The following is a 461,373-nucleotide window of genomic DNA, read 5'->3' as shown; positions in this document are numbered from 1 at the left end:
CTGCCAGACACGCTCAACACTGGCGTCAAACTCGGCGACGAGGGTGAAGCTCAGTGCGTCAACGTTCTTGGTCGAACTGATAACCGTCATTGCGGAACCACTTCCTATTCTTCAGCGAGGATGTCTGCAATCCGTTCGGCGCGCTGCCGCCAGATCGCTTCGAACTCATCAAGCAGCCGCCGGGCCTTTTCCAGTCCTTCCTGATTGCCCCGCACGATCTGCTCCCTTCCGCGCTTCTCCTTGGAGACGAGAGACGCGCGCTCCAATACCGCCACATGCTTCTGAACGGCGGCGAAACTCATGGCGTAGAGGCCAGCGAGGCCGGAGACCGAGTACTCATCCACTGCCACCCGGCGCATGATGTCCCGACGTGTGCCATCGGCGAACGCCTGGAACAGGCGGTCAAGCTCCGCATCACCCAGCTGATCTACAACCATTTGGTTGTAGAATAGGTCGGTGTCTGGCGGCTGTCAATAGGCTCCTGCTTAGGCCGTCAATGGGCTCCTGCTTAACCGGGAGGCTGCGCGCCGAGGCACAAATGACACCAGTCTCCCGAAAGATCTTGACCTCCGCCTGCTCCTGGTGGAACGCTGTGTCCTCTGGCAGACATCCTCCTAAGGGGCATCCATGCGAGCAATGGTGTACCGCGGGCCGTATAAGGTCCGCGTTGAAGAAAAAGACCTTCCGAAAATTGAGCATCCGAATGACGCCATTGTGCGGGTTTCCCTCGCCGCCATCTGCGGTTCCGACCTGCACCTTTATCACGGCATGATGCCCGATACCCGTGTTGGAATGACGTTCGGTCATGAGTTTGTTGGGGTGGTCCATGAGGTTGGACCGTCGGTTCAGAACCTGAAGGTCGGGGACCGGGTGATGGTGCCGTTCAACATCTTCTGCGGCTCGTGCTATTTCTGTTCGCGGGGCCTGTATTCGAATTGCCACAATGTCAATGCGAATGCGACGGCGGTGGGCGGCATTTACGGCTACTCCCACACCTGCGGAGGGTACGACGGCGGCCAGTCCGAGTTTGTGCGCGTCCCCTTCGCCGACGTGGGCCCGTCGCTCATTCCCGAATGGATGGACGAAGAGGACGCCGTGCTGCTCACCGACGCGCTCGCCACCGGCTACTTCGGCGCTCAGCTCGGTGACATCACCGAAGGTGACACCGTGGCGGTATTTGGCGCAGGTCCGGTAGGGCTGTTTGCCGCGAAGTCGGCATGGCTGATGGGTGCGGGCCGGGTCATCGTGATCGACCATTTGGAGTATCGGCTGGAGAAGGCCCGCAGCTTCGCCCACGCGGAAACGTACAACTTCCGGGAGTACGACGACATCGTGGTCCAGCTGAAGAAAGCCACCGACCACTTTGGGGCCGACGCCGTGATCGATGCTGTAGGCGCCGAAGCTGACGGAAGCTTCATACAGCACGTCGCTGCCTCACAGCTGAAGCTGCAGGGCGGATCACCGGTAGCCCTGAACTGGGCGATCGATTCGGTACGCAAGGGCGGCACCGTGTCCGTGATGGGTGCATACGGGCCAGTGTTCAGCGCGGTGAAATTTGGCGACGCCGTTAACAAGGGACTGACGCTGCGGATGAACCAGTGCCCGGTCAAGCGGCAGTGGCCGCGGCTGTTCGAGCACATCCGCAACGGCTACCTCAAGCCCAGTGACATAGTCACCCACCGCATTCCGCTGGAGCACATCGCCGAGGGCTACCACATGTTCTCGGCCAAGCTCGACAACATCATCAAACCCCTCATCGTGCCCAACGCCGGCTGACGCTGCCCGGTTGAAGTGGGCGCTGCCCGTCGAAAAGGAGCCACCTGACATGCCGTATACAGCAGGCAAGCCGCAGCCCAAGGAGTCGCAAGAGCAACTGCGCGCCCGGATCCCGGGATGGGGCGCGGATCTGGACCCGAAGGACCGGCCGTCATATCCGCGGGAGCAACCCGGCATCGAGACCGGCGCCCACTGGGACTTTCCGGAGCGCCAGCCGGAAAGGTGGCCGCGCGAAATGTCCATCGAGCACAAGTTCCTCACTCCCGTGTTCGGCACGTCCACACCTCCCTCGGGGCTCTCCGGCGTGATGCGGAAGTACGCCTACACATACAGTGAAGGCCGGGCGGCGCATTGGCTGATCCTGCTGGCCGCAGACCGTGTAAATGCCTGGGAAAGCCATCTCCGCTCGTTCGCAACCCTTCGCCCAGACAACCCGGTCACGGAAACCGGCGTGCTCAGCGAGTTCTCCCGCCACGGCATTGGCTCCAGGTTCGGCCGGAAACGCGCGGACCTGAGCCACCAATGGCTGGACCCCGTGATTGTGGGTGCGCCGTGGATTCTTGCCGGCGCCGGCGCGCTCGCCGCGCTGCGGGCCCTGCGCCTGAGGCGCCGCGGCTGACGCCTGCCCGCCATCCGGTCCAGCGCCGGCCGAAATCACGACGCCGGGAGGCGCCGGAGCGTCGTCGCTTACTGGACCGCCCTGGTCGTGGTCGATTAGGGGCCGCATCGTTTGACGGAGACGCTGCTTCTGGTGCTCGCTGCGCTCGCAGTCACGGCGATGCTCACCGTCCTGCGCTTTGGCCCAATCAGCACGGTTGCCCGTGTGCTGATGCTGCCAAGCGTTTCATGGATCGTGTTCTCGGGAAGCCTCAACCTCTACGCGGCTTTGCATAACTGAGCGCTTCTTCCTGCGACGGCCGGACGCCTTCCTGTGACGGCCGGACGCCGCCATGCAGGACAAGAACCCGCAATCTCTATAGCCTTGGGGTGTGGAGGGCACATGACAGTTCGCAGCGCAGGCATTTTGCTGTACCGGCGGAGCCCGGAAAGGCACCTGGAGGTCTGGGTCGCCCACATGGGCGGGCCTTTCTGGGCCGGAAAGGACGCCCGCGCCTGGTCGATTCCGAAAGGAATCTATCTCGACAGCGAGGATCCCATGGTGGCTGCGCTGCGCGAGTTTGCCGAGGAAATGGGGACGCCGGCGCCGCAGGCCGACTACTTTGAGCTGGGCGCCTTCAGGCAACCGTCGGGCAAGCTAATCACCGCTTTTGCCGCGGAGTCGGACTTTCGACCTGCGCAGGTCACAAGCAACACGTTTCCGCTGGAATGGCCCAAAGGTTCTGGTGTTGTCCGGGAGTATCCGGAAATCGATGATGCCAGATGGTTCAGCGAGTCCGACGCGCGCACCAAACTGGTGAAAGGGCAAGTACCCATCCTCGATGCCCTTGCTGAATACGTCGGGACACGGGACTCAGGGCATCAGTAACTACCCCTGGGTAACGTGCCGCAAGCGGATGAAAGGCCTGGACTGTCAGGTGATGAGTTGAGCGGCTCCGAACGAGACGCTGAACTGGACGCACCATAGATCGACGGACCTGTATTTGGACAGGTCAACTTCGGTGGGGATGGAGTAGACCTGGTTGCCTTGGTTCCCTTTGATCAGGCCCAGGTCGTAGTAATCAGCTGAACCAGCCGTGAACCATCCGGCAGTCCCCTCCACCACGTCTGCGGCGCTGAGCCACACGTGCACATCCGGCCCATTGGACGTGTCGAGATTCTCCAACGTCAGGAGCCTTGACCCGTCCGGCTGCCGGATTATCCGTACAGTTCCGGTCGTGGCGTGTTCATGGCTGATCAGGGTTCCCCGGGCAAGCTGTACCGGACTGGTCGGCGCCTTTGCAGGTTCCTTGGAGGGAGACGGACCTTTAGGCGCGGCCTGCTGTGCGGGCTCTGCCGGGGCAGCCGCCGTTGGCAGCTGTTCCTCCACCCGTACGTCGATAAACAGCAGCCATGGCTTGAACAGAACCAGTCCTACAGCCAGCACGACGGCGGTAATCACCGCTGCCGCAATCCAGACGCGTTTGCGTCCACTCACCTGCATGCTGCAAATCTACACCTGCCTCCTCTCGCGCGGCAGAGAGCGATCACTCGAGCAGGACGAACCCCAGAACCCCTTGCATTGGATAAGCGGCGGTGGATCGCGGGCTACGCTGCTGTGAATTGTGCCCACTCTGGGAAGGGATCCACGGGCAGGAGTTCCACCGGCGGTGGTGGGTCAAGGCCCTCGAGGTTGTCCAGCTCGAAGTCATGCGGCCAATTGGGGCTGTTGCGCCAGTCGGCGTTGTCCGGCCAGGTGGACCCGTCCTGTTCCTCAAGCGTGTCTGGCCAGCCCGATTCCCCAAGCGTGTCTGGCCGGCCCGGTTCCTTAGGCGTGTCTGGCTGGCCCGGTTCCTCAAGGCTGTTTAGGCAGTCCGGGTTGTCGGGTCGGAGGCTGTCGGGCCACCCGAGGCGCCCAAGGTCCTCGGGCCCTATACCGGGCCAGTGGGGTGGTTCCCAGTCCTGTTGTTCGCAGGGGTAATAGCGCCCTGCCGGTGAGATCCAGCCGGGCGGACTGTCCCGGGACGCGTTGACTGGCCGCCAGGCTGAGCTGTGTTTGAGGCGATGGTGGCGTGGGCATGCCTGGCCAAGGTTGCTGACACCCGTGCCGCCGCCGGCGGACCAGGCCAGAACATGGTCCGCTTCGTTATCCAGTGAGTGGTTGTTGCACCCGGGAAAGGAACACCGCGCGTCCCGAAGCCGCAGCCATTGCCGCATCGTGGTCGTGAGCCGGTAGCCGGTGCGCCCGATTTCCAGCGGCGCCCCGTCCCTGGGATCGGTCAGCACCCGCAGGAACGACGTGGCCCCTTCGGCGGTCAGCTTCCGGGCCATCGACGCCGGGACCGGCCCGTACCCGTCCAGCACGGCCGGTTCCTCACCGGCGCCCAGCAGTGAGAGCACCGGAACCGTGACCAGGACCTGGGCTTTGGGTGCAGGGATCCCGTCGGCCGTGCCTGCCAGGAGCCAGCCGGCGGCGAGGTCCGCGCGCAGCTGCGCCAGCGTCCGCGGCTCCTTCGGGCCCTGCAGGCCGCGGGCGGCTGCGCTGGTCCGGCTCCAGATCCCGGCCGCGGTGTCCGCGGGCAGGTACGCCGACAGCCACGCCATCCCGTCCCGGTCCGGGAGGTACTCCACCCGGCGGTCCCTGGCGGTCCGACGGTGGCGGGTTTCGATGCTCACCGGATGGTGCCGCTCCCGCCAGGCACGCGCCCTGGCCCGGAACCTGCCCGGCACCACATCCCCCGCCAGGCAACCCCGCCCAGCCCCCGCCGCGTCCGGCGCGGAGGGGCCCGGGAAATAGGGCTCCAGGAAATGGGATTCCAGGGCCGCCGCGGCCACCGGGTCCAAGTTGGCTGTTTCATCACACAGAATCCGCGCGTGCTGCCACGAAATGCTCCCGGCGCCCAGCGCGGCCAGCGTCAACGGCAACCCCCACACCAAGGTCCGGGCCTCGCCCAGCAGCGCATCGGCGCTGCGTTCACTCACCGTCAAAGCACAGGCAACCTCGGCCCTCACCGCCATCTCCCGGGCCCTGCGCTCCTGCGCCGAACCGGCCCCTACGGCCAGCGCCTCGGCAGCGGCTGCATACCCGTCCGTCAAATGAACCTTCAATGCGGCCATCCGTGCTTCCATCCCGGCCAGCCCCGTCAACCCGTCCAAACACGCATCCGCCCTATCCCGAAGAGGATCACCCCCGGCCGAGGCCGGATTAGCGGTCACTTCGCCAGCCGCAGTTCGGACACAAACAGCCAAGGCAGCAAAGGATGCCGCGATGCCCTCCAGCGCCTCTGCAACTGCCGTTCTTTCCATACTCGTAGCATGGGGGCGACCAGTGACAAAAAAGCCCGGTACGTACCATATGGACGTTCGGCGACTTTGTTCCTCCCGGCCCCTCTCAGAACGCCCTCCCTACGGCCTACCACCCACCTCGGCACTAAGGAAAAGAAGCCCGGCCGCAGAACGGGTGTAACTTCAGGAAGTTGATTCCAGGTAGCTCCGGACACCGCTCCGACCGCTGCCCTGAGTCCCGGCAGGAATGCCTGCAGGATGCGCCTCAAGCCAGGCAGCGATTTGTTCGGGAGGCAGCGGCCTGCTCCACAGGTACCCCTGTGCGAGTCGCACGCCAAGGCGGCGGAGCTCGGCGAGCTGGACGGCTGTTTCCACGCCTTCAGCCACGACATCAAGCCGCAGGCTCTCAGCCATGCCCAGGACCAGTTCGATGATGGTGGCCCCATGGGGGTCCGTCCCCAGCTCTTCAACAAACGTGCGGTCGATTTTGAGGGTTCGGGCCGATAGCCATTTAAGGTAGCTCAGGGACGAGTACCCGGTGCCGAAGTCGTCGATGGACAGCCCTACGCCCAAGCGGGCAAGCCGCTGCAGCGTTTCTTTGGGGAGGTCCGGCTGATCCATGAGCACGGTTTCGGTGATCTCCAGGTGGACGGCTGCAGGATCGATGCCCGCATCGAGGATGGCGGCCTCCACAACGTCTGGAAAATCGCTCGCCACGAGCTGGCGGCCGGAAATATTTACGGCCGCCGTAAAGTTTCCCGCCCCCGGCAACTGGCTACGCCATTGCTGCACCTGCCGCAGCGCTTCCCGCAGCACCCAGCTGCCGATGGGAAGGATCAGGCCCGTCTCTTCTGCAATGGGGATGAAGGCATCCGGCATGATTGGCCCGTGCTCCCGGTGATGCCAACGCAACAGTGCTTCGAAGCCGACTGTTTCCTCGCTGGTGACGTCGAGGATCGGCTGGTAGTTCAGCGTCAGCTCTCCGCGTTCCATGGCAAGCCGCAAGTCAGACTCCAAGTCGATGCGGCCCGACGCCCTGCCCGTCATGCGCACGTCGTACAGCGCGGATGAGTCCCCGCCGGCTGACTTGGCCCGGTACATGGCGGCGTCAGCGCCCTGGAGCATCGATTCGGCAGTGTCCTCCGCGTCAGCAAGGGCAATACCGACGCTGACGTTGAGGTAAATCTGCCGGCCGTCCACGTCGAAAGGGTCCCGAGTCGCATCCCTGATCCGTTCGGCCAAGGCCTGGGCCCCGCACTTCTGAAGGTTGTCGCAGATCACCACGAACTCGTCGCCACCGAACCGGCCCACCATATCGCCATGTCTGACGGCCGCCTTCAGCCGCTCACCCAACTGCACCAGAATCGTGTCTCCGGCGCCGTGTCCGATGCCGTCATTAATCAGTTTGAACCGGTCCACGTCGACGAACATCACCACGGGCAGGGCGGCCCGGTCAAGGAAGCCCTGAAGGACTTCGGTGACCAGGTACCTGTTCGGCAGGCCGGTCAGGGCGTCATGGCGCGCCTGCCACTCCAGAATCTGTTCAGCGTTCTTCCGGTCGGTGATGTCGAGGACTGTGTCCAGGAACCGGAGGGGCCGGCCGTCCGCACTGTTGATGCTCCGGATTCGGGAGTGCAGCCAGCGCTGTTCGCCGCTGGGCCTGATGATGCGGTATTCGAAGTCCGCAAAGCCGAGCCCCCCGTCCAGGCTCTTCCACATCCCGCGGACAAGGTCCCGGTCCTCGGGATGCGTCAGCTCCAGGATGGATTCCCGGTCCTTCCGGTCCCCAGCGGTCAACCCGAGGATGCGGTCGAATTCCTCTGAGTGCCACGTTTCCCCAGTCGCGACCGTATGCTCGACGCTTCCTACGTGGGCCATCTCCTGGGCTGCCAAAAGACGTTCGCGCTCCGCTTCGGCTGCGGCCTTCAGGCGCTGGATTTCGGTGATATCGCGAGCGATGGCCGAGGCCCCCACCGGGACGCCGTCCTGGTCGTAGACAGGAGACACCGTCAGTTCGACATCGATCACCGTCCCGTCCCTGCACTTCCACCGCGCCTCCACGCCGGTGACAAACGCCTCGCCCCCCGTACGTGAGGCGACTTCAGCGCCAAAGTAACCACCGCCGTCGGCCGTCAGAAGCCGGTAGCTCTGTCCCACCGCCTCCCGGGAACTCCAGCCGAGCATCCTCGCGGCCCCCGCATTCCAGCTGGTGATCTTCCCGGTGAGGTCCGCTCCGATGATTGCATCGCCGGAGGACTCGACCATGGCCGAGAGCCTGCGCAGGATGGCCTCGCTGTGTTTCCGGTCGGTGATGTCCTTCGAGATCGCGACCACAGCAACAGGCACGGTATGCCGGCCCCTGATACGGCTGACTGTTGCGTGGACCGGGAACTCCCGGCTTGTGCTGTGGCGGACCCAGAGCTCCCCTGCCCAGTCCCCGCCCCGGGCAACCCTGTTTGCTATCTCCATGTCCGTGGTGCCGCCGCCCCGCGCCTCAACGCCGCCGATGATTCCAAGATCCGTGATCTTTGCCCCCAGAACCTCGTCCGGGCGGAACCCGTACAGGCGCTCCGACGCGCGGTTCCAATAGGTGATCCGCCAGCCGCCGTCCATGCCGATCACTGACTGTCCGATCTCGTCCAGCAGCAGCGACTGCATCACCAAATCGTCGCGATGTTCCCCCGACATAACCCCTCCGCAAGTGCTCCCCCGGTAGCACCGCAGACAGCAGCGCTCAACACGTCGGACCCGTTTTCTTTGGAACCGTGCAGGAAGTAAATCAGGCCGCTGGGATTCAGGCAAGCATTCTCAGGTGGCGGCCTCCGACTCGGCGAGTCGGATCATGCGCAGTTCGTCCACTACCGCCCGGGAAGGCCAGTGGCCGTAAGTCAGTTCCCGGACGCGACTGGAATCTGCCGCGGGGAAGTGCTTTTCGAGCAGCCCTGCGGCCTGGAGCAGGCCTATCAGCGCCGTAGTTCTGGCGTCCGTCGGCGCGCCGTTGAGTGCCGCTTCTATCCTCTTGATGAGTGCGGCCTCCGGAGCATGGTCCTTCTCAGGGTAACGGGTTGTCCTGAAAAGGCCGAGGTGCCTTTCACCGACGTGGTTCACGATGCCGAGAGCGGCCATCTCCTCATAGATGCGGTGCAGTTCCGCTCGGCTTTCCAGCATCGAGACCCACCGTCTGGGGCTGTGGGGCCGTGATTTGTCGTGGATCATCTCCCACTGGTGCCGGAAATCGGTCTCCGGAGGGGCACCGGTTGCTTTGACGTGCTTCCCCTGCAGCTGGATGGCACCGAGCAGGTCCAGTTCAGCCAGTATCGCCCCTGCCACAGCGGCCCTGAGTACGCTCTGCGGAACTTCCGGTTCCCCGTCCTTGTCGTTGGTGGCCAAAAGCAGGAAAGCCTGCGGAAGATTCAGCTTGTCTGCGTTGGGAGTTTCGGCGGTCATACCTTCATAGTGACCCCGTTGGGCACCCGCCGCAACGGGGTTTCAGGCGGGGTTTTAGGCGGATTTGGACTAGTGCTCCGCAGCCAAAACCTGATATTTCGGGCCGAAAGAATCGGCCTCTTTTCGCAAAGGTGTTTGCGTAGTACATTTACTGCAATCGCCTTTGCATGGTGATCCAGCTCACAGAGAGGGTCAGGTTTGAACGCCAACGCGGTCGGCCTCGCTGCCGACGCCGCGGGGCTCAACGGTTCCGGCAGCGAGTCAGCCGGCACCGCTGCGCATGCCTGGCTCGGTGACGCGCTTCCGGACGTTCCGCTGACCAAGGCGCAAACCCGGGTGGTGGATGTCATCGCCCGCAACCCGCAGCTTTCCTCCTATGCGGACATCGCAGAAATCGCCCAGCGGGCGGACGTCAACAATTCGACTGTTGTGCGTGCAGCCCAACATCTGGGCTACCGGGGCTGGCCCGACCTCCAGCGGGAACTCCGTTCCCGGTACCTCGTGATGATCTCGACCGAGGACACGCTGACGGAACACGGGGAACACCGGAGTCCCCTTCATGACGCGCTCAACCACGACATCGAGAACCTGCGCCTGACGCTGGACTCCAATACGGCCGACGACGCCGAGGCCGCCATCGCTGCGATGGCCGGCGCCAAGTCCATCACCGTTGTCGGCCTGGGTTCCTTCGCGGGCCCCGCCAGCGTGATGGCGCACCTGGGCTCGACCATGGGCTACCCCATCACTCTGGAGAACCGCGGGGGCGTCCATCTCGCCTCCAGCGCCAACTCCCTCGGGCAAGGTGACGTCCTGGTGGTCATCAACATGTGGCGCTCGGTCAGGCAGATCATCGTCACCGCCGAAGCTGCCAAGCAGGCCGGCGCGAAGGTCATTGCCATCACCGACATGCGGCGCGGCCGCCTTGCTGCCGCCGCCGACCACCTCCTGGTGGTGGCCTCGGAGGGGATCTCCTTTTTCCAGTCCGTCACCGCCGCCAACTCGCTCGTCTACGGACTGCTCGCAGGAATGGAGGCGGCACACCCCCAGCGCAGCCGCGCCGCCATCCGCCGCACCCAGCAGCTGTGGAAAGACCTCGACATCTACCTCGACTGACATTCTCAGCGGCCCACTCCGGGCCTATTCACTTTTTCCAAGGAGTTGCCCATGAACACCAACACCGACCGCCGCATCGCCGTCATTGGCCTCGGCGCCATGGGCGGAGCGATGGCCGCCGCGCTCCGCCGGGCCGGTTGGCAGGTCACAGGCTTTGACCCGGCCGAGATTGCGAGGGCAGCCTCGTCCGAAGCCGGAATCACGACCACCGGAGACCTCGCCGACCTCGCAGGCACCCCTTACGCCGTCCTCTCCCTGCCCTCCGCGGGCATCGTCGAATCGACCGTGCCCTTGCTTCTGGCAGCGCCGGGAACGGTGGCGATCGTCGACACCACCACCTCGGAACCGGCCACCAGCAAACGCATGGCCGCCCTGGCCCAGGAACAGGGCGCGGCCTTCATCGATGCCCCGGTTTCCGGCGGCCGGGACGGCGCGGCGACCGGAACGCTAAGTGCCTTCGTCGGAGCCACCGACGAAGCCCTCGCGGCTGCCGAACCGGTCCTGCTCGCCCTCACCGGGGGCAAGTACAGCCACATCGGCGGTCCGGGCGCCGGCAACGTCGTCAAGCTCCTCAACAACATCCTGGCTGCCGCCAACCTGGTCTCAGTGGGCGAGGCCCTTGGCATCGCGAAGGCCTACGGCATTGACCCTGCCACGGCGGCTGCGAGCATCAGCGAAGCCTCCGGCGGCAGCAGAGTCTCCGCGAACATGTATCCGAAGTGGGTGCTTTCCGGAACCCACGATTCCGGCTTTTCCCTGGGGCTGATGGCACGGGACGCCGCCCTCGCCGTCGAAATCGCCGCACAGATCGGTGAGAACCCGGCGCTGCTGGCAGCGGCAGCTGACCAATGGCAGGAGGCCCTCGCCGTCCTGGGGCCCCGGGCCGACTTCACGGAAATAGCAAGGACAGTAGCTCCGGCAGTGACACCCGCCGGCGCCCCCACCACGGACACGGCCAGCACCGCCGGCTGAGCACACGGAACAGATCGAGTCAGAGGAACACCAGTTGACCATTACAACAGCACCTACATCGTCCTCGGCGGCAACCGCCCGGGCTGCCCTGGACGCAGCTTTTCCTGCAGGCCTTGGAGCTTTTCTTGACGGCAGGACCGTTCCCGGCGGCGGAGCGGGCATCACACTGACCGCGGCGGCCACCGGGGAAGCATTCGCAACATACTCAGACCCGGGGGCAGAGGGCGCCAACGCCATCCTCGAAAGCTCGACCGCCGGCGCAGCTGCCTGGGGTGAGCTGAACGGGTTCGAACGGGCAGCGATTCTGCGCAACGTGAGCCGCGTTGTTGAGGCGCACGCGGAGGAACTGGCAATCCTCGAGTCCGCGACAACCGGCAAGCCGATCCGGGATGCACGGGTGGAAGCCGCCAAGGTAGCTGAGATGTTCGGCTACTACGCGGGATGGGCAGACAAGCTGATCGGGCAGACCATTCCTGTCCCCGGCCCCTGGCACACCTACACGGAGCGCGTTCCCTGGGGCGTGGTCGTCGCCATCACTCCGTGGAACGCTCCCCTGTTCACCGCGGGCTGGAACTCCGCCGCGCCGCTCGCGGCCGGCAACGCCGTGATCATCAAGCCCAGTGAATTCACGCCGGCTTCAACGGTTCGCCTTGCCCGGCTCGCCCACGAGGCGGGACTGCCGGCAGGGGTGTTCAACGTTGCGGCCGGGCTGGGTCAGACTGTCGGCGCGGCGCTCACAACGGACCGACGGGTCGGGAAGGTGAGCTTCATCGGCTCCGTCCCTACCGGACGCCGCGTGGCTGTCGCGGCTGCGCAGGCAGGGATACCGGCCCTTCTGGAACTGGGCGGGAAGAGCGCAAACATAGTCTTCGCGGACGCCGACCTGGAACGCGCCGCGGACGGCGCCATCGCGGCGATCTTCTCCGGCGCCGGGCAGTCTTGTGTGGCGGGATCGCGCCTACTGGTGGAGCGCACCGTGCATGCCCGCTTCGTTGAACTCGTGGCTGAGCGCGCCGCACGGCTCCGCGTCGGCGACCCGCTGAATGCCGACACCGAAGTGGGTCCGATTATTACGGCGCAGCAGTTCGCCACCGTCACCTCCCTCATCGAGGCAGGAATGCACGACGGCGGCCGGCGGGTCACCGGGGCAGCGCTTCCTGACGCTCTGGCCGGTTCCGCCCTGGCCGGCGGCCATTGGGTCATGCCCACCTTGCTGGACGGGGTAACGCCGCAAAACCGCCTTGAAACCACGGAGGTCTTTGGGCCCGTCGTCGGCGCTGACGCCTTCGACACGGAGGAGGAGGCGATCGCCCGCGCTAACAGCACTAACTTTGGCCTGGCCGGCGCGGTGTGGACGTCCGATGTTTCCCGGGCCCATCATGTGGCACGCAAGGTGAAGGCCGGCACGTTCTGGATCAACTCCTACAAAACCATCCATGTGGCCGTTCCGTTTGGCGGGTTCGGTGACTCCGGCCACGGGCGCTCCTCCGGCCCCGGGGTCCTTGACGAGTACACGCAGACAAAGGCGGTCTGGGTGCCCACCCGCGCAGCCGGTGCGCCCTTCCCATCCCTCTCCTACTAAGGCAGGCAGCATTTATGGAACTGACAGAGACCCCATCCGCCACACCCGCTCTCCGCGCTGCCCTTGCCGAGGGAGTCGAGGACTGGAAACGGCGGGTCCATGCCGTAGCGCACGAAATCCACATGTACAAGGAGCTGGCGTTCGAAGAGGTCCGGTCGGCCGAGGCAATAGCTGCCCTGCTCGCCGACGGCGGCTTTGACGTTGAACGCGGCACTGCAGATCTGCCGACGGCGTTCACTGCCACCGCCGGCAGTGGAGAACTGACGGTCGCTCTCTGCGTGGAATACGATGCGCTCCCCGGCATCGGGCATGCCTGCGGTCACAACCTTATCGCCGGCGCCTCTGTAGCCGCCGCCCTTGCCCTGCAGCCGCATGTGGACGAGCTGGGTATCACGCTGAAGGCCATCGGAACGCCTGCCGAGGAACACGGTGGCGGCAAGGTGCTCATGCTGGAGCGCGGAGCGTTCGACGGCGTCAGCCTCGCCCTCATGGTCCATCCAGTCCAGGACGGGATCACCTACAACCCTGCAGGCACCAGCGCCCAGGCGGTGGGCCGTTATAAGGCGACGTTCACGGGCAAAGCGGCACATGCGGCTGCAGCCCCGCACCTTGGCGTGAACGCCGCGGACGCTGCCGTCCTGAGCCAGGTCGCCGTCGGGCTGCTGCGCCAGCAGATACCGGGCGATCACCGCATCGCCCTCTACGTCGCCGAGGCCGGACACGTCACGAACATCATTCCGGAACGGGCAGTGGTGGAGTTCGAATGCCGGGCATTCTCCCTCAGGGAGTATGAAGCCCTGCTGGAACGCGTCCGCCGCTGCTTCGAAGGAGCCGCCCTCGCCACCGGTACAACACTGACCGTCGAGTCGACGGAACCGCTGTACGAGCCCCTGCTCCAGGACGACGCCCTGGCTGCGCACTGGACGGAGGCGATGGATGAATTCGGCAAGGACACTTCGCCCTCGGCGGGCATCAGCGGCGGCTCAACGGACATGGGCAACATCTCCCAGGTCATCCCGAGCCTGCATCCCTGGCTCAGCATTCCGGGCGCGGATGTCCCCATTCATTCACATGCGTTCGCGGCCTTGGCAGATTCCCCGGAAGCATACGGCGTGATGTTCGAGGCAGCCACCGCGCTGGCCTGGACTGTCGGCGCCGCTGCCAGCAGCCCCGGCGAAAGAGAGCGTTTCATCAAAGCGGCATACCGCCGTCGTACTTTTACAAAGGAAGGCACATCATGAGTACCAGCACCAAAGCGGCGCGGATCGACAAGGCTGGTACGCGGCTGACGCTGCCCATCGCCGCGTTGGCGTTCGTCATTGCCGTCGCAGTCCAGCTGATTGGGCAGGCGAAAATTGATGTCGGCATCGGCTCAATCGTCATCTTCCCCATGGTCTGGGGCCTCATCCTCGGGCTCCTGGTTTCGGTCCAAAAGTTCAAGCCCCTGGGTCTGGATCTGCAACGGGTCGCAGCCGCCCTGGTCGGTGTGGCTGTACTGCTCCTGGTGGCCAGGCTGGTGTTCAACATCGGCCCGAGCCTCCCCACCCTCATCACGGCCGGGCCGGCACTGCTGTTACAGGAGGTGGGCCACTTGCTGGGCACGATTGCCCTGGCGCTCCCCCTGGCCGTGCTGCTCCGAATGGGCAAGGCGACGGTGGGGGCCACGTTCTCCCTTGACCGCGAGCCGTCCTTCGCCATGGTCTCGGAAAAGTACGGCCCCGACTCGGACCAGTACCGGGGCGTGCTGGCCATGTACGTTTTCGGAACCCTTTTCGGCGCCGTGTACATCACCCTGCTGACCTCTTTGGTGGCCAACTGGAAGATCTTCGATCCGCTGGCACTCGCCATGGGCGCGGGCGTGGGATCCGGCTCTATGATGGCGGCATCGTCAGCCAGCATCGTCGAGGCGTACCCGGGCGACCAGGAGGCCATCCTCGGCATGGCGGCAATCTCGAACCTGATCACCACGATCCTGGGCGTGTATGTCGGCATCTACCTCGCCCTGCCGCTGGCGGACCGCTTCTACAAGGCGCTGACCCGCAAGCAGAGCCGGGAGGCTGCCGCCGTGGCGGCCGGAGCGGCCAGCGAGCGCGGCCCTGCTGACATCGAGCGGGAGCAAGCCCAGGCGGAAGAAAACCGCCGCTTCCGCGAGCAGGTGGCCGAGTCGTCGGCTGCCATCCATCTCCCGCTGTGGCTGTCGCTGTCGGTTCTTACCGTCCTCGGCCTTGGCACTGCTACCGTGGCGGCGAAGGGATTCAATCCGTCGATCCTTGCCGGGTACGGCATCATGCTCGCACTCGTCCTGGTCAGCCTTGGCCTGGCGAAGGTCACCAGGAAAATTTCGGCCATCGTTTACGTCACCACCATCGGCGCCTACATCTCCAGCCCCTGGTTCTTCGCAGCCGAAGCACTGAACGCGGCCGTCAAGACTGTGGACTTCCTGTCCATCGCCACCGTGATGCTGACGCTCGCAGGCCTGTCGCTGGGCAAGGACATCCCGTTGCTGAAGAACATCGGGTGGAAGATCATCCCCGTCGGGCTGGTCGCCATCACGGCATCGTTCCTGCTGTCCACCATCATTGCGGAGTTCGCCCTGGGGCTCTGGCACTAGGCACCCGCCGCATGTCCTGATAACAAAAGCGGACGACGGCGGGAGGTCCCGCCGTCGTCCGCGAGCAGGACGCGAATACCGCCAAGAGCGAGGGAAGGAACAAACATGGCAATCACCGAAGTCATTCCGTACCTGCACTACGAAGGGGCGGACGCCGCGCTCGACTGGATGGAGAAGGTGCTCGGGTTCGGCCCCTCCACCCGCTGGCGCAACGCGGACGGCGTGACCGAGGAAGCGGAGATCATGGCCGGCCGCAGCCGGATCGCAGTCTCCGGGAGCCCCGCGGACCCGGGCAACGGCGGCGGGCTGTTGCTGATCGTGCACGTGGACGACGTCAACGCCAAGTACGCGAGCGTCACAGCTGCGACCGACGTGGACATCGAGCCGCCCGTCAACAAGCCATATGGGCCACGCACCTTCACGATCGTCGACCCGTGGGGCTACCAGTGGAACTTCTGGCAGGGAGAGGCGACGCCGCCTTCGTAACCGCGGCGCAAATGCCCAGCGGGCCAGCCCTCAGAATCCGTGCGGGATGTTGAAGGGCGTGATGACCTCGATCTGGGACGCGTGGCCGGAGTCGGCCCCAGGCAGGGCACCGTGGGCGTGCATGATGATCCGGCAGCAGCGTTGGATGTCCTGTTTGAGATCGTGATGGAGCAGGGCCGACATGGTGCCTGACCGCAGCAGGGCGATGTTATCAGGGGCAAGGTCGTGGCCGATGAACACGTGCGGCTTCCGGCCCGCCGCTTCGAAGGCTTCGCTGATGCCGGCGTTACCTCCGCCTATCGAGTAGACGGCGTTGAGGTCGGAATGGGCGTCCAAGGCTTCGCCCATCAGCCGTAGCGTCGTCCGATCCAGTCCGTCGCTGCCGGGCAGATACAGGACCGCCCGACCGGGGTCCAGGGCCCGCATGGCCGAACGGAACCCCATCTCCCGTTCCTCCTCCCCCCGAAAGAAGTCGTTGCTCACCGTGACGGCAACCGCTCCCGGGCTCATCCCTAACCACTGGTGGATCAGGTAAGCCGCCGTGGCCCCCGCGGACCGGTTGTCCATGCCTAAATAGGCCACCCTGCTGCTGGCGGGGAGGTCCGTGACCAGAGTGACTACCGGGATCCCGGCCCCTGCAAGCCGGTTCACAGCAGCTCTAACCACTGGCACGTCCGGCGCCTTGAGGATGACGCCGTGGCTACCCCGTTTGCCGATCCTGTCCAGTTCGGCTGCGCATTCCCCGGCGTTCCAGTGCTCGTGGAGGTGGAACCTGGCCCTGAACACTGCAGGCCGCAGCAGCGGAAGCACCGATTGCAGTGCGTCTTTCACCGAGGTGGTGAACCTGACGGGGGCGTCAGCAACGACGTCCACCATGAACCGCCGTCCGATCAGCTCCAGCTGGAGCCGCTGGGCCTCTAGATCCCTGATGGCCTGGCGCACCTGGCCGGCGGTGCTTTGCCGCACGCCCGGACGATTGTGAAGGACGCGGTCCACGGTCGCGTCACTGACCCCTGCCTGGCGGGCGATTTCCCTAACCGAGTACGGGTGCGCCATCGAGGTCCTCGCGATCGATCATGATGTTTTCCTGACGGGTTTCAGGGTTACCAAAGACTGTCGCAGCACACCCCGCTTGCTTGCAAGGATCCGTACCGACCAGGTCATCTCCATGCCATGCCTGAGGGATTTCTGATGGATTTCAGCATTGCGGCGGACTGACCGGATGCAAGAAGCTGGAAACCGCACCGCTACCCATTGCATGAACACTGTTTCAAGCCGCATCACTGTTTCAAGGAGGAAACGCCATGACCACCACCGCATCGTCACACGCACCCGGAACCCACGCTCCACAGTGGTTCGGCCATGACAGCTGCCGGCTCGAGGATTTCGTTGCCGTCGTCGGCGAAAAGACGAAGCTGGAGGACTACGCGTACGCTGACGCCGTCGAGCAGAACGTGCTCATTTACGGCAAGCGCCTGCACAGCTATCTGGAGTCTCCCGATGAGCGCGCTGACGTTCAGGCTGAACTGATCCGTGCCTTGACGGCCGGGCCGGGCATCGTCGTTTTCAAGGGCGCCTTCGGCGACACCGCCGTCGTGGACCGCGCCACCGAGGCGTTCAACAGCATCATCGCCGAGCAGAGGGCTTCCGGCGCCGCCGCCGGAGACCACTTTGCCAAACCGGGCGCAAACGACCGAATCTGGGGCGCGCTGGACAAGCTGGCCCTGCGCGACCCGCAGGTGTTCGCCGATTACTATTCCAACGACGTCCTGGCCCTCATTGCCGAAGCCTGGCTGGGCCCCAACTACCAGGTCACGTCACAGGTCAACGTCGTGAATCCCGGCGGTGCGGCACAGACCGCCCACCGCGACTACCACCTTGGATTCATGTCCAGCGACCAGGCGGCCCGCTACCCCGCTCACATCCATCTGCTCTCCCCTGCGCTGACGCTGCAGGGTGCCGTCGCCCACTGCGACATGCCCGTGGAGTCCGGGCCCACCCTTTACCTGCCGCACTCCCACAAGTACGACGCCGGGTACCTCGCCTTCCACCGGCCGGAGTTTACCCGCTACTTCGAGGAGAACTACGTGCAACTGCCGCTTGAGAAGGGCGATGCTGCCTTCTTCAATCCCGCCCTTTTCCACGGCGCAGGCCACAACAAATCCACCGATATCCGCCGAATGGCAAACCTGCTGCAGGTCTCCTCCGCGTTCGGCCGCGCCATGGAATCCGTGGACCGCACGGCCATGTCCGTTGCCCTGTACCCGACGCTGCGCCAGCTCAAGACGGACGGCGCCAGTGATGAGTTCCTGCGCAACGTCATCGCCGCGTCCGCTGAAGGCTACGGCTTTCCGACGAACCTTGACCGCGACCAGCCGGTGGGAGGAATCGCCCCTGAGTCCCAGGCTGAGTTGGTCTGGCGGAGCCTGCAGGAAGACGCCGCACCTGATGCCGTGCTCCAGGACCTGGAGGCCGCCGCCCGGGGCCGTCTCACCGGTCGTCGGTAGGGCTACGGTGACTGCCGTGAAAAACTGAACGTCGCATTGTGTGGAGCGGGCCGCATCGGCCGGGTACACGCGGCGAACATTGGGGCCCATCCCGGCCTCAACCTGACGTGGGTTGCCGATCCCATATCTGAGAGTGCGGGGGAAGTGGCAGCCCAGTACGGGGCCCGCCCTACCCGCTCCACTGCCGAGGTCTTCGCCGACCCCTCACTGGACGCCGTCGTGATCTGTTCGCCGACCCCCACACACGTCGAGCTGATTGAAGCTGCCGCCGTCCGGGGCATCGCAGTGCTTTGTGAGAAACCGATCGATCTCGACATCGGGCGGGTACGGAGCTGCCGGGAGAATTTGGGCACAGCCGGCATCCCGCTCATGATGGGCTTCAACCGGCGGTTTGATCCCGCCTTCTCGGCGGTTCAGCAGCGTGTAGCCGCCGGAGAGATTGGACGGCTCGAGCATCTGTCCATTATCAGCCGGGACCCTGCGCCCGCCCCTGCAGCCTATATCGCCACGTCCGGAGGAATCTTCCGGGACATGACCATCCACGACCTGGACATGGCACGGTTCTTCATTCCCGACATTGTGGAGGTTACCGCGCATGGTGCGAACCTCTTTAGCGACTACATAGCCGAGGCTGGAGACTTCGACTCCGCCGTCGTGATCCTCCGTGGCCGGAACGGGGAACTCGCCAGCATCACCAACTCCCGGCACAGCGCCTACGGATACGACCAGAGGCTTGAGGCCTTCGGAAACGGGGGGATGCTGCGGGCTGACAACATTTCACCCACCACCGTTCGCAGTTTCGGTAGCCATGCTGTGGAGGCGGCGGATCCGTACCTGCCGTTCTTCCTGGAGCGCTACGCCGCCGCGTACCGCAGTGAGCTCGATCATTTTGTCCAGGCCGTCCACGCGGGCACCCCTTGTTCGCCTGGATTCGACGATGGCATGGCCGCGCTGATTCTGGCCGATGCAGCGGCGGAATCGGCGGCAACCGGCAGGACAGTCCCTATCGAAGGAGCATTGGAGACATGACAGCATCAGGGCTGCTCAAGGACACCGTGGTACTCATCAGCGGCGGAACCCAGGGCCTTGGCGCCGCCATTGCAAGGCAGGCAGCGGCCGAGGGAGCCGCCGGCATCGCCATCACCGGACGCTCCGCGGAGGCCGGGGCGAAAATCGCCGAAGACCTCACCGGACTCGGCGTGCCTGCCGTTTTCCTGCAGGCAGACCTCGCGGACACGCAGCAGGCAAGCAACACGGTCATCAGAGCCATCGACCACTTCGGACGCCTCGATGCTGTGGTCAATGCCGCCGGCCTGACAACCCGGGGCAGCATGACCGACACAACCCCCGAACTGTTCGACCAACATATTACCGTCAACCTCAAAGCGCCGTTCTTCATCATGTCCGAGGCCATCAAGCACTTCAAGGAACATGAAGCTCCGGGGAACATCGTCAACATCATCACCATGTCCTCACACGGAGGCCAGCCCTACCTGGCGCCATACGTCGCGTCCAAAGCCGGGCTCGCCGGGCTCACCCGGAACGCAGCCCACGCCCACCGCTGGGACAGGATCAGAATCAACGGCATCAACATCGGCTGGACAGCAACGGAGGGCGAAGACCTCATTCAGCGCCGGTTCCACGGCGCCGGCGATGACTGGCTCGAAAAAGCCAACGCCTCCGTCCCGATGGGCAAGCTCGGCCAGGTCGATGAGATCGCTGAGTTTGTGGTTTTCCTGCTCTCTGCCCGGAGCGGCGTAGTCACCGGTTCTATTATTGACTGGGACCAGAACGTGGTGGGCGGCTCGGGCTGACGCCAACATCGGGTTCCAGACAACGGCGCCAATCGGTTGGCCTTTGCGTTTGTGCGTGTGACGCCCTTTTCCGGGTTGCTACTCATCGGCGCCCGGAAAGGGCCCCTCCCGGTTACCGCTCGTTTCCAGCTGCGACTGATGATCCTGTCCACCATGGACGCCGGATCTTCGTCGTCCAACGGGATGCCCGTCCAGCCGGATGCCGCTGGCCATCTTGGCCTTGTTCCCGCGACCTCTTTCGTTTGAGGCCATTTCTTGCATCGGTGAGCTGTGTGATTCGAAGTGCCAGACGCAGCGATGCGTTTGCTTGGAGAGCTCAATTACATGGAGCCGCAGCCGGGAAAGCCGTTTCGGGCTATTCGAAGTGCGTGTGGACTCCGCTGCCTGAGATTTTCAGCAGCAGTTCGGCGGCCACGTCGCGGAGTTTCTGGTTGCGGTTGCTGGAGACTTTGGCGAGAATGGCCATCGCATCGTCCTGGGAGCACCTGTTCTGGGCCATGATGACACCGCAGGCCAGATCTATGGATGTCCGGCTCTGCATGGCGTTTTCCAGGTCTTGGGCCCTTTTCTGTGCTGTTCCGATGCGGACTGCCAAATGCAGCGTTCGGGCGGCGGTGTCCCCGAACCCTACTGCCTTGTCGTAAGCCTCGGCGGTGAAAGCCCGTGGCTTGGACGCAAAGAAGTTGAACGCCGCGCTGGCGTCGTTTCCAATCTCCAAGGGAACACCAAGGGTGCTGTAAATGCCGACCTCCGCCAGGTGCCGCTGGTAATTAAGCCAGCGCGTGTCGCTGGCAACGTCCTCGATATGCTGAGGTGTCATGGTCGATAGTGCGCGGATGCAAGGACCGTCACCCACGCTCTGCTCGATGTGATCCAGCTGGACTGCCCGGGGGCTGCTTCCTGCGACGGTAGCGGTCACCCGTCGCCGCTTCAGCGTTACAGCACATTCGATGTCTGTTCCGAGGGACTGGCTAAGGGTGGAGGCGGCAAATTTACTCAGGCCTGCCAAGAAACTGTCGACTGACTCGGCCCCGATCAGGATGTCCTGCAGTTCCACAACTGATGTGCTCTCATGTGACTCGGCCATCTCCTAATGCTAACCGCCGATCCCCTGGCTCGGGCTGCTGTTGACGGATTTGGCAGCAGGTTTCCTCAACACGCGGGCAGGTCTATGCCTCGAAGAGCCTGCAGCGCCGAGGCCATGTGCTGAAGTTAGGCATATGCTGGAAGAGGTGTTCCGAGCTGTAGGTAAAGCCCCTTGGCTTCGTCAAAGCGGGGCTGTCCTGCTGAATTGGTTCGCTGATACGACGATTGAATGAGGGCTCATGGCGCAGCAACTTCCCCTTGACGAACTGACCACCGCCATTGCCCGCATCCAGGGCCTCCTGCTGACTCAGGAAAAAGTCGATGACGCGGTGCACCTGTTGGCCCAGGCAATTAAGGACGCCGTCCCCGGAACCATCGGTGCTGGGGTATCGCTGCTGGACTCCCGGGGGCGCAGGACGAGCAGCGGTTACACCGACTCGCTGGTGAAGCAGGCCGATGCAGCGCAGTACGAAACCGGGCAAGGCCCTTGCCTTACGGCTTGGGCAGCGGAGGAGTCCGTCCTGATTGACGATCTTGCCGACGACACGCGGTGGCCAGACTGGCGCAGAGCCGTGGCGGAGCTGCCCATTGGCTCGGTGGTCAGCGCTCCTTTGGTGGCTGCAAAGGAATGTGTGGGCGCGCTGAAACTGTACGCGGCCCTGCCCCACACGTATGACAGCTCGAGTGCGAGGCTGCTGGAACGGTTCGCCAGCCCTGCGGCAACCTTGCTCTCCCACATTCAAACGAGCGAAGCGCCGCTCAGGATGAGTGAAAGGCTCCAGGCGTCCCTCTACAGCCGGGACCTGGTGAACCGCGCTTGCGGCATTCTCATGGAACGTCACGGGCTCAGCTATCAGGCGGCGTTGCAGGACCTGATGCGGCAGGCACTTGACAGGAAGACGACGCTGCGCGAGGCCAGTGAAAATACGATCGGCGGGATGCCGGCTGCCGGGAACTGAGGGAACAGCCCATGGGCTTCGACCCTAACGAACCGGAACAGCGGCGCCGGCTACGGGCAGCGTTGAAGGCGGCCGACATCACCGTCGGGGAACTGTGGCTCAAGTATTTCAGCGTCGCAGGAGACGCGGGCGAATATGAAGTAGAGGCCTATCTTCAGGGTCTCCTCTCCCTGCCGCCCCTTCAGCGGGACCTGCTGGCCCTGGCCGCCAATGAACTGATCGATGAACTCCCCCGGCCGCATGCGCCATACTCGGACGATTTGACGACCAGGTCCGACATCCCAGAAACCGACAATGAACCAAGCAAAGCGGACCCTCGCCTGGACGGCGGCGAATAGTTTCCGCCCGTTCGCATATCCGCAGTGGCTGCCGGGGCGTAGTGTCGGTAGTAGGAGATTTCGGGATGGCTTGAGGATCCAGAGGTTGAATACAGGGTCAGCTGCGACCAAGAGGGGGGACCGCCAGCCAGGGACCAGGGGCCTTGGCGTTATTGGGATCGAGGCCTCATGGCCAAGGACGGCATAACGACTCCTGACCAGCTTCAGGACCTGCTGCTCGAAAGTCCCGGTTTCACTGAGTTTCTCTTAAGCCTGACCACTATTTCAGCTTCCCTGCTGGCTGTGGGTCAGCAGCTCTCCTGCGCCATCACGGTTGAGCGGGATGGCGGCCTCTCGACTGTGGCCAGCAGCGACGACGAAGCCCGGCGGCTCGATGAAAAGCAATACGAGTTCAACGACGGGCCGTGCCTGACGGCGCTGCGCGAGCAGCACCCCGTCCTGGTTGAGGACCTCTCGGCCGACGACCGATGGCAGGGCTATCTAAGGGAAATATCGGGGGAAGGAATCCGGTCCGTGTTGGCCATGCCGATACCGACAGATCCCTCAGTCCGTGCTGCGTTGAACTGCTACGCACGGACCACAGCGGCTTTTGGTCCGGACATGATCACCGCTGCGAAAGACCATGCCGGATCGATCTCCAGGATCCTGAGACTGGCCCTTCGCCTGTACGCTCCGAATGACTACCCGGAGCACCTGCGGGCAGCACTGAAATCACGGGCTGTGGTGGACGCGGCAGTCTCCCTGATCATGCTTCAGAGCCACAATGGCCGGGACAACGCCGTGGAGCTCCTTCACCGTGCTGCAGAAGACAGCAATAGGAAAATCCAGGACATTGCCAACGACATTATCCAGGGTGCTGATCTTCCCTCAGCGAGGGAATAGCGGCAGGTCTTGGTTTTCGGCTAATTCGCCTCTTCCCAAGACAGACACCAATACCGACGCGCTCACCACGGCCCCATCTGGTGGCTGCCCATACCCTTCAAATCCGCGAGGACAGTTGTAGGGTAAGGCCATGACACTTAGTAAGGATGCTTGGCTTTTGGCACGCCAGCTGCCGAAGGCTGGAATCACGCTTGGCACGACCGTGGTGGCCGGCGTCCTGCTGGCAACGGTTTCAGGATGCGCTGGCTCAAATCCGGGAACATCCGAAGCTGCCAGTACTGCTTTGGATTTCCATCGTGCCCTGGATTCCGGTGATTACCCCCGCGCCTGTGGACTACTGATCCCGGCTGCTGTCGAAAAGCTGGAGACCGGCGCCCCAGGAACCTGCGCGGAAAAGCTGGAGCAACTCGATGTTCCGGTGGCCGCCTCCGTCCAAGACAGCGCCTCCTATGGCAGGAACGCCCAGGTGGTCATGGACGGGGACACGCTGTTCCTGGCCCGTTCCGGCGAAGGGTGGAAGATCACGGCGGCTGGATGCACTGCACGGGGTGAACGGCCGTATGACTGTGAAGTAGAGGGAGATTGAGATGCGCTGGGCCTTTTGGATCTGTCTTGGGGTCATCGCCGTCGGTCTTGGTTTCATGTTCGCCATCGGGGTGATGGGCCGGTGAAACACAATCCTTTGGTGACCAACGGCTTGAGCATCGCGTTCGGGCTGCTGTTCCTGTTCTCCCTGGCCGGCCAAGCATTCTCCGGAGTGGCGTACTTCAATGAGGAGCAGATCTCTTCCGGCCTCGAGGAAATCAGCTTCTGGCAATATGTCACCTCTTCCAGTTTCGCCGTCGACGTTTCGGAGAACTGGCAGTCTGAGTATCTGCAGTTTCTGCTGTTCATCGTGCTGACCGTATGGCTGGTCCAAAAGGGTTCGCCTGAAGGCAAAGAAATTGAAAAACGCGGAGTGCAGTCTGACGAGGAGGAATTCGTCGGCCAGTTTGCAAAGCAAGAGTCACCTGCATGGGCGAAAGCTGGCGGATTCAGAACCTTGCTTTTTTCCAATTCACTGGGCCTGGTCATGGGTGCCGTCTTCGTGCTCTCGTGGCTGGTCCAGTCCGTCACCGGCTACAGCGCGTATGCCGAACAACAGCTCGCCAACCTACAGGATCCCGGAACGTGGGGAGAGTACGTGGTGTCGCCCGAATTCTGGAACCGCACGCTTCAGAACTGGCAGTCCGAATTCCTGGCGGTCTGGTCGATGGTGATCCTTTCGGTGTATCTGCGCCAGCGCAGTTCGCCTGAATCGAAACCGGTCGGTGAAGCGCACGACGCCACCGGGGCAAGCAACTGAATCAGCGGCATGCAGCGGCGAGATACGGCGCCGTCCGGCTCTTCTTGGATCCCGCGACCATGTCCGGGGTACCGGCCGCGATGATCTGTCCGCCCGCGTCGCCACCGCCAGGTCCCAGATCGATCACCCAGTCCGCCTCAGCCACCACATCCATGTCGTGTTCAACCACAATGACGGTGTTGCCGGCGTCGACCAGCCGGTGCAGCTGCACCATCAGGAGTTGGACGTCCGCCGGGTGCAGTCCCGTGGTGGGCTCGTCCAGCAGGTACAGCGTGTGGCCACGGCGTGCGCGCTGCAGTTCCGTGGCGAGTTTGATGCGCTGGGCCTCTCCGCCGGACAGTTCGGTGGCAGGCTGCCCCAGCCGCAGGTAGCCGAGTCCGACGTCCCGCAGCGTCTGGAGGCTGCGGGCGGCCGCGGGGACGCCTGACAGGAAGTCAGCGGCTGCATTTACGGTCATGCCCAGGACGTCGGCCACGTTCTTGCCCCGGTAGGTGACGTCAAGCGTTTCGGGATTGTAGCGTGAGCCGCCGCATTCCGGACAGGGCCCGTAGCTGCCCGGCAGGAACAGCAGTTCCACAGCCACGAATCCCTCGCCCTGGCAGGTGTCGCAGCGTCCGCCGGCCACGTTGAAGGAAAAGCGTCCCGCCCCGTATGCCCGCTCCCGCGCTTCCTCCGTGGCTGCGAACTCCTTGCGCACTGCATCGAAAAGCCCGGTATAGGTGGCCAGATTGGACCGGGGAGTGCGGCCGATGGGTTTCTGGTCCACTTTCACAAGCCGGTCCACGTGGTGCAGGCCGGCAACGGCTCCTATATTCAGCGGTGAGCTGGGGTCATCAGCGTCCACAGGCTGGTCCTCGTCGATGTCTGCCCCGCCCGCGTCACCGTGCAGTTCCGCTCCAACCACCTCGGCCAGCACGTGGCTGACAAGCGTCGACTTGCCCGAACCGGAGACTCCGGTGACCGCCGTTAGGACCTGCAGCGGGAAGGAGGCGACGAGGCTCCGGAGGTTGTGGCGGGTGATGTCCTCCAGTTCCAGCCAGCCCACTGGTTCCCGACGGCGACTTTCCCGGTCACTGCTGCGGCTTTCCTGCTCGGTGCTGGTGCCGTCGGGAACCAGGAACGGGCGGGTAACGGAGGCTTCGATGGCGGCAAGGCCGGCAACGGGGCCGCTGTACAGCACTTCACCGCCGCCCTCCCCTGCCCTCGGTCCCACGTCCACGAGCCAGTCGGCGCTGCGGACGACGTCCATGTTGTGCTCCACCACGAACACGGAGTTGCCGGAAGACTTGAGCTGCTCCAGCACCGCCAGGAGGGGCTCGGCGTCGGCTGGGTGCAATCCGGCGGAAGGCTCGTCCAGCACATACACCACTCCGAACAGCCCCGACCGGAGCTGGGTGGCAATCCGGAGGCGCTGCATCTCCCCCGGGGAAAGGGTGGGAGTCGACCTGCCGAGGGCCAGATAGCCGAGCCCCAGCTCCAGCAGGACCGTGACCCGCTGAAGGAGGTCGCGTGTGATCGTGACAGCCACCTCGTTGCTCTCACCCGAGGACTGCCTACGTGAGGCGGTGCCGGCGTCCTGCAACTCCGTCGTGGGACGGATAATGTCCGCCAGTTCGGCAAGGGGCACCGCGTTGAGCTCGGCGATGGTCCTGCCGGCAAAGGTCACGGCGAGAGCATCGGGCATGAGTCCGCTGCCTGCGCATTGCCGGCAGGGGCCGGTTTCCATGAACCGGAGGACGCGCTCACGCATGGTGTTGCTCTTGGAATCTGCCAAGGTGTGCAGCACGTAGCTCTTCGCACTCCAGAACCTGCCCTTGTACGGCTTGGCCACGCGGTCGCGCTCAGGAATGATCTCCACTACTGGCTGTTCCTCGGTGAATAGGATCCAGTCGCGGTGCTTCCGGGGCAGCTTCCGCCACGGCGTGTCGACGTCGTAGCCCAGGTGGCTGAGGATGTCGCGCAGGTTCTTGCCCTGCCATGCAGTCGGCCAGGCGGCGATGGCTCCTTCCCGGACGCTCAGGGAAGGATCGGGGACCATGGAGGCTTCGCTCACCGTGTGCGAAACACCGAGGCCGTGGCACTCGGGACAAGCCCCGGCGGCTGTGTTGGGCGAGAAAGCGTCCGAGTCCAGCGGGCTGGCGCCGGCGGGATAGCTGCCTGAGCGTGAGAAAAGCATGCGGAGGGAGTTGGACAGCGTGGTCACCGTTCCCACCGTGGACCGGCTGCTGGGCGTGCCGCGGCGCTGTTGAAGCGCGACGGCGGGAGGCAGCCCAGTGATCATTTCCACCTTGGGATTGTGGCCCTGCTGGATGAGGCGGCGGGCGTAGGGCGCCACGGATTCCAGGTACCGGCGCTGGGCTTCGGCGTAAATGGTCCCGAATGCCAGTGAGGACTTGCCCGAGCCCGAGACGCCGGTGAAGGCGACGATCGCGTCGCGGGGAACGGCCACATCCACGTTGCGCAGGTTGTTTTCGCGGGCGCCGCGGACCCGGACAAAGCCGTCTGTGGAGTCATCGGAGGCAAGAGCGGGCGGGGGCATCACCGGCAGCTCGGCAACACTTTGATTATTTCGCATTGATCCGACTCTATCGGCGATCGTGCTGGCGGCATGCGTCCAGCCCCCACCCGTCGTCGTCAACAGGTTCCGGTTTGCCTTAAGGCAGCAGCACGAGCCGCCGCGTTGTCAGCAGAGTCCGAGCTCGGCGAAGGCAGCAACGAGGCCTTCACGCTGCGGCGGCGCAGCGGTCCGGTCCGCGAGCGCCAGGAGCTCGGGGGAGGACCCTTCGATGGCGATTCCCATGCCGGCATAAGCGATCATCTCGAGGTCATTCTGCCCGTCGCCGATGGCGATGGTCTGGCCGCGCTTGATGCCTAGGTGGGCGGCGACGGCGGCGACACCATCAGCTTTGCTGATGCCGCGCTGGTACAGCTCACCGGCGTGCCGGCCCTCGTCGGCGATGGAATTTTCGACGACGGCGATCGCGTCGCCGATTTGCGCGGCAAGGCGCTCCATGGGGACTGCGGCGTCAAAGACCGAGACCTTGGCGAAGGACACGGCTTTGGGGTTTGTGATGGGCCGTATCGAGTCAAGAATGGCCGAGGATCCGGTGCCGTGGCCGTCCGGTCCGCGCCGGAAGTGTCCCTCGATGATCTGCCGTAGTCGCGCCACAGCCGCCGGCGGCACGTGCAGGCATTCCTGTGCTTCAAGGACGTAGACGGCGTCATGCTGGTCGAGCGCGGCCACCGTGCTGGAGGCGAGGTCGGTGGGAAACCGCCGGTCCAGCAGCACTTCGCCCGCCACCTCGACGTATGCCCCGGCACTCGCCACGAGCCCGTCAAATCCCGCACCGAGGATGTGCGCGGAGAGCATCGACACGGGCCGCCCCGTGCAGAGGAACACCTTGTGCCCGGCCTGCCGCGCCGCACGGACAGCCCGCACATGACCAGCAGGAACCACACCGTAGTCTGCGTAGGTACCGTCCACGTCCAGGAAGACGGCGTGGGTGGTTCGTGCGGTGCTTCGTGCGGTGGTGCCGGGCTGGGGAGTCATGAACCGGATTCTACGGCGCTTGGCGGTGTCAGGGTGGCCCCAGTCGCGAGTGCCCTTCCTGGTTGCGGTGAAGGAAAACGTCATTGCCCCATGCGAGGGGTGACTTTAGACTCGGGGCATCACAGGAGTCCCGGGAACATCGTCCGCGGGACGGAGTCTTCATTCGGGCATCCAAAGCTGTACGGGGTGACCGCCCAGGCGCGCCGGGGGCCGGCCGCCTCCACACAATATCGCCTGAGGGCTTCACCCTTCGATGTGGAAGCAGGACCGATGACCAGAGTTCATCAAGGCGTACCGGGATACGAGATCCAACAGGCACTGCAGGACTTGCGAGCGCGGTTGTCCGGGTCGCTGATCGAACCGCAGGATCCGCTCTACGACGAAGCCCGCGCGATGTGGAACGGCATGATAGATGTCCGTCCTCTGGCGGTCGCCCGGGCAGGTGCTGTTTCGGATATCGATGTGGTGCTGGACGTCGCACGGCGCAGCGATCTGGCGCTGGCCGTCCGTGGCGGAGGGCACAACATCGCCGGGCACGGCTCGGTTGAGGGCGGCCTCGTTCTGGATCTCGGACCTCTAAAAGGTGTCGGTGTCGACGCCCCGAACAGGCTCGTCAGAGTCGGGCCGGGGGCGACCCTGGCCGACGTCGACCGGGCGACCGCCGCCCACGGCCTGGCCGTACCTCTGGGAGTGATCAGTGCAACGGGGGTGGCCGGGCTTACTCTTGGTGGTGGCGTCGGCTGGCTGACGCGTTCGCACGGTTTGAGCCTGGACAACCTGGACTCTGTCGATGTCGTCACCGCCAGCGGGGAGCACCTGCATGCCAGCGGGCAGGAGAATCCGGAGTTGTTTTGGGGGCTGCGCGGCGGAGGCGGGAATTTCGGAGTTGCGTCCTCCTTCACCTTCCGTGCCGTCCCGCTTCCGCTGACACCCCTGGGCGGGAATCTCTTTTACCGGCCCGAGCACTGGAGGGACTCGCTTCTCGCGTTCTCTGCATGGACCCGGGACTTGCCTGATGAGATGAACCCGATCGTCTCGTTCCTGGTACTCCCGCCCGAGTTCGGAATGGGAGACGAGCCCTGGATGATTATCGGATGCGCTTGGGTTGCCGAAGACCAGCAGGCCGGCCTCAACCTCCTTGAGGAACTGCGGGCCGCGGCTCCTCCAGACGAACAGGAGGTTGGCCCCACTTCCTGGCCGGATTGGCAGAGTGCCATGGATGCGGTGTTCCCTAAGGGCTCACGCGGCTACTGGAAGAACGTTTCGTTCTCCCGCCTGGACGAGGAGGTCGTTGACGTGCTGGTTGGATTTGCTTCCGAGGTCTCATGGTACGGAACCGGGATAGACATCCACCATCTGGAAGGCTCGTTTGGACGAGTACCGGACGAGGCGACAGCCTTCCCGAACAGGTCTGCGCGCTACTGGCTCAACGTCTACGGGTTCTGGCAGGACCCATCCGAGGACGAACGGCTAACAGCCTTCGCCCGCAAGGCATATGCGCTCATGCGCCCGTTCTCCGAGCACGGCGAATACGTTAACTTCCTGGGGGCCGAACTCGGACATCAGGACTCTGACGCCGCGCGCCAGGCCTACGGAAGGGAAAAATACCAGCGCCTCGCCGCGCTCAAGGACCGCTACGACCCCCGGAACCTCTTCCGCCATAACCACAACATACCGCCCACGCCCGTCTAGTTCCCCGCCCAGCGTGCGGTCTCGTTAAGGTGCCATCTCGGCCAAGGTGATCCGGATCATGCGCAGTTCGTCCTCCACAGCCCTGGACGGCCAATAGTCCCTGGCCAGTTCGCGCGCCTTGCTGAGATCTGCCTCCGGGAAAAGACGTCCGAGCAGTTCTGCCGCCTGCAGCAGGGCGATCAGTGCTACGGTCCTGGCGTCGGGGGCCGCAGCACCGGACGAAGCCGCACCGGACGAAGCAGCATCCGGCTGAGCGGTATCGGACGGTGTGGTCTTGGACGGTGCGGTCTTGGACTGGAGTGTGTCGGACTGGGTTGTCTCGGGAGGCGCCGTCGCGGGAGGTGCAGGGCTAAGCACTGCTTCGATACTTTTCAGCAGTGCCGCTTCCGGCCCATGGTCTTTCTCCGGATAGCGCGCAGACCTGAATAGTCCGAGGTGCTTTTCGCCGACATGTTCCACGATGCCCAGCGAAGCCATCCGTTCGTACACACGCTGCACCTCGCCGCGTCCCTCCAGCATCGAGACCCACCGCTTGGGTTTGTGGGGGCGTGGTTTATCCCGGATCAGTTCCAGCTCGCGCTGGAACCCCGTTTCCGGTGCTGTGCCGGTTACCTTGACGTACTTGCCCTCCAGGGTGATGGCGCCAAGCAGCTCCAACTCAGCAAGTATCGCCCCTGCCAGAGTGGTCCTGAGTACGTAGGCAGGCAGTTCGGGCGCGCCGTCCTTGTCGTTCGTCGCCAGAAGGAGGAACGCCTGGGGAAGGCTTAGTTGCTCCGCCTTGGGTGTTTCCGCGCTCATATCTTCATGGTGGCGCAGTTGAGCAGTGGCCACAACGGCGCGTGGAAAGGCCGCTTCTCTGACCGTGGGTTCAGCGTTCAGGCAGGCGCCCGGCCAGTCCCTGGAGCGACGGTTCACGGCCCAGCTCCACATGCGCGAAAGCCAGCGCCGCCGCCAACTCCGCCTTGCCGTCATAAATGGCCCGGCACAAGCTCAGGTGCTCGGCGCACTGGACCTGAGGGTCGCGGTGCCCGGTCAGCGTGAAGAGCCACTGCATCCTGCCCAGCAGAGGCTTCATGGAGTACTCCAACAGTGTGTTGCCTCCCATCGCCACGATCTCCGCATGCAGGGCTGTATTGATGAGCGGGATCTGAGCGTGGTCGTGGCGCAGGGTTGCTTCTTCCGCCTGGTCCATCATCTGCTGCAGCCGCGATGACGGCTCCCCTCTTGCCGCTGCTTGGGCAGCGAGGCGCGCGGCGAGGACTTCCAGGCTGAGCCGCACATCGAAGAGTTCATTAACGTCGCGCAACGTGATCTGCTTGACGGTGGCACCACGCCGGGGGGAGGTGTCAATGAAGCCTTCGGCCTCGAGTTGCTGGAGGGCTTCCCGGACGGGGACACGGGAGACAGCCAGCGTTTGGGACAGGTCGCGTTCCCTGAGCCGGGACCCTGGCGCGAAGTCACCGGAGATGATCAGTTCCCGGATCCGTTCCCGTGCAGTATCCGCCGACGACGCGGGAGATTCCGCCTGGACTGTCATTCATGCCTCCCGTTATCGCTGCAGCGTCCTTGCTTCTGCGGTCAGTTATTCAGCTCCACGTGGATGCCGAGCCCCTGATCGAGGGCAGCGTCGTACAGAAGCCGCCCGATGGCAAGATCCTGCAGACCGATACCAACCGAATTGAACAAGGTTACTTCGTCATCACCAAGGCGCCCTGCTCTTATCCCCGCAGCCAGGTCACCAAGTTCGGCTTCCACGTCCTCAAAGCTCATCACTCCTTCGGCGACCGGGATGATCAGCCCGCCGGACTTGGCTCTGGCCGTGGCCAGGCTGTCCACGAAGACCCTCGCCCGCACCATCCCCTCCGAGTCAATCTCCCGGTGATCGGAGCGGGGACGGGATCCGACGGCGTTTACATGCAGTCCCGGCCTGAACCACTCGCCCTTGACCAGAGGCTCAACGGCCGGGGTGAGGGTGCACAGCACGTCCGCTGCCTCTACGACTTCCCGCACGCTGGACGCCCGCCTGATATTGAGGCCGTGATGGGAGATCTCACCGCAGAATGCCGTTACCGTGTCCTTGGAACGGGACCACACCACCACGTTTTCGATTGGAAGGACGGCCAGCATGGCTTCCACGTGTGCCACGGCCAGGGCGCCGGCGCCCACCAGCCCCAGGGTGGTGCTGGCCGGCCTCGCGAGGAGCTTCGTGGCTACGGCGCTGGCGGCGGCAGTGCGGACCCGAGTTGGAACTTTGCCGTCCAGGATCGCCAGGGTTTCGCCGGTCAGCTGGGAGACGAGCATGATCGTGGACCGTTGCGTGGGCAGGTTCGATTCCCGGTTCGCCGGAATGTCCGCCAGCAGCTTCACGGACGCCAGCTCCTCCGCGCCGGACAGTGCCGCCATCGGCAGGAACCTCGCATCCGAGGACGGCAGGAGGAGGGAATCCGGCGCCGGTTGAACAGCCGTGCCCCGGCTGAGGCCGGCAAAGGCGAGTTCGACGGCGGCAATGGTCGCGGGCATATCGGCCAGGGACTGCAGCTCGGAGGCATTAAGAATCAGGGTCATGGGTGGCTTCCAGGTGGGAGGGCGCGTTTGGCCGCGCAAGTGAAAGGTGGGAGAGGACAGGGTTGCCCGTGTCCTTGACGGCTGATCACAGGTCATTCCGTACAAGGACTCCCTGCGCCACCACGGCGCCGATCTCTTCCAGGGCCGAGGCGCTGTTCAAGGGATCGGAGTTGACGATGACCGCGTCTGCAAAGGAACCGCGCACCAGGCGTCCGGCTGTCTCGCCCCAGCCGAGCAGGGCGGCGGCATTGACGGTTGCGGCCCTCAGCGCATCCAGCGGCGACAGGCCGGCCTCAGCAAGCAGACGCACTTCTGTGCCGATCGGGGTCACGTCGGATCCGAAGGAGTCCGTTCCCGCCACTACCGTCACACCGGCTTCATGGGCTGCCCGGACTGCGGCTTTGATGATGGGCGTGTACTCCTTGCCACGGGCAGCCAGGAGCGGGTTGGAAGAGCGTGCCATGCTCGTGATGGCGTCCGTTGTGGGTGTGAAGTACGTGCCGCGGCTGGCCATGCGGTGGATAGTCTCTTCGCTGACGAAGACGCCGTGCTCGATGCTGCGCACACCGGCCCGGACTGCGCCGTCTATCCCCTCTGCGCTGTACGCGTGGCACAGCACGCCCGCTTTGCCTGCGGCCTTGACCACGGCAGAGAGCTGTTCGTAGTTGTAGACGAGTTCGCGGGGGTCCTGTTCCGGCAGGCCCGCCCGGGGGTTGGCCCGGGTCTTGATCACCTGGGCACCGCGCTTCAGGTTGACGCGGGTGAGGTAGCCAAGGTCCGCCGGTTCCGTGACTCCCCCGGACAGGGACGCGAGCGGTGCAAGGTCAGGGTCTGCCAGGAGCGAGTCCCCCAGTTCGGGCGAAATAAACAGCCCGGCCGGGCTTACCCGGGGCGAGGCACCGGCGGCCCAGGCGGGCAGGGCAGCGAGGGCGACGTCCTGATAGAAGCTGCTCGAACCGCTCCTGACGCTGGTTGCTCCGCCCTGCAGGATGGCCCGCGCATCCGACAGTGCGTTCGCATGGACATGCACGTCGATGAGGCCTGGCAGCACCCAGCGCCCGGCGGCATTCACGATGTGTGCACGGCCGCCAAGAGCAGCCACCGCACGCCGTGTTTCCTTCCGGCTGCCGACGGCGGTTACCTTGCCTCCTTCCAGCACTAGGACCCCGTCTGCCAGGGCATCGCCCGTTTTCGGGTCCACAATGGTGCCGCCCTCAATCAACATGGGCGCCGGGGAAGCGGGGCGTTCAGGGTGGCCGGGGATTGAGGCGTTGTCCTCCGCCCGCGCGGTCGGAGCACCTCCAAGCTGGGCAGCCAGGCTTGCCGCTGAGATTCCCGCCAGGGCGGCCGCCCCCGCCAGGACGCCGCGGCGTGGAAGCGCAGCGGCAGGCGGGGCAGCGGGGGTGTGATCGTGAAGGCACATTTTGTTCTCTCAAAGGGGGAAAGGCCCTGCCGGAACAGTGCGAGGCCGGGGTCAACAGGTCAAAGTCCGGGTTCTAACGTCACGGTTCTTCCGGGGGCGGATAAGCTTTCCACCGTCTGCCGGCCACCCTTGACTAGTTCCCACAGTATCGCTTTTGGTATACCAAGCAACAGCTGCAGGGCGCCCATGCTTTCGTTCGCTAGGGAGTTGCGGCCGGACTAAGGATGTCGGCGCGCGGATAGACGGGAGGAAACAGCTCGTCAGGCTCCCGGCGCTGAATGTCCCGTTCGGAGTATGCCGCCCGCATCTGGTCGAAGAGCCGCTGCCCCTCCGCCTTCAGTGCGTCGAGGTCGATGCCGGGCAGGGCACCGCCGACGACGACAGGACGCCCTGCCACGAACGTATCGGTCACCTGGCGCGCCGTTCCGTTGAGCACCAGCGTTCGCAAGGGGTCTTCAACGGCGCCGTCGCGGAAATTGCCCAGGGAAACTACCGTGATGTCGGCTTGCATCCCCGGGGCAAGCCTTCCGAGGTCGGCCCGGCCCAGGGCCCGTGCTCCGCCGACGGTGGCGGCGTCGAAGTAGTCGGCCAGGGTCCCGGCGTCGGGCCTCCCCTCGACCAGCCGCGCCACATGCATGCCGACGTCGATGCCGCGCACCAGATCCGGCGGGAAGGAATCCGTACCCAGGCACAGGTTGATGCCTGCCTCGCGGAAGCGGTCAAAGGAGACAAGCTGCTTCTGGTAGCGGAACGATGTTAACGGGCAGTGGACAATGCTGACGCCGTGGCGGGCGAGTGTGTCGAGCGGGCCACCGGGCGCTGATGCCGCCGGGTCCTTGGCGTCGATCACCACGCCGTGCGGGATGAGAAGCCGGGTGCCGAACAGGCCTGAGGATTCGAGCAGTTCCCACATGCCGCGTCCGGCGGAACGCTGCAGCAGCCCGTCCTCCAGTGGGGACTGGAGGCAGTGGAGCCGGACGAGCGCGTCCCGTTCCCGGGCGATCCGGGCCGTCTCCCGTATGAGGCCTTCGGACAGCGTCTCGATGCGGCACGGCAGCAGGGCCCCGGTGACGAGCGGGTCTGCGAGACGGGCGGCGTGGTCTAGGAAGCGTTCGGCGTCGCGCAGGCCCGCAAGCCCCCGGTCCTCGTCGAAGTGGACCTCGCGGCCGCCGGCGGCAGTGGTGACGTGGACTCCGGACCGGTAGGCCGGTCCGAGGTAGCCGCGCAACCCGATCCGGCGGCTGGTCTCGGCCATGTCCACGAGCTCATCGAAGCCCTCAGCCCACGAGCTGTGAATCTCCGAAGCGATCGGCATGTAGGTCGTGATGCCGTGCAGGGCGAGCTGCGCCAAGGCGAATTCGCGGACCGTGGCACGCTCGGCCTGCGTGAACACGTCCCGGCGGCGGTGGGCAAAGTAGTCGTCCGACCACAGGTGGCCGGCGGCCACATGGCGCGAGGGCCACGAGTCCAGGATGAGGTGATCGATGTCGGCGAGGGCATCGAGGTCTATCAGGCCGGGCACGACCAGGCTCTGGCCATAATTGTGCTCCTCGTCGACCGGACCCGCATAGTTGCGCCCTACGAAGACGATTGCATCGCCGTTGAAGACCACCTCGCCGTCCTCGATGAGAGTGTGCCGTGTGCCGTCAAACCCCAGAACGTACCGGGCCGAAATTTTCCTGTACACAGATGCCTCCTAGAAATGTGACTTGCCTCTCGTTGAGCACGAGTATACAGTCATTTGGTATACCAAAGCACCGCTTCCCCCAGTGCGAGATTTTCTTTCTAATCCCTGATCCTTCTCGAAAGGCCCGCGTCATGCGCAATGAAGCGAAGACCACAGACGGCTCCCTGTTCACCCTGACGGACACCCCTCCCTCCCGTTCCTTCCGTGCACGACCCGCCATGTGGTTCGCGATGATCGCGATCTCCACCGCGATCTGTGCCGTGGCCATCACGATCGGAACCCACAAGTTCCACCTCGGCCCGGCCGCCATCGTCCTGATGCCCATCCTGTGGACCGTGCTCATCGGCGGCTTCCTCGGAGTCCAGAGATGGAAACCCATCGAAGGACGCTCCCGTGCGGTGTCCACGCACCTGATGGACGTATCCATTGTTTTCTTCCTAGCAGGGCTTGGCACCCAAATTGGTCCGTCGCTGACGAAGTTCACCGGCCTCGGCCCCGCGATCCTCCTGCAGGAGGTGGGGCACGTGGTCGGCACGGTGATCCTGGCCCTGCCGGTCGCTGTCGCCCTTGGAATGGGGCGCTCCGCGATCGGCGCCACCTGGTCAATCGACCGTGAGTCCTACCTGGCCTTCGCCATCCAGCGCTTCGGTGTCCGCTCCCCCGAGTACCGCGGAGTGTTCGCTGTATGGGTGCTGGGCAGCGTCTTTGGCGCCGTGTTTATCTCCCTGCTGGCCGGACTTCTCGGCGGACTCGACTTCTTTGATCCCCGGGCTCTCGCCTTGGGCCTCGGACTGGGCTCTGCCTCCATGATGCTGGGCGGTGTCGGTGCCTTGTCCATCCTCTACCCGGAGATGGCCGGTGAGATCATGGCCCTCGCCGCACTCTCCAACCTGGTCACCAATATCGTCGGCTTCTACGCCGGTGTCTTCATCGCGCTGCCCATGTGCCAGAAGCTCTACAAGATGTGGTCCCGCATTTTTGGAAGGGACGACCTCGGCCGCCGCGTGCGCCGCGGCACTCTTGTTGGTGCTGCAGCTGAAGCCCGGGCCGGCGGATCGGGGTCGGCACGCGCAGGCGGGGCAGTAATTGAAACGGCAACGCCCGAGGCAGCTGACGCGTCGGGCGCCGACACCGTGGATGTCAACGGCATCGAAGAGGATCCCGTTGTTGTCAGGACCCCCAGGACGTGGCTCCTCGCCTTCGCCGCGACAGGAGTAGCAGGCATCCTGCTCAATGCCCTCGGCACCGGTGCGGCGCGGCCGCTGGATGTCGTCGGCGTGCTCATCCTGCTGGCCCTCACCGCCGTCGCGCTGGTACTTGCCAAGCTCGTCCCGGCGGTCCCGTCCAGCATCTGGGTCCTGGCTCTGGCCACCATTGCCTCGGCAACGTTCCTGCCCGTCGGCCCCTTCATCGCCTCCTCCACGCAGCACATCAACGTCCTCTTCGCGGGCCTCCCCATGATCGCCCTGATCGGCATGTCACTGGGCCGGGACGTCAAGGCGTTGCGCTCACTGAGCTGGAAGATCGTGATCGTCGCCCTCATGACGTTCACGTCCAGCTTCCTCGCCGCCGCGGTCATCGCCCAGATTGCTTTCCAGTTCTAATACACGCCGCTGTAAATACATGTTGCTGTTAATACACCTGCTGTGGGGAGGGCGCCGGTCCCGTGAGATCGGTGCCTTCCGGCCGTCGTCCGCAGGCAGCCCTAGACACAGCCCGGCCGAAAGGAATGAACCATGCTCATCACCAACGTCCGCCCCTGGGGCGGGGGCGCCGTCGACCTTGAGGTCCGCGAGGGACGGATTGCCGCCGTTCACCCGGCGGGTTCTGCCGTCGTCGTCCCCGAAACAGTGGTTGACGGGCGGGGTCGGATCGCTTTGCCCGCGTTCACGGACGTGCACGTCCACCTGGATTCGACCCGGATCGGGCTGCCGTTCCGGGAGCACACCGGCTCGCCCGGCGTGTGGAACATGATGCGCAACGACCGGGACAACTGGCGCGACACCCCTGTCCCCTACAGCGACGTCGTCGCCGGAACGCTCGAGCGAATGATTGCGCGGGGCACCACGCGCGTCCGTTCCTACGCCCAGATCGACGTGGACTGCAAGCTTGAGCGCTTCGAGGCAGTCATGGCCGCCAAGGAACGCTTCGCCCACGCGGCCACCGTAGAGGTCATGGCCTTTCCCCAGGCCGGCCTCCTGCTGGAGGAGGGCACCGTTCCGCTCCTCGAGGAGGCCCTCCGCGCGGGCGCAACAACGGTGGGCGGCATCGACCCATGCCAGCTGGACCGCGACCCGGTCCACCATCTGGACATCGTCTTCGGGCTGGCAGAGAAGTACGGGGTCGACGTTGACATCCACCTGCACGAGCCGGGCCATCTGGGGGTCTTCAGCGCGGAACTCATCTTCGAACGCACCCGGGCGCTGGGTATGCAGGGACGCGTCTCCCTGTCCCACGCTTACGACCTGGCGAATGTCCACCCCGACGTCACCGCCGGGCTCGTGGAGCAGATGGCCGAGCTCGACGTTGCCTGGGCGACAGTCGCCCCGGCAAGTGGCGGGACGCAGTTCGACTTGGCCCAGATGACCGAGGCCGGGATCCGTGTCGGTTTGGGCGAGGACGGCCAGCGGGACTACTGGAGCCCGTATGGCAATTGCGACATGCTCGACCGCACGTGGCAGCTGGCCTTCACGCACCGACTGCGCAAGGACCTGCTAATCGAGCACTGCGCAGCGATAGCCACCATGGGAGGTGCGTCCATCATGGACCGCACCGTCCAGCGACTCACCAGCTCCGATGACCGGCCCGGCCTGGCCCTGGGAGACCGGGCCGACCTCGTCCTGGTTGACGGCGAAACCGTCACGAGCACCGTCATGGACCGAGGCGCCGACCGCACGGTCATCCATGACGGAAGGCTGGTCGCCGACGGGCTGGCCGTCCTTGGCCAGTAGCGTAGCCGCGCTTACAGGTCTTTCACAGCCCCCCGCCGTCGCCACAGGAAAAACGCCACGAGCAATACGAGCAGGATGATCGCCGCCCCGATCACGAGTGGCGTGCTGTCGTTCGTCTGGGCCGTTCCTGTGTCGCTTGGACCTCCTGGGGGAGGCGGCGATGATTCAGCCGGAGTTGCTGTTCCGGTCGGCGCGGGAGTGGGCCCCGTCGGAGCATCAGTAGGAGAAGGCTGCTGTCCCTGGGTGACACCCGGCGAGGCTGCCAGGACCTGAACGGTAGCGGTTCCGGGGCCTTCAGCGGCCCCTGCGGCAGCGGGAATCCAGAACATACTTCCAATGAGGGCGGCGACAACAGCGGCCCTCATCCATGTCATGCGCATTAGTCCTCCTCCACGACCGGCTGCCGCTTCCGGCCTCCGCACTCGGAACATCAGGGGCAGGGCGCCACACCCCTCATTGTGAACCCGGCCCTGTACCGTGTCCATCACGTCAGAAATGCCTCCAGCCGGGCATCAGCGCGGGCCGGACGGAATAGGCATCAAGCAGGTAATTCAGGCAGTGCCGAACGGGTTATCAATAATGAGTTTCCACCCTTCGTCACCCAGCCGAAGAACGTCAGCAGCGGTGCCTTTCAGGTCGACTTCATTGCCATCGGCAGCAGTGCCTTTGATGGTCCAATCAACGATCGCGAGTGCTATTTGTCCTTCCTGCAGCACATGGCGGACAGTCAGGTCAATCGGCAGTCCCATTGCTAGGAACTGCCGCTGGGCTGTGAGGTTGTCCTCACCTGTGAGGGCCAATCCGGGCTGAGGGGCGAAAACGGCATTTGTCTCCATGAAGCCGGCCATCCCGTTGAAGTCCTGACGATTGAAGCATTCCGCCCAGGCGGGGTGCACGTTAGCCGGATCCGTGATTTTCATTCTGTCCTCCACAACCGCAGATGTGTTCCCTATTCAGCAGCATGGGACTGCACCATGAGACCGGTCTGAGGGCAGCATGAAAGTCTTCTCACTCATGAGGTACTCCCCGATTTGCTTGTGCCTCAAATTCGCACTGTGCCGCTGCAGCAAAAAAGCCCGGACCTGAACGGTCCGGGCTTTGCTGAATTCTGTTACCGCTCGATGCTTACCGTGAGATCGATGTGGATGTCCGTGTCGGCGGCAAGGCGTTCCTGGAGGTAGCGTGCAAGACTCGCATCGGTGGCGGTGTGAGCGCCTTGCGGAATTGCTCCGCGGAGGAGTGCTTTGGAGTTGGTGGACTTGACCACGTCCAACGGCGCCCAGCCACGATGGGTCGAGGTGAGCTGCTCCAGGTCCGTACTGAAGGACCGCCTGTGGTCGTCGCGGACCGTGGCGCACATGGTGAACGGGATGAAGGCTGTAGGCAAAGGGGTCCTTTCACAAGGCAGCCGATGGTCGGCGCCCGGTTAGAACAAGCTCCCTGGTGTCCTTGTAATTCCCTTGCAGCAGTTTAAGAGTCCGACATCACGGCAGCCTCGCCGCAGTGCTGGCTATCGCCGGGTTGTTCCCGCCTACGCCTGTTTTAGGTGAAGCGGCGCGCTTCGACGATGGCCAGTTGGCCGGTTGTGTCAGGGACTCCAGGAAACTGGACCTGCGGCGCCTCGGCAGCGGCCGCCGGCGACTCCTGCCGGGAACGCATGCGAAGCAGCGCTACCGCGGAAATGAGAAACCAGGCGATATTCGTGACAACGGAGGGCCACGCTTCGTGGAATGCGCCATTGACAATAAAGGCACAAGCACCGAGCAGATTCGCCGTCTGAAAGCCCTTGCCGGCCTTCATCCATCCCATGGACACAGCAAGGAACGCGCCGAGTATCGCAACCGCGCCCGCCCAGCCGGAAATTTCAAACAGCAGTTCCATGATGTCCTTTCAGAATTGGTGCCCGGCTGCCATTCGCTGCGTGGAGTGGAGGTGGCGGAATGAAGGTATATATTTTCGCTTGGACCGCCAGCCTGAAGCCTCTGCTGGCCTGCCTTCAAAAGCAATTATGGAGACGCCACTGTTGTAGCGCAATTGCATTCCTCTGAAGCTGTGGTTTAGAACTACTTAACATGGATATTGATCCGCGTCGGCTGCGCGTTCTCCTTGCTGTTGCCCGCACAGGCGGAGTGCTCGCCGCGGCTGACGAGTTGGGGATCACGCCGTCGGCCGTGTCCCAGCAGCTCAACAAGCTGGAGGACGAAACGGGGCATGCTCTGGTGGTGCGCACCCCCAAAGGCTCGGTTTTGACACCCGCCGGCCTGGCCGTTGCAGAAGCCGGCGAGGAGATCGAACGCGCACTCAGCGTCGCCCGCGCCCGTATGGAGGGCGGGGCCACGGTCGCAGGGGTGGTGCGGGTTGGCGGATTCACCAGCTTCATCCGGACAGTGGTGATCCCGCGCCTGCCAGAGTGGCGCAGCCAGTACCCGCAGTTGCAGATCCGAATCGTTGAGGACGACTTTCCTGCCCTCATGCGGCTGCTCCGTCAGCGCCAACTCGATGCCATCGTCGTCGAGCTTGATTCAACGACCGCCGAGCAACGTTCCCTCTCAGCCGGCACGACCGAGGAACCCCTGCTGGACGAGCCATGGAAGCTGGTAGTTCCGGCGGGCGCCCTGCTCAGCACCGAGAACATCGACCTCGGCCACCTGCCGCTTCCGTGGCTCGGCGTTGAGTCCTCAGCCGCCAACGCTTCCGTTCTCGTCCGGCTCCGTCAGTCAGCGGGTGCCCGGATGGAGACGGTGCATCAGTACCAGGAGACGCTGACCGCGCTGGCACTCGTCGCGGCGGGTGAGGGCGCCGCAGTCGTACCCACCTTGGCGTTGAGCGGCGTCAGCCATGACGGGGTGGACGTACTGGACGTCCCTGGACTGGGCACGCGGCGCATCGTCCTGCGGCGGTTCGACCGGCGGCGGGCAGCCAGCACGCCCGTGGACACCGTTGCGCGCCTTCTCCGGGAATCGGCGGCGGCCTTCGACACGCGGTCAACATCCTGACCATCGCTGTTTGGCTGCTGCGATGACGGAGCTAACGTCACACAAGGCCACGGCATCTCAATCCGGACAGGCAACGTCCTACCCTTGACTGGTGACATTGACTAAGATTCGCACCGCCGCCGCGAGCTCCCTCGCCGCCGCCGGTCTCCTGTTTTCCCTTGCCGCCTGCTCCACGCCCGGCACTACCCAGCCAACCACGTCTGCGCCCGCATCCACGGCAACGGCGTCATCCAGCGCCGCCGCAGGGCCCTGCGACGGGGTGAAGGTCATCGTCGACTCGGGCGCCCTGAAGCAGGAGGCCGCTGAGACGTCGGTTTGCGTGCCCGTGGACGGGCCAACTCCCGCATCCAAGGTGCTTGATGAGGCAAAGGTGAAAACAGAGGGAACTGACCAATATCCCAAGGAACTGGTGTGCCGCGTGAACGGTGTGCCGGCCGCAGACTTCGACATCGTCCACAAGGGCGGCACTTACCGGGAAGATTGCAAGAAGACGCCCGCCGCTTTTGCCTACTGGTCACTCTGGGTTAAGCCGGCCTCCGGTAAGTGGGCATACGCCCAGGAAGGCCTCGCCACCCTGAAGGTGAGCCCCGGAGAGAGCCTGGAACTGCTCTTCACCGTCGACGGCGCACCGGCCACCCCCGCGGCATGACCTTTCGGCCCGCGCCGTTACGTGCAGCGGCGGCTCTCGCCGTCGTCTTCATCGCGGCGCGGGTCATCTACCGCTTCCTCTTCAACGGAGCGGGCATTGGTGAGCCCGTTCTGCTCGACATACAGCCGGTGCCGCTGCCTGCCCCGTACGCCCACGTGGTCCTCCTTGGTCCGGTCTCGGCGCCGGGGCTCTGGGAGGCGGTCCTGTCAGCCCTGCCGATCGCCGGGACGATCCTTGCTTTCGGCCTGCTCAATGCCTGCGTGGACGTGGCCCGCGGCTTCGTGCATTTGGCCCGCGGCGGTCCTATGCAGGGCCTGGCCCGGACGCTTGTGGTGGCGTGGGCGGCGCTCCCTGCGCTTTCCGACGCCGTGGCCTCCGTGCGCCTGGCGTTCCGGTTGCGGGGCGAACGGTTCGGACCCCGCGCCCTGGTTCCGGTGCTCGAGCGCACCCTCGAGCACGCGGGCCGCGTTGCCGCGGCCCTGGAGCTGCGCGGCTTCGGGAGCCGGGCAGCACAACCACCCAGCCCGCACCCAACTGGCCACAGTACCGAAGCACCGGTCCTTGTCCGGGACGCACAGTTCCGCATTGGTGACGCGCAGGTGCGCGTTCCGGAATTCGCGCCCGCGAGCGGATCCATCTCGGTCATTACCGGGCCGACCGGCTCCGGCAAGTCCACCATCCTGCGGGGCATTGCCGGCCTCCTCTCACATGTTGACGGTGGAGAAATCTCCGGCACCGTCCACGTCGCCGGAACGGACCGCGCCGGCACCCCACCGCGCGATACCGCCCGCCTTATCGGCGTCGTACTGCAGAACCCCCGGGCCGCATTCGCCACCACCCGCGTCCGGGACGAAATCGCCCTCGCACTTGAGCTGCGCGGCATGGCACCCGCTATCGTCAAGGCCCGGGTGCTGGAGGTCGCGGAGAGTATCGGAATATCGGCGCTGCTGGACCGGGATGTCAGCACTCTTTCGGCAGGTGAAGCAACGCTCGTAGCCATCGCCGCCGCAGTGGTGGAGCACCCGGTTCTGCTCTTGGTTGATGAGCCCCTGGCCGACCTTGATACCAACGCCCGCGGTCACGTTATCTCCGTGCTCAACGCCCTCTCCTGCGATGCCGGTGTCTGCGTCATCGTGGCGGAGCACCGTGCGGAAGCGCTCGTACCCTGTGCGGACTCATGGTGGACCATCGACGACGGCGCCCTGGTGCCGGGTGCTGCGCCGTCCGCGCCTACGCACTCTGTCGCACATCCGCCGCCGGCACGGCCGGCAGAGCACGCGCCCGTGCTGACGGCGACGAACCTTGCGGTGCACCCCAAGGGCAAGTTGCTCGTGCGCGACGCATCCCTGACCCTGCACCGCGGTGAAGTGGTCGCCCTGGTCGGGCCGAACGGGGCCGGGAAGTCGTCCCTCCTGGTGGCGCTCGCCCTCGGTGAAGGAACGGTCGACGGCGGGACATTCGACAGCGCCCGCGTCGCCCTGGTGCCGGATGCCTCGGACGACCTCTTCACGAGGGATACAGTCGCAGGAGAGCTCCGAGCGGCGGAGCGGCGGCACGCGCGCCGAAAGAACGGCGGACAGCCTGAGCCTGGTTCCGCAGCTGCGCGCCTTGCCCGTTTGCGGGGTGACGTTCGAATTCCCATCGGGCACGAGCATCCCCGGGACCTCTCTGCAGGGGAGCGCCGGATCCTTGCCATCGCGCTGCAGACCATGGATGATCCACAGGTCCTCATGATCGATGAGCCCACCCGCGGACTCGATCCTGCGGCGGGCACAGCAGTCGCGGCGGCATTGCGGGCCGCAGCGGAGGCCGGCGCGGCGATCCTGATCGCCACCCACGACCGCGATTTTGCGCACAGCCTCGGGGCCCGGATCCTCCCGATGCGCGATGGCGTCGCGCCCGCTTCCGAGACAGAAGCAGCCCCGGAAGTGTACCTCCCGCCTCCCCGGCAGGCAGGTGCCGGACCAAGACCACGGGTCCTCGACGAACCAACAGCCTCACAGGGAGCGGCAAGGCAGCACCGTCTCCGGCTGCCGCGCAGCGTCGAGCTCGCAGTTCTTGCAGCGGCAAACCTTCTGGCCCTCGGCGCCTTCTGCTGGCCGCTGCTCGCTGCGGCCCTCCCGCAGGATGCCGCCGCCGCCCTGCCCTACGCGGCGCTGGCCATCGCGCCCATCGCCGCAGTCACCGTTGTGGTCTCCCTCGACGGCTCTGTCCGCTCCGCGCATATGGTGGCGTTGCTCGGCGTCCTGGCCGCCGTCGGCTCCGCGGTGCGGGTGGCGAGCACGGGCGTCGGGGGCGTGGAGGCGGTCTTTATCCTGCTGATCCTGGCCGGCCGGGCGTTCGGCGCCCGTTTCGGCCTGCTCCTCGGCGCCGCCACCATCGCCGTCTCGAGCGTCTTGTGGGGCGGTATCGGGCCCTGGACACCGTTCCAGATCTTCGCCTGCGCGTGGGTGGGCGCGGGGGCCGGGCTGCTCCCCCGCCGGGTGCGCGGGCGGGCAGAAGTGTGGATGTTGTGCGGCTACGGCGCCGTGGCGTCCTACCTGTTCGGACTGCTGACCAACCTGTGGTTCTGGCCCTTCGCAGTCGGCGCCGGCACCGGCATCTCCTACATGCCCGGCGCGCCGCTGGAGACCAACCTCTCCAGCTTCCTGCTGTACTCACTCGTGACGTCGACGGCGGGCTGGGACACCCTGCGTGCCGCCACCACAATCATCGGAATCGTTGTGGTGGGGCGGGCCGTTCTCGCCGCGTTCCGGCGGGTAAAGCCGGTGGCCAGCGTGGGCACTCAAGCCGCGAAGGCTTCATCCATTCAGGCTGCATCCGTTCAAGACAGGGACCGGCTTCAACTCACACCTTGAAGTACTTCGCCTCCGGGTGGTGGAACACGAACGGGTCGGTGGACTGTTCGGGGTGCAGCATCAGCTCGTCGCTGAGGATCACGCCCATCCGCTCGGGTTTCAGCAGCTCCGTCACCTTGCGGCGGTCCTCCATGTCCGGGCACGCCGGATACCCGAGCGAGAAGCGGGCACCTCGGTAGTCGAGCTTAAAATACCCTGCCTTGTCCTTAGGCTCCTCGGCCGCAAAGCCGAGCTCGGAGCGGATGCGCGCATGCCAAAACTCGGCAAGCGCCTCGGTGAGCTGCATGACCAGGCCGTTGAGCTCGTAGTAGTCGCGGTAGTGGTTCCCCTTGAACAGCTCCGCGGTCACCTCATCGATCTTCGAGCCGGCCGTGACCAGCTGCACCGGCAGCACGTCGATCTGCCCCGACTCGCGCGACCGCACGAAGTCGGCCAGGCACAGGTGCCGGTCCCGGCGCTGGCGCGGGAAATCGAAGCGCAGCCGCTCGGTCCCGATCGGGCCACCTGAACCGCCATCCGGGGCGAGGAGACCCGCGGTGCCGAGGACGCCGTCGTGGTCCTCCCCGTGGTGCAGCACCACCACCTGTTCCCCTTCGGAGACCACCGGGAAATAGCCGTACGCGACGGACGCGTCAAGCATTCCCTCGGCGAGGATGCGGTCCAGCCAGTAGCGCAGGCGCGGCCGGCCCTCGCGTTCCACCAGTTCCTCGTAGGAGGCGCCGTCATCGCCGCGGCCGGGCTTGAGCCCCCACTGCCCCATGAAGGTGGCGCGCTCGTCGAGCAAGGCCGCGTAGTCGTGGAGCGCGACGCCGCGCACAATTCGGGTGCCCCAGAACGGCGGCGCAGGCACGGGGTTGTCGGCGGCGACGTCGGACCGGCCGGGCATGGCCTCCGGCTCCGTCACCGTAAACTTCGGGCCGCCCTTGTGAATCCGCTTCTTCAGCGCGGGCAGGCCCACCTCTGCGGGGTCCGCGCCGCGGGCTACCTGGACCAGCGGCTCCATGAGGGAGAGGCCCTCGAAAGCATCCTTCGCGTAGCGCACTTCGCCGTCGAAGATCTCAGCCAGGTCCTGCTCCACGTAGGCACGAGTCAGGGCGGCCCCGCCGAGGATGATCGGCCACTTCTTCGCAAGCCCCCGGGACTGCAGTTCCGCGAGGTTCTCCTTCATCACCACGGTGGATTTCACGAGCAGCCCGGACATGCCGATCACGTCGGCGTCGTGTTCCTCGGCGGCGGCGATGATGTCGGCTATCGGCTGCTTGATGCCGAGGTTGATGACCCTGTAGCCATTGTTGGTGAGGATGATGTCCACCAGGTTCTTGCCGATGTCATGCACGTCGCCGCGCACGGTGGCGATCACCATGGTGCCCTTGCCCGACGCGTCCGACTTCTCCATGTGCGGCTCGAGCAGGGCCACCGCGTTCTTCATCACCTCGGCGGACTGCAGCACGAAAGGCAGCTGCATCTCGCCGGCGCCGAAGCGCTCGCCCACCACCTTCATGCCTTCGAGCAGGTGGTCGTTGATGATGCCGAGCGGGGTCAGTCCCTCGCTGCGGGCCAGGTCGAGGTCCTCTTCGAGGCCCTTGCCTTCGCCGTCGATGATGCGCCGCTCCAGGCGCTGGCCGGTGGGCAGCGCCGCGAGTTCAGCGGCGCGCTGGTCCTTGAGCGCTGCGGTGTCGACGCCCGCGAACATGTCCAGCATGATGTTCAGGGGGTCGTAGGTGGTGTTGCCGTCGGCGTCGTATTCGCGGCGGTCCCAGACGAGATCCAGTGCCACCTTGCGTTGCTCTTCCGGCAGCGAGGCGAGCGGCACGATCTTGGCGGCGTCAATGATGCCGCTGGTCAGGCCGGCCTGTGCGGCCTCGTGCAGGAAGACCGAGTTCAGGACAACGCGCGCCGCGGGGTTCAGACCGAAGGACACGTTGGAGACGCCGAGTGTGGTGTTGATGCCGGGGTACTTCGCGGTGATCTGGCGGATGGCCTCGATGGTTTCGATGCCGTCCCGGCGCGTCTCTTCCTGGCCGGTGGCGATGGGGAAGGTCAGGCAGTCGACGATGATGTCCTCGACGCGCATCCCCCATTCGCCCACCAGGGCGTCAACGAGGCGGGAGGCGATGGCCACCTTGCCGTCGGTGGTGCGGGCCTGGCCCTGCTCGTCGATGGTCAGGGCGATCACGGCGGTGCCGTGTTCCTTCACAAGCGGCATGATGCGCGCGAAGCGGCTGTCCGGGCCGTCGCCGTCCTCGTAGTTGACGGAGTTGACCACCGGGCGCCCGCCGATGAGTTCGAGCCCGGCCTGCAGCACGGGCGGTTCTGTGGAGTCGATGACGAGCGGGAGGGTGGAGGCCGACGCGAAACGTGAGACGACCTCCTTGATGTCGGCCACGCCGTCGCGCCCCACGTAGTCGATGCAGACGTCGAGCAGGTGCGCGCCGACGCGGACCTGCTCGCGGGCAATGTCCACGCAATCGTCCCAGCGCTCTTCCAGCATGGCCTGGCGGAACGCCTTGGAACCGTTGGCGTTGGTGCGCTCACCGATGGCGAGGTAGGCGGAATCCTGGTCGAACGGCACGTGGTGGTAGAGGGAGGCGATGCCGGCTTCCCGCTCGGTGGGGAGGCGGGCACCGTCAGATCCCCTCCCGCCGCTGGTGACGGCGGCGGAGGTGCGGAAGGGGGCAAGACGTTCGACGACGGCGGCCATGTGTTCCGGCGTCGTACCGCAGCATCCGCCCACGAGGCCCAGCCCGAATTCCCGCACGAACTGCTCGTGCGCGGTGGCGAGTTCGGCGGGCGAGAGCGGATAGTGCGCACCGTTGGCGCCAAGCACCGGCAGGCCGGCGTTGGGCATGCAGGCGATGGCGACGGAGGACTGCTTGGAGAGGTGGCGCAGGTGCTCGCTCATCTCGTCCGGCCCGGTGGCACAGTTCAGGCCGATGGCGTCGACGCCGAGCGGCTCGAGCGCGGTGAGCGCGGCGCCGATCTCGGAGCCCATCAGCATGGTTCCGGTGGTTTCGACGGTCACCTCGACGAAGATGGGGAGGCGGATACCGCGGGACACGATGGCCTGCTTGCAGCCGTTGACCGCGGCTTTGGTCTGCAGGAGGTCCTGGCTGGTCTCGATGAGGAAGGCGTCCGCTCCCCCGTCGATGAGGCCCTCAGCCTGCAGCGCGAAGGTCTGCTTGAGGTAGTCGTAGGTGGTGTGCCCGAGGCTGGGGAGCTTAGTGCCGGGCCCCATGGAGCCGAGGACCCAGCGCATGCGCCCGTCTGTTTTTTCTGCCGCTTCTGCACGTTCGCGGGCGATTTCGGCGCCCTTGCGGGCGAGCTCTTCGATGCGGTCGTCGATGCCGTAGTCCGAGAGGTTGGACCAGTTGGCGCCGAAGGTGTTGGTTTCGACCGCATCGATGCCCGTGGCGAAGTAGGCGTCGTGAATGTCCGCGAGAACATCGGGCCGCGTGTCGTTGAGGATCTCGTTGCAGCCTTCCAGCCCCAGGAAGTCTTCGTCCAGCGAGAGGTCCCGGCCCTGCAGCATGGTGCCCATCGCGCCGTCGGCGATGACGACCCGGTGGTTCACCGCATCCAGCAGCTCCTGCGAACGGACGGGGCGGGGGACGGACTCAATATCAAGCGCGAAACGAGGCATCTAAACAGGTTACGTGCGGCGGCTGCAACGTTGCGCTGTGTGTCCGTGTACTACGACGGCGGGTGGTTCTGGGCCTTGGAGGCCCGGTGCTCGTCCGTGGACTCATCTCCCCCGAATCACGAAGAGCCGCTTAGCTTGTGCTGTGCCTAAACCTCCGCCACGGGAGCCGCGAACTGCGCCTCATACAACCGCGCGTAAGCCCCGCCCGCGGCCAACAGCGAAGCGTGCGTGCCCTGCTCCACGATCTGGCCGGCCTCCATCACCAGGATGAGGTCGGCGTCGCGGATCGTGGACAGGCGGTGCGCGATCACAAAAGAAGTCCGGTCCGACCGCAAAGCACTCATCGCCTTCTGCACCAGCACCTCAGTCCGGGTGTCAACTGAAGAAGTCGCCTCGTCCAAAATCAGCACCGACGGCCGGGCCAGGAACGCCCGCGCAATCGTCAGCAACTGCTTTTCCCCCGCGGACACATTCGAGCCCTCGTCCTCCAGAAGCGTGTCGTACCCGTCAGGCAGTGACCGCACGAACCGGTCCACATACGTCGCCTGGGCAGCCTCAAGAATTTCGGCCTCAGTAGCTCCGGGCCGGCCATACGCAATGTTGTCCCGGATCGTCCCGGCAAACAGCCACGTATCCTGCAGCACCATCCCCATCCGCGAGCGCAGCTCACGCCGGGGCACAAAGGTGACGTCCACGCCGTCGAGCGTTATCCGCCCGGCGTCCAGCTCGTAGAACCGCATCATCAGGTTCACCAGCGTGGTTTTCCCCGCCCCGGTGGGCCCGACAATCGCCACCGTTTGCCCCGGCTCCGCCACCAGGGACAACGAGGAGATCAGCGGCTTGTCCGGCGAATAGGAGAACGAGACGTCCTCGAACACCAGCCGCCCCTTCCCAAATGCAGGCCCGGCAGACGGGGCAGGCTCAACAGACTCCTCGTCCTCATCCAGCAACGAGAACACCCGTTCGGCGGACGCCACACCGGATTGCAGCACGTTGGCCATGGACCCCAGCTGCGCCAGCGGCATGGTGAACTGCCGGGAGTACTGGATGAACGCCTGCACGTCGCCCAGCTGCATCGCCCCGGAGGCCACCTGCAGCCCGCCCACGACGGCGATCCCCACGTACACCAGGTTCCCGATGAACGTCATGGCCGGCATGATCAGCCCGGAGATGAACTGCGCGCCGAAACTCGCCTCATACAGCTCCGCGTTCTTCTGCCGGAACCGCTCCCCCACCTCCTGCTGCCGGCCGAACACCTTCACCAGCGCATGCCCGGTGTACGTCTCCTCGATCTGCCCGTTCAGCTCCCCTGCGTGCTTCCACTGGGCCACAAACAGCTTCTGGGAGCGCTTGGCGATCAGCGCCGTCAGCCCCAGCGTCAGCGGAATGGTCACCAGCGCGATCAGCGCCAGCGTGGGCGAGAGAATCACCATCATCACCAGCACGCCCACCACGGTCAGCACCGACGTCACCGCCTGGCTGATGGTCTGCTGCAGGCTCTGGGAAATGTTGTCCACGTCGTTCGTGACCCGGCTGAGCAGCTCGCCGCGCTGGACCGAGTCGAAATACCGCAGCGGCAGCCGGTGGATCTTCGCCTCGATCCGCTCCCGCAGTCCGAACACCGTCCGCTGCACCACCCCGTTCAGCACATACGCCTGCACCCACATAAACGCCGACGACAGCACATACAGCACCAGCGCCCACGTCAGCACAGTGCCCAGCGCCGCGAAGTCGATCCCCTGCCCCGGCACCAGATCCATCGCGCTGAGCATGTCCGCGCGCTGCCCCTCCCCGGACGCCCGCAGCTGCGCAATCACCTGCTCCTTGCTCACCCCGGCCTGCAGCTCGCGGGACACCACCCCGGCGAAGATCAGGTTGGTGCCCTCCCCCAGCAGCCGCGGCCCGATCACCGAGAGCGCCACCCCGGCCACCGCCGTCGCGAACACCAGCAGCAGCCACGCCCGTTCCGGCCGCAGCGTCCCCAGCAGCCGCTTGGCCGACGGCCAGAAGTTCATCGCCTTCTCCGCCGGGACGTTCATCCCCGCGAACGGTCCGCCGCGTCCCGGCCCGCCTGCCGGACGGGGAATGCGGGCGACGTCGGCGCTTGCCGTTTTGCCGCCGGCAGGTGCGGTTGCCGCGGCGGTTGTGGAAGTACCGGTTCCGGAAGAAGCGGACGACGGCGGGCGGTCCGGTGCGCTCATACCGTCTCCTCCGCTGCCAGCTGGGAGGAGACGATCTCGCGGTACGTCTCCGAGGTCTCCAGCAGCTCCCGGTGCGTTCCGCGCCCGACAACCCTGCCGCCGTCGAGCACTAAAATCTGGTCCGCATCCACGATGCTGGACACGCGCTGGGCGATGATCACCAGCGTGGCGCCGGCGGTGCTGCGCTTGAGGGCCTGCCGGAGGCGGGCGTCCGTGCCGGTATCCAGCGAGGAGAACGAGTCATCGAAGATGTACAGCCCGGGCCGTTTCACCAGGGCCCGGGCGATGGCCAGCCGCTGCCGCTGCCCGCCGGAGACGTTGGTGCCGCCCTGGCTGATGGGCGCGTCCAGTCCCTCCTCCATCCGCTCCACGAAGTCGCGGGCCTGGGCGATCTCCAGAGCGGTCCAGAGCTCGTCCTCGGTGGCGTCCGGCTTACCGTACTGCAGGTTGCTGCGCACGGTGCCGCTGAACAGGTAGGGCCGCTGCGGGACCAGGCCGATGTGCCCCCACAGCAGGTCCGGGTGCAGCTCGCGGACGTCCACACCGTTCATCCGGACAGACCCGGAGGTGGCGTCGAACAGCCGGGGCATGAGGTTCACCAGGGTGGTCTTGCCAGCGCCGGTGCTGCCGATGATCGCCGTCGTCTGCCCTGCCCTGGCGGTGAAGCTGATCCCGGTGAGGACGGGCTGGTCGGCACCCGGGTAGGCGAATCCGACGTCGCGCATTTCCAGCTCGCCGCGGCGGTGCCCGTCCCGCGCGGCTGGGCTGACCGGGTGTGCGGGCGGCCGGACGCTCAACTCCGTGCGCAGCACCTCCCCGATCCTGTCGCCGGATACCGCTGCACGCGGGATCATCACGGCCATGAACGTGGCCATCATGACCGACATCAGGATCTGCAGCAGGTAGCTCAGGAACGCGATGAGCGTGCCCACCTGCATGGAGCCGTCCTGGATCCGGAACGAGCCGAACCAGATCACGGCCACGCTGGAGACGTTCAGCACCAGCATTACCGCCGGGAACGCCAGCGCCATGAGCCGGCCGGCGCGCAGGGCCGTGTCCGTGACATCCTCGTTGGCGCGGGCAAAGCGCTCGGTTTCGATGTCTTCGCGGACGAAGGCGCGGACCACGCGGATGCCGGTGAGCTGCTCGCGGAGGACCCGGTTCACGGTGTCGATCCGCTTCTGCATCTTCTTGAACAGCGGCACCATCCGGACGGTGATGAGGCCGACGGCGATCAGCAGCACCGGGACCGCGACGGCGATCAGCCAGGACAGCTGGGCGTCCTGCCGCACGGCCATGACCACCCCGCCGATGCTGAGCATGGGCGCGGTGACCAGCATGGTGGCGGACATCAGCACCAGCTGCTGGACCTGCTGGACGTCGTTGGTGGACCGGGTGATCAGGCTGGGGGCTCCGAACTTGGTAACCTCCTGCTCGGAGAAGTCGCCCACCCGCTGGAAAATGGCGCCGCGCAGGTCCCGGCCCACGCTCATGGCCGCCTTCGCCGCGAAGTACACCGCGATGACCGCGCACACGATCTGCAGCAGCGTGATCCCCAGCATCACGCCGCCCAGGCTCAGGATGTACCCGATGTTTCCCTTGGCCACGCCCTCGTCGATGATGTCCGCGTTCAGGGTGGGGAGATAAAGGGAGGCAATGGACTGCGCCAGCTGGAAAACCACGACGGCGGCCAGCAGCCGCCGATGCGGCCGCAAGTACTGCACAAGCAGCTTCCAGAGCATGCGGTCTCCGTGCCTACGAAGAGTGATGTGAAGGTCAGTGTACGTCCGGGCCTTAGTGCTGTTGGAGGACTTTCAGAGGCCCCCGCAAGAGCTGCCTGTAGGCTGGGGCACACCGCCGTCGTACGCGGTAGCAGCATGGTGAGTTGCGGCTTAGGCCTGCCACGCTGGGCTCGGGCTGGCTGGCTCAGACCAGCGCGGGATAGCTGCTGAGGATGTAATCTGCGGCAGCCGGGCCTGTCATGCGCAGTCCGTTGGCTCCGGGATCAATCCGTTCCCGCATTGCTGCCCAGAAGGCTCTCTCCGGCCGCGGTTCCTGCAAGGTGAGATGGCACCAACTGGTGTAGAGGCCGTAAAGGGCATCGGGCTTCAGCGTGCACTCGGATTCGGGTTCGCACGTGGTGGCCTCCCGGAGGAACTGGTCGTACTGGGTATCTGCCATGTGGGTGATTGCCAATGTTCGGGCCTTTCGCTGCGCGCTTTCAAGTGCCGCCGTGTGGCTACAGCAGCAACGCACCCTGCCGCATGCGGCAGGGGAACGTGTCTCTCGCAAGTGATTCGTTGCCGGTCTCCCTAAGGATGGGTAGAACCTTTTCCGGACTTTTCGCCATGGCCTCGAGCTTGCCCAGCTCATGGTTGGGACCCTTCTGCCAGCCGGTTCATCAGGGAAAACGCAGGCAAGTGATCAGGGAAGACACAGCGCAACAATTTAGCAAGCCTGCTTACTATCCCTTACTAAACATGCTTACTATTGTCCCGTGCTGGTTCATCAAGAGCAGCTACCCGTCACAGGAAAGAGAGCAATGATGAGCGAAAACCAATGGCCGCAGGCCGCCGACCCGTACCCCGCAGACCCCTATGGCACCGCAGGAACAACCGGCACCACAGGAACAACCGGGACGTTCGCCGAGCAGGGCGGGGCATCCTCCAAGAAGGAAGCCGCCAGGGAAGAAGCCTCGAACGTCGCAGGCCAGGCCAGGGGCGCAGCCCAGGACGTGGCGGGCACCGCCAAGGCCGAGGCCGCGAATGTCGCCGCCGAAGTCAAGACCAACACCAGGGACCTGCTCAACCAGGCCAGGTCCGGGCTGACCGAGCAGGCAGGGGCCCAGCAGCAGAAGGCCGCCGAGGGCGTCCGCACCATCTCCTCGCAACTGCGCTCCATGGCCGATGCCCCCGAGCAGCAGGGCGTGGCCTCGGACCTCATCCGCCAGGCCGCCGAGCGTTCCGAATCCGTCGCGTCCTGGCTGGAAAACCGGGATCCGGGCTCGCTGCTGAACGAGGTTAGGTCCTTCGCCCGCCAGCGCCCCGGCACCTTCCTGCTCCTTGCCGCCGGCGCAGGCCTGCTCGCCGGACGCCTCGGCCGCAGCCTCCAAGCCGGAACCCCGGAAACCGGACCTGGCTCAGGCAACGTTCCCCCGTATCCCGCCCAGCCGCCGGTCACGGAGAGCAGCCTCACTGCAGCCCCGGCTGCACCTCTATATGACGCACCACAGCCAACTCCCACCACCTATGCAGAGACTGTGTATGGCGAGCCAGCGCGCCCGGGCTTTGAGAGCCCCGGTTCGGCAGGTGTGCCACTGCGCGACCCCAACGACCCCTATACCGGAAGTTATACCGAGGGTGGAGGACGTCCCCTGTGAGCAGCCAGATACCCGACACTCCCCCGACGGCCGCGCACGCCAAAGCGGACTCGACCTCGCTGGGTGACCTGCTCGGTGACGTCACCCGGGACCTGTCCACCCTGATGCGCCAGGAACTGGAGCTCGCCAAGGTTGAAGCGAAGCAGTCAGCCACCCGCGCCGGCAAAGGCTCGGGCATGTTCGCCGGCGCCGGCGTGGCCGGGCACTTCGTGCTCCTGTTCCTCTCCCTCGCCCTCTGGTACGCCCTGGGCGAGCTGATGGGCCTGGGCTGGTCCGCCGTCGTCGTCGCCCTGATCTGGGGCATCATCGCCGCGGTCCTCGCCACCACCGGCCGCAAGGAATTCAAGCGGATCAAGGGCATGCCCCAGACCGCAGAAACCGTCCAGGAAATCCCACCCACCCTCAAACCCAACGGAGGCCACTAAATGAGCAGCGAGAACCCGGACGCCATCCGCGCCGACATCGAAGCCACCCGCGCCCGGCTGGGCACCAACGTGGACGCCGTCGCGGACAAAGTCACCCCCTCAAACATCGTCCACCGCCAAACGGACAAGGTGAAAAACGCCATGTTTGGAGTGAAGGAGAAAGTCATGGGAGCAGCCGACCACGCCACCCACAGCGCCTCCGGCGGCATGCACTCCGCCGCCGGCAACGCAGGCTCAGCCCTGCACGACGCCCGCACCAACGTCACCTCCAGCCTGCAGGACGCCGGCTCCACCGTCGGCTCCGCCGTGGCGGACGCACCGCACCAGGCCGCGGTAAAGACCCAGGGCAACCCCCTGGCCGCGGGCCTGATCGCCTTCGGCGCCGGACTGCTCGTCTCCTCGCTGATCCCGCCAAGCCAGAAGGAACGCGAAGCAGCCGAAGCCCTCAAGAGCGCCGCCGAGCCCATGACCAGCCAGCTCACCGAAGCGGCCAAGGACATGGCCCAAGGCATGAAGGAACCCGCACAGGAAGCCATGGAAAACGTCAAGGCCACCGCCACCGACGCCGTCCAGAACGTCAAGGACGAAGGCCAGACCGCCGCCACCGACGTCAAAACCAGCGCCACCGACGCCACAGACCACGTCCGAAACACCTAAGCTGCACGCAAACCATCCCGTCATAACAAAGGAGCCCACAACCATGGTGACTGCCAGCCACACCGGAGCTAAATCGAAACTTCAGAAAGCAAGTCAGGCCGTAGGCGCCGTATTCCTGCTGGTCGGCATCCTCGGATTCATCCCTGGGATCACGAGCAACTACGACTCCCTGGCCTTCGCAGGACACGGATCGGAAGCCCTCCTGCTGGGCATCTTCCAGGTATCCGTGCTGCACAACATCGTCCACCTGCTGTTCGGTGCGGCGGGCCTCGCGATGGCCCGCACGCACTCTCAGGCCAAGAACTTCCTGCTGTACGGCGGCATTATCTACCTGGTGCTTTGGCTGTACGGACTGCTCGTCGGCCACGACACCCCCGCGAACTTTGTCCCGCTCAACGGCGCGGACAACTGGCTGCACCTCATTCTGGGACTCGGCATGATCGCTCTGGCAGTACTCCTGTCCCGGGACACTACACCCCGAAGCACATCCGCAGCCGGCTAACCACTGACCTGTTGCCGGCGGCCGATTTTGAGGAACGGACGCCGGCAACACGCACAGTGAAGTGAAACTTCGGGGCGCCCTACCTCAGTGAAGGGCAAGCGCTCCAAGGACTAGAGAATTATTGTGCACCATCAGGCGCAGCTGAAAGGCACTTCATGTTTTTCCTTTTCGGACTCAGTACTAAGCTCAAGGCCCTACCTTCGCGGCCGGCGACCTGCCAGTACTGCGGGGCCTTCACCCAGCACTACCTTGAAGAACGCGCCACGAGGTTCACGCTGTTTTTTATCCCCGTCTTCACGACCTCAAGGTCATACCAGATAACCTGCTCAAACTGCGGCCAGCGCTCACGCATCAACTCGCGGCAAAAACGCGCCCTGGTACCGTAATGCCCACGCCCTTTGAGCTGGCACCCTTCAGGCACCCGACTCGCATACCGTAAGCGGGGGCATGTGCCTGTCTGGAATGAACGCCGTCGGGCCGTCCGTACGGAGGGAGCTGAGCTCGCCGTTTTCGAATACGGTCCAAGCCCAGCACCGGGGGTGCCCTCGCTGCTTCTCGTGCACGGCTACCCTGATGACCATCGGTTCTATCTGCCGCTCATCACGGAGCTTGCCGCCACCCATCATGTGGTTGCCTACGACACCCGAAATGCCGGGCTGTCCGCAGTGACCAAAACCCCCGGGAATTACACTCTGGAGGCCCTGGTCAACGATCTGTTTGCGGTCCTCGAATCCAGGGACGTAGCGGACGTTCACCTCGTGGGGCACGATTGGGGATCAATTCAGGGCTGGGCCGCCATACAGCATCCCCGTGCCGCAGGCCTTATTGCGCAGTACACCAGCATCTCCGGCCCGGACCTCGGGCACTTCATCCGTTGGATTGTTTCCCGTGCCCGCACCCCCCAAGGCTGGCCGCAGTTGGCGGGGCAACTCCTCCGCAGCAGCTACGTGGCCGGCTTTCAAATACCGGTGCTGCCGGAGGCGATATGGCGCCTCTTCCTTACACGCTTCTACGAAAGGTCAGCCGGACGCCGGGTTAATGACGATCCCGCCCGCGGGCTGGCCCTGTACCGCCAGAACCTCTTCCCCCGGGTTCGCCGGCCTTCCCCGGCACCGGTCAACGTGCCTGTGAACGTGGTGGTCCCGCTGAAGGATCCCTTTCTGTCACCGCACCTGGCTGACGGGCTCGACAGTTGGCTGCCTGACCTGAACGTGATCCGCGTTGATGGCGGGCACTGGTGGCCGGCCACGCATCCGAAGGAATTGGCGCAGCTGCTGCGGGCCGCGTAGAAGCTGTGTCAGAGCAGAAGGCAGGTCAGAGCGGGTTGTTCCCGTCCGGCTGCGCCTCCGGGTCCTCGTTCTCTCCGTAGCCGGTGGCCGAGGCGAGTCCGGCAACCTGCTGGCCGGCGTTCGTCTGGCCTGGCGTGAAATGCGTGCCGGGGGAACTGGCGTCCTCCTCCCCGGAAGCGGGCGCCACGTCGTCCCGCAGGTGCTTGTCAGCGGGAAGGTCACTATTGCCGGAGTGCTCTTGAGCTGTCATGCATCCAGCGAACCACGCGCCCGGAACGGCCGCAACCACCCTGGTTGTCCCAGTAGGGTGCCGTGTCGGAACGGGCCAGGACGGGCCAGGACGGGCCAGGACGGGCCGGTCTACAATGCCAGAACGCGGACGGGCACGCTTCAGGGTGCAGGCCCAGAACGCTTGCCCGGTTATCCTGCGTCCGCCTGCCTGGAGGAAAAATGGAAGGTTCACGGGGATGGTTATGGGAACGATCAGCTCTGAGCGCCCGGCCAGGAAAAGCACTGTCCGAGCAGTTTCCGGACACGGGCAAACTGATCGCGTTGGGTGTGGAGCGGACACGGGATGCATTGCTCTACGTTCCCGAGGGCCTCAAGCCTGGACAGCAAACCCCGCTCATCCTTCTGCTTCACGGGGCCGGCGGCGACGCGGCCGGCGGCTTATCCTTGCTGCTGCCTCTCGCCGACACCTACGGTTTTGTACTGGCGGCTCCTTCATCCCGCGGCTCGACCTGGGACGGCGTTCGGGGAGGATATGGACCGGACGTTGATGTCATCAACAGCTCCTTGGAACGCATATTCCACCTGGTTACCGTGGATCCCCTCCGCATAGCCGTCAGTGGCTTTTCCGATGGCGCCTCCTACGCCTTGGGCCTTGGCCTGGCCAACGGAGACTTGTTTTCCAACATCGTCGCTTTCTCGCCCGGATTCGTGCCACCCGGGCCGCGCGTTGGAAAACCCGGCATCTTCGTTGCGCACGGCGATGCTGATGCTGTCCTCCCAATTGGCCAGACGAGCCGAAGGCTTGTGCCCGCCTTAAGGGAAGGGGGGCTTGACGTCACTTACCGTGAGTTCAACGGTCCGCATGCAGTACCTGCGCACATTGCCGAGGAGGCCCTCCACTGGCTGGGTGGACGGACCACGTGAACCGGCCCCGGGGAGCACGCCTCATTAGGCGGGGCTGCTTTGACGGGCAGCACTCGAGGTTCCGTTGTACGTTGGAACCGACGAAAGGAACGGCCTGTGACCGACTCGATCCTGATGGCCGAGGTGGCCGACGCCCTGAAGCTCCACGACGTCCGCCACGAAGTGCTCGAGTGCTCTCCTGACCTCGCAGACACCGCAGCGTTCTGTGAGCACTATGGCTTCACGCTCGAGGAAGCGGCCAACACCATCCTCGTGGCATCCAAGAAGATTGAGCCGCCCACGTATGCAGTCTGCGTGGTGCTCGGCACTACGCGCCTCGACGTGAACCGCACGGTCCGCAGCCTCCTGGACGTCAAACGGGCATCCTTCGCCGACGCCGAGACCACTACCTTGCTGACCGGCATGCTGGTAGGCGGCGTCACCGCGCCAGGCATCGACGGCCTCCCGATCTACGTGGACAGTGCGGTGATGAAAGCCGACAGAGTGGTCATGGGCGGCGGAAACCGCTCCAGCAAGATTGTCCTGGCGCCGGCCGAGCTCCTCAAGCTGCCCGGCGTCGAAATAGTGGACGGCCTGGCCGCACCTCGCAATCCTGCAGACATGCGGCAGGACTAACTTCCCCAATTCGAGAGAAAGGCAGCCATGGCCGCCGTCGTCAATGAACTTCCCTTCAGCCAAGTGGACGTCTTCGCCCCTGGCCCCAGGCCCGGCAACCCGGTCGCGGTCGTGCACGATGCGGACGGCCTCTCCGCCGAGCAGATGCAAACCTTCGCCAACTGGACCAATCTCTCCGAGACCACGTTCTTGCTGCAGCCCACCGATCCTGCTGCTGACTACAGGCTGCGGATTTTCACGCCCCGCGCCGAACTGCCGTTCGCCGGGCATCCCACGCTTGGTTCGGCCCATTCCTGGCTTGAAAACGGGGGTAAGCCCCGCAACGAGGGGCAGCTCATCCAGGAGTGCGGCGGCGGCATGGTCAGCATCACGCGGCATGGCCCAGACCTCGCCTTCGCAGCACCGCCCCTGCGCAGGTCGGGGCCGGTGGAACAGTCAGTGCTTGACCAGGCGCTCTCGGGCCTGCGCATCGGCCCGGAACGCGTTTTGGGCAGCAACTGGGTGGACAACGGCCCCGGCTGGCTTGGCATCCGGCTGGCCTCCGCCCAGGAGGTGCTGGCCCTCCAGCCTGACTTCACCGCCATGGGCGATCTTCTGGTCGGCGTCATCGGCCCCTTCGGCGGGGACGGACCTGCAGACTTCGAGGTCCGCGCCTTCGCTCCCGGCGTCGATATCCCCGAGGACCCGGTGACGGGCAGCGTCAACGCCGGGCTGGCCCAGTGGCTGTTCGCCGAAGGCCAGGTGGACCGAAGCTACACGGTCCGGCAAGGAACCGTGCTGGGCCGCGGCGGGCGGCTCAGTATCTCCCGCGAAGGGGACATCATCTGGGTAGGCGGCGCCTCCCGCACTGTCATCCGCGGCCGCGTTTTGTTCTAAGCCCCTCGCGGCATACGGCTAACCCGCAAGGAGTTAGCCGCCCAGCACGACATTCACCGGTGGCTCCCCTGCCAGCATGAGGTCGATTTGCCGCTGCAGCAGCCGTCCCATTCTGGGGCGCATCGCTGAGCTCGCGCCGCCTATGTGCGGGGTAATGATCACGCCGGGTGTCGACCACAGCGGGTGGTCCCGCGGCAGCGGCTCCGGGTCGGTGACGTCCAGGGCGGCGCGGATCCGGCCCGACGCCGTGTGCCGGACCAGGGCTTCGGTGTTTGCAACCGGTCCACGGGCCACGTTCACCAGCAGCGCCCCGTCGGGCATTGCCGAGAGGAAAGCGTCGTCGATGAGGTGCCGAGTGGCGTCGCTGAGCGGGACGCCCACCACCACGATGTCGTGCTCAGGCAGCAGCGCGGGCAGTTCGTCAATGCCGTGGACCGCGCCGTTGACATCCGTCCGCGCGCGGCTGGCCACCCTCGTGACGCTTGTTTCGAACGGAATGAGCCGCTGCTCGATCGCTTTGCCTACGCCTCCGTAGCCCACTATCAGGACCCGGCGGTCGGCGAGGCTGGCAGTAGGCTTCGTTTCCCAAAAGCCTTCCTGCTGGTTGCGCAGAAGGCGCGGGAACTCCCGCTGGCTCGCCAGCATCATGGCCAAAGCGAGCTCGGCGGTGGATGTCTCGTGCACACCCGCTGCATTCGCGAAGACCCTGCCGGCGGGCAGTGACTCCACAACGCCGTCGTACCCGATCGATTGGCTCTGTACCAGGACCGTCTCTACCGCTTCCAGCTTCCGCAGCACCGTGGGCCCGCTCATGTAGGGCTGCACCACGATGTCGATATCCGGCTGTGGCGGCTCGCTCGCCAAGTCCCACTCAAGCAGGGTGACGTCGTCGTGCGGCTTCAGGTATTCACGCAGCGCCGCATCGGGCAGGCTCACCGTAATCTTCCGGGTCATGGTCTCCAACAGCTCCGTCGGCTCGGGGCAGGCTTGTCACCCGAAGGGCGCCCGCCGTCGGTTTTCTTGGTGCCAGCCTAGCCGCAGACGAATGTAGTGCAGGCAATCGTAGTGAGGTCGCACACCTTATTTTGATCCACTCAAAATAATCCGTAGAGTTGAAGGCAGGCCACCGAAGCCCTTTGAGTGCCGCACGGGTGAAGAACCCGGCTGCGGGCAAGGCGGCGGCCATCGGGACGTCAAATTGCCCGGCGACCCGCACCTGCCGCGACTACCTCCAGGACGTGACCCCGCTTGCCCAAAGCGGCCCCACCGTCTCCGCGCCAGTTCCGCAGTCACGTTGTCCCCCGCAGTCACTGCCGTTCATTCGTCCGCTGCCGTGCATTCAGGTTCCCGCGTTCCTGGACCAGTTCCCGAGACCCGCACGGCCGGAACCCCAGCGAGGATCACCAGCAGACGGGCAGCAGTCAGGCACCAACCGGTACAGCCCCATCCACCCGGCCCCACCCATAGGCCGACCAACAACAGGAGAACACCATGACCCTGCAGATCGAACGCCCCGTCACCCATGAGGCCGCCGCAACGCGCAGCAACAGCACGGCCACGCTCACCACCAGGGCACCGCGCGGCGGAAGCTACGTCACGGCGCCCGAGACCCGGCAGGATGCACTCCGCACCGAAGGGACCTATGTTTCACTGCCCGGCGGGCTTGCCGGCAACGGCGAAAAGGTCCGGGGCCGTTACGTGACGCTGCACACAGCGCCCTTGGACGAAGCCGAAGGCAGCTACACCCGCCGCGGCTAGGGGCTCGGGAGCCTCAAGCAGGACCGAGGACGACGGCGGGAGCTCAGCGCCGCCGTCGTCCTCTTCTTTTGACACTTTCAGCTTTTGTCCAGCGGGACCGCGTAGGCTCGAATGCCAGCAGCTCATCTGGGCGATCCGAGTATGGCCAGTGGTGGAAAACGCCGGTGCTGGGAACAGGAAAAGGGAAGGAGGCAACGTGCTGATTGTGCTGGCAGGCATCGATGGCTCCGGCAAGACCACCGCGGCCGAGGCGCTGGTATCGTCGACTCTCGCCGAGGGCCGGAAGGCCCTGTTTCTGAGCAATTACGCCGGCCGGCGCAGGATGTCCCTGCTCGCCGACCGATTCGGCGTGCACCTTCCGCCGCGGCTGGCCGACGGCGTCGAAACCATCATCCGGGGTGCCAACGTCCTGATCTCCCATGTCCGCGCCCGGCGCTTCCGCGGCCTGACGGTGATGGACCGCCATCTGCTCTGCCAGCTGGCATTGCGGGAGTCCCGGGGCCTGCCGCGCGGCCGTCTGCTCCCCTGGCTTCTGCGGAAGCTGCCGGCTCCGGACCTCGTGGTCTATCTCGACGTCGAGCCGCAGCAGGCCCATGACAGAATCGTGGCCCGAGGGACCGACAAGGAATCCCTGGCCGATCTCACCTCGCTGCGGGACGCCTACCGCTCCCTTCCAGAATTCGCCTACTTCACTATTGTTGACGCCGGCGTCCCCGAGCACGAGGTCCTTGCGGGGCTGCAACGGGTCATCGCCGCAGCGGAAAAAGCGCGCCTCAGCGCCGCCAGGCTCAAGGTTTAATCAAGAAGTCGCGCCGCGGCGCAACTGGCTGACACCCGGCCGTACAGTGATCCAAGCCTCCGGTTTCCCCCAGAGCGGAGCGCCAGGGAGCCCCCGCGCTTGAGCCTCAGACTCGCGCAGGGGCTCCCACCCATTCAGCCCCTCCTTCCGTCCGCTGCCGCCCCAATTCCGGCATCGGCTCTGGCCATCCAGCGACGCAACCCGATATGGTAAGCATGCTGACGAATTGCTTGCGGTTCGTCACAGCTTGTTCAAACGTCGACGAAGGAGACACTGTGAGCACGAGGGTAGAAAAACGAATTCTGGTCAACGTACCGGTAAGCACGGCCTACAACCAGTGGACGCAGTTCGAAGACTTTCCGCACTTCATGGGCGGAGTGAAGAGTGTGACCCAGCTCAGCGACGACCGCCTCGAATGGGTCGCTGAAATCGGGGGCGTCAAGCGGAAGTGGGAAGCCAGGATTCTGGAACAGATCCCCGACCGCAAGGTGGCTTGGGCCGCCACAGAGGGCGCCACCAACGCAGGATCAGTCGAATTCGAGGATGTGGGCGGCGGGCAGACGTCCGTCAAGCTCTTCATCGACTACGAGCCCGAGGGCATCGTGGAGAAGGTGGGCGACAAGCTCAACGTGGTGGAGCACCAGGCCGAATCCGACCTTCAGAAGTTCAAGGAATTCATCGAGGACGAAGGATATGCCAGCGGCGCCTGGCGTGGATCCGTCAACGAGGGTGCGTCAGTGGGCACCCCCGGCGTCGAGCAGGCGGCGGCATCACGCGGCGACAGCGGCAAGGCCGGGGTGTCCGGCAAGCTTGCAGCCGGAGTCGGTGTGGCCGCAGCGGCTGCCGCCGGCGCCGCCGTGGCCGCGGGCCGCAGCAGCTCCGACACGGACACCACTGCGACGGTTGCGGGAGACGCCGCAACTCCTGCCGTCGTCGCCCCCACTTCCACAGACACCGCCTACACGGAAACCTCCGGAACCGCCGGCACGGCTGGAACAGCCGATATTCCCGGAGCAACCAGCACTATTGGAACCAGCGGCGCGGCCGGCACCACCGGCGCAGCTGCCGGCGGATCAGCTCTGTCGGATGATGCCATCGCGCATCCCTTCGACCAGACCAACGGCCTGATCGACGACGAGGGCGATTCAGACGAAACGGCGGTCAGCGACACGCTGAGCGAGGCTGACCGCGAGGAAGCCGCCGACCGCGGCCCCGGCACCCTTCCGCCCACCGGCGGGACGCTGGGCCAACACTAGCGGCACGTAACCAGAGGACGACGGCGGAACTTCCCGCCGTCGTCCTCTTGCTTTCCCCCTTCCCCTGGCTCCTTAATGGTTCTCACTTGACGGTCTTCCGTTGAGCGCTGGCAACCATCAGTCCCACGGAAGGCCCGAAGCCCATGACAGCGGAGTCCCGGCCCAAGCACGCCGATCTGTCCCTTGCCAGCCGTGACGCGGCGATGCCGGGCCTGCCCTACCTGCTGGACAGCCACCGCCTGTCGAACCTGCTCGGCGAACAGGTCCACGTCACGCGGGTCCGGTATAAACCGCGCACTTCGCTGCTGGTGGCTTTTCGGCGCACACGCAACGGCAGCTTCGACTACGGCTGGGCCATGACCAGAGCATCGGCCGGCAAACTCCTCAGGCGCGAGGAGGCCGCCCGGCTGCGCGGCGGGGATGTCCGGATCCTGCATCCCGACCTCGACTCAGATGAAATGCTTGTGGCGACCGGCGGGGTGGAGGATGACTGGGGGCTGCACAAGAATCTCATCTGGCTTCGCGAGCATGGCCTGGCGCGGCTCGGCCTGCACCGCCCGGCCGGGGCCAGCTTGCTCAGCGGCTCCACCGCCGTGCTGCGCTACAAGCCCGGACGCTGCCTGGTCCTGCTGCTGCAGAATGGCGGGCCACCGCTGGTGGTCAAAATTGTCGCCAAACCTCACCACTCCGGGCGGCGGGAATTCCACGAACTGTTGCAGGTGAACGGCGTGCCCGTCCTGCCCCAGCTGGGCGACGCTGATTTCGCCCGCCACGGAATCACGGCCTCCGCCGCCTGGGGTGGGGGTGACTTGTCGGGCCTGGAGGAGGCTGGCGGAGCGCAGCGTGCCGGGCAGGCCCTGGCACGGGTCCATGACATTCCCGCTTCTTCGGGTTCCGGCACGGCTCCTTCGGGTTCCGGCGCGGACGGACCTCCGCTTTTCAACCCTGCCGAGCGCCTCGCTAAAACGCGGTCCATGGTCGCCTGGCTGCACCCGGAGCTGGAGAAGCGGGCGCGCCGGCTTGAGAGCGCCCTGGCAGGGCGACTCGCGGAGCGGGGATTGCAGGAGGTTTTGCTTCACGGCAATTTCTCTCCGGAGCAGGTGCTGGTAAAGGCCTCCGAAGTGCGGATCCGCGACTTTGACCAGGCCCGCAGCGGAGACCGCGAAGCCGACTTGGGGTCGTTTGCTGCGGCGGAGGAAGCAGGGAGCCGGGTCTCCAGTGCATCCGCGGCATCCGGGGGTGGTTGCGCCGGCGGCTCGGTGACAGCTTCCTTGTCTGAAGGATACGCTTCGGCCGGCGGTCGTTTCACCCGTGCCGGCGTGAATGCCTGGGCAGCGTTCCGCCTGTTTACAGATTGCGTGGAGCCGTTCAACGACCGGTCGCCGGAGTGGGCCGCCAGCATGGACTGGCATCTGCGCAGGGCCGGCGAGCTGGTCGGCCTCTAACTGACAACCTCAGGACACAACCTTCAGGTGGCACAAACCTCCAGTGACACGGCAGCGGCCGTTCAGGGCGTCGCTGCTCCTGAACGGCCGCTGTTTCAGTCCTGGCGCATTGGCCTTTAGACTGCCGGGTCGTGTGATCCTGTGGTCTTGTTATGGGTTTGCATGAGGTGCAGCTGCAGTTTCGCCTCTGCTTCCCGCCGTCGCCGGGCCTGTTCGCGCATCTTCCGCGTAGCCTCGGAGCCTTCGGGATGGAGTATTCCGGCCGTTCGATTTCGAGGAGCGCCACCGCCGGTGGGTGTCGCCGCCATCATCTCTTCGCTCATGCCCGCAATCGTCACACGTAGGCAACGGGGCGGGAAGGGCTACGACGGCAGCGTAACCGGATCGGAACCTTGGGCGCAGCTGAGCAGGAGGCCCGGAATGAAGCCGCAGCCGAGAATCCACAAGGCCGCGGCAGGGGAATCATAAGGGCCGGCGGCTTTTGGGAAGGCACCCCGGATCCCGGGGCTCGGCCGTCGGCCCCACTTTTATTTTACGAGCCGGGTGCCCTCCCAAACAGAGACTTTTCCCGCCGCCTCGCACATAGCCGGCCCATACACAGCTTGCCTCACACATAGCCGCCCGCACGCACAACTGCACCTCTTTGACCGGCCGCAACGTCAACTACCCCGAAAAGCTCAGGGCCGGGCGAGCCAATGCTGCGTGCAAGCGGTGCAAACATGGCGTCCGGGGGACGCCAGAGACGTGCGCCTGGTTTGGCCCCCTTGACTCCTCCCGCACTCTTTCCCTACACTTTTCATAAAGCAGAATCTAAATTCCACAAAGCGGAAACGGCAAAGAAGCCGGGGAAGCAGGGAAGATAGATCAAAGCCCTCCCCGGAAGGACCTACGATGACGTACACAGTGAACTGCTCCATCCTGCTGACGGAACTGCCGCTCTTGGAGCGCCCCGCCGCAGCCAAGGCTGCCGGCTTCGACGCCGTCGAGTTCTGGTGGCCCTTCGAGAGCTCCGTTCCTTCCGACGCCGAGACCACGGCCTTCGAGCGTGCCATCACCGATGCCGGCGTCCAGCTCACCGGCCTGAACTTCAACGCCGGCAACATGCCCGGCGGTGACCGCGGGCTGGTCTCCTGGCCCGCCCGCTCCACAGAATTCCAAGACAACATCGACGTCGTCGCAGGCATCGGCGAGCGCCTTGGCTGCAAGGCCTTCAACGCCCTCTACGGAAACCGCGTCGACGGCGAATCGGCCGAGAAGCAGGACGCCACCGGCGCCGAAAACCTTGCCGCTGCGGCCCGGGGTGTCGCCCGCATTGGCGGCACAGTCCTCCTCGAACCGGTTAGCGGAGCACCGAGGTATCCGCTGCTCACGGCTGAAGACGCGCTCAGGGTGATCGCCCGTGTCAAGGCGGAGGCCGGCGTCAACAACATCAAGCTCCTCGCCGACTTCTACCACCTGGCTGTCAACGGAGACGACGTCGAATCCGTCATCGAGAACCACGCCAAAGACTTCGGCCACATCCAGATCGCCGACAACCCCGGCCGCGGGGCTCCCGGAACCGGGCAGCTTCCCCTGGGTGAGTGGATTGCCCGCAGCCGCGAGCTCGGCTACGACGGCTACATCGGCCTCGAGTACAAGGAACCGCAGGAAACGGCCTTCGCCTGGGCCATCCGGGAACACGCCTCCCGTTAGTCGCACTACAGTCCCGCCCGCGAAGAAAATAGAGACTTCAGTAAAGGAACCACAATGAGCAACGTTGCAGTCATCGGACTCGGAATCATGGGCCTGCCCATGGCCATCAACCTCGTCAAGGCCGGCCACACCGTCACCGGCTTTAACCGCAGCCAGGACAAGATCGACAAGCTCGTCTCCGAAGGCGGCAAGGGTGCCGCCAGCATCGCGGATGCCGTCAAGGATGCCGACGTCGTGATCACCATGGTGCCGGACTCCCCCGACGTCGAAGGCGTCGTCAGCGGCCCCGAGGGCGTCTTCGCCAACGCTAAGCAGGGCACCCTCTGGATCGACGCTTCCAGCATCCGCCCCGACGTCGCCAAGCGCCTTGCGGACGGCGCCAAGGCAGCCGGGATCCGCCCCCTTGACGCCCCGGTCTCCGGCGGTGAACAGGGCGCCATCGACGCCATCCTGTCCATCATGGTCGGCGGCGACAAGGAGGATTTCGAGGCGGCCCAGGACGTCCTGAACGCCGTCGGCAAGACCATCGTCCACGTCGGCCCCTCGGGCTCCGGCCAGACGGTCAAGGCTGCAAACCAACTGATCGTTGCCGTCAACATCGAAGTTCTCGGTGAAGCCATCGCCTTCCTTGAGGCCTACGGTGTGGACACCGACGCCGCCCTCAAGGTCCTCGGCGGCGGCCTGGCCGGATCCAAGGTTCTGGACCAGAAGGGCCAGAAGATGCTCGACCGCAACTTCGACCCCGGATTCCGCCTCGCCCTCCACCATAAGGACCTGGGCATCGTTACCTCCGCCGCCCGCGAAGCCAATGTCTCCATCCCGCTCGGCGCCGTCGTCGCCCAGCTCGTCGCCGCCACCGTCAACCAGGGGGACGGCGGCCTGGACCACTCGGGACTTTTCAAGCAGGTCCTCCAGCTCAGCGGCCGGAAGTAAAGCACCTCCGGCCGTAGCCAACTAACAAGCAAAACCGGAGTACCGCCGTCGTACATAACGACGGCGGCTCCCTCAGCACACCCAAAAACAGACTTTCAAGGAGCACACCATGACGAAGATGCGTACCGTAGACGCAGCCGTCGCCATCCTGGAGAAGGAGGGCGCCATAGAGGCGTTCGGCCTGCCGGGCGCGGCAATCAACCCCTTCTACTCGGCCATGCGGGCCCACGGCGGCATCCGCCACACGCTGGCCCGGCACGTTGAAGGCGCCAGCCACATGGCCGACGGTTACAGCCGGGCCGCGGACGGCAACATCGGCATCTGCGTCGGCACGTCCGGCCCCGCCGGCACCGACATGATCACCGGCCTGTACGCCGCGTGGGCCGATTCCATCCCCATGCTGTGCATCACCGGCCAGGCCCCCGTAGCGAAGCTGCACAAGGAAGACTTCCAGGCCGTGGACATCGAGTCCATCGCCAAGCCGGTCACCAAGATGGCGATGACCATCCTCGAGCCCGGCCAGGTTCCCGGCGCGTTCCAGAAGGCGTTCCAGCTGATGCGCTCCGGCCGCCCCGGCCCGGTGCTGCTGGACCTGCCCATCGACGTGCAGATGGCCGAGATCGAATTCGACATCGACACCTACGAGCCGCTGCCCGTTGAGAAGCCCAAGGCCAGCCGCAAGCAGCTGGAAAAGGCCCTGGACATGTTGACGGCCGCCACGCACCCGCTGATCGTTGCCGGCGGCGGCATCATCAACGCCGGTGCCTCCGCCCGGCTGGTGGAACTGGCGGAAACGCTGAACATCCCGGTCATCCCCACCCTGATGGGCTGGGGCGCCATTGCCGATGACCACCCGCTGATGGCGGGCATGGTTGGTCTGCAGACCTCGCATCGCTACGGCAACGAGAACTACCTGCAGAGCGACTTCGTGATCGGCATCGGCAACCGCTGGGCCAACCGCCACACAGGCGGGCTGGAGACCTACACCGCCGGCCGCAAGTTCGTGCACATCGACATCGAGCCCACCCAGATCGGCCGCGTGTTCTCCCCGGACCTGGGCATCGCCTCCGACGCCGGCGCCGCACTGGACGGCCTGCTGGAGCTGGCCAGGGAACGCCGGGATGCCGGAAGCCTGCCGGACTACTCCGCGTGGGTGGCCGAGTGCGCCGGGCGCAAGGCGTCGATGCACCGCAAGACGCACTTCGACAACGTCCCCATCAAGCCGCAGCGCGTTTACGAGGAGATGAACCGGTCCTTCGGCCGCGACACCACCTACGTGTCCACCATCGGCCTGTCCCAGATCGCCGGCGCCCAGATGCTGCACGTCTTCGGCCCGCGCAAGTGGATCAACGCCGGCCAAGCCGGTCCGCTGGGCTGGACGGCCCCTGCAGCCCTCGGGGTGGTGCGCGGCAAGCCGGACGAGACCGTGGTTGCCCTGTCCGGGGACTACGACTTCCAGTTCATGATCGAGGAGCTCGCGGTGGGCGCGCAGTTCAACCTGCCCTACATCCACGTGGTGGTGAACAACTCGTACCTGGGCCTCATCCGCCAGTCCCAGCGCGGGTTCAAGATGGAACAGAACGTGTCCCTGGCCTTCGAGAACATCAATTCTCCGGAAACAAATGGCTACGGTGTGGACCACGTCAAGGTGGCCGAGGGCCTGGGCTGCAAGGCCATCCGCGTGGAGAACCCCAACGACATGGGCGCCGCCTTCGACAAGGCCAAGGCCCTCGCTGGCGAATTCCAGGTTCCCGTGGTGGTGGAAGTGATTCTGGAGAAGGTCACCAACATCTCCATGGGCACCGAGATCAACGCGATCAACGAGTTCGAGGAGCTGGCCGAGACCAGCGGCGACGCTCCCACCGCAATTCTCGCCCTGCAGCCGTAACCTCCAGCGCCAGAAAGAACAGGCACCACGATGCGCATTGTGATCGCGCCGGATAAGTTCAAGGGCTCACTCTCCGCTCCGGAGGTGGCCCGGCACTTGGAGAACGGGCTGACAAAACAGTGGGCGCCGTCAGCCGCGTTCGCCGCCCTTGAGGTCCTCCGCATTCCCGTGGCCGACGGCGGTGAAGGCACCTTGGATGCTGCCGTCGGCTCAGGCTTCACCCGGCGAAGCGCCGTGGTCACCGGCCCCATGGGGCGGCCATTGACGGCAGACTTCGCCGTCCGCGGGCGGGAGGCAGTCATCGAAATGGCGGCTGCCTCCGGCCTGGCGGCTCTGCCCGGAGGGCCTGATGCCACGACCGTCAAAGCAGCCAGCAGTCTGGGCACCGGCGAACTCATCCGCGCAGCTCTCGACGCCGGATGCCGGCAGGTAGTCCTGGGCGTCGGCGGCAGCGCCAACACCGACGGCGGTGCCGGGCTCCTGCAGGGACTCGGCGCCAGGCTCCTCGACGCCGCGGGCAACGAACTGCCTCCGGGCGGCGCGGCCCTCGCCGGCCTGGCGAGCATTGACTTCTCCAACTTCGACGCCCGGCTGGACGAAGCCCGGTTTGTCCTGGCCAGCGACGTGGACAACCCGCTGCTGGGCGGCCAGGGAGCGGCAGCGGTCTTCGGGCCGCAGAAGGGTGCCTCGCCTGGGGACGTCGCAGTACTCGAGAGCGCGCTGGACACCTTCGTGCAGGTGCTCGCCGAGGAAATCGGGCCACGCGCGCTGAAGGCCGCTGACGCTCCGGGGGCAGGCGCGGCCGGCGGCGTCGGCTACGCTGCCATCGCGGTCCTGGCTGCAACACGCAGGCCGGGCATCGACGTCGTTCTCGAGTTTACGGAACTGGCGGACCGGCTGGCCGGCGCCGACCTGGTGATCACGGGCGAAGGCAGCCTGGACGAACAGAGCCTGCTCGGAAAGACGCCCATGGGTGTGGCCCGCGCGGCACGGACCGCCGGCGTGCCGGTGGTCGCCGTCTGCGGCCGCACCACCCTGACTGCGGCACAACAGCAGCAATCCGGCTTCCGGCAGGTCTACCCCCTGACCGCGTTGGAGGCCAAGGTAGAAGTATGCATAGCTCAAGCAGGACCGCTGCTTGAAGAATTGGGACAGCACATCGGTGCCGGACTGGCAGATCTCACCGCAGAGACAATCCCGGCACACACCCCACGCACAAAGGAGCCCCTGAATGTCTGAAGAACAGTTTGACCTGGTCATCCGGGGCCGGCGCATCCTCACCACCGCCGGCATCGCACCGCGGGAAGTGGGTGTCCGCGGCGGCAAGATCGTCGCCCTCGAGCCCCTCGGCAACGGTCTTTCCGGCCGTGAGGTCGTTGAGCTCGGCGACGACGAAACGCTCATCCCCGGCCTGGTGGACACCCACGTCCACGTCAACGAGCCCGGCCGCACGGAGTGGGAGGGCTTCGCTTCCGCCACGCGCGCCGCTGCCGCCGGCGGTGTCACCACCATCATCGACATGCCGTTGAACTCGATCCCTCCCACCACCACCGTGGAAGGCCTCAAGCTCAAGCGCGAAGTCGCCGAGGACCAGGCGTTCGTGGACGTCGGGTTCTGGGGCGGGGCCGTTCCCGGCAACAAGTCCGACCTGCGCCCGCTCCACGACGAGGGCGTGTTCGGTTTCAAGTGCTTCCTGCTGCACTCGGGCGTGGACGAGTTCCCCCACCTCGAAGCGGACGAGATGGAGGAGGACATGCGCGAGCTGAAGTCCTTCGACTCGCTCATGATCGTCCATGCCGAGGATTCGCACGCGATCGACCACGCACCGCACCCGGGCGGCGACAAGTACGCCACCTTCCTCGCCTCCCGCCCCCGCGGCGCCGAGAACAAGGCCATCGCCGAGGTCATCGAGCGCGCCCGCTGGACCGGGGCCCGGGCCCATATCCTGCACCTGTCCTCCTCGGACGCGCTGCCGATGATCGCCTCCGCCAAGCGCGACGGCGTCCACCTCACCGTTGAGACGTGCCCGCACTACCTCACGCTCATGGCCGAGGAAATCCCCAACGGCGCCACCGCATACAAGTGCTGCCCGCCCATCCGCGAGGCATCCAACCGCGAGCTGCTGTGGCAGGGCCTGCAGGACGGCACCATCGACTGCATCGTCTCGGACCATTCCCCTTCCACGCTTGACCTGAAGGACCTCGAAAACGGCGACTTTGCCGTGGCCTGGGGCGGAGTCTCCTCGCTGCAGCTGGGCCTGTCGCTGATCTGGACTGAGGCCCGGCACCGCGGTATCCCTTTGGAACAGGTGGTTTCCTGGATGTCCGAGAAGCCCGCGGCCCTCGCCCGCCTCACCAACAAGGGCCAGCTCGCCCTGGGGTACGACGCCGACTTCTCCGTCTTCGCGCCTGACGAGGCCTTCGTGGTGGACGTTTCCAAACTCAAGCATAAGAACCCCATCACTCCCTACGACGGCAAGGCACTCTCCGGCGTCGTCCGCAGGACCTACCTGCGCGGCAGCGTGGTGGACGGCCAGACCCCCGGCGGCAAACTGATCCGCCGCGGCGGCATCTAGGACCTACCGCCATGGCTGTCCATGCCCATACGCCCGCACCGAGAACACAGTGTGTGCCAGTCCCCGGCGCACTGCGCCGCGGTGGCCGTGTGCCCGGGGTGCCGGGGCCCGCGTCCGGTCCTGTGCCTGCGTCCGGTCCTGTTTCTGCGCCGTTGCAGGCCCGGGGGCTGGCGGTATGGGTGGCGGTCGGGGCCGAGCAGGACATTGATGACGCCGTACTGGCCCGCGCCGCCGAACTCGTGCTGGCACGCGCCCTGAAGATCGCTCCGGAGGCGGAAGTCCATTGGCCTGCCGCCGGAGCCGCCACGTCCGACGCCGGGACCTCCCCCGCCGGGACGCCCCCTGGGGAGGGGGCACCGGCGGGGCCCGCCGCCGGCACTCCCGCGCCGCCGTCGTCCTCTCCGGAGGACTCCCCGCACACGGACGACGGCGGCGCCTCCCTCCTTCCACCGTCACCCGGCCCAGTCAGCCGGGTGACCGTGGACCTCGCCAAGGGCCACGTGCTGCTGGACGGTCAAGCAGTGTCACTTACCGGCGTCGAATTCACGCTCCTGCGCTACCTCGTGGAGAATTGTTCACGCACCATCAGCCGGGAGGAACTGCAGCGGTTCCTGGAGCGGTTCGACAATCCCGGCGCTGCGCCCCGCTCGATTGACGTTTATGTGGGGCGTGTCCGGCGGAAGCTGCTGGGCGGCCGGCACGCTATCGCCACCGTCCGCGGCGGCGGCTACCGCTTCGTTCCCGGTCCCGCTGCAACTGTCCGCGGCCCGGCGGAATACAGCATCTGACCGGGCTGTTAACCACTCCAGCGCTGCTGCCCGCCGGCTTTGTTTTGCACAGCTTGCACTGCCTTGCTTGTATTACCTGGCTTGCATCGCCTTGCTTGTATTGCCCGATCCATCCGAAGGAACTGCCATGAGCACCTACCTGACCACGAAGCTCCAGCCCGGAACCCAGGCGCCGGACTTCACCCTGCCGGACGCCGAGGGCAAGCAGACCTCGCTGGCTGACTACCGCGGCAAGAACGTCATTGTCTACTTCTACCCCGAGGCGGCCACTCCCGGCTGCACCACCGAAGCCTGCGACTTCCGCGACAACCTTGCCAGCCTGCAGGGCTCTGGCTACGAAGTGCTCGGGGTCTCCCCCGATGCTCCGGAAAAGCTGGCGAACTTCACCGGCGACTTTGGCCTCACTTTCCCGCTACTCGCCGACGAGGACCATGCCGTGGCCCTGGCCTACGGCGCGTGGGGCGAAAAGCTGGTCGACGGTGAGGTCCGCGAAGGCATCGTGCGCTCCACCGTTGTCCTAGATCCCGAGGGCAAGGTCAAGCTGGCCCAGTACCAGGTCAAGGCCCAGGGCCACGTGGCGGCGCTGAAGGAAACCCTCGGCCTCTAACCCGACGCTCTCTCACTTCCTGCCCGGTTCAAACCGACGCTCTCTCATTGATGGCAGGGTTTGAACCGACGCTCTCTCACTTATGGCAACAAAAACCGGAACGCTCTCTCATTCGTGAGAGAGCGTTCCGGTTTAAGCGACAGGAAGTGAGAGAGCGTCTGTCCGGTTAGAGCCGGGACGGGCCGGCAGTCAACTCGGGCTGGCGGACCTGGGCGGGGGTGAAACGTGCGCCGGCGTCCGGGAAGCCGGGCACCTCGATCCGTGCGTGGGTGTGGACTTCCGTGACCGTATCCCGGGTGTGCTCGGCGATCCTCTCGAGTGTGGTGACCCACATTCCGTCCATGGCCTTCACCCGGCTGATCAGCTGCTCGAGTGCGGCGGCTTTCGAGGGCCTGCCTGAAATGAACGGGTGGTTCGTCAGCACGAAGCAGCTCCCTGCCGCATGATGCGCCTCGGCCTCCAGCGTCCACATTTCCAGGACCTTTGCGGGACTTTCGATGACGCCGCTGCCGGTCACCCCCGGGTAGAAGGCGTATTGTTCCCAATCATCCAGTGCCCAGTCGACGGGTATTTCGACGAGATCCCGGGGATCGCCGTCGGCGACGCTGAATCGGTACGGTGCATCGCCGTCGAGCAGGCTGGAGTCATAGAGGAAACCGCGGTCTGCCAGCAGCGCCGGTGAGTGCCAGTTCAGCTCCCACCAGGGAGCGCGGTAGCCGGTCGGCCGGACGCCGGCTACTTTGGCCAGCGCCTCCAAACCCCGGTCGATGTAGCGTGCCTCCGTGGCGGCATCGATGCACTGCATCGGTTCGTGGAGGTAGCCGTGGTGGGCGATCTCGTGGCCGCCGTCAACGATCCGTCGCACCACGTCGGGGTAGCTCTCGGCGGTGAAACCGGGGATGAAGAAGGTGGCTTGGATATCCTGCCGCTGCAGGATCTGCAGCAGTCGGGGAACCGCGACCTTGGGCCCGTATGACTGGTGGGTCATGAGGGACATGCGGCGGGTGCTGCTGGGGTCGTGGGCGATGGTGCATGATTCCGCGTCGACGTCGAACGTGAACGAGGCGGCGGCGCGGTACCCCTCAGGCCAGGAGATGGGGTGGGCGGAGTCTGCGAAAGCGGGGAAGTCCATGGGGGTCCTCTTTAGAATGCGGATTTTAGAGTGCGGGGGCGGCGGAGGGACGGTCTGCTGCCTCGGTCACTGTTACGGAGAGCAATTCCGGTCCAGCTCCAGCTGCCAAAAACCTGCGGTGCACCCGGGGTCCCAGGATGGCGTAGCTGGCGGCGCTGCTGACACCGCCGGCAAGCCAGGACAGATCCCAGCCCCCCAGTGCAACTGCGACGGGTCCCTGCATTGCCGGTACCAGCCCGTACATGAACAGCCAAGTGGAGAAGATGCCCACCAGAAGGGACACGACGCCGGCCCAGTTGACGCCCGGCAGGCGCCTGGTGCCTACGCCATCGAAGAGCCTTGCCGTCTCGCCCGGCCAGCGCTTCTCAATCCAGAAGTAGTGCACCAGCATCACGCCGCCCCATGCAGCCACCCAGGCCACGAGCCCGATCAGCCAGGCGTCGAGCACCGCGGCGAAATCCTCCTGGAAGATGAAGAAGACGACGGCGATGAGCGAGAACACGCCGACGAACAGGTTGAGCTTGCGCCGGCTGATGGTGATGTCCAAAGCCTGGGTGGCGACGGAGAAGGTGTAGATGTTCAGGATGTTCGTGGCGATGGGGCCGTGCAGAACCATGAGCAGGACCGGCAGGGCAAGGACACCGAAGTTCTGGACGATGAGCTTTCCGGGATCGATCTCACCGCTGTTAGTGGCCAGGCTTGCACCGAGAACGCCCAACCAGACGACCGGTATGAACTGGCCCAGAACTGAAGCCAGGTAGACCTTGCGCTTGGGGACTTCGGTGCTGACAAAGCGGGAGTAGTCGGCGGCGTAGGTGAACCAGGTGATGCCCCAGCCGATGCCGATCGCCGTCATGACGGCGCTCATAGCGGCGATGCGCTCGGAGCCTTCGAGGATATTGCCGGCCGGGCCCGCATAGCCCCAGTCAATTTTGATGCCGAACCAGGCGACGGCGGACATCACGGCGAGGATGAGGATCGTGGGCGGCACTGTCCACTTTTCGAACGCTGCGATTGCCTTGTACCCGAACCAGGCAATGGCCACCTGTGCGGCCATGATGCCGGTGGCGACGCCGATCTTCCAGCCGTAGTTGTGGGCTGCAGGATCGACCCATCCGAGTGTGCCGAAAAGTGCCATCACCAGGTCGAGGATGATCCACGTGTTGACGGCACACCAACCGATGACCAGCAGTGCCTGGATGGCGGCCGGCAGGTAGTTTCCGCGCCGGCCGAAGGCTGCCCGGGCCAGTACCATGCCTGTGGCGCCGGTCTTCTGGCCGAGCAGGACGAAACAGCCGAAAAGCAGCATTCCGATGAGGTTCCCCAGCACCAGAACGGTGACAGTGTCGGCAAAGCCGAGCCCGAGATGGATGCCCAGCGCACCCAGTACCCAGTTGATCGGCGCCAGGTTGGCTCCGGCCCAGATCCAAAACTGGCCGGACACCTTACGGGTTCGCTGTGATTCAGGGATGGGCTGCAGCCAGGCTTCGACATCTTCGTCGGCTACTGTCGCCGGGCCAGCCGGCACTGCAGTGGATTTGTTGTGCATGTGGGCCTCCGTGAGGGAAAGGAACCCTCTCAGGTTATGTGCGCCAGACCACACCCAACAAGATACGATGTGTACATCAAAGGCGTCTTCTGCATTACGGAGTGTCATGCCAGTCTTACTTAGTGAGGTCCTCACCCACCCCACGCTCTCCGCGGCCGATCCCGTACTCCGCGCCGGAGCGGCCGTCGCCGCAGGAACTCAGCTGCGGTGGGTCCACTCAAGCGAAGTTTTGGACATCGCGCCGTTGCTCAGTGGCGGCGAACTTCTTCTTACCGGGGGTGACGCCCTGGTATCGGCTTCGGACGCGCGCCGCGTCGACTACGTCCGTCAACTGGCTGGCCGTGGCGTCGGCGCCCTCGCCGTGGAAAGCGGGCAGACCCTGCCCTCACTGCCGTCGTCGATGATCCGCGCCGCGGAAGAAGTGGGACTGCCCCTCATCGAGTTGCGCAAAGTGGTGCCCTTCGTCGGCATCATGCAGGCCATTAATTCGATGCTGGTCAGCGAATCAGTGGCGCACCTGCGCCGTGCCGACGAGGCCAGCCACGCCATGGCGGTGGAACTCGCCCATGGCAGCAGCCTGGACCAGATGCTTGCCGTACTCGCCGGCATCATTGACGCGGGCCTGGAGCTGATGACCGTGTCCGGCGTGATGCTTGGGAGTGCCCTGGCCCCCGGCGGAGATGCCGTTGGAGCGCATGCCGGCGGGGCAGCAGGTGACGGGACGCTGATCAACATCGATGTCCCTGTCCGAGGCGTGCCGTCAGCGCGACTGGCCATCAGCGTCCCTCCGCACGGCGATGTCAACCTGGCCCGCGTTGCAGGAGGGCGCTGCGTTGACATTCTGTCCCTGGCACTGCTCCAGCGGATGCCCCCGGGGTTGAAAGAAGTGGCCGGCACCGCTTTGCTGCGCGCGGTCAGCTCCGGCAGCCAGCCCTGGCGGCTTCAGCAGTTGGCGCCCGCCGCCGGGATCCAGCCCTCAGCGACGGTGGTGGCGGTGGCGGTTCGGACGTCCACCTCGCAACAGCTGCGCGCGGCTATGGACAAAATCCTGAAAAAATCGGGGCTGCCAAGTGCCAGCTACGTGGACAATTCCGAGCTCCTTGCCCTTTCCGTTCTGCCTCATGGCAAGGAGGCTTCGGCCCGTGCAGACCTCGTGGACGCCCTTCGCGGACTTCCCGTCGAGACCGGAACGATGACGGCCGTAGGCCCGCTCGCGGCCGGGATCAAGGACGCACCGTGGTCACTCGCCGAGGCCAGGTGCGCGCTCGACCTCGCCGGAGGCGTGTCCCCTGGTGCCGCCGAACATGCGGTTACGCCGGCCGCAGGACTGGTGGTCGACGTCGAAGAGCTCGCCGTGGAGCGGTTGGCGGCGCAGCACCTGGACCAGGCCGCGCGGCAGGCCTATGTGCGTCAGCAGCTGGGTCCCGTTCTGGAGCACGACGAGCGCCGGAACTCCCAACTGCTGGCCACCCTTGCAACGTGGCTGGATTCCGGCTGCAACACCGCCCAGGCCGCCAGGGAACTGCACGTGGAGCGGCAGTCGATGCATCACCGGCTGCAGCGGATCTTTGAGTTGTGCGGCGGGGATCCACGGGGCACGGGCAGGCTCGTGGCTCTGCATCTGGCGACCCGGCTGGCCGCCCTGTAGCTGGCACCTTGAAACGCTCTCGCACCTTTCGCTGGAAAAAACGGAACGCTCCCCCACACTGTGAGAGAGCGTCCCGGTTTTTACGGCAGGAGGTGAGAGAGCGTCCGGGTTAGCGGAGCACCACTGTCCTGTTGCCGCGGAGGATGACCCGGCCTTCGCAGTGCCAGCGGACAGCGTTGCTGAGGGCCTTGCATTCGGTGTCGCGCCCGGCGGCCACGAGGTCCTCGGGGCCATAGGTGTGGTCCACCTCCACCGTCTGCTGGGAGATGATGGGTCCCTCGTCGAGCTCGGCGTTGACGTAGTGCGCGGTGGCGCCCACGGTCTTCACACCCCGGGCGTAGGCCTGGTGGTACGGCTTCGCGCCCTTGAAGCTCGGCAGGAACGAGTGGTGGATGTTGATGGCCCGCCCTTCGAGTTTCCGGGTGAGGTTGTCGCTGAGGACCTGCATGTAGCGGGCCAGCACCACGAGCTCGACGTCCAGCTCATCCACGAGCTCCAGCAGCCGGGCCTCGGCTTCGGGCTTGGTGTCGGGGGTGACGGGCACGTGGAAGAACGGGATGCCGTGCCATTCCACCAGCGCCTGGTGGTCCGTGTGGTTGGAGACCACGGCCGCCACGTCCACCGGCAGTTCGCCGATCCTGGCGCGGAACAGCAGGTCGTTGAGGCAGTGCCCGAACTTGGAGACCATGATCAGCACCCGGCGCTTGGCGCCGTGCGGCTCAAGCCGCCAGCTCATCCCAAAGCGTTCCGCTACTGGGGCAAAGGCGGCCCGCAAGGTGTCAGCAGTGGAGGCATCGCCGTCGGACGCAAAATGCACCCGCATGAAGAAATGGCCTTCGGAGCGTTCGCCGAACTGCTGGTTATCGATGATGTCGCAGCCGTGTTCCAGCAGGAAGCCGGAGACCGCGTGGACGATGCCCGGGGACTCCCGGCAGTCCAGGGTCAGGACATGCTCGACGGTGGTCACGGGCTGGCCGGAGAAGGATTCAGTCTGTATGGCAGTCATGGCTCAGCACTCGATCACATTCACGGCGAGGCCCCCGCGGGACGTCTCCTTGTACTTGGTTTTCATGTCAGCTCCTGTTTCACGCATGGTTTTGATGGCTTTGTCCAGCGAGACCTTGTGGCTGCCGTCCCCGTGCAGCGCGAGGCGGGCGGCGTTGATGGCCTTGACGCTGGCGATCGCGTTCCGCTCGATGCACGGGATCTGCACCAGGCCGCCCACCGGGTCGCAGGTCAGCCCGAGGTTGTGTTCGATCCCCACCTCGGCAGCATTCTCAACCTGCTCGGGCGTGCCGCCCAGCACCTCGCACAGCCCGGCAGCGGCCATGGAACAGGCCGAACCGACCTCGCCCTGGCAACCCACCTCGGCGCCGGAGATGGAGGCGTTGATCTTGAACAGAATTCCGACGGCGGCTGCCGCCAGCAGGAAGCGCACCACACCGTCGTCGTTCGCTCCCGGTACAAACTTCGCGTAGTAGTGCAGGACGGCCGGGACGATTCCGGCCGCACCGTTGGTGGGGGCGGTGACGATGCGGCCACCGGCCGCGTTCTCCTCGTTCACGGCCAGCGCGAACAGGTTCACCCACTCCATCGCCCGGAGCGGATCGGTAACGCCGGTGTCCGCCGTCAGGGTCCGGAAGAGCTGCGGCGCCCGGCGCTTCACCTTCAACCCGCCGGGAAGGATTCCTTCGGCGGAGCAGCCGTTGTCCACGCATTCGCGCATGACGGCCCACAGCTTCAGCAGTTCCCCCCGGAGCTCCGCTTCACTGCGCCACACCAGCTCGTTAGCCAGCATCACGTCGGAGATCGACATGCCTTCGCGGCGGCAGATCTCCAGGAGTTCGTCAGCGCTGCTGAACGGGTACGGGAGCACGGTGTCATCCGCCACGATCCTGTCGGCGCCTTCCGCGTCGCCGTCGACGACGAAGCCGCCGCCGATGGAGTAAAAGCTCCGTTCGCTCAGCACCGCTCCCCTGTGGTCCAGCGCCCGGAAGGTCATGCCGTTCGGGTGTGCGGGCAGCGACTTGCGGCGGTGCAGCACCACGTCCTCGTCCCAGTTGAAGTCCACCCGGTGGTCCCCGGCGATCCGGAGTTCAGCGTCCAGGGCGGCGGCAGCCACCTGGTCATCTGCGGTGGACGTGTCAACGGTCTCCGGCTCCAGGCCCTGCAGCCCCAGCACTACGGCCTTGTCCGATCCGTGGCCCCGGCCGGTGGCCCCAAGCGAGCCGAAGAGCTCTGCCTGGACACGGACAGTGGAGCTCAGGAGTCCGGCCCCCTTCAGTCCGTCGGCGAACTGTTTTGCTGCCCGCATCGGGCCGACCGTGTGTGACGACGACGGCCCGATGCCAACAGAGAACAGATCGAGGGCGCTGAGCGCCATCAGGGCACCTCGGGGGAAGCGAACTCCCTCATGGCGTCCAGGAGCCAGCGGCCCAGGAAGTCGGCAAAGGAGGCGCGGGGGAACAGGCGGAAGCTTTCCTCCCCGGTCTTGAACAGGACCACCGGGATGTTGCCGACCTCGGTGTTCAGGGCAGTCCCGGCCGTGAAGCTGCGGGGGTGCAGGTCAAGGGAGCAGCCCTTCTCCAGCACTGCCTTGGCCCGCGGGCCGGACAGCTCGAACGTGGTGCGGTTGGCGGACAGGTCCACTACCTGCCCCGGGGCGTCGCCCAGGGCTGCCAGGAGGGAGCCGATCAGGTCTCCGCCCAGGGAGTCGTGGGCTTCTTCCGGAGCCACGATGAGGAACTCCTGCGGGCCCAGCCACAGGACACTGACGTCGTCCGTGCCGCGGACCTCGCCGCACCGCACCGGCAGGCCGCCGGCGACGGACGCGATCCGTGCCCCCGCCTCTGAGCTGGGATCTACACGGACCCCGGCCATGGTCTGGAACTGGCCCTCTTTCAGCTCCACGGTTCCCGGAATGGAGCCGGTTTCGAATGCTTCGGCCAGGTGTGAGGCCGGGCTGCGGCGGATTTCCCGGAGTCCATTGATGCCTGTGAAAGCTGCGGTGTTAGCCATCTTTGCGGGTCCCTTCGGGGTCAAAAAGTACGGTTTCTGCGACAACGACGTCGACGAGCTGATCGCCGGCGGCGGCCACGAGGGTCTCCCCGATGCGGTTCCGGCCGTTCTTGATCAGGGCCAGCCCGAACGACCTGCCGAGTGCGGCGCTGTGGTAGCTCGAGGTGACGAAGCCCTGCATGGGCACGGGGCCGTAGGCCGGGTTCACCGGGATGCCCTTTTCCACCAGCTGGGTGCCTTCCGGCAACCGCAGGCCGCCGTCCACGGGCAGGACGCTGACCAGGTGCTTCCGGTCTTCGCGCTGGGCGTCTGTCCGGGCGTAGGAGCGCTTGCCGATGAAGTCCTTGGCCTTGGAGACGATCCATTCCATGCCGGCGTCCTGCGGGGTGACCGTGCCGTCCGTGTCCTGACCGACGATCGGGTAGCCCTTCTCGGCGCGGAGCACGTGCATGGTTTCGGTGCCGTACGGGGTGATGTTGAATTCGGCGCCCGCGGCGGCCACGGCTTCCCAGGTGTTCAGCCCGTACCAGGACGGCACGTTGATCTCGTAGGCGAGTTCACCGGAGAACGAGATGCGGCAGATCCGCGCCCGCACGCCGGAGGCGAGGGTGGTTTCACGGAAGGTCATGAACGGGAAGGCCTCGGCATCCAAGCCGCCGTTGGCGGCGAGTTCGGGGGCAACCTTGGCGATCACCTCACGGGACTTGGGCCCGACGACGGCGATGGTGCTCCACTGTTCGGTCACCGAGGTGCAGTGCACATCGAGTTCCGGCCATTCGGTCTGCAGCCATTCCTCCAGCCAGTCCAGCACCTTGGCCGCGCCGCCGGTGGTGGTGGTCATGAAGTAGCGGTCCTCGTCGAGACGGAGGGTCACGCCGTCGTCGAAGATCATGCCGTCCGGAAAGCACATGACGCCGTAGCGGGCGGAACCCGGGGCAAGCTTCTTGAACGCGTTGGTGTAGATCCGGTTGAGGAACTCACCGGCGTCCTTGCCACGGATTTCGATCTTGCCGAGGGTCGTGGCGTCCATGAACCCAACGGACTCGCGGACGGCGGCGCACTCGCGGAGCACCGCTTCATCCATGTCCTCCCCGTTCTGCGGGTAGTACCAGGGGCGCTTCCACTGCCCGACATCCTCGAACAGTGCGCCCTGGGCGACGTGCCACGGGTGGATCGAGGTGACGCGGGCGGGGTCGAACAGTTCGCCGCGTTGGCGTCCGGCCAGCGCTGCGAAGGCGACGGGGGCAAACGGTGCGCGGTAGGTGGTGGTGCCGATGTCGCCGATCCCCCGGGCTGCTTCGCCGGCTGTGCGGAGCGCAGCGGCAATGACGCCGATCGCGTTGACGCCGGAGGTCTTGCCCTGGTCGTTGGCGGTGCTGATGGAGGTGTAGCGCTTGATGTGCTCCACCGAGCGCATGCCTGCGCCCGTTGAACGCAGGACGTCTGCCACGGACTGGTCGCGCTGGAAGTCGACGAAGTGGTTGTGCCAGTCGTCAGGGGTGCCGCCCTGGCCCGGAACCAGCCACAGCTGGCGGGTCGGGCCCGATGCCTTCGGCTCCGCCAGGGCGGAGGGCTCGACGGCGGACTCGAAGCCGGCCGCGATGGCCGCCGAAGCTCCGGCCGAGATACCTTCGGCGAGGCAGTCCGCGAGTTCGAAGCTGCCGCGGCCCGAGCCGATGGTCTGCTGGTTCGGGACGACGGTGGCCGGCACGAAAGCCGCCAGTTCCTCGTCCCAGCGCAGCCTGCCCTGCCGCTGCGAGTGCAGGTGGACCAGCGGGCTCCAGCCGCCGGACACTGCCAGCAGGTCGCAGGTGATCTCTTCGATGCCGGAGGTGAGTTCGCCGTCATTGTTGATGCTGCGCACGGTGACGCTGTTCAGCCGGCCATCTGTTTCTGTTCCGGAAGCGGTGTTGGCCACCGCGCTGCCGATCAGCACGCGGGTACCGGCTTCGACGGCGGCGGCAGCCACCGGGGTCAGAGCGGGACGGGCGTCCACGACGGCGGCGACCTTGACGCCGGCGGCGCGGAGGTCCGCGGCCAGGGCGTAGGCGCTGTCGTTGGTGGTGCTGATGACGACGCGCTGCCCGGCGGCCACCGCGTAGCGGTTGAGGTAGCTGCGGACTGCCGAGGCGAGCATGACGCCGGGGCGGTCGTTGTTCTCGAACACCAGGGGCCGCTCGTGGGCGCCGGGGGCGAGGACAACCTGCTTGGCACGGACGTGCCAGATCCGCTGGCGGGAGACGCCGGCGGCGGCGGGGCTGGAGAGGTGGTCGGTGCGGTTCTGGACGGCGATGACGTAGTTGGCGTCGTAGGCGCCGAATGCCGTGGTGCGGTTAAGCACCGTGCATTCGGCGGCGGAGACGAGCTCGGCCTCGACATCAGCCACCCATTCCAGGGCGGGCTTGCCCTCGATGGTGTCCGCCAGTTCGGGCGCGGTGGATCCGGACAGCAGCGATCCGCCCAGTTCCGGCTGGTCGTCCATCAGGATGACCCGGGCGCCGGTGCGGACTGCTTCGCGGGCAGCGGCCAGGCCCGCGGGGCCGCCACCGATCACCAGGACATCGGTGTGGACGTACTTCTTGTCGTACTCCGCCTTGTCCTCGGCCGGGTCCAGCCGGCCCAGCCCGTTCAGCAGGTCAGCCTTCAGGCCGTCCACCAGTGAAACGGTGGTGGCGGGAAGCATGGACTCTGCCACATCGCCCGGGAAGCGGGCCTCGATCCGGACCAGGGCGTTGGGCTCTTCCACCCCGGCGGCCATGATGCCGCGGGGACGGTCCTCGTACAGCGAGTTACCGACGGCGACCCGGCCGTTGGCGAGCAGCGCAGAGGCCAGCGTGTCACCCGGGTGTCCGGTGAATTCCTCGCCGTCCACCGTGAAGCGCCAGGAGATGCTGCGGTCGATGCGTCCGCCGGTGCTGAGGCGCGCGTTCTGGGAAGTCATTTGGTTGCTCCCTTCGGGGCGGTGGTGCTGGCTGTTGAAGCGGCCGGGGCGAGGCTGGTACCAGAAATGCTGGGCGCGTCGTCCCCGGTGGTGGTGCTGTCAGCGGCGGTGCTGGCAGTTCCGGTTTCCGCGGTTACCTTGCCGGCTGCGTCCGGCCGGGAGGTGCCCATGGGGTAGACGGCCTGGATGTCGTAGGTGACCGTGTCGCGGAGCATGTTGAACCACTGGCGGCAGCCGGTGCTGTGCACCCACCGCTCGGCGAAGGTGCCCTTGGTGTTCTCACGGTAGAACAGGTACTCGGCCCATTCCCGGTCATTCAGCTCGTTCGGGTTGTCCGGGTAGGCCACGTGGGCCTGTCCGCCGTAGTGGAATTCGGTTTCGTCCCGCGGGCCGCAGTTGGGGCAGGAGATAAGCAGCATGTGCGTCTTCTTTCTTGTGGACCGTGGCTAGTGGGCGACGGCGGCAGCGCCGTGCTCGTCGATCAGGGCCCCGGTTTCAAAGCGCTCCAGGGCAAACGGCTTGTTGAGCTTGTGCGGTGCACCCGTAGCGATGGTGTGCGCGAAGGTCAGTCCGGCAGCGGGAGTGCCCTTGAAGCCGCCGGTTCCCCAGCCGCAGTTGACGAACATGTTCTCCACGGGGGTAAGTCCCACGATGGGCGAGGCGTCCAGCGTGGTGTCCACGATGCCGCCCCAGGTCCGCAGCACGTGTGCCCGGGCGAAGATGGGGAACAGTTCGACGGCGGCCGCCATCTGGTGCTCGATCACGTGGAAGGACCCGCGCTGGCCGTAGCCGTTGTAGGAGTCCACGCCGGCGCCCATGACCAGCTCGCCCTTGTGCGCCTGGGAGACGTAGACGTGCACGTGGTTGGACATCACGACCGTCGGGTGGACCGGCTCGTGCAGTTCGGACACTAGTGCCTGCAGCGGGTGGGACTGGATGGGGAGGCGGAACCCGGCCATCTCGGCCAGGACCGAGCTGTGCCCGGCGGCGCAGAGGCCCACCTTTTCGGTGTTGATGGTGCCGCGGTTAGTCTTGACGCCCACCACGCGCTCGCCGTCCTTGAGGAAGCCAGTGACTTCGCAGTTCTGGATGATGTCCACGCCCATTTCGTCGCACTTGCGGGCGAAGGCCCAGGCGACGTGGTCGTGCTTGGCGATGCCGGCGCGCGGCTGGTAGGTCGCGCCCATGACGGGGTAGCGGATGTTGTCGCTGATGTTCAGGATGGGGCAGAGTTCCTTGACCTGCTCCGGTTCCAGCCATTCGGCGTCGACACCGTTGAGCTTGTTCGCACCCACGCGGCGGATGCTCTCGCGGACGTCGCCGAGGGTGTGGGCCAGGTTCATCACACCGCGCTGGCTGAAGAGGAAGTCGTACTCCAGCTCCTCGGGCAGGATCTCCCAGAGCTTCAGGGCGTGCTCGTAGATGGCGGCGCTCTCGTCCCAGAGGTAGTTGGAACGGATGATGGTGGTGTTGCGGGCCATGTTGCCGCCGGCCAGCCAGCCCTTTTCCAGGACGGCGATGTTGGTCATGCCGTGGTTCTTGGCGAGGAAGTAAGCCGTAGCCAGGCCGTGCCCGCCGCCGCCGACGATCACAGCGTCGTAGGAGGACTTGGGCTCCGGGTTGCGCCACAGGAAGTCCGGGTGTTCCGGAAGATGGTGGGTGCTCACTGGGCTGCTCCAATCATTGCTGCATCGAGTTCGCTGAGCTCGGCCGTCTCGGCTTCACCGTTCAGGTGGGGGTAGAGGGGGAACTGGTCGGCGAGAGCGGTCACGCGGGCACGGAGTTCGACGGCGGTGGCGTCATCGAGGGTGCCGGCACCGGCGGCGGCGACGAGCGCCGTCGCGATGATGTCTGCTACCTCGGTGAATTCCGTGGCGCCGAAGCCGCGGGTGGCGAGGGCCGGGGTGCCGATCCGGAGGCCGGAGGAAACCATCGGCGGGCGCGGGTCGAACGGAACAGCATTGCGGTTGACCGTGATGCCGATCTTGTGCAGCGTGTCCTCTGCCTGCTGGCCGTCCAGTTCGGAGTTCCGCAGGTCCACCAGGACCAGGTGCACGTCCGTGCCGCCGTTGACTACGGTGATGCCGGCGGCCTCGACGTCGGGCTGCAGGAAGCGGTCGGCGAGCAGCTTGGCACCCTGCAGGACGCGTTCCTGGCGTTCCTTGAATTCGGGGCTGCCGGCGAGCTTGAAGGCCACGGCCTTGGCGGCGATGACGTGCTCCAGCGGGCCGCCCTGCTGGCCCGGGAAGACGGCGCTGTTGATCTTCTTGGCGTACTGCTCCTTGGCGAGGATGACTCCGCCGCGCGGTCCGCCCAAGGTCTTGTGGGTGGTGGTGGTGACGACATCGGCGTACGGCACGGGGTTGGGGTGCAGCCCTGCAGCGACCAGGCCGGCGAAGTGGGCCATGTCCACCATGAGGTAGGCGCCCACGAGGTCCGCGATCCGGCGGAACTCGGCAAAATCGAGCTGGCGGGAGTAGGCGGACCAGCCGGCGACGATCAGCTTCGGCTTGTGCTCCAGGGCCAGGGCCTCGACCTCAGCCATGTCCACGCGGAAGTCGGATTCACGGACCCGGTAGGGGACCACGTTGTAGAGCTTGCCGGAGAAGTTGATGCGCATGCCGTGGGTGAGGTGGCCGCCGTGGGCCAGGTCCAGGCCCATGATGGTGTCGCCGGGGTTCAGCAGTGCGAACATTGCGGCGGCGTTGGCCTGGGCGCCGGAGTGCGGCTGGACGTTGGCGAATTCGGCGCCGAAGAGTGCTTTCACGCGGTCAATGGCGAGCTGTTCGACCACATCAACGTGTTCGCAGCCGCCGTAGTAGCGCTTGCCGGGGTAGCCCTCGGCGTACTTGTTGGTGAGGACCGAGCCCTGCGCCTCCATGACGGCGGACGGAGCGAAGTTCTCCGAGGCGATCATCTCCAGGGTGGACTGCTGGCGAACCAGCTCGCGGTCAACTGCCTGCTGGATCTCGGGATCGACTGCGGAAAGTCGCTCGTTCAACTGCTCAACCACGGGTGCTCCTTTGAAATACCTTTTTGACTTTGACTGATATATCAGTGTGAGGTCAATGGTATGATTGGAATCACAACCGCGTCAATAGCCGGAAGCAAAGTGAAGTTCAGTCTTCCGTTTGGTCACAGGATTGGAGCCCGCCATGAATGCAATAGCCGCTCTGCTTCCCGCCGAGGAAGAAGCACCCTCCCAAGCGGAGGCTGCCTACCGGCAGCTGCGCGACAAGCTGATCATGCTCGACATCCGCCCGGGTGAACCCATTAACGACGGGCAACTGGCGGTAGAGCTGGGCTTCAGCCGGACGCCTGTCCGCGAGGCTATCAAGCGGCTGGAGGTGGACCACCTGGTGGTTTCCTATCCACGCCGGGGAACCTTCGCCACCACGGTTGACTTCACAGAGTTGGCCGACGTCTCAGAAATCCGGGAACTGCTCGAACCGCTGGCGGCGCGCCGTGCCGCAACACGGGCAAGCGCTTCCATGCGCAAGGAGCTACTGGACGTCGCGGACACGATTGCGGGGCTGGCACCGGACCCCGCCGAGTCGCGGGAGCTGATGCGGTATGACCTCACCGTGCACCGCCTGATTTACCGTGCGGCCGCCAACCCGCACCTGGAGGACACCCTGATCCGCTACGACAACCTGGCAACCCGCATCTGGTGCCTGGTCCTGGACAAGGTACCGTCGGTCAGCGGCCACATCACTGAGCACGTGGACCTGCTGAAGGCTGTTGCAGAGGGTGACGCGGACAAAGCCGGCGAGCTGGCCCTGCACCACGTCACGAGCTTCGAAGAAACCATCCGCAAGGTCCTGTAACCCCCGCCAACGCTCTCTCACCTCCTGCAGAGCGGCGAGCGCCGCGGCCGTGTGCCCGCCGCCGTCGTTCTCCGGACGCCCATCCCCTACGCTGGGTAAGTGCTCGACTACACGCTCAAGCAGTTGCAGTATTTTGTGGCCGTCGCCAATCAGGGGTCGATCTCTGCCGCGGCGGCCGCCTCCCATATTTCTCAGGCTGCCATGTCCCAGGCGATAACGGAGCTGGAGCGTGTAGTCGGTTCCCAGTTAGTGGTTCGTCACCGGGCACGCGGAGTCGTGCTGACCGCCGTCGGGTCCTATTTTCTACGTGACGCCCAGGCTTTGGTGCGTCATGCGGAAGAGGTTCAGGGGCGGGTTATCGAACGGCAGCAAGGGCTGGTGGGGCCCTTGGTGATCGGTTGCTACACCGGCCTGTCGGCGTTTTGGCTCCCGGAAGTTGGCCATGGTTTCGTGAAGGCGAACCCGGGCCTGGACGTGACCCTGGTTGAGGGAGATGGGGCGGAACTTCAGGAACGCATGCTGAATGGCTATCTGGATGCAGTGTTGACACACACGCGGCATCTGATTCCCGGCGTCGGATCCACAACAGTCATGGGCGGCAGGCCGTATGTGCTGGTAGCCGGGGACCACTGGGCGGCCCAGCGGAAGAGCGTGCACCTCAGGGAGCTGGCTGACGAGGACTTCGTTTCCCTCGACATTCCCTCGGTACGTGAAAACCAGCTGGTCAATCTGCGCATGTCCGGTTTGGAGCCAAAAATCGCGTGGAAGTCCAGCAGCCTTGAGGCCGTCCGTGGCATGGTGGCGCGTGGCCTTGGCTATACGGTGCTGGTCCAGCGGCCACCCGTGGATCTGAGCTATGACGGCCTTCCGCTGGTGGCGCTGGAGATCGAGGACAATGTGGGTCACAGCGACATCTGCGTCGCCTATATCCCGTCTGACCGGCTCAGTCTCCGTCTGCGGGCGTTCATCGAATTCTGCGTAGAAGCTGGGGTCAGAAAGGAAAGGGAGTCGGCCAACCGAAGGGCTGCCCGACTCCCGCATCATCCTGTGACTGACGCTTAGATGTCCTCGGCTGAGAGGTCCTGGTTCTTGCCTTCCTTGACGGTGAGCAGGCACAGGCCGGCAACCACAAAGCTTGCCGCCCAAACAACACCCGTAAGCCAGAGCGATCCGCCAGTTGCGAGCACCAGCCCGCTAACAATCATGGGTGTGAAGCCGGCGCCCAGGGTCGAGGAGAGCTGGTAGACCAAGGAGGCGCCTGTGTAACGGATCCGGGTGGGGAACAGTTCGGCTGAGAATGCCCCAAACGGCCCGAAGATTGCTGCCTGGATGACGCCGTTGGCCACGAAAAGCGCAATGGCGAACAACCAGAGTTCACCGAGTTCCAGCATCCACATCATGGGCAGGGCAAGGACGGCGCCAGCGATGATGCCCGCGAACATCACGGGCCGGCGGCCGAGTTTGTCACTGTAGCGCGCGGCAAACCAGATACCCACCACGGTCAGGGCCGCGCCGACCGCCTTGACGTTCAGTACCCCGGTGCGGTCCATACCGACGTTCTCCACTACGAACGAGATGGCCCAGACCGTCATGAGGCCCTGCACAGTGTACGAGCTCATGCCCACGAGCGTGCCCTTGATAACGCTCATCGGGTACCTGGTGAGGACCTCCATGAGCGGAATCTTCTTTTCCTCGGCCTTGTTTTCCAGTGCCAGGAATAGCGGGGATTCGGCGACCTTGAGCCGGATCACTAAGCCGATGGCGATCAGGACGATGCTGATGAGGAATGGAATGCGCCAACCCCAGCTGAGGAACTGGTCGCCGGGCAGCACGGATACTGCGGAGACGGCGAGCGTGGCCAGTACCGCGCCAGCCGGCCCGCCCATGTTCGCGAAGCTCGCTGCGAAACCGCGGCGCTCCTTGGGAGAATGTTCCAGTGCCATGAGCATGGCCCCGCCCCACTCTCCCCCGACGGCCAAGCCCTGCACGATGCGCAGCACGATCAGCGCGATAGGAGCCAACATGCCCACCTGCGCGGTCGTAGGCAGGAGCCCGATCAGCGTGGTGGCTATACCCATCATGAGCATCGAGGTGATGAGAACGCCCTTGCGGCCGAGTTTGTCACCGAAGTGGCCGAACACTACGCCACCAATGGGGCGGGCCAGGTATCCGACAGCCAGGGTGGAAAACGAGGCGAAAATGGCCACAGCCGGATCGAGGCTGGCGAAGAAGACTTTGTTGAAGACTAACGAAGCAGCTGTGGCATAGAGGATGAAGTCGTAAAACTCTATTGCGCTTCCAATGAACGATGAGGCGAGAATCCGCCGCATCTGCGGGGTGTTGAAGCCCGTTTCTTTAAGGGACTCCTGAGCCTGCTGTCCGGTCGATGAGGGCATTTCTGCGCGTGTTTTCATAGGGAGGTAGCCATTTCCATCTTAGTGCTGGTAACACTGGCCGCGTCGTTGCGGGCAGCAGGGGAGAAAGGAATTACATCGAGGTCGTCGGGAACCAGGAAAGTGCCGGAGAATTCTTCGGCCTTGGAAACCCACACGGACTTCGGGGTGGTGCCGGGCACCAGGTGGTGGAGCGCCAGCCGTGCAGCGCCAGCTTTTTCAGCCAGCACGATCGCATCCTGAACAGAGGTGTGCGAACGGCGGTGGTGGTCCATGGAGGCCTGTGCTTCTTCAGTTGCCACATTGCCGTAGGCACGGGAAACCCACTCGAAGTCGATGGCCTCGTGGAGCAGCAGATCCGTGCCGCGGGCCAGTGTGACCAGATTCTCGCAGGGGGCAGTGTCCCCGGAGATGGTTACGGATCCTTCGGCGGTGTCGAACCGGAAGGCGAAAGCGGGGGCAACCGGCGGATGCTGCACCAAAATGGCGGTCACCGTCACCAGCTCATCACGATAGATTTCGAAGGGAACCATCCCTTCCGGTGTCGGATTTGAATTGGGGTCATATCCGAGGCCAGTTGGAAGCTCGATGTCCGAGGCGATGAAGTGATCCAGCGGGGACGGCCGCAGCGCGTCGATGATCCGGTCATTAAGATCGGTTCCGTAGGCGCGCATCAGATGCTCAAACATCGCCGTGGTTCCAGGCGTCGGCTGCTCGGCGAAAATCGGTGTCGGCGAAACGGCGGCGCGGGGCGAAACCGGCGGCAGATCACCGCGGTCGCCCGGTCCGATGATCCTGATGGGCGCCTGGCCGGGCCTTAGGGTGAACAGCCCGAAGATGGCCAAGCCGGCCAGGTCGATGCAGTGGTCCGAGTGCAGGTGAGTGAGGAAGATGCCGCGCAGGTCGGCCACGGAGAAGCCGGCCTTCATGAGCTGATTTCCAACACCGCTTCCGGCATCCACCAGGTAAACGGCTTTCCCGACCACAACGGCTGTGGCGATGCCGGAACGTTTGCCTGCATTGGCGCCGCTCCACCATCGGGGTCCGCCGGCCGTGCCGAGGGTAACTACATAGGGTTTGAGGGAAGTCGCTGACACGATGACCTTTCACATCTGCCTCCGTCCACGTTGTCGGAGGTCTCATATCCCACTCTCCCCTCCGCCCTAGGACCTGTAAAACTGTTTAAACCGGCCAACTTAAACGGTTATGCCTATGATCGGCGTAGCGAAAGCCGCTTGAACGGCAGCATGTGAGAGAGCGTCCCGTATTGGACGGCAGGATGTGAGAGAGCGTCCGGTATTGGACGGCAGGATGTGAACTGGTCCCCGATAGTTGGACTGGCTAAATGGGATTCTAGGCTGCAAGGGTCTGGGCCCGGTATTGCACCGGGCCCAGGCCCTTGAGCTTTGTGGAGATTCTTTTGTTGTTGTACCAGTGGATGTATTCCTCTATTGCAGCTGCCAGTGCGTCGGTGTTGAGGAATCGGACGCGGTGGAAGAGTTCTTCCTTGAGGTGGCCGAAGAAGTTCTCCATGACGGCGTTGTCGTAGCAATTGCCCTTGCGGGACATGGATTGGACCGCGCCGGCGTTCTGGATGAGGGTGCGCCAGGACGCGTGACGGTATTGGAAACCTTGGTCCGAGTGCACCAGCGGCTGCTGACCGGGCTGCAGACAGGTCAGGGCCTCACGCAGGGAATCGTTGGTGAGCGCCAGGTTCGGGGATAAGCCCAGCGAGTAAGAAATGATCTGCCGGTCAAAGAGGTCCATCACCGGTGAGAGGTAGAGCTTCCCGCCGCCGACGCTGAACTCCGTCACATCCGTAACCCACTTCCGGTTCGGCGCATCAGCCTCGAACTCCCGGTTCAGCACGTTGGGCGCTACCGCGCCCTGTTCGCCCTGGTAGGAGTTGTAGCGCTTCCTGCGCCGGACCTTGCAGGCCAACCCAAGGGCCTCCATTAGCTTCAGCACGGTCTTCTTCGCGACCGTCCACCCGTGCTTGAGTAGCTCCGTGTGGACCCGGCGGTGCCCGTACCGGCCATGGTTCGTTTCAAAGATCTCCGTGATCGCCGCTTTGAGCTTCTCTTTCGGGTCCGGCGCCTGGAGCCGGAGCTGGTGATAGAAAAACGTGGATCTGGCCAGCCCGGCGACGTCCAACAGGACAGCAAGGGGATAGTCAGCCTTGAGGGAAACGACGGCCTGAACCCTTACCGTCGTCCCTGTTCCCTCAAGGCCCGCAGTTTTCCCAGGTACGCCACCTCAGCGCGCAGCCGCTCGTTCTCCCGCCGCAACCGCTCAAGCTCCGGCAGCTCCCCAGTCGGCGGGGAATCGGGTTTCCGCGGCCTGCCCTTGGGCTTTGGCCGCAACCCGTCCTCACCGTCCATTCGATACGCCCGGACCCACTTTTGCAGCAGCTCACGGGAAGCCAAACCGGCCTCCACCGCCAACTCCGGGCCGGACTCGCCCGCGAGGAACCGCTGCACCAAGGCCAGCTTGAACTCGAAAGAGTAGGACTTCGCAGGCCTGCTCACCAGCACTCCTTGCCCATGAATCCTCCACCGCCCATACAGTGCCCTGACCGGTACCCAAGGCGCATCCAGCAACCGGGCCGCCGCCCGATAGCCGATGCCCTTCTCAAACAACGCTACAGCTGCCTCGCGCTGCGCCTCAGCCAATGAACTACGTGCACGCATAAAACTGCTCCCCGGAAGTCGGAACTGAATTTCTCAGTCCAACTTCCGGGGAGCAGTTCACATCATGTGAGGGAGCGTTTGCTGTACGTGCGCAGGTGCTGGGAGAGCGTGCGCGGTGAGGCGTCGGGATGTGAGAGAGCGTCCGCGGTGAGGCGTCAGGATGTGAGAGAGCGTTGGAAGCACGAGGGATCCCCCGGGTGACCCTTGGGGATCCCTCCGCAGCGGTCCCAATGAAAACGGCGACGGTCACCTCACGTCACGCGTGCCGCCGTCGGCGTTTCTCACCGCGTCAGACGGCATCGGTCGGGGCGGCGCGGTGATCTATCCGCGAGGTTACTTCATCGATCCGCTCAAGGGCTGCGTTGAGCTCCTGGACCGTAGCCCACAGGGCCGGATGCTGTTCCCGAACCTCCTCGAGGGTGGAGCCCGCAGATTTCAGCGAGGCGAGGTCGAAGCTCACGTTAGTGCGGGCCCCGGTCAGCGCCGCCCTCAGTGCCCCGAACGCGACGACGATATCGGCAATCAGCGCAGGATTCCCATTGGAAGCCAGCCACTCCAAGTCACCAATGGCGTCGATGGCCCGCTCACCCAGCACCGCGGATGCTTTGGCGGCGTCCACGGATGCCCGGTGTATTGCCTCTTCCCGTTCCGGCCCGGGCTCCAGCCGGAATGCGGCGCCGAAGGCCTGTGATGCGGAGGCGTCGTCATCGGCCAGCTGCAGAGCGGTTTCCCGGAGAGAACGTGACCGCGCCTGTATGCTGGCGACCTCGCTGCGCTCCTGCCCGTCAGCGTCGGTATATCCGGCCACCATGGACGTCAGTGACGCCGCGATGGCGAGCATCACGCCCGTCCCGGCACCACCACCAGGCGAACCGACGGACTCCGCCAGAGCCCGCGTCCAATCGTCAACGGTTGAGTCTTGTGTTGTTACTGCCGCAGAATCATCCATGCCACCAAGTCTCGGGCCTGCGCTGCCGATATGGCCACAACCGGACGGGAGGTTCCGGGGCGCGTGCGTGGCCCGCGCCGCCGGACCGCAGTACCGGGTGAGAGGGCGGCAGCGGTGAGAGGACGACGGCGGGAGGTTCCCGCCGTCGTCCTCTCACCTCTGCCGCCGAATGGTCAGTTCTTGACCACGTCCAGTTCGATCACGGCCCAGGACAGCGCCGGCAGGGTGGCACGGAGTTCAGAGCCACTCGCCTTCGCGTCTTCCAGCGGCTTGAGCCCGACCCTGTCCGGGCTGCCCTGGGTGTTCACTGTGAAGCGGTCCCCTTCTTCGGGGATTTCCAGGACCTCCGCCCGAAGCACCTCGCGGGCATCAAAACCCCGTAGGGCGACGTCGATCTCTGCAGCTTCCTCCAGCCCGCGGTTTGCGAGGAAGAGCGCCAGGCGGCCCGTCTCCTCATTCCAGGTCGCACTGACATCAACAAGATCGGTGCCCCCAAACCGGGCATTCTCGTACTTGTCGGAGTCAACGGAAAGGCGCAGGATCTGCCCTTTCGCCAGCTCAGCCATGCGGGCGAAGGGGTGGAAGATGGTCTGGCGCCAGGCCGGACCGTTTTCCTCGCTGAAGATCGGGGCGATGACGTTCACCAGCTGTGCCTGGTTGGCGATCTTGACCCGGTCGCCGTGGCGGAGCAGTGAGTTGAGCAGGGTTCCCACGACGACGGCGTCCGTCACGTTGTACTTGTCCTCGATGACACGGGGGTGCTCGCGCCAGCCGGCCTTGGCCACCTGGTGGGGCTGGTCCTCGGTGTCGAGGCCGCGCTGGTACCAGACGTTCCACTCGTCAAAGGACAGGTTGATGTGCTTCTTGTGTTTTCCCTTGGCGCGGACGGCATCAGCGGTGGCGATGACTGATTCGATGAAATAGTCGGTGTCCACCGCGCTGGCGAGGAAACTTCCGACGTCGCCCTCATGCTCCTGGTAGTAGGCATGCAGCGAGACATAATCGACTTCGTCGTAGGTGTGGGTCAGCACCGTCTGTTCCCAGGCCCCGAAGGTGGGCATGCGGGAGCTGGAGCTTCCGCAGGCCACGAGTTCGATGTCAGGATCCACAAACCGCATTGCCTTGGCTGCCTCCTGGGCCAGACGGCCGTACTCGTCGGCGGTTTTGTGGCCGATCTGCCACGGCCCGTCCATTTCATTGCCGAGGCACCACAGCTTGATGTTGAACGGGTCCTTGTGCCCGTTCTTAGCGCGCAGGTCCGAAAGATGGGTTCCGCCCGGATGATTGGCGTACTCCACGATCTCGCGTGCGGCATCCACTCCCCTGGTGCCCAGGTTGACGGCTTCCATGATTTCGGTGCCGGCCTGCCGGGACCAGTCCACGAACTCGTGGAGTCCGAAGGCGTTGGTTTCCAGGGTGTGCCAGGCGCCGTCGAGCCGCCGGGGGCGGTTTTCCCGGGGACCTACCCCGTCTTCCCAGTTGTAGCCGGAAACGAAGTTCCCACCGGGGTAGCGGATGACGGTGGCTCCGAGTTCCTTGACGAGCTTGAGCACGTCTTGCCGGAAGCCGTTGTCGTCGGCCTCCGGGTGCCCCGGTTCGTAGATGCCGGTGTACACGCAGCGGCCCATGTGCTCAACGAAGGAGCCGAAAAGGCGGCGGGGTACCTCCCCGATGGTGAAGTCTCGGTCCAGGGTGATTCGTGCGCGGGACATGCGGGGTATCTCCTTTAGGTTGAACAGTTCGTTGAAGTTTCTTGAAGGGGCCGGTTCACGTGCCGGCGAGTCCCGTCGTCGCCACGCCTTTGATGATCTGGCGCTGGAAGAACAGGAAAACCAGGATGAGCGGCAGGGCTGCGAGCAGTGCGGATGCCATGTTCTGTGCATATTGGATGCCGTAGGCGCTCTTGATCGTCTGCAGCCCCACCGGAAGGGTCAGGATGGACCCGTCGCTGGTGGAGATGAAGGGCCAGAGGAAGTTGTTCCATGCGCTGATGAAAACGAAAATGGCGACGGCGGCGAGGATCGGCCGGGAGAGCGGCAGGATGATCTGCAGGAAAACCCTCATCCGGCTGGCGCCGTCCATGACCGCAGCTTCCTCGAGTTCACGCGGGATCTGGTCAAAGAACTTCTTGAGCACAAACACCATGGCCGGATGGATGACCTGCGGCAGGATGACCGCCCACGATGTGTCGATCATGCGCATGGCGACCATTTGATAGAACAGCGGAATCATCAGCACCGGCGGCGGGATGATGATGGAGGCGATGATCACCGTCATCAGGACTTTCTTGCCCCGGAAGTCGATCCGCGACAGGGCATAGGCGACCAGCGCGGAGATGACCAGCGTGATCACAGTGATGGCACCTGAGGTATAGAGCGAATTCCACGTCCACAGCGGAATGTTGCCGTCCTGGAACACTTTGACGAAGGCATCCGCGGTAAAGCCCGACGGCGGGAACCAGCTGACTTCCGGTGCTGCCGCATCGGTCTCGCTCTTGAAGGCGGTGACCGTGGCCCAGGCGAAGGGAACGAGCCACAGGACTGCCAGGACCGCGGCGACCGCGGTCACGGCTGCCTTGCCGACGGTGATCTTCCTGCGGGGCTTTCGGGCCGCCGATACGGCGGCCGTGTGCGGAGCGGGGCGGGTGAGTGTCTGGGTTGCCATGGTTATGCACTCCTGCGGCGGGTGACGAAGAACTGCATGACCGAGACGATCACGATCAGCCCGAAGAAAATGTAGGAAACGGCTGCGGAGTAGCCCAGCCGGTAGCCGGTAAACCCGGTTTCGAAGATGTACTGCACCACCGGCCGGGTGGAGCCGCTGGGGCCGCCCGCCGTCATCTGGTACACCTGATCGAAAATCTTCAGTGATGCCAGGATCTGGAGGAGGACGATCATCACAGTGGTCGGCGCCAACTGCGGCAGGGTGATGGAGAAGAACTGCCGCCAGGCTCCGGCCCCGTCAAGGGATGCCGCCTCGTAGTGCTGGTGGGGGATGTTCTGCATGGCCGCCAGGTACAACAGAAAGTTGAATCCGACCGTCCACCACAGCGTGGCAATCACGATCGCCCACATGGCCACATTCGGGTCATTCAGCCAGGCCACCCTGGGCAGCCCGATCTTCGACAGGGAGTCGTTGATCAGCCCCAGCTGCGGGTTGTACATCCAGGTGAAGAAGAGCGAGACCACCGTCGAGGCGAGCAGGTAGGGAGCAAAGTAGGAGAGCCGCCACAGCCACTGCGCTGGCAGCCCGACATTAAGCAGTGCCGCCATCACCAGGGCAACGAGCACGAGGGGAACGGTGCTGATCACCGTGAAGTACAGGGTGTTGCCGAGAGAGCGCCACATGTCCGCGTCGGCGAGCGCCTCAGCGTAGTTGGCCAGGCCTATCAGGCTGTCGTTGGCACCGGTGAGGGACTTTCCGGTCATGCTCATGAACAGGCCGTAAAGGATGGGCCAGACGAGAAAGACCAGGAAGAACGCCAGGAACGGGGCGGCGAAACCCCAGCCGGCCAGGTTGTCCCTGGTGTGGCGTGGACGGGGCCGGACTGTTGTGGAGGATGCCGGGTTGGTCGGATCCTTACGGGACTGGTGCAGGCGTGATGATTCTTCACCGGCGGCGCTTTGGGATGTTGCTAAGGAACTCATCAGGGACTCCTTTGTCGCTCGGGTGGCCTCAGACCGGGTTCGGCCGGGAAAGAAGGGTGTTCGTACGGTGCACGAAGGCATCCCAGCCGTCGGCTGCCTTGTCCCGGCCAAGGAGTACGTTCTGTACGTTCTCCGCGAAGTACGTTTGCCAGTCCGAGCCGGAGCCGCTGAACCAGGACTCCGGGTCATAGGTGATGATGTCGGCGGCGTTGGCGTAGTGGATCTGCGGCGTGAGTTGCCGGTAGGCCTGTGACTGCACGACGGGCTGGAAGGCCGGAATGTGCCCGGCCTCGGCCCAGGACAGCGATCCCTTGAGGACATCGCTGACAAATTTGTACACATTGCGCCGCTTCTCATCGTCGTCGTTCAGCTGGCGGGGCAGGACGAAGGAATGCGAGTCGGCATAGGCCGCGGGGGTTCCGTAGAGCGTGGGGATCGTTGCCGCATCGACCGGCAAACCTGCCTTTTGGAGTGTGGGCAGTTCCCAGACCCCGCTGAAGAGCATTCCGGAGCTGCCCCGGGCAAATTCGGCAATGCCCGTACTGATGTCCCCGCTCTTGGCTGCGATGGTGTCGTCGAACAGGGACGCCATGAACTGTAGGGACTCGACCGCCGCCTCTCTGTCGGCCTTCATCGGTTGCCCTGGAGTGAGTTCCATGTCCACGCCGTGCTGCTTGTAAAGCGTGTAGAAGAGACGCCACATCTGGGACCCGCTGCCCAGGTAGCCAAAGGACAGGCCGTGCACTTTGGTCACTTTCTGCATCTCGCGGGCCATCCCGATGAACTCCTGCGGCGAAGTGGCCGCCTGCAGCTGTCCGTTCGGGGCGAGAACTCCGGCTTTATCGGCGACATCGGTGTTGTAGAACATCACGAAGGGATGGGAGTCCAGGGCGATGGAGAAAACCTGGCCATTCTGTTGACTTTTGTCCCAGATCCTCGGTGCGAAGCTCTGCCGCGTCACGCCATGTTCGGCCAGCAGGGACATGTCCCACGGGTCGATGAGTCCGCCCGGCGCGTAGCCCGGGACCCGGCTGGCGTGCATGATGGCCAGTTCCGGGGGACGGCCGCCGGCGGAGGCCATGGCCAACTTCGTGTAGTAGGGAGGCCCCCACGCCAGAACTGTGGGATGAACGGTGAAACCGGGATTGCCCTCGGTCGCCTTGCTGATCAATGCCTGCATCTTGATGCCGTCACCGCCGGACAGCAGATGCCAGAAGTCGATGTCCTGCATGGCGGCGTTGGCACTTCCACCGCAGCCCGTGAGGCCGGCTGCCGCGAACATGCTTCCTAGGACGGCCGAACCTGCCAGTAACTGCCGCCGGGTCACTTGTTTCCCGGCAAAAGAATCAAACTGCTTCACCCGTCACTCCTTTGGATGGGTCCGCTGAAAGTAAATCCTTGTGGCACACCACTCCTTGGGTTTGGCCGTCCTGGAAGGGACAAGCATGACCGGGTGTGACGCAGGTCCCACATTACATCGATGTAAAACACTGCACAAGGAGAAATTGTTAGCGCCAACAATTCGACCGGGAGTGTCGCCTAGCTGCGGTGCCGCCCCGGCTTAGCTGCGGGTACTGTCCCGCTCGACGATTCTGTAGTCCACGGTGGCCATCCTTTGCCCGCCCGTGCGGTCTGCCATGCGTTCCGTCAGCAGCCGCAGCGCCTCACTGGCTATGCGCCGCTTATCGAAGGCAACGGTGGTCAACGACGGCACGGCATATTGGCCGTCGGCGATGTCGTCAAAGCCTGCTACAGCCACATCATCCGGAACGCTGATCCCCCTCTTCCACAGCACACTCAGCGCTCCGATGGCCATGGAGTCGGTGAAGCAGAACAGCGCCTCCGGGAGCGGGTGCGAATCCAGATACGAGACAAGCGCGCCGGCGGCCGTCTGCGGCGTCCACTTCTCGCAAGGGATCAGCAGGGAATCGTCGCGGTCAATGCCGAGCTCATCAAGCGCCGCGTGGTAGCCGCGTGTCCGCAGGACTGCCGCGGCCGAGCTCCTGCCCTCGGCAGTTCCGAGGACCGCTATGCGACGTCGTCCGGTTCGAGCAAGTGCCAACGTCATGTCGCGGGCAGCGGCAACACTGTCCACCCACACGCGGTCGGCCAGCTTTTGGGACACTTCCCCGAGCAGGACCACCGGGGGCAGCGAAACGCCCACCTTGACGGCGCTCTCGTCCAGCACTACCGGATTGAGGATAAGGCCGTCCACGAGATTGGACCGAGCCCGGGACATGAGTTCGTATTCGCGCTGCGGATCGGATCCGGTTTCTTCGATCTGGACGCTCCAGCCCTGCTCGTGGGCAACTTCCACTACATTGTGCGCGATTTCGGCGGAGTAGGGGGTGGCCAGGTCGGGCAGTGCCAGGGCGATGACCCCTGACCTGCCGTTGCGGAGGCCGCGGGCGGAGAGGTTGGGCACGTAGTCCAGCTCGAGCATTGCCTGTTCCACCTTGAGCCTGGTGGATCCGCTGACCGGAACGACGCCGTTCATCACGTTCGAGACGGTCTTGGGGGAAACGCCCGCGCGACGCGCGACGTCCTTGACGGTTGCGCGCACTGCTCCCCTTTCAGATTCCCGGGCTCTTACGGTTCCGGACTTTCACGGTTGCCGGACTTCAACGGTTTCGAGCGAAGCCAGCCGCCCCGGGCGGCTGCTGCCTTGACTGTTGCTGATGATGTTACCTCCCACTGCGGGGATGGCGCCCGAAGTTGTTGACAGGTTCTTTGTTAGCGCTCACTGTTGAAGGATGCATCTCCACCGAAAGGCTGCAATGAAGAACTGGGCAGGAAATCTGGACTACGCGTCAACAGACGTGCAGCGGCCAGAATCGGTGGCCGAACTCGCCAAACTGGTAGCAGGCAGCAGCCGGATCAAGGCGCTGGGCTCGCGGCACTCGTTCAACCGGGTGGCGGACACTGACGGCGTGCACGTGCTGCTGGACGCCCTGCCGCAGCGTATCGAACTGACCCCCGAACGGCAGACGGTGCAGGTCAGCGGTGGCGTCAGCTACGGTGCCCTGTGCCGCGCCCTGGAAGAGTCTGGCTTGGCCATCCATAATTTAGCGTCGCTTCCCCATATCTCGGTAGCAGGAGCAGTTCAAACCGGCACTCACGGCTCTGGCGTGAACAATCCCTCCCTGGCCGGAGCGGTAGTGGGCATTGACATGGTCCGGCCCTCCGGTGAGGAGGTGTCGCTCTCCCGCGCCGACGGGGACGAGTTCCTGGGAAGCGTGGTGGGCCTGGGAGCCATGGGCATCATCACCGGCCTCGAGCTCTCCGTTACGCCGAGCTTCGGGATGCGCCAGCGCGTTTTGGAGAACCTGCCGTGGGAGCGGGCGCTGGCGGACTTCACCCAGCTGGTTTCCAGCGCCTACAGCGTCAGCCTGTTCACTGACTTCGCCGGCGATTCCATCAGCCAGGTCTGGCTCAAGGCGCTGGACTCGGAGCCCGCCGTGAATGACGTCTTTGGCGCCACGCCTGCCATGCGCCCGCGGCATCCCCTGCCCGGCATGTCAGCCGAGAACTGCACGATCCAGCTGGATCAGCCCGGGCGTTGGCTGGACCGGCTGCCGCACTTCCGGCACGAGTTTACGCCCAGCAAGGGCGAGGAACTGCAGAGCGAATTCATCCTGCCGCTACAGCATGCGCCTGCCGCGCTCGAGGCAGTCCGGAGTCTGGCGGACAGGATTGCGCCGCTGCTTTTTGTCTCTGAGATCCGGACCGGCGCCGCTGACGAGTTCTGGCTAAGCCCGTTCTACCGCCAGCAGAGCGTAGCCCTGCACTTCACGTGGAAGCCGCTGCAGCCTGAGGTGGAGGCGGTGCTGCCGCAGCTCGAAGGCGTGCTTCGGCCGTTTGGAGCCAGACCCCACTGGGGCAAGCTCTTCACGCCCGGCGGCCACTACTGGGAGTCGCTGTACCCCCGCTTTGCCGATTTCCGCCTGCTGGCAGCGGCGCACGATCCGGAGGGCAAATTCCGCAACGGGCTGCTGGACACCGTCCTCGGCGAGCCGGCAGTAAGCGCACGTTAAGCGCGGGGCCTCTGTCAGCCCTCCGCAGGCTGCCTCAACGACAGCGAGCCGGCCGTCGCCTTGGGGCGACGGCCGGCTCGCTGTCGTTTTCCGAGCGAACTCGAAGCAACTAGATGATCGCTGCGCGCAGTTCCTTGGCTGCAACGGCGGGGTCTGCAGCGCTGTAGATGGAGCCACCGACGACGGCGACGTCGGCGCCTGCACGCTGCACCGCGTTGATGGTGGAAAGGTTTACGCCACCGGCCACGGAGAACGGCACGCGCGCTTCCTCGCCGGCGCTGAGCAGCACGTCCAGGTTGTAGCCCGGCTTGGCCTGCTCATCCAGACCAGCGTGCATCTCGACGAACTTAGCACCCAGCGCACGGGCTTCCTTGGCCCGGGTCACCTTGTCTTGCACGCCGATCAGGTCAACCACAACTCCCTTGTTGTGGGCCTTCGCTGCCTTGACCGCACCAGCGATGGTGGAGTCATCGGCACCGCCGAGGACGGAGACGAGGTCTGCACCGGCCTTGAACGCGATGTCGGCTTCCAGTTCACCGGCGTCCATGGTCTTTAGGTCGGCGAAGACGATCTTGTCCGGGTGCGCGGTCTTCACCGCGGTCACGGCGGACAGCCCGGCGTTCTTCACCAGCGGGGTGCCGAGCTCGATGATGTCCACGTATTCGGCGACCTGCCCGGCGAGCTCCAGGGCGGCTTCAACGGTCAGGACATCCATGGCGACTTGCAGTTTCATAGGTGTTTCACTTTCTCTTTTTGGTGAGGCTGGTTTCAGTGGGTGTGGTCTTGGGTCAGCGGAAGGCCGCTTATTCGAGGTTCGCGTGGCGCTGCCAAAGTTCCTCGGGCGTTGCGGCGTCCTCGTCCCAGAGGCTTTGGAACACCGCTTCGGTGGTGGCAAACAGCACCTGCTCGAACAGGCTCCCCGAGTACTGCCGGGAGAGGCTAGAGCCATGGTCCGTTTTCTGCGCAGCGGGGATGATTACGACGGCGGAGGCCGCCTTCGCGAGCGGGGAACCGGCGTTCGTGGTGTACGCGGCGATCCTTGCACCCTGGGCGGCGGCAGTTTCCGCGGCCTTGACGACGCCGGCAGTGGTGCCGGAGCCGGATGCCGCCAGGAGCAGGTCGCCTGAGCGGATGGCGGGCGCGGTGATCTCCCCAACGACGTGTACGGTCAGCCCGAGGTGCATCAGCCGCATTGCCGCCATTTTCAGGACGAGGCCGCTTCGCCCCGCTCCGGTCACGAAGATCCTGTCAGCCAGCCTCAGTTCGGTTACCAGGGCTGCGACCTGCGCCGGATCGACGCTCTGGAGCACACCGCTGATTTCGTCCTGGACAAGGCTCCGGTTGCGGTCAAAGGACCGGGACACATCGGCCAGGGCGGCCGGATCGGTTTCTGAGACGACGCTCATTGGCAGGTACCTCCTTCAGGAAAGTTGTTACCTGTCCATCCTCACCCGCCTGTTGAGTGGGTCCAACGCTATGATCGGACGGTCTTAACCACCCAAAGGGGTAGGCAAATCTGCGAAACGCCGTAAACTGGGCAAGTGGTATTTCCCCTCGAAGCTTCCGAAACCGGTCGCCTTGCCCCGCTGGACGCCGGGCTGCCGGACCTGAACACGCTCGTGCTCCACGCGCAGCCGCTGCTTCAGGCAATCGCCGCAGTGTCCACTGCGACTCTGGCCACCATCGCCGCACAGCTGCGGGAGGCGACGCTCCCCTATGTCGGCAGCAGCGCCCTCATCATCTTCACCGAAGACTGCACCGGCCGGCCCCAAAAGAAGGCCGGTGACGAAGCCATCATCAGCCGCGTCTCGATCGCCGAGCTCGACAACATTCGGTCGTCCCTGGCCGAAGACGGCGTCATGGGCGACGGGGAGGCGGGCGAAGGAGCCGGGATCCCGGGTAACGGCAGCTCCAGCTCGCCCTGGCTCGGCGAGGCGGTGCTCGGCGGCAAGAAACGCCCGGTCCTGGCCCTGTCCTCACCGAGCAATGCGCTGCTGGTCCTCGCCGATCCCCGGCCCCTGCCGCATCCTGCTGACCGGGGCCCGGCGGAACGGCTGCTCCGTTACCTGTGGACACTGGCGGCGGAGCGCATCCGGGAGAAGGTGGCGGATGCACCGCCGTCGTACCTCATTGAATCCCGCGCGGCCTCCGCCGAGCGGGTGAGGGTGACGGCCGAACTCGTAGACCGGCACTCCACCACCCTCGAAACCCTCCTCGCCGCGCTGCGTTCACCGGCCCTCACCGATGGAGCCGCCCGCACGGCGGCAACCGAAACCGCCGCCAGGGCCCTGGTGGGACTCCGTACGCTCAACGACCGCACCACCGAGTTGGTGGAGGAACCGGTGTCCTCGGCATTCCAGCGCCTCCGCGACGATCTGAAACCGCTGATGCACTTCAGCGGCATCGACGTCCAGTTCATCGAGCCTCCCGTCGACGGCCGCGCTCTGCCAGGCGAAGTGGCCCATGCTGCCCGGGCGATCGTCCGGGGCCTCGTCCTCGCCATGGTGGACCAGGGTGGAGTCCACCGGATCCGTACACAATGGGATTGCGACGGCGAGAACCTGCTGGTCAACGTGCGCGACGACGGCCCGGGAGAACTGTCGGAAGAGTCACCGAACATAGCCCGCCTGGGTCACCGCGTGGAAGCCCTGAACGGCCGCATGTCGGTCGATGTGATGCCAGGCTGGGGTGCCGATGTCGCCGTCGCAATTCCCCTCGATCCGCCGGCGCGGCAGATGGCTGACGTCTCCGAATGGAAGCTCGGCGACCGCGAGCTGGAGGTGCTCCAGCTACTGGCCGCCGGGCAGCGGAACCGGGCCATCGCCACGAAACTGCACATCAGCGAGAACACGGTGAAGTTCCACCTGCGGAATATCTTCCGGAAGGTGGGCGCGTCCTCCCGCACCGAAGCCATCGCGATGGCCCACAGCAAGGGGCTGCGGTAGGCGAGATTGGTCGCGGATTATGCGTCGGCCACAGGCGAGTGGGCCACGGGCGAAAGGACTTCAGCAGATGGCGATCATGATTCGCCCGGCACATCGGTTCGAGGACATGAAGGCGGTGCTGGGCCCGAAGCGGCCGGATGCCACCGTGTGCTGGTGCCTGAGCTACCGCATTCCCTCAAGGCAGAACCTGGAGCTGCGTGGCGCCGAACGCGGGGAGTTGGTAAGGCAGCTGGTCCAGGAGGACCCGCCACCGGGGGTGCTGGCGTACGACGGCGACGACGTGGTGGGCTGGGCCGCCGTCCATCCGCGCGCGGATACGAGCTTCGCCCGAAACCGGAAGATCCCGCATGTGGACGGCCTCGACGTTTGGTCAGTATGGTGCATCCGGGTGCGGCCCGGGCACCGCGGCCGCGGCATCTCACATCATCTGTTGACGGGTGCCGTCGACTTCGCCCGGAGGTACGGCGCACCCGCCATCGAGGGCTACCCCGTGGACAACCAAGGCAGGAAGGTCGACCTCACCATGGCATACGTCGGCACACGGGCGCTCTTCGAACGTGCCGGATTCAGGAAGGCAGCGGACACGGACTCCGTGCTCAACGGCTTTCCGCGCGTGCTGATGCGCCTTAACCTGCGCTGACCTTTGACCTCGCTGCATTCTCGCTGCATTAAGGCGCTTAACGCAATGTCGGCCCCGTCACACTTCCCGGACTAGGATCAGATTGTGATTATGACACTAAACGAGAGGACGCTACGGCGGCCTTGTGGCGGATAAGCGTGCCGCAGAAATTACTCGAGAGTATGGAGCATGGCACCGAACACTGACCCTGAATCTGAGATCGAGATCGAGATCGAAGCTGCCCAGCACGGCGGCGTCCAGTCGGTAGACCGCGCCCTCGCAGTCCTGGAAATCCTGGCCCGGGAAGGTCATGCCGGCGTGAGCGAAATAGCCGAGGAAATGGGCATCCACAAGTCCACGGTTTCCCGGCTCCTGGGATCCCTCGTCAGCAGGGACATGGTCCACCAGAACAGCGAACGGGGAAAGTACCAGCTGGGCTTCGGCATCCTCCGGCTCGCCAGCTCCATCCCCGGCAGGTTGAGCTTGGTCCGCGAAGCCCGGCCTGTACTGGAGAGCCTCGCCGATGAGTTCAAGGAAACCGTGAACCTGGCCGTGCTGCGCTCGAACTACGCCGTGAACGTCGACCAGGCCATGGGCCCCTCCACGCTTGCCATGTATGACTGGGTGGGCAGCCTCACTCCGCTGCATGCCACCTCCAGCGGCAAGATTCTGCTGGCTGCGGTGTCCGTGGACGAACGCGACAGGATCCTCAAGGAGACGGGGCTTCCCGCCCGCACGCCGCTGACCATCACCGACAGGGACAAACTGGAAAAAGAGCTCCTGAAAATCTCCCATGACGGCTACTGCGTGAACCGTGAAGAGTTCGAGATCGGGCTCAACTCGATGGCGGTCCCGGTGTACAACCACGTTGGAACAGTCATCGGCGCCATCAGCATCTCCGGGCCTGCCTTCCGCTTCGACCCGGAAAAGACGCCGGGGCTTCTGGAGGCACTGAAAGAGGGCGGGCTGCAGATCAGCGCGAACATGGGGTACACGCGGCGATGACCCCGGGCGGTGGCCCGGGGTCATCGCTGGTGTTTGGTTGGAGGGTTAGGGGTGCGTGGCTTTAATAGCCGAGGCTTTAGGAGACCGGGGTTGGGGTCTCTCTGCGCTGCAGGGTTTCGGCCCGTTCCTCCAGCGGCGGGGTGTCCTGGGTGAGGCCCAGCAGTGCCTCTCCGGAGAGCTGGACATCGCCGACCTTCTCCTGGACCCAGTCGTGGAAAGCGCCGATGTGGTGTTCGCTGGGCACGAGCACGCCGCCCTTGGCGTAGGACTTGGAGGCCATGCCCGGCTGGCAACGCTCGCAGGCATCAAAGTCCTGCATGTTCACCCGGTGGAACAGCTCCACCGAGGCGCTGACATCCTTGCCGGACTCCACCACGGAGGGCAGGTACAGCCAGTCACATTCGACGATCGTGTGGTCCGCGGACATCGGGAACATGCGGTGGATGATCACGTGGTCCGGAACCAGGTTCACGAACACGGTCGGCTTGATCGTGATCGCGTAGTAACGCCGGTCCTGATCCTCGCCCACACCCGGGATGACATCCAGGCCCTCGGAGCCGTCCACCGTGAAGCCCTTGATGTCCTCACCGAACTCCGCGCCGTGGCCCACGAAGTACTGCGCGGCCAGCCCGTCAGCGAACTCCGGCAGCACCTCGGTCAGCTCCGGGTGGATCGTCGCGCAGTGGTAACACTCCATGAAGTTCTCAATGATGAGCTTCCAGTTCGCCTTCACGTCATACCGGATCCGCCGGCCCAGGGCCAGGTTCGCCACGTCGTACCCGTCAATGGCGTGCACATCGCCCAGACGCTCCTCGATCGCGCCCATGACGTCCTCTTCGAAGGACGGCGGCTCCTCGGCCAGGCACACCCACACATAGCCCAGGTATTCGCGGATGTGGACCTTGGACAGGCCGTACTCATCCCGGTCAATGTCAGGCATCTTCGTCAGGTTCGGCGCCGCGATCAGCTTGCCTTCGAAGTCATACGTCCACGCGTGGTACGGGCACTGGAAGTTGCGTGCCGCTTCACCCTTTTCCTCCATGCACAGCTTCACCCCGCGGTGCCGGCAAACGTTGTAGAACGCACGGATCTCACCCTTGCGGGTCCGCGAGATCAGCACGCTCTCCCGCCCCACCTGCACCGTCTGCCACGCCCCGGGCTTCTCCAGATCCGCCGAACGGATCGCGCAGAACCACATCTGCTCGAAAATACGCTCCTGCTCCGCCCGGAAAATAGCCGGATCCGTATACAAATGACCCCCCAGGGTCGGGATCAGACTCGGCGCGCTTACCTCAACAGACAATGTGTACTCCTCACAACGGCACTGACTAAGTGCGTAAAAACTGGTGCATTAAAGATTGGTTTAGCAGGGCATGATGGGGCTAGGTCGCAGCCAGAACCAAAGTGGGCTTGGCCGCCGGCTTCACTGTTGAAGGCGCCAGGCTTCGGCGCCACTTGGTGAAAAGGCGGGGCTGGTTCATGCCCAGGACCGCCACGGCGTCATCGCCGCGGTAGTACACGGCAACGAAGCTGTGCTCCTGGGGATCACCTGTCTCTATTTCGACCCGATCGTAACCGGCGGAGTGCCCGGCGAACTGAATCTTAACGCCGTGCTGATCGGACCAGAAGTAAGGAGGCTTCAGTGGCTGTTCCGGGGCGTTGCTGTCCAAGAGGGCCTGAACAGCCAGAGCCGCGCGCTCCAGGGCGCCGGTCCAATGCTCTACCCGGCGGTGGATTCCGGCCGCAGGGTCGAACCACGCGGCACAGTCACCCACCGCTACGATCCCGGGAACATTGGTTCGGCCCATGGCATCACAAACGACGCCCGGATTCAGCTCAACCCCGGAATCGGACAGCCACTCGGTATTTGGCTCGGCGCCGATGCCTACAACGACGACATCCGTTTCCAGGTGACGTCCATCCGCCAGCGTGAGCCCGGAAACGGCGTCTTCGCCCGTATGGAACTCTTGGATGACGGCACCGCAGATCAGATTGACGCCTTTGGCCAGGTGCAGCCTGGCGACGACGTCGCCCATGTCCCGACCTAGCTGTGCTGTAAACGGAACTGGTGCGTTATTGATCATGGTCACCTCCATGCCGCGGGAGGCAGCGGCGGAGGCGACTTCAGCACCGATGAAACCGGCGCCGATGACAGTCATTCGGGCCCCCGGCACCAGCCTTGACGCCAATCCCTGTGCATCGGCGATGGTCCGAAGGTAAAAAACGTTGTCAAGCCCCTCCAAGGCCGGAAGCTTCCGGGCTCGCGCGCCTGTGGCTACCACGATGCCGTCGGCGCTGACCGAGCTTCCGTCGCGCAGCCGGACTGTCCGTGAAGCTGCGTCCAAACCGACCGCCCCACCCCCTAGAAGCCACTCCGCCTGCAACCCGTCGTCGTCTGTCTCCAGCAGGAGGTCTTCCGACGTTACGGTGCCGAGCAGAAAGTCCTTGGACAGCGGCGGCCTGTCATAGGGACGGTGATGCTCATCGCCAATGATGACCAGCCGTCCAGTGAAGCCTTGGGCGCGGGCGGCCCTGGCGGCAGAAAGCCCGGCCAGGGAGGCTCCGACGATCGCAAGCGTCTGCATAATTCCCCACTTCTAATTGCCTTATACGCAACATGAATCGCTATATGCAACAGAGTGAGGCATGCCACAGTGGGCTGTCAACCCGCGCGGTCGCAGAGGAAAATGGGCCGTAACGGCGGAAGTGAGCCTTGACATTCCACTGTGACGAAGCGCACTCTGTTGCATAAGGCGAACCCTGTTGATCCTTCTGGAACAGAAGGGAACATGGCCCGAGATTCCCACCCCGGATAAAACAAGTTCTCATCGCCGTTTGAAAGATGAGGTTCACCATGCACAAGGCCTGCCCGCTCAGCGAACTCGCTCCGGGGGATGCGCTACGGCTAAATACTGCCCCACCCATCGCCGTATTCCATACAGAAGAAGGCGAGCTTTTCGCCATTGACGACACGTGCACGCATCAGGATGCCTCTTTGGCCGATGGTTACGTCGAGGACTGTTGGGTGGAGTGCCCGCTGCACGCCTCCAAGTTCAACCTCCGCACCGGTGCAGTTGACGCGCCGCCGGCCAAACTGCCGGTCCGCCACCATGAGGTCAAGGTTGTTGACGGCGACATTATGGTTATCGAATCCGACGAGGCGCCCAACCTTCCTCCCGGTTTGACAGCCGAAGGCCATATCTAGGCCACCCAATGACTCGCCGAGCAAAGGATCCGCTCATGGCTATAAACACAACACCGGAGCAACTGCCCGGCGACGAAAATCGGGCAGACAACACAAACACGGCCCCCAGCACCAAAGAGACCAGCGAAGCGTTGACCCTGACTACTGTGGAAGACCCGGAAGAGGCGACCCTCAACCCGGGATCCACAGCACTCAACCTGCCGGATACGGAAGAAACCGAACAGATCCTCCAGGAGCTGCGGGAGACCGAGGCTGAGCAGGCGGCCAGCCTCGGTAGGCGCCGCTCTCTCCCCCTAGATAAAGCAACCTTCGGCATTACCGGTGTCCTGGCCCTCGCCTTCGTCATTTGGGGTTTTGCCGGTAGGGACAGCCTGGCAACAACGTCTCAAAACGCCCTCGACTGGGTCATGCAGTACACCGGCTGGCTGTTCATGGGACTGGCCTCGCTCTTCGTCGTTTTCGTCCTGTGGCTTGCCCTGGGCAAGTTCGGCACCATTCCGCTGGGGAAGGACGGCGAAAAGCCCGAGTTCCGCACCGTGTCCTGGGTGGCCATGATGTTCGCAGCCGGCATGGGCATCGGGCTCATGTTCTACGGTGTGGCAGAGCCTCTTTACCACTACGTCTCGCCCCCGCCCGGAACCGTGGACGGACGCACCCCCGAAGCTATCCAGACCGCCATGGCCACCTCGATCTTCCACTGGACCCTGCACCCCTGGGCAATGTACGCCGTGGTGGGCATCGCCATGGCCTACAGCACCTACCGGCTGGGCCGCAGACAGTTGATCTCCGCCGCCTTCACCTCACTGTTCGGCGTCAAAATAGTTGAAGGGCCGGTGGGGAAGTTCATCAACATCCTGGCCATCTTCGCCACGCTCTTCGGCACCGCCGCATCCCTGGGCTTGGGCACCCTCCAAATCGGCAGCGGCATGACCTCCAACGGCTGGGTAGGAGAAATCGGCACGCCATTCCTCGTGGTGATCGTCGCCATACTGACTTCCTGCTTCGTGGCCTCCGCTGTGTCGGGCATCAGCCGCGGCATCCAGTGGCTCTCCAACATCAACATGGTGCTGGCCCTCATCCTGGCCCTCATCGTCTTCGTCGCCGGCCCCACCCTCTTCATCCTGAACCTGCTCCCCGCCGCCGTCGGCAATTATGCCCGGGACCTAACGGAAATGGCGTCACGAACCGAGGCAGTCGGCGATGAGGCTCTGCGCGGCTGGATGTCCGGCTGGACCATCTTCTACTGGGCCTGGTGGATCTCCTGGACGCCGTTCGTGGGACTTTTCATTGCACGGATCAGCCGCGGCCGCACCATCCGGCAGTTCGTCACCGGCGTACTGCTCGTGCCGAGTGTTGTCAGTGTCATCTGGTTCTGCATCTTTGGAGGTGCCGCCTTCCACGTGCAGCAGGAAGCCGACAAGGCCAACACTCCCGGTCTGGTCACCATGGTCGACGGGGCCCCGTCCGTCAACTTTGACGGCGCCCTCTTCGACATGGTCAAGAACCTGGGCATGCCCGTCTGGGCCGCCGCCGCAGTCATCGTCCTGGCGATGGTCCTGGTCGCCATCTTCTTCGTCACAGGCGCAGATGCGGCCTCCATTGTGATGGGGTCACTCAGCTCCAACGGCGCCGAGGAACCCCGCCGCGGAGTGATCATCTTCTGGGGCACGCTGACCGGAGCTGTCGCCGCCGTCATGCTCCTGGCCGGCGGCAATGAACCTTCGGAAGCCTTGTCCGGCTTGCAACGGATCACCATCGTCGCCGCCCTGCCGTTCGTGCTGGTCATGCTCCTGCTCTGCTTCGCTATAACCCGCGACCTCCGCCGCGACCCGCTTTCCCTGCGGCGCAGGCTCGCCACAACAGTCATGGAACGGGCTATCCGTACCGGCGTCGACCAGCACGGCGGCATTCAGTTCGACCTCGTGACCACCAACGAAGGTGATGGACGACGCGCCGACGGCTCTCCACACCCTGGTGGAGACAAGCACGTCTAAACCAGCAACTGTCCGCGCCGTGGCCACTTTCTTCACGCCCGCGGCACGGCAGTAGTCGATCCATAACCGCCCAACCCGAAAGGCTCTTCACTGAGGTGAAGAAACAGGTGCAGAAAATTATGACTATTCAGCTGGGAATTCCCCGGCTTCCCGGCAGTAGCGGGGGCCTGCCCGTGCCTCCCACCCGTCCTTCCAGAGTTCCCGCCGGCCTGCTGGATCGGTTCGGGCGCCAGGCAACGGATCTCCGCCTGTCCCTCACCGACAAATGCAACCTGCGGTGCACATACTGCATGCCCGCACAGGGCCTGGAATGGCTGCCCAAACAAGCACTCATGACAGCAGACGAGATCGTGCGGGTAGTCGGTATCAGTGTCACCAAACTGGCCATCCGGGAACTCCGGCTTACAGGCGGCGAGCCCCTGGTCCGCCCCGACCTGGTGAATATCGTCCGCGCCCTCCGGAGGCAGCACCCCGACCTCCCTATATCCATGACAACGAACGGCGTCGGGCTGGACAAGAAAGCCCAGGCACTGAAGGACGCCGGGCTTACGCGCATCAATGTTTCACTCGACTCCCTGCACGGAGAGACGTTCGAGTTACTCACCCGGCGCCCATTCCTTAACAAGGTGCTGGCCGGAGTTGAAGCGGCAAGGACAGCAGGGTTGGGTCCGGTCAAAATCAATGCCGTTCTGATGCGGGGCATTAACGACGCCGAAGCGTCGGGGCTTCTCGCCTGGGCCCTCAAACACGGCTACGAGCTTCGTTTTATTGAACAGATGCCGCTGGATGCGGATCACGGCTGGACGCGGCGTGACATGATCACTGCCGCCGAAATTCGTGAGCTGCTCTCCGAGGATTTCATTCTCACGCCGGACCGTAGGGAGCGGGCAGGAGCGCCGGCCGAGCGGTTCCAGGTCAGGAAGCGAAACGCCGCTGCAGGCGAATCCTCCGGAGCTGTCCTGGGTACCGTGGGAATCATCGCTTCCGTCACCGAGCCGTTCTGCGGTGACTGCAGACGGACGCGCATCACCGCGGAAGGCAAGCTCATGAGCTGCCTGTTCTCCCGTGAGGAATTCGACATTCTGGGCCCGCTGCGCTCAGGGGCAGACGATGAAGAACTGACACGACTCTGGCAGGACGCCATGTGGATCAAGCCGCGGGCACACGGGATGGATCACTCCGGCCTGGATTCCGCAGACTTCATACAGCCGGACCGCAGCATGAGCACTATCGGAGGCTGAAAACCTTGTTAGTACGATACTTTGCCGCTGCATGTTCCGCCGCCGGCGTAGAAGAGGAACATCATGAGCTGACAGACGGCGTGACACTCAGTGAACTACTGACGGCCGTGCTCGCAGTTGACCGTCCGGAGCCTCCGGCGGGAACGCCCCCGCTGGCAGGGATCATCGCCCGGAGCAGTTTTCTCCGCAACGAGGTTGCTGTACGGGACGTTGCCGTGTCCCTTGGGAGGGAGGATGTCATCGACGTGCTGCCGCCCTTCGCCGGCGGATGAGCCTGAGCACTGACGGCTTTCTCAGGGATTCCGTCTTACGGCGTCGGATCGGCACCTCGGCCGCCTGCCCTGCTCTCGCACAGCGAGAATGCAATGTCCGCGGCCCTGGTAGTCGCTGCACTGGGCGTCACCGGCAAACCCGCGTTTCCTTTGCCGGCTTCCTGACCCGCCGCGTACCCCACCATGAAAGCCGTCACCGGCGCAGACGCGTGAATCACCGAATCAGCGGATCTCCTGGCCAGTTCAAGGAGTAGCTCCTGGTCCACCCTCAAGTCCGGGATCTGAAGCGCCTTTGCCAGCTGCTCGCTCCATTGGGCCAGTATTTCCGCTTCATTGTTGACAGCCATGACGTCTCCTAGCTCGGGTCCTTTTCCGTTTCGTGCTGGTGGCTTGAGACTACAAGGCTTCCTCGAGCAAGTCATGGAAAAGTTCACATTCTCTACGTGGCTTTTCCAGCGACGGAAAGGTGGCTACTCGTTGACACTCTTGCAGCAACACAACTACCATCGGTCATATATCAGTTAGATACCAGAGTCATATCAGGTTCTCTTCCTTGTGGAGATGCTCCATGTGAGGCCTGCCCCGCACAACTAGCCCCACGGCCCGAAAGCTGATGCCCGAGGGGCGCCCGGCAACCATCCCCGGTTGCAAAAACAGACAGCCTGCTTGGGTGAAAACCCGGAAGGCATGGCCACTCTGGCAGTCAGAGTGAAAGGAACGCGAAGTTATGGTTCATAAAGTCAAGGCAGTGGTTGCCATGGAGAAGGATGCTCCGGTGTCGGTGGAGACGATTCTGGTGCCGGATCCGGGCCCGGGTGAGGCTTTGGTGGATATCCTTACGTGCGGGGTGTGCCACACGGATCTGCATTACAAGCAGGGCGGCATCGGGGATGAGTTCCCGTATCTGCTGGGCCATGAGGCCACCGGTGTGGTCTCCGCTGTCGGGCCCGGGGTGACCGAGGTCGCCCCGGGTGACCGGGTGATTTTGAACTGGCGTGCGGTGTGCGGGCAGTGCCGGGCGTGCGCGAAGGGCCAGGCGCAGTACTGCTTCAACACCGCCAACGCCACCCAGAAGATGACGCTGGAGGATGGCACCGTGCTGTCCCCGGCGCTGGGGATCGGCGCGTTCGCGGAAAAGACCCTGGTCGCCGCGGGGCAGTGCACCAAGGTCGATGAGGACGCCGACCCGGCCGCGGTCGGTTTGCTGGGCTGCGGTGTGATGGCCGGGATCGGCGCGGCGATCAACACCGGCGAGGTCAAGCGCGGGGAGTCCGTGGCCGTGATCGGCTGCGGCGGGGTGGGCATCGCCGCGATCGCCGGCGCGAAGCTGGCCGGGGCGACCACGATCATCGCGGTGGACATCGATGAGAACAAGATCGAAATGGCCAAGACCCTGGGCGCCACGCACGGGGTGAACTCCCGCGAAGTCGATCCGGTCGAGGCGATCCGGGACCTCACCGGCGGCAACGGTGCCGACGTTGTGATCGAGGCCGTCGGCCGGCCCGAAACCTACAAGCAGGCCTTCTACGCCCGCGACCTCGCCGGCCGCGTGGTCCTGGTCGGGGTCCCGACCCCGGAGATGGTCCTGGAACTGCCGCTTTTGGATGTCTTTGGCCGGGGCGGGTCGCTGAAGTCCTCCTGGTACGGGGACTGCCTGCCCTCCCGGGACTTCCCCATGCTCGTCTCCCACTACAAGCAGGGCAACCTGGACCTGGACGCGTTCGTGACCGAACGCATCACCATCGACCAAATCGAGGAAGCCTTCGACAAAATGCACGAAGGCAAAGTCCTGCGCTCCGTCGTCGAAATCGAACCCGCACCCGGCGCCTCCACAACAGCCGGTGCACCAGCCAGTGCAGCGGCCGGAAACCAGACGGCGGTGTCGGTATGAGTCTCACGATCGAGAACCTGGTCACCTCGGGCACGTTTTCCCTGGACGGCGGGACCTGGGAGGTGGATAACAACGTCTGGATCATCGGCAACGACACCGAATGCGTGATCATCGATTCCCCCCACGACGCGACCGCAATCATCAACCAGGTCAAGGGCCGGACGGTGAAGGCGATCCTGCTCACCCACGCGCACAACGACCACATCGGCGCCGCCCGCGACGTCGCGCGCGCCGTGGGCGCCCCGATCCACCTGAACCCCGAAGACCTGGTCCTCTGGGAGCAGGTCTACCCTGACACCAAACCCGACGCCGGAATTGCCGACGGGGACGTATTCGAGATCGCCGGCGCCAGGCTGGAAGCCATCCACACCCCCGGCCACTCACCCGGTTCCACCTGTTTCTACCTGCAAAGCGAGGGCACGGTCTTCAGCGGGGACACCCTCTTCAACGGCGGCCCCGGCGCGACCGGGAGGTCCTACAGCGACTACCCCACCATCCTGACCTCCATCCGCGAACGCCTCCTGACCCTCCCACCCGAAACAGTGGTCCGCACCGGCCACGGCGAGAACACCACCATCGCCGCCGAACGCGAAACCCTGGCACAGCTGAACCACTGACGCTGGACAGGCAGCCAGCCGACAGCAACCTGAACAAGCTCGCCTTTGCAAGGTGAAGCTGTGAATGGCCCCCGTCCTCTCCGGCGGGGGCCGTTCCTGTCCATGCACGACCGGACCTTCCAGGCTTCCGGCGAGAACATAAAGGAGGGCCATGGCTCTGATCAGACGTGTGGCTTTCCTGTCGCTGCACACGTCACCACTGGAGCAGCCAGGCTCGGGTGATGCCGTCGGCATGAACGTCTACATCCGCAGCCTGGCCTCTGCCCTGGCCGCAAGCGGCGTCGAAGTGGGCATCTTCACCCGTTCGGTGCACGCCAACCGGCCCGCCGTCGAACACCCTGATACCGGCGTCCGCCTGCACAATATCGTGGCCGGGCCGGGGCGGACCGTTGCCAAAGAGGAACTGCCCGAGCTGCTGCCCAGCATGGTCGCCGAAATCGACAGGACCCGGCAGCGACAGTCATTCCGGCATTACGACCTCATCCACTCCCACTACTGGATCTCCGGTGTCGCCGGATTGGAGCTGTCCCGACAGTAGAGTGTGCCGCTGGTGCACACCATGCACACCATGGCCAAAGCCAAAAACCTCGTACTGCAACCCGGCGAGAAACCCGAGCCGCGGCGCCGACCTTGACCGCATCGACGTCGTTCCCCGGGCGCTGACCTTTCCACCTTCACGCCCGCATTCCGCGGCCGCTCTCGTGCGGCACGCGCCACAGACGCCCTGGAAGTCCTGCATGACGATCCCACAAGGCGGCGGGCAATTGGCCGCGCCGCCGCCGTCCAGGCAGAGAGCTCAGACTGGCGGCGCACTGCCGCCATTACAGCCCGAGGCTACCGCACCGCCACCCAACAACACTCCGCCCGTTCGGAGCTCCTGGCCCTCTAATGCTGCGCCGGCCTCTGCCGCTTTCCGCGCCCCCCTTAATCCAACAGACCCCTTCCGCCTGATCCTTTAAATAAGGACGTTCCCCCACCAAAAAGGTGAGGGAGCGTCCGGTAAAACCCTGCGAAAAGTGAGAGAGGGTCGGGTTGGAACCTGCAGGAAGTGAGAGAGCGTCGGTGGTGAGTGGGGCGGTCAGCGTTCGAGGTCGCCGCGGATGAAGGCTTCGACCTTCTCGCGGGCGAGGTCATCGTTGAACTGCTCCGGCGGTGACTTCATGAAATAGCTCGAGGCCGAAAGCAGCGGGCCGCCGATGCCGCGGTCCAGGCCGATCTTCGCCGCACGGATCGCGTCGATGATCACCCCGGCCGAGTTCGGCGAGTCCCAGACTTCCAGCTTGTACTCCAGCGACACCGGCGCGTCACCGAAGTTCCGGCCCTCCAGGCGCACGAAGGCCCACTTGCGGTCATCGAGCCACTGCACATAATCCGACGGGCCGATGTGGACATCCTTCGCCGCCAGCTCCGCCTCGACGTTGGAGGTCACCGCCTGGGTCTTGGAAATCTTCTTGGACTCCAGCCGGTCACGCTCGAGCATGTTCTTAAAGTCCATGTTCCCGCCCACGTTCAGCTGGTACGTGCGGTCCAGCGTCACCCCGCGGTCCTCAAACAGCTTCGCCATCACCCGGTGCGTGATCGTGGCACCGATCTGGCTCTTGATGTCATCACCCACGATCGGCACACCGGCCGCAGTGAACTTATCGGCCCATTCCTTCGTACCCGCAATGAACACCGGCAGCGCGTTCACGAACGCCACACCGGCATCCAGAGCGCACTGGGCATAAAACTCCGCCGCCTCCTGGGACCCGACCGGCAGGTAGCACACCATCACATCCGCCCGGGCATCCTTCAAAGCCTGCACCACATCCACCGGATCCTTGCCGGACTGCTCGATCGTCTCCAGGTAATACCGGCCCAGCCCGTCCAGGGTAGGCCCGCGCTGCACCATCACACCCGTGGGCGGCACATCGGTGAGCTTGATGGTGTTGTTTTCGCTGGCCAGGATCGCATCGGCCAGGTCAACGCCGACCTTCTTGCCGTCCACATCAAACGCGGCAACAAACTGCACATCATTGACGTGGTACTTGCCGAACTCCACATGCATCAGACCCGGAATCGTGGCCTGAGGGTCGGCATCGCGGTAATAATGGACACCCTGGACCAGCGAAGCGGCGCAGTTACCCACACCGACGATAGCGACACGAATCGGATTTGAAGACACGGAACTCCTTAGGAAAGATACTCGCCGTCACGGCCTGAATGACCAGGAACTGACGACTGCAGCAACAAGCCGACGCTGTGGCCGATTCCGGCGGTCAGTGCGGCGCTGGAGGAGGCTTCCCGAATCTTCACAGGGAACTGACGTGACCTCCTACAAAGGTGCTGACTTCTATCTTCCCCCCTGCGATGGTTGGGCACCAAGCCATGATCGGGTGGTTTCACCTACTCAAGTGGGCAGGTGAAGGGTGCGGCGCTCAGGCTCTCAAGCGTCAGGCCGAAGACGACGTCGGGGTCGAGGCGGCGGAGTTCCTCGGCGAGGCAGTCGCGGAGGCTGCGGCGTGGGAGGGAGATGCGTTGGGCGGGTTGGCCGGGTTGGGTGAGTTCGGCGACGGAGAGTCCGGGGCGGAAGAGCTGGACGTCTCCGCTGGCGCGGGTGAGGCGGACCCTGCGGATGCCGGTGCCGGCGGGGTCCGCGACGATGGTGACGGGGGCGTCCAGGGACAGGGTGAGCCAGGCTGCGAGGAGGATGGTGGAGGGTGAGTCCGAGGCTCCTTCGACGGTGACGGCCGTGACCGGGGAGGGATCGACCTGGTCCAGGACGGCCGCGAGCTGGATGCGCCAGTTGGTCAGGCGGGTCCAGGCGAGGTCGGTGTCGCCGGCTTTGTAGGTGTTGCGGATGTTCTCCAAAGCGACCTGGGGTTCGGCTTCGTTCGCCGAGTCGGTGATCCGGCGGTGGGCGATGCGGCCGATGGAGGTTTCGGAGGCGTTTTTCGGTGCCCCGTGCGGCCACCAGGCCACGATCGGTGCGTCCGGCAGCAGCAGCGCCGCGACCAGGGACTCGCTTTCCTCGGCGAGTTCGCCGTAGCCGCGCAGCACGATGACCTCCGAGGCGCCGGCGTCCCCGCCGACCCGGATCTGCGCGTCGAGCCGGTTCGGGGCGGCCGAGCCGGCGTCGGCGAGCACGATGATCCGGCAGGGGTGTTCCCGGCTGGCGTCGTTCGCGGCCTCGATCGCTTCCTCCTCCAGGCCGGACTTGGTGACCACCACCAGGGTCAGGACCCGGCCCAGCGCGATCACCCCGCCCTGCTCGCGCAGGGCCATGATCTTCTTGGAAACCTTGGAGGTGGTGGTGTTCGGCAAATCTACAATCATGGCCTTCTCCAGGTGCGTCCGTCACGGGCGAGCAGCTCATCAGCGCTGGCCGGGCCCCAACTGCCGGGGGCGTAGGGTTCGGGCTGTTCGTTCAGGGCCGCCCAGTACTCTTCGAAGGGGTCCAGGATCTTCCAGGACAGCTCCACCTCCTCGTGCCGCGGGAACAACGGCGGCTCGCCCAGCAGCACGTCCAGGATCAGCCGCTCATACGCCTCCGGGGAAGACTCGGTAAAGGAATGCCCGTAACCGAAGTCCATCGTCACGTCCCGCACTTCCATCTGGGTGCCCGGGACCTTGGACCCGAACCGGATCGTCGCGCCCTCATCGGGCTGGACCCGGATCACCACCGCGTTCTGCCCGAAATCATCATCCCCGTGGCCAACGCCCCCGTGAGCGCCGAAGAGCAGGTTCGGGGCGCGTTTGAACACCACCGCGATCTCCGTCACCCGCCGACCCAGCCGCTTGCCCGCACGCAGGTAGAACGGCACCCCGGACCAGCGCCGGGTGTTGATGTCCACCCGGATCGCCGCAAACGTCTCAGTCGTCGAGTCCGCCGGGATGCCCTCTTCCTCCAGGTACCCCAGCACCTGCTCCCCGCCCTGCCAGCCGCCGGCGAACTGCCCCCGCGCCGAGTGCGTGGACAGATCCTCCGGCAACCGCACCGCGGCCAGGACCTTTTCCTTCTCCGCCCGCAAATCATCGGCGTTAAAGGAGATCGGTTCCTCCATCGCCGTCAACGCCAGCAGCTGCAAAAGGTGGTTCTGGATCACGTCCCGCGCCGCGCCGACCCCGTCGTAATACCCCGCCCGGCCGCCGGTGCCGATGTCCTCGGCCATCGTGATCTGGACATGGTCCACGTAGTTCGCGTTCCACAACGGCTCAAACAGCTGGTTCGCGAACCGCAGCGCCAGGATGTTCTGCACCGTCTCCTTGCCCAGGTAATGATCGATCCTAAACACCGCATCCGGCGGGAACACCGACTCCACAATGTCATTCAGCGCCCGCGCCGATTCCAGGTCATGCCCGAACGGCTTCTCGATCACCACCCGCCGCCACGTCTCACCCTCAGCCTGCGCCAACCCGTGCTTCGAGAGCTGCCGGCACACCTGCTCAAACGCCTTCGGCGGGATCGACAAATAGAACGCGTGATTCCCCCGCGTGCCCCGGTTCTCGTCCAGTTCCTTGATCGTCTCACCCAACCGCTCAAACGCGGCGTCATCGTCGAACTCGCCCTGCACAAAACGGATACCCTCCGAAAGCTGGTTCCACACCGCCTCATCAAAAGGCGTCCGCGAATACGAGATGACCGCGTCCTTGACCTCCGCGGCGAACTCCTCGTCATCCCAGCCCCGCCGCCCGAAACCGACCAGCGCGAAACTCGGCGGCAACAACCCCCGGTTGGCAAGGTCATACACCGCCGGCATCAGCTTCTTCCGGGCAAGATCACCCGTGACCCCGAACAGCACAAGCGAGGACGGACCGGCAATACGGTTCAAACGACGATCCCGCGGATCCCGCAACGGATTCCCGCCCCGGGACACAAGCCTCTTCAAAGTATCTGGCATGGTTAACTCAGTGCCTTAGCTTTCAGCGCCGGAAGCCGCCTTCACGGCAAGCGACGAAACGATCTGGGTTTGAGCGGCCAAGCCATCACGAGGCACGCAAGGCACTTGGACAGTGGCAGATGCCATTCCACTCAGGGCAAGGGCAGTGAGCCGCAGAATTCCTTGCCCCTAAGACTGCCACCTGCCCAGGGCGGGTTTAACCACCGGATCGGGCGGCCCCACCCGCCCTTAAGGATGGGAGGTCCAGGGGCAAAGGTGGGCCAGCCCACGTGCCTCTGCTACGCAGCGAACAGTGCTGTACGGACGGCCTGCTCAAAGCCATTGACGTGAGCGCGTGCCAGCTCTGCTGCACGGGACTCGTCCTTATCGATCACGGCTTGAAGCAGGTCGACGTGCTCATGCACGTGCCGGGAAAGGTCCGGCAGGCGATCCAGGACCATGCACCAGATGCGCGTGGCCAGGTTGTCGTAGCGGATCAGCACGTCCTCCAGGTGCGGATTCCCCGCCGCGGCATAAATTCCCTGGTGGACGCGGGCGTCCAGCTGCAGGGTCTCCACGATGGATGCGTTGTCCACGTCGAAGGACTCCACTGCATTCACAATAAGCCGCAGACGCTCCCGGGCCGCCGCGGTGGCGACCCTTGCAGCACGGGAAGCCGCCAGCGGTTCCAGCTGCGCTCGAATCTCCGAGATGAAGGCGAGGTCCGTGACCTCCACGCGTGTTGCAAAGGTGCCGCGGCGGGGGTAGGTCACGACGAGCCGGTCCAGTTCAAGCCGCTTCAGGGCCTCCCTAACAGGAGTCCGTCCCACGCCAAGTTCCTTTGCAAGCCCTTCGTCATACAGCGGCTCACCCGGCTTGATTTCCAAGGTCAGCAGGCTGTCACGTATCCGTTCGTAGGCCACGTCGGCCAAGGATTTCGAGCCAACGTCCTCGGTCACCGCCAGTGCTTCAAACGCCACCGTACCGCCTCTCTTATCGGCCAATATTTCACTATTGACCCTGTGCCTTTGACCAGTATACGCTGGGCGCCAGTCCTAATATATCAATAAGGCGATTAGATATATATCTAGAGGAGGGCACATGACCCTGGTGCAGACTTTCCAAGAGACACGCCCCGCTCCACAGGCGGAAGCCTCCGGAAAACCAGCCAGCCGGAAGTTCGTACTCACACTGTCGTGCGTCGAACGTGCCGGCATCGTTCAGGCAGTCACCACGTTCCTGTTTGAGCGCGGATTCAACATCGAGGAGCACCAGCAGTTCGACGACGGCCTCCGCCAGACTCTTCACCTGCGTACCGCTTTTTCCGGGCCGACACACTTCGAAGCGGCCAGGCTGGAGGAGGAGTTCCGTCCCATAGCGGATCGTTTCGAGATGACGTTCAGCTTTCACGACGAGACCAAAGAACGCGTTCTGGTGATGGTCTCCAAGTTCGGGCACTGCCTGAATGACCTGATCTTCCGGTGGCGCGGTGGGAGCCTGGGTGGAGAACTTGTAGCCGTCGTTTCCAACCACGAAACACACCGCGCCATGGCCGAGGCCGCCGGCCTTCCATTCGTGTACATTCCGGTGACTCCCGAGACCAAAGAAGACGCCGAGCGTAGGCTGCTCGAGCTGGTCGACGAGTACAACGTGGACCTCGTGGTCCTCGCCCGGTACATGCAGGTACTTTCCAATGACCTGTGCCGCGCTCTCGAGGGAAGGGCGATCAACATCCACCACTCGTTCCTGCCGGGGTTCAGGGGCGCGCGTCCGTACCACCAGGCCTATGACCGCGGGGTCAAGCTGGTGGGGGCGACCGCCCACTACGTGACCGCGGACCTCGATGAAGGTCCGATCATCGAGCAGGAAGTCATCCGCGTCGACCATAGCTTTGGGCCGACCGCCCTCTCCACGGTGGGACAGGATGCAGAGGCTTTGGCGCTGGCACGCGCAGTCCGTTGGCACTGCGAGCACCGTGTCCTGCTGGACCAGTCCAGCACGGTCGTCTTCCGTTGAGAGCACGCAGGCACGAGCAGCAACAGCGCACAATCAAAATCAGCAGGAGTAACTAACACATGGCATCGACACCACGCATTGTCATTATCGGCGCCGGAATAGTCGGCACTAATGTCGCGGACGAACTGGTGGCCCGTGGGTGGAACAACATCACGGTCCTGGATCAGGGTCCCTTGAACATGCCCGGCGGTTCCACGTCCCACGCCCCCGGCCTGGTCTTCCAGACAAACCCCTCCAAGACCATGACCACTTTCGCGACATACACTGTCGAAAAGCTGCTCTCGCTGAGCGAGGATGGCGTCAGCTGTTTCAACCAGGTAGGCGGTCTGGAAGTTGCAACCACCGAGACGCGCCTCGCCGACCTGAAAAGGAAGTTGGGCTATGCAGCTTCCTGGGGTATCGAGGGAACGATCCTGTCCCCAGCTGAATGCAAGGAGCTCTACCCGCTTTTGAACGATGAGGACGTTCTCGGCGGTCTCCACGTGCCGAGCGACGGCCTGGCCAGCGCTGCCCGTGCAGTGCAGTTGCTCATCAAGCGCACGGAGGCCGCGGGAGTCAGGTATCTGGGCTCCACCACGGTTACCGGGATACAGCAGACGGACGGGCGCGTTACTGGCGTAGAAACTTCGGGGGGCGTTCTTCCCGCCGATATCGTAGTCTCCTGCGGCGGATTCTGGGGCGCAAAGATCGGCTCCCTGATCGGGATGGCGGTGCCTCTCCTGCCGCTGGCGCACCAGTATGTCAAGACCGCTCCGGTGCCCGCCTTGAAGGGACGCAACGAACTGCCGAACGGCGCCACGCTGCCCATCCTCCGCCACCAGGACCAGGACCTTTACTACCGGGAGCACGGCGATCGCTACGGCATTGGTTCTTATGCCCACCGCCCAATGCCCGTTGACCTCGACGATCTCGCGACCTTTACCCCGGACGCCGTCAACGAACACAACATGCCCTCCCGCCTGGACTTCACCCTGGAAGACTTCCTGCCGGCGTGGGAAGCATCCAAGCAGCTGCTCCCCGGACTGGCCGAAAGCGACATCGAAGATGGTTTCAACGGCATCTTCTCGTTCACCCCGGACGGCGGACCGCTCATTGGTGAATCCAAGGAGCTTGACGGCTTCTTCGTGGCAGAGGCGGTGTGGGTTACGCACTCCGCTGGCGTGGCCAAAGCGGTGGCGGAGCTGCTCACGACCGGAAAGTCAGAAACCGACCTGGGCGAATGCGACATCACCCGCTTCGAGGACGTCCAGCTCACGCCGGACTACGTCAGCGAGACCTCGCAGCAGAACTTCGTGGAAATCTACGATGTGCTCCACCCACTCCAGCCCCGGCTCTCCCCGCGGAACCTCCGCGTCAGCCCGTTCCATGCACGGCAGAAGGAACTGGGAGGCTTTTTCCTGGAATCCGGCGGATGGGAACGGCCCTATTGGTTTGAAGCCAATGCTGGTCTCCTCAAAGAGATGCCGACGGAATGGCTGCCCCCGGCCCGTGACGCCTGGGCGCAGATGTTCAGTTCCCCGATCGCAGCCGCTGAGGCCTGGAAGACCCGCACGGCCGTGGCCATGTACGACATGACCCCGCTCAAACGGCTGGAAGTATCGGGTCCTGGAGCCCTGAAGCTGCTTCAGGAATTGACCACGGCGGACCTGGACAAGAAGCCGGGAGCGGTCACCTACACGCTGCTGCTCGACCACGCCGGCGGCGTGCGGAGTGACATCACTGTTGCACGCCTCAGCGAGGACCGCTTCCAGCTCGGAGCCAACGGCAACATCGATACGGCGTACTTCACCAGGGCAGCCCGGCACCAGACCCGGGGCGGATCTGCCACGGACTGGGTCCAGGTTCGGGACATCACGGGCGGCACGTGCTGCATCGGGCTTTGGGGCCCCCTGGCCCGGGACCTCGTCGGCGGCGTCAGCGACGACGACTTCTCCAACGACGGTCTCCGGTACTTCCGGGCAAAGGAAGTTGTCATCGGTGGCGTGCCTGTCACGGCCATGCGCTTGTCCTACGTCGGCGAACTGGGCTGGGAGCTTTACACGAGCGCCGAATACGGCCAGCGACTCTGGGATGTGCTGTGGAAGGCCGGGCAGCCGCTCGGCGTCATCGCGGCCGGACGTGCGGCCTTCAGTTCCCTCCGCCTGGAAAAGGGATACCGCTCGTGGGGAGCGGATATGACCACCGAGCATGACCCGTTTGAGGCGGGTCTCGCCTTCGCGGTAAAGATGTCCAAGGACAGCTTTATCGGCAAGGGCGCACTCGAAGGCAGGACGGAGGAAGGTTCTGCCCGCCGCCTGCGGTGCCTGACCATCGACGACGGCCGGTCCATCGTCCTCGGCAAGGAACCTGTGTACTACAAGGAGCAGACGGTCGGCTATGTGACCAGCGCGGCCTACGGCTACACGGTCGCCAAGCCGATCGCCTACGCCTACCTGCCGGCGACCGTTTCCATCGGCGATTCTGTCGAGATTGAATACTTCGGACGACGCATCAGGGCCACTGTTACTGAAGATCCTCTTTACGACCCGAAAATGACCAGGCTCCGCGGCTAACCAGCCGCAGAGCCCCTTGGGGGCGCGCAGCCCGCACTCATCCTCGCAACGGAAGCGGGCTGCGCGCATCCCCCTTCCCGCCTCAGCCTCAACCAGCCCAGGAATGGACAAATGATCGGTTCAGAAACACTAAATGACTACCTCGGCAGGCTTGCCTCGCGGAACCCGACCCCGGGCGGCGGCGCAGCCGCGGCGTTGCACGCAGCGCAGGGTGCGGCCCTGGTGGCCATGGTGGCAAGATTCAGCACCGGCGGGAAATATGAACAGCACGGACAGACGACCTCCAGGATCATTTCCGCCGCTGACCACCTCATTGACGAGGCGTTGCGACTGGCCGACGCCGATGAGGTCGCCTTTAAAGATGTGATTACCTCCTACAAACTGCCCGCCGCGGACGACTCTGAGCGTGCGGCGCGTGCGGCCGCCATTCAAAGCGCACTAGTTCAGGCTGCCCAACCGCCCGCCCAGCTGATCAAGCTCTCGGGCGCAGTGGTGGAACTCGCCGCCGAACTTTTGGATATTGCCAACCCCAATGTCATCAGCGACATTGCCGCGGCCGCCGACGCGGCCAGGGCGGCTGCCACTACCGCGCGCGTCAACATAGACATCAACGTGGTGGCGATAAAAGACACCCACGCGCGTGCCGCGCTGGCCGAACAAACTGACGGGCTCGAAGAAAAAGTCATTCTGGCTGCTGACTCGCTCTCACAGCACGTACGGGAAAGGATCCTCCGATGACGGCATCTTTGCTCTCCGGCAAGCCGCTCGCCAAACTCATACAGCAGCAGGCACAGGCCGAAGCCAAAGTCCTGGCGGAAGAGGGCTTGCGCCCGACCCTTGCCGTCGTAGTTGCCACCGAGGACAGTTCGACCCACTGGTACGTGCGCTCCATCGAGCGTGCGTCGGAAAATGCAGGCATCGATTGCAGGATTGTCGACCTCGGCCATGACGCTACCGAGCAGGTGCTCATTACCGTGCTGAAAGACCTCAGCGCCGAGCCTACCGTCAATGGAATCATTTTGCAGACCCCCCTGCCCCCCGGCGTTAGAAGCCAGGAACTGGTCAGGCACATCGCCCCGGAAAAGGACATCGATGGCGCCAACCCTTTGAGCCTGGGGCTTCTTGCCGTCGGGCAGCGCGCCTTCGCCCCTGCTACAGCACGTGCAGTCGTAGAGATCCTGGACCACTTCGACATCCCGGTAGCGGGCCGCAGCGTGGTAGTGGTGGGCCGCTCAGCCGTGGTTGGCAAGCCGCTGTCTCTCCTGCTGCTGCAGAAGGACGCCACCACCACCGTCTGCCACTCGCGGTCAGGCTCCCTTGCGAAGTACACCAAGACTGCGGATATCGTGGTTGTTGCTGCCGGCCGCACAGGGCTGCTCACAGGGACCGACGTTTCTGACCACTCTGTGGTCATCGATGTCGGCACCAATGTGCTTTCCGATGGTTCACTCGTTGGGGATGTGGACGAAGCCAGCGTCCAGGCCGTTGCTGCCGCTCTGACACCCGTGCCCGGCGGTGTGGGCTCAGTAACCACGTCGCTGCTTCTTCTCCACACCGCCGAAGCCGCACGCGACCAGTCCCGCGCGGCCCGAATGCCAGCACTCACGCCGTGACCGGGACAGTAATGGCCCCTCCTGCTGCGCCTCATTCCGAGGGCACTAAAACCAGCACGAAGGTCGTTTCAGACTGGACAGCGCTCGTCCCAGGGGACTTCGTTACAGTGCGGGAAAACTACTCGGTCCCGCACAGCGGCTGGATTGATGACGTGACGGAGGACGGCAGGATCATCTGGCTGGTTCTGGCCCTCGGGCGGGGCCGTCGTATGTTCTTCCGCGAGGATGGGGACTTTATCTCGGTCGAAGTTCCACATCCCGGGCGTTGAACGGCTGACGATTTCGGACCCGGCCGTCCGCCAGACCCGACACCTCCGCCAGAAACCACAGCCTGGCCTGCACGCCATTTGATGGGCACCCACCGCCCGCACAGATTTAAAGGAAGATCCCATGGCCTCTAAAGCCCCCCGCCAGAACATCGATGAGTCAAAGCTGACTGTCGGCAAACCCAAAACCAAGGCCGTGGGCATTCCCGCAGTCGCCAATGCGCTCAAGATATCCCTTGAGCAGATGGGCCCGCTCCGGAGCGTGCAGACTCTTTTGGCGGTCAACCAGATCGACGGCTTTGACTGCATGGGCTGCGCGTGGCCGGAGCACGAAAAGCGCAATGCTGCGGAGTTCTGTGAGAACGGTGCGAAGGCGGTGGCCGAGGAGGCCACCCGCCGCCGCGTTACACCTGAATTCTTCGCCAAACACTCCGTTGCCGACTTGAAGACGCGTGACGACTACTGGCTCGGGCAGCAGGGCAGGCTGACCCACCCGATGGTCCTGGATGAGGGAGCAACCCACTACCGGCAGATTGACTGGGACGACGCCCTGGAAATGATTGCCCAGGAACTCAGGGACATGGATGACCCTGACCAGAGTGTTTTCTACACGTCCGGCAGGACATCCAACGAGGCTGCCTTTGTATACCAATTGCTCGTGCGCGGGGTGGGCACCAACAACCTCCCGGACTGCTCGAACATGTGCCACGAGTCTTCCGGGTCAGCCCTGGTGGAGACCATAGGCATCGGCAAAGGGTCGGTCAGCCTCAAGGACCTGGAGACGGCGTCCCTGATTTTTGTGGCCGGCCAAAACCCGGGAACAAATCATCCGCGCATGCTCAGCGCACTGGAAAAGGCCAAGAAAAACGGTGCCGCCATCGTTTCCATCAACCCGCTCCCCGAGGCCGGGCTGTTTCATTTCGAAAATCCGCAAACCGTCGCAGGCACGCTGCTTGGCACCCAGCTGACCGATGATTTCCTGCAGATCAGGGCCGGCGGGGACCAGGCACTGTTCCAAGGCCTGGGCAAATACCTCCTGGAAGCAGAACGCGCAGGCAGGAACAGCCCCGGCCTGTCCACGGTTTTTGACCACGGTTTCATCAATAACCACACGGTCGGCATCGAGTCCTACCTCTCCCAGTTGGAACAGGTCCGCTGGGACGACATCATCGAAGCCAGCGGCCTCACTAAAGAACAGATCGCAGCCACTGGAGAACGTCTCTTGGCGTCAGGCTCAACCATCGTCTGCTGGGCGATGGGACTGACACAGCACAAGCATTCAGTGCCGACACTCCGTGACGTCGTCAATGTCCTGCTGCTGCAGGGCAACATCGGGAAGCCAGGAGCCGGGGTATGCCCCGTTCGGGGACACTCCAACGTCCAGGGCGACCGCACGATGGGTATCTTCGAACGGATGCCGGAGAGTTTCCACGACAGGCTCGATCAGGAATTCCAGTTCCGTTCACCTCGGGCCCACGGCTACGACACCGTCGCTGCCATCCGGGCCATGCGGGACGGCAAAGTCCGCCTCTTCGTGGGCATGGGCGGGAACTTCGTCCGGGCTGCTCCGGATTCGGATGTTACCGAGCAGGCCCTGGCCAACACCCGCCTGACGGTGCAGATCTCGACCAAGCTGAACCACTCCCACCTGGCAACAGGAAAACGGGCTCTGATTCTCCCGACTCTGGGCCGCACGGAGAGGGATAGCCAGCAGTCCGGCGACCAGAGGGTGACGGTGGAGGACTCGATGAGCGCTGTCCATGCATCCCGCGGCCGCCTCAAACCGGCAAGCGAACAGTTGATGTCCGAAGTAGCCATCGTCTGCAACCTTGCCCATAAGGTGTTCACGGACGACTCCGGGCTTCCCCTCCCCAACACCCCGGCAACCAACTGGCTCTCGCTTAGGGACGACTACTCCCTGATCAGGAGGCATATCGAAGCCGTCATCGATGGCTTCGAGAATTTCGAGGAGAGAATCCAGAACCCGGGCGGTTTCGTTCTGCCCCACGCGCCCAGGGACAAAAGGGAATTCGATACCCAATCAGGCAAGGCGCACTTTACGTCGAATGCCCTGGAGTACCTTCGGATCCCGCCCGGCCGGTTGATCCTGCAAACCCTTCGTTCCCATGACCAGTACAACACCACCATCTACGGCAAGGACGACCGCTACCGCGGAATACACGGAGGGCGGCGTGTAGTGCTGGTCAACGAGGCGGACATAGCCGAGATGGGCTACGTGGACGGGGACATGGTCGATCTGGTCTCGGAGTTCCGCGGTACAGAACGCAGGGCGGAGAATTTCAGAATCGTGTCTTACTCGACGCCCAAGGGTTGCGCAGCCTCCTATTACCCTGAAACCAACGTGCTGGTGCCGCTCGACTCGGTGGCGGACACCAGCGGAACCCCAACGTCCAAGTCCGTCGTCGTGCGTCTGGAGCCAGTGGGAGCAGGGAGTCGTGCTTGAGGAAGCGGCTTTAGCAGTAGGCAGCAAAGGGGTAGACCGTCCGCGGGTGGAGCGGGCGGTCCGTGAGTTCCTTCTCGCCGTCGGCGAAGACCCTGACCGGCCTGGCCTGACTGAGACTCCAGCGCGCGTTGCCCGCGCTGCGGTGGAAATGTACGGTGGGCTCCACGAGGATCCCGCAACGGTACTCGATAAGACTTTCGACCTCGGACACGAGGAGTTGGTCCTCGTCAAGGACATTCCCTTCTACTCAACCTGCGAGCACCACCTGGTGCCCTTCCACGGTGTGGCGCACGTCGGGTATATCCCCTCGGCAGACGGGCTGGTCACAGGCCTGAGCAAGCTCGCGAGGCTGGTGGATGCCTTCGCGCGCAGACCGCAAGTACAGGAACGCCTGACAACCCAAGTGGTGGATGCGCTGGTTTCGGCCCTGCGACCCCTCGGCGCAATAGTTGTGGTGGAATGCGAACACCTCTGCATGTCCATGAGGGGAGTCAGAAAGCCGGGGGCAAAAACCATTACCTCCGCAGTGCGCGGAGAGCTGCGGCTGCCGGCGGCACGCGCTGAGGCACTCAGCCTCATCATGGGCCGCTAGCGAATCACCGAACCGCTCAAGGGCCTTCCCCTTGATATATCTTTAGGATATATTCTAAATATCAGTTGTCCCTCCGGTCTTTTTTGCGAGAAGCCGGGACCGCCCACAAAGCCCGGCCGCCGCCGCACGTGCGGGGACCGAAATCTTCAGGGTGAGTTCGAAGGAGGGCGATGTTCGTTTCCCGTAAACGGTGTTTCGGTTGGCCTGAATACCTGGGGAGGTAAGCGCCGGAACACCGCTTTCGGGAAACGAACAGATAGAAAACCATCTCAGCAACGAGGGAACGACCAGTGGTAACTCAAGCCCTTCCAATCGCCGACAGACCGGGCAAGGACAGTGGGCGGGCCGCGGACGGGGAACACAGCTGGGCGGAAGCCCGCCGGTTGGCTTTTGATTGCGCCGAACCCCTCGCACCAGTGCGGGTGCCACTTGTGGAGGCGAACGGCAGAACACTTGCCGTTGATGTGACCGCGCTTCAGGAACTGCCCCACTACGCCTCGTCGGCAATGGACGGCTGGACAGTTAATGGTGCCGGCCCTTGGGTGCTGACCGAACCTGGGAAACCCCTCGACAGCGGACAGGCCAGCCCGGTCGTCACGGGCGGAGTAATACCCCCGGGCTCCCAGGCTGTGCTCCGTGTCGAGAGCGGACACGTTGCGGCCAGTGCGGGCGGCCGGGACATCCTGATGATGGCGGAGGGGGCATCACCTGGTGAACCACGTCATGGCCAGCACATCCGAAAGTCAGGCGAGGAAGCGGCAGCCGGTGAAGTCCTCATCCCCGCAGGGACGGCTTTGAACCCTGCCCACATCGCCCTGGCCGCGGTGGCCGGCTTCGACCAGTTGGAAGTGCTCGGCAAACCACTGGTCAAAATGCTGGTCACCGGTTCAGAGGTCGTGACGGCCAAGGTCCCCGCACCGGGCCAGGTCAGGGATGCTTTCGGGCCACAGATCAGTACACTCATCCAAATGCTTGGCGGTGTCCCGGGGCCGCTGATCCGCATCGGCGACTCGTACGAATCATGGCTGACAGCGCTGGGGGCTTCTGAAGCACCCATGGGTCAGTGGTCCGACGTGATCGTTACCACTGGCGGTACAGGGCGTTCAGGCGCGGATCATTTCCGGGCTGCCGTCGCCGCGCTCGGCGGACGGCTCCTGATTGATGGCATCGCCATGCGGCCCGGCCACCCCGCAGCCTTGGCCAAGCTGCCAAATGGCCGTTTCGTCGTCGGACTCCCGGGCAACCCGCTGGCCGCCTTAATGGCCCTGTTCACCATCGGCGGGCCGCTCCTGGCCGCACTGGGCCACCAGCCCCTTGCCGACATCAGCCGCCTGCCCTGCGGCACGGTCATCGACGCCCACCCGGCATCCACGCGGCTCATGCCCTTCCGTTGGGTCGATGGCCTGGCGACTCCGGCCCACTACACCGGACCGGGCATGATGCGCGGCCTGGCTTTCGCCGATGGTGTCCTGGTGGTCCCCTCCCGCGGCGTCCAGTTGGGGGAGCCGGTTCCGGCATTCGCCCTCCCGTGGTGCCCGGCACCGCAAAGCACCCGGACATGGCCATGAGGACCAGAACGACCAAGCGAGGAGTGTTTCCTACATGGCACGCATGACCCAACGGCGGAAGGTCCACCGGTATCTTCTGGATGGCTCCGCCGCCGCGATTGAATACCCCGTGCGGATCAGGGAGGACGTGCTGGCGGCCGAGGAGCCGCTGGAGATCCGTTTCGGCACCATGTCCTTTGCCGTGACCATGCGGACGCCGGGAGACGACTTCGACCTCGTTGCCGGTTTTCTCGTCTCTGAAGGCATCATCCGTGACCAGTCGGATCTCGTATCGCTGCGCTTTTGCGCAGGCGAGGATGAAGACGGCAGGCAGACCTTCAACGTCGTTGAAGCCCAGTTCCGCCCCGGCCTGTCGCTGCCGGACAACGGCCGCCACATTTACACCTCCAGCTCCTGCGGCATCTGTGGCACGACGTCCATTGAAGCCGTGCGCAAGACCCTCGCATTCAGCGCCCAGGAGGACCAGCTGCGCGTGCCGGTCAACGTACTGGCACGGCTCCCCGAACAGTTGCGCGAAGCTCAGGCGCTGTTCGATAAAACAGGGGGGGTCCATGCGGCAGGGCTGTTCAAAATTACTGACAGCGGTGAGGCCGAGCTCCTTTGCCTGCGCGAAGATGTGGGCCGCCACAATGCGGTGGACAAGGTGGTCGGGTGGGCTCTGCGCGAAGGGCTCCTGCCCCTCCGCGGAACCGTCCTCCAGGTCTCGGGCCGGGCGTCATTTGAACTCGTCCAGAAGGCTGCCCTGGCAGGCATCCCTGTTTTGGCGGCAGTCAGCGCACCATCAAGCCTGGCGGCGGACCTAGCCACTGATGCCGGCGTTACCCTTGTGGGTTTCAGCCGGGGCAAGAGCCTCAATGTGTATGTGGGCGAAGAACGGGTGGCACCCGTCGCCGCTGTGAACATCTGAAAGGAAGCCCGTGGATGATTGCGAAGTAACCGGGGCCATCCTTACCGACGATCCCATCTCTGAGGATGACGCCATTGCCGCCGTTGAAGGTGCTGAGGCAGGCGCCATAGTCAGCTTCCGCGGCGTCGTCCGCATCCACGACGAGGGTAAGGCCGAAAACGTAACTGACCAGCCCTCGGCAGACGTCGAAAACTGACACTGTCGAAAAACCAACAATGAGGAGAAAGATGACCTTGAACATCTCTGCGCCTGCCGTGTCCACCACCCAGTCAGGTGCCCCGGTCACGTCCGATGCCCACTCGAAGTCCGTCGGCGCCGACGGCGCCATCATTCTCACGGACCACTACCTGGTGGAGAAGCTCGCGCAGTTCAACCGTGAGCGGGTTCCGGAGCGTGTGGTGCACGCCAAGGGCGGCGGCGCGTTCGGTACGTTCAAGACCACCGAGGACATCTCCAAGTACACCAAGGCCGCGTTCCTGCAGCCCGGCGTCGAGACCGAGATGCTGATCCGTTTCTCCTCCGTTGCCGGTGAGAACGGCTCCCCCGACACCTGGCGTGACCCGCGCGGTTTCGCCGTGAAGTTCTACACCTCCGAGGGCAACTACGACCTGGTGGGCAACAACACCCCGGTGTTCTTCATCCGCGACGGCATCAAGTTCCCGGACTTCATCCACTCCCAGAAGCGCCTGCCGGGCACGCACCTGCGTGACGCTGACATGCAGTGGGACTTCTGGACCCTCTCCCCCGAGTCCGCGCACCAGGTCACCTGGCTGATGGGTGACCGCGGCCTGCCGGCGTCCTGGCGCGAAATGCAGGGCTACGGCTCGCACACCTACCAGTGGATCAACGCCGAAGGCGAGCGGTTCTGGGTGAAGTACCACTTCAAGTCCAACCAGGGCGTGAAGAACATGACGTCCGAGCAGGCCGAGGCCCTCGCCGGTTCGGACGCGGACTACTACATCCGGGACCTGCACGAAAACATCGAAGCCGGCAACCTGCCCTCCTGGGACCTGCACGTGCAGGTCATGCCCTACGAGGACGCCAAAACCTACCGCTTCAACCCCTTTGACCTGACCAAGGTCTGGCCGCACGCGGACTACCCGCTGATCAAGGTCGGCACCATGGAACTGAACCGGAACCCGGAGAACTACTTCGCACAGATCGAACAGGCCACCTTCGCGCCGTCGAACTTCGTGCCCGGCATCGCCGCGTCCCCGGACAAGATGCTGCAGGCCCGCATCTTCTCCTACGCCGACGCGCACCGCTACCGGGTGGGAACCAACCACGCCCAGATCCCGGTGAACCAGCCCAAGAGCCAGGTCAACAACTACAGCCAGGACGGCGCCGGACGCTACCTGTTCAACGCCCCCTCCGTGCCGGTCTACGCACCGAACACAATGGGCGGACCGGCCGCCGTGGAGCCGCAGAACCCCGCCGGCGGGTGGGAGAACGACGGCGAGCTGACCCTCGCCGCGCACTCCCTGCACGCCGAGGACGGCGACTTCGTCCAGGCCGGCACCCTCTACCGCGAAGTCTATGACGACGCCGCCAAGGCCCGTCTGCTGGAAACCATCACCGGCGCCGTGGGCGGCGTGAAGAGCCCCGGCATCAAGGAACGCGCCATCCAGTACTGGACCAACGTCGACGCCGACCTCGGAGCCAAGCTCCGCGCCAACCTCGGCGCAGCCACCCTCTCCGAGGCAGAAGCGGCCAACAAAATCGGCTAACCACCCAACCTGAGGACACGTCCGCGGACCCCTCCAACGACACGTCCAAAGACACGGAAACCCCGCCGCGGCACAACCGCAGCGGGGTTTCCTGCTTATTGCGAGATCCGTGAAAAGGGTAATGGATCCATGATCAGAAATTACGGGTACACATCAAAAACTATGCGTGCACGCGGCGATGACCCCGGGCGGGTGGCCCGGGGTCATCGCTGGTGTTTGGTTGGAGGGTTAGGGGTGCGTGGCTTTAATAGCCGCGGCTTTAGGAGGCCGGGGTTGGGGTTTCTCTGCGCTGCAGGGTTTCGGCCCGTTCCTCCAGCGGCGGGGTGTCCTGGGTGAGGCCCAGCAGTGCCTCTCCGGAGAGCTGGACATCGCCGACCTTCTCCTGGACCCAGTCGTGGAAAGCGCCGATGTGGTGTTCGCTGGGCACGAGCACGCCGCCCTTGGCGTAGGACTTGGAGGCCATGCCCGGCTGGCAACGCTCGCAGGCATCAAAGTCCTGCATGTTCACCCGGTGGAACAGCTCCACCGAGGCGCTGACATCCTTGCCGGACTCCACCACGGAGGGCAGGTACAGCCAGTCACATTCGACGATCGTGTGGTCCGCGGACATCGGGAACATGCGGTGGATGATCACGTGGTCCGGAACCAGGTTCACGAACACGGTCGGCTTGATCGTGATCGCGTAGTAACGCCGGTCCTGATCCTCGCCCACACCCGGGATGACATCCAGGCCCTCGGAGCCGTCCACCGTGAAGCCCTTGATGTCCTCACCGAACTCCGCGCCGTGGCCCACGAAGTACTGCGCGGCCAGCCCGTCAGCGAACTCCGGCAGCACCTCGGTCAGCTCCGGGTGGATCGTCGCGCAGTGGTAACACTCCATGAAGTTCTCAATGATGAGCTTCCAGTTCGCCTTCACGTCATACCGGATCCGCCGGCCCAGGGCCAGGTTCGCCACGTCGTACCCGTCAATGGCGTGCACATCGCCCAGACGCTCCTCGATCGCGCCCATGACGTCCTCTTCGAAGGACGGCGGCTCCTCGGCCAGGCACACCCACACATAGCCCAGGTATTCGCGGATGTGGACCTTGGACAGGCCGTACTCATCCCGGTCAATGTCAGGCATCTTCGTCAGGTTCGGCGCCGCGATCAGCTTGCCTTCGAAGTCATACGTCCACGCGTGGTACGGGCACTGGAAGTTGCGTGCCGCTTCACCCTTTTCCTCCATGCACAGCTTCACCCCGCGGTGCCGGCAAACGTTGTAGAACGCACGGATCTCACCCTTGCGGGTCCGCGAGATCAGCACGCTCTCCCGCCCCACCTGCACCGTCTGCCACGCCCCGGGCTTCTCCAGATCCGCCGAACGGATCGCGCAGAACCACATCTGCTCGAAAATACGCTCCTGCTCCGCCCGGAAAATAGCCGGATCCGTATACAAATGACCCCCCAGGGTCGGGATCAGACTCGGCGTGCTTACCTCAACAGACAATGTGTACTCCTCACAAAACAAAAACTCGGTTCAAAACTTTGGTGCTGACAGAAGGATTGGGGACTGTTTTTTCAGGACACGGCGGCGGCCCCCACGAGTGCACGTGATTCCGCCCGTGCCGGTAGCGGCAGCAGGGCTGGCTCGGCAAGCAGCGGCGATACCGCTGCCGGGGCCGGCGATGCCAGGCTCCGGCGCCATTTGGTGAAAAGCCGGGGCTGGTTCATTCCCAGGACCGCCACCGGCGCGCCCAGCCGGTAGTAGACGGCGAGGAAACTGTGGGCGAGCGGGTCACCGGCCTCAACCTCGAGGCGGTCGTAACCGGCGGAGTGCCCGGCAAACTGAATCTTGACGCCGTGCTGGTCCGACCAGAAGTAGGCGGGTTTGGCGGGCTGTTCTGGAGCGTCGGAGTCCAGCAAGGACCGGACAGCCAGAGCCGCACGCTCCAGGGCGCCGGTCCAATGCTCTACCCGGCGGTGGATTCCGGCCGCAGGGTCGAACCACGCGGCACAGTCACCCACCGCTACGATCCCGGGAACATTGGTGCGGCCCATGGCGTCACAAACGACGCCCGGATTCAGCTCGAGCCCGGAACCGGACAGCCAGTCTGTATTTGGCTGCGCCCCAATGCCGACGACGACGACGTCCGCACCCACGTACCGGCCGCCAGAGAGCCGCAACCCGGAGACATTCCCTTCACAGCTGTAGAAATCCTCTACGGTAGCGGACGGGATCAGCTCAACGCCGTTTGCCGCATGCAGCCCGGCCACCACTGCCCCCATCTCCGTACCCAACTGCCCGGCGAAGGGCACAGGCTTGGTGTCGATGATGGTGACTTCCATGCCACGGGACACGGCGGCAGAGGCGACCTCCGCACCGATGAAGCCTGCGCCGATGACAGCCATCCTGCTGCCCGGCAGCAGTTCGGGGGCCAGGGCCTGGGCGTCCGCAAGGGTGCGCAGTGAGAACACGTTGCTCAGTCCCGCAAGCGTGGGCAACTGGCGTGCCCGGGCGCCTGTGGCGATGACAATGCCGTCGGCCTTGATGACCTGGCCGTCCTTGAGACGGATAGTACGCGATTCGGCGTCCAGGGATACAGCACCGCCTCCAAGCAGCCACTCGGCCTGCAGCTCGTCGGTTTCGGACTCCAGGTACAGGTCCTCTGCTGTGATGGCACCGAGCAGGAAGTCTTTGGACAGCGGCGGCCGGTCGTACGGGCGGTGCGGCTCATCGCCGATCACCACAAGCCGTCCGGTGAAGCCTTGAGCGCGGGCGGCCCTGGCGGCCGAGAGGCCTGCCAGGGAGGCTCCCACAATTGCAAGCGTCTCCATTGACACCCTCCTTCAATTGCTTCTTACGCAACGACGATCGCTATATGCAACAGCGTGATCTATGCCACGCCAACTGTCAAGGGTCGCTCTTCATGAAGGACCTGCACGCTGCAACAGAGCAGAAAAACCTTGACAACCCCCTGTGAGCTACCGCACTCTGTTGCATATCGCGATTGCTGTTGTCGATAACGGAACACCCGGCAGATGGCAGTCGCAACCGCCCAGCTCGACAAAGAAGAAGAGGTCCCTCCATGCACAAGGCATGCCCGCTCAGTGAACTGGCACCAGGGGAAGCGCTCCGTCTGGACACGTCTCCTCCCATCGCCGTCTTCCACACAGAGGAGGGCGAACTCTTTGCCATTGACGACACGTGCACACACCAGGACGCCTCTCTGGCCGACGGCTGGGTTGAGGACTGCTGGGTTGAATGTCCACTCCATGCATCCCGCTTTAACCTGCGCACCGGAGGCGTGGATGCCCCGCCGGCCAAGCTCCCGGTCCGTGTCCACGAAGTTTCAGTGATTGATGGCGACATCATGATCACCGAATCCGACGAGGTCCCCAACCTCCCCCCTGGCCTGACAGTTAACGGCCACATCTAAGCAAGCCCATGAATCCGAGCAAAGGACTTCCTCATGGCTCAAAACAGCGATACCCGATATAGCAGCGACAATCTCAGCAGCGAACCAAATCTGAACACCGGCGGCAACGCCACAGAAGCTCCCTTTTCTTCCAGCCGGTCCGTAGGCGTCGATGAAGCCGCCCCTGACCGCCCTCAGGACACCGCCGCGCCTTCCCTGGAACCGGCGCCGGAACCGCCGTCGGACCCTCTGACTGAGCTGGAGGATTACGAACAGATCCTGCAGGAACTCCGCCAGACCAAAACCGAGCAGGCCGTGACAGAACGCCGGAACCGCAAACTCACCCTCGACAAAGTGACCTTCGGGATCACCGGGGTTTTCGCCGTAGCCTTCGTCATGTGGGGCTTCCTCGGGAGCGACAGCCTCTCGGCCACCTCACAGAGCGTCCTTGGCTGGGTCATGCAGTACACCGGCTGGCTGTTCATGGGACTGGCCTCGCTCTTCGTCGTTTTCGTCCTGTGGCTTGCCCTGGGCAAGTTCGGCAATATTCCGCTGGCCAAGGACGGCGAAAAGCCCGAGTTCCGCACCATCTCCTGGATCGCCATGATGTTTGCGGCCGGCATGGGCATCGGGCTCATGTTCTACGGTGTGGCGGAGCCTCTTTACCACTACGTCTCGCCCCCGCCCGGAACCGTGGACGGACGCACCCCCGAAGCCATCCAGACCGCCATGGCCACCTCGATCTTCCACTGGACCCTGCATCCCTGGGCAATGTACGCCGTGGTGGGCATCGCCATGGCCTACGGCACCTACCGGCTGGGCCGCAAGCAGCTGATCTCCGCCGCCTTCACCTCACTGTTCGGCGTCAGAATGGTTGAAGGGCCGGTGGGGAAGTTCATCAACATCCTGGCCATCTTCGCCACCCTGTTCGGCACCGCCGCATCGCTGGGCCTTGGCGCGCTCCAGATCGGCAGTGGACTGACGTCCAACGGCTGGGCTGGGGAAATCGGCACGCCTGTGCTCGTGGTGATCGTCGCCATCCTGACTTCCTGCTTCGTGGCCTCCGCTGTGTCGGGGATCAGCCGCGGCATCCAGTGGCTCTCCAACATCAACATGGTGCTGGCCGTCATCCTGGCCCTCATCGTCTTCGTCGCCGGGCCCACCATGTTCATCCTCAACCTGATTCCTTCCGCAGTGGGCGACTACGCCCGCGACCTGGCGGAAATGTCGTCCCGTACGGAGGCCGTCGGAGACGAAGCCCTGCGCACCTGGATGTCCGGCTGGACCATCTTCTACTGGGCCTGGTGGGTGTCCTGGACACCGTTCGTCGGCATGTTCATTGCACGCATCAGCCGCGGCCGCACCATCCGGCAGTTCGTCACCGGCGTACTGCTCGTGCCGAGTGTTGTCAGTGTCATCTGGTTCGGCATCTTCGGCGGCACCGCCTTCAGCATCCAGGCCGCAGCTGACAAGACGGACAACCCGGCAGACGGACTCGCCAAAATGGTCGACGGCGTGCCCACCATTTCGTTCGACGGCGCCCTCTTCGACCTGGTCAAGAACCTCCCCATGGCTGGCTGGGCCATCGCGGCCGTGATCGCATTGGCCATGGTGCTCGTGGCGATCTTCTTCATCACCGGAGCTGATTCGGCCTCAATCGTTATGGCCTCCCTGAGCTCCAACGGCTCCAACGAACCCCGCCGCGGGCTGGTGATCTTCTGGGGCACCCTGACCGGAGCCGTCGCCGCCGTCATGCTCCTGGCCGGTGGAGATGAACCCTCAGAAGCCCTGTCCGGCTTGCAACGGATCACCATTGTTGCCGCCCTGCCGTTCGTGCTTGTCATGCTCCTGCTCTGCGTCGCCCTGGCGCGGGACCTGCGCCGGGACCCGCTGGCCCTGCGGCGCAGGCTCGCCACGACCGTCGTGGAACGGGCCATCCGCACCGGCGTCGACCAGCACGGCGGCGTCCAGTTCGACCTTGTAACCAAGCATGAATGCGGCGAACGCTGCGCCGGTGACGCCCCTTGTCCCGGCGGTGCCAGCGCCGTCACCCCCAAGTAGGAGATATCGTGACCACAACTCTTGAAGCCCGCCCCGCGGGCGCCGCAGCATCCCTTACGACCGACACCGTGGCCACCCCGCGCTCCCTGCCCAAGACCCGCGCCGCAGAGTTCGTCCTCACCCTGGCCTGCCCGGAACGGCCCGGCATCGTCCGGGCGGTGACCACCTTCCTGGCCGACCGCGGCTTCGACATCGTGGAGCACCAGCAGTTCGATGACCACGTCAGCGGCAAACTGTACCTGCGCACCGCCTTCACAGGCAGCGCAACAGAAACCCGTGACCGGGCACATCGGGATTTCACGGGTCCCGACGCAGTTGACCAGCAGACCGCGGAAGGCCTCACTGCCGAGTTCGCCGCCACGGCTGCCGAGTTCGGCATGGATTTCGCCTTCCATGACGGCCAGCCCCCGCGCTTGCTGGTCATGGTCTCAAAGTTCGGCCACTGCCTCAATGACCTGATTTTCCGCTGGCGGGCCGGCAGCCTCGGTGCCGAGATCGCCGTCGTGGTTTCCAACCATGAGGATCTGCGCCCCATGGCGGAAAACGCAGGGCTGCCTTTCATCCACGTTCCGGTGACCGGCGCAACCAAGCCTGAGGCCGAGGCCCGGCTGCTGGAACTCGTCAAAGAGTACGACGCGGACCTTGTGGTCCTGGCGCGCTACATGCAGGTCCTCTCCGACGGCCTGTGCAATGAACTGCGCGGCCGGGCCATCAACATCCACCATTCCTTCCTGCCCGGCTTCAAGGGTGCGAAGCCCTACCACCAGGCCTATGACCGCGGCGTCAAGCTCGTCGGGGCTACCGCGCATTACGTGACCGCGGACCTCGACGAGGGACCGATCATCGAGCAGGAGGTCTTTCGGGTGGACCACAGCCTGGATCCGGATGCCCTTGTCACAGTGGGCAGGGACGCCGAATCGCAGGCCCTGTCCCGGGCCGTGAAGTGGCACTGCCAGCACCGCGTCCTGCTCAACAACACCCGCACCGTCGTATTCCGCTGACGCCAACGTCTGCTAAGCCAACCAGGAGAGAACCACTTATGAGCGCATCACCACGGGTCGTCATCATCGGCGCCGGCATTGTCGGCACCAACCTTGCAGACGAACTGGCCAGCCGCGGCTGGAACAACATCACCGTCGTCGAACAGGGCCCGCTGGAGCTCGCCGGTGGTTCCACCTCCCACGCCCCCGGGCTGGTATTCCAGACCAACCCGTCCAAGACCATGACGGAATTCGCCACCTACACGGTCAACAAGCTCCTGTCCCTCAGCGCCGAGGGGACCTCCTGCTTCAACCAGGTGGGCGGGCTGGAACTTGCCACCACCGAGGCACGCCTGCAGGACCTCAAGCGCAAGCTCGGCTACGCCACCTCCTGGGGCGTTGAAGGCCGGATCATCGACGCGGACGAATGCGAGAAGTACTGGCCGCTGCTGAATAAGGGGCAGTTCAGGGACGGACGCCAGATCCTGGGCGGCCTCCTCGTTCCCTCGGACGGACTCGCCTCCGCTGCCCGGGCGGTCCAGCTCCTGATCAGCCGGGCCCGCGAAGCCGGCGTGACGTTCCTCGGCTCCACTGCGGTCACCGGCATCGAACAGGCCGGCGGCAAGGTCACCGGCGTCGAAACCTCCTCCGGCGTGATCCCCGCCGACATCGTCGTTTCCTGCGCCGGGTTCTGGGGCCGCGAGGTGGGCAAGCTGGTTGGCATGAAGGTGCCGCTGCTTCCGCTCGCCCACCAGTACGTCAAGACCACTGCCCTTGACGAACAGAAGGGCCTGAACGAGCTGCCCAACGGCGCCCGCTCACCCATCCTCCGCTACCAGGACAGGGACCTGTACTTCCGCGAGCACGGCGACCGGATCGGCATCGGCAGCTACGCCCACCGCCCCCTGCCCGTCGACATGGAGCTCCTCCCCCGCGTCGCCGCAGACCAGATGTCCGAGCACCGCATGCCGTCCCGCCTGGACTTCACCCTGGAGGACTTCGCTCCGTCATGGGAGGACTGCCAGGACCTGTTGCCGGCCCTGCACCGAACCCAGATCCAGGACGGCTTCAACGGCATCTTCTCCTTCACCCCCGACGGCGGCCCCCTCATGGGCGAGTCGCCCGACGTCGAAGGCTTCTTCGTTGCCGAAGCCGTGTGGGTCACGCACTCCGCCGGCGTGGCCAAGGCCATGGCCGAACTGCTGGTCGAGGGACAGTCCCGCACCGACCTGCACGGCTGCGAAATCGAACGGTTCGAGAAGGTTCAGACCAGCGACGAATACGTCAGCGAAACGTCGCAGCAGAACTTCGTCGAGATCTACGACATCCTGCACCCGCTGCAGCCCAAGGAATCCCCGCGCGACCTGCGCGTGAGCCCGTTCAACGTCCGGCAGAAGGAACTCGGGGCGTTCTTCCTGGAGTCCGCCGGCTGGGAGCGCCCGCACTGGTTCGAGGCCAACCGCGGCCTGCTGGAGGAACTCCCGGCCGAGTGGCAGACCCCGGAACGCGAACCGTGGGCTGCCATGTTCTCCTCCCCCATCTCGGCGGCCGAAGCGTGGAAGACGCGCACCGCCGTCGGACTTTACGACATGACGCCGCTCAAGCGGCTCTCGGTGGACGGCCCGGGTGCGCTGGCGCTGCTGCAGCGTCTCAGCACCGGCAACATCACCAAAAAGCCCGGCGCCGTGACGTACTGCCTCCTGCTGGCGGACGACGGCGGCATCCGCAGTGACGTGACTGTGGCCAGGCTCGGGGAGGAGACTTTCCAGCTTGGCGTGAACAGCAACGTCGACTTCGACTACCTCCGCGTGGAGGCCAGGAAGCAGTCAGCCGCAGACCCCAGCCAGTGGGCGCACGTCGCCGACATCACCGGCAGCACCTGCTGCATCGGCCTGTGGGGACCTTTGGCGCGCGAAGTAATCGGCAAGGTCAGCACGGACGACCTGTCCAACGACGGCCTCAAGTACTTCCGCACCAAGGAAATCTCGGTAGGCGGCATCCCGGTCACGGCCATGCGGCTCTCCTACGTCGGCGAGCTCGGCTGGGAGCTCTACACCACCGCGGAGTACGGGCTCAAGCTCTGGGACCTGCTGTACGAGGCCGGGCAGGAGCACGGCATCGTCGCGGCCGGACGCGGCGCGTTCAACAGCATGCGCCTCGAGAAGGGCTACCGGCTGTGGGGCACGGACATGACCTCCGAGCACCACCCGTACCAGTCCGGCCTGGGCTTCTCGGTCGCAAAGGACAAGGTGGGCTTCGTCGGGGCCGAGGCGCTGGCCGTCCGCAAGGAACAGCCCGCCGCGAAGGTCCTCCGCTGCCTGACGGTGGACGACGGCACCTCCATCGTGCTGGGCAAGGAGCCGGTGTACGTGAACGGCGAGGCTGCCGGGTACGTCACCAGCGCCGCCTACGGCTACTCCGTCCGCAAGCCAATCGCGTACGCCTGGCTGCCTGCCGCCGTCGAGGTCGGGGACTCCGTGGAGATTGAGTACTTCGGCGAGCGTGTAGCCGCGACCGTCACCGCCGAGCCGCTGTTCGACCCGGGCATGGAGCGCCTCCGCGGCTAACTGCTCCACTGCTGCTGGCTAAGCGCGAACGTACACTTGAGGCCCCGTTTCCGGAAGGAAGCGGGGCCTCAAGTGTACGTTCGCGCGGGGTGGGTTGGGTGCGCCGGCTGGATCCGATGCCTCACCCCATGGCCGAGGCGGGTTCGAGCGGGTAGAACTGAGTCATGACTACCTCGTCCCTGGTGCTCGGCCCGATCATGCGGTACGTGGATGAGACCTCGGCAAGCATCTGGGTAGAAACCCGGAACAGTGCCCGCGTCACCGTCCGCGCGGGCAGGCAAACCTGGGAGGCCCGGACCTTCGCTGTGCACGGACACCACTACGCCTTGGTGGAGGCCGAAGGGCTGGAACCGGGAGCCGTGGTGCCCTACACGTTGGAGATCAACGGGACTCACTCCTGGCCTGATCCGGATTCCAAATTTCCGCCGCCGGTGATCGCCACGTTGAACCCGGGCAAGCCCCTGCGGCTGGCCTACGGCTCCTGCCGCACCAGCGTCCCGCACGACGAATCCGGCAACAGCACCCACGGCGTGGACTCGCTGCGGGCCTACGCCCTGGCGCTGGCCGCGGGGCGCGGGACCGCCAGCGGCGGCACCGCCCATGGATTAGCATGGCCCGATCTGCTGGTCTTCCTCGGAGACCAGGTGTACGCGGACTCAACCAGCGAGCAGATGCAGGAGTTTATCCGGACCCGCCGGGACATTGATGAACCGCCTGGCGAGGAACTCAAGGACTACGAGGAATACGCCCATCTGTACCACCTGGCGTGGTCCGACCCCGCAAACAGGTGGCTGCTCTCCACCCTGCCCAGCGCCATGATCTTCGATGACCACGACATCAGGGACGACTGGAACGCTTCACTGAGCTGGAAGAAAAAGATGGAGGCCACGTCCTGGTGGCATGGGCGGATTGTCGCAGGGCTGTCCTCATACTGGGTCTACCAGCATCTGGGAAACCTCTCACCGCAGGAGCGGGCGGCCGACGCTATCTGGCAGCGGATCGCGCGGCACCGGGGCGGGGATGAGCCCGACCTGAGCGCCGAGATGGACCGCTTCGCCGAGCGCGCAGACCAGGACCCGGCCTCGTACCGGTGGAGCTTCTGCCGGGACTTTGGAGACACGAGGCTTATCGTTGTTGATTCCCGCGCCGCCCGGAACCTGGATCCGGAACACCGTGCCCTGCTCGACGGTCCGGAAATGGACTGGCTCGACGGCCGGATGCGGGGAGGCTTCCGCCACCTGCTGGTGGCGACGTCGCTGCCCTTCCTGCTGCCGATGGGCCTGCACCACGTGGAAGCGTGGAACGAAGCCATTTCGAAGGGCGCCTGGGGCAAACTCGCCGCCCGGGCAGGCGAGACGCTGCGCCAGATAGTGGACCTGGAACACTGGGCCGCCTTCCAGGGCAGCTTCCAGGAAGTGGCCGCGATGGCGGTTGAGGTCGCCGACGGCAAGCGCGGATCTACGCCGGAGACGGTCACGTTTCTCTCCGGCGACGTGCACTATTCCTATGTTGCTGAAGTGGATCGTTCCTCAGGCAGCCGCATCCTGCAGGCTGTGTGCTCCCCGATCCGCAACCCGCTCCCCAGGCTCATGCGGTCCTTCGGGGCCATCATGTCCTACGGCCTGGCCGTGCCCGTTGGTGCCCTGGTTGCCCGCTCGGCCCGTGTTCCGGACCCGCCCTTCCGTTGGTCCCGTGTCAGGGGACCATGGTTCGACAACAACCTGGCCTGCCTCGAGGTGTCGGACGACGGCCTGAGCCTATGGTGGCAGACTGGCGTGGTGGACGACGGCGACGAACTGAACCCGCGGCTCGAGAACGTGGCTTCCCTTACTGTGCCTCCGCGGAGTCCGCAGGAACGTGTGGCACGAAGCGGACGAACATCGCCTTGAAGCCGGGGGTGTTCGACTCCCGGGCGACGTTTTCCTTGTGGACCAGGGCGTTGGCCTCGGGGAAGTACGCCGCCGCGCAGCCCTTTGCCGTGGGGTAGGCCACGAGCCGGAATTTCTCGGCGTGCCGGTCCTGGCCCTGGAAGGTGCTCACTACGTCCACGAGGTCCCGGTCCTTGAAGCCCCGCTCGGCGAGGTCCTCGGGGTGGACCAGGATCACGCGGCGGCCGCCGGAGATACCCCGGTAGCGGTCGTCCAGGCCGTAAAAGGTGGTGTTGTACTGGTCGTGGCTGCGGATGGTCTGCAGCACCAGGTGTCCCTCGGGCGGGGTGAGGTATTCCAGCGGGCTGACCGTGAAGCGGCCCCGCCCGATGTCGGTGGCGAAGGAGCGGGTGTCGCGCGGCGGGTTGGGCAGCACGAAGCCGTTCTTCGTCCGGACGCGGGTGTTGAAGTCCTCGAAACCCGGAAGAACGCGGGAGATGTGGTCCCGGATCACGTCGTAGTCCTCGGCCATGGCTTTCCAGTTCACGAAATGGTCCGGCCCGAAGGTGGCCTCGGCCATGCGGGCCACGATCACCGGTTCGGCGAGCAGGTGCTCGGAGACCGGGGTCAGCCTGCCCTGGGTGGAGTGGACCACGGACATGGAGTCCTCCACGGACAGGAACTGGGCGCCCTTGGGGTGCTTGTCGTCCTTGTCCGTCCGGCCCAGCGTGGGCAGGATCAGTGAGGTGCGGCCGTGCACCACGTGGGAGCGGTTCGGCTTGGTGGAGATGTGTACGGTCAACCCGATCCGCTGCATCCCCGCTTCCAGCGTCTCGGTGTCGGAACACGCGAGGGAGAAGTTCCCGCCCATCGAGACGAAGACGTCCACCTCGTCGCGTTCGAACGCTTCCATGGACTCCACGGCGTCGTAGCCGTGGTGCCGCGGGGATTGGATGCCGAACTCATTGTCGAGGGCTTCCAGGAGCCATTCCTTCGGTTTTTCCCAGATGCCCATGGTCCGGTCGCCCTGCACGTTCGAGTGCCCGCGCACCGGGCAGGCGCCTGCGCCGGGCTTGCCGAAGTTGCCCTGCAGCAGCAGGACGTTAACCATTTCCTTGATAGTGTCCACCGAGTGCGGCTGCTGGGTCACGCCCAGTGCCCAGCAGAAGATGGTGGCCTTGGACCGGATGAGCATCCCGGCCACTGTCTCAATCTGGGCCCGGGTCAGGCCGGTGGCCTTCTCGGTTTCCTCCCAGTCCAGGTCCCGGCGCGCCTGACGGTAGGCATCGAAACCGTCGGTCTGCGCGTCGATGAAGGAACGGTCGACGACGGTCCCCGGGTTCCGCTCTTCCTCCCCCAGGAGCAGGTGGCCCAGCGCCTGGAACAGCGCCAGGTCCCCGCCGACCTTGATCTGCAGGTATTCATCGGCCAGCGGCGTGCCGCCGCCGACCACACCGGAGACGGTCTGCGGGTCCTTGAAGTTGAACAGGCCGGCCTCGGGCAGCGGGTTCACCGCCACCACCTTGCCGCCCTTGTCCTTGCACTCCTTCAACGCGGAGAGCATGCGGGGGTGGTTGGTGCCGGGATTCTGCCCGACGACAAAGATCAGCTCGGAATCGTGGATGTCATCCAGCGACACCGTGCCCTTGCCGATGCCGATCGTGGGATTCAGCGCCGAGCCGGAGGACTCGTGGCACATGTTGGAGCAGTCCGGGAGGTTGTTGGTGCCCAGGGCCCGGGCGAACAGCTGGTACATGAACGCAGTCTCATTCGCCGTGCGGCCGGAGGTGTAGAAGACGCAGCGCTCCGGCGTGGTGGCCCGGATGTGTTCACCGATGAGCCCGAAGGCCTCGGCCCAGGAGATCGGCGAATAGTGGGTCTCCCCTTCCCGGATCACCACCGGTTCGCTGAGCCGGCCCTGGTTGCCCAGCCAGTACTCACTCTTGGTTGAGAGCTCGGCGATGGAATGCCTGGCCCAGAACTCCGCACCGACGGTTCGGAGGGTGTTCTCCTCGGCCACGGCCTTGGCGCCGTTTTCGCAGAATTCGGCAGCCTTGCGTTTCTTGTCCGATTCCGGCCAGGCGCAGCCCGGGCAGTCGAAGCCGCCGCGCTGGTTCAGCCGCAGCAGCGACTGTGCCGTCCGGGTCACGCCCGCCTGCGCCACAGCCCGCTCCAGTGCCACCATTACGGCCTTCACGCCGGCAGCTTCCGTTTTCGGTTTGCCGACGGCGAGGGAGTCTTCGTTGATATCCGCAACGGGGGCGGGCTGTATGCCGAACTTCACTGTTCCAACTTCCTAACCGGCAAAAGCCGTGCTTGTTTAAAAACGCCGTGCTTGTTTAAAGACGCCGTGCTTGTTTAAAGACGCCGTGCTTGTTTAAAGACGCTGTGCTTGTTCAAAAACACCAGGCAAGGCGCGCCAGCTGTCCTGGCGCGCTTCACCGGGATCCTGCCAGACGGGGAAATCCTGGTCCTACTGCGAAACCCTGGCCAGGGTTTCGCGTTCGGCGGCGATGGTGGTGTTCTCGCCGTGGCCGGTGCGGACCACTGTTTCGGGTGGGAGGGGCAGGAGGCGTTCGCGGATGGAGGTCAGGATGGTGGGGTAGTCGCTGTAGGACCTCCCGGTCGCGCCGGGGCCGCCGTTGAAGAGGGTGTCCCCGCTGAAGACCGTGCCCTCGCTGTGCAGGTAGAAACAGGTGGAACCGGGTGAGTGGCCGGGGGTGTGGATGGCTTCCAGCCTGGCGCCGGCGATCTCGAATACGTCCCCGTCGGCAATTCCGGCGTCGGGTTTGGTGTCAGGGTAGACCTGCTCCCAGAGGACCAGGTCTTCGGGGTTCAGGTGGATCGGGGCGCCCACGGCGCGCGCGACGTCGCGGGCGGCGCCGATGTGGTCGTTGTGCGCGTGGGTGAGCAGGATCGCCTTCACCGTCCGGCCCTTGACCTGGTTGATGATTGCGGTCGCGTCGTGCGGGGAATCGATGATCACGCATTCGGTGTCGTTGCCGATGATCCAGACGTTGTTATCCACCTCCCAGGTCCCGCCGTCCAGGGAAAACGTGCCCGAGGTGACCAGGTTCTCGATCGTGAGACTCATACCGACACCGCCGTCTGGTTTCCGGCCGCTGCACTGGCTGGTGCACCGGCTGGTGTGGAGGCACCGGGTGCGGGTTCGATTTCGACGACGGAGCGCAGGACTTTGCCTTCGTGCATTTTGTCGAAGGCTTCCTCGATTTGGTCGATGGTGATGCGTTCGGTCACGAACGCGTCCAGGTCCAGGTTGCCCTGCTTGTAGTGGGAGACGAGCATGGGGAAGTCCCGGGAGGGCAGGCAGTCCCCGTACCAGGAGGACTTCAGCGACCCGCCCCGGCCAAAGACATCCAAAAGCGGCAGTTCCAGGACCATCTCCGGGGTCGGGACCCCGACCAGGACCACGCGGCCGGCGAGGTCGCGGGCGTAGAAGGCCTGCTTGTAGGTTTCGGGCCGGCCGACGGCCTCGATCACAACGTCGGCACCGTTGCCGCCGGTGAGGTCCCGGATCGCCTCGACCGGATCGACTTCGCGGGAGTTCACCCCGTGCGTGGCGCCCAGGGTCTTGGCCATTTCGATCTTGTTCTCATCGATGTCCACCGCGATGATCGTGGTCGCCCCGGCCAGCTTCGCGCCGGCGATCGCGGCGATCCCGACCCCGCCGCAGCCGATCACGGCCACGGACTCCCCGCGCTTGACCTCGCCGGTGTTGATCGCCGCGCCGATGCCGGCCATCACACCGCAGCCCAGCAAACCGACCGCGGCCGGGTCGGCGTCCTCATCGACCTTGGTGCACTGCCCCGCGGCGACCAGGGTCTTTTCCGCGAACGCGCCGATCCCCAGCGCCGGGGACAGCACGGTGCCATCCTCCAGCGTCATCTTCTGGGTGGCGTTGGCGGTGTTGAAGCAGTACTGCGCCTGGCCCTTCGCGCACGCCCGGCACTGCCCGCACACCGCACGCCAGTTCAAAATCACCCGGTCACCCGGGGCGACCTCGGTCACCCCCGGCCCGACAGCGGAGACCACACCGGTGGCCTCATGGCCCAGCAGATACGGGAACTCATCCCCGATGCCGCCCTGCTTGTAATGCAGATCCGTGTGGCACACCCCGCACGTAAGGATATCCACCAAAGCCTCACCCGGGCCCGGATCCGGCACCAGAATCGTCTCCACCGACACCGGAGCATCCTTCTCCATGGCAACCACTGCCTTGACTTTATGAACCATAACTTCGCGTTCCTTTCAAGAGTCCGAAGACCCGTTGGGCCACAGCACCTCTGCCAATCTAGCTGATGCCTTGGGTTACAAGATCCCCGCCCCCGGAATGAGTGGCGGGGACCGGGGTGTTCCCGCTCCCTCGGCCGATAGGAGGCGCACCGGAAGCAGTCTCTGCACCAGCAGCTCCCCCGTCGAACATGGCTTCCGCGTGGACCGCGTGTTCGGCGAGGACTCCGGTGTGGTGGCGGATCCGCAGGCGGTAGAGCAGGGTTCCGCATGTGGTGACGGCGGCGACGAAGATGACGCCGCCCCACTGCAGGTACCAGTGGAAGGGCGGGACCGAGTTGTAGATTTCCGGCCGCGGCCAGATCAGGTTCAGGGTCATGGCCGCGCCCCAGAGCACTGCGAGGATGTTCACGGGCAGACCCCATCTGCCCAGGCTGAAGCCCGCTTCTGTGCCGCTGGTGCTTCCTCCGCTGGTGCTTCCTCCTGTGTCGGGCAGGGGCCATTTCCTGGCGAAGCGGCGCCGCAGCATCGGCACGGTGACCAGCAGGTAGGAGAGGTAAATCAGGACGATGCTGATGCTGGAGAGGATGGTGAAGATCGCCGGCTGGGAGATGTTCACGATCAGCGGAACGATCGCGATGAGTCCGATGACGATGGCCGCGACGGTGGGGGTCTTCCGCTCGGGGTGGACCTTGGAGAGCTGGCGGCTGAAGGGCAGGTTGTTGTCCCGGGCCATGGCGAACATCATGCGGATCGCCGCGGCGTGGACGGCGAGCGTGCACACGGCCACGGCCACCACGATGCACACCAGGAAGGCCTTCCCGAACGGGCCGCCCAGGACGGAGAGCACGATGTACTGCAGCCCGCCGTCGGCCGCGCCGAGCTTGGGGTCCTTCAGGTCAGGGGCGGCCAGGAGCCCGCCCAGCAGGATCAGCCCGCCCAGGACGAAGGAGGCCGTGATCGCCCGCAGGATCGCCCGGGGGGCGGTCTTTTTCGGGTCCTTCGTCTCCTCGCCCAGGGAACTGGCGGTGTCAAAGCCGTACATCACATAGCCCGAGGCCATCGCCCCGATGAGGAACACCCCGAAGAAGCCCAGGTCATGGCCCTCACCAAAGCCTGCGGTGTCGAACAGGACCTCCGGGCCGCGCACCACATGCCAGGCCAGGGCCAGGATCAGGAGCACCGCGGCGGCGAGCTCCACGAACACGCCCACGCTGTTGATCCTGGTCATCAGCTTCACACCGAAGGCATTGATCAGCGTGGAGAGGGTGATCATGATGCTGGCCAGCAGCACCCCGTTCACCGCGAAATCATACGGGCCCGTGCCGTCACCGATGACCTGGAAACCCGACCAGATCTGCGGCAGCGTCAGCTGCAGCGCCAGGGCCACCGCGCCAAGCGCCACGATCGAGGAGATCAGCAGCAGCCACCCCGCCAGCCAGGCGAACGTCCCGGACGAGAGCTGCTTGGCCCAGTTATACACCGACCCGGCCACCGGGTACCGCCCGGCCAGCTCAGCAAAACACAACGCCACCATCAACTGGCCCGCGAACACCAAAGGCCAGGACCACGCATACGCCGGCCCGGCCATCGAAAAACCAAAGTAAAACAACTGGAAAACACCGGTAAGAATGGAAATATAGCTCACACCGGCAGCAAAACTCGCGAACTTGCCAATGCTGCGATCCAGGGTCTGGGCATAGCCAAACTCACCCATACCCCCCGCATCGTCGTCGCGAGTCCCAGCCATGCTGCCGAAGTCTCCCTTGTCGTCGTGCGGAACCGCCGCTCACGGCGCTGGCCTGGCCTGAATCCTGAAGCCGCCCGTACTCGAGCGTCTTTTGCGCGGCGTTTCTGGAATTGCTTAACGCGCAACCCGATGCGCATAGCGCGTATAGCGAATATGACAGCGATCACATCCCGGTGTCAACAGAGGCCGCAGATGCGACAGATGCCCCGCGCCCGGAATGCGGTTGGACATAGTTCTCCACTTACCGCAACAGGGTAGCTAGTCCCGCAACAACTTCTCACCCCGACCCCGCATCCCCAGGAATGCGGGCGGCACCCATGCCGGCCTTTGAGTCCCTGTCTTATGGAAGCAAAGACGCATTGACTGTGGCGCTGGTCACGCATATCCTGGTGCAACAGCGTTGCATGTAATGCAACCCAAGACACTTGGTGGATCTATGAGTAACGAAACTTCCTCTCCCGCTGCTCTTGCGGGAGGGCCTGGCCCGGAGTCCAATGACGGACATGACGGGCCGCCCTCCGCAGACAGCTCGTTGAACAATCACAACCTTGACCTGGCCAGCAGCGATGTCAGCAGGGACACGCGACGACGCGTCGTTGCTGCCAGCTTCATCGGCAATTTCGTTGAGTGGTTCGACTACGCCGTGTATGGCTACCTGGCCGTCACGATTTCCGTGGTCTTTTTCCCCGAATCCGATCCTCAGACCGGGCTTCTGCTGACCTTCGCCCTGTTCGCAATATCGTTCCTGGTGCGGCCCCTTGGCGGCTTCGTCTGGGGCCACATCGGGGACAAGGTCGGCAGGCGTACCGCGTTGTCCCTGTCGATCCTGATCATGTCCGGGGCGACGTTCTGCATCGCGCTGATTCCGGGATATGACACGATCGGCATCTGGGCTCCGATTCTGCTGCTGCTCATCAGGGTCGTCCAAGGCTTCTCCGCCTCCGGTGAATACGCCGGCGCGTCAGCCTTCCTGGTGGAATACGCGCCGTCTAACAAGCGCGGCCTGTACGCCGCCGTCGTTCCCGCCAGCACCGCCGCCGGCCTGCTCCTCGGTTCCCTGTTCGCGGGTGTGCTGACGGCTCTGCTGAGTTCCGAGGCAATGCAAAGCTGGGGTTGGCGCCTGCCGTTCCTGCTGGCCGCTCCGATGGGACTGATTGGGCGGTACATCCGGACCAAGCTCGAGGACACCCCGGTGTTCCGCGAGCTGGCAGCCGAGGACGAGACCGTCAAGGCGCCGGTCAGCGCTCTGTTCCGGAACCACTGGCGGCAGCTGCTGCAGGCCGTCGGTGCCGTGCTGCTCAACGCCGTCGGCTTTTACGTGATTCTCAGCTACATGCCGACGTACCTGTCCGCGGAACTGGGCCTGGGTGAAACCGAATCGTTCCTGGCTACCACCATCGCCTTGCTCACGTACATCGGGTTCATCTTCCTGACCGGGATGCTCTCTGACCACTACGGCCGCAAGAAGGTGCTCATCTCTGCGTCCGTAACCTTCATCGTGCTGACGGTGCCCGCGTTCGCGCTGCTGGGCACCGGGAACTTCCTGGTGATCGTTCTTATCCAGATCCTGCTGGGCGCCATGCTGACGCTCAATGACGGCACACTGCCAAGCTTCCTGGCCGAGATGTTCCCAACCCGCGTCCGCTACAGCGGCTTCGCTGTCAGCTTCAACCTCTCCAACGCCCTCTTCGGCGGCACGGCTCCGTTCATGGCCACCCTGCTCATAGCGGCCACTGCCAATGACCTGGCCCCGGCCTGGTACCTGGTCGGCGCGGCTGCCATCTCCCTGATCGCCGTCGCCCTCTCCCGCGAAACCTGCAAAGAACCGCTCCGCTCTGAATAGTCCGGCGGGCTCCAAACTTTCCATCCAACAAAACCGCATTAACGAAAGGCATCACCACAATGACGACCACAGCATCCGAGAACGCCACGTCCATCGCCGAACTGGAGCGCCTGAAGGTCCTGCACAACGGCCAGAAGGAAAAGCTGACTTTCTCGAACGCCGAGTTCGAACGCCGGCTCGCCGGTCTGCGCAGCATCATAGCGGAGAAGGACCTGGACGCCGTCGTCCTGACCAGCTACCACTCCATCAAGTACTACTCCGATTTCCTCTTCACCTACTTCGGCCGGTCCTATGCCATGGTCGTCACCAAGGACGACACCGTCACCGTTACGGCGAACATCGACGCCGGCATGCCGTGGCGCCGCAGCTACGGCGACAACATCGTCTACACCGACTGGCGCCGGGACAACTTCATCCACGCCATCCAGGAAGCGCTGCGCACGCGCGGCGTCTCGGTCCGCCGCCTCGGCGTCGAGGACGATGCCCTGCCGCTGGAGAACCGCAATAAGATTCAGGCCGCCTTCGAAACCGCGGCGCTCGTCGACGTCTCGAGGGCAGCCATGCGCCAGCGCATGATCAAGTCGGCGGAGGAGATCGAGGTCATCAAGCACGGTGCACGGATCGGCGATCTCGGTGGTGAAGCCATCCGCAATGCCATCACGGCGGGCATCACGGAATACGAGGTTGCACTGATCGGCACCGAAGCCATGGTCCACGAGATCGCCCGCACGTTCCCCGACTCGGAAATCCGGGACACGTGGGTGTGGTTCCAGTCCGGAATTAACACCGACGGTGCACACAACTGGGCCACCACCCGCAAGATCCAGGAACACGACATCCTGTCCCTGAACTGCTTTCCGATGACCTCCGGCTACTACACCGCGCTGGAACGGACCCTGTTCTACGGCGAGCCCGATGCCCGTTCCCTTGAGCTGTGGAACATCAACGTGCAGGTCCACAGGCGGGGACTCGAGCTCATCAAGCCCGGCGCCGTCTGCAAGGACATCGCCGCGGAACTGAACGAGATCTACATCAGCCACGGACTGCTCGCCAACCGCACGTTCGGCTACGGACACTCCTTCGGCGTCCTCAGCCACTACTACGGCCGCGAGGCTGGACTCGAACTCCGCGAGGACATCGACACCGTGCTCGAGCCCGGAATGGTGGTCTCCATGGAGCCGATGATCACGGTCCTCGACGGTGTGCCAGGTGCCGGCGGATACCGCGAGCACGACATCCTGGTGGTCGGCGAGGACGGCGCAGAAAACATCACGAAGTTCCCGTTCGGACCCGAGTACAACATCATCGGGGTCTGACCATGACCGCCCCACAGCACTGACGGGACGTGGCGCCACAGCGAAGGTGGCGCCACGTCTGCGTCCTTTTAGGGAATGATGGTAACCACCATGAGCCCAGCAGAATCTCCGGAAGTCACCGGCAACGGCGACACCAAAGGCACGTCCGTCATTGTCAATGCGATTGCCGTCTTGCGGACATTCACGGCGGACGAGCCGCTGCTCGGCGTCACGGAGATCGCCAACCGGGTGGGGCTGCACAAGAGCACCGTTTCCCGGATCCTGGCCACCTTCGAGCAGGAGCGCCTGGTGGAGCGCGATCCTGAAACACGGCGCTTCCGTCTCGGACTGGGCCTTATCGCGGTGGCCGGCCCGCTGCTCGCAGAACTCGAGGAACGGCGCGTGGCTTACCCTGTGCTGCGTGAACTCGCAGAACAAACCGGCGAAACCAGCGCGCTGATGGTGTGGAACGGGTCCGAGTCGATGTGCGTAGAGCAGATTGCCAGCCACCACCAGATCAAGCATTCGACCCCCCTCGGCGCCCGCTACCATGACGCACTAAGCGCTTCGGTGCAGGTTTTCCTCGCCGCCGAATCGCCTGACCGGGTGCGGACATTGCTGCGCAGCGGGGCGATCACCTACCCGGGGCTTGATGAGACCGGCCTGCAGGACTATCTGATCCGCCTCAAGGACGCCACCCGGCGCGGATGGGCCATCAACTACGGCGAATCCTCCCTTGATGAGGTAGGCGTGGCTGCCCCTGTTTATGACCACCGCGGTGACGTCGTTGCCGCCGTCCTCATCCCGGCTCCCCGCTTCCGGGTCTCCCCGGATACCCTGCAGAGCCTGGGCGAATCGTGCCTGGCCGCGGCCCGCCGGGTCACCTCGCGTCTTGGCGGGGCTGCTCCGGCCTAGCGGCTTCCGGTCCCAGTGGCCCTAGGCAGGGCCCGCGGCCCTGAAGGCCACGCCGGCATCCAGTCCTGTACCGGCACCGTCGGTCCTTGGTGCGAGCGATGCTCTGGCTCCGCTTGCCTCGGCAAGCTGCTGCACAATGGCCAGACCCAGGCCGCTTCCCTCGGTGCTCGCCTGGCCCCGCCAGAACCGGTTGAAGGCCCGCTGACAGTCATCGGCGGAGAGCCCGGGGCCTTCATCGAGGATGTGCAGCTCTACCCTCCCGTCATTCTCCGGCCGCGAAACTTCCAGCCGGACCTGTGATCCCGGAGGAGCAACCGCCAGGGCGTTATCGATCAGATTGTCGATGATCTGTTCCGCTGCCCCAGGCATGGCCTTGACCCGCGCCTGCGGAGGAGCATTCAGTGCGATCCGCACACCGCTTTCCTCCGCGAGCGCCTCCCACTGCTCGGCCCGGTTCGAGGCAACGTCAGTCAGGTCCACGCTGGTGAGAGCCACGTGGCGGCTGTCAGACCTGCTCAGGAGCAACAGCCCGTCAATAATGCGCTGCAGCCGGTAGGTCTCCGCCAGGGAGTCCGCCACCATGGCCCGTGCGCTGTCCGGATCGCTCCCGAGAGTCTCGACCGCATTCTCCAACCGGAGCCGCAGGCCGGTCAGCGGCGTGCGGAGCTGGTGTGAGGCGTCACTGGCGAAGCCCTTCTGCTGCTGCAGCAGAAGTTCCAGCCTGTCGGCCATGCGGTTGAACGAGCGGGCCAGGGCACGCAGCTCCGGGGCACCCTCCTCCTCTTCGGTCCGGGCGGATAAATCGCCCCCGGCCAGGACCTCCGTGGCTTTCTGAAGTCTCTTGATCCTCCGGGTGACAGCACTTGCCATGAGGTAGGCCAGCATGCCGGCGAGGAGCACCGTGGTGCCCGCGACCGTCCACAGCACCGTCAATTGGCCTGATACCCGGTCTGTGACTTCTGACGCCGGGTAGGTGAGCCGGACGGCGCCGGTGATTTTGTCCCCGCTGAGGACGGGGACGGTCACGTAGAGCAGGTCAAGTCCCAAGGTCTCGGAGTGCCGCTGGCCGGAATTGATCTGGCCCGTCAGGGCGGCAGCAATTTCCGGGCGGGAGAGGTAGGAGGATCCGGTGGCGGACTGGTCGTCGTCGGAGGTGGCCACTGCGGTGCCCGCAGTGTTGACGATTACCACCCGCGCTCCGCTCGCCTGCCTGTATTCGCGCACAACGTCCTCGACGCCCGCGGGGACACCGCTGCGGCCCTCCAGCAGCTGCCTGGCCCTTCCGCCCAGGAGAAATGCATCCCGCTCCAGGGACGTGGTGAGGCGGTCCCGTTCCACGCGGATCAGGTAATTCCCCAGAGGGATGTCCTGAACCAACACCACAAGGAGGGTGATGACCATGAACGCGGAAATAAGCCGCCATCTCATCCAGGGACGTCCAGCCTGAATCCAACCCCGCGTACGGCCTCGATCCAGCGGGGGTCCCCGAGTTTCTTCCGGATGGCCGCCACATGGGCGTCCAGCGTCTTGGTGGTTCCGTACCAGTTGCCGTTCCAGACGGCGCGCAGAATGTCGCTTCTCGGGCACACCGCTCCCGGGTCTTCGGCGAGGTAGTAAAGGAGCTCGAACTCCTTGACTGTCATGTGGATTTCGCCGCCATCCAGGAGCACCCGCCGGGACCGCTGGTTGATGCTCAGCGGACCGATCTGCCTGATACTGCCTGCAGACTGGCCGTCCCCGCTGTGGTCCTCCGAGCGCCGGGCCACGGCCCTGATCCGGGCTACCAGTTCGCGCATTCCGAATGGCTTGACCAAGTAATCGTCGGCGCCGAGCTCCAGAGCCAGTACGCGGTCGATTTCCTCATCGCGGGCGCTGACCACGATGATCGGGGTCGTGGTCAATGCACGGATGGCACGGCAAAGATCTGTGCCGTCCATGTCCGGCAACCCCAGGTCCAGCAGGATGAAATCGGGACCGGACGCGCGTACTTCGGTAAGTGCTCCCGCGCCGTCCGCTACATGGCCGGCTTGGAAACCGGCCCGCGCCAATCCTTCAAGGACACCGGCGGCGACGGATTCATCATCTTCAACGACCAGGATTTGCATACCTGATAATGCGCCACCAATCTTGGACAATCCTTGGATTTTCGTAGCACCTATCCTGTCCATCGGGTTCCTACAGTTGTGACATGAGAACACGATCAGCCTTAGCCCTATCCATTGCAGGGATTCTGGTCACAGGGTCCACCGCCCTCGCCGTGAACACCCAGACCTTGAACAATTCCCCAACCGGGACCACCGGCAACGCCAGCGTCCTTCTCCCGGACGGCTCGGCCACCAGTACTCCTGCCACCGTTGCTCCTGCCGCCGTTAGGGGGCAGGCCACCAGCACGGACACGACGGCGGCCGCGCCGCTGCGTGCGAAACAGAAGGCGTCCCCCTCCCCCACTTCAAGGGCGAAGCAGGAAGCGGGCGACGACAAAGGCGGACTCACCAACACCATCGAACCCGGCGACGACAAAGGCGGACTCACCAACACCATCGAACCCGGCGACGACAAAGGCGGATTCACCAACACCATCGAACCCGGCGACGACAAAGGCGGACTCACCAACACCATCGAACCCGGCGACGACAAAGGCGGACTCACCAACACCATCGAACCCGGCGACGACAAAGGCGGACTGACCAACACCATCGAACCCGGCGACGACAAAGGCGGCTTGCGGGCCCCGGAGCCCGGCGACGACAGCGGCGGCCATGGCGGAAAGGGCCGGGATGACGACTGAGTAACCGGCCCCCCACCACCGCCTTACTGTTCGGCGGCAACTTCTGCAGCACCGACACATCCCTCCAGCGCAGCATTAGCTGGAGGGATGCCGGCCGTTAAGGGTGGCTGGCCGGAGCGAGTCCCTACACTTGACATTGGGATCGGCCGTCCGATTCACTATTACGTATGCTGAAATAACAGTTCCATGATGCGGAAGATCGTGCCGCCCGATCTAGCCCGAGTCACCTTGACCGAGCTAGGGAAGAACGCCGTTCTCGCCGGGAGAAGACCCGGCAGCCCGCATAGCCGTCGCCATGGATGCCAGCATCTGCACAAAGGAATCAATCAAGCATGAGGCTTGCCGAATTCAATGAAGCAGACCGGGCGGACGCCAGTGAAGTCCTCCGGCCCTGCATCGACGCCCAGCGTTGGATAGACGAAATCACCAACGCACGCCCCTTCGCCACCGGTGAGGACCTGCTCGGCTTCGCCCGCGCCGCCGCCTCGCCGTTCACGTCGGAGGAAGTCGCCGCCGCACTGGCACATCACCCCAGGATCGGTGAACGCCCGACGGCGGCGAGCACCGAGGCGGCGATGTCACGCTCCGAGCAGGCCGGCGTCGACCCTGCCGATGCGGCTGTCGCTGACGCCCTTGCGGCCGGAAACCGCGCCTATGAGGAAAAGTTCGGCCGGGTCTTCCTCATCCGGGCGGCGGGCCGCACCGCTCCCGAAATCCTGGCCGCGCTCAACGAGCGCCTGGACAACACCCCTGCCCAAGAAGACGCCATCGTGGCCCAGCAGCTGCGCGAAATCGCCCTGCTGCGACTCCAAGGAGTGATCAGCGAATGACCGTTTCCCACGTCACCACCCACATTCTGGACACAGGCGCCGGCCGCCCGGCGGCGGATGTCGCCGTCGTGCTCTATGCGCAGGACAGCAGCGGCTGGAGCAGGCTGGCAGACAGCACCACCGACGCGGACGGCCGTGCCAAAGATCTTGGCCCCGAGGAGCTGGCCCCCGGCACCTACCGGCTGAATTTTTCCACCGGCGACTACTACGCACGGCAGGGCACCGCCACGTTTTTTCCCGAGGTCGACCTCATCTTCCAGGTGACCGGCGTGGAGCACTATCACGTCCCCCTGCTCCTGAGCCCCTTCGCCTACTCCACCTACCGCGGAAGCTGAAAGGAAAACCATGCGGCTGATGCGCATTGGCACACCCGGCAACGAAACACCCGTGATAGTTGACGATGAGGGCCAGGCATACGATCTGCGGCCCGTCACCGCCGACATCGGAGGCGCCTTTTTGGAGACCTGGGCCCACCAGCTGGATGAGCTTGACCTGACGGGCCTGCCCCGGGTCTCCCTCGAGGGCAAGCGGATCGGGGCACCCATTGCCCGCCCGGGGGCTGTGATCGGCATCGGACTCAACTACGCCGCCCATGCTGAGGAGTCAGGTCTTCCCGCACCGGAGCGGCCCATCATCTTTTTCAAGCACCCCAACACCGTGGTGGGGCCGAACGATGACGTCGTCATCCCACCCGGCGCCAGCCGTGTGGACTGGGAGGTGGAGCTGGGCGTCGTGATTGGCCGGCGGGCAAGCTACCTGGACTCGGACGCCGATGCCGCCTCCTGCATCGCAGGGTTTGTCCTGTCGAACGACGTGTCCGAGCGGGAGTTCCAGCTGGAGCACTCCGGGCAGCAGTGGTCGTTGGGCAAGTCCTGCCCCACCTTCAATCCGGTCGGCCCGTGGCTGGTGCCTGCTTCGGCAACGGACGCCGGAAACATCGAGCTAGCGTCCTGGGTCAACGGCGAGCCGCGTCAGAAGAGCTCCACGCAGGACATGATTTTCGGCGCTTCCAACCTCGTGCGCCGCCTGTCGCACTATATGGTCCTCGAGCCCGGGGACCTCATCACCACCGGCACCCCGGCCGGCGTGGCGCTCTCCGGCCGTTTTCCCTACCTGAAGTCCGGGGACCGCATGCGGATGTCGGGCGGGGAACTCCTCGGCGAACAGGAGCAGCGGCTCGTGGACGCAGGGATTCCGGCCTGACAGTAGGCTAGATGCCATGGCTTCTGAAGACCGCACCCCCGACCGGGATGGCATGAACGACCGGGATGGCATGAACGAACGGGACGGCATGACTGAACGGCGCGAAATCACTGTCCGCAGGGCGCCCAAGTACGTCCCGTTCCTCATCCTGGGTGGACTCGTGGGCATTGCTGTGGCCGCGGTCATCGCTTACGGCCGTCCCGGCAACGAGACCTACGACCCGGGGACCGTGTTCGGCTTTTTCATGGTGCTGTGCGCGGCAGGCGGTGTGATCATTGGCGCAATTACGGCGCTGATCCTCGACCGGCTGAGCGTCAGCCGCGCCCAGCAGGCCGTCGTTGAGGCTGTACCCGAGGCCGAACCTGACGCGGGACAGACCCTTCCTGGCGCGGAACGGCGGGATCTGGAAGGCGAAGCCCCGCCGGCTCCGGAGCACCCGCAGGACAACGGCAATGAGGCCGGGCCCCGGTCATAAAGCGTGCCCCGGAAGTTCCTTACCTGATGACGTGAGATAATCGACCAGTGGCACGCGGCGATGGAAAACTTTCTCATGATCTTCTCCCTGGCGAAAAGGGCCCCCAGGACGCTTGCGGCGTCTTCGGGGTTTGGGCTCCAGGTGAAGAAGTAGCAAAACTCACCTACTACGGGCTGTACGCGCTGCAGCACCGCGGTCAGGAGTCGGCTGGTATAGCCACCAGCGACGGCAAGCGGATCAACGTCTACAAGGACATGGGCCTCGTATCCCAGGTCTTCGACGAGACCACGCTGAACACCCTCACCGGGCATCTCGCCGTCGGCCACTGCCGCTACTCCACCACGGGCGCCAGCCACTGGGCCAACGCCCAGCCAACGCTGGGTGCCACGGCCACCGGGACGGTCGCCCTGGCCCATAACGGCAACCTGACCAACACGGCCGAGCTCAACGCCATGATCACTGAACGCAATGGCGGCCAGCTCAGCGGCGAAATGAAGCAGGGCAACACTTCCGACACCGCGCTCGTCACGGCACTTCTCGAGGGCGAAGAGGGCAAGACCCTCGAAGAGACCGCCATGGAGCTGCTCCCGAAGATCCGCGGCGGATTCTGCTTCGTCTTCATGGACGAGGGAACACTGTACGCCGCCCGCGACACCTTCGGCATCCGCCCGCTGTGCCTCGGCAGGCTGGAACGCGGCTGGGTAGTCGCCTCCGAGCAGTCCGCCCTCGCCACTGTCGGCGCCAGCTTCATCCGCGAGATCGAGCCGGGCGAGTTCATCGCCATCGACGAGCAGGGCGTGCGGTCCCAGCGCTTTGCCGAGCCGACGCCGGCAGGCTGCGTGTTCGAATACGTTTACCTTGCGCGCCCCGACGCTTCAATTTCCGGGCGCTCCGTGTACGAGTCCCGGGTGGAGATGGGCCGGCAGCTCGCCCGCGAGAATACCCAGGCCGCGGACATCGTCATCCCCGTCCCCGAGTCCGGCACTCCCGCCGCTGTGGGCTACGCCGAGGAATCCGGCATTCCGTTCGCCCACGGCTTCGTCAAGAACTCCTACGTGGGCCGCACGTTCATTCAGCCCTCCCAGACCCTCCGCCAGCTGGGCATCCGGCTCAAGCTCAACGCCCTGGAATCCGTCATCCGCGGCAAGCGCGTAGTGGTGGTGGATGACTCGATCGTCCGCGGCAACACCCAACGCGCCATCGTGCGGATGCTCCGCGAAGCCGGCGCGGCCGCCGTCCACGTGAAAATCTCCTCCCCGCCCGTTAAGTGGCCCTGCTTCTATGGCATCGACTTCGCCTCCCGTGCCGAGCTGATCGCCAACGGCGCCACCATCGAGGAGATTTCCCAGGCCATCGGCGCGGATTCCCTGGCCTACATCTCAGAGGACGGCATGATCGGAGCGACGCAGCAGCCCCGCGAAAAGCTCTGCACCGCCTGCTTCACCGGCAAGTACCCCATCGAACTGCCCGACGCCGACAAGCTCGGCAAGAACCTGCTCGAGCGCAAGGATCTGGGCGGCCTGGCTGCTGCCACCGGCACCGCCCCTGTTTCTACTGGTGGAGCTACCGCTGATGCTGCCGCGGTAGCTGCCACCGAGTCGGCCGCGGACGCCCCCGGAAACCCAGACAGCATCCCCGTCACCGAGGATCCTGCAGAGAAGCCCGGAGCAACCGGCTGCGACCCGGGGCCGGACTCCGAACTCGAGAACCTGCTCACCGAAGCCGACCGTGTGCCCGATCTCCATCCCGGCGCTGCAACCGTCGGTGCTGACAAGAAAGAGTCCCTATGACTTCCGCCTCCCCCACTGCCGACATGAACGCCGCCCAGAACAACGCAGGCATCACGTACGCGTCGGCGGGCGTAGATGTCGAAGCGGGAGACCGCGCCGTCGAACTGATGAAGGACGCCGTCAAGGCGACGCACAATGCTTCGGTGATTGGCGGCGTCGGCGGTTTCGCCGGACTGTTCGATGTCTCCAAGCTGCTGACCTACAAGCGTCCGCTGCTTGCCACGTCCACGGACGGTGTGGGCACCAAGGTAGCCATCGCCCAGGCCATGGATATCCACGACACCATTGGGTACGACCTCGTGGGCATGGTGGTTGACGACATCGTGGTGGTGGGCGCCGAGCCGCTCTACATGACCGACTACATCGCCTGCGGCAAGGTTGTTCCGGAGCGCATCGCGGACATTGTCCGGGGCATTGCGGCAGCCTGTTCCGTAGCGGGCACCGCCCTGGTGGGCGGCGAGACTGCCGAGCACCCCGGACTGCTGGGCGAGCACGAATACGACGTCGCCGGTGCCGCCACAGGTGTTGTCGAGGCCGACTCCCTGCTGGGCCCGGACCGCGTCCGCGCCGGCGACGTGGTGATCGGCATGGCCTCCTCCGGCCTGCACTCCAACGGGTACTCCCTGGTGCGCCGGGTCATCAACCACGCCGGCTGGGCCCTGGACCGCCAGGTCTCCGAACTCGGACGCACCTTGGGCGAGGAACTGCTCGAGCCCACCCGCGTCTACGCCGCCGACTGCCTTGATCTGGCCCGCACCTTCCCGGTGTCCAGTGGCTCTGCTACCGGCGGGGCGGTGCACGGCTTCAGCCACGTCACCGGCGGCGGCCTCGCAGCCAACCTCGCCCGTGTCCTGCCGCAGGGCCTCGTAGCCACCGTGGACCGCGCCACGTGGGAGCTACCGGCCATCTTCAAACTCGTGTCCGAGCTCGGCCGTGTCCCGCTGGCCGACCTCGAGCGTACCCTCAACCTCGGAGTGGGCATGGTAGCGATCGTGTCCGCAGATGTCGCCGACGCAGCTGTTGCCCGCCTGAACGAGCGCGGCCTGCCGTCCTGGATCATGGGCACAGTCAGCGCCGACTCCGACTCCGTCCTCAAGACCGGCCCTGACTACGTGCAGGGCGCCAAGGGTGTGGACGGCGGAGCGGTTTGGATGGTCAACAGCTACGCCTAACCCCCGGCTGCTCCCCCGGCAGCTCAACCTCGAGGACGCTGAACACACCGCCCTGTGGATCCTTGAGGGTGGCGATGGTCCCGCCGTCCTCGGCGAACTCCGGCTCCACCAGGACTTCGGCGCCCGCCGCCACAGCTGCCAGGACTGCCTCCTTGAGGCTGGAAACACCGAAGTAGACCTGCCAGCCCCGGCGGGCACGGACCTCAGCGCTGTCGGGGCCCACTGCCTCTCCAGCACCTTCACCGGCCTTTTCCTGTTCCGTGCCTTCCTGTTCCGTGCCCTCATCCCCGATGAGAGGCTCAGGGGCGATCCCCGCCACTTCGGCTCCGTTGGCTATGAGGGTGGTGTAGGTGCCGCCGTCGTCCTGCGGATACTCCATCACCTCGTGGCCGAACAGTTGTTGGAAAAAGCCGACGGCGGCCTCGGGCTCCGGTGTGAGGAGCTCCGCCCAAGCGAACGCGCCGGGCTCGTTCCACCGCCTGCAGCCGGCGTGCGTGCCGGCCTGCCAGACGCCGGTGGTCCCGCCGCCCGGCGGGTGCAGGAACACTATGACTCCGCTGTTGCCCACGTCCTCGGGGCCGAACTCTACCGCTCCGCCGGCGTGCGGGGTTTCTTCGGCCACGTCCCGGGCGTTATCCGCCGCAATATAGACATTCCATTGGGCCGGCGTGCCGGCCTCTTGCTGGGCCGGGTTCTGCGGGGCCACAACGGCCACGATGTCGCTGTCGATAAAGGCCTGCGCGTAGCTGCGCCCGTCCGGCGTCGGAAGGTCCTCAAACCGCCAGCCGAACACCGCGGCGTAGAACGACTTGGCCGCGGCAACGTCAGGCGTTTGGACGTCCGCCCAGCACAATTCCCCGTGGGCATACCTGGTGCGCTGAACCATGACGCTGATCCCTTTCGGCGATACGGCAACCGCTCACAGCCTAGACGCGAAGGGGCCGCGCAGTGAAGGCTGGCGACACCGGGCACAAGAAAACCGCAGGGCATACCAATGCCGGTATGCCCTGCGGGCTCTTAATAAACGGTGGCGGTACCCAGTTGCTCCGAAATACGAAAAGACTTCGGAAAGAGGGTGGCCCTAATGCGTCACGTACACGGGTGTACGACGGCGGCGTGCAGTTGAGTGCCTTAGGGAAGGTTCAGACTGAAACGACTAACCGATACGACGGGTATCCACCTCGTCGTCGTCGTCTTCCAATTCGTCCGCGTACTTATCCACGTAGGCCGAATAATCCGGCTCCGCCGGTTCATTCACGAAATGACTCGAGGCACGACTTCCCGGACCCGTGAGCTCACGCTGAAGGGCCGAATAGTCAGTATTCGGGGAGTAGTACTTGATGTCCCGAGCCTGCTTGGTAGCTTTTGCCTTTTGACGGCCGCGCCCCATGGCGTGACCCCCTTTTGTACTTGGACCGGAGGTGGTCACCTTGGCTATCGGTGAGGCCCCGGAATGATTGGTCAGTTTGTCGTATCCCTAGATTACATGCTTTCGGCGGCATCTGCTCGCCACTGGCGCGTCGCCACAGCCGGCGCCGGTCCAAAACCCCGGTAAGCCGGTCCAAAATGCACGTAATCACGGGGTTGCAGGGATTTTTAGTTCGATAGAGTCTCCTGAACAGCTGAATCAGACCCGTGGGATCCATCCCCTGCAGGACAGGCCCACCAGCCGCACCGGCTACTGCCCAAGACAGGACGCCGGAGCCGGATACAGTGCCGGGATAGCGCACGGAAGGGGGCGCCGCCCAAGTGAAAGACGAGAAAGCAGTCCCAGATGCCGGGCGACGGAACATCCCGCCGCCGCCCGCAAGCCCGCCTAAAAGCGCGTCCCCACCCGCCGCCTCTTTTGACCTGCCGGAGGAACCCTCCGGAGAGTCCGGCCCACAACGGATTCTTGCCAAGGCGGGTTTCCTGGTGCTTCTGCTCGTCCTGGGCGGCATGCTGGTATGGGCGCTCGGTGCCATGCTGGCCACAGCCACTCTTCAGACCATCGGTGAGCCCGGTCCTGCGGCAACATCACCGTCGGACGCTGCCCCCTCCGCAGCACCCAGGGCAAGCCTCCCGATGAAAGGAGTCAGTTCGTTGGATTTCAGGATTGGTGACTGCTTCAAGGACTTTGACCCCTCAGCGCCGGACGCCGAAATAGTGGCATGCGCTTCGCCGCATTCGGCCCAGCTCGTGGCCGTCCACCAATACGCGGCCGCGGATTCTTACCCGGGCAGCAGAGCCATGAAGGCGAAAGGCCGTGAAGCCTGCCAGGCTGCACCCTTGAGCAGCAAAACCACAGGGTACGAGCTGAAGTACCGCGTGGCCTACCCCAGCCCGGACAGTTGGCGCCGGGGCGACCGCCGTGTGGACTGCTACGTAGTCTCGGCGTCCGGAAACATCATCAAAAGCTCCCTGCTCCCCTAGGCAGCACCGAGGGGAGCAGGGAAGGAGAAGGGTGGTGCAGCGTGGAGCAGACCCCACTATCCCTTGCGCCGGACTGAGAGCCCGTTGCCGGCAGGAGCTCCCCCGGCCCGGGCCATCGTTTCCAGCCCTTCGACCGTGAGCTCGTCGACGTCGGCCGCGGTGTCCACCAGGACCGTGTCGCCATCCGAGATCTCACCGGCGAGAATGGCCTTGGCCAGCCGGTCGCCGATTTCGCGCTGGACCAGCCGCCGCAGCGGCCGGGCGCCGTAGGCGGGGTCGAACCCAGACATCGCCAGCCAGGCACGCGCACTTTCGGTGACCTCAAGGGAGAGCCGCCGATCATGCAGCCGCTGGGAGAGTTCGGCCACCTGCAGTTCCACAATCCGGGCGAGCTCGTCCAGGGTGAGGGCCTCGAAGAGCACCACCTCGTCCAGCCGGTTCAGGAACTCCGGCTTGAAGGACGCGTTGACCGTGGCCATCACGGCGTCCCGCTTGGCCTGCTCGTCCAGGCTCTGGTCCACCAGGAACTGGCTGCCCAGGTTGGACGTCAGCACCAGGATCACGTTGCGGAAGTCCACAGTCCGCCCCTGGCCGTCGGTGAGGCGGCCGTCATCGAGCACCTGCAGGAGGATGTCGAAAACTTCCGGATGCGCCTTTTCAACCTCGTCCAGCAGAACTACCGAGTACGGGCGACGCCGGACGGCCTCGGTGAGCTGTCCGCCCTCCTCGTAGCCCACGTATCCCGGAGGTGCACCAACGAGGCGGGCCACCGAATGCTTCTCTGAGTACTCGGACATGTCGATCCGCACCATGGCCCGTTCGTCGTCGAAGAGGAAGTCCGCCAGGGACTTGGCGAGTTCGGTCTTGCCGACGCCGGTAGGGCCAAGGAACAGGAAGGAGCCGGTTGGACGGTTGGGGTCGCTGATGCCGGCACGTGCCCGCCGTACGGCATCGGAGACCGCGGCCACGGCTTTGGACTGCCCGATCAGCCGTCGGCCCAGCTCCTCCTCCATGTGCAGGAGCTTCTGGCTTTCGCCCTGCAGCATCCGCCCCGCCGGGATGCCGGTCCAGGCGGAGATGACCTCTGCGATATCGTTGGCCGTCACTTCCTCCGCCACCATCTGGCCGGACTTGTCCTCGACGGCGGCTTCAGCCTCCGCAGCGGCGTTCAGCTCGCGTTCGAGGGCCGGGATCTCCCCGTAGAGAATCCTGGAGGCGGTCTCGAGATCGCCTTCGCGCTGGGCCTTGTCGGCGGCGGACCGCAGTCCATCGAGCTTGGCCTTCAGGTCACCTACACGGTTCAGTCCCGCCTTTTCCGCTTCCCACCGGGCGTTCAGGGCAGCCAGCTGCTCTTTCTTGTCTGCCATGTCGGCCCGCAGCGCGGCAAGCCGTTCAACCGAAGCAGGGTCTGTCTCCCCGCTCAGGGCCAGCTCCTCCATGGTGAGCCGGTCCACCTGGCGCCGCAGCTGGTCAATTTCCTCCGGAGCGGAATCGATCTCCATGCGCAGGCGGGACGCGGCCTCGTCCACGAGGTCGATGGCCTTATCGGGCAGCTGGCGCCCGGAAATGTACCGGTTGGACAAGGTGGCGGCGGCCACGAGCGCGGAGTCCGCGATGGATACCTTGTGGTGGGCCTCGTAGCGTTCCTTCAGGCCGCGGAGGATGCCGATGGTGTCCTCCACGCTGGGCTCGCCCACATAGACCTGCTGGAAGCGGCGTTCGAGGGCGGCGTCCTTCTCGATGTTTTCGCGGTACTCATCCAGGGTGGTGGCACCGATCAGCCGCAGTTCGCCGCGTGCCAGCATGGGCTTGAGCATATTGCCCGCGTCCATGGACGAATCGCCGGTGGCACCGGCTCCCACGACGGTGTGAATTTCGTCGATGAAGGTGACGATCTGGCCTTCGGAATTCTTGATCTCCTCGAGAACCGCCTTCAGCCGCTCCTCGAACTCACCCCGGTATTTGGCTCCTGCAACCATGGAGCCGAGGTCCAGGGAGATGAGCGTCTTGCCGCGCAGGCTCTCCGGCACGTCCCCGGCCACCATGCGCTGGGCGAGCCCTTCCACTACCGCTGTCTTGCCGACGCCGGGTTCACCGATCAGGACCGGGTTGTTCTTCGTGCGCCGGGACAGGACCTGGATGACGCGACGGATCTCGGAGTCGCGGCCGATCACGGGGTCCAGCTTGCCGGCGCGTGCCATGGCGGTGAGGTCGGAGCCGAACTTCTCCAATGCCTGGAATGTGTTTTCCGGGTCCGGGCTGTCGACCTTCCGGTCTCCCCGGACGCCTGGCAGGGCGGCAACCAGCGCTTCGTGCGAGGCGCCGGAGTCCCGCAGGATCCTGCCTGCGGCTTCGCTCCCTGCCGCAAGGCCCATCAGCAGATGCTCCGTGGAGACGAAGGAGTCACCGAGCTTGTCGGCCTCGTTTTGCGCGTTCTGGATGGCCTGCAATGCGGTACGGGAAAGCTGGGCCTGCTGCACAGAACTGCCCGAGGTCGCGGGCATCGCCTTGATGGCCGTGCTCGCCTGCGTGCTGACGGCGTCGGGATCCGCGCCCGTGGCGCGCAGCAGCGCAACGGCCACCCCCTCCCGCTGGTCCATCAGCGCCTTCAGCAGATGGGCAGGCTCCACCTGGGGATTACCTGCCGTTGATGCGTTCATGGCTGCCGCCGAAAGAGCCTCCTGGCTCTTGGTGGTGAATTTGACGTCCAAAGCGAGCTCCTTCCAGAGTGCGAAATTCTTAACTTGAGTGTACTACGCTCAACTTTGATAGAGGAGTCCCAGAAGCACTGGTTTTCCCACAGCGAAATGCCCTCCCCCTCCCGGGGGAAGTCCGGAAACGCGTCACGCCGGAACTGTATCCCCGCCGCTCCAATCCCCCTAGGATCGACTGTGACCAGCGACGACAGTTCAACCCGCAACTGGAAACGAGGATCTGCAATGAAGAAGTTCGTGGTTCTTTACAACGCTCCGCAGTCGGCTCAGGCCCAGATGGCAGAGAGCAGCCCGGAAGCCGCCCAGGAGGGCATGAAGGCGTGGATGGAATGGGCGCAACGGGCCGGCGACGGAATTGTGGACATCGGCAATCCGCTGGGCACCGGCAAGGAAGTTACTGCGACCGGCACGTCCGACGCCGCAAGCCACGTAGCCGGGTATGGCATCCTCCAGGCCGAGGACATGGACGCGGCTCTCGCCCTCCTTGACCGTCATCCGCACCTGATGATGCCGGACGCCAGCATCCAGGTGTACGAGTCCCTCGATATCCCCGGTTTGTAGGGCACGAAGCGCTGGAAAGGCTGGGAAGTCGCTCATGCGGGGTAGACGGATACCGCTCCCGCCTTGATCACGAAGAACACCGTCATGCCGGGCGCGAGGCCGAGGTCCGCAGATGCGGCCGGCGTCACGTCCGCAGACAGCCCGGCGGCGCGGACGCGGACCTGGTCCCCATGGGGCTCGAGATCCGTGATGGTCACGGGAAATGAGTTCCGGGGGCTGCCGTGCGCCTCTGCCAGGAAAACGGAAACGGCCGACGGCGGGAACACCGCAACGCCGTCCAGTCCGGAATCGAGGAGGCGGGCATTTCCGGTTTCCGGACCTTGAACGTCCAGCTGGGGGTCGTGCAGGCCGGCGATGTCCTGGCCGTCGGCGGTCCTGATGCCCAGGCCGGTGAGCGTGCCCGCTATCAGGTTGAGGCCTGCCAGCCCGGCCGCGAACCTGCTCTTTGGCCGCTGGAGCACGTCACGCGTGGGCCCGGACTCTGAAATGCGGCCGTTCTCCAGGACCACCACGCGGTCTGCCAGCATGAGCGCGTCCAGGACGTCGTGGGTGATGATGATGGCCCTCCGTCCCTCGAGCACCCTTCTGAGCATCCGGCGCAGCAGCGGAGCGGCATGGATGTCCAGGGCTGCCATGGGCTCATCGAGCAGCAGCAGGCCGGGGTCGGCAGCCAGCGCCCTGGCGACGGCCACCCGCTGCGCCTGCCCTCCTGACAGCTCCGCCGGGCGCCGGGTTTCAAGTTCGGACGCCTCCGCGGCATCGAGCCAGTGGCGTCCAGCATCCCGCGCCCTGCGCCTTGAAAGGCCACGGCTGCGCGGACCGAAAGCCACATTTTCCAGAGCCGTCAGGTGCGGGAACAGCAGCGGCTCCTGCGCCAGCAGTGCCGTGCCGCGGTGATGCGGAGCGGTCCATGCAGTCCGGCCGGCGGCGAGGTCAAACAGCAGCCTGCCGTCCAATTCAGCCCTGCCGGCGTCCGGACGCAGTAACCCTGCGATGACGGCCAGCAGCGTGGATTTCCCGGCACCATTGGGACCCATGACGGCCACAGTTTCCGAGGGTCCCACGGTGAGGGACACGTCAAAACCGCGCGCCGCAACGGCGGCCTCCAATGTGAAGGTCACCGGACGTCCCCGGCCGGGGCGGGCACCGCCGTCGTGCGTTCTCCCGGGACTGGCCCCGAATCAAAACCGAGGGCCGCGGATCGCCGGGGACCGCGGTGTGACACCGCTACTACTGTAACCGCGACCGCCACGAGGACAAGGGACAAGGCGACGGCGGAGTCGGCGTCGGTTTCGCGCTGGAGATATATCTCAAGCGGGAGGGTACGGGTGACACCCTGGAGGCTGCCCGCGAAGGTGAGGGTGGCACCGAACTCTCCCAGGCTCCGGGCAAAGGACAGCACCGCTCCCGAGGCCACGCCAGGCAGGACCAGCGGCAGCGTGACCCGGCGCAGAACTATGGCAGGGCTGGCGCCGAGAGTCGCCGCGACCGCTTCGTAGCGACTGCCAGCAGTCCGGAGCGTGCCTTCCAGGCTCACCACGAGAAACGGCAGTGCGACAAATGTCTGGGCGATGACTACGGCAGCAGTGGAGAAGGCGATGTGGATTCCCAGGACCTCCAGGTTGCGGCCGAGGAGGCCCTGGCGGCCGAAGGTGTACAGGAGGGCGATGCCTCCCACCACGGGCGGGAGAACGAGAGGCAGCAGCACAAAGGACCGGAGCAGCCGCTGGCCCGGGAAGCTGCCGCGCGCCAGCACCAGGGCCAGCGGAACGCCGAGGATGATGCACAGGAGCGTGCTGACGGCCGATGTCCGCAGGCTGAGCCCAAGCGCATCCAGCGACGACTGGGACGTTACCAGCGGAACGAACTGTGCCCAGTTGACGCGGGCAGCCATGGCCGCCAGCGGGAGCAGCACGAGCAGCGCGCCGGCGGCCGCGATGAGATAGACCCAGTACGGAATGCCGGAGTAGGGTACGGAGCCGTGCCGTAAACCAGTATTCATCGGCGGGAGGCTCCTTCCGGACCGGTGGAAGCGCTCGGAGGGGCACCGAAACCGGCAGCCTGCAGCGTTTGCTGCCCCTCTTTGCTGACGACCAGGGAGATGAACTCCGCCGCCAACTCCTGCTGCCGGCTGTTGTCGAGGGCAGCGATGGGGTAGGCAACGACGGCCTTGTGCGCTTCGGGGAACGGAATGCCGCTGACCTTGCCGCCGGCACTTTTCACATCGGTGGCGTAGACGAGGCCGGCGTCCGCCTCCCCCGATGAGACCTTGCCGAGGACGTCGGCCACGGACGCTTCCTCACTGACGGGGGTCAACACCACGCCTGTTTCCCTTTCGGCTACTTCGGCCGCTGCGCCGCACGGCACCTGGCTGGCGCAGACCACTACCTTCACCCCTTGACCGGCAAGGTCCCAAAAGGACGAAACCGATGCCGGATTGGCCGGGGGGACTGCGATTTCCAGGATATTGCTGGCGAAAAGCGTTGCACGGCCCCGGATCAGCGCCGCATCAGACACCTGGCCCATGGTACGTGTGTCCGCGGAGGCAAAAACATCGGCGGGGGCGCCCTGCGTGATCTGGGTTGCCAGATCCGAGGACCCGCCAAAATTCAGATTCACCTTGGTCCCGGGATTACGGCGTTCAAACTCTGCGGCGAGACTGGTGAACGTTTCTTTCAGGGAAGCGGCGGCAAACACCGTCAACGTTCCGGAAGACCGGGACGTTGCGCCGCCTTCCCCACCGCCGGATGGACCGGGGGCGCAGCCCGACAATCCAGCCGCCATCGTGGCGGCGGCCAGCAGCGCGCGGAGGAGCGTGCCGGCGGCATTCACAGGATGCTCCTTCCCTTGGGCGTTTCCACAATGACCGTGGTGGCTTTGACCACGGCAGTGGCCACTGATCCGAGTTCGAGTCCCAGTTCGCGCACGGCTTCTGTGCTCATCAGGGACACCACCCGGAAGGGTCCGCACTGCAGCTCCACCTGCGCCATGACCTTGTCGGCCGTAATCCCGGTCACCAGTCCCATGAAACGGTTGCGCGCCGAGCTGGCTGCTGCGGACGGGTCATCCGGCAGGTGCGCCTGCCTGCCGGCCAGCCGGGCCAGTTCCAGCCCGTCCACCGCAAGCCGCCCTGACGGGTCCTTGCGGGGCGTGAGGCTGCCGTTCTCCGTCCAGCGGCGTATGGTGTCGTCGCTGACACCCAGGAAACGGGCAGCCTCGGAAACGCGAATCGTGGTCATGCGAGGATTCTAGCCGAACCTGCGGCTCGAAACAGGGCTTTATTCCGCAGATGCGGGAATGTCCCCGGCTATGCCTGCACGGCTAGGCCCGCTTCCAGATTGCGATCCAGTCCAGGTAGACATGTCCGGCCGTCTGCGGCAACGGACAGAAAGGAGTGCACGACTCGGTCTGCAGAATATAGTGCATGGGTGTGTTCGGGGTCGCCGTTGTACTAACTCCGAGTGACCGGCCGTCGAGGATAAATTCGACCTTGCCCGGACTCCACTCAATCGTGGCGACATGCCAATCAGTGACGGTGGTGTGTGACCGGAACACATCTTGCGCCCGAGGATCATTTCCCCGGAAATGGGCAGCGCCATAGAAGGTTGTTGCGAGGTCCCCCTCGGGGAAATCGATCTCCCCATCCCTGGGCCATTCGCCGCTATCCGGCCAAAGGAGCCAAGCGACTTTGAAGCCGCGCAGGGAGTCGGCCTTGAACCGCACGGAAATCCTCCCGTAGAGCAGGCTGTTGTGTCGCGGCAGCAGGTTCTTGTCGCGATATTCCTTGGCACTGCTGTTCGGAATCTTGGGAGAGGGCGCCGCACCCATTGAGATGCCGTTCTCTGAGTGGAGGTACCAGTCCAGCATGCCGTTCTTAACACTCAGCACTTTGGACGGGTAATAACGGGACTTCGTTCCTCTTTGACCGGCGGTATCCGGTGTTCCGTCCTTGTACCCCTCACTCCATTTAGCGGAGTAAGCCGCACCTGGAAAAGCGCCGATTGGTACATCGCCTTTGTCGAATTCCTCCCGGAATACTTGCTTCCAGCCAGGCAGATCGCCTCTCGGCATTTTGTGGATCGGATCGACGGAAGGCTGCTGCTCGTCCACAGGGCCCGCCGCGGGTTGTTCCGCCGCGCGTCGTTCCGGCGCAGGCTGTGGTGCTGCTGTCTGTGCCGCAGCCCGGGGTTCCTTCGCAGAGGACGATGCAGCGGATGACGTTGCGGTGCGGGGCGCCGCCGCCTCCGCCGCAGAGGTTCCCTGTGCAGAGGGTGTGACCGACGGCAGTGCTGCAGCTGACTCGGACGGTTCCCCTGCGGACAGAGGCTCTGGCGGAAGCCGTTGCGCTTCCATGCCCACCGGGCCGGCTATCAAGCCGCACGCCGTGAGCATCGCCGCCGCAGCCAGCACACCAAACCGCCGTATGGGGTACCTTGGGCGGTGACGGCGGGCTGGTGGTGTGACCATAGGGAAAGTGTGGCATCAGGACTTGGGGCTTTCCAAGGATTCTTGAACCCCTAAAACTGGGGCCGTTCCCAGAAGTCCCAAGCTTTTTACAAGTTGCCCGGCTGAACATGTTTCGAGGGGGAGTGCACGCAAGTTGCCAGGACCGCAGCAGCAGGCGCTTCGATTTCCCGGACCCAGCCGGGAAGGTTGCTCGGGACTGGCATTAGTCAACGACCCCAATGAGTGGTGAGGCTAGTGACCATCCCTATACAAGTTTCGACTGTCCACGCACAGAACCCGGTGCCGGTTCCCCTAGCCTCCATCAGCGTGGTGATTCCCACACTGAATGAAGCCATGAACCTTCCGTGGGTTTTGCGCCGTATGCCCTCGTATGTGGACGAAGTGGTGATCATCGACGGGCGCTCGCTGGACAGCACTGTCGACGTCGCCAGGGCACTGCGCATGGACGTAGTGGTGGTCTCAGAACCCAATCCCGGCAAGGGGTTTGCGGTGCGGGCGGGGCTCGCTGCGGCCACCGGAGATATCATCGTCATGCTGGACGCAGACGGGAGCATGGATCCGCAGGAAATTGGCTGGTTCGTCACGCCGCTCCAGCACGAATTCGATTTCGTCAAGGGCTCCCGCTACGTGACGGGTGGAGGGTCAGAAGACATAACTCTGCTCCGCAGCGCCGGCAATCGCGCCCTGACCCGCCTGGCCAACATTGTGCTCCACAGCAACTATTCCGACCTGTGCTACGGCTACATCGCGATGCGGCGGGAGTGCCTGCAAATCCTCGAACTGCAGTCGGAAGGGTTCGAGATTGAAACCGAACTGATCGTCCGGGCTTCCCGGGCCGGCCTGCGAATCGCCGAGGTGCCCAGCAACGAGCTTAATCGGATTTCCGGCAATTCAAACCTCCATACCTTCCGCGACGGATGGCGCGTGCTGCGAACCCTTGCCCGTGAATGCGTGGGATGGGAAGCGCCCACGGCAGGCGCCCGGCCCGAGGCGCTCAGACGGGTGAAATACAGGTACCCCAGCAGGTCCCTGCCCCACATTCCGACTGACCCGGCCACGGTCCTTGGCCTGATGGCGGGTGATTGACATGCATCCCTCAGAAGGACTCCCGGCTGTTTCCGTAGTGATTTGCTCCTACACCGAAGACCGGTGGGACCGGCTGTTGGCCGCCATCCAGTCCGTCCACGCCCAAACGGTCCCACCCCAGCAGACGATCGTAGTGGTCGACTACAACGTGGAACTCTATAAGCGCCTGATCTTCACGGTTTCGGACGTTGTGATCCTTGAAAACACCGGCCCCAAAGGCCTTTCCGGTGCCCGGAACACCGGAGCTGCAGCCGCAAGCGCAGGGATTGTCGCCTTTCTGGACGACGATGCCGAGGCTGCCCCGGACTGGCTGGAACGGCTGACGGCCCTCTACGACGACCCTGATGTCCTTGCCGTGGGCGGGCGCGTTGTGCCGGAATGGGAAACCGGCCGTCCGGACTACTTCGGGGAGGAACTGGACTGGATCGTTGGCTGTACGCACCGAGGGATGCCAAAGGTGGCTGCCGAGGTGCGCAACGTTATCGGCGCCAACATGTCCTTCCGTTCTCAGGTTCTGGAAGTCGTAGGCGGTTTCAACACCTCACTCGGCCGGCAAAATTCTCTGCCCCTGGGCTGTGAGGAGACGGAAATCTGCATCAGGGCGGTCATAGGTGCGCCGGGAGGCCGCGTGGTGTACGAACCGGCTGCCCTGGTCCGCCACTTCGTTCCCGCGCAGCGCGGAACCCTGAACTACATGCTGCGGCGCGCGTGGTCCGAGGGGATATCCAAAGCCATGGTCAGCAAGATTGTCGGCCACAAGCGTGCTCTCGGGCCTGAACGGCGGTACGTCCGTAGCGTGTTGCCGCGCGCGGTGGCCGGGGGAATAGTGGGCCGGCTCCGCGGTACGGACGCCGCCGGCTTCCGCCGGGCGATGGCCGTGATCGCAGTGCTGACCGTAACTACCTCCGGGTACATCCGGGGACGCCGCCTGCCCCTTGACCCGACGGACGCGGGACTCGAGCCGCACGAGCCGCACGCCAGTTGGAGGGAAGTCAAATGATTCGGATGTATCCGCAGTTCAGAACCCCGCATAGTGCCGAGACCGCCGGAGGGTACGGGGCATGAGCCAGTCCGAAAAAGACGTTCTGAGTGACTCGGCACCGTCTACAGGCACCAGTTTCGATGTCCACGGACTCGTAGGTATCGATGTCGCTCCCGGCACGCCCGGCGAAGCCCAGTTGAGGGACATGCTCGCACCGTTCCTGGGTCCGTCCCGGGCGCCGCTGCGTCTGCGTGTCAGTGCGGCGATGACGGAAGTGGCCGAGCAGTCACACGCCGAGGATGCCTACCGTTTCACGGCGGACTCGCTTTACATTCCGGCGGACCGCGTCCAGGTCGAGGAAATCCGCGACGGTTACTCCGTGCAGGGCAGCGGAGAGCTGCTCACTGCAGTTATCCCCTTGCTGGATTGGCTCTCCACTAAGCAGAACGCCGCCATGATCCACGCTGCGGTGGTTGACTTCCGGGGGTCAGGAGTCCTGCTTCCGGCCTGGGGCGGTGTCGGCAAGACCAGCACGGTCGCCAAACTGGTAGCCATGCCCGGTGTGCGTTTCATGGCGGATGATTGGGCTTTCCTGGACGCCGACGGCATGCTCATGGGTTATGCCAAACCGATGTTCCTTAAGCCCCATCACCGGAGGATCTATCCGGAGGTCTTCAGCGGGGTCCGCAAACCGTTGGCTCCGGGCTGGCTCACAAATTCGGTTGCCCGCCTGGCCACGGCCGTCCACCCGGTCATCGTCCGGTATCCAAGAACAGCGGCGTTCACGCGCCGCTGGTCCCCGGAACACCGGATGGTCCATCCCGAAGAGGTCTTCGGTCAGGACGGCATCTCCTCGGCCGCGCTCACCCGGCTGGCTATTTTCCTGGAACGCTACGACGGTTCCGACGCCCGGCTGGAGAAGAGGAGCCGCGAATGGATGACCTCCCGCATTGTCGGAAATTTCCATTCGGAGCTCCCAGCGGTGTCACGTCGGCTGATTGAAGCCCTCGGCGCGACGGGCCTGGTTCCCCTGGAGGAATTCTTCAGCCAGAAGGCAGCCGTGGTGCGACGGGCGCTTGATGACGTTCCATGCTTCCTGCTGCGTATTCCGGCATCGTGGTCCGCCGACCGGACCTCGGATTACGTAGCCGGCCAGATCGGCTCCAAGCTGGAGGAGTGACGTGGGCGCCCACGTTGGCGACCTTGACGTCTCCGTGGTGGTTCCGGCGCGGAATGCTGCGCACTGGTTGGGCGAATGCCTGGACTCCATCCGGGCGGAGAAACCGCGGGAAATCATTGTGGTGGACGGCTGCTCCACGGATAACACCGTGGAGATCGCACGTACCCTCGGGGCACGCGTCATATCGGATGAGGGCCGGGGGTTGCCGGCAGCGAGGATGCTTGGCGTGCAGAGCGCCTGCAGCAACCTTGTGGCGTTGATCGATGCCGACGTCGTTCTCCCAGCCGGCGCTTTGGGCGGACTCTTGGACGAGTTCAATGCCTGCGGCTACGACGGGCTGCAGTTCGCCCTGGTCAGCGAGGCGGACGGGCGCGGATATTGGGGCGCCGCCCTTGCCTGGCACCACCTTCACAGCCGGGTGCGCTCATGGTTCGGCGTGTCCGCCACTTTGATGCGGAGGAACATCCTGCTGTCCGTGGCGTTCGATGACACCTTCCGGTCCGGCGAAGACATCGAGCTGAGAATCAGGCTGGAAGGGGCCGGCTACCGGCTTGGCGTCTCCCGCACCACGGCAGTGCGGCACCGGTTCATGGATTCGTTCGATGCCGCCCGTGACCAATGGCTCCAGGACGGCGCCGGTTTGGCCCGCACCATCCGCAAGCACCCGGGCCGTGCGGGTTGGCTTGTGGTCCTGCCGCTGCTGGCCACCATCCGCGGCGTCGGCCTGTCGTTGCTGCACGCTCCGCGTTTCCTGCCTTACTGGGTCTGTTTCCTCGTTTACAACTACAGGTCCATGTTCGGCGAATTCCTGCGTCCCCCAGGGACCGGCTACTCCGTCGGCGGCAATGCGGCCTGGCTGAGCGCTGCCAGGATCGCGCCGATGCTCACCGGATTTGTGTTCTGGGCGCTGGCGGCGATCATGCTGCCGCCAGCGCAGCTCGGGATGGGCTCCGCCGTAGTGGCCGCTGCTCTCCTCACCGTGCAGCTCGGGATGCTGGGGATCGGCCAGGCAACCCTCACGCTGCTCCCTGAGCAGCGTGATGGCGGACGGGGCCTCATCGCCAGCAGCCTCTTCACCGTGGGGGTGTCCACGGTCGTCCTGGCATGCGCAGTCGCTGCTGTGACCTACGCGATGGGGTCCGGCGTCGGCCTGGCTTGGAAGGACCCGCTCCTGACGGGGATATTCGTGGCCACAGCGCTGTTTGCCGCGGCCGCCTACCAGCTGGATCATGTGGGCGTCGCGCAGGAACGCTCCGACCGGGCCCTGGTCAGGAGCCTCGCCCAGAGCCTCGTACAGCTCGCCATACTGGCTCTGGCTTTGGCCGCCGGGGTCCGGGAAGTGGCCATGGTGGTCGCAGCGGTGGCAGCCGGTGGACTGGCGAGCGTGATCCTCGGGCTGCACCAGCTCAACCGCAACGGCGCAGCACCGGACTGGAGGCACGCGCTCAGGCCGGGACCAGTACTGCGGCTGCTGCGACCGGGTTTGCCCAACCACGCGCTGATGCTCGCAGACCGCGCCCCCGGCTATCTCCTTCCGCTGGTCGTTGCCGCTACCCTCGGCCCGGCTGCAACCGCGTCCTGGTACATGGTGTGGATGATGGCCGCAGCGGTCTTTTTCTTCGCCCAGTCTTCCGGGTTCTCCCTGCAGACCGCGCTGGCCGGGGGCAGGTCCAGGCCAGGGCTGGTGTCCTCCGCACTCAAGGCGAGCCTCGCCCTCACGTTCGTCGCCGGAACGATGCTGCTCATAGCCGGCCCCTACCTTCTCCGGTTCCTTGGCCCGGTGTACGGGGAGACAGCCATTCTGCTTCCTGTCCTGGTGCCGGCACTGCTGCTGGGCTGCATAACCCAGGTCTACTTCGGTCTGTGCCGTGCCCAAGGCCGCCGAGCGGAGGCCACAGCCGTAGCCGTGTTCGCTGCCGTCGTTATTGTGGGACCAGCCGCCCTTGCCGCCCGCGAATTCGGCCTCCTCGGCGTCGCAGCCCTCTGGTCCACCGCCCAGGCGGCCGCGGCCCTGATTGCCATCTGGCGTCTCAGGATACTGCTGCCAGCAACTCCCGACGGGGAACGGGTCCGGGCCGCGCCCAGACCATAAATAAACCCAACGTGGCGGAGTCTAGACTTTTCTCCATGGCCATTTATCTGGATCCGCCTTTGTGGCCGGCGCACGGAACCCTGTTTTCACACCTGATCTCGGACACTTCCCTCACGGAACTGCACGCCTTCGCCGCGGCCGCCGGAATTCCTGATCGGGCCTTCGACGGCGACCACTACGACGTTCCGGAGAGCCGCTACGGATCGCTGGTGGCCGCGGGCGCCGTTCCCGTGGAAGCCCGGATCCTGGTGCGCAAACTCATCGCCAGCGGGCTGCGGATTCCCGCTCGTGAACGCAATTCGTCGCTGAAGGTGCCGCTGCTGAACCGCTGGAACGCCATGCTGCCCGGCCACGAAGCACTGTTCCTGGACCTTCTGGAACGCTGGGGCGAACCCCACCGCAGGTACCACGGATGCACCCACCTGCTGGCGGTGCTCGAGGCGCTGGATCTGCTCACCGAACCTGCGGAACCGCCGCGGGCGGTGCTGCTGGCCGCCTGGTTTCATGACGCCGTTTATCACGGGATCCCGGGCCAGGACGAGGAAGAGTCCGCGCGGCTGGCCGAAGACAGGCTTTCCGAGGCGGGACTGCCCGCCACGGAAGTCGCTGAGGTGGCGCGCCTGATCAGGATAACCTCCAGTCACCGGCCCGCTCCCGGGGATGACGGCGGCGCCCTCCTCTGTGATGCCGATCTTTCCGTTCTCGGCGGCGAACCCAGCCAGTACGCACGGTACCTGGCGGCCGTCCGGCAAGACTATGCGCACGTCGGCGACGCCGACTTCGCTGCCGGAAGGGCCGCCGTCGTCCGCCACCTGCTGGATCTGGATCCGCTGTTCCACACAGACCGCGCCCGCCGGCTGTGGCTGGAGGCCGCACAGCGTAACCTCGCCGCCGAACTGGAGACAGCCAGACTTTAAGCTGCGGGGATGTTCAGCGGTAGCTTGCCGCAAAAGGCGCGTTCGTGGGAACTATCTGCTTGCCCAGCGGCATGAGTGAGACAGGAATGAGCTTCAGGTTCGCGATGGCCAGCGGGATGCCGATAATCGTCAGGGCCATGGCCACCGCCGTGATCACATGTCCGATGGCAATCCAGATGCCTGCCACCAGGAGCCAAATCACGTTGCCGAGCAGCGCAAACACGCCGTTCCCTCCGGGCTTGTCCACGACCATGCGGCCGAAAGGCCACAGGGTATAGGCGGCGATCCGGAAGGACGCGATGCCCCAGGGAATGGTGACGATCAGCACGCAGCAGATCAGGCCCGCCACGAAGTAACCGATGGCCAGCCAGAGGCCGCCGAACACGAGCCAAATGATATTCAGGAGTGTCTTCATCTGACCATTCTGCTCTCCGGGACGTCTGCCGTCCCCCGGGACTTGCCCGGAATTAACCCTGACGTTGGCGTGCCGTGTGGGTCAGGACTTGGCAGCTGTCACGAAGGCGCGGATCTTTGCCAGATCCTTGATGCCGCGGGACTGTTCGACGCCGGAAGAGACGTCGACGCCCCACGCCCCGGCCGCCCTGGCTGCTGCTGCGACGTTTGCCGAATCCAACCCTCCTGCCAGCAGCCACTTCCGCCCGCCCAGGCCCTTGCCGCGCATCGAACCGTAGTCCCAGCTCTCCCCCGATCCGGGTACCGCGGCGTCCACGAGCAGCACGTCTTCGCCCCAGTCCTCGAAGACATCCGGGGCCGCATCCATGGTGACGGCCCGGATGACCTTCATGCCGGCGTCGTGCGCGGTTTTGACATCGTCGCGTGTCCGTTCGCCGTGAAGCTGGATCCATTCCAGACTGGCCGCACGCGCGATGGCTACGGCGTCGGCAACCGGTTCATGGCGGAAAACGCCGACGGCGGCAACACCTCCCGGGACGTTGGCCAGCAGCTGGGCGACATTCGCAGGGGACACCACCCGGGGACTCGCCGTCAGGACGAAGCCCACGGCGTCCGCCCCGGCATCCGTGGCCTCCCGGATTGATTCAGGCGTGCTCAGCCCGCACACTTTGACGAACATTCAGCGGCTCCTCTGCTTGATGTGTCCCCCAAAAGACCTACTCATACTGCGCTGACTTTACGCGGGGAGGGTAGCGGGGGCAACGGAGTGACCCGGCTGCGCCGCTGCCCGGCATATCCGGGCACGTAGTTAGGCAGCGCTGCGCCGACTAGAACCAGGCGCCGAGTAGATCCAGACCGAGTGGATTGGGGCCGGGGTAGATCCGGGCCGGGTAGAACTAGTCTGGTCGGATGGAGATCATTCGCTTTGCAGACCTCAAACCGCAACCCTGGCGCAACGGCGGCGGCATCACGAGGGAGCTCGCCAGCCATCCTCGGGCCGCGTCCGAACAGGACTTTGCCTGGGACTGGCGGGTCAGCATCGCGGATCTCACCAAAGCAGGTGACTTCTCACCCTTCCCCGGAATGGAACGGGTACTGACAGTAGTGGAAGGGGAACTCCTGCTGCTGAAAGTCGGCGCCAACGAACACCCACTCGAGAAATACAGGCCGTTCCGCTTCCCCGGTGACGCAGCGTCCTCGGCTGTCCTGCCAACCGGTGACATCCGGAACCTCAATGTCATCACCCGGGCCGGGGCATACAGGGGATACACCTCGATCGTGGAGCTGTCGAAAAAGCGGCCGCACCCGCTGTTCGCGGGCCAGCTGGGCATCCTGCTTCAGGGCGAGGCGACGGCAAGGCCCGGCGCGGCTCTGGATGAGAATGCCTCGGGGGTGGCGGCTCCGGCGGTGGACTCGGTCATGGGGAAAGCGGATGTGGACGCCGGCCTGGGCGCGGCCGAGCCACTCAGCCGTTATGACGCGGTGGTCGGCTCCGACACCCGGACGCCGGAAATCTTGGGCCGAGGGTTCCTCGGCGTCGTATCCATCGACGCGCTTCCCGCCTGATCCCAGGCCGCAGGCCGGGGCCCTGGCAGGCCAGCCTTCCCTTGCTTAGCGGAGCATTCCCACACTGGTTCAGCGCCCCGGCGGAACTTAGACTCGGTGCCATGACGAAATCAAAGTTCAATGATCTGCTCGCGATCCAGATCGGCAACGAATTCGCAGCCTCGCAGCAGTACGTAGCCGTGGCAGTTTGGTTTGCCGGCCAGGACCTCCCGCAGCTGGCCAAGTACTTCTACCGGCAGTCCGTGGAAGAACGGAACCATGCCATGATGATGGTCCAGTACATGCTGGACCGGGACCTTCCCGTCGCCATCCCGGGCGTCCCCCATGTGCAGAACAGCTTCTCCAAGGTGACCGAGCCGCTGGCCCTCGCCCTGCAGCAGGAGAAAGACGTCACCAAAAGCATCGAGAGCCTCTTCAGGGCGGCCAGGGCGGAGGACGACGCGCTGGGCGAGCAGTTCATGCTGTGGTTCCTGAAGGAACAGGTCGAGGAAGTCGCGTCGATGAGCACCCTGTACAACATCGCCGAACGGGCCGAGAACCTGTTCGATATCGAGAACTTCGTCGCCCGGGAAACCATCGGAGACAGCGGGCATGACTCGTCCGCCCCGGAAGCCGCCGGCGGCTCGCTTTAGCAGTTTGCTGCAGGAGAGGGACAGCGGGGCACCGCGGTGAGGTTGGCCACCAACGGTGGCCGCCCGCCGCCGGACGTTGCTATGGTGAAAACAAGATCCCGATGAATGGATCTCCGGACGACGGTTCAGTACCCGGCACGCGACAAGACTGGCCAAAGGAGCCGTCATGTCGTGGTTGATCCTCATTCTTTCGGGCGCCCTTGAGGCGGTGTGGGCTGCCGCGCTGCACCGTGCCTCCCATGTTTCGGGCCGCCGCCGCATCGCCCCCGCTTTGCTGTTCCTTACCTCCCTGACGGCAAGCATGGTTGGTCTGGCCGTCGCCATGCAGTCCATTCCCACCGGCACTGCCTATGCGGTATGGGTGGGCGTCGGAGTTGTGCTTACCTCTGCTTACGCAATTATCACCAAGGTTGAACGCCCGACGGCGGCGCGGTTGCTCCTGCTTGGCGGGATCGCTGCGTGCGTGGTCGGCTTGAAGGCGGTGGCGTGATGTCTTCGACACGTTCGGGCACGGCAGGTTCGGGCACGGCAGGTTCACGCACGGCAGGTTCACGCACGGCAGGTTCAGGCACGGCATGGGCCATCCTGCTTGCCTCCGCCGTCCTTGAGGCGGTGTGGGCTACGGCCCTTGGAATGTCGGACGGCCTGACCCGGCAAGGTCCGTCGCTGGTTTTTTTCGCGGCCGCGGCGTTAAGCATGTATGGCCTCGGCCTGGCTCTGAAACGCATCCCCCTTGGTACCGCCTATGCCGTATGGGTGGGGATCGGCGCGGCGCTGACCGTCGGCTGGGCCATGGCGGTGGGCGCCGAAACAATCAGCGCGCTCAAGGTGCTCTTCATGGCCGGGATTGTCGGCTGCGTAGTGGGCCTTAAGCTGCTCCCCGGGAAGTCCTCGGACAAGCAAACAGCAGGGTCATGAAAAGGGAGATTGGGATGACGAACAATTCGGCAGCAGCTGTTCACTTGGGTAACGGTCTCAAGGTCAGCCCCTTGGGATTCGGCGGCATGGCGCTCACACCGGTGTACGGCGAGGTGGACCCTGCGGAGTCACTGCAGACGCTGCACCATGCCGTGGACGCCGGAATGAGCTTCATAGACACTGCCGACATCTACGGCGGGGGCAGCAACGAGGAACTGATCGCCCACCTGCTCAGAGACCGCCGCGGCGAAGTCCAGCTGGCTACGAAATTCGCACTGGTGGGAACCCCGTCGGCCGGCTACAGCGATATCCGCGGGGATGCACCGTATATCAAGTCGGCCGTTGAGCGCAGCCTGCAGCGGCTCGGCACGGACATCATCGACCTCTACTACATGCACCGCCGGGACGTCCGGGTTCCGATCTCCGAGACCGTGGGCGCCATGGCCGAGCTGGTGCGTGAGGGCAAGGTCCGGCATCTGGGGCTGTCAGAAGTCACCGCCGAGGAACTCCGCGAGGCCAGCAGAGTCCACCCGATCGCCGCCGTCCAGAGCGAATGGTCCATCTGGAGCCGGGATGTGGAACGCAAGGTGGTACCGGCTGCGGCGGAGCTGGGTGTGGGCTTCGTGCCCTACTCCCCGCTGGGCCGCGGATTCCTCACGGGGACCGTGGATGCCTCCCGGCTCGGGGACAACGATTTCCGGCGTAAGATCCCCCGCTTTGCCGGCGACGCAATGGACGCCAACCAGGCAGTGGTATCAGCCATCCGTTCTGTCGCCTCGGAGCTGGACGCGTCCCCCGCCCAGGTGGCGCTGGCTTGGCTGCTCGAACAGGGACAACGGCTTGGACTGCCGGTCGTTCCGATTCCAGGCACCCGCAAAACCTCCCGAATCGATGAGAACCTGGGGGCGTTGGCGCTGAATCTGACCCCGGAACAACTGCAGGCACTCGACACGGCTGCGGACGCCGTCGTCGGCTCCCGGTCCGCGGACCCGCAGTGGGTGTCGCAGGGCCGCGAGTAGGCTGCCCTCCGTGATAACCGGCCCAAACCCTTGGCAGAGCAGGACCACCGTGCCCTCCGCATTCCGATTCTGGAATCCGCGGAGGACGCGGCGGCTCTGCCCAAGTGAGTGTGCCTAAGCGGCTCTCCACGAGCGCCAGCCCGGTCTCCGGGGCTGAGGCCCGTCTCCGTAGACTGAGGCGCATGAACACGCTCATTCATTCACTCCGTGACATCACCATCCGGCGCATTTCGGTCAGCGAGATGGACAACAATGTATATCTGCTGACGGCCAAGGAGTCCGGCGCGCAGCTGCTGATCGACGCCGCCGACGACCTGCCCGCAATTCAATCGCTGCTCGCGGAGGCAGCCGCGGACACTGCGGCAACGCCACGGTTAGAGCTGATCGCCACCACGCACCAGCATTGGGACCACGTCCGCGCGCTTCCGGAGCTGGTGGAGGCCACCGGCGCCAAGACGGCGGCCGGCAGGGACGACGCCCCGGAGCTGCCGGTGCCGGTGGATATGCTGCTGGACCACGGGGATGTGGGCAACTTCGACGGCTTCGACGTGAGCGCCGTGCACCTCCGCGGGCATACCCCGGGCTCGGTGGCGCTGATTTATCAGGACCTGCAGGGACCGGCACATATCTTTTCCGGCGATTCGCTGTTCCCAGGGGGCGTGGGCAACACCCAGAACGACCCGGCCCGGTTCAACCAGCTCATTACGGACGTGAGCGAGCGGCTATTCGACGTCTACCCGGACGACACAATTGTGCACCCCGGCCATGGCAAGCCCACCACCCTGGGCGCGGAGCGCCCGCACCTTGAGGAGTGGCGCGACCGGGGCTGGTGACCCTGCAGTGTGCGCGGCGCAAAGTGATGTGCGCGGCGCAGAATGCCGGTCGCTACGGGAATTCCCATAGCGACCGGCATTTTGCGTAGCGACCGACTTTTGTGCGTAGCGGCAGCTAGTTAGCGGCCGCGGCGTTCGTTCGAGGCCGGAGCGGACGCGCGGCGGGGGCCGCTGCGGGCGGGGCGACCGGAGCCGCCATGGCCTGCACCGTTGGAGCCCGAACCGTAGGATCCGCCGGAGTTGCCACCGGTGCTGGAGGACCAGACCGGAGCGTTGCCGCCGGCCTTGGTGCCTGCCGCTGCGCGCTGCCCTGTCGCCGGACGACCGCTGCGCTGGCCGCCGCCGGCGGCGGGACGGCCCGTGGCTGCGGGACGGCCGGTGCCGCCGCGGGGAGCCCCGCTGCGGGTGATGCGGGAGTCAGTACGGCCCTCCGCCGCGCGTCCGTCCGAACCGCGGCCGGCCGATGTGCGGCCGCCTGCCGCGGGGACGTCGTTGCGGTGGGTGCTGGCAGCGGCGCCGCGCCCACGGGCATTGCGGCGGGCCGCAGCTGCCGCAATGGCGCGGTCCTCGTTCTGCTCAGCGACGCGGTCGAATGACGCACGGGCCTCCGTGCGGCCTTCGAAGGCTGCGGCCCGGCGCTCGGCGCGGGGAGCGTCCGTGCGGGGCGCCTCGGCCGATACCCGGCCTCGGCCACCACGCCCGCCGCGGCCGCCCGCGGTGGGAGAGGCCTGGCGACGTGCGCGCTTGCGCTCGGCGTTGGCACCCGTGGAGGAGCCGCCGCCCTGCTGGGGACCCTTGGCCGCCAACAGCGCAGCGCGGGTCCTGGGATCAACCTTGTCAGCGATTTCGCCCACCAGTTCGGCCACGATCGGCGAGTTGGCAGTGACCCGCTCGAAACTGACCTCGACGCCGGCGGCCTTCATGAGCTTCTTGACGTCGGTCTGCTGCTCGGGCAGGGTCAGCGTGACCACGGTACCGTCCGAACCGGCGCGTGCGGTACGGCCGGAGCGGTGCAGGTACGCCTTGTGCTCTGTGGGCGGGTCGACGTGGATAACCAGTTCGACGTCGTCCACGTGGACGCCGCGGGCGGCGACGTCGGTGGCCACCAGGACGCGGACGTCACCGGAGGAGAACTCTGCCAGGTTGCGGTCGCGGGCGTTCTGCGAGAGGTTGCCGTGCAGGTCGACGGCGGGAATCCCGGCGTCGGTCAGGATCTTGGCCAGCTTTCGGGCGTGGTGCTTGGTGCGCATGAAGAGCACGCGGCGGCCGGCACCCGAGGCGAGCTCGACGATCAGCTGCTTCTTGACGGTCTGGTCGTTGACCACCAGCACGTGGTGTTCCATGGTGGTCACCGCGGCCTGCGGGTCATCGACGGAGTGCGTTAGCGGGTTAGACAGGTAGCGCTGGACGATCTTGTCCACGCCGTTGTCCAGGGTGGCCGAGAACAGCAGCCGCTGGCCCTGGCTCGGGGTCATGTCCATGAGCTTCTTGACCACGGGCAGGAAGCCGAGGTCCGCCATGTGGTCGGCCTCGTCCAGGACGGTGATCTCCACGGCTTCGAGGGTCAGGATGCGCTGGCGGATCAGGTCCTCCAGGCGGCCCGGACAGGCGATGACGATGTCGACGCCGGCGCGCAGTGCCTTCTCCTGGCGTGCCTGGGAGATGCCACCGTAGATGACGGTAGTGGTCAGGCCGGCAGCCTTGGCCAGCGGTTCGATCGTGGCGTTGATCTGGGTGGCCAGTTCGCGGGTGGGTGCGAGGACCAGGCCCATTGGGCGGCCCGGCTTGCGGAAGTACGCGGCTTCGCGCTCAGCGAGACGCGCTACCAGCGGGATCGCGAAGGCGATGGTCTTGCCGGAACCGGTACGGCCGCGGCCCAGGACGTCGCGTCCTGCCAGGGTGTCGGGGAGGGTCTTGACCTGGATGGGGAACGGGGTCTCGATCCCCTGTGCTGTCAGGGTGTCGGCGAGGGCCTTGGGCGTGCCGAGGGCAGCAAAAGTAGTCATGTGTATATCAGTGTCTTTCGGGCGGTATCCACGTGGATATCGGCCCCCGAGCCGGTTGGCGCAGGGGGTCGCCGAGGAAAAGTCAGGTGATCGACCGGCCGTGTTCACGGCTGGGACCAATAGCGTTCATCGACGCAGGATGTGCCTCTCACATGAAAAAAGCCCACTCCCTGCACGGACGAATCCTGCGGGGGCTCCGGTTGATGGACCGGAACCTGTAATCAAGACTATGTCCGTCAAAACCAGGGTGGGCATCACTGCACATCAAGTTCCACCAGTTTAGCATCCGCAGCCCGCCTTCCCGTCACGGCTGCCTCTCGACTGCCACGGGCCCATCCTGAGAACTTCCCAGCGGAGGCCGTGAGGAAGGCGTTAAACGGAAATTACGTTGCGGGCGGAGGCCGGAAACAACCGGCAGGCAGGATGGGCCTATGCCCGGCAGGCAGCCACCCTGCCGGCAAGTCCCCGCCGAAAGGATCTGCACGTGATCTTGAAGAACCTTTTCCTCCAGGGCATCTTCCCCTTCCACGGAGCCGGGCTGGAAAAGCCGCTCCCCATCCACAGCCAGCTCTCCCGCTATGTGCCCGATGGCGTGATCAACCAGACGTTGTATTTCCGCGGCGGAAACTCTTCGACCGAGCTGATCACCGTGGTGCTGATGCGTGACGGGATCCCCATGCGCTACTTCCCCATCGGAGCAAAGGGGAACATCCACGTTCCGCTCCGCGTGGTGGAGGACATCGAGGGCGGCTCCCTGATCGAACTCAGGCTGCTGGCGGAGGCAGGCGTGAGTGGCTCCGTCGTGGTGGACCTCGGCATGGTGGAGCACTGATGACAACCGTGGTGAACCGGGCTTCCCGGACCAAGAGCGTCGATGTGCACCGCCGGCTCGTCGTGATCGGCAACGGCATGGCTGGAGCACGCGCCGTCGAGGAAATCCTGGCCCGCGGCGGCGGAGTTCAGTTCAGGATCACGATGTTCGGCGACGAGCCTTACGGCAACTACAACCGGATCATGCTCAGCGATGTTCTCTCCGGCCAGGAGGACACCGGCAACATCTTCCTCAACTCCATCGCCTGGTACCAGGACAACGGCATCACCCTCCACGCCGGGGTCCGCGTCGAAAGGATTGACCGGTTCGCCAAGCTGGTCTTTTCCGACGACCGCCGGGCAACGCCGTACGACGTCCTGGTGATCGCCACCGGCAGCCGGCCCCATCTGCCTCAGATGGACGGCATGTACACTCCTGGCGGCCGGCTGCTGCCCGGGATCTTCGCCTTCCGCACCATCGACGACACATGCCGCATGGCCGCGCACGCGCAGCAGGACCACCATCACAGCGCTGTCGTCATCGGCGGCGGACTGCTGGGGCTGGAAGCGGCGCGGGGGCTGCAGAGCCATGGCATCGGCGTCGACGTGGTGCACTCCGGCGGGCACCTGATGAACACACGCCTGGGGCCCGACGGCGGTGCTGTCCTCCGTCGCAGTGTGGAAGCGCTTGGAGTCCGGGTTCACACGGGCAGCCGCACCACAGCGGTCCTGGGCAAGGACAAGGTGCGCGGCGTCCGGCTTCGGGACGGGGACAGCCACCGGGACATCGAGTGCGACATCGTGGTGGTCGCCGCCGGCATCCGCCCTAACGTGGAGGTGGCGGTCACCAGCGGTCTGCCGGTGGAGCGGGCCATCATCGTGGACGATTCGATGCGTGTTCCGGATGAGGACGAGATTTACGCTGTCGGCGAGTGCGTGCAGCACCGCGGCGAGGTCTACGGCCTGGTGGCACCCCTGTGGGAGCAAGCCGCCGTGCTCGCGGACCACGTGACCGGCGCCAACCCCAAGGCCGCTTACCTGGGCACCCGGACTGCCACCAAACTCACGGTGGCCGGCATCGACGTCCCGTCCATGGGGCTGTAGGCCGCCGAACGCGACACCGACGACCATGTCCTGTTTTCTGAACCGGGCCGGGGAGTTCTCACATCGGTCGTGATCAGGGAGTGAGAGCTAGTTGGGCCGGGGGAAGCTGTGGCAGGGTAGTCCCATGGATTACGCCGCCGATCCGCGCGTTGATGCCTACATTGATGCCCTCCCCGAGTGGCAGCAGGCCGTGTGCCGGCAGGTCCGCGAACTTGTCCACGCCGCCGACCCCGAGGTGACCGAGACAATCAAGCGGACCCGTCAGCCGTATTTCGAACTCCACGGCAACGTCTGTGCGGTGCTGGCTGCCAAGGACCACGTCAACGTCTTCCTGTACGACGGCGGGCTGACCCCCGATCCTCAACACCTCATCACCGGCGGGCACGGGAACAAGACCGGCCGGACCGTTGCCTTTTATGAGGGTCAGGAGATCAACGGACCGGCGCTGACCGACATGTTCAGATCGATCATCGCCACCAACCGCGCCGGAGGCTGGCGCAGGATCCAGAAAGGCGCAGACCATTGAGCAATCACCAGCCGTCTTCCGGCAGCCACCCCGGAGGCAGCCGCCCCGGGGGTGGTACACCCGGAGACCGTCACCCAGACAGCCGCGCCGTACCGGCAGACGACGGCGCCGCCCGGCTTTGGGACGACATGTACCGCAGCCGCCCGCGCGTTTGGAGCGGCAGGCCCAACCCGCAACTTGTTGCCGAAGCCGCTGGCCTTGCGCCGGGAACGGCACTGGACCTGGGCTGCGGCGAGGGTGCCGACGCGCTCTGGCTGGCAGAGCACGGCTGGACGGTGACCGCCGTCGACGTCTCCGCCGTCGCGCTTGAACGCGCGGCCGGGCACGCCGCGGAATCAGAGGCCGGCCATCGCGTCACGTGGCTGCAGCGCGACCTGGAAACGTGGCAGCCCGACACGGGCTATGATCTGGTCTCCGCGCAGTTTCTCCACTCCACGGAAATGCCCTGGCAGCTGTCGCATCGGATTGCGGCGGATGCCGTGGGCCCGGGCGGGATACTCCTCGTGGTGGGGCACCATCCGGACGGGCTCCCGCCCTGGTCGGGTCACAGCCAGGCGGGCCACACCCGGCCCAGCGGCCAGTCGGGCCACGGCCAGTCCAGCGGCCCGGCGAATCACAACGCGGATCACAACACCGGTCACGGCGGCGCCGCGAAGTACTACACGCCCAGGCAGCTCGTGGATGAACTGGGCCTCACACCGCCGGAGTGGACGGTGGAAGTGGCGGAAAGCCGGGAGCGGGAAGCCACTGGCCCGGACGGGCAGGTGGCCATTCTGGTGGACGCCGTCGTCCGCGCCGTCCGCCGCGGCTCCCCCGATCAGGACACCCCGCTGTAGCGGGCGAGGGCGGGCAGCCGCCCACGCCTGAACTGACTCGGCCAGCGGCTGTCGCCTTGTCCGGTACTAAGTCCCGACGCGGGGTGCTGTGGCGCCCGCGGCTGCGGCGATCACCGCCGTCAGGGCGAAGACGCCGGCGAATGAGGCCGCCGTCGTCGTAAAAGCGGTAAACACGATGCCAGTGGCGGCAAGCGCGAGGGCTCCGCCGAGTGAGTCCGCAATGGACACGGCCGAACTGTTGAACCCCTCGGTGTCCGGCGTGGAGAGCGCGAGCATCATGACGCTCAGCCGCGGATACATTAGGCCCATGCCCCCGCCCGCGAGGACCCAGCCGGCAATCGCGACGGCGGCGGGCCAGCCGAACGCGGTGGTCATCAGCGCGAGCAGAATCGCGGAGAGCACGAGCAAGGATCCCATCCGCACGGCAGCCGGACTGGTGAGCCGCGTGCCAAGCCGCCCTTGGGCGGCGGACGCGGCAGCCCACGAAAGGGCTCCTGCGGTCAGGGTCAGGCCCGCGAATGTCGGCGAGAAGGCATAGCGCTCTATAAGCAGGTAGGGCAGGTAGACCTCGGCGCCGAAAAACCCGGCCGATGCCAGTCCACGGGTCAGGATCACAGTTGGCAGGCCGCGGCGTGCAAGCAGGGTGCCGGGCGGCACGAGCGGCCTGACGGCCAGCAGCGCGACCACGACGGCGGCGCCCGCGAGGAGGGTGCCCACGGCCGGGATCCGGGCGGACAGGTTCAGGGCCAGGACGGCGAGGGCCGCGAGCGCAGCCCAGGCCAGCCGCCTGAAAGCCCACGGCGCCGGCAGGTCCGCGGCGCCGGAGCGGACGCCCCGCAGCGAGGGAACCAGCATGGCCAGGGCGGGAAGGACGAGGCCCACCACGCCCAGGAACACCCACTGCCAACCGACCGCCTGGGCCACGAGGCCGGCGGCAAACGGCCCCACCAGGGAGGGGATGACCCATGCTGCGGAAAACGCCGCGAAGATCTTGGGATGCAGTCCGGCGGGATACGCGCGGGCCACCACAACATAGAGGGCGACGGTCATCGCCCCGCCGCCAAGGCCCTGCACAAGCCGGCCGGCTACCAGCACCTCCATGGCGCTGGAGGTTCCGGCAATCAGCAGGCCGAGCACGAACACGACCACGGACACGTAGAGCGGCGCGAGGGGGCCTCGGCGGTCCGACCAGTTGCCGGCGCCGACCATGCCGATGACCCCCGTGGCCAGCGGTCCGGCGAACGCGAGGGCGTACAGGCTGGCCCCGTCGAGTTCCCTGCTCACCAGCGGCATGACAGTGGTGACCGCCAGCGACTCGAAGGCAGCCAGGAACACGAGTGCGCAGGACCCCACGGTCACCAGGAGGTAGGGGCGCTGAAGGATCCCTGCGGCGGGGGCGGCGGAGAGCGGCGGAGCGGATTCGTGCACGGCAGCCTGATCGGTAGTCGGTTGGTACCGGGTAGCTTGCCACAGGACGCCTGTTCCTCCTACCCCGGGAGCTTCAGCCCCCGGGCATCAACGACGACGGCGCCGCTCGCCGTGGAGTCCTTGTTCAGCATCCAGCCCACCCGCTTCACTGTAGACAGCATGACGACGCTTTCCACCAGCTCGATGCCTGGGACCTTCTGCTGCAGGGCAAGTTCGGCATCCATAACGGAGGCCAGGGACTGCAGCCACATGATGATCACAAAGTTGGTTGGACCCGTGGTCGATGCGCTGAGCCGCACGTTCCGGATGGACCGCAGGCTGGCCGCGGCGGCTTCGTGCTGCCCGGCGGGGACGTTGACGAACCACTGGCAGGTGACCGGGAACGACGAATACCGCTGCGCCACCTCGCACCGCAGGGACAGGATGCCGCTGGCCAGCACCCGGTTCAGCTGGCGCTGGACTGTGGCCGGGTTGCGGCCCAGGCCCCGGGCAATATCGGCAGCCGTTGCGCGGCCGTCTCTTGCCAGATACGGCAGCAGGTCCAGATGGCTGGCCGGCAGCGTTTCCTGGGCGGCGCCACCGCGGTCCGGCTCCAGCGACGCCGGCCGCGCCGCGCCCTGCAGGGCCGCCTGCTGGGCCCGGCTCAGCACGTTGAGCCGCCAGGCGTCGGCGCCCATGTGCAGCCGGGTGCACAGCGCCGTCTGGTACTTCACCAGGCCCTCGGTTTCTTTCAGCCGGGACACGACCTTAGTGCTGAAGTCCTCTAACGACCGGGTGATGACAGTGAGCATGAGGTCCCGGTTGCTGGCGGCTTCCTCCACGGTCACGATCTCCGGTACCGCGGCCAGGCTGGCGGTGACCTGCTCGCGCCGGTTCATTTCACAGTCCACGGCCACGAAGGCGAGGCACATCTGCTTGGGGTCACCGATCAGGTGCGCAGTGGTCCAGGAAGCCCCGGCCGCCCGCAGCTTCTCCCAGCGGCCTGCCAGGGTGGTGGCGTGGACGCCAAGGACGTCTGCGGCATCGGACCAGCTGAGCCGCGGGGCGATCTGAAGTGCATTGATGAGGGCAAGGTCCTCCTCGCTGAGTTCCATTGCGTTCCTCTCCTAATGCATGAATCCTGCAAAAAGCTTCTCTTCCTGCATTTTTTCAGCACTTTGGAGCACTGTGAAGCAGGTCACCACAGAATAGACCACAGAGTAAGCATCCGGAATCAAAGGAGTTCATGTGCCCATCGCCGCAGACGCCAAGGAAATGCAGGGCGACCTCGCCCGGTTCCGCCACGACCTGCATCGGGAACCGGAAATCGGCCTGCAGCTGCCGCGGACGCAGGAAAAAGTCCTCAAGGCGCTGGACGGGCTCCCCTACGAAATCACCCTGGGCAAGGACACGACGTCAGTCACAGCAATTCTCCGCGGCGGCGCGGCAGGGAGGGCTGCCGGGTCGGCTGCAGGCAGCACCGTTGCCGGATCGGCTGCAGGCAGCACCGCTGCCATATCAGGCCGCCCTGCTGTCCTCCTCCGGGCAGACATGGACGGGCTGCCCGTGCAGGAGAAGACCGGAGTCGATTACACCTCCCGGATCGACGGCGCCATGCATGCCTGCGGCCACGACCTGCACACCGCGATGCTGGCCGGCGCCGCCACCCTGCTCGCCGAACGGCAGCACCAGCTCCCCGGCGACGTCGTGCTGATGTTCCAGCCGGGCGAGGAAGGCTTCGACGGCGCAAGCTACATGATCCGGGAAGGCGTCCTTGATGCTCCGGGCCGCCGGGTTGATGCCGCCTACGGCATGCACGTGTTCTCCTCCCTCGAGCCCCATGGGATGTTTTGCACCAAGCCCGGCGTCATGCTGAGCGCCTCGGACGGGCTCGTCGTCACAGTGCTCGGGGCCGGCGGCCACGGTTCTGCACCGCACTCAGCCAAGGATCCGGTGACTGCCGCCGCGGAAATGGTGACGGCACTGCAGGTCATGGTCACCCGGCAGTTCAACATGTTCGACCCCGTGGTCCTCTCCGTGGGCGTCCTTCATGCCGGCACCAAGCGCAACGTCATTCCGGAAACGGCCCGGATCGAGGCCACCATCCGGACCTTCTCGGAAGAATCCCGGCAGAAGATGATGGACTCCGTGCCCCGGCTGCTCAAGGGCATCGCAGCTGCCCACGGCCTCGAGGTCGATGTCGACTACCAGCAGGAATACCCCCTCACAGTCACGGACGAGGACGAAACGCACACCGCCGAGAAGGTCATCTCCGGGTTGTTCGGCGACTCCCGGCTCTCACGCTGGGCCACCCCGCTCAGCGGTTCCGAGGACTTCTCCCGGGTACTCGCCGAAGTGCCGGGCACCTTCGTTGGGCTGAGCGCCGTGCCTCCGGGCAAGGACCCGGCGCTCTCCCCGTTCAACCACTCCCCCTATGCAACGTTTGACGACGGCGTGCTGGCGGACGGCGCCGCACTGTACACGGAACTCGCCGTTTCACGGCTCGCTGCGCTCGACGCGGCCTCCGCCAACTGACCTTCCCACTAACTCTGGAGAACACCATGACCGCAGCTGCAGGCGTCGCAACGGACGTCCACGTTCATAAGTCCCATGTGCGGACCCTCGTCGGGACCGGCATCGGCAACGCCGTTGAATGGTACGACTGGGCCATCTACGCCACGTTCTCGCCCTTCATCGCGAGCGCGCTCTTCAGCAAGGAAGATCCGACGTCGGCCTTCCTCGCTACGCTGGCCATCTTCGCCGTCGGTTTTGTCGCCCGTCCGTTCGGCGGCTTCGTGTTCGGCTGGATCGGTGACCGGGTGGGCCGCAAGACGTCCATGACGTTCGCGGTGGGGCTCGCCGCGCTGGGGAGCCTGCTGATCGGCATTGCCCCCACCTTCGAAGCTGTCGGAGCCTTCGCCTCGGTCCTGCTGCTGGTGGCCCGCCTCATCCAAGGCCTTGCCCACGGTGGTGAGTTGCCGTCCTCGCAGACCTACTTGTCCGAAATGGCCCCCAAGGAAAAGCGCGGGTTCTGGGCAACACTGATCTACACCTCCGGCACGGTCGGCATTCTGGCCGGGACCATGCTCGGCGCCACCCTGTCCAACGTCCTGAGCAAGACCGACATGAACACCTGGGGCTGGCGGGTGCCCTTCGTGATTGGTGGCGTCATGGGACTCTACGCCCTGATCATGCGGGCCCGCATGAAGGAGACGGCGGCGTTTGAGGCAGAATCCCCCAAGGAAAAGCACGAGCCGATGTGGCCGCAAATTTACCGGCACCGCAAGCAGGCCCTGCAGGTCATCGGCCTGACCGTCGGCCTGACCGTGTCCTACTACATCTGGGGCGTCGTGACGCCCAGCTACGCCGCATCAGTATTGAAAATGGACCGCGGAGAAGCCCTCTGGGCCAGCGTGATTGCCAATGTCCTGTTCATCGCCGCCCTGCCGTTCTGGGGCAAGCTGTCCGACCGTATCGGCCGCAAGCCGGTCATGATCATGAGCGCTGCCGGCGCCGCGCTGTTCCACTTCCCCATGACCTGGCTGCTGAAGGATTCCCCCTGGCAGCTCGCGGTCACCATGTCCGTCATGCTGTTCTTCATCGCGGGCAGCGCAGCGATCGTCCCGGCCGTTTACGCTGAGCTGTTCCCCACCAAGATCCGTACGGTGGGTGTCGGGATCCCGTACTCCATCTGCGTCGCAGCCTTCGGAGGCACGGCACCGTACCTTCAGTCATGGTTGGGCTCCATTGGACAGGCCAACCTGTTCAACGTCTACGCGGTGGTCCTGCTGGTCATCAGCATCGCGTTCGTCTTTACCATCCCCGAAACCAAGGGCAAGGACCTGACGCACTAGATTGTTCAGCGCACCGATTCTCCCCACCTTTGAGCGCACGACGCCGGCGATCACCGGCGGCCGGCCGGGACACGCCGGATTCGCCCTTCAAAGGTGGGGAGATTAGGCAGCCGCTAGACGATATGAGGTACGAGGAGGCCGGGCATCCGGGCGCCTGATCCTTCTGAAGGCCATTGTCGCCGGAGCGGATCCGCAGCGCCCCAGCTTTGTGGGGCTTGTGATCTGCTGGGACAGGGGGGCGCTCCGGATCCTATCTCCGGCGCTGATGGCCTCTGTCAGAAGGACCAGGAAGTGTGGTTCAGGGGGCTGGAACCTCCTTTTCAAAGCAAGGCGTGGGTTGCCTGCCACACTTGGCGGACAGGTAGAGCCACATTTGAAATTTGGAGGTTCCAGCTATGTTCGAGCGTACAAGCGTCGGCTTGGATGTCCATGCCCGCACCGTTGTCGCATGCGCATTGGACGCGCAGACCGGTGAGATCATCCTCCACCGGATGACTCCGGATCATGGCGAGATTCTTGCCTGGATCCTCTCCCTGCCATCGCCGGTGCGAGTCGTTTACGAGGCGGGACCAACGGGTTTCGGCCTTGCCAGGTTCCTGCTCGCCGCCCGGATCGACACGGTCGTCGCAGCGCCGTCCAAGCTCCAGCGCCCGTCTGGGGACCGGGTAAAGACCGATGCGAAGGATGCGCTGCATCTGGCCCGGTTACTAAAGCTGGGTGAGGTCGCCGGTATCCGGGTGCCTTCAGAAGACCAGGAAGCGGCGCGGGATCTGGTCCGCTCACGCGAAGACGTCCGGGGAGACCTCATGCGTTCCCGGCACCGGATCTCCAAACTCCTCTTACGCCAAGGCATCGTGTATTCGGGCGGGCAGGCCTGGACCGGCACCCATGAACTCTGGCTGGCCCGCCAGCGTTTCGACGCTCCGGCCCGGCAGCTGACCTACGAGTCCTCTCTAGAGGCGATGCATGAGATCTCGGACCGCCGTGACCGCCTCGACCAAGCGATCACCGCGATGGCATACAGCAGTGAATACACCCCCGTGGTCCGGGCACTGCAGTGCCTGCGCGGCATCTCGACGCTGACCGCTTTCGGCCTGGCCGTGGAGATCGGCGACTGGGAGCGGTTCACCGGCTCCACAATCGGCGCTTACCTGGGCCTGGTCCCGACAGAGCATTCCTCGGGGGCATCCCGGTCCCTGGGCTCCATCACAAAAACCGGCAACAGCCACGCCCGCCGGCTGCTGGTCGAGGCCGCATGGCACCACCGCAGACCCTACAACAACCCGTCCCGGCTGATGCGGTCCCGCTGGGAAGAAGCCACTTCAGAGGCCAGAACCCGGGGTCATGCCGGGAACCGGCGCCTGCACGAACGCTGGATCGGCTACCTCGAACGCCGCAAGCGTCCGGTCATCGCCAATGTCGCCATCGCCCGTGAGCTCTCCGGCTGGTGCTGGTCCCTGGCCACCGGCACACATCCGGCAACCAGCTCCCCAAAATCGATAGCTACCGTGCACTGATCAGAAACAACACAAAACCCCCGGGGAAACCCAGTTGGAAGTGGTTCCCTGCAGCGCGTGGAGTAAACCCGCGATACACCTATGGGCAACCAGAACCCGGCCACGCCCGTCATTGCTAGACCAGCGGTAACCTCCAGCCGAACACTTCGTCCTGCGGTAACCAACCCGCGCATATCAGTCTGACCGCGCAGTCGCCAACGACACGCTGGCCACACACCAACGCCTCTTCCCGGGGCCACAAAAAGGAAGCGGTCCCAGGCAACCCAGCCCGCGGACCGCTTCCTCATGCCCTTGACAAACGAGACCTACATATCAGGTGGGCAGCGGCCAAGACCATCAGCCGCCGATGAAGCGGCTGCGCCCTGCACGGAAACCGAAGACGGCAGCCAGCAGGCCGACAGCCAGGAACAGCACCCCCGCGGAAGCGAAGGAGCCGGTGGACTGGTAGAGGTGACCCACCATCAGGGTCCCCGTGGACCCCACCCCGTAACCCACCCCCTGCATCATGCCGGAGAGGTGGGCTGCCGTGTGACCGTCCCGGGTCCGCAGCATGATCATTGTCAGGGCCACTGCCGTCAGGCTCCCCTGGCCCAGCCCCAGGATGCCGGTCCACACCCAGATCAGCTCCTGGGGGCCGAAGATGCTGAGCGCGAAGCCGCCGCCCGTCATCAGCGCCACCACTGTATTGATGGCCCGCTGGTCCCGGAATTTGGCCGCCAACGCCGGGGCGAACAGGGAGCCCAGCATCTGCAGCACGATTGAGACGGACACCATCAGCCCCGCCGTTCCGCCGTCGATGCCGCGTTCACGAAGGATCGGCGCGAGCCACGCGAAGACGCTGAAGGACATCATGGCCTGCAGCACCATGAAGAGCGTGACCTGCCACGCTATGGCCGAGCGCCAGACGTTCACGCCGTCATGCACGGAGTTGTGCCTGACGTGCCGCTGCCTGACGGCAACGGGCAGGAAAAGAAGAAGGACGACGGCGGCCGGCACCGCCCAGAACCACAGTGCGGAAGTCCACTCCCCCCTCGTTTGGAAAACCGGGTAGGTAAAGCCCGCGCCGAGGGCAGCCGACGCGCAGATAGCAGTCGTGTAAAGGCCGCCCATGAGGCCGAGCCGGTGGGGGAAGTCCCGCTTCACCAGCCCAGGCAGCAGCACGTTGCACAACGCAATGGCCGCACCGCATGCGGCTGTCCCGGCCAGCAGGGCCGGTAGGTGTCCCGCTGCGGGGACGTCCACCGGCCGCAGGAGGAGCCCCGCCGTCAAGAGCACCATCGCCCCGAGCAGCACGCGTTCGGCCCCGAACCGTCTCGCCAGGACCGGAGCCAGTGGCGCGAACACGCCGAGCAGCGTTACCGGGACAGTGGTCAGGACCACTACTGACCAGCCGGGGAGGCCGGTGCTGGACGTTATTTCGGGAAGCAAGGCCGAAAAACTGGAGAACACCGTGCGCAGGTTGAGGCCGATCAGTACCAGGCACAGGCCGAGGTAGGCCAGTGCCCGCGGGCTGCCGACCTGCGTGGGTTCGGCGGCGGGGATCTCGTCGATCTCGGCGTCCACGAGGGTGCTCGCGCCGGCGCCGCGGCCTACCCGCCGGAGCTGGTTGGGTGCTGCTGAATTCTTCGCATCGGTCACCCGCCCATTCTTACAGTCGGAAAGCACAAGCCTGCCCACGGTAACGGTAAGGAACGGATGGCAAACCCGGTCTTCCTCAGCCTGCCACTGCTGTTCAAACTGCTCTCCGTAATTTTCGGCCTCGCTGCATTACGACGGGCGCCACGCGGTACCAACGGGTGGCGCCCGGGTGTTGCCGGGCTCATAGTGGTGGGAGTAGAGGCCGTCGTCATAGCTCTACCAGCCGTGCTGCGCGGCGGTTTCGATGTTTTCTATTGAGCCGGCCGGTCCCCAAGGCTCCGCTGCTTCGCTGTTTCCGCCCCGCTTCCCCTGGGGACATGCCTCTTAAAACCGCCGGTATTCTGGAAGGGATGAGTGAATCTCCCGAATCCCCGCAGCCCCCGGCAAATCCGAACCAGCCCCGTCCCGTCACGCCGGGCAGCCAGGCCTCGTACGGGACCTATGGCGGCAGGCCGGTCAGCTTCGTCCGCCGTGGTACCCGCCTCCAGGGCCGCCGCCAGGCTGCCTGGGAAGAGCACTCAGAGCGGTGGGCCCTGAATGTGCCGCGCCACGTCGCCAACACCTCTGTGCATCCGGACTACACCTTCGATGCCGTGGCTGAGTTCGGGCGCAAGGCTCCGCTGATCGTCGAGGTCGGATCCGGACTCGGCGACGCCGTCTGCCACGCCGCCGAGGAAAACCCCGACACGGACTTTCTCGCGGTGGAGGTATACACCCCCGGCTTGGCCAACACCATGATCAAGATCAACAGCAGGGGCCTGACCAACGTCCGCGTCGTGGAGGCTAACGCGCCCGAGGTGCTCGCCACCATGCTCCCGCCGGGGTCGGTCAGTGAACTGTGGATCTTCTTCCCAGACCCGTGGCACAAGTCCAGGCACCACAAGCGCCGTCTCATTCAGCCTGAGTTCGCAACTCTTGCTGCCCGGGCGCTGAAGCCGGGCGGGCTCTGGCGTATCGCAACCGACTGGTCCAACTACGCTGTGCACGTGCGGGACGTGCTCGCAGGCTCAGCTGATTTCGTCAATATGCACGACGGCGAGCGCAGGGGGCCGGAGAGTCCGCTCACCCACGTCTGGCAGACCGGCGTGGAGTCGGTCGTCGGTGGGGCGCCTGTCCGGGAAGGCCGTGCCCCAGTCAGCACCGAGCACACCGGGCCAAACGAAGGCGTCGATGAGACCGGCGGCTGGGCACCGCGGTTCGAAGGGCGGATCCGCACCAGCTTCGAAAACAAGGCCCACGAGGCCGGGCGCATGATCTTCGACCTCTGCTACCGCCGGGTCTGACCACACCCCGCGCACTGGATCGGCGTTCCGCCGGCGCGCTGCACAACCTGGCCTGTCGCACATGCACTGCACGTGCGACGATTGGGCCTGGAAGGAAGCCTGCGGAGATCCCGGGCTTAGTGCCGGCGCGAAGGAACGGTCATCAAACGAGAACTGCAGGGCGCCGCGGACAAAGCCGAGGAAGTCACTAACTCGGGGGGACTGGAAGTGCTGGCCAGGGCAGGATTCGCCGTGAGCGGCCTGCTGCATTTCCTGGTTGGAACCATCGCCATCGGCCTGGCCCTGGGCAAGGGTGGCAGGGCCGATGTCAGCGGCGCTGTGGCCGAACTGGCCAGCCAGCCCGCGGGACCTCTGCTGCTGTGGTCCAGCTTCGGGGCGTGCGTGGCGCTGGCCCTGTGGCAAGCGAGTGATGCCGTCTTCGACTACCGGCACCTGCCGGCCAAGGACAAGACGGCCAAGAAGACCAAGGCTGCGGCCCAGGCAGTGGCATATTCTGCAATGGCCGTTACACTCGCCGCGTTCGCTCAGGGCAGTGACAAGGACAGCCGGGAATCGGCGAGTGACATGACGGTGGGCCTCCTGCAGGCACCCGGCGGCCTCCTGCTGCTGGTCGTGATCGGAGCGGCGATAGCTGTCACCGGGGTCGTGTACGTGGTCCGCGGGCTCCAAAAGGCGTTCAAGAAACACCTCCGAATGCCCGCATCCCCCGCCGCGCGCAAAGGCGTTGAGGGCTTGGGCATCGCTGGCTATGTTGCCAAGGGGGTTGCCCTGTTCGTGACGGGCCTGCTCGTCATCATCGCCGCAGTCACGCTTCGCCCGGAACAGTCGACCGGACTCGATGGCGGACTCAGGGCACTGCGCGAACAGCCGTTTGGCGTCTACGTGCTCGGGGCTGTGGGCGTAGGGCTCATCTGTTACGGCGCGTTTATGGTGGTCCGGGCCCGGCTTGCCCGCATGGAATCGTAGTTCCTGGTCAGCCGCCTGGCACGGCGATCACCGCAATCGTCTGCTGCTGTTCGTTCCGCAGCTCGACGCTGGCGATGCTCGCGAACGGCAGGGGGGTTGCGCTGGTGACCCTTGCCCGGCCGCTGGGGGTTGCCATCCAGGCACAGGCACGGTCTTCTGTCCCTTCCCGGTCCTTGACCCACAGCGAGAGCTTGCCCTTGTTCGGCAGGCTCCTGCCGTCCACCGCCAGTTCCGTACCCCAGGTTTTCTTGACCAGGCCGACTGTGACCTCGATGCCGGTATCCGCTTCAACCGAGTAGCTTGCGTCGGGTTTGTTGGCCGGCGCCAGCAGCGGCGCGGCCGCGAATCCCAAGGCGAGACAAGCCGCGGCGACCACTCCGACGAAGGCGGTGAGCCGCCGTCGGGAAGTCCGGCGCCTGGCCGCGAGCTCGTCCAGCACCGGTTGTGGAACAGCGGGCGGAATATCAGCGGCGGCGGGCATCCGGGCCGCCGGAACGGCAAGCGCTACGGCGTCCGGAACCGGAACGGCAGCCAGAAGCCCCGGAAGTGATTCCAGATCGGCCAGTTCGTCGCGGCACATTCCGCACTGCTGCAGATGGTCCTCGAAACGCGCCTTGTCCGCGTCGTCGAGGCCCCCCAGCACGTACGCTCCCAGCAACTCATGGAGTTCCTTGCCGTTCACCGTTCCACACCCATTTCGTCAAGAACTGTCCGCAGCGCCTTCACCGCGTAGAAGGCCCTGGATTTAACTGTGCCGCTCGGAATATTGAGCTGGACCGCGGCCTCATTCACTGTGAAGCGCCGGTAGTGCAATGCCACGAGAACGTCCCGGTGCTCGTGGCTCAGCCGGAGCAGCGCCTCCTCCATCAACACCCTGGTAAGGAGGTCGTCGACTCTTCCCATGGCCTCGGCGGGGTCGGCAAGATCGCGTTCCTCGGTTTCCTGCGGCCTGCGCTGGGACTTCCGGTAGTTGTCGATCATGATGTTCCGGGCCGTCCGGAACAGGTAGCTCCGCAGGCTCCCGGTGATCGTCGGCGCCTGCTGCCAGACGCGCAACACCGTTTCCTGGACAATGTCGTCGGCGAGCAGCGGATCATGGGAGGCACTGATCACGAACCGGCGCAGGGCCGGCCCGTGATCGCGGTAGATGGTTGCAACCACATCCTCGTCCAGCGGCACTATGACCTCCCGGCAGTCACTCGAATCCGGTCCCTGCAGCCGGCGTTACTGGCATGTAAGACGCTTGCGGGGACCAAAAAGTTCATTCAAATCCGTGGGCGGATCCTTGAACCATTCTTCACCCGCATGCGTCATTCCAGATAGCGCCGGTTCCCAGATGCCGGCCTGAGCCAAGGAGCAGCACATGAACAAGCACTTGAGCGTTGGCATCGCAGTTTTGGCCCTTGCCGCGTCGCTGACAGCGTGCGGGGGCGGTACGGGCACCACGCCTGCCCCAGCGACCACCGCGGCGGAAACCGCCGCCGAAACCACTGCCCCCGCGTCGCCCACGGCCACGGGCACGGAAACCGCGACCGGCGGCGAAACCGCCACCGTGGACCTGAAGACCGCAACGTCGGACAAGGGCGAAATTGTGGTGGACGGCAAAGGCATGAGTGTCTACTACTTCACAAAGGACGTGAAGGACTCGGGCAAGAGCAACTGCACCGGTGACTGCCTGGTTGCCTGGCCGCCGGTCTTCACCACCAATGACACCCCCACCGTTGAGGGCGTCACCGGAAAGGTCGGGACCATCGACACTCCTGACGGCAAGAAGCAGGTAACCATCGAAGGTATGCCCGTGTACCTGTGGGAGAAGGACAAGGCCCCCGGTGACACCACGGGCCAGGGCGTAGGGAACGTCTGGTACCTCGTTGCCCCGGATGGCACGATGATCAAGTGACCCGTAGGTCACCACGAGCGGTGCCGGCGTCCATGCCCTCGGACGCCGGCGCTACCATCCCCGGCACTACCATCGGAGCATGGCAAACACACCTGACCTGAAATCGGCTGCCAGGACCTGGCAGACCATGGTGGACAGCAATCAGGCCCTGCTGCTTCGGAAGTCCGGCCACGATGTGCGTTGGTGGGCGGAGGAGGGGCGCAGAGCCGGTGTGAGGAACGACGGCGAGCTCCGCGACTGGATGCGCGACGAGCACGGCATCACCGGGTATGCCCAATATGCCGTGTCCTGGGAGATGTTCGGTTATCCGGAGTTCATGCTGCGGGACGCGGACGAACTTATTGACGGCCAGTACGCGTCCCACCCGCACCTGCGGCCCATAGCCGATGCCCTTCTGGCATGGGCCGCAGGCACCGAGGGAGTGGAAATCCAGATGCGAAAGGGATACGTCTCGCTCCACAGTCCCCGGCGCAAGTTCGCACAAGTGACCCGCGCCAACAACACGGCAGTAGACGTCACGCTGCGGATCGAGAAGCCCATTGGGGGGCGTCTCGCAGCCGCCACCGTCCGCGGCGGTGATTTCTTCGATCGCAAGGTCCGGCTCACCGCCGTGGAACAGGTGGACCAGGAGCTGCTCGATCTGCTGGAAACAGCGCTGGATCAGAACAGCTGACCTTGCGACCGTTTCGACGGTTCCGTGCACACCCGACGCTGCGATGCGTCGAGCCGGCAGGGAACCGTCGAAACGGCGGAGGGCTTGAACCAGGCGGCGGGCGTGAGCAGGCGGAGGGCTTGAACCAGCCGGCTCAGCCAGTGACGGTGAGGCTTACCAGGGTGCCGCCGTCGCCGTCTGCCAGGAGGCCGACGGCGGTGCTGGAGTCTGAGGGGAACACCTGGTCCGTGATGGTGGCCAGCCCGTCCTGCGCGAAGACCTCCACGGAGCACCGGTCCAGGAAGATCCGCAGCCGCAGCCGGCCGTCGATCAGCGGAACGGCCACCCGCTCCACGGACGGAAACGTGTCGTGGAAGCTGACGTTGCCGGACGAGGTCCGGTCCAGGGTGAGCTCCCCGGTCCCGCAATCGTAGGCCAGCACGGTCTGCTCGCTCCCCTGTTCCTCTGGGGCGCCCAGTTCCCCTGTGGGGCGGCCGGAGGCATGGAGCACCAGGCCCGTTTTCCCCGTCCCTGCGGGCTCAAACTCGGCATCGATCCGGAGCACGTCGCCCGACGCTTCGGACGGCAGCCAGGTGACACCCTCCTGCAGTTCCAAAGAGCCCAGCGTGTACAGCTCCGCTCCGGAGGTTGCGAAAGGATCCACGGCGTCCTGGATCAGCACGGGACGCCCGCCCCGGGATTCCAGCCTGACCTCACGGACCAGGGACATGGCGCTGCGCCATCCGTCTGAAGGTGTGGCAGCGGCGTATTGCCAGTTGCTCATCCAGCCGATCATCAGGCGGCGTCCGTCTGGGGCATTGCTGAAGGACACGGCAGCATAGTAGTCCCGGCCCCAGTCCAGCCAGCCGTACTCGGCCATCCGGTCCCCGTCCGTCTGCAACCCCTCGGTAACGGTGCTCTCGGACCTGAACGCCACGCCGTCGAACGTTCCCACAAAATATTGGCCGGCCGAGCCGCCGGCGATGCCGCCGGGGCTGAGGTTCACGACGAGGACCCACCGGGTGCTTGACGGATCGCCGTCCACCGGCAGCTCGAACAGGTCCGGGCATTCCCAGACGCCGCCGGTGGCATTGGCCGGGCCGAAGGTGCTCAGGTACTCCCACGTCTTGAGGTCGTCGGACTTGTACAGGACCACCTCGTGGTCGCGTGCCTCAACCGCCGCCATCACCCAGTAGCTTCCGGCGCCGCCGTCGTACCAAAAGACCTTGGGGTCACGGAACTCCGCGGACGCCCGGTCCAGGACCGGGTTTCCGGCGTACTTGGTCCAGGTGGCGCCGTCGTCGGTGCTGTACGCGAGGGACTGCGCCTGCCGGCCGGCGAGGGGCGAGCCCGGCGCGTACGCGCTGGTGTAGATGGCCACGAGCGGCGAAACTCCCCCCACCCCGAAACCGCTGGTGTTATGGATGTCCACCACGGCCGAGCCGGAGAAGATGGCCTCCTGCCCGTCGCAGGGAATCGCGACGGGCTGCTCGTCCCAGGTCAGCAGGTCGGCCGAGGTGGCATGGCCCCAGGACATGTTGCCCCAGACGTCACCGGAGGGGTTGTGCTGGTAGAAGAGGTGGTAGACGCCGTTGGAGTAAACGAGGCCGTTGGGGTCGTTGAGCCAATTGCGCTCTGCGGCGTAGTGCCATCGCGGCCGGTAACGGCAGCCGAGTTCGGCTGTTGGATTCATGTGAGTGGTTGTCTTTCGAACTGGGAGGAGCCGGTCAGCCTTTGACGCCGCTGGAGGCGATGCTGTTGATGAAGGACCGCTGGAACGCGATGAACAGGACCACCACGGGAACCGTGATGAGGGAGGCATAGGCCATCACTTCGCCCCAGGAGACGTTGAGCTGGAAGAAGTACTGGATGCCGATCATCACCGGGCGCAGTTCCTCGGACTGGACCACCATGAGCGGCCACAGGTACGAGTTCCAGGCGGGCAGGAAGGTCAGGATGGCGACGGTTGCGGTGGCAGGACCCGCCAGCGGCATCACCACCTGGCGGTAGATCTTGAACCAGCCGGCGCCGTCGATCCGCGCGGCTTCGTCCAGTTCCTTCGGAATGGATTCGAAGTATTGGTGGTACAGGTAAATGGAGAAGGCGTTGGCGATGAACGGGATGATCTGGACCTGGTAGGTGTCCAGCCAGCCTTTGGAGATCTCGAGGCTGAAGCCGTTGAGCTCGAAGTACGGGAGCTGGTTGACCCACCACACCAGCGGCAGCGCCAGGGTCTGGAAGGGCACGATCAGGGTGGCGAGGATCGCGGTGAACACGATGCGCTTGCCACGGACCTCCATGCGGGAGAGGGCAAAGGCGCAGAGGCTGTTGATGAAGATGCCCAGCACCACGGTGACCGCGGAAATGCCGATGGAGTTGATAAGGAAGCGGGCGGCCGGCACCCTGTCGAAGACCGCCGCGTAGTTGTCCAGCGAGATGTTCCCAATGGGCAGGAACGCGGCCACCGAGGACATGTCCCCGAAGATCTGCTGGTCCGGCTTGAGCGAGGAAACGAGCATGAAAACGATGGGAAAGGCGGCGACGGCGGCGAACAGGATGCGCACGGCCATGGCCCCTGCACTGCTGATGCGAATTGCGTTCTTCACGTCAGTCCTTCTCTCGGGTCAGGTAGCGCTGCACCGCGGAAATCAGCAGCACGAGGACGAAGAATACGAGGGAGATGGCCGAGGCGTAGGACGTCTCCTGCTGCTTAAAGCCGGAGCGGACTGCCTCATAGATGATGGTGGTGGTGGAGTCGAGCGGGCCGCCCTGGGTCATCACGCTGACCTGGTCGAAGAGCCCGAGCGCCTGGATGGTGATGGTCACCAGGACCAGGCTGCGGGTGTGCTTCAGGCCGGGCCAGGTCACGTAGCGGAACTGGTGCCAGCGGCTTGCGCCGTCGAGCTGCGCGGCCTCGTACAGTTCGCCCGAGATGCTCTGCAGGCCGGCGAGCCAGATGATCATGTGGAAGCCGGCGGCCTGCCAGATGGAGAGGGCGATGATGGCCGGCATGGCGGTGGCGGGGTCGTTGAGCCAGTCAGCTCCCGGAATGAGGCCGAAGCTCACGGTGGACAGGATCTCGTTGATCAGGCCGTCCTTGCGGTACATGAACAGCCACAGCAGGGAGACCACCACCATCGAGGTGACCACGGGAAGGAAGTAGACGGTGCGGAAGAAATTTACGCCGCGGAATTTCTTGTTGATCAGCAGCGCCATGGCCAGGGCCAGGGCCGACTGGACCGGGACCACCACGACGGCGAAGTAGCTGACGTTCAGCAGCGCCCGCCAGAACGTGGGGTCGGTGAACAGCCTGGCGAAGTTGTCTGTTCCTACGAACTCCACGGGCCGGGGTGAAATGAGCCGGGCGTTCGTGAACGCGAGGCCGAAGCCGAGGATGGCGGGGAGGAACACGAAGGCGAGCAGGAGGACCGCTGCCGGAGCGATCATTCCCCAGCCGCTGAGCTGTTCGCGCAGGTAGCCCGGGCGGCGGTGCCGCGGAGTGGCGGAGGGTACAGGCGCCGCGGGTGCGGGGACGCCGGAGCGGCGTCGGGGAGGAAGCTGGGTGGTTGTCATGGAATCTCCGTTGACAGTCAGTGCCGGCGGGAGGACGACGGCGGCGGGTGCGTGCCACCGTCGTCCTCCGGCTTGGCAGCGGCTAGTTCTTGTAGCCGCCGTTGGACTTGATGTTGGCGTCAATCGCCTTGACCGCCTTGTCCAGGACGGTCTTGGGGTCGGCCCCGGCCAGGATGTCCTGGACGGCCTTGCCGTATTCGGTGGCGATGAAGGGGTAGGCCGGGGTCTCGGGCCGCATAACAGCCTGCTGGCGGGAGAACTCCATGAACGCGCGGTTGGCGCCGCCTTCTGCGAACTCCGGGAGAAGCGCGGCAGCCTCGTCGGTGGCGGGGATGGTTCCGGTTGCCTTGGCCACGGCAGCGATGTTCTCCGGCTTCAGGGAGTAGGAGAGGTAGTCCATGGCGGCCTCGGAGTTACTGCAGCCGCTGGTCACGCCCCATTGCCAGGAGGCGCCGCCGATCTTCGGGCCGTTGCCGAGGTCAACGGTGGGCATGACCGCCAGGTCCTTGCCAAGTGCCTTGCGCGCCTTGTCCGCGGCCCAGGAGCCCGTGTACACGATGGCGCTCTTGTTGTTCAGGAAGTCCTGCGTGGAATCCTTGCCGCTCTTCTTGGCCATGAAGCCCTGGTCCGCGAGACCGCGGAACCACGTGGCCCACTCAACGGCCTTCTCGCCATTGAGGGCACCGTCGGCTGACTGGAAGCCATCGCGGTTGATGAGGTCCCCGCCGAAGGACTGCAGCAGCGGAGAGTAGGCGTAGGGCAGCCATTCACCGGCGCCCGCCGTTCCCATGTCGAGGGGGAACTGCCACTTGCCCAGGGCCTTGAGCTTGGTCAGGGCCTCCTGGAATTCTTCCTTCGTCCAAGGCTCCTCAACGGTCGCAGCGCGGACGCCGGCAGCCTTGAGGTCGGAGGTCCGGGCGAGCATCGCCAGCGCGACGTCGTAATAACCGACGGCGTACGTCTCACCTTCCCACTTCGCCACGGTGCTGGGCAGGTGCTTGGACAGGTCGGTCGAGAGCTTGAGCGGGGCCAGGTACTGCGCCCACGCCCAGTTCGGCACGTTGGGGCCGTCGATGTCCACGATGCAGGGAAGCTTTCCGGCGGCAGCGGCCGAGACCACGGAATCGTTGTAGGACTCCTGTGGGAAAGCCTGGACCTTGATCTGGGCCTTGGCGCCGCTGCTCTTGTTGTAGGAGTCAACGATTCCCTGTATGGCCTTGAGCTCGTCCGGGTTGCCGGCATTGTGGGTCCACATGGTGATCTCGTTAGAGCCCTCGGACGTCGCGGATGCGCTGCCCTTGCCGCAGGCGCCCAGGGTGCCCACGAGTGCGGCCGCAGCTATGCTGGTGCCCAGGATCCGAGTGAATCGCTTGTTCATAATGGTCAATCCTTCTGCTGAATTTGTGCGTGGATGATTGCCCCGGGTCCGCCGGGACGCGGCCGCTGCAACGGCTGCGTCCCTCTTTTGTACGGATTTTCCGGCATTGGTGGAGTTTTCCCGGCCGATCTTTCGGTGGATCTTTCTGCAGATCTTTCTGCGAAGCGGCGGGAGGGTGGTTGGGTGTTTCGCTTGTGGAGGTCTGTCCTGGCCCTGCCGCCTATGCCGGCGGCGGGCCTACCGAGCCCCGCTCGATCAGTGGACAGTCCAGCTGCGCTTGCACTGCGGGAGTCCCCGGATGTTCAATATCGTCCAGAATGCGGTTGACCGCCCAACGCCCCATCTCGTAGTGCGGCAGGGCCACCGTGGTGAGGCCAGGCCAGAGGGCGTCGGCAATAAGCTCGAGATTGTCGATGCCCACGATTGAAACGTCCCGGGGAATGCTCAGGCCCAGGGCGGCTGCAGCCTGATAGGCCCCCATGGCAACCCTGTCGCTGAAGCAGAACAAAGCCGTGGGACGCTGTTCCTGGCTGAGCAGGGCCAGCGCTGCTTCCCGGCCACCTGCTGTTTCTGCCTGTCCGATAACCAGGTGCCGGGGGTCGTGCTCCAGACCATGCTTCTGGAGCGTGTTGAGGAACCCTTCGAGCCGGCCGTGGGTAGCGGGAATGTCATCCTGGTTGTTGATCATGCCGATCCGGCTGTGGCCCGCCCGGATAAGAGCTGCCACAGCGGTTTCAGCGGCCCCCACCTCGTCCGGAACAACCGACGAGACGGAGCTGTCCGCGGTGACAGCGTCCAGCAGCACGGTGGGCAGACCGGCCAGTTCACGCGGCAGCTCCACTCCCTGGTGGTACAGCCTCGCGTACACCACACCGTCCACCTGGTGCTGCTGGAGCATCCGGATTTCCCGCGCCTCCAGCTCGCTGTCCAGGCCGGAGTTGACCACCATCACCACGTAGCCGCGGTCGTAGGCTGCGTCCTGCGCTCCCCGGATCATGGCGCCGGCGAAGGGGGTGGTGGTGATTTCATCACTGACAAGCCCAAGGATCTGGGACCGCTGGTTGCGCAGACCGCTGGCGAGCCTGTTGGGTGCGTAGCCAAGGTCTTTGGCTACGTCCCGGATGTGCTGCTGGGTTTCCGCTTTGACCCGGAAGCTGGTGGCTTCGTTGAGCGCGTGCGAGACCGTGGTCACCGAGACCCCGGCAGCTTTCGCCACCTCGCGTATACCGACCCTTGTCGCCATTGACTGTTCCTTTGCAAAACGTTTTGTACTTCGTGTGATCCAGAGTACACAAAACGTTTTGCAAGTGTCAACGGCGTGCTTCGGTCTTTGACTGCGGGTCTGGAGGTTCTCACTCTGCCGCCCCTGAAAGGAAATACACCAGTGTGTTGAGTGGGCTCACTCGAAGACATAGTGTGGCGTTGGCTCATAAAACGCGAATACTCCCGGCGGGCCGGGGTACGTGAACTCTGAGTAAAGGTCTTGGAGGCATCCACGGCACCGAGGAACAACCTGTGGAAGGGAGAAATCTGTGCGGGAATCAAGCACCACCGACGAGAGAATTTCAGGACCGGAGGCAGTTGCCGCCGAGGCAGTCGCCGCCGGCGCGAAAGAAGTAGCGGCCGAAGAAGCAGATTCGGCCGGGGCCGGCTCTGCGCCTGCCGACGCTGCAGCCGAACCGGCGGACATCACTTACGATGAGCAGTTTTATCCCGCCCGCCCCAAGGCTTTGAGGCCGATCGCCCGCCGGCGCCAGTACCTGGCCTCCAGGCCATCCCTTGAGTTTGACGGGCGCAACGCGGCATATGTCGAATGGCTGCGAAACCAGGCGATGCTGGGGGATGCCAACACGTTGGCCCGGCAACTGTCGGGGCAGGCCAGCATGTGGCAGAACTCCTATGCGCATCCCAACCCTAGGGCCGCCGTCGAGCGTGCTCCCGTCTGGTTTACCGCTTACCCACTGTCCTTCATCACACAGCCTAGCCAGTCCTTCCTCTCAGCCCTGGGCGACCAAGGCATGTGGGAAGCCTTCAGGGAGATCGGGATCAGGGCACTCCACACCGGTCCCGTTAAGCTGGCAGGAGGCATCAGCGGGTGGACCCAGACTCCCAGCGTCGACGGACACTTTGACCGGATCAGCATGGCGATCGACCCCGTGTTTGGCACCGAGGACGAATTCCGGCAGATGTGCCAGGTCGCCGCGGACCACGGCGGAACGGTCATTGATGACATCGTTCCCGGGCACACCGGCAAGGGAGCCGACTTCCGCCTTGCCGAGATGAACTTCCGGGACTATCCGGGCATCTATCACATGATCGATATCCCGGAGGAGGACTGGCACCTGCTTCCGGATGTACCCGAAGGGCAGGATTCGGCAAATCTGAGTCTCGAGTCTGAACAGGCGCTGCAGGCTGCCGGATACATCATCGGCCGGCTCCAGCGGGTCATCTTCTACGAACCGGGTGTCAAGGAAACCAACTGGAGTGCAACGCGGCCGGTCGTTGACACTACCGGAAAGACCCGCCGCTGGGTTTACCTGCACTACTTCAAGGCAGGCCAGCCATCCATCAACTGGCTGGACCCCACCTTCGCCGGAATGCGCCTGGTGGTCGGGGACGCTTTGCATTCTTTGGTTGACCTGGGCACCGGCGCGCTGCGCCTGGACGCCAACGGCTTCCTGGGCGTGGAAAAAAGCGCTGAGGAGCAGCCGGGCTGGTCCGAGGGGCACCCCCTCTCCGAGGCAGCCAACCAGCTCATCGGGTCCATGATCCGCAAAGTCGGGGGGTTCTCGTTCCAGGAACTGAACCTGACGATCGACGACATCAAGGCGACCTCCGAGTCCGGTCCTGACCTTTCCTACGATTTCATCACCCGGCCCGCGTACCATTACGCGCTTGTCACCGCTGACACCGAGCTGCTGCGGCTGACGCTTCGCCTGTCGATGGAAATCGGTGTCGATCAGGCCTCGCTGGTCCACGCCCTGCAGAACCACGACGAACTGACCTACGAACTGATGCACTTCGCCTCGGGGCACAGAGACGAGCTGTTTGAGTTCAACGGCCAGGAGCTTACGGGCGCCCAGCTCGCCGAGCAGGTGCAGCAGACCATGAGGGAGCGCCTGACCGGAGAGAGTGCACCCTACAATGCTGTGTTCACGACCAACGGCATCGCCTGCACCACGGTCAGCTTCATCATGGCCGTGCTCGGTATCCGCGAGCCTGAAGCAATAACGCCGGAACAGGAGGGCCAGGTCCTGGACGCCCACATCCTGCTGTCGATGTACAACGCCCTGCAACCGGGCGTCTTTGCCCTTTCGGGATGGGACCTCACCGGCATAACGGCCCTCGACCGAAAGCACGTCGAGGAGCTCACCTCCCAGGGTGACACCCGCTGGATCAACCGCGGAGCCCACGACATCATGGGCACCAGCCCTGACGCGGAGACCTCGTCGTCAGGGATGCCCCGCGCCCGCAGCCTGTACGGTTCCCTCCCGGAGCAGCTTAAGGATTCCTCCTCCTTCGCCCGGAGGCTGCAGCGGATCCTTGAGGTGCGGGAAAACACTGGAATAGCCACCGGCACCTTGCTGGATGTTCCGGACGTCTCCAACCGCGGGCTGCTCGTCATGGTCAACCGGCTGGGGGACGGGGCGCTGCAGGTCACCGTGCTTAACTTCTCAGGCCAGGACATCGCCGGCACCATCCAGTCCACGCACCTGCCCCCAGGCGCCAGCGTGCAGGATCTGTTCAGCGGCGAGACCGTGGGGCAGGTGGATGACCTGCACAGCTTCTTCATCGAGCTTTCCGCCTATCAGGGCACAGCCCTGCTCCTACACGAAGAGGAACCTGCAGACGAGGAGGCACCCGGCCTGTAGGACTTGCGCGGAGGGTCCCGTCATGAGCCGGACGCAATTCATTCGACGGCTTCTCGGACCGTTTCTACGGGCATAGGGTTCAGGGCCAGGGCGCGGTGGATAGAGAGCCCTTCGATCAGCGTATCGAGCATCCGGGCAGTTTCCGGGTCGAAGTGCCGCTCGAGCACTGTACGACGTTGGGCGGCACGTCCCGTGTGACCACTGCGCCGGCGCCGATCACACTGCTTTCGCCGATGGTGATTGGCCCGACGCCGAGCGCCGTGCGGTTGCACTTGATGAACGTGCCTTTGCCGACACTGATGTACGTCCCGCAGTCCACCTGCAAAGGAGACCGAACGTGGGCACCTTCGGCGAGGTCGCCCGGAAGTTTCCCAAGAATGGGCCGGGCGGCGACCGCAGCACAGGCCGGACGGCGCCGCGTACACACTATGCGTACGCTCCTACATAAGCCCTAGCGGAGAAGATCCGCCAGCGGTTCGTCGGCGTCCTCGAATTCGACTGCGGCAATGATCTCCCTGGTTTCCGGGTTGAGCATGAAGGCCTCGTCGTCATCCTCGATCATGAGGAACTCTCCGTGGTCGGTGCTGAACTTCCAGGCCAGGACGATCTCGCCATTGTGCTCGTAGTTGGGATCGCCCATCGTGATGCCCTGCAGCGTATACCCGGCGATGTCGCAGAGCTCGCGGATAATCAGTTCGAATTCCGGCGCCGTTTCGAGGGCTGCCTGCTCGGCTTCAGCAAGGCGCTGTTCGAGGTCAGGGACCTGCTCCAGCCGCCGTGTGATGTGGGCGTTGAGCTCTTCCCCCTGCAGCAGCACCAGGCCCTCCTGTTCACGCAGCCAGGTGGCGTTCAGAGCAGTGATGTCCTCGTTTTCGAGCAGCGCCTCAAAGGCGGCGTCAAGGTCTTCCATAGCCTGGACGGCATTCGGCAGGACCCCGTCCGTGGCTGCGTCCCACTCACCATCCAGATAGATCTCCGCTTCCTCCTCGGTGAGGGCATTGAAGGCTTGGGCGGCACGGTCGAACAACGCCAGGTGCGCGGTAGCGCCCATGGCCTCGAGGCCTTCACGGACGTAGTTGTCGACCGCGTCCCGGTCCGCGGCCGTGTAAACGTACTGCGCAAAACCACCAGCAAGAGCCTGGGTGAGATAGAAGTCGACGAAGTAGCTGCGCAGCGCGTTGGGGGCGATTTCCCCCGGGCCGAGGAGTTCACGGAACATGGCGTTGATGACGGCGACGTTGGCGTCAACGACCTCTTCATCCCTGGCATCGGTGCCTTCAAGGGTCAGGACGACGGGGTACTCGTTGGACGTCATTGGAAATCCTCACTGCAGAAGCGGGTGGCGTTCAGGACTCCTTCAAGGTATGCCCCGCCCTATGCCTGGAGGTTAAGGGTGAGGTGAACGTCAGGCGAAGTTTGAGGGCAGGCCCAGATACCAAGTCCCAGACAATTCGCCCAGGGCAGCACAACGGCGGGCGGCCGTTAGAACCAAACAAGAGGAAGGCCGCCCGCCGCCACGCCTTCATGTGGCGCTATTGCCCGCCCGGAACAGCGGGACCTGTTTCCCACCGCAGCAGGGCAGCAGCAGGGGCCCCACCGGGAATGGCGGCAGCAGGCACCACCTCCACCTCTGCGTCGGTGAGAACCGCCGCCCTGATGAGGGCTGCAGCCGCCGGCGCCTCGCCCAGGACCTCGGCGCCAACAGCTTCCTCCGGCACCGTGGAAACCCACGGACTCGCGCTGAGGACGAGCAAGGCACGCGCCGGGTGGCTTTCCGGGTCCGTGGCCGTGTTGCCTGCACCGGGATCAGCTGTCAGCTGGTCGCTAAGAACAAGGGTCTGAACCTGTGCCTGCTGCAGTGCCCGGACAACAGACCCGACACCAAACGCCGCGCCGGCGCTGTTCTGCCCCTTTTCCTCTGCCAGCTTTTCCAGAAGCTGCTGCTGGGAGCGCGCCTGCGCTTCGGCCAGCGCCTTCTCGACGGCTGTGTTCATCACCTCTGGATCGGCACCGCCGGCCCGGGTATGGACGTCGACGGTCGCCGCGATGGCGCGGCTGCGCTTGGACAACTGGTCAAGAACCATGTCGCGTGCGCGGATGTCACCGCCGATCACCACCGCAACCGGCCGTTCCTGTTCCACAAGACGGTCGATTTCCGCAGCCACCTCTTCGGTATTCCTCCGCCAAATCTCCTCGGTGCGGTGCTGGAACTTGCCTTGCGCCCATCCCCCAACGGGGACCTTTTTGATGTTCTCCGTGCTCCCCTCAGTGGTTTCGCTGAAAGCCTCGCCGCCGGCGGCTCGGGCAAAGGACAAGGTGATGTCCGCACCCGTGCGGTCCACGCTGGCCGTCACGACGGCCATATCCAGGTCAGCATGCCGGATGAGGGGCAGCAGGTCAGGAATGACGCCCACGTTCACATACGGCCTGTCCACCCGCTCACCGGCGAGAACCTGGTCCACCTCCACCCGACCGCCATGGGCAACCAGGAAGCGGGCTACAGGATTCGGCACCCCCTCCAGCGGCTTTACGGCCTGCTCAACCGCCTGCGCGTCCTCCTTTGAAGCCCCCGCCGCCAGCAACTCATCCCTAATGCGTTCCGGTCTGAGGTCCGCGGCTTCGAGGGAATCGACCGTGCCCGTGCCGGCATCGGCCAGCACTGTGCACCAGGTTCCGTTTCCTTCGAACAGCTTGGAGTACTTGGAAAGCGCCGCACTCATAACGATCACGCTTCCCGGTCAGATGCAGCGCCGCCGTTGCCTGGCTCCGGCGCTTCCGCCGGCGGGTTCTCACGTACGGCCTCCCGGACCTCCTGGCTGTCAGTGTCGTCCGGAAACGGTTCGGTCTCCCGGAATTCCTCGGCGTGCCCTGAACGACTGCTTTGACGCAGGGCCTGCGTCTCGTGCTTCATTTGATCGTCCAGTTCGGACCCGTGTTTGGTGTTTCCTCGCTCAACCATTTCGATCTCCTATCCTCTTGAACCGTGCCCTAAAACCGTGCCCGAAAACCTGGGTCAAATGTGCCGCAGATCACTTTCCCACCGTAGCACCGGCGCCATTCCGGGTGAACCGCCACCGGAAGTTTCAGGGCCTCTTCCGGCTGACTAAGATGGATCAGATAGCCTGCAGAAGTTTGACCTGCCGAAAGTAGTGCCCACCATGCCATCCAGACCGGACGAGAGTGCGGCACTGGCAATCCAGACCCCCGCGATCAACGACCGCTCCCTTGCGGCCGGGCTCGCCTATGCCATGGGCAGCCGCGTCACCGGCATTTCCTTTGACGCCGCCACCGGACTGATGCTGGGCAAGGTGCGCGGCGGCGCCGACGCACCGTATTCCACCACCGCCAAGCTGGTGCGGAGGGCGGGCGGCTGGAGCTGCACCGTGGGCGTCTGCAGCTGCCCGGTGCGCAAGGACTGCAAGCATGTGGCCGCCCTGCTGTTCGCCGCAGAGGACAACCCCGCCGTCCGCAGGCAGCTGCTGGCACCCGCCGATGTCTCCCGGCTCGTCAGGGAACCTTCATCGGCTGAACCTGCTGGTTGGGAGCAGGCGCTCAGCCCGCTGATTTCCCAGCCGGGAATCGCGCCCTCCGCCGGCGGCACCCCGCTGGCGCTGCAGTTCGAGGTGGAGGAGGCTGCCCCGCATTTTTCCTACACCGGCCGGCGGGATCCCCTGCGCAGCGTCCGGCAGCTCAAGGCCCGTCCGGTGATCATGGGCGCCAAGGGCAACTGGATCCGCGGGGACGTATCGTGGAACACGCTCAGCTATCTGAGCTTCAAGCGGGAGTGCAACCAGACCCATGTGGAGTGGATGCAGGCCTTCCTCGCCGCGCACACGTCTGCTGCCAACCGGGCGCATTCTTCCTCCGCCCTTTGGCTGGGAATGAACACGTTCGCAGGCAAGAACCTATGGGCCCTGCTGGAAGAGGCCAGAAAGATGGGCCTTGCCCTGGTCCACAGCCGGGGGCAGGAGCCGGTGCGCGTCGCGGAGTCTCCCGCCGCCGTCGGCCTTGATTTGAGCCGCCACGGCGACGGGCTGGAGCTCGCCCCCACCATCACCGTTGCGGGCGACAGTGTTGATCCGGCGTCCGTGGGCACCATCGGCAGGCCGGCCCACGGCATCTTCGTCACCTCCGACGGGGACGGGCTGCCCGGCGTCAACGGCGAATCCGCCATTACGCTGGCGCCGCTGGAAAGCGGACTCAGCGAGGAACTGCTGGCGTTCGTGACGGCCGGCAGCACCCTGCACATTCCGGCCCGGGACGAAAGCCGCTTCCTCACCGGCTTCTACCCGAAACTGAAGCAATCAGCGCGGGTGACCACATCTGACGAGTCCGTGGAGCTGCCCGACCTCGCGGTCCCCACCCTGTCCCTGCTGGCCAATTACGGTGCCGACCACCGGGTGCGGCTGCACTGGGAATGGCACTACACGTCGGGGAACCTCGTCACCGCGCAGCCGCTGTGGCGCCATCCCGGCGACCACGGCTACCGGGACGATGCCGCCGAGGCCCGCATCCTGGAGGCGGTCGGCCAGCCGTGGGATGTGGTGCCGAAGCTGGGCGAATCAGCTGCCGGAGGCTGGGGCACGCCGCGCCTTGCCGCATCCGCCGAACTGAGCGGGCTGGACACGCTTGCCTTTACGGAAGAGGTCCTTCCCCGCCTGCAGAACACTCCCGGTGTGGAGGTTGACACCTCCGGGGACATCGCCGACTACCGCGAGGCCGAGGAGGCCCCCGTGGTCGCGATCTCCACCAAGGCGACCGACCAGCGGGACTGGTTCGACCTCGGCATCGTGATCACGCTGGAAGGCCAGCCCGTCTCATTTGCCGCGCTGTTTTCGGCGCTCGCGGCCGGCCAGACGCGGATGCTGCTGCCCAGCGGTGCATACTTCTCGCTGGACCTGCCGGAGCTGCACCAGCTGCGGGCGCTGATCGACGAAGCGCGCTCGCTGCAGGACAACAAGGACGGCCCGCTGCAGATCAGCCGCTTCCAGGCCGGGCTGTGGGACGAGCTGGCGCAGCTGGGAATCGTGGACGAACAGGCAGCCGCCTGGCGTGAAGCGGTTGGCGGACTGCTTGAGGGCGAAGTGCAGGGACTGCCCCTTCCTGCCAGCCTGGATGCCGAGCTGCGCCCATATCAGCTGGAAGGCTATAACTGGCTCAGTTTCCTGTACCGGCACGGCCTCGGCGGTGTGCTGGCGGACGACATGGGCCTCGGCAAGACCGTCCAGGCATTGGCCCTGATGTGCGCCGCCAAAGAGCACGCGTCCGGCACGGTTACTGAAGCCGGCGCGACTGAAAACAGCGCAACCGCTGGAAACAGCGCCGCGTCCGACGGCGGCGCGCCCTTTTTGGTGGTGGCCCCCACGAGCGTTGTGGGCAACTGGGCGGCGGAGACGGCGCGCTTCGCTCCCGGGCTCACAGTGCGCGTGATCAGCGAAACGTTTGCAAAAAGCGCAGCTGACCCGGCCGAGGCCATGGCCGGGGCGGACATCGTCATCACCTCCTATGCCCTCTTCCGGATCGACTACGAGGCATATGCCGGACGCCGGTGGGCCGGGCTTGTGCTGGACGAGGCCCAGTTCGTGAAGAACCACCAGTCCAAGGCCTACCAGTGCGCGCGCAAGCTTCCGGCTGCCTTCAAGCTCGCCATTACGGGCACACCGCTGGAGAACAACCTCATGGAGTTCTGGGCACTGACCTCCATTGTCGCGCCGGGGCTCTTTGCCAGCCCCTCGCGGTTCGCCGAGTATTACCAGAAGCCGGTGGAAAAGAACGGTGACAAGGGGCAGCTGGACAAGCTCCGGCGTCGGGTCCGCCCCCTGATGATGCGCCGTACCAAAGAGCAGGTCATCAAGGACCTGCCGCCGAAGCAGGAGCAGATCCTGGAGGTGGTGCTCAACCCGCGCCACCAGAAGGTGTACCAGACGCACCTGCAGCGTGAGCGGCAGAAGATCCTGGGCCTGATCGAAGACGCCAACAAGAACCGCTTCACGATTTTCCAGTCGCTGACGCTGCTGCGGCAGCTCAGCCTGGACGCGTCCCTCGTTGATGCCTCCCTGTCGGGCGTGCGGTCCAGCAAGCTGGACGTGCTCTTTGAACAGCTCGAGGACCTGGTGGCGGAAGGCCACCGCGCATTGATCTTCAGCCAGTTCACGGGTTTCCTGGGCAAGGTCCGCGAGCGCCTGGTCGAGGAGAACATCGAGTTCTGCTATCTCGACGGCGGGACACGGAACCGTGCGGACGTGGTGAACGAGTTCAAGAACGGCGCAGCGCCGGTGTTCCTGATCAGCCTCAAAGCCGGCGGTTTCGGTCTGAACCTCACCGAGGCCGACTATGTGTTCCTGCTCGACCCGTGGTGGAACCCGGCCTCGGAGGCGCAGGCGGTGGACCGTACGCACCGCATCGGCCAGGAGCGGAACGTCATGGTGTACCGGCTCGTGGCCAAGGACACCATCGAGGAAAAGGTCATGGCGCTCAAGGCGAAGAAATCCCAGCTGTTCGCCGATGTGATGGAAGGCGATGCGCTCTCAGGCGGCGCGCTCACGGCTGAGGACCTCGCCGGGCTCTTCAACGACTGACGGCTCCCGCGCCGCACGTCGATCGTCCGCACACCAACATGGCGCATCCCGGCCGTCAGATAGCTGCAGCCGGAGAAGGCCGGAACCCGGCCGCGTTCTGCTTCGTGAGCCACCGGCCCAGTGCCTTGCCTTTGCCTTTCCACCAGTTGTCCTCGTCTGAGTCGGTACGCCACCGGTACGTCACCACGACCAGCACAAACATGCCGAGGGTGACATCCCCCCACACGCCGGCGGCGGCGTCGAGCAGTACGGTGCAGGCCAGGACCAGAATCGCCGGGAGCGCCAGGGTCCGGAACACAGTGTTGGCCACGTAGCGTCCGTGCGAGCGGGGCACAGAGAGCAGCCGGAGCATGTCGGAGCAGACGCAGACGAGGACGAGGGTCTGCCCCAGGACCAGCAAAACCGCACCCGGCAGGGAGGCGGCGAACTGCACGGCAGGGGCAAGCCCGGAGCTCATGGCCCGCACCCGGACGCTGCTGCCACGGACCTGTCACACCCCAGGCGTGCCTGCAGGGCGGAGCCCCGCTTTCCCGAAGAGTACATGGCATGGCCTCCTTGGATCTGAACTGCTGCTGTGCTGCCAGATCCAATTCAACGGCCGCAAGTGCGCCTGCGTCACGGGTAGGCCGCTACCCGACTTTGGCGCCCGGACTACGCGGACGCTGGCGACACTACGCAGGTTTCCAGGGTGGCCTGTTGAGCCTCCCAGTACCTATTCCGTTTTGCCTTCGTCCTCCAGCAGTCCGCGCTGGGCGGCGTCTGCGGCCTCGGACGCTTCCGCGGGCAGGGGGTCGGTGGCCGGCGGAACATCGCTGGGGGCATAGTCGGCAAGACCGGCCGCAACGCGCTCCTGCTCCGCGGCCCTCTCGAACGCGTCGTCGTCTATGTCTTCCGGCATTTTCCCGTGACCTGTGCGGGTCGGGCCTGGCAGCGCGTCCTCCTGGGGAAGGATGACATCGTCAACGCCGGGTGCCCGCTGTTCGTCTGGGGTGGCCATGGTGGCTCCTTTCGTTCGCTGGTCGTCCCAGCCTAGAGGCCGGGTTTAGCCTTGTGAACACCCTGAAAGTCGCCGTGCCTGGCCCCTGCAGGAGGAATCGCAACCAGGCAAGAGCGCAGCAGGCCAGATGGAGGGCGGAGTCAGGCGCGCTTCCATGCGTAGCGCCGTTCCGGGCGTCCGACGCCGTACTTCAGGGTGACCTCCACCAGCGCCTCGTCGTTGAGGTACTCAAGGTAGCGCCGGGCGCTCACCCGGGACGTTCCCACCAGGACGGCCAACTCAGCCGCGGAAACATCACCGTCCGCCTCACGCAGCGCCCGCTCCACCACCTGCAGGGTTTCCGCGCTGCAGCCCTTGGGCAGCGGGCGGTCGCCGCCCTCCAGGCCGAAGACCCGGTTGACGTCGGCCTGCTCCGCGACGTCCTTGGAGGAATCCAGGCTCCGGTACGTGTTCCGGTAGTGCTCCAGGCGCTCCTGCAGATCCGTCTGGGAAAACGGCTTGATGAGATAGTGGACGATTCCGCCGCGAAGCGCCCGGCGGACCGTCTCCACTTCCCTGGCCGCGCTGATCACCAGGACATCCAGCTCCGGCGCCACTTCCCGGAGCTTGTGGATCAGGTCCAGCCCGTTGATGTCGGGCAGGTGGATGTCCAGCAGGACCAGGTCCGGCTGCAGCCGCTGGGTCTCCAGCACCGCCTGCGCCCCGGTGTGCGCCACTCCCACAACCTGGAAGCCGGACGTGCGCTGAATGAAACCCGCGTGTACCTTCGCCACCATAAAGTCGTCGTCGACAATCAGGACATTGATCATTGCTGCCTTACCTTGCCTGGCTTTTCGTTTCCCGGCTGTCGCGCACGGAACAGTTCCGCCGTGAACACGGCTCCGGCGTCGTTGTGCACCGTCAGCTGCCCGCCATGGCGGCGGCACACCACCCGCGCGAGCGCCAGGCCGTACCCCCGACCCCCCTCGGACGACGACTTGGTGCTGAACCCCTGCCGGAAAATGTCTTCCATCATTTCTTCCGGGACCCCCGGTCCGGAATCGTGCACCACAACTGCGATGCCGCCGTCGGCCTCTTCGATCAGCACCTCAACCTCGGCGCCGGCCGTGTTGGTGACCGCGTCGAGCGCGTTGTCCACGAGGTTCCCCACCACGGTGGTGAGGTCCCGGGACAGCTCTTCATCCACGCGGTCCAGCCGGGACTCCGGCGCGAGTTCCAGAGTGACGCCCCGCTCGGCAGCGAGGCTTGACTTGGCGATCAGCAGCGCGGCCAGCGCCGGGTCCGCGATCCTGCTGGTGACCTCGTCATTCAGGCGTGTGCGGTTGGACGTGGTGCCGTTGACGAACTGTACGACGGCGTCATACTCACCAATCTGGATCAGGCCGGAAATCGTGTGGAGCTGGTTGGCGAATTCGTGCGCCTGGGCACGGAGGGTGTCGGTGGCCGTGCGGGTGGTGCCCAGTTCACGCTCCAGGGACGCCAGCTCCGTGCGGTCCCGCAGCGTGGTGACCGAGCCGATGACGCGTCCCCGGGACAGGATGGGCACCCGGTTCAGGACCACCAGGCTCTCCCCCACAAGCACCAGCCGGTCATTAACAGGCTGGTCCTCGGTGAGCACCTCCTTCAGCGACGGCTCCACATCAAGGGCGGCCAGGTCCTTGCCCACGCAGTCGTGGGGCAAGCCCAGCAGCCGCCTCGCGCTGCCGTTGGCCACCGTAATCCGCTGCTCCGGATCCAGCGCCACCACGCCCTCCTTGAGTCCGTGCAGCATGGCCTCGCGGTTCTCAACAAGCCCGGTGATCTCGTCCGGCTCCATGCCCAGGGTCTGGCGCTTGACGCGGCGCGCCAGCAGCAGCGACCCGGCCACGCCCAGGACGCTTGCGACTCCCAGGTAGGTCAGCAGGTTCGGTACCGCATCCGCGAGCCGTTCGATGATGGACGGGTAATTTCTGCCGACGGTGGCAATTCCCACCATCTCGCCGGAGTCGTCCAGCACCGGCACATGGGCGGAGAGCGCATCCCCTGTCCCGGTGCTGACTACTCCGGTCCAAGCCCGCCCGGTCATCACCACGCTGTCGCCGAGCTCGAGTTGCCGGCCTTGCTGCGAGGGGTCCGACGACGTCACAACCGTCCGGTCGGCCCGCGCCAGCGCAACATGGGAGGAGCCGGAAATGGTTCGCACTGATTCGGCGACAGAGGGAAGGGCCGAGCCGCCGCCCGGCTGGGCATCCTTCAGGAGGCCGCGGACCGTCGGGTTGGCGGCAAGGGTCTCGGCGGCCGACAGCGCCCGGCGCCCCTCAATCCGTTCAAAAGATGCCGCGGACTGGGCCAGCGAGATTGCGACCACCGCCACGAGGACGGCAAATACGATCAGCAGCTGCAGGCGGAGATACTGCCCCGCAAGGGACATCCCTCGCCGTCGAGTCATTGTGCTGCTGGCTTCCTTTGTTTCTTGTTGGGCCGCTGGGGCGGCCTTGTCCGTGGCCGCGCGATTCCGCACGATTTCACGGCGGTGGGGTGAACTATACCGCACGTGCTGCGGCTGATTTTCTAGGCCGCGGAGATGGCGTCCTTGAGGGCCCCCAGCACCAGAGTCACCGATGCGGCATTGGCATTTGGGCCCATCATTCCGATCCGCCAAACGCTGGAAGCATAGTTGCCTGCCCCTGCACCGATCTCGATGCTGTAGCTATCCAGAAGGTGACGGCGCACGGCCGCGGAGTCGACGCCGTCGGGGACCTTGACGGTGGTGAGGCTGGGGAGCCGGTGTCCCTCGGCCGCGAACAGCTCAAGGCCCATCTCCTGGAGTCCCGCCTGCAATGCAGCACCAGCCGCCCGGTGCCGCGCCTGGACCGCGCCCAGCCCCTCGGCCAGGATCCGGCGCAAGCCCGCTTCGAGTCCGGCGATCATGGTGACCGGCGCCGTGTGATGGTAAGTTCGGCCACTGCCGCTGGCAGCCCCGGCATAGCCGCCGAGCAGACCTACGTCCAGGTACCAGGAGCGGGGATTCTCAATCCTTCGTTCAAAGGCCCTATCCGACATGGTGAAAGGTGATAGACCCGGCGGCACGCCGAGGCACTTCTGGGTGCCGGCGTAGCCCACGTCAATGCCCCAGTCGTCTGCAAGGAGTTCCAGTCCCCCGATGGACGTCACGGCGTCGACGATGAGCAGCGCTTCCCCCTTGTTTTGGCCGAGCGATGCGACATCGGACAATACTCCGGTCGAGGTTTCTGCGTGGACGGCTGCAATCACCTTCGGCTGCGGATGCGCCGCCAGAACCCGTTCGACGTCCACGGGCGTGCCCCACTCGTGGTCTACACGGACCACGGTCGCGCCGCAGCGGCGGGCCACCTCACACATGCGCTCCCCGAAAAGGCCGTTGACGGCGATGACTGCTACATCGCCGTCGTCCACTGTGTTCACGAAAGCCGCTTCCATGCCGCCGGAACCGGTGGCGCTCAGTGGCAGCGTGCGGGCATTTCGAGTCCCCCAGACGGCCCGTAGACCCTCGCAGGTGTTGTCGAGCCGTTCGATGAAGACCGGATCCAGGTGCCCGATCACCGGATGCGCGAGCGCAGCGGTCACTTCCGGATAGCAGTTGCTCGGCCCCAGGCCGAACAGGAACCGTGAGGTCAGAGTCTCTGGCATGGCAACTCCTTCATTACGGGCCGGTCAGCGGTTGGGGGCCAGTCAGTGTTTGGGCGCCGGTCAGTGCTAGGGCGCCGGTCAGTGCTAGGGCGCCGGTCAGTGCTTGGGGGCGACGGCGATCGCCTCGCCGTCGACCGCGTGAAACGGCGCACGGCGGTCCATGATCATCAGGTAGGTGACGGCGGCCAGAATCGCGCCGACGAACCAGGAGAAGCCGGAAATGTAGGTGAACGCAGGGACGAGGGCCAGTACCAGGGCGACGGCCGCCGCCGGAGTGCCCGCAATGACAGCCTTCCGGTTGACGCCGCGGGTGTAGGCGTACTCCCCGTCGGGGGACTCCGAGTACAACTCCGGAATGTTGACCTTGCCCTTCCTGACCAGCCAGTAATCGGCCATGATCACGCCGAACAGCGGTCCCAGGAGGGCGCCCAGCCCGCCGAGGAAGTAGACGATGACCAGGGGCGAGTTGTACAGGTTCCACGGCAGGATCACGAGGCCGATCACCGCGGAGATGATGGCTGCGCGGCGGAAGTTCAGGGTTCGCGGGAAAAGGTGGGCCAGTGTGTAGACGGGTGCCACGAAGTTGGCCATGAGGTTCACGGCCACCGTCAGGATGATCAGGGCCAGACAGGCGAGCACCAGCAGGAACGTGTTCGGTATGGCGTTGACGACGTCGGTGGGCGATTCGATGACCGTACCGTCGATCTTGTATTGGGCTCCGGCGAGGACGATCACGATTGCGGCGAAGAAGAGCATGTTGATGGGGATGCCGAAAAAGTTGCCGCGAACCACCGACCGCTCGGAGGGAGCACCCCGGGTGAAGTCACAGAAGTTCAGCACGAATGTCCCGTACACAACCACCCATAGCGCCGCGGACTGGAAAATCCGCACCCACATTTCGGCGCCGGTCAGCGAGTCGGCAGTGGACCAGGCGATGCTTCCGCCGGCTTCCATCAGCATCCAGATGGCCAGCGCGAGCATGGTGGCCAGGATTACGGGGCCGGCGAAGGCCTCGTACCTGCGGATCATCTCCATCCCGAAGCTCACTATCACGGTCTGCAGCGCCCACAGCGCAACGAATGAGATCCAGCCCAGAGTGGAAAGTCCGAGGAATGAGTCTGTGTCGAGCGGTGCCAGGGACGGTGCGAGAGCCAAGATGAGCACCCTGAGCACCACCGAAGCCAGATAGGTCTGGATGCCGAACCAGGCCACGGCCACGGCGCCGCGGATGATGGCCGGGATGTTGGAGCCCCGGATGCCGAACGCGATCCTGCTCATGACCGGGAACGGCACGCCCGTCCGCTCGCCCATGAACCCTGAAAGGTTCAGGAGCAGGAACAGCAGGACCGCGCCGAGCAGGAAGGCAAGCATGATCTGCCAGGCACCCAACCCCAGGGCGAACAGTCCGATGGCAAAGACGTAGTTGCCCAGCGAGTGCACGTCGTTGGCCCACAGCGTGAAGATGCTGTAGGCGTGCCAGGTGCGGCCTTTGCGCGTGGTGGGCGCCAGGTCCTCATTGTAGAGTCGGGGGCTCACGCCCGGGGGTAACCGGACCGGGCTGGCTGGCTCTCCCTTCAGGATCTCCTCGACTGCGGGGTCACCGGTCCCCCAGGGCTCGGGGTCGATCAGATGCGGACGCCCGTGCTCGTCGTGCGAGCCGGGACCGTGTTGATGGGACACGATGCAGACCTCCTGGGCGAAATGAGCATTGCCGGGTGCGGGCTGGTACGGACGGAACTGGCGCTGCCGCTTCAAAGAATCCATCCGGCACAGGAGCAGCCCTGGAAGTTTATTTCCGTTATCCGGAAAATCTTTTTCATTTGGTGAGACCAATGTAAGGGCGCGCTGGCTCGCGGTCAAGACTTTACGCGCCCACCGATACTTCACCCCCTGCAGAGGCATCCCAAGCGCTGGACGTGGACGTCGACCATGTACCGGGAATGCTGAAAAGCGGTCAGCTATCGAATCAGCCAGGCGGCGCATTGAAAACCTCCGCCGATCCGACGGGGAAAAGCCTGCTGGTGGTGCAAGCAGCCGCATGTATCCAGGTGATAACCCTTGGAGCTACTATGACCACATCACGTCTGTCCATTCGTCTATGGGGAGAAATGAATACTTCTCGGGTCAGTGCCGGCATCGCGCTCTTGGCGCTAATGCTCACTGCATGCTCCGGCCAGCAACCCCAGGCAGCACCGACCGTCCCAGTTGCACCCGCATCGGCGCCGAGCGTAAGACCTACCCCTGATGGGGGCGCTGCCGGCTATGAAAACGAACGCGGCCAGGTGGTCCAGGAGATTGGTGAGACGGCCGTACTCGTTACCGACGGATATGACGCCCCTCCTACAATGACTTTCAAGGTGACGTCCATTGAGCCGGTCACATGCGACGCACCTAACGCACCCCGGCCACATGGAATTGCCATCGCGGTAGCCCTTGAGATCGTCACCTCCCCGACGTTTTCGGGACCACTGGTAGTCAATGGCCAGCCAGGGATGATCAGTTTCCGCCCGCACTACTGGAAGGGCTATGCCTCCAACGGCACCCAGATGGACACCGTTGGTTCCTCCATCGAGCACGGCTGTCTTGCCGACAGAAGCAAGCTGCTGCCCGATTATTTTGGTAAAGACCGAAAGCTGGACGGGTTGGTCATCCTTGATGTGACGACGTCGACCGGCGAGGTTGCCTTCATTCCGAACGGCATTGGGGGCTGGGCCTGGGAGTACCCCGGGGATGATTCGGGAACCAGAATCGGACCAGCCTGACGCAATCGCGGTTATCGGAATTCCAAAGCGAACCTAGATGCGCGGAAGGTTCTCCCCGGATTGGCGTCCTTGGCGTCAACCCCGGCCGACGCTCCTGAGGGTCCGGTGAACCCAGCCCGCCGCTCTTCCTAACGCTTCTCCAGCGGGTCAGCAGGACAGGCCATTGTTCCGCAGCACTAGACAGACCGGTCTGTCTTGGCCTCGCGGCATTGTGTATTATCCGTGTGTGGAAACTTCAGAAAGCGGCACTGAACAGTCAGCGAGCCCTGCCAAAGGCGGTCCTCGGGAAAAGATCGTTGCCGCGGCTTACCAGCTGTTCGCCCGTCGCGGGATTCGCGACGTCGGAGTCGACGAACTGATCCGCGCATCAGGGGTGGCCAAGGCAACCTTCTACAGGCACTTTCGCTCGAAGGACGATGTCGTGCTGGCCTTCCTCGAACAGTGGTACCTGGAACGCACGGTCGCGATCGAGATCGCAATCGCCCGCCGCGGGACCAGTGACGAGGCAGCCATGCTGACCATCTTCGATGTCTTCGACGACTGGTTCCGCGAGGGCGCGGCCCAGGTCAGCTCGTTCCTGCACGTGTTAATGGAAATGGGTTCCGACCACCCCCTCGGGAAAGCCAGCATCCAGTACCTGGACAGGACGCGGCAACAGATCGAGGAACTTGCAGAATCGGCCGGGCTCAAAGACCCGCACGATTTCGCCTGGTCCATTCACATCTTGATCAAGGGAGCCATCGTCGCCGCAGCCGAGGGCGACTCCCGCGCCGCTGGCCGCGCCAGGACCATGGCCCAGCTGCTCATGGACCACCAGCGGTCGCAGAAGTAGCTGCGGGAACTCCCCCACCTCGGAAATACCAGACGCACCCTTTGCTAGCGGAACTCCCCCCATCCCGGGACGGCCATGCTTGACGGAAGGCCGGTTGTCGGCGTTCCGATGGGCTCGAAAATGGTCGTTAAAAACCGATCGGACGCGTCTACAGGAAGATCGCTGCGGCCTGCTGCTACCTGACAGCAGATCAGCGATAGGTACCCCTACTCGCTGCGGATCACGTGGACCGGAACCCCTGGAGGATCTGGTCGTAGCCGCTGCGGTGGGTTCAGGACCGTCGTGGCCGAAACCCGTGATGGACAGGATCACCAGGCGCGGGTTGATGTGATGCATGGCGTCCGTACGGAGGCCAAGCCGTTGCAGGACGTCCGGTCGGAAGTTTTCGACCACAACATCGGCGTTCCAGAAGTTGGCGAAGAATCGTTTGGCCGTCCCTCGCTCTTCCGATCCAGCGTCATGACAGGACTACGGGATCGATGGAATCCTGAGCTAGGAACCATGGGACTGCCGGCCGTGGAACGTGACCCGCAAAGAATCAGCCATGGCTGCCTCGGGCCCACTCGAAATGGCGACAGTGCCAGCCCGATATGGAAAACAGACCGCCAAGCTCCACGTATGCGTCTCAGGTGGGATTGTGGTGGCGGACCGGCTACTCGATGTGGATGGGACTGGCTTCAGTCATGGCTCTCCTGCCCCGGAAGAACCAGGCCAGCAGGATCGTGGCCAGCACAACGATTGCCGTGGACACCAAGGCAAGTGACGGCACCAGGGGCAGAAGAATGAACACGACGACGGCTGACACCACGAGCGCAAACACTGTGGTGCGGGGCTGCTTCATGGACACAATGGCCTGCACCAGCACCGCGCCGAGGACTGCCGGCACCACATACAGGCGGGTCACCATCAGAACCGAGGGCGGAATGACGCTGATCAGCCAGCTACCGAGGAACCCGACGAAGACCGCCAGGGAGACCAGATGGACCACGGCGGCCCCACAGATGGCGACGACGGCGGCGAGCTCGGCACGCTTGGTGCCCGGCTTTGCGCCGATGTTGGTCTGGGCGATAAGGGCAGCGGGCAGGAGCTTGTTGGAGATGTTGCCGATCATAAACGCCTGGTACATCGCGGCCGGACCCAGGACTGGGTAGTACGTCAGCGGTTCAACGATCCAGATGATGCCGAATGTGGCCGCGACGGCGGCGAAAGCGATCCAGAGTTGCGCAGGGCCAATGTCGAGTCCGGTGGCAAAGACCAGATACAGCGGACCGGCCACGGAGATCAGCAGGCCGCCGATCATTGTGATCTGGCCCCAGCGGGAGGTGGTGCGGTTGAAGTCTGCCATCGCGGAGTTGCTGGTGGCGGGGGTGGTGGTGATGGATGTCATGGGTGTTCCTCTCCGTACGTGGTCAGGGCTTCGAGTTCGGACTCAGGCACCGAGGGCGGGGCCGGCTGCCAGGTAGGCGGCGCTGAGGCCGATGACGATCGAGAACCCGAGGCCCCACTCGCGCAGCCAGCTCTTGCCGAGCTTCTTGGCCAGCAGGAGGCAAAGCCCCATGACCGCTGCGGAAGCGAGGAAGGACACGACGTGAATCCCGGACTTCGGCAATTCGCTCAGTCCCAGGCAGGCGAAGGCGCCGATCAATGCCGCCGCCGGCACGATCGCCATGGCAGCGGGATTCACCGAGCGGATCTTGGCGTCACCCTTGCTAAGCAGCGGAGTCAGGATCAGGGTGGCGAGCATCCACATTGCCCCGCCCATGCTCATCACGAAGAAGGCCACCGCAAACACGCTTTGGGTGTAACTGGCATCGCCGAGCTTGGCTCCCATCGACCCCGCCGCAATACCGGCTGCGGAAACTTCGTACGCCGCCGAACCAATCAGGCCGATCCTAGTCAGCACCGCCGGGGCGCCAAACAAGCCCAGCAGTGCAATGGCCACGAGGGAAACGGCCAAGGAGGGCCCTATGGCCGAAACGGCACCGGACCGGAACGAGGTCTTGATGTCCTTGGCGCTCATCTGCACGGACGGAGCGGCCCGGCACGCTGCCTTCATGAAGATCACGGACTGGATGATGATGACGCCGAAGACCCCTATAACGCAGATCCACAAGACGGGGTTGTTGGCAATGGCCAGGATGTCAGTTGCATTGTTTGTTGCCAAGGGTTGTGTTGCCAGGGGTTGGTGCATGGGAACCTCCGGTTTAGAGCCCGGTTGCGAGCAGGGTTCGACGACGTTGTGCGGCGCCTGCTGCATCAGGGCGAATTCTTGCGCCTAGACCGAATCGGCCATCAGGCGTTCAACACCTTCCACTATTCCCGGGAGCTAGGGCAATGCCTGACTGAATCAGCCAAGTATCTGGCCAAATCAGTCATAACGTGTCCCGTTGACGGCCAAGGCTACCGAGGCGCGAAGTGACCGGGCACACTTTCAGGTAGTGAACACCCAGCAAAGGAGCCCCATGCCTGACACCATTGGCGAGCTGTCCGCCGTCGAGCTCACCGCGGCCATCCGTGACAAGAAAATCTCGGCGCGAGAGGCCCTGACAGATCACTTGGAACGGATCGCAGAGGTCAACCCCGTCATCAACGCCGTCGTCACGCTCGACGCCGAAGGGGCACGGTCGCAGGCTGAACGCGCCGACCAGCTCACTGCCTCCGGCGGCGAGTTGCCACCGCTCCATGGCCTGCCCATGACGCACAAGGACACCAACAACACGGCGGGGATGCGCACCACGCAAGGCTCGCTGGCATTGAGGGACTTCATTCCTGACTCCGACGACCTGATCGTCGCGCGGTTGAAGGCGGCCGGCGTGGTTACCACGGGCAAGTCCAACGTGCCAGAGTTCGGGGCGGGGTCACACACGTTCAACGACCTCTTCGGGACTACCACCAACCCGTATGCCCCCACGCTGAGCGCGGGCGGAAGCAGTGGCGGGGTGGCTGCCGCCATCGCTTCCCGCATTCAAAGTATCGGTGACGGCAGCGACATGGGCGGCTCACTGCGCATCCCGGCTTCGTTCTGCAACGTGGCCGGTTTCCGGCCCTCGACGGCCGTCATACCCATGCCGTCGGCCGTGAACGCATACGCCTGGCTGGGAAGGACCGGTCCGATGGCCCGGAGCGTTGAGGACATTGCGCTGTTCATGTCGGTCACTGCCGGTAAGGATCCCCGTGTCCCCCACCCTCAGGGGCTTGACCCGACAGTTTTCCGGTCTTCGTTGGAGACCGATATGCGCGGCGTGCGGATTGGCTGGTCCCGTGACTTTGGCATTGGTGTGCCTGTTGAACCGGAAATCCTGGACCATCTGGAACGGGAGCTGGCCGTGTTCGAGGAGCTCGGAGCGATCGTGGAAGAAGCCACACCGGACTTCAGCGAAGCGGATCTGGTGTTCGGCAATACCCGCGCCATGGACTTCGCCGCCGGGCTCGGACCGATCCTGGAGCGCTCCGGCGAGCGTATCAAGCCAGAGGTCCATTGGAACGTGGCCAAGGGTTTCGCCCTGACTGCCCAGGATCTGATCGAGACCGCCGCCGCACGTACGCGGCTTGAACTCAGTGTGCAGGAGTTCTTTGGCCGCTACGACCTCTTCGCCAGCCCCTGCGCCCAGGTGCTGCCGTTCAATGCAACACTGCGCTACCCATTGGAGGTGGCCGGTGTGGCCTCTGAGACATACCTGGACTGGATGCGCTCTGCCTGCCTGTTGTCCGCTGCCGGGCTGCCCGTCCTCAGCGTGCCCGCCGGATTCAGCTCCGCCGGCCTGCCCATTGGCCTCCAGCTCGCCAGCAACCACTACACAGACATGCAACTGCTTCGCTGGGGCCACGCCTTCGAGCAGCGGACGCGGTACGCCGCCGTCGCGCCATCTATTGGGGCGGGCGCCGGGTACGGCGCTGACACTGGTGCTGACGCGGGATCCACCACCACAGCAGCTCTTAGGACGATGTCCGCATGAACCGTCCGCCGCGTTTCCGGGCATCGAGCAGGACGGAGACGTCCACCCCGGCGGCGTACTGGGCCCAGTCCGATCCGGTGATGAAGCGGTAGAGGGAGGACATGTCCTCCACGGTGACATCCGCGATGATCTGGTAATCGCCTGCAATTGCTGCCGCATAGCGGATCATCGGAAGCTCAGCCAGGCCTTTGCCCAACTGTTCCACGTGTTGCGGCGATGCCCGAATCCAGAGCAGGGCCTCGACGGCAAGCCCAAAAGCCGCGGGTTCGACGACGGTCCTCAGCTGCACCTGGTTGTTGGCCAACAGCCATTCACTGCGGCGCCGGGCCGTGGCTTCGGAGATACCGACCCGGCGCCCTAACGCTTCATAGCTCATCCGGCCGTCGGCACACAATGCCTCGACCAGCTCAGTGTCCTGTCGATTCAGCTCCTGCCGCGCCTCGAGGACACCCGAGTCAGCTGACAGGCCAGTTCGCAGGGACTCGGCACGGTCCTTACTCAGGATCTCCGGTCGCCAACCCCGGATGGTCCGGAAGTAGCGCAGTACGGGGTAGCTGGTGGAGTCCCGCAGTCCGATGGTGGAAGGTAGTTCATCGGACAACACATCGCCCATGCGCATTTGTTCGGTCAGGATTTCAGCCACACAGTCGCCCGTGCCGGTTGTGGTGTAAACGAAAGTAGTGTCGGCTCGCTGTGCGAGTGCGTGGGCGGCCGCACGCACCGTCCCCGGGGTGCAGCGCATCTCCACGAGCACCGCCGCCGGTCTGGGCCGCACCCCCACCACGGCGACCACGCCCGATTCCAGCAGTTGGGACCCGCGACGAGCGACAGTCCGCTCAGCCTCACCAAGCACGGCTGCTACCTTGCGCCACGGACAACGTGGGTCCAGTTGGAGCGCAGCAACAATCTGCCGCTCCAATGCGTCAAGCACCACCATTCGAACTCCGTTCGTTTCCCGGTCAATTTCATCACAACGCAGCATTCCCTACCCGATGGCGTTCGGCCCAACACCAACGTGCAGAACTTTCGGGAAACGATGTAGCTGATGGCCCAGCATCATTCCCGAGGTTGCGGACATCACCGCCCCGGACGCAGACCAGTGGAGCAACGACCTGCGGTGCGACGCACTGCCCACGTCCGTCGGCACCCTTGTGGTTCCGGCAGCCGACAGGACAAGCGGGACCCAGCTCCTAGGGTGTAGTCCCACACGCAGGAACACGGCTGCACTCGAGGAACAACTCATCGGCCTCACCCTCAATCCTGAACGCTGGGATGACAGCTGGCTCTCGCCTAAACCAGACTCGTTAAGTTCCGGAGAACCTGGCTAACCCGCCGGTGTCTGTTTGGTTGGGGCACATCCCAACCTGACGCATGGGCCCTACTTGACGGGATATCCGCTATCGTCCACTTGCCCCTCCGAGCCGGCAGGGCTGGTCTCATCGCGGGACACGGTAGGCATTGAGGAGTTGGGAGCAAAAGGCATCGCCAAGCCATTGCTCGTAATCTTGGTCGGTCCAGCCGCGATTCGGAACCAGGAGTTGCCACACGTTCGGGTGGTTAAGAGTCCAGAGGATGTCGGTTCCCCGTGAGATGTCCAGGGACGGTGCGAGGGATCCGCTGGCATAAAGTTGCTCGATGATAGCGCGCTGCACGTCAAGGAGTTTCGCCTCGATGCTTGCCCAGAGGTCGGCGATCTCGGGGTCGGCAGAGGCGGCGGTGCGGATCATTTCCAGTAACGCCCCCGAGCGGGCTTTGACGCGGCGCGCCTGCGCTGCGACCAGACGGAGCTTTCGCTCAGGATCGGGTTCCTTGACCACGGCGAGGTACCACTCCCGCTCCAGCACGGGCAGCTTCGCTTCTTCGCCGCCGAGGCGGGCGCCCCACAACGTCTGCACGAGAGCAGCCTTGGTGTCGAAGTGGACGTAAATCGTCTTGAGCGCTACGCCTGCTTCTTCGGCAATGGCAGGCATTGACGTCGCCGGGTAGCCCTGGCGCAAAAAGAGCCGTTGCGCGGCGTCGAGGATCGCCTTGCGGGTCGCCTCAGCCTGCGCGCGGCGGCGGGGTGAGTCATACTTCCTGCTCTTGACCACGGTTCCCATACGAGTAGAATATCAGTGTAATGATTACACCTCCCGGGTAATCAAATTTCCGGACCTTGTCCTTGGAAGGATGAGGGTCAATGGCAACGCTCCGGATTGAGCTTCAGGTTCGTGACTATGAGCTATGGAGGGGCAGGCGCTTTCGAGAAAGACGCCGGAGGGCGCGAGCGCTCCGGAGCGCGCCGCTACCGGATTTTCCGCCCTACGGGCCGGGACCACGAGGTAATGCTGGACATCGACTTCGACTCGGTGGGCGAAGCCGACGCGTTCCTCGACACCCTGCGCACTAGGGTCTGGCCCTCGCGGGAGAAGGCCCCGGCCAAGACCGGCGAGGTGAAAACACACATTCTTGAGTTGATCGAGGCTCGGGAGTACTGAAACCAGCTTCGATGACAGCCTTCCCAAGCTTGGGGTGGGGTACATGTCCAGGCGTCAATCTAAGACCAATCAGACGCAAAAGCGCGGACCAGCAACTCAGGCGTGCTTTTCCTGCCAGTACTCGCAGCTACTTCTACTCGTGACGTCGGCACCGAGAAGCAGGATGCGGGCGGGGCCGGGCTGCGCAAGTACGGCACGCCCGAAAACGCCACCCCCGACGGTCCCGGTGCTGCGGGAGGCAGTGCGGCTTCAACGCGAACCATCAAGCAGCAGATTAAACGCCCAACAGACGGAGAGGGATGCCGAAGCCGAAGGTGCATGCAGGACGTTGGCTTTCATCAAGCGCCCACTGCGTCATCAGCGCATAAGCAGCATCAGGGCCGAGGCGTCCCTCCCCATGTAGTTCCGGTCGGCGCGGCCCGGGGATTCTAGATGCTGCCAGCTTCCTTGGCTCCGGCGAATAATCTGACAGCCACGAGAGCCAGGATTATCCGCTGGTGGCGATCTTCGCGGTGCTGGCGCTGCCTGAGCCCTAAGCATCCCTGCCCTGGGAGCCGACATCTTCCCACGGCGAGGTGTTTACTGCCTGGGGTCCCGGCATTAGCGTTTGAACTCTAGCTAGAGAAGGTGGAGCCAAGTGAGTACAGAACCTACGGACACGAACAACATTCCAAAAGACGGGCTCAGTCCTTCGGCGGAACCGGTGCCCCGGGAGCCGGGATCTGCACCCGAAGCAGAGGCAGCGGCACAAACCGATTCCCCGGACGATCCCGCAGACAACAGCTCTGCACGTGAGGACGTCCCAGGGCTAAACAAGGCCGTCGGGCCTGCTGAAGAATCGGACGATCAGATGAAGGACGACAGGTCCCTCACCACCGATATCAGCCCAACCGATTAGCTTACGCACTGGGTGAACCTGCCCACAGTCCCGAAAGCCAGGGACGATGCCGTTCTTTTACTGAGGCACCGAAGCAAACGCCCGGACGTATTGCAAAGAGACAAATGGTTCCCCGAACCCCTTAACCACTTGCAGGCTCCGCTACATGGCCATCAGATCAGATGTGGGAACAGCCGGGGTCGTTGATTCCGCTGTTATTCCAATGCAGCCCGCGCGCCGACTGCTAAGACCGCAGTCGCACGTGCATCCCCTCGCCCCTGTGCTGTCAGCGAGGGCGGCAACAAGGGACTGGACGGTAAAGCAGACATGCCCTCGGCCCTAAATCAGTCATTTGGCACGAGCCACTTTGATTGTCCAAGCCTCTTCGTGCAGTGCCGGCCAGATCTGTCTGGCGAGGATTGCCTGGCTGACTTCCTTGTGCCGCGCCGTCTCAACCTTGCGCGAAGCCGGCTCCTATCTAATAAGAAGCTGGGGTTTGTATCCGCCCACTTTGAAGAAACTGGGTGCCGGAATCGGCACCATGGCCGCCGCGGCGCTTGTTATGACGACGGTGATTCCTGCTGTTATCGGCGCGGGTGTACCTCCAGCGGGATGCCGGCGCGGACTGGAGTGCTGGAACAGGAACGGATCCGGACACCGGCTATCCGAACACCTGCGCAGCGGCAACGCTGGGAACCCTGTGCGCGGTTTCTGACGAGATGTACAACTACGGCCATACGGGTCTGGACGAGATCCCCGAAACCAGGGATGCCGGGCTTGTGATCCTGAAGCAACCCATAGACCTCGATGAGTACGCCAGCCTCGCGGCCCCGGGAACTCTGGACGCGCTGGCCGCGAAACGTGGACAGCAGGAAACGACGTTCACCGCCAGCGGCTACGGCGTTACTGAAGTGAAGTGAACCCCGTATCCCAGACCTCATACCGGGAGCGGCTGATGGCCGAGTCAAGGCTGACGAATCTGACCAGTGCAAGCAACGACGGGCTACAACATCCAGACCAACGGCAACGGCAAGGGCCGCGGCGGCTCCTGCACAGCTGACTCCGGCGGGCCGCTGTTCTACGGCTCCTTCAGTTCAAACACCATCACCGGCATCGCCTCGTTCGGCCACAACCGCTATTGCAAGGGGACTTGTTTTTCCTACCGCACGGACCGGCAGGACGTGATCGACTTGGATAAAGTCAAAAGCCGGAAGCGAATCCACGAAGATCATCATGGAAGCACCCTGCCAAGCGGGGAAACTGGAGGGATCAAAGGAGGAAAACGTATGGGCTCAGAACTCATGATTGGCCGGCTGGAGCGCCTCTTCAACGGCACAGCCTGGGCCGAAGGCCCGGTGTGGGTGCCCTCATCCCAGGCCGTGCGCTGGAGCGACATACCAAACAACCGCATACTCGAGTTCTACCCCGCAACCGGAGCAACCCGGGAATACGCAACGGGAGTCGAGTTCACCAATGGGCGGACGCTGGACGCCGATGGGAGCGTTGTGCAGTGCAGCCATGGACGGCGCCGGGTTGAGCGCGACCGTCAAGGAACTGTAACCGCTTTGGTCCATTCCTTCGAGGGCAGGAGGCTGAACTCACCCAACGATGTGGTGACGGCACGGGATGGAACGATCTGGTTCACCGACCCGCCCTACGGGATCCTGCCCGGCACCAGGGAGGGGCACGAGGGCGAACAAGAGTATGGCGGTTGCTACGTCTTCCGCTACGAGCCGACGACCGGCACACTAACCGCTGTAATCCGGGACCTGGTCCACCCCAACGGTCTCGCCTTTTCACCCGATGAGTCCGTGCTGTATGTCACCGACACCGCCGGCCCCACCCATGGCCTGCCGCTAAAAATTGCAGCGTACGCGGTGAGTCACGGCGCCTGCAGCCCCGCCGGCACCTTTATCGAGTTCGACGACGACCGCCCGGCTGACGGCCTTCGAGTGGATGTTTACGGCAGGATCTGGGCTTCCGCGGGGCCTTCGGTGCAGGTCTACTCACTGTCCGCTGAGCTTCTTGCAACCCTTCCCCTGCCCGAAAGGGTTTCCAACCTTTGCTTCGGCGGCCCAGATGGACAGGATCTCTTCATCACGGCAACCACCAGCCTGTACCGGATCCGCACCACCACACGCGACGCTGCCCATACCAAAACATCAAATGGATCCGGTCTGGGCGCACGAAGGTAACGTGTGGCTCTGAGGCCACGCTTCACTATCATCAGACCGGCCGCAAAGCATAGGAGCGCCCGCCTAAACTCGTCACCTGACGTTCCTGCTGGTGCTTGGGGGGCACCTAGTTTCGGTAGGTTCAAGAAGTTCAGGCCCGTTGTTCCGGATACTGTTCACCCGGTCGCTGACGATCCTCGACGTCAGGGTCGGTTTCGGCAGCGAGTCCAGCAGGTGCTGAATGTCGGCATTGTCCGTCAGGTCCGGGTCGAGCCACTCGGCAAAGTGGTCCCGCGGGATGATAACCGGCGAACGGTCATGGACGTGGCCACCGGACGTGTTGATTGTGGTCGTGAGCACCGTGCAGCTGAGAAGCCACTTGCCGGGTCCCCTTCCGGCAGCGACGGGTCCGGCCAGAACTCATACAGCCCGGCGAACGCCAGGAGATCCTCTGTCTGCGAGTAGAGGTAGTTCGGGATCTTTCTGCCGTCCTCATTCTTCTGCCATTCGTAATAGCCCTAAGCTGGGACCAGAGCTCTTCGCTTGACCGCAGCCTGCCGGAATGAAGGCTTCTCCAGAATGGGACCGCTGCGGGCGTTGATGAGCTTGGACCCGATCTTGATGTCTTTGGCCCAGGACGGCCCCCCTCCCCCCCATCGCGCTATGAGCAGGTGCCGGTCAATAGAATCTCATCGAAGCGCTCGGCGATGATCGGAACGTCCCGCGTGGGCGCACGTTCCAGCTCGGCGGCGGAAGCCTGCCCTCGACCACCTTCGCATCGAAGTGAACTAAGAAGGTCGCCGGTGGCCCTGGACATCACCTGCCGCACATGCGCCCATTCTTCCCCCTGGCTATGGAATAAGAACGCCATGCTGTATGTTGCAGTCGCGACAACGCAAGCTTGAGAGAGAAGAGATATACCTAAGTGGCAACTGATTACGACGAAGTCCGATCCGACGTCAAAGAATCGCAGGACACCTCCCTAGAGGCATTCCGCTCCGCGAACACCCCCGACGCCCGCAGCGTGGTCCGTGAGCTGGACGAGGCAGACACGGTCGAGGGCATCGAGCTGCCCGGCGACTTCATCGCCGAAGAGCTCATCGTTCAGGTCATCCCCCAGGCCGACGACGAGTTCACCTGCTGGTCCTGCTTTCTGGTCCGCCACCGATCACAGGTGGCCAAGGAGAAGAACGGCAACGCCTACTGCGTCGACTGTGAGGGCTAAGCCAGCCCACGAACAACCCACGGTCATGGGAGGGCCGGTTCCGGACTCAGTCTGAGACAGTATCCGCGCCGAGTTCACCCTCCCGTCCCTGGACAGGTTCGGGGCCGCCTCACCGAGCTCATAGAGAACCCTGAACCGGCCATGCAGCAACTGGTCCGCGTGTTTATTGGCGACGGCACCTACTGCCCCGGCTTCCAGTTCCTTCCCGGCGGGCAACTGCACTCCAAGGTGACGGCGCTGTTCGTCAGGGCCATGGAGCTGCAGGTTTCAGACAGCTACTTCACGCCCCGGATGGTCACGCCCTCAAGGCAGTTGGGCGGCTCCCGCCCGTGGACTTCCTGACTGATAGGGACCGGCTACTGCTGGAGCTGGAAGCGTTCTCAGACTAAGCCGGACGGGAAGCTCCGGCGCTGGAACGACCGCTTCAGCCCGGCCAGATGGCCCGATCTTTAGCGCGGATGCCTGGCTAGAAGAGCAGGAACGCGAGGGGCGTCACCAAGATCAGAGTCAGCACCACGCGCTGGAACCAGATGATCACCAGCTTCCAGACGGGAATGGGAATATCTGTGGCCATGATGCATGGCACCAGGGCGGAGAAGAAGATGATCCCCGAGACAGAAACCACGCCGAGCACAAACTTCACCACCGGGGCCGCTTCAGCAGCCAGCAGGGCCGGCAGGAACATCTCGGCGATGCCCACCGCACTGGCCTTAGCTACGAGCATTGGTTCCGGCAGTTGAAGCGTCCACGTGAACGGGTAGAACACATACCCCAGCCAGTCAAAGACTGGAGTGAACGAGGCGAGCACCAATCCAAGCAGACCGATCGAGAGGATGGAGGGCAGAATAGCCATGGCCATCAGCAGGCCGTCCCGGACGTTCGTCCAGATATTGGCTCCCAGCGAGGGTGACGACGCGACCGTCTCCTGGGCTTCGCGCCGGGCGACGTGCAGTCGTTTTCCGGTGACTTCTCCCTCCGGCTGAGGCGTTGCGTCCGGGTGGTACTCATCAGCAATGCTGTTCAACGGCCAGAGAATTGTCCCCGGCTGTGGGCGGGCGGACCGGGCTTCTCGTTCGAACGTAGATCAGTTCCGTGTGTCAGCTTGGAGTTGCCGCTGTGAAAGGCTGCAGTTATGGACAACGCATCTCGGGAACATGACCTCGTTCTTTACGGAGCGACGGGTTTCGTTGGCCGGCTGATCGCCGTCTACGTCGCGGAGCATGCACCGGCCGGTATGCGAGTCGGACTCGCGGGCCGGTCGAGGTCCAGACTCGGGGCGGTTCGGTCGCAGTTGCCGGTCGCGGCGCACGGATGGGCCCTCATCGAAGCCGACTCGGAGGACACGGAATCGATCGCCGCCCTGGCCGCGGGTACACGCGTGCTCTTCACAACCGTCGGTCCATACGCGAAACATGGACTACCTGTGGTCGAGGCCTGCGCACGGGCCGGTACCCACTACGCCGACCTCGCCGGTGAGGTGTCCTTCATTCGGGAGGCGATCGATCGCTACGATGCTCTGGCCAGGATGAGCGGGGCTAGGATCGTGCACTCCTGCGGCTACGACTCGGTGCCGTCCGACCTTGCCGTACTGCTGCTTCATCAGGCGGCAGAAGCCGATGGCGCTGGTGGTTTGGTCGAGGTCCAACTCGTTGCTAGGGCCAAGGGTGGCATCAGCGGAGGCACGCTCGAATCGATGCGCGGGCAGCTTGACGCGATGCGATCGAGCACCGCCCTGCGGTCATTAGCCGCGGACCCCTACGCTCTGAGCCCCGACCGGGCAAAGGAGCCGACAACACAACAGCCTCTTGACGCCGGTCCTGTGCGTCGTTCCGATGACGGCACCTGGACCGCGCCTTTCATCATGGCCGCGGTCAACACTCGGATAGTGCGCCGCAGCAACGCATTGCAGGGCTGGGCCTACGGCCGCTCCCTTCAGTACGGCGAGGTGATGGGGGTGGCCCCCGGACCGGCAGGAGCGGTCATCGCCAGGGCAATGGCGCTCGGGCTCCGGGCATTCACGGGCGCGATGGCGTTCCCGCCGACCCGGAGGGTGCTCGACCGCTGTCTTCCGGCACCAGGTTCGGGTCCGAGCACCAGCACCCAGCGCGCGGGCTGGTTCCACTCCCAGGTGACCGCCCGCACCGAGAACGGGCACCGATACCAGGCGGTTGCTGCTGGCCCCGGTGATCCCGGCTATGCCGCCACCGCCGTGATGGCAGGCGAGACTGCACTCGCTCTTGCCCTCGACGGTGACCGGCTGCCGACCGCGAAAGGGTCGCTGACACCGGCCACTGCACTCGGCAACGTGCTCATGCAGCGACTCCGTGCGGCCGGCCACACCTACCAGGTAACCAAACTCGTCTGAACCCAGGTCCTGCCGGTCAGCTGGCAATCATTGACTGGACCAGTCCGACTGGCGGTCCAATGGGACTTCCTCGAGGGAGTATTCAAGGTCATCTAATGATCGCGACCAGCGATGCGTTCCCAATCGGCTTTTAATCGGGCGGGCTCACGGTCTAGGGCATGTTCGCCGAGTCGCGGAGCCCGTCGATACTGGAGTCCGCAGCCAGTGGCGCGAACCAGCCGTTCCAATCGGTGGTTTCCGGGCCGGCAGTGGAAAATAGCTCGAAGGTCTTGTCACCGCTTCGTCCGTTAAGAGTGCCTTCACGCCTGAGTCCAGACCAGCACTCTGCTCCAGGTCCGGGGAGCCCAATACGCAGCCTCTCCCCTGCCCATTTTCAGACGCCGATAAGGGAGACTCCGTCGGCCTGTGCCTTTGGCTTCTGTCGAGCATGGAGCAGCCCCCGTGGGAGAGGTTTATTGTCGCCAACCGACCATCTGCGCTGTTATCGGCGTGGACGGTCTGCCGGCGAAGGTCTCACTCCTCCTATTGGCGGAACCAAGAAGCGCGGGTACCAGCTTATGAGCTGGTACCCGCGCTTCTGTGGAGGATTTTCTAGCGAGTGACTCCGTGCATCTCGGACGTCGGCGAGTAGAAGGGCGCACCGATGATTACGCCGATCAGCGCGTCCTCTTCGCTGACAGTGCGAAGGCTCGGGGTAATGCCTGCAGGAAGATCACTTATTGACTTCCAGCTCACTTATTGACTTCCAGCTCGGCGTTCCACGTGTCGAGATGGGCATCCTCCCAGGAGCCGTAGGTAGGATTGGGCAGGATGAACCAGTCGTCGCCGAAGTGCTCAGCATCTTCTTCGACGAGCTGCCGCTGCTGGTCTAGATCGGCGTTGGCATAGTCCCCAGCGAAGTCATGTAGTGTATCTCCCAGTTGCATGATGACCTCGTGTTCCTCCTGGATTTTGGTGCGCCGCTCCTCCTTCGACGGGCCTAGCAACCTCACCTGGTCCTTTGAGACTTGGGGGAAGTCCAGCTCCTTCAGCGAGGCGATGGTGGCATCGAGGTTCTCCTCGGTCCGGTCGGAGAGGTAGTAGATCGAGACGCCCATCTCATCGGCAATCCGGAAGAACTCGGCGGCGCCCGGGATCGCGGACGGCGAGCCCTCGAGCTCCCAGTGGCCCCAGGTATCCCAGACGCTGTAGTCGTGGCAGGCGGTCATGTCGCGGGCCAACAGCTCGGTGTTGTCGATCGCGGTCTCGTCCAGATCGGTGATAATCGCAACGTCCTTAGACTTCGCCTGCTTGACCTTCTCCTCGAGGCGCTCGGCAGCGATCCGGTAGGTCTGGGACTGCAGTGCCTGCGCCTCGGCGCTTTGCTGCTGCCAGCGCAGACCCATCGCGTGTTCCTGTACCGCACAGTTCTCGGAGTTAGGGCTCTCCTCCGCACGCTCACCGCCCTGGCTGTCTGCGGCGCAGCCGGCGGCGGCCAGCAGGGACACGATGGCGATACTCGTGCAGGCAATGCTCATGGGTCTCTTCAAGGTGCATCTCTTTCTTCAGCAAGATGGAATTGATCGGTTGAAACATGTATTTACGTTCCTGGCCCTTCACAATTGAGCATGGTTAGGGGTGTTCCGCCGGGGGTGGTGACCGCCAGCGGCGAGTAGTTCTCGTAGGCGGGAGTTGTCGAAGTTGCGGAACCCTCGGGCGACCCGGCGCAGAGTCTCGATGACGCCCTTGATCGCCTCCGTGGGCCCGTTCCAAACACCCGCGGCCTCGAAGTAGACCAGGAGTCGTTCTTCGCGACCTACAAGAGGGAACTACCCGCACCCGTCCTTGGACCGATCTCAAGGCGCTGCGCAAGGCCTCGTCCAGCTGGATCGAGGAATACTACAAACGGAAACAGCCTCATTCCATGCTGGGGTACTTGGCTCCGGCGGAATTTCCCGCCCTGACCCGTGAGCGCGAAGCACGACGGTATGGTGTCCGCCGTCCTGATGCATTTCAAACTGATCCGCCCTGCCCGAAAAACCCGGGTAGCGACGGGCTGCTTCTTGTTCGCCGACTTCTCGTGCATTGTGATCAAACTCATACGGAGGACAGTAGCGAAGGTTGAACAAGTGTTCAAGAGCCCTCGTTGACTCATCAAGATGCCCGCGTAGAACTGAATTAGCGCCAAGCGAGACCAAGGGTAAAACCGAGGCGGCCGAGGAACCGGATCATCTTTGTCAAGCTATAGGCTGCGGCGGGGGCACTCCCGTCTTACTAGTAGGGCCGTGAGGCCTGTAAGAATGGGTTGCATGGGCAAATTTCACGCCGGGACCAGGGGTGGCCAGGATTCCGTCCTGGAGGTTCGTGTGGAGCTGGTCGACAGCGTGCCTGGCATCTGGCGTCAGGTCGGAATCCGGAGCTCCCTGGCTTTGAATCAGATACACCAGATACTGCAGGCAGCCCTTGGCTGGGAGGACGCGCACCTGCACAGGTTCACACCAGACGCTCCGTTCGCGCCGCTGCGGCCGGTCGACGGCGAAATTCCGGAAGTCCTGCAATGGCTTCCCGGGCAGGAATGTGAGGAACCGACTGACAGGCCTGAGGAGGATTGCTCCCTGGATCAGCTGCTCGCGCTGGGCTCAGGCAAAGCGTTCTATGAATACGACTTTGGTGACAGCTGGCTTCACCGGCTCGAGCTGGTTTCCCGCCGGCCCACGGACGACGACAGTCCGTCGGCCCGACTGATGGACTGCGCCCGGCGCGGCCCGCTCGAAGACTCCGGAGGATTCCCCGGCTACGAGGAGATCATGGACGCGCTGGCCGATCCATCGCATCCTGACCATGCTGAACACGCAGCATGGATTGCCGAAATGACCGGTTCCGATGCGTCTTTTGACCCTGCCTTCCTGAACATTCACGCCGTGAACCGGGCGCTGGCTGAGCAGTTCTGACCTCGGGAATCTGGGCAGAAGCGCCACGGATAATGGCACCAACAACTGGCTTACTTGACATAACGTCCGCTATCAGCTTTAGCATTTAGGCGAAGTCCGATGAGGGCAACCGCGTTTCAAGGGTCTCGGGCTTACCGGACCGAAGAGAGAACGCGCTCTGAATGACAGGGCAGGCTTGGCGTTGAGGAACAAAAGAAGCTGGCCAGCATGTGCCGGCCAGCTTCTTAACAACCGCTTAGAGCGGCTGGATGTTCTCCGCCTGCGGACCCTTAGGGCCCTGGGTGACGTCGAACTGAACCTTCTGGTTCTCGTCGAGGGAGCGGTAACCGCTGGAGGCGATTGCCGAAAAGTGTGCGAACACGTCAGCGCTTCCGTCGTCGGGGGCGATGAAACCGAAGCCCTTTTCGGCGTTGAACCACTTGACCGTACCTGTTGCCATGCTTGATTCCTTCACGGGTCGCGGGCCGGATCCGCTTTTCGGATTGCCGTCCCCGCCACTCACACCATGAGCCTATGTCCAGCAGCGGGGGCGGGCAAGAGATTGGTCAAAGGCTGGACGCCGGGAGGATGTCGGTGACGGTCGAAAAGTGAGCCATTGTGACGGCTTGGCGTCTAGTGGTCGTTGCAACACCTGAGCTTTTAGGAGTTGCAATTGGCAGATATGAAACGACCACGAAAGTCACGGGGCGCCCCTCCAAAGAACGCTGCACGGGCTCACTATGATCAGCTGATGAAACAGGGAATGGGCAATTCCGAAGCGTGTCGAATCATCGGAATCAGCCGCAGTTCCGGCACTCGATGGCGGCACGGTCACACCGTTGTTCTGAAATCCGGCGACATCAAAACGATCCCTCCCATCTCCCGTCTAAGACCAGCCACGATTTCTGCCCGATTTCTCTCCGAGCCCGAGCGGATCACGATCGCGGACCTCCTGCATGCTGGGCGGAGCATTCGCGCCATCGCAATGGAACTCGGGCGCAGTCCATCCACCGTGAGTAGAGAGATCCGCCGCAATGTTCACGAACCCTCTGGGAACTACCGTCCGCGGACAGCACAGCGCAGCGCCGAACGTAGACGGAGCCGCCAGCGGACCGGAAAGATCGCGGCCAACCCGGAGCTGCAGGAGTTCGTGCGTGAACATCTGAAGCAGCGCTGGAGTCCCCGCCAGATCAGCAACCGTCTACGCGCTAATTTCCCGGGACAACCCGAGATGCACGTCGTGCCCGAGACTGTTTATCAAGCCCTCTATGGGCGCGGAAGCCTGGACCTAGCCGTGGACCCGGCCGTCTCGCTGCGCAGCGGACGGACCGGTCGCCGGCCACGCCGCCGAAAGGAGCACCGGACCAGTCGTTTCCCGGACATGGTCATGATCCGGGACAGGCCCCCGGAAGTGATCGGCAGATTAGTACCAGGCCACTGGGAGGGCGATTTAATCATTGGGAAGGGCGGTCGCTCGGCCATCGCCACTCTGGTCGGACGCACCTCTCGCTTCATCATCCTCGTGCACCTGGCAGGAAACCGCGGTGCTGAGAACCTACGCGATCGGCTAGCTGATTCGATGAGCCCACTCCCGCCGCACCTGCGCCGTTCTTTGACCTGGGATCAGGGCACTGAAATGGCTTGCCACCAGAGTTTCACGCGGCAGACGCTGATTCCGGTGTATTTCTGTGACCCCGCGAGCCCTTGGCAGCGCGGATCCAACGAGAACACTAATGGCCTGCTCCGCCAGTACTTCCCGAAAGGAACAGATCTCGGCGTCCACAGCCCCGAACAACTCACCAGGGTCGCCGATGAAATCAATCGCAGGCCACGTGAAATCCTTGGCTGGCAGAGTCCCATGGAGCACCTGGCTAGACTGACTTCCCCGGCGATAAAACCATAAACCGTTGCAACGACTGCTGAACTCCGCCCGGTTGAAAACTGAGGCACCCGTTCCAAACGATTGGGTGGGTGATCACAGTGGAGGATTGGGTGCTTATTCTGCGGTTGCACTGGCCGAGGCTGAGTCGATGAGGTCGGTAGCGTATTTAGGAGCCCCTCTCGACCGTAGCTTTATATAATCACGGTTATCGGCTTCCCGTTCCGGACCCCGCAAGTGTGGGACCAGAAAACCTGATACGCGTTTCAATGAATGATCAGAGCTGCCCAGCTTCGTCGTTTTCCAAGGAAAGACGTCAGGCTGCCGGCAGAGCAGTCCTAACGGCTGCCGGGAGTGCCGTTCCGCATCAGCAGGGCACTTCTTGGAGCCAGTCGAATCTCACACGTGTTGTCGCGTCGGCGTCTTCGATTTCAGATCGAAGGGTGCTTTCTGCAGTACGTTGCTGCTCTTTCTCAACGTTTACCGACCTTGTAGGTGTCGGGTTGCCATGCTCCGAACTTTCGTTCGAGGTTGCAGAGGAAACCATTGTGAAGGCTCCTTTAGGTTGCCGTCTCAGCTGTTCGGCAGGTACTGCCGCCCAGCGCATTCGTTTGTGGCCGCTCACAAGAGCGGTTATGGCGTACTGATCCGAGTACATGCGAACGCTCCGCGTCCCGCTTTCGCAAGCGGGACGCGGAGCGAAACGCCGAGTTAGTCCCCCGGGTCTCGGCGCTAATCGAGTCGCGGTTAGCCCATATTCTCGGCTTTCGAGTCTCCTCTTGCGACGGATCGCTTTGGTCTGACCGACGCTTTACTAGGCCATCGAGAGCTCTTCTACCGATGCCCTTTCTCGGGTCTCCGTGAGGTAGCGGGCGTAGGCGGGGAGGGTGAAGAAGGACGGGAAGTCGCGAGCCAGTGTGACTTCCTCGAAGATGTCCCGGGCGTCTTCGAAGCGGTCGCCGTCGAAGCGTTCCAGTCGGGTGAATTCCTCGTCCAGGAGCTGCTCCACCCAGTAGTGGCTGACGATTTCGCCCTGGTCGGTGATGGAGCGAGCGTAGATCCACTGCCACAGTTGCGAACGAGAGATTTCCGCGGTGGCGGCATCTTCCATCAGGTTGTGGATCGTTACCGCGCCGTTGCCCCGGAGCCAGGATTCGAGGTAGCGGATGCCCACTTCGATGTTGTTCCGGATTCCTTGTTCGGTGATGGTCCCTTCGGTGGCGGCCACGTTGATCAGGGCTTGGTCATCGGGGATGACGTCCTCGCGGAGCCTGTCCAGCTGGTTCGGTTTCTCGCCGAGGATGCTGTCGAACACCTCGCGGCAGACCGGTACCAGGTCGGGGTGTGCAACCCAGGAGCCGTCGAAGCCGTCGTTGGCCTCCCGTAGCTTGTCGGCACGGGTCTTTAGCAAAGCCTCAGCGTTTATCGCTGGATCCCTCCTGCTGGGAACATAAGCGGCAGGGCCTCCGATGGCCATGGCACCGCGCTTGTGGCAGGCGCGCACGAGCTGTTCGGTGTAGGCCCGCATGAAGGGCTGGGTCATGGTGACCTGGCCGCGGTCCGGCAGGACGAACCGGGGTCCGCGGGTGCGGAAGTTCTTGATCAGGGAGAAGATGTAGTCCCAGCGGCCGGCGTTCAAGCCCGAGGCGTGGTCGCGCAGTTCGTACAGGATTTCCTCCATTTCGAAGGCGGCGGTGATGGTTTCGATCAGCACCGTGGCGCGGATGGTGCCCTGCGGGATGCCGAGCAGGTCCTGGGCCAGGATGAAGATGTCGTTCCACAGCCGGGCTTCGAGGTGGTTCTCGATCTTGGGCAGGTAGAAGTACGGACCCTTGCCCTGGGCCAGCAGGCGGCGGGCGTTGTGGAAGAAGTACAGGCCGAAGTCCACGATGCCGCCGGCGATCGGGGTGCCATCGATGAGCATGTGCTTCTCGGGCAGGTGCCAGCCGCGGGGACGGACCACGACGGTGGGCAGGTCACCGGCCGGGCGGAGCTTGTATTCCTTGCCTTCCAGGCTGGTGAAGTCGATCCTGCGCTCCAGGGCATCCGTGAGGTTCAGCTGGCCTTTGATGACGTTCCGCCAGGTGGGGGTGGAGGAGTCCTCCATGTCAGCGAGCCACACCTTCGCACCCGAGTTAAGGGCGTTGATGGTCATCTTCTTGTCCACCGGCCCGGTGATTTCCACGCGGCGGTCCTCCAGCCCGGGTGCCGGGGGAGCGACCCGCCACGACGGATCGTTGCGGATCTCTTCGGTCTCGCGGAGGAACCGCGGATCCTGCCCGGAAGCGATCTCAGCCCGCCGTGCCCGGCGGGCCTGCAGCAGCTCCTGCCGCCGCGCCGCCGTCGACCGGTGCAGCTTCCCGACGAACTCCAAAGCGTCCGGAGTGAGCACCTCGTTCTGCCGGCAGATCGGCTGTGCAGTCAGGGTAATGCCATTGATAGTGAAGCCGTTCATTTCTGTCTCCTGGTGCAGGGCCCAACTGGGTAGCAGTAAGTGTCGTTTTGAGCTTTCAAAACGACACTTACTGCTACTTACTTGGGGGAAAATTAGTGGAATTGGCCTTCTTCGGTGGATCCCACCAAGGCCAGGGTGGATGCGTTCGGGTTGAGCGCGGTTGCAATGTCGTCGAAGTAGCCGGTGCCGACTTCGCGCTGGTGCTTGGTGGCGGTGTAGCCGCGGGATTCGGAGGCGAATTCCTTCTCCTGGAGTTCGACGTAGGCGCTCATGCCTTCGCGGGCGTAGCCGTGGGCGAGGTCGAACATCGAGTAGTTCAGGGCGTGGAAGCCGGCCAGGGTGATGAACTGGAAGGTGAAGCCCATGGCGCCGAGTTCGCGCTGGAACTTCGCGATGGTGGCGTCGTCCAGGTGCTTCTTCCAGTTGAACGACGGGGAGCAGTTGTAGGAGAGCATCTGGTCCGGGAACTCGGCCTTGACCGCTTCGGCGAACGTGCGGGCCAGTTCCAGGTCCGGGGTGCCGGTTTCCATCCAGATCAGGTCCGAGTACGGGGCGTAGGCCTTGGCGCGGGCGATGCAGGGTTCGATGCCGTTGCGGACCTTGTAGAAGCCCTCCGCAGTGCGAACCGGCTGTCCCCCTTCGCGGAGGATGAATTCCTGGTCCCGCTCGTCGACGTCGGAGGTGATCAGGGTGGCGGCCTCGGCGTCGGTGCGGGCGATGATGACAGACGGGGTGCCGGCGACGTCGGCGGCCAGGCGGGCGGCGTTGAGGGTCCGGATGTGCTGCTGGGTGGGGATCAGGACCTTGCCGCCGAGGTGGCCGCACTTCTTCTCCGAGGCGAGCTGGTCCTCCCAGTGAACGCCGGAGGCGCCGGCGGCGATCATGCACTTCATCAGCTCGTACGCGTTCAGCGGCCCGCCGAAGCCTGCTTCGGCGTCGGCGACGATCGGGACCAGCCAGTCCTCAACGCTCTGAACGCCCTCGGAAAACTCGATCTGGTCCGCCCGGAGCAGGGCGTTGTTGATCCGGCGCACCACGGTGGGGACGGAGTTGCCCGGGTAGAGGGACTGGTCCGGGTAGGTGTGGCCGGAGTTGTTGGCGTCCGCTGCCACCTGCCAGCCCGAAAGGTAGATGGCGCGCAGGCCCGCCTTGACCTGCTGGACGGCCTGGTTGCCGGTCAGCGCGCCGAGGGCGTTGGTGTACCCGCCGGTCTTGTGCTCCTCGGTGAGCTGCTTCCACAGCTTCTCCGAACCCCGGCATGCCAGGGTGTGCTCTTCGGAAACGCGGCCGCGGAGGCGGACGACGTCGGCCGCTGAGTAGTCCCGGGTGACGCCTTCCCAACGCGGGTCGGCGGCCCACTCGAGCTCCAGGGCGGCAGCCTGCTGTTCGGGCGTCTGCTGGGTGGGCTCAAATGCTGCAGTCATCGTTGATCTCCTTGATTGAGCTCCGGGATCGGTGGGCGGGAACCGCGCCATTGCGGTTCCCGCCGGTTTCTCCGGTGCTGTGTTTCTTTCCGTAAGTACTACTTTTCGGCACTTCCTACAGGGTTGGTAGTGAAAAACTGTGAAAGAAATGCAGTTCTTCCCGAATTCTTTACAAATATCGCTTACAAGCTGGAACAGGGAAGTTTCACAGCCTGGGGGGTGCGCACCTTGGCCAGCTATATGTGCGACTTGGCGTCAGCTCCTCCGGTTGATCCTGGTCCCGGTTGCCTTTCAGGCTGCTGCGGGCTTGGATTCCTGTTGACGCACAGGATGCGGTACGCGGGTAATCTGAAATTCGCTCATGTCCATCAGCCGCCGTTCGCCCAACGCCGGTTCCCGGATCCAGAACAGGCCTAAGGCGGGTGAGCGATCGGTGATGATCCCTGTATGAAGCAAATGGCCGCCCTGCCAGGCATTTATCTGGTCGCCCACGGAAAGATCGGCGCACTCGTGGACGATAAGGTCTGGATCGAAAATCATGTTGCTGCTCCTTTTGCTGTTGGTTTGTCCTGTCCTTAGCTTGAGATCCTTAGCGGCCAGCACGGCCACATCGAGAGCGGCACCACTCTCGCTGGGGCGAGTCGCAGGTCCTCTAAGGGTTCAGGCATGGAAACTCCTTTAGGGTGGGCGCCGTCGTGGGGATCGTTGAATTGGTTCTCAGCGGGATAGCAGCAGCGCCTCGCCCTGGCCGCCGCCGCCGCACAGTGCCACGGCCGCTTTGCCGGTCCCGCGGCGCATGAGCTCATGTACGGCCGAGACGACTACCCGTGCGCCGGAAGCCCCAATAGGATGGCCGAGGGCGATCGCACCCCCGTTGACGTTAACGCGGTCCATGTCGAGGCCCAGCTGTGCCGCCGATTGCAGAGCCACGGAGGCGAACGCCTCGTTGATCTCCACGAAGTCCAGGTCCTCTGCTGTCCAGCCTGCCGTCTGGAGTGCTTTGCCGATGGCGAGGGCCGGTTTGTCCGGCAGCGAGGTGTCCGGTCCTGCGGTCTGTCCCGGGGAACCGACCGTGGCGAGGATTTCGAGGTCGTGGGCCTCCGCGTAGCTGCGGGTGGTCAGGACGACGGCGGCAGCGCCGTCGTTCAGTGGGGAGGCATTGCCGGCGGTGACCGTACCGGTCGGGGAAAACGCCGGCCGAAGCATGGCGAGGGACTCCGCCGTGCTATCGGGACGCACACCCTCGTCGATTCTTACGAGGTCGACGTCCCCGCGGCGCCGCGGCACTTTGACCGGGACGATCTCGGCGTCGAAGAGCCCGCCAGCCTGGGCCGCTGCGGCACGCCTGTGGGAGTCGGCGGCGGCTTTGTCCTGCTGGGCACGAAGGATGCCCAGGGCATCATTGGCACGGTCGGTGGCGAGTCCCATCGCCTCATGGTCGAAGGCATCCGTGAGGCCGTCGTGGGCGGCGGAGTCAATCAGCACTGCGTCGCCGTAGAGGTGCCCGGCCCGGGAACCCGACAGCAGGTGCGGGGCGTTGCTCATGGATTCCTGTCCCCCGGCAACCGCCACCGCGGCCTCTCCCAGCCGCAGCAGCCGGCTCGCCTCGATGATGGCGCTCAGCCCGGACAGACACACCTTGTTCACGGTGGCTGCGTGGGCGCTCAACGGGACGCCCCCGACGACGGCAGCCTGCCGGGCAGGATTTTGTCCGGACCCGGCCTGAAGCACGTGTCCCATTATGACCGCCTCGACGGCGCCAGGTTCGATACCTGCCCTATCCACCGCTGCGGCGACAGCTGCACCCCCGAGCTCGACAGCGGACAACGGAGCGAGCTGGCCCATCAGCCTGCCCTGCGGTGTGCGGGCTGCCCCGACAATGACAACATCTGTACTGCGGTTCATTTTTCTCCTTGAACGGGTATCGGGCGAGAAGTTTGGGTCCCGGTAGCTGTGGACGGCCATGAATTTTCCTAGGGACCGAGAGGCCGAGCCCTCCCCCTAGACATAGAGCGTTGTTCAGGGGCGCTGCTGGGCGAGTTCAGCAGCGCCCGTCCATATCCGCATCCCCCATGCGTGGGTCTCTACAGTTCATCGAATACTCGACCCATGTCGGCCCAGGCCTGAGCGCGGGCACGCTTCGTCCAGGCGGCCAACGCCCAACCGGCCACAACGATCGCGACTAAGACCCATGGGATGACACGAAGGGCCATCGGAATGTCTCCCCCGGGCTCGTCCGGAACGAACGAGAAGTAGAGACCGGCGAGGATCGCGACCATAGCGAACATCCCAGCTCCCACTCCAGCAAGGATGAACTTCCGCATGCGATTTCGCATGCCGTGAATGATCCCGGTGATACCGAGCATCAGGTACACGAACATCACCACGGGGGTTCCGAAGTTGAGCAGAAGCGTAAAGACGAACACGCCTCCCGTGACATGGTTATCAGTTCCCGCGAGCTCGACTTGCGCGTCCTTTGCCACGAAGAGCACTGATCCGCCGATCAGGAGGATCCAGATCACAATAGCCAGGATCATCGAGTTCCACGGGGTGTTCCAATGCGGGTGCAGTCGTCCGAGTCGCTTCGGCAGCACGCCCTCGCGCCCCATGGCGAACAGGACTCGTGACGATGCGGTGTGGAATCCCAAAGCGCAGAACAGGCTTGACCCACCAGCGGCAGCGAGGACCAGTGCCGAGGTGAGTGTGTTCGGAGCGACTGCGGCGAGACCGGTTGCCGAAGCGGGCCAGTCAATCTTGGCTTGTTCCACTCCGAAGCCAATGGCGGTCGCGTAGCTGATAATTACGTAGAAGATCCCGGCGATGAGGATCGAACCGATAATTGCGCGGGGTATGTTGCGCTTTGAATCACGCGTCTCCTCAGAGAGGGACGCGCTTGACTCCGAACCTACGAAAGACAGCATGGCGAAGCTCATGCCGAAGAAGACACCTATCCACGGGGTTCCTGCGGCGGGTGGCCAGAAGGCTGTCGGGTCCCAGCTTGTGCCGGCTGCTGCAATCGGTGTCTCGCCATCGACAAGGCTGACTTCAGGCGATCCAATAGCGATAACAATGAAGGCGACCACGAGCATGGCTGACATGCTCAGCACAAGGAAGATGAGCTGGTTCCTCGTTGACACAGCAATGTTGAAGAAGTTGAGGAGGGTGATGATCGCGATACCGAGCAAGGTGAACCAGTACCACTGCACTGCACCACCAAAGAGTACTTCGACGAGCTGAGACATAAAAAAGCCGAAGCCGCCCAGTACGCCTGCACCGAAGAGAAGGTATGCGCTCACATAGGCCCAACCTCCAACAAAACCGGTGGTACGACTTGCGCCCTTGCTCAGGTAGGTGTAAATCGATCCGGCTGAGGAGAGGCTTCCTGCGAACAAGGCGACCACGGACCCCACGCACAACATACCCAGCGCCCCCAGCAAGAAGGAGAGCGGCGTTGCTCCCCCGGCTTGCGTGGCGGCCAAGTAGGTCAGAAATGCGCCTGACATTGCCGGTGCAATTACCGACAAGCTTTGAGCAAGAACATCCTTGAGTCCGAGTTTCCTGCGAAACTCCTGGACAACCCGTCCTTCTGTCTGGACAGCCTGTACTTCTGTACTGTGATTCATTTTTCTCCTTGAGCGGGTAACGGGCGGGAAGTTTGAGTCCCGGTAGCTGTGACGGCCACGGTCGCGGGCTAGCGGGCGGCGGGAAGGGGTACGCGCAGTCCCGGCTGGAATGCGGTGCCGGTTTCCCGGTCCAGCAAGGGGGTCAGTCCCCCGGTGTGGAGGGGGTAGTTTGCCCCGAGGATCATGCACAGGTCGATCTGTTCCGGCCCGGCCACCACGCCCTCATCCAGCATTTCCATGATTTCTTCTGCCAGCGCGGCCACGATACGGGCACGGACGGTACCGGCATCTGCCGGGACGGGCGACCCGAGCAACGAGGCCGCCTCAGCGGACATACGGCCGTTGTCGTCCAGGTAACCGGGCAGCCCCGCGGCCACAAGCCTCTTCAGGCTGGTACTGACGCTGAACCGCTGCGGATAGGCCTGGTGCATGGTCTCGCAGATGTGCAGCTGCACGGACGGGCCGATGAACTGCAGCAGCTGCAGTGGCGTCATGGGCAGGCCCAACGGGTCCAGGGCATGGTCCACGGTCTCCGGATCCGCCCCGCCATCAAGCAGGGAGAGGACCTCGCTGAAGAGCCGGGTCAGTATCCGGTTGACCACGAAACCTGCCGTGTCCGTGACGAGCACAGCCGTCTTGCTCAGACGCCGGGCCAGCTCGAATGCCGTCGCGAGCGTGGTCTCGTCCGTCTGGGGGGTGGTGATGATTTCCACCAAGGGCAGCACGGCCACGGGGTTGAAGAAGTGGAAACCGATCAGCCGCTGGGGATGTGCCAGGCCCGCGCCCATGGCCTCGATGGACAGCGAGGACGTATTGGTCAGCAACAGGGCGTCCGGCCTGACCAGGGTTTCCAGTTCGGCGAAGACCGCCCGCTTAACGTCCAGCTCCTCGAAGACGGCCTCGATGACCACGTCACAGTCGGCGAACGCGGTCTTGTCAGTGCCGCCCGTCACCAGGGCGCGGATAGCCTCGGCCCCGGCCTGGTCCAGGCGCCCGCGGCCCACGGGCTTATCCAGCTGAGCCGCTATCCAGCCCAGTGCCGTGTCTATGCGCTCCTCCGACAGATCCGTGATCCGCACCGGCACGCGCAGGTGCTGCGCGAAGACGAGGGCGAGCTGGCTGGCCATCAGTCCCGCCCCGATGACGCCGACGGCGCGCACCGGCAGCGGGTCGGCGGCGGGGCCACCCACGGGCTTTTTCGCCAGTGACTGTGTCAGGTGGAAGGCGTAGATGCTCGCCCGGGCCTCGTCCGAGAGCAGCAGCTCACCGAAGGCCCGCATCTCGGCCGTCGGGTCAGCTTGTCCGGCGGAGGCCGTCGCACCTTCTGCAATGAGTTCCAGTGCGCGGTAGGGCGCCGGCGCCGCCCCGTGCAGACGGGCATCGAGCCGGGTCCGGATGTCCTCCAGCGCCACAGGCACCCCGGCGCAGGCTTCGGACTTTGAATCGCTGGCGGTATGGGACTGCAGCGGGGACGGAACCGCGGCCGTGGCCCCGCTGGCGAGGATGCCGGCCGCGAAATCCAGGGAGGCGGCCAGGAACCCGTCCTGTGGAAGGACAGCATCAACCAGGCCCAGGTCAGCGGCAGCCCGCGCCGAGAGGTTCTTCCCAGCAAGGGAATCTGTAACCATCAGCCGGGCCGTGACGGCAGGGCCGACAAGAGCTACCGTGCGCGGGATACCGCCCCAGCCCGGAATCAGGCCCAGGCGCACCTCGGGAAAGCCCAGGGCCCGGACCGAGTCCGCAGCGGTGCGGTGGCCGGCGTGCAGGGCCAGCTCCAGCCCTCCGCCCAGTGCAAGACCGTTGATGAAAGCAAAGGTGGGCACGGGAAGCGCCTCCAGCAGGCCGAAAGCCTCGAGACCCCGGCGTGCGACGTCCTCGGCCTGTTCGGCCGTGGACGCCTCCGTCATTTTCTTCATGTCAGCGCCGGCGCAGAACACAGGGCCCGTGCCGGTCACCGCCACTGCATCCACCCCGGACAGGTCCAGGCGGCGCACCGCGGCCGCAAAATTGTTCAGGGACGCCGGTCCCATCGTGACCGGACGACGGTCGGAATTCTCCAGCGTCAGGATGGCGAAGCGGTAACCGGCGTGACCAAGGTAGTCAGTACGGACATTCGTCAGAGACTCCCCGGAGGTCGGGTCCTGGGCTCTTGTCTGATGAGTGTTGTCTCCCATGCTGCTGTGATCCTTCCATTGCGTGTGGTGGTGCTCATGCGTGGGTGCGTCGGGGGACATCGGTTTGGTGGCTGTTTCCTACTGGGTGGCGCGCTGTTTCCGGAGGATGTATCGCTGGATTTTCCCTGAGGGTGTTTTGGGCAGATCCTCAACGAAATGGATCCGCCGTGGAAAGGCGTGCGCCGCGTACTGGGTTTTGACGTGGTTCTGCAGTTCGGACACGAGGTTTTCATTGCCTGTGACGCCTTCTTTGAGGACGACATAGGCTTCGAGGACTTCTCCACGGAGTTCGTCGGGGGCTCCGATGACACCGCTTTCGAGGACTGCCGGGTGGGTGGACAGGACGCTTTCAACGTCGAAGGGTCCAATGCGGTATCCGGCCATGATGATGAGGTCGTCATCCCGGGATGAGAAGTAGTAGTACCCGTCGGCGTCGGTTTTTCCGGCGTCGCCGGTGAGGTACCAGCGCCCGTCCTGGGTGAAGTGCTCGGCTGTTTTTTCGGGGGCGTCCTGGTATCCGGTAAACCACATCATTGGGCTTTCGGGGACGCTCACGGCAACCCGCCCCATCTCATCGACAGCGGCCAATTCGTCAGATTCGTCTTTTAGTACAGAGCAGGTCCAGCCCGGCAGGGGATGCCCCATCGAGCCCGGGCGCACGTCCTTGCGTACGTCATCGTGCCAGGCGTTGACGATTATCATGCCGTGCTCGGTCTGTCCGTAGTGGTCCCGGACCGGCACACCAAGGGCTTCTTCGGCCCAGGCAACCACTTCAGGTGTCAGCGGCTCTCCACATGAAGATGCCCTGCGCAGGCTCAGGTCCTTCGGCATTGACCCGGACTTGGCACGCATGGTCCGGTAGACGGTGGGGGCGGCAGTGAAATTGGTTACCTTGAACAAGTCGAGCACAGCAAAGCTGAGCTCCGGGGAGAACGGTGCATGCAGCAGCAGGGTGCGCCGGCCCGCGGCGAGGGGGCCGAGGATCCCGAAATACAGGCCGTAGGCCCAACCCGGGTCCGAGGCGTTCCAGAACACATCATCTTCGCGTACATCCAGGCCGAGTTCGATGTATTGACGGAAGCCCGCCAGCGCGCGGACCGGAACGGGCACGCCTTTGGGCGTGCCGGTGGTCCCGGACGTAAAGAGCATCACCAAGGTTCCCTCGCCTCCGAGGGTTTCGGCCGGGATACCGGGCAGCTGGACGTTTAGCATCGGAGCCAGGGCAAGGTCCGGCGCCGTTGCCTGGTCCCCGGCGACCAGGATCGTGGCTGAAGTGTTTTTGATTTTTTCGCGCTGGTCAGCGTCGGTGATGACGACCTTGGCGCCAGATGCTGTGAGCCGCAGCTCAATTGCTGGCCACGCGAAGGCCGTGAACAGGGGTACATGGACTGCCCCACGCCGCCAGATAGCCAGGAGCATGACGACGAGGTCGGCGGATTTGCCCATCAGAGTTGCGACCGTGTCACCGGGCCCGACTCCCAGCTCAGCCAGGGCGGCCGCTCCCCGTTCCGAACGTTCGCGGAGTTGGCCGTAGGTGATGTCCTCGCTGGAGAGATCGGCTTCGATGATGGAAAAGGCAATGGTGTCGGGGTCATGTGCGTCGCAAAGAAGCTCCGCGGCACAGGCGTCGGGAGCGGAGTAGCGGCCAAGAACGGCCTCGGCAGTGTGGACGGGTGCGGGCATTTTCAATCTCTCCTACGGGTAAATGATGGCCGGCATGAAGGCCAGAAGACCAAGTACTCCATGCCCTGTGCGGAAAGCAGTGTCAGCACGGTTCGGGCAAGGCCGCCCGGACCCATGCAGGGCTATAGGTTGTTGTCAGAGCGCAGTGTTTGGACTTGCCAGGGATGTAGCCACTGCTCCGGGTGCTAGAAGGCTATGACGGCCATGATTAGGACAGAGAGTCCCATGGCCGCCGTCTCAATCCGGTCAAGCTGCCGATTGGTATGGACTTTGCAGGCTTGCCAAAGGCTGGCGACGGCATAAGCCGCCGCCCCTGCTCCAAGAAGGATTTCCAGCGGGTTTGTGGAGCCGTGCATGCTGTGTCCTGTCTCCGGTAAGTGAGCGTGGACCGAATCCATGCAAATGAGCAGCGCGGCCATCAATATGGCGCCGATGTTGCGGTGAACGGTCATCCCACCGCAACCATGGCTGGCAGTGCCGTTGCGGATGATACTTTGCTGCACACCCGAGGCCATGGCCAGAGTAAGCATGGCAAGAGACCATCCCAGGGCCGGAAGGAGGTTGAACCCGGCCACCGCCTCAACCATCGCGATGAGCATGACAGTCGAATTGGTGACAGCGAGAGCTTTCCCCCGGCCTTTGGCCGCGGCCGCACAGGATGTGCCGACCGCGGCCAGTCCGACAGTCCCCAGGTGGAGGGCTTCAACCATCGTTAACCATGGCACCCGTGGGCCTCGCCGGCCGTGGGGTTGGCGCAGTGCCCTGCGGCCTGGTTCGGCGGGACGTTCAGCGCCGGGTTCTTACCAAAGAAGCCGTAGGGTTTGAGGCTGAACTTGGCGTAGTCGGTTGGCATAACCGGCCAGTCCTCGGGCCGCGGGAAGTGGGTGGGTCCGAAGGTGTGCCACAGCACGATGTCTTCGCCGTCCACGGACTTGTCCTCAGCGGTGAAGGCCGGCAAACCACCGCCGCCGGTGCTCTGGTGGACGAAGTCTCCGGCAGCGTAGCGCTCGGTCGGGTCGTACTGGGTAACCCACAGGTGCTTGGTGGCGAATGCGGCGCGGGCGGCAAGCGAGGATGCCGGGTCGGCCATGAGGGTGGGCTGGTCGCCGGGATAAAGGACGTATCCGGTGGGCTGGCCCAGTCGGTTTGTCTTCTCAGTGTTCACGATGTGCCAGGCGCGGCCTACTGATCCTTTGGCTTCACGGGCCGCTGTTTGTTCTGTGGCCAGCCGGGTTACCGACTTGGTGAAGGCCTCTCCCCGGTCGTTGGTGTCGCTGAACGGCAAGCGCACGGCATCGACTTCATCGACGGCGTTTTTTACGCCGTCCACCATCATGTCCAGTCGGGCGCTGAAGAGATGCTGGTGATAGGGGGCGCCCAGTCCGGGGGCGACCTCGGAAGTGAACGGGGCGTCGGCCTCGGCGTAACCGGAGGTGAAGAGGATGCCGGTGAGTTTGGCTTCCAGCTCGATGGTCCCGTCGAGGTAGAGGTACCAGTAGAACCCGTAGTCGTAGTTACCTACGGTGGTGAAGCTGCTGATCACCAGACGGCGGGAGCGCCGTACCTCGCTGGAGTTGGTGAACATATCGCTATGCTTCCAGAGGGTTCCGAAGTCCTCTTCGTGCATGCAGATGCCGTTTTTGATGGTGAAGGGCGTTCCTAGTTCGTCGCTGAGGACAGCGTCGAAGTACTGGATTTCACCTACACAGTCGCAGCCCAGTTCCAGTGAGTTTGTGAAGCGGCCGAAGAGGTACTCGCCAAGGTCAAAGTAGTTTTGCCAGAACCGGATGGGGGAAGGGTCCCCGTACGGCACGACCATTTCCGCGATGGAGCCCCGATACATGACCGGCCGTTCCTCGCCCCCGTCAGTGAAGGACAGATTGCGCAGGATCAGGCCTTCGCGGGCATCGAAGCCGATGTCGAATTTCCAGTTAGCCCAGGTGACCGACCGCTCTTCAACAGTGAAGCTGGGGCCTTCGGGCTGGGTGATTTCTATGGGCTTGAGTGTGCTTAGCGGTTCGCCCTGCACGGCGGGGTCATCAAAGTTGCCGGACTCGGCCGGAACCGGCACGGCCCCGGTATCGATGAGGCGGGTGATTTTGCGGCCGATGGTGTCAACATAAGCGCAGAGCCCTTCCAGCGGGTGTGCCCATGGATGGTCTTCGGGATAGTCCTGGCGGAAGGCCAGCACTCGCACGATGCGACGCCCTGCTTCCTCCTCGAAGCCGTAGGAGCCGGCGGACAACGGAATGCATACGACCTTCTGCGGCTCCGTTCCCCGGTCAGCTAGGGACTGCACCCAGCGCGGGTCTTCGGCGCAGATCCCGGCAATGGCATCGAACTCCTCCAGCAGGATGGGGGTTTGGCCCTCGGCTGGGTCGATGGCCACGGAGGTCAACACCCGGGCCTGGTCCAGGGAGACGATGTTGTCCGTGGAAGCACCGGTGGCCATGTCCAGCAACATCACCCGGGCCCGGCGTTCCGGTCGGGGTCCGGCACCTTCTTTGTAGGCAAGGACTTCCCGCTTGTGGGGTTCCTCCAACCCCACATAGGCAAAACGGGTGGTGAGTGTGAAGGTAGGTTCGGCCGAAATGATCTCCCGAATCTTGACAAACTCGTCGGCTGTCAGATCCGACAGTGGTGCTAACGGAGACTGGGCAGGATGACCTGGGTGATGAGCGGAACTTTCAACAACGGGGATGGTCATGGAAGTCCTTCTTTCTGGTTGTAGTGATGCTGACGGAGAAATTACTTCGATTTGGACGGTGAGGCCAGCGCGTCCTTCTGCCTATGCATGGGCCTGACTGGACGAATCCGCGATCAGGGCAGCGTCGCAGCTACTCTGTGAGTTTTCCCGGCGGAGGCTTCCGTGCACTTGCTGTAGGGCTGGATGAGATATTCATGCTCATCCTCAGGCTTTGCTGCGGCCCGCAAAGGAGGCTATGCGGTTCCTGGTGTTCTCGTGGGCGACAATGGTTGAAATGGTCGCCACTTCATCGTCCAGATGTTTGCTGTAGGCGGCGACAGCGGCCGTGGTTAGCAGGCGTTTGGTCGGCCCCAGCGTCTGGGCGGCAGAGCCGGCGAGGCGGAGGGCCAGGTCTTCGGTCCGGAGCTGAAGTGCGAATTCGTCCACGACCTCATTGACCAGACCCCACTGGAGTGCCTCGGGTGCCGTAACTACCCGGCCCGACAGGCAGATCTCGGCTGCCCGGCGCGGACCTACCGCTTGGGGCAGCAGGTATGAGACGCCGCAGTCAGGGGTAAGCCCCACCTTGGCATAGGCACTTTGGAAGGACGCGTTTGAGGAGGCCAGGACCAGATCGGAGTTCAGGACCAGGGCGAGCCCTGCCCCTGCGGCTGCCCCATGCACGGCTGCAATCGTCACCAGCCGGGACCGGGCCAAGGCGAGCAGCCCTTCGCTCATCTTTCCGGCCAGAATGCGAAGGAATTCGGCGGGGTCCTCAGCCTCGGCCATGGCCGCCACGTCGCCGCCTGCGCAGAAGAACTTACCGGCACCCTGGAGAACGACCACATGAACGTCAGGGTTGTTTTCTGCGCGGTCTACTGCCGCGCAGAACTCTTCGGCGAGGGCGATGCTCAGTGCGTTGGCAGCAGCGGGTCGGTCCAGCATGATCCAGGCAACTCCGCCGTTGCACCGGAACTGGAGGTTTTCAAAAGTCATCGGGCTTTGCTTCCTTGGATGGTTCGCGATGTTCAAAGGCTGACAAGTCGGAATGTTCGGCAGCATCATGTCCTTCGTGCAGGACGGGCAGGATTTCGTCCTGGTAAAGCAGGTTCAAAGGATGGACTGTTCTGATGAAAGTCTGGGCTTCACTAGTGAGGGTCATGTCATTCCCCGTGCTCAATTCCGAATTGATGGTCCGTTGGGTTGGGGAGTGCGGCTGCCTGTGCAGCTGGCAGTGCTGTCAAGGCGGGCCAGTTCATGAGTGTGGAACGGATGAGGAAGCGCACTCCGTCGGGTGATTCCAGTGAAAACCCGCTCCCTCTGCCCTGCACCACGTCCACCGTCAGATGGGTATGGCTCCAGTAGCCGAACTGCTCTCGGGAGATCCAAAAATCCACTGGCTGGTGTTCAGTGTCAGCGCCGTCGCTCTCAGCTTCAGCGGGGGCAATGTTGAATCGTCCCAGCAGGACGTCGGCCGCTCCGGTCTGAAATTCACCTGCGGGATAGCACATGGGAGCCGATCCATCGCAGCAGCCACCGGACTGGTGGAACATCAACGCTCCATGCCTCGCCCAAAGTTTTCTCAGTAACTCCACTGCATCCGATGTCAGCGCAACTCTGGAGAAATCCTCGCCAGGGAGTGTTACCGCGGCGTCAAGGCGAGCTTTTGTCATGAGGAACTCCTCAGGTAGAACCGTCCAGGCACGTCCTGCAGTGTTGGGCGAATGACTTCGGAGGCGTAGAGGTTGGGGCGAGAGGACGAACACGTCAGCCCTGCCGCACAGCCCCCCGGTCGCTTAGAAGAAGCCGAGTTTGTTTTCGTTGTAGCTGACCAGCAGGTTCTTGGTCTGCTGGTAGTGGTCCAGCATCATGGCGTGGTTTTCGCGTCCGATGCCGGAGGACTTGTAGCCGCCGAAGGCGGCGCCGGCCGGGTAGGCGTGGTAGTTGTTGACCCAGACGCGGCCGGCCTGGATTTCGCGGCCGGCGCGGTAGGCGATGTTGCCGTTGCGTGACCAGACGCCGGCGCCGAGTCCGTAGAGGGTGTCGTTCGCGATCTCCATGGCGTCGTTGTAGTCGCTGAACTTTGCGACCGAGAGGACAGGTCCGAAGATTTCCTCTTGGAAGATCCGCATCTTGTTGTGGCCTTCAAAGACCGTGGGCTGGACGTAGTAGCCGCCGGCGAGGTCGCCGGGGAGCTGGGCGCGGGCGCCGCCGGTGAGCAGTTTGGCGCCTTCCTGCTTGCCGATGTCGATGTAGGAGAGGATCTTTTCGAGCTGGTCGTTGGAGGCCTGGGCTCCGAGCTGGGTTTCGGTGTCCAGCGGGTTGCCCTGAATGATTGTCTCTACCCGTGCCACGGCGTCGGCCATGAAGGACTCGTAGATGTCCTCCTGGACGAGTGCGCGGGACGGGGCGGTGCAGACCTCGCCCTGGTTTAAGGCGAAGAGGGTGAAGCCTTCGAGCGCCTTGTCGTAAAAGGCGTCGCTGGAGTCGGCGACGTCGTTGAAGAAGAGGTTGGGGCTCTTACCGCCGAGTTCGAGCGTGACCGGGATGAGGTTCTGGCTGGCGTACTGGCTGATCAGACGGCCCGTGGTTGTCTCGCCGGTGAAGGCGATCTTGCGGATCCGCGGGCTGGACGCGAGTGGCTTGCCGGCTTCGACACCGAAGCCGTTGACGACGTTGACCACGCCCGCGGGCAGGATGTCGGCCAGCAGCTCCATCAGCACCAGGATCGATGCCGGGGTCTGTTCGGCCGGCTTGAGGACCACGGCGTTACCCGCAGCCAAAGCGGGGGCGAGCTTCCAGACGGCCATCAGTATCGGGAAGTTCCACGGAACGATTAGTCCCACTACCCCGAGCGGCTCGTGGTAGTGGTAGGCGGTGGTGTTGTCGTCGAGCTGTGACAGGCGGCCTTCCTGCGCGCGAATGGCTGAGGCGAAGTAGCGGAAATGGTCTGCTACCAACGGGATGTCCGCCGCGAGTGACTCGCGCACCGGCTTGCCGTTGTCCCAGGTCTCGGCCACGGCCAGCAGCTCCAGGTTCTGCTCAATCCGGTCGGCCACCTTGTTCAGTACCGCAGCGCGCTCGGCCGCCGATGCTTTACCCCAGGCAGGCGCGGCTTTATGCGCGGCATCCAGGGCCAGATCGATGTCCTCGACCGTGCTCCTGGCTACCTCACAGAAGGCCTTACCGGTGACGGGGGTGATGTTTTCGAAGTACTGGCCCTTGACGGGGGCCACCCATTCGCCACCGATCCAGTTCTCGTAGCGGTTTTTGAAGACGACCTTCGAACCCTCGGTACCGGGCTGTGCGTAAACAGTCATTGTTGTTCTCCTTAATTTCCTGAATTCCTCGCCGTCGAGGAACTTGCGCAGTTGTTTGGGCAGACAAATGTAATTCCGGCACGAGGAATAGGACTAAATATTTCCTGGCGGTCTTCCGAAATAACTCACATTCGGGTGGTTCCGCAGCCTCATCACAGGGATGTGATCTTCGTCTCCCGATGTCGGCTACAAACCAAGGTACCCGCGCGCAAGCACTAAAACGAGATGTTTCTTGAAAATTCATATGGGAAATTTGCCTGCAAATTCTCCCATGCTAGTTAACATGCCTGAAACATAGCCGAAGCATGCTGGAAATCTAATGCCCTCCTCGGGCACCACCACGGCAAAGTGTTATGGTCAATCAATCTCGGGCCTATGCCTTACCGCCGCAGTGACGGGATGGACAGCCCCTTTGCATTGAGAGTCAGAAGCCGTGTCCGTTCCTCGCAAACGCTTGATATCCGCCCATTCGCCCGTCGCCGGGCTCAGTCGCCGGAAGCTGCCGTTTATACCCGTCTTCGCGCAAGCGGTGGCGGCGGTTGCTCCAGCCGGCGGTATGTCGGTTGTTCCTGCTCTGGTGTTCGGCGCTACGGGCACCAACCTCGTCATGTCCTTCCTGATCGCTATGGCAGTGATGCTGCTGGTCTCGTCCTGTCTGCGCCCGATGGCGCAAAGAATGGCAGCTGTCAGTGGCCTGTACAGCTACACAGCAAAGGGGCTCGGCCCCAGCGCCGCCATCACTGCGGGGTGGTCGATGATCTTCGGCTATGGTCTGATCGCGATGGCGAGCCTGCTGGCCGCCGGGACATACGGGGCCAAAATTGTGGAGAGTCTGTGGGGTTCCGCCGGCGGCGGAACCCTGGTCGTAACCTTGATCATCATTGCTGCCGCTGCCCTGGCGGGTTTCTTCATGGTCCGCGGCATCCGCATATCAGCAAAGGTGACCCTCCTGGTGGAGTGCGTTTCGATCCTGTTGCTGGCCTCTTTGCTTACGGCCTATTTCGTACTGGCCCGACCACATGTGGACCTCGGTTCGCTCATTGCACTGAAGGGAAATATTGGTTCGCTCTCCCTCGGGGTGGTTGTGGCGGTTAGCGCTTTTGTCGGTTTCGAAAGCTCAACGACTTTGGGAGGAGAGGCGCAGCGGCCCTTTATCAACATCCCGCGCACGATCCGTTGGACTCCGATAGTCACCGGGGTGCTCTACCTTCTTGCGGTAACGGGACAGGACATCGCACTGAAGGACGCACCCGGTTTCATCGCATCAAGCCCAACGCCGCTATCTGACATGTTCTACTTCAAGACTTCGGCCCTCATGGCGGTCATGCTGGATGTCGGAATCGCCGGATCTTTTTTTGCCTGTGCTGTTGCCTCAGTCAACGCGCTGGCCAGAACTCTTTTTTGCATGGGAAGGGAGGGCGTTGCACCAGCAATAATTGGGCACGCTCATCCAACCTTTAGAACGCCGTGGGCGGCGATTTTGACGGCCATGCCCATTATTACCGCCGTACCCATCGTCATGGTCCTGTCCGGCGTATCACCCGAAAAGGGGCTCACCCACCTCTTCACCTTGGCCGCCTACGGCTATCTCGGTGCTTACGTTCTGGCATGCGCATCCCTGCCCTTTTTCCTGAGGCGGATCGGGGAAGGAACCTGGCTTTCCTGGGCTCTGGGAGGGTTGACGGTTGGCGTCGTAGCTTTCGTGGTCTGGAATGCGGTTTCGCTTTCAGCTCAGGAAGGCAACATCCAGGCGGGCGTTTATGGCTCCCTTGTCACCCTCAGCGTCCTCTATGCCAAGTTTCTCCGGTGGCGCTCCCCCGCTCTCATGGATGAGGTCGGTATATACGATGAAACAAGGGAATCCGATCTTCACTACTCGGCGAACTCCGGGCGGAAAGCGTGAATCTCGGGAGATCAGAGCGCTTGCAATCAAGTGCAACAGTAAACTCGCTGCGGATTCTTGAAACAATTGCCCGCCTAGGTCCCGGTACAACCGCTAAAGATATTACTGATGCGTTATCGATGCCACCAGCTACCGCTTATCGGCTGCTCAATGCGCTTGTCGGAGACGAATACCTGGCAAGAACGGCCGATTTGCGCGGCTTCGCTTTAGGGCACGCAATTACCGGCTTGATCTCTGCAAGTGCGGTCCCATCAGTTCCAACATCGGCCCGCGGTGTCCTAGAAGAATTTCGAGGGCAAACACGATTTGCCGTTCACCTAGTTGTGTTTCAACTTGCGTGCATTAAAATCGCCGATTCTGATCCTGACCATCCTCCGCGTTCTGAGGCTGAGATGACGCGATATCTCCACGCGTCGGCCGCAGGCAAATTGTTTCTTTCGCAACTTGAAGATCTGTTGACGGTTCTTCCCGAGGGTTCACTCAAGAAATTGACGCCCAAAACGATCACGAACCTCGCGTCCCTGGAAGGCGACCTTGAGGAAGTCAACAAGAGGGGCTACGCGATGCAGGTCGATGAACTGGAGGAAGGTCGTTGCTGTCTTGCAGTTCCCATAGCCTTACCGGGTTCACCACCAGGAGGCGCATTATGCCTTGGCGGTACATCGGAACGATTGGACGCGATCAGGGCGCACGTCACATCGGCGCAGCAGGCAGCCACGCGGCTGGCTCCCCTCCTATTCTGACCTCAGGAATGCTGGCGGTAATTTGAGCTGCTTCCCATTCCGATCCGTGCTCCTCCGAAACCTTGCCCTATGGGGCGGCGAGGCGACAGCCAGGCTAAGGGGGCGGCGAGCCTGTGCATAGTGTCGGCGGCGGTGACCCGGGGGCAGGTGTGAGAATCACTCCGAGAGCGGCCCAGATACCGTAGGCAACCCCCAAGGCCAGGCCAGCCCGGAGGACTCCTGCAAGGAAAGCGAAAGAGGCGATGTATCCGGCCACCACGATGATGAAGAAAGCCGGATCATTCAGCGAGAGGGGCGCCGCCACTTCGCTGGTGATCGGGCCGGCTAAGTATCCACTTCATGCATTTGGTCCTCGGAAGTCGCTGGGGTTTATGGGCCTGGCAGCGATTGCTGCGCCTTAGCGGGAGCGTTGCAACAGCACCATGGGTTGCAAGGATGGTGGCTTCGGTGGCCGGTGACAGCCGCAGTCTCGGCTCCCCCAATGGAGGAGCCGAGACAGCCGGTTATGCCCGCGTCAGGCGTGCGGCGCCGGCTATTGCGGAGCTTCCAAGATCACTCTTTTCCAGAGCCTGCTGAGCTTTAAGGGCAGCGGTCCAGGCGTCGGTGGTGCTGACGGCGGCCCAGTTTGAGTTCAGCAGTGCGAGCAGGGTGGTGTGCACTGTTTTTGCGTCGGCGAAACCTGCGTCGTTGGCGAGGTTGATCGCCCCCGGTGGCGTCTGAGAGAACTTCGGTGGTGAAGCCGAGGAATTCGGCTTCCACGGCTGAGGCGAGGATGCAGTTGTTGTTCATGTAGCCGACGAGGGTGACGGTGTCGATGTCCTGCTGGCGCAGCCAACCGGCGAGGTCAGTGTTTGCGTAGACGGAGCCGTACTGCTTGACGAGACCCTTCCATGCATCGGTCCTGCGGCATTCGATCTCGAGGTGAAGGTCAAAGCCGGGTGTGCCCGGTGCGAAGACCGGTGCCCCTTCGCCTGCACTGTGCTGTACGGCCACAACGGGGATGCCGGCGGCGGCCGCAGCGTCCACAGCCCGCGCGATCACCGGCAGGGACTCCTGGTGCGGCGGGTACTGGATCTCGAAGGGTCCATCGAAGTACTGCTGCTGGACGTCGATGAGAATAAGGGCGCGACGAGGGGTGCTCATGATGTTCTCCCGGATAGTGGTTCGCTGGCCGCCGCCTAATGGCAGCCCTTCCATCTTTCGCGCTGCAGCCATCGTCCACCAGTGGCACACATGCCTGTGTACGATTGATTCAGGCCAAACTATGAAGGAGGGGCCCTAATGCGGATAGCGGTGTATGCCTTCGATGACGCGACGATGTTTCACCTTGCTGTTCCGCAGATGGTGTTCGACGAGGTCACGCGCCAGGGACTCGCTGAATGGAAGACCGTTCTTTTCTCCGACCAGGCCGGCCAGGTTCGAACGACAGAGGGCTATCTGCTGGGAGAGGTGCAAGGACCCAAAGCCGCGGAAGAGGCGGATGTCGTCGTGGTGCCCTCATGGTTCGATGACGGACGCGCTCCCGGCGAATCACTGCGCCTGGTGCTTCAACAGGCACACCAGCGGGGCGCGGCTGTCCTGGGGCTCTGTCTTGGCGCCATCCCCGTTGCAGATGCTGGACTGCTTTCCGGACGCCGGGCAGTCACGCACTGGCAAGCCTTCGATTCCCTCGCTCTCCGGCACCCCGATGTTTCCCTGGATAAAACCGTGCTCTACATCGATCATGGTGACGTACTGACCTCGGCCGGCACGGCATCGGCACTGGATGCCTGCCTGCATCTCGTGCGGACCCGCCTCGGGGCGGACGCGGCGAACAAGGTAGCACGCAGTCTCGTCATCGCCCCGCACCGCGAAGGCGGACAGGCCCAGTACATCGAACACCCCGTTCCCCCGCGCTCCTCCGACGACCCGATCGCGCGCTTGCTCGAATGGGCCTTGGGCCGTCTGGGTGAGCCCCTCAGTATCGATCGCCTCGCCGCCCAAGCGCACATGAGTCGCCGGACCTTCGTGCGCGCCTTCCGGGCTTCAACAGGGACGACGCCGTCGGCCTGGATACGAACCCAGCGGCTCGACGCGGCCCGGCGGCTGCTGGAAACCACCGACCTGTCCGTTGAGCAGGTTGCAGCCGACTGCGGCTTCGGCAGCGCGGTGACCCTCCGACAAAGCTTCGCAACAGCCTTTTCCACCAATCCGACGGAATACAGACGCCACTTCGACGCCCGACTCAAGCAGGGACCCTCACGCTGATTCACCTGAGTCCCCAGCCCATTGCCCATCCAAACCGAACACTTTGAGCATCGATATGACCGCCTCAGGCGGGATAACCCAAGGCGGCGCTCTAGGCGACAACGCCCGCTGCCGCAGTCTTCATGGTGACCCTGTTGCAGCTCCCGGCCGAGGATCCGCAGTGGTGTCCTGTACGCTGCGGCGCCGGGTTCGTGTGGAACGCGGCCGGTCAGCCTGCATCACTCTCGGGGTGACCGCCCCGCGATCACCGGCACCCTGGTTGGTTCCCAGCTCGCAGGACGCTTCCCGGAAGCCGCACTAGGGAAGGCCTTTGGATGGTTTGCCTACGAGGGCTGTTATGTAAAGAAGCGGCACTCAGACCGTTAGTTCGTCAGTGCTTGTGTCGGAGTTTTGGGCTTCGGGTGTTGGATGTCCATTGAGTGTTGTTAGGGCCAGTACCCCGGCGATGACGAGAATAGCGGCGGCGACTAGCAACGCTGTACTGTATCCCGCTGTGAGAGCTGCCCCGGGGCCGACGCCCGCGTGTTCCTGCGGCGCAGAGATGGTGGCCGCGACAGCGGCCAGCACGGCTAGACCGAGAGCGACGCCAATCTGCTGGGCTGAGTTGAGCAGTGCCGAGGCGATTCCTGCCTTGTCCTGGTCAACGTGGTAGAGGGCCGCTTGTGTGAGCGCGATGACGCCGAGGCCGAATCCGAGGGCCAACACAAACATGGCTGGTGCCAGGTGCAGCCAGTAGCTGGCATCCTCGGCGATGGCGGAAAACCAGAGCGCCGCAACCGCGCTGAGAGACGCCCCCTTTGCAGCGACAAGACGTGGTGCTATCTTCAGCAGAAGTTTCGGGCCGGTACCGGCGCCCAGTATGAGTCCCGCGGCGAACGGCAACCATGCAGCACCGGTCTGGAGCGGGGTGAAGTGCTGAACCTGCTGGAGGTAGAGGGTGATGACGTAGAAAGTGCCCATCGGGCCTATGGCCAGCAGCAGCATTGTGCCGTAGGCGCCGGCACGGTTTCGGTCACTGAAGAGGCTTAGGGGCACTAGGGGGTTTTTGCTGTGCGCTTGGGTGAGCGTGAACACCAGGAGCAGAACGGCGGCAGCGCCGAAGAGGACCAATGCCGCTGGGTCGGTGAATCCGGCCTCTCCGAGCCTTGTGATCGCGTACACGAGCGCGACCATCCCGCCGGTGCCCAGGACTGCGCCGAGGATGCCGAGCTGTCCTTGATGGCCGCCCGTGGCTGGGAGGGCTCGGCTGCCCAGGAGAACGAGCAGACCGATGGGAATGTTGATGAAGAACACCCAGCGCCAGCCCAGGGTGTCCGTCAGGACGCCTCCAAGGAGCAGGCCTATGACGATGCCGACGGCGGACATTGCCCCGTAGAGGGACAAGGCCCTGTCGCGCATCTTGCGGTCAGGGAACGTGGTCGAGATCAGCGCCAGGGCGTTGGGGGCCGCCATGGCTGCACCCAGACCTTGGGCGGCCCTGGCGATGATGAGCATTTCCGTATTCTGCCCGAGTCCTCCGGCCAAGGAGGCCACTACGAAGATTGCGATCCCGAGCTGCAGGGTGCGGCGCCGACCCCACAGGTCGCCGATGCGCCCGCCCAGCAGGAGAAGTGCACCGAACGCCAGAATATAGGCGTTTACGACCCACGGCAGGTGAATGGCTTCCACGCCCAGTTCCCGCTGGATGCTGGGTAGCGCGATGTTCACAATCGAGTCGTCCAGTACCAGCATCATCTGGGTAGTTGCGATGACCAGCAGAGGTATCAGACCGCTTCGCTGTCCTGTTTCGGGTCTCACATCGTCTCCTACGTTGCCGGTGGGGTTGCTCTGGTTGCCAATACCTTGACAGATACCCCTAGGGGGTATCCTCCGTTTTAACTTTATACCCCTAGGGGGTACCAGAGTCAACTGCGGCAGATGATCTAAGGTGTCAAAGTGCGCAGAGCGTGCTTGAGACGGGGGGCTAAGCGGTAGGCGGCCATACCGTGTTGTACGGCCAGTCCCCTACCGGACGCCCTTAACGCGGAGGATGGTGGCCGCGCCGAGGAGAATTGATGCGCCAGCGACGATGAACAGCACAGAGTAGTCGCCTCCCCCAAGAGCAAGATGGGAGGAGCGATGGCAGGGGCGATCGATTGTGGGAGTGCGCTGGCGATGCTAAAGACTCCGAGATCCTTGGCCACTGTGATCAGGAAGCATCGGCAACCAACGCTAGACGCTTGACCTGCAAGCCCCCGGGTTACACGCCTGGGTTCGCAACAACCCCATTCTCCGCAGAGGCCGGCGCCTGCTCCTACCTCCGCTAAATGCCCGGTGCCGAACTGTGCCTCTTCAACACCGGTCACTTTGCTCTCGACCCCCCCGCCAGAGTTCGCGTCGCTCAGTGCGGAATTCCTGAACCAGTCTGTAGCTACGCACCTGGTGGCGAGCCGGAGCTCGCCACCAAGATCACTGCCGCTCTACGCAGGATGTTGAAGATCGCCGCCATGGGAATCTGTTTTGAGGTATACCTACCGGTTTAACGTCTGCGATTCCGTACCTTGCACCTAAGGATCGGGCAGGACATATCCCTGGGTGCGAGCAGACGGGTTCTGTCCCTCGCGGGGCGCTTAGTCCATCTCGGCGATGCTCTTCATCGCCTTCCATCCGTGGGTCACTCCTCCGGCGGCGCGCAGCGCGGCAGCGACCATAACGGCTTCTGCAACGTCGGTCTTGGTGGCTCCTGCGGTGATGGCGCGTTTGGCGTGATCTTCGATGCAGTAGGCGCACTGCGTGGTGACAGCTACGCCCACTGCGATGAGCTCGCGAGTGGCCAGATCGAGGTTGCCGGTGTTCTTGTCGAATACCGCCTTGTCGAACGCGAAGAACGCGGAGACCATTTCCGGCGCGCCCTCTTTGAGATCGGTCATGTACTGTACTTCTGCCTGGTGGTCGTGCATCTAATCGTCCTTTCGTCGTGTGGCCGGTTCCCGCACTGCCGTTGGAGAGCTTCTCCCCTCGGCGCGCGCCGCTCCTCCATATGGCAGGTGGGCAGTAGGCGTAAGATCCCCCGCGCGTGTACAAACGCTGGGGGTATTACTGTCAATCCAGTGCTGAGTAGTAAACCGGGGAATGCCTGGTCCCGTTCCTCTGGTGCGCAAGGGAGTGAACTGAACGCTTGCCAGGTTCAGTTCTGTGTTGCGGCGGGCATTTGCGCGGCGATCCGGAGGGCTTCGGCCATGGTGAGGAAGGGGGCCCAGGTGGTTGCGAGCTGTTGGACGGTGAGGCCGGCGGACAGCGCGTACGTCGCGGCCGTGATGACCTCTCCTGCTTCCTCCCCGACCATGTGGACGCCCAGGAGCCGGTCGGTGTCCGGGTCTGAGATCAGCTTGAGCAGGCCGGAGGTCTTGCGGTTGATCAGTGCCCGGGGCACGAAGTTGAGCGGCAGTTCGCGTGTCTCGAATGGGCGGCCGGCGGCGTCGGCTTGGGCGGGGGTCAGTCCGACCGATGCCACGGCCGGGGAGGTAAAGGTAACGCGGGGCAGCACGGTGTAGTCGAGAGCCTGGGGAGCATCCCCGAAGGCGTTGGACACGACGGCGGCGCCCTGTGTTGCTGCGATGTAGACGAACTGCGGGTGTCCCGTGACGTCGCCAGCGGCCCAAATGCGCGGGTGGGAGGTGCGCAGATGCTCGTCCACAGGCACTTCCCGGCGCGCGCCGACGGCGAGCCCGACGGCGTCCAGGTCCAGCCCATCGGTGATGGGGCGTCGTCCTGTGGCGATGAGCAGCCGTTCAGCCGAAATGTGGATAGTGGTGGCGTTGAACTCGACCGTGGCGAGGACACCTTCGCCGTCCGGCTGGACCTGTATCAGGTTGGCCGCTGTCAGTATCTCGATATCTTCCGCCTCGAGAGCCTCCTGCAGCGCGGCAGAAATCGCCGGGTCCTCGAAGGGGGCGATCCTGTCCGCAACTTCGATGACGGTGACCTTGGCGCCCAGTCTGGAAAAAAGCTGTGCCTGCTCCAGTCCGATCGCGTTGGCCCCGACCACTACGAGCGATGCGGGCAACTGGTGCAGGGACATTGAAGTCAAGGAGGTCAAATAATCAACTGTGTGGATCCCTGGAATGGGCGGGACAAAGGGTTGGGCGCCTGTCGCGATGAGGACATGATCGGCAACGATCTTTCCGACGCTGCCGTCCTCACCGGTGATGCTGAGAGAAACGCCGGTATCGTCGGCACCAATGAACGATGCGGTGCCCCGGCGCAAACTGATGCCGGCCTGTGCTGTCGCGCGGACGTGGTCGCGTTCCCGCAGCTGGGAAATGAATGCGTCCTTGTCGCTGATCAGTGATGCCAGGTCCACAGGGCCGGCGGAGGAGGTGATGCCGGGGAATCGGCTGCTGCCGGCTCCTGCGCGGGCCGCCGCAGCTGCCAGGAGGTGCTTTGAGGGCACGCAGCCCACGTTGAGGCAGGTGCCGCCGGGATGGCCGCGCTCGATCATAACGACGGATTTTCCGCGGCGGCGGGCTTCCGTGGCTGCGGCCTTTGCGGCGGAGCCGGCGCCGACGACTGCCAGGTCGTACATCTGGTTTATGATGGGGGTCTTCATGGAAGTCTCCTATGCGTTGGTATCGGACTGGTTCAGGACGGAAGCGGCAGGAGCCGCTTATAGACCGGGACGGCAATCGCTGCCGGTGCCGCATGCATGAGGGCTGCAGCGAGGACGCCGGCCGCCCCGCCCTGCTCGAGCAGGAACAGGTCCGGGATGCAGGAGGCCAGGACGACCACCGGCACGAGCCAGCTGAGTAGTTTCCGCGGGTTTTTCGAAACCGCGCGTGTTATGGCCCAACCCAGGGTGCCCAGCAGCACTCCGAGTACCGTCAGGAGCGTGTACGAGGGCGGGTTAAGGGGCTGGAAGTTGCCGGGCACGCCGGTGATGCGTGCCAGCAGTGCGATCACCGCGTTGGCCCCGACGCCGGCCAGGGCTGCGGCGCAGAGGCCGAAAACGAGGGACCAGGGGCTCCGCCGGAGGGTCGGCTGGACGGGCGGCGTATCGATGATGGGATGCATGCTTCAGCTCCAGGACCGGTCGAGAAAACCGTCGATAAGCTGTGCGATCTCCACCACGTGCGTCTCGAGGGCGAAGTGGCCGGTGTCGAAAAGATGAAGCTCCGCGCGGGGCAGGTCGCGGAGGTATGCCCGGGCTCCCGGCTCAATGAAGAAGGGGTCGTTCCGCCCCCAGACAATGAGGGTTGGCGGAGCGTACCGGCGCAGCCATTCCTGCCAGCGGTCATAGCTTGCGATGTTCGTGTGGTAGTCGAACAGCAGGGAGAGCTGGGCGTCCTTCCGGCCCGGGAGCTCCAGGAAGTGCTGGTCGAGTGTCCATCCGTCCGGGGCGATCATGCCGGGGTCGGCAACCCCCGTTTCGTACTGGCTGCGGGTTCCGGGCAGGGTGAGGACGTCCTGGAGTGTCTGCACGGCGGCGGGGTCGCCGGGGTCCAGCGTGAGGAGCCCGCGGGCCGCCTCTGACAGGCCTTCCTCGTAGGCGTTGCCGTTCTGTACCACCAGCCCGGTGTCCACTCCGGATGCCGCTCCGCGATACGGAATCCGACGGGCGCGCCGAAGTCGAAGACGTACATCGCGAACCGGGACAGCCCCAGATGCTGGGCGAAGCTTTCGATGACTCCCGAGAGGCTGTCGAATGAATACACGAAACCTTCCGGGACCTCGGTATGCCCAAACCCCGGCATATCCGGCGCGATCACCCGGTAGCGCGAGCCCAGCGCGTCAATGAGACGGAGGAACTAGTGGGATCCCGAGGGGAAACCATGTAGGAGCAACAACACCGGTGCGTCCGCGTGGACTGGGCGTGATTCACGGAAGAACACCCGGACACTTTCCAGTTCAACATGGCGATAGGCGACACGGGGAAAGAGGGAAGACAAAAGCTAACTCCTTGTTGGGTATTTTATGCATTAGTTGCGCAACGGGAACGAGTCTAACCCCTAAACCGGCGTCGGGTAGCATTAGACCTATGAGTGCCCTTGCCCCGCTGGTTGGGGAGCCGTTGGCTCTGGACCTGGTCAATACCCGTTACGCGCAGGGTGACTTCCTCGTCACGCCTGAGGATCTGCTCGCTTGGCTTGCCTTACAGGCCGGTCGCTGCCCGGAAGGCCTCTCCGAGAACATCGGCCGTGCGGAGCTGGCCGTTGTGCGGTGCGTCCGGGAGCGCTCGGCGCGGGCAATCGAGTGCGCCCGGAGCGGAACCGGGCTCAGCCAGGAGGACCTGGACGCCATCAACCAGGTGCTGCGTGGGGCTCCCTGCATCCTCGAGGTTGCTGATGGCCCCTCCGGGATTACTGCCAACCGACGACGTCTGGGCTCCACAGCGGAGCGCCTGGGCGCATGGCTGGCCGAAGGCGTCGTCGAGCTCCTCACAGACCCGGCGGTTTCCCGGATCCGCCAGTGCGAGGCTGAAGACTGCGTCCTGCTCTTCCTCCCGTCCAATCCGCGTCGTCGCTGGTGCTCGGCCAGCCGCTGCGGAAATCGGATGCGGGTCGCCCGTCACTATCAACGGCGCAAGGCGGAATAGACCAGGACCGGTGGGGGCACGGGCAGCCTACGGGCCGGTGCAATGACCTCACTTGGGGTCAGTTGCTCGAGTGGGTCATGTCGGCGCGGTGAGTCCCTAATGGTCTCTCACTTTGGCACTGAAGCTCCGCGGCCGTGAGTCGGGGCGCTGCCAGCTCAGGACCGCAGGGCTGAACGTGTGGCAGGGGCCGACATCAGGTTCCGCCCCTGCCTCTCCTGGTGCCTGTCCCGTTCAGCCGGCCTTGGCGTATCTGGCGGGGTCGGCGTCGAAGGCCGGTCCGCATCCGGGGCAGCAGAGCCAGTAGCGCTTGCCTTGGTAGTCGCGGTAGAGGCCTTTTGCTTCGGCGACGGACTTGACCACGGGCGTGCCGGGCATGACCTGGCATTCGGCGATGGTGTCATCGGTCTGCGCGGGCCGGGCGGTCAGGGTCAGGTCCTGGGGCATGGTGTTCCTGGTCGTGTTGCCGCCGCAGCAGCTTCCGGTGGTGTCTCCCATGGATGGTGTCCTTTCGGTTCGGGTGGGATGGGTTTAGGCGTCGAGAGGCTGGTGCACCCGCGGGCTGGTGGTTGCCCGTGGGAATCTGGCTGCCTCGCTGGTGAAGGTGCGTAGGCGGAGGCTGTTGCTGACGACGAAGACGCTGGAGAACGCCATCGCCGCACCGGCGAGCATCGGGTTGAGCAGCCCGAGAGCAGCCAGCGGAACCGCGGCTACGTTGTAGGCGAAGGCCCAGAACAGGTTGGTTTTGATGGTGCCCAGGGTCTTGCGGGCCAGCCGGATGGCGTCGGCGGCGGCGCGCAGGTCCCCGCGGACCAGGGTCAGGTCGGCGGCTTGGATGGCTGCATCGGTGCCGGTGCCCATGGCCAGGCCCAGGTCGGCCTGGGCCAGTGCGGCGGCGTCGTTGACGCCGTCGCCGACCATGGCAACGACCTTGCCGTCCTTTTGGAGCCGGGTGATGACGTCCACCTTGTCCTGGGGCAGGACTTCGGCGATGACACGTTCGATGCCGACCTTCGCGGCGACCTGTTCGGCCACCGCCCGGTTGTCACCGGTCAGCAGGACGGGGGTCAGGCCGAGGGACCGGAACCGGGTAATGGCTTCGGCGCTGGTGTCCTTAATGGCATCGGCGACGGTGAGCACGCCGCGGACTTCGCCGTCCCATGCCACCACCACCGCGGTCTCCCCTGCGGCTTCCGCGTCGGCCTTGGCACGGGCCAGGTCTGCCGGCATGGCCAGGGACCATTCCGTCAGCAGGGTGTCGCGTCCGACGACGACGAGGTGGCCGTCGACGATGCCCTGTACGCCGCGTCCTTCGTGGTTGGTGAAGGATTCCGGGGTTGGCAGGGCGCCGACGCGTTCGGTGGCGCCGCGGGCGATGGCCTGGGCGATGGGGTGCTCGGAGGCGTCCTCCAGTGCCCCGGCGACGCGGAGCAGCTCATCGCTGTCGGTACCGTGTGCGGTGTGCACGCCTTGCAGGGACATTTTGCCGGTGGTGACGGTGCCGGTCTTGTCCAGCACGATGGTGTCGACCTTGCGGGTGGATTCCAGCACTTCCGGGCCCTTGATGAGGATGCCGAGCTGCGCGCCGCGTCCCGTTCCGACCAGCAGCGCGGTCGGGGTGGCCAGGCCCAGGGCGCAGGGGCAGGCGATGATGAGCACGGCCACGGCCGCGGTGAACGCCGCCGTTACCGGGAATCCCGCGCCGAGCCAAGCGCCGAGCGTGGCCACGGCGATGGCGATGACGACGGGCACGAACACCCCGGAGACCTTGTCGGCCATGCGCTGGACCTCGGCTTTGCCGGACTGGGCGTTTTCCACGAGCCGGGCCATCTGCGCCAGCTGCGTATCGGATCCGATCCGGGTGGCGCGAACCACCAGCCTGCCGCCGGCGTTCACCGTCGCCCCGGTCACCGCGTCGCCTTCACCGACCTCGACGGGCACGGATTCACCCGTGAGCATGGACTCATCTACGGCGCTGCGGCCGCTGACGACGATCCCGTCGGTGGCGATCTTCTCCCCCGGGCGGACCACAAACTGGTCGCCGACGGTGAGCTGGTCGGTGGGGAGGCGGGTCTCGGCCCCGTCCCGCAGAACGGCTACGTCCTTGGCACCCAGTTCCAGCAGGGCGCGCAACGCGGCACCGGCCTGGCGCTTGGACCGCTTCTCAAAGTACCGGCCGGCCAGGATGAACATGATAACCCCGGCGGCGACCTCAAGGTAGATGTTCGCTGCACCATCGGTAGACGCCACGGTCAATTCGAAGGGGTGCGTCATGCCCCGGGCCCCGGCGGTGCCCAAGAACAGGGCATAGAGCGACCACAGGAACGCCGCGGCCGTTCCCATGGAGACCAGGGTGTCCATGGTCGCGGTGCCCTGGCGCAGGTTAGTGAACGCTGCCTTGTGGAACGGCCAGCCCGCCCAGACGATCACCGGCGCTGCCAGGGCGAGGGACAGCCACTGCCAGTAGGTGAACTGCAGGGCAGGGACCATCGCCAGCACGATCACCGGGACGGCCAGCAGGACACTGCCGATCAGGCGGTGCTTCAGGGCCGGCAGCTCCTTGTCGGGCCGGTCGGCTGCTTCGATCTCCTGTTCCTGCCTCGGGGCGGGCAGGGTCGCGGTGTAGCCGGCCTTCTGGACCTCCGCGAGGAGTGCCTGCGCATCGTACCCGGGCGGGACGTTGACGCGTGCCTTCTCGGTGGCGTAGTTCACCGTGGCGGTGACGCCCTCGAGCTTGTTGAGCTTTTTCTCGATCCGGTTAGCGCACGAGGCGCAGGTCATGCCCCCGATCTCGAGTTCGATGCCGGTGCCCAGCACCTGATAGGGGGCCGAGGATTCAGACATAGAGTGCTTCTTTCTGCCGCTGCCGGCCCTGTCGGAGCGGCCGGGCGAATCGGTGGTGGTTGGGTTCAGTGACCGCCGTGACCGTGATCGGCGCTGCCGGGAGTGCCGGTGCTGCCATTCGGTGCGGTGTGGGCGGATGATCCGGTGGTGTCGAGGACGAACCGGGCGCTGTGGACCTGCCCATCGACCTGGAAATCGAAGTAGAGGTAGTAGCGCCCCGGAGTGGGGGCCGTTGCGGCAAACTGGACCTCCGGTCCTGAAACCTTGCCCTTGACCGGTTCGGGCCCTTCGGGGTGAACGTGCAGGTAGGCCAGGTCCCCGGAACGCAAGGCCACCAGGTGGCCGTAGGCGCCCAGATAGGGTTCCAGGTTAGTGACGGGCTTGCCGTCACGGGCGACGCTCACCGTCAATGCCGAGGCCGCACCGGCCGACAGGTCACCGTTCAGGGAAACCCGGAAGCCATCAACGTCGTCAGTGGTCATTGGTGCCGGGGCGGCAGGATCAAACGCCCCCGCCACATCCACCGTGCGGGTCAGCGTCAGGCTCTTCCCGGCGCCTGCTGGCATGCCGTCGGCATAAATCCGATAGGTGCCCGCTGCGTCCCACTGCCACGGCAGGGACCAGCGGCCGCCTTCGTCCATGACGGGGTGGACGTGCCGGTACCGGGTACCGTCGGAGCGCACCACGATCAGGTGCAGATCCTTTCCGTGCTCCGTCTCGAATTCGGTGACCGACGCCCCGTCAGGACCGGTGATCGAGAACGAGAGGCGCCCGGGCTGCCCCACTGCGCCCGGTGCTGAAACCTCCTGAAGCAGGTAACCGTCCTGCTCCACCGCCACACCCGGGACCATTGACTCGGCCGCTTGGGTGGCAGTCTGGGCGGGCGAGGCTTGATGTCCGCCGTTGTGCTGGTCCACTTCATGTCCTTCCGCTGTCTGTGTCCATGCCGTTACCGTCTCTTCCGGTACGGCTGCTCCCGCCGCAGTGAAGGCACCGGCAAACACCACCGCCAACCCCGCGGCATACACCCCCAGGCGTCCGGCAGCGTTCATCCTGCCTGCACCGCCCGGTAGCCGGCCTCCTCGACGGCGGCGATGACCGCGCCCTGCTCCAAGGGCTCGGTGCTGGTCACGGTCAACTTGCCCGTCCGGTGGCTTACCTCAATTGATTCGACCCCGGGAATCTCCTGAACTTCTTCCCGGACAGAGAGTGCGCAATGCCCGCAGGTCATCCCGGTCACTTGGTATTCAGTGATGGTCATGGCTAGATCCCTTCCTCTTGCATACCCCCGTGGGGTATCAAACTACATGACATAGATATACCCCCTATGGGTATCCATGTCAAAATGCCCGTCGAGGGGGCGCCTGTGCTGAAAGGGCGGCGGGAATGCTCAGACTTCAAATGGCTTGTATCGCGACGTTCCCCTTGGATACCCTTAGGGGGTATCCCTAATAAAGGAAAAACATGAATTCCCGCAACCGTAGGGCTCCCAGACCTCACAACCCCAAGTGCTGAAGTACGGATACACTGCCCCACGCTGGGAGCCCTCGGCGTAAGTCGACACACCACAAGGAAAAACATGACCATCTCCACCACGCAACCGCTGGACACCCCGGACCCCGAAACCGCGGGCGAGTCAACCCATGGCTACATCACTGACAAGGACCGGTACCTGGCCCGGGTGAAACGGATTGAGGGACAGGCACGGGGCATCCACCGGATGATCGAGGAGGAGCAGTACTGCATCGACATCCTCACCCAGATCTCAGCTCTAACCGCTGCTCTGCGCGGCGTCGCCCTGGGACTACTCGATGACCATATGAAGCACAGTTCCCGGCGCCGGCTCCCGACTGTCGGGATGCGTGTTGCGGTGGCGCTGCCAGCGCCGGGAAGTTTTGCAGGGTTAAGCGTCGTGTTGGCTGCTGCGTCCCGCGCGCCTTACATTTCACGAGTGACCGCTTGGACCGACCGCCAGTTTGTCGTGTCCCGCGAAAGTGCTTTGGTCGATGTGCTCGACGGTGAACGTTCAGGTTTCATGGCTCCAAAGATTTTTTGTGTGTCATCCTGTAGCCGTACTCACCGCTGAGTTGCTGTGGCGTCACCGACTGCTGCCTGGGCTGCCTCGAGCCGGGACACTTCCTGCTCAGAGCTACGGAACTGTTGCGATTCGCCCCGACGTGCACACCGTGGTGGTGCCCAACATGGACCGGCTTGCCCGAAATCTCACTTTTGCACGAACCCACGGACTGGGAGGGAGCCTCCAGGTTGTTGTTAGGTCCCTGCAACAGCGGAAAGCCCAGTGTATTGCGCTGGACTTTCCGCTGTTTCCGCCCATGTCCTAAACGGACCGAAGGATGACCGCGGATCCCTGTCCCCCTCCCCCACAGATAGCGGCGGCCCCCAGACGCCCAGGCCCCAGTTGCGCCACCTGCCGTGCCAGAGTGCCAACGATTCGTGCGCCGGAAGCTCCAATCGGATGGCCAAGTGCAATGGCACCGCCACGGACATTCACGATGCCTGCATCAATACCCAGCTTCTGGACAGATCGAACTGCTACGGCTGCAAAAGCTTCATTGATTTCCACAGCCGCAAGGTCTCCTACGCCTGCCTCCATCCCTTTGAGTGCGGCCATGATTGCATTGGCTGGTTGATCATGCAGACGAACATCCGGGCCGGCCACAAAGGCATGCGACTCAAAAACGGCCAACGGTGCAACGTTTAGTCGCTGGGCCGCGGCATCACTGACCAGGACAACGGCCGCCGCGCCGTCCGTGATCTGGGACGAGTTTCCGGCAGTGATTGTTCCACCCCCGCCGAAGGCCGGCCGAAGGGGAGCAAGGGAGTCAACCGTCGTCCCTAAGCGGACTCCGTCATCGTCGGTCACCAATGTCGTACCCTTCCGTGTCACCAATTTGAAGGGTTCGATTTCGCCCGCGAGGAAGACGGAGTTTGCCTCGGCCCGTTGGTGGGACGCTGCGGCCCAGGCGTCTTGGCTGAGTCTGTCCAGCCCGTATTCAAGGTTCCCCTCCTCCGTTGATTCACCCATCGAGCGCTGTTCGAACGCATCTGTCAGCCCGTCGTATTCGAGCGTGTCCAGCACCTGCATTGAACCGTACTTAGTTCCGTTGCGGGCGGGGAAAACATGTGGTGCCAATGACATAGATTCCTGGCCCAGAGCTACGACGACGTCTGCCTCACCCGTGGAAATTAAACGGGCAGCTGAAACGACTGCCTCCATGCCAGACAAACACACCGCATTCAGCGTTATTGCCCGCGCCGACAATGGGATGCCGGCTGCCACCGCTGACTGTCGCGCAGGGTTCTGACCAGCCCCGCCTTGGAGTACTTGTCCAGCAAATACGTACTGCACGTCTGTTGTTTGAATGCCGGCACGGCCGAGTGCCGCACTGATTGCATGCGCACCCAGAGTGGTAGCGGGCACTGAGGCGAAACGTCCGTTGAACTTGGAAAAAGGGGTCCGGGCATAACCCGCTATCCACACGCTCATGCGATGGCTCCTTCGCACTCGAGGGCGATGTCGAATTTTGTGCCGGTTTTGTCGTGGATCTCGCCCAGCATCACGCCCGGCGCCAGGCGGGTGAGCGTGAGCTGCCGCCCGCCGTCGTCCCTTTTGACAAGGTCGAAGACGGCAAGGTCGCTGATGATCCGGTCCACGCAGCTCAGCCCGGTCAGCGGAAGCGTGCATTCGCGCACGATCTTCGGGGTGCCGTCCTTGGCGTTGTGTTCGGTGAGGACCACTACACGCGGTGTTCCAGCCACCAGGTCCATGGCACCGCCCATGCCCTTGACCATCTTGCCCGGGATGGTCCAGTTGGCTAGGTCCCCGTTGCCGGAGACCTGCATTGCCCCCAGGATGGCTACCTTGACGTGGCCGCCGCGGATCATGCCGAAGGACGTAGCCGAGTCGAAGATGCTGCCGCCGGCCAGCACGGTCACGGTCTGCTTCCCGGCGTTGATCAGGTCCGCGTCCTCCTCGCCCTCGAACGGGAAGGGGCCCATACCAAGCAGCCCGTTTTCGCTCTGCAGGACAACCCGGACGCCCTCGGGGAGGTTGTTGGCCACCAGCGTGGGGATGCCGATGCCCAGGTTCACGTAGTCGCCGTCGTTCAGTTCCTCGGCCGCGATCGCGGCCATTTCATCCCTGGTCCAGGCCATGGGTTTCTCCTTCAGTGTGTTGGGCGCTTAGACGGACAGTGCTTGGGCGCTGGTCCGGTTGGGTGCAGGGCGCACGGTGCGCTGCTCGATGTCCTTGGTCCGGGCTGTGGCCTGCACCAGGCGCTGGACGAAGACGCCGGGCGTGACGATGTGGTTCGGGTCCAGGGCGCCGGGCGGGAGGATGACCTCGGCCTCCGCGATGGTCAGGCTCCCTGCCGTGGCCACCACGGGGTTGAAGTTGCGCGCGGTGTAGCGGTAAATGAGGTTGCCGTCGGTGTCTGCGGTGTGGGCGTGGACCAGTGCGACGTCGGCAGTGATGGCGCGCTCCTGGACATACGTTTCGCCGTCGAACACCTCGTGCGGCTTGCCTTCGGCAACCAGGGTGCCCACGCCCGTTTTTGTGTAGAAGGCGGGGATGCCGGCGCCGCCGGCGCGGAGGCGCTCGGCCAGGGTGCCCTGCGGGGTGAACTCAACTTCGAGCCGGCCGGCAATGTACTGCTCTGCAAACAGCTTGTTTTCCCCAACGTACGAGGCAATGACCTTCCGGACCTGGCCGGCTTCGATCAGGATGCCCAGGCCCTTTCCGTCCACGCCCATGTTGTTGGAAACCACAGTCAGGTCCTTGACGCCGGAATCGCGGACGGCTTCGATGAGGTCGGCCGGAATGCCGCTCAAGCCGAAGCCTCCCACCGCGAGGGTCATTCCGTCCTGCAGGGCGTCCTTCAGGGCACTGGCTGCAGATGGCTGAAATTTCATTGATCTCCTCATCGAGCGACTTGTCCATTTTATGGACTAGGGGGTTGAAGCGACGTTAGAGATTCTCTGCAGCTCTGTCAATCAAGCATGTATTCCGCGTCTTTACCATGCTCACTGCGTGGACAAGACAAAAGACCGTGTCCATAATATGGACGCATCTTCGGTGTGGGGGGTTCAGATGGGGCTGCGACTTGACGAACTATTACGGGAACACCAGTGCCCCACGGGACTTTGCTCCGCTCCTCCCAAGCCGCTGAAAGATGCCCCACAGTGCCATCTTTCGCTTGGAAGGGCCGCTATACCCGAGCTACTGCGCCAGTGAAGCGATTTGTCGGATGTCTGATGGACATTTGGATCACTATTTACGAGCACAGTTGTGCCACATGTCTATACGTGATTAGGGTCATACTCTCAGCGCTGCCAGCTTAGAGCGCGATGAAGCGGCAAAAGCCAGCTGCTGACCAGACGAAATTTATTTAGGGAGTTAATGATGACTGCAGCTTTTGAGCCCACCCAGCAGACGCCCGAGCAGCAGGCCGCCGCCCTGGAGCTCGAGTGGGCCGCCAACCCCCGCTGGGAAGGTGTGACCCGGGACTACTCAGCCTCCGACGTCGTCCGCCTCCGCGGCCGCGTCTCCGAAGAACACACCCTGGCCCGCCGCGGCGCCGAGAAGCTGTGGAAGCAGCTGACCGAAGAGCACAAGGAAGGCAAGTACACCAACGCCCTGGGCGCGCTGACCGGCAACCAGGCGGTCCAGCAGGTCAAGGCCGGCCTCCGGGCCATTTACCTTTCCGGCTGGCAGGTAGCTGCGGACGCGAACAACTCCGGCCACACCTACCCGGACCAGTCCCTCTACCCGGCCAATTCGGTTCCCACGGTGGTCCGCCGGATCAACAACGCCCTGCTCCGGGCAGACCAGATTGAGTTCTCTGAGGGTGTCGAGACGGTTGAGGACTGGATGGTCCCGATCGTCGCCGATGCCGAGGCAGGGTTCGGCGGCCCGCTGAATGCCTACGAACTCATGAAATCCATGATTCAGGCCGGCGCCTCAGGCGTTCACTGGGAAGACCAGCTCGCCTCGGAGAAGAAGTGCGGGCACCTGGGTGGCAAGGTCCTGATCCCCACCCAGCAGCACGTCCGGACCCTGAACGCGGCCCGCCTCGCGGCCGACGTCGCCGGCACCCCGTCGGTGGTCATCGCCCGCACCGACGCCGAGGCAGCAACCCTGATCACGTCCGACGTGGACGAACGCGACCAGGAATTCATCCTCCGCGAAGGCGGACAGCCCGTCCGCACCGCCGAGGGCTTCTACAAGGTCCGCAACGGCATCGAGCCCTGCATCGCCCGCGCCAAGGCCTACGCCCCGTATTCGGACCTGATCTGGATGGAGACCGGCACCCCGGACCTGGAGCTGGCCCGTAAGTTCGCCGAAGCGGTCAAGGCCGAGTTCCCGGACCAGATGCTCTCCTACAACTGCTCACCGTCGTTCAATTGGCGCAAGCACCTGGATGATGCCACGATCGCGAAGTTCCAGCGTGAACTGGGCGCCATGGGCTTTACGTTCCAGTTCATCACCCTGGCCGGTTTCCACGCCCTGAACTACTCGATGTTCGATCTCGCCCACGGCTACGCCCGGGAAGGCATGAGCGCCTACGTCGAGCTCCAGGAAAAGGAATTTGCCTCCGAATCCCGCGGCTACACCGCAACCAAGCACCAGCGCGAAGTCGGCACCGGCTACTTCGACACCATCGCTACTGCGCTCAACCCGAACGCGTCCACCCTGGCCCTGGTGGGATCCACCGAAGAAGGCCAGTTCCACTAAACCTTTCCCAAGTAGGCAGCACTAAGTGTCGTTTTGGAGGCTCAAAACGACACTTAGTGCTACCCGGCTCAGTTGTAACAGGAGCAATCAACATGAACAGCTTTACTGACGTTTTCACTATCAATTGCATCACTTTCAAAGCCCAGCCGGTTTCCCGGCAGCATGAGTTGCTAACTCCCGATGCTCTGGAGTTCGTTACGAAACTGCACCGGGCTACTGCTGAGCGGCGGCAGGAACTGCTCCAGGCGCGCCGGATGCGGCGTGTCGACATCGCGGCGGGGCAGGATCCTAGGTTCTTGCCTGAGACCGAGCACATCCGCAACGATCCGTCCTGGCGGGTCGCTCCCCCGGCGCCGGGTCTGGAGGACCGCCGCGTGGAGATCACCGGCCCGGTGGATAAGAAGATGACCATCAACGCCCTGAACTCCGGCGCCAAGGTCTGGCTGGCGGACATGGAGGATTCCTCCACCCCCACCTGGCGGAACGTGATCAAGGGCCAGCTGAACCTCACCGACGCCCTGGAACGCCGCATCGATTTCACCAGCCCGGAGGGCAAGGAATACAAGCTCCGCCCGGCCGGGGAACTGCCCACCATTGTGGTGCGGCCCCGCGGCTGGCACCTGCCGGAGAAGCACATGCTCATCGACGGCACCCCGATCGCCGGCGGCATCGTGGACTTCGGCCTGTACTTCTTTCACAACGCCCGCCGCCTGCTGGCCCAGGGCAAGGGCCCGTACTTCTACCTGCCCAAGATCGAAAACCACCTCGAAGCCCGGCTGTGGAACGACATCTTCATCCTCGCCCAGGACCTGCTCGACATCCCGCAGGGCACCATCCGCGCCACGGTACTGATCGAAACCATCACCGCAGCCTTCGAAATGGAGGAAATCCTGTACGAACTGCGGGACCACGCATCAGGCCTGAACGCCGGCCGCTGGGATTACATCTTCTCCCTGATCAAGAACTTCCGCACCCGCGGCCCCCGCTTCGTCCTGCCGGACCGCGCCCAGGTGACCATGACCCAGCCCTTCATGCGGGCCTACACCGAACAGCTCGTGCGCGCCTGCCACAAGCGAGGCGCCATGGCCATTGGCGGCATGGCCGCCGCCGTACCCAACCGCAAAGACGAGGCTGCCAACGCCAACGCCTTCGAAAAGGTCCGCGCCGACAAGACCCGCGAAGCCAACGACGGCTTCGACGGCTCCTGGGTGGCCCACCCGGACCTGGTGCCGGTCTGCCGCGAGGTGTTCGACAGCATCCTTGGTGACCGTCCTAACCAGCTGGACCGGCTCCGCGAGGACGTCACCCCGGACGACAGTGCCCTGATCAACGTGGCCGCCACCACCGGCACCATCACCCAACAGGGCATCCGGAACAACATCGAAGTGGGGATCCGCTACATCGAATCCTGGTTGCGCGGCAACGGTGCGGTAGCCATTCATAACCTCATGGAAGACGCAGCCACGGCCGAAATATCCCGCTCCCAGCTCTGGCAGTGGATCTACGCCTCGGCTATCACCGACCACGGCGAAATCGTCACCCACGAACTGGTCGAGGAGCTTCTGGACGAGGAATTTGTCCGGCTGGAACGCTTCGACGGCGACCGCTTCGAGGACGCCCGCGACATCTTCGAAGAAGTCACCCTCGCCCGCGACTTCCCGTCCTTCCTCACCCTCCCCGCCTACGCCCGCTACCTGACGGAGGCCCGCGAAAAGGCAACCGAGGAAGAGCTCGCCACGGCGTAGTAGAAGCGTTAGTCAGTTCCCAACTGATGCATCACAACAGGAATCCCGAAGGCCGGATGCAATGGTCCGGCTGTAGGGGCGAGGGTGGGTGCGGTCACCTTCTTCGGTGACCGCACCCACCCTCGCTTCGCCACGGCACGGGCAAAGGTGGATGGAGTCTGCGGGGCACATTTCGCGGCTGTCCCGCGCAGGCTGGGCGTTCTCTATACAGGTGGAAAGGTATGTGCATTGACAAAGCCAAGTACTCATCAGGCAAGCTTCCTTTTGGGCTTGAGCCTTCGAAAGAAGGTAATGGGTAGCGATCACGTGGAACAAGTCCTCGACCAGGCGAGCGACTTTGCCCGCCCGATCCAGCAGCTCGTCACCGAGTTCGCGTGGGGCGAGATCTGGGGCAGGCCCGGATTGGACCTGAAAACGCGCAGCATGCTTAACCTGGCGATGCTGGCCGCTTTGAATCGTTCCCACGAATTGGCGGGCCACGTTTCCGGTGCGCTTAACAACGGCGTCTCGGAGGAGGAAATTCAGGAAGTCCTGCTGCAAACAATGATTTATTGTGGGGCACCAGCCGCACTCGAATCATTTCGAATAGCTGAGAAGGCAATCGCCTCACATAAGGCGTAAGCAAGCCGTCATCGGCAACCAAGGGGAAAGCAGCGATACCCAATTTAATCCGAGATCCAGGGGGGCTGGGCTTGGACAAACAAGACGAGGGCCCCGGTGGCAACCGCGGCCCTCGGAAGCTTCCTGCGCCTTTGCTGGGGATTCTAACTCATTGTGTAGATGTGGAGCTTTTCAGCTTGTGCTCAGCGAGTGCTTCATCAAATTCCTGGACTGAGGCGCAGCGGCTAAGGAGAAGGTTGATTTCCTTTTCTGCCGCCTCCGCCTGGAGGCAAACGCGCGCTACCTCGGAGAAAAGAGCATTGGGAATGACGCATATGCCGTCCTCATCCGCGACGATATAGTCTCCGGCCCTTACGAGCGCATTCCCGACATTCACGGGCGCATTAAGGGCGGCAACACGGAACCTGCGCAACCCCGACTGTGGGGTGTTGGCGAGCGACCAAAGCGGCAGCGACATGTCCTTGATAGAGGAGGTGTCCCGAATGGCGCCATTGACGACGCATCCGCCCAGCCCGGCAAGATTGAGCCGGCCGGCCGTCATCCCGCCAAGAACCGCCGCAGTCGTATCACCGCCGCAATCGATGACAGCTATATCGTTTGGTGAGCTGCTTGCGCAGAGCTCCCCGTACCCCATGGATGACCCGCCGTGCTCCATTGGGCCGCGGGTATCCACGTCAACGCGTTCGTACTTCAAGGTAACAGCGGGTCCGCAGAGCCTGGTACCGCTGGTTAGAGGGTGGAGGCCGGGGGCAGCGACCACGCCCGGCACCCCCAAGTCGGCCAGGACGTCAGCGACAGTCGAGCTCAAATCGGCAATCGACAAGAGGGCCCGAACCAGATCTTGGCTGTGGCGATTGAGGCTTTCCGGCCGGGTCTGCCCCTCTGCGGCGGCAGTCTCGGGTACGGATTTCTTTGCAAGTTCGGGCACTACAGGCTCCTGTTCGTACGTCCATGGCACCACCAGCACGATTGCACTGTTGAACCGTTTAGGGAAAAAAGGCGAAGATTACTAGGCCATTGGCATGATTGATTTTCAGATACTAGGCTTGGTGGTCATCGGTGGAGAAGAGCTCGAGGAGGAGCAAGTATGCATCGCACAGACAAACTGGACGTCGATCTCTTGAAGTTGCTGGTTGAAGCACCGAAAGCAGGAGTGCGGGAGTATGCCCGTCGCCTCAACATCGCACGTGGTACAGCCCAAAGCCGAATTGACGGGTTTTCCCGGGCCGGAGTAATCACCAGTTACCGACCACAGATGCAACCAGCGGCACTGGGCTATGTCATCTTGGCGTTTGTCCATGTTCACGTCGCGCAGACGATGCTTGATGCCACCTGCGCCCGGCTGGGCAACATACCTGAAGTCCTGGAAGTGAACAGCGTAGCCGGCGAAGGAGATCTGCTGTGCCGTGTCGTGGGTCGTGACAACGCTGACTTCGAACGGGTGCTTCAGCAGATCATCGGAACGGAAGGTGTCCGCCGCACGCGCAGCGAACTGGTCCTGAGCCGCCGCATCGAGCCGAGAATTGTTCCCCTGTTGGAAAAAATCCGCAGGGACCTGGGCGCCGCCCGCGACGACTGAGGTTGGACAGTGCATCGCGGGCGGTCCTGTGCTGGCGCTGTCAGACCTTCATGGTTCGCGTCGATGGAAGGGCAGGACGACGACGCGCTTCGAAGGCAGCGATGTGCTCCGCGTGCCTCATTGAAAGGTCGATATGGTCCAGGCCTTCCATCAGGCTGTTCCGGGTATGTTCTTCCAGTTCAAACGGAAAGGCGGCGGTGGCGGTACGGACTTCAAGGGCCGCCAGGTCGACAGTAATCCCGGCATGGGGCTGCGCCTCTATCCCGTCCCACAGCTCCTCGATGACGTGGGCAGGCAGTGTGACCACCAGGAGCCCGTTGGTGAGCGCGTTTCCCCGAAAGATGTCGCCGAAGCGAGGGGCGATAATTGCCCGGAATCCGTAGTTTTTCAGTGCCCAGACAGCGTGTTCCCGTGATGAGCCGGTGCCGAAATCTTCGCCTGCCACGAGGATGGTGGACCCTTCATATGCAGGGTCGTTCAGAACGAAGTCCGGATTTTCCCTCCAGTCGTGGAAGAGCGCGTCGGAAAAGCCTGTCTTGGAGCTGCGGGTCAGGAACCGTACGGGAATGATCTGGTCAGTGTCGACGTTGCTGCGGCGCAGCGGGGCGGCGATTCCGTGGTGGGCGGTGAAGGGTTCCATAGCTTCCTTAGGTGAGATCTGCGGGTGTGCTGAGCCTGCCGACAACGGCGGTCGCAGCCGCTACAGCCGGTGACACGATGTGTGTGCGGGAGCCTTTGCCTTGCCTGCCCTCGAAGTTCCGGTTGATGGTTGAAGCGGCACGTTGCCCAGGCTTCAGACGATCTTCATTGACTGCTGCACACATTGAGCATCCGGAGAACCTCATGGATGTTCCGGCGCTCTTGAATATGTCGTCGAGGCCCTCCTCCATTGCCTGTTTCCGCACGGTCATGGATCCGGGAATAATCATCATGTCCACCCCGGGAGCGATCTTGCGCCCGTCCAGGATCTTGGCGACTTCCCGGAGGTCTTCGATGCGGCTGTTGGTGCAGGACCCTACGAAAACGGTGTCGATTGGCAGTCCCTGCAGCGGCTGCCCGGGGGTCAGCCCCATGTATTCCAAGGCCCGTTCGGCTGCCCGCCGCTCGGTGTCGTCAGTCATGGTAGCCGGATCAGGAACGAGGCCGTTCATCGGGCTGCTCTGTGCGGGATTTGTTCCCCACGATACGAAGGGTGCCAGTTCCGTGGCATCGATGATGACTTCCTTGTCGAAAACTGCGTCCTCATCGGTGTAGAAGGTCTTCCAGTGCTCAATCTCGTTGTCCCAGTCCGCTTCGGACGGGGCCGCCGGGCGGCCTTTGAGGTACTCGAAGGTTTTTTCATCGGGTGCGATCATGCCCGCACGGGATCCTGCCTCGACCGACATGTTGCAGACAGTCATGCGGCCTTCCATGGTCAGCTCCCGGATTGCCTGTCCACGGTACTCGATGATGTGCCCCTGGCCGCCGGCCGTCCCGATTTTGGCAATGATTGCAAGAATAAGGTCTTTGGCAGTGACCCCGTGGGGAAGGGAGCCGTTGACAGTAACTGCCATGTTCTTGAGGCGGTTCATTGGCAGCGTTTGTGTCGCCAGCACGTGTTCCACCTGGCTGGTGCCGATACCGAAGGCCAAAGCCCCGAACGCGCCTTGGGTTGCAGTATGCGAGTCACAACAAACGATGCTGGTTCCGGGGTGGCTGAGGCCCAGCTCTGGTCCGATTACGTGGACAATGCCTTGATGTTCGCTTCCCAGCGGGAAGAGTTCGATGCCAAAGTCGGCGCAATTCTTGCGCATCAGCGCGATCTGCTCCCGGGCTTCGGGGTCCTGGATCATCTTGGTGAGCGACAGCGTGGGCGTGTTGTGGTCTTCGGTGCCAACAGTTAAGTCCGGGCGGCGAACCGTGCGCCCGCTGGCGCGCAGTGCCTCGAACGCCTGCGGGGTGTTAAGTTCGTGCAGCAAATGCACGTCGATGTATAAAAGGTCCGGTTCTCCAGGGGAGGCCCGGACAACGTGGGCGTCCCAGACCTTGTCAGCGAGTGTCTTTCCCATAATTGAATGTCCTTGTGGTTCTAGTTTTGAATCATCCGCGCCATGGAGAGCACGTCAGAGAATGGCGAGGAGCAGTGAAGCCAGGAGCAGTACAACACCGCCGCCAAGGCGGGACGCGATTTGTGCGAACGGCATCAGGTGCATGCGGCCGGAAGTGCCGAGTGTGGCGATGTCCCCTGATCCCCCCATGTCTGCCGAGCAAAGGCCGCCTGTGATCGAGGACTCGATGAAGTTCAGTCGAAGAAGCCATCCCACCCCGCCGGCTGCCAGGGCGGCCACAACCACCGCGGCGACTGTGAAGAAGAGGTAGTCGGGGCGCGCAAACAGCTCGAGCATCTGATTGATGCTGATGAGGCCCAGGCCGATGGCCACCAACGCTGCCGGAATCCAAAGTTTGGTCACTGCTTCGTACCAGTTGGTCGCCGATTCCTCGACGTGTGCGGGAAGTACCCCGGTCAATTTGAGGCCGACGGTGAACAAGATCAGCCAGGCGTAGAGGTGCACGTCGGGGACGAGCGTTTCAACCATGGCGCTGGCCATATAGATGCCGCCAGTCACGAGGAGACCTGCCCCCAGCGTACTCAGCGTCAGAGCGCCCTTCTTGGTTACGGCGTCTACCTTAGCTTTCGTCGTTGTCACTCGGACCATGTCGCCGTTCCCGTTGAACCCCACAAAAAGCTGGGTCCCGCGGCGGGTCAGGGCAGCGTAGATGGCTGCGATGAGTATGCACAACAGGTTTGCAAAGACGATCGGTGGAACGAGGATGCTCATGTACTGTTGCGGATCCCCGCCCAATGTGTCGGCATACATTTGCGACAGGGGGATGGCACCGCCGGAAATGCCTCCCGCCATGACTGGTAAAGCGATATTCAGGGCGGCGTTCTTGAAACCGAAGCCGGTGAGTGCTGCCACGGCACCGACGACACCGACCACGATGACAATGGCGGCCAGCATCACGATGACGAAACGGCCACCGGCTTTGATGAGGAACCGGCGGTCCATGCCGAGGATGCTGCCGGTGATGATGGCGGCAATAATGACTTCGACAAAGCCGTAACCGGTGAACCAGTCCTTCACGATTTCCAGGAACGACGCGGGGAGCAATCCGAAGTGAGCTACTAAGGCGGGGACGAAGATGCACAGAAGCGGTCCGCCGCCGACGGCCGAAAGGCCGCGGGTGCGTTCTCCGGCGAAGAACAGCCCGCACCCGAGGAGCATGGTGGCTGCCAGGGCCATGAAGACATTGTCGGGCAGGGTTTCAGTGAAGATGGCCGCCAGGCAGAGGCCCACGAGGAGGAGATACCAGGGCCAGGGGATTCCCAGGATCTCGAGCCTCTTCCTTTCCGGGGTGGGTGTTTCGGTGGCGCCTTGGGATTCGGACGCTAGCTTCGTTGCCATGAGTCTCCTGAATAGTGTGAGCCGCCACGACGGCAATGTCGGGCAGGGAACCTTGTGTGATCTTGCGCACTTCCGTAAATGTTAGAGGAAGCGCTTGATGTTGAGCAGTTGGCACAAGTGACCTCGTACCATTTGTACATCCGGTCCCGTCTGGAGGACCGAAAACTGGGCTATTGGCTGAGCCAAATCACTATGAGCGCGTGACCGATCCGCTGAGGGAGGCGACCGGCCGCAGGCACAGGGGCCGCGCCAGGAACCAGGCCGCTGTGGTGATGACCAGGGAAGCGGCGAAAAACCAGAAGCCGGCCCAGCCGTCGTCGTTCCGTGCAGCGTACATATGGTTCAAGTTCCGCAGGGCCCCCGTCGTGAGTACCAGCGTCACGTGGGCGATGACGAACAGCACAAAGAAGATCATCGTGGGAAAGTGGACTGCACGGGCAACTTCGATCGGAAACAGCTTATTGATCGGACCCGCCTTCTTGGGCCACGCGGCGGACATGCGCAGCCCCGTGATGATGGCCAACGGCGCTGCTATGAACACCACCGTAAAGTATGCGAGCAATTGCAGGGAGTTGTAGTTGACCCAGCCGTTTTCGTGTGGCCAGTCCAGGGAAGCGTACTGGAGCAGTGCAGACAGGGCATTGGGAAGGACATCAAGACTTGTTGGGACTATCCGCGTCCATTGTCCGGTGACGAACAGCAGGACAATGAAGATTGCTCCATTCAGCGCCCATAGTGCGTCAAGACTGAGGTGGAGCCACAGGTCCAGGCTGATCTTTGTTGGCTTGCCGCGTGTCTTGAATGTGCCCTGGTTGCGCCGGGTCCAGTACGCCTTGGGACGCGTTGTAGTACGCAGCAGCCAACCTGAACGGATGATGAGCACCAGGAAGAAAGCGTTCAGGAAGTGCTGCCACCCGAGCCAGGCGGGTAAACCGATGGGGGCATCCTCGGGCAGCGGCGCCTGGCCGGGATACGCAGCCAGGAATTCCTGGACCGCAGGCAGTTCCCGGAGTCCCTTGGCCGCTAGGACAACCAGGAACAACACCGCTACGAGGGCCCCTGTGGCCGCGCCCCACTTGGCCCAGGCGTTCCTCCGCTTCGATGGTGGCTTCGTTGCCAGTGACATCAGCTTTTCCTTTCAAGCCGTAGCAGCCTGTTAGTTGGACCGCTTTTCGAGGGCCTCAATGAGCTGCGGTACCACGGTGAAGACGTCCCCCACCACACCGAAGTCAGCAACATCGAAAATGGGAGCATCAGGATCCTTGTTTATTGCCACGATGGTCTTGGCGGTCTGCATGCCGGCCCGGTGCTGGATGGCTCCGGAAATCCCCAGCGCGACATACAGCTGAGGGGAGACGGTGATTCCGGTTTGGCCAACTTGGCTGGACTGCGCGGTGTATCCGGCGTCCACTGCCGCCCGCGAAGCACCAACCGCAGCACCCAGGACATCGGCAAGGTTCTCGACGAGGGCGAAATTCTCCCTCGAAGCCAAACCCCTTCCTCCGGAAACGACCCGTGCCGCCCCGCGCAGTGAGGGCCGTGCGGAGGCTGTGGTTGCCTCGTCTCTCGACTCGATGGTGGCGGCCTGCCCTGCGGAGGGAGTTAAAGGTGCAGTGCTGGTCCGGCACGTCGTTGCCGGCGCCCGGTCTTCAATGGAGCCCTGGCGGATGGTTATGATCGGCAGGCCTTCCACTGTGGACTCGACGTTATATGAGCCGCCGTAGACGGAATGGGACGCAACTATCTTGCCCTGCACGTTTTGAACGTCCACGGCATCCATGCAGACCCCACCTCCTGTGCGGATAGCCAGCCGTGCGGCTACTTCGCGGCCTTCCACCGAGTGGGCCGTCAGGACCGCGGCCGGCTTTAGTGCTTCAAGGGCGGCCTGCACGCCGTCCAGCTGGGGGGTGACCAGGGTGGCCCCCACCTGCTCAGACTCAGCTACAAAAACCTCTTCCGCGCCAAGGGCAGCTAACTGCTGAGAGATTTCCGGACCCGATCCCGGAGGCACCACGACAACCGCGGTGGGCCGACCGAGCTTGGCAGCTGCGCCGAGTAGTTCCGCGGCCGAAGCGTGGATGGTTCCGGATGCTGAGAGTTCGGTGAATGTCAGAATGTTTGCCATCATATTTCTCCTCAAACGAGACGGCTGGAGACGAGGAACTCGGCCAGCTGCCTGCCCGCGTTGCCGTCATCGACGATCTTGGATCCGGTGGCACGCGCGGGCCTGTCCTGTACCGACAGCACACGGGAGCGGGCCTTCAGTGCGTCTTGGGGGACGCCCAGGTCGTTCAGCGTTACCTCACGCACCGTCTTCCGCTTCGCCGTCAGGATCCCCTTGAAATTTGGGAACCGGGCTTCTGCGGCGCGCTCAGTGACGGAAAAAACGGCGGGCAGCGCCGCCCGGACCGTCGCGGTCCCAATCTCTTCCTGGCGTTCGCCGAGGACAGTGTCAGCGGTTAGCGTCACCTGGTTCAGTGCACCTAGCAGCGGCACGCCCAGGAGTTCTGAAATCATAGCCGGGACGACGCCGCCACCGCCGTCCGTGGACTCGTTTCCGGCAACCACCAGGTCGAAACCGGTGTCCTGCAGGGCTGCAGCCAGGACATGGGCCGTCTGCACCGCGTCCGCACCGGAAAGGCGCTCATCGTTTACATGGACTGCCGAATCAGCACCCATTTGCAGGCCCTTTCGCAGGGCGGTGCCCGCCTCTCCAGGACCCATGGAGACCAGGACTACTTCGGTCCCCTTGTTGGCATCTTTATAGGACAGGGCGACTTCCAATGCCCGCTCGTTGATTTCGTCGGCCACCCCCGAGGCAGACTTCCGGTCCAAGGTCCCGTTGGGCGCAATTGTGCGCTCCTCTTCCGTGTCGGGAACCTGCTTGACCAAGACGACGATCTTCATATGGACAGTTACCTTTCGCTCCATGCTCAGCGGTCTGTGACCTGAGACACCAAGCTACAAGCAATCCAAGGGGTCCGGCCCAGCAATCGGAACACAGGTTCAATTACACCTGCAAAATGCAGCCTTTTGTGCACCAGCAGTCAGCAAGTTCCTAATAAAACCGAGCATCTGGTCCAGTTATTTTTGGCTCTGTTGTGCCACTTGCCCAAAGTGACTAGCGTCATAGCAACAACGACGGCGGTGCCCTGCTTCAGCGGGGAAAGGCGCATGGGCGCCTCTATAACCGCCCCAGCATGCAAAGGTGCGTGAAATTGCTAACCAAGGAGTTGGGCCCTGCCGAGAGCGTGAACGGGACCGCGGCGCAGCCGGAACACGACATCCTTCAACTCATCACCCCCGACGGCGCCCGGATAGCCAACCAGGAATACGACCAGTGGGTCGAGGACATCACGGATGACGGGCTCGCACGACTGTACGAAGACATGGTGGTGATCCGCCGCATTGACACCGAAGCTACCTTCCTTCAGCGCCAAGGCGAACTGGCACTGTGGCCACCGCTTCTCGGACAGGAAGCTGCGCAGATCGGTTCCGGCCGCGCTTTGCGCGACGATGACTTCGTCTTTTCAAGCTACCGGGAGAACGGCGTTGCCTACTGCCGTGGGGTGAAGTCGGAGGACATCCTCCGGGTGTGGCGGGGCAACGCCCACTCCGGATGGGACCCATACAGCATCAATATGGCCACCCCCCAGGTCATCATCGGCGCGCAGTCCCTGCACGCTGCCGGCTATGCCATGGGAATTAAGTACGACGGCGCTAGCTCGGTCGCTGTCGCCTATTTCGGCGACGGCGCCACCAGCCAGGGCGACGTTAATGAGTCTCTGGTATTCGCCGCCAGCTTCCAGGCGCCTGTCATTTTCTTCTGCCAGAACAATCACTGGGCTATCTCCGAACCGGTCGGCCTTCAGACAACGGTCCCGATCGCAGACCGTGCCCCCGGCTTTGGCATTCCCAGCATCCGCGTTGACGGCAATGACGTTCTGGCGGTCATGGCGGCGACCCGGGCGGCTCTGGACCGGGCACGCACCGGGGGCGGCCCAACGTTCATCGAGGCTGTTACCTACCGGATGGGCCCGCACACCACCGCGGATGACCCCAAGAAATACCGTGATGCCAATGAGCTGCAGGACTGGGCGGAAAAGGACCCCATTAAGCGTGTGGAGGCCCTGCTCACACACCAAGGAAAATTCACAGACGACTTCCGGGCGAAAGTAAAGGCAACGGCCGACAAGGTGGCTGCAGACATGCGTTCCGGCTGCATTTCCATGGCCGAACCGGCAGCCATGGATGTTTTTGCGAACGTCTATAGCTCGCCAAACTCCACGCTGGACAGGCAACGGGACCAGTACGCCAGTTATCTTGCGTCCTTCGAGGCCGCCGGGGAAGGTACGAAATGATCGAGACAATGACGTTTGGCGGCGCAATAAACACAGGCCTGCGCAAAGCAATGGAGGAAGACCCCAAAGTCATCCTGATGGGCGAGGACATCGGCAAGCTCGGCGGCGTTTTCCGGATCACCGAGGGCCTCCAGAAGGACTTCGGCCCCGCGCGCGTCCTCGACACGCCGCTTGCTGAGGCTGCCATTATGGGCACCGCCGTGGGCCTTGCCTACCGCGGGTACCGTCCGGTGGTTGAAATCCAGTTCGATGGCTTCATTTACCCGGCATTCGACCAGATCGTCTGCCAGGTCGCAAAGCTGCACTACCGGACCCAGGGCAAGGTCAAGATGCCCATAACTGTCCGGGTGCCGTTCGGGGGAGGCATCGGGTCGCCGGAACACCACTCTGAGTCCCCTGAGGCCTATTTCACCCATACTTCAGGTTTGCGCGTGGTCAGCGTAGCCAACCCGCAGGATGCGCACACCGTGATCCGCCAGGCGATTGCCTCCGATGACCCGGTCCTCTACTTCGAACCCAAGCGCCGCTATCACACAAAGGGCGAGGTGGATCAGTCCATTGATCCGCACAAGGCTCTCCCGATGGAGCGTGCCCGGGTACTCACCCAGGGCTCGGACGTCACGCTGGTGACCTACGGACCGTTGGTCACCACTGCCCTTGAGGCGGCGGTTGCTGCGGGCGACGAAGGCACTTCCGTGGAAGTCATCGATCTCTGCTCGCTGGCACCAATCGATTTCGAGAGGGTCGAGGCCTCAGTACGCAAGACGGGCCGCTTGGTCATCACACACGAAGCTGCCCGGTCCGGGGGCCTCGGCGCGGAGATAGCGGCAAGCATCACCGAGCACTGTTTCAATTACCTGGAGACACCCCCCGTCCGGGTGACAGGTTTCGACATCCCCTACCCGGCTTCCAAGCTTGAATCGCATCACCTGCCAGATCTTGACAGGATCCTGGACGGCGTCGACCGCGCCCTCGGACGCCTCAACGTCGCGAGCGGGGTAACGGCATGAGCACAATGATCAAGGAATTCCTGCTTCCCGATCTGGGCGAGGGTCTAACAGAATCGGAGATCCTCGACTGGAAAGTGTCAGTCGGCGACGTCGTCGAATTGAACCAGACCATTGCAGAGGTTGAGACGGCCAAAGCGGTTGTGGAACTTCCGTCGCCCTATGCCGGCGTCATCTCTGAACTGCACGAAGAAGCTGGAACAGTCGTAGCCGTCGGCACCCGTATCATCTCCTTTGAGTTGCCTGCCGACAAGAGTGCCACGCAGGACGAGCCGGCAGTCAAGTCCTCCTCGAACGACGGCCGCGAACCAGCGAAGCGTATTCCCACGCTTGTGGGATATGGAGCGGAAGCCGAAAAGTCGGGAAGGCCCCAGCGCAGGCCGAGAAGCTTGGGCCGCGACATTGCCACACAGCCAGTTACTGAGGCGGCAGCAACCTCGGCTGCGCCGGCGGCGGGACCAGAAAAGACCCAGGTTCGGTCCACCCCCCCAGTCCGCAAACTTGCCCGCGACCTTGGACTGGACCTGGACGCCTTGACTGGCACCGGCAAGGACGGCCTCGTCACCCGTGCGGACGTTTTGGCCGCAGCAGAAAAGCAGGAGGTCACGGGTTCGCCCGACTTGTCCGCTGCGATGAAGACAGCCTCCGAGACCCGAACGCCAATCAAGGGAGTGCGCAAGCACACCGCCGCCGCCATGGTGGCCAGCGCCTTTACCGCCCCGCACGTGACCGAGTTCCTGACCATCGACGTGTCGGCGATGATGGAGCTGCTGGCGCAGCTGAAGAAAAGCCGCGAATTCAATGGATACAAACTCACGCCTCTGACATTGGTCGCCAAGGCCCTGTGCATAGCCGTTGCACGGCAACCTTCGCTCAATTCCCGCTGGGACGAGGAAAACGCCGAGATTGTCACCATGAACTACATCAATCTTGGAATTGCCGCTGCCACACCGCGTGGCCTGATGGTTCCCAACATCAAAGACGCGCAAACCCTGAGCCTGTTGCAGCTTTCCGCAGCCATTACGGAACTGACGGACCGTGCCCGGGGCGGCAAGACCAGCCCAAATGAACTCTCGGCGGGAACCATCAGCATCACCAACATTGGCGTCTTCGGCATCGACGCCGGAACACCGATCCTCAACCCCGGAGAGGCTGCGATTCTGGCGATGGGAGCCGTACGCAGACAACCATGGGAGCACAAAGGGGAGGTCGCCCTGCGTGATGTCATGACACTCAGCCTGTCATTTGATCACCGGCTTGTGGATGGCGAACAGGGATCACGCTTCCTGGCAGACATCGGTGCCATCCTCACCCAGCCGGGCATGACCCTCGCTCTGCTCTAGGCAAACCCTTCCTGCCACAGTCCCGTCGCCTGCCACTGGAGGACGGGAGTACAGACTCAGAATGGAATACCCCCATGCAAACCATCGAAAGCCACGTGGATCCCTCCACAGGCGAGTTCGCAGCCAACGACGCCATGCAAAGGGAACTGGCCGCTGAACTTGAAAAGCACCTGGCAGCCGCCGCCCTCGGTGGTCCGTCCCACGCCCGGCAGCGCCACCTCACGCGCGGAAAATTGCTGCCCAGGGAACGTGTCGAAGCCCTGCTCGACGACGGAAGCCCCTTCCTTGAAATAGCTCCCCTGGCGGCCCATGAAATGTACGATGGCGACTGTCCCGGCGCCGGAGTCATTGCAGGGATTGGCCTGGTCCATGGCCGGCAGGTTTTGGTGATCTCCAACGACGCCACGGTCAAGGGTGGCACGTACTACCCGATGACCATCAAGAAGCACCTTCGGGCGCAGGAGATCGCTCTCGAAAACCGGTTGCCCTGCATCTACTTGGTGGACTCCGGAGGAGCATTCCTCCCCAAGCAGGACGAAGTCTTCCCGGACAAGGAACACTTCGGGAGGATCTTCTACAACCAAGCCAAGATGTCCGCTGCGGGAATCCCGCAGATCGCTTCCGTTATGGGCTCCTGCACCGCCGGCGGCGCCTATATGCCGGCGATGAGCGATGAGACAGTAATAGTTAGGAACCAGGGCACTATTTTCCTGGGTGGGCCTCCGCTGGTTAAAGCTGCCATCGGCGAGATTGTCACTGCCGAGGAGCTCGGCGGCGGCGAAGTCCATTCCCGGATTTCAGGTGTGACTGACCACCTGGCCGAGAACGACGAGCACGCACTCCAAATTGTTAGGGACATCGTGTCCACCCTGCCCGCACCGACGCAGCCGGTGTGGGACGTGGACACAGTAGTTGAAGAACCCGCCGCTGACCCTCAAGAGCTGTACGGAGCGGTACCCACGGATGTCAACGCGCAGTACGACGTCCACGAGGTGATTGCCAGGCTTGTCGACGGCAGCCGGTTCCACGAATTCAAGAAGGAATACGGCACCACCCTTGTGGCGGGCTTTGCAAAACTTCACGGCCACCCCGTGGGGATCATTGCCAACAACGGCGTGCTGTTGAGCGAATCGGCGCTCAAGGGTGCCCATTTCATTGAGTTGTGTGACCAGCGCGGCATTCCGCTGGTCTTCCTGCAAAACCTGTCCGGGTTCATGGTGGGCAAGGACTACGAGCAAGGCGGTATCGCCAAGAACGGCGCCAAAATGGTGACGGCTGTCGCGACGGCGCGGGTGCCAAAGTTGACCGTGGTCATAGGTGGAGCATTCGGCGCAGGAAACTACTCGATGTGCGGCAGGGCGTACTCCCCGCGTTTCCTTTGGATGTGGCCCGCGTCCCGCATATCCGTGATGGGTGGCAACCAGGCGGCCAGTGTCCTCGCAACGGTCAAGAGGGATCAATATGAGGCCCGCGGGGAAGAATGGTCCGCCGATGCGGAAGAAGCATTCAAGGCCCCCATCAAGGCGCAGTTCGAGGAGCAGGGAAGCCCGTACTACTCCACCGCCCGCCTTTGGGATGACGGCGTGATTGACCCTGCCGACACCCGTACCGTCCTGGGACTGGCGCTTGACGTTGTCTCCCGAACTCCCCTGCCGGAGACCTCCTTCGGCCTGTTCCGAATGTGAGGCTGGAATGAATCAGACGTTCAGTTCTGTACTGATAGCGAACCGCGGCGAGATCGCCTGCCGGATCATCTCTACCTTGAGGAAGATGGGAATCCGTTCCATCGCCGTCTATTCCGAGGCGGACGCCGGGGCCAAACATGTACACCTTGCCGATGAGGCGATTCTCCTCGGGCCTGCTCCGGCCGTTGACAGTTACCTGAACATTGACGCCCTCCTGTCCGCTGTCAAAGCCAGCGGTGCAGAGGCAGTGCATCCCGGTTACGGCTTCCTTTCCGAAAACGAAGCCTTCGCCCGTGCGTTGGCAGATGCCGGTGTGGTTTTCATCGGTCCGGGAATCCATGCGCTGAACATGATGGGTGACAAGATCCGTTCCAAGAACCACGTCATGGAGCACGGAGTGCCCGTGGTGCCGGGCATCGCCCAACCCGGCCTGAGCAATGAGATGCTGGAAGCCGCAGCAGCTGACATCGGCTATCCCCTGCTGATCAAACCGTCAGCAGGCGGAGGCGGCAAGGGCATGCACGTCGTCAATGATCCCGGCACCCTTACAGCGACCCTCGTTGCTGCCCGACGCGTGGCCGCAGCCGCGTTCGGCGATGACACGCTCTTCCTTGAACGGCTGGTAGCAACGCCCCGGCATATCGAAGTCCAGGTGCTGGCAGACAACCACGGCAACGTGATCCACCTGGGCGAACGTGAATGTTCTTTGCAGCGACGCCACCAGAAGGTGATCGAAGAGGCGCCGTCATCGCTGCTCGATGCAGTCACCCGAGCAAGGATCGGCGAGGCGGCCTGCAACGCTGCCCGCAGTGTCGGGTACTCCGGGGCCGGGACTGTGGAGTTCCTTGTTTCCGATTCAGCTCCCGACGAGTTTTTCTTCATGGAAATGAACACCCGGCTGCAGGTAGAACATCCCGTCACTGAGATGGTGACAGGAGTTGACCTCGTGGAATGGCAGGTTCGCATAGCGGCCGGCCAGGTACTGGATCTGTTCCAGGATGACATCGTCCTCAAGGGTCATTCCGTGGAAGCGCGGGTCTATGCCGAAAATCCCGAGCACGGATTCCTGCCTACCAGCGGCACAGTCCTCGACCTGCGTGAACCGACAGGGCCGGGCATCCGGGTGGACTCTGCCTTGGAAAAAGAACTTGAAATTACCCCGCATTATGACCCGATGCTCTCTAAAATCATTGCCTGGGGCGAGGACCGGGATGAGGCTCTCGACAGGTTGGACCAGGCCCTCAGCGACAGCATGGTTCTTGGCCTGAGAACGAACATCGAATACCTGCGTCTGCTGCTGGCCGATGAAGACGTGCGTGCCGGGCGGCTGGACACCACAATGATTGAGCGCAAAATGCCTGCGTTCAGCTTCAAGCATGTGGACGACGCATGGCTGGCCGCGGCTGCCTTTTCCGTTCACGGGAACCGGCTGCAGGCCGGCGGCAATCCATGGCGGACCCTGTCGGGATGGCGTGTGGGCCTTCATGCACCGGTGCTGTACCACTTTGCTGATGAAACAGGTGCGGAAACTTCCGTTGAGTTGTCATCTTGTACGGCGGGACCGCGGGGATCCTTGCGCGGCGACGTCGTCCTACGCCGCGAGAACGGCGACGGCGGTACCGTTCATGCCGAGTTCTGTCCCACACCGCCTTCGGTAACTTCGCGGCAGGGTGCGATGATCCAGTTCGCGGGAGTGCTTCGATCCGTAGACATCGCCCGGAACGAATCATCCCTCTGGGTGGGTGAGGAGGGAACCGCCTGCGAGCTACAGCTCCTGAGCCGCCAAGACAGGCTGGACAAGATTCTCGCCGGCTTGGGCAGGGAAGAAGGCAGCGCCGACCCCGATGTCCGTTCGCCCATGCCAGGCACCGTCGTCGCTGTCAGCGTCCACAACGGTGACAGCGTTGCCGCAGGTCAAGTCCTGCTCGCTGTGGAGGCCATGAAGATGGAGCACCAGCTGGTCGCCTCCACAACCGGGACGGTCAACATCGCCGTGAAACCCGGCGACTTGGTGAAGGCCAACCAAATTGTCGCCTCGATACACCCTGCCGCACCCTCGTCCGAAGGTGCGGCGACACACGAAGGAGAACCCAGTAATGCCTGATTTCGAGCTCAGCGAGGACTACCAGGACCTCAGCAAGACCGTTCGCGAATTCGCTGACGAAGTCGTAGCCCCCGTTTCGACCAAGCACGATGAGGAACACAGCTTTCCTTACGACGTCGTTTCGCAGATGGCGGACATGGGACTCTTTGGCCTTCCGTTTCCTGAGGAGTTCGGGGGCATGGGCGGTGACTATTTCGCCCTGGCACTGGCCCTTGAGCAACTGGCCAGGGTTGACCAGTCCGTGGCCATCACCCTCGAGGCCGGTGTCTCGTTGGGAGCCATGCCTATTTACCGGTTCGGTAACGACGAACAGAAGCAGGAATGGCTGCCGAAACTCGCCTCCGGCAAGGCTCTCGCAGGCTTTGGACTGACGGAGCCTGAAGCCGGTTCAGACGCCGGGGGCACCAAGACCACCGCAAAGCTGGACGGTGGGCAGTGGGTTATCAACGGCAACAAGGAGTTCATTACGAACTCCGGCACCGACATAACGCGCCTGGTCACTGTCACCGCAGTGACGGGGCAGCAGGAACGCCCCGACGGCACTATCAAGAAAGAGATTTCGACCATCCTGGTCCCTACCAACACGCCGGGGTTCAAAGCTGAAAAGGCCTACAACAAGGTCGGCTGGAACGCCTCGGACACGCACCCCCTCACCCTGAACGACGTCCGGGTGCCCGAAGCGAACCTGCTCGGGGAAAGGGGCCGCGGCTACGCAAACTTCCTTTCCATCCTGGATGAGGGGCGCATCGCCATCGCCGCTTTGGCTGTCGGCGCAGCCCAGGGCTGCGTGGAGCAGTCGGTAAGGTACGCCAAGGAACGCAGCGCGTTCGGGCAGAGCATTGGCAAGAACCAGGCGATTGCCTTCAAAATCGCACGCATGGAAGCACGCGCTCATACAGCGCGCCTTGCCTACTATGATGCCGCTGCCAGGATGCTCGCCGGGCGGCCATTCAAGACTCAGGCCGCAATTGCGAAAATGGTTGCCGGTGAAGCCGCCATGGACAACGCTCGCGATGCCACCCAGGTATTCGGCGGTTACGGTTTCATCAATGAGTTCACCGTAGCGCGCCACTACCGCGACTCGAAGATTTTGGAGGTCGGCGAAGGCACCACCGAGGTCCAGTTGATGCTGATCGCCCGCGAGCTCGGACTGTAGTGGTGACCATGGAAAGTACGCTCGAAGCAACTGATTCGGCCCCTGACCGGTCCGGAGCCGGCGGTGGTGCACCAACGGAGATCAAGCAGCGGGGCCTGTTCTTTGAAGAACTTGAGGAAGGCGTGCGCTACATCCATGCTCCGGGGCGCACCCTTACGGAGACCGACAACGTTCTGTTCACCACCATGACAATGAATACCCAGGCCTTGCACCTGGACGCGGCCTGGAGCGCAACCCAGCCCTTCGGTCAGAGACTGGTCAACTCGATGTTCACGTTGGCCACGATGGTGGGGCAGTCCGTGCCCCAACTGACCCAGGGCACCATCGTCGCCCAATTGGGCCTGACCGACATCGCCTTTCCCCACCCGCTGTACCACGGTGACACCCTCTATTCAGAGACCATAATTACCGGAAAACGGCTATCGTCCTCGCGACCCGGACAGGGAATCGTGACCATGCAGCACACCGGGAAAAACCAGGATGGGACGACGGTCGCTGTTGCTACCCGCACAAGTCTCTTCTGGACCAAACAAGGACACCAGGAATTGGCAGACAGGAAAGAACGATGACAGCTGCACCGTCAGTTCCGGGCCGCGACAGGGACCAACAGGGCGGCGACGGCACATCCGAAATTCCTGGTTCGACGCCAAGGGAAAATTGGTCACCGCCCGGTCCTGCCTGGTTATTCTGCCCAGCGGACCGCCCGGACCGCTACCAGAAAGCCGTGGATGCAGCGGACGTTGTGATCATAGATTTGGAAGATGCAGTCGCGGCTCCCGACAAACCCGCTGCCCGGCAGGCCCTTCTTGCCTCGAGGCTCGACCCCGAACGTACGATCATTCGGATCAATCCCTTAGGTACGGCCGATGCCCGGTTCGATCTCGAAGTCCTGGCTAAGACCGACTATCAGATTCTCATGGTGCCCAAATGCGAGTCCGCGGAACAACTGGAAAGTGTCGAGGGATATGCTCTGGTGGCCCTCCTGGAAACTCCCCGCGGAATACTCCATGCGGAATCCATCATTGCCGTGTCTTCCGTGGTCGCCGTCATGTGGGGGGCTGAAGACCTTGTCGCCACTCTTGGGGGGAATTCCAGCCGATTGAGGACGGGACAGTACCGGGCGGTGGCTACCCATGCCCGTTCCCATGTGCTGCTGGCAGCCGCGACACACGGACGTGTTGCAGTCGACTCGGTCTACATGAACATCCCCGACGAGCGTGGCTTGGCGGAGGAATCGGACGATGCTGTGGCCGTAGGATTCTCGTCCAAGGCTGCCATCCACCCAAGCCAAATCCGTACAATCCGCAAAGCGTTCGAGCCGACAGAAGAGGAAGTAGCATGGGCCCTGAGCGTCCTCGCGGCCGCTGGTGAAAACCGCGGAGTCTTTCAATTCGAAGGCCAGATGGTGGACTCCCCCGTCCTCCGCCATGCTGAACGTCTTCTTTCCAGACGTACTCCCGCCCGCGTATCCCCGCATTGATGCAGAAGGATCATAATACGGCTCAGCTCGTTGGCTGGCCGGATGACGCTGAAGCAGATTTACCAATCCCTCCTACCCGATATAGGAGGTAGTGCCGGGCGGAGGCTAAAAATGCAGGGGTGACCCCGTTGCGGGCTTTCATGCGGCCCATCCGCCCTAAGAGGCAGGTGGACACAACGGCCCGTGTCGCCATCGATGATTGGTGATCGTTGTCTTGAGGACGGCGCGCGGTAGGTGGCAAGTTCCGGTGGCGGCTGGGCGATGGGCGCGGCGACATCCATGCGCCCAGCCGCGGGGCTCCGGCCACCGCGTTGCCGCAGCTCGGGACAGGACAAAGACGTTGGCGAGGCCGGGTAGGTCGTCTGACAGATGGGACTATCGTGGGCGTTACCCGCCTGCCGCACCGTACTGTGGGCGGAACTTCGGCTCCGACCACTTGAGGACTAAGGAGAATGAGATGAGCGCTGTGTCCGAGCCGCTGGACAACACCACTGTTAATACTGCGGACCTTTACGATGAGCGTGGGGACACGCTGGCGTCTGTATCGCTCCAGTTCCAGTCCCTGGGCGGGCGGTCACACTTCAGGGGACGGACCCGGACCATCCACTGCTATCAGGACAACGTCCTGGTTAAGTCCACCCTGGCCACCCCTGGCAACGGCAACGTGCTGGTAGTGGACGGCGGTGGTTCCTTGGGCACAGCCCTGATGGGGGACATGATCGCCGCTAGCGCAGCGGCCAACGACTGGGCCGGCGTCGTCATTTACGGTGCAGTAAGGGACCGCGAGGCTATCGCCCAACTGGACCTCGGCGTAAAGGCCTTGGGCAGCAACCCCAAAAAGAGCGCAAAGGCCGGCGTCGGCAAGGTGAACGTCGATGTCGTGATCGACGGCGTGACCTTCCGGCCTGGGGCCATGGTCTGGTGCGATCCAGACGGCATCCTCGTGGAGCGGTAAAGGAAGGCCTCTTGTGTCGAAGGAAACCGAAAGTGCTGTCTTGCCTTTGGAACCTGAACTCCAATTGCGCGTCCTCCCTCTCCAACCGGACGCTAGCTGGGAGGGACTGGTCGGAAAAGTAGTAGAACTACGCCAGGGAGGCAACTTACTCCGGCGGGCCGAAGTAGAGCTCGTAGCTCCTGACTCCAACATCCTGTGGCTTCGGTCAGAGGGCATCGAGGGGCGACGAATGGTCGTTCGAGGAGACGGGCACCATCTCTCAATCGTGGCACCATGACCAACGTACTGCCTTCGATCCCTCTCAACAGGACCCGAATTCCACTCGCCAAGCTGTCCGCCTATTCTGAAGCCCCACCTCCGTCAGACAAAGGTTCAGGTCCACCGAAGGAAGCCAGTTCCACTAGAACCCTGACGGCGGTCCTGCTACAGGAGCGGTGGCACCGTGCGTCACCGGGCCGCAGCACCGCATCAAGACGCATTCAATGAAAATCCACTCGGGAGAAACAGTATGACCAACTGGCGGATCAGGGATTTTCACTCCTCGGACCTGGACGGAATCCTGCACCTCTGGGAGACCCTGAAGGCGAGCAACGTGGAACCCGTCTATGCCCTCTCCGAGGTCCTGGCATCCTGCGAAAAGGACCACGCCGTGGTGGCGGTACAGGGCGACCAGGTGGTGGGTGCCGCCGTCGGACGCGCCGCGCACGATCAGGGCTGGATCGTTTTCCTGGCCACCCTGCCCGAATACCGCGGCCGGGGAATCGGCACCTCGCTGCTGGCCGCCGTCGAAAACCGCATGGCACCGCACGGCCTCAACAAGCTCTCTGCACTGATGCCGGAATCGGAAACCCGGGTGGAGGCGTTCCTGGGCCGCGGCTTCGCACTGAAAAAGAACCTGCGCTACTTCGAACGGACCATTCCCGTCCAGCGCCAGGAACTCGGCGCGCTGGGCCAGCTCGGCGGCCGCGTCCTGGCCCGCGACCTGTGGGAAAACGTGGCCGGCATGCGCAAGGAAAAGGAACTGCTCGAACGCCGCCTGGTCCTCCCCTTGGCCGAGGCCGACCTCGCCGACGAATTCGGCGTGGTGCCGCCCCGCGCTGTGGTGCTTTTCGGACCGCCCGGCACCGGCAAGACCACCTTCGCCAAAGCCATCGCCTCCCGCCTCGAATGGCCTTTCGTGGAGGTGTTTCCCTCCCGGCTGGCCGCGGACCCGCAGGGTCTGGCCGGGGCGCTCCGCGAGACCTTCCTGGAGATCGCAGAGCTGGAACACGCCGTGGTGTTCATCGACGAGGTGGAAGAAATCGCCTCCCAGCGCTCGGGCGAGCCGCCGTCACCGCTGCAGGGCGTCACCAACGAACTGCTCAAGATCATCCCTGCCTTCCGCGAACAGCCCGGCCGCCTGCTTGTCTGCGCCACCAACTTCATCCGCGCCCTGGACACCGCCTTCCTGCGCCACGGCCGGTTCGACTACGTCATCCCCATCGGCCTTCCCGACCGGCAGGCCCGCGAAGCGATGTGGCAGCGCTTCATCCCCGCCCCCGTTCTGGACGCCGTTGATGTTGACCTGCTGGTGGAGCACACCCAGGGCTTCTCCCCCGCCGACATCGAGTACGCCGCCCGCAGCGCCTCCCAGCGCGCCCTGGAAAAAGCAGTGTACGACGACGGCGGGCTGGCCTCCGCAGGTCAGCTTTCCGTCCGGGAGGCGGTCCGAAAAGGCCCCGCCACCCAGGATTACCTCGACGCCATCGCCGAAACCCGCACCACCGTCAGCGAGGAAGTCCACCAGGACTTCCTCGAAGACATCGACGCCCTGGGCCGCGTGTAATGGTCACAGTGAGGGAAGGAAAAATCCCGCAGGCATGTGCCCGCTGTCAAGCCGTTCGGCATTCCCGGCCACGGCCACTGGAAGATGGAGAAACGCGTGCTGCCTAGCGGCACCGAGTCTGATCCCGGCTGCAGGTTCCAATGAGCAACTTCCCTGGCTCGGATCCGCGCTTCGCTTGCACTGCTGGTCAATCAATATCGAACCCGGCCTCTTAGTAATGAACCTGTAAACAAATTTTCGAAAACACGGCACGGCCGGAATGCGCCTAGTTGGAGCACACCCCAATCTGACAACGGAAGGTCCCGAGTCTTGACGTTCTTCTGGGAGGCCCTAGAACGTAGCTGACAGGTCGACGCGTTTGGAGGCATCGGTGGCGGGACAGCGGACACGATTGTGCTGCCCAGCTTGGACCGGCTCGTCCGAAACCTGCATGACCTGCGGTCACTGATCCAGGGTTTCACGCGTAAGGGCGTGCGGGCGGAGTTCATCAAGGGAAAGTCTGGTCTTTACCGGGGAGGACTCCCCTATGGCCATCCGCGTGCTCTCCGTGGTGGGTGCCTTCGCTGATTTCGAACGCTCCCTCCGGGAGCGGCAGCGGAAGGCATCGCACGGGCGAAGCAGCGGGGCGTCTACCGGGGACGGAAAAAGACCCTTTACCGGAACGGGCGGCCGACCTGGTCCAGCGGGCGGCCCGTGGAATTCCCAAATCATCCTCGCCAGCGATTACGGCATCAGCTAGGGAAACAACACGGTTATCGGCGCTCCAAGGGCATGGGAATAGGTGAGTTTCGCTTCCTACTCACTTATGGGATGCCAGTCTAGTTGGCGAACCGTCGGCGCAGGTCCGTCACAAGAGCCGCGCCAGGAGTGTACTGGGAAATCTGGAGCACCTAATCTTTGACGAATGGGCGAAGGCGCTCGAGCGAATGTTCGAGATGCTCCCTCATCGCTGTCTGGCTGGCGACAGGGTCTTTGATTGATATCGCTTCTGCTATGGCGCCGTGCTCGTCCACGGCAGCGTGGCCGAGTTGGGATGCGTACAGGATGCGGAATGTTCTCAAGTGGACGTGGGCGCGCGTGAAGGCGTCACTGGCTGAGTCGTTGCCTGCAATTTGGAATATCAGGCTGTGGAAACGTTGGTCGTGTTCTTGCATTGCCTTGTACTTGCTGAAGTCCATTGCCTTGCCGATGCCAGCCGGGTGCTCGACTTCTTTCCGTAGGCGGTCGATGTCCGCCTGCGTGGCACGGCGGGCGGCAAGGGCGGCTGCCCATGGTTCAATGCAGAGCCGGAATTCCCAGAGGTCTTCAAATTCTGCACGGTTAATGACGGGATTGGTGAAATAGCGGTTGCCGCGCTTCGTGACCAGTGAGTCGGTCTCCAGGCGGAGAAGCGCCTCCCGCACAGGGGTAGGGGAAACACCCAGCTCCCGGGCGAGAATCTCGATCTTGAGGGAGGTCTCCGGTTCCAGGGAGTGGTCCATGATCAGGGATTTGAAGTGCTCGTAAACATCGTCCGCCAGCACGTTCTTCTTGAACATGGGGGCCGTGTCGGGTGTTCTCGCTTCTACTTCGGGACTGCTGGACATTTTCCTTCTCCGCTGCAATTGAACCTATGTTTATACTCATTCGACGTCTGCGGGTCCAACCGCCACTCGCCTCAATCCTAGCGGCGCGCCAGATCCTTACCTGCGAGCATCCGCCAGAGCCGTTCGGGGATTTCCGTCTTGTAGCGGTCCAAGGCACTGCTGACCTGCGCGCCGTTTCTGGCTCCCACGACAACGGAGGCGACAGCCGGTTGCCCGAGAGGGAACTGCAAGGCTGCCGCCGGGAGTTCCACCCCGTTCGCCTCACACACATCGGCCATTTCACAAGCCAGGGAAATCAGCTCCTGATCTGCCTGCACGTAGTCGAAGCGTGCATCCGCCTTTGGCCGCCGGGTTGCCAGGATTCCGGAGTTATAGACACCTGCCGCCACAATGCTGACGCCGTGCTCCATCGCCGCAGGGACCAGTTCATCGGCCGCTGACTTGTCCAGCAGGGTCAATTTTCCGGCGACCATGACGATATCGATGTCAGTCTCCTTCACGAACCGGGTGAGGGGAGGTGCATGGTTCATCCCGGCCCCGACAGCTCGGAGGATGCCCTCATCACGCAGTTCGATCAGGGCAGGCAGCGCGGTGCGGATCGCTTCTTCTTCTCTGCCGTCGGGGTCGTGCAGATATGCGATATCAATCCTGTCGAGGCCAAGGCGGATCAGGCTTTCTTCAATGGAGCGCCTGATGCCGTCCCTGCTGAGATCCCATTGCCGGACGTGAGTTGCCGGGACAGCAAATCCCTCTGTGTCCTGCTTGCCCGCTCCTCCGACATGGGGGGTGAGCAGCCGACCAACTTTGGTGGAGAGTACGTATTCATCCCGCGGGTACGGCTGCAGGAGTGAACCCAGCCGCCGCTCGGAAAGGCCCAGGCCGTAGTGCGGGGCGGTGTCGAAATAGCGCACTCCCCCGCGCCAGGCGGTACTGATCACTTCTGCGGCGTCTTCGTCGCTGGTTTCCGTGTACAGGTTGCCGAGCTGGGATGTACCCAGTCCGACTTCCGTGAGTCTGAGGCCGCCGCGGGTCGTGCGTGTTTTCACTTGATTCCCTCTTTCACCTGTAGCCCGTACCAGCGGGATGCCGTGCTGTGCCAGATTGATTCCTGTTCGCTTCGGCTGAGGCTCGCTACCGCCGCCTGGAGGGCGGCTACGAGATCAGCGTAGGAGGCGCCCATGAGTGAGACGGGCCAGTCACTGCCGAACATCATCCTGTCCGGACCGAAGAGGCGCAGGCATTCGTCCACATATTCGGGCAGGCGGGCCTTTACTGTGCTGAAGTCGTGTGCGAGCGTGGCGAACCCGGAGACCTTGATTGCCGCGTTGGGCGAGCCAGCAATCGTTGACATGCTTCGGCCCCAGTCAGCAGCGGGCGTCACATCGAGATCCGGCTTACCCAGATGGTTGACTATGAATCGGACCGCGGGATGGGCTGCCACCGCCTGCGCGGCGGCAGGCAGGTGCTCCGGTCTGATCAGGAGGTCCACGGAGAGGGCGGCTTTTCCTGCTGCCTTGAAAAACCGGGCAGCCTCCTCCCCTGCCAGCCACGCGAGGTCTCGCCGGTACTCCGTAAGATCGCGCACGGACACGAGCTTTTCGCTGCCGGGATGATCCAGCACCCGGTCCAGCTGCCCTTCCGGGTTGGTTCCAGCGTCGATCCAACCCGCGACACCGAGCACGGTCGATGATTCCCTTGCCAGGGCGAGCAGCCCAAGTGTCTCGGTCGCGTCTTCCACGGTCTGCACAACGACAGAGTGGCTTATGCCCGACGGGCTGGCGGCATCCGCCCAGTCCTGGAGTGTGAAGTCACGGCCGATGGTCTCTGCCTGCACGGGGGTCATCCACGTCTGGGGGTGATCGGCAAGGGTCCAGACGTGGTGGTGGGCGTCGATCCTCATGCTGCCACCGAGGAGTCGTGGATGCTGCGGATCACCGTTGCGCTGACGTCCGCGTAGTTCTTGGTGTTATCGACGATGTTGACCAGCCGGTAGTCATGGACAACGGCTATGCGGTCTGCCAGGTTGATCATCTCCGGAAGATCGCTGTCAATCAGTAGTATCGTCAGGCCTGAGTCCGCGAGGTCGAGGATAAGTTCCTGGAAATCTTCCTTTGTCCGGACATCCACGCCGACGGTGGGCTCGTCAATGATGAGCACGTCTGTGTTCGCGGCGAGCCACTTGGAGAGACTGACTTTTTGCTGGTTGCCGCCCGAGAGCTGGCCCACCAGTTGTTGGTCGGAGGAAACTTTGATGCTGAGGTTCTTGATTGCCTTCGCGGCGGCTTCTTCTTCGAGCCGTGTTTTGACGCCGAACCAGCCTGAGATGCGGCGCCAGATAGTAGCGGCGACGTTGTACCGCACGGTCATGTCCAGGAAAAGGCCCTCGCCCTTCCGGTCCTCCGTCACGTACCCCATGCGGTAGCGGTGGAGGGCTTCGCCCATGCTGCCGATGGTGACTGGCCGGCCGTTGAGGAGAATCTCGCCTCCGGTCACCTTGTTCAGCCCCAGGATGGAGCGGGCCAGTTCGCTGCGGCCGGCCCCGACGAGTCCGTAGAGACCGAGGACTTCGCCCGGGTACACCTCGAAGGAAATGTTGGTGTGTCCGAGGTCGGTGGAGAGGTCCCGCACGGCGAGCTTTGGAGTGCCGGTCCGCTCAATAACGCGAAGCCGGACGTCCCGCTCGGCGAGGATGCGCCCGACCATCAGGTTGACGATGTCGCGCTGGGTGTAGTTGGCGAGCGGTTCTGATTCGACGACGGTCACGCCGTCCCGGAGGATGGTGACTGTGTCGCAGAGGTCAAAGACCTCTTCCAGCTTGTGGCTGACGAACACGATCGCCGTTCCTGCATCGCGCAGTCTCCTCAGCACGGTGAAAAGCCTGCTCGTTTCGTTGTCCGTCAGGGACGCTGTCGGTTCGTCCAGGATCAGCACCCTGGAGTTCAGCGCGAGGGCTTTGCCGATTTCGACCAGCTGGATCTGGGCGACGGACAATTCGGAAACAGGAGTCGCAGGGTTGACATCGAATTCCAGAGTTTCCAGGACGTTCTGCACGATTTCGGCCCTGCGCTGTTGGTCGATCAGTCCCCTTCGGGACGGCGGGTCCTGCAGCGTGATGTTTTCCGCGACCGAGAACAGTGGAACGACGTTCCTTTCCTGGTGGACGACGCCGATCCCTGCCCTCGCGGCGTCGATGGGGCTGCCGAAGTGCCTTTCGGCGTCGTCCACGAGTAGCGTGCCGGCGTCCGGTGAGTGCACGCCGGTGAGGATTTTTACCAGCGTCGACTTTCCGGCTCCGTTTTCTCCGAGCAGGGCATGAATGCTGCCTTCTTGCAAGGTGAGCCGGGCGGCGGAGAGCGCTTTTACTCCAGGGTATTCCTTGGTCAGCCCTGTGGCGGTGAGGCGGTTTTTCATGCTGCCAGTCCCTCTCTTTTCTGCATGACGGATGCTGCGCGGCGCTTGCGGTATTCGCTGATGGCGACTGTGGAGAGAACGACGGCCCCGATGACGAAGCTGGTCCAGCTTGGATCAAGCAGGAACTGCGCGCGGGCGACGTCCACGATCCGGAGCAGGCACGCGGCGATGATTGTTCCGTAGATGGCGACGGATCCGCCGGTGAGCAGGACCCCGGCAATGATGGGGGCGGCGAAGCTTGGCAGCAGCCAGTCCACGCCGATTGAGCGGTTGATTCCCGTCAGGGATGCCATGGTCGCCAGGGCGGCCAGTCCGGTCAGAAATCCCGAGACGGTGTAGGCCAGGATCATGGACCGGGCGTTGGATATGCCTGAGAGGCGGGCTGCTACTTCACTTCCCCCGGTTGCCAGGAGATTTCTGCCCGCTACGGAGCGGGAGAAGAAAAAGTAGACGAGGATACTTACTGCGATCGTGGCCAGAAAGAGCCAGGGAATTCCCGCAATATTCTCGCGTCCAAAGGATTTTAGCGAGTCGGAGTAGGCATCGATCGTGAAGGACCGTACGAGGGAGAATTGGACGCCCAGCAGGATGGTCATCGTTCCGAGGGTGACGATGAAGCCGTGGAGGCCGGTGATGATGACAAGAAGGCCGTTGATTGCGCCGATGATTGTCGCGGTGGCCAGTCCGATGAGCAGTGCGGCCCAGACCGGGACTGCGCCGTCGGCCATCAGCACTGCCATGAGTCCGCAGACGGCGCCCCCCATTGCGCCGATGGCCAGGTTCAGCTGGCCCACGGCCAGCACCGTCATCTGGGAGAGTCCGATGAGGATGGGCACCGAGAGGTATGCCAGGAAGCTCAGCAGCCCCTGCTGGCTGAAGAGGCTGCCGCCCGAGGAGATGCCCAGGATGAGGAAGCCTACGCAGACGATCAGGGTCAGGGTGCCTTCTGAGCCGTGAATCGGGAGTTTGGAGATCAGGTTTTTCATGCGGCGGCTTCCTTGTCTTTCTTCCTCCGGCGGATGCGCTGGAAGCGCTGCACTGAAAGTGCCAGCAGCAGAACACTGCCCAGCGCGATGTTGAGTGTGTCCAGTCCTGCTCCGGCGACACTGAGTCCCATGCGGATCACCAGCGTCAGTAACGTGCCGAGCACGGTTCCTATCACGGAGACGACGCCGCCGATGAGCAGAGTTCCGCCCAGAACCGGGCCGAGGAATGAGGGGATCATGAATTCGGAGCCAATGGCCGCTGAGAAGGATCCGGTGGTGGTGGCCAGCATGATCCCGGCCAGGGCGGCGAGGATGCCCGAGAGGGCGTGGGCGAGCAGGATCCGCTTGCCGGCCGGGATGCCGGAGAGTTCGCTTGCTCTGAGGTTGGCTCCGGTGGCGAGGATTTCCCTGCCTATCCGTGACCGGACGTAGAGATGGTGCATGAGCAGGACGGCCAGCAGCGCGGGAATGGCGAGCAAGGGAATGGCCCGGGGTCCGCAGTAGCCGAAGGCGCAAATGTCAGCGAAAGAACCGTTCCGGAATACGTCCATGCCTTCAGGTTTTGTGCTGAACGCCGCGTTTTCTGTCAGTGCGGTGTACACCAGGGTCACCAGGCCCAGCAGGGCGAAGTCCAGGGCCAGGGTGACCACGAATGCGTTCACATGGGACCTGACGATGATCCAGCCGGCGAGCAGGCCAAGCAGTCCTCCCACGACCATGCCGACAACCGCGCCGGAAAGCAGAGACATCCCCAGGAACTGGTAGCAGGCCCCGGAAGCCATGGCACCCACCGCCGCCATGCGGCCAACGGCCAGGTTCATCTGCCCGATGGACAGAACGCACATTTGGGCCAGCCCCACGACAGCGAAGACTGAGGCATCGCGAAGCAGGGGAAAAACAACGAACCTTTCATTGAAGAACTGCGGATTCATGAGGCCGAACCCGATGAAAAGGGCTGCGGTCAGCAAGGCCAGCAGGGTGCGTTGGCTGGTGAGTAGTTGGAGCGGTGATCGCCCGGGACGGTTTGGAGTCACGGCGCGCAGTGCGGGTTTTTTTTCTGCGATCGTCATCGATGGCTCATTTCTTCACGTATGTCCGAAGCGGCCCGGGGACTCTGCACTGGGTGCAGAGTCCCCGGCTGCGTCACTTCTTGCAGTTGAACAGCTTCGTCTGGAACTCGTTGAGGAGCTCCTTTGTTTTTGCCAGGCGCTCCTGGTCGTAGGTTTCCACGTTCTTTTTGGTAACGAGGAAAGAGCCTGAGTCGATGGAGAAACCGGGTTCAGCCGGCTCGCAGATTCCGGCCTGAAGATTGGCCAGGGCCCAGGTTCCGACGTATCCCTGGCCGTACGGGTTCTGCACCACGGTCCCGGCGATGGTCCCGTCCTTGACCGCGCGCACAACAATGGGGTCATTGTCGGTCGCAATCACCTTGATCGGCAGCTTCGCGTCCGCGACGCCCTGGGTGGCAGCCACGGCCGGGTTGCCTGCGGTGGTGACCATGCCGTCGATTTCGGATCCCCTCGTTGCCAGGAGGTCGCTGACGGCCTTCTGAGCACTCTGGAGATCCTTGTCGATGTCCGTGACTGTGGTCAGCAGTTTCACCCCGCCGTTGGTTTCGTCGACGGCTTTCTGGACTCCGGTGATGCGACGCTGGGTGTTCGTGTCGACCGCGTTACCGGTCAGGTGGACAAGGTTTCCTGAACCGCCCATCGCATCAATGGCGGCCTTTGCGGCCTTATAGGCGGCCGTTCCGGTGTCCGTGCTGAGGCAAAAGTCTGCGCTGTTAGTATCCCCGGCGGGGCAGGCAGCCAGAGCACCAACGGCGAAGCCCTGCTGTTTCAGGTCCTTAAAAGTGCTGTCGATATCGGTTGCGGAGACCCCGAACACACCGAACGCGTTGTAGCCCTGGGCGCCGAGTGAGTCAATGGCGGAGTTCTGTTTGGTTTGGTCCCATTCGCCGGTTTCGTTGAAGGTCACCTTGCCGATACCAAAGTCCTTCACCGCCGCCTCGCCTCCCTGCTTCCATGGCTGGAAGTACGGGTGCGCGCCTCCCGGTACGAGGGCAACGGACACCTGATCGAGCGAAGTTGCTCCAGTTTCCTGCCCGGCTTGGCTCTGCGGGGAGCACCCGCTGAGGGCAAGAGCTGCCCCTGCAATGAGCACAATTCCTGTAACTGCTGATTTCTTGTGGTTCTGCACTACCTCAGGCCTCCTTGGCTGAGCATGAGACGCAATGGACATCTTCATTGAGTCTAAGCGTGGATAGCCGTCGAAAATTGGCTATGCCCAATACTCTATAGACTTTTGCCATATTGTCTATAGAGTTATTGAAGTCCATCCGAAACGACTGGCGAAGATGCCACAGAGGAAGAACCATGCCCCACATGAGCAATGCGCTTGTTATCAGAGGTCCGGGCCAGCTCGACCTCGAAGTCCGCCCTCTCCCGGCCCCGGCCGAGAACGAACTCATCGTAGAGATCAAGCTGGGCGGAATCTGCGGGAGCGACCTGCATTACTGGAAGCACGGTTCTTCAGGCACCTCGGTCCTGCAGGATCCCATGATTCTTGGGCACGAGGTCGTAGGTGTAGTCAGGCAAGAGGCCGCCGACGGAGCCGGCGCCGCAGAAGGAACCCCCGTGGCCATTCACCCGGCGACGTCCTGCGGAAGTTGCCGGCAGTGCACGGCAGGGCGCCGTCATCTCTGCCTGAGCGGACGGTACCTGGGAAGCGCAGCACACCGCCCCCACACCCACGGCGGTTTTGCCAGCCTGATGGTGGTCCCCCGCGACAGCGTACGTCCCCTGCCTGAAGGGGTTCCTTTGGAACATTTTGCGCTGGCAGAACCGGCCAGCGTGGCATGGCACGCAGTGATCCGGGCAGGATCCATCGCAAACAAGCGCGTCCTGGTCATTGGGGCCGGGCCAATTGGACTGGCGGTCGTCGCCGTTCTCAGACTGCGGGGAGCCGGCCAGATCGTGGTCAGCGACCTTCATGCACAACCCCTGGAAACAGCACGCCGCATGGGCGCTCATCGCACCATCAACCCGGGAACACCGAACAGAGAAGAAGCAGACGCTGACTTTGATGTGACGTTTGAATGCTCAGGCACAGCGGCCGGGCTTTCCTTCGCCGTCGATGCCACACGTGGCGGCGGCGACGTCGTGATGGTCGGGAACCAAAGAGTCGGAGACATTCCCTTTCCGGCGTCCCGGGCGATTACCAAGGAACTGCGGGTCAGCGGGTCATACCGTTTCCTGGATGAGTTCGATGACGTTGTGAATGCCCTGGCTACCGGGGAACTGGACCTGACTCCGATCATCTCCCACATCATCGACTGGCGTGACTTCAGCCGTGCCTTCGAACTGGCGGCGTTGCCGGGCCAGTCCAGCAAGGTTCTGCTGGCCATCAACCCCTTGGATGAAGAAGGCATCAGCGCCCCCGATCACAGCGTCCACGCCGCGGGCCATCACGCCAACCGCGTTCCCTAATGCCTTCACAGCCCACCACGGAATCACCGGCCTGGGGCGCGGCCATGACCGGCGAGGCAGGATCATGACGCCTGCGGGGCCTCAGCAGCGCAACAATGCCTTGCATATCAATGAATCGAAGGGAACAACGACCGTGGAGACCCAACTGCGAACCAAGAACCTGCTCTCTGCGCAGACCATCCAACTTCCCCAGCGCCCTCCCGTCCGCATGGTCCACATAGGCCTCGGGGCGTTTCACCGGGCACACCAGGCCTGGTACACGTGGAAAGCTGACCCCGAAGCCCAATGGGGCATTGCAGCGTTCACCGGCCGCAGCGCGGCCGCGGCCACTGTCCTGTCAGCACAGGACGGCCTGTACACCCTCATTGTCCGCTCCGCCACCGAGGACACCTTCCACATCATCTCCTCCATCGTGGAGGCCCGGGACGGCGCCGACCTGGCCCGCCTCAAGGAGCTCCTGAGCGCGGAAACAACAGCAATCGTTACCCTGACAATCACCGAAGCCGGCTACCACCTCCTGCCGGACGGGACGCTGGACCTTCATCATCCCGCCGTGCAGGCGGACATCGGGACACTGCGCGAAACCGATGACCCCCATAAGGCGGCCCCAGCCACCCCCATCGGCCGCCTGGTCCACGGCCTGCGCGCGCGCAGAAATGCCGCCGCCGGAAAGGTCGCCATAGTTTCCTGCGACAATCTCGCCGCCAACGCCGCAGCAACCCGCAACGCCGTGTCAGGAATGGCAGGGGCCGCAGATCCCCTCCTGGCTTCCTGGATCCTGGAGAATGTCAGCTTCGTGGGAACGTCCGTGGACCGCATCACACCCCGCACCACTACCGAAGAACTGCATCTGGTGCGTGAACACTCCGGCCTCGAAGACCACTCCCCCGTGGTCACAGAACCGTTCACCAACTGGATCCTCAGCGGCAGCTTCCCTGCCGGCAGACCCCGCTGGGAGGATGCAGGCGCCGTTTTCGTTGACGACATAGAACCGTACGAAAACCGCAAACTGTGGCTCCTCAACGGTGCACACTCCCTCCTCGCCTACACAGGACTCCAACGCGGGCACAACACCGTCGCCGAGGCCCTCTCCGACCCTCTCTGCGCCCAATGGGTCCAGGAGTTTTGGGACGAAGCCGAACGAAATCTCCCCGCGGAGGGTCTGGACATCCCCACCTACCGGAATGCACTCCTGGAAAGATTCAGCAACAAACGAATCAGCCACCACCTGAACCAGATCGCCGCTGACGGCACCACCAAGCTCAGGATGCGCGCACTGCCGGTACTGACAGCAGAACTGGCCGCCGGAAGGCCGGCCACGGGAGCGGCGCGCATCTTCGCCGCATGGCTCACATGGGCTCAAAACGCCCAAGAAATCCAGGACCCCGCAATGACCGACATCCAGCAGGCCCTGCAGCTGAACGGAAGACAGCGCACCGCAGCACTCATTGCAGCCATCGACGCTCAACTTTCAGATGACACCTCCACACTGAACCACATCGAAGAACTCGCCAAATCACTACGAGCCTGAGCCTGGACCGGACCCGCTGCACACCGTGCACCCAGCGCACCGCCCCTCCCGATCTCGCTCAACTGAACCCTTGGACCAGCAGGACCAGCACCCTTGAAAGGAACCACCATGAAAATTGTTGCCGCGGAAGTCTTCGTGACCAGTCCCTCCCGTAACTTCGTCACGCTTCGGATCACCACCGAGGACGGTGTGACCGGGATCGGGGACGCCACGTTGAACGGGCGTGAGCTCGCGGTCGCCGCGTACCTGAAGGAGCACGTGGCGCAGCTGCTGATCGGCAAGGACCCGCACCGGATCGAGGACACTTGGCAGTTCCTGTACCGCTCCTCGTACTGGCGCCGCGGGCCGGTGACCATGGCGGCGATCGCCGCCGTGGACATGGCCCTGTGGGACATCAAGGGCAAAATGGCCGGCATGCCGGTCTACCAGCTCCTGGGCGGGGCGTCCCGGAACGGGCTGCGGGCGTACGGCCACGCCTCGGGTTCAAACCTGCCGTCGCTGTTTGATTCGGTCCGGGAGCACCTGGAACTGGGGTACAAGTCCATCCGGATCCAGACTGCCGTCCCGGGCATCAAAGCCGTCTACGGGGTGGCCGCCCAGGCGCAGGCCTCCGGGGAGCGCTACGACTACGAACCCGCCGGCCGCGGAGCCTTCCCGCTGGAAGAGGACTGGGACACCCGTGCCTACCTCCGCCACCTGCCCACCGTCTTCGAAGCGGTCCGGAACGAGTTCGGCCCGGAAATCCCGCTGCTGCACGACGGCCACCACCGGATGACGCCGATCCAGGCCGCGAAGCTCGGCAAATCACTGGAGCCGTATGACCTGTTCTGGCTGGAGGACTGCACCCCTGCCGAGAACCAGGAGGCCCTGCGCCTGGTCCGCCAGCACACCACCACCCCGCTGGCGATCGGCGAGATCTTCAACACGGTGTGGGACTACCAGACGATCATCAAGGAACAGCTCATCGACTACGTGCGAGCGGCGTCCACGCACTTTGGCGGGATCTCGCCACTGAAGAAGGTCATGGACTTCGCCGCGCAGTACCAGATCAAATCCGGCTTCCACGGCCCCACGGACATCTCCCCGGTCGGGTTCGCCGCGCAGCTGCATGTGGGCCTGGCGATCCATAACTACGGCATCCAGGAATACATGCAGCACTCGGCCGCCACGAACGAGGTCTTCGAGCAGTCCATGACCTTCACCGACGGGTACCTGCACCCCGGGGACAAGCCCGGCATCGGCGTCGAGTTCAACGAAGAAGCCGCGGCGGCATACCCCTACCAGCAGGCCTACCTGCCCTACAACCGCCTCATCGACGGAACGGTCCACGACTGGTGATGCACAACAACGCTCCCAGCGCTGCAGCGCACTCCGCGCCGAGTGCCGCCGCCGGCCCCCGTGTGATCGTCATGGGCGTGTCCGGCTGCGGCAAAACCACCATCGGTGACCTCGTGGCCCGCGAACTCGGTGTCCGTTTCCTCGACGGCGATACCCTCCACCCCGTGGAGAACGTCGCCAAGATGGCCGTCGGCACGCCGCTGACAGACGAGGACCGCTGGCCCTGGCTCGCGATCGTGGGCAGTGAACTGGCAGCAGCCGGCCCGGACGGCCTGGTCCTCGCCTGTTCCGCCCTGCGTCGGAGATACCGGAACGCTATCCGCGCCCAGGCCCCCGACACCGTGTTCCTGCACCTGCACGGCAGCAGGGAAGTGCTGGGCTCCCGGCTGGAGGGCCGCAGCGGCCACTTCATGCCCGCGGCCCTGCTCGAATCGCAGCTGGCAACCCTGGAACCACTGGAAGAGGATGAGCCCGGCGTTGTCGTGGACATCGACTCCCCCGTGCAACAGGTGGTCAGGGACGCCCTGACCAAGCTGAATAAGGCTGCCGCGCCTGGGCACACAGGAACATGAGGCGCTTTATTGGCACCGGAAGGAAGCATGCCAGTACTGTGTCGCTTCATCCCCCGTCATGACCGGAAGCACGTCAACGACTGCAGGGCAGCAACCGGTAGTAGCCGGGGTGTCCAAAGAAAAGATGATGGCATCAAATCTGCCACCACGATCTATCAGGTCGCCAAAGCGGCCGGAGTTCACCCGTCCGCGGTCTCACGGGCCTTGGGTACAAACAGCAGGGTTAGCGACGCTACCCGTCCACACATAAAGAACGTCGCTGCCCAACTTGGCTACCGGGCGTGAGGCCCTTTCCCACCTCAGACGGGACCGGCACCCTCGGCTTGATCCTTGCTGATCTCGCTGATCCCTCATGCATGGACATCATCCGCGGCGTAGAAGCAACGGCAGATAACAACGGATACGCTCTGATGCTCACCAGAGGATTCGAAATCTCCGGCAGGGAAACGGCGGCCGCTCGGACCGCAGCGCTGGACGGGATCATTCTGGTTCCTCCAGCGGGCGGAGAGGGCTGCCTCCGCGGACTGGCAAGTCAGAAACCGGTTGTCCTTGTCAACTGCGAGATTGAAGGCATCCCAGTGTGGTGCCGGACCTTAAAAGGGGCATAGGCGCAGCGGTCCGCCACGTCCGCGCCAGCGGCCACGGGAAGATCGCCTTTCTTGCCGGACTGCAAGAGGGATAGATGTCATTCCGGATGTGGGAAGAAATCCAAGCCGCATGTCAGTGGCCCAGCCTTGAAACCGTCCGGATAGCATCAACGGAACCGACAGCCGAAGAAGGACGGTGGACGGCACGCGAGGTTCTCGGCAGCGGCGCAACACCCGTCCTGGCGTACAACGACCTGCTGGCCGTCGGTCTCCTGGGTGAACTTCAGGCCGCGTCCCTCACCGTGCCCGATCGCATCAGCATCGTTGGATTCGGCGACATTATCGGCGCGGCTTTCACTACTCCCTCACTCACCACCGCCCGGGCACAGGGAAGGCAAGGCGGCACGACCGCACCGGCCTCGCTCATACAAATGATTCAAGGGAATCCTCCCTCATCCCCCACCACCCTGGTCGAAACCGAGCTCGTCGTCAGAGCCTCTACCGGGACGAGGACCATGACGGTGCTAGAAGCCCCTGACCGCTGCACCATTTAGCCACAGCTAGAATCCCCCTCGGGGGCGATCTACTCCCGCTGGCGGCGCTGGCCGCTCCGCGCCTATTCCGGGCGCCTATCTCCCCCGGACTCGTAACCGCCTAGACTACACAGGCTCCCGCCCACGAGAGCGCCTCAGACGAAAACGAATGGCCCCGGCAACCTCCCGGGGCCATTCAGTCACTCCACCAGAGTGTCGCCGGCGGTTAGGACCCGGCGCTACCAGCATCGCACACTACACCAGCCGTCACCACGATTAAATCCATGCAGCAGCGTTGGCCGCAGACGATGGGCATCGTCCCGGGCGACCGTTCGTTTGCCCCGGGCCATGTCCTGGCGTCAGGATGCCGGACGGATTTCCCCGCTGCCACGTTCTTTCAGTGTTGCCGGGACCCGGTGTGTTTCGGGTTCTTCGGCGCATCCGTCCATCCTTGCAAACAGCCTTTCTGCCGCGATTCGTCCGATCGCTTCCGCGTCCTGTGCCATGACCGTAACTCCAGGGTCAACAAGGTCAGCAGCAGCAAAGTCGTCAAAGCCGATGAGTGCGATTGAGCCGTTCATGCCGGTCTCACGCAGGGCCTTGATTGCCCCAACCGTTCCTGCCGAACTGGCCGAGAAAATCGCCGTAGGCTGAGGGGGAACGGTCCTGGTCGTCCATGACCTGCTTCATGCGGGCGTCGCCCGGCAGGACACCGACCCCGCAAATTGCCCAGTCGTGGGCCTTTCCGGCATTCATTAGCCGGTCCAGATACATGGCCTGATGGGCCCTGCGGCAACCGCCCACACCGAATGCACGATGCCCGCAGTCAGGCCGGTGCGGTCCTAGCTGGGTGTGGCGAGGGCAGGCGGGGCGGCCGAAACCGTAGTGCCGCTGAGTTTTTGCACGATCAGCGGTCCTTCGCCGTCGAAGGGACTGGCAGCGGGCCAAGCTCAGCGGACGTGGGAGGGTTTGCCCCCGGCCTGGAGCAGGTGATTCCCGCGGCGCGGTTGGCGTACGCAGCCAGGACGTGAATTTCATCAAGGGCCAGTGTTCGCAGCCGTTGCCTTCCTCGAGCCCCGAGCGCTTCGAGCTGCGCGAGGCCGGAGATGAGGGCGGCCATGAACGAGTCGCCGGCGCCCACGGTGTCCGCCACCGTGATCGCTTCGGCTGCCATCTCCACCCTGCCTTGACTGGCGAGGATGACCGGGCCGGAGGCACCACGTGTCAGGGCAACGATGGCCGGACCGAGCTCCAGCCAGGCTTGCAGGGTGTCCTCCGGGGCGCGGCCAGGGTAAAGCCATGCCAGGTCTTCATCGCTGGCCTTGACGATGTCGCTGACAGTCACGAAGCGTTCCGCCTGTGCCCGGGCAGCGGCTGCATCGGGGCTGATCGCCGGCCGGCAGTTGGGGTCGTAGCTGATGGTCGCCTGCTCCCGCGCTGCCTCCACCAAGGCAAGGGCAGCCTGGTCCCCCGGTGACAGGACGGTAGCGATCGATCCCGTGTGCACGTGCGTGGAACCCTGGACGGCGGCGAGGGCAGGCAGGGAAGCGCCGTTGAGGTCCCAGCTAATGTCGAAAGCATAGGTGGCTGCCCCGTCGGAACCGAGCGCGGCGGTCGCCGTTGATGTCGGTGATGCGCCGCCTCTGATCGCGGTGACGCCGTTGGACTGCAGGTGCTCTTCAATCATGAGCCCGTACCGGTCATCGGCGTAATGCGTTACCAGGTTCGCCGGCAAGTCTAGCCGCGCGGCCCCCACAGCAACATTCAGGGGGCTGCCTCCCGGGTGCGCCTTGGTGGGCGCCGCCAGGCGCGGGTCGCTGATGATGTCAACGAGGGACTCGCCGATTACAGTCAGGACTGTGCCCCCGGTGGCGGCATGGGGTTCGGGTACCAAGTCTTGCGATTGCATAATTGCTTCCTTGCAATATTTCGGGGTCAGGACCAGGAGATGATTCTGTCCGCCCTGTCCCGGGTGGCCTGGATGAACTCGGCGTTGGTTTGGTCAGTTCCGTTCGTCCACCTTTCGGCGCTGGCGCGGTCCTTACCGAACAGCATGTGCCGTTCCATCAGTCGGGTGGGGCGCAGCGCTTCGGGGCTTTCCAGGAACCACACTTCGTCCAGGTGTTCCCGGACGTCCTCCCAACCAAGACTGTTCGCCAGCAGGTAGTTTCCTTCCGTGATGACGAGCGGGATACTTGCGGGAACTGCGATGGACGCGGCCACTGGTTCGTCCAGTGAGCGGCTGAAATCCGGTGCGTAGACGACCGGCTCGGCGCACCGTGCCAGACGCTTAAGCAGCGAAACGTAACCGCCGACATCGAAAGTGTCGATGGCGCCCTTACGCTCCCGCAACGAATGTCCGTCGAGGACGGCGTTACTAAGGTGGAAGCCGTCCATCGGAACTACAACGGCAACGGCCGGGCCCAGAAGCTCGCCCGGGAGCGCTGCGAAGGTCGACTTCCCTGACCCCGGGGCCCCGCTGATGCCGAGGATCGTTCGGGTCGAAGCCGTGGCACGGAGCCGAAGCTCAGCAACTGCCTGCTGAACTTGCGGGGCAAGGAGGACCTGGGACCCCGGCAGCACAGTCTCTCCGACCTTCATCAGCGGCCCGGGTAGACGACGGCTTTGAGCTGTCGGGGCTGTTTACCGGCCTTGAGCGCTTCTTCGGATTCGGCGAGGGTGAACTTGCCGGTGACCAGGATGTCGAGGTCGACTTTGCCGTCGGCGATGAGCTGGATGGCCAGGGGCCAGGTGTTGGTGTAGCGGAAGACGCCGGAGAGCCAGATCTCGCGGTTCTGGATGTAGGAGACGGGGAGTTCGACGTCGTCCGCCCCGAGCCCGACGAGGATGACCCTCCCGGCGGGTGCGACGGCTTTGATGCCGGAACGGACCGCCTGCGCGGCGCCGGAAGCGTCAATGAAGGCATCGACGTCGAGCCCTTCCACGCTGTCGGTTCTGGCGTTGAGGGCGTGGGTGGCGCCGTGTTCGAGGGCGAACGCGAGCCGGTCCTCGGCGATGTCGCTGATGTGGATCTCGGTGGCGCCGTACGCGCGGGCGGCCTGGGCGGCGATGATGCCGATCGGCCCGGCACCGGCGATCAGCACTCGGCTGCCGGGCTTGATCCCGGCGCGTTCGCAGGCCCAGAGGCCGACGGAGAGCGGTTCGATGAGCGCGGCGGCTTCGTCGCTGACGGTGTCGGGGATGTCGTAGGCGAAGTCGGACTGGATGGTGACGTATTCCGCGAACGCGCCGTCGATCGGCGGGGTGGCGTAGAACTCGATGTCCGGGCAGAGGTTGTAGCGTCCGGCTTTGCACTGTTTGCAGGTGCGGCACGGGCGCTGAGGCTCGACCGCGACGCGCTTGCCGATGCGGGCAGGATCCACGGCGCTTCCGACGGCGGCGATCCGGCCGGAGAGTTCGTGGCCGAGGATGAGCGGGTGGTCCACGACGTAGTCACCGATGCGGCCGTGTTCGTAGTAGTGGACGTCGCTGCCGCAGACGCCGACGGCGGCGACCTGCACTAGGACCTGGTCCGGGTCGAGCTGCGGGAGGGGCAGGGTTTCCATTGCCATGTCGCCCTGGCTCTTGAGGATGTTGGCGCGCATGGTGGCGGGCAGTCCGGAGCCGGTGGCAGGTGACTGTGCGGTTGATGTTGTCATCGAAATATTCCTCGGGAATTGAAGGGGAAAGAACCGGCTACTTGACGGCGCCGAGGGAGAGGCCCTGAACGAGTTTGTCCTGGGCGGCGAAGCCGGCGAACAGCACGGGCAGGGAGATCACGACGGCGGCGGCGCAGACCTGGGCGAGGAAGAGGCCCTGGCCGGAGACGAAGCCGGTGAGGAAGACCGGGGCGGTGCCGGCGACGACGCCGGTGAGGACGCGGGCCAGGAGCAGTTCGTTCCAGCTGAAGATGAAGCAGATCAGGGCGGTGGCGGCGATGCCGGGCATGGCGACGGGGGCGATGATTTTGCGCAGGATGAGCAGGAGGTTGGCGCCGTCGATCTGGGCGGCTTCGAGCATTTCCTCGGGGACTTCGGCGAGGAAGGAGCGCATCATCCATACCGCGATGGGCAGGTTCATGGAGGTGTACATCAGGATCAGGAACCAGATGTTATCCAGCGCCCCGACGGTCCGGGCGAACAGGTACAGCGGCAGGATCGCGGCCACCACGGGCATCATTTTCGTGGAGAGGAAGAAGAACATGACGTCCGTCCACTTCTTCACCGGCCGGATGGACAGCGCGTACGCAGCCGGGATGGCCAGGGCCAGCACCAGGATGGTGGAGAGGATCGAGGCGGTGGCGGAGTTGATCAGGGACGGCCAGGGGCTGACGCCGGAGGTTTCCCCGAAGAACTCCTTGTAGGCGTCCAGGGTGAGGTTCGCGGCGATCGATGGCGGGTTGGTGGCTGCGTCGGTTTCGGAGTGGAACGAGGTCAGGATCATCCACAGCACCGGGGTGGCGAAGAGCAGGGCGAGCAGCCAGGCGGCGATGCCGGCGGCGGTGTTGTTCCGGGTTGGATCCATGCGGGTCTTTCCGCCGGACATCTTGAAGCCGAACCAGGTAAAGCCGCGGCGCCGGGTTCCGGTGTTAAGGGCGGTGGGGCCGGGGGGTGTGCTTTGGGGCGTGGCAGGGGTGAGGGTGCTCATCGTGCTGCCTCCTTCTTGAAGAGTGAAAAGACGGTGCGCAGGGCGAAGGTCGCCACGATGATGGTGCCGATGACCACCACGACGCCGGCGGCGGAGGCCAGGCCGTATTCGTTGGCGAAGTAGAACGTCTGATAGACGGCGTAGGGCAGGTTCGCGGTGCCGAGCCCGCCGGCGGTGAGGGTGAAGACCGCGTCGAAGTTTTGCACGATGTAGATCGCGCCGAGCAGTCCCCCAAGTTCCAGGTACTGGCGCAGGTGCGGCAGGGTCAGGTGGCGGAAGATGCCCCAGGGTGTGGCGCCGTCCATCTGGGCCGCTTCCACGGTGTCCATGGGCCGGGACTGCAGGCCCGCGAGCAGGATGAGCATCATGAACGGGGTCCACTGCCACACCAGGGACACGATCACGGCCATCAGCGGGGCTTGGGAGAGCAGGTCCAGCTGGGGCGCGGCAGCGTTGCCGAACAGTGACCAGACCCAGGTCAGGATCCCGTTGATCAGCCCGTAGGTCGGGTTCAGTAACGCATGCTTCCAGATCAGCGCCGCCGCGACCGGGACCACGAGGAACGGTGCGATCAGCAGGGTCCGGGCCAGGCCGCGGCCGATGAACTTCTTATCCAGCAGCAGCGCCAGTCCCAGGCCGATGAGCAGGCTCGCCAGGACCACCGAGACGGTCAGGACAATGGTGGTGAAGATCGCCTGGCGCAGGTCCGGGTCGGTCAGGACCGTGACATAGTTTTCCAGGCCCGCGAAGGCCGTTTTGTCCGGGCTCAGGCTGTTCCAGTTCATAAACGAGATGATCAGCGTCACCACGAACGGCAGCTGCGTGACCAGGATGAGGAAGACCAGGGCCGGCAGCAGCGGTGCCCGCCGCGCCCAAGCCGCGGCGCGTTCCCGCGACCGGGCATTTCGTGAAGGTGCGGCTGCATTGCGTCCCGGGCGGGAGATGCGCGCCGTTGCGGTAGTCATGAGATTCTCCTGCAATTCGGTTACGGCTGCTTGTACTTGTTGCCGACCTTTTGGGCGGCTTCCTGGCCTTTGGCCAGCGCGTCGGCCACGCTGCCCTGACCGGCGATGGCGGAGCTGACCCCCTGGGAGACACTGGTCCCCAGGGCAGCGAACTCGGGAATGCCCACAAACTGGATCCCCACGGCGGGGCGTTCCTGCACGCCGGGGTTCTTCGGGTCAGCGTTCTCAATAGCGAAGCGCTCGGCTTCGAAGAACGGGGCGGCCTTCTGGAACTCGGCGTTCTCATAGGTGGAGATGCGCTTGCCGGAGGGAACCTTCGCCCAGCCGAGCTCGGAGGCCACGAGCTGCTCGTAGTCCTTGGAGCTGGCCCAGGCGATGAATTTCTCGGCAGCGTCCTGCTTCTTGGAGGCGGCCTGCATGGCCCAGGACCAGGTCCACAGCCAGCCGGAGGACTTGGTTTCCTTCACCGGGGCCTGGGCGTAGCCGATCTTGCCCTTCACCGGGGAGTCCTCGGCTTCCAAGGCGCCGGCGGCCGACGTTGCGTCGTACCACATGGCCACCTTGGACTGGCTCATGTTGTTCAGGCACTCGGTGAACCCGGCCTGCGCGGCGCCCGCCTCACCGTGCTTCCGGACCAGGTCCACGTAGAACTCCACCGCTTCCTTGAACTCCGGAGAATTGACCTGGGCATTCCAGTCCTTATCGAACCAGGTCCCGCCGAAGGTGTTCACCACGGTGGTCAACGGCGCGAAGACCTGACCCCAGCCCGGCTGGCCGCGCAGGCAGATACCCTTCATGCCCGGCGCAGCGCCGTCGACCTTCGCCGCTATGTCAGCGACCTCGTCCCAGGTGGGCTTCTCCGGCATGCTCAGGCCCTTGGCCTCCAGGATGTCCTTGCGGTACATCAGAAATGAGGACTCACCGTAGAACGGTTCACCGTAGAGCTTGCCGTCCCCGCCGGTGAGCGACGCAGTGTAGGCCGGCAGGATGTCGTCCTGGTCAAACTCAGGGTCGTTGGCCACGTCGTCCAGCGGGGCGAGCCAGCCGTTGGCGGAATAGAAGGGGATTTCGTAGTTGGACAGGGAGGCGACGTCGTACTGGCCGGCCTGGCTGGAGAACTCCTGGCTGATCTTGGCCCGGACGTCGTTCTCCGGCAGGATCGTGTAATTGACCCTGATCCCGGTTTCCTTGGTGAAGTTCTCTGCGGTGAGCCGCTGCAGGTCCTCCATCTGAGGGTTGTTCACCATCAGGACACTGATGCTGTTGGGGTCTCCGGCGGAGTTGCCGCCGCCGGCTCCTGCACAGGCCGAGGCACTCAGCGCGACACACAAAGCGCCGGCGGCCAGGGTCGCAGCACGCATTTTTGGGCGCATTAAGGACTCCTTTGTTCTTACGGGTGCACAGTCACCGCACCTCGACTGCCATGTCGGGGATAGGTGACCAGGGCGAGGGGTATGACCGGAAATTCCGAGACATCTCGCTGATGTACCTCAAGACTAGGCGCGAGGTGCAGGTCACAACTAGCGTCCTGGTTGCCACTTTCTGATACAAATTTGCCACTTCAACTACTAATACAGAGCTAATCTGAGGGAACCTGTAGGGTGTGTAGCCCTGCCTTGGAACCTGATTGAGGAGCACGATGACTGCCGCCGACGGAGCAACGGCGAGGCTCGCCGAAAGACTATTGGGGATGCGGGCCAACCGGGAGGTTATCCCGCCTGATCCCAACCACTCCGTCCGGTGGCATCAGCACAGTTACCCCAGCCCGGTGGCACGATGGAATTACCATCCCGAGTACGAGATCCATCTCATCCGGAAGGGCACGGGAAAGTTCATCGTGGGCGACCACATCGGCACCTTCGAGGCAGGCCACGTATCCCTGATTGGATCAGGGCTGCCGCACGACTGGGTCAGCGACCTTGAGCCCGGCGAAGTGCTCGACAACCGGGACGCAGTTATTCAGTTCGAGGGAACCTGGGTTGAGAACGCCGCCTCCTTGGTTCCCGAGCTGGCCGAGGTCAAGCCGTTGCTGGAACAGTCGGCACGAGGCATCGAATTCCTTGGAACTTCGGCCAGGGATGCGGCAACAGCTATCGAGGCCATGGGCGCCTCGACCGGGTTGGAGCGTCTTCAGCACCTGTTCGCCCTGTTCCGGGTCCTGACCAGCGCCCCCGAGGAAAACCGCCGCTACCTGGCCGAGGAATGGTTCAGGCCGCAGCTGGATGGGCGGGCTGCCGCAGTGGTGGACATCGTCCTGGAGTACGTTTTCAGCAACCATGCCGGCAGCGTCAAGATGTCTGAGGCAGCATCGATGGTAGGAATGCAGGAAGCTTCCTTCTCGAAATACTTCAAACGCGCCACCGGCCAAAACTTCAGCGATTTGGTCCGCAAACTGCGCCTGGCCCACGCCCGGCGCCTGCTGGAACGCACCGACAAGCCCATCTCCGACATCTGCTATGAAGTTGGCTTTACAAACCTCTCCAATTTCAACCGGCATTTCCTCAACGATGCAGGAGAAACCCCGCGGCATTACCGCCAACGCATTCAGACGTGAGGGTCGGGCTTGCTGCTTGTCGGGATCGGGCTGCGGCTTTCCCTGATGATGTTCCTGCCGTTCTTCGTCTGAGGCACCTGGTTGTCACCACTGGGGGCATTCCTGGGTCAGGGCCTGGCAGCCGCAGCCAGCCGGATCACCCTACTTGCAAGTGCTCCTCACGCAGAACCTCCGCCCAGCACATCAACGTGCACGTGGTCGACGTGACGCAGGATCTCGTTGCCAGGCTCGGGTGCGTCGTAGTAATGCCATAGCCCTCGCGAGCTATGGACACTCCAGAACCGGTCGTCGAAGATAACGTACTGGATGTCCAGGTCCTCGCCATGAGCGACGAGCCATTGGGCCAGGATCCATCCCTCCCGCCGGTTCTCCTGACTCACCGGGCGGAAAAAGATGTCGATCGCCCGGCCGTCGTAATGTGTCGAATCCGTTCCGTGTCCCTGGCCGACGCCACCCGGGGCAAACCCGCCCAGGCTCTGGTCACCGAACACCTCGGCCATCGTCACCCGCAACTGCTCGGCGCGCGGTGTCAGGCCGGTGGCACTCAGCTGCTGTTCCTGCAGGTCAGTGGCGGCCGAACCCCTGCAGGTCAGGCTAGGACCAGCGTCTTCAGCTGGCCCGTCGGCCAGCCGCTGCATCACCGCCTCATCGATGCCTGAGGTGTCCGGGGCCTCCATCCCACGGGCCAGGAGCGCGACCGCCGTCGTGGCCAGCTGCGCCTCATCACGGTCGAGCCCGACCTCTCCCTCGGAGGTTTGGACAGTGCACTCCGGGCAGCAGCAGCGAGCCGTCCTCAGTGCGCGAACCAGTGAGCAAATTGGGCACGAAGAGCACCGTTACTGACGCGAGCAACCCGAGCAGGAGAAGTCCCAAAAGCGTTCGAAGCGGGCGGCGCCGGACTCTTTGCGTGTGGTCGTTGGTCAACACGAGTGCACAGGTGAATGCCGCACGGTGATCTCGTAGCGTCTGGTCACTGCCGGGTCGGCTCCACGCTCAGGACGCGGTCGTCGTCGGGTCCGGGGGTCCCCCGGCCGTCGGTGTTGTTGGTGACGAACCAGAGCTTCCCGTCCGGCCCCTCCGTGACATCGCGGATGCGTCCGAATTCGCGGCTGTGGTAGGTGGTCGAGGTGGTCTGGTCGGCAATGGGCACTGCCCGGAGGACCTGTCCGCGCAGGTTGGCGATGAACAGGGTCCCGTCAGTGTGTGTCATGCCGCTGGGGCTGGCCTCGGAGGGCTCCCACTGCTGCACCGGGTCGGTGAAGTCTCCTGTGGTGGCTATTCCTTCAACGGTCGGCCAGCCGTAGTTTGCTCCCGCCGTGATGATGTTCAGCTCGTCCCAGGTGTTCTGCCCGAACTCGGTGGCGAACATGGTGCCATCCTCCGCCCAGGCCAGGCCCTGGGGGTTGCGGTGTCCGTAACTGTAGACGAGTGAGTCCGGGAAGGGGTTGTCATCGGGGACGTCGCCGTCGGGGGTCATCCTCAGGATCTTCCCGTTCAGGGAATCGAGGTCTTGGGCACTGTCGCGCCTACCGGCATCTCCGATTGTCACGTAGAGCATGCCGTCCGCCCCGAAGGCGATCCGGCCGCCGTTGTGATAGCTCGCGGACGCGATCCTGTCGAGGAGCGTTTCGGGCTGCCCCAGTGCCAAGGACCCTGGTGCTCCGGTGACGTCGAAGCGCTGGAGCCTGTTTCCGTCCGTCCCGGTGGAGTACGCGTACAGGCGGCCTTGGCTGTCTACAGCCAGGCCCAGCAGCCCTCCTTCCCCGACGCCGGCCACGCCGGGAATTTCTCCAATGCTGCGGGTGGTGCCGTCGGGGCCGAGCTCGAGGACCCGCCCGCTGTCCCGCTCGCTGACCAGCGGGGTGCCGTTGCGGAAAACCACGGACCATGGAGCCTCCAGCCCGGTGGCCACGACCTGGGGTGCGCCCGTCGGAGTGGCATTTCCCGCCGTCGTCGATGCCTCGGCTGAGGAGGGGGCGGGGGACGGAACAGCGGACTCGAGCTGTGGTGTGGATGCCGGTGCCGTGGCAGCGCAGGAGGCCAACATCAGGCCCGCTCCGATAGTCGCTGCCAGCAGGGCTGGCGTGCGGGTGGCTTTCAAGGCTTCTCCTGATGCGTTTGAGGATGTTTGTTGCAGTGCTGCTGTTGCAGGCGCCGCTTTGCTGGCTAGGTGGGGAATGCTGTGCGGCGTCCGGCAGCAGTGACGGCGAGGGCGACGGCGGCAAGTCCCGCCAGGGCGGCTGGCAGGACTATCCCGTCGAAGGTGCTGATCACGACCGCGCCCGCCACACCCGCGGCGAAGATCGCGAGGTTGAAGGCGACGCCGAGCATCGAGTTGGCTACGTCGGCGTTTTCCCCGCTTGCGGCGCTGATGGCGGTCTGGAGTTGTGCTGCCGCGCCGCCGAAGGCGATGCCCCACAGGATAATCGCGACGAGGACTGCCACCAGTGACGCCTGCCCAACGACGAAGATCGCGCCGGCCACAAGGAAGCTCCCGAGGCTGAGCAGGACCAGGCGCCGAAGGCCCTTGTCGATTACGGCGCCGGTGATGGCGATCCCCGCGATGGCGGCCGCGCCGAAGGTTACGAGCGCGACGTCCACCGAGAGGTCAAGGTTTGCCCCGCGGAGGTAGGAGCCGATGTAGGTGTACATGATGTTGTGCCCCAGCATCCAGCTGACGATGACGCCGAGGACAACCGCGACGCCCGGGATGGCGACGACACGTGTGAGGGGTACGCGTGTGCCGGCCCGTTGGCCGGGTGCGTCCGGGACCAGGAAGACCGCCAGCAGCACGGTGACCGCCGTGAGGATTGTGAGCACTCCGAAGGACCAGCGCCAGTCAAATGCCGTGCCCAGCCAGGAGCCGAAGGGCGTCCCCACTGCCAGCCCGATGGGCGTTCCTACTGATGCCACGGACAAGGCGCGGCCGGCATGGTGCGGAGCCGTGATACGCCGGGCGTAGCCTGCCGTCATTCCCCACAGCAGGCCGGAGAATGCACCGGCCAGGAGCCGTGCTCCGAGGGAGAGGATGATGTCGGTGGAGAATGCCGTGATGAGGTTCGCGGCCAGGAAGCCGAGGATCCCGACAAGGAAAACGGGCTTCCGGCGCAGGCCACGGGTTAAGGCGATTGCGGGCATTGCCGCTATGACTGTTCCCAGGGCGTAGGCGCTGACAAACTGTCCGGCGGTCCCCTCGGTGATGTCCAGTCCCGAAGCGATCTGCGGCAACAGGCCGGCGGGCATGGTCTCGGTGGCGATCAGAAGGAATCCCATCAGGGCCATTACCAGCAGGGCCGCCCCGGGAAAGGGCCCGGCCTGAACGGAAGGATCGCTTGCCGGGGCGGGAACCTTTGTTTCTTCGATGATGTTGATGTTTTCGTGGGGCTGGGCGTTGACGGGCGCTTGGCGGGGGCCATCCTCAAGGGTTGCTCGAGTCAAGACTGTTCCGTTCTTTTGTGGAGATTGTTCGGAGTGGCTGTGTCATTCCGCTCAGTTCGCGGGAGCCAGCCTGGCGTTAAAGCCGCTTGTTCGGTCCCGGATCGCCGCGAGGTCATCGAAGGATCCGATCCGCACAATTCCGCGGGAGTACCCGACGCGCTCGTAATAGAGGACGAGGGCTTGGTCGGGCGCGTAGTAGCCGATGGTCAGTGGGTCTGCGCTGTCGCCGGCGGGTACGCCGTCGAGCGAAAGCGGCTCCGGCAGTTCTGCGATCTTTTCCTGGCCGCCGTAGTCCCTGAAGGAGAGCGTCAAGGGAAGCTGCCCGATCAGGGAGCGTGCAGTTGCGTTGCTGGAAAGGGTGCCTGTCACGGTCCCGCCATCGATGTTGATCGTGATCGGGGTGCTGTCTGCCGCACCCGCCGAGGACGGGACAGGTGCAGGCTGCGACGACGCCCCCTCGGGTGCCGTAGATGTTTCCGTCGTGGAGGACGGCGGCTCGGTTGTGGAGGCCGGGCCGTTCGACGAGGTGCTGCACCCCGCCAGGGGCAAGGCAAGCACGATGATCGCAGCCAGGGCCCGCTTTTTCAGGCGCATGGGAGAGGGTTCCCCTTCAGTTGTAAAAGTTGTCCATTCCAGCAAAGCAGTTGGCAAAGAAGAGGAGGAGCCCCTGTTGTTACGGGTACTGGGAGGGACCCCTAGAGAACCCGCCCACGCGCTTGCCGAGTGGCCTCGCAGCGAGCCTTGGCGGCAGGTACGGAAAGCAGCACTCCGTGCCCTCAGTCGAGAGGCGTCACGAAGGAACGGAAGTCCCTCCCGTCCCTGTAGATGCTCCAAAGAGTTTCGGCCAGGGCCGCCGGTTCGTGCGCAGGGTCGCCTCCGCCGATGCCCAACGGAATAATGAGCTGCGCTACGTGGATTCCTTCCGGTGCCAGGGCGTCATGGAGCATCTGGGCGTACGCGGATTCGGCGGCGAACGCGGCGGAGGTGCCGGCGTAGTTGTGGTTGGGACGGACGGCGCTGGAGCCGTTGATAAACAGCGCGGTTCCGCGGCCAAGGGCACGCATGCCGGGAAGCACCGAATTGATGGCGGCGGCGGCTCCCAGCGCTGAGAACTCAAGCGCCGAGCGCAGATCTTCGGGCGTTGTCTCAAGAACGGGCCGGAGATATTCCTTGGACGGCACCGGGCTGTACTGGAGAATTTCAACAGGCCCCAGGTCTCCTGCCGCCTGGGCAAGAGCGGTGGTGAGCCCTTCCTGGTCACGGACGTCGGCGGCGTAACCCCGGGCGGTGATACCGGCACCGGCCAGTTCCGCAGCCAGTACATCGACGTGTTCCTGGGTACGGGAAAGAAGGGCAATGTTGAAGCCTTCGGCTCCGAAGCGGCGGGCAGAGGCAAGCCCCAAGCCGGGTCCGGCACCGATGATCGCGACAGTAGTTTTCACAGTGTTCTTTCTTTCGTGGACGTACATCCATTCGGTGCCCCCTTTGATGGGGCCAGGGGCGCGGCAGTCAGGTGGTGCTGCAGCGCGGCATGCGCTGTGGCACAGGCGTGGTACTTCCCGTCGACAGCGGCCAGACCGCCCGGCAGGGCCGGGGGGTCGGTCGGGAGTTTTTCAGCTGTCCGTCCGTGTCCTCTCGGATGCACCCTGGATGGCATTTCCGTACTCGCTGGCCGCCCACGAGGCGAGTAGCTGCATGCGTTCAGCTGACGGGGACCCGGGCTCTGCAGTGTAGATCGTGAGAGTCAGTCCCGGCTCAGCGGCCATTTCCAGCCCCTCGAAGGCGAGGATCATTTCGCCCACGATGGGGTGGTTGAAGGTTTTGAAACCAGTGCCGTGGTGGCGGACGTTGTGTGAACCCCAGCGGCGGCGGAACTCCTCGCTGCGGGTTCCCAGCTCACCGATGAGGTCGTGGAGTTCCTTGTTATGGGGGTCCCGGCCGGCTTCCGTCCGCAGGATGGAAACGGTGACCTCCGCGAAGGCGTTCCAGTCCGGGTAGAACTCGTGCGCACGTTCGTCCAGGAACGTGTACCTGGCGATGTTGGGAGGTTGGCCGGGCATCTCGTAGCAGTCCTTGTAGAACGCCCGCATCAAGGGATTGGCCGCCAGCAGATCCATCCGGCCGTTGCGAACGAACGCGGGGCCGGCCGTGATCGCATCGAGCGCCCATTGCAGGCTCTGGTGCGGCACATAGGACTTGGACGTGCGGCGCCGCGGTGGCCGGGCGGCCGGGCTGGCCGCGTTGGCGAGGTTGAACAGGTGGGCCCGTTCGGCGTCGTCCAGGCGCAAGGCCTTGGCGATGCTCGCGAGCACCTGGGGAGAGGCGCCGCTGATTGCGCCGCGCTCCAGGCGGGTGTAATACTCCACGCTTAAACCGGCCAGGGTGGCTACTTCGCTTCGGCGTAAACCCTTTACGCGCCGGTTCGCTCCGGCGGGCAAGCCAACTTGCTCCGGCGAGACTTGGCCGCGTCGCGAGATAAGGAAGTCGCGTACTTCCGCTCGGTTGTCCATGTCTTCCACGCTAGGCCACCCCCCGGGGAAGAGGGAGTCCCTCCCAGGGCCTCTATCCCGAGGGGCCTCCAGCAGGAGCCGAGGGGTAAGCCCGCGGTGATCGGCTCACCAGTGTCGGATCACGTCAACGCGGTGGCGTTCGGGGGCGAGCTCGTTCCGTCGGTGATGTTCAGCGGGTTGACGCTGAGGCAGGCGTCCCAATTGCCGGTGCTTCGCATGTGCCTGTGAGGGGCCGAGCGGCCATAGTCCGCCAGGGGGCATGCCGAGCTCTGGGAGGAGTTCATTTCATTCGCCGGCCCGGCTGGGGCAGCCGGCGAAGCCACGGTGAAAACCGGGGTGCCGGAGCCCGTCGCGGCGCTGGCAGGCTTTCGGAACTGCTCGAGGGTGCGGTCTGCTAGTTGGGGTTCCAGCCACGGGTGTGGACAGGACACTCGCCTGTTGTGTGTGCCGTGCGCTGCCCTTGGCCGCCCCGGAATGCCCGGACAGCCCACCGCAGCCGTCTCCGGAAAATGATCAGACCCAGCACGGCAATAGCCGCAGTCTCGGGCCATTGAGGCGCCGGCCAATCGTCCGGTGCGGGCGGGTATCCGCCCCGGGACAGGCCGGCGTCGCGCTCAAAGTGGTTGCGCGACCCGGGAAAGAGCGCGTCGTCGAGGAAGTAGGCGGCGGGGAAGGCCAAGGGGCCCGCCAGGAAGTTGGCAATAGCCCACTGATCCACGTGCCGCGACTCGTGAAGCCCCAGCTCCTCCTCATCGTCCCGGGCCTGCGAGATGTTCGGCCCATACCTGATGTACAGCCGCTCCCCTTCGGTCCCGTACCCGTTGATGTTCAAGGGTCCGGCCTGCGTTTCCCCGGGGGGCATCCACGCAACGAACACGTCGCCCAGGACGCTTCCGCCGCCGCTTGTCCGGGGAGGCGGCCAGAACATGACCAGCAGCGGCGGCCCCGAGCAGGACTCCATTCCCATCACCCCGCCGGCCAGGACGCCGACTCCGCTGATGGGCGCAACCAGGAAGTTGCGGGTAATACTCCATGGGGCAGGTGGCGAAATCTCCAGGTACGGCTCCGGTTGCACCTGCCCGTCAGGAGTGATGTGGCTGTGGCAGATAACCTGCGGTGTCAACCCCTCGATGGTGCGGGCAACAGCTCCCGCGAGAAGCAGCGCCGCGGCCAGGAAAACCGTCACGTTGCGCACCCTCATGTGAGCCGCGCAAGTTCGGCACGTGGCCGCCCGCCGCAACCGCCGCACCCGCAGCCGTGGCAAGGACCACACCAGGCCGGCGATGCCGAAGCAGATGCCGCACGCCACAGCACGCAGCAGCGGACGGACACTCCTGCTCGAGCGGGCCACTGGTCGCGCCATAGGGGGTCACCTCACGTGTTCCGGCGCCGCAACCATAACCGCAAACCCAAACTTCCGTCCATGCTTCCCGCCGCACCCCACGGCTGCCACTCCGCACGGCCAGAAGTACCTGATTTTTGACTGGCGACCGGTGAGGGGCCCGCGCCGAGGGACTGCGCGGGCCCCCTGCCTCCTAGAGCTGTGTCCGGAAGAAGTCCGTGAGCTTGCCGAACGGAATGAGGCCCGTGCGGTCGTAGAGGTCCACATGGCCGGCTCCGGGAACCCAGAAGAGTTCCTTGGGCCCGGTGGCGAGCCGGTAGGCCTCTTCGCTGAACTCCCTAGAGTGTGCCTGGTCGCCGGCGATGAACAGCAGCGGCCGCGGCGCGACCAGGTCCAGGTCGTTGAACGGGTGAAAGTTCATAAACTTGGTGTTCGTAGCCAACGCGGGATGCGTGGTGGTGTTCGGGTGGTATCCGCGGGCGGTCCGGTAGAAGTCGTAGAACTCCCGGTCCACGGCGGTTGATTCTGCCGTCAGTACTTCAGGGGTTCCGCCGGTGTACTTGATCGCCCCGCCGGCGAACTCGACGTCACGCTGGGCGGCGGCCTGGGCGATGAAGGCCTTGCGCTGCTCCAAAGTCACGGATTTGTTGAGCCCGTCCCGGTTGGCGGCGCCCATGTCGTACATGCTCACAGTGGCGATGGCCTTGATCCGGGGGTCAATTTTGGCCGCGCTGATGACGAAGCTGCCGCTGCCGCAGATCCCGATGGCGCCGACGCGTTCCCTATCGACGAAGGCCTGTGTGCGCAGGTAGTCGACGGCGGCGCTGAAGTCCTCGGCGTAAATGTCAGGTGAAACCGAGTTTCCGGGCTTGCCGGCGCTCTCACCCCAGAATGAGAGGTCAAAGGAGAGCGTGACGTACCCCTGTTCGGCCATCTTGGTCGCGTAGAGGTTTGCGCTCTGTTCCTTCACGGCGCCCATGGGGTGGCCGACCACCAGTGCGGGGTGGGTGGTCCCTCGGTTCAGGTTGTTGGGGACGAACAGGTTGCCGACGACCTTCATCTCGTACTTGTTCTTGAACGAGATCTTCTTCACCGTGACCTGGTCGCTGGTGTAGAAGTTGTCGGCCCCGTTCGAGGTATCCCCCGGTGCCAGGTCCTTGCGGGCAGCCGGGGCCGCGAAGGCCTGTTCCGCTCCCGCAAGCCCGACCGCACCCGTGAACGCCATTGCTGCTGCGCCTGCGCCTGCCAGCTCGAGCAGGCTGCGGCGGGTCACGCCCGTTTTGCCCGTGCGGGCAGTCGAGGTCGTTTCATTGTGGTTGAAGTGTGCGCTCATCGTGTTCGTCCTCATGGTCCGCTTCGTATACTTGTGGCCTTGTTCGCCTTTTCGAGCACACCACGGCTCATTCCGGGGAGGGAGTCTCTCTTATGAGGGGTACTGCCAAGGCCCCTCTCAAGGATCTCCCGTAGCCCCAGTGGGTGTGGTTTTCGTGGTCAGCCCTCGGTCCAGGTCTTCTGCCGGGTGTGCTTGCCCGGCTTTGTGTATTCGCTCGCGGCCCAGGAGGCGAGGAGCTGCATGCGCTCTGCCGAGGCTGATCCGGGCTCGGCAGTGCAGATCGTCAGCGTCAGTCCCGGCTCGGCGGCCATTTCCAAGCCTCGAATGCAAGGGTCATTTCACCGACGACCGGGTGGTTGCACGTTTTGAAGCCAATGCCATGGTGTCGCACGTTGTGGGAGCTTCAGCAATTCCTGAATTCATCGCTGCGTGTGCCAAGGGCGGTTTCTCACAACGTCGCAACGGGCTCGATTTGTGAAGGTAACAGTATCCCTGTTTGGCGTTTGCAGGCACCGCGGTATCTTGGACGACTTACTGGTTCACTGCGTGTCGGAGAAGGTCCTTCACGGTGCACTTCCCCGGACGGGTCCTCCGGGAAGGCAGACCAAGAGTCCGAGAGTGGGCCGCGTGGTGAACTGGTCGGCCCGTCCGAGGACCCGTCTTCCGAATGCCCACGGCGTCCGGAAGTGCAGACAGATGCTCTTGTGCCGTTAGGTGCGATTGCGCCGGATGGTGGCGCGGTCGGCCAGGGTTGTGGGGAGGTGGTGGTTGGTGGGGTTGGCGGATACGTCGGGTTTCTGCAGCCGGTCGAGGAGAAGGGAGGCGGCGAATGCCGCTTCGTCCGCGACGGGTTGGGAGATAGTGGTCAGGCCGAGGACCCAGCTCATCGGATGATCGTCGATGCCGATCATGGAGATGTCTTCAGGGCATGAGAGTCCGTGTTCCTTGAGTGCCATGAGCGCGCCGAAGGCTACCTCGTCGCATCCGGCGAAGACAGCTGTGGGGAGGTCCCCGCGGTGCTGGATCAGTTCGGACATGGCCTGGCGTCCGCCTTCAATCGTGTACCCGGCCTCGATGACCCAGTCAGGGTGCACGACGGCGTCGTGTTCGGCTAGGGCCAACTCAAATCCCCGTTTGCGCTCTTCGGTCGCGCGGGTCTTACCGTTGCCGGTTTGAGTGCCTGCCAGGAAGGCGATGTCCCAGTGTCCTAGCGCCAGTAGCCGGGTGGTCGCTTCTTTAGCGGCAGCGACATTGTCGATGCCGACGTTGTCCCAGGGGACGTCGTGCATGCCAACGCTCGCCACTTCGAGGCCGCTTGAGGTAAGTGCTGCGGTCTGCTGGGCGGTGAGGTCGACGTCGATCATGAGCATGCCGTCGACCCTTTGGGCCAGATCCGCGGGGTCATCAAATATCCGCGACTGGACATGGTCCTGCCCGCGGAGACTGACGAGTATTGGATCGAGGCCTCCGTCGGCGAGTATTTCCTCAGCCGCCTCCGCGGCCTGGGAGAAGTACCAGGTCGTGGCCTTGGGAACGACGATCGCCACGGCACCAGTGCGGCCGCCCTTCAACCGGGACGCCGCGGCTGAGGGCCGGTATCCGAGTTTCTCGGCCGCGTCTTCCACTTTGGCCTGGGCGGACGCCGAGACCTTCGGCAGTCCTCTGAGCGCCCGTGACACCGTACATATGGAGAGTCCCGCCAGTGTTGCGACGTCTTTGATCGTCGCGCGATTCACTTCAGCCATGCGACGTCTCAGTCCTCAGCTCTTTGGCTTTGGGGCGGGTGAGTTCAAAGACGCCGCAGCCGAAGCCGCCGGCGTGAACCGTTCCTTCATCGACTCCTACGTGGTTGCCGAAGAGGTGCCGCGCGGTGCAGCCCTCAGGAAGCTCGACCGATATTCGGGTTGCGCGCCGAAGCGGGTTGATGACGATAAGGTGCGTTTCGTTCCTGAGGTAAACGAGGGGATAACCGACGGAGAGCAGTCTTGTGGACGCCTTGGTTCCCAGCGCCGGTGTTGATTGACGTAGTTGAACCAGGCCTTGGACGAAGTTCAGGAGCGAGTGTGGATCGTCTTTTTGCGCCGTTACGGTTGGCCGGTTGGCGTCGGGATCTTGAGGGAGATACAGCCTGTCGGGGGGTGCGGCCGAGAAACCTGCGTTGGGAAGGGAGCTGTCCCACTGCATTGGTGTTCGGCATCCTGCCCGGTTGAAGGTGGGTGTCCAGATGCTGCCTTCCCTTTCGGGAACCCCTTCCTGGTAGCGCATGCCGATCTCATCGCCGTAGTAGATCGACGGAATGGAGCCCCACGTCAGCAAAAACGTGAAGGCCGCGGGGAGTTGTTCCGCCGTTCTGCTCCCGCAGGCCAGCCGCGAAAAATCGTGGTCGGCGGAAGGCAGCACGACGAGGCGGTCGGCCCCGTTCGTTTCGAGGTGGTGATTCCAGAGATTGAGGAACCTCTCAAAAGCGCGGGTGCCTTCCGCGGCGTCAGCATCCGCATCAAAGTAGCAGGCCTCGGTGCTGTGCTGCCAGGGCAGCAGGCCGGCGCCTCCGTTATTGAAGAGTGCGCTGTGCTCCTCATGAATGACCAGCGAGAAGTCCGCATCGAAGCCACCGCGCACTCCGGCGTCTACTGTTCTGAGCTCGTCGCTCTCGGGGAGGAGGACGGCGTCCGGATACGATCCGTGCATCCACTCCGCCAGCTCTCGCCACAGAGCTGTGGTTTCGACTAGGCCCGGATCGTCCTTGATCAGCGAGAAGGCCATATCGACCCGGAAACCCGCAACGCCCCGACCGAGCCAGTACCCAATGATCTCCCTCAGAGCGCGTCGGTTCGCCTGGGGGCCGGCCGCATCCGGCAGTTGGCGCCACGGTTCTTCCGGAGCCAGCCGCGCGTAGCCGAAATTCAGTGCGGGCTGTTCGGGAAAGAAGTTCTTCAGGTACCAGCCGGGGCGGCTGCACGGCGAAGCAACAAACCCATCACCGGCACGGTTCGACCAGATGTAACGGTGATCGGATTCATCGTTCATGGACGCGCGGAACCAAGGGTGGTCAACAGAGGTGTGACCGGCGACCAGGTCGAGCAGCACCCGGATTCCGCGCGCATTCGCTTCTTGGATGAGCGCGGTCATGTCGTCATTGGTCCCGTAACGAGGTGCGATGGTGAGGTAGTCCGAAACGTCGTAGCCGGCATCGCGGAAGGGCGAGGCGAAGCACGGGTTGAACCATATGACGTTCACCCCCAGCCACTGCAGATAGTCCAGGTGTTCCCGCACGCCGGGAAGGTCACCGATCCCGTCGCCGTTAAAGTCCGCGAACGACTGCGGATAGATCTCGTAAATCACGGCGTTCGCCAGCCAGTCGGGAGCTTCAGGGCTGCCCGCAGGCACCTCTTTGCTCATCACAGTGCCCAAGTTCTGCTCGCTCATACGCGTCCCGCTCCCTGCCCGAATCGTCAAAGCTCTCGTATGGCCACAAATGTAATCGTTTAACCCTAGGAAGTTAAACGATTACATCCCAGCTCCACGCGCGTCCCGGCGTTCGCCTTGGTTGTGCGTGAGCGAGCCAGGAGGGGTCGGCGGGGAAACGATTTTCCCGTGCGACCATGCTCGGAACTTTCCTCTGAGGGCTCCGCGACGGGAAGCTCCGGCCTGTCTTCCGCTGTCCACGGTTGGGGTCAATTCGGGTTTATCCACGGCTGGAATTGGGAGCCGGTGGGGTAGCTCCCTGGTCGCAGTAGCGGTGGATAACGATAGTGAATTGTCCCCGGCGGTGGGCAGCCCAGCCGTTTTTGCAGTGCCATCGGAAACCGCCTTGGCCTGAATTGCAGCAGCGGTTTGGATGGAAGCAAAGCGCGGTTGCGCTATCCCAGTGGAGGACGGCTCGCGACCGTCCGTTGATCTCATCAGCGGCGAAGAGGACTTCAGCTTGTTCTACCGTGCTGAGGTCTGCACCCTTACGAAAGTACTGGCGGAGCAGGCCATTGGCATTCTCGTTCGAAGCACGCTGCCAAGGGCTGGCGGGGTCACAGAAGTACACGAGCGTCCCCAGCGTCGCGGTGACTTCGGCGTGCTTGGCCATCTCGGGGCCACGGTCCCACGTCAAGTCCTCCGCAGCGTGGCCGGCATGACCCCCAGGGCCTCAATGAGCTGGTCACGCATGTTGTCGGACCTGTTTCCTGGGCGGAGCGCGAACGCAATGAGGAGCCGGGATGAGCGCGGGTTCGCATCACCGTGTGCTGCGTTTTTCAGCTCCCAACTGCCAGCAACCCCGCATGGCACCCGCCGATCGCCGCTGTGGGAGTCCCTCTTAGTACCCCTCACGGCAGGGACTCCCGCAACCTCGATTTCCTGTGTTGCATTGATGGAGTACTCCTCGGACCGACCCGGAAGGCCTCCACGATGCGACTGCCCCGAACAGCCACCGGCGCGTCCGAGTCCCCTTCCTCAGACCAGGGAGTCATGAGCACGGTCGTGCGCTTCACCGCCGACGACGCGGTCCTCGAGGTCGTCATCGACGAGGACAACCCCACGACCCGCTCGTTCCTTCCGATGTTACCGATGACCCTGGCGTTCTCGGATTACGGCGGCAAGGAGAAGGTCGCCACCCCGACCCGGGAATGGAACTTCACCGACACCGAGGGCTTAGATCCAAAAGTCGGCGACCTCTTCTCCTACAAGCCGTGGGGCAACCCCGGGTTCTTCTACAACACCGACGGGAACTCCTTCTCGAACGACCTGACCAGGATCGGCAAGACCGAGGACATCGGCCAGATCGAGCTGCTGGACGGGCAGCAGGTCACCATCGTCGCCGGCTGAACGAAAGAAACAACGAGAATGAAGCTCAATACGACTCCTGTGACCAGGCGCGGCCTCCTGTTGACCGGAGCGGCGTTTGGCGTAGTGGCCCTGGCAGGCTGCAGCAGTGCTCCCCCGCAGGACGCCTCGACGCATACGCCGGCGGGAACAGCACTCGAGCGCACCGAGACCTCCGGAAACGCCGTCCAGGCCCAAGGCGGCCTGTACGGCGTCGGCGTGTACAACACCCAGCAGGTCGCCGACGAGCTGGTGTGGATCGACGAGAACGTCCAACCGCTCGACGGCGACAGGAAGCGCATCCTCATCACCGGTTCCACCGCCGGTGCCGGGCAGCTCGCCGCTGCCCATTTCCTCAAGCGCGGGCACTCGGTCGTCGCGCACGCCCGGAACGAGCAACGCGCCGCCGACGTGCGTCGCGACCTGCCGGGCCTCGAGGACGTGGTGACCGGCGATCTGCTCGACCTTGACCAGACGAGAGCGCTGGCCGAGCAGATCAACACCCTCGGCGAGTTCGACGTCATCGTCCACAACGCCGGCGAGTACGGGCTCCCCGACGGCGACCTGCTCAACTCCAACTCCCTCTCGCCGTACCTCCTCACCGCGCTGGTGACCCCACCGCGGCAGCTGAGCTACCTCACCTCCGACCTGCACCTCGGCGGGGACCTGAGGCTGGACGAGGTGCGCTCGGGCGGCGGCATCGGCTACGGCGACAGCAAGCTGCACATGGCGATGATCGCCACGGCAGCGGCCCGCCTCTGGCCGAACCGGCAGGTGAACGCCGTCGCACCCGGCTGGATCCCGACCCTGATGGGCTTCCACAACGGGAACACCAGCACGCCCGACAGCCTTCGCGACGGCTACCTGACCCAGGTCTGGCTGGCCGAGGGCGTCGAGCCCGGCAGCGACGTCACCGGCAAGTTCCTCTTCCACCAGCAGGTCGAGACGCGCGTGAACGATCTCGTGCACGACACCCAGGCGCAGGACCGGCTACTGGCCGCCTACGCCGAGCAGACCGGCGTCGCGTTCCCCACAGAAAGCTGAACTCCGACCCCCAGGCTCGCCAAACGAGAGCCGCACCGCCAACAGGAAGGATCGACGATTATGAGCGTCTCCACACACACCGACCGACCACTCCGCCGCGGCCTTATGGCCACCGCGGCTCTCCTCGCCGCGGCAGCGATCGCGCTGGTCCCGGCGTCACCGGCCGCCGCGCACCACGGCTGGGACGGCTTCGAGACCAACGACCTCGTCTACATCGCCGGCACCGTCTCATCCGAGGGGAGCTGGGGCGATCCGCATTCACTTTTCGATGTAGCACTGGATGCCCAGCTCCCGGCCAGCACGCCCGATATACCCATCCCCCAAGAGCTGTCGGGACCGGAAGACAGCATCCGGGTCGAAGCGGCTCCCGCGTATGACGGCCCCCACGACGAGTTCGAGGTCATCATCGCTCCGCCATGGTGGTCGCGCAGCAACGGATTGGACCGCACCCTGGAGGTCGGAGAGCGCTTCCAGGCCGTCGGATACATCCACCGCACCGACGACGGGCTCTTCCGTCCGGTCGCCTTCTGGTACGGAGAAGACCATGCGCCCGTCAACCAGGTGATCGGCAACACGCTACCGGTCAGGGCACCACTGCCAGGCGATACGAAGGCAGGCGGCCAGCCTGCCGCCGCGCCGTCCGAGGCGGAGGACCCCCTAGAGACGGACCTTCCGGCAGAGGATGCCAGCATCGCCAATGACAGCGGCTCGCAGACGTGGGTCGTCTGGGCGGTGTTCGCTGCCGTCATCGTCATGGCGGTCGTGGGCGGCGTCCTCTACGTGCGCCGCCGCACCCGCCAGGACGAACGGAGCCCGAATGCCTGAATGGCTCGAACCAATCCTGCGCTGGCTGCAGGATTCCGCGCTCGGTGATGCCGTGCGCTCCACTCCCTTCATGTATCCGACGCTCGAGAGCCTCCACATCCTCGGGATTGCCGTGCTCGTCGGCCCGGCCTTCGCGTTCGACCTCCGGCTGCTGGGCGCTGGGCGTTCTCTGGTATCCGTCACAAGGGCCGCACGCTATCTCCTGCCAGTGTCCCACCTCGGACTGGCCATCGCCGTCTTCACGGGCATACTGCTTTTCAGCGCGCAGGCCATCGGCGTCGCCGGCTCAAATGCTGCTCCGTGGAAGCTCGGACTCCTGCTCCTGGCCGGGCTGAACGTCATCGTGTTCCACCGCGGCGTCCACCGTCGAGTCGACGAGTGGGCGGACGCCGACGCGACGCCGGTCGCGGCCCGCGTCTCGGCGGTCATGTCGATGACGACGTGGACGGGCGTGATCTTCGCAGGACGATTCCTGGCCTACGTCTGATGGTTCGTTCCAGCCGAAGGACGCCGAGCACGGCACCCGCTTTGTGATCGATACCCACACTCACTGTAAGGAGAGACACATGACCGAACTAACCTATGATTTCACCGGCAAGACCGCCTTCGTCACCGGCGGCAGCTCCGGCATGGGCGAGGCCACCGTCCGCGCCTTCGCCGAGGCCGGCGCGAGCGTCGCCATCGTCGACCGCGACGCCGATGCCGCCAAGGCCCTGGCCGACAAGCTTGCCGCAAAGGGGCAGAAGGCCATCGGCATCGCATGTGACGTCACCGACGAGGACCAGGTCGCCGCCGCCGTCCGCACCACGGTCGAAGCATTCGGCAGCCTGGACATGGCCTTCAACAACGCTGGCATCATGCTGCCCCCGGTCGACTCCGCCGACGAGACCGAAGAAGCGTTCGACAAGCTCGTCGCGGTCAACCTCAAAGGTGTCTGGGCCTCCATGAAGCACGAGCTGAAGCAGATGCGCGAGCAGGGATCCGGCGCGATTGTGAACTGTTCTTCCCTCGGCGGACTTGTCGGTGGCGACGGACGCAGCACCTACCACGCCACCAAGCACGGTGTCATCGGTGCCACGAAGAGCGTGGCCCTGCAGTACGGGAAGCACGGCGTTCGCTGCAACGCCGTCTGCCCGGGAACCATCGAGACCCCGATGGTCGCCCGGATGGTCGACGGCGGCGAGCTCGACCGCGACCAGGCCGCCGCCGGGGTGCCGCTTGGCCGCCTCGGCCGCACCGAGGAGATCGCCGCAGCGGTGCTGTGGCTGTGCTCGGACGCCGCCAGCTATGTCACCGGCGTGGCCCTACCCGTCGACGCCGGACACACCGCTCAGTAACCGCTCCGGTCAGAGCCTGATGCCGGAAGAGCGCCGAGTCCAGCCGGACTTAGGCTCTTCCTTTGCCGTGCAGAGATTGTTCGCAGTTGGTTTTCGGGGAGATTTGTGCCCCGCGGCCCTGAATCAGGCCGTACCCCTCGCTGCGGGGCAGCGCATGTCGGAGGGCCGCCGCAGCGTCGGCGACGCACTGCGGCTTCGTGGTTCCGGGCACAGGCCTTGCATCCCCCGGTGCGAGGTGATCCACGCTACCGTGATCGCCTTCAGCGTCACCTGGTACTTGTTTGCGCGTCGGTGGAGCTCGGCGTGCAGCACCAGGTAGTCCGGCGAGCCGACGAAGACCCCCTCCTGGAAGCCCTTTTGGAGCGGCGACCAAGTCTGGAAGGTGGTTCCGTTGATCCGGGCATCGTAGACCACCTCGCCACCGTCGCGCCTGATCGTAGCTATCTCATCGGCCAGATCGACTGCGGAATCAGCGTCAGGGTGAAATACGCCCAAACCGGACACAGGGTGCGTCGGCTTGGGCCAGAAGTAAGGACTTAGTTCAGGGGTCCACTGAGAGTCTCGGCCCCGCCGCCGCCCCACAGCCGGGGACAATTCCTTCGGGTTATCCACCGCTGCTGCTGCTATGGGAGCTAACTCAATGGCTCCCGACCTCCAGCCGTGGATAACCCGAATTGACCCCAACTGTGGACGGAACAGGGTTACCGAGGGCAACGTGTCCGAGCCTCGCAGTGACTGCATATCCCTCATCGGCCTTGAGAAATGGCCGCAGAAGGGTATTCTCGCGCTTTTCGTGAGGGTTTTCGCGCCTTTCGTGAGGGTTTTCAGGTCTCAGTGAGAGCGTTGTTGCGCTGAGCAAGGGTCCGGAGGATTCCTGTGTGGTCAAGGGCGCCGTCGCCCCGGGCGACCATGTCCTCGAAAAGATCCTGGATTACCGTGCTCAGGGGTAGCTCCAGGTGTGCTGTTCTGGCCGCCCCCAGCACGAAGTTGAGGTCTTTCAGCTGGTTTTGGGCGCTGCCGCCACCTGTGAAGTCGCCGTCAATCCATCTGTGCCCTTTTTGGCGCAGCACCTCGGAGTCGGCTAGCCCACCCCGAAGCAGTTCAAGCATGACCGATGGATCCAGTCCCCCGCCGCGGGCGAGAAGCATGGCTTCGGAAACTGCCGTGACCGTGCCGGCGACTACGATCTGGTTGCAAGCTTTGGCGAGTGCGCCTGAACCTCCCGGGCCCATGTGCCGGATGGTGCTGCCCATGAACCCGAACGCCGGGGTGACCGAGCGAAACGTGTCCTCGTCCCCGCCCACCATGATGCTCAGGGTGCCGTTTTCGGCGCCCACGGTGCCGCCACTGACAGGGGCGTCCAGGACCCGGACGCCATGTTCGCGAAGCATCCGTTCGCCAAAGGCCGCCACTGCCCCCGGCGAGACGGTCCCGTGCACGACGAGTATCGGCCGGGCAATGCCCCGGGCTGTCCATCCGGCTATCAGGCCCTCTTCTCCCGGAAGCAACGATTCGACGTGGCTTAGGTCCGGCAACACGGTGAGAACGATGTCGGCGGCCGCCTCAAAAGGTGAGGTCGCAACGCGCGCGCCCAAGCCCACCAAGGCTTCGGCCTTCGAAGCAGTCCGGTTCCAGACTGTCAGCTCGCCGTAGCCCTTCAGCAGCCGGCGCGCCATGGGGTCCCCCATCGGCCCTAATCCCATCAGGGCAAGCGCTGGGTGGTCGTTTTCAGGCATTGGGATCCTTTAGCGATTAGGGCGTGCAGGTACACGCCTACAGAACAGGGTGGAAGACCGCGGTGCCCGGTGAACCCGGAGACATAGTTTTCCTGTTTCTGTGACTGTATGGATAGCGAACTGAGGGAAGGCGTTACTGGCTGGTCAGGAGATCAGCCGGCCACAGGATGAGCTGCGGGAAGATGGCCAGCATGACGATGGCAACCACCATGACCACGTAGAGCGGCACCGCGGCCTTCACAATCTTCTCCATCGGCAGCCCGCTGACATAGGACGCTGCGAACAGGCAGACGCCGACAGGTGGCACGACCAGGCCAACGGCAAGGGCAGCAACGAGGAAGACGATGAAGTGAATGGGATCCACACCGGAAGACACGGCCGCAGGCATGAGCACCGGTGTGCAAAGCAGGATGGCAGCGACTTTATCCATCACTGTTCCGATGATGATCAGGATCAGGCCGATCAGTAGCATGACGATGGTGGGGTCAGTGCTGACTCCCAGCAGCCAGCTGCTGACCTTTGCCGGCAGCCCGTCAATGGTGAAGATGTAAGAGGCGACGCCGGCGATCATGGCGATGAACAGGATGGTGCCGGTGGTGAGGCCGGCGTCCACGATCATCTTGGGCACCTGGCGCCACTTCATGTCCCGGTAGACGTAGACGCCGACCAACAGGCTGTAGAAGACAGCGACGGCGGCCGCCTCCGTGGGCGTGACGAGCCCGCTGAACATGCCCACCAGGATAATCACCGGGCCGCCCATGGCCGGGATTCCCCCGAGGACGATCCCAAGGCCCTTCTTGAAAGGCGTCCTTGAGACCTCGCCGTAACCACCGCGTGCCGACAGGAAGAAATTCACAAGCATCAGGACGAGGATCAGGACAATGGACGGTCCAAATCCTCCCGCGAGTGCCGCGCCTACCGAGACGTTCGCGGTCGAGGCGGCGATGATCATGAGGATGCTCGGCGGTATCAGTGAGGACAGGGTAGCGGTGACCATGGTCATCGCTGCCGCATAGGGCCGCGGGTACTTATGGTCAGTCATGGCCTTGATCTCGATCTTGCCAAGGCTGACGATGTCGGCAACCGAGGAACCGGAGATGCCGCCGAAGATCGCGCTCGATGCGATGTTCACTTGGCCAAGGCCGCCACGGAAGCGGCCGAACATGACTTCGGCGCCACGGAAGATGCGGTCCGAAATACCCCCTCCCGCCATGAGGTTGCCGGCCAAAACGAACAAGGGGACAGCAACCAGCAGGAAGCTGTTCATGGAGCTCATCATCGACTGCGGCAACAGTTCGAGGGGGATATCGAAGATCAGCAGCGTGGCGATGACGCCAATGCCCAGTGAGATCGAGAGCGGAACCCCCAGCAGCAGCAGGAGGAGGAAAATGCCCAGCAGGGTCAAGCTCATGCGATCATCTCTCCTTCGAGGATCCTCTTACGCATATACGGGGAGAAGTAGACGGTCGTGATATGGGCGACGATCGCGAGTGCCGCGCTGATCACAAGGGGCAGGGTTACCAGGAACATCTTCAGTCCCAGGGCAGGACTGGACTCTCCGGCGGCGTACTGCTGCAGCATCAACTCCCACGTCTTGTAGAGCAGGACACTGAAGAACACGGTGCCGCAAATGGCGTAGAGATGCATGCTGACTTGCTTAAGCCAGGCCGGTCCCCACGCCACCGCGAAGTTCACCCGCGGGTGCACGGCGGCCCGGAAGCCTGCTGCCATCCCCAGGAAGGTGGTGTCCATGAACAGGAAACGGGTCAGTTCCTCGGTCCAAGGCAGCGAGGCTCCCATCTGCCGGCTGACCATCTGGGCAGCAAGGCTGAGCAGCATCGCGCAGATTCCGACGAAGAGGAGAGCATCCACGGCCTTCCAGATCAGACCCTGAGGTTCTGAGACTTCGCTTACCGGAAGCACCTTGATGCTATCTTCGGCCTCCTGGTGTTCGGCCCCCCGGGTTGGGGTGGTTCCATCATCATGCACTGAACTGGTCTCCTGCACTGGACCCGTCACTTTAACGCCCGAGGAATTCAAGGCTTGACTGGACGAATTCCTTGCCCACGTTGCCCTCAAGCTCGGGGTAGACCTTCTGCGCTGCCGCCTGAAACTTTTCCCTGGCTTCGGGCGTCAGCTCGTTGATTTTCACGCCTTCGCCCTTGAGCTTGTCGAGGGTTTTGGTGGCTTCGTCGTTGTCGTACTTTGTCTTGAAGCCAGCGGTCTCGTCTGCAGCTTCCTGCAGGACTTTCCGGGTGTCCTCATCGAAGGAGTCCCACTTCTTCTTGCTGAACCCCAGGACGAGGCCGTCGGAGATGTGGCCCGTCAGGGAGAGGTAGTCCTGGACTTCGAAGAACTTGTTGTTCACTGGAACTTCCAAAGGGTTTTCCTGGCCGTGGATAGTGCCGAGCTGCAGGGCGGTGTAAACCTCTTTGAAGTCCATCGGCGTCGGGTTGGCGCCCAGTGAGCCAAAGAACTTAACCCAGAGGTCATTCTGCGGTACGCGCAGCTTCAGGTCCTTGAAGTCCTCGGGCTGGGTGATGGGACGCACCGAGTTGGTGGTGTGCCGCGGAGTACGGGACAGCATGGTCACGCCCTTGATGCCCAGCTTGTCCAGTGAGCCCAGCAGTTCCTTGCCCGGCTCGCCTTTGAAGTACTTGGTGACCTCCTCCGAGTCCTTGAAGAGGTAGGGAAGGCTGACGGCATTCATCTTCGGCTCGAAGGACGCGTACACCGAGGTGGACATGATGGTCGAGTCCAGCGTGCCGTTTCCAAGCAGGTTGACGGCGGCGTTCTGGTCTCCGCCGAAGAGGGTGCCGTCGGGGAACGTCTCGACCTTGACCTTGCCGTCGCTCAGCTCGGCAACCTTGTCGGCGAAGTGCTTAGCGGTCACGCCCATGGAAGAGGTTGCGGGGTCGCCGATACCGAGGCGGATGGTGGTGCTGGACGCGCCAGGCGCCGCGCCCCCGCCGCAACCGGTGAGGGCAGTAGTAACGGTGAGTGCAACGGCCACAGCTGCGGCGGCCAGGATGCGCTTTGGCATCTGATTCTCCTTTGAATACTTGCTCGTTCCTGGCCTGTACGGACAGGGGTACTGATGCTTTGATGGCGGTGGTTAAGGCGTCCTGGGCTGTGCGGATATGGCCGAGAAGGGCTGCTCTTGCTGCTTTCTCGTCCCGCTTGCCCAGTGCCTTTACAGAAAGCTATTAGGGGCGTGCAGTTACACGCCTGCAGAACAGAATGGAAGATCGGGGTACCAGTGGAACCGGTACACTTTTTTACCACAGGCGCCGCGCGGCTGTAAACCGTCAGCAGCGGATGCAGCTTGCATTACTTCGAGAACTGCAGCCGGGCAACGCTGGACCGTTCAAGGAGTTCGGCGGCTACGCGGATGACGTGGGGTTCTCCCGACGTCTTGCCCTGCGTGTTGGACAAAGCGAGCTGCACGGAATGCCGGGCGAGCAGATCTATGGGTTGCCTGACGATTGTCAGGGGAGGGGTCATGAGTTCGGTCCAGGGCGAATCTTCAAAGACGATGACGGACAGCGTCCCGGGGATGTCGATTCCAGCGTGGGACAGGCGCCGCAGAACTTCGGTTACCTGGGCGGTATTTGCCACCACCAAAGCGGTGGGCGGCTCCTCGATGCCGAGCAGCGCCGACGCGGCATCTCCTCCCGCAGGCCCGCGGAAAGCGGCGTGCCGTATGAGGAGCTCATCCTGCTCCAAGCCGGCTGTTTCCAAGGCTTGCCGATAGCCGGCAATCCGCTCCCTTCCGGTCGTGGAGGAAGCCGGCCCGGAGATGATCCCGATGCGGCGGTGGCCGTGGGCAGCGAGAAGCGCCGTTGCGGACCGGGCGGATTCAAAGTTATCGATGCTGACAACATCAACTTCCGGGAGCGACGGTATTGACCGGTCGACAAAAACCACCTCAGTGCCCAGATCCTGGAGCTGCTTCCAGGTTGCCAGGTTGTTGCCGGTCGGGGTCGCGATAATCCCGCTGACCCTGCGTTCGATAAGTGTCGCCAGACGTTCTGACTCCAGCTGGTCATCCTCTTGCGTGGTCATCAGCAGCACCTGGATTCCGCGCGAGTGCGCCTCCTGCACCACCTGGTCGGCGAGTCGGGCGAAAAAGGGGTTGGACACATCGGCGAGCAGCAGCCCCAGCGTTGTAGGCGGGCCGTACTTGAGCTCCCTGGCTGCCGTGCGGGGGTGGTAGCCGAGGTCCTTCATCACGTCGTTTACTCTGCCGCGGGTAGCTGCGGCGACCGGACCTGACCCCGGGTTCAGCACCCGGGAGACGACCGCAACGGAAACCCCGGCCGCCTGGGCAACATCGCGGATGGTCGGTTGTTTCTGCACGCCTACTCCTTGCCTGGCACTTCCTGGACATCCGGGAACCTTTTCAGCCTAGGGCTTGACCTCGGGCCTGCCCCTGTGACATAAAAGTGTACCGGTTCCACTTATTTTACCTTAGTTCGGTCCCGCTTGTTCTGCAGCCTCACTAGCAATGGCGGCGAGCCGCAAGGTGAAAAGTAGAGCCCCAAAGCTGCAGTTGATCCCAAACCGCCCGCATCCCTTCCGGAACAGCGCCGTATCCCTTGAAAGGCAACCCATGAATCTGCACCATCTCCTGACCCAGCGCGAGGCCGACGGAAAGCCCATCCGGGTCGGCCTGATCGGCGCCGGACGCTACGGGACCATGTACCTGGCCCAGGCCAACAACATTCCGGGCATCCACGTCGTCGCCATCGCAGACATCAACGTCAAGCGCGCTGAAGGTGCTTTCGAACTCGTTGGATGGCCCAAAGACCAGATCGCCCCCGACATAGCAACCGCCCTAAGGGAGCGCTCAACCGCGATCGTGGCCAACGCTGACGAGTTGTTCGACGTCGACATCGACATCATCGTCGAAGCCACCGGCAACCCCATCGTGGGTGTCAAGCACGCGCTGCGCGCCATCGAAACCAAAAAGCACATCATCATGGTCACGGTCGAAGCCGACGCCTTGGCAGGGCCCGCTCTTGCCAAGCGGGCAGAAGCAGCCGGCGTTGTCTACTCAATGGCATACGGCGACCAGCCAGCCCTCATCATGGAACTTGTCGACTGGGCCCGCACCAGCGGCTTCGACGTCGTCTGCGCCGGCAAGGGCGCTAAATTCCTCGAGCACTACCACGAGATGAACCCCGACAACGTCTGGGAAAACTGGGAATTCTCCAAGGAACTCACCGACTCCGGGCAGCTGAACCCGAACATGCACACCTCCTTCCGCGACGGCACCAAAGCCGCCATCGAAATGGCCGCCGTCGCCAACGCGGCAGGACTGGTCCCCTCTGACACCGGGCTGACGTTCACGCCGGGAGACGTGGAAGAAATCGCCTCAATCTGCCGCCCCGCCGACGTCGGAGGAGCCCTCGCACACGAAGGCACTGTCGACGTCATGTCCAGTGTCAACCGCGACGGCACCTGGATCCCCCACAACACCCAGGAAGGCGTCTTCGTCGTCGTGAAAGCCACGAACGACTACGTCTCCGGCTGCTTCAACGAATACCCCTGGCACCCGGACCCCACCGGCCAGTACGCCGCCCTGTACCGCCCCTACCACTACGTCGGTCTGGAACTGAACGTATCCATCGCCAACGCCGTCCTCCGCGGAATCCCCACCGGTTCACCCATCGGTTTCTTCGGCGACGTTGTCGCCACCGCCAAGAAAGACCTCAAAGCCGGTGAATTCCTTGACGGCGAAGGCGGATACACCGTCTGGGGCCAACTCGTCTCCGCGAAGCACTCCGTCACTACCGGAGCCCTGCCGGTCGCGCTGGCCCACCACGTGGAACTGCGCAATGACGTGCCCAAGGGCGGCATCGTCCGCTGGGAAGACGTCATCATGGACGACTCGCTCGCCCAGGCCCTCGAACTGCGCCGCGAAACCGAAGCCCTTGCCCTTGCCCTTGAGGAAAACCTCGCCGTTCGCAGCTAAGCCTAAGAACACCGTGCGGATGCTCGGCGCGGACCGACGCACTTTAGCCGTCGGTCCGCGCCGCGTCCCCACGCACCCTCCCACACCCCTCAAGGGCACCCTTAAAACAAGGAGAACCTCACCATGACCATCGTCGTCACCGCTGCTTTCATCCCGAAGGAAGGCGCCTTCGACCAGGTCGTCGCCGCCCTCTCCCCCGCAATCAGCGAAGTCCACCAGGAACCCGGCTGCCTGCTCTACGCGATACACGAAACCCCGGACAAGCAGATCCTCATGATCGAGAAATGGGAATCAGCTGCGCTGCTGGACGCCCACGGCGAAGGTGAACCGGTCAAACGCCTGAACGCCTCCCTCGAAGGCCTGCTGGAAAAACCCGTCGAAGTGACCCGGATGGTTCCGATCCCCGCCGGAACAGCACAACAGGGAGCGCTGTAGTGCATAGCCCTCTTGTCGTCATGGGCGTGTCGGGCTCGGGCAAGACTGCGGTCGGCGCTGCCCTCGCAGCCCGGCTCGGAGCAACCTTCAAGGACGCTGATGACCTGCACCCCTTGCCGAACGTCCAAAAAATGACAGCCGGCGTACCGCTCACGGATGAAGACAGATGGCCCTGGCTTCGCCTGGTCGGCGCAGAACTCGCGGCCGAACACCCCCATGGGATCGTGGTTGCCTGTTCAGCCCTCAAACGCGCCTACCGCGACGCTATCCGCGCAACCGCTCCCTCCACCACATTCATCCTCTTAAAGGTCGACCCTTCCGTACTGATGGAGCGGCTGGTCCAGCGCCCAGGACACTTCATGCCTCCATCCCTCCTCACCTCACAGCTGGAGACACTCGAGGCCCTGGAAACAGCCGAAGCCGGAATGACCGTGACATCCGAAGGCGGCATCGAAGCACTCACCGATCAGATCCTCGCAAATCTGCGCCCAAGGTATTGGGCACCGCCGCACTCGCGTCCGGCGCCTCCGCGGTCCTGTTGCTTGGCTCCTCCGGAGCAGCCGTTGCTGACCACACACACGCTAAGGTGGTGGGCAACGGCGGTTGCGTCGTCATCGCCCAGGGCTCGGGAGAAGCGCGGGTTGATCTTCCTTCGTCCGTTTTTTACCGGTAATCCCAACGTGGACATTGCAGAAGCTCAAGGGCGGACTCATCCGCTGCAAGTGCTGGTCCACCAGGGCGTCCCAGGAGAAAATATGGCGCTGTATGTCGTGGGGCCGGCCACTGACGCCGCCTGTCCGGCAGGCTTCCGCAACAGGTAAGGCCTGGGCCAGCAACCCGTGACCGCAAGCATGCCGCACGAGTCGCGGAACCTGAGAATGTGCTGCCTAAGTGGCGAGAGCACCAACAGAGGCTGAATGTACTTTGAGTTGCTGTTTGCCCTGCAGGATCAGGCTGTAGCCACCCGCCACCATCACTGTTACGTACACCCCAACCTGACGTCAGGCAGGGAAGTCTCAGGCGTCAGGATAGGACTTGATTCTTCTTTTCTGACAGTGGCTTTTTGAGACTCTCAGATCCCAACCTGACACTACTTACTCAGCTCGATGGACTCGCTGAGGACAGCGGGTTCGAGCGCGCGTAGCGAGCCTGGCAGCGAGACGTTTCCTCCGATGCAAAACATGGAGTGCCCTCATCCTCGAGTAACGCCTTTCCACCCCGACGGTGCAGCGGGTCCGCGATGCCGGTGAGAGCGTCCTTGATGTTCTCCCCGCCGAGGGCAAGCAGAGCTGGCTCCCGAGACCGAGCTCCTAGAAGCCGCCGCCGGGGAGCCTGGACGAGCCACCGGAGAGGCCGTCCGCTTCCGCGACCCATGAGGTCCAGTCATCGGGGTTAGCTGAAGGACGGCCCAGCAGGAAACCCTGCCCGGCAGTCACGCCCGCTTCCAGGGTGGCGTCGAGTTCTGCGCGCGTTTCAATTCCTTCAGCCACCAGCACTGCCCCTGTTTCACGGGCCAGTCCGCGCACTACAGCGGCGGAATCGCCGGCCTGACCGTCAACCAAACCACCAAAAAAATCGCGGCCAAGTTTGATCACGTCCGGACGGACTTCGCGAATGCGGCGCCGCCGCCCGGCGGAAGAACCCTCTCCGGGGAAGTCCACGGAGAAGCGCACGCCGTAGCGGCGAAGCGTGTCCAGGGCCCCCTGAAAGGCTTCCCGGTCCCCCTCGCCGCCCGGTCCTAAACCGTCCGGTCCTAAACCGTCTTGTCCTGCAACGTCCTGGCCTGGAACTTCCTGTCCCATGAAGTCGATGACAATTCTGTCAGGCGCCAAGGCGGATGTGAGTAGCAGGTATTGGGCCCTGGCGTCGGTGATTGCCGCTGGGCTGAGCTTCACGGTGATAAGCAGTGGAGCCGGGATCTCCTGCCCTGCCGTGATCGCACTTTCAAGGGCTGCGATTTCCAGATCCATGCCGAGGCCGAGGGCAGCCGCATCCCGGAACCAGGTGGCCGCGTGGGAACCGTCCGTGCTCACGAACCTGGCCAGCGCGTCAAATCCCAGGAGTCCTCCGGCAGGCAGCCGTCTCACAGGCTGCAGGGCTGTGAGCACCATCCGGTTCTCAAGCACTTCTTCAATACGATGGATCCGGCCGGCATCCAGGGAGTCTGCGGCGTCGGCGCCGGCGCCGGCGGAAAGCGGCGCCCCGGCAAAGTCCTCCCCGGGGTGCGGGGCGGTGGCATCCTCGGCAGCACCCGTCAGGCTTCTGGTCAGGATCAGATGTTCCAGCAGCGCCCGCTCAGGATGTTCCGGGTAAGCTGCGAGGCGTTCACGCAGCTGACTTCTGGCCCATTCGCCTTCAGGGTCGGGATCCGCAAGGACATGCCGAATCACCTCCATCACCTGCCTGTTCAGGCTCCTGCCGGCGCCCGCACCTGGGCGCGCCCCGGGTCCGCCCTGGCGTGGCGGGGGTGAGGCACGCGCCGAGTCGGGAAAGGTGAACTCGTCATCTGACATCGGCTGTTTCCTCCCTACGCCATACGCTCAGCCATGCCTATAAACCTACAACCAGAAGCTCTGCCCCAACCCTCAGGCGCGGAACCTAGGACACCCAGTGCGTCGCCGGAAACGTGAACGCAATGAACTTAACTTTCTCTGGTTACACAAGAGTGAGCCGCATCACTTTCGGCCCTAGCATCGGAACACACCGATCTAACGGACCAACGAGAAGAGGAACACCATGCGCGGATTCAGCGCATTGCGCGTAGCAGCCGTGGCCGCAGGCATCGCCCTGATGGCTTCAGGGTGCGGAGCGACAGGCAAGACGGACGCAGGCACCGCCACCACCGGAGCAAGCAACGCACCCCTTACCGGGCTGCGCATCATGGTGCCCAACACCGCCGGCGGCGGGTACGACACCACTGCCCGCGCCGCGGCAAAGGTTCTCGAAGACGAGAAGCTCGCCACCAACCCCGAGGTCTTCAACCTCCCCGGCGCGGGCGGCACAGTCGGCCTGGCCCGTGTGGTCAACGAAAAGGGCAACGGCGACCTGGCCATGCTCATGGGCCTCGGCGTCGTCGGCGCAAGCTACACCAACAAGTCAGAGTCCAAGCTGACCGAGACCACCCCGCTGGCGAAGCTCATCGAAGAGCCGGGCGCCATCATGGTTTCCAAGGATTCGCCGTACAAGACCATCGACGACCTTGTGGCTGCCTGGAAGAAGGACCCGTCCAAGGTCAGCGTCGGCGGCGGCTCCTCGCCCGGCGGCCCCGACCACCTCCTGCCCATGCAGCTTGCCGGTGCGGTGGGCATCGACGCAACCAAGGTCAACTTCGTCTCCTACGACGGCGGCGGGGACCTGCTGCCGGCCATCCTTGGCAACAAGCTCGGCTTCGCGGCCTCCGGCGCAGGCGAATACATGCAGCAGATCAAGTCCGGGGCCATCCGCGTCCTCGCCACCAGCGGTGAGAACCGGCTCGAAGGCGTCGACGCCCCCACGCTGAAGGAATCCAACATCGACCTCGTCTTCACCAACTGGCGCGGCATTGTGGCCCCTCCGGGCATCAGCGACGCCGACCGCGACGCAATCATCGCCACACTGGAGAAGATGCACGAATCGGCTTCGTGGAAGGAAACCCTGAAGACCCGCGGCTGGACTGACGCCTTCATCACCGGTGACGAGTTCAAGACCTTCCTCACCGACCAGGACAAGCGCGTCGCAGACGTTCTGACGAAGCTCGGCCTGGCGTGACCTCCTTGGCCTCCCGCCTCAAAGGCCGCTCCGAGCTGGGCATCGCAGCCCTGCTCGGGGCGGTCGGCGCCCTGGTCCTCATTGACGCAGCGCGCCTGGTTGTGCCGTACTCCCAGTCGGACCCGGTAGGCCCCAAGGCCCTGCCGATGATCGTGGGAGCACTCCTGCTCGTCTGCGCCGTGCTGCTGGCAGTGAACGTTCTCCGGGGCGGAAGCGGTGAGGCCGAGGGCGGCGAGGATGTCGATCTGAGCCACCCGAGTGACTGGAAGACCGTCCTCCCCCTGGCCGGCGCCTTCATCGCCAACATCCTCCTGATCGACTGGGCCGGCTGGGTCATCTCCGGAACGGTGCTCTTCTGGGGCAGCGTCTGGGCGCTCGGAAGCCGCCACTACGTCCGTGACGGTCTGATCTCCCTGGTTCTGGCGCTCCTGACCTTCTACGGCTTCTACCTCGGCCTGGGCATCGCCCTTCCCGCCGGGCTCCTTGAAGGGATTCTCTAGATGGACATCCTGTCCTCACTCATGGACGGGTTCGCGACAGCGCTGACCCCCATGAACCTCCTGTACGCCCTGATCGGCGTCATCCTGGGCACCGCCGTCGGCGTCCTGCCCGGCATCGGCCCGGCCATGACCGTTGCGCTGCTGCTCCCGGTGGCCACCGTCCTCGAACCGACCAGCGCGTTCATTATGTTTGCCGGCATCTACTACGGCGGCATGTTCGGCGGTTCCACCACCTCCATCCTGCTCAACACCCCCGGCGAATCCTCCTCAGTGATCACCGCCATCGAGGGCAACATGATGGCCAAGGCCGGCAAAGCCGCCCAGGCACTGGCGACGGCGGCCATCGGCTCGTTCGTCGCCGGCACCATCGGCACCACGCTCCTCGTGGTCTTTGCACCGATTGTCGTCCAGTTCGCCGTGAGCCTTGGCTCGCCGAGCTACTTCGCCATCATGGTCCTGGCCCTGCTGGCCGTCACCGCGGTCCTGGGCTCCTCCCGGCTGCGCGGCTTCGCGTCCCTCGGACTGGGCTTGGCGATCGGCCTCGTCGGCCTGGACATCGTCTCCGGCCAGGCCCGCCTCACCTTCGGCCTGCCGCTGCTCGCCGACGGCCTCGACGTCGTCGTGGTCGCCGTGGCGATCTTCGCCGTCGGTGAAGCCCTGTGGGTGGCGGCGCACCTGCGCCGCACGCCGCTGCAGATCATTCCGGTCGGCACACCGTGGATGGGCAAGAAGGAGTGGAAGCGGTCCTGGAAGCCATGGCTGCGCGGCACGGCCTTCGGATTCCCGTTCGGAGCCCTGCCCGCCGGCGGCGCAGAAATCCCAACGTTCCTCTCCTACGTGACGGAAAAACGGCTCACCAAGCACCCCGAGGAGTTCGGCAAGGGCGCCATCGAGGGCGTCGCCGGGCCGGAGGCTGCCAACAACGCCGCCGCGGCCGGCACCCTGACTCCGATGCTGGCACTCGGCCTGCCGACAAACGCCACCGCCGCCGTCATGCTCGCTGCATTCGTGCAGTTCGGCATCCAGCCCGGACCGCTGCTGTTCGAAAACGAAGGCCCGCTGGTCTGGGCACTGATCGCCAGCCTCTTCATCGGCAACTTCCTGCTGCTGCTGGTCAACCTTCCCCTGGCCCCGGTCTGGGCGAAGCTGCTCCGGCTGCCCCGCCCCTACCTGTACGCAGGCATCCTCTTCTTTGCCACCCTGGGCGCCTACTCGGTGAACCTGCAGGCGTTCGACCTGGCAATCCTGCTGGTCCTGGGCGCACTGGGCTTCCTGATGCGCCGCTACGGACTTCCGGTCCTGCCGCTCATCCTCGGCGTGATCCTTGGGCCGCGCCTTGAGAAGCAGCTGCGCCAGACGCTGCAGCTGAGCGCGGGCGACGTCTCCGGGTTGTGGAGCGAGCCGATCGCCGTCGTGGTCTACATCATCGTGGCACTCGTGCTCCTCTGGCCGTTCCTGTTCAAGATGTGGCGGCGTACGCGTCCCGGCGGGGTGGCAGTTGCCGGCGGCCTTGCTCAGCCTCTGGCCGCCGGCGGTCCTGCTGACGCTTACTCGGCCGGCAGCCCTGTCAAGGACAGCCCGACGGCGGCAGGTTCCACTGCGGCCAACGAGCCGTCTGACCCCGCCGACATCCGCCAAGACGCCCACAAGGTTGGCCATGCCAACCATGGACAGGAGAAACAGTGAGCATCATCGTCGGTTATGTCCCCACGCCGGAAGGCGCAGCCGCCCTTGACCGGGCGATCAGCGAGGCCCGGCAACACGACAGCAGGCTGGTCATCATCAACTCCTCCCGCGGTGACGCGCTAGTGGACAAGCGGTACGCCCAGGCCGAGGACCTCAACGAGGTCACCGCACGGCTGCAGCAGGAAGGCGTGGAACACCTCGTCCTGCAACGGGTCCGCGGGAACGATGCCGCCAACGAAGTACTGGATGCCGCTGAGGAATACCAGGCAGAGCTGATTGTCATCGGCCTCCGCAAGCGGACCCCCGTGGGAAAGCTCATCATGGGCAGCACCGCCCAGCAGATCCTGCTTGAAGCATCCTGCCCGGTGCTGGCAGTCAAGGCCCGTTCGTAGTTCACCGGTCCGTTTTCAAGAGTAGAATGCACGACTGACCTGATGAGGCAGGGACCCGCACCGCCGGGCCCTGCCTCATCCCGTTAAGGCTGCTCATCCAGTCAAAGCCCGCCCCAGCCAGAAGGATCCAGCATGCAGCGACTTGTCATTCTCGACGACTACCAGGGCGTTGCAGACGGTTTCGCACCCTGGAGCTCCCTCGCCGGGCGTGGGGTCAGCGTCAGTGTGCTGCGCCACCATCTGCCCTCCGAAGCAGATGTCGTGGCGACGCTGGCGGACGCCGACATCGTCATTGCCATGCGGGAACGCACACCCTTTCCCCGCCGGGTGATCGAGCAGCTGCCCCAGCTGAAACTGCTGGTGACCACCGGAGCGGCGAACGCCTCGATCGACCTGCAGGCCGCAGCCGAGAGCGGGATCGTGGTCTGCGGCACGGGAGGCTCACCGGCCGCGGCGCCCGAGCTGACGTGGGCGCTGCTCCTGGCGTTCGCCCGGAACCTCACGGCGGAGGAGAACTCCCTGCGGGCCGGACGGTGGCAGGGGTCGGTTGGCTTTGAGCTCTCCGGCAAGACCCTGGGAATCGTCGGGCTGGGCAAAATCGGCCGCCGCATGGCGGGCTACGCTCAGGCGTTCGGCATGGAGGTGCTGGCTTGGAGCCAGAACCTGACCGCGGAGACAGCCGCCGCGGCCGGCGCGCGCAAGGTCAGCAAGGATGAGCTGTTCCAAAACTCCGACGTCGTATCCCTGCATCTGCGTCTGTCGGAGCGTTCCGAGGGGACGGTCGGTGAACGCGAGCTGCGGCTCCTCGGCCCCGAAGGTGTCCTGGTGAATACGGCCCGCGGCCCCCTGGTGGACCAGGATGCCCTGGTCACCGCCCTGCACGAAGGCTGGATCCGCGGAGCCGCGCTGGATGTCTACGACCAGGAGCCCCTGCCGCCGGGCCATCCGCTGTTGAATGCACCCCGGACCCTGCTGACCCCGCACTTGGGATACGTCACGGACGAAAGCTACCGGGCATTCTTCGGCGGCGCACTTGAAGACGTCACCGCGTGGCTCGACGGGGCGCCGATCCGGACGCTGACACCCCGGCGCTGATCGTCCGTTTACTGGCCAGACCGCGGCCGCCAGACCACCAGCGCCTGGGAGCGCGGCCGGGGGCGCTGGCCGCGGGCCAGGCTGACGACGTCACCGGCGGGTCCGGCCGCGAAAACCCTGGAGTCGAATGATTCACGACGGCGGACCAGTTCATCCGTCAGTTCACTCACCCGGGCCTGCAGTGCGGCCACCTGGTTCTCCAGATCGAGGATGCGTTTGATGCCCTCGAGGGAAACGCCTTCCTGCGAGAGCCGCTGCACCTCACGGAGCATGTTCACGTCCCGCTGCGAGTACCGGCGGGATTTGCCGGGCGCCCGGCTGGGCTTGACGATGCCCAGCCGGTCGTACTGGCGAAGCGTTTGCGGATGCATGTCCGCCAGCTCCGCCGCCACCGAGATCACGAAGATCGGCTGATCGAAGTTGATGTTCACGGCGGGCGCCTTTTTCTAGAGCCGGGCCTTGGCTGCCAGGCCCTGGCGGACATCGGCGCCGTTCGTGGCCTCCGCGAAAGCCTTCACGGCCGCCTCGGCGTCCTTGTTCAGGTTCTTCGGAACGGCAACATCGATCGTCACGAGCAGGTCCCCGGTCCCCTTCGGCGTTTTCACTCCGCGGCCTTTAACGCGGAGCGTGCGCCCGGAGGGCGTGCCTGCCGGCACGCGGACCCGGACTGTGTCGCCGTCGATCGTCGGCACTTCGATATCGGCGCCCAGAGCAGCCTCAGGGAAGGTGACCGGGACGTGGATACGGAGGTTGTCGCCGTCGCGCGTGTAGAAATCGTGCGGCTTGACGTGGACGGTGACCATCAGGTCGCCGTTGCCGGCGGGGCCGTATTGGCCCTTGCCGCGGACACGGACCTTCTGGCCGTCCTTGATGCCGGGCGGGATGCGGACATCGATGACTTCGCCGTCCGGCTCACGCAGGCCGATCGTGGTTCCGCGGATGGATCCGGCGAAGGAAATGCTGGTGGTCGCAGTACGGTCGGCGCCCTTCTGCGGCGCGCGCTGGTAGCCTGCCGGGCCGCCGGCACCGCCGAAACCGCCACCGAACAAGTCGGCAAACTCGGGAGGGATGCCCCCCGGGCCTGCAGTACTGAAGCCGCCCGAGTGACGTCCTCCGCCGCCCGTGAACAGCCCACCGAACAGGTCCTCGAAGCCCCCGTTGGCGGTGCTTCCGGCACCGTGCGGAGCGAAGCGGGCTCCTCCGCCCATCGCCCGGATAGCGTCATACTGCTGGCGCTCCTCGGGGTCGGACAGCACGGAGTACGCCTCGGAGATGTCCTTAAACTTCTTCTCCGAGACAGCATCACCTGAATTGGTATCCGGGTGATACTGGCGCGCCAGCTTCCGGTAGGCCTTCTTGATGTCAGCGTCGGAAGCGTCCTTGGCGACACCAAGGATCTTATAGAAGTCCTTGTCCACCCAATCCTGGCTAGCCAATGGCGTTTCCTTTCAACTCTTTGTGCCGAGATGACAGTTCGCGCCAATGTTCTTTCGAATCATCGCCGCGAACTGTCATCTCGATGGGGTAATGCTACGCAGGTACAGCGACGATGACCTGTGCTGCGCGGAGAACCCGATCGCCAGATTTGTAGCCGGAGCGGAGCACCTGGCTGACAGTGTCAACCTCAACGTCCTCGCCGGGCTGCTGGATGAGGGCCTCGTGGATAGTCGGGTCGAATTCCACGCCGGTCTCATCGATACGGGTCAGGCCATACGTCTTTAGCGCATTTTCCAGCTTCGCGGCAATTGCAGCGAACGGACCGTCCGCGAGATCACCGTGCTGGCGGGCGGCGTCGACGTCGTCCAGCACCGGCAGCAGGGAGTTCAGGACACCGATAACGGCCATCTCCCCTGCCACGGCACGGTCGCGCTCGACGCGCTTGCGGTAGTTGACGTACTCGGCCTGCAGGCGGAGCAGGTCGTTCTTCAGCTCGGCCGCTTCAGCGGTGGTTGAGCCTGCCTGAACTCCCTGCGCCACGGATTCCTCCGCCGGCACCTCCACCTGGTTGAGGATCTCCTCAGCCTGGGCGAGGGCATCGCCGTCGGAATCGGCTGCATCAGCCGGCTCCGCGGGGGTTCCCTCGGGGTGCCGGGCCTGCCCCGTCACCGGGTCCACCTTCCGGTGGTCCCGGATCACGGGCTCGTCGCGCTTGCTTCCCTGGTCGCGGGAAGAGCTGTGCTCTTCTTCGTTACCGTGATGAGGCATGGTTACTTCTTCTCTTCTTCGTCAACGATCTCGGCGTCCACGATGTCTTCATCAGCCTTGCCCCCGCCTGCGGCACCTTCAGCACCTGCAGCTCCGGTAGCGCCGTCCGGCGAACCGGCCTGGGCGTAGATGGCTTCGCCGAGCTTGGTCTGGGAAGCCTGCAGCTTCTCAAACGCAGCCTTCACAGCGGCATCGTCGGTGCCTTCGAGCGCCTTCTTGAGGGAGTCGACGTCGCCCTGAACCTCGGTCTTGACCTCTTCGGGCAGCTTGTCCGCGTTGTCCGCAATCAGCTTGTCCACGGAGTAGGCAAGCTGCTCGGCGGTGTTGCGGGTGTCGGTTGCCTCGCGGCGGGCCTTGTCCTCGGCTGCGTGTTCCTCGGCGTCACGGACCATGCGGTCAATGTCTTCCTTGGAGAGTGCGGTGCCGCCGGTAATGGTCATCGACTGTTCCTTGCCGGTGCCCTTGTCCTTGGCGGAGACGTGCACGATGCCGTTGGCGTCGATGTCGAAGGTGACCTCGATCTGCGGCACGCCGCGCGGAGCCGGCGCGATTCCGGTCAGCTCGAACGTGCCCAGCGGCTTGTTGTCGCGGGTAAATTCACGCTCGCCCTGGAAGACCTGGATAGCCACGGAGGGCTGGTTGTCATCCGCGGTGGTGAAGGTCTCGGACCGCTTGGTGGGGATGGCCGTGTTGCGCTCGATCAGGTGCGTCATCACACCGCCCTTGGTTTCGATGCCGAGGGACAGCGGGGTGACGTCGATGAGCAGGACGTCCTTGCGCTCACCCTTCAGGACACCGGCCTGCAGGGCCGCACCGACGGCCACAACCTCGTCCGGGTTGACACCCTTGTTGGGCTCCTTGCCACCAGCCAGTTCCTTCACCAGCTCGTACACGGCGGGCATGCGGGTGGAACCGCCGACGAGCACGATGTGATCGATGTCGGTGAGCTTGATGCCCGCTTCTTTGATGACGTCGTGGAACGGCTTCTTGGTGCGCTCCAGCAGATCCTTGGTCAGGTCCTGGAACTTCGCACGGGTGAGCTGCTCGTCCAGGTGGACCGGGCCGTCAGGGGTGACGGAGAGGTACTGGAGGGAGATGTTGGTGCTGGAGGAGGATGACAGCTCCTTCTTGGCCTGCTCAGCCGCTTCACGGAGGCGCTGCAGTGCAATCTTGTCCTTGGACAGATCCATGCCCTTGACCTTGAGCTGGTTCAGCAGGTACTCCACGACGCGGTTGTCCCAGTCATCGCCGCCGAGCCGGTTGTCACCGGCAGTCGCGCGCACCTGGATGGTCGAGAATTCGTCCTCATCCTTGCCGACTTCCAGCAGGGAGACGTCGAAGGTACCGCCACCGAGGTCGAAGACCAGGATGAGTTCGTCTTCCTTGCCCTTGTCCAGGCCGTAGGCCAGGGCGGCCGCGGTGGGCTCGTTGACAATGCGCAGGACGTTCAGGCCGGCAATTTCTCCGGCTTCCTTCGTGGCCTGGCGCTCGGCGTCGTTGAAGTAGGCGGGAACGGTGATCACAGCGTCGGTGACCTTTTCACCGAGGTAGGACTCGGCGTCGTTCTTCAGCTTCATGAGGATACGCGCGGAGATCTCCTGCGGTGTGTACTTCTTGCCGTCAATGTCGACCTTCCAGTCGGTGCCCATGTGGCGCTTGACGGAGGAGATGGTGCGCTCAATGTTGTTGACGGCCTGGCGCTTGGCGATCTCGCCGACCAGGACCTCGCCGGACTTGGAGAACGCAACGACGGACGGCGTGGTGCGGCCGCCCTCGGCGTTGGCAATAACGGCGGGCTCGCCACCTTCGAGAACGGAGACGACGGAGTTGGTGGTTCCGAGGTCGATACCTACTGCACGTGACATGTGTTGCTTCCTTCTTTCCTTGGAAACTGGATGGCCCGGGATCCGACACTACCCAGCAGGGTTCACACCCTTGACCGAGCGGGCCGGGACCCAGACTCGCCCACTCCTTGAGCGATCTACACTCAACTTTACTCAGCACCGGATTTAAGTCAATCCAAAGTTGAGTCGAGATCACTCAAGTCTGCCAACGGCTGGTGCGCTGAAGGGCGCCGGCAAAGAAAAAATGGCCTCCCGTTTCGCGAAGCCTTGCGGAAACGGGAGGCCACCGGCCTCAACAACCTTTTCGCTATGCGTGAACGTTGCGGGCCTACGGGCCGCACCTCAGCCGCCGGCGGACCTGCCACCGTCGTCATTCCTTGGGGCATTGACCTGTCCCTCCGTCAGCCTGTCCCGGAGGTCGTCATCCGAGGCCTGCCCTGACGTGGTGCCGGCAGCCCCGTAGTCGCCCTCGGGGTATTCGCCCTCCTCGTCGCTGGGCCGCTCCTGGCTTACACCGCCGACCTTGCCGTAATCACCTTCAGAATATTGGCCCTCCTCTGTCTCGGCAGGCACATTACCGGCCACACCGGCGTCGCCGTAGTCGCCCGCGGCGTATTCGCCCTTTTCAGTGGCAGGTTCTTCCCCGGCAACTCCGGCATCGCCGTAGTCACCTTCCACATACTGTCCGCTGTCGCCTTCGAGCGCAGGGTTCCGGCTGCCGGTATGGGCCTTTCCCTCGCTGCTGGACTCGCTGTTCTCGGTCATCGCTTGATCACTCCTCAGGAGGACTGGGCGCGTCCGGCCGGACGCACTGGCAGTCTACTCAGACGGGCCGGACGGCAACAGGGCCGGCCCGGCTGCCAAGCGGTATGCGGATGCTCTGGGCCATCAAAACCACCCGGCGGTGCTACCTGCTTGGGGCAGGCAGGAGGGGGTAGCGTTTCCCTATGAGTGCGCAGCAGCCAGAAGATGTGTACACGCACGGCCACCATGAGTCGGTGGTCCGCGCCCATGCCTCGCGGACCGCGGAAAATTCTGCCGCGTTCGTCATTGCGTACCTCACCGCGGGGGCCAACGTGCTGGACGTCGGCTGCGGACCCGGAAGCATCACTTGCGACTTCGCCGTGCTTGTGGCGCCCGGAACCGTGACCGGGCTGGACCGCTCCCCGGACGTGATCAACCACGCCAGGGAGCTTGCCGCTGATCGGGGTGTGGACAATGTCGAGTTCGTGGCCGGCAATATCTACGATCTGGATTTTGAGGACGACACCTTCGACGTCGTCCATGCCCACCAGGTGCTGCAACATCTGACAGATCCCGTGGAGGCGTTGCGGGAAATGCGGCGGGTGGCCAAGCCCGGTGGCATTGTGGCAGTGCGCGACGCCGACTTCCACGGCATGAGCTGGTACCCCGCCATTCCGGAGCTGGATGAGTGGATGGAGCTGTACCAGCGGATCGCACGCCGGAACGGGACCGAGCCCGACGCCGGCCGCCGCCTCGTGTCGTGGGCCCAGGCAGCCGGCTTCACCGACATCGCCCCGACCAGCAGCAACTGGCTCTACGCCACCGGGCAGCAGCGTCGATGGCAGGCCCGTGTGTGGGGTGAACGCGTGCTGCATTCAGCCTTCGCCGAGCAGGCCCTTGAATACGGCTTCGCGCAGGAGGCGGACCTGACGCGCATCTCTGCCGGCTGGCACCGCTGGGGATCCACCGATGACGGCTGGTTCCTTATTCCGAACGGCGAGGTCATCGCCCGCGCTTGACATTCCCTGGCTGGCTGCGCACCCCGTCGGCTTTGACGCCGGCGGGATCACTGCCGCCTTGGGAACGATACGTCGCCCGCCCCAGAGGCGGTTCGGAGAATACGTATGCATTTTTTGTTCTAACCCCTTGTGGCGGCGCCATGCATACGTATACATTGGTGACAAGCAAGCCTTCATGCTTGATCAGGGGCGTTCCAGTGGTCGCCCATCAATGAAGATGGAAAGGTAATCCTGATGACCGTTGTAACTGCAGTGAGCTCCGCGGTGAAGTCCTTGATGCTGAAGGAGCCCGCCGGCAACAGTGTGGCCCGGGGCAGCACTCCGGAGGTCCGTGCCACGGTGGAGGCCGTGATCGCGGACATCCGCGAACGCGGCGACGAGGCCGTGAGTGAATACTCGCAGAAGTTTGACAGGTACGCCCCGGAATCGTTCCTGCTCAGTGCCGTCCAGCTGGATGAGATCATGGCCCGGGTCCCGGAGCAGGTCATCGAGGACATCAGGTTCGTCCAGGAGCAGGTCCGTGTGATGGCGCGCAGGCAGCTTGATTCCCTGTCCGATTTCGAGATCGAGACCCTGCCCGGGGTGTTCCTGGGCCAGAAGAACGTGCCGGTCCAGGCTGCCGGGGCTTACATTCCGGGCGGGAAGTACCCGCTGCTGGCCAGCGCCCACATGACCATCGTGACCGCGAAGGTCGCCGGTGTGGAACGTGTCGCGGCCTGCACCCCGCTGATCCAGGGCGAGGTCCCGGACGCCACCGTCGCCGCGATGCACCTGGCCGGGGCGGACGAGATCTACCTTCTGGGCGGCATCCAGGCGGTCGCGGCCCTGGCCATCGGCACCGAAACCATCAAGCCGGTGAACATGCTGGCCGGCCCGGGCAACGCGTTCGTGGCCGAGGCCAAGCGCCAGCTCTTCGGGGAGGTCGGCATCGACCTCTTCGCCGGGCCCACCGAGGTCCTGATCGTGGCCGACGAGCACGCTGACCCGTTCATCGTCGCCGTTGACCTCCTCTCCCAGGCCGAGCACGGCCCCGATTCCCCGGCCGTGCTGATCACCACCAGCGAGGAGCTGGGCCGTGAGGTCATCGGGCACATCGACACGATCCTGACGGACATGCCGACCCGCGACTACGCCGGACCCGCCTGGCGGGACTGGGGCGCGGTCCACGTCGTGGAGACCCTCGATGACGCCTACGCCCTGGCCGATGAATACGCCTACGAGCACGTGCAGATCCTCACCCGGAACCCGCGGGAGGCCCTGGAGAAAATGCACGACTACGGCGCCCTGTTCCTGGGTGAAGGAACCTGCGTCTCCTACGGCGACAAGGTCATCGGCACCAACCACGTCCTGCCCACCCGCGGCGCGGCCCGCTACACCGGCGGCCTCTGGGTCGGGAAGTACCTGCGCACCGTCACCTACCAGGAAGTGACCAACACCGAATCCAGCGCCTTCTTCGGCGAGCTCTGCGGCCGCGCCTCCAGGGTCGAACGCTTCGAAGGCCACGCACGCTCCGGAGACGTCCGTGCAGCAAAATACCGCGGCACCTCCCTGCCCTGGTCCGACCACACCTTCGGGAACTGAACATGGCCGTACAGACTTCTCTCCGCCCCGAGAACGGAGCCTCCATGCCCAGCGCAAGCACGCCCGGTGCAAAAACCATGACACCTGAGCAGGTCCGCCGCCGGACCCTGGTGTCCGGCACCATCGGCGCCATTGTCGAATGGTACGAGTACACCGTGTACGCCACCGCAGCGGCGCTGGTCTTCGGACCGCTCTTCTTCCCGGCCATGGATGCCAGCCTTTCGCAGATCGCTGCGCTTGCCACCTTCGGCGTCGGTTTCGTTGCCCGTCCCCTTGGTGCATTTGTCGCCGGGCATCTGGGTGACCGCATCGGCCGTAAGTCCACCCTTATCCTGACCTTCGCCATCATGAGCGTCTCCACCGCCCTGATAGGCCTGCTCCCGACCTACGAGACTGTCGGAATCCTGGCTCCGGTTCTGCTGTGTGTGCTCCGTCTTGCCCAGGGATTCGCCGTCGGCGGAGAATGGGGCGGCGCAGCGATCATCGCGGTCGAGAACGCCCCGAAGGGCCGCCGCGGCTTCTACGGTTCCTGGCCGCAGATCGGCGTGTCCTGTGGCCTGCTCTTCGGCACCGGGGCTGTGGCCCTCGCGGGCGCACTCACCGGTGACGCCTTCAACACCTGGGGCTGGCGGATTCCCTTCCTGCTGAGCATCGTCCTGGCCGCCGTCGGTCTCTACATCCGCCTAAATGCGGCAGAGAGCCCGGAGTTCCTGGTTGAAAAGGAAAAGATGGCCAAGGAAGCCGCGCACCGCAAAGCTCCGATCGCCGAGCTTATGGCCAACCACCGCAAGCCGCTGCTGATTGCGATCTTCGGCCGCTTCGCGGAGGCAGGCAACTACTACCTGTTCACGGTCTTCGTGCTTTCCTACGTCACCACAACCCTGCAGGTGCCGAAGCACTTTGGCCTCACCGCTGTCATGATCGGTTCGGCCCTGAACATCATCATGATCCCGGTCTTTGGCCGGCTTTCAGACAACATCGGCCGGAAGCGCACCTTCCTGCTTGGTGGCAGCGCAATCGTGCTGACTGCCTGGCCGATTTTTGCCCTCATTGGCACCGGGCAGCAGTTTGCAATCATCCTCGGCGTTGCGCTGTTCCTGGCTCTTGGCCATGCGCTGGTCTACGCCCCCCTCCCTGCGTTGTACTGCGAACTGTTCCCCACCGCCGTACGGTACTCAGGAATCTCCATCGGTTACCAGATGGCATCCATCCTGCTCGCGGGATTCATGCCGGCACTGGCCAGCGCGCTCGTGCTCTGGAGCGGAGGCACCTGGCCTGTCATAGCGATCATCATTGCGTCTACAGTTGTGGCGATGGTGTCCGTTTCCTTCGCCAGGGAGACCAAAGACGTTGACCTGGCAGATATCGGCAAAGTGGAGACCTTGGCCACGACAAAGGCCTAAACCGGCCGTTGGCAGTCCTGCACACGATCAGCGGAGCCCGCAGCAGCGGGCTCCGCTGACGTTTTTAACGCCGCTGATGGTTGAAGCCGATCCGATGAATGCTCCGTTTAGCTGGCCGCGACTGCCGTGCCCTGAACTCGGGCACTAAGCTTGATAAGTGCAATTTTCCCTGTGGCTGGCCCTCCTTGGCGCCGGCGTCCTCATCAGTTTCACCCCCGGCGCCGGTGCCATCAACACCATGAGCAACTCCCTCACGTCGGGGTTCCGGCGCTCCATCTGGGGAATCCTTGGGCAGCAGGCCGCGCTGATCGTGCATGTGGCCGTCGTGGCCCTCGGCGTCGGCGTCCTGGTGGCGGGGTCGGCGGTGGCGTTCAACGCCATCCGCTACGCCGGGGCTGCCTACCTGGTGTACCTCGGAATCAGGCAGTTCCTGCACAAGCCCGACCTGGACCAGGAGAAAGCGGCCGCACTCAGGAACGAGCCGGCATGGTCCATGTTCCGGCGGGGCCTGTGGGTCAACCTGCTCAACCCGAAGGCCATCGTGTTCTTCCTCGCGTTCACGCCGCAGTTCATCCGGCCCGAACAACCGCTGCTGCCGCAGTACGCCGTCCTCATCACCACAGTGGTGGTCATCGACATCCTGGTGATGTGGTTCTTCTTTGCAGCGGCGGCAAAGTCCTTCCAGCGCTTCACCCACAACGCCCGCGGCCAGACCGTTCTCAACCGGGCCTTCGGCGTCCTGTTTGTCGCCGTCGGTGTCCTGCTGGCGCTCGTGCACTAAACAAAGGCCCGTGCACCCAACCAACCGGCTCCGCCTAAATGTTTTGAATAATAAGACTGCTTACTAGCCAACTGGCACCGGTATCCCCCATGCTTAGCAACATGTTCTCAACGTCCAGCCCCTACCGGATCATCGCGGTCTGCACCGGCAACATCTGCCGGTCCCCGATGGCCGAGCTGATACTGACGGAAGCGTTCGCAGCGGCGGGGCTGGCAGATGCCGTCACGGTTGATTCCGCAGGCACCACGGCATACGAGGCGGGACGCCCCATAGATCCCCGTGCCGCGCGCAAGCTGACCGCCCACAAGCTCGCTTCGGACCGGCACATTGCCCGGGAATGGCAGCCGGAGTGGTACGCGGAACGTCACCTGATCCTGGCCCTCGACGTGGACCATTACGGCTGGCTCCGGGCGTCTGCCCCTGACCTCGAATCGGCCGCACGGGTCCGTATGCTGCGCAGTTTCGACCCCTCACTCGAATCGGACGACCCCCTGGACCAGGGCATCGAGGACCCCTGGTACGGGGACCACAGCGACTTTGAGTCTGTGTGGGACCAGATCCAGGCGGCAGTCCCGGGAATCGTAGAATTCGTGCGGTCCGCGCTCGAAGCAGAACAGGCCCGGCTCAAAATTCAGGACGCTCAGCAGGTACGCTCTATCCCATGACCCCCGCACCTGTGATCATCGCCATTGACGGGCGGTCAGGTGCAGGGAAAACCACGCTGGCAATCGAGCTCGCAGCCCGGCTGCGGAGCCACCACAAAGTCGCACTGTTCCACCTTGAGGACATCTACCCCGGCTGGAACGGACTGGCTGCCGGCATTGACCGCTATGTCAGCAGCGTCCTGATACCCCTGAGTAAGGGTGAACCGGCGACGTGGACCAGTTGGAACTGGGAACGGCATTACGACGGCGATGCCCGGGTCACGCTGCCCGCCGAGATCGTCATCGTAGAAGGTGTGGGTGCCGCCGCGGCCGCCGCCCGGCCGCTGCTGGACGCCGTCATCTGGGCTGATTCCCCGGACGACGAACGCCGGAACCGGGCCCTGGCCCGCGACGGCCAGACCTACGAGCCCTATTGGGACCAGTGGGCCGCCCAGGAAGCCGAACTCCTCGCCTCGGATGACGTGCGCGGCCAGGCAGACATCCGGGTGATGAACCGCGCTGATGACAGTGCCCCGGGCGACGTCCTGCAGGCGCTCACCTACCTCCCTGCCCTGGCTGCGGTGCTGGTTCCTGAGCTCCGCGCGCGCCGCGGCCTCCGGCTCCTGGCTGAGCGGCTCGATGCCCGGCCGAATGCCGCCGCCCTGTTCCAGGCGCTGTACGGGGCATCCGCGAATGCGGTCTGGCTGGATTCGTCGCTGGTCCCCCCGACACCCGCACCTCCGACGCCCGCACCGCCAACGCCAACGCCAACGCCCCAAGGCAAGCACAGCGCACCGGACAGGGACGCTGCGGTCGCCGCCGGGCGCAGCCGCTTCAGCATCCTCGCGGACGACGGCGGCAGCTTCGGGCAGTATGTCCAGCACGGGTCCGGAACCACTCTGGTCACCACCGGGTGCGCCACCGCCGAAGTGCCCGGCACCTTCTTCCGCTGGCTGGAGACCGTCTGGGGACAGCCGACGGTCGTCCGGCCCAAAGGCTATTCCTGTGACTTCACTCTGGGCTGGCTGGGCTACCTCGGCTATGAGCTCAAACGCGAAACCGGCGGTTCCGACATTCCTGCCGAGACTCCGGACGCCTCACTGGTTTTCGCGGGCCGGGCCGTGGTGCTGGACCACGCCGAGGGCACCGTGTGGCTGCTGGCACTCGATGCCCCTGATGCAGCCGGCTGGATCGCCCACGCCTGCAGCGCCGTGGAAGCAGCCGAAGCAGCTGCCGCCGGCGCCGGTGCCACTGCCGCTGAAGCCGGTGGCAGCACCGCCGTCGGACTTCCTGCTGCCCCGGCATTTGACTGCCGCGACACCGAGACGGACTACAAGGCGAAGATCGCCGAAGCCCAGCACGAGATTGCCGAGGGCAATTCCTACGAGGTGTGCCTCACCACCGCGCTCACCGCCGCGATGCCGGCCGACGGCCTGGATTCCTGGCCCATCTACCTCGCGCTGCGGAAGCGGAACCCGGCGCCATTTGCGAGCTACCTGCGCTTCGGCGGGCTCTCTGTGGCGAGCACCTCACCAGAGCGGTTCCTGCGGATAGCGTCCGACGGCGGCATGCGCGCCGAGCCGATCAAGGGCACGCGGCGCCGGGCTGCCGATCCGGAAACCGACGCGGCGCTGCGGCACGACCTGGCGACGTCGCTGAAGGACCGGGCCGAGAACATCATGATTGTCGACCTTCTCAGGAACGACCTCAGCCACTTCGCCGAGCCCGGATCAGTGACTGTCAGCCGGCTCTGCGAGATCGAAAGCTACGCCACGGTCCACCAGCTGGTGAGCACCATCGACGCCCAACTCCTGCCCGGAGCGCCCCGGGCGGAGGCCGTGGCGGCATGCTTCCCTGCCGGCTCCATGACCGGGGCACCGAAAATCAGCACCATGGCCATCCTCGACCGGCTTGAGGAGGCACCCCGCGGCGTGTACTCCGGCGCGATCGGATACTTCTCACTGAACGGCGCCACAGACCTCGCGGTGGCGATCCGTACGCTCGTCATCCAGACCCGGGACGAGGCCGGCCATGCGACGGCCACGCTGAGCCTCGGCGTCGGCGGTGCGATCACGGCTGACTCCGTGGCGCAGGATGAATACGAAGAAATCCGCACCAAGGCCTTCGGCGTACTCTCAACCCTCGGTTCGGAATTCCCCGCGCGAACGGACAGTTAAGGCCCCGCCACCTCGCTGCCGGAGGGCCCTAAGCGTACGTTCGCGCTTACCGGAGGGGCCTAGACGATATGAGGTACGAGGAGGCCGGGCATCCGGGCGCCTGATCCTTCTGAAGGCCATTGTCGCCGGAGCGGATCCGCAGCGCCCCAGCTTTGTGGGGCTTGTGATCTGCTGGGACAGGGGGGCGCTCCGGATCCTATCTCCGGCGCTGATGGCCTCTGTCAGAAGGACCAGGAAGTGTGGTTCAGGGGGCTGGAACCTCCTTTTCAAAGCAAGGCGTGGGTTGCCTGCCACACTTGGCGGACAGGTAGAGCCACATTTGAAATTTGGAGGTTCCAGCTATGTTCGAGCGTACAAGCGTCGGCTTGGATGTCCATGCCCGCACCGTTGTCGCATGCGCATTGGACGCGCAGACCGGTGAGATCATCCTCCACCGGATGACTCCGGATCATGGCGAGATTCTTGCCTGGATCCTCTCCCTGCCATCGCCGGTGCGAGTCGTTTACGAGGCGGGACCAACGGGTTTCGGCCTTGCCAGGTTCCTGCTCGCCGCCCGGATCGACACGGTCGTCGCAGCGCCGTCCAAGCTCCAGCGCCCGTCTGGGGACCGGGTAAAGACCGATGCGAAGGATGCGCTGCATCTGGCCCGGTTACTAAAGCTGGGTGAGGTCGCCGGTATCCGGGTGCCTTCAGAAGACCAGGAAGCGGCGCGGGATCTGGTCCGCTCACGCGAAGACGTCCGGGGAGACCTCATGCGTTCCCGGCACCGGATCTCCAAACTCCTCTTACGCCAAGGCATCGTGTATTCGGGCGGGCAGGCCTGGACCGGCACCCATGAACTCTGGCTGGCCCGCCAGCGTTTCGACGCTCCGGCCCGGCAGCTGACCTACGAGTCCTCTCTAGAGGCGATGCATGAGATCTCGGACCGCCGTGACCGCCTCGACCAAGCGATCACCGCGATGGCATACAGCAGTGAATACACCCCCGTGGTCCGGGCACTGCAGTGCCTGCGCGGCATCTCGACGCTGACCGCTTTCGGCCTGGCCGTGGAGATCGGCGACTGGGAGCGGTTCACCGGCTCCACAATCGGCGCTTACCTGGGCCTGGTCCCGACAGAGCATTCCTCGGGGGCATCCCGGTCCCTGGGCTCCATCACAAAAACCGGCAACAGCCACGCCCGCCGGCTGCTGGTCGAGGCCGCATGGCACCACCGCAGACCCTACAACAACCCGTCCCGGCTGATGCGGTCCCGCTGGGAAGAAGCCACTTCAGAGGCCAGAACCCGGGGTCATGCCGGGAACCGGCGCCTGCACGAACGCTGGATCGGCTACCTCGAACGCCGCAAGCGTCCGGTCATCGCCAATGTCGCCATCGCCCGTGAGCTCTCCGGCTGGTGCTGGTCCCTGGCCACCGGCACACATCCGGCAACCAGCTCCCCAAAATCGATAGCTACCGTGCACTGATCAGAAACAACACAAAACCCCCGGGGAAACCCAGTTGGAAGTGGTTCCCTGCAGCGCGTGGAGTAAACCCGCGATACACCTATGGGCAACCAGAACCCGGCCACGCCCGTCATTGCTAGACCAGCGGTAACCTCCAGCCGAACACTTCGTCCTGCGGTAACCAACCCGCGCATATCAGTCTGACCGCGCAGTCGCCAACGACACGCTGGCCACACACCAACGCCTCTTCCCGGGGCCACAAAAAGGAAGCGGTCCCAGGCAACCCAGCCCAGCGGACCGCTTCCTCATGCCCTTGACAAGCGAGACCTACATATCAGGTGTACGTTCGCGCCGGACCTATTCGACCGCGCTTATTGAACCGCGCTTATTGAACTGTGGCCGTCAGCCGGGCCACGTTGTCCACATACCTTGCGGCAAGGGGGCGGTGCATCCAGTCCTCGAGCTTGAGTTCGTGGGAGATGTCCCGGTACGTGTCCTCCACGGCCCGCATGCTGTTCACAATTTCGGCGCCGAGGAGCATCACCGACACCTCCATGTTCAGGGAGAAGGAGCGCATGTCCATGTTGCTGGAGCCGAGCACCGCCACCTTGTCGTCCACGGTGAAGTGCTTGGCATGCAGCACGAACGGCGCCTTGTACAGGTAGATCCGCACACCCGCCTCCATCAGCGCCTGGTAATACGACTGCTGGGCGTGGTGGACCAGGAACTGGTCGCCCTTTTCGGAGACGAAGAGCTCGACGTCGACGCCCCGCTGCGCGGCTGTGGTGATCGCGTAAAGCAGTGAGTCGTCCGGCACGAAGTACGGGCTGCAGATGGAGATCCGATGCTGGGCGGAGTAGATAAGGGTGTTGAACAGCCGGAGGTTGTTTTCCGTGCTGAAGCCGGGCCCGCTGGGGACAACCTGCGCGGTGATGGTGCCCGGGGCCGATCCTGCAGGCAGCACCATCTGCTCGTCCAGCTGGGCCTCGAGCGATTCGTCCGTTTCGCTGAGCCAGTCGGTCGCGAAGACCACGTTAAGGGTGGGCACGATGGGCCCGCGCAGCCTCGCCATCAGCTCCACCCATTCGCGGCCTACCTTTCGGTGCCGCGGGTTGTTATAGGACGGCTCGATCAGGTTCTGCGAACCCGTGAAAGCCACCTCACCGTCGATCACCATGATCTTGCGGTGGTTGCGGAGGTCGGGGCGGCGCCACTGACCGTGGATGGGCAGCAGCGGGAGCATGCGCCGCCACTGGATCCTGCTGGCTTTGAGGCGTTTGAGGAGCCTGCTGTACCCCTTGATACGGAGGGTTCCGATGTGGTCGAAGAGGACGCGGACCTCCACGCCCCGGTCGGCCGCTTCTTCGAGCGCCGTGAAAAGCTCATCGGTGACGTGGTCCGTACTCATGATGTAGAACTCGGCGTTAATGAAGCGCTTGGCCTTCCGGACTTCCTCGGTCATGGCTTTGATGGAGTCCGGGTATCCCGGGATGAGTTCCACGGAGTTCCCGTCCACCATGGGGATGGACCCCAGCCGCCGGTTGAGTTCCGCAGCCGACAAGACCCATTCCGGGCCGGGGTACGTGCTTCCGACGTCGGACAGCACAGAGGTGCGTGACCTGACCCTTTCGCTGACGAGCTGCTGCTGCTCGACCCGCCGCCTGGACAACCGGAAGTTGCCGAACAGCAGGAAAAGGATCAGGCCGATGACGGGTATGAAGAAGATCCCCAGGAGCCAGGCCATGGCAGTGGTGGGCCTGCGGTTGCCGGGGATGATGCCCAGTGCAAGGACACGGATAATGAAGTCCGCGGCGCCTAAGACGAAAACCAGCCAGGTAGGCAGGGTTTCCGTAAGCGGAAATGGCCACAGCACAGGCGCAAACCCCCTTGTTTCGAGCCCCCGGGCGTTCCGGAAAGACGGTCCTGATCAGCCTATCGGGGACAGTCCCCACTAAGCTGGAGGCATGACTGCTCCTGCCTCCGCCACCGTGCTGGTCTTCCTTGACCCGGACTACGAATACGGCCGGATTGCCGACCCCACCCAGCCGCAGCTGATGGCCACCGACCTGGGCGCCACCCGGGGTGACGGCGTCTTCGAGTCCATGCTGGCGGTGGCCGGCCGTACCCGGAAGCTCGAGGCGCACCTGGACCGGCTGGCCGGCTCTGCACGTGCCCTCGACCTCGACATCTCGAACCGGGAAGTCTGGCAGCGGGCGATCGCGACGGGCGTCGCGGCGTTCCGGTCCGATTACCCGCCGGCTTCCCGTGAAGAGGACGAGTGCGTGGTCAAACTCCTGGTTACGCGCGGCGTCGAAGGCGCCGAACGGCCCACGTGCTGGGTGCAGGTTTCGCCGGTCGGGGCAGCCGGCCGCCGGCAGCGCGAAGCCGGCATCGACGTCATTCTGCTGGACCGCGGCTATGACAGCACCGTCGGCGAGCGCGCACCGTGGCTCCTGCTCGGCGCCAAGACCCTCTCCTACGCGGTGAACATGGCTGCCCTCCGCCATGCCCACAAGCAGGGCGCCGACGACGTCATCTTCACCTCGTCTGATGGCCGGGTGCTGGAGGGCCCGACGTCAACAGTTTTGCTGGCGCACGTCGAGGAGTCCAACGGCACCAGGGTCAAGCGCCTCATCACGCCACAGCTGGACAGCGGCATCCTCCCGGGCACCTCGCAGGGGGCACTGTTCGCAGCCGCCAAGGCGGCCGGCTGGGAGTTGGGATACGGTCCCCTCGAACCGCAGGACCTGCTCGACGCCGACGCGGTGTGGCTGATTTCCAGCATCCGCCTGCTGGCGCCCGTAAATTCGATCGATGGAAAAGAGATCGGCACGCCGGCTCTACGGAAGCAGCTGACCGGGGAACTGGCTGAGCTGTTCGCCGGGATCGAGTAACACGCGGAATGGAGTAACACGACAGGGCGTTTCGTTTCGCCGGCCTCCGGCCGCAGGAAAGGCTGGCAGAAATGCTGCCAGAACCATCCGCGGAACCATCCGGCGCGCCGCCAGTGACGAATTACCGGCATGAGCCAGGCAGAGAAAAACAACCTGAGGTACTGCGACTACTACTGCTTCATGTCGTTAGCGGATTTCACGGCGTGGGTGCAGGACGACAGCGGCAACGAACCGGACATGTCCCGGGCATCGAAAACCCGCATGTGAAATATCGGTTCCAAAAAAGACAGACAAGTTTCAGGTCCCCGTTGTACCCTTCTAGAACGGCCTGACCTCTTCATTCCCCGGGATGTGGCGGGAAGGGCCGTGTCCCGGGCTCAGCCGGAACGAGTAGCCACAAAGGAATAGCCGATGTCCAGGGATGAAACCTCCCTTCCTGCATTGTTAGACTCACTACCCAAGGGCTTGGGGGCCCAGGCAGCGTTGCCGGGGGACGTGGGTGAAATCAGCGTGCGCTGGCAGGCCCAGGAAATTATCGATCTGCTCCTGGCTGAGTCCGATCCGGACAGCGCCTGGAGCCGCGCGCGCCTTCGCGAGGCGGCTACGTCCCATCCGGACAATCCCGAGCTCGTGCTCCTCGAACACCTCCGTACGGTCACGGCCATCGTTAATGCGGTGGACGACGCCCTGGAGCCGGTCCCCACCGACATGGACTCGGTTCCGGTTCCGTTCACCAGGCGCAGCAGAAACAGAATCGAAGCGGTCCTCGGGGACAAGATGCTCATGACGGCCTTCCAGCCGGTGCGGCAGCTGCCCGACGGTTACGTCATCGGCGTCGAAGCCTTGACCCGCTTTGTGAGCGATGACGGTGCCAGCGCGGATCACTGGTTCAGCGAAGCGGAGTCCGTCGGCCTCGGCACGGATCTCGAGGTAGCCGCCCTGCTCAGGGCGCTCACCGCAGCCCAGTCTGTTCCCGAGCCCCTCTTCATCGCCCTGAACCTCACACCGGCCACGTGCATGGACCCCCGCATCCAGGGGCTGCTGGAACACTCCCAGCTGGCGATGGACCGGTTCGTCATCGAGCTCACCGGCCAAATAGCCGCCGACCAGTACGCTCCGTTGACCGCATCCCTGCAGCCTCTCCGCCGCCGCGGGCTGAGGGTTGCCGTGGACGGGGCTGGTGCGGGCTTCACGTCCATCGACCAGATCCTCGAACTGCGGCCGGACATCATCAAACTGGACCGCCGCTTCATCGAGAACATCGAGCATTCGGAAGGCCAGCGGCTCCGGGGCGCCGCGATGGCAGCCCTGGCGCAGTCCGTTGGCGCCGAACTCGCGGCAGAAGGCGTGGAAACTGTTGCGGAACTGACGGCCGTCACGGCCCTCGGGATGGCCGCCGCCCAGGGCTACCTCCTGGGCAGGCCGTCGGTGCACCCGCTGGACTGGACTGCGTGGATCCGTTCGGACGAAGCCGCCGCGCGCGGCCCGGTCTCCTGAGGCGCCCGCTTTAGTCCGCATCCAGGCGGATGTGGTTGTCGGCAAGCCAGTCCGGGTTGAACGCCTTGCTCAGGTAGTTCAGTCCGGTGTCGGGCGCGATGGCCACCACCACGGATCCACGCGCGGCTGCCCTGGCCACGCGGAGGGCTGCCGCCACGCTCAGCCCCGAGGACGGGCCGAGGGACAACCCCTCCTCGTTGAGCAGCCGGTGCACGGTTGTGTACACCTCGTCGTTCGGAATCCGGAGGAACCTGTCCAGCAGCCCCGGGTCGAAGACCTTTGGCCAGTCGGGCTTTGGCCAGGAGTTGCCCACGCCGTCCACCAGGATCCTGCCCGGGTGCCCGCCGCTGTACACCGAGCCGTAGGGATCGGCGCCGATCACCTCCACGTGGCCGGCCGACATCTCCTTCAGGTACCGCCCGTTCCCGGTGATGGTTCCTCCCGTGCCCACCCCGGCCACGAAATGCGTGATTTTGCCTGCCGTCTGGTCCCAGATTTCCGGCGCGGTCCCCTCGTAGTGCGCCCTCGGGTTGGCCGGGTTGTCGAACTGCAGGGGACGCCAGGCGCCCGGAGTCTCGGCCGTGATGCGGGCGGCCACAGCTCTTGCATTGGCCGGAGAGTCCGAGGGCGCGCTCCAGTCGGTGAACACCACCTGCGCCCCGTACCGCTGCAGCGCCTCGAGTTTTTCGGATGAGATGGAATCCCCCGTCACCACCACCACGGGATGCCCGGTCAGGGCCCCGATCAGCGCCAGCCCGATCCCGGTGTTCCCCGACGTGCTTTCCACGATGGTGCCGCCTGGCTGCAGGTCCCCGCTGCGCTCGGCCGACCGCACCATGCTCAGCGCCGTCCGGTCCTTGATGGAACCGCCCGGGTTCTCCGATTCCAGCTTCACGAAGACAGTTCCGGGAAGTCCCCGGCTGAGGGTTTCCAGGGGCACGAGGGGCGTTGAGCCCACGCGGGCCAGCACCGCTTCGGCGTCGACCCCTCCATCAGTGGCCGGGGCAGTATGCCGTGGCTGTCGGTTCCCGCCTGTGGTGATGCCCATGCCTCTCCGCCCGATCTTTCCCGTCAGTGACTTTCTTCATGAGGCGCCAGCCGAAGCGCAGGCAGGTTCGGCAGGAGTTTCCGCAGCGCCTCTTGTCCGCGCTCCAGCAGCACTGCCGCCGGCAGGTGCTCCGTGAGAAGCCCGGACAGGCAGTCCACGACGGCGGCCGTCCCCGTGCCAAGCGGCCGCACCTCGGCGCCGGACCCCCTTCCTCCGGTTTCCGCCTCCCGGGCCCGGTCCAGCAGGTACGCCGCCGTCAGGGCCTCGATGACGAGCAGCTCTTCGGCGGCCTGTACCGACCGGTCCAGCTGCTGGAGCGCCAACGGCGCCAGCGTCGAGTGGTCCTCCACGTCGGCGGAGAGGGTGGGTGCACCGAGTGTGGCCGGCGCGGCAAGGAACTTCAGCTCGGCAAGCAGCCCGGCGGCGGAGTACCACAGCAGGCCCGGCAGCTCCTCGAAAGCCAAAGGCATGCCGCTCCGGGCCGCCGCCAGGTTCAGTTGCCGGATGAGCCGCTGCGGCGGGTAGAGCTTGGCGATGCGCCGCTCGCTGCTGATGCCCAGATGCGCCAGCCCCAGCCGCAGCGCCTCGAAGGCCAGCGCCAGCTGCATCGGCTGAAAATTCCCGCCGGAGATCATCCGACCCGAGTCCAGGTCGGTCAACGGATTGTCGCCGCGGCCGTTCAGCTCCACCTCAAGGGCTTCGGCGAGGGCTGTGACCTGGGCACGGAACGCTCCATGCGTCTGCGGTGCGGCACGGAATGACAGCGCATCCTGCACGGAGGCCTGACGATCGGGATCTTCGAGCCAGCCACCCCGTACCAGGTTCCGCACGTTCGCCGCCGCGATGCGCTGGCCGTCTACCGCCTTGGCCGACTGCACCGCCGGCGAAAAGGGACTGAGGTTCGCGCCGCCGTCGTACCTTCCGGTCGCCTCCAGCGACAACGCGAGGGCGGTGTCCGCAAGGTCCGCCAGCTGCTGCAGGCGGCCGAGCGCCAGCGCTCCGGCGCCGATGGAATATGAGTTGGCGCTAACGAGGGCGAGGGCCTCGCCGGGCGCAAGCACCAGCGGCTGCAGTCCCGCCGCGGCGAGCGCCGCGGCGCCGGAAATGGTGCTGCCGTCGGGCGCCAGCGCCTGGCCTTCCCCGATGGCGACGGCGGCAACAGCGGCCAGCTGCGTGAGGTCGGAGGATCCCACCGAGCCCGCGCGGGGGACGGCGGGCACCACTCCACGGTTGAGCAGCTCGGCGTAGAAACGGGCCGTTTCCGGGCGGACACCGGAGCCGCCGCGGGTGAAGCCGATCAGCCGCGCCAGGATCACGGCACGGAGTTCTTCCGGGGCAAGCAAGGCGCCGATTCCGCTGTGGTGGTACCGGACCACCTGAACCTGATAGTCGAGGATGGACTCTTCCTCCACAGCAGTGTCCCTGCCAGAGCCCAGCAGTGTGTTGAGCCCGTACACGCTGTGTCCGGAGTCGATGGCGGCCTGCACCACTTCACGGGACAGGCTGATCAGGTCCAGCGCGTCGGCGCTCAGGACAACCTCGACCGAGGGATCGGACGCCGCCCTGGCCACATCCGCAGCCCGCACATGCGCCGTGCCGATCAGGAACATGCCGGACAGGAAGGTGCCGGTTCCAGTTCCCGGCTTCAGGTCTTCGGGTCCTCCGGTCTCTGTCATGGCACTGGAACTGGCATGGCACTAGAAGTCCAACAGGTTCCGGCGGAGGCCGCCGTCGCCGTAGCTTGTCCGCAGCAGGTTGCGCCGGCGCAGCTCCGGTGCCAGTTTGTCCAGCACTCCGTGCACGGTGGCAGGATCCACGAAGCCGGAAAACAGGAAGCCGTCGCCGCCCACCGCTGCGCCGGTTTCCGCCAGGTAGTCTGCGATTTCCCCGGCCGTGCCAATGATGCTGTCGCCGGCTCCGCCGCTGCGTGCCTGCAGGATCTCGCGGAGGGTGGAGCCGGGCGGGGCCGCTTTGGAGAAGTGCTCCAGGGTGCCCTGGTTGCTGTTGGTGGTCAGCTCTGGGAGCGGCTCGTCCAGGTCAAACTGCTTGAAGTCGATGACGGAGAGGTAGGAGATGGAGTTGAGCTGGCTGTCGATGTCCCGCTGCGTCAGTTCCTTCCGCGCGGTCCGCAGTTCCTCTGCTTCCGCCGTGGAACCGACGACCGTGGGTTTGAGCACGAACAGCACCTTGACGTCATCCGGGTTCCGGCCTGCCCTGGCTGCCTCAGCCCGGATGGAGTCGCGGTAGGACTTCATGCCGTCTGCCCCGCGGGCGAGCGCAATAGCGACGTCCGCGTTCCCTCCCGCGAACGCTTTGCCCCGCGGCGACGCCCCGGCCTGCACCAGCACGGGCTCCTCGGGCAGGGGCGCCGTGTTCAGCGGCCCGCGCACCTTAAAGAATTGGCCGCTGTGGTGAATGGGGCGCACCTTGGTGTAGTCGGCGAAGATTCCGGCCCGGGAATCCTCACTGATCGCGTCCGGTGCCCAGCTGCGCCACAGTTTCCGTACCACCTCCACAAACTCCTCCGCCTTCTCATAGCGGAGGTCGTGCTCGATCTGCTGGTCCAGCCCGTAGTTCTGGGCGGCGAGGTCGCTGCCGGAGGTCACCACATTCCAGCCGAGCCGGCAGTTGGAGAAATGCTGCAGCGTGGCCAGCAGCCGGGCCGCCGTGAACGGCGGGTAAAAAGACGCACTGACGGTGGGAACGATGCCCAGGTGCTCCGTGGCGGACAGCAGGTAGGGCACGAGGGCCAGCGGATCGTGCTTGGGCGCAAAGGAGGCCTGCGCCAAGGACACCTCGGCTGTTCCACCGTAGGTGTCCGGCACGGTCAGGGAATCCTCGATGATGAACAGGTCCAGCCCGGCCCGCTCGAATTCCCGGACGGCGTGCTGGTACAGCGCCGGTTTTTTCCAGTCGTAGCCGATCCCGTAGCCCGGCGTCCCCCAGCCCTGAACCCCGAACCCGTGGCCCACAAACCACCCAAAGTGCAGCATGGGTCCGACTGCAGCGATGTTCGACTCATTCACTGATGCCTGGTTTCGTCCGGCGTTGCGGCGGTTCATCTCCCGTCATTATGCACCCGGGCCGGTGCTTTGTAACCGCAGGGTGCTGTTCCGTGCGTTACGGAACATGACGACGGCGCCGGTGCGCGCCGCCGTCGTCGGTGTTAGTTTTTGGGGGAGTAATGAGTACCGGCACCAAGCCCTGACTGGCCGGTCGGCAACCCTCCCTCGCGGCGGGGTGCCTCAGGTGAATACTCGGCATATCGACCACTTCGAGCTGCAAGCGTGAGAGAAGGAGATCCGTCATGACGGAAGCCCCCGCCAGCATCACCCTGCCATCCCAGCAGGGTACATCTGAGGACAAGCTTGCCTACCGCCTGATTACAGGACCGGACAACCGTGCCTTCTGTGAACGCATTTCCCAGGCGCTGGCTGAAGGCTATGTGCTGCACGGCAGCCCTACGGCCGCCTTCAACGGCAGGGACGTGATCGTGGCGCAGGCCGTCATCCTCCCGCTCGCCGTCGCCACCGCCGACGCTGCGTTCGCCACGGCAGTAGACCAGCTGGACTCTGACGAGAACCTGGACGCGGAAGCATTCGAGGGGCACGCATGAGCTACGCCGGCGACCTCACCCCGCAGGAGGCATGGGCAAAGCTCGAGGAAGGCGCCGTCCTGGTGGACGTGCGCACCGAGGGCGAATGGGCCCACATCGGCATCCCGGAAACCAAGGCTACCGAGAATGACCCGCTGTTCATCCAGTGGACCTTCCCCGGCGGCATCCCCAACCCCCACTTCATCGAGCAGCTCCGGCAGCAGGCGCCGGAGGACCCGGGCACGGAGCTCGTGTTCCTGTGCCGTTCCGGCCAGCGCTCCGTCGCCGCAGCCATCGCCGCCACCCAAGCGGGCTTCATCTCCTACAACGTCCTTGAGGGGTTTGAGGGCGAACCGGACCGCTATGGCGAGCGCACCGTGAACGGCTGGAAGAACCGCGGCCTGCCGACCAATTTGGGAAAAATCTAAGTGTCCTTCAATCAGGATGCTGCCGGCTGGAGCCCCGAGACCCAGGCCGTACGCGGCGGGCTGGACCGCACCAACTTTCAGGAGACCACGGAGCCGATCTTCCTCAACTCCGGCTTCGTTTACGAATCGGCGGCGGCAGCTGAGCGGGCATTCACCGGCGAGGACGAACGCTTCGTCTATTCCCGCTACGGCAACCCGTCCGTCGCCACCTTCCAGGAGCGTCTGCGCCTCCTCGAAGGAACGGAGGCATGCTTCGCAACCGCCTCGGGCATGTCCGCGGTGTTCACCGCCCTGGGCGCGCTGCTCGGAGCGGGAGACCGTGTGGTGGCTGCCCGGTCGCTGTTCGGCTCCTGCTTTGTCATTTTGAACGAAATCCTGCCGCGCTGGGGCGTGGAAACCGTCTTCGTGGACGGGCCGGACCTCGAGCAGTGGCGGGACGCCCTGTCCACCCCGGCGACGGCCGTCTTTTTCGAGTCTCCCTCCAACCCCATGCAGGAGATCGTGGACATCGCCGCGGTCAGCGAACTGGCCCACGCCGCCGGCGCGAAAGTCGTCGTCGACAACGTCTTCGCCACGCCGCTGCTGCAGCGCTGCGGCGAACTCGGAGCGGATGTGGTGGTCTACTCAGGCACCAAGCACATCGACGGCCAGGGCCGCGTGCTGGGCGGCGCCATCCTGGGCACCAAGGAGTTCATCGACGGGCCAGTCAAGCAGCTCATGCGGCACACCGGCCCGGCCCTCTCGGCGTTCAACGCATGGGTGCTCACCAAGGGCCTTGAGACCATGGCGCTGCGGGTCAACCACTCGTCGGCCACGGCGCTGCGCCTGGCCGAATGGCTGGAGGGCCAGCCCGCCGTCAGCTGGGTCAAGTACCCGCTGCTCAAGTCCCACCCGCAGTACGGGCTCGCCGCGAAGCAGATGAAGGCCGGCGGCACCGTGCTCACCCTGGAACTCGCGACGACGGCCGGCCGGTCAGGCAAGGACGCCGCCTTTGCGCTGCTGGACTCCCTGAAGATCATCGACATCTCCAACAACCTCGGCGACGCCAAGACCCTCATCACCCACCCTGCCACCACAACCCACCGGGCCATGGGTCCTGAGGGCCGGGCAGCCATCGGGTTGAGCGACGGCGTGGTGCGGCTGTCAGTGGGGCTGGAGGATCCGGAGGACCTGATCGCGGACCTCGAGCAGGCGCTCAAACAGGTCTGAGGTCCATCCTCAGGGCTCGGCCTGGACAGTGAGCCTTACCTCTACCTCGTCGCCGGCGGCAAGCTGTGCAGCCGCCCGGACGGATTTTTTTACGGGCAGCAGATAGGAACCGCTGTGAGCGTCGGGGAACAGGGAGGTCTGCCAGGACTGGCCCCCGGCCTCGGCGCTAACCTTCACCGACCCGAACCCCTTCCGGAACGCCGCGGACTCCTCCCGGATTTCCTCGGCGACCTCCACGGGCAGCGTCAGGAAGTGCCACCCTGCCTCGCCCGGGTAAAGCCACACCTCTGCGCGGAATGAGTACCAAGTCGCCACGGTCCGAGTATGGCACTCTCACAGAGATTTGTTGGATTTCGTGAGAAGCCCAAACTAAAGAACCGGCGGAGCGACCAGCAGCTGTGCCGAAGGCCTCCGGCGGCCCACCGACGTGCCCGTCGATGCGAGTGCTGGTGGGTTTCCCGCTTCCTGGCGCGAACGGGCAGTTGAGGCCCCAGACCCGTCGCGCACTGGGTGCTTAAGTGCCCGCTCGCGCTTCCGGGCGGTGCTTAAGTGCCCGCTCGCGCTTTAGGCCCGGGAACTGGGACAGGGATCAGGACTGGCGCACGTGCACCAGCTCGGGCACCGGAGCGGGATCCGCCTCCGGGTCGCTGCCCGTTCCCCGCATGGTGGCCCGCACAGCGTGCGCGACGACGGCACCCAGCCCGCCGTCGTCGGGCGATGCTTTCTCAGTCACAACCTGCCGGACGCGCCGCTGCTCCTCAGCCCCGGTGCCGCGCTCAAAGACTGCGGCGATCCCGTTGCGCACAAGTTCAACTTCACCCTGCTCGGCCAGCACGGGTTCGACGTAGTCCACCAGGGAATTCACCACGTCGGCGGCAGGCGCCGGGCGGAAACTGCCGAAGTCCAGCAGCTCGCCGCACAGACCGAATTTACTCGCCTGCCAGGATGCCATCCGCAGGAGAACGGTAGGAACGGGGCAAGGCTCGACCCCTGCACGCCATTCCCGTACCGCAGTTTCCACGAGGGCGCGTACCAGAACGGCTATGAGGGCCGCATCCTCAGCGCGGAGGCAGACATCGGCCACCCGGACCTCGACTGTGGGATGGTTGCGGGAGAGCCGGGCGTCGAAATAGATCATCCCTTCGTCCAGCATGACGCCGCTCTCCAGCAGGCGCTTCACCACCCTGCGATAGGCGGAAATACTGCCGAAGATGGCGGACGGGCCCGACGTCGGCCACCGGTTCCACGCCTGTGTCCGGTAACTCTCGAACCCCGTTTCCATGGAGTTCCAGAACGGGGAGTTGACGCTGAGGGCCATGAGCACGGCCAGCTTGTCCCGGATCCGGTCCAGGACCGCCACACCTTCCTCCGGCGACTCAATGTAGGTGTGGACGTGGAATCCACAGGTCAGCTGTTCCTGCGCTGTAAGCCCGAACCGCTCCAGCATGCGGGCATAGCGGGCATCCGGCGTGGTATGGCTCGCCAGCGCCAGCGGCGAGGTGGCCAGCGCAGCGACACGGGCTCCCTGTTTGAGCGCCGCCTGGTCCGCCATGGCCCGGCCGGCACGGATCTGGCGGAGCAGCTCCTCCCGGTCCAGACACGGACGGGTCTGCGTCTCGATCTGCTCGAGTTTGAGTTCAGCGCTCAAGCCCATTTCGTCCTCGTCGAAGGGGGCCCCACCGTCTGGCTCCAGCAGCCGGGGCTTGTCCGGCGCATCATCGGCTGCAAGTTTTCGGCCGGCGAGCAGCGCATCGGCGAGCGCAAGTGGCTCGCCGGTCCGGGGATCTACGATCAGCAGTTCTTCCTCGACCCCAAAAGTCCGCATGCGTACATTGTCCGTCAGACTAGCCAAAACGTCCCCGACATGACGAAGCGCGAACGTACAGTTAAGGCCCTCGAATTCATTGTTTCGAGGGCCTTAACTGCCCGTTCGCGCTCGACGGCGGGGCTTAAGTGCCCGTTCGCGCTCGACGGCGGGGCTTGAGTGTCCGTTCGTGCCCGGGTTGGGCGATGGGTCAGTCCTGGAAGTACTCGATCTTTGCGCCGATTGTGTTGAGCCGCTCGGCCAGGTCCTCGTAGCCGCGCTCGATGACGTAGATGTTGCGCAGCTCGGACACGCCCCGGGCCGCGAGCATGGCCAGCAGCAGGCACGCCGCCGGCCGGAGCGCAGGCGGGCAGCCCACCTCGGCGGCACGCCAACGGGTGGGGCCGTTCACGTAGATCCGGTGCGGATCCAGCAGCTGCACCCGCGCCCCGAGCTTGTTCAGTTCCGTAAGATATATGGCCCGGTTCTCATAGACCCAGTCGTGGATCATAGTCTGGCCCTCCGCGTTGGCGGCGATCACGGCGAAGAACGGCAGGTTATCAATGTTCAGCCCGGGGAAGGGCATGGGGTGGATCTTGTCTTCGGGTGCCCGCAGCTCGGAGGGCCTGGTGGTGACGTCCACCAACCGGGTCCGGCCGTTGCGGGCCACGTACTCGCCCGAAACCTCAAGCTTCTGGCCCATCTGTTCCAGAGTGGCCAGCTCGATCTCCATGAACTCAATCGGCACCCGGCGGATGGTCACCTCGGAATTGGTGACGACGCCGGCGGTGATGAGGCTCATCGCCTCGATGGGATCCTCGGAAGGGAAGTACTCGATGTCATCGTCGATGGACGGCTTGCCGGTGATCTTCAGCGTCGTGGTGCCGACGCCGTCGATCTTGACGCCGAGCCGCTCGAGGTAGAAGCAGAGGTCCTGGACCATGTAATTGGGGCTGGCATTGCGGATAACGGTGGTGCCGCTGCGGTGGGCGGCAGCCATGATGGCGTTCTCGGTGACAGTGTCGCCACGTTCAGTGAGCACAAAAGAACGGTCGACGCCGTCCGCCACCGGCGCCTGCACCGTGTAGAAACCGGCGCTGGCCTGGACGGACAGTCCAAACTGGCGCAGCGCCTGCATGTGCGGCTCTACGGTCCGGATCCCGAGGTCGCATCCGCCGGCATAGGGCAGCCGGTATTCCTCGGCCTCGTCCAGCAGCGGACCGAGAAGCATGATCACGCTGCGGGTACGCCGGGCGGCCTCAACGTCCATGGACTCCAGGTCCAGGATGGCGGGCCGGCGGAGCCGGAGGCTGTTGTCATTGAGCCAGGTGCATTCGACGCCGATGCTCGAGAGCACCTCAACGATCCTGTTGACCTCCTCGATGCGTGCCAGGCGGCGCAAGGTGGTGGTGCCGCGGTTGATGAGGCTGGCACACAGAAGCGCCACCCCGGCGTTCTTGCTGGTGTTGACGTCAACAGAGCCGGAGAGGGTTTGGCCGCCTTCCACGCGGAGGTGGGTCATCTGGGACTTACCCAGCTGCACGATGCTTTGGCCGAAGATTGCCTCCAGCCGCTGGAGCATTTTCAGGCTCAGGTTCTGCTTGCCCTGTTCCATGCGGGCAACGGCGCTTTGGCTGGTTCCCAGTTCGGAAGCGAGCTGTTCCTGGGTCCAGCCCTTTTGCCCGCGGGCGTCGCGGAGCATGAGGCCAACTTGTTCGGCTGTCTGCTGAGTCATGCACCAAATATATCATTTATGAGTTACCGCTCGCGGGAAGGGCGAGTATCGGTCCGATATCGACCTGTGCCTACCCGCCTGATGAGATGATAACCCTGCTGACTTTTGATCGGCGGACCTGGCCAGCACATGGTTGTCAGCTGCCGAGAGGCAGTACTGCGCCTGGGCAAAGACTCCTGCAACGCCGGGCGGAGCGTGAGGTTACCCTTGACCTGACCGCCTGGCGGGAGCAAGCTAGCGCTAGCGGTTAGCGGCCACGATGAGGAAGTGGGAGGCCGCCATGTCCATTTTTAGATCCGCCGCGTTCCGCAGAACGCGCCCGTCCAGGCAGCAGGTCAGCGCCCTGGTGTCATTCGTTGTCGCGACTACTGTTGGATTCGTCCCCGGTCCCCGCCTGGACGACGGAACGCCCCCGGCCCCGCCGTCATCCATCACCCAGCCGTCGGCCATCATCCCGCCGTCGGCACCCTCTTCCGCTCCTTCGTCGACGGCCTCCGGTCCTTCGCCTTCCGCTACTGGCGCGCCCACCCCGACCCTGCAAGCGCAGCCGACTGCCCCCAGGGAACGGAATCCGAGAGCGCTCGGAAACGACGTGTCCTGGCCGCAGTGCAACAAGACGCTTCCCGAGAACCCCGCCTTCGCAATCATCGGCGTGAACAACGGGCTGGCGAACACCACCAACTCCTGCCTGGCTGAGCAGCTGGAATGGGCCAACAAGATCCCGGACGACATCACCGGCCAGCCCAGCGTGGCCCTGTACGTGAATACTGCCAACCCGGAAACGGATGGATCCTGGTGGCCTACCGGCAACGATTACGGCGGCAAACCCGTAGCGAACCCGTACGGCACCTGCGAAGGTGAACCGGATGCTGCATGCGCCTACATGTACGGCTGGGCCAAGGCCTTTGACGACGCCTATATGCGGGGCATCAGCGAGCCGGACGATTACCTCTGGTGGCTGGACGTGGAGACGGAGAACAGCTGGAACGGCAGCCATGAGGAGAACAGGGCGGTCCTGGAAGGCATGACGGACTTTTTCCACAGCATCGACGCCGAGGTGGGCATCTACTCCTCGGGCTACCAGTGGTGGCAGATCATCGGCACCGTCCCGGAAGGCAGCAGCCTGTATGGACTGCCGAGTTGGCTGGCCGGAGCCAGCACTGTGGACGGAGCCAGGAGCAACTGCGCCCTGCCTCCACTGACAGCCGGCGGCAAAGTAACAGTGACCCAGTTCGTTTCCAAGGGCTTTGACTACGACTACTCCTGCATCTAGGCATTCCGACGGCCGGCATTCCGGCAGGCGATTGTCCTGGACGCGTGCAGTGGTGATATGGGCGGGCAGTCCTAGGAGCCTTCCAGCCACACCATGTTCCAGGTTCCGGCCCAGACCGCGGCGGCCACGGCACCGGCCGCGATGGCCGTTCCCCCTAGCAGCACCCAGATGTCCAACCGGCTGTAAACCGATTCGCGGGCCCAGGTCCGGCCTGTGCTGCCGAAACCGCGGGCCTCCATGGTGACGGCAAGGCGGGTCGCGCGCCTGATGGCTTGAACCAGCAACCCGAAGCTTTGCCCGAGGGTGGCGCGCAGCCGCTGCCACGGGTTGCCGCGGGCTCCGACGCCACGGGCCCGCCGGGCCATCCCGATGGTCTGCCATTCCTCAGCCATCAGGCCCACCAGGCGCATTGCCGCCAGTGTTCCGAGCACGAAGCGGTGCGGCAGACGGGCTTTCTGTGCCAGGGCATCGGCGAGGTCGGTCGGATCGGTGCAGCTCATCAGCAGCACCGCCGGCAGGGCAATCGCCAGGCCCCGGAGCAGGAAACCCAGCCCCAGCTCAAGCGAACCTTCGCTCATGGACCAGATGCCGACGTCGATCAGTATCCTTCCGCTGTCCGGCGCCAGAATGGCGGTGCTCCAGCCGCCCACGGCGGCCGCGAGGATCAGGGGCCAGCCACGTTGCCAGAGCAAAGTCACCGTCAGGCCGGCGAGCGGGAAGAGCAGCAGCTCGCAGACCAGCGCTACGGTGGCGGACATCCAGTCGATGGACAGGGCGAGGACCAGCGTGATGAGGAAGACGGCGGCAAGCTTGGCCAGCGGATTGGCCCGGGTCAGCACCGCCTGGTTGCCGGAAATGATCAAGGCGGCCCTCATGATGCGGCCGCTTCCGGTGTTCCCACGCCTGGTGCATCGACGCCTGGGGGCTGAAGGTCCGCGGCGCCGAGTTTGAGCTCGGTGCCGCCGAGCACCTGCGTGAATTCCTGGTCGTGCGTCACCGACACGACGGCGATTCCGGCATCGAGCAGTTCGGACAGGAAGGAGGCGAGTTCGGCCCAGGTGTTGGCGTCCTGGCCGAAGGTCGGCTCGTCGAGCACCAGGACCTGCGGATGGGCGGCCAGAACGGTGGCCACGGAGAGCCTGCGCTTCTCGCCGCCGGAGAGTGTGTAGGGGTTGGCATCCACGAGGCCGGTGAGGCGAAGCCGCTCCAGCAGCTCGTCCACGCGCTCCTCGCCGTGTCCCAGGTGCCGGGGGCCGAACTGCAGTTCGTCCAGTACCCTGCCGGTGACGAACTGGTGCTCGGGTTCCTGGAAGACCGTGCCGATCCTGGCGATCAGGTGCTCGGCCCGCCACTTGTACGGGTCGATGCCGGCTCCGCCGCTTAGCTCCAGGGTCGCGGACACCCTGCCCTCGACAGGCGGAATCAGCCCGGCCAGGGTCAGAGCGAACGTCGATTTGCCGGCGCCGTTTGGCCCGGTGATGGTGAGGGCTTCCCCCGCGCGGACCTGTGCCGTGACGTCGCGCTGCACCGGAACCGGCGGAAGGGATGTGAAGCCGCGCCGGCGGGGCCGTTCCCTTGAGACGGCAAGTCTCTCAGCGGCGAGTAGCAGCTGGCCTGGCGCAAGACCCCCCTCGCTGCCGGCTTGCCCGGTCAGCGACCGTTCGCGGGTGGGTGGAACGTAACCGGGAACCCAGACGCCCGCGCGGATCAGCATCGTGCGGGCCTGCTGGAGGACCTGGTTCGGGGCCCCGTCAATGAGCACCGCCGGTTGCGTGTCACTGCCCGGCTGCAGCACAACGATCCGGTCCACGAGGTCCTTCCACACGGCAACCCGGTGCTCCACGACCACCAGCGTGGCGCCGGTCTTGTCGAGGCAGCGGGCCACGGCGTCCCGGACCTCCAGGACTCCGGCAGGGTCAAGGTTGGCCGTGGGCTCGTCCAGCAAAATGAGCCCGGGGCGCATCGCCAGGATGCCGGCCAGCGCGAGGCGCTGTTTCTGCCCGCCGGACAGGACCGACGTCGGATGGTCCAGCGGGAAATGTCCGAGTCCGACGTCGTCCAACGCCTCGTGCACCCGGGGCCAGATCCGTTCCCGGGGCACCGAGAGGTTTTCGGCACCAAAGGCGACATCGTCGCCGAGGCGGGAGAGAACCACCTGCGTCTCCGGGTCCTGCTGCATGAGGCCGGCACGGCCGCGCTGGGCGCGGGGAGGTTCGCCGTCGATCAGGAGGCTGCCGCTTTCGTCCGCGTCGTCGCCCGCCGCCGTGCCGCTGTCGTCGGCGGTGCTGTCGCCAAGCACCCCGGCAAGCGCGTGGAGCAGCGTGGATTTGCCGGCGCCTGAGGGCCCCAGCAGCAGCACCCGCTCCCCCGGCCGGATATCCAGGTCGAGGGCGTTGACTGCAGGTTTGGTGCGTCCGGCGTGGCGCCAACCCCAGCCGCGGGCGGTAACCGCGGCCGGGCGGACGCCGGCGTCCTGCTGTGCGGGCATCAGTTAAACACGGGCTCCGTGGCTGCCTTGCGGGAGGGGAAGGAGCTCAGCACGCCGGTCCTGGCCAGGCCGCGGGTGGCGATCCAGGACAGCGCGCCGGCAATGATGGCACCGGAGACGGCGGTAAAGATGATGTACGCCAGCTTGTCCCCGGCCGCGTAGGCGATGTTCCAACCCCACGGGGCGAACGAATCGTTCAGGCCGCAGAACAGCCCGGCGCCGGCGCCGGCCAGCAGCGAGACGGGCAGGTTGAACTTCTTGTACCGGAACGCGGCGAACACGAGCTCCGCACCCAGGCCCTGCAGCAGGCCTGAGATCAGCACCGTGGTGCCGTACTGCGAGCCCATGATCAGCTCACCGGTGGCGGCCACGGATTCGCAGAACAGCGCAGCGCCGGGCTTGCGGATGATGAGCATGCCCAGCACCGCCGGAATCATCCAGCCGCCGGCGTACAGGCCGGTCAGGGGCGGGTAGACCGCGTTCAGCGGTGCAGAGATGAGGTTGGCGCCCTGGGACCAAGCCCAGAAAATCACACCACCGGCGACGGCGATCAGCGCCGCCACCACGATGTCGGCCACGCGCCAGGTGTTGCCGGACTTCTTAGCTGTTGCTGTTGTCATGATGGTCCTCCTGAGGATCAGGAGGGGAAAGCGCTCCCCGGCTGCTGGCTTAGGGTGCCTGCTGCCGGACACTTTGAGAACTCGACTCCCTTGCGCCGGTACTAGCCGGATCAGGTTCGAGGGTCTGCGGTTGTCCGCACTCTCAGCGCCCACCTGCGGCTCTCTGGACATGCCAGTGATGCCCGACGGCGGCGCTCCCCTGTCGTAATGAATGTGCCCTTGTTGGCTGGTCCAGTTTACACCGATGATTGACCGTCAACCCGGCGGCGGCGTCACAATCCGGGCGATAGGCAGGGAGTACATGGCAATAGCCACGGAGTACATTGGGGCAATGACCGCAGAGGACTCCGGAACTCCGGCCCTATTTGATCCCGACGCCGCCGACGAACAGCCGGCGGGGGCGCTTGAGTCGCTGATCTCAGAGATTGAATCGCAGATCTCGGAACTCCAGTTCCCCCGGTTCAGCAAAGATGACGCCCTCAGCCTGGGCCTTCTGCTGGTTGAGCTCGGAAAGGACGGCCGCCTGCCCATCGCCATCGACATCTCCAAGGGCGAGCAGATGCTTTTTCATGCTGCCCTGGAAGGTGCCACCCCGGATAACGGGCATTGGGTCAAGGCCAAACGGCGCACGGCGGCACGGTATGAGGAACCGTCCCTGCTGGTTGGCCTGCGCGGCAGGGTGGGCGGAGGCCGCATTGAGGACAACGCGTGGTTCGACCAGACCACGTACGCGGCCCACGGGGGCTCCTTTCCCGTCTATGTGCAGGGCGTGGGGGCCGTGGCGACCGTGACGGTCTCGGGGCTGCCGCAGAAGGCGGACCACGACCTGGTGGTGCGGGCCCTGCGGGAAATCCTCGGGTCCATGCGGCTAGGCTAGGGACGAACCAGTAGTCACGTCGCAAGGGGTTTCGGAATGAGTTTTTTCATCAAGCTGCTTGGCACCGGCATCAGTCTGCTCGCCGGATACGCCGGCACTAGGGCCGTGGACGCCGTCTGGGAAAAAACCACAGGCCGCAAGCCTCCGAAGGGCGGCAAGGACGACGTTCCCACGACATTGCGCTCAGCCCTGACCTTCGCCTTGGTTTCAGCCTCAGTCAGCGCCGTCATCCAGGTTCTGACCAACCGCGGCACGCAGCGCGCAATCACCCGCTTCGCCAAAACCCAGGACATCGTCTAGGCACCGTCGTTATATCCGCAATGCCCTAGCCACCGCCGTTAGTCGGTGGCTAGAGGCCGCCGCAGCTTAACCGGCAGCAGGCGCCGCCGTTGCTGCCGCGTCAGGTTCCGTAGCTTGCTCCTGTGTCACGTTCCGGGCAGGAACGGGAACTGAAACCGGCGCGGACGTCGGCGCAGCACTGGGCGAAGAGGTGGGCGAAGAGGTGGGCTTCGGGGCCGCAGCAGGCGCCGGAGTGGCCGTCTTCGCGGGCGACGGAGCAGGGGAAGGCGTGGGCCGTGGAGCCGGAGCGGCGGTCTTCACCGGCAACGGAGCAGGGGAAGGCGTAGGCCGTGGGGCAGGAGCCGCCGTCCTTGCCGGCACAGCCGGCTTCACGGGCGCAACAGGCCTGGCGGCCGCCACACTCTTCGCAGGTGCCACAGTCTTCGCAGGTGCCACTGCCTTCTTTGAAAGTGCCACGGCTTTCTTTGCCGGAGAAGCAGCGGCATTGGAGACGCGGGCGTTGGAACGCGAAGGAGCCTTGGCGGTCTTGGACCGTGACGGCTTACGCTCAGCGTGGTTCACCTCATGGTTGTGGGCTTCCGCCGCCGGGACGGCCCAGGCAGGCGTGTCCTTCGCCGTCCCGGGCTTCCGGTAGTCGGTCATCGTCACGGCAGCAGCAGGATCCGCCGGATCGAGCGGCACCAGAGTCCACTCCTCAGGGTCCGTGTGGCTGCCGTTCAGGATCGTTTCGAAGTGAAGGTGGCATCCCGTTGAAGCGCCCGTGGTCCCGACTTTGGCGATGACGTCCCCGGCCTGCACCGACTCGCCCTTCCCGACCCCGATGCCCTCAAGGTGGTTGTAAGTGGTGATCAGGCCGTTGCCATGGTCGACTTCCACTCGGTTGCCGCCGCCCCACTGATGCCATCCCACTGCCCGCACCACCCCGGCGTCCACAGAGTAAACGCGGGTCCCGCAGGCAGCGGCAAAGTCCCGGCCCCAGTGGAACTCCCCGGCATCGCCAGTGATCGGGCTCCTCCGCACGCCGAAGGCAGAGCTGGGATGCAGGACCTCCAACGGTGACATCAGGGTCCCGGCGGCGGGACGCCGCGACCGAGCTGACGAAGCGTCAAGCTCTCGTGTCCATTCCTTCGCCCCGGTGAGGACCACGGAACGGCTGTAGGAGAGCGCCACTCCGGCCGACGCAGAGACAGGGGAAGAAGCGGGCGCGGCGACAGGGGCTGAAACGGCAGCGCCCGAGACGGCATCCCGAGCACCGCCCGCAGCGACAGCGGAGCCGGCGGACATGCTGACGGCAACACTGTCCGGTGCCTGGGCGGATGCAGGACTGGCAGAAATCATCGGGCCGTCGCCGTGCATTCCGGAAGCGCCGTGCATTCCAGAAGCATAGGCGGCAAGCACTGCCGTGCCTGCGCTCATGCTGACGCGGATGGCTCGGCGCCGCTGCTGGGCAGCGCGCCGGGCAGCCCTCGGTGCCAGATGTTTTGCCACGTGGATCCCCCCATGTAGATCGCCCGATTCCCTTGGGCGGCAAGCGTTTCTACCATGGGACCATGCTGCGTGGGGCGGCTGAAGCTAAAAAGGCCCCTATGTGGATAAGCTCAGGGAATCCTGCCCTGACCCCCGGCGGACTGCGGAAATCTTCACAGGAAGTTGAGCAAACTCCCGGCGGGCGCCACGGCTGCGGCGGTCAGCGTCCGCCGTCTGAATCCCGTTCCCTGGCTGCCTCAGCGGCCTTCACCACGACGGCTTCCAGCTCGTCGGTGCTCAGCAGCTCCTTGTGGAGGTGCTTGGTGCGGTAGCCCGCGCGGCCGACCATGTGCGCAGACACCGGTACCGTCAGCAGCTGGAAGATCCAGGCCACCAGCAGCACCGGCCATACCCACCAGGTGCGCATCTGCAGTCCCAAAGCCGCCAGGAGCAGGAACAGCCCGAGCACCTGCGGCTTGGTGGCGGCGTGCATCCGGCTCATCAGGTCCGGGAACCGCAGCAGGCCAATTGCTGCGGCCAGGGACATCACAGCCCCCACGATCATGAAGACGGCGGACACTGCATCGATCATGGTATCCACTGCATTTGGGTCAGGACTCACTGGGCTGCTCCCGCCTGTCCGCTACGAAGCGCGCCACGGTCACCGAGCCGATGAATCCGATGACGGACACGGCCACCAGCAGCATCAGATTGTTCAGATGCCTGTTCACGGCCATATCAATGCACAGCGCGGCACCGAGGATGGCCAACAGCACGTCGGCGGCGAGCACGCGGTCCAGCAGCGACGGGCCGCGGGCGATGCGCACAATCGCACCCGCGGCGGCGAGGGACAGCACCACAGCGGTGACCGTCAGCACGAATTGCATCATGCGCCTGTCTCCTGGCTCAGTACTGTCTCCTGATTCAATGCTGCGAGTTCTTCTTTCGTTCCCATGACGCGGATCAGCCCGGCCTCCGTGTCGCGCACTTCCTTTCGGAGCTTCAGCACATCGTCCGCATTCCGCACATTGAGTCCGTGGATGTAGAGCGTCGAGGTCGACCTGTCCACCTCCACCACGAGCGAGCCCGGGATCAGGGAGATCACGTGTCCTGTTGCGGTCACCATCAGATCTGAATGGCTCCGGAGCGGGACGGCGACGACGGCGTTGGTCACCTTGGGCCCCCGCGCGACAGCAAGGTAGAAAACCTGGAAGCTGGCAAGCACCACCTTGCCAATGAACTGCAGGGCAAACGGGATGGCCCGGAGGACGCTGAAGCGTCCGCTGAGCTCCACGGGCGGCAGGTAGAAGAGGCGGGCCACCACTACGGCGAGCATCGTGCCGAACAACAGGTTGCCCGGGCTGAAATCCTGCCAGAGGGCACCCCAGACAATGACGAGCCATACGAGCAGCGGCAGTTCCTGCCGCACGGAAATTCGTCTCCGGCTCATTTCCCTCCACCGCCCGGTGAGCCAGCTTCAGCTGTGCTGCCGTTCAGCGTCAGCTCCGGGACCGTTGCCTGCTGGCCGAGCACGGCGTGGATGTACGCGGACCTGTCAAGCATGGCTTCTGCGGACTGTCCGGCCACCCTGAACAGCGGGCCCGCAAAAACCGTGAGGGCCACGCCCAGCAGCACGAGCCCCAGCGTGGAACCCACCATGGTCCGGGGCAGCAGAATCATGCCCCGCTTGCCTGCCCGGAGGCCTGCCGGGGAATCCTTGGCCTCGGCGAGCAGCACGGGAGCGGGATGCTCTGCGTCCTCGGGCTTCCGCCAGAACGCGCGGTTCCACACGCGTGCCACGGCCAGCAGCGTCAGCAGGCTGGTCAGCACCCCGCCGATCACCAGGGCATACGCCAGGGGCGTCCCGAGCTGGACCCCGGCCTGCAGCAGGCCAAGCTTCCCGAGGAAACCGGAGAACGGAGGAATGCCGGCCAGGTTCATGGCGGGGACGAAGAACAGCAGCGCCAGGATCGGGGAGAGCTTGGCCAGCCCTGCCACCCGGTCCATGGAGGAACTTCCGCCGCGGCGCTCAATCAGGCCGGTCACCAGGAAGAGGCTGGTCTGGATGGTGATGTGGTGCGCCACGTAGAACACGGCAGCGGCGAGCCCTGCCGCCGAGGACATGGCCAGCCCGAAGACCATGTATCCGATGTGGCTGACGAGGGTGAAGGAGAGCAGGCGCTTGATGTCACTCTGGGCCAGTGCGCCGAGGATTCCCACCACCATGGTCAGCAGGGCGGCGATCATCAGCGGAGTGTTCAGCGAATCACCCGGGAACAGCAGCGTCTCGGTGCGCACCATGGCATATACGCCCACCTTGGTCAGCAGGCCGGCGAACACGGCCGTGACGGGGGCCGGTGCGGTGGGATAGGAGTCAGGCAGCCAGAACGAAAGCGGGAATACGGCGGCCTTGATGCCGAAGGCCACCAGCAACATGACGTGCAGCAGCGTCTTGGTGCCCTGGTCCAGCTCGGCCAGCTTGATGGCCAGATCCGCCATGTTGATAGTGCCCGTGGCGCCATAGATCATCGCAATGGCAATGAGGAACAACACGGAGGAAACCACGGACACCACCACGTAGGTGACGCCCGCCCGGATCCTGGGGCCGGTCCCGGCCAGGGTCATCAGCACATAGCTGGCTGTCAGAAGGATCTCAAAGCCGACGTACAGGTTGAACAGGTCACCCGACAGGAAGGCGTTGGAGACCCCGGCGACCAGGATCAGATAGGTGGGGTGAAAGACCGACAGCGGTGCGTCGTGATCGCCGTCGGCCATGCCCTGCCCGGTCGCGTAAACGAGCACGGCGAGGCTGACGGCAGAGGAAACCACCAGCATCAGTGAGGAGAACTGGTCTACCACCAGGACGATTCCCCAGGGCGGCAGCCAGCCGCCGATGTTGACCGCCTCGGTGCCGCCGCCCCACACGGAGGCGAGCAGCAGGCACTCGAGCAGCAGGGTCAGGGACAGCAGGGCGATGCTCACCACGCGCTGTGCCCGGGAATGCCGGATCAGCACGAAGGTCAGGGCGGCCCCCAGGATGGGAAGAACGACGGCGAGCGGGGCCAGGGCAGCGAGGCTCACTTTCCGCCTCCTTCCGGGGTGGTGTCGATGTTGGCGGAACCGGGTTTCTCTTCATGCACCGCGGTCTCGCCAGGGATTGCCCGGCCGCCAGCCGGGACAGTGGCAGGAAGTCCAGACGGGGACCTGTCCCGGACGAAAGCATCGGGGGCAGGGGAATCTGACACTTCGGTGCCGTCAGCGCCGAGCATGGTGAGCGGGAATTCGGAGGTCTCGGCCGGGATCACGGCGTCGTCCTCGGCGTCGAAACTCGGGGTGGCCGCCACGCGGCGGTCTTCGAGGTCGTCCTGGATTTCGTCCTGGCGGGCCAGCACCCAGGTCCGGTAGATGATGCCGAGCATGAACGCTGTGACGGCGAAGGAGATCACGATGGAGGTCAGGATCAGCGCCTGCGGCAGCGGATCGTTGTAGGCGCCCGGGTCCGTTTCCTTGCTGAACAACGGGGCCAGCCCCGCGTAGCCGCCTGTGGCCAGAATCAGCAGGTTGGTGGCGTTGGCCAGCAGCATCAGCCCAAGCAGCACGCGCGTTAGGCTGCGTTCGAGGATCAGGTAGATGCCGCACGCGTACAGGGCACCCATCACTGTCAGAAGGGTGAGGTTTACGCTCATGCCTGGCCCCTTCCGGCGGTTTCAGCGGGTATGCCGCCGGACATCTGAGCCCCGGACAGCGGACTGCCGGACACCTCAACCCCCGACAACTTGGTATCGGACGGCCGGCCGCCGGACGGAGTTTGGGGCTGTTCTTCGAAGTGCTCATCAATTTCAGCCCCGAGGGTGCGCAGGACGTCGAGCACCAGCCCTACGACCACGATGTACACGCCGATGTCGAAGATCGTGGACGTGACGAACTTGATGTCCCCGAAAACCGGCAGCCAGAACTCTACGATCGCGCTTTGGAACACCTGGCCGCCGAACAGCAGGGGTGCCACGCCGGTGGCAGCCGCCGCCGCCAGACCGATGCCCAGCAGGGTTCCGGCGCTGATGGGGGTGGCCTCGCGGAGTTCATAGCGGCCGCCGGCGAGGTACCGGACGGTGAGAGCCAGCCCTGCCATGAGCCCGCCGGCGAACCCCCCGCCGGGGAAGTTGTGCCCGGCCAGCAGCAGGTACAGCGAGAAGATGATCATGGAGTGGAAGATCAGCCGCGTGATCACTTCAAAGATGATGGAGCGCCGCTCCGGAGCCAGCGTTCTGCCGGCCACCAGCCAGGCATCGCGGTTGGCGGTGGCGAACTTGCGGGCCAGCGCGAGGGCGGCGCCGTCCCGCGAGGACTTGTCCACTCCCCTGCGCCGGCCCACGGTGCCCTCAGCCACTGTGGAGGACACCTTGATGCCGTCGCCGCGGCCACGGATGAAGATGAGGCTGGCCACGCCCGTGGCGGCGAGCGCGAGCACGGCGATCTCGCCGAAGGTGTCCCACGCGCGGATGTCCACGAGCGTAACGTTGACGATGTTCAGCCCGCCCCCGCCCTCATAGGCGAGTTTCGGGAACTCCAGGGACACCGGAGTGGCAATGCGCGCACCCATGGCGTGGATCGCGGCGAAAACCATCGTGGTACCGAAAGCCAGCCCGATGATGACACGGACCACCCGGTACTTGCCGCCCGTTCTGTCCCGAAGTTCGGCTGGAAGGCTGCGCATGGCCAGCACGAACGCCACGAGGATGATGGTTTCAACCAGCATCTGGGTCAGCGCCAGGTCCGGGGCGCCCTGCAGGGCGAACATCAGGGCGATCCCGTAGCCGGTCACGGACACCATGAGCACAGCCAGGAACCGCTTGTTGGCACGGACGGCTGCCAGCGCACCGATCACAATTCCCGCACCCGCTACAGCCTGCAGCGGAGAAGAAGGATCGATGAAGTACAGCCCCTCGGGCAGTGGTTTCCCTGCAGTAACCAGCGCGGCCAGGGGAAGCACGAAGGCGACGGTCAGGATGACGGCCAGGTAGAAGTACAGCGAACCGCGCTGGGTGCGGCCCGTTAGCCAGACGGCGACGTCGTCAAGGGCGCCGATGGTCAGCCGGTAGCCGCGGTCGGCGTCGATCCAGTCGGGGACGAGGGCCTGGGCTCGGGCCACCGCTCCGCGGGCGAGGAACATGGCCATACCGAGGGCGAACGTGACGGCGGTCAGCCCGAGGGCCGGGGTAAATCCGTGCCACAGCGCCAGGTGCCCGGCGGCACCAGCGCCAGTTCCGCCGTCGGACGCGGTGAAGAGGGCAGCGTAAGGCTGAACCCAGCCATCCACCGGCACCGGCCACAGACCGTAGAGGATGGTCAGGAAGCTCAAAACTGCGGGCGCCGCCAGGAAGGACGGCCTGATGGCCTTGAAGGGTGTTCGGTCCACGCCCGGCTTCACGGCGAAGGCTCCCCAGAGGAACCTGGCACTGTAGGCGAAGGTCAGCACGGATCCGATCACGATACCGGCCAGGATCACCGATCCCCAGGGCCCGTAGCCCGGCTCGCCGGCGAAGTGGACGAAAGCCTCGAGCACCGATTCCTTGGCCACAAAGCCGCCCAGCAGCGGGATGCCCGCCATGGATGCCGCACCGATGCCGGCGACGATGCCGAGGGCGCGGGAGGACTGGAAGACACCGGAGAGTTCGCGGATGTCGCGGGTGCCGGCCTGGTGGTCGATGATTCCCACCACGAGGAAGAGCGTTGCCTTGAACAGGCCGTGGGCCAGCAGCATGGCAAGGCCTGCGAGCGCCGCGTCCGGCTTGCCGAGGCCGACCACCATGGTGAGGAAACCGAGCTGGCTGACGGTGCCGTATGCCAGGATGAGCTTGATGTCGGTCTGCCGGAGGGCCCGGTAGCCGCCGACGAGCATGGTGGCCAGGCCCAGACCCAAGACCATGGGCAGCCAGTACGCCGTCTCCGTGAAGCCGGGCGCCAGCCGCGCCACGATGTAGACACCGGCTTTCACCATTGCGGCTGCGTGGAGGTAGGCGCTTACGGGAGTGGGAGCGGCCATGGCCCCGGGCAGCCAGAAATGGAACGGAACCAGCGCCGACTTGGTCACCGCGCCGACCAGGATCAGCACGACGGCGGCGCTTACGGCGCCTGCAGCCGGGCCGGCGTTCAATTCGGGCGCCTGTTCGAGGATGGCCGAGATGCGGTAAGTGCCGGCGGCGGAGCCGAGCATGATCAGGCCAATGAGCATGGCCAGCCCGCCGGCCGTGGTGACCATGAGCGCCTGCAGGGCCGAGCGGCGCGCGGCGAGCCGGGTTCTGGCGTAGCCGATCAGCAGGTAGGACAGGACTGTAGTGAGTTCCCAGAAGATGAACAGCAGCAGCAGGTCATCCGCCGTGACCAGGCCGAACATCGCGCCGGCAAACGCGAGCAGCTGGGCGCCGAAGCCCCCGAGGTGGTCGTCCTTGTCCTTGAAATACCGGGCGCAGTACACCAGGACAAGGGCACCCACGCCGAGCACCAGCAAGCACATGACCCAGGCCAGTGCGTCCAGGCGGAAGGCGAACTCAATGCCGAGGTTAGGGATCCAGGGCGTGACTTCGCTGGCCTGACCGCCACCTGGATTGCCGTGCGGACCTGCGGAATAGACCGCGCCGTGCTGGAGCAGCAGCCAGATGAAAGACCCGGCAGGAACTGCGGCCAGCCCGTAAAACGAGCTCCGGCCGAATTTCCGGAAGATGAACGGCGCCACAGCAGCAACCGCAAAGTGCACGGCAAGGACTGTGATCACTGTATTCTCCGCAAATTCTGGAATTCGATTATCAAAAGTTGGAGCAGGCGGCTAAATCGTTTGGGTTCAGTCTCGACAGTTTATCAAGGGGGCACTGACACTTTTTCCCTTGGGGCCGGTTGCTGGAGTAGGATTCCCCGAATCTCCGCAGGACTATTCGCTCCCTGTTCGCCGCGGGCGGATAGCATCGGCCTTATGAACTCCGCCACCGTGCCCGAGGCCATGCAGCCGTCGTCGGAACTCGAGGCCGGGGAAACGCCCTCAAATAAGGGGCGCATCCTCGCCTGGGCTGCCTGGGACTGGGGGTCTGCAGCCTTCAACGCCGTCATGACCACGTTCGTTTTCACTGTCTATCTGACCTCCGACGCATTCGGCGGCGAAGACCACGCCTCGGCTGTGCTCGGTGCGGCATTGGCCATCGCCGGCGCCGCGATCGCGCTGCTGGCGCCGGTCACGGGGCAGCGCTCGGATACCGGCGGAAGGCGGAAGCTGTGGCTGGGAGTGAACAGCGTCGTCGTCGCGGTTCTGACTGCACTGTGCTTTTTCGTGTTTCCCCGCCCCGAGTTTTTGCTGGTCGGGGTTTCGCTGATTGCGCTGGCCAATGTCTTTTTCGAGTTCGCCGGGGTGAATTACAACGCCATGCTGGCCCAGATCTCCACCCCGCGGAATATCGGGAAGGTGAGCGGTTTCGGCTGGGGCATGGGATATCTCGGCGGCATTGTTGCACTACTGATTGTGCTCCAGCTCTTCATCCAGCCCCGGTTCGAGTGGTTTGGCGCCTCCACCCAGGACGGACTGAACATCCGTCTGGTGGCGGTGTTCTCGGCCTTGTGGTTCTTCATCTTCGCGCTGCCGGTCATGTTCGCAGTGCCCGAACTGGCCCGGCCCCGGCGCACGGTGAAGGCGGGCATCCTCGCCTCCTACCGGCTATTGGCCCGCCGCATCAAGGCAATTTACCGGACCAGCCCGCACACCATTTACTTCCTGCTGGCCAGCGCCATCTTCCGTGACGGCCTGGCCGCCGTGTTTACTTTCGGCGGCATTATCGCCGCAGGGACGTTCGGCTTCGAGCTTTCACAGGTGATCTTCTTCGCCATCTTCGGCAACATTGTGGCGGCGGTCGGGGCAATCATCGGGGGGTTCCTGGACGACAGGATCGGCCCGAAGGCGGTGATCATCGGATCGCTAGTCGGCCTGCTTGTGGCCGGGACCGTGATCCTGGTGCTCGGCAACGGCGACTACGTCTTTTTCGGCACGGCCTGGGCGGGCAGCACCACCTTCTGGGTGTTCGGACTGTTCCTCTGCCTGTTCGTGGGGCCGGCGCAGTCATCCTCCCGGGCTTATCTCGCCCGGCTGGCTCCGCAGGGTGAATCGGGCGAGCTCTTCGGCCTGTACGCTACCACCGGCCGCGCCGTCAGCTTCCTGGCGCCTGCGCTCTTCACGCTGTGCATCGCCGTGGCCACCCCTCTCGTGGCGGAAGGGGAAGCGCAGCGCTGGGGCATCCTCGGGATCATGGTGGTGCTCCTGGCCGGGCTGCTGGTCCTGCTTCCCGTCAAGGCACCCGGCGAAGCCCGGATCGCCGTCATCCCCGCCTCCTAGCGCGAACGGACACTTGAGCCCCCCGCCCCGCCCACACCTCCCCGACCCGCACCCTTGGCGCGAACGGACACTTGAGGCCCCGTTTCGCAGCGCAAACAGGGCCCTAACTGTCCGTTCGCGGACTAGTCTGATCTTATGAACGTGGAAGAGACGGACCTCCCCGGTCTTGGCAGGCGCAAGGACTTCATGACGGCCTCCGGCCGGAGGATCGGCGTGGTGGAACTGCGCGAGGGCCAGACGGAACTGTTTGTTTCCACGTGGGACGACCCGGACACGTGCCAGGCATCGATCCCCCTGACCGGTGATGAAGCGGCCACCCTGGGAAATCTGCTGGGCGGGCAGCATCTGGCCATGAAACTTACCGAGGCACATAAAGAGGTTCCCGGGATCGTCACGAGGCAGTTCTCGATCGCTCCGGACTCGCCGTTCCAGAACCAGCCCATGGGCAAGGCGTGCATCCGCACCCGGTGCGGCGTTTCGATCGTCGCGATCATGCGCGAAGGCGAGGTAGTCCCCTCGCCGGGGCCCGACGTCGTTCTTCACGCCGGCGACCTCCTTGTCGCGGTGGGAACACAAGAAGGGCTCGATACGGCAGCCGATATTCTCCGCAACGGCTGACCGCGATGGATGAGCTGGCCCTGACCCTCATTGAACTGGGGGCCGTCGTGTTCTGTCTGGGCCTGCTGGCGCGGCTCGCCGGACGGATCAACATGTCGCCCATCCCGTTGTACCTCGTGGGAGGCCTGTTCTTCGGCGCCGGCGGCCTCATGAAGCTGGAGGGCATCCAGAGCTTCGCCCATCTGTCCGCTGAGATCGGCGTGATCCTGCTGCTGTTGATGTTGGGGCTGGAATATTCAGCGCCGGAGCTGGTCACCGGCATGCGCCGCTCCTGGCAGGGCGGCGTGCTTGACCTTGTCCTGAATTTCCTTCCCGGGGCCGGCATCGCCGTATTGCTGGGATGGGGCCCGGTAGGCGCAATGGTGATGGGGGGAATCACCTACATCTCCTCGTCCGGCATAGCGGCCAAGGTCATCACCGACCTTGGCCGCATCGGCAACAGGGAAACGCCCGTTGTGCTCTCGATCCTGGTGTTCGAGGACCTCACCATGGCCCTGTACCTGCCGATTCTCACAGCAACACTCGCCGGGATTAGCTTCCTCGAGGGCCTGCTGACCGTCGGCGTTTCACTTGCGGTGGTGACGGTGGTGCTGGCGGTCGCGCTCCGGCACGGCCACCAGGTTTCAAAGGGCTTGCACAGCGAAAATTCCGAGGTCTTTCTGCTCAATCTGCTGGGCGCCGCGCTTCTGGTCTCAGGTCTGGCACAGGCGCTGCAGGTTTCGGCCGCTGTGGGTGCCTTCATGCTCGGCATTGCGATCTCAGGAGCCACAGCCCATAGCGCCACCCGGATCCTCGAACCGTTGCGTGACCTGTTTGCCGCCATCTTTTTCGTGGCATTCGGGCTGAACACCGATCCTGCATCCATCCCTCCCGTCCTTGCCTGGGCGGTCGTCCTGGCCGTGGTCACCACCGTCACAAAAATAATCACCGGGGTGTGGGCGGCCAAAAGGGCCGGCATCGCACGGCGCGGCCGCTTCCGTGCGGGAGCGGCCCTCGTGGCCCGCGGCGAGTTCTCGATCGTCATCGCCGGGCTGGCTGTCGCGTCGGGCGCGGTCTCCGTGGAACTGGCGGCGCTCGCCACGGCCTATGTCCTGCTGATGGCCATCACCGGCCCGCTCGCAGCCCGCTATGTGGAGCCTGTGCTCGCGAGGTTCACCCGCCCGGCAGCCCCCGAACCTGTGCGCGCGTAACCGAACCCGTGCACGTCTGACCGGTCGTCACGACCGGTCGTTATGACCGGTCATTGTGCCGCGGACTAGATGTCGGTGCGGTGGAAGTTGAGGTGGCTGCGGCTTGCGGTGGGTCCGCGCTGGCCCTGGTAGCGGTTGCCGTATGCGCCCGAGCCGTAGGGGTATTCCGCGGCCGAGGTCAGCCGGAAGAAGCAGAGCTGGCCGATCTTCATGCCAGGCCATAGCTTGATAGGCAGGGTTGCCATGTTGGACAGCTCGAGGGTGACGTGGCCGGAGAAACCGGGGTCGATGAAACCCGCGGTCGAGTGTGTGAGAAGACCAAGGCGGCCGAGGGAGGACTTGCCTTCGAGGCGGGCCGCGATGTCGTCGGGCAGCGTGACGGTCTCATAGGTGGAACCGAGCACGAATTCACCAGGGTGCAGGATGAACGGCTCGCCTTCCTCCACCTCCACCAGGCGGGTCAGCTCGGGCTGCTCCTCGGCCGGGTCGATGTGCGCGTACTTGTGGTTGTCGAACAGCCTGAAGAAGCGGTCTATCCTGACATCAACGGAGGACGGCTGCACCATCACAGAGTCGTACGGGTCCAGGACGATCCGTTCGGAATCAATTTCGGCACGAATGTCGCGGTCAGAGATCAGCACGCCTTCAAAAATAGCATCTGGGAGCTGGCCGTCACCGCCGCGTCCCGGCCGGAGCCCCTCAGATGCGAGGCAGGAGCTCCTCAAATGCCGGGCGGGCGCAACAAGCGCCACAGCAGTAACAGGGAAGAACACGCAGCCGAAGTTGGGCGGAGCCGCTCCGCAACTGCGCTAAGCTAGTTTTGCCCCGGCGGAATCCGGTGCATGCGGCTGTAGCTCAATGGTAGAGCGCTAGCTTCCCAAGCTCGATACGCGGGTTCGATTCCCGTCAGCCGCTCCATTGTTGCCATCGCGGCCGCAGGCCCCGGACCCCCACACCAGAAGCGGGTTAGGTCGCTACCTGTATCGTCAGAAGTCAGGAACCTCTGCGGTTCCGCTACAGGAGCAGACATGGCTGACAAGTCCCCCCGTCAAACAGCATCCAAGAAATCCGGCAAATCCATCAAGGAAAAGCGCGCCGACAAAAGGGCAGCCGAAGCGCCTGCCAGCTCACTGGACAAGACGAGCGCGAAACCGATGCCGGCAAAGAAGAAGTGACCGGCTCGTCGAACCACCTCACCCTGGGGATTGTTTCCTCCTCCCGCAAACCCGACGAGCGCCGCCTGGCCCTGCACCCCCGTCACCTTGAACGGATAGCACCCGAGCTGCGCCAGCGCATGATCCTAGAGCGCGGCTACGGCGAGCGCTTCGGCTTTTCCGACGCGCGGCTGGCCGTGCTGGTGGGCAGCCTGGCCAGCCGCGATGAGCTGTTGGCGAAAGCCGACGTCGTTCTGCTGCCCAAGCCGCAGCCGCAGGATCTCGCCGAGCTCCGCGATGGCCAGACCCTGTGGGGGTGGCCGCATTGTGTCCAGGACCGTGCCATCACACAGCTGGCTATCGACAAGAAACTCACTCTCATCGCTTTCGAGGCTATGAACCACTGGGCCAGCGACGGCGGCTTCGGCCTCCACGTGTTCCACAAGAACAACGAACTCGCGGGCTATTGCTCGGTGATCCACTCCCTTGCCCTGACCGGCTCCACCGGTGACTACGGCCGCCGGCTCAGCGCCGTGGTGATTGGCTTCGGTGCCACGGCGCGCGGCGCAGTTACCGCCCTGAACGCGCACGGCATCCACGACGTCCAGGTCCTCACCAACCGGGGCGTGGCCGCGGTGGGGTCTCCCATCCACTCGGTGCGGATCACGCAATTCGATCACGATGACCAGGCGCCCTTCCTCAGCCAGGTGATCACCGAGCGCGGACGAGTACCCTTGGCACCGTTCCTCGCCGAAAGCGACATCGTGGTGAACTGCACCTTGCAGGACCCGAACAATCCACTGACGTACCTGCAGGCCGACGACCTGGCGTTGTTCAGGCCGGGCAGCCTCATCGTGGACGTCTCCTGCGACGAGGGCATGGGTTTCAGCTGGGCCAAGACCACCACGTTCACAAACCCGATATTTACCGTGGGCGACAACATCGATTACTACGCGGTGGACCACAGCCCGTCCTACCTGTGGGACTCCTCCAGCTGGGAAATCAGCGAGGCACTCCTGCCGTTCCTGGAGACCGTGATGTCCGGACCGGCGGCCTGGGACGGCAACGAGACCATCAGCCGTGCCATCGAAATCCGGGACGGCGTGGTACTCAACGAGGACGTATTGAAGTTCCAGGGGCGCGGGGCCAAGCACCCGCATCCGGTACTGGCGGCAAGCTAGCGGATCCGGATCACAGGGGGCGAGGAAGCAGGGCTAGGCAGGCGCCCGCTGCACAACCCGCAGCGGGCGCCGCCGGTCCCGGAAGTCCACCTTGAGCGTCAGCTGGCCCCGGCGGGCAAGCACGACGGCGACTGTCGCCGCCGGCGAGGGCGGGCACCCCGCCCGCCACTAGCAGTGCGGCACGGGCATCCACATGCCGTCCCCGAGCCTTAGCCGCAAACTCGCGATCGATGCCCTCGAAGCGGCCGGACGGACCTGGCGGATCACCTGCACCACAAAGCAGATCAGCGGCGTGCTCGCAGCCGTCCGCGCGGGTATCGGCATCGCCGTCATGCCGTCATCGCTGGTGCCGGACGGCCTGAAGATCATCACCCGCCGCTTCGGGTTGCCACCGGTGGGTGATGTGGATTTCACCCTGATCCGGAACCCGTTGGCGAACGCAGAGGTCGTTGACGCCCTGACCGAAGCCATCATGGGGAGGACGATAAAGAAGCAGGTTTGAAGCCTGCCCCACCCGGGTACGGGGCAGAAAATCATTGATAACCGTTCGCAGCCGTCCTATGCTGTGACTGTTGGAGGTCATGCAGCGGCTGATGACAGCGAATTGATGACGAACATATCCTGCAACGAAGCGGGCATTGTTCGGGATAGGCACGCCGTGACCACAGCCGCAAACCGCCATTTCCCCCGCCATTCCATGACAGTGGACTCCGCCTACGTCGCCAAGCCTAACTGCGACAAGTGCGGAACCGACGAGTTCATTTACCTTGAGTCTTTTGTCCCGCCCAAGTACCGCCACGACGGCACCGTCAGAACACTGGGCGAAGTCGCATACACCTGTACCCGGTGCGAAGAGTTTTCCGCCCATAACGTTCCCTCATCCTGGGCACCGCCCGGTTGGTACTTGGGCTAGCTAATTTCGGGGCTTTGTGCGGGTCTCACCCTTTATCGCAGAGGCAAACGAAAAACTGGCGGGCACCGGATGGTGCCCGCCAGTTTCCTGTGCGGCCTCGTGTTCGCCCTGCCGCCGCCTGGCCCGCCGCCGCTTAGATCAGCGAATCGGACAGATGGTTGGGCGTTCCGAAGCGGTGTGCGGTGATGCTGACAGCCTGCTCGTGCAGGAAGGGCAGCAGTTCAACGCGGCCTGCTTCAGTGACCTCGTGCGGGTAGATGGCGATGTCAGGGCGGCCGCCGGTTGCCTCGGCGAGGTCAGCGGCGGAACCGCCGATCAGGCGGATGCGGCCGTTGGACAGTTTGCCGGCGGCAGCGAGCCGGCCGGCGGAGGCCAGCCACGCGGCGTCGTCCTCCACCGTGACATGGATGTCCAGTCCGGTCAGCACCGCACGCAGCTGGGCCGGGAGCCCGACGCCGGTGGAGACGGTCAGCCGTGAACCGGCCAGTACGCCGGCGGCTACTGTACGGACGAGGGCACGGAGGGATTCGCCGTCGGAAAGCCGGATGGTGACCGGAAGGTTGCGGTACCGGAAGATGTTGCGCTCGGCACTCAGCCCCGACACGTCCTTGGTCACACCGAATTCACCTGCCCAGGCCACGGCGTCCGAGCCGACGGAGCGCTGCAGCGTTTCCAGTTCTGCGGAGTCGAGCTCACCCTGCACGGCGTTGACGAGCCGCTGCACGCCGGGGTGCGTGGCAAGTGCCGCTGCACCCTCTGCGCTTTCCTTGCTCGTCCAGTCGCCCAGGCCGACGAGGTAGTTCGGGCCGCCTGCCTTGGTGCCGGCACCGACGGCAGACTTCTTCCAGCCGCCGAAGGGCTGGCGCTGCACGATGGCACCGGTGATGCCGCGGTTCACGTAGAGGTTGCCGGCCTGGATGCTGTCCAGCCAAATGCCGAGTTCTTCAGTGTTGAGCGAGTGCAGGCCCGCGGTGAGGCCATACTCGATCTGGTTCTGGATGGCGATGGCCTCTTCGAGGGTGTCCGCCGTCATGACGCCGAGCACGGGCCCGAAGAATTCAGTCAGGTGGTAGTAGGAACCGCGCTTGACGCCGTAGCGCACGCCCGGGCTCCACAGCCGGCCGGTGTCATCGAGCTTCTTGGGCTCGACGGCCCAGTTTTCGCCCTCGCCCAAGGTGGTGAGCGCGTTGAGGAGCTTGCCGTTGGCGGGCTCGATGATCGGGCCCATCTGGCTCGTAGGGTCTTCGGGGTAGCCGACCTTCAGCGAGGTGACGGCGTCGATCAGCTGGTTGCGGAAGCGCTTGGACTTGGCGACCGAGCCCACAAGTATCACCAGGGAGGCCGCGGAGCACTTCTGTCCGGCGTGGCCGAAGGCCGAGTAGGCAACATCCTTCGCGGCGAGGTCGAGGTCAGCGCTCGGCGTGACGATAATGGCGTTCTTGCCGCTGGTCTCCGCGAGCAGCGGCAGGTCCTTGCGGAAGGAGCGGAACAGCTCAGCGGTCTCGTAACCGCCGGTCAGGATCACGCGGTCCACGGCCGGGTGGGCGATCAGCTGCTTGCCGAGCTCCCGCTCGCCGAGCTGGACCATGGTCAGCACGTGGCGGGGCACGCCGGCCTCCCACAGCGCCTCGATCATCACGGCGCCGCTGCGCTTTGCCTGCTTGGCGGGCTTGACGACGACGGCGGACCCTGCGGCAAGTGCCGCCAGGACGGAGCCGGCGGGAATGGCCACCGGGAAGTTCCACGGCGGGGTCACGACGGTGAGCTTGGCTGGAATGAAGGCGGCACCGTCGACGTCGTCCAGCTTGCGGGCGGACTCGGCGTAGTAGTGCGCGAAGTCAACGGCCTCGCTGACCTCCGGGTCGCCCTGGTCCAGGGTTTTGCCCGTTTCGCTGGCCATGACCTCGAGGAGGCAGGCACGGCGTGCTTCCAGGACGTCACCGGCGCGGTGCAGAATTTCTGCTCGTTCGGCGCCGGACAGCGCGCCCCAGGCCTTGCCCTTTTCGACGGCGGTTTCAATGACCGTGTTCAGGGTGCCGGCGTCGGTGATCATGGCAGCCTCGACGGATGCGTTCCCCAAGGTGGACGTGGGAACGCGATCCAGGATGGCCCGGCCCCAGTCGCGGTTGGCGGGCAGGGAAGGGTCGGTGTCCGCGGTGTTCTCGAAGTGGTCGTGCGGCATGGGCACGGGCGGGAGGTTGCGGTTCTGCTGGCGGTTTGGCGCCGGCACGGACTCGTCGAGGTCCTCCAGCGACCGCAGGAACCGGTCCTCTTCACGGGCGAACAGTGCTTCGTTCTCGCTGAGCTCGAACACGGCAGACATGAAGTTTTCCTGGCTCGCGCCCTCTTCGAGGCGGCGGATCAGGTAAGCGATAGCGACGTCGAACTCGGCAGGGTGCACCACCGGTGTGTAGAGCAGCAGGGAACCGACGTCCTTCTTCACGGCCTCGGCCTGGCCCTGGGCCATACCCAGCAGCATCTCGAACTCGATGCCGGATTCCACGCCGCGCTTCTTGGCCAGCAGCCATGCGAATGCGATGTCGAAGAGGTTGTGGCCGGCCACGCCGATGCGGATGTTGCGGATCCGGTCCGGGTGCAGCGAGTAGTTGATGACACGCTTGTAGTTGGTGTCCGAGTCCTGCTTGGTGCCCCAGGTGGCCAGCGGCCAGTCATGAAGGGAAGCTTCGACCTGTTCCATGGGCAGGTTCGCGCCCTTGACCACGCGGACCTTGATGCCGGCGCCGCCCTTTGCGCGGCGGGCTGCGGCCCAGTCCTGCAGCCGGATCATGGCGTCGAGGGCGTCCGGGAGGTAGGCCTGCAGCACGATGCCGGCCTCGAGGTTGTTGAACTCGGGCTTATCCAGAATCCTGGTGAAGACCGCAATGGTCATGTCCAGGTCCTTGTATTCCTCCATGTCCAGGTTGATGAACTTCGCCTTCTGCCCGGCAGCGCCGTAGGACGCCGCCTTGGCGAACAGCGGAGTGAGCTTCTCGACGACATGCTCCACGGCCTCATCAAAAGCCCAGGGGGAGTGCGGCGCCACAGTGGAGGAAACCTTGATGGAGACGTAGTCCACGTCCGGGCGGGCCAGCAGGGTGTGGGTTCCTTCGAGCCGGCGGGACGCCTCGTGCTCGCCGAGAACAGCCTCGCCGAGCAGGTTCACGTTCAGGTTGATGCCGTCCTTGCGGATCTTGGCGATGGCCGGGCCCAGCTTGGCGTCCGTGGCGTCAACGATGAGGTGGCCCACCATTTCGCGCAGGACCTTGCGGGCCACCGGGATGACAACCTGCGGCAGGACCGGGGCCATGAGGCCGCCCACCTGCACTGCACGGCGCATGTACCAGGGCAGGAAGGCGGGAACCTTCGGTGCGAGTTCCGCGAGGTTGCGGGCGGCGACCTTGAGGTCTTCGGGGCGGACCACGCCGTCCACGAAGCCAACTGTGAACTCCAGTCCGTTCGGGTCCTTCAGGACACCGGCGAGCTGCTCCGCGGAAGCGTCGGCGGGGATCTTGGCGGCCTCGGTGAGCCAGTGGCGTACGAGCGCGACGGTTTCGCCGGCGAGCGCGGTGGCTTCGGCGACGCTGGCGCCGTCCGGCAGGGAGGCAACGGCGCCGGTTTCAGCGGCGTCCTTGCCTGCAAAAACGCGGTGATCCGTAGCTGTTTGGGTCATGGCTTGTGCCCGTTCTTTCCGTGAGTAGTGACCTCTTATTCATCAGTATGACCCTCCGTTCACTTAAGATAAAGCGACCTTTTCCGAGCAATACACGTTAGGAAAACCGAATAGTCTGGGACCTCTGCAAACGCCCGACAATCTCCCGCCGCAGAGCCGACGCTCTCTCACTTTTTGCCGAAAAACAACGGACCCTCTCTCACCGGGTGAAAGAGGGTCCGCCAAGACTGGACGATAAGTGGGAGAGCGTGGGTTACACGGGAGTGTGCATCTCCACTGCTTCGTCATGCCGTGGGCTGTTCGGGTTCATCAGGGAATGCCTGCGGCCATAGGCGAAGTAAATCACCAGGCCAATGACGAGCCAGATGCCGAAGCGCATCCACGTCTCCCAGTGGAGTTGGAACATGAGGAAGGCTGACGCCAGGACGCCGAAGGCCGGAACCAGGGGCATCAGCGGCAGGCGGAACTCGCGGGGAGCGTCAGGCCTCTTGTAGCGGAAGATGATGACCGCCAGGCAGACCACCACGAAGGCGGCAAGGATACCAATGTTGGTCAAGTCCGCCACCGCCTTGATCGGGAAGACGCCCGCCAGCAGAGCGGAGCCGATGCCCGCGATCCATGTCACGCGCTGGGGCGTGCCGTGACTGTCCGTCTTGGAAAACCAGCCGGGAAGCAGGCCGTCGCGGCTCATGGAGAACCATACGCGGGTGACGCCCAAGAGGAAGGTCAGCATGACTGTGAGGATGGACAGCACAGCAAAGATCGAAATTATGGTGGCGATGACCGGCAGGCCCACTCCGGTGAAGGCCGAGGCGAAGCCGGCAGTCGGATCTATATCGCGGTAGTTCTGCATGCCGGTCAGAACCAGCGTGGCGGCAACGTACAGCAACATGGCGATAATGAGGGAAAGAATGATGGCCTTGGGCATGTGCTTCTTGCCGTCCGTTGCCTCTTCCGCTGCCGTACTCATGGCGTCGTAGCCGAAGACGGCAAAGAATACGGTGGCAGCGCCGGCAAAGACCGGGCCTATGCCGCTGGGCATGAACGGGTTGTAGTTATCGGGGTTGATGTAGAAGACACCGAGACCGATGATGAACAGGATCAGGATCACCTTGATCGCCACGGCCACGAGTTCGAACCGCCCAAAGGCCTTCGTGCCGCGCGAGAGGATCCACGTGACCAGCAGGCAGACCAGGATGGCGGGGATGTTGACGATGCCGCCCTTGCCTTCATCCGGAGTCGACGTCATCCAGACTGGCATATGGATGCCGATGCCGGAGAGGAAGGCATCGAAGTAGCCGGAGATGCCGATGGCCACCACGGCGACGATGGCAATGTATTCCAGCAGGAGGTCCCAGCCGATGAACCAGCCGATGATTTCACCCATGGCCACGTAGCCGTACGTGTAGGCGGAGCCAGCGCGGGGGATCATCCCTGCGAACTCGGCGTAGGACAAGGCGGCGGCGGCTGACGCCAAGCCGGCAATCAGGAAGGAAAACAGGACCGCGGGACCGACGCCCGGGGTGGTTTCGCTGCCGTGGGCTACGAGTCCCGCCAGCGAAAAGATGCCGACGCCGATAATGCCGCCGACTCCGATCGCTGTTAGCTGCCACAGGCCGAGGGACTTGAAGAGGCCGCTGTGCTTGTTCTCGACGTCAATGTCTTCAATGGGCTTGCGCCTCAGGATCGACTGGGTGGGATCTTTGCTTGTCATGCGGATAACTCCTGCGTAGATGCGGCCCACCATCCGCCCTGTGATGGGGGTAACTCAGATTAGTATGCAAGTATCATTGCATTAGATAAAGTGAATACTTCTAACGAGTATTCGTTAGTCCATCCACTCATTCATCTCAATCAAAGGAGCAGCCAGTGCTCGATGTACGTCGCCTGCGACTGCTCCGCGAGCTGAAAATCCGGGGAACCCTCGCAGAGGTGGCCGCAGCCCTGCAGTACAGCCCGTCCTCAGTCTCCCAGCAATTGGCCCTTCTTGAGAAGGAAGTGGGCGTGGAACTGCTAAGGAAAACCGGACGGAAAGTCCAGCTGACGCCGCAGGCGGAGGTCCTGGTCAGCCACACCGCCCAGCTGCTCGAGACGCTGGAGCAGGCGGAAGCTGACCTGGCCGCCTCCCTCACCACCGTGTCCGGCACGGTCCGGATCGCCGTCTTCCAGTCGGCAGCGCTCGCCCTCATGCCGGAAACCCTGACCCGCATGGCAGCGACCTATCCGGAAGTCCGGATTGAAATGACGCAGCGGGAGCCGGAAACGGCGCTGCACGAAACGTGGGCCCGGGACTTCGACATCGTCATCGCAGAGCAGTATCCGGGGCACGCCGCTCCCCGCTATCCGGAGCTGGACCGGATCCGGCTTACCACCGATGCCATCCGTCTGGCGGTTCCTCCCGCATCAGATGCAGGGCCGGCCATCACGTCACTGGCGGACACGGCGGAGATGGCATGGGTCATGGAGCCGCGTGGCGCCGCTTCACGTCATTGGGCGGAACAGGCCTGCAGGAGTGCCGGGTTCGAGCCCGACGTGCGTTTCGAGACCGCCGATCTCCAGGCGCAAATCCGGTTGATCGAATCCGGAAACGCCGTGGGCCTCATGCCTGATCTCGTCTGGACGGGACGCGGCACCACCGCGGAGCTGATTGAACTGCCTCAGAAGCCGCACAGGACGGTGTTCACTTCGGTGCGCCGCTCAAGCGCCCGGCGCCCGGCCATTCTCGCTGCCCGTGAGATCCTGGCGGCCACCGCCTCTTCCATAGCGGCGTCTAAGGACCACGAGATGGAAGCGCCCGCGTAGTGTTCCGTGGCTCACAGCCAGAGCATTGACCCTGGCGTTAGACTGGTTCCGTTATGAATCGCACAATGTTCAAGTCCAAAATCCACCGCGCCACAGTCACGCACGCGGACCTGCATTACGTGGGCTCCGTCACCGTGGACTTGGACCTGCTGGATGCTGCCGATATCCTGCCCGGCGAGCTCGTAGCCATTGTGGACGTCACCAACGGTGCCCGCCTCGAGACCTACACCATCGCCGGTGAGCGCGGCTCGGGCGTGATCGGGATCAACGGCCCGGCAGCACATCTCGTGCAGGAAAACGACATCGTTATCCTCATCACCTACGCGGAGATGACCACGGAGGAAGCCAAGGCCTACGAGCCGAAGGTGGTCCACGTGGATAAGGACAACCGCGTCATCCAGTTGGGCAATGACCCCGCCGAAGGGCTTACTCCCGGTCTTATGCGCCCGCCGTTCGCGCTGAACAAGGCCACCCTGAGCTGAATCAGCTCCCGGTCACCTGCCAGCAACACGGACAGAGCAGGCCGCCCGCTCAGCGAGATTCCTGCCACAAGCCCGTCCGTGGCTGAATAAATATGATTAGGCTGGGACGGTGGAAACCGCCCCTTGTACATCCGAACCCTCAGTGACGGCCGGATGCTAGGCGTTCTTGCGGGCTTCTTCGTGGTCTGGTCCATCATTCTGGTGGGCATGTTCGTTGGCCGCAGGGACATTCTTGGCGACAACGCGCGCCAGGTCCTGAGCGGGCTGACCTTCTTTGTGGCCAGTCCGGCGCTGCTTTTCGAGACCCTGAGCAAAGCGCGGTTCCAGGACGTTTTTGCTGCTCCGTTGCTGGTCGCCGCGGTGGGCGCCGCCGCCACCGCCGTCATTTTCTTCGTCATCGTCAAGTTCCTGCTCAAGCGCAGCATGCCGGAATCTCTCATGTCATCGATGAGCGCTTCCCTCGCCAACTCCGCCAACCTCGGCATCCCCATTGCCGTGTACGTGCTGGGCGATGCGAGCCATGTTGCGCCCCTCCTTATCTTTCAGCTGGCGTTTTTCACACCGCTGTTCCTCATGGCGCTCGATGCGACGACCAGCAAGCACCGCACCACACCGCTGCGGTTCATCCTCATGATCCTGAAAAACCCCATGATCGTGGGTTCTGCGCTAGGCCTTGTGGTGGCCGGAACCGGCTGGCAGGTACCGGAGCTGATCCTGCAGCCGATCCACCTGATTGGCGGAGCCGCCATCCCCGCCATGCTGATGGCCTTTGGTATGAGCCTGAACGGGTCCCGCCCCCTGCAGGCCGCTGCCGGGCGCCGGCTTGATACCCTGTTGGCGAGCGCCTTTAAGCTCATCGTCCACCCGGCGATCGCCTACGTCTTTGCGCGGTTCGCGCTCGGTATGGAGGGCGCGGCGCTCTTCGCTGTCGTCGTGACGTCATCTCTGCCGACGGCGCAGAACGTGTTCGTGGCTGCCAGCCGCTACCGCACGGGCATCACCGTCGCCAAGGACACCGTGCTGATCACCACAGTTGTGGCCGTTCCGGCCATGATCGGCGTGGCATTGCTGCTGACGTGACGTCCGGATCATTGGAGGAATCTTGAACACCACCGCGGACACCGTGGTCATTGGTGGCGGGGCGATGGGCTCCGCCGCAGCCTGGGCTCTGGCCCGGCGCGGCCGGCAGGTCACGCTGCTGGAGCAATTCGGCCCCGGGCACCGCTATGGCGCGTCCCATGGCGCAACCCGGAACCTCAGCCTGGCCTATTCGGAGCCGGACTACGTCGCCATGCTCGCGGAGTCCCTGCAGCTGTGGAGCGAAGTCGAGCACGAGAGCGGCGAGCAACTGCTGGCGCGCACCGGCGTCGTAAATCACGGCCCTGACCCCGCGCTGAGGGCAATGCATGAGGCGCTGAACCGGGCCGGCCTTAAGGCCGAATTCCTGCCGACGGCGGAAGCCGGCGAGCGCTGGCACGGCATCCGCTTCGACACGCAGGTGCTGTACATGCCGGACGGCGGGCAGCTAAATCCCGAACTCGTGCTGCCGGCCCTCCAGCGGCTGGCGGCCGGGAACGGAGCGGAGGTACGGCACCACGTGAAGGTGCTGGAGCTGCAGATTCTCGACGACGGCGTCCGGCTCACCCTCGACGGCGGCGGGTCCACTGAGGTGCTCACCGCGCGGCAGGTGGTGGTCACCGCCGGCGGCTGGACGTCCAAGCTGCTCGGGGGCGTAGCGGCTTTGCCACGGCTCACCGTGACGCAGGAGCAGCCGGCGCACTTCGGAATCGCCGACCCCGGTGCAGACTGGCCAGGGTTTAACCACTTTCCGGGAACCGGGGCTGACTACGCGGACTGGTATTCCCCCGTGTACGGCATGCAGACGCCCGGCGAGGGCATCAAGGCGGGCTGGCACGGCGTGGGGCCGGTGGTCGATCCGGACCGGCGGTCGTTCCAGCCGGAACCGCAGCAGCGGGCTGCCCTGCAGCGCTACGCGAGGCGCTGGCTCCCCGGAGCCGATGCGGGCTCGATGGCTGACATCAGCTGCACGTACACCACGGCGGCGGACCACCACTTCATCCTGGACCGACTGGGCCCGGTGGTGATCGGGGCGGGATTCGCCGGCCACGGCTTCAAGTTCACGCCGGTGGTGGGCCGGATCCTGGCCGACCTCGCCACCGGCGCCGGCCCGGCGCCCGCCATGTTCTCCGCGTCCCGCCCCGGGCTTCGTTAAATGGACCGCAGCTAAACCCGGGCCAGACCGGCTTCGTGGGCCAGCAGTTCCACGGACCGGAGCCGCGCCGCCGTGCTGGTGCTCTGGTGCGCGACGATGAGTTCGTCGGCATCGGCGTGCCTGGCGAACCCGTCGAGGTACTCCAGCACCACATCCGGTGTTCCGACGGCCGAGTACTTCATCATCTGCGAGACGTGCTGTCCCTGCGGCGAGTCCAGGATCATGTCGGCCTCGTCGTCGGTAAATTCGCGGCCCCCGCCGAAGAACAGTGAGACGCGGGCACGCAAGGTTGCCCGGAGCATCTCCTGCGCTTCGGCAGCCGAGTCAGCCGCGATGACGTTGGCGCCGGCCATGACGTACGGGGCGGTGAGCTGTTCTGAGGGCCGGAACTCCCTGCGGTAGACGGCGACAGCGTCCTGGAGTGCGTTGGGCGCGAAGTGGGAGGCGAAGGCGTAGGGCAGGCCCAGCTGCGCTGCGAGCCGGGCACCGAACAGCGAAGACCCCAGAATGTAGAGCGGCACGTTGGTTCCCTTGCCCGGTGTCGCCTCGACGCCCTGGATGCGGGTGGGCCCGGTCAGGTAGCCCTGCAGTTCGAGGACGTCCTGGGGAAAGGTGTCGGCCGAAGACGGGTCGCGCCGCAAGGCCCGCAGGGTGTTCTGGTCGCTGCCGGGGGCCCGGCCGAGGCCCAGGTCGATGCGGCCCGGGTGCAGGGTTTCGAGGGTTCCGAACTGCTCCGCGATGGTAAGCGGCGAGTGGTTGGGCAGCATCACGCCGCCCGCCCCCAGCCGGATGCTCTCGGTATGGGCCGCCACGTGGGCGATCAGGACACTCGTGGCCGAGGACGCAATCGAGGACATGTTGTGGTGCTCGGCGTACCAGACCCGGCGGTAGCCAAGCTCCTCGGCGCTCTGCGCCATGGCCACGCTTCCGGCGAAGCTGTCCGCCGCCGTCTGGCCCCTGCCAATGGTGGCAAGGTCAAGGATGGAGAGGGGAACGGTCACAGTGACGCCGGCCTTTCGTTGCACTTCGCGGCTGGCCGCGGTTGTGCGGCACCTCTTGTGACAACGACGGCGGGGCAGGCGTTATTTCTCCCCGGCCGGGTGACGCTGTCCACAGTTCGTGCGCGGGCAGGGCGCTTGCCGGGAGAGCCGGCGCCATTAAGCTAGCGGCATGGCCATCAAACCGACAGCAGACAAAGTCGCCACGATCCAAGAGGGCTACGCGCTCGAAGGCCCTACGATCGAGCTGGGAGCGGCCATCGTCGACGGCGAACTCCACAAGGATGCTCCGGTCCGGCTGCCGCTGTCGATGATGAACCGGCACGGCCTGGTCGCCGGGGCCACCGGCACCGGCAAAACGGTCACGCTGCACATGATGGCCGAGCAGCTTTCGACGGCGGGCGTCCCTGTTTTCCTGGCGGACATCAAAGGGGATCTCTCCGGCCTGGCGACCGCAGCCACCGGGAGCGGCAAGCTCGCGGAGAGGACCAAAAGCATCGGCCAGCAGTGGGCCGGCAAGGCGTTTCCGGTGGAGTTCCTTGCCCTCGGCGGCGACGGCAACGGCATCCCCGTCCGCGCCACCATCACCTCCTTCGGCCCCATCCTGCTGTCGCGGATTATGGAACTTAACGACACCCAGGAGTCCAGCCTCCAGCTCATCTTCCATTTCGCGGACAAGAACAGCCTCGAGCTGGTCGATCTCAAGGACCTCCGTGCGGTCATCCAGTACCTGACGTCCCATGAGGGCAAGGCAGCCCTGCAGGAGCTGGGCGGCCTGTCCAAGGCGACGGCCGGCGTCATCCTTCGTGAACTCGTCACCCTTGAGGCGCAGGGCTTGGAACGCTTCTTTGGGGAGCCGGAATTCGACACGGCCGAACTGCTCCGCACCTCCCCCGACGGCCGCGGCGTCATCACGTGCCTGGAACTGCCCACGCTTCAGGCCAAGCCCCTGGTGTTCTCCACCTTCCTGATGTGGCTGCTGGCTGACCTGTTCGAAGACCTCCCCGAGGCAGGCGATCTGGACAAGCCCAAGCTCGTCTTCTTCCTCGATGAGGCCCACCTGCTTTTCAACGACGCCTCGGAGGCCTTCCTCGACGCCATCACCATGACCGTCCGGCTGATCCGCTCGAAGGGCGTCGGCATCTTCTTCGTGACGCAAACCCCGAAGGACGTCCCTGCCGATGTGCTCGGCCAGCTGGCCAACCGTGTGCAGCATGCCCTCAGGGCCTTCACCCCGGAGGATGCCAAGGCCCTCAAGGCGACAGTTTCCACGTTTCCCCGCAGCGACTATGACCTTGAGGAAACACTCACCTCCGCGGGCATCGGTGAGGCCGTTGTCACTGTCATGAACGAGGAGGGCGCACCCACGCCCGTTGCCCTGACGCGCCTGCGGGCCCCCGAATCCGTGATGGGTCCGAGCTCGGACGACCTGATCAAGAGTACGGTTGCAGGCTCGGCGCTGCTCGCGAAATACGGTACGGCCGTGGACAACCTGTCTGCCTACGAGAAACTGTCCGGCAAGGCCGCCGCTCCTACCGGACCCGCGGCGGCCGGCCAGCCGCCGGTTCCGTCCAGCGGCGTCTTCGTCCCCGGAGGCTTGGGTCCGGGCGGAGCGGAACCCCACGGTGTGGACGCGGAGGCCCGGCGCATCGAGGAGGAGATCCTCGGACGTCCCAGCACCAGGCCCGCCCCGCAACGCCGGCACGAACCGGCCCCCAGCCCTGCTCCCCCGGCCGGCGGCATGATGGATAACCTCAGCGGAGCACTGGGCGGAGCCCTCGGCGCAGGCCTGAAAAGCATGGCCCGGTCAGTGGGGACCCAGCTGGGCCGTGAACTTTTGCGGGGCGTTTTCGGCACGTCCTCCCGGCGCCGCCGCTAGCACCAGGGGCCGCGCCCCGGCCGGTAAGACCCCGCCGTCGGCGGTTCTTTCATGGCCCTGCCGCGTCATGATCCGCACCGCCAACTCCTGCCTCCACAGGCCTAGCAGGTAACGTAAGGTGGGTGCAGATGAGTCAAGCGTTGGTGAAGACAGCGGCCGGGTGGCTGCTGGGCCTCATGCTTGCCGTCGCCGGAGCGGTCGTTTCGGTCAATCTGGTCAACAATTCTGTAGGCAGCCCGCAGCAGCCTGTCCGCGATTATCTGGAAGCCCTGCAGAAGGGTGAAGGCGAGCGCGCACTGGGTCTCCTTCGGGCCAAGGTGCCGGACGCAGACGCTGCCATGCTCGACGGCACAGCGCTGCAAACCTCCGCGGCCAGGATTGGCAACGTCAAGATCGGCGAAGCGGAGGCGCGCGGCGGAAAGCGGGTGATGGTGCCCATGGAGTACACCATTGACGGCAGCCGGCTGCGCACCGAGTTCCTCCTGGAGAGCACAGGCACGGAATGGCTGTTCTTCCACAAGTGGTCCTTCGTTCCGTCCACCCTGCCCACCCTTGACGTGACGGTTGTCAATGCGAACGAGGCCACGCTGAACGGCGTCCCGGTCAACATGCCCAGCGGCCGCAACACCTTCGCCGTCTTCTATCCAGGCGAGTATGAAGCGTCACTGAACGGACAGTACTTCTCGGCGCCCCCAACCCGGGCTACGGTCGCCAGCAGGGACGTCCCCGCCGCGCCGCTGAACCTGCTCACGCAGGCCAACGACGAACTGAACCAGGCCGTCGCGTCCAGGGTCAAGGAATTCCTGGACACCTGCGCCGCCGAGGCTGTCAAGCAGCAGCGACTCCAGCCCGACTGCCCGTTCTACCACGCCACGCCCAACAGGGTGGTGGACGGCACCATCAAGTGGAGCATCACGGAGTACCCGCAGATCACCATCGAGCCGTTCGACGGCAAATGGGTGGTGGCGCCGCTGGACGGCAAAGCACGCATCACCGCCGAACAGGTGGACCTGTTCTCCGGCGCGGTCTCCCCCCTGAACGTGGAACACAACTTCAGTTTCACCACACGCCTGGACATCAAGGGCGACACCATCAGCGTCACACCGGTCCTGAGCTTCTAGGCCCCCTGCGGCAGCTCTGACTGGCCGCCGGACTGGCCCACTTTTGAACCGTCAGTCACGGCATCAGGGGCCACATCAGCCGGCCGGAAGCTCCAAAACCGGGCTGGTCCGGCTGCGGCCAGCGGAGCGACCCCCTGGCCAGCACGTCCCGCACCTGGGCCAACATGGTTTCGGGCGCGTGAACAACGTCGTCATAGAAGAAGCGCAGCACGGGAAGCCCGCAGACTGTCGCAGAATTGTCCCGCCTCCGGTCCTTCTTGAACTGCCGCGGCTCCAGGTGAAACGCGATTCCGTCCAGTTCGACAATCAGAAATCCCTCAAGCAGGAAGTCCACGCGGCCGATTCCGTCCAGCCACACCTGCGTTTCGGTGGCGATGCCTGCCTTGTGGCTGATGCATTGGACCGCATTCCGGCCGTTGCTGTGCCAGTAATGGGGTTGAGCGGCCGGGTGCAGTTGCCAGAGCCCGAATCTGGGGGCCGCGGACACACAGGTGAGGAGGCCTCGCGAGCGTCCGGCGGCCACGAGCTCCGGGTCGGCGCCGCTGGCGGCCAGCAGCCCTCGCTCCACCCGGACCACATCGCCGGACCGGATCGCCGCCCGAATACCGGATCCGGTACCGCCCCTGGCCAGCACGTCGCGCGTCAGCAGCACGCCTCCGGCTGATTTGATGATGTCCGCAGGGTCCATGGGCTCACAATGTCCGCTCCCTGGGCCTGAAGGCAGACTGTAGTTGGACTATGTGAATAAGCGCGCTGCTTCGCCGGAACACCAACTGGCCCAGTTTTGGAAGCCATCTTCAACAAAACTGGCCCGGCTCCCAACCCCTGCGGGTCAAGAACCGGGCCAATTCAGCAGGCAGGTGCGGCAGCAGGCCTAGTCCATGCCGCGCAGGTCCAGCACCAGCTCCGCGTCGCCGTCGGCCTGCAGCACAACCGGGATGCCCCAGTCCTGCTGGTACAGGTGGCACGCGGCGTGGTCGGGTATCTCGCCGTCTTCGGTTTCGGGGCCGTCGCAGGCGGCCGCACGCGCGGTAATGTGCAGCACGCCCTCGGGCACGTCCGACGCCAGCACAAGGGTGCGGAGGAGGCCGACCGAGGTCCCGGCTCCGGACACGAGCAGTTCCGGCGGGGTGGAAGAGATTTTCAGCTGCGTCGGGTCGCCCCAGCGGTCATCCAGCTTCTGCCCGGTGGGCGCGGTGAAGCGGACCGTCAGCTCCAACGGGCCCGGAGCCACAGGGCTCTTGGGCCGGTGGGTCTGGACGGCGCCCTCATCCACCTGCTGCGCCTCCTTGGGAATAGGAACGTAGACAAGCTGGTGCTTGTTGGCCTCGACCACCACGAGCAGCGGCTCCTTGCCAGCCACCTGGGTGTGGTCCACGATCACGTCGGAGGGCTCCAGAAGGCCGCGGGCGAGCGTGGACACCGTCTTGGTCGCCGGATCGTAGCGGCGTACGGCACCGTTGTACGTGTCGGCAACCGCCACTGAACCGTCGGGGAGCACTGTGACACCGAGCGGATGCTGGAGGCGGGCCTCGGAGGCCTCGCCGTCGCGGAAGCCGAAATCGAAGAGGCCCTTGCCGACGGCCGACTCAACGGTGACGGTGCCGTCGTCGTCAATCACGAGCTTCCGCAGCGCGGAGGTCTCTGAATCGGCAACCCAGATGTTGCCGTCAGCGTCCTCGGCAAGACCGGATGGCTGCGCGAACCAGGATTCATGGGCGGTCCCGTCGAGCAGGCCTTCAAGGCCGTTGCCGGCGATGATGGAAACCTCCCCGGACAGCGGCTCGAAGCTGAAGATCTGGTGTACGCCTGCCATAGCAACCACGACGGCGTTGAGCTTGCTGGACCACACGACGTCCCACGGCGAGCTGAGGGAGACGTCCAGCGGGTGGTCGCTGAGGCGTCCGGTGAACCCGGCGGCGTCCTCGTCCACGCGGGCAGGCCCTGTCTCCAGCAGGCGCTGCACGCCGTTGCCGACGAGCGTGGTCACGGTGCCGTCCTTGAGGGACAGTCCCCTGAGGCGGTGGTTGACGGAGTCGGCAATCACGACGTCGTAGCCCGTCTTTGCTGCCACGTCTTCCGGCAGCAGGACAAGACCCTGCGGCTCGTTGAATTCCGCGACGGGCTCGCGGGAGTCGATGGCCGCACCCGGGCCGTCGGCGTGGCCCCTGGTCCCGGTGCCGAAGGCGCCGAGCACCGTGTGGAAGTCAGTGTCGAGCTCCACGACGCGGTGGTGTCCGGTGTCGGTAACAAGCCAGGTACCGGCGCTATCAGCGGCGCCTTCCGCGCTGGCGGCAGCACCGGCGTCGGACTTTGCAGCGGCCGCTCTTGCAGCGGAACCCCGCCCGGCGGGAAGGTACAGGGCCTTGCCCGGAAAGCGCAAGGTGCCCGACGTCGGCTCCGGGGCCACGTACGGGCCGGTGCCGCGATGCAGGGTGCCGCGAGCCTCGTGCTGGGCGATGAGCTCAGGAATCAGCACACCGAGCCCGTCTGCGTGGCCTTCGCCGGACAGGTGGGCCACAATGTAGCCCTCTGGATCGATGACCACCAGCGTGGGCCAGGCACGGGCCGTGTAGGCCTTCCAGGTATCCAGCTCGGGGTCGTCAAGGACGGGGTGGTGGATTTCGTACCGCTCCACGGCCGCGGCGAGGGCCACGGGGTCGGCCTCGTGCTCGAACTTCGGGGAGTGCACGCCCACGGTGACGAGGACGTCGGAGTACTTTTCCTCAAGCGGACGCAGTTCGTCCAGCACGTGCAGGCAGTTGATGCAGCAGAAGGTCCAGAAGTCCAGGAGCACAATCTTGCCGCGCAGGGCTTCCAGGTCCAGGGACTTGCCGCCGGTGTTCAGCCAGTTACGGCCCACCAGTTCGGAGGCGCGGACCCGGTGGTGGGTGCGTACGGTTTCGCTCATCAGCGTCCTTCCAGCTTTGAGTTGCGGTCAGCCAGCTTGGCGTCGCGTTCGGCCAATTTGGCAAACATATCGTTGTAAGCGGTGAGATCGGCGTCGTTATTCCTGTCCGCTGCCCGGTCGGTGCGGCGGGTTTCCCGTTCATCGGACCGGGACCAAATGATGGCGACGCCGATCGCCACCAGGAGGGTGGGCACTTCCCCGATGCCCCAGGCCACGGCGCCGCCCAGTTGCTGGTCCGCCAGAGCCGACGGGCCCCACTCCCGGCCAAGGTTGCCGAAGTAGTCCGCGGCCAGCAGTCCGGTGCCGCCCATGATGGCAACCCCGAAGAATGCGTGGAAGCCCATCGTGGCCAGCAACAGCAGGAGCCGGAGTGGGTACGGCGCGCGGCGCGGCAGGGGGTCGGTGCCGATCATCGTAAGAACGAAGATGTACCCGGTCAGCGCGAAGTGCAGAATCATCAACTCGTGGCCCACATGCTCCCGCATGGCGAAGCCGAAGGCGTCCGAGTAGTAGAAGAGCACGATGGAGCCAGCGAAGTTTGCGGCAGCGAACAGGGGGTGCGTGACGAGTTGCGAGAACCCCGAATGAACGAAGAGCAGGAGCCATTCGCGAAGACCCCGGGAGCCGTCCGTCCTGGCGGGGAACGCGCGAAGCGCAAGTGTGACGGGTGCGCCGAGGACCAGGAAGAGCGGGGCCACCATGGTCAGGGCCATGTGGTCCACCATGTGCGCGGAAAACAGCACGCGGCCATAGACCGCCGGCGGTCCGGACGTGATGTAGGTCAGCACCAGCAGGCCAATCACCCAGGGCACTGTGCGGAAGATCGGCCACCTGTCCCCGCGTGCCCGGACCTTGGCCACCCCCAGGAAGTAGGCCACGAGGCCGAACGCGGCAACTGCCACCCAGATCCAGTCCGGGCGCCATTCGGTAAGCCAGCGTTCCGACGTCAGCTCCGGTGGCAGCTCGTAGCCGGTCAGGATGAAGGCGGGGGAGGCATCAGGGGCGTAGGAAGTCGGCTCGGGCGGTGAGGAGCGGCCGAGCGCCACGGCGATTCCGGAGGTGGCCCCCATAATGAGCAGTTCCATCAGGATCAGCTGCCACAGCACGCGGCGGGAGGATGTGCCCTTGCGGGTCAGCTGCGGGATCACCCATTGCCGGTGCATGAAGCCGATGCCGCCGAGCACGAAGGTGGCCGCGGTCTTCGCCAGGATCAGCTGGCCGTACGGCGAGCCGAACAGGTCGCCCCAGCTGCTGATCCGGACGGTGGCGTTGATGACGCCCGAGGCAAGGACCAGGACGAAGGCGAAGCCTGCGAGGGAGGAAAAGCGGCGCAGCGTGGGTTCGGTGATGTCCCTTGTGCTGATGTGGGCTGCTGCCTTGCCAGCGGAACTGTCGCCTGCTGTGCCGGAGCCGGGGCCTCCTGCTTTGCTGGCGGCACCTCTGGCGTTGCTGGATCCGGACAGCAAACCGGAGAGGAGGGCCAGCACAACGATGCCGCCTACCCAGAGGCTGACCCCCACGAGATGCATCCCCAGGGAGCTGATGGCGCCCTCGTGGTCGTTGGAGCTTGCCGAGTGGCCGATCAGTGCCGTGGGGACAAGACCGATCAGGGCGAGCACCAGAGTCAGCGCCAAGGCCGTCAGTGACCGGACGCCGAACAGCGCGGTTGTGACCACGGCCGCGATGATGATGACAGCGAGCCAGGCACGCCCGGCCGGGATGTCAGTCATGAAGAAGACGAGCGCCCTGGTGAACTCCGCGTCGCCGGACACGCTTTGTCCAGCCACATCGGCATACGTGAGAACCAGGACGGCGATGGATGACAGGGTCCACGCCACGCCGCCGGCAGCCGCGATAGCCAAGGCCCTCGCAAACGCCGGGTGCTCTGGGGCGGGCTCTTCCTTAAGCCGGTCCGTGGAGCGCCGGCGGCCGACCGTGGGCGGCAGGATGCCGGCGGCGAAAATAAGACCGCCGATCACGGTGGCCAGAGAAACGTTATGGATCGCCTTGCTGGCGGGAAGGCCCCAGCGGACCATCGCTCCCGGATCGGAGACATCGCGCACGACGGCCGCACCCGAGAAGAGCAAGGCCGCAACCAGTCCGAGGAACAGCGCAGCCAGGCCTGCCAGCTGCCAGGACCGGGGGATGCCGAGCACGGCGCCTGCCTGCTTTAGCCCGCCCCCACTAGGGGCAGGCTGTGGAGTAAGGGACTCTGTGGCTGAGGGCACCTATCCATTGTCCGCCAACGCTGCCTGCGCAGCGAATCGGAGGGCGTGAATCACAGCACGCCCCGCCGAGGTTGCCCCTTGGCCTGTCCCCCGCCTGCTGCTGGAACAAGCGAAGCGGCAGCCAACGGCTGCCGCTTCGCTGAGCTGTGCGGTGTTGTCTTGAAGGACTACTTCTTGTTGGAGACAGCGGCCTTCAGCTTGGAGCCGGCGGTCAGCTTGACGCTGTGGCCTGCTGCGATCTGAATGGTCTCGCCAGTCTGCGGGTTGCGGCCAGTGCGGGCTGCGCGGTCGGTACGCTCGACGGCGAGCCAGCCCGGGATGGTGATCTTCTCGCCGGCGGCGACGGAAGATTCGAAAACCTCGAACAGTGCATCGAGCACGGAGTTGACGGCTGCCTGGCTGGTGCCGGCCTTGCCTGCTACCTCTGCAACAAGTTCACTACGGTTCTTAGCCATTTATGTCCTCCTGGACGCTTTGAATTTCTGGAGCCTACACACGGCATGCGTGCAAGCCACTGCTCGAAAACTTACCAGCTTGCACCCGCGAGGGGGACAGATTCCGCGTGTTTCCGCGACTTTTTGACCTAAATCACCGGATTCACGCGGGTTTCCGGCCATATGAACGCCTGCACGCTTGAACCCGCCTACAGGTTGAACCCGACTGCGTGCTCGAACGCTCTGCCCCACATGACGGCACTACACCAACAGTCTCTCGCTTCCGGCCGGGATTTCCGGGACCCTCTTTCACTTCGTACCGCTTCCAGCTGGACGCTCTCTCACGTCTTGTGGGGCTTGCCCGGTGCACGCTCACTCATGCCGCTCGTTCAGGTGCTCCCCGCACCGAAATATAGGTGAAGAGCGCAGGCGGTTCTGCGGGCCGCGGCGGCAGGGTCAGACGCTAGCCGCGAGCCGCAGGAGCGTCCCGCCCCCTGCGGGGTGTGAACTGGGCCCTGGGCGGCAGGAACTGCGAGAGCGTCCGCCCCAGGGACGGCGTGGACTGGGCGGCCGTCCCGCCCCCGGGCCGGGTGTGGACTGGGGCCTGGGCGGGGTGGGCTGAGCGAGCGTCCCGCCCCAGGGGCGGCGTGAACCAAGCCGCCCGGGGCGGCGTGGACCAAGCTGCCCGGGCCCCAGCGCCCGGCCGGCACAGGGGGTGCGGGGGCGCGCCGGCAGCGGACCCGCCGGCTGGGGGCGCGGGCATTAGCGGCTTAAACACGGGAGAGCCCCAACCGTGTGGTTGGGGCTCTCGACCGTTAATGATTGTCCGGCGGTGACCTACTCTCCCACACCCTCCCGGGTGCAGTACCATCGGCGCTGTGGGTCTTAGCTTCCGGGTTCGGAATGGGACCGGGCGTTTCCCCCACGCTATGACCGCCGTAACCCTGTGACCCGTCCCCCCGCGTGGCGGGGGTGGGAAAATCTGTGGTTACAACATGCCCTGCCGGTTATGGCAGGTGTGGTGTTGTGCTATTGAGTTGTGGGTTCCCTGGCAGCAAACCCTGCCGGTGGCGGGTTTGTTGGTTGGGAACCACATAGTGGACGCAAGCGCTCTTGGATCTTTTACCCGCCCCGGGTGCAAACGCTTTTGAAGGGGCGTTTGCGGGGTGGGTGTGTGGTGTAAGTTATCGGCCTATTAGTACCGGTCAGCTTCACGAGTCGTTAGTCCTCGCTTCCACATCCGGCCTATCAACCCAGTGGTCTGGCTGGGGGCCTCTCACACACAAGGTGTATGGAAATCTCATCTCGAAGCGAGCTTCCCGCTTAGATGCTTTCAGCGGTTATCCCATCCGAACGTAGCTAATCAGCGGTGCACTTGGCAGTACAACTGACACACCAGAGGTTCGTCCGTCCCGGTCCTCTCGTACTAAGGACAGCCCTTCTCAAATTTCCTGCGCGCGCAGCGGATAGGGACCGAACTGTCTCACGACGTTCTAAACCCAGCTCGCGTACCGCTTTAATGGGCGAACAGCCCAACCCTTGGGACCTACTCCAGCCCCAGGATGCGACGAGCCGACATCGAGGTGCCAAACCATGCCGTCGATATGGACTCTTGGGCAAGATCAGCCTGTTATCCCCGAGGTACCTTTTATCCGTTGAGCGACGGCCATTCCACAATGTACCGCCGGATCACTAGTCCCGACTTTCGTCCCTGCTCGAGATGTCTCTCTCACAGTCAAGCTCCCTTGTGCACTTACACTCGACACCTGATTGCCAACCAGGCTGAGGGAACCTTTGGGCGCCTCCGTTACTTTTTAGGAGGCAACCGCCCCAGTTAAACTACCCATCAGGCACTGTCCCTGACCCGGATTACGGGCCGAAGTTAGATGTCCAAAGTGACCAGAGTGGTATTTCAACGATGACTCCACCCGAACTGGCGTCCGGGCTTCAACGTCTCCCACCTATCCTACACAAGCCACTCCGAACACCAATACCAAACTATAGTAAAGGTCTCGGGGTCTTTCCGTCCTGCTGCGCGTAACGAGCATCTTTACTCGTACTGCAATTTCGCCGAGTTTATGGTTGAGACAGCGGGGAAGTCGTTACTCCATTCGTGCAGGTCGGAACTTACCCGACAAGGAATTTCGCTACCTTAGGATGGTTATAGTTACCACCGCCGTTTACTGGGGCTTGAATTCTCAGCTTCGCCTTGCGGCTAACCGGTCCTCTTAACCTTCCAGCACCGGGCAGGAGTCAGTCCGTATACATCGTCTTGCGACTTCGCACGGACCTGTGTTTTTAGTAAACAGTCGCTTCCCCCTGGTCTCTGCGGCCCCGATCCCCTCCCACCAGCAAGTGGTGTTCAAGGTTGGGGCCCCCCTTCTCCCGAAGTTACGGGGGCATTTTGCCGAGTTCCTTAACCATAATTCTCTCGATCGCCTTAGTATTCTCTACCTGATCACCTGTGTCGGTTTGGGGTACGGGCGGCTAAAACCTCGCGCCGATGCTTTTCTCGACAGCATAGGATCACCGAATCCCCCCAAACGGGGGTCCCATCAGATCTCAGGCACATGAACGGCGGATTTGCCTACCGTTCGCCCTACATCCTTAGACCGGGACAACCATCGCCCGGCTCGGCTACCTTCCTGCGTCACACCTGTTAATACGCTTGCCTCCCGGGATCAGATCCCGCGCTCCACCAAAACCCGCACACCACAAGGGTGATTGGGCAGGCTTCGGGCGGTTAGTATCCCCCGTTCAGCATGGGCGGTTTTTCGCCGGTACGGGAATATCAACCCGTTGTCCATCGACTACGCCTGTCGGCCTCGCCTTAGGTCCCGACTTACCCAGGGCAGATTAGCTTGACCCTGGAACCCTTGATCATCCGGCGGACGGGTTTCTCACCCGTCTTTCGCTACTCATGCCTGCATTCTCACTCGTGTAGGCTCCACCGCTGGTTTACACCGCGACTTCACCGCCCACACGACGCTCCCCTACCCATCCACACTCCTGAACCACAAAGGCTTAGAACACGTGTGAATGCCACAACTTCGGCGGTGTACTTGAGCCCCGCTACATTGTCGGCGCGGAATCACTTGACCAGTGAGCTATTACGCACTCTTTTAAGGATGGCTGCTTCTAAGCCAACCTCCTGGTTGTCTTCGCAACTCCACATCCTTTCCCACTTAGCACACGCTTAGGGGCCTTAGTTGGTGGTCTGGGCTGTTTCCCTCTCGACTATGAAGCTTATCCCCCACAGTCTCACTGCTGCGCTCTGACTTACCGGCATTCGGAGTTTGGCTGACGTCAGTAACCTTGTAGGGCCCATTAGCCATCCAGTAGCTCTACCTCCGGCAAGAAACACGCAACGCTGCACCTAAATGCATTTCGGGGAGAACCAGCTATCACGAAGTTTGATTGGCCTTTCACCCCTACCCACAGCTCATCCCCTCCATTTTCAACTGAAGTGGGTTCGGTCCTCCACGACGTCTTACCGTCGCTTCAACCTGGCCATGGGTAGATCACTTCGCTTCGGGTCTAGATCACGCCACTGCAACGCCCTGTTCAGACTCGCTTTCGCTACGGCTTCCCCACACGGGTTAACCTCGCGACGTAACACTAACTCGCAGGCTCATTCTTCAAAAGGCACGCCGTCACAACTACTATGCACACAAGGTGCGGTTGCTCCGACGGATTGTAAGCACACGGTTTCAGGTACTGTTTCACTCCCCTCCCGGGGTACTTTTCACCTTTCCCTCACGGTACTGGTCCGCTATCGGTCATTAGGGAGTATTTAGGCTTATCAGGTGGTCCTGACAGATTCACACGGGATTTCTCGGGCCCCGTGCTACTTGGGATACTCTCCAGGCGGTGCACAACATTACGGTTACGGGGCTCACACCCTCTACGGCCGGCCTTTCAAGACCGTTCACCTATGCCAGCACTTCACACCCTCCCGGTCCGGCAGAACCAGGAAAGAAAGTCCCACAACCCCGCCCATGCAACGCCCGCCGGCTATCACACATGGAAACGGTTTAGCCTGATCCGCGTTCGCTCGCCACTACTAACGGAATCACTATTGTTTTCTCTTCCTGCGGGTACTGAGATGTTTCACTTCCCCGCGTTCCCCCCACGCACCCTATGTGTTCAGATGCGGGTCACCAGATCACTCGCGCGTCTGGCGGGGTTTCCCCATTCGGACACCCTGGGATCACAGTCCGGTTATCGACTCCCCCAGGCTTATCGCAGATTCCTACGTCCTTCTTCGGCTCCTAATGCCAAGGCATCCACCGTGTGCTCTTAAAAACTTGACCACAAAGATCAATCAGAAATTTCGAGAGAACCACAGAAACCAACCACACCCCGCAAAAAACAGGGCACAGCCAGATCCAGGTTCATATTCTTGGAAATTGCTTCTTATAAAAGATGCTCGCGTCCACTATGTAGTTCTCAAACAACAACCCCAAACCACACACCCCACACACCCCCCAAAGGGAGAACAAACCGTGCGATCGGTGCAGCCAGGAAACCAGAAACAAACAAACCCCGAAACCCCCCGCAGCCACCCGCCCCAAAGGACACGCCACCACGAAAAACCCCGGCCCTGTTGCCTCAGGACCCAACAGTGTGCCAAACACGAAACCACCCACTCCCCCGCCCCGCCGTTCCAGGACACCCAAAAGCATCCGTACCAGACGAAGAAAAGAACCAAGCGGCCGCTATTCATTGATATTCCACCCATGAGCACCCGCCGCAGAACGATCGCCTGCGCAACGGGCCTTTACTCCTGACAAACCCGCCACCGGCGCCTACACGCCGGCACGAATCCGTAGGTGCTCCTTAGAAAGGAGGTGATCCAGCCGCACCTTCCGGTACGGCTACCTTGTTACGACTTAGTCCCAATCGCCAGTCCCACCTTCGACGGCTCCCTCCCACAAGGGGTTAGGCCACCGGCTTCGGGTGTTACCAACTTTCGTGACTTGACGGGCGGTGTGTACAAGGCCCGGGAACGTATTCACCGCAGCGTTGCTGATCTGCGATTACTAGCGACTCCGACTTCATGGGGTCGAGTTGCAGACCCCAATCCGAACTGAGACCGGCTTTTTGGGATTAGCTCCACCTCACAGTATCGCAACCCTTTGTACCGGCCATTGTAGCATGCGTGAAGCCCAAGACATAAGGGGCATGATGATTTGACGTCGTCCCCACCTTCCTCCGAGTTGACCCCGGCAGTCTCCCATGAGTCCCCGCCATAACGCGCTGGCAACATGGAACGAGGGTTGCGCTCGTTGCGGGACTTAACCCAACATCTCACGACACGAGCTGACGACAACCATGCACCACCTGTGAACCGGCCCCAAAAGGAGAAACCACATCTCTGCGGCGGTCCGGTCCATGTCAAGCCTTGGTAAGGTTCTTCGCGTTGCATCGAATTAATCCGCATGCTCCGCCGCTTGTGCGGGCCCCCGTCAATTCCTTTGAGTTTTAGCCTTGCGGCCGTACTCCCCAGGCGGGGCACTTAATGCGTTAGCTACGGCGCGGAAAACGTGGAATGTCCCCCACACCTAGTGCCCAACGTTTACGGCATGGACTACCAGGGTATCTAATCCTGTTCGCTCCCCATGCTTTCGCTCCTCAGCGTCAGTTAATGCCCAGAGACCTGCCTTCGCCATCGGTGTTCCTCCTGATATCTGCGCATTTCACCGCTACACCAGGAATTCCAGTCTCCCCTACATCACTCTAGCCTGCCCGTACCCACCGCAGATCCGGAGTTGAGCCCCGGACTTTCACGGCAGACGCGACAAACCGCCTACGAGCTCTTTACGCCCAATAATTCCGGATAACGCTTGCGCCCTACGTATTACCGCGGCTGCTGGCACGTAGTTAGCCGGCGCTTCTTCTGCAGGTACCGTCACTTTCGCTTCTTCCCTACTGAAAGAGGTTTACAACCCGAAGGCCGTCATCCCTCACGCGGCGTCGCTGCATCAGGCTTGCGCCCATTGTGCAATATTCCCCACTGCTGCCTCCCGTAGGAGTCTGGGCCGTGTCTCAGTCCCAGTGTGGCCGGTCACCCTCTCAGGCCGGCTACCCGTCGTCGCCTTGGTGAGCCATTACCTCACCAACAAGCTGATAGGCCGCGAGTCCATCCAAAACCACAAAAGCTTTCCACCCCCCACCATGCGATGAGGAGTCATATCCGGTATTAGACCCAGTTTCCCAGGCTTATCCCAGAGTCAAGGGCAGGTTACTCACGTGTTACTCACCCGTTCGCCACTAATCCCCGGTGCAAGCACCGGATCATCGTTCGACTTGCATGTGTTAAGCACGCCGCCAGCGTTCATCCTGAGCCAGGATCAAACTCTCCGTTGAAGTAAAACAGACACAACCAACACCCCCGGAAATAACAGGAACGAAGGCTGCACAAAATTTGAAACCAGCCAAAACACCAGACCACACCCACAGGGGCAGGCGCAGCCCGGCAATTCAACCAATTTAATAAAAAATCGGTATCAACAAACTTGGCACACTATTGAGTTCTCAAACAACAGACACACCCGGCACCACCCAAACCCACGTTCAGGATCGCTCCGGAGCAACTTTTCAAACTTACCCGGTCCCAGCCCCCAATGCAAATCCTGTTCCCAAGACCCACACCAGCAACCAAACCAGCCCCACCCGAAACCAGCACGCCACAAAGACGACCATTTCCAGGCTGTTCACAAAGGGGATCCGCCACCCACAAGAACCAGCATCCCGCCAGTCCCCCTCGCGGCGACTTAGAAAACAATACACCCACCACACCCCCACCGCCAACCCACCCAAACAAGCCCTCCCTGGCACCACAGCGGCGCCCAAAACCCCCGGATTTCCAGGGGTTTTCGTACCCCGGCATCGCCTCAAAGGCCCCCTGGAGGGACGTTTGGGCTCTTATGGAGCGCGTCACATTTCCCGTCGCAAATCTCCACCCGGCTGGGCTGGACGTGCATGCCTGCCTCTGCAGACCCCGGGAGAGCCGGTTCTCTGGCACGGAAGCAGCCGGTGCGCACGTCGCAACCCCAGACCCCCATACCCAAGGAGAGTCACGGGAACCGGCCAGGCCCACAGGCTTGAACCACGCGCATCCCCGGCATACTCCGGGGGATACCCGGGGGCAACTGCCGAACTTCCTTCTCGCCCGCACCGGGGACCTGGCGCACCCCCGAGCCTTGACATGCCCCTGAACCCGGAGGCGTCACCCGGCAGCAGCTGCTCGAGGGGCCCTGGGCGGCAGGAACTGCGAGAGCGTCCGCCCCAGGGACGGCGTGGACTGGGCGGCCGTCCCGCCCCCGGGCCGGGTGTGGACTGGGGCCTGGGCGGGGTGGGCTGAGCGAGCGTCCCGCCCCAGGGGCGGCGTGAACCAAGCCGCCCGGGGCGGCGTGGACCAAGCTGCCCGGGCCCCAGCGCCCGGCCGGCACAGGGGGTGCGGGGGCGCGCCGGCAGCGGACCCGCCGGCTGGGGGCGCGGGCATTAGCGGCTTAAACACGGGAGAGCCCCAACCGTGTGGTTGGGGCTCTCGACCGTTAATGATTGTCCGGCGGTGACCTACTCTCCCACACCCTCCCGGGTGCAGTACCATCGGCGCTGTGGGTCTTAGCTTCCGGGTTCGGAATGGGACCGGGCGTTTCCCCCACGCTATGACCGCCGTAACCCTGTGACCCGTCCCCCCGCGTGGCGGGGGTGGGAAAATCTGTGGTTACAACATGCCCTGCCGGTTATGGCAGGTGTGGTGTTGTGCTATTGAGTTGTGGGTTCCCTGGCAGCAAACCCTGCCGGTGGCGGGTTTGTTGGTTGGGAACCACATAGTGGACGCAAGCGCTCTTGGATCTTTTACCCGCCCCGGGTGCAAACGCTTTTGAAGGGGCGTTTGCGGGGTGGGTGTGTGGTGTAAGTTATCGGCCTATTAGTACCGGTCAGCTTCACGAGTCGTTAGTCCTCGCTTCCACATCCGGCCTATCAACCCAGTGGTCTGGCTGGGGGCCTCTCACACACAAGGTGTATGGAAATCTCATCTCGAAGCGAGCTTCCCGCTTAGATGCTTTCAGCGGTTATCCCATCCGAACGTAGCTAATCAGCGGTGCACTTGGCAGTACAACTGACACACCAGAGGTTCGTCCGTCCCGGTCCTCTCGTACTAAGGACAGCCCTTCTCAAATTTCCTGCGCGCGCAGCGGATAGGGACCGAACTGTCTCACGACGTTCTAAACCCAGCTCGCGTACCGCTTTAATGGGCGAACAGCCCAACCCTTGGGACCTACTCCAGCCCCAGGATGCGACGAGCCGACATCGAGGTGCCAAACCATGCCGTCGATATGGACTCTTGGGCAAGATCAGCCTGTTATCCCCGAGGTACCTTTTATCCGTTGAGCGACGGCCATTCCACAATGTACCGCCGGATCACTAGTCCCGACTTTCGTCCCTGCTCGAGATGTCTCTCTCACAGTCAAGCTCCCTTGTGCACTTACACTCGACACCTGATTGCCAACCAGGCTGAGGGAACCTTTGGGCGCCTCCGTTACTTTTTAGGAGGCAACCGCCCCAGTTAAACTACCCATCAGGCACTGTCCCTGACCCGGATTACGGGCCGAAGTTAGATGTCCAAAGTGACCAGAGTGGTATTTCAACGATGACTCCACCCGAACTGGCGTCCGGGCTTCAACGTCTCCCACCTATCCTACACAAGCCACTCCGAACACCAATACCAAACTATAGTAAAGGTCTCGGGGTCTTTCCGTCCTGCTGCGCGTAACGAGCATCTTTACTCGTACTGCAATTTCGCCGAGTTTATGGTTGAGACAGCGGGGAAGTCGTTACTCCATTCGTGCAGGTCGGAACTTACCCGACAAGGAATTTCGCTACCTTAGGATGGTTATAGTTACCACCGCCGTTTACTGGGGCTTGAATTCTCAGCTTCGCCTTGCGGCTAACCGGTCCTCTTAACCTTCCAGCACCGGGCAGGAGTCAGTCCGTATACATCGTCTTGCGACTTCGCACGGACCTGTGTTTTTAGTAAACAGTCGCTTCCCCCTGGTCTCTGCGGCCCCGATCCCCTCCCACCAGCAAGTGGTGTTCAAGGTTGGGGCCCCCCTTCTCCCGAAGTTACGGGGGCATTTTGCCGAGTTCCTTAACCATAATTCTCTCGATCGCCTTAGTATTCTCTACCTGATCACCTGTGTCGGTTTGGGGTACGGGCGGCTAAAACCTCGCGCCGATGCTTTTCTCGACAGCATAGGATCACCGAATCCCCCCAAACGGGGGTCCCATCAGATCTCAGGCACATGAACGGCGGATTTGCCTACCGTTCGCCCTACATCCTTAGACCGGGACAACCATCGCCCGGCTCGGCTACCTTCCTGCGTCACACCTGTTAATACGCTTGCCTCCCGGGATCAGATCCCGCGCTCCACCAAAACCCGCACACCACAAGGGTGATTGGGCAGGCTTCGGGCGGTTAGTATCCCCCGTTCAGCATGGGCGGTTTTTCGCCGGTACGGGAATATCAACCCGTTGTCCATCGACTACGCCTGTCGGCCTCGCCTTAGGTCCCGACTTACCCAGGGCAGATTAGCTTGACCCTGGAACCCTTGATCATCCGGCGGACGGGTTTCTCACCCGTCTTTCGCTACTCATGCCTGCATTCTCACTCGTGTAGGCTCCACCGCTGGTTTACACCGCGACTTCACCGCCCACACGACGCTCCCCTACCCATCCACACTCCTGAACCACAAAGGCTTAGAACACGTGTGAATGCCACAACTTCGGCGGTGTACTTGAGCCCCGCTACATTGTCGGCGCGGAATCACTTGACCAGTGAGCTATTACGCACTCTTTTAAGGATGGCTGCTTCTAAGCCAACCTCCTGGTTGTCTTCGCAACTCCACATCCTTTCCCACTTAGCACACGCTTAGGGGCCTTAGTTGGTGGTCTGGGCTGTTTCCCTCTCGACTATGAAGCTTATCCCCCACAGTCTCACTGCTGCGCTCTGACTTACCGGCATTCGGAGTTTGGCTGACGTCAGTAACCTTGTAGGGCCCATTAGCCATCCAGTAGCTCTACCTCCGGCAAGAAACACGCAACGCTGCACCTAAATGCATTTCGGGGAGAACCAGCTATCACGAAGTTTGATTGGCCTTTCACCCCTACCCACAGCTCATCCCCTCCATTTTCAACTGAAGTGGGTTCGGTCCTCCACGACGTCTTACCGTCGCTTCAACCTGGCCATGGGTAGATCACTTCGCTTCGGGTCTAGATCACGCCACTGCAACGCCCTGTTCAGACTCGCTTTCGCTACGGCTTCCCCACACGGGTTAACCTCGCGACGTAACACTAACTCGCAGGCTCATTCTTCAAAAGGCACGCCGTCACAACTACTATGCACACAAGGTGCGGTTGCTCCGACGGATTGTAAGCACACGGTTTCAGGTACTGTTTCACTCCCCTCCCGGGGTACTTTTCACCTTTCCCTCACGGTACTGGTCCGCTATCGGTCATTAGGGAGTATTTAGGCTTATCAGGTGGTCCTGACAGATTCACACGGGATTTCTCGGGCCCCGTGCTACTTGGGATACTCTCCAGGCGGTGCACAACATTACGGTTACGGGGCTCACACCCTCTACGGCCGGCCTTTCAAGACCGTTCACCTATGCCAGCACTTCACACCCTCCCGGTCCGGCAGAACCAGGAAAGAAAGTCCCACAACCCCGCCCATGCAACGCCCGCCGGCTATCACACATGGAAACGGTTTAGCCTGATCCGCGTTCGCTCGCCACTACTAACGGAATCACTATTGTTTTCTCTTCCTGCGGGTACTGAGATGTTTCACTTCCCCGCGTTCCCCCCACGCACCCTATGTGTTCAGATGCGGGTCACCAGATCACTCGCGCGTCTGGCGGGGTTTCCCCATTCGGACACCCTGGGATCACAGTCCGGTTATCGACTCCCCCAGGCTTATCGCAGATTCCTACGTCCTTCTTCGGCTCCTAATGCCAAGGCATCCACCGTGTGCTCTTAAAAACTTGACCACAAAGATCAATCAGAAATTTCGAGAGAACCACAGAAACCAACCACACCCCGCAAAAAACAGGGCACAGCCAGATCCAGGTTCATATTCTTGGAAATTGCTTCTTATAAAAGATGCTCGCGTCCACTATGTAGTTCTCAAACAACAACCCCAAACCACACACCCCACACACCCCCCAAAGGGAGAACAAACCGTGCGATCGGTGCAGCCAGGAAACCAGAAACAAACAAACCCCGAAACCCCCCGCAGCCACCCGCCCCAAAGGACACGCCACCACGAAAAACCCCGGCCCTGTTGCCTCAGGACCCAACAGTGTGCCAAACACGAAACCACCCACTCCCCCGCCCCGCCGTTCCAGGACACCCAAAAGCATCCGTACCAGACGAAGAAAAGAACCAAGCGGCCGCTATTCATTGATATTCCACCCATGAGCACCCGCCGCAGAACGATCGCCTGCGCAACGGGCCTTTACTCCTGACAAACCCGCCACCGGCGCCTACACGCCGGCACGAATCCGTAGGTGCTCCTTAGAAAGGAGGTGATCCAGCCGCACCTTCCGGTACGGCTACCTTGTTACGACTTAGTCCCAATCGCCAGTCCCACCTTCGACGGCTCCCTCCCACAAGGGGTTAGGCCACCGGCTTCGGGTGTTACCAACTTTCGTGACTTGACGGGCGGTGTGTACAAGGCCCGGGAACGTATTCACCGCAGCGTTGCTGATCTGCGATTACTAGCGACTCCGACTTCATGGGGTCGAGTTGCAGACCCCAATCCGAACTGAGACCGGCTTTTTGGGATTAGCTCCACCTCACAGTATCGCAACCCTTTGTACCGGCCATTGTAGCATGCGTGAAGCCCAAGACATAAGGGGCATGATGATTTGACGTCGTCCCCACCTTCCTCCGAGTTGACCCCGGCAGTCTCCCATGAGTCCCCGCCATAACGCGCTGGCAACATGGAACGAGGGTTGCGCTCGTTGCGGGACTTAACCCAACATCTCACGACACGAGCTGACGACAACCATGCACCACCTGTGAACCGGCCCCAAAAGGAGAAACCACATCTCTGCGGCGGTCCGGTCCATGTCAAGCCTTGGTAAGGTTCTTCGCGTTGCATCGAATTAATCCGCATGCTCCGCCGCTTGTGCGGGCCCCCGTCAATTCCTTTGAGTTTTAGCCTTGCGGCCGTACTCCCCAGGCGGGGCACTTAATGCGTTAGCTACGGCGCGGAAAACGTGGAATGTCCCCCACACCTAGTGCCCAACGTTTACGGCATGGACTACCAGGGTATCTAATCCTGTTCGCTCCCCATGCTTTCGCTCCTCAGCGTCAGTTAATGCCCAGAGACCTGCCTTCGCCATCGGTGTTCCTCCTGATATCTGCGCATTTCACCGCTACACCAGGAATTCCAGTCTCCCCTACATCACTCTAGCCTGCCCGTACCCACCGCAGATCCGGAGTTGAGCCCCGGACTTTCACGGCAGACGCGACAAACCGCCTACGAGCTCTTTACGCCCAATAATTCCGGATAACGCTTGCGCCCTACGTATTACCGCGGCTGCTGGCACGTAGTTAGCCGGCGCTTCTTCTGCAGGTACCGTCACTTTCGCTTCTTCCCTACTGAAAGAGGTTTACAACCCGAAGGCCGTCATCCCTCACGCGGCGTCGCTGCATCAGGCTTGCGCCCATTGTGCAATATTCCCCACTGCTGCCTCCCGTAGGAGTCTGGGCCGTGTCTCAGTCCCAGTGTGGCCGGTCACCCTCTCAGGCCGGCTACCCGTCGTCGCCTTGGTGAGCCATTACCTCACCAACAAGCTGATAGGCCGCGAGTCCATCCAAAACCACAAAAGCTTTCCACCCCCCACCATGCGATGAGGAGTCATATCCGGTATTAGACCCAGTTTCCCAGGCTTATCCCAGAGTCAAGGGCAGGTTACTCACGTGTTACTCACCCGTTCGCCACTAATCCCCGGTGCAAGCACCGGATCATCGTTCGACTTGCATGTGTTAAGCACGCCGCCAGCGTTCATCCTGAGCCAGGATCAAACTCTCCGTTGAAGTAAAACAGACACAACCAACACCCCCGGAAATAACAGGAACGAAGGCTGCACAAAATTTGAAACCAGCCAAAACACCAGACCACACCCACAGGGGCAGGCGCAGCCCGGCAATTCAACCAATTTAATAAAAAATCGGTATCAACAAACTTGGCACACTATTGAGTTCTCAAACAACAGACACACCCGGCACCACCCAAACCCACGTTCAGGATCGCTCCGGAGCAACTTTTCAAACTTACCCGGTCCCAGCCCCCAATGCAAATCCTGTTCCCAAGACCCACACCAGCAACCAAACCAGCCCCACCCGAAACCAGCACGCCACAAAGACGACCATTTCCAGGCTGTTCACAAAGGGGATCCGCCACCCACAAGAACCAGCATCCCGCCAGTCCCCCTCGCGGCGACTTAGAAAACAATACACCCACCACACCCCCACCGCCAACCCACCCAAACAAGCCCTCCCTGGCACCACAGCGGCGCCCAAAACCCCCGGATTTCCAGGGGTTTTCGTACCCCGGCATCGCCTCAAAGGCCCCCTGGAGGGACGTTTGGGCTCTTATGGAGCGCGTCACATTTCCCGTCGCAAATCTCCACCCGGCTGGGCTGGACGTGCATGCCTGCCTCTGCAGACCCCGGGAGAGCCGGTTCTCTGGCACGGAAGCAGCCGGTGCGCACGTCGCAACCCCAGACCCCCATACCCAAGGAGAGTCACGGGAACCGGCCAGGCCCACAGGCTTGAACCACGCGCATCCCCGGCATACTCCGGGGGATACCCGGGGGCAACTGCCGAACTTCCTTCTCGCCCGCACCGGGGACCTGGCGCACCCCCGAGCCTTGACATGCCCCTGAACCCGGAGGCGTCACCCGGCAGCAGCTGCTCGAGGGGCCCTGGGCGGCAGGAACTGCGAGAGCGTCCGCCCCAGGGACGGCGTGGACTGGGCGGCCGTCCCGCCCCCGGGCCGGGTGTGGACTGGGGCCTGGGCGGGGTGGGCTGAGCGAGCGTCCCGCCCCAGGGGCGGCGTGAACCAAGCCGCCCGGGGCGGCGTGGACCAAGCTGCCCGGGCCCCAGCGCCCGGCCGGCACAGGGGGTGCGGGGGCGCGCCGGCAGCGGACCCGCCGGCTGGGGGCGCGGGCATTAGCGGCTTAAACACGGGAGAGCCCCAACCGTGTGGTTGGGGCTCTCGACCGTTAATGATTGTCCGGCGGTGACCTACTCTCCCACACCCTCCCGGGTGCAGTACCATCGGCGCTGTGGGTCTTAGCTTCCGGGTTCGGAATGGGACCGGGCGTTTCCCCCACGCTATGACCGCCGTAACCCTGTGACCCGTCCCCCCGCGTGGCGGGGGTGGGAAAATCTGTGGTTACAACATGCCCTGCCGGTTATGGCAGGTGTGGTGTTGTGCTATTGAGTTGTGGGTTCCCTGGCAGCAAACCCTGCCGGTGGCGGGTTTGTTGGTTGGGAACCACATAGTGGACGCAAGCGCTCTTGGATCTTTTACCCGCCCCGGGTGCAAACGCTTTTGAAGGGGCGTTTGCGGGGTGGGTGTGTGGTGTAAGTTATCGGCCTATTAGTACCGGTCAGCTTCACGAGTCGTTAGTCCTCGCTTCCACATCCGGCCTATCAACCCAGTGGTCTGGCTGGGGGCCTCTCACACACAAGGTGTATGGAAATCTCATCTCGAAGCGAGCTTCCCGCTTAGATGCTTTCAGCGGTTATCCCATCCGAACGTAGCTAATCAGCGGTGCACTTGGCAGTACAACTGACACACCAGAGGTTCGTCCGTCCCGGTCCTCTCGTACTAAGGACAGCCCTTCTCAAATTTCCTGCGCGCGCAGCGGATAGGGACCGAACTGTCTCACGACGTTCTAAACCCAGCTCGCGTACCGCTTTAATGGGCGAACAGCCCAACCCTTGGGACCTACTCCAGCCCCAGGATGCGACGAGCCGACATCGAGGTGCCAAACCATGCCGTCGATATGGACTCTTGGGCAAGATCAGCCTGTTATCCCCGAGGTACCTTTTATCCGTTGAGCGACGGCCATTCCACAATGTACCGCCGGATCACTAGTCCCGACTTTCGTCCCTGCTCGAGATGTCTCTCTCACAGTCAAGCTCCCTTGTGCACTTACACTCGACACCTGATTGCCAACCAGGCTGAGGGAACCTTTGGGCGCCTCCGTTACTTTTTAGGAGGCAACCGCCCCAGTTAAACTACCCATCAGGCACTGTCCCTGACCCGGATTACGGGCCGAAGTTAGATGTCCAAAGTGACCAGAGTGGTATTTCAACGATGACTCCACCCGAACTGGCGTCCGGGCTTCAACGTCTCCCACCTATCCTACACAAGCCACTCCGAACACCAATACCAAACTATAGTAAAGGTCTCGGGGTCTTTCCGTCCTGCTGCGCGTAACGAGCATCTTTACTCGTACTGCAATTTCGCCGAGTTTATGGTTGAGACAGCGGGGAAGTCGTTACTCCATTCGTGCAGGTCGGAACTTACCCGACAAGGAATTTCGCTACCTTAGGATGGTTATAGTTACCACCGCCGTTTACTGGGGCTTGAATTCTCAGCTTCGCCTTGCGGCTAACCGGTCCTCTTAACCTTCCAGCACCGGGCAGGAGTCAGTCCGTATACATCGTCTTGCGACTTCGCACGGACCTGTGTTTTTAGTAAACAGTCGCTTCCCCCTGGTCTCTGCGGCCCCGATCCCCTCCCACCAGCAAGTGGTGTTCAAGGTTGGGGCCCCCCTTCTCCCGAAGTTACGGGGGCATTTTGCCGAGTTCCTTAACCATAATTCTCTCGATCGCCTTAGTATTCTCTACCTGATCACCTGTGTCGGTTTGGGGTACGGGCGGCTAAAACCTCGCGCCGATGCTTTTCTCGACAGCATAGGATCACCGAATCCCCCCAAACGGGGGTCCCATCAGATCTCAGGCACATGAACGGCGGATTTGCCTACCGTTCGCCCTACATCCTTAGACCGGGACAACCATCGCCCGGCTCGGCTACCTTCCTGCGTCACACCTGTTAATACGCTTGCCTCCCGGGATCAGATCCCGCGCTCCACCAAAACCCGCACACCACAAGGGTGATTGGGCAGGCTTCGGGCGGTTAGTATCCCCCGTTCAGCATGGGCGGTTTTTCGCCGGTACGGGAATATCAACCCGTTGTCCATCGACTACGCCTGTCGGCCTCGCCTTAGGTCCCGACTTACCCAGGGCAGATTAGCTTGACCCTGGAACCCTTGATCATCCGGCGGACGGGTTTCTCACCCGTCTTTCGCTACTCATGCCTGCATTCTCACTCGTGTAGGCTCCACCGCTGGTTTACACCGCGACTTCACCGCCCACACGACGCTCCCCTACCCATCCACACTCCTGAACCACAAAGGCTTAGAACACGTGTGAATGCCACAACTTCGGCGGTGTACTTGAGCCCCGCTACATTGTCGGCGCGGAATCACTTGACCAGTGAGCTATTACGCACTCTTTTAAGGATGGCTGCTTCTAAGCCAACCTCCTGGTTGTCTTCGCAACTCCACATCCTTTCCCACTTAGCACACGCTTAGGGGCCTTAGTTGGTGGTCTGGGCTGTTTCCCTCTCGACTATGAAGCTTATCCCCCACAGTCTCACTGCTGCGCTCTGACTTACCGGCATTCGGAGTTTGGCTGACGTCAGTAACCTTGTAGGGCCCATTAGCCATCCAGTAGCTCTACCTCCGGCAAGAAACACGCAACGCTGCACCTAAATGCATTTCGGGGAGAACCAGCTATCACGAAGTTTGATTGGCCTTTCACCCCTACCCACAGCTCATCCCCTCCATTTTCAACTGAAGTGGGTTCGGTCCTCCACGACGTCTTACCGTCGCTTCAACCTGGCCATGGGTAGATCACTTCGCTTCGGGTCTAGATCACGCCACTGCAACGCCCTGTTCAGACTCGCTTTCGCTACGGCTTCCCCACACGGGTTAACCTCGCGACGTAACACTAACTCGCAGGCTCATTCTTCAAAAGGCACGCCGTCACAACTACTATGCACACAAGGTGCGGTTGCTCCGACGGATTGTAAGCACACGGTTTCAGGTACTGTTTCACTCCCCTCCCGGGGTACTTTTCACCTTTCCCTCACGGTACTGGTCCGCTATCGGTCATTAGGGAGTATTTAGGCTTATCAGGTGGTCCTGACAGATTCACACGGGATTTCTCGGGCCCCGTGCTACTTGGGATACTCTCCAGGCGGTGCACAACATTACGGTTACGGGGCTCACACCCTCTACGGCCGGCCTTTCAAGACCGTTCACCTATGCCAGCACTTCACACCCTCCCGGTCCGGCAGAACCAGGAAAGAAAGTCCCACAACCCCGCCCATGCAACGCCCGCCGGCTATCACACATGGAAACGGTTTAGCCTGATCCGCGTTCGCTCGCCACTACTAACGGAATCACTATTGTTTTCTCTTCCTGCGGGTACTGAGATGTTTCACTTCCCCGCGTTCCCCCCACGCACCCTATGTGTTCAGATGCGGGTCACCAGATCACTCGCGCGTCTGGCGGGGTTTCCCCATTCGGACACCCTGGGATCACAGTCCGGTTATCGACTCCCCCAGGCTTATCGCAGATTCCTACGTCCTTCTTCGGCTCCTAATGCCAAGGCATCCACCGTGTGCTCTTAAAAACTTGACCACAAAGATCAATCAGAAATTTCGAGAGAACCACAGAAACCAACCACACCCCGCAAAAAACAGGGCACAGCCAGATCCAGGTTCATATTCTTGGAAATTGCTTCTTATAAAAGATGCTCGCGTCCACTATGTAGTTCTCAAACAACAACCCCAAACCACACACCCCACACACCCCCCAAAGGGAGAACAAACCGTGCGATCGGTGCAGCCAGGAAACCAGAAACAAACAAACCCCGAAACCCCCCGCAGCCACCCGCCCCAAAGGACACGCCACCACGAAAAACCCCGGCCCTGTTGCCTCAGGACCCAACAGTGTGCCAAACACGAAACCACCCACTCCCCCGCCCCGCCGTTCCAGGACACCCAAAAGCATCCGTACCAGACGAAGAAAAGAACCAAGCGGCCGCTATTCATTGATATTCCACCCATGAGCACCCGCCGCAGAACGATCGCCTGCGCAACGGGCCTTTACTCCTGACAAACCCGCCACCGGCGCCTACACGCCGGCACGAATCCGTAGGTGCTCCTTAGAAAGGAGGTGATCCAGCCGCACCTTCCGGTACGGCTACCTTGTTACGACTTAGTCCCAATCGCCAGTCCCACCTTCGACGGCTCCCTCCCACAAGGGGTTAGGCCACCGGCTTCGGGTGTTACCAACTTTCGTGACTTGACGGGCGGTGTGTACAAGGCCCGGGAACGTATTCACCGCAGCGTTGCTGATCTGCGATTACTAGCGACTCCGACTTCATGGGGTCGAGTTGCAGACCCCAATCCGAACTGAGACCGGCTTTTTGGGATTAGCTCCACCTCACAGTATCGCAACCCTTTGTACCGGCCATTGTAGCATGCGTGAAGCCCAAGACATAAGGGGCATGATGATTTGACGTCGTCCCCACCTTCCTCCGAGTTGACCCCGGCAGTCTCCCATGAGTCCCCGCCATAACGCGCTGGCAACATGGAACGAGGGTTGCGCTCGTTGCGGGACTTAACCCAACATCTCACGACACGAGCTGACGACAACCATGCACCACCTGTGAACCGGCCCCAAAAGGAGAAACCACATCTCTGCGGCGGTCCGGTCCATGTCAAGCCTTGGTAAGGTTCTTCGCGTTGCATCGAATTAATCCGCATGCTCCGCCGCTTGTGCGGGCCCCCGTCAATTCCTTTGAGTTTTAGCCTTGCGGCCGTACTCCCCAGGCGGGGCACTTAATGCGTTAGCTACGGCGCGGAAAACGTGGAATGTCCCCCACACCTAGTGCCCAACGTTTACGGCATGGACTACCAGGGTATCTAATCCTGTTCGCTCCCCATGCTTTCGCTCCTCAGCGTCAGTTAATGCCCAGAGACCTGCCTTCGCCATCGGTGTTCCTCCTGATATCTGCGCATTTCACCGCTACACCAGGAATTCCAGTCTCCCCTACATCACTCTAGCCTGCCCGTACCCACCGCAGATCCGGAGTTGAGCCCCGGACTTTCACGGCAGACGCGACAAACCGCCTACGAGCTCTTTACGCCCAATAATTCCGGATAACGCTTGCGCCCTACGTATTACCGCGGCTGCTGGCACGTAGTTAGCCGGCGCTTCTTCTGCAGGTACCGTCACTTTCGCTTCTTCCCTACTGAAAGAGGTTTACAACCCGAAGGCCGTCATCCCTCACGCGGCGTCGCTGCATCAGGCTTGCGCCCATTGTGCAATATTCCCCACTGCTGCCTCCCGTAGGAGTCTGGGCCGTGTCTCAGTCCCAGTGTGGCCGGTCACCCTCTCAGGCCGGCTACCCGTCGTCGCCTTGGTGAGCCATTACCTCACCAACAAGCTGATAGGCCGCGAGTCCATCCAAAACCACAAAAGCTTTCCACCCCCCACCATGCGATGAGGAGTCATATCCGGTATTAGACCCAGTTTCCCAGGCTTATCCCAGAGTCAAGGGCAGGTTACTCACGTGTTACTCACCCGTTCGCCACTAATCCCCGGTGCAAGCACCGGATCATCGTTCGACTTGCATGTGTTAAGCACGCCGCCAGCGTTCATCCTGAGCCAGGATCAAACTCTCCGTTGAAGTAAAACAGACACAACCAACACCCCCGGAAATAACAGGAACGAAGGCTGCACAAAATTTGAAACCAGCCAAAACACCAGACCACACCCACAGGGGCAGGCGCAGCCCGGCAATTCAACCAATTTAATAAAAAATCGGTATCAACAAACTTGGCACACTATTGAGTTCTCAAACAACAGACACACCCGGCACCACCCAAACCCACGTTCAGGATCGCTCCGGAGCAACTTTTCAAACTTACCCGGTCCCAGCCCCCAATGCAAATCCTGTTCCCAAGACCCACACCAGCAACCAAACCAGCCCCACCCGAAACCAGCACGCCACAAAGACGACCATTTCCAGGCTGTTCACAAAGGGGATCCGCCACCCACAAGAACCAGCATCCCGCCAGTCCCCCTCGCGGCGACTTAGAAAACAATACACCCACCACACCCCCACCGCCAACCCACCCAAACAAGCCCTCCCTGGCACCCGAAAATCCGCGTCATTTCGCGGAAGAAGGGTGAGGTTCAGGCGAAAAACCGGGTGCCGCCGTCGTAATTTTCTTCTGTGTGGTGCATCACCTACTGTTGCGGCGCATGCCAGTGCGGCATTAAAGCAGAAGGGCCGGCAACCATGCGGTCGCCGGCCCTTCTCAAGCAGCTGGAATCAGCAGTGCTGGATTACCAGGAAGACTTGCTGATGCCGGGGAGCTCACCACGGTGAGCCATGTCGCGGAAGCGAACACGGGAGATACCGAACTTCTGGAGCGTGCCGCGGGGACGACCGTCGATGATGTCGCGGTTACGCAGACGGATCGGGGATGCGTCGCGGGGCAGCTTCTGCAGGCCGAGGCGTGCAGCTTCGCGTGCTTCGTCAGTCGCGTTCGGGTCAACCAGGGTCTTCTTCAGCTCGAGGCGCTTTGAAGCGTAACGCTCAACGATGACCTTGCGCTGCTCGTTGCGAGCAATCTTGGACTTCTTAGCCATGTGTTTAGCGCTCCTCTCGGAATTCGACGTGCTGGCGGATCTTGGGGTCGTACTTCTTCAGAACCAGACGGTCCGGGTCGTTACGACGGTTCTTACGGGTTACGTAGGTGTAGCCCGTGCCCGCGGTCGACTTGAGCTTGATGATCGGACGTACGTCCTTGTCCTTAGCCACTAGAGCTTCACCCCTCGTGCAAGAATGCCGGCGACGACTGCGTCGATACCGCGCACGTCGATGGTCTTGATGCCCTTTGCAGAGACCTGCAGGGTGACATTACGGCGCAGGGAAGGAACCCAGTAGCGCTTCTTCTGGATGTTCGGGTCGAACCGGCGCTTGTTGCGGCGGTGCGAGTGCGAAATGCTGTGTCCAAAGCCCGGCTCGGCTCCGGTCACCTGGCAGTGTGCTGCCATGACGACTCTCCTCTGAAAAATGATTGAAACGGCTGGCAGCGTTCTGCGTCACCGTGCGGCAGGCGGCGTCCGCATCCAGCCCCTCCGATTTCCGGCATTCTGCAGGCTTGAACTCTTTGCAAGAATTCGTGCTGCGGCGGAATACAGTGGGCCACGGGCATCTGCAGCGGAAACACTGCGAGCTGCCGGGATGCTGGGCGAATACAGGAATGCACGCAACTTGAGCCCCTAACTACCGGCCGCCGGAACTTCGATCAGGACCAAAGTCACCGCCAACCGGAGCAATTGCACACGCTCCGCGCCACCTAGCGCCTACCAAGTCTACGAGACGTGGGAATTAAAGGCGAATCCGGCGGCAAAGGGTGTATAAGTCCCCCGCCCACCTTCCGGGCCGTCGCGCACAGAAAATCTACGACGGCGGCACGCGCCTGAGCGCGGCCCTCCAGTTAGACGCCCGGTTAGCTGCGCCGGCAGTCAGAGCCGGGTCAGCTGCCCGTACTTCGGCTGGAGGCTGTCTCCGGAGGACTTGCCCGTGACACGCCGAACCACCCATGGGGCGGCAAACTCCCGGAACCACAGCGCGTTGGCCCTCATCGCATCCACTCCGCTCAGCTCGGGCACCGGGGTCATCGGCGGAACTTGGATCGAGTGGTCGTACTCCAGGACCGTGAGAAAACGCTGAGCCATGTTCGCGTGGCCTGCGGCCGACATGTGCATCCTGTCCCTGGCCCACATGCCCCAGTCGTAGTACTCGTTGAAACGCCAGTAATCCACCAGCAAAGCCCCGTGGTCACCGGCAATGCCCCGGACGAGCTCGTTGTAAATGGCGGTCCGTCCCCGCATGGTGCCAAATACCTTGGAGCCCCGGGCATCGAAGCCCGTAAACATCACCACTGTGGCACCGGTGGCCGCGAGTTTCCGCACGCCGGCGTCGTACTCCTCAAGCAGGTCATCAATGTCGATTTTCGGCCTGAGGATATCGTTGGCGCCCGCATAGATGCTGACGAGTGTCGGTTTAAGCTCGACGGCGGCGTCCACCTGTTCTGCCATGATCTGGCGGAGCTTTCTCCCGCGGATAGCAAAATTAGCGTAGCCAAACCCGGGATCCGCCGCACAGAGCTGCTCGGCCACACGGTCGGCCCAGCCCCTGACACCGTTGGGACGCGTGGGATCGTCATCACCGACGCCTTCGGTGAAGGAGTCTCCCAAAGCAACGAAACGCGACGTGAAGTTCATGGAGTCAAGTCTGCCAGCCGTTGCCGGGAGCAACCAAGGCGTCCCCGCTGGTGTCCCCCGCCGCTACCTGCCGCTGCTTGTCCCACGCGAACTCCACCGGCAGGTACCCTGGGCAACGCTCACGATGATCCCCGACGCCGGACATCTGGGCCCGGGTTGCTCTGGACGAGGCGGCGCTGCCGCTGATTACTTCTTCGAGGGCTGCTGCCCGTTGCTTAATGCCTGCTGCCCGCCGGACCGCTCGCGGAGAATCCAGTGATTGCTGTCCAGACCCGCCACAATTTTCTCACCAATGCGGGCGAGGTCGGACACATCCTGCTCAGTCAGCGCGTCCAGGAAGAGTGACCGGACGGTTTCCACGTGGCCCGGAGCCAACCCCACAATCGTGGCCATTCCCTGGTCTGTCAGGTGGGCGGTGGTTACACGGGCGTCGCCCGGGTGCGGGCGCCGTTCCACCCAGCCGCGGCCCTGCAGTTTGGTGACCACGTGGGAAAGCCGGGAAAGCGAGGCGCTGGTCCGGGCTGCAAGCTCACTCATGGGCAGGAAGTGCCCTTCTGCTTCTGACAGCATGGCCAGCACGTGGTAATCGAACAGCGAGACCTTTCCGGCCGCGTGCAACTGGGTGTCCAACGCCGCGGGCAGCATGGTGTTGATGCTGAGCTGGGCCAGCCAGGCACGACGTTCATTGGCGTTGAGCCAGCGCGGTTCGGTCATGACTCCATCCTAGGAGATGGAAAGATTGACCCTTTGAGCGGTAGATCAAAGATGGGCCGCTCTTGGCGTGCGTCTCGGAACGGCGTCCCCGCAAGGCAGGTGTTCCGGCTCTCCCCCTCGCCGTGGGACGGTAGGCTGGCGGACATGTACGTAGTTTCCCTGACCTACAAGGTTGCCCAGGACATCGTGGATTACCACCTGGATGCTCACGTGGAATGGCTCAAGGACGCGTTCGACCAGGACGTGTTCATTGCGGCCGGCCGGAAGGTCCCGCGCACCGGCGGACTCCTGCTTTCCAAGGCCGACCGGCAGACGCTGGACGCTTCCCTTGCCAAGGATCCGTTCTACGTCAATGGCGTCGCGGAGTTCGAAGTCATGGAATTTGCTGCGAACCGAGTGGCTCCGGGCTTCGAAAATCTCCTGGACCAGCCGAGCTAGCCCTTTTCCATCAGCTTCTTCAGGCCGCCCTTCCGAGGCACTTTCACGGGCTCGGGCCAGCGGGGGCTGAGGTTGTCCCCGAGTGTCACGCCGCGCAGTTTCCGCCCGAAGAGCGGGAGCACCCAGTCGTTCACCCAGCGGCGCTGCCGCCTCTCCCAGTCGCGGAGCGTCATCCTGGCGGGGGGCTCCCACTCCTTGAGGCTGATCTTGTGCGGCACGCCTAGGTGGTCCAAGACCTGAGCCGCCACATATTTGTGGCCGGCCTTCGACATATGCAGCCGGTCCGAGTCCCACATCCGGCGGTCATGCAGGGCATCGAAGCACCAGTAATCCACCAGCACAGCTCCGTATTTCGCTGCCAGCTCGCGCACCTCCCGGTTGTAGGCGGCGTTTCTCTTTTTCAGCGGCTCCAGCAGCGCCGATACCCTGACGTCGAAGCCGGTGAAGAGCACAAGCGTTGCACCGGTGCCGGCAAGTGCCGCAACGAGCCCTTCATACTGGGCCATCAGCTCGTCCATGTCGGTGCCGAAGTCCAGGATGTCGTTGCCGCCCGCATACAGCGTGATGAGTGTCGGTTCCATGGCAAGTGCCGGTTCCAGCTGTTCCGCGATGATGTGGCGCAGCCGTTTGCTCCTGATGGCGAGGTTGGCGTACTCCCATCCCGGTTCGGCTTTCGCCAGCCGTTCAGCCACCCTGTCTGCCCAGCCGCGCACGCCGTTAGGCAGGTACGTGTTCCGGTCCCCCACCCCCTCGGTAAACGAGTCACCCAAGGCGACGAACCGGCGTCGTCCGTCCCTCTCCGGAAGTAAAGGATGAGAACCCATCCGGACAAGGTACACGCCCAAGGAAACCCGGACGGAAACCTCGGGTGAACTTCAACGCTCCATCAGATCCTGCTGTAAATCCCCGGACGCTCTCTCACTGGCAGGCTCGCCGTTGAGAGAGCGTCCGGGTTTACCCGGCAAAAAGTGAGAGAGCGTCCGGGTTTACCCGGCAAAAAGTGAGAGAGCGTCCGCGTCAAGGCCCATGCCGGGGCTTAGAGCTCGGCCTTTCCCTGGCGCCAGTAGCCCATGAAGGCGACCTGTTTCCGGTCAATGCCGACGTCGCGGACGAGGTAGCGCCGCATGTCCTTAATGACGCCGGCCTCCCCCGCTATCCAGGCGTAGAAGGGCATGGCACCTGCAGGCACGGTCGGGTTCTTGGTGGCGCCGATGGCCGCGGAGTTCATGCGGGCAGGTGTTTCCCACAGGATTTCCTGGTCCACATTGACGTCCTCCGGTTCCGGGCCGGCGGTGGAGTCGGGCGATTTGATGCCTACCCAGCCCGGCACCGGCACCGCAGCCTGGACCGCCTCCTGGAGCAGCTGCCCATGGGGACGCGAACGGCCGATGGCGGCACCGCGGGCGAGCCAGGTGATCTCGATATTGGCGGCGGTTTTGAGGTCGAGGAAGTCGCGGGCTTCCGGGACTTCCAGGAAGGCATGGCCGGTCATGTACTCCGGCAGGCTCTCCAAGATGGCGCTGATGGCTGGAACGGCCGTTTCGTCGCCTGCAAGGAGGACGCGCTGTGCAAGACCAGGCCGCCACTCGATGCCGGAGTAAATCTCGGCCGTGACGCAGTGTGCCGCACGGTTGTTGGGACCGATGATGGTCAGGGAGCCGCCGGGGCGGGCATTGCGAGCCCAGTTGGCTGCGGGACCGCCGTGCCCGTCGGCGTCGAAGTGCATCACGAAGTCAATATCGATCTCTGGATACACGGCGTCGAGCCGGGCATGCCGGACCGTGTACGTACGCATCGCGCCCCGGACGGCCGGGTCCATGGCGAGCCACTCCCTGTACCAGCCGGGGTTCTCCATGGTGAAGGGCGGCAGTTCGCGCTGCGTGCCGTCCTCGTTCACGGACGGAATCACCAGCTTGACGCGCAGGTCCAGGGTGCCGCCGTGCACACCGAAGTCCCGCAGCGAGTAGCCGCCAAAGGTCACGCGGCGGAAATTGGCGCCGAGGTCCTGGATGGCGCTGACCGTCACATCGAACGCGAGAGTCATCGGCTCAGTGGCGAACTGCTGCACGCCTTGTGGACGTTCCCGCGCTGCTGTCTGCGAGGCGGTTGTTGCCGGCTTGCTGACTGAGCTCATGAGGCCAACTCCAGAATCGCGGTTACGGCTTTTGGGGCGCTGGCACCTTCGCCGGTATCTGCCGCCACGCCCATTTCGGTACTTGCTTCGCCGCGGGAATCAGCACCACCAGCAGCGGGAGACGCCGGGACCGCATGGTGGCGGCCGATCGGAATGATCAGCGGCGTTCCGGAAACGGGATCCGGCAGCACGCGGGAATCGAGCCCGAAAACATCCAGGACGAGCTGTTCGGTGATCACGTCGGAAGCGCCGCCTTCGGCTACGATCCGTCCGCCCTTCAAGGCAATGACGTGGTCCGCGTAGCGGGCGGCAAGGTTGAGGTCGTGCAGCACGATCGCCACGGTGGTGCCGCGCTGCCTGTTGAGGTCGGTAATGAGGTCGAGCACCTCCACCTGGTGCGCGAGGTCGAGGTATGTGGTGGGCTCATCCAGGAGAAGAACGTCTGTTTCCTGCGCAAGGGCCATCGCGATCCATACGCGCTGGCGCTGCCCGCCGGAGAGCTCGTCGACATTCCGCCCGGCGAGCTCCAGCGTTTCGGTGGCTTCGAGCGCGCGCTGTACCGCGGCGTCGTCCTTCTCAGTCCAGCTGCGGAAGAAGCCCTGGTGCGGGTACCTGCCGCGGCCCACCAGGTCCCGGACGGTGATGCCGTCCGGCGCGGTGGGGTGCTGCGGCAGCAGCCCGAGCGTGCGGGCCAGTTCGCGTGCCGGGAGGGAGTGGATGTCCTTCCCGTCGAGGGTGACCGCTCCAGCGGCGGGTTTAAGCAGCCGGGAAAGCCCGCGCAGGAGGGTGGACTTGCCGCAGGCGTTGGCGCCTACAATCATGGTCACTCTGCCCTCCGGAATGTCCGCTGTCAACCCTTCGACCACGCGGCGCTGATCGTACTGCAGCGTCAGGTCCTTCGCTTTGAGAACGGCCATGTCAGGCATCCTTTCGGTTGGAAGTGACCAGAAGCCACAGCAAGAAGGGGGCGCCGAGGGCACCGGTGACCACGCCGACCGGCAGCACCGCGCCGTTCAGCAGCAGCGGGGCGAGGTTGCCGGCGAAGTAGTCGGCGGCCAGGACAATCAGGGCACCTGTGAGGGCCGACGCCGGGAGGCTGGCTTTGCGGGTGAAGCGCCGGGCTATGGGCCCGGCAAGGAACGCGACGAACGAGACCGGACCGGCTGCCGACGTCGCTACGGCTGCCAGCGCGACGGCGGTGAGCACGATGCCCAGACGCGTGAGGTTCACGCGAATGCCGAGTCCGGCAGCCGTATCGTCACCGAGTTCGATCATCCGCAGCGGGCCGGCGAGGACGGCGACTGCCGGAACGAGGACCAGGAGGGCCCCTGCCAGCACGCCGGCGCGGTCCCAGCTCGCCGAGTTGAGCGAACCGTTGAGCCAGACCAGCGCGTCGGCCGCAGTGCGGATGTCCGCTCGGGTCAGCAGGAAGTTGACTACGGCACCGAGGGCAGCGGCAAGGCCGACGCCCGCGAGGATGAGGCGGTTGCCGGCGCCGGCGCCGGTGGTCCGGGAACAGGCCGGGCCGCCGCGGGAGATGGCGTAGATCAGGGCCGCGACGGCAAGGGCTCCGCCAAGGGCGGACGCCGAAACGGCCGGACCGGTGGCGCCGAAAACCACGATGGCCGTAACCGCGGCGGCGCTGGCGCCGTTGCTGATGCCGATCACGTCCGGGCTGGCCAGCGGGTTGCGGAGCATCGTCTGGAACAGCCCGCCGGAAAGGCCGAAGGCCAGCCCGATCATCGCCCCGATCACCGCGCGCGGCAGTTTGCTCTCCATGACGATGAAGCTGGCGCCAGGAATCTTCTCGCCGCCGCTGAAGTGTGCGGTGAGGATCCGGAAGAAGTCCGGGACGGTCACGGTGTAGTTGCCGAGCAGGATGCTTGCGGCGAAAAGAAGAACGACAGCGAGTGCCAGGATCGCGGTGCGGTTCGGCAGCGTCCGGCGCAGCAATGATGCGCGAACGGGCAGATAATGCCCTGTTTCGGCGGTTTTGAGGGCCTTACCTGCCCGTTCGCGCTCAGGTCGGGCGCGCTGAGTCGATTCGCGCTCAGGGCGGGGGGCCTCACATCTCCGTTCGCGCTGGTCTGTGGTGGCGGCGGAAGTCCGGAGGGGTGTCACAGCCCGGCCCCCTTGCCGCGGCGAACGAGCCACACGAAGACTGGGGCGCCAACGAGGGCGGTCATGATGCCGGCCGGAACCTCGCCGGGGAGCAAAACCACGCGCCCGATCACGTCGGACAGCAGGAGCAGGCCCGGCGCGAGCACCAGGGAAAACGGCAGGATCCAGCGGTAGTCCGGCCCCGTGAGGAAGCGGACGGCATGCGGTATGACGAGGCCGACGAACGCGATCGGCCCGGCTAGTGCGGTGGCGGATCCGCAGAGCAGCACGATGCCCAGCGCCGTCACGCCTCGGGTGAGGCCCACGCGCTGGCCGAGCCCACGGGCAAGGTCGTCGCCAAGGGCCAGGCTGTTCAGGATGCGGCCGGTGCAGAGCACGATCAGCGCCCCTGCGGCCAGGAAGGGGAGGCCGGGCAGGATGACGGACCAGTCGCGCCCGGCGATGCCGCCCACCTGCCAAAAGCGGAAGCGGTCCAGGGTGTCCTGGCTGGAAACCAGGATGACGTTCATCAGCGAGTACAGCCCCGCACTCAGGGCGGCCCCTGCGAGGGCGAGCTTGACCGGCGTCGCCCCGGCCCTGCCCATGGAAGCAATGAGGTAAACAGCGACGGCGGCTGCCGCGGCGCCGCCAAACGCGAACCAGATGTACCCGCCGAGGGAGGAAACGCCGAAAAGGTAGATGCCCGTGACCACGGCCAGGGCGGCGCCGGCGTTAACGCCGATGATGCCGGGATCGGCCAGCGGGTTGCGGGTGACGCCCTGCATTGCTGCACCTGCCAGGCCGAGGGCCGCGCCGGCGAGCAGCCCCAGGACGGTGCGCGGAATCCGGGCGTGGACGACGGCATGGTCGCCGTTGTCCGGGTTGAACTCCGTCAGTGCCTGCCAGACGGTGGCAAGCGGCAGGCCGCGGGCGCCCACGGCCAGCGACACTGCGCAGACGATGAAAAGTACGACGACGGCGGCCAGCAGCCACGCCGCTTGCTTGCCTGATGGGCTCCCCGACCGGGGAGCGCGAACGGGCACTTGAGGCCCTTCAGCCGCAGCCGCAGGGGCGCCAACTGTCCGTTCGCGCCCGGTGCCGCCGGCCGTCGTCGTACCTGGAGTCACTGCCGGCTACTTGACCGCGTCGGCAGCTTTACCGAGCTGCGGCAGGAAGGTGTCCAGTGACCAGGGCAGGCTCAGGGGCGAGGCGGCCGAGATCGAGAGGGTCAGCGTGTTGTCAGAGTCGGCAACCAGTGCGCCATTCTTGATGGCGGGAATCTGGCCGAGCAGCGGATCCTTCTTGATGGCGTCGCTGGTCTTGGCATCCGGGACCCAGGTCACGAAGACGTCGGATTCCAGTTCGTTGGCCTTCTCCGCAGACCAGGGCAGGAAGAATTCCTTGGAACCCTTGGACTTCTCCTCCACAACGGGGGCGAGCTCCATCCCGATGGAGGACAGGAAGCGAGGGCGGTTGTCATTCGTGGTGTATACGTTGACGCCGTCACCCTTGGCGGGCTCAAGGTTGCCGTAGATGAAAGTCTTGCCCTCGATCTGCGGGTACTTGGACGCCTTCTCCTTGATGGTGGCCTCGGTGTCGGAGACCAGCTTGGCGGCTTCGGCTTCCTTGCCGAGTGCCTTGCCGATAATGTTCGTGGAGTCCTGCCAGGAGGTGCCGTAGGCGACCTCGGGGTGGGCAACAACGGGAGCAATTTCGCTGAGCTTCTTGTAGTCCTCGGCGGTCAGGCCGGAGTAGGCGCCCAGGATGACGTCCGGGTTGAGCTTGGCAATCTCGGTGAAGTTGATGCCATCGGCCTCGGAGTACTGCACAGGGGCCTTTTCCGAGCCGAAGCTGGCGCCGAGCTTTTCGAGGGCGGCGTCCTTCCACGGAGTGGAGCCCTTGTCGTTGCCGCCCCACTCGTTCTTGGGGACACCGACGGGAACCACCCCGAGGGCAATGGCGACGTCGTCATTGACCCAGGAAATCGTGGCGACACGCTGCGGCTGCTTGTCGATCTTGGTCTCACCGAAGGCGTGCTTGATGGTCACGGGAAACTGTGCGCTGGAGGACTCGGCGGCGGATGAGACCGAGGAGGAGGCGGCCGGGCCGGTGGAGCAGCCGGTCAGGGCCAGGGCTGCGGCGGCCATGACGGCGGCGGCCTTGCCGGCGGTCTTGAGCAGGCCGCGGCGGGTAGTGGCGGCACCGGGCACACGGCCGGAGCCGGAGAAGAGGGGGGAAATCACGGAACTCCTTAGATGAATGAAGGGAACGTGAGTAAGGCTAGCCTATCCTCCCTCCAATTAAGAAAGCTTTGCGTCGCCTAATTCTTCGCATGACATGAAAATGCGAAGTTCTGCCTGGCGCGTTACCGTAGCTGGCCGGCGGGAAACGAACGACCGCACCTGCCCGACTGCCTTGCCAGCCGAGTCATCGAAAGCTTTTGCCATGCAAAAAGTCGCTGCGGAGCAGATCCCGTCGTCCTTCATTAGTGCCAGCCGCTCCGGGGCCGCCAGGCTCACCCCTGCCCCGGGACTTCGAAGAGCTCAACTGGGACCGACTGGACTTTCTGACTTCCTCTGCTGCGGCAACGTCCGGGCAGAACCCCGGCCAATGAGATCAACCCGGATCCGGGTGCGGTGGTTCTCCGCCAGATCGACAGCCTGGCCAGATCGACAGCCTGATGGCGCGGACGGAGCAGTTCCTGGACCGGGTCCAGGGGCAGCAGGCAGCCAAAATCCGCTAACCAGGCCCCGAAGCTGACCGGGCCCTTAAATGGCTGCTGGTTGAGCTTGTCGAAATCCAGGTTCAACAAGCTCAACCAACGGAACCACTCAATCTGCGGAGCCAGCCGCACGAGTATCTAGCGGTAGGAGATGCTCAGCAGGAGTGCCTTCAGGGCCTGCCCCTCGGCTCCTGCCAGCCAGGCCCTGGCGGCTGCGTCGCTGGCAAACGGCTTCTCGATGAACTGGACCTCCGCCACAAGCACATCCTTTCCGACGCGGATGATGCCGTCCTGTGCCAGGTCGGCGCCGGACGGCGGCGCCCCGGCCGTCAGGTGCATGCGGTAGACGGAGGCGTCCTCCATCCGGTCAGCATAGAAGGAGTAGTGGGCTACGGGAGCCGGCTGTTGCTGCAGGCCCGGAACCGGCTGGGTTTCAAAAACATCCCTGGTGACCGGGTGGGCCACGCCGTCGGCAATGTGCCCCGAGTAGATCATGGCCTGCCTGTTCCCGTCGGCGTCGTAGACAGTAGCTGTGCCGGACACCGGAAGCGTTGTTAGACCGGTGAAGAGTTCCACCCTCCACGTGGACGGGTATTTGAACGACACCTTGTCTCCCGGGAACGTGAAGGTGGCCAGGTCAGTAGAGCCTGGCGCGGCGGTGCCGGCCCCGGCAGCACCCGGAGCAGCAGCCTCCGGCGCTGCGGCATCTGACGGCTTTGCGCTTGCAGGTGCCGGCTTGGCAGTGGCGGGTGCGGACGTGGCGGGAGCCGAGGCGCCGGCAGCCGCTGCCGGCGGTGTCGCGTTGGTGGACGCCGACTCTGCAACTGCCCCGCAGCCGGCGAGGCTGAGGGCGGCAGCCGCAGCGAGGGCGGTGACGTAGGTGGCGCGGTGAGCAGAACGCATGAACGTGCCTTTCGTGAGGACGCCGTCAAGCTCGGCAGAGGGTGGCTCTGGCCCGCCGCGTGGGAGTGTTGATGACCCTGTGGAGCTGTGGCGAAGTGTTGATGCCCACCAGATTGGCATGCAGAAAAGCGCTCCCACTAGGGAAGCCAGGATATATCCATCGATTTGTTATAAAGCCGGGCGCAAGGTGACAGGGCCGCGCCCCGGCAATTTTCAGCGCAGCACGATGTCAACCGGGTTGGCCTCCGACCGCCACTGGCCTCCCAGCCCGGCCTTGGGCGAAATGACCGGGGCCGTAAGCACCCCTGAACGGTTGGTGCGCTTGTCCCGCAGGATCTCCGTGACGGAACCAAGATGCCTGGACAGGTCGATCACGTTCTCCGGGGCAGCGAGGAGCAGCTGGAAGCCGAACTCGTGCAGCGCCTTGATGCCTGCACCGGCGAATTCCTCCGAAGCCAGGACGAAGGCCTCGTCCATCATCACCGTGCCATATGTCGTGAAGCCCTGTTCGGCGATCCCCAGCTGGTAGCTCAGGGCGGCCGCCATGATGAACGCCGTGAAGCGCTGCCGCTCGCCCCCGGACATGGACCCGGTGTCGGCGTGCATGAAGACTTCCGTCCGCTTGCCGCCCTTGTTCGCCGTGGGCACGTCCACCTCGCGGTGCTCCTTGCACTGAATGAACAGGTGGCCGCGCACGTCCAGCACCTCGGCGCGCCACCGCCGGTCCTCCGGCGTCTGTGAACCCAGCCGCTTCACGAGCGTTTCCAGCGACTTGTAGCGGGCGGTGAGCTCGGCGTCGTCGTCCTGGCCAGCGGGAGCGGCATCCGCCTTGCTATGGCGCGTGTGGCGGGTCTTGAGCGCATTCTGGATGGCGTCCTTGAACTGCTTCGCGGAAGCCGGCAGCGTCTGTTTGATGTCCAGTTCCAGGAAGCTGCCCTCATGGAAGTTGACCTCCGACAGAATGCCGTTGAGCGGCAGGATGCGGCTCGTGATGGAGCGCCGCTCCTCGTCGAGCAGGTGCAGCAGCGTGCTGAATGACTCGTGGGTGCGCTGATTGAAGAACTGCCGGAACTCGGCCTCCTGCGCGGGCAGGCCGTCGCTGACGATGGCGTGGTAGCGGGCCTCGAATTCGCCGGCGGCGCCGATCGAGGTGCCGTGGTCGGCCGAGATCGCCGAGCCCCATTCGCGCACGAAGCCCTCGAAGATCCGGGTCAGGCGTTCCGCGGTGGCCTGGCCCCGTGATTCCGCGGCGTGCAACTCCCCCAGCAGCCGGGTCTTGACCCGCGCCGCAAGATTGTCCAGCTCGTGCATCTCGGTCACGTCGCCCAGCCCCTCGAAGTACGGCTCCAGGGTCGCGACGGTGGAGGACGACGGCGGCGCCTGGTTCAGGCGGATGCGTGCCGCTTCCAGCAGTGAATCGGCGGTGGTGAGGTGGTGGTCCAGCGCCTTGTATTCGCTCTGCAGCACCGCGGCCGCTTCGGTGCTGGTCTGATGCTTCTGGCGCACCGCCTCAATGTTGGCGCGCAGCGGTTCGAGGTCGGCCTGTGCCGCCAGGGCGTCCTTGAGCCGCTGTTCGATCTTCGCCAGCTCGTCCGCGGCGACGGCGGCAGAGACCTGTTCCCAGGGCCGGTTGTCACCGGCAACCCGCCGCAACGCCTCGAGCTGGCGGGTCATGCCCTGGTGGGA

Annotated in this window: 402 protein-coding genes, 1 tRNA gene, 9 rRNA genes, 9 pseudogenes and 3 riboswitches (2 of these 424 cut by a window edge); of the genes and pseudogenes, 194 read left to right on the top strand and 227 right to left on the bottom strand. The window is 64.1% G+C overall.

Features of this window, described 5'->3' with window-relative positions:
- Together M1E01_RS03155 and M1E01_RS03150 are read right to left on the bottom strand one after the other, a co-directional pair.
- Positions 1 to 90, bottom strand: partial view of an SRPBCC family protein gene (locus tag M1E01_RS03155; protein ID WP_457973656.1) — the 5' end (the start) only. Its footprint begins 408 nt before the window's first position; 90 of the gene's 498 nt are visible here — the first part of the coding sequence; the start codon lies at positions 88 to 90; its stop codon lies beyond the left edge, outside the window.
- A 14-nt stretch (positions 91 to 104) separates the two neighbouring features.
- Positions 105 to 437: an ArsR/SmtB family transcription factor gene (locus M1E01_RS03150; protein WP_457973655.1), complete on the bottom strand. Its 333-nt coding sequence runs from the start codon at positions 435 to 437 to the stop codon at positions 105 to 107.
- Between the two features lie 190 nt (positions 438 to 627).
- Between M1E01_RS03150 and M1E01_RS03145 the strand changes: the two genes are divergently transcribed.
- From M1E01_RS03145 to M1E01_RS03130, 4 genes are all read left to right on the top strand, one after another.
- Positions 628 to 1,776: a zinc-dependent alcohol dehydrogenase gene (locus tag M1E01_RS03145; RefSeq protein ID WP_457973654.1), complete on the top strand. Its 1,149-nt coding sequence runs from the start codon at positions 628 to 630 to the stop codon at positions 1,774 to 1,776.
- A gap of 49 nt (positions 1,777 to 1,825) precedes the next feature.
- Positions 1,826 to 2,395, top strand: a complete 570-nt coding sequence (locus M1E01_RS03140) for a hypothetical protein (protein ID WP_457973653.1) — start codon at positions 1,826 to 1,828, stop codon at positions 2,393 to 2,395.
- A gap of 111 nt (positions 2,396 to 2,506) precedes the next feature.
- On the top strand, positions 2,507 to 2,674 hold the full coding sequence (locus M1E01_RS03135; protein ID WP_457973652.1) for a tryptophan-rich sensory protein: 168 nt from the start codon (positions 2,507 to 2,509) through the stop codon (positions 2,672 to 2,674).
- A gap of 102 nt (positions 2,675 to 2,776) precedes the next feature.
- Positions 2,777 to 3,262, top strand: coding sequence for an NUDIX domain-containing protein (locus M1E01_RS03130; RefSeq protein ID WP_457973651.1), 486 nt, complete (start codon positions 2,777 to 2,779; stop codon positions 3,260 to 3,262).
- A 45-nt stretch (positions 3,263 to 3,307) separates the two neighbouring features.
- Here M1E01_RS03130 and M1E01_RS03125 read toward each other — a convergent pair whose 3' ends face one another.
- From M1E01_RS03125 to M1E01_RS03110, 4 genes are all read right to left on the bottom strand, one after another.
- Positions 3,308 to 3,877 (bottom strand): DM13 domain-containing protein, encoded by a 570-nt coding sequence (locus tag M1E01_RS03125; RefSeq protein WP_457973650.1) that lies wholly within the window; start codon positions 3,875 to 3,877, stop codon positions 3,308 to 3,310.
- Positions 3,878 to 3,981: 104 nt separating this feature from the next.
- Positions 3,982 to 5,679, bottom strand: coding sequence for a DUF222 domain-containing protein (locus M1E01_RS03120; protein WP_457973649.1), 1,698 nt, complete (start codon positions 5,677 to 5,679; stop codon positions 3,982 to 3,984).
- Between the two features lie 162 nt (positions 5,680 to 5,841).
- Complete coding sequence (locus M1E01_RS03115; protein ID WP_457973648.1) at positions 5,842 to 8,346, bottom strand: sensor domain-containing protein; 2,505 nt, start codon at positions 8,344 to 8,346, stop codon at positions 5,842 to 5,844.
- 120 nt (positions 8,347 to 8,466) lie between these two features.
- Complete coding sequence (locus M1E01_RS03110; protein ID WP_457973647.1) at positions 8,467 to 9,105, bottom strand: GOLPH3/VPS74 family protein; 639 nt, start codon at positions 9,103 to 9,105, stop codon at positions 8,467 to 8,469.
- A 198-nt stretch (positions 9,106 to 9,303) separates the two neighbouring features.
- Here M1E01_RS03110 and M1E01_RS03105 point away from each other — a divergent pair, with 198 nt between their 5' ends.
- From M1E01_RS03105 to M1E01_RS03080, 6 genes are all read left to right on the top strand, one after another.
- Entirely contained in the window at positions 9,304 to 10,218 is a 915-nt protein-coding gene (locus M1E01_RS03105; protein ID WP_457973646.1) for a MurR/RpiR family transcriptional regulator, read from the top strand.
- A gap of 51 nt (positions 10,219 to 10,269) precedes the next feature.
- Positions 10,270 to 11,190 carry an NAD(P)-dependent oxidoreductase gene (locus tag M1E01_RS03100; protein WP_457973645.1) on the top strand — a complete coding sequence of 307 codons (921 nt, stop codon included), beginning with the start codon at positions 10,270 to 10,272 and terminating at the stop codon, positions 11,188 to 11,190.
- A gap of 34 nt (positions 11,191 to 11,224) precedes the next feature.
- Positions 11,225 to 12,772 carry an aldehyde dehydrogenase family protein gene (locus tag M1E01_RS03095; protein ID WP_457973644.1) on the top strand — a complete coding sequence of 516 codons (1,548 nt, stop codon included), beginning with the start codon at positions 11,225 to 11,227 and terminating at the stop codon, positions 12,770 to 12,772.
- Between the two features lie 14 nt (positions 12,773 to 12,786).
- A complete protein-coding gene (locus M1E01_RS03090; protein WP_457973643.1) occupies positions 12,787 to 14,013 on the top strand; it encodes an amidohydrolase in 1,227 nt (408 codons plus the stop codon).
- Positions 14,010 to 15,383 (top strand): DUF3100 domain-containing protein, encoded by a 1,374-nt coding sequence (locus M1E01_RS03085; protein ID WP_457973642.1) that lies wholly within the window; start codon positions 14,010 to 14,012, stop codon positions 15,381 to 15,383. The genes M1E01_RS03090 and M1E01_RS03085 overlap by 4 nt, the downstream gene beginning before the upstream one ends.
- 105 nt (positions 15,384 to 15,488) lie before the next feature.
- Positions 15,489 to 15,869 carry a VOC family protein gene (locus tag M1E01_RS03080; protein ID WP_457973641.1) on the top strand — a complete coding sequence of 127 codons (381 nt, stop codon included), beginning with the start codon at positions 15,489 to 15,491 and terminating at the stop codon, positions 15,867 to 15,869.
- Between the two features lie 30 nt (positions 15,870 to 15,899).
- Here the strand turns inward: M1E01_RS03080 and M1E01_RS03075 are convergent, their stop codons facing one another.
- Positions 15,900 to 16,925, bottom strand: coding sequence for a LacI family DNA-binding transcriptional regulator (locus M1E01_RS03075; protein ID WP_457973640.1), 1,026 nt, complete (start codon positions 16,923 to 16,925; stop codon positions 15,900 to 15,902).
- A gap of 248 nt (positions 16,926 to 17,173) precedes the next feature.
- Between M1E01_RS03075 and M1E01_RS03070 the strand changes: the two genes are divergently transcribed.
- From M1E01_RS03070 to M1E01_RS03060, 3 genes are read left to right on the top strand one after another with little or no spacing between them, the layout of a single operon-like run.
- Positions 17,174 to 18,376 carry a phytanoyl-CoA dioxygenase family protein gene (locus M1E01_RS03070; protein ID WP_457973639.1) on the top strand — a complete coding sequence of 401 codons (1,203 nt, stop codon included), beginning with the start codon at positions 17,174 to 17,176 and terminating at the stop codon, positions 18,374 to 18,376.
- 24 nt (positions 18,377 to 18,400) lie between these two features.
- Positions 18,401 to 19,405, top strand: a complete 1,005-nt coding sequence (gene iolG / locus M1E01_RS03065; protein WP_457974842.1) for an inositol 2-dehydrogenase — start codon at positions 18,401 to 18,403, stop codon at positions 19,403 to 19,405.
- Positions 19,402 to 20,190, top strand: coding sequence for an SDR family oxidoreductase (locus M1E01_RS03060; protein ID WP_457973638.1), 789 nt, complete (start codon positions 19,402 to 19,404; stop codon positions 20,188 to 20,190). Before iolG ends, M1E01_RS03060 begins: the two co-directional genes overlap by 4 nt.
- Before the next feature lie 355 nt (positions 20,191 to 20,545).
- Here the strand turns inward: M1E01_RS03060 and M1E01_RS03055 are convergent, their stop codons facing one another.
- On the bottom strand, positions 20,546 to 21,277 hold the full coding sequence (locus M1E01_RS03055; protein WP_457973637.1) for a GAF and ANTAR domain-containing protein: 732 nt from the start codon (positions 21,275 to 21,277) through the stop codon (positions 20,546 to 20,548).
- A 238-nt stretch (positions 21,278 to 21,515) separates the two neighbouring features.
- Here M1E01_RS03055 and M1E01_RS03050 point away from each other — a divergent pair, with 238 nt between their 5' ends.
- From M1E01_RS03050 to M1E01_RS03030, 5 genes are all read left to right on the top strand, one after another.
- A complete protein-coding gene (locus tag M1E01_RS03050; protein WP_457973636.1) occupies positions 21,516 to 22,235 on the top strand; it encodes a GAF and ANTAR domain-containing protein in 720 nt (239 codons plus the stop codon).
- 11 nt (positions 22,236 to 22,246) lie between these two features.
- The gene (locus M1E01_RS03045; RefSeq protein ID WP_457973635.1) at positions 22,247 to 22,573 is read left to right on the top strand and encodes a hypothetical protein; all 327 of its coding nucleotides are present in this window, start codon (positions 22,247 to 22,249) and stop codon (positions 22,571 to 22,573) included.
- 168 nt (positions 22,574 to 22,741) lie between these two features.
- Positions 22,742 to 23,455 (top strand): GAF and ANTAR domain-containing protein, encoded by a 714-nt coding sequence (locus M1E01_RS03040; RefSeq protein WP_457973634.1) that lies wholly within the window; start codon positions 22,742 to 22,744, stop codon positions 23,453 to 23,455.
- Positions 23,456 to 23,585: 130 nt separating this feature from the next.
- The gene (locus M1E01_RS03035) at positions 23,586 to 24,041 is read left to right on the top strand and encodes a hypothetical protein (protein WP_457973633.1); all 456 of its coding nucleotides are present in this window, start codon (positions 23,586 to 23,588) and stop codon (positions 24,039 to 24,041) included.
- Positions 24,042 to 24,137: 96 nt separating this feature from the next.
- Complete coding sequence (locus tag M1E01_RS03030) at positions 24,138 to 24,800, top strand: DUF6766 family protein (RefSeq protein WP_457973632.1); 663 nt, start codon at positions 24,138 to 24,140, stop codon at positions 24,798 to 24,800.
- Position 24,801: 1 nt separating this feature from the next.
- Here the strand turns inward: M1E01_RS03030 and M1E01_RS03025 are convergent, their stop codons facing one another.
- The gene (locus M1E01_RS03025) at positions 24,802 to 27,339 is read right to left on the bottom strand and encodes an ATP-binding cassette domain-containing protein (protein WP_457974841.1); all 2,538 of its coding nucleotides are present in this window, start codon (positions 27,337 to 27,339) and stop codon (positions 24,802 to 24,804) included.
- Positions 27,340 to 27,483: 144 nt separating this feature from the next.
- Positions 27,484 to 28,350 carry an HAD-IIB family hydrolase gene (locus M1E01_RS03020; RefSeq protein WP_457973631.1) on the bottom strand — a complete coding sequence of 289 codons (867 nt, stop codon included), beginning with the start codon at positions 28,348 to 28,350 and terminating at the stop codon, positions 27,484 to 27,486.
- A gap of 270 nt (positions 28,351 to 28,620) precedes the next feature.
- On the opposite strand from M1E01_RS03020, the gene M1E01_RS03015 reads away from it, so the two are divergent.
- Entirely contained in the window at positions 28,621 to 30,042 is a 1,422-nt protein-coding gene (locus M1E01_RS03015) for an FAD-binding oxidoreductase (protein WP_457973630.1), read from the top strand.
- A 24-nt stretch (positions 30,043 to 30,066) separates the two neighbouring features.
- On the opposite strand, the gene M1E01_RS03010 is transcribed toward M1E01_RS03015, so the two are convergent.
- The 5 genes from M1E01_RS03010 to M1E01_RS02990 all read right to left on the bottom strand — a co-directional run bounded on the left by M1E01_RS03010 (position 30,067) and on the right by M1E01_RS02990 (position 35,717).
- The gene (locus M1E01_RS03010) at positions 30,067 to 30,840 is read right to left on the bottom strand and encodes a GOLPH3/VPS74 family protein (RefSeq protein WP_457973629.1); all 774 of its coding nucleotides are present in this window, start codon (positions 30,838 to 30,840) and stop codon (positions 30,067 to 30,069) included.
- A gap of 70 nt (positions 30,841 to 30,910) precedes the next feature.
- Positions 30,911 to 31,579 (bottom strand): GntR family transcriptional regulator, encoded by a 669-nt coding sequence (locus tag M1E01_RS03005; protein WP_457973628.1) that lies wholly within the window; start codon positions 31,577 to 31,579, stop codon positions 30,911 to 30,913.
- Positions 31,580 to 31,620: 41 nt separating this feature from the next.
- Complete coding sequence (locus tag M1E01_RS03000; RefSeq protein WP_457973627.1) at positions 31,621 to 32,607, bottom strand: ornithine cyclodeaminase family protein; 987 nt, start codon at positions 32,605 to 32,607, stop codon at positions 31,621 to 31,623.
- Positions 32,608 to 32,692: 85 nt separating this feature from the next.
- Positions 32,693 to 34,030 carry an amidohydrolase family protein gene (locus M1E01_RS02995; RefSeq protein WP_457973626.1) on the bottom strand — a complete coding sequence of 446 codons (1,338 nt, stop codon included), beginning with the start codon at positions 34,028 to 34,030 and terminating at the stop codon, positions 32,693 to 32,695.
- A 199-nt stretch (positions 34,031 to 34,229) separates the two neighbouring features.
- On the bottom strand, positions 34,230 to 35,717 hold the full coding sequence (locus tag M1E01_RS02990; RefSeq protein ID WP_457973625.1) for an amidohydrolase family protein: 1,488 nt from the start codon (positions 35,715 to 35,717) through the stop codon (positions 34,230 to 34,232).
- A 131-nt stretch (positions 35,718 to 35,848) separates the two neighbouring features.
- On the opposite strand from M1E01_RS02990, the gene M1E01_RS02985 reads away from it, so the two are divergent.
- Together M1E01_RS02985 and M1E01_RS02980 are read left to right on the top strand one after the other, a co-directional pair.
- Positions 35,849 to 37,321 carry a DUF3100 domain-containing protein gene (locus M1E01_RS02985; RefSeq protein ID WP_457973624.1) on the top strand — a complete coding sequence of 491 codons (1,473 nt, stop codon included), beginning with the start codon at positions 35,849 to 35,851 and terminating at the stop codon, positions 37,319 to 37,321.
- 132 nt (positions 37,322 to 37,453) lie between these two features.
- Entirely contained in the window at positions 37,454 to 38,668 is a 1,215-nt protein-coding gene (locus M1E01_RS02980) for an amidohydrolase family protein (RefSeq protein ID WP_457973623.1), read from the top strand.
- An 11-nt stretch (positions 38,669 to 38,679) separates the two neighbouring features.
- Here the strand turns inward: M1E01_RS02980 and M1E01_RS02975 are convergent, their stop codons facing one another.
- The 4 genes from M1E01_RS02975 to M1E01_RS02960 all read right to left on the bottom strand — a co-directional run bounded on the left by M1E01_RS02975 (position 38,680) and on the right by M1E01_RS02960 (position 40,549).
- A complete protein-coding gene (locus M1E01_RS02975; RefSeq protein WP_457973622.1) occupies positions 38,680 to 39,042 on the bottom strand; it encodes an LPXTG cell wall anchor domain-containing protein in 363 nt (120 codons plus the stop codon).
- Positions 39,043 to 39,219: 177 nt separating this feature from the next.
- Positions 39,220 to 39,588 carry a YybH family protein gene (locus M1E01_RS02970; protein ID WP_457973621.1) on the bottom strand — a complete coding sequence of 123 codons (369 nt, stop codon included), beginning with the start codon at positions 39,586 to 39,588 and terminating at the stop codon, positions 39,220 to 39,222.
- Between the two features lie 191 nt (positions 39,589 to 39,779).
- Positions 39,780 to 40,055 carry a hypothetical protein gene (locus M1E01_RS02965; protein ID WP_457973620.1) on the bottom strand — a complete coding sequence of 92 codons (276 nt, stop codon included), beginning with the start codon at positions 40,053 to 40,055 and terminating at the stop codon, positions 39,780 to 39,782.
- A gap of 155 nt (positions 40,056 to 40,210) precedes the next feature.
- The gene (locus M1E01_RS02960) at positions 40,211 to 40,549 is read right to left on the bottom strand and encodes a CBU_0592 family membrane protein (RefSeq protein ID WP_457973619.1); all 339 of its coding nucleotides are present in this window, start codon (positions 40,547 to 40,549) and stop codon (positions 40,211 to 40,213) included.
- Between the two features lie 191 nt (positions 40,550 to 40,740).
- On the opposite strand from M1E01_RS02960, the gene M1E01_RS02955 reads away from it, so the two are divergent.
- From M1E01_RS02955 to M1E01_RS02945, 3 genes are all read left to right on the top strand, one after another.
- A complete protein-coding gene (locus M1E01_RS02955; protein ID WP_457973618.1) occupies positions 40,741 to 41,664 on the top strand; it encodes a LysR family transcriptional regulator in 924 nt (307 codons plus the stop codon).
- Between the two features lie 91 nt (positions 41,665 to 41,755).
- A complete protein-coding gene (locus M1E01_RS02950) occupies positions 41,756 to 42,313 on the top strand; it encodes a hypothetical protein (RefSeq protein ID WP_457973617.1) in 558 nt (185 codons plus the stop codon).
- A complete protein-coding gene (locus tag M1E01_RS02945) occupies positions 42,310 to 45,171 on the top strand; it encodes an ATP-binding cassette domain-containing protein (RefSeq protein ID WP_457973616.1) in 2,862 nt (953 codons plus the stop codon). Before M1E01_RS02950 ends, M1E01_RS02945 begins: the two co-directional genes overlap by 4 nt.
- Here M1E01_RS02945 and metH read toward each other — a convergent pair.
- The 4 genes from metH to M1E01_RS02925 form a co-directional block, all read right to left on the bottom strand.
- Positions 45,161 to 48,811, bottom strand: coding sequence for a methionine synthase (gene metH / locus M1E01_RS02940; RefSeq protein ID WP_457973615.1), 3,651 nt, complete (start codon positions 48,809 to 48,811; stop codon positions 45,161 to 45,163). The two genes, M1E01_RS02945 and metH, sit on opposite strands and share 11 nt — an antisense overlap.
- 146 nt (positions 48,812 to 48,957) lie before the next feature.
- A complete protein-coding gene (locus M1E01_RS02935; RefSeq protein WP_457973614.1) occupies positions 48,958 to 51,012 on the bottom strand; it encodes an ABC transporter ATP-binding protein in 2,055 nt (684 codons plus the stop codon).
- Complete coding sequence (locus M1E01_RS02930; protein WP_457973613.1) at positions 51,009 to 52,754, bottom strand: ABC transporter ATP-binding protein; 1,746 nt, start codon at positions 52,752 to 52,754, stop codon at positions 51,009 to 51,011. The genes M1E01_RS02935 and M1E01_RS02930 overlap by 4 nt, the downstream gene beginning before the upstream one ends.
- Before the next feature lie 184 nt (positions 52,755 to 52,938).
- A complete protein-coding gene (locus M1E01_RS02925) occupies positions 52,939 to 53,193 on the bottom strand; it encodes a hypothetical protein (RefSeq protein WP_457973612.1) in 255 nt (84 codons plus the stop codon).
- Between the two features lie 361 nt (positions 53,194 to 53,554).
- Here M1E01_RS02925 and M1E01_RS02920 point away from each other — a divergent pair, with 361 nt between their 5' ends.
- The 6 genes from M1E01_RS02920 (at position 53,555) to M1E01_RS02895 (ending at position 57,264) form a co-directional block, all read left to right on the top strand.
- The gene (locus M1E01_RS02920) at positions 53,555 to 54,391 is read left to right on the top strand and encodes a hypothetical protein (protein ID WP_457973611.1); all 837 of its coding nucleotides are present in this window, start codon (positions 53,555 to 53,557) and stop codon (positions 54,389 to 54,391) included.
- Positions 54,388 to 54,816 (top strand): phage holin family protein, encoded by a 429-nt coding sequence (locus M1E01_RS02915; RefSeq protein ID WP_457973610.1) that lies wholly within the window; start codon positions 54,388 to 54,390, stop codon positions 54,814 to 54,816. The genes M1E01_RS02920 and M1E01_RS02915 overlap by 4 nt, the downstream gene beginning before the upstream one ends.
- The gene (locus M1E01_RS02910; RefSeq protein ID WP_457973609.1) at positions 54,817 to 55,473 is read left to right on the top strand and encodes a DUF3618 domain-containing protein; all 657 of its coding nucleotides are present in this window, start codon (positions 54,817 to 54,819) and stop codon (positions 55,471 to 55,473) included. It begins immediately after the preceding gene.
- Positions 55,474 to 55,516: 43 nt separating this feature from the next.
- Positions 55,517 to 55,975, top strand: a complete 459-nt coding sequence (locus M1E01_RS02905; protein ID WP_457973608.1) for a DUF4383 domain-containing protein — start codon at positions 55,517 to 55,519, stop codon at positions 55,973 to 55,975.
- Between the two features lie 155 nt (positions 55,976 to 56,130).
- Positions 56,131 to 56,361: a zinc-ribbon domain-containing protein gene (locus M1E01_RS02900; RefSeq protein ID WP_457973607.1), complete on the top strand. Its 231-nt coding sequence runs from the start codon at positions 56,131 to 56,133 to the stop codon at positions 56,359 to 56,361.
- 153 nt (positions 56,362 to 56,514) lie between these two features.
- Positions 56,515 to 57,264 carry an alpha/beta fold hydrolase gene (locus tag M1E01_RS02895; protein ID WP_457973606.1) on the top strand — a complete coding sequence of 250 codons (750 nt, stop codon included), beginning with the start codon at positions 56,515 to 56,517 and terminating at the stop codon, positions 57,262 to 57,264.
- Between the two features lie 25 nt (positions 57,265 to 57,289).
- Here the strand turns inward: M1E01_RS02895 and M1E01_RS02890 are convergent, their stop codons facing one another.
- Positions 57,290 to 57,514 carry a hypothetical protein gene (locus M1E01_RS02890; RefSeq protein ID WP_457973605.1) on the bottom strand — a complete coding sequence of 75 codons (225 nt, stop codon included), beginning with the start codon at positions 57,512 to 57,514 and terminating at the stop codon, positions 57,290 to 57,292.
- 200 nt (positions 57,515 to 57,714) lie between these two features.
- Here M1E01_RS02890 and M1E01_RS02885 point away from each other — a divergent pair, with 200 nt between their 5' ends.
- From M1E01_RS02885 to M1E01_RS02875, 3 genes are all read left to right on the top strand, one after another.
- On the top strand, positions 57,715 to 58,419 hold the full coding sequence (locus M1E01_RS02885; RefSeq protein WP_457973604.1) for an alpha/beta hydrolase: 705 nt from the start codon (positions 57,715 to 57,717) through the stop codon (positions 58,417 to 58,419).
- Between the two features lie 96 nt (positions 58,420 to 58,515).
- Complete coding sequence (locus tag M1E01_RS02880) at positions 58,516 to 59,034, top strand: YbaK/EbsC family protein (protein ID WP_457973603.1); 519 nt, start codon at positions 58,516 to 58,518, stop codon at positions 59,032 to 59,034.
- Positions 59,035 to 59,061: 27 nt separating this feature from the next.
- The gene (locus M1E01_RS02875) at positions 59,062 to 59,910 is read left to right on the top strand and encodes a PhzF family phenazine biosynthesis protein (protein WP_457973602.1); all 849 of its coding nucleotides are present in this window, start codon (positions 59,062 to 59,064) and stop codon (positions 59,908 to 59,910) included.
- 33 nt (positions 59,911 to 59,943) lie between these two features.
- Here the strand turns inward: M1E01_RS02875 and M1E01_RS02870 are convergent, their stop codons facing one another.
- A complete protein-coding gene (locus tag M1E01_RS02870; protein ID WP_457973601.1) occupies positions 59,944 to 60,864 on the bottom strand; it encodes a 2-hydroxyacid dehydrogenase in 921 nt (306 codons plus the stop codon).
- Positions 60,865 to 61,401: 537 nt separating this feature from the next.
- Here M1E01_RS02870 and M1E01_RS02865 point away from each other — a divergent pair.
- The 4 genes from M1E01_RS02865 to M1E01_RS02850 all read left to right on the top strand — a co-directional run bounded on the left by M1E01_RS02865 (position 61,402) and on the right by M1E01_RS02850 (position 65,168).
- Positions 61,402 to 61,668 (top strand): hypothetical protein, encoded by a 267-nt coding sequence (locus M1E01_RS02865; protein ID WP_457973600.1) that lies wholly within the window; start codon positions 61,402 to 61,404, stop codon positions 61,666 to 61,668.
- Between the two features lie 196 nt (positions 61,669 to 61,864).
- A complete protein-coding gene (locus M1E01_RS02860; protein ID WP_457973599.1) occupies positions 61,865 to 62,467 on the top strand; it encodes a thymidylate kinase in 603 nt (200 codons plus the stop codon).
- A gap of 275 nt (positions 62,468 to 62,742) precedes the next feature.
- Positions 62,743 to 63,723 (top strand): SRPBCC family protein, encoded by a 981-nt coding sequence (locus M1E01_RS02855; protein ID WP_457973598.1) that lies wholly within the window; start codon positions 62,743 to 62,745, stop codon positions 63,721 to 63,723.
- Between the two features lie 143 nt (positions 63,724 to 63,866).
- Entirely contained in the window at positions 63,867 to 65,168 is a 1,302-nt protein-coding gene (locus tag M1E01_RS02850) for a phosphotransferase family protein (RefSeq protein ID WP_457973597.1), read from the top strand.
- A 116-nt stretch (positions 65,169 to 65,284) separates the two neighbouring features.
- Here the strand turns inward: M1E01_RS02850 and M1E01_RS02845 are convergent, their stop codons facing one another.
- Complete coding sequence (locus tag M1E01_RS02845) at positions 65,285 to 65,491, bottom strand: hypothetical protein (protein ID WP_457973596.1); 207 nt, start codon at positions 65,489 to 65,491, stop codon at positions 65,285 to 65,287.
- Positions 65,492 to 66,059: 568 nt separating this feature from the next.
- On the opposite strand from M1E01_RS02845, the gene M1E01_RS02840 reads away from it, so the two are divergent.
- From M1E01_RS02840 to bcp, 7 genes are all read left to right on the top strand, one after another.
- Entirely contained in the window at positions 66,060 to 66,860 is an 801-nt protein-coding gene (locus M1E01_RS02840) for a hydroxypyruvate isomerase family protein (protein WP_457973595.1), read from the top strand.
- A gap of 54 nt (positions 66,861 to 66,914) precedes the next feature.
- Positions 66,915 to 67,793, top strand: a complete 879-nt coding sequence (locus M1E01_RS02835) for a 2-hydroxy-3-oxopropionate reductase (RefSeq protein WP_457973594.1) — start codon at positions 66,915 to 66,917, stop codon at positions 67,791 to 67,793.
- 109 nt (positions 67,794 to 67,902) lie between these two features.
- A complete protein-coding gene (gcl, locus tag M1E01_RS02830; protein ID WP_457973593.1) occupies positions 67,903 to 69,681 on the top strand; it encodes a glyoxylate carboligase in 1,779 nt (592 codons plus the stop codon).
- Between the two features lie 30 nt (positions 69,682 to 69,711).
- Entirely contained in the window at positions 69,712 to 70,920 is a 1,209-nt protein-coding gene (locus M1E01_RS02825) for a glycerate kinase (RefSeq protein ID WP_457973592.1), read from the top strand.
- The gene (gene allB / locus M1E01_RS02820) at positions 70,913 to 72,256 is read left to right on the top strand and encodes an allantoinase AllB (RefSeq protein WP_457973591.1); all 1,344 of its coding nucleotides are present in this window, start codon (positions 70,913 to 70,915) and stop codon (positions 72,254 to 72,256) included. The genes M1E01_RS02825 and allB overlap by 8 nt, the downstream gene beginning before the upstream one ends.
- Positions 72,257 to 72,267: 11 nt before the next feature.
- On the top strand, positions 72,268 to 73,044 hold the full coding sequence (locus tag M1E01_RS02815; RefSeq protein ID WP_457973590.1) for a winged helix-turn-helix domain-containing protein: 777 nt from the start codon (positions 72,268 to 72,270) through the stop codon (positions 73,042 to 73,044).
- A gap of 127 nt (positions 73,045 to 73,171) precedes the next feature.
- Positions 73,172 to 73,651 carry a thioredoxin-dependent thiol peroxidase gene (bcp, locus tag M1E01_RS02810; protein WP_457973589.1) on the top strand — a complete coding sequence of 160 codons (480 nt, stop codon included), beginning with the start codon at positions 73,172 to 73,174 and terminating at the stop codon, positions 73,649 to 73,651.
- Between the two features lie 166 nt (positions 73,652 to 73,817).
- Here the strand turns inward: bcp and M1E01_RS02805 are convergent, their stop codons facing one another.
- Both M1E01_RS02805 and M1E01_RS02800 read right to left on the bottom strand, forming a co-directional pair.
- Entirely contained in the window at positions 73,818 to 74,783 is a 966-nt protein-coding gene (locus M1E01_RS02805; protein ID WP_457973588.1) for a polysaccharide deacetylase family protein, read from the bottom strand.
- A 25-nt stretch (positions 74,784 to 74,808) separates the two neighbouring features.
- Positions 74,809 to 76,332, bottom strand: a complete 1,524-nt coding sequence (locus M1E01_RS02800; RefSeq protein WP_457973587.1) for a purine-cytosine permease family protein — start codon at positions 76,330 to 76,332, stop codon at positions 74,809 to 74,811.
- Between the two features lie 106 nt (positions 76,333 to 76,438).
- Here M1E01_RS02800 and M1E01_RS02795 point away from each other — a divergent pair, with 106 nt between their 5' ends.
- Positions 76,439 to 77,980 (top strand): PucR family transcriptional regulator, encoded by a 1,542-nt coding sequence (locus M1E01_RS02795; RefSeq protein ID WP_457973586.1) that lies wholly within the window; start codon positions 76,439 to 76,441, stop codon positions 77,978 to 77,980.
- A gap of 109 nt (positions 77,981 to 78,089) precedes the next feature.
- On the opposite strand, the gene purU (M1E01_RS02790) is transcribed toward M1E01_RS02795, so the two are convergent.
- From purU (M1E01_RS02790) to glyA, 7 genes are read right to left on the bottom strand one after another with little or no spacing between them, the layout of a single operon-like run.
- Positions 78,090 to 78,986: a formyltetrahydrofolate deformylase gene (gene purU, locus M1E01_RS02790; RefSeq protein ID WP_457973585.1), complete on the bottom strand. Its 897-nt coding sequence runs from the start codon at positions 78,984 to 78,986 to the stop codon at positions 78,090 to 78,092.
- A gap of 3 nt (positions 78,987 to 78,989) precedes the next feature.
- Positions 78,990 to 80,363 (bottom strand): L-serine ammonia-lyase, encoded by a 1,374-nt coding sequence (locus M1E01_RS02785; protein WP_457973584.1) that lies wholly within the window; start codon positions 80,361 to 80,363, stop codon positions 78,990 to 78,992.
- Positions 80,363 to 80,998 carry a sarcosine oxidase subunit gamma gene (locus tag M1E01_RS02780; protein WP_457973583.1) on the bottom strand — a complete coding sequence of 212 codons (636 nt, stop codon included), beginning with the start codon at positions 80,996 to 80,998 and terminating at the stop codon, positions 80,363 to 80,365. Before M1E01_RS02780 ends, M1E01_RS02785 begins: the two co-directional genes overlap by 1 nt.
- On the bottom strand, positions 80,991 to 83,939 hold the full coding sequence (locus tag M1E01_RS02775) for a sarcosine oxidase subunit alpha family protein (RefSeq protein ID WP_457973582.1): 2,949 nt from the start codon (positions 83,937 to 83,939) through the stop codon (positions 80,991 to 80,993). The genes M1E01_RS02780 and M1E01_RS02775 overlap by 8 nt, the downstream gene beginning before the upstream one ends.
- Positions 83,936 to 84,358: a sarcosine oxidase subunit delta gene (locus M1E01_RS02770; protein ID WP_457973581.1), complete on the bottom strand. Its 423-nt coding sequence runs from the start codon at positions 84,356 to 84,358 to the stop codon at positions 83,936 to 83,938. The genes M1E01_RS02775 and M1E01_RS02770 overlap by 4 nt, the downstream gene beginning before the upstream one ends.
- A 27-nt stretch (positions 84,359 to 84,385) precedes the next feature.
- Positions 84,386 to 85,606 (bottom strand): sarcosine oxidase subunit beta family protein, encoded by a 1,221-nt coding sequence (locus M1E01_RS02765; protein ID WP_457973580.1) that lies wholly within the window; start codon positions 85,604 to 85,606, stop codon positions 84,386 to 84,388.
- On the bottom strand, positions 85,603 to 86,952 hold the full coding sequence (gene glyA, locus M1E01_RS02760) for a serine hydroxymethyltransferase (protein WP_457973579.1): 1,350 nt from the start codon (positions 86,950 to 86,952) through the stop codon (positions 85,603 to 85,605). The genes M1E01_RS02765 and glyA overlap by 4 nt, the downstream gene beginning before the upstream one ends.
- Before the next feature lie 142 nt (positions 86,953 to 87,094).
- Between glyA and M1E01_RS02755 the strand changes: the two genes are divergently transcribed.
- Together M1E01_RS02755 and M1E01_RS02750 are read left to right on the top strand one after the other, a co-directional pair.
- On the top strand, positions 87,095 to 87,766 hold the full coding sequence (locus tag M1E01_RS02755; protein WP_457973578.1) for a GntR family transcriptional regulator: 672 nt from the start codon (positions 87,095 to 87,097) through the stop codon (positions 87,764 to 87,766).
- A 99-nt stretch (positions 87,767 to 87,865) separates the two neighbouring features.
- Positions 87,866 to 88,828 carry a LysR family transcriptional regulator gene (locus tag M1E01_RS02750; RefSeq protein WP_457973577.1) on the top strand — a complete coding sequence of 321 codons (963 nt, stop codon included), beginning with the start codon at positions 87,866 to 87,868 and terminating at the stop codon, positions 88,826 to 88,828.
- Here the strand turns inward: M1E01_RS02750 and M1E01_RS02745 are convergent.
- The 10 genes from M1E01_RS02745 to M1E01_RS02700 form a co-directional block, all read right to left on the bottom strand.
- Complete coding sequence (locus M1E01_RS02745) at positions 88,825 to 90,180, bottom strand: MFS transporter (protein WP_457973576.1); 1,356 nt, start codon at positions 90,178 to 90,180, stop codon at positions 88,825 to 88,827. The two genes, M1E01_RS02750 and M1E01_RS02745, sit on opposite strands and share 4 nt — an antisense overlap.
- Positions 90,177 to 91,256 carry an MBL fold metallo-hydrolase gene (locus M1E01_RS02740; RefSeq protein WP_457973575.1) on the bottom strand — a complete coding sequence of 360 codons (1,080 nt, stop codon included), beginning with the start codon at positions 91,254 to 91,256 and terminating at the stop codon, positions 90,177 to 90,179. Before M1E01_RS02740 ends, M1E01_RS02745 begins: the two co-directional genes overlap by 4 nt.
- 256 nt (positions 91,257 to 91,512) lie before the next feature.
- Positions 91,513 to 92,313 (bottom strand): IS3 family transposase, encoded by an 801-nt coding sequence (locus M1E01_RS02735; protein WP_457973574.1) that lies wholly within the window; start codon positions 92,311 to 92,313, stop codon positions 91,513 to 91,515.
- A gap of 50 nt (positions 92,314 to 92,363) precedes the next feature.
- Positions 92,364 to 92,849 (bottom strand): helix-turn-helix domain-containing protein, encoded by a 486-nt coding sequence (locus M1E01_RS02730; protein ID WP_457971454.1) that lies wholly within the window; start codon positions 92,847 to 92,849, stop codon positions 92,364 to 92,366.
- A gap of 289 nt (positions 92,850 to 93,138) precedes the next feature.
- Positions 93,139 to 93,798, bottom strand: coding sequence for a cyclodeaminase/cyclohydrolase family protein (locus M1E01_RS02725; protein ID WP_457973573.1), 660 nt, complete (start codon positions 93,796 to 93,798; stop codon positions 93,139 to 93,141).
- 173 nt (positions 93,799 to 93,971) lie between these two features.
- Positions 93,972 to 95,510, bottom strand: coding sequence for an arabinosylfuranosidase ArfA (gene arfA / locus M1E01_RS02720; protein WP_457973572.1), 1,539 nt, complete (start codon positions 95,508 to 95,510; stop codon positions 93,972 to 93,974).
- A 55-nt stretch (positions 95,511 to 95,565) separates the two neighbouring features.
- Entirely contained in the window at positions 95,566 to 96,462 is an 897-nt protein-coding gene (locus M1E01_RS02715) for a carbohydrate ABC transporter permease (protein ID WP_457973571.1), read from the bottom strand.
- Positions 96,463 to 96,464: 2 nt separating this feature from the next.
- Complete coding sequence (locus M1E01_RS02710) at positions 96,465 to 97,445, bottom strand: carbohydrate ABC transporter permease (protein WP_457973570.1); 981 nt, start codon at positions 97,443 to 97,445, stop codon at positions 96,465 to 96,467.
- Between the two features lie 28 nt (positions 97,446 to 97,473).
- A complete protein-coding gene (locus tag M1E01_RS02705; RefSeq protein WP_457973569.1) occupies positions 97,474 to 98,805 on the bottom strand; it encodes an extracellular solute-binding protein in 1,332 nt (443 codons plus the stop codon).
- 201 nt (positions 98,806 to 99,006) lie between these two features.
- Positions 99,007 to 100,008 (bottom strand): LacI family DNA-binding transcriptional regulator, encoded by a 1,002-nt coding sequence (locus M1E01_RS02700; RefSeq protein WP_457973568.1) that lies wholly within the window; start codon positions 100,006 to 100,008, stop codon positions 99,007 to 99,009.
- A gap of 214 nt (positions 100,009 to 100,222) precedes the next feature.
- On the opposite strand from M1E01_RS02700, the gene M1E01_RS02695 reads away from it, so the two are divergent.
- The gene (locus M1E01_RS02695; protein ID WP_457973567.1) at positions 100,223 to 101,479 is read left to right on the top strand and encodes a D-arabinono-1,4-lactone oxidase; all 1,257 of its coding nucleotides are present in this window, start codon (positions 100,223 to 100,225) and stop codon (positions 101,477 to 101,479) included.
- Between the two features lie 109 nt (positions 101,480 to 101,588).
- On the opposite strand, the gene hxlA is transcribed toward M1E01_RS02695, so the two are convergent.
- Positions 101,589 to 102,212: a 3-hexulose-6-phosphate synthase gene (hxlA, locus tag M1E01_RS02690; RefSeq protein ID WP_457973566.1), complete on the bottom strand. Its 624-nt coding sequence runs from the start codon at positions 102,210 to 102,212 to the stop codon at positions 101,589 to 101,591.
- A 70-nt stretch (positions 102,213 to 102,282) separates the two neighbouring features.
- The gene (hxlB, locus tag M1E01_RS02685) at positions 102,283 to 102,885 is read right to left on the bottom strand and encodes a 6-phospho-3-hexuloisomerase (RefSeq protein ID WP_457973565.1); all 603 of its coding nucleotides are present in this window, start codon (positions 102,883 to 102,885) and stop codon (positions 102,283 to 102,285) included.
- A gap of 201 nt (positions 102,886 to 103,086) precedes the next feature.
- On the opposite strand from hxlB, the gene M1E01_RS02680 reads away from it, so the two are divergent.
- From M1E01_RS02680 to M1E01_RS02670, 3 genes are all read left to right on the top strand, one after another.
- Entirely contained in the window at positions 103,087 to 104,424 is a 1,338-nt protein-coding gene (locus M1E01_RS02680) for a LuxR C-terminal-related transcriptional regulator (RefSeq protein WP_457974840.1), read from the top strand.
- Between the two features lie 67 nt (positions 104,425 to 104,491).
- Positions 104,492 to 105,064, top strand: coding sequence for a GNAT family N-acetyltransferase (locus tag M1E01_RS02675; protein WP_457973564.1), 573 nt, complete (start codon positions 104,492 to 104,494; stop codon positions 105,062 to 105,064).
- A 168-nt stretch (positions 105,065 to 105,232) separates the two neighbouring features.
- Positions 105,233 to 106,048, top strand: a complete 816-nt coding sequence (locus tag M1E01_RS02670) for an IclR family transcriptional regulator (RefSeq protein ID WP_457973563.1) — start codon at positions 105,233 to 105,235, stop codon at positions 106,046 to 106,048.
- Between the two features lie 76 nt (positions 106,049 to 106,124).
- Here M1E01_RS02670 and M1E01_RS02665 read toward each other — a convergent pair whose 3' ends face one another.
- Complete coding sequence (locus tag M1E01_RS02665) at positions 106,125 to 107,351, bottom strand: aromatic ring-hydroxylating oxygenase subunit alpha (protein ID WP_457973562.1); 1,227 nt, start codon at positions 107,349 to 107,351, stop codon at positions 106,125 to 106,127.
- A 79-nt stretch (positions 107,352 to 107,430) separates the two neighbouring features.
- Complete coding sequence (locus M1E01_RS02660; RefSeq protein WP_457973561.1) at positions 107,431 to 108,633, bottom strand: NAD(P)/FAD-dependent oxidoreductase; 1,203 nt, start codon at positions 108,631 to 108,633, stop codon at positions 107,431 to 107,433.
- A gap of 269 nt (positions 108,634 to 108,902) precedes the next feature.
- On the opposite strand from M1E01_RS02660, the gene M1E01_RS02655 reads away from it, so the two are divergent.
- The 4 genes from M1E01_RS02655 (at position 108,903) to M1E01_RS02640 (ending at position 112,760) form a co-directional block, all read left to right on the top strand.
- Entirely contained in the window at positions 108,903 to 109,253 is a 351-nt protein-coding gene (locus M1E01_RS02655) for a bifunctional 3-phenylpropionate/cinnamic acid dioxygenase ferredoxin subunit (RefSeq protein ID WP_457974839.1), read from the top strand.
- Between the two features lie 35 nt (positions 109,254 to 109,288).
- The gene (locus M1E01_RS02650) at positions 109,289 to 111,247 is read left to right on the top strand and encodes a BCCT family transporter (RefSeq protein WP_457973560.1); all 1,959 of its coding nucleotides are present in this window, start codon (positions 109,289 to 109,291) and stop codon (positions 111,245 to 111,247) included.
- Between the two features lie 119 nt (positions 111,248 to 111,366).
- Positions 111,367 to 112,488, top strand: a complete 1,122-nt coding sequence (gene moaA, locus M1E01_RS02645) for a GTP 3',8-cyclase MoaA (protein ID WP_457973559.1) — start codon at positions 111,367 to 111,369, stop codon at positions 112,486 to 112,488.
- A 5-nt stretch (positions 112,489 to 112,493) separates the two neighbouring features.
- A complete protein-coding gene (locus tag M1E01_RS02640) occupies positions 112,494 to 112,760 on the top strand; it encodes a MoaD/ThiS family protein (RefSeq protein ID WP_457973558.1) in 267 nt (88 codons plus the stop codon).
- Between the two features lie 35 nt (positions 112,761 to 112,795).
- Here M1E01_RS02640 and M1E01_RS02635 read toward each other — a convergent pair whose 3' ends face one another.
- Positions 112,796 to 113,107: a DUF6457 domain-containing protein gene (locus M1E01_RS02635; protein WP_457973557.1), complete on the bottom strand. Its 312-nt coding sequence runs from the start codon at positions 113,105 to 113,107 to the stop codon at positions 112,796 to 112,798.
- Positions 113,108 to 113,487: 380 nt separating this feature from the next.
- On the opposite strand from M1E01_RS02635, the gene M1E01_RS02630 reads away from it, so the two are divergent.
- The 3 genes from M1E01_RS02630 (at position 113,488) to M1E01_RS02620 (ending at position 115,806) form a co-directional block, all read left to right on the top strand.
- Complete coding sequence (locus tag M1E01_RS02630) at positions 113,488 to 114,651, top strand: S-(hydroxymethyl)mycothiol dehydrogenase (RefSeq protein WP_457973556.1); 1,164 nt, start codon at positions 113,488 to 113,490, stop codon at positions 114,649 to 114,651.
- Positions 114,648 to 115,268, top strand: coding sequence for an MBL fold metallo-hydrolase (locus M1E01_RS02625; protein WP_457973555.1), 621 nt, complete (start codon positions 114,648 to 114,650; stop codon positions 115,266 to 115,268). Before M1E01_RS02630 ends, M1E01_RS02625 begins: the two co-directional genes overlap by 4 nt.
- Positions 115,269 to 115,419: 151 nt before the next feature.
- The gene (locus tag M1E01_RS02620) at positions 115,420 to 115,806 is read left to right on the top strand and encodes a glycosyltransferase (protein ID WP_457973554.1); all 387 of its coding nucleotides are present in this window, start codon (positions 115,420 to 115,422) and stop codon (positions 115,804 to 115,806) included.
- Between the two features lie 540 nt (positions 115,807 to 116,346).
- Here the strand turns inward: M1E01_RS02620 and M1E01_RS02615 are convergent.
- From M1E01_RS02615 to M1E01_RS02600, 4 genes are all read right to left on the bottom strand, one after another.
- A complete protein-coding gene (locus tag M1E01_RS02615) occupies positions 116,347 to 117,432 on the bottom strand; it encodes an inositol-3-phosphate synthase (protein WP_457973553.1) in 1,086 nt (361 codons plus the stop codon).
- Between the two features lie 221 nt (positions 117,433 to 117,653).
- Positions 117,654 to 118,583, bottom strand: a complete 930-nt coding sequence (locus M1E01_RS02610) for a glucose-6-phosphate dehydrogenase assembly protein OpcA (protein WP_457973552.1) — start codon at positions 118,581 to 118,583, stop codon at positions 117,654 to 117,656.
- Entirely contained in the window at positions 118,580 to 120,148 is a 1,569-nt protein-coding gene (gene zwf / locus M1E01_RS02605; protein ID WP_457973551.1) for a glucose-6-phosphate dehydrogenase, read from the bottom strand. The genes M1E01_RS02610 and zwf overlap by 4 nt, the downstream gene beginning before the upstream one ends.
- Positions 120,149 to 120,426: 278 nt before the next feature.
- A complete protein-coding gene (locus M1E01_RS02600) occupies positions 120,427 to 121,107 on the bottom strand; it encodes a GntR family transcriptional regulator (RefSeq protein WP_457973550.1) in 681 nt (226 codons plus the stop codon).
- 121 nt (positions 121,108 to 121,228) lie between these two features.
- On the opposite strand from M1E01_RS02600, the gene purU (M1E01_RS02595) reads away from it, so the two are divergent.
- The 11 genes from purU (M1E01_RS02595) to M1E01_RS02545 all read left to right on the top strand — a co-directional run bounded on the left by purU (M1E01_RS02595) (position 121,229) and on the right by M1E01_RS02545 (position 133,832).
- On the top strand, positions 121,229 to 122,143 hold the full coding sequence (purU, locus tag M1E01_RS02595) for a formyltetrahydrofolate deformylase (RefSeq protein WP_457973549.1): 915 nt from the start codon (positions 121,229 to 121,231) through the stop codon (positions 122,141 to 122,143).
- A 59-nt stretch (positions 122,144 to 122,202) separates the two neighbouring features.
- A complete protein-coding gene (locus tag M1E01_RS02590) occupies positions 122,203 to 124,695 on the top strand; it encodes a GcvT family protein (RefSeq protein WP_457973548.1) in 2,493 nt (830 codons plus the stop codon).
- A gap of 111 nt (positions 124,696 to 124,806) precedes the next feature.
- Positions 124,807 to 125,433, top strand: a complete 627-nt coding sequence (locus tag M1E01_RS02585; RefSeq protein WP_457973547.1) for a cyclodeaminase/cyclohydrolase family protein — start codon at positions 124,807 to 124,809, stop codon at positions 125,431 to 125,433.
- Complete coding sequence (locus tag M1E01_RS02580) at positions 125,430 to 126,308, top strand: bifunctional 5,10-methylenetetrahydrofolate dehydrogenase/5,10-methenyltetrahydrofolate cyclohydrolase (RefSeq protein ID WP_457973546.1); 879 nt, start codon at positions 125,430 to 125,432, stop codon at positions 126,306 to 126,308. The genes M1E01_RS02585 and M1E01_RS02580 overlap by 4 nt, the downstream gene beginning before the upstream one ends.
- On the top strand, positions 126,305 to 126,577 hold the full coding sequence (locus M1E01_RS02575) for a hypothetical protein (RefSeq protein WP_457973545.1): 273 nt from the start codon (positions 126,305 to 126,307) through the stop codon (positions 126,575 to 126,577). The genes M1E01_RS02580 and M1E01_RS02575 overlap by 4 nt, the downstream gene beginning before the upstream one ends.
- A 121-nt stretch (positions 126,578 to 126,698) precedes the next feature.
- Positions 126,699 to 129,038, top strand: a complete 2,340-nt coding sequence (locus M1E01_RS02570) for an FdhF/YdeP family oxidoreductase (protein WP_457973544.1) — start codon at positions 126,699 to 126,701, stop codon at positions 129,036 to 129,038.
- Positions 129,031 to 129,630, top strand: a complete 600-nt coding sequence (gene folE / locus M1E01_RS02565; RefSeq protein ID WP_309108834.1) for a GTP cyclohydrolase I FolE — start codon at positions 129,031 to 129,033, stop codon at positions 129,628 to 129,630. Before M1E01_RS02570 ends, folE begins: the two co-directional genes overlap by 8 nt.
- Before the next feature lie 290 nt (positions 129,631 to 129,920).
- Complete coding sequence (locus tag M1E01_RS02560; RefSeq protein WP_457973543.1) at positions 129,921 to 131,198, top strand: molybdopterin molybdotransferase MoeA; 1,278 nt, start codon at positions 129,921 to 129,923, stop codon at positions 131,196 to 131,198.
- 34 nt (positions 131,199 to 131,232) lie between these two features.
- Entirely contained in the window at positions 131,233 to 132,105 is an 873-nt protein-coding gene (gene fdhD / locus M1E01_RS02555) for a formate dehydrogenase accessory sulfurtransferase FdhD (RefSeq protein WP_309108833.1), read from the top strand.
- A 10-nt stretch (positions 132,106 to 132,115) separates the two neighbouring features.
- Entirely contained in the window at positions 132,116 to 132,301 is a 186-nt protein-coding gene (locus M1E01_RS02550; protein ID WP_457973542.1) for a molybdenum cofactor biosynthesis protein MoaE, read from the top strand.
- Positions 132,302 to 132,332: 31 nt separating this feature from the next.
- Positions 132,333 to 133,832: a catalase gene (locus M1E01_RS02545; RefSeq protein ID WP_457973541.1), complete on the top strand. Its 1,500-nt coding sequence runs from the start codon at positions 132,333 to 132,335 to the stop codon at positions 133,830 to 133,832.
- Positions 133,833 to 134,091: 259 nt separating this feature from the next.
- Here M1E01_RS02545 and M1E01_RS02540 read toward each other — a convergent pair whose 3' ends face one another.
- Both M1E01_RS02540 and M1E01_RS02535 read right to left on the bottom strand, forming a co-directional pair.
- A complete protein-coding gene (locus M1E01_RS02540; protein ID WP_457973540.1) occupies positions 134,092 to 135,318 on the bottom strand; it encodes an aromatic ring-hydroxylating oxygenase subunit alpha in 1,227 nt (408 codons plus the stop codon).
- Between the two features lie 71 nt (positions 135,319 to 135,389).
- Positions 135,390 to 136,646, bottom strand: a complete 1,257-nt coding sequence (locus M1E01_RS02535) for an NAD(P)/FAD-dependent oxidoreductase (protein ID WP_457973539.1) — start codon at positions 136,644 to 136,646, stop codon at positions 135,390 to 135,392.
- A gap of 251 nt (positions 136,647 to 136,897) precedes the next feature.
- On the opposite strand from M1E01_RS02535, the gene M1E01_RS02530 reads away from it, so the two are divergent.
- The 5 genes from M1E01_RS02530 to M1E01_RS02510 all read left to right on the top strand — a co-directional run bounded on the left by M1E01_RS02530 (position 136,898) and on the right by M1E01_RS02510 (position 144,724).
- Positions 136,898 to 137,248: a bifunctional 3-phenylpropionate/cinnamic acid dioxygenase ferredoxin subunit gene (locus tag M1E01_RS02530; protein WP_457973538.1), complete on the top strand. Its 351-nt coding sequence runs from the start codon at positions 136,898 to 136,900 to the stop codon at positions 137,246 to 137,248.
- A 33-nt stretch (positions 137,249 to 137,281) separates the two neighbouring features.
- Positions 137,282 to 139,288 carry a BCCT family transporter gene (locus M1E01_RS02525; RefSeq protein ID WP_457973537.1) on the top strand — a complete coding sequence of 669 codons (2,007 nt, stop codon included), beginning with the start codon at positions 137,282 to 137,284 and terminating at the stop codon, positions 139,286 to 139,288.
- Between the two features lie 8 nt (positions 139,289 to 139,296).
- Positions 139,297 to 140,289 carry a formyltetrahydrofolate deformylase gene (gene purU / locus M1E01_RS02520; protein ID WP_457973536.1) on the top strand — a complete coding sequence of 331 codons (993 nt, stop codon included), beginning with the start codon at positions 139,297 to 139,299 and terminating at the stop codon, positions 140,287 to 140,289.
- A gap of 38 nt (positions 140,290 to 140,327) precedes the next feature.
- On the top strand, positions 140,328 to 142,835 hold the full coding sequence (locus M1E01_RS02515) for a GcvT family protein (protein WP_457973535.1): 2,508 nt from the start codon (positions 140,328 to 140,330) through the stop codon (positions 142,833 to 142,835).
- A gap of 164 nt (positions 142,836 to 142,999) precedes the next feature.
- On the top strand, positions 143,000 to 144,724 hold the full coding sequence (locus M1E01_RS02510) for an alkaline phosphatase D family protein (protein WP_457973534.1): 1,725 nt from the start codon (positions 143,000 to 143,002) through the stop codon (positions 144,722 to 144,724).
- Here the strand turns inward: M1E01_RS02510 and M1E01_RS02505 are convergent.
- From M1E01_RS02505 to M1E01_RS02490, 4 genes are all read right to left on the bottom strand, one after another.
- The gene (locus M1E01_RS02505) at positions 144,663 to 146,987 is read right to left on the bottom strand and encodes an FdhF/YdeP family oxidoreductase (protein WP_457973533.1); all 2,325 of its coding nucleotides are present in this window, start codon (positions 146,985 to 146,987) and stop codon (positions 144,663 to 144,665) included. The genes M1E01_RS02510 and M1E01_RS02505 overlap by 62 nt on opposite strands.
- Positions 146,988 to 147,176: 189 nt before the next feature.
- Positions 147,177 to 147,797: an MBL fold metallo-hydrolase gene (locus M1E01_RS02500; RefSeq protein ID WP_457973532.1), complete on the bottom strand. Its 621-nt coding sequence runs from the start codon at positions 147,795 to 147,797 to the stop codon at positions 147,177 to 147,179.
- A complete protein-coding gene (locus M1E01_RS02495; RefSeq protein WP_457973531.1) occupies positions 147,794 to 148,957 on the bottom strand; it encodes an S-(hydroxymethyl)mycothiol dehydrogenase in 1,164 nt (387 codons plus the stop codon). Before M1E01_RS02495 ends, M1E01_RS02500 begins: the two co-directional genes overlap by 4 nt.
- A 58-nt stretch (positions 148,958 to 149,015) precedes the next feature.
- The gene (locus tag M1E01_RS02490) at positions 149,016 to 150,704 is read right to left on the bottom strand and encodes an APC family permease (protein WP_457973530.1); all 1,689 of its coding nucleotides are present in this window, start codon (positions 150,702 to 150,704) and stop codon (positions 149,016 to 149,018) included.
- Between the two features lie 436 nt (positions 150,705 to 151,140).
- Here M1E01_RS02490 and M1E01_RS02485 point away from each other — a divergent pair, with 436 nt between their 5' ends.
- The 3 genes from M1E01_RS02485 to M1E01_RS02475 all read left to right on the top strand — a co-directional run bounded on the left by M1E01_RS02485 (position 151,141) and on the right by M1E01_RS02475 (position 154,757).
- A complete protein-coding gene (locus M1E01_RS02485) occupies positions 151,141 to 152,547 on the top strand; it encodes an MFS transporter (protein WP_457973529.1) in 1,407 nt (468 codons plus the stop codon).
- A 59-nt stretch (positions 152,548 to 152,606) separates the two neighbouring features.
- Positions 152,607 to 153,863 (top strand): aminopeptidase P family protein, encoded by a 1,257-nt coding sequence (locus M1E01_RS02480; RefSeq protein ID WP_457973528.1) that lies wholly within the window; start codon positions 152,607 to 152,609, stop codon positions 153,861 to 153,863.
- Positions 153,864 to 153,953: 90 nt separating this feature from the next.
- Positions 153,954 to 154,757: an IclR family transcriptional regulator gene (locus tag M1E01_RS02475; protein ID WP_457973527.1), complete on the top strand. Its 804-nt coding sequence runs from the start codon at positions 153,954 to 153,956 to the stop codon at positions 154,755 to 154,757.
- Positions 154,758 to 154,778: 21 nt separating this feature from the next.
- Here M1E01_RS02475 and M1E01_RS02470 read toward each other — a convergent pair whose 3' ends face one another.
- Both M1E01_RS02470 and M1E01_RS02465 read right to left on the bottom strand, forming a co-directional pair.
- Entirely contained in the window at positions 154,779 to 156,185 is a 1,407-nt protein-coding gene (locus M1E01_RS02470) for an ATP-binding protein (RefSeq protein WP_457973526.1), read from the bottom strand.
- Entirely contained in the window at positions 156,182 to 156,862 is a 681-nt protein-coding gene (locus M1E01_RS02465; protein ID WP_457973525.1) for a response regulator transcription factor, read from the bottom strand. The genes M1E01_RS02470 and M1E01_RS02465 overlap by 4 nt, the downstream gene beginning before the upstream one ends.
- Positions 156,863 to 156,945: 83 nt before the next feature.
- On the opposite strand from M1E01_RS02465, the gene M1E01_RS02460 reads away from it, so the two are divergent.
- The 7 genes from M1E01_RS02460 (at position 156,946) to purM (ending at position 163,015) form a co-directional block, all read left to right on the top strand.
- Entirely contained in the window at positions 156,946 to 157,545 is a 600-nt protein-coding gene (locus tag M1E01_RS02460) for a hypothetical protein (protein ID WP_457973524.1), read from the top strand.
- Between the two features lie 332 nt (positions 157,546 to 157,877).
- Positions 157,878 to 158,375, top strand: a complete 498-nt coding sequence (gene uraD / locus M1E01_RS02455) for a 2-oxo-4-hydroxy-4-carboxy-5-ureidoimidazoline decarboxylase (RefSeq protein WP_457973523.1) — start codon at positions 157,878 to 157,880, stop codon at positions 158,373 to 158,375.
- Positions 158,372 to 158,710, top strand: coding sequence for a hydroxyisourate hydrolase (gene uraH / locus M1E01_RS02450; RefSeq protein ID WP_457973522.1), 339 nt, complete (start codon positions 158,372 to 158,374; stop codon positions 158,708 to 158,710). Before uraD ends, uraH begins: the two co-directional genes overlap by 4 nt.
- Before the next feature lie 10 nt (positions 158,711 to 158,720).
- A complete protein-coding gene (locus M1E01_RS02445) occupies positions 158,721 to 159,578 on the top strand; it encodes a fumarylacetoacetate hydrolase family protein (RefSeq protein ID WP_457973521.1) in 858 nt (285 codons plus the stop codon).
- Between the two features lie 16 nt (positions 159,579 to 159,594).
- Positions 159,595 to 160,053, top strand: coding sequence for a hypothetical protein (locus M1E01_RS02440; protein WP_457973520.1), 459 nt, complete (start codon positions 159,595 to 159,597; stop codon positions 160,051 to 160,053).
- 47 nt (positions 160,054 to 160,100) lie between these two features.
- Positions 160,101 to 161,843: an amidophosphoribosyltransferase gene (purF, locus tag M1E01_RS02435; RefSeq protein ID WP_457973519.1), complete on the top strand. Its 1,743-nt coding sequence runs from the start codon at positions 160,101 to 160,103 to the stop codon at positions 161,841 to 161,843.
- Positions 161,840 to 163,015: a phosphoribosylformylglycinamidine cyclo-ligase gene (gene purM / locus M1E01_RS02430; protein WP_457973518.1), complete on the top strand. Its 1,176-nt coding sequence runs from the start codon at positions 161,840 to 161,842 to the stop codon at positions 163,013 to 163,015. Before purF ends, purM begins: the two co-directional genes overlap by 4 nt.
- On the opposite strand, the gene M1E01_RS02425 is transcribed toward purM, so the two are convergent.
- Both M1E01_RS02425 and M1E01_RS02420 read right to left on the bottom strand, forming a co-directional pair.
- Positions 162,999 to 163,901, bottom strand: coding sequence for a VOC family protein (locus M1E01_RS02425; RefSeq protein WP_457973517.1), 903 nt, complete (start codon positions 163,899 to 163,901; stop codon positions 162,999 to 163,001). The two genes, purM and M1E01_RS02425, sit on opposite strands and share 17 nt — an antisense overlap.
- A gap of 270 nt (positions 163,902 to 164,171) precedes the next feature.
- Positions 164,172 to 164,405, bottom strand: coding sequence for a DUF3073 domain-containing protein (locus M1E01_RS02420; protein ID WP_457973516.1), 234 nt, complete (start codon positions 164,403 to 164,405; stop codon positions 164,172 to 164,174).
- Positions 164,406 to 164,929: 524 nt separating this feature from the next.
- Between M1E01_RS02420 and M1E01_RS02415 the strand changes: the two genes are divergently transcribed.
- Complete coding sequence (locus M1E01_RS02415) at positions 164,930 to 165,427, top strand: septum formation family protein (RefSeq protein ID WP_457973515.1); 498 nt, start codon at positions 164,930 to 164,932, stop codon at positions 165,425 to 165,427.
- Positions 165,428 to 165,483: 56 nt separating this feature from the next.
- Here the strand turns inward: M1E01_RS02415 and clpB are convergent, their stop codons facing one another.
- Positions 165,484 to 168,138 (bottom strand): ATP-dependent chaperone ClpB, encoded by a 2,655-nt coding sequence (clpB, locus tag M1E01_RS02410; protein WP_457973514.1) that lies wholly within the window; start codon positions 168,136 to 168,138, stop codon positions 165,484 to 165,486.
- Positions 168,139 to 168,366: 228 nt separating this feature from the next.
- On the opposite strand from clpB, the gene M1E01_RS02405 reads away from it, so the two are divergent.
- Positions 168,367 to 168,702, top strand: a complete 336-nt coding sequence (locus tag M1E01_RS02405; protein WP_457973513.1) for a hypothetical protein — start codon at positions 168,367 to 168,369, stop codon at positions 168,700 to 168,702.
- Between the two features lie 32 nt (positions 168,703 to 168,734).
- Here the strand turns inward: M1E01_RS02405 and M1E01_RS02400 are convergent, their stop codons facing one another.
- The 5 genes from M1E01_RS02400 to M1E01_RS02380 form a co-directional block, all read right to left on the bottom strand.
- Positions 168,735 to 169,823, bottom strand: coding sequence for a sulfate/molybdate ABC transporter ATP-binding protein (locus M1E01_RS02400; RefSeq protein ID WP_457973512.1), 1,089 nt, complete (start codon positions 169,821 to 169,823; stop codon positions 168,735 to 168,737).
- Positions 169,820 to 170,704 carry an ABC transporter permease gene (locus tag M1E01_RS02395; protein ID WP_457973511.1) on the bottom strand — a complete coding sequence of 295 codons (885 nt, stop codon included), beginning with the start codon at positions 170,702 to 170,704 and terminating at the stop codon, positions 169,820 to 169,822. The genes M1E01_RS02400 and M1E01_RS02395 overlap by 4 nt, the downstream gene beginning before the upstream one ends.
- On the bottom strand, positions 170,701 to 171,534 hold the full coding sequence (gene modA / locus M1E01_RS02390) for a molybdate ABC transporter substrate-binding protein (RefSeq protein ID WP_457973510.1): 834 nt from the start codon (positions 171,532 to 171,534) through the stop codon (positions 170,701 to 170,703). Before modA ends, M1E01_RS02395 begins: the two co-directional genes overlap by 4 nt.
- On the bottom strand, positions 171,531 to 171,941 hold the full coding sequence (locus M1E01_RS02385; RefSeq protein ID WP_457973509.1) for a TOBE domain-containing protein: 411 nt from the start codon (positions 171,939 to 171,941) through the stop codon (positions 171,531 to 171,533). Before M1E01_RS02385 ends, modA begins: the two co-directional genes overlap by 4 nt.
- 82 nt (positions 171,942 to 172,023) lie before the next feature.
- Positions 172,024 to 172,812 carry a glycoside hydrolase family 16 protein gene (locus M1E01_RS02380; RefSeq protein WP_457973508.1) on the bottom strand — a complete coding sequence of 263 codons (789 nt, stop codon included), beginning with the start codon at positions 172,810 to 172,812 and terminating at the stop codon, positions 172,024 to 172,026.
- A gap of 591 nt (positions 172,813 to 173,403) precedes the next feature.
- On the opposite strand from M1E01_RS02380, the gene M1E01_RS02375 reads away from it, so the two are divergent.
- The 5 genes from M1E01_RS02375 to M1E01_RS02355 all read left to right on the top strand — a co-directional run bounded on the left by M1E01_RS02375 (position 173,404) and on the right by M1E01_RS02355 (position 179,426).
- Positions 173,404 to 174,255, top strand: a complete 852-nt coding sequence (locus tag M1E01_RS02375) for a glycosyltransferase family 2 protein (RefSeq protein ID WP_457973507.1) — start codon at positions 173,404 to 173,406, stop codon at positions 174,253 to 174,255.
- A 1-nt stretch (position 174,256) separates the two neighbouring features.
- Positions 174,257 to 175,255, top strand: coding sequence for a glycosyltransferase (locus M1E01_RS02370; protein ID WP_457973506.1), 999 nt, complete (start codon positions 174,257 to 174,259; stop codon positions 175,253 to 175,255).
- Positions 175,256 to 175,316: 61 nt separating this feature from the next.
- Positions 175,317 to 176,417 carry a hypothetical protein gene (locus M1E01_RS02365; RefSeq protein WP_457973505.1) on the top strand — a complete coding sequence of 367 codons (1,101 nt, stop codon included), beginning with the start codon at positions 175,317 to 175,319 and terminating at the stop codon, positions 176,415 to 176,417.
- A 1-nt stretch (position 176,418) separates the two neighbouring features.
- Positions 176,419 to 178,509, top strand: coding sequence for a glycosyltransferase (locus M1E01_RS02360; RefSeq protein ID WP_457973504.1), 2,091 nt, complete (start codon positions 176,419 to 176,421; stop codon positions 178,507 to 178,509).
- 35 nt (positions 178,510 to 178,544) lie between these two features.
- Positions 178,545 to 179,426 (top strand): DUF4031 domain-containing protein, encoded by an 882-nt coding sequence (locus M1E01_RS02355; protein WP_457973503.1) that lies wholly within the window; start codon positions 178,545 to 178,547, stop codon positions 179,424 to 179,426.
- 13 nt (positions 179,427 to 179,439) lie between these two features.
- On the opposite strand, the gene M1E01_RS02350 is transcribed toward M1E01_RS02355, so the two are convergent.
- Both M1E01_RS02350 and M1E01_RS02345 read right to left on the bottom strand, forming a co-directional pair.
- Complete coding sequence (locus tag M1E01_RS02350; protein ID WP_457973502.1) at positions 179,440 to 179,841, bottom strand: YccF domain-containing protein; 402 nt, start codon at positions 179,839 to 179,841, stop codon at positions 179,440 to 179,442.
- 81 nt (positions 179,842 to 179,922) lie between these two features.
- The gene (locus tag M1E01_RS02345) at positions 179,923 to 180,519 is read right to left on the bottom strand and encodes a phosphoribosylanthranilate isomerase (protein ID WP_457973501.1); all 597 of its coding nucleotides are present in this window, start codon (positions 180,517 to 180,519) and stop codon (positions 179,923 to 179,925) included.
- 230 nt (positions 180,520 to 180,749) lie between these two features.
- Here M1E01_RS02345 and M1E01_RS02340 point away from each other — a divergent pair, with 230 nt between their 5' ends.
- The 6 genes from M1E01_RS02340 to M1E01_RS02315 all read left to right on the top strand — a co-directional run bounded on the left by M1E01_RS02340 (position 180,750) and on the right by M1E01_RS02315 (position 184,808).
- Positions 180,750 to 181,406, top strand: coding sequence for a HutD/Ves family protein (locus M1E01_RS02340; protein ID WP_457973500.1), 657 nt, complete (start codon positions 180,750 to 180,752; stop codon positions 181,404 to 181,406).
- A 101-nt stretch (positions 181,407 to 181,507) separates the two neighbouring features.
- Entirely contained in the window at positions 181,508 to 182,038 is a 531-nt protein-coding gene (locus M1E01_RS02335; protein WP_457973499.1) for a ferritin, read from the top strand.
- An 89-nt stretch (positions 182,039 to 182,127) separates the two neighbouring features.
- Positions 182,128 to 182,195, top strand: a riboswitch (guanidine-III (ykkC-III) riboswitch).
- 9 nt (positions 182,196 to 182,204) lie between these two features.
- Positions 182,205 to 182,528 (top strand): DMT family transporter, encoded by a 324-nt coding sequence (locus M1E01_RS02330; RefSeq protein WP_457973498.1) that lies wholly within the window; start codon positions 182,205 to 182,207, stop codon positions 182,526 to 182,528.
- Positions 182,528 to 182,956, top strand: coding sequence for a DMT family transporter (locus tag M1E01_RS02325; RefSeq protein ID WP_457973497.1), 429 nt, complete (start codon positions 182,528 to 182,530; stop codon positions 182,954 to 182,956). Before M1E01_RS02330 ends, M1E01_RS02325 begins: the two co-directional genes overlap by 1 nt.
- Positions 182,957 to 182,970: 14 nt before the next feature.
- A complete protein-coding gene (locus M1E01_RS02320) occupies positions 182,971 to 183,975 on the top strand; it encodes an aldo/keto reductase (RefSeq protein ID WP_457973496.1) in 1,005 nt (334 codons plus the stop codon).
- Between the two features lie 182 nt (positions 183,976 to 184,157).
- Complete coding sequence (locus M1E01_RS02315) at positions 184,158 to 184,808, top strand: MBL fold metallo-hydrolase (RefSeq protein WP_457973495.1); 651 nt, start codon at positions 184,158 to 184,160, stop codon at positions 184,806 to 184,808.
- Positions 184,809 to 184,927: 119 nt separating this feature from the next.
- Here the strand turns inward: M1E01_RS02315 and M1E01_RS02310 are convergent, their stop codons facing one another.
- Positions 184,928 to 186,814: a DEAD/DEAH box helicase gene (locus M1E01_RS02310; RefSeq protein ID WP_457973494.1), complete on the bottom strand. Its 1,887-nt coding sequence runs from the start codon at positions 186,812 to 186,814 to the stop codon at positions 184,928 to 184,930.
- Between the two features lie 484 nt (positions 186,815 to 187,298).
- Between M1E01_RS02310 and M1E01_RS02305 the strand changes: the two genes are divergently transcribed.
- The 4 genes and pseudogenes from M1E01_RS02305 (at position 187,299) to M1E01_RS02290 (ending at position 190,090) form a co-directional block, all read left to right on the top strand.
- Entirely contained in the window at positions 187,299 to 187,646 is a 348-nt protein-coding gene (locus tag M1E01_RS02305; protein ID WP_457973493.1) for a molybdopterin oxidoreductase, read from the top strand.
- Positions 187,646 to 188,809, top strand: a pseudogene (locus M1E01_RS02300) (NAD(P)/FAD-dependent oxidoreductase); the annotation flags it as partial. The gene M1E01_RS02305 and the pseudogene M1E01_RS02300, both read left to right, overlap by 1 nt.
- 43 nt (positions 188,810 to 188,852) lie before the next feature.
- Entirely contained in the window at positions 188,853 to 189,254 is a 402-nt protein-coding gene (locus tag M1E01_RS02295) for a DUF1801 domain-containing protein (RefSeq protein WP_457973492.1), read from the top strand.
- Entirely contained in the window at positions 189,251 to 190,090 is an 840-nt protein-coding gene (locus M1E01_RS02290) for an SAM-dependent methyltransferase (RefSeq protein WP_457973491.1), read from the top strand. Before M1E01_RS02295 ends, M1E01_RS02290 begins: the two co-directional genes overlap by 4 nt.
- A gap of 66 nt (positions 190,091 to 190,156) precedes the next feature.
- Here M1E01_RS02290 and M1E01_RS02285 read toward each other — a convergent pair whose 3' ends face one another.
- A complete protein-coding gene (locus M1E01_RS02285) occupies positions 190,157 to 191,518 on the bottom strand; it encodes an MFS transporter (protein WP_457973490.1) in 1,362 nt (453 codons plus the stop codon).
- Between the two features lie 59 nt (positions 191,519 to 191,577).
- Entirely contained in the window at positions 191,578 to 192,612 is a 1,035-nt protein-coding gene (locus tag M1E01_RS02280) for an Lrp/AsnC family transcriptional regulator (RefSeq protein ID WP_457973489.1), read from the bottom strand.
- A gap of 133 nt (positions 192,613 to 192,745) precedes the next feature.
- Here M1E01_RS02280 and M1E01_RS02275 point away from each other — a divergent pair, with 133 nt between their 5' ends.
- The 3 genes from M1E01_RS02275 (at position 192,746) to M1E01_RS02265 (ending at position 196,868) form a co-directional block, all read left to right on the top strand.
- Entirely contained in the window at positions 192,746 to 194,032 is a 1,287-nt protein-coding gene (locus tag M1E01_RS02275) for a M20 metallopeptidase family protein (RefSeq protein WP_457973488.1), read from the top strand.
- 26 nt (positions 194,033 to 194,058) lie between these two features.
- Positions 194,059 to 195,351, top strand: a complete 1,293-nt coding sequence (locus tag M1E01_RS02270; RefSeq protein ID WP_457973487.1) for an MFS transporter — start codon at positions 194,059 to 194,061, stop codon at positions 195,349 to 195,351.
- 395 nt (positions 195,352 to 195,746) lie between these two features.
- On the top strand, positions 195,747 to 196,868 hold the full coding sequence (locus M1E01_RS02265) for an IS110 family RNA-guided transposase (RefSeq protein ID WP_457973336.1): 1,122 nt from the start codon (positions 195,747 to 195,749) through the stop codon (positions 196,866 to 196,868).
- A gap of 336 nt (positions 196,869 to 197,204) precedes the next feature.
- Here the strand turns inward: M1E01_RS02265 and M1E01_RS02260 are convergent, their stop codons facing one another.
- Positions 197,205 to 198,431: a CynX/NimT family MFS transporter gene (locus tag M1E01_RS02260; protein WP_457974838.1), complete on the bottom strand. Its 1,227-nt coding sequence runs from the start codon at positions 198,429 to 198,431 to the stop codon at positions 197,205 to 197,207.
- Between the two features lie 132 nt (positions 198,432 to 198,563).
- On the opposite strand from M1E01_RS02260, the gene M1E01_RS02255 reads away from it, so the two are divergent.
- The 3 genes from M1E01_RS02255 to M1E01_RS02245 all read left to right on the top strand — a co-directional run bounded on the left by M1E01_RS02255 (position 198,564) and on the right by M1E01_RS02245 (position 200,755).
- On the top strand, positions 198,564 to 198,764 hold the full coding sequence (locus M1E01_RS02255; protein ID WP_457973486.1) for a hypothetical protein: 201 nt from the start codon (positions 198,564 to 198,566) through the stop codon (positions 198,762 to 198,764).
- A 92-nt stretch (positions 198,765 to 198,856) separates the two neighbouring features.
- Positions 198,857 to 199,789, top strand: coding sequence for a tRNA (guanosine(46)-N7)-methyltransferase TrmB (gene trmB / locus M1E01_RS02250; RefSeq protein WP_457973485.1), 933 nt, complete (start codon positions 198,857 to 198,859; stop codon positions 199,787 to 199,789).
- 153 nt (positions 199,790 to 199,942) lie between these two features.
- Positions 199,943 to 200,755: a DUF1206 domain-containing protein gene (locus M1E01_RS02245; RefSeq protein WP_457974837.1), complete on the top strand. Its 813-nt coding sequence runs from the start codon at positions 199,943 to 199,945 to the stop codon at positions 200,753 to 200,755.
- Between the two features lie 7 nt (positions 200,756 to 200,762).
- Here M1E01_RS02245 and M1E01_RS02240 read toward each other — a convergent pair whose 3' ends face one another.
- Together M1E01_RS02240 and M1E01_RS02235 are read right to left on the bottom strand one after the other, a co-directional pair.
- Positions 200,763 to 201,437 (bottom strand): anti-sigma factor family protein, encoded by a 675-nt coding sequence (locus M1E01_RS02240; protein ID WP_457973484.1) that lies wholly within the window; start codon positions 201,435 to 201,437, stop codon positions 200,763 to 200,765.
- A complete protein-coding gene (locus M1E01_RS02235; RefSeq protein ID WP_457973483.1) occupies positions 201,434 to 201,934 on the bottom strand; it encodes a sigma-70 family RNA polymerase sigma factor in 501 nt (166 codons plus the stop codon). Before M1E01_RS02235 ends, M1E01_RS02240 begins: the two co-directional genes overlap by 4 nt.
- 184 nt (positions 201,935 to 202,118) lie before the next feature.
- Between M1E01_RS02235 and M1E01_RS02230 the strand changes: the two genes are divergently transcribed.
- Positions 202,119 to 202,655: a COG4315 family predicted lipoprotein gene (locus tag M1E01_RS02230; RefSeq protein ID WP_457973482.1), complete on the top strand. Its 537-nt coding sequence runs from the start codon at positions 202,119 to 202,121 to the stop codon at positions 202,653 to 202,655.
- Positions 202,656 to 202,734: 79 nt separating this feature from the next.
- Positions 202,735 to 203,328 carry a DUF5655 domain-containing protein gene (locus M1E01_RS02225; protein WP_457973481.1) on the top strand — a complete coding sequence of 198 codons (594 nt, stop codon included), beginning with the start codon at positions 202,735 to 202,737 and terminating at the stop codon, positions 203,326 to 203,328.
- A 133-nt stretch (positions 203,329 to 203,461) separates the two neighbouring features.
- On the opposite strand, the gene M1E01_RS02220 is transcribed toward M1E01_RS02225, so the two are convergent.
- The 5 genes from M1E01_RS02220 to M1E01_RS02200 all read right to left on the bottom strand — a co-directional run bounded on the left by M1E01_RS02220 (position 203,462) and on the right by M1E01_RS02200 (position 209,501).
- Positions 203,462 to 205,000 carry a glycoside hydrolase family 32 protein gene (locus M1E01_RS02220; protein ID WP_457973480.1) on the bottom strand — a complete coding sequence of 513 codons (1,539 nt, stop codon included), beginning with the start codon at positions 204,998 to 205,000 and terminating at the stop codon, positions 203,462 to 203,464.
- A gap of 34 nt (positions 205,001 to 205,034) precedes the next feature.
- Positions 205,035 to 205,913, bottom strand: coding sequence for a carbohydrate ABC transporter permease (locus M1E01_RS02215; protein WP_457973479.1), 879 nt, complete (start codon positions 205,911 to 205,913; stop codon positions 205,035 to 205,037).
- 1 nt (position 205,914) lies between these two features.
- Entirely contained in the window at positions 205,915 to 206,880 is a 966-nt protein-coding gene (locus tag M1E01_RS02210) for a carbohydrate ABC transporter permease (protein WP_457973478.1), read from the bottom strand.
- An 82-nt stretch (positions 206,881 to 206,962) separates the two neighbouring features.
- Positions 206,963 to 208,258: a sugar ABC transporter substrate-binding protein gene (locus M1E01_RS02205; protein WP_457973477.1), complete on the bottom strand. Its 1,296-nt coding sequence runs from the start codon at positions 208,256 to 208,258 to the stop codon at positions 206,963 to 206,965.
- A 220-nt stretch (positions 208,259 to 208,478) separates the two neighbouring features.
- Positions 208,479 to 209,501, bottom strand: a complete 1,023-nt coding sequence (locus M1E01_RS02200; protein WP_457973476.1) for a LacI family DNA-binding transcriptional regulator — start codon at positions 209,499 to 209,501, stop codon at positions 208,479 to 208,481.
- Positions 209,502 to 209,946: 445 nt separating this feature from the next.
- On the opposite strand from M1E01_RS02200, the gene treS reads away from it, so the two are divergent.
- Complete coding sequence (gene treS / locus M1E01_RS02195; RefSeq protein ID WP_457974836.1) at positions 209,947 to 212,130, top strand: maltose alpha-D-glucosyltransferase; 2,184 nt, start codon at positions 209,947 to 209,949, stop codon at positions 212,128 to 212,130.
- A 38-nt stretch (positions 212,131 to 212,168) separates the two neighbouring features.
- Here treS and M1E01_RS02190 read toward each other — a convergent pair whose 3' ends face one another.
- From M1E01_RS02190 to M1E01_RS02175, 4 genes are all read right to left on the bottom strand, one after another.
- Positions 212,169 to 212,297 (bottom strand): hypothetical protein, encoded by a 129-nt coding sequence (locus M1E01_RS02190; RefSeq protein WP_457973475.1) that lies wholly within the window; start codon positions 212,295 to 212,297, stop codon positions 212,169 to 212,171.
- Positions 212,298 to 212,581: 284 nt separating this feature from the next.
- Complete coding sequence (locus M1E01_RS02185) at positions 212,582 to 213,445, bottom strand: DMP19 family protein (protein ID WP_457973474.1); 864 nt, start codon at positions 213,443 to 213,445, stop codon at positions 212,582 to 212,584.
- 217 nt (positions 213,446 to 213,662) lie between these two features.
- Positions 213,663 to 214,850, bottom strand: a complete 1,188-nt coding sequence (locus M1E01_RS02180) for a baeRF2 domain-containing protein (RefSeq protein WP_457973473.1) — start codon at positions 214,848 to 214,850, stop codon at positions 213,663 to 213,665.
- A 5-nt stretch (positions 214,851 to 214,855) separates the two neighbouring features.
- Positions 214,856 to 215,089 carry a hypothetical protein gene (locus M1E01_RS02175; RefSeq protein WP_457973472.1) on the bottom strand — a complete coding sequence of 78 codons (234 nt, stop codon included), beginning with the start codon at positions 215,087 to 215,089 and terminating at the stop codon, positions 214,856 to 214,858.
- 199 nt (positions 215,090 to 215,288) lie between these two features.
- Here M1E01_RS02175 and M1E01_RS02170 point away from each other — a divergent pair, with 199 nt between their 5' ends.
- Complete coding sequence (locus tag M1E01_RS02170; RefSeq protein WP_457973471.1) at positions 215,289 to 218,708, top strand: DEAD/DEAH box helicase; 3,420 nt, start codon at positions 215,289 to 215,291, stop codon at positions 218,706 to 218,708.
- A 55-nt stretch (positions 218,709 to 218,763) separates the two neighbouring features.
- On the opposite strand, the gene M1E01_RS02165 is transcribed toward M1E01_RS02170, so the two are convergent.
- From M1E01_RS02165 to M1E01_RS02140, 6 genes are all read right to left on the bottom strand, one after another.
- Positions 218,764 to 219,165 (bottom strand): hypothetical protein, encoded by a 402-nt coding sequence (locus M1E01_RS02165; protein WP_457973470.1) that lies wholly within the window; start codon positions 219,163 to 219,165, stop codon positions 218,764 to 218,766.
- A 255-nt stretch (positions 219,166 to 219,420) separates the two neighbouring features.
- Positions 219,421 to 219,705, bottom strand: coding sequence for a hypothetical protein (locus M1E01_RS02160; protein ID WP_457973469.1), 285 nt, complete (start codon positions 219,703 to 219,705; stop codon positions 219,421 to 219,423).
- A gap of 140 nt (positions 219,706 to 219,845) precedes the next feature.
- Positions 219,846 to 220,514 (bottom strand): response regulator, encoded by a 669-nt coding sequence (locus M1E01_RS02155; protein ID WP_457973468.1) that lies wholly within the window; start codon positions 220,512 to 220,514, stop codon positions 219,846 to 219,848.
- Entirely contained in the window at positions 220,511 to 222,115 is a 1,605-nt protein-coding gene (locus M1E01_RS02150) for a sensor histidine kinase (RefSeq protein WP_457974835.1), read from the bottom strand. The genes M1E01_RS02155 and M1E01_RS02150 overlap by 4 nt, the downstream gene beginning before the upstream one ends.
- Positions 222,116 to 222,255: 140 nt before the next feature.
- On the bottom strand, positions 222,256 to 223,353 hold the full coding sequence (locus tag M1E01_RS02145) for a pyridoxal-phosphate-dependent aminotransferase family protein (protein ID WP_457973467.1): 1,098 nt from the start codon (positions 223,351 to 223,353) through the stop codon (positions 222,256 to 222,258).
- Positions 223,354 to 223,449: 96 nt separating this feature from the next.
- A complete protein-coding gene (locus tag M1E01_RS02140; RefSeq protein WP_457974834.1) occupies positions 223,450 to 224,934 on the bottom strand; it encodes an NCS1 family nucleobase:cation symporter-1 in 1,485 nt (494 codons plus the stop codon).
- Between the two features lie 335 nt (positions 224,935 to 225,269).
- On the opposite strand from M1E01_RS02140, the gene M1E01_RS02135 reads away from it, so the two are divergent.
- On the top strand, positions 225,270 to 226,115 hold the full coding sequence (locus M1E01_RS02135; protein ID WP_457973466.1) for a hypothetical protein: 846 nt from the start codon (positions 225,270 to 225,272) through the stop codon (positions 226,113 to 226,115).
- 226 nt (positions 226,116 to 226,341) lie between these two features.
- A complete protein-coding gene (locus M1E01_RS02130; protein ID WP_457973465.1) occupies positions 226,342 to 226,947 on the top strand; it encodes a TetR/AcrR family transcriptional regulator in 606 nt (201 codons plus the stop codon).
- Positions 226,948 to 227,184: 237 nt separating this feature from the next.
- Here M1E01_RS02130 and M1E01_RS02125 read toward each other — a convergent pair.
- The 3 genes and pseudogenes from M1E01_RS02125 to M1E01_RS02115 form a co-directional block, all read right to left on the bottom strand.
- Positions 227,185 to 227,340, bottom strand: a pseudogene (locus M1E01_RS02125) (CoA transferase); the annotation flags it as partial.
- A 259-nt stretch (positions 227,341 to 227,599) separates the two neighbouring features.
- Complete coding sequence (locus M1E01_RS02120) at positions 227,600 to 228,334, bottom strand: hypothetical protein (RefSeq protein ID WP_457973464.1); 735 nt, start codon at positions 228,332 to 228,334, stop codon at positions 227,600 to 227,602.
- Positions 228,335 to 228,376: 42 nt separating this feature from the next.
- On the bottom strand, positions 228,377 to 229,138 hold the full coding sequence (locus tag M1E01_RS02115; protein WP_457973463.1) for a DUF5058 family protein: 762 nt from the start codon (positions 229,136 to 229,138) through the stop codon (positions 228,377 to 228,379).
- Positions 229,139 to 229,409: 271 nt separating this feature from the next.
- On the opposite strand from M1E01_RS02115, the gene M1E01_RS02110 reads away from it, so the two are divergent.
- Positions 229,410 to 230,903, top strand: a complete 1,494-nt coding sequence (locus tag M1E01_RS02110) for an amidase (protein ID WP_457973462.1) — start codon at positions 229,410 to 229,412, stop codon at positions 230,901 to 230,903.
- On the opposite strand, the gene M1E01_RS02105 is transcribed toward M1E01_RS02110, so the two are convergent.
- Positions 230,884 to 231,840 carry an Lrp/AsnC family transcriptional regulator gene (locus M1E01_RS02105; RefSeq protein ID WP_457973461.1) on the bottom strand — a complete coding sequence of 319 codons (957 nt, stop codon included), beginning with the start codon at positions 231,838 to 231,840 and terminating at the stop codon, positions 230,884 to 230,886. The two genes, M1E01_RS02110 and M1E01_RS02105, sit on opposite strands and share 20 nt — an antisense overlap.
- A 499-nt stretch (positions 231,841 to 232,339) precedes the next feature.
- A complete protein-coding gene (locus tag M1E01_RS02100) occupies positions 232,340 to 233,002 on the bottom strand; it encodes a TetR/AcrR family transcriptional regulator (RefSeq protein WP_457973460.1) in 663 nt (220 codons plus the stop codon).
- Positions 233,003 to 233,119: 117 nt separating this feature from the next.
- Between M1E01_RS02100 and M1E01_RS02095 the strand changes: the two genes are divergently transcribed.
- From M1E01_RS02095 to M1E01_RS02080, 4 genes are all read left to right on the top strand, one after another.
- Complete coding sequence (locus M1E01_RS02095) at positions 233,120 to 233,380, top strand: hypothetical protein (RefSeq protein WP_457973459.1); 261 nt, start codon at positions 233,120 to 233,122, stop codon at positions 233,378 to 233,380.
- Positions 233,381 to 234,017: 637 nt separating this feature from the next.
- A complete protein-coding gene (locus M1E01_RS02090; RefSeq protein WP_457973458.1) occupies positions 234,018 to 234,278 on the top strand; it encodes a hypothetical protein in 261 nt (86 codons plus the stop codon).
- A 575-nt stretch (positions 234,279 to 234,853) separates the two neighbouring features.
- Positions 234,854 to 235,177 (top strand): hypothetical protein, encoded by a 324-nt coding sequence (locus tag M1E01_RS02085; RefSeq protein ID WP_457973457.1) that lies wholly within the window; start codon positions 234,854 to 234,856, stop codon positions 235,175 to 235,177.
- Positions 235,178 to 235,243: 66 nt separating this feature from the next.
- A complete protein-coding gene (locus M1E01_RS02080) occupies positions 235,244 to 236,452 on the top strand; it encodes an SMP-30/gluconolactonase/LRE family protein (RefSeq protein WP_457973456.1) in 1,209 nt (402 codons plus the stop codon).
- 72 nt (positions 236,453 to 236,524) lie between these two features.
- Here M1E01_RS02080 and M1E01_RS02075 read toward each other — a convergent pair whose 3' ends face one another.
- Together M1E01_RS02075 and M1E01_RS02070 are read right to left on the bottom strand one after the other, a co-directional pair.
- Positions 236,525 to 236,791, bottom strand: coding sequence for an SOS response-associated peptidase family protein (locus tag M1E01_RS02075; protein WP_457973455.1), 267 nt, complete (start codon positions 236,789 to 236,791; stop codon positions 236,525 to 236,527).
- Positions 236,689 to 237,048: pseudogene (locus M1E01_RS02070) on the bottom strand (SOS response-associated peptidase family protein). Before M1E01_RS02070 ends, M1E01_RS02075 begins: the two are co-directional and overlap by 103 nt.
- Positions 237,049 to 237,356: 308 nt before the next feature.
- On the opposite strand from M1E01_RS02070, the gene M1E01_RS02065 reads away from it, so the two are divergent.
- Both M1E01_RS02065 and M1E01_RS02060 read left to right on the top strand, forming a co-directional pair.
- On the top strand, positions 237,357 to 237,656 hold the full coding sequence (locus tag M1E01_RS02065; protein ID WP_457973454.1) for a DUF4193 domain-containing protein: 300 nt from the start codon (positions 237,357 to 237,359) through the stop codon (positions 237,654 to 237,656).
- Between the two features lie 141 nt (positions 237,657 to 237,797).
- Entirely contained in the window at positions 237,798 to 237,998 is a 201-nt protein-coding gene (locus M1E01_RS02060) for a hypothetical protein (protein ID WP_457973453.1), read from the top strand.
- Positions 237,999 to 238,122: 124 nt separating this feature from the next.
- On the opposite strand, the gene M1E01_RS02055 is transcribed toward M1E01_RS02060, so the two are convergent.
- Positions 238,123 to 238,680: a hypothetical protein gene (locus M1E01_RS02055; protein WP_457973452.1), complete on the bottom strand. Its 558-nt coding sequence runs from the start codon at positions 238,678 to 238,680 to the stop codon at positions 238,123 to 238,125.
- 108 nt (positions 238,681 to 238,788) lie between these two features.
- Here M1E01_RS02055 and M1E01_RS02050 point away from each other — a divergent pair, with 108 nt between their 5' ends.
- Entirely contained in the window at positions 238,789 to 240,021 is a 1,233-nt protein-coding gene (locus tag M1E01_RS02050) for a saccharopine dehydrogenase family protein (protein WP_457973451.1), read from the top strand.
- A gap of 591 nt (positions 240,022 to 240,612) precedes the next feature.
- Here the strand turns inward: M1E01_RS02050 and M1E01_RS02045 are convergent.
- The 3 genes from M1E01_RS02045 to M1E01_RS02035 all read right to left on the bottom strand — a co-directional run bounded on the left by M1E01_RS02045 (position 240,613) and on the right by M1E01_RS02035 (position 241,751).
- Positions 240,613 to 240,756, bottom strand: coding sequence for a hypothetical protein (locus M1E01_RS02045; protein WP_457973450.1), 144 nt, complete (start codon positions 240,754 to 240,756; stop codon positions 240,613 to 240,615).
- Positions 240,753 to 241,538, bottom strand: coding sequence for a 5'-nucleotidase, lipoprotein e(P4) family (locus M1E01_RS02040; protein WP_457973449.1), 786 nt, complete (start codon positions 241,536 to 241,538; stop codon positions 240,753 to 240,755). The genes M1E01_RS02045 and M1E01_RS02040 overlap by 4 nt, the downstream gene beginning before the upstream one ends.
- Before the next feature lie 78 nt (positions 241,539 to 241,616).
- On the bottom strand, positions 241,617 to 241,751 hold the full coding sequence (locus tag M1E01_RS02035; RefSeq protein WP_457974833.1) for a hypothetical protein: 135 nt from the start codon (positions 241,749 to 241,751) through the stop codon (positions 241,617 to 241,619).
- A 558-nt stretch (positions 241,752 to 242,309) separates the two neighbouring features.
- Here M1E01_RS02035 and M1E01_RS02030 point away from each other — a divergent pair.
- Positions 242,310 to 242,951 (top strand): plasmid pRiA4b ORF-3 family protein, encoded by a 642-nt coding sequence (locus tag M1E01_RS02030; RefSeq protein WP_457973448.1) that lies wholly within the window; start codon positions 242,310 to 242,312, stop codon positions 242,949 to 242,951.
- A gap of 235 nt (positions 242,952 to 243,186) precedes the next feature.
- Here the strand turns inward: M1E01_RS02030 and cspE are convergent, their stop codons facing one another.
- Complete coding sequence (cspE, locus tag M1E01_RS02025) at positions 243,187 to 243,390, bottom strand: transcription antiterminator/RNA stability regulator CspE (protein ID WP_104046164.1); 204 nt, start codon at positions 243,388 to 243,390, stop codon at positions 243,187 to 243,189.
- 291 nt (positions 243,391 to 243,681) lie between these two features.
- Here cspE and M1E01_RS02020 point away from each other — a divergent pair, with 291 nt between their 5' ends.
- Positions 243,682 to 244,833, top strand: coding sequence for an IS30 family transposase (locus tag M1E01_RS02020; RefSeq protein WP_457973447.1), 1,152 nt, complete (start codon positions 243,682 to 243,684; stop codon positions 244,831 to 244,833).
- 790 nt (positions 244,834 to 245,623) lie between these two features.
- On the opposite strand, the gene aceB (M1E01_RS02015) is transcribed toward M1E01_RS02020, so the two are convergent.
- The 13 genes and pseudogenes from aceB (M1E01_RS02015) to exaC all read right to left on the bottom strand — a co-directional run bounded on the left by aceB (M1E01_RS02015) (position 245,624) and on the right by exaC (position 262,174).
- Complete coding sequence (aceB, locus tag M1E01_RS02015) at positions 245,624 to 247,264, bottom strand: malate synthase A (RefSeq protein ID WP_457973446.1); 1,641 nt, start codon at positions 247,262 to 247,264, stop codon at positions 245,624 to 245,626.
- A gap of 92 nt (positions 247,265 to 247,356) precedes the next feature.
- Positions 247,357 to 248,688, bottom strand: a complete 1,332-nt coding sequence (aceA, locus tag M1E01_RS02010) for an isocitrate lyase (protein WP_457973445.1) — start codon at positions 248,686 to 248,688, stop codon at positions 247,357 to 247,359.
- A 291-nt stretch (positions 248,689 to 248,979) separates the two neighbouring features.
- Positions 248,980 to 249,228, bottom strand: a complete 249-nt coding sequence (locus tag M1E01_RS02005) for a hypothetical protein (protein WP_457973444.1) — start codon at positions 249,226 to 249,228, stop codon at positions 248,980 to 248,982.
- Positions 249,229 to 249,405: 177 nt separating this feature from the next.
- Entirely contained in the window at positions 249,406 to 250,593 is a 1,188-nt protein-coding gene (locus tag M1E01_RS02000; protein WP_457973443.1) for an acetyl-CoA C-acetyltransferase, read from the bottom strand.
- 179 nt (positions 250,594 to 250,772) lie between these two features.
- Positions 250,773 to 252,311 carry an APC family permease gene (locus M1E01_RS01995; protein WP_457973442.1) on the bottom strand — a complete coding sequence of 513 codons (1,539 nt, stop codon included), beginning with the start codon at positions 252,309 to 252,311 and terminating at the stop codon, positions 250,773 to 250,775.
- 68 nt (positions 252,312 to 252,379) lie between these two features.
- On the bottom strand, positions 252,380 to 254,485 hold the full coding sequence (locus M1E01_RS01990) for a 3-hydroxyacyl-CoA dehydrogenase NAD-binding domain-containing protein (protein ID WP_457973441.1): 2,106 nt from the start codon (positions 254,483 to 254,485) through the stop codon (positions 252,380 to 252,382).
- Positions 254,486 to 254,563: 78 nt separating this feature from the next.
- Positions 254,564 to 256,168, bottom strand: coding sequence for an AMP-binding protein (locus M1E01_RS01985; protein WP_457973440.1), 1,605 nt, complete (start codon positions 256,166 to 256,168; stop codon positions 254,564 to 254,566).
- A 185-nt stretch (positions 256,169 to 256,353) separates the two neighbouring features.
- Positions 256,354 to 256,767, bottom strand: coding sequence for a hypothetical protein (locus tag M1E01_RS01980; protein ID WP_457973439.1), 414 nt, complete (start codon positions 256,765 to 256,767; stop codon positions 256,354 to 256,356).
- 113 nt (positions 256,768 to 256,880) lie between these two features.
- On the bottom strand, positions 256,881 to 258,875 hold the full coding sequence (locus tag M1E01_RS01975; protein ID WP_457973438.1) for a primary-amine oxidase: 1,995 nt from the start codon (positions 258,873 to 258,875) through the stop codon (positions 256,881 to 256,883).
- 204 nt (positions 258,876 to 259,079) lie between these two features.
- Positions 259,080 to 259,850, bottom strand: a complete 771-nt coding sequence (locus tag M1E01_RS01970) for an enoyl-CoA hydratase/isomerase family protein (RefSeq protein ID WP_457973437.1) — start codon at positions 259,848 to 259,850, stop codon at positions 259,080 to 259,082.
- Positions 259,840 to 260,016, bottom strand: a complete 177-nt coding sequence (locus M1E01_RS01965; protein ID WP_457973436.1) for a hypothetical protein — start codon at positions 260,014 to 260,016, stop codon at positions 259,840 to 259,842. The genes M1E01_RS01970 and M1E01_RS01965 overlap by 11 nt, the downstream gene beginning before the upstream one ends.
- An 85-nt stretch (positions 260,017 to 260,101) precedes the next feature.
- Positions 260,102 to 260,527: pseudogene (locus M1E01_RS01960) on the bottom strand (DUF779 domain-containing protein); the annotation flags it as partial.
- A gap of 123 nt (positions 260,528 to 260,650) precedes the next feature.
- Positions 260,651 to 262,174 carry an acetaldehyde dehydrogenase ExaC gene (gene exaC / locus M1E01_RS01955; protein WP_457973435.1) on the bottom strand — a complete coding sequence of 508 codons (1,524 nt, stop codon included), beginning with the start codon at positions 262,172 to 262,174 and terminating at the stop codon, positions 260,651 to 260,653.
- A gap of 433 nt (positions 262,175 to 262,607) precedes the next feature.
- On the opposite strand from exaC, the gene M1E01_RS01950 reads away from it, so the two are divergent.
- Complete coding sequence (locus M1E01_RS01950) at positions 262,608 to 264,077, top strand: APC family permease (RefSeq protein WP_457973434.1); 1,470 nt, start codon at positions 262,608 to 262,610, stop codon at positions 264,075 to 264,077.
- A 20-nt stretch (positions 264,078 to 264,097) separates the two neighbouring features.
- Positions 264,098 to 264,820 (top strand): IclR family transcriptional regulator, encoded by a 723-nt coding sequence (locus M1E01_RS01945; protein WP_457973433.1) that lies wholly within the window; start codon positions 264,098 to 264,100, stop codon positions 264,818 to 264,820.
- A 94-nt stretch (positions 264,821 to 264,914) separates the two neighbouring features.
- On the opposite strand, the gene M1E01_RS01940 is transcribed toward M1E01_RS01945, so the two are convergent.
- Both M1E01_RS01940 and M1E01_RS01935 read right to left on the bottom strand, forming a co-directional pair.
- Positions 264,915 to 265,124: an SMR family transporter gene (locus M1E01_RS01940; RefSeq protein ID WP_457973432.1), complete on the bottom strand. Its 210-nt coding sequence runs from the start codon at positions 265,122 to 265,124 to the stop codon at positions 264,915 to 264,917.
- 275 nt (positions 265,125 to 265,399) lie between these two features.
- A complete protein-coding gene (locus M1E01_RS01935) occupies positions 265,400 to 265,963 on the bottom strand; it encodes a cysteine hydrolase family protein (RefSeq protein ID WP_457973431.1) in 564 nt (187 codons plus the stop codon).
- Between the two features lie 138 nt (positions 265,964 to 266,101).
- Between M1E01_RS01935 and M1E01_RS01930 the strand changes: the two genes are divergently transcribed.
- Positions 266,102 to 267,067, top strand: coding sequence for a GlxA family transcriptional regulator (locus tag M1E01_RS01930; RefSeq protein WP_457973430.1), 966 nt, complete (start codon positions 266,102 to 266,104; stop codon positions 267,065 to 267,067).
- A gap of 354 nt (positions 267,068 to 267,421) precedes the next feature.
- Here the strand turns inward: M1E01_RS01930 and M1E01_RS01925 are convergent, their stop codons facing one another.
- The 6 genes and pseudogenes from M1E01_RS01925 to M1E01_RS01900 form a co-directional block, all read right to left on the bottom strand.
- Positions 267,422 to 268,864, bottom strand: a complete 1,443-nt coding sequence (locus M1E01_RS01925; RefSeq protein ID WP_457973429.1) for an MFS transporter — start codon at positions 268,862 to 268,864, stop codon at positions 267,422 to 267,424.
- An 812-nt stretch (positions 268,865 to 269,676) separates the two neighbouring features.
- Positions 269,677 to 270,006: a carboxymuconolactone decarboxylase family protein gene (locus tag M1E01_RS01920; RefSeq protein ID WP_457973428.1), complete on the bottom strand. Its 330-nt coding sequence runs from the start codon at positions 270,004 to 270,006 to the stop codon at positions 269,677 to 269,679.
- Between the two features lie 227 nt (positions 270,007 to 270,233).
- Positions 270,234 to 271,655 carry a mercury(II) reductase gene (gene merA, locus M1E01_RS01915; protein ID WP_457973427.1) on the bottom strand — a complete coding sequence of 474 codons (1,422 nt, stop codon included), beginning with the start codon at positions 271,653 to 271,655 and terminating at the stop codon, positions 270,234 to 270,236.
- 32 nt (positions 271,656 to 271,687) lie between these two features.
- Positions 271,688 to 272,116: a DUF6069 family protein gene (locus M1E01_RS01910; RefSeq protein ID WP_457973426.1), complete on the bottom strand. Its 429-nt coding sequence runs from the start codon at positions 272,114 to 272,116 to the stop codon at positions 271,688 to 271,690.
- A gap of 3 nt (positions 272,117 to 272,119) precedes the next feature.
- Positions 272,120 to 272,626 carry an alpha/beta hydrolase gene (locus M1E01_RS01905; RefSeq protein ID WP_457973425.1) on the bottom strand — a complete coding sequence of 169 codons (507 nt, stop codon included), beginning with the start codon at positions 272,624 to 272,626 and terminating at the stop codon, positions 272,120 to 272,122.
- A gap of 59 nt (positions 272,627 to 272,685) precedes the next feature.
- Positions 272,686 to 272,796, bottom strand: a pseudogene (locus M1E01_RS01900) (hypothetical protein); the annotation flags it as partial.
- Positions 272,797 to 273,080: 284 nt separating this feature from the next.
- Between M1E01_RS01900 and M1E01_RS01895 the strand changes: the two are divergent.
- Entirely contained in the window at positions 273,081 to 273,638 is a 558-nt protein-coding gene (locus M1E01_RS01895; RefSeq protein WP_457973424.1) for a CGNR zinc finger domain-containing protein, read from the top strand.
- Between the two features lie 231 nt (positions 273,639 to 273,869).
- On the opposite strand, the gene M1E01_RS01890 is transcribed toward M1E01_RS01895, so the two are convergent.
- The 4 genes from M1E01_RS01890 to M1E01_RS01875 form a co-directional block, all read right to left on the bottom strand.
- Positions 273,870 to 274,133: a YHS domain-containing protein gene (locus tag M1E01_RS01890; RefSeq protein ID WP_457973423.1), complete on the bottom strand. Its 264-nt coding sequence runs from the start codon at positions 274,131 to 274,133 to the stop codon at positions 273,870 to 273,872.
- 33 nt (positions 274,134 to 274,166) lie between these two features.
- Positions 274,167 to 276,479, bottom strand: coding sequence for a heavy metal translocating P-type ATPase (locus M1E01_RS01885; protein ID WP_457973422.1), 2,313 nt, complete (start codon positions 276,477 to 276,479; stop codon positions 274,167 to 274,169).
- 65 nt (positions 276,480 to 276,544) lie between these two features.
- On the bottom strand, positions 276,545 to 277,531 hold the full coding sequence (locus M1E01_RS01880) for a heavy-metal-associated domain-containing protein (protein WP_457973421.1): 987 nt from the start codon (positions 277,529 to 277,531) through the stop codon (positions 276,545 to 276,547).
- Positions 277,528 to 277,740 (bottom strand): heavy-metal-associated domain-containing protein, encoded by a 213-nt coding sequence (locus M1E01_RS01875; RefSeq protein WP_457973420.1) that lies wholly within the window; start codon positions 277,738 to 277,740, stop codon positions 277,528 to 277,530. Before M1E01_RS01875 ends, M1E01_RS01880 begins: the two co-directional genes overlap by 4 nt.
- 318 nt (positions 277,741 to 278,058) lie before the next feature.
- Between M1E01_RS01875 and M1E01_RS01870 the strand changes: the two are divergent.
- Positions 278,059 to 278,307, top strand: a pseudogene (locus tag M1E01_RS01870) (metal-sensitive transcriptional regulator); the annotation flags it as partial.
- A 510-nt stretch (positions 278,308 to 278,817) separates the two neighbouring features.
- Here the strand turns inward: M1E01_RS01870 and M1E01_RS01865 are convergent.
- Genes M1E01_RS01865 through M1E01_RS01855 form a run of 3 tightly spaced genes read right to left on the bottom strand, consistent with a single transcriptional unit; the run spans position 278,818 to position 281,411 of the window.
- Positions 278,818 to 279,987: an acetyl-CoA C-acyltransferase gene (locus M1E01_RS01865; RefSeq protein WP_457973419.1), complete on the bottom strand. Its 1,170-nt coding sequence runs from the start codon at positions 279,985 to 279,987 to the stop codon at positions 278,818 to 278,820.
- Complete coding sequence (locus tag M1E01_RS01860) at positions 279,984 to 280,655, bottom strand: 3-oxoacid CoA-transferase subunit B (RefSeq protein ID WP_457973418.1); 672 nt, start codon at positions 280,653 to 280,655, stop codon at positions 279,984 to 279,986. Before M1E01_RS01860 ends, M1E01_RS01865 begins: the two co-directional genes overlap by 4 nt.
- Positions 280,656 to 280,682: 27 nt before the next feature.
- Positions 280,683 to 281,411 (bottom strand): CoA transferase subunit A, encoded by a 729-nt coding sequence (locus M1E01_RS01855; protein WP_457973417.1) that lies wholly within the window; start codon positions 281,409 to 281,411, stop codon positions 280,683 to 280,685.
- A gap of 490 nt (positions 281,412 to 281,901) precedes the next feature.
- Here M1E01_RS01855 and aceA (M1E01_RS01850) point away from each other — a divergent pair, with 490 nt between their 5' ends.
- The 3 genes from aceA (M1E01_RS01850) to M1E01_RS01840 all read left to right on the top strand — a co-directional run bounded on the left by aceA (M1E01_RS01850) (position 281,902) and on the right by M1E01_RS01840 (position 285,599).
- Complete coding sequence (gene aceA / locus M1E01_RS01850; RefSeq protein ID WP_457974832.1) at positions 281,902 to 283,233, top strand: isocitrate lyase; 1,332 nt, start codon at positions 281,902 to 281,904, stop codon at positions 283,231 to 283,233.
- A gap of 92 nt (positions 283,234 to 283,325) precedes the next feature.
- Entirely contained in the window at positions 283,326 to 284,978 is a 1,653-nt protein-coding gene (gene aceB, locus M1E01_RS01845; RefSeq protein WP_457973416.1) for a malate synthase A, read from the top strand.
- Positions 284,979 to 285,062: 84 nt separating this feature from the next.
- The gene (locus M1E01_RS01840; RefSeq protein ID WP_457973415.1) at positions 285,063 to 285,599 is read left to right on the top strand and encodes a carboxymuconolactone decarboxylase family protein; all 537 of its coding nucleotides are present in this window, start codon (positions 285,063 to 285,065) and stop codon (positions 285,597 to 285,599) included.
- Between the two features lie 148 nt (positions 285,600 to 285,747).
- Here the strand turns inward: M1E01_RS01840 and M1E01_RS01835 are convergent, their stop codons facing one another.
- Positions 285,748 to 286,527 (bottom strand): RraA family protein, encoded by a 780-nt coding sequence (locus M1E01_RS01835; protein ID WP_457973414.1) that lies wholly within the window; start codon positions 286,525 to 286,527, stop codon positions 285,748 to 285,750.
- 159 nt (positions 286,528 to 286,686) lie between these two features.
- Here M1E01_RS01835 and M1E01_RS01830 point away from each other — a divergent pair, with 159 nt between their 5' ends.
- Positions 286,687 to 287,178: an Lrp/AsnC family transcriptional regulator gene (locus M1E01_RS01830; protein WP_457973413.1), complete on the top strand. Its 492-nt coding sequence runs from the start codon at positions 286,687 to 286,689 to the stop codon at positions 287,176 to 287,178.
- 40 nt (positions 287,179 to 287,218) lie between these two features.
- On the opposite strand, the gene leuD is transcribed toward M1E01_RS01830, so the two are convergent.
- From leuD to M1E01_RS01800, 6 genes are all read right to left on the bottom strand, one after another.
- A complete protein-coding gene (gene leuD / locus M1E01_RS01825) occupies positions 287,219 to 287,818 on the bottom strand; it encodes a 3-isopropylmalate dehydratase small subunit (RefSeq protein ID WP_457973412.1) in 600 nt (199 codons plus the stop codon).
- A 7-nt stretch (positions 287,819 to 287,825) separates the two neighbouring features.
- Positions 287,826 to 289,226, bottom strand: a complete 1,401-nt coding sequence (leuC, locus tag M1E01_RS01820) for a 3-isopropylmalate dehydratase large subunit (protein WP_457973411.1) — start codon at positions 289,224 to 289,226, stop codon at positions 287,826 to 287,828.
- A 54-nt stretch (positions 289,227 to 289,280) separates the two neighbouring features.
- Positions 289,281 to 290,624, bottom strand: coding sequence for a 2-hydroxycarboxylate transporter family protein (locus M1E01_RS01815; protein ID WP_457973410.1), 1,344 nt, complete (start codon positions 290,622 to 290,624; stop codon positions 289,281 to 289,283).
- Between the two features lie 190 nt (positions 290,625 to 290,814).
- The gene (locus M1E01_RS01810; protein WP_457973409.1) at positions 290,815 to 291,750 is read right to left on the bottom strand and encodes a cytochrome b/b6 domain-containing protein; all 936 of its coding nucleotides are present in this window, start codon (positions 291,748 to 291,750) and stop codon (positions 290,815 to 290,817) included.
- A 30-nt stretch (positions 291,751 to 291,780) separates the two neighbouring features.
- The gene (locus tag M1E01_RS01805; protein ID WP_457973408.1) at positions 291,781 to 292,752 is read right to left on the bottom strand and encodes an electron transfer flavoprotein subunit alpha/FixB family protein; all 972 of its coding nucleotides are present in this window, start codon (positions 292,750 to 292,752) and stop codon (positions 291,781 to 291,783) included.
- Positions 292,753 to 292,760: 8 nt separating this feature from the next.
- Positions 292,761 to 293,531, bottom strand: a complete 771-nt coding sequence (locus tag M1E01_RS01800) for an electron transfer flavoprotein subunit beta/FixA family protein (protein WP_457973407.1) — start codon at positions 293,529 to 293,531, stop codon at positions 292,761 to 292,763.
- A gap of 293 nt (positions 293,532 to 293,824) precedes the next feature.
- On the opposite strand from M1E01_RS01800, the gene pdhA reads away from it, so the two are divergent.
- The 11 genes and pseudogenes from pdhA to M1E01_RS01745 form a co-directional block, all read left to right on the top strand.
- The gene (pdhA, locus tag M1E01_RS01795) at positions 293,825 to 294,985 is read left to right on the top strand and encodes a pyruvate dehydrogenase (acetyl-transferring) E1 component subunit alpha (protein WP_457973406.1); all 1,161 of its coding nucleotides are present in this window, start codon (positions 293,825 to 293,827) and stop codon (positions 294,983 to 294,985) included.
- Entirely contained in the window at positions 294,982 to 295,995 is a 1,014-nt protein-coding gene (locus M1E01_RS01790) for an alpha-ketoacid dehydrogenase subunit beta (RefSeq protein ID WP_457973405.1), read from the top strand. Before pdhA ends, M1E01_RS01790 begins: the two co-directional genes overlap by 4 nt.
- A gap of 5 nt (positions 295,996 to 296,000) precedes the next feature.
- On the top strand, positions 296,001 to 297,335 hold the full coding sequence (locus M1E01_RS01785; RefSeq protein ID WP_457974831.1) for a dihydrolipoamide acetyltransferase family protein: 1,335 nt from the start codon (positions 296,001 to 296,003) through the stop codon (positions 297,333 to 297,335).
- Between the two features lie 74 nt (positions 297,336 to 297,409).
- Positions 297,410 to 299,020, top strand: a complete 1,611-nt coding sequence (locus M1E01_RS01780) for a carboxyl transferase domain-containing protein (RefSeq protein ID WP_457973404.1) — start codon at positions 297,410 to 297,412, stop codon at positions 299,018 to 299,020.
- A 7-nt stretch (positions 299,021 to 299,027) separates the two neighbouring features.
- Positions 299,028 to 301,124, top strand: a complete 2,097-nt coding sequence (locus tag M1E01_RS01775) for an ATP-binding protein (protein ID WP_457973403.1) — start codon at positions 299,028 to 299,030, stop codon at positions 301,122 to 301,124.
- Entirely contained in the window at positions 301,117 to 302,280 is a 1,164-nt protein-coding gene (locus M1E01_RS01770; protein WP_457973402.1) for an acyl-CoA dehydrogenase family protein, read from the top strand. Before M1E01_RS01775 ends, M1E01_RS01770 begins: the two co-directional genes overlap by 8 nt.
- Positions 302,281 to 302,288: 8 nt before the next feature.
- Positions 302,289 to 302,849, top strand: coding sequence for a MaoC family dehydratase (locus M1E01_RS01765; RefSeq protein ID WP_457974830.1), 561 nt, complete (start codon positions 302,289 to 302,291; stop codon positions 302,847 to 302,849).
- Between the two features lie 173 nt (positions 302,850 to 303,022).
- Positions 303,023 to 303,760, top strand: coding sequence for an HpcH/HpaI aldolase/citrate lyase family protein (locus M1E01_RS01760; protein ID WP_457973400.1), 738 nt, complete (start codon positions 303,023 to 303,025; stop codon positions 303,758 to 303,760).
- 457 nt (positions 303,761 to 304,217) lie between these two features.
- On the top strand, positions 304,218 to 304,715 hold the full coding sequence (gene rraA, locus M1E01_RS01755) for a ribonuclease E activity regulator RraA (protein ID WP_457973399.1): 498 nt from the start codon (positions 304,218 to 304,220) through the stop codon (positions 304,713 to 304,715).
- A 508-nt stretch (positions 304,716 to 305,223) separates the two neighbouring features.
- Positions 305,224 to 306,540: an ATP-binding protein gene (locus M1E01_RS01750; protein WP_457973398.1), complete on the top strand. Its 1,317-nt coding sequence runs from the start codon at positions 305,224 to 305,226 to the stop codon at positions 306,538 to 306,540.
- Between the two features lie 384 nt (positions 306,541 to 306,924).
- A pseudogene (locus M1E01_RS01745) lies at positions 306,925 to 307,279 on the top strand (recombinase family protein); the annotation flags it as partial.
- A 151-nt stretch (positions 307,280 to 307,430) separates the two neighbouring features.
- Here M1E01_RS01745 and M1E01_RS01740 read toward each other — a convergent pair.
- The 7 genes from M1E01_RS01740 to M1E01_RS01710 all read right to left on the bottom strand — a co-directional run bounded on the left by M1E01_RS01740 (position 307,431) and on the right by M1E01_RS01710 (position 314,722).
- Complete coding sequence (locus M1E01_RS01740; RefSeq protein WP_457973397.1) at positions 307,431 to 308,078, bottom strand: GntR family transcriptional regulator; 648 nt, start codon at positions 308,076 to 308,078, stop codon at positions 307,431 to 307,433.
- A 125-nt stretch (positions 308,079 to 308,203) separates the two neighbouring features.
- A complete protein-coding gene (locus tag M1E01_RS01735) occupies positions 308,204 to 309,172 on the bottom strand; it encodes an aldo/keto reductase (protein WP_457973396.1) in 969 nt (322 codons plus the stop codon).
- The gene (locus M1E01_RS01730) at positions 309,169 to 310,026 is read right to left on the bottom strand and encodes an amidohydrolase family protein (RefSeq protein ID WP_457973395.1); all 858 of its coding nucleotides are present in this window, start codon (positions 310,024 to 310,026) and stop codon (positions 309,169 to 309,171) included. Before M1E01_RS01730 ends, M1E01_RS01735 begins: the two co-directional genes overlap by 4 nt.
- Entirely contained in the window at positions 310,023 to 311,537 is a 1,515-nt protein-coding gene (locus tag M1E01_RS01725; protein ID WP_457973394.1) for a sugar ABC transporter ATP-binding protein, read from the bottom strand. Before M1E01_RS01725 ends, M1E01_RS01730 begins: the two co-directional genes overlap by 4 nt.
- Positions 311,534 to 312,523 (bottom strand): ABC transporter permease, encoded by a 990-nt coding sequence (locus M1E01_RS01720; protein ID WP_457973393.1) that lies wholly within the window; start codon positions 312,521 to 312,523, stop codon positions 311,534 to 311,536. Before M1E01_RS01720 ends, M1E01_RS01725 begins: the two co-directional genes overlap by 4 nt.
- On the bottom strand, positions 312,520 to 313,593 hold the full coding sequence (locus M1E01_RS01715; protein ID WP_457973392.1) for an ABC transporter permease: 1,074 nt from the start codon (positions 313,591 to 313,593) through the stop codon (positions 312,520 to 312,522). Before M1E01_RS01715 ends, M1E01_RS01720 begins: the two co-directional genes overlap by 4 nt.
- Positions 313,594 to 313,666: 73 nt before the next feature.
- A complete protein-coding gene (locus M1E01_RS01710; RefSeq protein WP_457973391.1) occupies positions 313,667 to 314,722 on the bottom strand; it encodes a sugar ABC transporter substrate-binding protein in 1,056 nt (351 codons plus the stop codon).
- A 185-nt stretch (positions 314,723 to 314,907) separates the two neighbouring features.
- On the opposite strand from M1E01_RS01710, the gene M1E01_RS01705 reads away from it, so the two are divergent.
- The 6 genes from M1E01_RS01705 (at position 314,908) to M1E01_RS01680 (ending at position 320,593) form a co-directional block, all read left to right on the top strand.
- A complete protein-coding gene (locus M1E01_RS01705) occupies positions 314,908 to 316,011 on the top strand; it encodes an L-idonate 5-dehydrogenase (RefSeq protein ID WP_457973390.1) in 1,104 nt (367 codons plus the stop codon).
- Positions 316,012 to 316,144: 133 nt separating this feature from the next.
- On the top strand, positions 316,145 to 317,542 hold the full coding sequence (locus M1E01_RS01700; RefSeq protein ID WP_457973389.1) for a mannitol dehydrogenase family protein: 1,398 nt from the start codon (positions 316,145 to 316,147) through the stop codon (positions 317,540 to 317,542).
- 108 nt (positions 317,543 to 317,650) lie between these two features.
- A complete protein-coding gene (manD, locus tag M1E01_RS01695; protein ID WP_457973388.1) occupies positions 317,651 to 318,880 on the top strand; it encodes a D-mannonate dehydratase ManD in 1,230 nt (409 codons plus the stop codon).
- On the top strand, positions 318,880 to 319,452 hold the full coding sequence (locus tag M1E01_RS01690) for a gluconokinase (RefSeq protein WP_457974829.1): 573 nt from the start codon (positions 318,880 to 318,882) through the stop codon (positions 319,450 to 319,452). The genes manD and M1E01_RS01690 overlap by 1 nt, the downstream gene beginning before the upstream one ends.
- 27 nt (positions 319,453 to 319,479) lie before the next feature.
- Positions 319,480 to 319,737, top strand: a complete 258-nt coding sequence (locus tag M1E01_RS01685; RefSeq protein WP_457974828.1) for a LacI family DNA-binding transcriptional regulator — start codon at positions 319,480 to 319,482, stop codon at positions 319,735 to 319,737.
- A gap of 409 nt (positions 319,738 to 320,146) precedes the next feature.
- A complete protein-coding gene (locus M1E01_RS01680) occupies positions 320,147 to 320,593 on the top strand; it encodes a substrate-binding domain-containing protein (protein WP_457973387.1) in 447 nt (148 codons plus the stop codon).
- A 338-nt stretch (positions 320,594 to 320,931) separates the two neighbouring features.
- Here M1E01_RS01680 and M1E01_RS01675 read toward each other — a convergent pair whose 3' ends face one another.
- The 8 genes from M1E01_RS01675 to M1E01_RS01640 form a co-directional block, all read right to left on the bottom strand.
- On the bottom strand, positions 320,932 to 321,177 hold the full coding sequence (locus M1E01_RS01675; RefSeq protein ID WP_457974827.1) for a substrate-binding domain-containing protein: 246 nt from the start codon (positions 321,175 to 321,177) through the stop codon (positions 320,932 to 320,934).
- Positions 321,161 to 321,328, bottom strand: a complete 168-nt coding sequence (locus M1E01_RS01670) for a hypothetical protein (RefSeq protein ID WP_457973386.1) — start codon at positions 321,326 to 321,328, stop codon at positions 321,161 to 321,163. The genes M1E01_RS01675 and M1E01_RS01670 overlap by 17 nt, the downstream gene beginning before the upstream one ends.
- A gap of 151 nt (positions 321,329 to 321,479) precedes the next feature.
- Positions 321,480 to 322,481 (bottom strand): carbohydrate kinase family protein, encoded by a 1,002-nt coding sequence (locus M1E01_RS01665; RefSeq protein ID WP_457973385.1) that lies wholly within the window; start codon positions 322,479 to 322,481, stop codon positions 321,480 to 321,482.
- A gap of 26 nt (positions 322,482 to 322,507) precedes the next feature.
- Entirely contained in the window at positions 322,508 to 323,173 is a 666-nt protein-coding gene (locus M1E01_RS01660; RefSeq protein ID WP_457973384.1) for a nucleoside/nucleotide kinase family protein, read from the bottom strand.
- Complete coding sequence (locus tag M1E01_RS01655; protein ID WP_457973383.1) at positions 323,173 to 324,231, bottom strand: NAD(P)-dependent alcohol dehydrogenase; 1,059 nt, start codon at positions 324,229 to 324,231, stop codon at positions 323,173 to 323,175. The genes M1E01_RS01660 and M1E01_RS01655 overlap by 1 nt, the downstream gene beginning before the upstream one ends.
- A gap of 37 nt (positions 324,232 to 324,268) precedes the next feature.
- Positions 324,269 to 325,219, bottom strand: coding sequence for a carbohydrate ABC transporter permease (locus M1E01_RS01650; protein WP_457973382.1), 951 nt, complete (start codon positions 325,217 to 325,219; stop codon positions 324,269 to 324,271).
- Entirely contained in the window at positions 325,216 to 326,184 is a 969-nt protein-coding gene (locus M1E01_RS01645) for a carbohydrate ABC transporter permease (RefSeq protein ID WP_457973381.1), read from the bottom strand. The genes M1E01_RS01650 and M1E01_RS01645 overlap by 4 nt, the downstream gene beginning before the upstream one ends.
- 20 nt (positions 326,185 to 326,204) lie before the next feature.
- Positions 326,205 to 327,557, bottom strand: coding sequence for an ABC transporter substrate-binding protein (locus tag M1E01_RS01640; protein ID WP_457973380.1), 1,353 nt, complete (start codon positions 327,555 to 327,557; stop codon positions 326,205 to 326,207).
- Positions 327,558 to 327,823: 266 nt separating this feature from the next.
- Here M1E01_RS01640 and M1E01_RS01635 point away from each other — a divergent pair, with 266 nt between their 5' ends.
- Positions 327,824 to 328,738, top strand: coding sequence for an AraC family transcriptional regulator (locus M1E01_RS01635; protein ID WP_457973379.1), 915 nt, complete (start codon positions 327,824 to 327,826; stop codon positions 328,736 to 328,738).
- A gap of 158 nt (positions 328,739 to 328,896) precedes the next feature.
- Here the strand turns inward: M1E01_RS01635 and M1E01_RS01630 are convergent, their stop codons facing one another.
- The 12 genes and pseudogenes from M1E01_RS01630 to M1E01_RS01575 form a co-directional block, all read right to left on the bottom strand.
- A complete protein-coding gene (locus M1E01_RS01630; protein WP_457973378.1) occupies positions 328,897 to 329,415 on the bottom strand; it encodes a hypothetical protein in 519 nt (172 codons plus the stop codon).
- A gap of 293 nt (positions 329,416 to 329,708) precedes the next feature.
- Complete coding sequence (locus M1E01_RS01625; protein ID WP_457973377.1) at positions 329,709 to 330,839, bottom strand: PQQ-dependent sugar dehydrogenase; 1,131 nt, start codon at positions 330,837 to 330,839, stop codon at positions 329,709 to 329,711.
- Positions 330,840 to 330,904: 65 nt separating this feature from the next.
- A complete protein-coding gene (locus M1E01_RS01620; protein WP_457973376.1) occupies positions 330,905 to 332,176 on the bottom strand; it encodes an MFS transporter in 1,272 nt (423 codons plus the stop codon).
- Positions 332,177 to 332,227: 51 nt separating this feature from the next.
- Complete coding sequence (locus tag M1E01_RS01615; protein ID WP_457973375.1) at positions 332,228 to 332,770, bottom strand: cyclophilin-like fold protein; 543 nt, start codon at positions 332,768 to 332,770, stop codon at positions 332,228 to 332,230.
- 182 nt (positions 332,771 to 332,952) lie between these two features.
- A complete protein-coding gene (locus tag M1E01_RS01610; RefSeq protein WP_457973374.1) occupies positions 332,953 to 333,618 on the bottom strand; it encodes an SDR family NAD(P)-dependent oxidoreductase in 666 nt (221 codons plus the stop codon).
- A 171-nt stretch (positions 333,619 to 333,789) separates the two neighbouring features.
- Entirely contained in the window at positions 333,790 to 334,686 is an 897-nt protein-coding gene (locus M1E01_RS01605) for a helix-turn-helix transcriptional regulator (protein WP_457973373.1), read from the bottom strand.
- A 394-nt stretch (positions 334,687 to 335,080) separates the two neighbouring features.
- The gene (locus M1E01_RS01600) at positions 335,081 to 335,872 is read right to left on the bottom strand and encodes a hypothetical protein (protein WP_457973372.1); all 792 of its coding nucleotides are present in this window, start codon (positions 335,870 to 335,872) and stop codon (positions 335,081 to 335,083) included.
- A 349-nt stretch (positions 335,873 to 336,221) separates the two neighbouring features.
- A complete protein-coding gene (locus M1E01_RS01595) occupies positions 336,222 to 337,361 on the bottom strand; it encodes an alpha/beta hydrolase (protein WP_457973371.1) in 1,140 nt (379 codons plus the stop codon).
- A gap of 158 nt (positions 337,362 to 337,519) precedes the next feature.
- Positions 337,520 to 337,672: a hypothetical protein gene (locus tag M1E01_RS01590; RefSeq protein ID WP_457973370.1), complete on the bottom strand. Its 153-nt coding sequence runs from the start codon at positions 337,670 to 337,672 to the stop codon at positions 337,520 to 337,522.
- 399 nt (positions 337,673 to 338,071) lie between these two features.
- The gene (locus tag M1E01_RS01585; RefSeq protein WP_457973369.1) at positions 338,072 to 339,106 is read right to left on the bottom strand and encodes a LacI family DNA-binding transcriptional regulator; all 1,035 of its coding nucleotides are present in this window, start codon (positions 339,104 to 339,106) and stop codon (positions 338,072 to 338,074) included.
- Positions 339,099 to 340,787, bottom strand: coding sequence for an alpha-amylase family glycosyl hydrolase (locus M1E01_RS01580; RefSeq protein WP_457973368.1), 1,689 nt, complete (start codon positions 340,785 to 340,787; stop codon positions 339,099 to 339,101). Before M1E01_RS01580 ends, M1E01_RS01585 begins: the two co-directional genes overlap by 8 nt.
- Positions 340,788 to 341,046: 259 nt before the next feature.
- Positions 341,047 to 341,466 (bottom strand): annotated as a pseudogene (locus M1E01_RS01575) (IS30 family transposase); the annotation flags it as partial.
- 353 nt (positions 341,467 to 341,819) lie between these two features.
- On the opposite strand from M1E01_RS01575, the gene M1E01_RS01570 reads away from it, so the two are divergent.
- The 5 genes from M1E01_RS01570 (at position 341,820) to M1E01_RS01550 (ending at position 345,379) form a co-directional block, all read left to right on the top strand.
- Positions 341,820 to 342,176, top strand: coding sequence for a cyclophilin-like fold protein (locus tag M1E01_RS01570; RefSeq protein ID WP_457973367.1), 357 nt, complete (start codon positions 341,820 to 341,822; stop codon positions 342,174 to 342,176).
- A gap of 18 nt (positions 342,177 to 342,194) precedes the next feature.
- Positions 342,195 to 343,217 (top strand): SDR family NAD(P)-dependent oxidoreductase, encoded by a 1,023-nt coding sequence (locus M1E01_RS01565; protein ID WP_457973366.1) that lies wholly within the window; start codon positions 342,195 to 342,197, stop codon positions 343,215 to 343,217.
- A 60-nt stretch (positions 343,218 to 343,277) separates the two neighbouring features.
- On the top strand, positions 343,278 to 344,042 hold the full coding sequence (locus M1E01_RS01560; RefSeq protein ID WP_457973365.1) for a hypothetical protein: 765 nt from the start codon (positions 343,278 to 343,280) through the stop codon (positions 344,040 to 344,042).
- Entirely contained in the window at positions 344,035 to 344,529 is a 495-nt protein-coding gene (locus M1E01_RS01555; RefSeq protein WP_457973364.1) for a DUF6644 family protein, read from the top strand. Before M1E01_RS01560 ends, M1E01_RS01555 begins: the two co-directional genes overlap by 8 nt.
- A gap of 79 nt (positions 344,530 to 344,608) precedes the next feature.
- Positions 344,609 to 345,379, top strand: coding sequence for an SDR family NAD(P)-dependent oxidoreductase (locus M1E01_RS01550; RefSeq protein WP_457973363.1), 771 nt, complete (start codon positions 344,609 to 344,611; stop codon positions 345,377 to 345,379).
- A 123-nt stretch (positions 345,380 to 345,502) separates the two neighbouring features.
- Here M1E01_RS01550 and M1E01_RS01545 read toward each other — a convergent pair whose 3' ends face one another.
- The 6 genes from M1E01_RS01545 to M1E01_RS01520 all read right to left on the bottom strand — a co-directional run bounded on the left by M1E01_RS01545 (position 345,503) and on the right by M1E01_RS01520 (position 351,474).
- Positions 345,503 to 345,874 carry a hypothetical protein gene (locus M1E01_RS01545; RefSeq protein WP_457973362.1) on the bottom strand — a complete coding sequence of 124 codons (372 nt, stop codon included), beginning with the start codon at positions 345,872 to 345,874 and terminating at the stop codon, positions 345,503 to 345,505.
- A 329-nt stretch (positions 345,875 to 346,203) separates the two neighbouring features.
- Positions 346,204 to 347,115, bottom strand: coding sequence for an NAD(P)-dependent oxidoreductase (locus M1E01_RS01540; RefSeq protein ID WP_457973361.1), 912 nt, complete (start codon positions 347,113 to 347,115; stop codon positions 346,204 to 346,206).
- A 133-nt stretch (positions 347,116 to 347,248) separates the two neighbouring features.
- On the bottom strand, positions 347,249 to 348,526 hold the full coding sequence (locus M1E01_RS01535) for a TRAP transporter large permease (RefSeq protein ID WP_457973360.1): 1,278 nt from the start codon (positions 348,524 to 348,526) through the stop codon (positions 347,249 to 347,251).
- Positions 348,523 to 349,104, bottom strand: a complete 582-nt coding sequence (locus M1E01_RS01530; RefSeq protein ID WP_457973359.1) for a TRAP transporter small permease — start codon at positions 349,102 to 349,104, stop codon at positions 348,523 to 348,525. The genes M1E01_RS01535 and M1E01_RS01530 overlap by 4 nt, the downstream gene beginning before the upstream one ends.
- A gap of 31 nt (positions 349,105 to 349,135) precedes the next feature.
- On the bottom strand, positions 349,136 to 350,158 hold the full coding sequence (locus M1E01_RS01525) for a DctP family TRAP transporter solute-binding subunit (RefSeq protein ID WP_457973358.1): 1,023 nt from the start codon (positions 350,156 to 350,158) through the stop codon (positions 349,136 to 349,138).
- A 287-nt stretch (positions 350,159 to 350,445) separates the two neighbouring features.
- Entirely contained in the window at positions 350,446 to 351,474 is a 1,029-nt protein-coding gene (locus tag M1E01_RS01520) for a LacI family DNA-binding transcriptional regulator (RefSeq protein WP_457973357.1), read from the bottom strand.
- 253 nt (positions 351,475 to 351,727) lie between these two features.
- Between M1E01_RS01520 and M1E01_RS01515 the strand changes: the two genes are divergently transcribed.
- From M1E01_RS01515 to M1E01_RS01505, 3 genes are all read left to right on the top strand, one after another.
- Positions 351,728 to 353,092 (top strand): NAD(P)H-dependent oxidoreductase, encoded by a 1,365-nt coding sequence (locus M1E01_RS01515; protein ID WP_457973356.1) that lies wholly within the window; start codon positions 351,728 to 351,730, stop codon positions 353,090 to 353,092.
- 123 nt (positions 353,093 to 353,215) lie between these two features.
- Positions 353,216 to 353,527 carry a putative quinol monooxygenase gene (locus tag M1E01_RS01510; RefSeq protein WP_457973355.1) on the top strand — a complete coding sequence of 104 codons (312 nt, stop codon included), beginning with the start codon at positions 353,216 to 353,218 and terminating at the stop codon, positions 353,525 to 353,527.
- The gene (locus tag M1E01_RS01505) at positions 353,527 to 354,348 is read left to right on the top strand and encodes a gluconokinase (RefSeq protein ID WP_457973354.1); all 822 of its coding nucleotides are present in this window, start codon (positions 353,527 to 353,529) and stop codon (positions 354,346 to 354,348) included. The genes M1E01_RS01510 and M1E01_RS01505 overlap by 1 nt, the downstream gene beginning before the upstream one ends.
- Before the next feature lie 489 nt (positions 354,349 to 354,837).
- On the opposite strand, the gene M1E01_RS01500 is transcribed toward M1E01_RS01505, so the two are convergent.
- Positions 354,838 to 356,040, bottom strand: a complete 1,203-nt coding sequence (locus M1E01_RS01500; protein WP_457973353.1) for an EAL domain-containing protein — start codon at positions 356,038 to 356,040, stop codon at positions 354,838 to 354,840.
- 223 nt (positions 356,041 to 356,263) lie between these two features.
- Here M1E01_RS01500 and M1E01_RS01495 point away from each other — a divergent pair, with 223 nt between their 5' ends.
- The 5 genes from M1E01_RS01495 (at position 356,264) to M1E01_RS01475 (ending at position 360,947) form a co-directional block, all read left to right on the top strand.
- On the top strand, positions 356,264 to 357,274 hold the full coding sequence (locus tag M1E01_RS01495; protein ID WP_457973352.1) for a Bug family tripartite tricarboxylate transporter substrate binding protein: 1,011 nt from the start codon (positions 356,264 to 356,266) through the stop codon (positions 357,272 to 357,274).
- Entirely contained in the window at positions 357,271 to 357,774 is a 504-nt protein-coding gene (locus tag M1E01_RS01490) for a tripartite tricarboxylate transporter TctB family protein (protein ID WP_457973351.1), read from the top strand. Before M1E01_RS01495 ends, M1E01_RS01490 begins: the two co-directional genes overlap by 4 nt.
- Positions 357,775 to 359,460, top strand: coding sequence for a tripartite tricarboxylate transporter permease (locus M1E01_RS01485; RefSeq protein ID WP_457973350.1), 1,686 nt, complete (start codon positions 357,775 to 357,777; stop codon positions 359,458 to 359,460).
- On the top strand, positions 359,457 to 359,852 hold the full coding sequence (locus M1E01_RS01480) for a universal stress protein (RefSeq protein WP_457973349.1): 396 nt from the start codon (positions 359,457 to 359,459) through the stop codon (positions 359,850 to 359,852). Before M1E01_RS01485 ends, M1E01_RS01480 begins: the two co-directional genes overlap by 4 nt.
- 132 nt (positions 359,853 to 359,984) lie before the next feature.
- Positions 359,985 to 360,947: a D-2-hydroxyacid dehydrogenase family protein gene (locus M1E01_RS01475; protein ID WP_457973348.1), complete on the top strand. Its 963-nt coding sequence runs from the start codon at positions 359,985 to 359,987 to the stop codon at positions 360,945 to 360,947.
- Positions 360,948 to 360,955: 8 nt separating this feature from the next.
- On the opposite strand, the gene M1E01_RS01470 is transcribed toward M1E01_RS01475, so the two are convergent.
- From M1E01_RS01470 to M1E01_RS01450, 5 genes are all read right to left on the bottom strand, one after another.
- Positions 360,956 to 361,378 carry a heat shock protein transcriptional repressor HspR gene (locus M1E01_RS01470; protein WP_457973347.1) on the bottom strand — a complete coding sequence of 141 codons (423 nt, stop codon included), beginning with the start codon at positions 361,376 to 361,378 and terminating at the stop codon, positions 360,956 to 360,958.
- Between the two features lie 15 nt (positions 361,379 to 361,393).
- Entirely contained in the window at positions 361,394 to 362,383 is a 990-nt protein-coding gene (locus M1E01_RS01465) for a DnaJ C-terminal domain-containing protein (protein WP_457973346.1), read from the bottom strand.
- Positions 362,384 to 362,477: 94 nt separating this feature from the next.
- A complete protein-coding gene (locus M1E01_RS01460) occupies positions 362,478 to 363,152 on the bottom strand; it encodes a nucleotide exchange factor GrpE (protein ID WP_457973345.1) in 675 nt (224 codons plus the stop codon).
- Positions 363,153 to 363,154: 2 nt separating this feature from the next.
- Positions 363,155 to 365,017 (bottom strand): molecular chaperone DnaK, encoded by a 1,863-nt coding sequence (dnaK, locus tag M1E01_RS01455; RefSeq protein ID WP_457973344.1) that lies wholly within the window; start codon positions 365,015 to 365,017, stop codon positions 363,155 to 363,157.
- Positions 365,018 to 365,338: 321 nt separating this feature from the next.
- Positions 365,339 to 365,761, bottom strand: a complete 423-nt coding sequence (locus M1E01_RS01450; protein ID WP_457973343.1) for a hypothetical protein — start codon at positions 365,759 to 365,761, stop codon at positions 365,339 to 365,341.
- A 182-nt stretch (positions 365,762 to 365,943) separates the two neighbouring features.
- Here M1E01_RS01450 and M1E01_RS01445 point away from each other — a divergent pair, with 182 nt between their 5' ends.
- The 7 genes from M1E01_RS01445 (at position 365,944) to M1E01_RS01415 (ending at position 374,808) form a co-directional block, all read left to right on the top strand.
- Entirely contained in the window at positions 365,944 to 366,759 is an 816-nt protein-coding gene (locus M1E01_RS01445; RefSeq protein ID WP_457973342.1) for a class I SAM-dependent methyltransferase, read from the top strand.
- 234 nt (positions 366,760 to 366,993) lie between these two features.
- Entirely contained in the window at positions 366,994 to 368,340 is a 1,347-nt protein-coding gene (hisD, locus tag M1E01_RS01440; RefSeq protein ID WP_457973341.1) for a histidinol dehydrogenase, read from the top strand.
- 2 nt (positions 368,341 to 368,342) lie between these two features.
- Entirely contained in the window at positions 368,343 to 369,743 is a 1,401-nt protein-coding gene (locus M1E01_RS01435) for an MFS transporter (protein ID WP_457973340.1), read from the top strand.
- Positions 369,744 to 369,900: 157 nt separating this feature from the next.
- On the top strand, positions 369,901 to 370,524 hold the full coding sequence (locus M1E01_RS01430; RefSeq protein ID WP_457973339.1) for a LysE family transporter: 624 nt from the start codon (positions 369,901 to 369,903) through the stop codon (positions 370,522 to 370,524).
- Between the two features lie 101 nt (positions 370,525 to 370,625).
- Positions 370,626 to 371,189 (top strand): low molecular weight protein-tyrosine-phosphatase, encoded by a 564-nt coding sequence (locus tag M1E01_RS01425; protein WP_457973338.1) that lies wholly within the window; start codon positions 370,626 to 370,628, stop codon positions 371,187 to 371,189.
- On the top strand, positions 371,186 to 373,345 hold the full coding sequence (gene pabB, locus M1E01_RS01420; protein WP_457973337.1) for an aminodeoxychorismate synthase component I: 2,160 nt from the start codon (positions 371,186 to 371,188) through the stop codon (positions 373,343 to 373,345). Before M1E01_RS01425 ends, pabB begins: the two co-directional genes overlap by 4 nt.
- Before the next feature lie 341 nt (positions 373,346 to 373,686).
- Positions 373,687 to 374,808 (top strand): IS110 family RNA-guided transposase, encoded by a 1,122-nt coding sequence (locus tag M1E01_RS01415; RefSeq protein WP_457973336.1) that lies wholly within the window; start codon positions 373,687 to 373,689, stop codon positions 374,806 to 374,808.
- A gap of 364 nt (positions 374,809 to 375,172) precedes the next feature.
- Here M1E01_RS01415 and cls read toward each other — a convergent pair whose 3' ends face one another.
- Positions 375,173 to 376,660 carry a cardiolipin synthase gene (gene cls / locus M1E01_RS01410; protein WP_457973335.1) on the bottom strand — a complete coding sequence of 496 codons (1,488 nt, stop codon included), beginning with the start codon at positions 376,658 to 376,660 and terminating at the stop codon, positions 375,173 to 375,175.
- A 91-nt stretch (positions 376,661 to 376,751) separates the two neighbouring features.
- Between cls and M1E01_RS01405 the strand changes: the two genes are divergently transcribed.
- The 3 genes from M1E01_RS01405 (at position 376,752) to M1E01_RS01395 (ending at position 379,178) form a co-directional block, all read left to right on the top strand.
- Positions 376,752 to 377,681, top strand: coding sequence for an aminodeoxychorismate lyase (locus M1E01_RS01405; protein ID WP_457973334.1), 930 nt, complete (start codon positions 376,752 to 376,754; stop codon positions 377,679 to 377,681).
- 129 nt (positions 377,682 to 377,810) lie between these two features.
- A complete protein-coding gene (locus M1E01_RS01400) occupies positions 377,811 to 377,948 on the top strand; it encodes a hypothetical protein (RefSeq protein WP_457973333.1) in 138 nt (45 codons plus the stop codon).
- Positions 377,949 to 378,092: 144 nt separating this feature from the next.
- Entirely contained in the window at positions 378,093 to 379,178 is a 1,086-nt protein-coding gene (locus M1E01_RS01395; protein ID WP_457973332.1) for an EAL domain-containing protein, read from the top strand.
- Between the two features lie 10 nt (positions 379,179 to 379,188).
- Here the strand turns inward: M1E01_RS01395 and M1E01_RS01390 are convergent, their stop codons facing one another.
- The 3 genes from M1E01_RS01390 to M1E01_RS01380 form a co-directional block, all read right to left on the bottom strand.
- Positions 379,189 to 380,226, bottom strand: coding sequence for a PLP-dependent cysteine synthase family protein (locus tag M1E01_RS01390; RefSeq protein WP_457973331.1), 1,038 nt, complete (start codon positions 380,224 to 380,226; stop codon positions 379,189 to 379,191).
- A 23-nt stretch (positions 380,227 to 380,249) separates the two neighbouring features.
- Complete coding sequence (locus tag M1E01_RS01385) at positions 380,250 to 381,836, bottom strand: aromatic amino acid ammonia-lyase (protein WP_457974826.1); 1,587 nt, start codon at positions 381,834 to 381,836, stop codon at positions 380,250 to 380,252.
- Positions 381,837 to 381,923: 87 nt separating this feature from the next.
- A complete protein-coding gene (locus M1E01_RS01380; protein ID WP_457974825.1) occupies positions 381,924 to 383,219 on the bottom strand; it encodes an NtaA/DmoA family FMN-dependent monooxygenase in 1,296 nt (431 codons plus the stop codon).
- A 187-nt stretch (positions 383,220 to 383,406) separates the two neighbouring features.
- A riboswitch (SAM riboswitch) is annotated at positions 383,407 to 383,520 on the top strand.
- Between the two features lie 13 nt (positions 383,521 to 383,533).
- On the opposite strand from M1E01_RS01380, the gene M1E01_RS01375 reads away from it, so the two are divergent.
- From M1E01_RS01375 to M1E01_RS01365, 3 genes are read left to right on the top strand one after another with little or no spacing between them, the layout of a single operon-like run.
- Complete coding sequence (locus tag M1E01_RS01375; protein ID WP_457973330.1) at positions 383,534 to 383,842, top strand: DUF1737 domain-containing protein; 309 nt, start codon at positions 383,534 to 383,536, stop codon at positions 383,840 to 383,842.
- Positions 383,839 to 384,249 (top strand): rhodanese-like domain-containing protein, encoded by a 411-nt coding sequence (locus M1E01_RS01370; protein WP_457973329.1) that lies wholly within the window; start codon positions 383,839 to 383,841, stop codon positions 384,247 to 384,249. The genes M1E01_RS01375 and M1E01_RS01370 overlap by 4 nt, the downstream gene beginning before the upstream one ends.
- A complete protein-coding gene (locus tag M1E01_RS01365) occupies positions 384,250 to 385,458 on the top strand; it encodes an O-succinylhomoserine sulfhydrylase (RefSeq protein ID WP_457973328.1) in 1,209 nt (402 codons plus the stop codon).
- A 9-nt stretch (positions 385,459 to 385,467) separates the two neighbouring features.
- Here M1E01_RS01365 and M1E01_RS01360 read toward each other — a convergent pair whose 3' ends face one another.
- The 4 genes from M1E01_RS01360 to M1E01_RS01345 form a co-directional block, all read right to left on the bottom strand.
- Positions 385,468 to 385,773 (bottom strand): DUF1905 domain-containing protein, encoded by a 306-nt coding sequence (locus tag M1E01_RS01360; RefSeq protein ID WP_457973327.1) that lies wholly within the window; start codon positions 385,771 to 385,773, stop codon positions 385,468 to 385,470.
- 274 nt (positions 385,774 to 386,047) lie between these two features.
- Complete coding sequence (locus M1E01_RS01355) at positions 386,048 to 387,283, bottom strand: glutamate--cysteine ligase 2 (protein ID WP_457973326.1); 1,236 nt, start codon at positions 387,281 to 387,283, stop codon at positions 386,048 to 386,050.
- Between the two features lie 190 nt (positions 387,284 to 387,473).
- Positions 387,474 to 388,997 carry a UDP-N-acetylglucosamine 1-carboxyvinyltransferase gene (locus M1E01_RS01350; protein ID WP_457973325.1) on the bottom strand — a complete coding sequence of 508 codons (1,524 nt, stop codon included), beginning with the start codon at positions 388,995 to 388,997 and terminating at the stop codon, positions 387,474 to 387,476.
- 240 nt (positions 388,998 to 389,237) lie between these two features.
- Entirely contained in the window at positions 389,238 to 389,525 is a 288-nt protein-coding gene (locus M1E01_RS01345) for a hypothetical protein (RefSeq protein ID WP_457973324.1), read from the bottom strand.
- 64 nt (positions 389,526 to 389,589) lie between these two features.
- On the opposite strand from M1E01_RS01345, the gene M1E01_RS01340 reads away from it, so the two are divergent.
- Positions 389,590 to 390,270, top strand: coding sequence for a hypothetical protein (locus M1E01_RS01340; protein WP_457973323.1), 681 nt, complete (start codon positions 389,590 to 389,592; stop codon positions 390,268 to 390,270).
- A gap of 71 nt (positions 390,271 to 390,341) precedes the next feature.
- Here the strand turns inward: M1E01_RS01340 and M1E01_RS01335 are convergent, their stop codons facing one another.
- From M1E01_RS01335 to M1E01_RS01325, 3 genes are read right to left on the bottom strand one after another with little or no spacing between them, the layout of a single operon-like run.
- The gene (locus M1E01_RS01335) at positions 390,342 to 391,145 is read right to left on the bottom strand and encodes an energy-coupling factor transporter transmembrane component T family protein (RefSeq protein WP_457973322.1); all 804 of its coding nucleotides are present in this window, start codon (positions 391,143 to 391,145) and stop codon (positions 390,342 to 390,344) included.
- Entirely contained in the window at positions 391,142 to 392,758 is a 1,617-nt protein-coding gene (locus M1E01_RS01330; RefSeq protein ID WP_457973321.1) for an ABC transporter ATP-binding protein, read from the bottom strand. The genes M1E01_RS01335 and M1E01_RS01330 overlap by 4 nt, the downstream gene beginning before the upstream one ends.
- Positions 392,758 to 393,378 carry an ECF transporter S component gene (locus M1E01_RS01325; RefSeq protein ID WP_457973320.1) on the bottom strand — a complete coding sequence of 207 codons (621 nt, stop codon included), beginning with the start codon at positions 393,376 to 393,378 and terminating at the stop codon, positions 392,758 to 392,760. Before M1E01_RS01325 ends, M1E01_RS01330 begins: the two co-directional genes overlap by 1 nt.
- A 69-nt stretch (positions 393,379 to 393,447) precedes the next feature.
- Positions 393,448 to 393,589, bottom strand: a riboswitch (TPP riboswitch).
- A gap of 120 nt (positions 393,590 to 393,709) precedes the next feature.
- On the opposite strand from M1E01_RS01325, the gene M1E01_RS01320 reads away from it, so the two are divergent.
- Together M1E01_RS01320 and M1E01_RS01315 are read left to right on the top strand one after the other, a co-directional pair.
- Complete coding sequence (locus M1E01_RS01320; RefSeq protein ID WP_457974824.1) at positions 393,710 to 394,255, top strand: heme-degrading domain-containing protein; 546 nt, start codon at positions 393,710 to 393,712, stop codon at positions 394,253 to 394,255.
- Positions 394,256 to 394,291: 36 nt separating this feature from the next.
- The gene (locus tag M1E01_RS01315) at positions 394,292 to 394,555 is read left to right on the top strand and encodes a DUF4235 domain-containing protein (RefSeq protein ID WP_457973319.1); all 264 of its coding nucleotides are present in this window, start codon (positions 394,292 to 394,294) and stop codon (positions 394,553 to 394,555) included.
- Between the two features lie 66 nt (positions 394,556 to 394,621).
- Here the strand turns inward: M1E01_RS01315 and M1E01_RS01310 are convergent, their stop codons facing one another.
- The 7 genes from M1E01_RS01310 to M1E01_RS01280 form a co-directional block, all read right to left on the bottom strand.
- A complete protein-coding gene (locus tag M1E01_RS01310; protein WP_457973318.1) occupies positions 394,622 to 396,043 on the bottom strand; it encodes a peptidoglycan DD-metalloendopeptidase family protein in 1,422 nt (473 codons plus the stop codon).
- Between the two features lie 199 nt (positions 396,044 to 396,242).
- Complete coding sequence (mnhG, locus tag M1E01_RS01305) at positions 396,243 to 396,644, bottom strand: monovalent cation/H(+) antiporter subunit G (protein WP_457973317.1); 402 nt, start codon at positions 396,642 to 396,644, stop codon at positions 396,243 to 396,245.
- Positions 396,634 to 396,912, bottom strand: a complete 279-nt coding sequence (locus M1E01_RS01300) for a monovalent cation/H+ antiporter complex subunit F (RefSeq protein ID WP_457973316.1) — start codon at positions 396,910 to 396,912, stop codon at positions 396,634 to 396,636. Before M1E01_RS01300 ends, mnhG begins: the two co-directional genes overlap by 11 nt.
- A complete protein-coding gene (locus tag M1E01_RS01295; RefSeq protein WP_457973315.1) occupies positions 396,909 to 397,472 on the bottom strand; it encodes a Na+/H+ antiporter subunit E in 564 nt (187 codons plus the stop codon). The genes M1E01_RS01300 and M1E01_RS01295 overlap by 4 nt, the downstream gene beginning before the upstream one ends.
- Positions 397,469 to 399,103, bottom strand: coding sequence for a Na+/H+ antiporter subunit D (locus tag M1E01_RS01290; RefSeq protein WP_457973314.1), 1,635 nt, complete (start codon positions 399,101 to 399,103; stop codon positions 397,469 to 397,471). The genes M1E01_RS01295 and M1E01_RS01290 overlap by 4 nt, the downstream gene beginning before the upstream one ends.
- Complete coding sequence (locus M1E01_RS01285) at positions 399,100 to 399,708, bottom strand: Na(+)/H(+) antiporter subunit C (protein WP_457973313.1); 609 nt, start codon at positions 399,706 to 399,708, stop codon at positions 399,100 to 399,102. Before M1E01_RS01285 ends, M1E01_RS01290 begins: the two co-directional genes overlap by 4 nt.
- The gene (locus tag M1E01_RS01280; protein ID WP_457973312.1) at positions 399,705 to 402,794 is read right to left on the bottom strand and encodes a Na+/H+ antiporter subunit A; all 3,090 of its coding nucleotides are present in this window, start codon (positions 402,792 to 402,794) and stop codon (positions 399,705 to 399,707) included. The genes M1E01_RS01285 and M1E01_RS01280 overlap by 4 nt, the downstream gene beginning before the upstream one ends.
- Positions 402,795 to 402,989: 195 nt before the next feature.
- Between M1E01_RS01280 and M1E01_RS01275 the strand changes: the two genes are divergently transcribed.
- From M1E01_RS01275 to M1E01_RS01265, 3 genes are all read left to right on the top strand, one after another.
- The gene (locus M1E01_RS01275; RefSeq protein WP_457973311.1) at positions 402,990 to 404,393 is read left to right on the top strand and encodes an MFS transporter; all 1,404 of its coding nucleotides are present in this window, start codon (positions 402,990 to 402,992) and stop codon (positions 404,391 to 404,393) included.
- Between the two features lie 135 nt (positions 404,394 to 404,528).
- A complete protein-coding gene (locus tag M1E01_RS01270; protein ID WP_457973310.1) occupies positions 404,529 to 405,011 on the top strand; it encodes a cation:proton antiporter regulatory subunit in 483 nt (160 codons plus the stop codon).
- Positions 405,012 to 405,016: 5 nt separating this feature from the next.
- Positions 405,017 to 406,201 carry a cation:proton antiporter gene (locus tag M1E01_RS01265; RefSeq protein ID WP_457973309.1) on the top strand — a complete coding sequence of 395 codons (1,185 nt, stop codon included), beginning with the start codon at positions 405,017 to 405,019 and terminating at the stop codon, positions 406,199 to 406,201.
- Positions 406,202 to 406,266: 65 nt separating this feature from the next.
- On the opposite strand, the gene dcd is transcribed toward M1E01_RS01265, so the two are convergent.
- Positions 406,267 to 406,842 (bottom strand): dCTP deaminase, encoded by a 576-nt coding sequence (gene dcd / locus M1E01_RS01260; RefSeq protein ID WP_457973308.1) that lies wholly within the window; start codon positions 406,840 to 406,842, stop codon positions 406,267 to 406,269.
- Positions 406,843 to 407,045: 203 nt separating this feature from the next.
- On the opposite strand from dcd, the gene M1E01_RS01255 reads away from it, so the two are divergent.
- From M1E01_RS01255 to M1E01_RS01235, 5 genes and pseudogenes are all read left to right on the top strand, one after another.
- Positions 407,046 to 407,119 (top strand) — tRNA-Gly (locus M1E01_RS01255).
- A gap of 110 nt (positions 407,120 to 407,229) precedes the next feature.
- Positions 407,230 to 407,376 carry a hypothetical protein gene (locus M1E01_RS01250; protein ID WP_457973307.1) on the top strand — a complete coding sequence of 49 codons (147 nt, stop codon included), beginning with the start codon at positions 407,230 to 407,232 and terminating at the stop codon, positions 407,374 to 407,376.
- The gene (locus M1E01_RS01245; protein WP_457973306.1) at positions 407,373 to 408,536 is read left to right on the top strand and encodes a N(5)-(carboxyethyl)ornithine synthase; all 1,164 of its coding nucleotides are present in this window, start codon (positions 407,373 to 407,375) and stop codon (positions 408,534 to 408,536) included. Before M1E01_RS01250 ends, M1E01_RS01245 begins: the two co-directional genes overlap by 4 nt.
- A gap of 187 nt (positions 408,537 to 408,723) precedes the next feature.
- Positions 408,724 to 409,038, top strand: a pseudogene (locus tag M1E01_RS01240) (LysR substrate-binding domain-containing protein); the annotation flags it as partial.
- Between the two features lie 156 nt (positions 409,039 to 409,194).
- Positions 409,195 to 409,449, top strand: coding sequence for a hypothetical protein (locus M1E01_RS01235; RefSeq protein WP_457973305.1), 255 nt, complete (start codon positions 409,195 to 409,197; stop codon positions 409,447 to 409,449).
- A gap of 133 nt (positions 409,450 to 409,582) precedes the next feature.
- On the opposite strand, the gene M1E01_RS01230 is transcribed toward M1E01_RS01235, so the two are convergent.
- Both M1E01_RS01230 and M1E01_RS01225 read right to left on the bottom strand, forming a co-directional pair.
- Complete coding sequence (locus M1E01_RS01230) at positions 409,583 to 413,119, bottom strand: bifunctional proline dehydrogenase/L-glutamate gamma-semialdehyde dehydrogenase (RefSeq protein ID WP_457973304.1); 3,537 nt, start codon at positions 413,117 to 413,119, stop codon at positions 409,583 to 409,585.
- Positions 413,120 to 413,372: 253 nt separating this feature from the next.
- Entirely contained in the window at positions 413,373 to 414,833 is a 1,461-nt protein-coding gene (locus tag M1E01_RS01225; protein ID WP_457973303.1) for an amino acid permease, read from the bottom strand.
- Between the two features lie 155 nt (positions 414,834 to 414,988).
- On the opposite strand from M1E01_RS01225, the gene M1E01_RS01220 reads away from it, so the two are divergent.
- The 4 genes from M1E01_RS01220 (at position 414,989) to M1E01_RS01205 (ending at position 418,636) form a co-directional block, all read left to right on the top strand.
- Complete coding sequence (locus M1E01_RS01220; protein ID WP_457973302.1) at positions 414,989 to 415,921, top strand: LysR substrate-binding domain-containing protein; 933 nt, start codon at positions 414,989 to 414,991, stop codon at positions 415,919 to 415,921.
- A 53-nt stretch (positions 415,922 to 415,974) separates the two neighbouring features.
- The gene (panD, locus tag M1E01_RS01215; RefSeq protein ID WP_457973301.1) at positions 415,975 to 416,403 is read left to right on the top strand and encodes an aspartate 1-decarboxylase; all 429 of its coding nucleotides are present in this window, start codon (positions 415,975 to 415,977) and stop codon (positions 416,401 to 416,403) included.
- A gap of 153 nt (positions 416,404 to 416,556) precedes the next feature.
- Entirely contained in the window at positions 416,557 to 417,483 is a 927-nt protein-coding gene (locus tag M1E01_RS01210) for an AEC family transporter (protein WP_457974823.1), read from the top strand.
- A gap of 22 nt (positions 417,484 to 417,505) precedes the next feature.
- Entirely contained in the window at positions 417,506 to 418,636 is a 1,131-nt protein-coding gene (locus M1E01_RS01205) for an FAD-dependent oxidoreductase (RefSeq protein WP_457973300.1), read from the top strand.
- Positions 418,637 to 418,647: 11 nt separating this feature from the next.
- Here the strand turns inward: M1E01_RS01205 and M1E01_RS01200 are convergent, their stop codons facing one another.
- Complete coding sequence (locus M1E01_RS01200; RefSeq protein WP_457973299.1) at positions 418,648 to 419,637, bottom strand: LLM class flavin-dependent oxidoreductase; 990 nt, start codon at positions 419,635 to 419,637, stop codon at positions 418,648 to 418,650.
- Positions 419,638 to 419,806: 169 nt separating this feature from the next.
- Between M1E01_RS01200 and M1E01_RS01195 the strand changes: the two genes are divergently transcribed.
- Positions 419,807 to 421,513 (top strand): helicase HerA-like domain-containing protein, encoded by a 1,707-nt coding sequence (locus M1E01_RS01195; protein WP_457973298.1) that lies wholly within the window; start codon positions 419,807 to 419,809, stop codon positions 421,511 to 421,513.
- 128 nt (positions 421,514 to 421,641) lie between these two features.
- Positions 421,642 to 422,634 (top strand): hypothetical protein, encoded by a 993-nt coding sequence (locus tag M1E01_RS01190; protein ID WP_457973297.1) that lies wholly within the window; start codon positions 421,642 to 421,644, stop codon positions 422,632 to 422,634.
- Between the two features lie 55 nt (positions 422,635 to 422,689).
- On the opposite strand, the gene M1E01_RS01185 is transcribed toward M1E01_RS01190, so the two are convergent.
- The 18 genes from M1E01_RS01185 to M1E01_RS01100 all read right to left on the bottom strand — a co-directional run bounded on the left by M1E01_RS01185 (position 422,690) and on the right by M1E01_RS01100 (position 451,390).
- Entirely contained in the window at positions 422,690 to 423,322 is a 633-nt protein-coding gene (locus M1E01_RS01185) for an endonuclease domain-containing protein (protein WP_457973296.1), read from the bottom strand.
- Between the two features lie 186 nt (positions 423,323 to 423,508).
- Entirely contained in the window at positions 423,509 to 425,545 is a 2,037-nt protein-coding gene (locus M1E01_RS01180; protein ID WP_457973295.1) for an NHL domain-containing thioredoxin family protein, read from the bottom strand.
- The gene (locus M1E01_RS01175) at positions 425,545 to 427,701 is read right to left on the bottom strand and encodes a cytochrome c oxidase assembly protein (RefSeq protein ID WP_457973294.1); all 2,157 of its coding nucleotides are present in this window, start codon (positions 427,699 to 427,701) and stop codon (positions 425,545 to 425,547) included. Before M1E01_RS01175 ends, M1E01_RS01180 begins: the two co-directional genes overlap by 1 nt.
- 239 nt (positions 427,702 to 427,940) lie before the next feature.
- Positions 427,941 to 428,228, bottom strand: coding sequence for an HU family DNA-binding protein (locus tag M1E01_RS01170; protein WP_457973293.1), 288 nt, complete (start codon positions 428,226 to 428,228; stop codon positions 427,941 to 427,943).
- Positions 428,229 to 429,031: 803 nt separating this feature from the next.
- Positions 429,032 to 429,148 (bottom strand): 5S ribosomal RNA (gene rrf / locus M1E01_RS01165).
- 233 nt (positions 429,149 to 429,381) lie between these two features.
- Positions 429,382 to 432,520, bottom strand: a 23S ribosomal RNA gene (locus tag M1E01_RS01160).
- 530 nt (positions 432,521 to 433,050) lie between these two features.
- A 16S ribosomal RNA gene (locus M1E01_RS01155) occupies positions 433,051 to 434,576 on the bottom strand.
- Positions 434,577 to 435,775: 1,199 nt separating this feature from the next.
- Positions 435,776 to 435,892, bottom strand: a 5S ribosomal RNA gene (gene rrf / locus M1E01_RS01150).
- A gap of 233 nt (positions 435,893 to 436,125) precedes the next feature.
- Positions 436,126 to 439,264, bottom strand: a 23S ribosomal RNA gene (locus M1E01_RS01145).
- Positions 439,265 to 439,794: 530 nt separating this feature from the next.
- Positions 439,795 to 441,320: ribosomal RNA gene (locus tag M1E01_RS01140) — 16S ribosomal RNA — on the bottom strand.
- A 1,199-nt stretch (positions 441,321 to 442,519) separates the two neighbouring features.
- Positions 442,520 to 442,636, bottom strand: a 5S ribosomal RNA gene (gene rrf, locus M1E01_RS01135).
- Positions 442,637 to 442,869: 233 nt separating this feature from the next.
- Positions 442,870 to 446,008: ribosomal RNA gene (locus M1E01_RS01130) — 23S ribosomal RNA — on the bottom strand.
- A gap of 530 nt (positions 446,009 to 446,538) precedes the next feature.
- A 16S ribosomal RNA gene (locus tag M1E01_RS01125) occupies positions 446,539 to 448,064 on the bottom strand.
- The 16S, 23S and 5S rRNA genes sit together here, the layout of an rRNA operon.
- A 662-nt stretch (positions 448,065 to 448,726) precedes the next feature.
- Positions 448,727 to 449,032 carry a 30S ribosomal protein S14 gene (rpsN, locus tag M1E01_RS01120; RefSeq protein WP_457973292.1) on the bottom strand — a complete coding sequence of 102 codons (306 nt, stop codon included), beginning with the start codon at positions 449,030 to 449,032 and terminating at the stop codon, positions 448,727 to 448,729.
- 4 nt (positions 449,033 to 449,036) lie between these two features.
- Entirely contained in the window at positions 449,037 to 449,204 is a 168-nt protein-coding gene (gene rpmG / locus M1E01_RS01115) for a 50S ribosomal protein L33 (protein ID WP_003798558.1), read from the bottom strand.
- On the bottom strand, positions 449,204 to 449,440 hold the full coding sequence (rpmB, locus tag M1E01_RS01110) for a 50S ribosomal protein L28 (protein ID WP_457973291.1): 237 nt from the start codon (positions 449,438 to 449,440) through the stop codon (positions 449,204 to 449,206). Before rpmB ends, rpmG begins: the two co-directional genes overlap by 1 nt.
- Before the next feature lie 474 nt (positions 449,441 to 449,914).
- Entirely contained in the window at positions 449,915 to 450,676 is a 762-nt protein-coding gene (locus M1E01_RS01105) for an SGNH/GDSL hydrolase family protein (protein WP_457973290.1), read from the bottom strand.
- 186 nt (positions 450,677 to 450,862) lie between these two features.
- Positions 450,863 to 451,390, bottom strand: a complete 528-nt coding sequence (locus M1E01_RS01100) for a MarR family winged helix-turn-helix transcriptional regulator (RefSeq protein ID WP_457973289.1) — start codon at positions 451,388 to 451,390, stop codon at positions 450,863 to 450,865.
- Between the two features lie 144 nt (positions 451,391 to 451,534).
- Here M1E01_RS01100 and M1E01_RS01095 point away from each other — a divergent pair, with 144 nt between their 5' ends.
- Positions 451,535 to 451,828, top strand: a complete 294-nt coding sequence (locus M1E01_RS01095; RefSeq protein WP_457973288.1) for a YciI family protein — start codon at positions 451,535 to 451,537, stop codon at positions 451,826 to 451,828.
- Here the strand turns inward: M1E01_RS01095 and M1E01_RS01090 are convergent.
- The 8 genes from M1E01_RS01090 to M1E01_RS01055 all read right to left on the bottom strand — a co-directional run.
- Entirely contained in the window at positions 451,825 to 452,652 is an 828-nt protein-coding gene (locus M1E01_RS01090; protein ID WP_457973287.1) for an SGNH/GDSL hydrolase family protein, read from the bottom strand. The two genes, M1E01_RS01095 and M1E01_RS01090, sit on opposite strands and share 4 nt — an antisense overlap.
- Positions 452,653 to 452,864: 212 nt before the next feature.
- Positions 452,865 to 453,872 carry a siderophore-interacting protein gene (locus tag M1E01_RS01085; RefSeq protein WP_457974822.1) on the bottom strand — a complete coding sequence of 336 codons (1,008 nt, stop codon included), beginning with the start codon at positions 453,870 to 453,872 and terminating at the stop codon, positions 452,865 to 452,867.
- 86 nt (positions 453,873 to 453,958) lie between these two features.
- Entirely contained in the window at positions 453,959 to 454,879 is a 921-nt protein-coding gene (locus tag M1E01_RS01080) for an ABC transporter ATP-binding protein (protein ID WP_457973286.1), read from the bottom strand.
- Between the two features lies 1 nt (position 454,880).
- Positions 454,881 to 455,933 carry a FecCD family ABC transporter permease gene (locus M1E01_RS01075; protein WP_457974821.1) on the bottom strand — a complete coding sequence of 351 codons (1,053 nt, stop codon included), beginning with the start codon at positions 455,931 to 455,933 and terminating at the stop codon, positions 454,881 to 454,883.
- A gap of 146 nt (positions 455,934 to 456,079) precedes the next feature.
- On the bottom strand, positions 456,080 to 457,189 hold the full coding sequence (locus M1E01_RS01070) for a FecCD family ABC transporter permease (protein ID WP_457973285.1): 1,110 nt from the start codon (positions 457,187 to 457,189) through the stop codon (positions 456,080 to 456,082).
- 6 nt (positions 457,190 to 457,195) lie between these two features.
- Entirely contained in the window at positions 457,196 to 458,305 is a 1,110-nt protein-coding gene (locus M1E01_RS01065; RefSeq protein ID WP_457973284.1) for an iron-siderophore ABC transporter substrate-binding protein, read from the bottom strand.
- A 617-nt stretch (positions 458,306 to 458,922) separates the two neighbouring features.
- On the bottom strand, positions 458,923 to 459,687 hold the full coding sequence (locus M1E01_RS01060; protein WP_457973283.1) for a hypothetical protein: 765 nt from the start codon (positions 459,685 to 459,687) through the stop codon (positions 458,923 to 458,925).
- A gap of 213 nt (positions 459,688 to 459,900) precedes the next feature.
- On the bottom strand, positions 459,901 to 461,373 hold the end of the coding sequence (locus M1E01_RS01055; protein WP_457973282.1) for an ATP-binding protein. It continues 1,998 nt past the right edge of the window; the window shows 1,473 of its 3,471 coding nt (coding positions 1,999-3,471); its start codon lies beyond the right edge, outside the window; the stop codon is at positions 459,901 to 459,903.

The organism is Arthrobacter sp. D1-17 (assembly GCF_054130535.1).
This window is presented reverse-complemented; position numbering and strand designations above follow the sequence as displayed.

Coding starts and splice junctions, on each gene's coding strand:
- M1E01_RS03150 (WP_457973655.1), bottom strand. CDS start 437: ATGGTTGTAGATCAGCTGGGTGATGCGGAGCTTGACCGCCTGTTCCAG.
- M1E01_RS03145 (WP_457973654.1), top strand. CDS start 628: ATGCGAGCAATGGTGTACCGCGGGCCGTATAAGGTCCGCGTTGAAGAA.
- M1E01_RS03140 (WP_457973653.1), top strand. CDS start 1,826: ATGCCGTATACAGCAGGCAAGCCGCAGCCCAAGGAGTCGCAAGAGCAA.
- M1E01_RS03130 (WP_457973651.1), top strand. CDS start 2,777: ATGACAGTTCGCAGCGCAGGCATTTTGCTGTACCGGCGGAGCCCGGAA.
- M1E01_RS03125 (WP_457973650.1), bottom strand. CDS start 3,877: ATGCAGGTGAGTGGACGCAAACGCGTCTGGATTGCGGCAGCGGTGATT.
- M1E01_RS03120 (WP_457973649.1), bottom strand. CDS start 5,679: ATGGAAAGAACGGCAGTTGCAGAGGCGCTGGAGGGCATCGCGGCATCC.
- M1E01_RS03115 (WP_457973648.1), bottom strand. CDS start 8,346: ATGTCGGGGGAACATCGCGACGATTTGGTGATGCAGTCGCTGCTGCTG.
- M1E01_RS03110 (WP_457973647.1), bottom strand. CDS start 9,105: ATGACCGCCGAAACTCCCAACGCAGACAAGCTGAATCTTCCGCAGGCT.
- M1E01_RS03100 (WP_457973645.1), top strand. CDS start 10,270: ATGAACACCAACACCGACCGCCGCATCGCCGTCATTGGCCTCGGCGCC.
- M1E01_RS03090 (WP_457973643.1), top strand. CDS start 12,787: ATGGAACTGACAGAGACCCCATCCGCCACACCCGCTCTCCGCGCTGCC.
- M1E01_RS03085 (WP_457973642.1), top strand. CDS start 14,010: ATGAGTACCAGCACCAAAGCGGCGCGGATCGACAAGGCTGGTACGCGG.
- M1E01_RS03080 (WP_457973641.1), top strand. CDS start 15,489: ATGGCAATCACCGAAGTCATTCCGTACCTGCACTACGAAGGGGCGGAC.
- M1E01_RS03075 (WP_457973640.1), bottom strand. CDS start 16,925: ATGGCGCACCCGTACTCGGTTAGGGAAATCGCCCGCCAGGCAGGGGTC.
- M1E01_RS03070 (WP_457973639.1), top strand. CDS start 17,174: ATGACCACCACCGCATCGTCACACGCACCCGGAACCCACGCTCCACAG.
- M1E01_RS03060 (WP_457973638.1), top strand. CDS start 19,402: ATGACAGCATCAGGGCTGCTCAAGGACACCGTGGTACTCATCAGCGGC.
- M1E01_RS03055 (WP_457973637.1), bottom strand. CDS start 21,277: ATGGCCGAGTCACATGAGAGCACATCAGTTGTGGAACTGCAGGACATC.
- M1E01_RS03050 (WP_457973636.1), top strand. CDS start 21,516: ATGGCGCAGCAACTTCCCCTTGACGAACTGACCACCGCCATTGCCCGC.
- M1E01_RS03045 (WP_457973635.1), top strand. CDS start 22,247: ATGGGCTTCGACCCTAACGAACCGGAACAGCGGCGCCGGCTACGGGCA.
- M1E01_RS03040 (WP_457973634.1), top strand. CDS start 22,742: ATGGCCAAGGACGGCATAACGACTCCTGACCAGCTTCAGGACCTGCTG.
- M1E01_RS03035 (WP_457973633.1), top strand. CDS start 23,586: ATGACACTTAGTAAGGATGCTTGGCTTTTGGCACGCCAGCTGCCGAAG.
- M1E01_RS03025 (WP_457974841.1), bottom strand. CDS start 27,339: ATGCCCCCGCCCGCTCTTGCCTCCGATGACTCCACAGACGGCTTTGTC.
- M1E01_RS03020 (WP_457973631.1), bottom strand. CDS start 28,350: ATGACTCCCCAGCCCGGCACCACCGCACGAAGCACCGCACGAACCACC.
- M1E01_RS03015 (WP_457973630.1), top strand. CDS start 28,621: ATGACCAGAGTTCATCAAGGCGTACCGGGATACGAGATCCAACAGGCA.
- M1E01_RS03010 (WP_457973629.1), bottom strand. CDS start 30,840: ATGAGCGCGGAAACACCCAAGGCGGAGCAACTAAGCCTTCCCCAGGCG.
- M1E01_RS03005 (WP_457973628.1), bottom strand. CDS start 31,579: ATGACAGTCCAGGCGGAATCTCCCGCGTCGTCGGCGGATACTGCACGG.
- M1E01_RS03000 (WP_457973627.1), bottom strand. CDS start 32,607: ATGACCCTGATTCTTAATGCCTCCGAGCTGCAGTCCCTGGCCGATATG.
- M1E01_RS02995 (WP_457973626.1), bottom strand. CDS start 34,030: ATGTGCCTTCACGATCACACCCCCGCTGCCCCGCCTGCCGCTGCGCTT.
- M1E01_RS02985 (WP_457973624.1), top strand. CDS start 35,849: ATGCGCAATGAAGCGAAGACCACAGACGGCTCCCTGTTCACCCTGACG.
- M1E01_RS02980 (WP_457973623.1), top strand. CDS start 37,454: ATGCTCATCACCAACGTCCGCCCCTGGGGCGGGGGCGCCGTCGACCTT.
- M1E01_RS02975 (WP_457973622.1), bottom strand. CDS start 39,042: ATGACATGGATGAGGGCCGCTGTTGTCGCCGCCCTCATTGGAAGTATG.
- M1E01_RS02970 (WP_457973621.1), bottom strand. CDS start 39,588: ATGAAAATCACGGATCCGGCTAACGTGCACCCCGCCTGGGCGGAATGC.
- M1E01_RS02960 (WP_457973619.1), bottom strand. CDS start 40,549: ATGGAACTGCTGTTTGAAATTTCCGGCTGGGCGGGCGCGGTTGCGATA.
- M1E01_RS02955 (WP_457973618.1), top strand. CDS start 40,741: ATGGATATTGATCCGCGTCGGCTGCGCGTTCTCCTTGCTGTTGCCCGC.
- M1E01_RS02945 (WP_457973616.1), top strand. CDS start 42,310: ATGACCTTTCGGCCCGCGCCGTTACGTGCAGCGGCGGCTCTCGCCGTC.
- metH (WP_457973615.1), bottom strand. CDS start 48,811: ATGCCTCGTTTCGCGCTTGATATTGAGTCCGTCCCCCGCCCCGTCCGT.
- M1E01_RS02935 (WP_457973614.1), bottom strand. CDS start 51,012: ATGAGCGCACCGGACCGCCCGCCGTCGTCCGCTTCTTCCGGAACCGGT.
- M1E01_RS02930 (WP_457973613.1), bottom strand. CDS start 52,754: ATGCTCTGGAAGCTGCTTGTGCAGTACTTGCGGCCGCATCGGCGGCTG.
- M1E01_RS02925 (WP_457973612.1), bottom strand. CDS start 53,193: ATGGCAGATACCCAGTACGACCAGTTCCTCCGGGAGGCCACCACGTGC.
- M1E01_RS02920 (WP_457973611.1), top strand. CDS start 53,555: ATGATGAGCGAAAACCAATGGCCGCAGGCCGCCGACCCGTACCCCGCA.
- M1E01_RS02910 (WP_457973609.1), top strand. CDS start 54,817: ATGAGCAGCGAGAACCCGGACGCCATCCGCGCCGACATCGAAGCCACC.
- M1E01_RS02905 (WP_457973608.1), top strand. CDS start 55,517: ATGGTGACTGCCAGCCACACCGGAGCTAAATCGAAACTTCAGAAAGCA.
- M1E01_RS02900 (WP_457973607.1), top strand. CDS start 56,131: ATGTTTTTCCTTTTCGGACTCAGTACTAAGCTCAAGGCCCTACCTTCG.
- M1E01_RS02890 (WP_457973605.1), bottom strand. CDS start 57,514: ATGACAGCTCAAGAGCACTCCGGCAATAGTGACCTTCCCGCTGACAAG.
- M1E01_RS02885 (WP_457973604.1), top strand. CDS start 57,715: ATGGAAGGTTCACGGGGATGGTTATGGGAACGATCAGCTCTGAGCGCC.
- M1E01_RS02875 (WP_457973602.1), top strand. CDS start 59,062: ATGGCCGCCGTCGTCAATGAACTTCCCTTCAGCCAAGTGGACGTCTTC.
- M1E01_RS02870 (WP_457973601.1), bottom strand. CDS start 60,864: ATGACCCGGAAGATTACGGTGAGCCTGCCCGATGCGGCGCTGCGTGAA.
- M1E01_RS02865 (WP_457973600.1), top strand. CDS start 61,402: ATGACCCTGCAGATCGAACGCCCCGTCACCCATGAGGCCGCCGCAACG.
- M1E01_RS02850 (WP_457973597.1), top strand. CDS start 63,867: ATGACAGCGGAGTCCCGGCCCAAGCACGCCGATCTGTCCCTTGCCAGC.
- M1E01_RS02845 (WP_457973596.1), bottom strand. CDS start 65,491: ATGAGCGAAGAGATGATGGCGGCGACACCCACCGGCGGTGGCGCTCCT.
- M1E01_RS02840 (WP_457973595.1), top strand. CDS start 66,060: ATGACGTACACAGTGAACTGCTCCATCCTGCTGACGGAACTGCCGCTC.
- M1E01_RS02835 (WP_457973594.1), top strand. CDS start 66,915: ATGAGCAACGTTGCAGTCATCGGACTCGGAATCATGGGCCTGCCCATG.
- gcl (WP_457973593.1), top strand. CDS start 67,903: ATGACGAAGATGCGTACCGTAGACGCAGCCGTCGCCATCCTGGAGAAG.
- M1E01_RS02825 (WP_457973592.1), top strand. CDS start 69,712: ATGCGCATTGTGATCGCGCCGGATAAGTTCAAGGGCTCACTCTCCGCT.
- allB (WP_457973591.1), top strand. CDS start 70,913: ATGTCTGAAGAACAGTTTGACCTGGTCATCCGGGGCCGGCGCATCCTC.
- M1E01_RS02815 (WP_457973590.1), top strand. CDS start 72,268: ATGGCTGTCCATGCCCATACGCCCGCACCGAGAACACAGTGTGTGCCA.
- bcp (WP_457973589.1), top strand. CDS start 73,172: ATGAGCACCTACCTGACCACGAAGCTCCAGCCCGGAACCCAGGCGCCG.
- M1E01_RS02805 (WP_457973588.1), bottom strand. CDS start 74,783: ATGGACTTCCCCGCTTTCGCAGACTCCGCCCACCCCATCTCCTGGCCT.
- M1E01_RS02800 (WP_457973587.1), bottom strand. CDS start 76,332: ATGCACAACAAATCCACTGCAGTGCCGGCTGGCCCGGCGACAGTAGCC.
- M1E01_RS02795 (WP_457973586.1), top strand. CDS start 76,439: ATGCCAGTCTTACTTAGTGAGGTCCTCACCCACCCCACGCTCTCCGCG.
- purU (WP_457973585.1), bottom strand. CDS start 78,986: ATGACTGCCATACAGACTGAATCCTTCTCCGGCCAGCCCGTGACCACC.
- M1E01_RS02785 (WP_457973584.1), bottom strand. CDS start 80,363: ATGGCGCTCAGCGCCCTCGATCTGTTCTCTGTTGGCATCGGGCCGTCG.
- M1E01_RS02780 (WP_457973583.1), bottom strand. CDS start 80,998: ATGGCTAACACCGCAGCTTTCACAGGCATCAATGGACTCCGGGAAATC.
- M1E01_RS02775 (WP_457973582.1), bottom strand. CDS start 83,939: ATGACTTCCCAGAACGCGCGCCTCAGCACCGGCGGACGCATCGACCGC.
- M1E01_RS02770 (WP_457973581.1), bottom strand. CDS start 84,358: ATGCTGCTTATCTCCTGCCCCAACTGCGGCCCGCGGGACGAAACCGAA.
- M1E01_RS02755 (WP_457973578.1), top strand. CDS start 87,095: ATGAATGCAATAGCCGCTCTGCTTCCCGCCGAGGAAGAAGCACCCTCC.
- M1E01_RS02745 (WP_457973576.1), bottom strand. CDS start 90,180: ATGAAAACACGCGCAGAAATGCCCTCATCGACCGGACAGCAGGCTCAG.
- M1E01_RS02730 (WP_457971454.1), bottom strand. CDS start 92,849: ATGCGTGCACGTAGTTCATTGGCTGAGGCGCAGCGCGAGGCAGCTGTA.
- M1E01_RS02725 (WP_457973573.1), bottom strand. CDS start 93,798: ATGGATGATTCTGCGGCAGTAACAACACAAGACTCAACCGTTGACGAT.
- arfA (WP_457973572.1), bottom strand. CDS start 95,510: ATGTCCCGCGCACGAATCACCCTGGACCGAGACTTCACCATCGGGGAG.
- M1E01_RS02715 (WP_457973571.1), bottom strand. CDS start 96,462: ATGGCAACCCAGACACTCACCCGCCCCGCTCCGCACACGGCCGCCGTA.
- M1E01_RS02710 (WP_457973570.1), bottom strand. CDS start 97,445: ATGAGTTCCTTAGCAACATCCCAAAGCGCCGCCGGTGAAGAATCATCA.
- M1E01_RS02695 (WP_457973567.1), top strand. CDS start 100,223: ATGAAGAACTGGGCAGGAAATCTGGACTACGCGTCAACAGACGTGCAG.
- hxlA (WP_457973566.1), bottom strand. CDS start 102,212: ATGAAACTGCAAGTCGCCATGGATGTCCTGACCGTTGAAGCCGCCCTG.
- hxlB (WP_457973565.1), bottom strand. CDS start 102,885: ATGAGCGTCGTCTCAGAAACCGATCCGGCCGCCCTGGCCGATGTGTCC.
- M1E01_RS02675 (WP_457973564.1), top strand. CDS start 104,492: ATGGCGATCATGATTCGCCCGGCACATCGGTTCGAGGACATGAAGGCG.
- M1E01_RS02670 (WP_457973563.1), top strand. CDS start 105,233: ATGGCACCGAACACTGACCCTGAATCTGAGATCGAGATCGAGATCGAA.
- M1E01_RS02660 (WP_457973561.1), bottom strand. CDS start 108,633: ATGCAGACGCTTGCGATCGTCGGAGCCTCCCTGGCCGGGCTTTCTGCC.
- M1E01_RS02655 (WP_457974839.1), top strand. CDS start 108,903: ATGCACAAGGCCTGCCCGCTCAGCGAACTCGCTCCGGGGGATGCGCTA.
- M1E01_RS02650 (WP_457973560.1), top strand. CDS start 109,289: ATGGCTATAAACACAACACCGGAGCAACTGCCCGGCGACGAAAATCGG.
- moaA (WP_457973559.1), top strand. CDS start 111,367: ATGACTATTCAGCTGGGAATTCCCCGGCTTCCCGGCAGTAGCGGGGGC.
- M1E01_RS02635 (WP_457973557.1), bottom strand. CDS start 113,107: ATGGCTGTCAACAATGAAGCGGAAATACTGGCCCAATGGAGCGAGCAG.
- M1E01_RS02630 (WP_457973556.1), top strand. CDS start 113,488: ATGGTTCATAAAGTCAAGGCAGTGGTTGCCATGGAGAAGGATGCTCCG.
- M1E01_RS02625 (WP_457973555.1), top strand. CDS start 114,648: ATGAGTCTCACGATCGAGAACCTGGTCACCTCGGGCACGTTTTCCCTG.
- M1E01_RS02620 (WP_457973554.1), top strand. CDS start 115,420: ATGGCTCTGATCAGACGTGTGGCTTTCCTGTCGCTGCACACGTCACCA.
- M1E01_RS02610 (WP_457973552.1), bottom strand. CDS start 118,583: ATGATTGTAGATTTGCCGAACACCACCACCTCCAAGGTTTCCAAGAAG.
- zwf (WP_457973551.1), bottom strand. CDS start 120,148: ATGCCAGATACTTTGAAGAGGCTTGTGTCCCGGGGCGGGAATCCGTTG.
- purU (WP_457973549.1), top strand. CDS start 121,229: ATGACCCTGGTGCAGACTTTCCAAGAGACACGCCCCGCTCCACAGGCG.
- M1E01_RS02590 (WP_457973548.1), top strand. CDS start 122,203: ATGGCATCGACACCACGCATTGTCATTATCGGCGCCGGAATAGTCGGC.
- M1E01_RS02585 (WP_457973547.1), top strand. CDS start 124,807: ATGATCGGTTCAGAAACACTAAATGACTACCTCGGCAGGCTTGCCTCG.
- M1E01_RS02580 (WP_457973546.1), top strand. CDS start 125,430: ATGACGGCATCTTTGCTCTCCGGCAAGCCGCTCGCCAAACTCATACAG.
- M1E01_RS02570 (WP_457973544.1), top strand. CDS start 126,699: ATGGCCTCTAAAGCCCCCCGCCAGAACATCGATGAGTCAAAGCTGACT.
- fdhD (WP_309108833.1), top strand. CDS start 131,233: ATGGCACGCATGACCCAACGGCGGAAGGTCCACCGGTATCTTCTGGAT.
- M1E01_RS02545 (WP_457973541.1), top strand. CDS start 132,333: ATGACCTTGAACATCTCTGCGCCTGCCGTGTCCACCACCCAGTCAGGT.
- M1E01_RS02535 (WP_457973539.1), bottom strand. CDS start 136,646: ATGGAGACGCTTGCAATTGTGGGAGCCTCCCTGGCAGGCCTCTCGGCC.
- M1E01_RS02530 (WP_457973538.1), top strand. CDS start 136,898: ATGCACAAGGCATGCCCGCTCAGTGAACTGGCACCAGGGGAAGCGCTC.
- M1E01_RS02525 (WP_457973537.1), top strand. CDS start 137,282: ATGGCTCAAAACAGCGATACCCGATATAGCAGCGACAATCTCAGCAGC.
- M1E01_RS02515 (WP_457973535.1), top strand. CDS start 140,328: ATGAGCGCATCACCACGGGTCGTCATCATCGGCGCCGGCATTGTCGGC.
- M1E01_RS02510 (WP_457973534.1), top strand. CDS start 143,000: ATGACTACCTCGTCCCTGGTGCTCGGCCCGATCATGCGGTACGTGGAT.
- M1E01_RS02500 (WP_457973532.1), bottom strand. CDS start 147,797: ATGAGTCTCACGATCGAGAACCTGGTCACCTCGGGCACGTTTTCCCTG.
- M1E01_RS02495 (WP_457973531.1), bottom strand. CDS start 148,957: ATGGTTCATAAAGTCAAGGCAGTGGTTGCCATGGAGAAGGATGCTCCG.
- M1E01_RS02490 (WP_457973530.1), bottom strand. CDS start 150,704: ATGGCTGGGACTCGCGACGACGATGCGGGGGGTATGGGTGAGTTTGGC.
- M1E01_RS02485 (WP_457973529.1), top strand. CDS start 151,141: ATGAGTAACGAAACTTCCTCTCCCGCTGCTCTTGCGGGAGGGCCTGGC.
- M1E01_RS02480 (WP_457973528.1), top strand. CDS start 152,607: ATGACGACCACAGCATCCGAGAACGCCACGTCCATCGCCGAACTGGAG.
- M1E01_RS02475 (WP_457973527.1), top strand. CDS start 153,954: ATGAGCCCAGCAGAATCTCCGGAAGTCACCGGCAACGGCGACACCAAA.
- M1E01_RS02470 (WP_457973526.1), bottom strand. CDS start 156,185: ATGAGATGGCGGCTTATTTCCGCGTTCATGGTCATCACCCTCCTTGTG.
- M1E01_RS02465 (WP_457973525.1), bottom strand. CDS start 156,862: ATGCAAATCCTGGTCGTTGAAGATGATGAATCCGTCGCCGCCGGTGTC.
- M1E01_RS02460 (WP_457973524.1), top strand. CDS start 156,946: ATGAGAACACGATCAGCCTTAGCCCTATCCATTGCAGGGATTCTGGTC.
- uraD (WP_457973523.1), top strand. CDS start 157,878: ATGAGGCTTGCCGAATTCAATGAAGCAGACCGGGCGGACGCCAGTGAA.
- uraH (WP_457973522.1), top strand. CDS start 158,372: ATGACCGTTTCCCACGTCACCACCCACATTCTGGACACAGGCGCCGGC.
- M1E01_RS02445 (WP_457973521.1), top strand. CDS start 158,721: ATGCGGCTGATGCGCATTGGCACACCCGGCAACGAAACACCCGTGATA.
- M1E01_RS02440 (WP_457973520.1), top strand. CDS start 159,595: ATGGCTTCTGAAGACCGCACCCCCGACCGGGATGGCATGAACGACCGG.
- purM (WP_457973518.1), top strand. CDS start 161,840: ATGACTTCCGCCTCCCCCACTGCCGACATGAACGCCGCCCAGAACAAC.
- M1E01_RS02425 (WP_457973517.1), bottom strand. CDS start 163,901: ATGGTTCAGCGCACCAGGTATGCCCACGGGGAATTGTGCTGGGCGGAC.
- M1E01_RS02420 (WP_457973516.1), bottom strand. CDS start 164,405: ATGGGGCGCGGCCGTCAAAAGGCAAAAGCTACCAAGCAGGCTCGGGAC.
- M1E01_RS02405 (WP_457973513.1), top strand. CDS start 168,367: ATGAAGAAGTTCGTGGTTCTTTACAACGCTCCGCAGTCGGCTCAGGCC.
- M1E01_RS02395 (WP_457973511.1), bottom strand. CDS start 170,704: ATGAATACTGGTTTACGGCACGGCTCCGTACCCTACTCCGGCATTCCG.
- M1E01_RS02385 (WP_457973509.1), bottom strand. CDS start 171,941: ATGACCACGATTCGCGTTTCCGAGGCTGCCCGTTTCCTGGGTGTCAGC.
- M1E01_RS02370 (WP_457973506.1), top strand. CDS start 174,257: ATGCATCCCTCAGAAGGACTCCCGGCTGTTTCCGTAGTGATTTGCTCC.
- M1E01_RS02365 (WP_457973505.1), top strand. CDS start 175,317: ATGAGCCAGTCCGAAAAAGACGTTCTGAGTGACTCGGCACCGTCTACA.
- M1E01_RS02355 (WP_457973503.1), top strand. CDS start 178,545: ATGGCCATTTATCTGGATCCGCCTTTGTGGCCGGCGCACGGAACCCTG.
- M1E01_RS02350 (WP_457973502.1), bottom strand. CDS start 179,841: ATGAAGACACTCCTGAATATCATTTGGCTCGTGTTCGGCGGCCTCTGG.
- M1E01_RS02345 (WP_457973501.1), bottom strand. CDS start 180,519: ATGTTCGTCAAAGTGTGCGGGCTGAGCACGCCTGAATCAATCCGGGAG.
- M1E01_RS02340 (WP_457973500.1), top strand. CDS start 180,750: ATGGAGATCATTCGCTTTGCAGACCTCAAACCGCAACCCTGGCGCAAC.
- M1E01_RS02335 (WP_457973499.1), top strand. CDS start 181,508: ATGACGAAATCAAAGTTCAATGATCTGCTCGCGATCCAGATCGGCAAC.
- M1E01_RS02330 (WP_457973498.1), top strand. CDS start 182,205: ATGTCGTGGTTGATCCTCATTCTTTCGGGCGCCCTTGAGGCGGTGTGG.
- M1E01_RS02325 (WP_457973497.1), top strand. CDS start 182,528: ATGTCTTCGACACGTTCGGGCACGGCAGGTTCGGGCACGGCAGGTTCA.
- M1E01_RS02320 (WP_457973496.1), top strand. CDS start 182,971: ATGACGAACAATTCGGCAGCAGCTGTTCACTTGGGTAACGGTCTCAAG.
- M1E01_RS02315 (WP_457973495.1), top strand. CDS start 184,158: ATGAACACGCTCATTCATTCACTCCGTGACATCACCATCCGGCGCATT.
- M1E01_RS02310 (WP_457973494.1), bottom strand. CDS start 186,814: ATGACTACTTTTGCTGCCCTCGGCACGCCCAAGGCCCTCGCCGACACC.
- M1E01_RS02295 (WP_457973492.1), top strand. CDS start 188,853: ATGGATTACGCCGCCGATCCGCGCGTTGATGCCTACATTGATGCCCTC.
- M1E01_RS02280 (WP_457973489.1), bottom strand. CDS start 192,612: ATGGAACTCAGCGAGGAGGACCTTGCCCTCATCAATGCACTTCAGATC.
- M1E01_RS02270 (WP_457973487.1), top strand. CDS start 194,059: ATGACCGCAGCTGCAGGCGTCGCAACGGACGTCCACGTTCATAAGTCC.
- M1E01_RS02265 (WP_457973336.1), top strand. CDS start 195,747: ATGTTCGAGCGTACAAGCGTCGGCTTGGATGTCCATGCCCGCACCGTT.
- M1E01_RS02255 (WP_457973486.1), top strand. CDS start 198,564: ATGGCAAACCCGGTCTTCCTCAGCCTGCCACTGCTGTTCAAACTGCTC.
- trmB (WP_457973485.1), top strand. CDS start 198,857: ATGAGTGAATCTCCCGAATCCCCGCAGCCCCCGGCAAATCCGAACCAG.
- M1E01_RS02230 (WP_457973482.1), top strand. CDS start 202,119: ATGAACAAGCACTTGAGCGTTGGCATCGCAGTTTTGGCCCTTGCCGCG.
- M1E01_RS02225 (WP_457973481.1), top strand. CDS start 202,735: ATGGCAAACACACCTGACCTGAAATCGGCTGCCAGGACCTGGCAGACC.
- M1E01_RS02220 (WP_457973480.1), bottom strand. CDS start 205,000: ATGAATCCAACAGCCGAACTCGGCTGCCGTTACCGGCCGCGATGGCAC.
- M1E01_RS02210 (WP_457973478.1), bottom strand. CDS start 206,880: ATGACAACCACCCAGCTTCCTCCCCGACGCCGCTCCGGCGTCCCCGCA.
- M1E01_RS02205 (WP_457973477.1), bottom strand. CDS start 208,258: ATGAACAAGCGATTCACTCGGATCCTGGGCACCAGCATAGCTGCGGCC.
- M1E01_RS02200 (WP_457973476.1), bottom strand. CDS start 209,501: ATGGCGACAAGGGTCGGTATACGCGAGGTGGCGAAAGCTGCCGGGGTC.
- M1E01_RS02185 (WP_457973474.1), bottom strand. CDS start 213,445: ATGACGTCCAACGAGTACCCCGTCGTCCTGACCCTTGAAGGCACCGAT.
- M1E01_RS02180 (WP_457973473.1), bottom strand. CDS start 214,850: ATGAGTGCGGCGCTTTCCAAGTACTCCAAGCTGTTCGAAGGAAACGGA.
- M1E01_RS02175 (WP_457973472.1), bottom strand. CDS start 215,089: ATGGTTGAGCGAGGAAACACCAAACACGGGTCCGAACTGGACGATCAA.
- M1E01_RS02170 (WP_457973471.1), top strand. CDS start 215,289: ATGCCATCCAGACCGGACGAGAGTGCGGCACTGGCAATCCAGACCCCC.
- M1E01_RS02165 (WP_457973470.1), bottom strand. CDS start 219,165: ATGAGCTCCGGGCTTGCCCCTGCCGTGCAGTTCGCCGCCTCCCTGCCG.
- M1E01_RS02160 (WP_457973469.1), bottom strand. CDS start 219,705: ATGGCCACCCCAGACGAACAGCGGGCACCCGGCGTTGACGATGTCATC.
- M1E01_RS02155 (WP_457973468.1), bottom strand. CDS start 220,514: ATGATCAATGTCCTGATTGTCGACGACGACTTTATGGTGGCGAAGGTA.
- M1E01_RS02150 (WP_457974835.1), bottom strand. CDS start 222,115: ATGTCCCTTGCGGGGCAGTATCTCCGCCTGCAGCTGCTGATCGTATTT.
- M1E01_RS02145 (WP_457973467.1), bottom strand. CDS start 223,353: ATGCCAGAGACTCTGACCTCACGGTTCCTGTTCGGCCTGGGGCCGAGC.
- M1E01_RS02120 (WP_457973464.1), bottom strand. CDS start 228,334: ATGACATCCATCACCACCACCCCCGCCACCAGCAACTCCGCGATGGCA.
- M1E01_RS02115 (WP_457973463.1), bottom strand. CDS start 229,138: ATGCACCAACCCCTGGCAACACAACCCTTGGCAACAAACAATGCAACT.
- M1E01_RS02110 (WP_457973462.1), top strand. CDS start 229,410: ATGCCTGACACCATTGGCGAGCTGTCCGCCGTCGAGCTCACCGCGGCC.
- M1E01_RS02105 (WP_457973461.1), bottom strand. CDS start 231,840: ATGGTGGTGCTTGACGCATTGGAGCGGCAGATTGTTGCTGCGCTCCAA.
- M1E01_RS02100 (WP_457973460.1), bottom strand. CDS start 233,002: ATGGGAACCGTGGTCAAGAGCAGGAAGTATGACTCACCCCGCCGCCGC.
- M1E01_RS02095 (WP_457973459.1), top strand. CDS start 233,120: ATGAGCTATGGAGGGGCAGGCGCTTTCGAGAAAGACGCCGGAGGGCGC.
- M1E01_RS02060 (WP_457973453.1), top strand. CDS start 237,798: ATGCAGCAACTGGTCCGCGTGTTTATTGGCGACGGCACCTACTGCCCC.
- M1E01_RS02050 (WP_457973451.1), top strand. CDS start 238,789: ATGGACAACGCATCTCGGGAACATGACCTCGTTCTTTACGGAGCGACG.
- M1E01_RS02040 (WP_457973449.1), bottom strand. CDS start 241,538: ATGAGCATTGCCTGCACGAGTATCGCCATCGTGTCCCTGCTGGCCGCC.
- M1E01_RS02030 (WP_457973448.1), top strand. CDS start 242,310: ATGGGCAAATTTCACGCCGGGACCAGGGGTGGCCAGGATTCCGTCCTG.
- cspE (WP_104046164.1), bottom strand. CDS start 243,390: ATGGCAACAGGTACGGTCAAGTGGTTCAACGCCGAAAAGGGCTTCGGT.
- M1E01_RS02020 (WP_457973447.1), top strand. CDS start 243,682: ATGAAACAGGGAATGGGCAATTCCGAAGCGTGTCGAATCATCGGAATC.
- aceB (WP_457973446.1), bottom strand. CDS start 247,264: ATGAACGGCTTCACTATCAATGGCATTACCCTGACTGCACAGCCGATC.
- aceA (WP_457973445.1), bottom strand. CDS start 248,688: ATGACTGCAGCATTTGAGCCCACCCAGCAGACGCCCGAACAGCAGGCT.
- M1E01_RS02005 (WP_457973444.1), bottom strand. CDS start 249,228: ATGATTTTCGATCCAGACCTTATCGTCCACGAGTGCGCCGATCTTTCC.
- M1E01_RS02000 (WP_457973443.1), bottom strand. CDS start 250,593: ATGAACCGCAGTACAGATGTTGTCATTGTCGGGGCAGCCCGCACACCG.
- M1E01_RS01995 (WP_457973442.1), bottom strand. CDS start 252,311: ATGAATCACAGTACAGAAGTACAGGCTGTCCAGACAGAAGGACGGGTT.
- M1E01_RS01990 (WP_457973441.1), bottom strand. CDS start 254,485: ATGGGAGACAACACTCATCAGACAAGAGCCCAGGACCCGACCTCCGGG.
- M1E01_RS01985 (WP_457973440.1), bottom strand. CDS start 256,168: ATGCCCGCACCCGTCCACACTGCCGAGGCCGTTCTTGGCCGCTACTCC.
- M1E01_RS01980 (WP_457973439.1), bottom strand. CDS start 256,767: ATGCTCATCGCGATGGTTGAGGCGGTGGCCGGGTTCAACCTCCTTCCG.
- M1E01_RS01975 (WP_457973438.1), bottom strand. CDS start 258,875: ATGACCATCCCCGTTGTTGAAAGTTCCGCTCATCACCCAGGTCATCCT.
- M1E01_RS01970 (WP_457973437.1), bottom strand. CDS start 259,850: ATGACTTTTGAAAACCTCCAGTTCCGGTGCAACGGCGGAGTTGCCTGG.
- M1E01_RS01965 (WP_457973436.1), bottom strand. CDS start 260,016: ATGACCCTCACTAGTGAAGCCCAGACTTTCATCAGAACAGTCCATCCT.
- exaC (WP_457973435.1), bottom strand. CDS start 262,174: ATGACTGTTTACGCACAGCCCGGTACCGAGGGTTCGAAGGTCGTCTTC.
- M1E01_RS01935 (WP_457973431.1), bottom strand. CDS start 265,963: ATGAGCACCCCTCGTCGCGCCCTTATTCTCATCGACGTCCAGCAGCAG.
- M1E01_RS01930 (WP_457973430.1), top strand. CDS start 266,102: ATGCGGATAGCGGTGTATGCCTTCGATGACGCGACGATGTTTCACCTT.
- M1E01_RS01920 (WP_457973428.1), bottom strand. CDS start 270,006: ATGCACGACCACCAGGCAGAAGTACAGTACATGACCGATCTCAAAGAG.
- merA (WP_457973427.1), bottom strand. CDS start 271,655: ATGAAGACCCCCATCATAAACCAGATGTACGACCTGGCAGTCGTCGGC.
- M1E01_RS01910 (WP_457973426.1), bottom strand. CDS start 272,116: ATGCATCCCATCATCGATACGCCGCCCGTCCAGCCGACCCTCCGGCGG.
- M1E01_RS01895 (WP_457973424.1), top strand. CDS start 273,081: ATGAGTGCCCTTGCCCCGCTGGTTGGGGAGCCGTTGGCTCTGGACCTG.
- M1E01_RS01890 (WP_457973423.1), bottom strand. CDS start 274,133: ATGGGAGACACCACCGGAAGCTGCTGCGGCGGCAACACGACCAGGAAC.
- M1E01_RS01885 (WP_457973422.1), bottom strand. CDS start 276,479: ATGTCTGAATCCTCGGCCCCCTATCAGGTGCTGGGCACCGGCATCGAA.
- M1E01_RS01880 (WP_457973421.1), bottom strand. CDS start 277,531: ATGAACGCTGCCGGACGCCTGGGGGTGTATGCCGCGGGGTTGGCGGTG.
- M1E01_RS01875 (WP_457973420.1), bottom strand. CDS start 277,740: ATGACCATCACTGAATACCAAGTGACCGGGATGACCTGCGGGCATTGC.
- M1E01_RS01865 (WP_457973419.1), bottom strand. CDS start 279,987: ATGAGCGTGTGGATAGCGGGTTATGCCCGGACCCCTTTTTCCAAGTTC.
- M1E01_RS01860 (WP_457973418.1), bottom strand. CDS start 280,655: ATGGCCTGGACCAGGGATGAAATGGCCGCGATCGCGGCCGAGGAACTG.
- M1E01_RS01855 (WP_457973417.1), bottom strand. CDS start 281,411: ATGAAATTTCAGCCATCTGCAGCCAGTGCCCTGAAGGACGCCCTGCAG.
- aceA (WP_457974832.1), top strand. CDS start 281,902: ATGACTGCAGCTTTTGAGCCCACCCAGCAGACGCCCGAGCAGCAGGCC.
- aceB (WP_457973416.1), top strand. CDS start 283,326: ATGAACAGCTTTACTGACGTTTTCACTATCAATTGCATCACTTTCAAA.
- M1E01_RS01830 (WP_457973413.1), top strand. CDS start 286,687: ATGCATCGCACAGACAAACTGGACGTCGATCTCTTGAAGTTGCTGGTT.
- leuD (WP_457973412.1), bottom strand. CDS start 287,818: ATGGAACCCTTCACCGCCCACCACGGAATCGCCGCCCCGCTGCGCCGC.
- leuC (WP_457973411.1), bottom strand. CDS start 289,226: ATGGGAAAGACACTCGCTGACAAGGTCTGGGACGCCCACGTTGTCCGG.
- M1E01_RS01815 (WP_457973410.1), bottom strand. CDS start 290,624: ATGGCAACGAAGCTAGCGTCCGAATCCCAAGGCGCCACCGAAACACCC.
- M1E01_RS01810 (WP_457973409.1), bottom strand. CDS start 291,750: ATGTCACTGGCAACGAAGCCACCATCGAAGCGGAGGAACGCCTGGGCC.
- M1E01_RS01805 (WP_457973408.1), bottom strand. CDS start 292,752: ATGATGGCAAACATTCTGACATTCACCGAACTCTCAGCATCCGGAACC.
- M1E01_RS01800 (WP_457973407.1), bottom strand. CDS start 293,531: ATGAAGATCGTCGTCTTGGTCAAGCAGGTTCCCGACACGGAAGAGGAG.
- pdhA (WP_457973406.1), top strand. CDS start 293,825: ATGCAAAGGTGCGTGAAATTGCTAACCAAGGAGTTGGGCCCTGCCGAG.
- M1E01_RS01790 (WP_457973405.1), top strand. CDS start 294,982: ATGATCGAGACAATGACGTTTGGCGGCGCAATAAACACAGGCCTGCGC.
- M1E01_RS01785 (WP_457974831.1), top strand. CDS start 296,001: ATGATCAAGGAATTCCTGCTTCCCGATCTGGGCGAGGGTCTAACAGAA.
- M1E01_RS01780 (WP_457973404.1), top strand. CDS start 297,410: ATGCAAACCATCGAAAGCCACGTGGATCCCTCCACAGGCGAGTTCGCA.
- M1E01_RS01775 (WP_457973403.1), top strand. CDS start 299,028: ATGAATCAGACGTTCAGTTCTGTACTGATAGCGAACCGCGGCGAGATC.
- M1E01_RS01770 (WP_457973402.1), top strand. CDS start 301,117: ATGCCTGATTTCGAGCTCAGCGAGGACTACCAGGACCTCAGCAAGACC.
- M1E01_RS01765 (WP_457974830.1), top strand. CDS start 302,289: ATGGAAAGTACGCTCGAAGCAACTGATTCGGCCCCTGACCGGTCCGGA.
- rraA (WP_457973399.1), top strand. CDS start 304,218: ATGAGCGCTGTGTCCGAGCCGCTGGACAACACCACTGTTAATACTGCG.
- M1E01_RS01750 (WP_457973398.1), top strand. CDS start 305,224: ATGACCAACTGGCGGATCAGGGATTTTCACTCCTCGGACCTGGACGGA.
- M1E01_RS01740 (WP_457973397.1), bottom strand. CDS start 308,078: ATGTTCAAGAAGAACGTGCTGGCGGACGATGTTTACGAGCACTTCAAA.
- M1E01_RS01730 (WP_457973395.1), bottom strand. CDS start 310,026: ATGAGGATCGACGCCCACCACCACGTCTGGACCCTTGCCGATCACCCC.
- M1E01_RS01725 (WP_457973394.1), bottom strand. CDS start 311,537: ATGAAAAACCGCCTCACCGCCACAGGGCTGACCAAGGAATACCCTGGA.
- M1E01_RS01720 (WP_457973393.1), bottom strand. CDS start 312,523: ATGAAAAACCTGATCTCCAAACTCCCGATTCACGGCTCAGAAGGCACC.
- M1E01_RS01715 (WP_457973392.1), bottom strand. CDS start 313,593: ATGACGATCGCAGAAAAAAAACCCGCACTGCGCGCCGTGACTCCAAAC.
- M1E01_RS01705 (WP_457973390.1), top strand. CDS start 314,908: ATGAGCAATGCGCTTGTTATCAGAGGTCCGGGCCAGCTCGACCTCGAA.
- manD (WP_457973388.1), top strand. CDS start 317,651: ATGAAAATTGTTGCCGCGGAAGTCTTCGTGACCAGTCCCTCCCGTAAC.
- M1E01_RS01690 (WP_457974829.1), top strand. CDS start 318,880: ATGCACAACAACGCTCCCAGCGCTGCAGCGCACTCCGCGCCGAGTGCC.
- M1E01_RS01685 (WP_457974828.1), top strand. CDS start 319,480: ATGCCAGTACTGTGTCGCTTCATCCCCCGTCATGACCGGAAGCACGTC.
- M1E01_RS01680 (WP_457973387.1), top strand. CDS start 320,147: ATGTGGGAAGAAATCCAAGCCGCATGTCAGTGGCCCAGCCTTGAAACC.
- M1E01_RS01670 (WP_457973386.1), bottom strand. CDS start 321,328: ATGAATGCCGGAAAGGCCCACGACTGGGCAATTTGCGGGGTCGGTGTC.
- M1E01_RS01665 (WP_457973385.1), bottom strand. CDS start 322,481: ATGCAATCGCAAGACTTGGTACCCGAACCCCATGCCGCCACCGGGGGC.
- M1E01_RS01660 (WP_457973384.1), bottom strand. CDS start 323,173: ATGAAGGTCGGAGAGACTGTGCTGCCGGGGTCCCAGGTCCTCCTTGCC.
- M1E01_RS01655 (WP_457973383.1), bottom strand. CDS start 324,231: ATGACAACATCAACCGCACAGTCACCTGCCACCGGCTCCGGACTGCCC.
- M1E01_RS01650 (WP_457973382.1), bottom strand. CDS start 325,219: ATGAGCACCCTCACCCCTGCCACGCCCCAAAGCACACCCCCCGGCCCC.
- M1E01_RS01645 (WP_457973381.1), bottom strand. CDS start 326,184: ATGACTACCGCAACGGCGCGCATCTCCCGCCCGGGACGCAATGCAGCC.
- M1E01_RS01640 (WP_457973380.1), bottom strand. CDS start 327,557: ATGCGCCCAAAAATGCGTGCTGCGACCCTGGCCGCCGGCGCTTTGTGT.
- M1E01_RS01635 (WP_457973379.1), top strand. CDS start 327,824: ATGACTGCCGCCGACGGAGCAACGGCGAGGCTCGCCGAAAGACTATTG.
- M1E01_RS01630 (WP_457973378.1), bottom strand. CDS start 329,415: ATGGAGGCCCCGGACACCTCAGGCATCGATGAGGCGGTGATGCAGCGG.
- M1E01_RS01615 (WP_457973375.1), bottom strand. CDS start 332,770: ATGCGCCTGAAAAAGCGGGCCCTGGCTGCGATCATCGTGCTTGCCTTG.
- M1E01_RS01605 (WP_457973373.1), bottom strand. CDS start 334,686: ATGGACAACCGAGCGGAAGTACGCGACTTCCTTATCTCGCGACGCGGC.
- M1E01_RS01595 (WP_457973371.1), bottom strand. CDS start 337,361: ATGAGCGCACACTTCAACCACAATGAAACGACCTCGACTGCCCGCACG.
- M1E01_RS01590 (WP_457973370.1), bottom strand. CDS start 337,672: ATGGCCGCCGAGCCGGGACTGACGCTGACGATCTGCACTGCCGAGCCC.
- M1E01_RS01585 (WP_457973369.1), bottom strand. CDS start 339,106: ATGGCTGAAGTGAATCGCGCGACGATCAAAGACGTCGCAACACTGGCG.
- M1E01_RS01580 (WP_457973368.1), bottom strand. CDS start 340,787: ATGAGCGAGCAGAACTTGGGCACTGTGATGAGCAAAGAGGTGCCTGCG.
- M1E01_RS01570 (WP_457973367.1), top strand. CDS start 341,820: ATGAGCACGGTCGTGCGCTTCACCGCCGACGACGCGGTCCTCGAGGTC.
- M1E01_RS01565 (WP_457973366.1), top strand. CDS start 342,195: ATGAAGCTCAATACGACTCCTGTGACCAGGCGCGGCCTCCTGTTGACC.
- M1E01_RS01560 (WP_457973365.1), top strand. CDS start 343,278: ATGAGCGTCTCCACACACACCGACCGACCACTCCGCCGCGGCCTTATG.
- M1E01_RS01555 (WP_457973364.1), top strand. CDS start 344,035: ATGCCTGAATGGCTCGAACCAATCCTGCGCTGGCTGCAGGATTCCGCG.
- M1E01_RS01550 (WP_457973363.1), top strand. CDS start 344,609: ATGACCGAACTAACCTATGATTTCACCGGCAAGACCGCCTTCGTCACC.
- M1E01_RS01540 (WP_457973361.1), bottom strand. CDS start 347,115: ATGCCTGAAAACGACCACCCAGCGCTTGCCCTGATGGGATTAGGGCCG.
- M1E01_RS01535 (WP_457973360.1), bottom strand. CDS start 348,526: ATGAGCTTGACCCTGCTGGGCATTTTCCTCCTCCTGCTGCTGCTGGGG.
- M1E01_RS01525 (WP_457973358.1), bottom strand. CDS start 350,158: ATGCCAAAGCGCATCCTGGCCGCCGCAGCTGTGGCCGTTGCACTCACC.
- M1E01_RS01515 (WP_457973356.1), top strand. CDS start 351,728: ATGAATCTGCACCATCTCCTGACCCAGCGCGAGGCCGACGGAAAGCCC.
- M1E01_RS01510 (WP_457973355.1), top strand. CDS start 353,216: ATGACCATCGTCGTCACCGCTGCTTTCATCCCGAAGGAAGGCGCCTTC.
- M1E01_RS01500 (WP_457973353.1), bottom strand. CDS start 356,040: ATGTCAGATGACGAGTTCACCTTTCCCGACTCGGCGCGTGCCTCACCC.
- M1E01_RS01495 (WP_457973352.1), top strand. CDS start 356,264: ATGCGCGGATTCAGCGCATTGCGCGTAGCAGCCGTGGCCGCAGGCATC.
- M1E01_RS01485 (WP_457973350.1), top strand. CDS start 357,775: ATGGACATCCTGTCCTCACTCATGGACGGGTTCGCGACAGCGCTGACC.
- M1E01_RS01475 (WP_457973348.1), top strand. CDS start 359,985: ATGCAGCGACTTGTCATTCTCGACGACTACCAGGGCGTTGCAGACGGT.
- M1E01_RS01460 (WP_457973345.1), bottom strand. CDS start 363,152: ATGCCTCATCACGGTAACGAAGAAGAGCACAGCTCTTCCCGCGACCAG.
- dnaK (WP_457973344.1), bottom strand. CDS start 365,017: ATGTCACGTGCAGTAGGTATCGACCTCGGAACCACCAACTCCGTCGTC.
- M1E01_RS01450 (WP_457973343.1), bottom strand. CDS start 365,761: ATGACCGAGAACAGCGAGTCCAGCAGCGAGGGAAAGGCCCATACCGGC.
- M1E01_RS01445 (WP_457973342.1), top strand. CDS start 365,944: ATGAGTGCGCAGCAGCCAGAAGATGTGTACACGCACGGCCACCATGAG.
- hisD (WP_457973341.1), top strand. CDS start 366,994: ATGACCGTTGTAACTGCAGTGAGCTCCGCGGTGAAGTCCTTGATGCTG.
- M1E01_RS01435 (WP_457973340.1), top strand. CDS start 368,343: ATGGCCGTACAGACTTCTCTCCGCCCCGAGAACGGAGCCTCCATGCCC.
- M1E01_RS01425 (WP_457973338.1), top strand. CDS start 370,626: ATGTTCTCAACGTCCAGCCCCTACCGGATCATCGCGGTCTGCACCGGC.
- pabB (WP_457973337.1), top strand. CDS start 371,186: ATGACCCCCGCACCTGTGATCATCGCCATTGACGGGCGGTCAGGTGCA.
- M1E01_RS01415 (WP_457973336.1), top strand. CDS start 373,687: ATGTTCGAGCGTACAAGCGTCGGCTTGGATGTCCATGCCCGCACCGTT.
- M1E01_RS01405 (WP_457973334.1), top strand. CDS start 376,752: ATGACTGCTCCTGCCTCCGCCACCGTGCTGGTCTTCCTTGACCCGGAC.
- M1E01_RS01400 (WP_457973333.1), top strand. CDS start 377,811: ATGAGCCAGGCAGAGAAAAACAACCTGAGGTACTGCGACTACTACTGC.
- M1E01_RS01395 (WP_457973332.1), top strand. CDS start 378,093: ATGTCCAGGGATGAAACCTCCCTTCCTGCATTGTTAGACTCACTACCC.
- M1E01_RS01390 (WP_457973331.1), bottom strand. CDS start 380,226: ATGGGCATCACCACAGGCGGGAACCGACAGCCACGGCATACTGCCCCG.
- M1E01_RS01385 (WP_457974826.1), bottom strand. CDS start 381,836: ATGTTCCTGATCGGCACGGCGCATGTGCGGGCTGCGGATGTGGCCAGG.
- M1E01_RS01380 (WP_457974825.1), bottom strand. CDS start 383,219: ATGCTGCACTTTGGGTGGTTTGTGGGCCACGGGTTCGGGGTTCAGGGC.
- M1E01_RS01375 (WP_457973330.1), top strand. CDS start 383,534: ATGACGGAAGCCCCCGCCAGCATCACCCTGCCATCCCAGCAGGGTACA.
- M1E01_RS01370 (WP_457973329.1), top strand. CDS start 383,839: ATGAGCTACGCCGGCGACCTCACCCCGCAGGAGGCATGGGCAAAGCTC.
- M1E01_RS01355 (WP_457973326.1), bottom strand. CDS start 387,283: ATGCGGACTTTTGGGGTCGAGGAAGAACTGCTGATCGTAGATCCCCGG.
- M1E01_RS01350 (WP_457973325.1), bottom strand. CDS start 388,997: ATGACTCAGCAGACAGCCGAACAAGTTGGCCTCATGCTCCGCGACGCC.
- M1E01_RS01335 (WP_457973322.1), bottom strand. CDS start 391,145: ATGAGGGCCGCCTTGATCATTTCCGGCAACCAGGCGGTGCTGACCCGG.
- M1E01_RS01330 (WP_457973321.1), bottom strand. CDS start 392,758: ATGCCCGCACAGCAGGACGCCGGCGTCCGCCCGGCCGCGGTTACCGCC.
- M1E01_RS01325 (WP_457973320.1), bottom strand. CDS start 393,378: ATGACAACAGCAACAGCTAAGAAGTCCGGCAACACCTGGCGCGTGGCC.
- M1E01_RS01320 (WP_457974824.1), top strand. CDS start 393,710: ATGACCGCAGAGGACTCCGGAACTCCGGCCCTATTTGATCCCGACGCC.
- M1E01_RS01315 (WP_457973319.1), top strand. CDS start 394,292: ATGAGTTTTTTCATCAAGCTGCTTGGCACCGGCATCAGTCTGCTCGCC.
- M1E01_RS01300 (WP_457973316.1), bottom strand. CDS start 396,912: ATGATGCAATTCGTGCTGACGGTCACCGCTGTGGTGCTGTCCCTCGCC.
- M1E01_RS01295 (WP_457973315.1), bottom strand. CDS start 397,472: ATGAGCCGGAGACGAATTTCCGTGCGGCAGGAACTGCCGCTGCTCGTA.
- M1E01_RS01285 (WP_457973313.1), bottom strand. CDS start 399,708: ATGAGCGTAAACCTCACCCTTCTGACAGTGATGGGTGCCCTGTACGCG.
- M1E01_RS01275 (WP_457973311.1), top strand. CDS start 402,990: ATGAACTCCGCCACCGTGCCCGAGGCCATGCAGCCGTCGTCGGAACTC.
- M1E01_RS01270 (WP_457973310.1), top strand. CDS start 404,529: ATGAACGTGGAAGAGACGGACCTCCCCGGTCTTGGCAGGCGCAAGGAC.
- M1E01_RS01265 (WP_457973309.1), top strand. CDS start 405,017: ATGGATGAGCTGGCCCTGACCCTCATTGAACTGGGGGCCGTCGTGTTC.
- M1E01_RS01250 (WP_457973307.1), top strand. CDS start 407,230: ATGGCTGACAAGTCCCCCCGTCAAACAGCATCCAAGAAATCCGGCAAA.
- M1E01_RS01230 (WP_457973304.1), bottom strand. CDS start 413,119: ATGACCCAAACAGCTACGGATCACCGCGTTTTTGCAGGCAAGGACGCC.
- M1E01_RS01225 (WP_457973303.1), bottom strand. CDS start 414,833: ATGACAAGCAAAGATCCCACCCAGTCGATCCTGAGGCGCAAGCCCATT.
- panD (WP_457973301.1), top strand. CDS start 415,975: ATGAATCGCACAATGTTCAAGTCCAAAATCCACCGCGCCACAGTCACG.
- M1E01_RS01210 (WP_457974823.1), top strand. CDS start 416,557: ATGCTAGGCGTTCTTGCGGGCTTCTTCGTGGTCTGGTCCATCATTCTG.
- M1E01_RS01195 (WP_457973298.1), top strand. CDS start 419,807: ATGGCCATCAAACCGACAGCAGACAAAGTCGCCACGATCCAAGAGGGC.
- M1E01_RS01190 (WP_457973297.1), top strand. CDS start 421,642: ATGAGTCAAGCGTTGGTGAAGACAGCGGCCGGGTGGCTGCTGGGCCTC.
- M1E01_RS01185 (WP_457973296.1), bottom strand. CDS start 423,322: ATGGACCCTGCGGACATCATCAAATCAGCCGGAGGCGTGCTGCTGACG.
- M1E01_RS01180 (WP_457973295.1), bottom strand. CDS start 425,545: ATGAGCGAAACCGTACGCACCCACCACCGGGTCCGCGCCTCCGAACTG.
- M1E01_RS01170 (WP_457973293.1), bottom strand. CDS start 428,228: ATGGCTAAGAACCGTAGTGAACTTGTTGCAGAGGTAGCAGGCAAGGCC.
- rpsN (WP_457973292.1), bottom strand. CDS start 449,032: ATGGCTAAGAAGTCCAAGATTGCTCGCAACGAGCAGCGCAAGGTCATC.
- rpmB (WP_457973291.1), bottom strand. CDS start 449,440: ATGGCAGCACACTGCCAGGTGACCGGAGCCGAGCCGGGCTTTGGACAC.
- M1E01_RS01105 (WP_457973290.1), bottom strand. CDS start 450,676: ATGAACTTCACGTCGCGTTTCGTTGCTTTGGGAGACTCCTTCACCGAA.
- M1E01_RS01100 (WP_457973289.1), bottom strand. CDS start 451,390: ATGACCGAACCGCGCTGGCTCAACGCCAATGAACGTCGTGCCTGGCTG.
- M1E01_RS01095 (WP_457973288.1), top strand. CDS start 451,535: ATGTACGTAGTTTCCCTGACCTACAAGGTTGCCCAGGACATCGTGGAT.
- M1E01_RS01090 (WP_457973287.1), bottom strand. CDS start 452,652: ATGGGTTCTCATCCTTTACTTCCGGAGAGGGACGGACGACGCCGGTTC.
- M1E01_RS01085 (WP_457974822.1), bottom strand. CDS start 453,872: ATGACTCTCGCGTTCGATGTGACGGTCAGCGCCATCCAGGACCTCGGC.
- M1E01_RS01080 (WP_457973286.1), bottom strand. CDS start 454,879: ATGGCCGTTCTCAAAGCGAAGGACCTGACGCTGCAGTACGATCAGCGC.
- M1E01_RS01060 (WP_457973283.1), bottom strand. CDS start 459,687: ATGCGTTCTGCTCACCGCGCCACCTACGTCACCGCCCTCGCTGCGGCT.